The sequence below is a fragment of the Chryseolinea soli genome (assembly GCF_003589925.1).
In the GTDB taxonomy this organism is placed as follows: Bacteria; Bacteroidota; Bacteroidia; order Cytophagales; family Cyclobacteriaceae; genus Chryseolinea; species Chryseolinea soli.
Map to the genome: position 1 here is coordinate 3,744,746 of NZ_CP032382.1, position 461,373 is coordinate 4,206,118.

A 461,373-nucleotide genomic window follows, 5' to 3' on the forward strand; every position below is an offset into this window, starting at 1 on the left:
AGGCTACGTTGAAAAATTCGCCTCTGGCTCCGGCGATCAGTTGGATCCAAAGTCAAATGACTACTGGAACTACACATCGACTGATTTTGCCGATTTCAATGAGGATGGGTTGCTCGATTTGTTTGTAGGCGGGTTTGGAGAGCTTCGCGTAGCGTTAAACGTCGGAACGAAGGAGTCGCCTAAATTTGGTTTAAGAAAATATCTATTGGGAATTGATGGGCTTCCGCTCTCGGTTGTTAACCCGAGCGATGAGCAATTACTGAAAGCCCATCGTGCGTTCACTTCGCCTCACTACGCTGGTGTTTACAAGAGTTTTATAAACCCTGTTGACTGGGATGGAGATGGTGTATTGGATTTGCTTGTGACCCATGTGTATGATAGTAAAAAGACTCCTGATCCTGTTGTATTCTTCAGAGGAGTTCAAACTGACAAAGGACTGCGGTTTGAATCTTCGAAATCATTGTTTACGGCTATGGGCATGTACAAGACATTTCCCGGATGTCAACCCAACATTAGGATTACCGATTATAACCATGATGGCGTTCAGGACCTGGTGATCGGGTTGTCACTTCCAACGGTAAATGGTTTTGAGATTGATTCACTGGCGTCGTGGAGTTATTTAAAGGATCTGGGTATTGAAGCGCCGGGCAAAGACGCCGGACGTGCTATTGAGTATAGTGGCGGGATAGAGGCATTTAAGAAGAAGATTGAGTCAGATGCTGATTTAAAATCTTACTACCTAGGAAAATTGCGTGATTCCAAATACCTAACGATTCGTCATCGCGGGTATGCTTATGTGATGCTGGGCAAGAAGAACCCCGTCGCTGCTAAACCGCGTGTAGCCGTCATAGCTCAGGAAGATGCCAAGCCTGTAATAAACGAGATAGCGAAGCGCATAGGGGAGGGGCCGGTGCAAGTGAACGTCAAGGCTCCAGGCGCCGTGAGAAGCTATCAAACGGACAGCATTGTTGTTTCCTTTGCTGTCCAGGAGGGATGGTATCTCTATGCTGACACGAAGGGGAATGAGGCCCAAGGTTGGATACCAACAAAGATGGAGCTCACTTTTCCAAAGGGTATGGAAGCCATTGATCCGCCTGTGCTTCCCAAAAGTCATTATAAAGGCGGCTCTGAAATCTACAATGGCAATGACATAAAGTTTATTCAAAAGTTCAGACTTAACGATGACGCTCGAGCAACTGCTCCAGAACTCATGGTCAATGTGACGATTCACTACCAGACTTGTAACGGTGAGCGGTGTTTGGTGCCGGTTACCGAGCAGGTGGAAATGAAAATGAACTATGTTCGGTAGGTAGTTCCAAAGGAGCTTACACTCAAAACGAAAAATAAATGATATGAAAACAATATTGGTGTTTGTTTTTGGTCTGCTTGGCTTTGTTTCGATTTGTAACGCCCATGTCACGGCGTGCGATCATGCCGTGTTGTTGAAAGATTCAGCAAGAGTCGGGGAGCCTATTTCTTCCTTTGCAATGAAGACCCCAGATGGCAAAGTCCTAAAGGCTGACCAGCTCAAAGGCAAGATTCTTGTTTTGGATTTTTGGGCTTCGTGGTGCGGTCCCTGCCGAAAGCTCACCTTCGAAGTCGACAGCCTTCTGGGTGCCTATCACTCCTCTCCTAACTTTCAGATGATCGGAGTGAACTTTCAGGAAAACAAGGTTGAGGCGGCAATGCAGTATTGGAAGCGCCATGGCTACAAATTTCCAATGGCTTCCGATAACGATGTGCTAGGCAACTCGATAAAAGCGGGAAACCCTACAATTCTGGTGATAGACAAAAAAGGCGTTGTCAGGGGACGCTGGGACGGGTACACCCGTGGAGCGGCCCGAGAAGTCAAGTTGCTTGTTGATTCTCTTCTTTAGTCGGCCAACGGGCTCCAAACCCGAATGAAATAGCAAACTAATTAACAATTAAATACAGCAAAAGATGTACAGACAGTTTATAAGACTTTGTGCCATGGGAGTGATTTTATTCACACCAAGCATGGTCTTTGGTCAGCAAATACCTTTAGATCCGCAAGTGCGGACTGGCAGATTGCCTAATGGATTGACATACTACCTGCGAAAGAATAATGAACCGCAGAAGCAAGCGTATATGATGATTGTCAACAAAGCGGGTTCCATCCTTGAGGACGACGATCAACTGGGGCTGGCGCATTTTATGGAGCACATGAATTTCAATGGTACCAGGCATTTTCCGAAAAACGAACTGGTCAATTTTCTTGAAAAGTCGGGTGTGACATTTGGCGCAGATCTGAACGCTTACACGTCGTTCGACGAAACAGTATACATACTTCCTATTCCGACCACTAATCCCGAGATGCTTCCTAAGGGTTTGGATGTTTTGCGCGATTGGGCATCGGAGGCGACACTGGATCCTGTCGAGATTGACAAGGAGAGAGGCGTCATCCTGGAAGAGGAGCGCTTGCATCGTGGTCGAGGTGAGCGTATAGATAAGCAGACTTTTCCGATGCTCACCAATAGGTCGAAGTATGGCGCACGTTCCCCCATCGGTGAAGTTGATATACTCAGAACCTTCAAGCCAGAGTCAATTAAACGCTTCAAGGACGATTGGTATCGTCCCGACCTTCAAGCCGTCATTGTGGTGGGGGACATAGATCTTGACAAGACGGAGAAGTTGGTCAAGACGAGGTTTACGGACTTAAACAATCCCGTGAAAGAGCGGACAAGGAGCCGATACGAGATCGAACTGAAAGGTAACAATCAGTTTATAGTAGCAACGGACGATGAACAACCTAATGTGTCGATAGAGATTTACTTTAAACGCAAAAGCGGCGACCTATACACCGAGGAAGAATATGTCAGAGCGATCAAAGGTCAGCTGATGAACCAGATGATCAGCTTTCGACAGTTAGAGATGACTAACAGCGATCCTGCGCCTGCTTACCTCAATATGGGAATCGGTAAGCAAGGCTTCGTGGGTGGAGTGGAGACGATGGGCATTTCGGTGACCGGGAAGAAAGGGAAATTGAAGGAGGCTTTTAAAAAAACGTGGGGCCTTGTAGAACGGCTTAGGAAATATGGATTTACTGAGCAAGACCTGGAAAACGCAAGAACACAATTCCTGCGTTTTTATGAGCAGCGATTTGAGGAACGCGAGCATAACGAATCGAAATCCTATGCGCAGGAGTATGTGTCTCTGTTCCTAAGAGGTGAGGCTTCTCCGGGCATAGCATGGGAATATGATTTTGTAAAAAAGACATTGCCGAAGATTTCAGTGAGTGATATCAATGCGCTGTTACAGGGATATCTGGAACCGCATGACCGCGATATAGTGGTCGGCGCACCGACGTCCGAGAAAGGCATGCTGCCGACTGAAAAAGACATTGAGGGGTGGATGACCGAGGTTGCTCAGGCAGAAACATCGGCATTTCGGGAACAGGAATCCGAAAAAGAATTATTGGAGACTTTGCCGGTGGCTGGGAAGGTTGTTTCAAGAACGCAGAAAAGAGAATTTGGTGTCACCGAACTCAAGCTGTCGAATGGTATCAATGTGATATTAAAGCCGACTGCATATAAAAGCGACCAGATAATTTTTACTGCGTTTAGCGAGGGAGGAACATCTCTTTACGATTTGAAGGACTTTTTCAACGCAGCGTACGCGACGAGCTTCTTTGATGAAATGGGGCTTGGCAAGCTTACCTCGATAGAGATGCAGCGGAAACTTGCGGGTAGCACAGCTCAGGTGTCGGTAAATATCGGTGAGAAAATAGAAGCTGCTGGCGGCGGCGCATCGGTGAAAGATATTGAAACAGCTTTTCAAGTGCTATATCTGAAGTTTACATCCCCTCGCAAAGACACGGTGCTGTTTGGTAATATGCTGGCGAACTTTGAGGAGATTCTTGCGAACCGATATCTTGACCCCCAAAATGTGTTTTCAGATTCTATCGAAGCTATCGTCAGTAACCGTGATGCTCGCCATCGTGCGCCATCGGTAGAGGATATCAAAGCGTTAAATTTGGATCGGATGTACCGGATCTATAAGGAAAGGTTTGCTGACGCCTCTGGCTTTACTTTTGTGTTTGTGGGTAATTTTGAAGAAAGGGAACTACTTCCTCTCATTGAGAAATATCTAGGGTCTTTGCCGGCAACCCATAAGGCTGAAAAGGCGCGGGCTTTTAAACTGAAGAGTCTCGAAGGAAAGGTTATGAAAGTTGTGTCAGCAGGTACGGAAAATAAGGCATCGGTAAGAATGTTTGTACACGGAAAGGCTAAGAACACTGAAGTTGAAAGAATGAAACTTAGGGCTCTCTGTGAAATTCTTCAAATGAGACTTGTGCAGATACTTAGGGAGGATGAGGGGGGCGTATATACCCCGTCTGTACGGGGGGCGTTTATAGAAGAGGAACAAAAGTTTTCCATTGGAATTGGGTTTGGCTGCTCTCCGCAAAATGCGGATCGCCTAATTTCCTTGGTAACAGCGGCACTCAAGGATATTCGGGAGCGGGGAGTAACCGCTGAGGAGGTTCAGAAGTTTAAAGTGGCGTGTGAAAAGAGGCATGATCAGTCATTAACTACGAACGAGTTCTGGTTGCAATACTTAGCCGGCCAGTATCGGAAAAAAGAGGATTTGAGTGCGATCAATGCGTTTCACAAAGACTTATCCAGGGTGACCGCTGAAAGCTTGTTAAAAGCTTCGCAAGTGTTTTTCAGTGACAAAAATGTCCTAACCTTCAAGTTAGTGCCAAAGAGTACGAGTTAGTTTAGGTTTAAAAGGAAGGGGGCCATGAGAATGGCTCCTTTTTTATTAATTAATTAATCTTTTTAGCCAAAGGTGAGTATCCGGACTAACATTGAGTGTCTTAAAATCCAAGGAACAGCGTGATCAAGGCGGTCTGGATGGAATAGCGTATTGCCCGTAGCGCTTTGGTAATATGGGCCTCAACCGTTTTTGGCGAGATATCGAGCTTGTCTGCAATTTCCTTTTGGGAATAGCCCTCTTCTCGGCTCATGCGGAATACTAATTGACATTTCTCCGGTAAGGATTTGATGGTGTCTTCGATCGCGGATAGTGCGCCATTGTAGTCGATCCATTCGGCGGTGGTGTTTACTTCAAGCGACGTGGCATCGTCAGAGTCGACGAACATGCGGTCCTTTGCAAACTGAGCCAATTTTGCCAGGATTTCGTATTTCACGCAGGAAGCGATGTAGGTATGGAACGAATGGCGGAGTATCAAGGTATTCCTGCGTCTCCATAGGTTCATGAAGACATCCTGAACGATCTCTTCGGCCTCAACTTCTGAACCGAGTCTGATTTTTGCCTGTACCAATAGCTTCTTCCAGTAGCGGTTGAATAGCTCGGCAAACGCATGTTTGTCATCATGCTCCCGGAGCAGCTGAACCAGTTTAAGGTCGTCATATGTCGAATAGCAGTTCAAGGCAAGTCGCTTTTCGGTAATAGGTCGAAGAAATAATATTTCAAACGTTGTAGTTTTTTTGATCGATTCTACAACCAAAATCAATTCAATTTAAAATTTTTGTGATGAAAATTAACTGTTGGTGAAATTTTTATACAGCAATATTATGAAATAATTGCTGCCTGATTGGTCGGAGCAATTCGGTGATTAACCTTGACTTCATACCGATGCCAAGCGGTTGATCGATCTAGCAAAAAGGACGTCCATAGGAGGAGCTAAAGGGGATATTTGAACTTTTGTTTCGTGGACTATCCTTTTTAGTCATCGTATAGGCACGAGTACACTGAAGCTGCTCTTTGTTCGTGTTATTGTACGACTTGATAGTACAAAACCGATTCTCCAGCTGATAATTACAAACGAAATATTAAGTTATAGAATGTCAGAATCCTTTAGGCTAAGCGCGCCCAATGCATCCTAGATTAATTTATATTTAGGTGCATCTGGCTTCCCGATACGAGTTAGGTTTCCATAAAATCTTGAAGGGCTTTTTTTACCTCTGGATCCTTTGATATGTGACTTGGAATCATAGGTAAAGGGAGTGCGGGCAAAAGTGTGTACACCACAGACAACTCCTCCAGGCACACTAACTGCGTCAGGCATTCATCACATTGCTAGCATCGTATGGCGCATGAAATGCCTTTTGGCTACAACAATCTGAATTTCGACTACGTGTGGATTCTTACTGCGGACGACTTTTGTGCAAGTAAAATCGAAAACAATATGAACATCGTATTAACAGGATCAGTAAGCCATGTAGGCAAGCCACTCACGCAGGAGTTGGTAGGTAAAGGCCACTCCGTAACGGTTATCACAAGTAAAGCGGAGAGGATAAAAGAGATTGAATCACTCGGTGCGACAGCAGCTGTGGGCAGTATGCTTGACGTTCACTTTCTGGCAACAACGTTCCAGGGTGCAGACATCGTGTACCTGATGGAAACACTTGATGCCGTAGGTGGTGACTTTGGTGACAAGGATAGTGATCTCATTGATGCTATCAGCCAGATCGGACAGAATTACAAGCAGGCCGTTCTTGAAGCAGGTATCAACCAAATAGTGCATCTGAGTAGCATCGGTGCTCACATGAAAAAAGGAAATGGATTTTTGCAATTTCATCACAACGTAGAAACCATTCTCAAGCAACTCCCGGAAGAGGTGAGCATTAAGTTCATGCGCCCGGTTGGATTCTACACCAACATGTTCGGATTCATCAGGAGCATCAAAACGAAAGGTGCAATTATCTCTAATTATGGAGGCGATAAAAAAGAACCATGGGTATCACCGGAAGATATCGCTGCTGCCATAACGGAAGAGATGGACAAACCATTTGGAGGAAGGAATGTTCGTTATGTGGCAAGCGATGAAGTGTCGCCAAATGAAATTGCAAAAGCGTTGGGTAATGCTATTGGCAAGCCGGATTTGCAATGGCAGGTAATCTCTGACGAGCAGCTTCTGAACGGCTGGATAAAAGGTGGATTCAACCCACAGATTGCCCGTGGCTTTGTGGAGATGCAGGCCAGTCAGCGAAGTGGTTTGTTATATGAAGACTACTATCTTAATAAACCAACGTTAGGTAAAGTGAAACTGGATTCGTTCGCAATTCAATTTGCTGTTGCTTATCATGCGGAATAATCCATGGAGGAGCAATAGACAATTCCGTATTCAATAACTCATAGCGAATTAGGTCATTGATAATACGACTTAGAATCATTTTAACCCTGAATGTATGGTAACGACTACTAGGATATCGGCAATAGAGAAAGTATTTGTGAAAACCGGACAGATCCTATCCACACGCGCATGGAACGGTGGTAACATGCACGAGTTGCATCTTCATTTGCCCGATGTGGATTTTGATACGTGGAAAAAAACACAATCGATCAAATGCAGAATATCCTCACTACATTATACGGATTATACTCCTGCCATGTGGGATGCCACAGAGAAAACCTGCACGTTATACATCGATACAAGCCATGCCGGCAAGGGAAGCGAATGGGCGAAAAGACAAAGGCGGGAAGCCGTTTTTTACTATCTTAACATCGAAGAGGAGTCTCACCTCCCCGAGTGGGGCAGACGTCATATCTTCTTTGGTGACCGGACAGCTATTGGCCATTTTTGCGCGATACAGCAACTGGCATCATCAGAGATAAATATAGACGGTTGCGTTGTCTTCAATGACATAACGACTGCGAATGGATTGGCTGAAAATTGTCCGTGGTTGCAAGTGAAATGTGTTACGGATTATCAACGGCTATATGATCATGCGGAGCAGGTGGCGATACAAATTAAAGACGACCAAGAGAATAATGTATTCTATGTGGTGGGTAATGCGCAGCTGATTATGAGTGTCCGTAAACTTTTAAAGACGCACGGAATTGATGGAAGCCGTATTAAATCAAAAGGATTTTGGAAGTAGTAGCGGAATTGAATAGCAGCTATAGAATGAAACCAGTTATGGAAAAACGTAAAACGAAAAGAGTAAAAACAATAACAGAATTCCACAAGCTCAGAGGTTTACCAAAACCTGAGCACCCACTAATCAGTATTGTAGAGTATTCGAAAATAGTCCGTTCACCGGAGATCAGCCAGGTAAACTGGGTGCTTGATTTCTATAATATTTCGATGAAGAAAGGTCTCAATGCAAAATTGAAATACGGACAACAGGAATATGACTTTGATGAAGGAGTCATGTTCTTTATTTCGCCCAACCAGGTTTTTAGAATTGAAGCGGAACCTAAAGCAACAGAAGAAAAGTCAGGCTGGATGCTGCTGATTCATCCTGACTTCTTTTGGAACACAGCGTTGGCGAAATCCATAAGACTATACGAGTTTTTTGACTATTCCGTAAACGAAGCATTGTTTGTGTCCGAAAAAGAAGAGTCAATGATTAACCAGATTATTCAAAACGTTCAGTTGGAGTATCATTCTAATATTGACAAGTTCAGTAAGCAAATTATTGTTTCACAGATAGAAACGCTGCTGAATTATGCAGAACGTTTTTATAGCAGGCAATTCATTACCCGCGATAAATCAAATCACCAGGTATTGATTCGTCTGGAAAGATTGCTGGAGGAGTACTTCAAAGGTGAGCAAGTAAGTGTGAAAGGGTTGCCCGTAGTTCAGGACATCGCTTTTGCATTGAATGTTTCACCGAAGTACTTGAGTGCGTTACTCAAAGTGTTGACAGGGCAAAATACACAGCAGCACATTCATGAAATGCTGATAAAAAAGGCCAAAGAAAAGCTTTCCACTACGAGTTTGTCCGTAAGTGAAATTGCCTACGAACTGGGCTTCGAACATCCGCAGTCTTTCAGGTTTTCGCGTGATAAACTGACGTTTATAGAATCGATTCGAATAATTTAGCAGTAATTCGATTTGTGAGATAATAACATCCTGACTAAAGTCATCAATTCTACCTTTCAATTCATCCTCTATAATTTTGAAGATGGAAATGATGGTTGTCCTTTCTCCGGCTGACAGGTGCAACGCCTCGTGCACAGCGTATGAAAAGAATCCATATTGTTTGATTCTCTTTGCTAAAGAATAACCCAATAAAAAGTCAGGGTGAAAAAGCAAGGTATAGCCTGATTGATCACCACGCTGATCATGTGTCCAGGTGACTTGGTTTGGTGACACAAAGAACATCCCACCTTCATCAAAGTCATAGAAGTCTTGTCCGTATTTAAACTTCCCATGCAGGTTCTTCTTGTATGCAATCTTGTAAAAATTCAGGATATGTGGGTTGGGAAGATTTTTCAAGGCAATTGTACCTTCAGAATTATTAATCAAGCTCACAAGGGAATGGAGAGGTGCTGGTATGTTCAATACCTTATGCACCTTCGACAATGAATCTAATCTCTGTGGGCTTTGTTCTTCCTTCTTCATCACATTTCAAAGATTAGTAGTTTTTATTTGCAGTCAATTTTGCCTTTAGCTCCCTGAGATCCATTTAGGTTATTCTTAACATCGTCCCAGTCTGATTCTTTTGGATTGAGTTGGGAATGGAGGTAAGCGAGAATCGTGTTACAAAGAAAAGCAACGCGCTCCGGATTTTCATCAGATGTTTCAACAGAGTCATAGCCAGAAACGCCGCCAAACAAATGGCCGGCATCAAAGACTGTCAGCAAACACTTGGGACCGGGACTTAAATGATATGCGTCAGCCCTCCAATTGTCGGTATCGGAGAAGTTCGAACTCTTGTCTTTATCGCCGTTCACGACCAGCGCGGGAAGAGTCATTGTATTGAAGTTCGTCCCAGCTAAAACAGGGTAATGTTCTTTGGCAAATGTAGCAAGTGTGGCTGACGCACCCGGAGCCCCTATTATTACCCGAGCTTTTAACCTTGGCTCTGCAAGATTTATTACTTCACCATTGGCTGGATCAGTGACTTCCATACCAGCAAGCATCGCCACGGTGTGGCCTCCCAAAGAATGTCCGATAGCGGCGATTTGACTTAAATCGACCCTCCCTTTCAATCCTGGCACCGTACGAATTATTTTATCAAGGTTGTCAATGATAAATCGCATGTCCCGGGCTCGTGATTTCCAAAACAGAGGGGCTTCCGAATAGGACGGGTCAAGGGCTAATGTTTTTGAGTTTTCATGGGTTGGCTGAATCACGACAAAACCATGCGACGCAAAAAAGTCTGCAAGCGGTCCGTAACCATGAAATGAAGAAAGAAAATTGGAACGTCCATGACCATGTGAAAGTAAAAGTACTGGAAGGTTCACTCCGCTTGCCGGAGCCGAAACTTTCATTTGAAGATCGACATGCCGACCTGCCATTCGTAGCACAACCGGGCTGTATGAAATAACCGGAATTCGAGAGGCAGTCGCTGGATCTTGTGAAAAAATAGTACCCGAGTTGATGCACAATGCAGTCATCAAAATTCCTGCTTTTATTGTGCTTGCTGAAGTTCGCTTTAAACCTATTGAAGTTGACATATTTGTTTGATTTGATAGGATACGAAAGTCTGAGTTCGATGGAATTATAACGTAGTTAAAATCAGGAATTCCGTAGCCAAAACGCAGTTGGTGGTACAGCTCTAATTAATGATCGATTGCTTAGCAGTTCTGGTGATAAAATTTACATACGGGTTCTAAAACAGCGTTTTTCGCTGATAGTATTCCTTGAGGTCAGAATATTGAATCTAAAGGTTTTGACAATTTCACACTTCCCTGAACAAAGCAGTCATGAAATCTGGACTCTTAATACGGCTATTCTGGACTTTTGAAGAAAGCTTGACCTGGACGGCAACAGCATTCGCCTAATAATTGGGGAATTCCTGGAGGACGGAGCTTGTAAAGGGGAGACCGTTTATGCCCGTACTCCTTTGGAGCTGAGTCGCTTTCATTGGCCGTTTTACAAGAATTAGCCCTTCTAATAATATGGAAGTTACCGCTACGTACAATCCATTGAAAAACAGTCATTTTAAATAAACAAAATTGTTTATACATAATATTTATAATATATTTGTTATATTTATATCATGAAAACTAATGAAATTGATCTTTTGAAGGGCATTCACCCTGGGTTTGTCCTGGAAAGAAAGCTGAAGGAGAAGAACCTTAGGAAAGGTCCATTTGCTATATCCATAAATGCGTATCCTCAGATTTTAGGGGATATTACAAAAGGCAAACGCGGCATGAATACCGCACTTAGCCTGAGAATCGAGCACGCCCTGGGATTAGAGGAGGGTTTCTTCATGACGCTTCAGGTTCACTATGAGATCAAAGAAGAAAAGCGCAAGCAACAGGACATGTCTCATCCTGACCTGGCAATATTGAGGAGCGGATTATTCTGGGACACTGATGTTTCGAAGATTGATTGGCAAAGGCAACGCAAGGCAATCATTCAAAGAATTTTTGAACGCGGTGATGAACAGGAGAAAGCCGAAATAAGACGCTTCTATGGAAGTGATATTGTAAAAAAGGTTCTGCAGGAACTGAATCTGAGCCATGCCGGATAGTTTGCATTGGGATACCGTTACTCCCCTGCTGAAGGATGCGCTCACCATCCTGATGGAAAGCGAAATATTTGACCCGTTCCGTTTGGTGGGGGGTACTTCACTGAGCCTACAGTTGGGACACCGAATGTCGGACGACATTGATTTGTTCACCGATGAAGTCTATGAGTCAATTGATTTTGATAAGATTGATAAGTTCCTCAGAGATTCCTTCGCCTATGTATCCGAACCAACAACAGGTCCGATTGGGATGGGAAGGTCATATTTCATTGGCAACAGCAAGGATGATACTGTCAAGCTTGATCTTTATTACACCGACAAGTTCATAAGAGATCCGTTAGTTTTAGGTCCCTACAGACTGGCAACAGTGGAGGAGATTGTGGCGATGAAAATCGACATTGTTCAGCGTCGCGGCAGGAAAAAAGATTTTTGGGACCTGCATGAAGTGATTGAGGACTACAGCATAGAAGCAATGATTGCGCTGCACCAGGAGCGATACCCGTATAATCACAACGAAGCGATTATAAGAGAAAACTTCACCGATTTTTCAAACGCCGATGGCGACTTTGATCCAAAATGCGCGAGGGGAAAGTTCTGGGAACTTATTAAATATGATTTCTTCAAGACGCTAGAGTCTTGAACCCGCCGACAGAATTAACGTGCGCCAAAATCACAGCGTCAGATATCATGTTTATCAAAATAAATCTGTATCACGGCTATTTTCATAATCAAATTGTGCCTTTAGTATTGCGTCCTTTCAATTTCGAACCCCGCTGGGGTACTTTTTATCGATCTAACTTCCTGAAGGTTAGAATATTATATCTTATAAAATCCAAAAATTACCGCGTGATTTTTGGTATCTTTTGATTCGTTTTGGTCTCTTAATGAACGTCTTTACTCTCATAAATTTACGAAAAAGGGCGAATTGTGGCCCAGAAATGGTCGAAATCCGGCCAAATTTTACTATTTTTTAAGTGGGAAGATTGCCCCACACAATAGGGGATGCGCACATTCTCTTGTATTTGACTTGCCAGAGGGAAAATATTTGAGCTACAGGCATGTATTGAAAAGCTCGGGCTTAAGACTTCGAGCATTTTTGGAATGTTTACTTGGTGCAGCAATCACTGGCGCATAGTAATTCTTATTAGCTCCAAGCCAGAAGAGGCTTTAAAGATTTTTGTTGTAGGTAACATTTATATAAAGCACCCTTAGCCATTAAAATCGTTATGATTAGAGAAAAAATTGGAACCAAAGAGAATATAGTCAACCTATTTTCTCATCCAAATAATTGCAGTAATGTTTGCTATTTGCCCTGGACCCTAGAGCAAACAGTTAAACACTACATTTCACAGAGCATCCAAAGAGATGGATATAACACAACCTCCTTGACCATTACGGTATCCGGAAATGATGTATTTCTTGAGTCGGATGGTGAAACCTTCTCAGGTGAATACTTAAAAAACCTAATAAAGTTTCTTGAAATCGGGCTACTGGGCTTCGATCTTTCGATCAAAAGAAACAACGTGAAAAAATGGAAGGCTAACTGGAGATTCTTATTACCTCTTGGCATTTCAATTTTTAATCATAAGACCATTGAAATGATGGATTTTCCCCCTGTTTCCCTGGTATTGGAAAAGCAAGATTACTTGAATTCCAAAACCAGCGATCGCTGGTCCGAGCTACTGCTGTTGAATGGTGCGGATAAGATTGACCTTGAGAAATTTGAGTCAATTTTAGATATAGTGCCGATAGCTGCTCCGGCTGGAGATGGAGCTATTTTAGATCAGGAAGGTGTTTATAATGGCGATTTTGACGGCTACACGCTGAGCCTATTGGATTTTTTTTCAAAGACTTCAGATCCCTTAATTGGTAAGCCGCTGGTTGCTTTTGGTGCGCCTATCAGGCAATGGTTGAAGCGAAAATATGGATTGTCACTAAATGTTTTAACAGTGGGCACGTTCAAATTGGATAACAACAGGACAATATCTACTATAGGTTCAAATCATCCGGCTTTTATTTTCTACGCGGGCCATAAATTCATATGCGAGCCAGATAAGGACAAATTAAATTTTGAGCTCGCATTTAAAGTGATGCAGCAAGACCTGATTGTGGCGCAATGGCAAGTTGAAATGGGAAGTAAACCAGCCTCTGATCCAAAAGCTGTATTGGCGAAATGCAAGACTAATTGGGCGAACAGGCCAAGTGAAATTGAAGACCTTGTAAATAGACAGGTCTATGGAAAAACCATCACGCGTGAGCTACAGGAGTATGCAAGGTCCCTTGCGACTGAAACAGACTTTAAATTCAACGAAAAATTTTTACAAGAAATCGAGAAGAATGCTCCTCTTGAATTGTTAAAAAGAGATTGGTGAGCTATGTAATTGACAAGGTGCTGAATATGCGAAAATATTATTGGGGACTAGTGTTTTTTATTCTTTCACACAACACTGAGGGATACGATAAAATCGGTCATCGAATCATCGCGCAAATAGCTTCAATGAATTTACATCCGAAGGCAAAATTAAGAATTGAGAATATTCTAGGTAAAAATGGACTGGCAAATGTCTCGAACTGGGCGGATGAGATTAGAAGTGACCATGCGTTTGACTATTCTGCGAGATGGCATTATTTAAATGTTGATGGTGAATATGACTCAAATGACCTGGATAGCGTGTTTGAAAATGCTACAAATAGAAATGACAATCTTTTATTTGCGATTGACAGTCTGATTAAAGTGCTTAGAAAGAATCGAAATGATATTCAGGCGCTGAAATTTTTGGTCCATTTTATAGGTGACCTTCATCAGCCTTTGCATTTGGGTAGATCAATTGATCGAGGTGGGAATTTGATTAAAGTAAAGTGGTCCAAGGACTCGATTAATCTTCATTCCTTGTGGGATACTCAGATGATCAATTTTGAACAACTGAGTTATACAGAATACTCACATTTTCTCTTAGAGTCATCGAACTTTAAAGAAGTGCGATCTGCAAAATCAAACTTAAAAACTTCTTTCAAAAAGTCGTATGTGATTAGTAGAAGAATATATAATTACAACTACAAAGATTTAAACCAATATATTTACTACTACGGTTTTTCAAATGACATTGCAGGATTGCTGATTACTGGAGGCTCTCTTCTCTCTTCTGTGCTCAATGAACTATATTCATAAAGTATGCATGCCGAGAGAGAATTAAAACACAGGCGATTACCTTTAAAGCCAAAAATATACTACGTGTGCCGGATGAATCGGAAAGTAGCAGAGATTACAATAAATCGTTAAAGGCCTTCATTTTTAGGATAAAAAACGTTCCAAAACGCATCTTTTTCTTTCCAAAAAACATCGTTTTCGGATCAATTTTCGCATATTTTTACTAGAAATGTAGGACGACTATTTCATTAAAAAAGGAAATTCCCGTGAAGAACCCACCCTTAAAGTACTCCCTGACTGAGGGCCGGCTTTCAACGCTATTTTTTTGATGACAGGAATTACTCTACTACCACCTATCTCTGGGTTAAAGCGATCGCGGCGGAAATCATTCGGAGGTAATAAACAATTGATCAGCTAGATTAAGATTAATATGCTAAAGGAAGTCAATTGGTCAGTATCTAGAACATATCGATCCGAAACAGAATGCGAACCGTATCAATTTTATAGTGATGCGTTAATCCAGAGCAAATCTCTGGACCTTCTACTGGGATACTTCAGTTCTGCGACGATTAGCGTGCTCTCAGGGGGGTTTGCCGTTTTTCTCTCGTCTGGCGGTATAGCCCGAATAGTGATCAATGATGTTTTGTCGGATCAGGACAAGCATGCAATAAAGCAAGCAACCCAACGTGAGGCTGCTTTATTTCCGATTGATCTATTAAATGTGAAGGGCCTTCGAAAAACGTTGGATGATTATGGTAGACATTTTTTTGAATGTCTCTCATGGTTGATAGCTAATCAAAGAATTCAGATGAAGATCATTCGGCCGAAAAATCGAAGAGGAATATCTCATTACAAATCTGGAATATTTTCTGACGGAATAGAGCAAGTTGGATTCAAAGGATCGTGCAATTTTACTGCATACGGTCTCCTCGAAAACTTGGAAGAGATGGACGTGTATTTGAGCTGGGAGAATGGGCGATCAAGCCAGTGGATTAACAATCAAGCGGAATACTTTCAGAAAATATTTTCTGGGGATGCCGATTTTGTCGAATATCTTGATGTTAATGCTGTTACGGTGGCGATCCAAAAAGAGTTCGGTGACAAAACCATTGGCGAGCTTTTGATTGAGGAAAGAGAGCTCCTTGAAAGAAAGAGAAAGTTCTTTGAAAACCCACTTTTGCAAAGAACATTTGACAAGGTTAACGCGAAACTGGAGTATATCATCCGTGAGCCACGCTTCCCATACCTCGATGGGCCCAGGGCGTATCAAATCGAAGCTTACGAACGCTGGAGGAAAAAAGGAACAAAGGGAATTTTCGCAATGGCGACGGGCACTGGAAAAACGATCACATCGCTGAATTGTATATTACAAGAATTCAAGAAAAACTCCAGCCACACTTATCATGCGCTGATTTTAGTCCCGACAATAACTCTTGTAGATCAATGGGTGAAAGAAGTGCGATCTTTTAACTTTCAAGAGGTATTCAAGGTCTCCTCGAAGAACGACTGGCAAAACGAACTAACTACTCTAGTATCCACATCAAAGCGTATTTCACTTTCTTTCATCATCGTTAGTACCTATGCATCATTTGTCAAGGACAAATTTCGAAGACTCGTAAACGACCTCCCAGAGGATACCATATTTATTGCTGACGAAGGCCACAATCTTGCTTCTCCAATTGTAGCCGAAAAACTCAAAGGGTTCAAGCTTCAAAAAAGAATCGGATTGTCGGCTACGCCCAAAAGGATATATGACCCTGAGGGTACACAAGGGATGGAGCGTTTCTTTGACGACCGAGAGCCTTATACCTTCTCCTTTCCGATGGAGCAGGCCATTAAGCAGGGTGTACTATGCAGTTACTACTATTTTCCGCATATTATTCGATTGGCCCCAGATGAATTGAGCCGTTACATTGAGATTAGTAATAGGCTTGCAAAACTATCCCGTTTTAAGCGGTCGCCAGAAAACGACATCATCATTGAACGTTTGCTATTAACTAGGAAACGAATCATTCATAAAGCCACACACAAACTACCAACTACCATTGACATTCTTACCCATCAATTCCAAGAGCGTGGAAACCTAAAGTATACATTTGTATATGTTCCCGAGGGTGAGAGTTTTGAAATACGAGAGGAAGCCGATGAACTTGTTGCCGACAATATTAAGTTGATCAATCAATACACGAGGGAGATCGCAAAAATTGACGACAATATTCTAGTCAATCAGTTCATAAGTGGTATGAAGGATCGTCAAGAGATACTGGATCAGTTTCAATCGGGTGTGATCGACGTTATTGCGTCCATGAAATGCCTTGACGAGGGCGTGGACATACCAAGGGCAGAAGTGGCCATATTTTGCAGCAGTACAGGAAATCCAAGACAATTCGTTCAACGACGCGGCCGCATTTTACGAAATCATCCTGAAAAGGATCACGCCGTTATTCATGACTTGGTGGTCATACCAGATTACACCGAACGCAATCTTGATGCGGATACCTACGCGCTCGAAAAGGGACTGGTTAAAGCGGAACTTGAAAGAGTCATGCACTTCGCATCGCTATCTAGAAATCCGTACAACGCTGAGGACGTATTTAAAAGCGTTTGTGATTACTATGATCTCAATGTTTATTCTATTCAAAACGAACTTTCAGCGGTATGACCAGAGAAGAAATACTCCAAACTTTCCTCGAAGATCCTTTGCTTATTGAGAAAAAGCACATCGCGGAGGAAAAAATTAAAGATGCCTCCTTTTCGCAACCATCCAATAACAAGCTCATTGAAGTAATCAAGCTTGCCATAACAGGCAATGTGGAGCAGGAACCTGAAGGTGTCACGAGTCGTAAGATCAATCAATACCTAAACCGTTGAGGATATGATTATAGAAAAAATTGAACTGGAAAATTTCATGTGTTATGCTGGCAAGAATATCCTAGAATTCAAGGAAGGAATTAATGTAATCATTGGTGACAACGGCTACGGAAAGTCAAAATTATATGACGCATTTTATTGGGTAATGTATGATCAGGTATTTTCAACTGAGAAAAAGATTTTCGAGAACACCAAGATAGTCAAGTCCGGTATAATTTCGGATAAAGCTAAAACAGAAACGCCCAATGGACGGGTAACCTGTATGGTTAAGATAACATTCAAAAACGTTGATCGAGGCAATTTCTACATCCTAGAAAGAAAGTATACTATAAATACCAAGGACGGTGTGATCAAGGAAAATAACGACAGTGAATTCACGGTCATGAAAAAGGATCTCTCTTATCTGAATGCCAGAATGGTAACTGACGAAGAGGAGAAAAATAAAATAAGGGAACGGATACTGCCGCCCCCGGTGAAGGACTACCTATGGTTTCAGGGAGAGCAGGTCGAATCGATTATTGATTTTAACAAACAGGATACCCTAACCAAGGCTATCAACGTACTCTCCAGTATTACAAGGTATGACCAAATAAAAGCACTGGCAATCGTGGCTGCCAAAACCGGGAACAACGAGTATGACCGAGAAGTTAAGAGACTGAGCAAAGACGCAGACAAAAGCGAACAACTGGAAATCGAAAAAAAACAGCTGGAGGGAAAAATACAACGATATCAAGATGAAGAAACTGAAGTAAAGGAAAACCTGTCAAGAGCAGAAGAGAAGTGTGAGGTGCTGCTAAACAAAATCGGAGATGCAACAACGGTAAGCGAACTGCAACAGCGAAAGAAAGGCCTTTTGAGCCAATTGGTTGATTTGAACCAATTACAAAAAGAGGAGCAGATTAGTTTTCACCGAAAGATGTTTAGGAGTAAATGGGTACTCAAAGGAACGGCAAAGCTCCATACCGACTACAGCGAGCAGTTTTCTAAGTACGAGAACCTAAAACTTGAAGCCGCGGCTGACATTAAAGCAAAACAAAATATAGAGGAGGAAATTGCTAAAAAGCTACAGTTCAGACTGCCACTTGATGTTCCTGAGCCCATTTACGTCCAGCGTATGCTTGATGCCGAGCGATGCCTGGTCTGCGACCGCGAAGCTAAAGAAAACTCCGATCCGTGGAATCGAATCAAGGAGCTTATAGACAGGCCAGATCGAAAGAACACGAGTAATTTACCCGAACCGGTCAAACATGATTTCTCAGCAGATTTGAAACGGTTGTACCAGAATGGCCTAGCCCTTGTTCACCGAATTGATGAGTTAGATGAGGACATCAATGAAACATTAACAAAGATAGCCAACATCACCACCCGAATTCGCCAAGTAAACAAACAAATTGAAAAAGTAGAAGAGGAGATTCAAAAGTTGTTGTCAGATACATCCTTGAGTGCCGAGACTGCAGAAAACATCATCGCAGAATATTCAATCCAGAATAAGTATGTCAAGGATTTTTCTGAGCAACTAAACGCATTAAGTCAAAAGCTCGAAAATAGCCGGTCAACACTACGAGATGTTAATGACAAACTGGCAGCATTGGTCGATGAGATTCCTAAATCGTTGATAGAGAAGCGGGAGATATTAAACGATTTCGAGGCGATGGCTATTTCGACTCGGGAGAGAGTTTTTAACCAACTAATCCTTCAGCTTGAAAACGAAGCGAACAAACACTACGAGGCCATGACTGCAGGTAATAAATCCGTGAAGGGACAGATCAAATTGCGAAAGTTACCCAACGGCAACTATATGCCTGAAATAATTGACGACAGTGGAAAGCCATTACTTGGATCTAACACGAGCAACCTTATCCTTGTTAAGCTTTCTGCGATCATGGCAATTATATCGGCCAAGAGCAGTTCTGGACTCGTTGATCTATACACGCTTATTACCGACGCCCCGACTTCCGTTTTTGGCGAAGACTATACAATTGGTTTTTGTAAGACCATTAGCAAGGTGTACAAGCAGAGTATTATTATGAGTAAGGAATTTTATAAAAACCAGAATCTTAAGAATGAATTACTTTCCAATCCTGAGATAAAAATTGGTAAGGTTTACACCATTACCCCCAGTATCATAGAAACCGAAAGAAATAATCGAAATAATCTCTTTACTAAAGTTGAACTTGACAACTAAATATGGAATTGTTAAAAAGAATAAAGGACCGGACTCCAGAATATGATGCAATTTATGAGTCTTTGATTTCTAAGTTCACGGTTCTTCAGGGCGGACGTGCTGGAACGGCGGGAGAAGCCAGTACCTGGGAGCAGGGTAAATATTTTTTTACCAAATATGAAATCTACATGTACGCCACATTACTGGGTCTAAAACGCAACTACCGGATTCCGCTGAGTCCCGATGGGCAACGGGAGAAATTCATCGCAATAAACGCCTGGCACCCACAAGATTTGGCCGACTATGTTGTAATGGGAGTCCTCTCAAAAGCGAGAATTGATTTCAATAAATTGGAGGAAAGAGAGGAGAAAGAAATTGAACGGGAAATTCTAAACATCCGTAAACTTATGGAAGAGTATGCGAATGGTGGTTTCGATATGATTCGGTCGAAGATTGAAACCGAACCAACATTTTTTGATAATAACGATAACTGCTTCATCGATATGCTAGAAGATAACCACTTAAATGGAAATTGATTTTATAATAAACAGCTAGGTGTTTGAAACGGCAAGACATAATATATTTGGATAACAACTCCACGACACCAGTCGACCCTCGCGTATTGGAAAGCATGTGGCCTATTTTAAAGGAATGGTACGGCAATCCGGCTAGCACTCATAACTTTGGCCATGCAATAAATAAATTTATTAAGCAGTCACGCTCCAACGTGGCTAAATTGCTCAACTGCAGCTCCTCTGACATTATATTTACTTCTGGGGCAACAGAAAGCATTAATCTTGCCTTAAAAGGATATGCCCTTGCTAATCAATCCAAGGGAAATCACATTGTAACCCTGAAGACTGAGCACAAAGCGGTGCTGGATACTTGTGAGTACCTCGAGTCAATAGGATTTGATGTAACTTACTTAGACGTTAAAGAGGACGGGCTTTTAAGTGTGAACGATCTTCAGCGAGCCCTTCGTCCGGAAACACTTCTGGTAAGTATTATGCTGGCAAACAATGAAACGGGTGTTATACAACCCATGTCAGAAATTGCGGACGTCGTGCATCGACATGGTAGTTTACTGTTTTGTGATGCCACTCAAGCAGTTGGAAAAACTTACGTTGATGTACGGAGTTTGTCGGTTGACATGTTAGCGTTTTCAGGTCACAAATTTTATGCCCCAAAGGGTGTCGGAGGGCTGTTCGTTCGTGACTTAAAAAGGAAGCGAATTAAGCTTCAGCCTATCCTGCACGGAGGTGGGCACGAGGATGGACTTCGCAGCGGTACGCTCAATGTTCCTGGCATCTTTGGTCTTGGAGTGGCTTGTGACCTTGCGTTTGAAGAGATTCATGCCGATGTCCAAAGAATAAAAGATCTCCGAGACCGGCTTGAAAACGAACTTCTTACAATCCAAGGAGCATTTGTAAACGGTAGCATTTCTAGCCGTATGTACAATGTGACAAATATCTGTTTCCCTTCCCATGACGCTGATCATTTGATTGGAAGGATGCCGAATATTTCTGTGTCTAACGGCTCAGCTTGCACTGCATCACTAATCGAGCCATCACACGTGTTGCTGGCCATGGGACTGACGCGTGAAGACGCTATGGCTTCTATCCGGTTCTCGTTGGGCCGATTTAATACCGCTGAAGAACTACCTCATGTGATCACCAGTATCAAAAGACTGATCGAAGGAGAGGTTGCCTAGTAATACAGTGGCAACAACTTCAGGGGGGAAAAGTCTGGGGACGTTGTAAAATGCTGTGAATTCCAATGCGAATAAATGGAACAGAAAAAAGGTCTCCAAAGCCTTTCCTGACTGTTCTTCATTATTCGAACATAGTCAGGGTCAATGACCAACTTGGCTATGTTTTTCTGTTCGACGTAATTTTGCAAGAGGAAATCTATCCCTAACGCTGCATCCATTGGAGGATACAATAATCGAGGTGCTGGCATAATTAGGGAGATGCCGAATGCATTGCCCTTTGCCTCCATTCGGTAGCCACCGTAGGCTAGGTGGTAAAGCGGGTGAGAAAACTTCGTTATCCCATCGTCCGCGCCCTCCGAAGTTATATGCCGATCCAGGTGCCAGGCCGCGAACAATTCATCAATTATGACCCCCTCTTCATTCTCCTTTACTACGTAACCCTCTATTTCAAAATTAAACTCGAGCTTCTCCAATGGGTTTCGCAAAATATCCTGTGAAGAAAGAACCCCGCAAATGGAAAGCGAGAGCGAAACCTGAACTTCCTCCGTTTTCCCCGGTATACACCCACTTGCGTAATCAGCTGTAAAAACAATTTTATCAAGATTGTACAACCAACGGTCACCATTTGACTTGCTAATACAAGATTGTCCGGCGTTGTTCAACGGCGTGGTGTCTTTGCAGAGGCGATACTTTCTAAGTAGCTCAGCAAGTTTGATCAAATCGAATCCAATGGTTTTACTTTCTGACATGCGATTCCTGCTTTTCAAAAATATTCTTCAAATTCTTAAAACGGTCTTTTTCAATTGCGGCGATGTCCTTCCAGATGTCGGGCTTCGAAGGCCTTAGAGCTTCATCAATAGAAACGTATTGTACTTCCTGCCAAGGAAAATTGTGGTCCTGACCTTCGATCACAAATCCATCTGAGGTGTCGATAGGAACCTTAGTGGCCTTGCAAACCACCCAAAACGAATCGCTCTTAGCTTTTCCTTGTCTTACAAGAGGCTTTAGGTTTTTAAGTCCCGTTTTCTCAGCGATCAGGGCAACGCGATCGGCAGCCCCTAGCGTGCGTAGAGATTTTTGTTTGGAAATTTTATCCTCCCACCAAAGTTCCAGTAAAGGCATAATCCAACGCGTATTATAGCCACTAAAAGCGCCGTTATAGATCGCGAATTCCAGTTCACCCTTTGATAACTTGCTCCAATCATCCGAAGTCATATCAATGCCAAGCCTGGCAGAAAGATAATCTTCGTTTATCAAAAAGGTGGGCTTGCTGATCACCTTGTGTATCAGAAATCCGGCAACAATGTGCACTGGTTTATCCAAAAGTTTACGTAGATGCTCCACAAATCTGAAATCCAATATTGATACGTCTTTTAAATTTAAGACTGGCTCAACTTGCTTTTTACTTGAATTGAGGTAGCGATAACCATCCACAAGCCATTTCAAATGGCTACGAAGTTCCTTAAACGAAAACTCGGGTTTGTGACCAATCTCGTTCTTGCTGATAGTGAAATCAAACAAATCCAGACTGGTTTGGTCTAGCGATTTTTCAATATTCTCATTAGCCGAAATCAGAATAATTGGAAAGTCATTTTTTGGGGTGCTTTCTTTTGCAAGGGTTCTGAGTTCTTGGGCAACCGTGCTACCTCGATACATTGCGAACTTTCCTTTCTCAAAGGCTTCCTGATTGAGTCTTAGATCGAGAATGATGCCGTCTAATCCGGGGAGATTCTTTTCCAAATCACTCAGCAATTCCTCCCAAAGCTTTGGCTTACTAAAAGCGATCTCAATTTCACCACCATCCTGTAATCCGTTGATCGTTCCTTGCTCGATCTGACCTTGCAGGTCATCGATATATAAATACTTATAAGCCATATTCTGTCCGCTGTTTATCGGTAACCATAGCGAGTTCAATTCTGAAAGACGTGGCATATCCTTGTTCTGGCTCAATGATTTCTATTGTACCCCCATATGCCTGAACAATATCTTTGATGATCTTCAATCCAAGTCCTGTACCGGTAAGTCTCTCCTCGTCCGAAGCATCGAATGACGAGGGAACCGATGTTGTGAAAAAAGCCTCGAAGACTTTCTGTCGATTTTCAATTGGTATGCCGTCACCATTGTCCAAAAACTCGAGATAGACCTTTTTGTCGTCTTCCTTGCCAACAATGATTTTTATCTCCCCTTTTGCACCCTGCCTGCGGATCGCTTTTTTTGAATTGGTGTATAAGTTAAAAAGTATTGAGCTCCACTCTGAAGCATGCATGGGTGTTGTGATCAAGTCATAACCGAAAAAATCAACTTGAAATTCAATATCAAGTTTAGTGAGATCCGATGCGATGATATCTTTGAAACGTTGGATGACTCGGTCCAGTTGTTGTGGTTTCAACTCACGGCTTACATTGGCAGAAACTGTAGCATTGAAGTAAGAAGTGTAGGCTGTAAAAAGTTGGATGGTTCGTTGTAGGTTTTCCAATGATCTAATCCCGGCCGAATTAAGGTTCTGATTTCCAAGCACGCTTATGTCCCCCATGATTGAAGGGGAGAACTGTACAACCTCATGCGTGAATTCCCCAATCGTAAGGCCGAGAGCTGCAAGAACGCGAAGCATCCCTAGCTCATCAAGTAGCAATTGAAATTGCGTCTTTAAGTCCTCAACAATTTTAATGGTGTCTTCCTTGAACGTACCCGCTTCTGTTCTACTTTGAGCTGCGGAATTGAAGAAATCGTTAACGCTTTTCTCCAGGGATTCCAGCTTTTCAATAGTGGTTTTCTCGGTATCGGGAGACACCCCCACAGTCTGGGCGGCGCGAGTGATTTGGACTTCCTTTTTAATTTTTTCCACACCATAACGTAGAGTCATTCGCGCTGCTTCCAACGCTTTATACAGAAAATCGATCAGCTCATTGTATGCTTCGTTTTCAACCAATCCTTCTCTACTCGCCGTCTCCTCAAAGAACTTTCCTTCATCGTCAAGGATCTCTACAAAACCAAATAGGTTCTTGTTTGCAAATGGGATATTGGTCCCCGACTCAAAAAAGTAGCGCTTATCAATCCTTAACCAATCGTCATTCTGTTCACCATAGGGCAGTACGCGAAATCCATTCCGATACAATCGAACGCCGCCTAATTCGTTGGACAATCTCTGAATATTGGCAAGCTCTTGTTTGGTAATGTTGACATAGTACTTTTCTCGTTGAAAAATGTAATAGTAGACTTTGAAGTGGACGTGGCTAAGATTCCTATATTGATTCTCGGGAACCTCGCCTTCGCTATATACTTTGCTGTGGAGAATCGGGATGACGTCTTGGTCTACATCGAGACTTGCGCTTCGAACCTGACAAAATGCGTCGTGTCTACTGTCCACATAACCCTCAATTGTTGCCAATGCTTTTTCAAATAGCAACGTATTTGGATCGGCTATCACTTTCTCCTGGTCACCCTGGATTTTTACGAAGCTCACTTTAAAGGACGCATCTTGTTTAGTTGCCGTCTTAAGGCGCTTCGATCGATCCGACAGGTAATCTGGCTGTAATAATTCTGACACATACCTGTAGACCCTTGTGATCGTTGCCTCAGACCAAGATTCTCTCAGACCATCAATGATTAATACGGTACCTTCAATTTTAATTTTATCTACTTGTTCAATGGAGTTCTTAATATCTGTAATTTCAGTGTCGATGGCATAGTCATCCCAATTGACGGTCAGCTTCAATGCTTGCGGACGGTCAAAGGTCTGGGTAATGATCGTCAATTTGTTCCCAAGCCGTTGGGTAGCAAAACGACCAATCCCTTTTCTGCCTGCTTTGCTTCGATGAAACTTTGTCGACTTTGGATTATGGACCTTATCTGTGGATGAAATCCGCATGAAGCCATTCTTAAGTTGCAACGGCAACATGCCAACGCCGTCATCTTCGATAACCAAAGTACCTCCTGGGGCATCCGTCTCAATAAATCGCACAACGACATCGGTAGCGTCGGCATCATAGGAATTCTTGATCAATTCGGAGAGTGCAGTCTCTGGTTTACCCACAAGTTCTCTGCCGAGTCGGTCAATTAAGCCTGAGTCGACGGAAAATGATATTTCCGCGCCAATGTCTTCTTGTTCTTCTTGCATAGTGTTAGATGAAACAACTTGCGCAACCTTCTGCCTCGGAATCCTCCAAGATATCTACCAAGAGCCCGGATGAACCTTTTTTTGTCCTTGCACTGCGTTTGATATACTCCTCTTTAATTGCAACGATACGCTCAGGTTGAATGAGTTCCCCTAATGAAAGGTCGTCATTCCATGTGTAGCCGTCCTTCTCGTATTCCATTGCGAGTTTGAATTTATCCGGATGCTGTTCATACAGCCAGACCCATTCGATCTTTTGTTGATAAAAACAAAAATAGCAACCCGAACGACTCCGGCAATAGCTGGACTTTTTACCGTTGACTTCGAAGTCAATTTCCTTGTAGTAACCTGGAATACCCACGCCAGAATCCTCCAATATTTTAAATACATCCTCACGAATTTGAACATCTACTTTATCGAGTAAAGGAAAAGAATCACATTTAGACAACGGATAAGCAGTACTTTGTAAAAAATTGAAGACGAGATAATTAAAGTCTGGAACACCTAGGTCAAACAATCTATCCAATTTTTTCTCTCGCGTGAAAGTCAATGATGTAGTAGATTTAAGAAGATGTTTGAATCGGTCTTGTTTACTGCTATCTATGACGCGTTCTAAGCAAGAAATCACTTCATTTAAATTCGCAGGTGCTAACAATTTGTTGATAACATCCTCGCTCCAGATATTTCTTCTAAAAGGGAAAATAGATTGGATATTGTCCTTTTTTGAAATATAACCTTCACGAGCCTCGTCGTGACGAATGCCAACATAAGAAATCACCGGGTCATCGCCGACAAATCTTTCGAAAACATCAAGTTTCAATGTTTTAGTACACCACCGAAATCTTTGGGACGGTAAAAAACCACCAAGCGATTTTAGCTTATGGTCAAATGGTGCTTCGGGGCTATCCTCGAACGCCTTTAGGCGAACAATCTTTTTTCCTAAGTACCCCTCCAGGTTTTCAACGAGGCGATAGGTCTCATCTAATTCCTTTCCAGTATCTGATGTGTAGTACTCGATATCGATATCAGGAAATTTATTTCGCATGTATATTGCCAGCGCGGCACTATCCTTGCCTCCCGATATTCCTAGTACGTGTCTTAGTTTCTTCATCTAACTTATAAGGTCTTGTAGAATATTGGATAACGCAGCGATGTTAACAGTCTGATCCGAACCTAATTTCTTTTTGATAATTTCTTCAATTGCGTGAATCTCCTTTTTTTTGCTCTTGGGATAGCGGATTAATTTCTTTTGTAAACCATGATTAAAGGAATTCATTTCAATTCCGAACACGTCTTCATTAACTGCATCAATATCGTCTTTAAGTAAAGAGGTTAGTGAATCCAGTTCAAGAATCATGTTTTTGAACTTATCGTAAAAGACGATTTCGTCCTCATCTTTCATCACGTCAAGATTCTTTGTAAGGATTGACTGTGTGAGTGAGTTCAGCCAGGCATCACGGTCGCTTAACGGAGAATCAACTCGATTTATAAACGTTTTCTGATGTGGGAGACAAAGATGCTTTTTCAATTTTTTGTAACGATCCTGAAGCTTCTTTTTATAAACCTCAAAAGGAGAATCCTCGCCAATAATCTCGGTTTGAATGAATTCTTCAAATCTCAAAATAAGATTCGAATGAGCGGTACGCAATTCCCGGATTGCTTCCTGAAGTTTGGTGATATAGTTTTTCAGATCGGTTTTATTCTGTTGAAGGTCCTCAACAGAATAGCCGAGTGCGTTGGGAAAATCTTCAAAGAACGCCTTCTCCGGATCTTTGGCTTGCGCGATAGCTTCACGAACTGCGATCGTTTCGGACTTAAGTCTTTTTGTCCCACGCGAATACTCAGGGAGATTTCGATAAAAGGTGAGAAACGGTTTTATGGTCTCTATAAAGGTGTTGGTATTAATCTTTTCCTTGGAGTCTTGATTAAGGAACATTCTATAACTATTGAAAATGTCGAGCTTGACGCCTTCAATATCGAATGTCTTTAGCTCAAAATCTGAAGGCTTCTTTACAAGAAGATCGAGTACCTCCTCAGTGAGGTTAGGGATAAATCCAGATTCATTAAATAGAGCAAAATCATCTCTCTTGACAAAAAGAAACGATGCAATCCACAGATCGATAAGACCTTGTTTCAGTTTGAAAGGCTTCCGTGTCAATGGTTCTATAAATTCATTGATCGACCTTCTTGTCTTTTTTGCACTATTTAGAAAGTCAATGGAGTATTTCCAGACATGGATGAATGAGGACTTCCTGGACAATTGCACGACATGCTCACTTTCGTCTGAATACAGTTTTATGCCGTTTTGTTTGAGGAGCGTCAGGTAGATAGTCTTTTCCGCGGGGAATTTATCCTCATGGAATCCCAGGTCAGGTTGATTCCAGTTATCTACAAGGGCTGTAAAATATGACTTTCGAGCCTGAAATATAGAACTGGATATTTTATGTTTGTTTACTAGCTCGTTCTTAAATACTGGCGCACTATAGTAAATCTGGAAGCAAACTTCAGAGAGAAATTTTGAAAATACTCTTTTGCTCTGAATTTTGATGACTTTACCCTGATATATCCAAGTCACCTCTGACTTTTTTGCATATAGGTTGGTAATAATATAGTGATTAAGGAGGAGCTTTTGATGAAGAAATATTTGATTAAGCTCTTTCGTTGCAACTCGATCAGTAGCATTGTCGTCAATCACTTTTTTAGTTTTCTCGATCTCAAACAATAGGTTTTTAATTACTCGAGAGTTTTTATAGAAGACATATATAATGGCTTCTGTTTGTTCGAGGGACTTTGCAATGACGTCATCTAAAGACATTTTTTCACTAAAGACCAAGTTGATAAATCCATCGATCTCGTCCCGTGGTGGTTCGTCAAATGGGAACTCTGTGATTTTATATTCAAACAACCGCGGCGTACCTGTCTTGTAATAGTAGGCTTTTGCGTACATTGGAGGCAACTGATAGTACCGATTCAGTAATGTAGCAACATCATTGATCTCGTCAACTCGATTTCCGGCTTCTTGCAGGGCCGAGGGAATGTCAAGATCCGTTCCTTCAAGTAAGACGAAGCGTTTGTTGTAATTTCGGTAGGCAATCAGCTTCCTTAACTTGAGGTCTTCAATTATCTTCTCCGCCGTCGGAATCTGTAGACAAATCTCACTATACCGAATAAGAAAAGTGGCATCCAATTCAGCCCCCATCACTGCAGTGATATTCAATAGTCCTATCGTTTTGACGATTTTGGAATAATATTCAATGTTGACGTCGAAAGTGCGCTCAACATTATCCAAAGTGTCCTTTATCGATGCCCAAGCAGCAAAATCGGGATTATAGCGCGAGCTGATAAACGAATAAAAGTTATAAATAAAATAATCGTAGACGTTGGCGATATTGTAAAACAGACTACGTTTTGAATCGAATTGACTTAAGCTGGTACGGTCAGCGGATTCGAGGAATGAAAACAACGATCTCTCGTTTTGTCCGTATCGTTGTAGACACAAAGTAAGTACGTGAGCGGAGAGAATATCGAGCGGATATAGTTTATAGGCTACTTCGGAGCTGTATTGGTAATTAACCGTAAATGCGCGAGACTTTTTTAATAGAGACAATGATGATTTTATTTCGTTCTCTCGGTTTTTTGCGGTGGTCTTGACTTTCAAGTGTTCAGCGGCGAGAAAGAGTAATTGCTCAACAGGCTCATTGAATGTTAGCTCTCGAAACCGCCCTCTAACTTTCGTCCATTCTGCCTTTTGCGTGCGGTTTAGTGCCAAGGCATACGCCTCAAAATTTTGATGCAGCGTAGTGACTAATATGATATTGTTGTCCGGATTATTGACGAATTCAGCCAGTTGTTGGACAAAGTAGAGTTCTCGCTCTGGGAAATTTTCGGAAGCATACTCCAAGTATTTTCCAAACTCATCGATTACTATGACAAGCAGTGGATGGTTTTTTCCAAGGTTCTTGTACTTTGCAAAAATCTCCAGAAGAATATTTTCATTTTCAAGTTTCCTAAGATCAAGGTCGAAATACCCGGCGAAATGATTAATGATAGAACCGTACTCTCCTACAAAATGAATAAACTTCACTTTGGGATTTGGTAGGAAATTTGGTTTGAAAAACTTTTGTTTGCCGAGCAGGCTTTGTTCCAATGCCCACAAAAATGAGGATTTACCCGTTCCGTAGGAACCGATGATGTTGAAGGACCGTATGCCTTTCTTGAAATCATTCGAAATCTGGTTTACCACCGATATTCCATTGGGAGTTGGTATGTAGTTAAGATTTCGAGATGAATCGCGAATGATATTTATCGATGTAGTATGTTTAATTGGCGTTGGCATAGTAGGTTGTTAATATCGAATTCGGATTCGGTTTTCTTTTGAACTGTAGTTCTTTTACGCCTGCGTGATCTTTAAATGTTATATAGTTATTGTATCGCTGTATCGAAAGTAGCTCTTCGATTTTCGATACAATACCTGCTCGGTTTATGGCGAATACGGCGCCAGCACTGTCGTGATCATTTTCAATACTACTAAGGCTAACTGACTCTCCGTACGATTCATTGTCTAAAAGCGTATATAGGAATATTTCAACAGGTATGTGTTCGCGCTCCGTGTTTTCGATTACATAAAAATCATCCTTACCTTTGCTGAAGATTTTGATTAAGTCTAACTCAGAAAGCAATCCCAGATATCTTTCCTCTTTGTCCTTTGTGGTCGCATCAGATCGCATGTACATTTTGACCATTACAGAAAAATCTTCATTAACAGTGTTTTCGTTGATTTGAAAGGTCTTCTCCGCATCTGCCTTTCTTTTCAAGAACGACACATAATTCGATTTCATGAACTCAATCTTTTCCCTTCTGAGTTCATTGAAGATGATCGAATAAGTGGAGGCAAAGCCTGATTTAACAAGATGATAATGCAATAGCCATAGACTGGCCTCATCTTCAAGATAAGGATCCCATCCTGTCTCGTCTGAGAATAGTTTATGGGCGAATGTCGTCAGCTGATCCTGTGTATCCAATAGATTAAAAGCTTTCATCCAGAATCGAATCGAGTTGACCATGTTCCGGCCCACGCCGAGTGTAACCACCGCGTCATCTGAGGAAAAAGAATTTTGTTGAAAGACGAAGTCGTACCCTTTTTTTAACCAAAGGTGTCGGCATTGAAAGGTCTCATGACCTGAGAAGGTCATTTTCTGGTTGTGTTTGATCATTTAACGCTTAAAAAATAGATAACGTAAACCTACCTACAAAATAAGATTAATTGGCTTTATATTCCCTTAATTCTTGCTTTTTTACTATGGTTTGGGCCATTTTTTTACTGAATCTTCGTCCGTCAACATGTTGAGATCGATCGGAACATGGGTTACGCCCCACGGCGATGTTTGGAGGCACGGAAAACACTCCCACTTTCCAATAAGATCGATCTCGATTTTTTAAACTCCAAGTCTCCCGGCCGCTGGTTGCTGCGTTAAGAAAAAGATATTTAATTTCATTTTAAAGTGTACCATTTAACTAATATAACTAGTTTTTATAATAAATGAGCTAATTATATTAGTTTATTTTTAACAAACCTAGAATGGACATTGTTCATGTGAATTAGATGCGTTTTCGGGGCCATTGAGCAATAGCATCAGGTATGGGTTTAGCGGGAAAAATCATTGGCTGGCGGGTACTCAGGACGTGATATCTAGTAGCCGCGAACCTGCGTTTTTTGGATACATCTTTTTCCCTATCCAGCCCCGACCTTTCCGGTTCAGTTCATTTAATGATAACTAGGACTAAATTTAGCTCAAAAGGCAAGGATACCGCTAATATGTGAACAAAAAATAAAGGAGTCAGCATTGCTGGCTCCTTTTGCTTCAGTAGGTCAATAGATGGTCAAATAATTTCTCATCCAATCTCTTTTGAACTTCAAAAGTTTTTTTGAGTTTGTTATGAAGTACGGCATTGAAGGCGTTATAGCCATGCCATAGGTTAGGTTCGGAATTCAACATGACACTTTCTCTCTGAATGATATCCAATACCATTCTTGCATTGATAGAAGGACTTGTATTCTTTTCACTGCATTCAAACTGAAACAATTTGAAATGCTCAGCTGTAATCTTGACAAAATCATTCAAGTCGTTAATGGCCCTTTCAGCCAGTACTTCGAATTTCCGATGCAGGCTATAGAACTCGTTGTTCATAAACTTATCAACCAGTAATTTAATTTCGGGTATGATTACCTGTGCAATGTTGCCTTTATGTTTTACGCTGAATCCGATGGTAGATTGCGCGATGTGTAAACCATTAGTACAAACCTCACGATAAAATCCAAAATGTCCGGATGTTTTACAGGACCCATCATAGCTGTTGGTAAATCGTAGCATTGGACGCAGCCTGTCGTTTCCATTTTTGACAGTTACCAACCAATTGTCATCTGATAGAATGTAGTCTACTGCGAAGGATCGATTGTCCCTGTTAATGGATCGGTTTATGTATCCCAACCCGGCATCGATTAGCTTAGCTTCTACTTCGTAAAAGAACTTCTCATTGGGCAAATGTCCATAAGAGTTACTTACCACATTGACGATTTGATTTTCTGAAATAATTGCTTTCTCAAGTCCCTTTCTTGACGAAAGACCGGTGATGGTTGAAAGACTAATCAATTCATTTTTGACAAATACGTTGTCATTCTGCAATTGATTTTTCAGGTTGATTGATTCATTGTTTTTCATAGCATTAATTGTTTGATTGAACATTTTTTAATGCTATCACCACCGGATTTTTACCGGACCTACACAAGCTGAAAGACCATATCAAAAGAGCTTCCGCCAAAAGGCAAAGGAATAAATTGGAAGGCAGGCCGTAGGCAGGTTCCGTTTTATGCCGGAAGCTTTTGGCTGGAAGTCCGGGAACAAATCCGAGATTTGCTGATAAAAATGTGAGCACAACTTCCTCACGCTTAATTACGGAACTCTATTGGAGATGATTCCCTTGAATGACCTATTATCCGATCGGAATCATTCCTTTTGGAAGCTTAGTAATAAAGTTTAGAGAGATTGGATGGTAGTAGACTGAATGGAGTTATTGTTCCAATGAAGCTCGACTTGGCACTCTATCGCAGCATTTTCTTTGTTAGCGCTTTCTTGATGTGCTTAATCATTTTGATCTGCGCTGCCAGGAGATTTTCTGTCTGAATCAATTCCTTCAATTCCTTTACGTTGGATAGGAAATTACCAGGTTGCTCACTGAGCTTCCTGCAGGTCTTATCGATTAGATTTTCTGCAAGCTTTGAGTTCAAAACCGGATGACCTGATCCTTCTAATAGTGGTACAAAACGGTTTGTTTTCCAAAGACTGAAGCATATCCAAAATAGCATCCCCTTTTCCACTTCGTCATTGACCAGAAGCACATAGGAATTGTTGTATGGTTTCGCTGAAGGCCTGCCCGCATTATATCCATTTGATTGGATGAAGAAATGAGGTTGATTGTATGTGGCGGTGGAAAGGTGAAGTTGGATTTTGAGATCTTGCATGGTCTATCCTTTTTGTTGAAACAGAGCAGCAATAGGGATAAGCATTTTCCAATGTCAAGGGTGCCGGGGCAAAAAATAATAAAACACCCGGCACTTGTCTGCCCTTGACATGGAAAATACTGATCCTTGCTTTGCGAAGTGGAAATAAAAATGAAAGACCTGCACAGAACTGTCTACACGGACATCTTTCTACCTTTCGATTTCTTCCCCCCGTCGGGTTCTGTTTTCTGTTCTTTTTTTGACGACTCCGATTTGCTTTCCGCTTTCTCACCCTGTTGTTGTCCCTGAGACTCTCCTTTGTGTTCCCGCACTCCTTGATTTTGTTTGATCATGTTCGCATCATAGAGAATGATGTTTCGGTCTTTGGGATTAGCTTCCAGAAAAGCTTTCTCTTCTTTCCCTGCCAGGTTCAATGTTACCTGCTGAAGGTTGCCTTTTTCAAGCGACTTCATAAGACGCTCCTTTTGTTCAGGACTGTCGAGTTCCTTCGTCGGAATTTTGGATACGTTCTTGTCCAGGTCATATCCCCACGCGGAATGGTATTGCTTTACAGCATGATTGCCATTGTCCTGCTTCTTGTTTTCCAATTGAAGCCAAGCTTCGTAAGGTTCACCTTCCCGGTTTTCCAACTTCTTATGAACTGCCCTTCCATCCAATAGATTATAAGCTTCCTTCGCGGTGACGCTATTGGATTTGTTGACGTAAAAGGTTTGTGATTTATCCTTCTCTGGGTTTTCGTCTTTTAAGGTGGCCTTGTAGTTGTTGAGAAAATACATATCGTTCTGATTGGACTTCGAAAAATTCAGATTGTATTCCACCACTTGCTTCTTTTCCCCTTTGTTGAATTCTGCGGTGAAGGGCAATTCAAATTTGTCTTTTCCGGCCTTCAGGTTTTTCTCCAGGTCCTCCTTTAGATTCTCGCCAAATCCCAGGTAATACACCTGTCTTTTGAGATATTCTGCGTTTTCGATATTCATGATTACTTATGTTAAATTGTGATTGCGTATCTAAGAGCATTCAATACCGTTCCTTAGTCAACGGGAATTGGTTGTGCTTTGAGCAAGGACTTGTTCTTGATCTTCAGGTGAAGATGCCTTCCTCCATTTTTCTCCATCAATTCAATAGTGAGCATTTTTGCATCGGGGATCGTGAATTTTGGAAGCGCGTATACCAGTTCTTCAGTAGACTTGCCATTGATGACGAAAGCGTTGCCATAATGATATATTGGCATTTGGCTCACTTCCTGCGTGGCGGTGCGTTTCGGTTTCTTCTTGTCTTTCACATAGAAGCGTAGCACATCGGTATGAAAAGGGATGTTGGAGTTGTTGGCCAGTTTCAAATGAAAGAACAGGGTGTTTCCCTCGATGTAAATGTCCTGAAGCGCCAGACGCATATCGAAATGGCTGGCGCCTTTCATCGAATGCCCTGAAGGATTATTCAGGATGTTCTCCACGTGCGACTTCAACTCCGAGGAAGTCATTTCCGATACAAATTGAATGGGTGATGCAGGACTCTCGGAGGGCGTATTTCCGTGAGCATTGACAGTCAATGTTCCGGGCTTGTCCGAATACCTGATCATGAAGACGTGTAGCGTCCCATCGGTGGTGATCACCGTAAGGTTTGTTTCCTTGAAATTTACCCTGGCAGCTTTCAGATGAAGCACATTGTCTACTCCTTTTGCTTTCTGTGCCAGTACATCCCTGCTGCCACGATCTACCGTGGTGATGGATGCTGGAAAAACAATCGTGGATGTTTTGTTAGACGAGACTTCAACCAGCGGCTGCGCGAATGAATACAACAGTATCGTGTTGAGAAGTACTGTTGTGACTAAGCATTTTAATTTTAGCAACATAGCAAGTGTGTTTGATGATGAAATTGTTTTCTAACTGAGCTAATTAGTGTAGGATGAAGGTCAGTACATTAAATCACTGATACCTGTTATCCAGAGGTAGATTTTAACATAGAGGTTGGCAAAGAATCCCAACACGAACGCGATCATTACAAGTTTCTTTTTCATGGTATTAAATGTTTAAAGTGATAGTGTTTATTTTGTTTTAGATAAAGCGTGGCTATAGGCAATGGCCTTCGAATATTTTTTTTGTTTTGATTGTTTTTGATTTTGATTAGACCCTCGATGCGTTTTTATCTTTTAGCAGGATCTGGTATCCTGCCTTGAGTGTGACTTTGATCAACTTGACCTTTTTGCTGAACAGACCCTTCGCAGCTTCAATGCCTGCTGTCGCGGCTTGAACTCCAAGCGAATTGTCCATAGAATACATTTGAATGTCTTGAATACCCTGACTTGTGGCTTGCTTGGCTACATCTCGCGAAATGGCTCCTGGAATATAGATGCCGGGTAAGCCGTCCAAATCAAATGCGTCCAATGCAACAGGAAACAGGGAATGTTCATCACGTATGGAAGTGATTTGAATAGTCAGTCGTTCTCCACTAATGGAACATACACCATATATGAACTGACCCTGTTCAATGAGCTCTCCATGGATATATACATCTGCGAGCAACCTCATTTTGACAGTTGAGCCGGCAACGACCGTTTGCGTGTCATGGATGACTGCGTCAATTGCGTTTGGTTCTTCGGACTCTAAGCCGGTTTCATCGCTCAGTCCGTAGAAGCCAACCTGACTTTGCGTACTTACCGCCATCGGTGTGGTCACTATTGAATCCGTAGTGGTAAGGGATGCGGGACTGTTGCCCATGATGGAGATATTATCGGCTTGGGGAGTAGTCTCTACCCTGTAAACCTGCTGCTGATGGAGCAGGCTTTGTTCCCTGATTCGCTCCCTTACACGATCCGGGTGCTGGATGTCAAGAATCTTTTCGAGCATCCCATCCATTTGCTGCATTTCGGGATCGCTCGAATTTTCCTCATTCATCATCTGCATCATCTTTTCGAGCTGCCTGACATCTTCGGAAGCAATGCTGGGTTCTGTCGGTAATTGTTCAACCGGAGTAGTAGTGGTTAATGACGCTGGTGCCGGTAACGGCCTAGACTCTTCCGACTTCAATTGCTTTGTCAGCAATTCAAGCTTTTTGGTAATCTCTTTCTCGTCCCGATCGATTTGTGTATAGCGGTCCTTTGTGCCGAGTGATGTGTTGAGGTTGCTCTCTCCCGGAATCGTATCGCTGCTATTGACGCCTTCCAGTGTGGCCATGACATAGTAAGGATCGTTTCGTTTTGCTTCCTCCATTTTCAGCGAGTCGCGTTTGGCCTGTTCGTAGAGACTGAACTTGTCCCATAGTTCATCTTCCTTTGTAAAGTGTGCTCCGGGCAATTCCATATTTAGTCCAGACTTTACTGGCTGAGCTTGCACTTCCCCGCCTTTGCCGCCTCCCAGTGCCCAGAAGATCATCGTGATAAATGGAAGCACCAGAAGCGGAAGTACCATATAGAACCTGCGTTGTTGTAAGAATTGTTGTGAATGCGTTTTCATAGTGATTAATTTTAATGTTGTTAGTTTATTTGTTGATGAGCTCGTGGCCGGAGTACCTCAAGAGGAACAGTATGCTGTCGATCATTCCCTCCCGGCCTTTTATAGCGTTGTCATACGTATTTCTGTCCACGCGCTTGAGACTGTCCATTGTCTGAATAAAGCCTTGCAGAACCTCCTGATCCTTGTGTGTGAGCAATGGTCCAGGTTGAGGTAGGCCGATGACGGCCGGTATCACAGCGTTCTTATTCAATTTGCCTTTCTGTGGTTCCATGAATGGCAGTATCATCAGCAAAAGGCAGACGAAGGCACAGCAAAGACCTGCGGTGATTAATGTCCACTTTTTGGTTTTCGATGAATACTGTTCACTGGCGGCACTAAGTCGGTTTGCCAATTGACGTTTAGCGTTTTCGATTTTGTCATTGATTTTCATATGCGTTATCGGTTAATGGTTTTGATGTCCTTATTTTCCAGTGTGTTCCATCGCTCGATCAGGAATCCATGAGAGTTATTGTCGGATCGTGCTACGTTTCGTAAATGTCCCTCAGTGATCAGGCTACGGATGACAATGGAAGTAGCTCGCAGAATCCGGAGTTTGGAGTAGTAGGCGAAGTGATACGGGTAGCTATTAAGGTCGATGGATATGCTGTCGGTTTCAATAGTCTGACTAATGTTACCTGAAATGATATTGGAGTAGTACCGATTCTCTCTCAAATTATCGTACTGCTGTTTTGCCGAGATGTCCGCCAGGTATAAGGCCTTGCTGACGTTTCCCTGAATCATCTTGTCGTCCGGATCGAGCGTAAAGAAGTAGTGATGAAACATTTTAACATGGTCGCGGGCTTCGACCGGCACGTTATCCTTTCTCTCAGCGGAATAGGCTTCCAATGCTTTGCCATTGGAGAGAATGTAAATTCGTTGCTGCGTGCTGGTGATGAGTGCGTAGCTCTTGTACACCGTATAGCAGCAGATGAATACGCAAGCCAGTATGATTGCCAGTGTGAAGAGGCGAACATGGCTGAAGGCAGTGTCAATATTTTTGAGTTGCTGAAACATGGGTTATGATTTATTGCCAGAAAGCTTGTCGCGCATAAAGCCATTGGATGAGTTTGATCCTTCGCTTTTTGCTGCGGATGCTTTTTCCTGATTGGCTGAAGTTGATTTGAAGGAGCTCGCAACGCTACCGGCTGTTGAAGAGACCATGGAAGCAGAACTACTTGTAGCACCGCCAAAAAGATTTGTTGCCTTGTGCAGTAGTGTATTATTCCCCCCGGCATGAACGATATAGCTTGCCACGGAAGGCACAGTGAAATAGCCGATGATACCGATGATGAGAAAGATGATATATGCCGTATCAGCAGCACTAAAGAAGGTATCTCCATACCGCTCAATTTGCTGCATATCAATCTTGAGCATGTTCTCCTGCACCTTGCCGATGATACTCCCGAAGATGTTGGCGACTGGCAGCCAAAGGAAGACATTGATGTACCGGGCGATCCAAACGGTGAGTGTATTTTGAAGCCCATCAAATACCGACAGGCCGAACACCAATGGTCCCAGGATAGCCAGTACGATAAGGTAAAACGTTCGAAGTGTATTGATACAAAGCGCTGCCGCTTCGTATACAATCTCGAGTATCTCGGAAAGCCATTGCTTGATGAGATTCTTGATTCCATAGGCCGTCTTGGCCATCAGGAATTTCAATCCATTGCTTAACAAATCAGGATCTTCGTCACCACCCTCTGGGTTTTCATATTTATACCACTTGCCGTGCGTTCCTTCATCACCAAACAGTTGCCATGAAGTTGTGTTTTGAATAGCTTTCTCCCTTTCTTCGAGCAGATATTCAATGGCATTATTTGAATTGGTTACCATGGCGGCTGTGCCTGTCACGGTTGGTTGCAGCACACCATTGATCACCGCGAGTACTGAGGGGAACAGCAGTATAGCAAGTCCTATGGCGAAAGGACGAAGCAATGGATAGAAGTCGATAGGCTCGGCGTTCGCGATGTTACGCCATACGCGCGAGGCGATGTACCAAAGGGCTGCGAAACCCGCGATGCCCTGGCCTACACCGATGAGCTGATAGCATAAGGGGATCATGTCCTCGTACAGCTGGTCGAGTACACTCTGCATGCTGTGAATTTCTCCTGCGAATGTTTGTGCGCTGGAAAACAGTGGAAATAGTATTCCCGTGACCGCGATGACGGCGGTCTTTAAAAACCTGTCTTTCATATTATTTTTGTTAAGGAGCTATTCCGTGGAGTTTCTTATTTGTGTTGACTTCATGCCGGGCCTTAGCCCGCTCTATCACCAGTATTTTCGTGTTACCGTTAAATACCTTTAGAAAAATTACCTTCTCTTCCATTTCGAGATAAATTCTGTCAATGGATTTGATTCGTTCCTCATCACTCATGCGTATCTTGGAGGCCGTTACGATGGTGATGAGTTCATCCAGATTGCGCAAACTCTGCTTGAAGAGGTAGCTGTATACGTTGTTGAGGTATTTGATTTCTCTTACCGTCAGGTTGGGATCGTTTCGAAATACCTCGTATGCCCGCTTATACTCCTTGACAATCATTTCCTGATACTGAATGATTAGGGGTATTCGTTTATATTGCCGGACTACGGGACTAACCGCGTATAATCCATCCAGAAATGTCCGGTGCAAATTGAAGTTACCTTCCGATATGTCTTTGATGGTGTTGTATCCCTTGGTTAGTATTTTATATCCCTTGTACATGTTATCCAGAATCTCTTCCAGCTGTTTAAGCTTGGTATAGTTCAGAACAAGCTGCTGTATTTCCTGCGCCTGCCCAATTGCCAAACGGATGTTGATCATTGTGATGACAACCACCATAAGTATTTTTATCCTTTTCATAGAACAGGTTGTTTATGGATTATTGATCGTATAGAGCTTCCTTATAGATTGAATTTCATGCTGCTCCCTGGCTCTTTGAAGGCCGAGCATTTTTGTACCGGCTACAAAGTCTTTGGTGAACGCATACTGATCTTGCACGTCAGCATGAACTTTGTCCAAACGCTCAAGCCGTTCATCGTCTTTCATTTCGGCTTCACCTGCGGTGGTAATGAAGGTGAGTTCATCTACTGCATTGTTTCCTTCTGAAAGCATGCCATTATATACTGCCTTCACATAGTTGATATCACCGGTGGTATAGTGACTATCCGAATTGCAATAGTCGATCAGGCGCTTAAATTCATTGATGATGGTTTGCTGGTACATGAGGATTTCATTCACCTTGGGTGATTTCCTGATTAGTGGATTGACTTGTTTTAAAGAATTGAAGTAATCCTTGTCAAGGTTGAACGCACCGTCTTTAATATCACCAATGACGGTCAGGCCTTTGTCTACAATCTTGTATCCCGTCTTCAGATATTCGAGGTAGACTTTGAGGGCTGCGATCTGCTGGATCAGGTATTTACGCTGAGTTTTCTTTTGCCTAAGCCATTCGTTTAAATTTGGCGACTGCGCCAGGACGATGACGCAGCATAGTACCATCCCTATTGTCATTCCGATCTTTTTCATGGCTATTGTCTTATTATCGTTGTCTTTGGTTTTCACTTTATCTCTTTGAGTAAATCATGCAGGCGAAGCATCTCCCCGTGAAGCTCGCCCGCCAAGGTGCTGTAACCTTCCCAGTTCATCTTTGATGTCGGATTTGTCAAAGGATTGGAAACCGCGTGCGATGATCTTCTCCCGGATGGTAGTTAGCTGGCTGAGCGGATGACTGAACCGAAAGCTTATTACAATCAGGTTGCTGATGTGCTGCGGTACGCTTTGAAGGGTTGCACTATTCATTTTTCAGGCCGTATATTTTTTTCACCCGATCGATCTCATTCTGCGTCTTCGCCCTGCTGATACTGAGCTGATAGGTATGCATATTGAATTCCAGCAGATCCATCAGATTCTGTTCAATCCGCTCACCGGTTTGCATGATAATGGCGAGACGCTGCGCATCTGTCATTTTGGTTTTGTATGAATTGATGACCAGCACCAGCTGATCCAGGTTTCGCATGCTTTCATTGAGGATGCCCTTGTAAACACGATACATGTAATCGATCTCCCGTTCGGTAAAATGATTATCCTGTTTCACCAGATTCCATGCGCGATTGTATTCGGTAATAATCCGTTTCTGTTTTTCGATAACCTGTTTGATTCGCTGATAGGCAGCCAGTGTGTTTTTGATTTGCCACAATTCATCATAATAGATTTCATAGATCTTTCGGTGCTTCTCGGTCCACTCGGCAATTTCGGTGAGCTTTAGTTCGGACAATTTATTTTCCAGTACCTTCTGCGCATTCTGAAGCCAGATCGTCTTTGTCTGTAGCCGCTGAATCATCAGGTCAAATGCCTTGATGACTTGGATCACTGCTTTTTTGATGATCGCTACAATCGGAATGACGGCATGCGCGTCTTTCGTTGGCGTGGCGGTAAGGCATACGATCGCGATTATCAGGACAAAGAGTTTTAGTCTGATCCATTGCATAGTCAATCCGGTTAAGCTGCGTTTCCTAAACGAATGTCATTGGCCAGCGCAGCAATTCCTTTACGGATATCACCGCCCCATTTTTTGGTATAGGCCTGCACTTTCATTTTCTCCGACTCCTCAGTGGTGTAAGCCAGGTACTCTTCGAGCGATACCTCAGTGGCATATACTTTCGAAAGCACTCCACCCAGACTAATAAACACTTCCTTGTATCTACGTGAGGGGTCATTGCTTTTGTTGATGGAAAGCACCAACGCTTTCTCTTTGTCGGTAAGTCCCAGCAGTTCCTGTATCTGGTCAAACTTGTTTTGGTACTTGCTTTGGTCCAGCAATATTTTACAATCGGAGTTGTTGATGATGGCTTGTTTCACCACCGGTGAACTGATAATGTCTTCGACTTCCTGCGTCACGACAATGGCTTCGCCATAGAACTTGCGCACGGTCTTGAACAGGTATTTGATGTATTCAGCCATTCCCTCCTTTGCGATCGCCTTCCAGGCTTCTTCAATGAGAATCATTTTCCGGATCCCTTTGAGCTTGCGCATCTTGGAAATAAAGACCTCCATGATGATGATTGTTACCACCGGGAAAAGAATCGGATGGTCTTTGATGTTGTCGAGCTCAAAGACGATAAAGCGTTCCGTGAGCAGATCAAGGTTTTCACTTGCATTCAGGAGGTAATCGAACTCACCTCCCTTGTAGTACGGACGCAGTACGTAAAGGAAGTTTTCAACATCAAAGTCTTTGTCTTTGACCTTGTCGTCCTTGAGGACTTTGACAAATTCATCGCGTACGAATTCATAGTATGTATTGAAACAGGGAAATAGCTTTTTGTTCTTGGCTAGCTTATCGTAATACATCTGAAGGGAAATGGACAGCGCGACATATTCAGAGCGACTAAATGTTTCATCGTCCTTCTTGGCCAGGGCCAGCAGCAACGTTTTAATGCTTTCCTTTTTCTCAGTGTCGAGTATATCGCCTTCTGAAATGTAAAACGGATTGAACCTGATCGGACTTGTTTCCGTGTAGGTGAAATAATAGCCGTTGACCAGATCACAGAGACCTTTGTAGGAATGTCCTACGTCCACCAGTACAATGTGAGTTCCTTGCTCGTAGTAGGATCGCACCATGTGATTGGTGAAGAATGATTTTCCACTTCCGGAGGGACCCAGGATAAACTTGTTCCGGTTGGTGATGATCCCCCTCTTGACCGGCTCATCGGAAATGTCCACGTGAACCGGTTTGCCGGTAAGACGATCCCCCATGCGTATTCCTACCGGACTAATGGAAGAGCGGTAAGAAGTTTCCAGGTTAAGAAAACAAGTAGCTTGCTCAGCAAACGTGTCGAAGGTATCATTCATTGGAAAGTCCGCTTCGTTGCCAGGGATACCTGCCCAGAAAATCTGTGGAGCCCCGTCCATTTCCTGTTTGGCTACGGCATCCATCTGTGCCAATGCCGAAGAGACCTGTGTTTTGAGTTCCTTGAGATCGCTCTTGTTATCGGTCCACACCATGACGTTGAAGTGTGCCTTCACAGGCTGACGCTGTGAACCAATGGCTTCATTTAAAAAGTCACTGGTCGCATCCCGGCTGATGGCATTTTCCCTGGAATAGGTGGAAAGCGATTGGAGGCGAAGACGCTTGGCTTCCAATAGCTTTATGGTCTTCTGCACATCTTCAATAAGAATGTACTGATTGTAGATATGGTTGCAGGAAAGAAGCTGGCCGAGTGGTGAGGCAAAGCCGATGCTGAATTTGGTTTTATCTGAAGAATACTTGTCGAAGTTGATGCGTGATCCGCAAAGACCAGGAAGATCTTCCACATCCGAGAGTGCATAGAGCTGGCAATATTGATCACCGATTTTAAGTCCGTCTTTGAAATGAATATCCTTGATCATGGGGGCTTCGTCTTCTGCCAGTAAAAAGCAGTATCGTTCGAGTAGTCCTGCACTTCGCGCGGTTCCGGCAAGCTGATCGTTATCAATCCGATTCAGCTTTACAAAGCCGCTGTCGGAAAGAATGCGTTCGAACTGACCGGCACAGTCCAGGAACTCCTGTGTGCGCAATGGATTGATGGTCTCTTGTGGCACAATGCTGCTTCGAAGAAGATTTGAAAACATGGAGCTCGACTGTTTCCGGTCCATTGCTTTCTGTGTAAGCATAATGTAGCATTTGTGTTGCAGGAATGGGCGTTCGTTAAAAAAACGTTCGCTAGAACGGGACAGAAAAGAGAGATCGGTATTTTCAAAATCCGCTTTGTGTTTTTGAGAAAAGAACCAATCCTGCTTATGGAAAACTGCGTTCTTTGGAAGAACCTTAATGGCCTTAATCCACACCTGGTGAAAGGCTTCATAGTCCTGGTTAGAGAGTGTGAATATTTCCGGCAGGAATGCTTCGTAGGCAAGCGTGATGTCTCCCTGTTTGGAGAGAATGCAGTCGTGTTCTACTTTATAGATGGGAAATGTTTTGAGCAATGGAATACTTTGTGACATGGTGTTACATTTTTTTGAGTTGGATAAAAAGAGTCCGGGTGTTCCCAACCAGACTGTCGGGGATGTTTCTGCGGGCAAGCCGTTTTAAAAGGCCGTGTTGCCCGTAGCTGTCGCTGAGTTTATAGATGCCAATGAAAAGCAGTGTTCCGAGAAGGGCAATGATTCCCAGACAGACAAACATGTTTACTCCAGCGATGTAGAGTACCGCGAACACCACCAGTAGCAGCACTATGCCTGCACCGAGGTATCCAATGTATTGGGCTTTCAAGCCTTTGAATTCAATAGGCTTGTTGATGCCTTTGTTGATTTTGTATACACTATTCATAGTTGCTCGTGATTAAATTCCTCTTCCTTTTCTGCGATTCCTGAGAGGCTTATCGTCCGGGATATCCGTTTTCTTTTCTGGATTCGCGCGATGGCGATTTGCGCTTTCATAAAGTTCATCGTCACCTTTTTCAAGTTTTCGATCCCACATCTTTTCGAGGATGTCGATCTCACGTTCAAGCTGATCTTCGGAGCGATCGTCTTTGGTCGGTTTGTTGTGTTTGGATTTCATAATCGCCATTGCTTACACTCCGAAGAAAGACTTCAGCACGGTAGCAACGACCACCAGGAATATGCAACTGCCAAACCACGCGGCTGCAACGCGGCCCGTGTCGGGATCGCCACCATTCCATTTCTGATATACTTTCACAGCACCGATGAGACCGAGTACTGCACCGATGGCATACATGAGATTAGTTCCCGTGTCGAAGTAACTTCGAACGCGCATGTTGGCTTCGTTAATACCCGCGTTGCCATCCTGTGCATAGGCTTGCAGGTAAGTGAGCGAATAGACTGTGAGTGCCACAAAGAAGGCCTTGCCTTTCCTGAAGATGATTTGTGTTTTAGTTTTTGATAGCATAAAAGTTTTGATTTGAATGATTATTTGTTTGCGGATTGCGAGGTGAGATTCCACCAACTCATTACTTCATCGGAGGAGAGCTCAAAGGCGAATTGCTCTTTGGAAGCATCGCAGATGTAGAAGCTGATCGCCAATGGATAGGAGGTATTTTGCAGATGGGGGTAGCGGATAAACAATGCATTGAACAATGCTTCGCTTTCCGACTTACCCGTCCCATATTCTGCAATGAGTTGAATGAGCGTTTTGATTTCCTCCAGCAGGTCAGCTACTGTTCCGATCAAGAGCTGGTCTTTCTCTCCGCTATGAATTGTTTCTGGTTCTTCATCCTTGCCGGATGTGATGATATCTTCTGACGAGATTTCTGAGGAACGGATTGCATACGACTCAGGCAAAGCCTGCGCAACACCCATGAGATTTTCGATGGGTTCTTTTAGTTCGGGTTCAGCTGAAGGGGATGGGATAGAAGGGTGAGACAAAGATTTTACCCAATCGGCAATTTCTTTGCGATACAGCATGAGTGAAGTGATCGAGTAGTAACCCGCAACAAGAAGTGTTGTGAGGGTAAGGAATGATTGCCAGGAGATAAAGTTGAACATATGCCTTCGCGTTTGATTCGAAGGCGAAAATCAGTCAGTTTAAAAAGTACTATGCACAACTTGCAGCAAGTTGCGTGCGATTTATTTTTCTGAGGCTGTAGGGATCAATATTTGTTCCTCTCAATAGCGAGCGCCAAAAGGAAGCAGATACTATGAAATTCTTCCCTTGCGCAGTAAGCATTGATTTAATTTGATTCGGTTATGTTCCATGTGGAAGCAAGCCCGCTTGAAGAAATGGATCGAGTCGAAAGATTTTACGATGCCTTTGGCATTGTACGGGATTGCTATAGTTCTACCTGTTTGAGATACTGTTCAAACATTCTGATTTGTTTTGCCTCGCCATTGTTAAAATGGGCTTTAAAGCCCAGAAATCTCGTCAATATTTCTATTTATTATTAGAAATAACAATTTTCAGAAATATTATTGATATCAATGTCTTCCTTCCCGCCATCTATTTTCCCTCCATCTCACTCATTCGTTGCATGAGCCGGCCTTTCAGTTGATCCAGAAAAGCGGTCTGGCCGGTCTTACGCATTCGAATCCCCAGGAATGTCCTGTAGTAATTGCCAAGATTGACATTAAATAACGCTTCCATCGTTTCCACAATCCTTCGGACATCAGACGTTGAATTATTGAACGCACCGACTTCGTGAAGGGCATAAATCAATTCAACCAAGTCCGTTTTAGGAGCAGTCCATGTAAGGGATGACTGGGCGGAAGTCGAGTTGTCCTTCTGAAGTGTCCTGATACAATCCTGCACATAGGACTTGATCATTTCATTTGCTAGTATCTTTGAGAGCTTTATGTCAAATCCGGTAGCAAATTGCTGGTCATGGTTGATTGCCAAAACCGTGGGCACGGCACTTCTTTTAAAGTATGCATTGTCCAAGTATGAATTTCCTGATATACAATACTCATAGAAGTCCCGGTTGCTCAGGATATATGTCTGCATTTTTCTTAGTGTTTTGTTATAGTTCTCCAGCCGACTCTTTCGGTCGCGAAAGGCATCAAAGACCTGAATCGCAAATTTTCGTTTGTAGTAATAATACTGGCTGAGTAGCACGGGTTTCGTATTCTTGAAAAAATGAATTTCCTCAACAGCACCCTGAAAGGTGTATGTAAGCGTAAACGTTTTTAGTTCATGCAACAATTGATGCACGAAAGAAAGCACCTTGCCTGTTTGAGTCAGATCGGTCGTACTTTCCGTGGATTCGAATTCTGTCAGCCTGTTCTGTAGTCCTTCAGCGAATGTTGTAATATCCATACAATAACATGTTATAGGTTTATGCTGCTTCTGGTAGTCGATCTTCAATGATGAGTTTGATATCCTCTTTGATGTTGAGATATACATTTTGGATTTCCTGGGGAGTAACCTTCCGTACCTCTGGGATCGGCAGATAGGCTTCTTCTTCCTTCCGGATGGCCCGGTGATCATTGAGGATTTCGGAATGAAACACTTTGAGCTCGATCTTCTGGTCGGGATTGTCGGCCACCATGCCTACAAATTCCCCTGATGAAAGGGAAGCAATCTTGGAAGGTGGGATGGCCGAATCCATTTGCGTAGAGCGGCTGACGGAAGTGTCCATTCGATTGATAGAGACGCTTTCGCGTTCCTGAACAATTTTCCCAAAACGTTCTGATAGCGATTTTGCTGTGTCACCTACCACCTGGCCGCTGATGACATTGCCTACGATATTCATGATGACCTCCGCCTGTTCGCGCCCGTAATCTTTCTTCAATTGAGAATAGTCCTGTACAGCCAGTGTTACTGCCACCTTATTGGCACGCGCTGTCGCGATAAGCGTGTCGATGGAACCCCAATAGGCTGTTGGGAACTCATCCCCAATGATGCTGCATTTCAGTTTGTCCTTTTTGTTGACCAGCTTGATGAGACGAGATATGTAGAGCGAAAGGACGGCTCCGAAGATTTGTTGCTTCTGCGGATTATTCCCCATGCAAACAATTTTCGGTTCATTCGGATTATTAATGTCGAGGGTGAAATCGTTCCCGGAAAGCACATAATAAAGCTGAGGTGAAGAGAGACGCGCCATACCAATTTTTGCAGATGCAATCTGGCCTTCGAGTTGTTCCCAAGCTTCATGTCGGTAAGCCGATTCAAAGGGGTTGATGAGCACATCGATTTCCGGTTCGGTACGGAGGAGCGGGAACAGTGTCCGGTACTCCAGTTGCATCAACTCAATCACGTGGGGCAAGGTGCAGTAAATACCGTCTTTGTACTTTCGCAGAAACCAAATAGCAGCGGTTACAAAATTGATAGGTGACTCTACAAAGAAGTCGCCCTGCTTCTTTATCCAATCTTTGTTAAGCCCCAACATGATTGTCCGCGAGGATTCACTTGCATCGGTGATGTCTTCCATGGTAGCCGGATCGAGCGGATTGCATCGGTGATAGATCTTATCAAAGGCGATGACATAGAATTTCGGTTTTATCTTGTAGCGGCTGGCATACTTCACCAGCGTGTTATAGGCGATGATGGATAAATCGCTGAATTTGAAATCATAGATGAACATGCAAAAGCCTTTCTTTATCGTCTGGGTAATGACGTGCCGGATGACGAAGTAGGATTTACCTGCGCCAGGTGTGCCAATGACCAGCAATGCACGAAAAGGATTGATGAAATTAATCCAGCTTTTTCGAATCACTCCTTTGAGTTTATACTGTGCCGGAAGATTCACCGAGTATTCATTTTCAATCAATCGTTCCTCCTGGGGGAAAGACTCATTCAGAGAGTTGAAAATGTCATTACGAAGCTGGAGTTTGATCAACCGCGATAACCACGTTCCTCCGGTGAGGATCATGATATACCCTGAGGTCATTATGAGTATATAGACTGCGGTCATGATCAGTCGTGACAGGTGGAAATACCAGATGAGATGCGATAGCAGGAATAGCAATACGCCAGTCACCATCAGGATAGCAGAGTACCTCAAGCTTATCTTTTCTTCCTTTTTACCTTTTGCCCCTATCAGGGAGGTAAAGAGAAACAGTAGTGAAAGCAGCTTGGAATTCCAGATCGAATTGAACAATCCCGTTCTGGAAACATTGGTCATGATACGATCTGTGAATTCCTGAGTATAGCCCCACTTATAAAGTGCAGGGTGGCAGTAATGATAGAAATGCATGCAAAGAATAACCATACTGCATATCCTTGTCATATCGATGATCTTGCGTAGTGCCTGTTCGTTTTCTCCAGTTGACATAATTCACATTGTTTTAGAGGCGAAGACCTTTTCTTCTTTTTTTTCTTCTTCCTAACCGTAATGCGGCATCTGGATTTGCGGATAGGGTGTGCTCCGATTGGATGAGCTGCTGTAACAAAGAATCACCGGATGAGGTGGATGTATGATCATCTGTGATTGGATCGACTCGTGAGAATCCCGGACGGAAAGGTTTTACCGCATCTTCGTTCATGGTGAGTCTCTCCATAATAGCGCTGGCGCTATAGGCTTTCCCCAAATCACTACCATTAAACACGGTCCTGTTTGTATTATCGATGAAGGTGATTCCATACGTGCGTCCTTGTGGGTTCGTTCGGAGGATGGTATGCACATTGTTCTTTAGCAATACTTTTATCAGTTTCTCACGCGTTGAAATCGAATTATCACGCAGAGCCTTGTCAATAAGTACCTTTAGCTTTTCGTTTTGCGGCTGACGAAGGACTTCATTGAGTTTGAATTGCTTTTCCAGGTAACTCAGCATGGGCTTACCCCAAATGGAGCTTGCTTTTATAGGGATGCCTACCCGTTCGCCCTTTTCATTCACCATGGAGTAGAGAAGTCCTTTCTTTTCAAACATCTTTGATTGCTCATTGCCGCGGTCTGCGACAACATTGAACTGCCTGAGGACGGCATTCAATTCCGGCAGGGAGGTGTACTTGTAGGATCGTGTCACCGCGTTTACCACATTTGAAATCGCCTTCTTGGTTAGGGACTTGCCGTAAATCGCTTTTTCGATATTCACCGGTTGAATGACAACATCGTTACTCTTGTTCTGCTTTTCGGCAACAACCAGGTTAAATTCCTTTTCGATTTCCTTTCTCGCTTTTTCGGATTCGTTTTTTCCCAGATAGTGAATCGGGATTCTCTTACCATCCTTTTTTATGATGGTGGTCACGATATGGACGTGCTGGTGCGCTGCATCCTTGTGTTCGTATACTAGATAAGGCTGATCGCCAAAACCGATTCTGTTCATGTACGTGGTGGCTATTGCATTGAGCTCACTAACCTTTAATCTTTCGGTCGCGTCAAAATTGAGCGAGATATGAAGCGTGTTGGTTTTGGTACGCTTGTTCCGGTTATTGAGATCGGTGAACCGGTTGAGCTTATCATAGAACGTAAGCTTACCGACTTCGTCTTTAAACAGGTTGCCCATAATGCATTCCGCCTTCCCTTCGAGGACCTTGTGCTCGTTGTAATTAAGGGCACCTTGTATGTCTTTTCCACTAATCACTTTGGCGACCATTATTAAGTTGATTGATCAGTACAGTTAGCTTTTCTACCACACTTTTCACCTTGTTGTACTCGTCCAGTACCTTCAGCGCTTCAAATATTTTTTGCGCGGGGATGGTGGTGCTGTTGAAATAGCGTGTGACCTGGTTAATATTGGTGCCAATGGCATTCAACTCTTTTCTGATTGCTGTCATTTCGACCGATAGCGTTTCTTTCGATTCGTCTTTGTGATACCATATAATTTCCTCTTTGTACAGGATCAGGCGAGCTAACTCTCCAAGTGAGTTGCTATTGCTTTTTGAAAGCCATCCTTCCATTTTCTTAAGAAAAGGGTCAGACACTCTTATGGTGATTTTGTGAATGAGCTTTTCATCAGCTTCAACTTTTTTGCGCGTCATGATTTAATATTTAAAGTGGACACAGAAGCCGAGTTCCGAGGCTTCGATCCCCGAAGCGCGAATGCGGTGAGGGGCAAGAGAACAAATGCGCCAGCATTTGTACATCTTGCTGATGCCGAAAAGACGGCATCGAGTATAAGCAGGAGGGTTGTTGCTTTGGGTGTCATATCCTTAGATTTTTCGCCAGGGATTGTTCTTTCGGGAAGGGAAATCCCGATTACTTTTATTGTCCCGGAGCACTTTTTCAATTTCGTCTCGGTCGTAAAGAATAACTCCACCGATTTTAGTAAAAGGCAAGATCCCTTTGATTCGGAGGTGCTGCAGCGTGCCTTGGGAGATGGAAAGCATCTTCAGAATTTCTTGAGTCTTCAGCCACTTACGAGTGGGAGGGCTCTGACTTTCTGACACCATTTTTCTGACTTCCCGAAGCAGGTCCCGCTTGAAATTCTCCAGTTTTTCCTGTGTTATTTCTGTTGTTGTCATATAGCGTTACGATTAGCGATCCAGTACAAAGAACTCAGTTGGGGACTTCGCAAACCAGATACAAAGGGTACGGTACCCCCCTAAATGATTCAGGATCAGGATAAAAAAACATTTTTCCATAAACTGAAAATGATTGCGGAAAATTTTCAGGCCAATAGGGGTAGGGGTTGAGAGCCTATAAGCGAGAAGGTAAAAAGAGGTGGTCATACGTTTCTTAATGTCTCTAGACTGGTGAATATTTTATCATGGACACAGAAAGGCTCTTTGAATTATTAAACCGGATTTACCCTGTTTCCGAGGAATTCAGGAATGCCATTGAAAGGGAGCTTATTCAGCTTTCTTTTCCTAAGAATCATGTACTGCTAGAACCACCCAATGTTGCGGGTCATTCCTATTTTATCAATTCCGGATTTGCCATATCCTATACCTATTTTGAAGGAAAGAAAGACATTACATGGCTTTGGCCTGCTGGTGGAATCATGGTAGCGGGAAAGAGTCTTTTTGAACAAGTCGCCTCCAGAGAATTTATTCAGCTGGTTGAACCAAGTGAGCTTTTGTGCATGAGTTATCACAGCCTCCTAAAGTTGTTTGAGGCCTATCCGGAGACTAATATTTTGTATAGGGCCGTGCTTCACCAATACTTTGAGCAGAGTCAGGCACGCATTGAGGACATGAAAAATTTAAGTGCTATCCAGAACTATCGTAAACTGATTAATGGATTTCCAGGCATCGAACAAGTCCTTTCGCAAGAGCAGATATCCTCCTACTTAGGAATTGCTCCACAATCTCTTAGTCGAATGAAAAAGCGAAATGAGCGGTCTTAACATTTGTTAAGCGAAAGTCTGAACCTAGGGTATAAGAAGTCTGAACCCTGGATAACGAATTTATTGTCGAGACTCCTCTAATTTCGTAGTGTAAAAACAGTTATCCTGTGAAAAGAGATAAAATATTAAACCTGAGCTCATTTTTGTTGGCGTCACTCTTCTCCTATGCGGCGGGGAGTAAATTGTTAGACGTCCAAAAATTTCAGGTGGAGCTAGGGCAGTCGGAAATGCTGAACTTTATAGCGGTCCCGGTTTCATTCATCATCCCTGTAGTGGAAATACTGCTGGCGATTCTTGTTTTTGTTCCTGGGTACCGGCTAGTGGGAATGTACGCGTCCTTCAGCCTAATGATAGTCTTCACCACCTATATCATCATTATTATGAACTACAGCTATTACATTCCCTGCTCGTGTGGTGGTGTACTAGCAAAGCTTGGATGGCGGGAACATTTGTTTTTTAACGGTGCATTTATTTTGGTTGCACTGGCAGGGATTCTAAGTCACCATGACATAGACAAAAAAGATCTGATTTGTAAACCGCGCCAACTATGAAACGCGCGAATGTACCGACCTCCGTTGAAATGCGCGGGACAATTGAAAATTCTTTTATTGGAGACTATAGGATTATTTCTGTTATGAAGGCTAGTCCGTTAGGAAGGGTGATGATGGCTATATACTTCAGGAATTTCTGGTTCAGAACCTGTGTATTAAAAGAAGCTATTATACTTGATATGAGTTTGGCGAGTAGAACCAGACGAGAGCGGCTTTCCTGGCAGTTTGAACTGCACAAGCGACTCGCTGGTGAGTTGCCGGTAGCCAGTCCTATTGGCATGTTTGAGTCAGAAGATGCCGCCTACCTTGTGTTAGACTACGTCAAAGGTGAAATTTTGCAGGACGCAATAGATCGAGTTTTTATTGAACATTCCTTTTCGGCCCTTTCAAAAGAGAGAAGGAGTTGCATAATCAGCTGGCTTTTGGAGATTGTTCAGATAATCGAAAAAATGCATGCCCTCGGATATATACACAGGGATATATCCGCTTCGAATTTTATTGTCTCCAAATCTGGGCAATTGTATTTATTGGATATGGAGATGGCTTTTGACTTTGCAGGCCAAGGGAGGTCACGTCCGTTGTTCCAAGGGTCGACCCCAGGATATTCTTCGCCGCAGCAGCTGCGTGGCTCCAGGCCAATTGTCCAAGATGATATCTACGCAATAGGGGCATTAATCCTGAACGGATTAGCCCATATGCATCCAAGGACAGCGAACCTGAAGGACCGCGGGAAATTGATTGCATTGCTACAGAAATCCATTGGTCATGCAGAAATTGTCAAGCTCATTGTGGAATGCCTGGACCCAACTCCTAGCCGAAGACCGGAATTAAGCAATATCAAGCAAGCGTTGAGTTCCTTTAAGTTCCTGGTTTAGCATGGAGTAGACCATCCAAAGAAAAGCTTGGGCTATAAGATTTTACTAGTAAAGCAGGAGATCGCCGAAAACCTGGGAAAGAGTAGGCATAGTGATTAAAACCAATTTAATTATGAAAACTGCAAGAATTTTTCTGAGCATTATTGCGCTGTTGTTGGGATTTGCCGGTGCGGTGACTTCCAAAACCATGACCGACATTACCAATCATGGTGTCATCCAGAACACGTCAAATCAGTTCGCGACGATTGAGGCGAATGTTTGCGACAACGATTTGAATGGTGGGGCGCAATGTACGTTGCAAAACGGAAGTGCGTCCAATGCCTATAAGGTGTCAGCTCCTTCCAAACCATTGTTCCGGCCTTCTTAACCTAACCTGCATAGGGCTGGCAATAGCCAGCCCTATTTTATTGGCCACGCTATGAATCGTCACACTAGGCAGATTTGCTTTAGAATCGGAAGCGCGCTACTCGGTGGTGTGGGATTGGTATTCCTGCTACACTGGTACAGCATTTGGAATCGTGGTTACGTTGGAGGCGGCTTTATTCGGAATTATATTCCGGCACCCTTGTCTACTTCTTCGTCTGTGAACCTTGAATTTAATTCCTTCTATATTGCTGGTTTAACGAAGGACAGCATATATCTAGGTAACCACACCGCGCCTTTGACAGTTAAGGTCCTTGACTGGAAGTTGGCGGACGGGTCGGTAAAACGCCTTAGATTACGGCCGCCGGATAGCTTGTATCGGGGTTCTGTTAGATTGCATGTTGAGCCGTCATCATCTTATTATGTGTTGAATGGCCGAACCGGAAGAATATACTTTAGATCTCCAATGGACTCAATAGCGGATGAACTCTTCAGGGAGCGCTTATATTTTAAAAATGCAATTCCGATAGATGCTCGATCTTTTATATTGAAATCGGAAAGCTCCCAAACACATCGAGATATACTTATTAAGCAAACAAATCGAACGATGTCTGTCGATACGACGATATTGGAGCGTCAAATTGATGGTGTATTTTGTACGGACGGCATGTTGCACTATTCTCCTGTGTTAAGGAGGGTGGTCTATGTCTATTACTATCGAAACCAGTATATACTTGCCGATACAAACCTTGCCCGGGTAAACCGCTTCAGAACGATTGATACGACCAGTCGGGCAAGAATTAAGGTTTCGATTATTGACTCCGATGGTTCAACCACGCTTGGTGTGCCACCTGTCGTTGTAAATCGAAGGAGTTGTGTTTTTGGCGTTTGGTTGTTCATTCAATCGGGCCTTGTCGGGGACAACGAAGATCCGAACGATTTGAGTCGTTATGCGTTGATGGATGTATACAATTTAGCTACTCATCAATACAAGTTTAGTTTTTATCTACCCTTTGCGGGTAGGAATCAACTCACCTCGTTTGCTGTTTTTGAAAATCGTATCGCGGCAGTGTATGGCCAGCACTTATTTGCTTATGAAATGAGACCAGATGCCTTTTGGGACTGAGTTTCAGTCTGGTGGAAAGCAAATTTCACGACATATGCCATTTTTTGTACACACTTCGACTTTTTTCTGGTGTGGCTTACATATAAGGGCCTCTCTTCGACGAATTTTAACAAATTCAACTTCAAAGTCATTCAGACCATTTTCCTTCAAATGCGAATTCAATAGCTTTACTATTCCGTTGTCGGTAATGAATCGGTCTATAACCTTCTTTTCATCATTTTCTAGTTTTGGCATAGGTTTATTGATTAACAGTTAGTAGTAGAGAATCTTTAACGTTTGTCTTCGCGCCGACGTCATTGAGGACGGTCACTCTGATTTTAATGTTCGTTCCAATGGGGTAAAAAGGTGCGCCATAGTAACTTGTGACATATGACGTATCACTGGAAGCCAGCTGTAGTTGCCTGTATCTTCCGTTGGCTTTCGTTCCGTCCTGGAGAAAATCTTCAAAGGCCACTTTTGCGCCTTTGGACACATTTTTTCCTTTGTCATTTTTTAACAGCCCTTCCAATCGCACCTCGGTCAAAAAATTTCCGGAGAGACCTAAGGCTGAAGCTTCCAGGTGAATTGTAGCCGGAGATGATTTAACAGCTTCAATGGTGTCGGATACTATAAAATCCTTTATCGGGCTATCGAATTCCGGCTGAACGGATATTCCAATTTTACCTGGACTGACGGGTGCGCGCAGGGTCGCGGTTGCTGTAAGGAGCCCATCTAGGAATTCTGCCTTTGCTGTATATTTTGAGGTTGATGAAGAAGTGAAGGTGCCGGCGGTTGTGGCGAAGATTACACTGCGTCTGTCAGCACTTGATCTGTCGTTAAGGTTGACCGTTATTTTTATTGTTGATTGCCCGTCTGCTGGAGTTTCCTTTTCTTCTAATTTCAGATTGTATAACACGTCGCCGACTTCGACATTTTCATCGCAGGTTATCATGACGCCCGATATGAGTATGATTGCTACTAGTGTTCTTTTCATCATTTTAATACCATTGAAGTGATGTCCTTAATGCTTTGAATAAAATCTATGTCCACGGAAAGTGAAATATAGGATCCCATGACAGTAACTTTTTCAGAAATTAATGGGTCGCGTGAATTTCGTCGTACCAGGGATATGCCGGCGCTTGCTTTGAACGCTCTTTTAAATCGGATGGCCGGTCCAATCAACAGCGAGTTACTGGTTAAGAAATTGTCAAAATCCTTGTTGGTCATACCGCCAACAGTAAGTCCCACATTTAAGGACAGTTGCTGAAGAATGGTCTTGCGCGCCAGTACAGCGTAGTCAGGCCCATATACAGTATCGGTGCCGTTGATGATGCATCGTCTATTCAAGGGCGGGCTGTATTGGGTGAAGTCTTTCGGGAACTTATTGCGACGTGTATTTTTGTCGATAGGTCGAAAATAGATGCTTACGCCGTAGTAAAGTTTGGGGATGTTTACCGCTGAGGACGTAACACCAGGAACAATCATGTTCGTTAGACCAGCATCTACAAAAAGCACATTCCCGCCCTGGGTTTTTAAATCGCTGGCAAGGGTATTGCCTGCTAGGTATATTCCTTGCGCGAGGTGGCCGATAGAATCAACTCGTGTATCAAGGCGTTTGATGGTGTTGCCAATAAATTCACTATTTAGTATTGTTTGTGAGAGAGCTGTAGCAACGTTGGCGCGGATGGTGGCAAAGGTGACGGTACGTCTATTGATGGAGATGGCGTCGATGCCGTGGGTGCGAATCAGGTCTAGACGACGGAGGAGACTATCAAGAAGGGAGATATTTGATTTTAGTGCTAGCTGGCGTTTAAGAAGATCAAGGGGCTTAATTTGAGGCTCTCTCGCGTAGACGTTTCGGATATCGATCAGGCCTATTGACCAAGGCGGCAGTGTTGGTCGGTTTATCAGGGCCTGGAAATATTTGCCGTCCTTGAATTCGTCGACGACGCTGTCAGAAGCAATGCCTATCGCCTGAATCTCAACCTCTGTCAAAGTTAGGGTTGATATTTGGTAATTTGCTGGACGAAGAATTTGCCCATAAAGTGGTAATAGGCTCGTATTAAAAAATGGTTGATATTGAACGACTGTAAGCCAGTCCGTATAAGTTCGATTGAAGTTTTTGCCTATGGTGCTTAAAATGAATTGCTGGTATTTGGCGTTTGCGTTGGCACGACGAACCAGTAGCGTATCAACCTCTCTTAGAAGGGTTCTGCTTTCCACTGAAAGCTTTGTAATAACATTGACGTCAAATAGCTGGTTTGGTTTTAAGGGAGGAAAGAAAATGAGTAGTGATTCACCGGAGTTGTCAAAATAAAGCGTTGCGTCTTTTACGGAGGCAAGAAAAGTATTGGTCCGGCAAGTAACTTGATTTTGAACTAAGGATCTCTGTCCATTTTGGACTTGTGCTTCGTAGAGATCTACCTGGAGCACGTCTTTTACGGGGACCTTGCTTACCTCCAACGTAAATGAGCGATCGAAAGGTATTGGCTTATCAGGTTTTTGTGTTAAGACATCAAACTTGATGGTTTCCTCTGAATATATAGAGGACTGTGAATGGACAGGATTTGCCAAGCAAATCACAGAAATGTAAGTAAGGATAGCTGCCTTACATGTAGAGCATACTTTCATGAGAGGGGTATTAAGCACAAAAAGCCCATCCTTTCTCACTTGTTTGCAAGTGAATGAAAAGATGGGCTCTTGTGGTGAAGATGGCGATTTTAGTTCAGAATTGCAATACCTCTAAACAGCCGCGGAATGGCTTTATTGGAATGGTTGAGGAAAGGGTATGGAGGGGTACCCATTTTGCATCAATTAGCAAATTGAACGCCTGGTTGAGGCTTAAAGTAGTCAGTCTCATAGATAACGAGAATGTCAACTTCTCTGGGCTGCAATGTAAATTGGAGTCCGTACTTGTTTAAGGCTCGATTTAAATCTTGATGATTGACTACGTTAGCCTCGGCTATTATATTTCCAACCTTGCCTTTATATCCCGTTTCGTCGATTAACGGATATGGGCTATGATGGTATTCGGTAGCCAACATTGCGTCCAAGAATTCCTTAAAAGTAACATTGTTTAGATGAACGCCTGTGGGCCGTATGGCGGCCATGGTTTCACCATTCAGAAAGGGGAATTTTGATGTGTCTGTTGCGGCCAGTACAAGACATAGTTTTCGTTGCTTACTCCAGTAGCATTCGACACCAAAATATTTTTTTATATCGACGACCATCATAGAGCGAAGGATGCTGGGTGCCTTTGGTTTTTTGGAGTACAGCTGATATGTATAAAAATTCTTTAGTTTGAGTTCATCGTTTACCCTAATCATATACTGTGCCGTGTCCTTTACCTTTAGGACTACCCGGCTTGCAGGGAATAGGTTCAATGAGCCAAGTCGGTCTGTTTCTCTTTTATGAAGAAACCGAAACATGGTAATCATGGTCGAGTTCGAAATCGTGCCACTAGTGCTATCGATCGAAAATTCTCCTGTAAGACCAGGAAAATACTCTGACAATATAGATTGCCATTGCACAAAATCCCCGTCACCGCCATTTGATTTTATGAAAAGCGGCTTGGCGAAGTCTACTCTATACTTCACGCCGTCTTTTTGCGGCATAGAGATAGCGCGTCCCTCTGCTAATGCACCCAGGTTGACCGCGTTCAATTGGTCGCCGCTTGTAATGGCCATCAGTTTTCCTGCTGTATCGATCCACACTAAATGAGGAATTGAATTCCTCGGAAATAGAACGTTGAGATCGCGATCAAGACATACAGTAGGAAGCGTCATGTCGACATGAGAAATCTTGCGCTGTGCAGTCAGAATGTCTTGTACCGCTTTTTTGTCCTGCGATTCGTTCACCAGTATTATTTGAACATGGTTTTTGAATTGTTCCTGCAGGTGAAGAAGCTTGGGCCAGCCTTGTATACTTGACGCGCAGCCATCATTCCAAAAATACAGTATAACGGTTTTACCCTTGAATTTGGTAAGGTTCTCTGTCGAGGAATGGTAGTTGATTAGGTTTTTGACGGTGATGGCGGGAAGCTGATCACCTAGTTTGAACTTGCTTTTTGGTGGAGAGGTCTGCGCTGAGATCGTTGCGTGCGCGAATAGAGTGCAAAGTATTGTGATCAGATATTTCATTTTGAAAATAGAGTTAAAGGCAGCTCCTATGAAAGCGCTGCCGAAATTGGGCATATATTGGTGAAGTGGCTTAGTATCCCGGGTTCTGTGGGAGCAGGTTCTGGTTGTTTTGAATTTCCTGTAGAGGTACAGGGTATAGGACATCGGATGATTGCCAGGATGATCCGAATTTGTCCGCCAGTATTTGATCTGCCCTGTTGGTCCTTTTAAGGTCAAACCAGCGATGTCCCCATTCTGAAAACAATTCGACTCGTCGTTCTTGTTCAATGGCCAATAGGAGGTCAGGTTGTGTTATCGCGGGATGGGTATCCTGTAACAATGGGAGGGATGCCCTTTGCCTGATACCGTCGATATCGACTAGGGCTGCCTGGATTTTATTTTGGTGTGCGCGCGCTTCAGCGCGAATAAGGTATTGCTCACCTATCCGAAGTATCATGGAGTACTCCGATAGCTCGGTTTCGCCGGTCTTTATTTTGTATTTAAACGGGAAAAAGAATGTATTCGCTTCTACCTGAAGGCTACCTGTCCAATGAGATTTTCGCAAGTCATTTTCTTCAAAGGTTTCTATTAGGTCTTGGGAAAGCGATACTTCGGAAGGCATTCCGGTAAGGACAAACATGGAGCCTTCGTTAGTGGCAAAAGATCCCTCTGGCGGTATAAGTTGCCAGATGGCTTCATTGCTATTCTTTAGGAATACCTTGTCAATATCATTTTCAAGCTGAATGGTGGATTCCAATACCAACGTAGCTTCGGATTCTGCTTTTTCCCACTCATGTTGGTATAGGTAAACTCTGGCAAGCATGGCTATTGCTGCCAGTCTATTGGCACGTGTTTTTTGTCCATCGGATACTGTGTAATCGTCTGTTAAAGATGCTTTTGCCGATAGCAAATCGTCGACGATTTGGATATACACCTCATCGGCGGACGATCTTGCCTTGATGCTGTTCAATCTGTAGTCGGTAGTAGTAACTAGCGGGACGTTCTGAAATAAGTTGACCAGGTAAAAATAGAAGAACGCACGCAAGAATTTGGCCTCACCTGCAAATCTTGTTTTTGCGGCTACGGAGAGGGTGGAGGACTTTGAGACCCCTTCGATGATCGCGTTTACATCATAGATGTACCGGTAAGCTTCTTTCCAGATGTACTCATTGACATAGGTATTGTTTTCGGTGAGCTCGTTTGCAGCGAATTCGGAAGGGGCATTCGGTGCGTAGTTGATAAAATCATCAGCCGACCTTCCGGCTAGGGAGGTAATGCTCGAAAGGCCCCCACTGACGAAGCCTGCGGAGTTTGTCATAGCGCTATAAATTCCAAGTATGGCTGCGTTAGCCGTGGCTTCATCTTCAAATACCGCGGTGCTTCCGATTTGAGTAGTTGGTTTTTCTACGTCCAGAAAATCGACGCATGATTGAAGTACGAATGCGGCTGCAAGAACGATGGCTGAAGTTTGAATAATATTTCTTTTCATGGTCCTGTTCAATTAAATAGAAATTTGAAATCCGATAGTGATAGTGCGAAGAGGCGGAAGCATTGTTTGACTTTGTGTTTCCGGACTAAGCCCTTTGTACTTGGTCCACGTGAATATATTTTGTCCCTGAGTGTACAGTTTTCCACCTTTCATGTGTAATCTTCTCGCCATCGTCTGAGGGAATTCCCAGGCGAAATACAAATTCTGTAGTCTGATAAAGGAAGCGTCAGTTATTGAATTGTCGCCAGCGTACGTGCTGGTAGAATATAAACTAGATCCTTTGGAGGAATAGGAGCTGGTGAACATTTGAAACTCCGAAACGTCGCCTGGCTTTTGCCATCGACTTAAGACGTCGGTCATTTGGTTGCCCTTCCGACCAGGAACAACAAAAGCAGGGCTGGCCATGTATGAGTATCCTGTTTGTTTAACAAATTGAAGGAATATACTAAGCTGGAACCCTTTGTAGGAGAGTGTATTTTGAATGCCGCCATAGTAGTCTTGAGTGATTTGTTTTATGGCTTGCAGGTCCGCGGGATAGTTGGTTCCGACGCCATTACTATTCTTGTCTTCAAAAGTGATTAATCCGGTTTGGGTATCAATGCCTGTGAAATGGTATCTTTTTTTGATGTAGAGAGACTTTCCAACTTCATAGGTGTTGGCATAGGATGATCCTTGAAGGTTGGGATACTCCAAAAGCTTGTTGCGAGGGAATGTCAGATTGGCAGATGCAGTCCAGAGGAAGTCCAGGTGCTTCACGTTAATGGATTGCAATTCTATTTCCAGTCCAGAGTTTTGAACCGTAGCCGGGAAATTTGATTGAATGGAATTAAACCCAGTGATGGAGGGCAGTGCTAGGCCGACAAGTTGGTTGGAAGATCTGTTATTGAAGTAGCTTGTCGAGACTTGTAACCTGTTATTGCAAAGCCCAAGGTCCAATGCGACTTCGAGTTTTTTATTGTTCTCCCAAGAATAAATGGCATTTGCCAGGCGTGCTGGAACGATACCGGTTTTGCCCTGATAGGTGTTGTAGGTCGCCTGGTAGGTATCAAGGTATTGGTAGTCTCCAATTTGGTCACTTCCTGTAATACCATAGCTGGCGCGGAGTTTGCCAAAGGTTATGACACTATTTTCGAGGAGGAAATTTTCGTTGCTGAAAATCCATCCAACGCCAATGGCGCCAAAATTGGCAAACCTGGATTCAGGTCCAAATCGACTCGATCCATCACGTCTTGCGGTAAGGTTGAGAAGATATTTTTTGTCCCAGTTAAGATTTATGCGTCCGAAAATAGCATTGTATCGATAGGTTATATCTCTTGTTTCGACCACGCTTAAGGACGCTGCAGACATCAAATCCTTCAAGACGGCATTGCTGGTGTAACCATAGGCCTCGACGTCGTTGCCCAATTGTCTGTTCTGAAGAAATGTTGTGCCGATCAAAACATTTAGAACAGCCTTTGCAAATGGTCGGGAGTATTCAATTTGTGGCTCTACGTTCCAGGTTCTGATGCTCCCGGTACTGAAGACTGAGATTGCTGTATTAATGCCATATGCCGGATTTGTCGTGCCAATTGGGAAAGCTGAAAACTCTTTGACCTGCGTGTCGGTGAATCCAAGATTACTTTTTACAAATAGGCCAGGGATAATTTGATACTTCAGTGACAGCGAAGAAATCAAATTGTTTGTTTTTCCCTCATAAGGCTTTTGTAGAAATGCGTACGGATTTTCCCATGAGGAATTCTCCCAGTTAAGTGATCCGTCTTCGTTGAAAGGCACTGGAGTATTGGGAGGTAATGTGATGTACCGTGTGATATCATTGCGCAGCAAATTGTTGTTATCGAACAGGTAGGACCCTGAAAAGTTGAACGAGAATTTCCCGTTGGTCGGATTGTGATTGAGATTTACATGACCTGAGATCTTTTGGTCATTGAAATTTCCGGGGAATACTGTGGATTGTCTGAAATATCCGCCGCCAATCAGGAATTGTGTGTCTTTGGTGCCTCCGGATATTGATACTTTCGCATTTGTCGCATAGGCTGTTCCTCCAATAAGCTCACGTTGCCAGTCCGTATAGCGGGTTGAATCCCAAAGTTTAAGATCGGGATCGAGGAATCCGGGCTCTGTCTTGTCGTTCCTCAAGGCTTCCTTTCTCATTTCCAAGTATTGTGGCGTGGAAAGAAGGTCTAAAAAGTGGCCGACTTTACTGAATCCCGAGTAGATGCCAACGTCGACTTTTGGCTTTCCGTCTTTGGCCTTTTTGGTTGTTATCAAGATAACGCCGTTTGAACCGCGGGCACCGTAAATCGCGGTGGCGTCAGCGTCTTTCAAGACTTCGATGTTTTCGATGTCATCCGGGTTGAGCGCGGTAAAGGGATTTCCATTCGGGATGACTTCGCTGCTGGCAGCGCCGGCGAAGGAGACACCATTGTAGGGCACGCCGTCAACGATGTACAGCGGTTCATTTCCATCGGCGCGCAAGCTATTCTGGCCTCTTATTCTGACTACAAATCCACCGCCCGGCATGCCTGACTGTTGTTGAATAACAACACCAGGCATTCGTCCTTGCAGTGCCTGCAACGGATTGGAGATAGGTTGCCGGCTGATCTCCTCTGAGGTTACGCGCGAAATATTTCCGGTACGTTCAGTATTCTTGACTTCCCAGTAACCAGCATTGATCACCACCTCGCCAAGACTCTTGATGTCTTCTTGCAGTATGACATTAATAGTGGTGTGATTGGCGACCTGAATTTCCTGCGTTGAATATCCGATGAAGGAAAAAACGAGAACATGGTCATTTTCCGCCTCTATAGAGAAGTTGCCGTCCTTGTCGGTAGTGGTTCCATTGGTTGTTCCCTTGATCACAATATTGACTCCAGCCATCGGCACATTGTTGAAATCTGTAACTTGTCCGGTAATAATAATTGTTTCAGCGCTTGTCATTGTCAGCGGCGCTGTTAGTGGTCCCTTTTTTACCGGACTTTGTTTTTTTAGAAAAACCATGTTGTCTTGCTCGCGGATCTTGTAATCAATGCGGCGGGTACCAAAAAGATCATTAAATATTGTGCGCAAAGGTTGGTCCTGCACGTTGATGCTAACTTTTTCTATTGGAATGATTACATTAGAACTATAAGCAAATTTTAACCCGGTCATTGCCGAGATTTCATCAAGGGCTTCTACAATATTGATATTTTCTACATTAAGTGTAATTTTGGTTTCCAGGATTTGGGCGTGATTGTCGATGGCCATGGAAACGCCGCTAAACGTCAGGATAATTAGCCATTGAAACATACACATCCTCATGAGCCAAAAGAGTTTTTCCGTACAGAAAATCTTCATAACTTTAAGTGTTTTGTAATAGGTTCGTGATTGGACTTGAACAAAGCACCCTCTCTCTGGCCCGTGCAAGGGCTGGAAATTTTAAAGGAGGGCGATAAACAGGAGTGGTCGAATCACTCCTGTTTTTTATTTAATGGAGTCTGGGTGGTGGACGCTTGTGAACAGGCATTTGCTTAGTGGTTTAGGTTTTTAAGGGGTGGGGCATCCAGGTCCGGTGGTGGTGATATTCTTTCCAACAACCTCAAATTTGAGGGCTACGATTTCCTCAATTGTTTCCAGTGAACGTTCAAGGGACTGATCAGTGAGATCTGCCGTAACTTGGCAGGTGGAGGCTGCTTCGTTTGCCTTAATGGAGATGTTAAATTTTTTCTCCAGGCATTTGAATACTTCCTTCAACGCTACATCTGAAAAAGCCATGTTGTATTCGGTGCCTTTCGTAATGGTTAGGACTTCTTCGGCCACCATTGGTGACTTCTCAATGGCGCCATTTTGTTTCAGCACCGCCTTTTGCTTCGGTTCAATATTAATACCAATAGCGTTGGAAGCTGTTGACACATTGACCTTTCCGGTTAAGACTTTAACCTCAAAGTGACCATTGTTCGTTTTAAGGTTGAAACTCGTTCCCAAAACTTTTACGTTGGCGCCATCGCACTGAATGAAGAAAGGATGGTTAGGGTCCTTTGCAACCTCAAACAATCCCTCGCCACTTAATTCACAATAGCGCGTTCCATTTGATGATTTGTAATAATAGGACAGTTTGGTATTTGCTTGAAGCCAGACTATGGTGCCATCTTCAAGAATGAATTTCTCCATATTCAAGCCTGCTCTGTAATTTGTGACTTCTGGGGCGATGAGTTTCCAGACAGAGTAAACGAAAAGGGTGACTACGACTATAGATGCGGCAATGCGGAATGCCCATCCGATGATGGAGTTTTTCTTTCGTTGATGTTTAAGTGGATTGAAGGATTCTATTTCTTTGGTATTGTCCCTCTTGCTGACTATTCGTTGGTATAGTTGTTCTTCATCATCCTGACTAAGATCCATGTCATGAGTGTCTTCTGTTTTCATGATATCAAGCCAGGCCTCTATCTTTACTTTTTCTGATTCAGAGACATTACCTGTCAAATACCGTTTAAGCAGATCGTCAAAATTTGATTTTTCCATGGCAAGAATGTTTGGTTACAACTTTATCCTAGAATAAAATGCCTTACCGTAAACATGACAGTATGGGTGGAAAACCCACCGAGAAGGGAGGAATTTTATTGCTTACCGATTAATTTACCGGATTTGGAGTAAAAAATGGTGATAGATTGCAAGAATTTGAAGGGATACATTTCAACCGTTTTAGAAATGCAGGAACGGCTGAATTTATATTGTCAGCTTCCTTTTTCGGGAAGTGGCATAGGACGCCCGGAGGTGGTTAAGGGCTGTTACCATGTAGTTTTCGACTGCGGTTTTCTTGATATTCATCCGCTTAGCAATGTCTGCATTGGAAAGATTTTCAATCAATCGGAGCTTTATGGCTTGCTGGCAACGTTCGGGTAGCTCGGATAAACCGTTGTCGATAATGTTTTGAATAATGGATGGTTCTTTTTCGACGTCATCCATACTATCGTACACGGCTTCGAAGAACTTGTAGTGTTCTTCGTATTTTCGTTTGACAAGTGAATGGTGAAAGTACCGGATCACTTTGTACTTGACCATTCCGAATAAGTATGCCTCTAGTGCGGTGAGGTGAGTGAGTTTTTCGCGTCTGTTCCAAATGGACTCAAATATGTCTTGAACAATTTCCTCGCAGTCCTCCTTGACGGAAATGCTTTTGCGAGCGTAAGTATAAAGCTTGCCGGCGTAGCGTCTATAAATTGTGTTAAAAGCTTGTTCATGGCCGTTAATAAACAGCGTCAACAGTTCCATGTCGGTATGGTCCAGGAGAATCTTCATACCGTATACAGATTTTGGAAAGGGGGGCAGTTAAAGCCTCGCTTGTCATCAGGAATGAACAACGTGGGCACTAAGCGAGTGAATTTTTTCCAGCGGGAGATAGCTGTATAGACAACTATGTGTGGTGTACATAGAGGAATAGGTGCGGTGCCTTGCTTACCATCATTACTGAGGCCTGAGAAAATACCCGGGTACGCCAGTAAGCAAAAGGCATCCGCACCTAATGAGGCTGATATTTTTGCTATGTGTGTCATAATCTCATTCTGTTGTTTCTCAGGCATCAGTAGATGAGATTGTGCTCTAAACATAATAAAAAAAAATCGTTGGGGCAAACCCCATGTTAAATAGCCGATTCCAGACCGATTTTGATGTGTGGCAAAACGTGAATTGGAACCAGATTTAGGCTATCAAAAAGCCTTTGGAAATCGTGTGCGAGAACTGAGAGAAAAGGTGGGCTGGACGCAAGTCGATTTATCCATTTATTCAAAAGTAAGTGATTACCAAATCTCTGTTATAGAAAATGGTCACGAAGCCGCTAATCTCCAGACAATTAAAGCAATTGCTGCTGCGTTAGGCAAACTTCCGTCAGAATTGCTAGACTTTAAGTATCCCATTAAATTAAACAATTCCTTTCCAAAGAAGCCAAAGGAAAAACTTGGCACAACCGGACATATACAGAAATTATTTTCGGAAGGTTATTTTGTGGATCCAAAATCAGTTAAAAATGTAATTGAGTACGTTTTTGAAGTGACCGGAACAAAACTGGTCAGTAAAGACACATCAGGTGCGCTTCTAGTTTTTGCAAAAAACAAATTGCTAAGAATAATCAGGCGAGAAGGAAGGAATCTCTATCAGTCAATCAAAAAAGCAAAATCGTAACGACCGCTTAGCCTAAAGAGTCAATCTTATTCCGACAAATCTTTTCAACAAGCGAAACCATCGTTTTGACCCGATCAATTAAGCTGGCCAATTCTTCTCTGGTAATGACATAGTCCTCTTTGTACCTGGCGTCTATATACCCACGTTTTAACAAATCAAAAAGGTGTTCTTCTTGCTTATCCGATTCTACTTTAAATATCAAAAATAACGCCTCTGAATATTGCTTAGTTTTCTTTCTTAATTTCCAAAGATTATGCACACGTGGTTTATACCCTGTGAAGACAAGAAGAAGGGCATAATACAGTGACTCAGCAGCTTGATGAAGGTTAAATGCCCCTACCTTCAGTCTATTTTCAACCAGACAGAAACCCGCCACAGTCAAAAAGTCTTCGTTCCTAGCAAACCAGATATTATAATAATCCTGAGCTTTACTTTTTTCCTCTTCGGCAGTGAGCATCCTGGGTGCAATAAAATCTGCGCTATCTTCAGTGGCATATAGAACTATGCCCTCACTGACAATTTCAGTAAAAAAATATTGCCCCCAACTCAATCCATCGTTAATATATGCCATTGAATGAATTTCTAGATTCACCGGCGGCTTGTACCGATCTACGCGATCCAGAATTGTGCTTTCCTGCAAATAGGGCTTTTCAGGACTTTCTTTTGTGACCACCAAAAAATCGTAGTCGCTTATATACTCGTTATCAATCCCATCCTTGGTATGATAGCGATGCTCGACAAAAGTGCCCTTCGCATAGCTTCCAAAAAGAATAATTTTTTCCGGCTGCACCACTTCCCTGATGATCTCAACGATGCGCGAAATCTCTTGCTGTTTATTCGGTGGCAGATGACTCAGGGATGTTTTCATCAGAAATATTAGATGGCTAAAATGGTGGAAAATCATTAAAACAATACCAAAAATAACCCTTGAAACGCAAAAAAAACTCCTTTTTCTTATAAAATCATCAAATTGACCTTTGAGGTGTCATGGCTTTAAACAATATTGTCATCGCGATTTTAGAAGTCCATCCGAAATTCCGTCCCGTTGGAGGTACGATTAACTAGTCCATACAAACTCACCAAGGATATGCCAGCAGTCGATCTATTTAATGTGTTTGCGGGAAGGATTTTTCGCATTCCTGATTTCCAACGTGGTTATGCTTGGGAGGAAAAACAACTTGTAGAACTTTGGGATGACATCGATGAACTCGTACTCGAAAATAATCAGTATCGAAAACACTATACAGGCACGTTGTTCCTCGAAAAAATTGAGCCGCAAGAGGATGAAAAATGGCTCAAAGGCACTCAGTTCTATCACGTCATCGATGGCCAACAACGGCTCACCACCATTTGCATCCTTCTTTTTGAGCTAATAAAAAAAGCGAAGGTTGGTTATAGCGAAATAAAGAAAGATGCTTTGACTGCCAAGTTCATTTTTGAAACCAATCTCTCGGGTAAAAGTAAAATATACAAGTTCAGCTACGAGCCAACGGGCAAGAACTCAACTTTCCTGTCACATACCATTTTTGAAGATTCCAGTATAATTAGTGACGTGGTTATGAACCTTTACACTAAAAATTTACTCAACGCCAAAACATTCTTTGCCATCAAGTTGGAAAAGCTTTTACCACAGCAGTTGGAAGCTATCTTTGAGAAAGTAACTACTTCTCTACAATTCGATGTGCGCGAAATCGACAATGATCTGAACGTGCAGGCGGTTTTTGAAACTCTTAACAACCGAGGTAAGGCGCTCTCTACATTGGAAAAACTAAAGAATCGCTTGATTTTTTTGAATGAAAAACTGCCTGACGATCGAGTGGACCAAAATACACTTCGTGACAAAATTAATACTGCGTGGGGTAAGATATATACAGCACTGGCACAAAATCCAATAAGCCCCCTGAATGAAGATGAATTTCTTTCGGCACATTTATCTTTATACAGAAGATCCAAGGAATCTGTATTCTCCGAGAAGGTAGCTGAGGAAAAAGTTTTTCAGATGTTTTGCAATAGAGCTCATCTTTTTGACCGTGATCAATCTGGCGAAAAAGAACAGCCAGTTACCTCTGAGAAAATCGAAGACTATATCATCAAATTATCAGAGGCAGCTCCATTTTGGTATGCCATTCACAACCCTGATCGCCCTATTCTTGAGAAAATACTGGTGCTCAACAATGGTAAAGATTTAAAGGTTTTCGTGCTATCACTATTGCACACACGCAACGAAGAGTCGATCACTCGAATCCTTGACAAAGTTGAAAAGTTGCTTTTCAGAACCCGGGTAATCTGGTTGTTTGACGAACGCACGATGGCTTCATGGGGCCACGACCTATACATAGGCAAGCAAAACCTCACTGCTCTTGAGGCGCAGATGGATGAACTGTTGGGCACGCCAATTCATAACGGGAATCTAATTGACACTATGAACATTTTATTCACATATGAACGAGGGGCAAAAGGATTCCACCGTTGGGGAGGATTGAAATATTTTTTATTCGAGTACGAAGACAATCTCAAGAAGAAAGCTGGCGAAAAGAATAGCAAAGTGAGCCTCTCCGATTACGATAGTACGACGATCGAACATATCATCCCGCAAAGTTTCCAGGAATTTTGGAGTACAGAAGTCAACAAGTTTCTCCTGGGGGCGGATTCCTCTAATCACGAAATGTCCATCAAGATACTTTTAAACACACTCGGTAACCTTACTATTCTTCGTGACGGCAAAAATTCTTCCGTTGGCAATAAAAGTTGGCAAGACAAGCGGGCCAGATTCCGCACGGGATCTTACAACGAAATTGATATAGCAGAAAAGGACATCTGGGATCATGCGGAAATTGTGGATCGTGGAATTAAGATGCTTGAGTTTATGGAAACAAAAGTGCACGGCCTCAAGCTGTCGAGCGTTGAGAAAATGAAACTACTTTTTTATCATGATTATGCCATCAATCAAAATGACGGCAATCCTTCCTGAACTCAACGCAGATGAGCCCCCCCAATTTGGCTAGTGTCAATCGGTTCTTTCTCTCTCTACTTTATTTTCAGGTATCTGCATTTGGCTGATTTGTATCGGTCACCTCGAAGATGGAGATTAAAGCCTTAATCCTGTCACAATAAACCAGGATTTCCGAGTTCATATTTGTTGGGAAAAACTATTCCTAAAGGATGAATTGCCCCTCTACAACAAAGGGAAGAAGAAGCCAGAAATTCGACACTGGTCTCAAATTTAAGCCCTCAACTTAAAGGGAATGGTGATTTTATTTTTGATTAAAAACCATATATATACCTGATCAGCCTATTGGATTTCCAAGGATTTCAAGGATATTGCTTTCGCGAATTTAGGAGCCCATCCAAGCATTTTGTGAATCTAAGGATCTGTCGATTGCGTTCAAGCAATGGGCGGCCGGTATAGCGAGTCCCTTTGTTTTATAGCCATTTCTGAATTCAGCCCCAAAAAAAAATTATTCTATGGCCGCTATGGGTTTTCGCTCTTTCGCGGCATATAACCCTGAAGGAACAAGATGGGGCCGGAACACCGACTTATGGATTTCCTTTGGTTAATAGGTTAGGTTAATGGAAATAGGTGTCCGGTCCTATTTTAAAAAAGACATTTCATGGAATGCTCCGAACGTTATGTAAAAGCTGATGGCCCGACTGAAATTGCTATCCTCCAGGCTGTACGAAGAAAAAAGCCTGGTGCTCCATCGGAATATAAATCATTTCTATTATTTGCAGAAAATTGAAGAATTTGAGTTTCTGATGGTACGCCTAAAGGAGGGTGAACGTCAGTGGCTTGATCTAAAAACCATACTTGAATTCGAGTACAGAATAGTTTTTGGACAATGGAAAAAGGATGTGCGATATCTCCGGACATACCTGCAAAACAGAAGTGGAGGTGTCTCGATTCTTTAGGTGCGGTCGATGTGTTGGATCATGGCCAGAAGCATATTTCTGACGGATTCCTTTGTCCCGCTCTCTACACTATAAAATTTGGATCTAAGGCTTCCCATGGAAATATTTTCGGATTTTTTTGTGGTAACAAATCGGACAATGAATGTCATAACCTGGCTTAGGTTGTCGTTGATAATGACCTTGGTCTCCAGAAATAATTTTAGTAAATAGGCCAACTGGGAGACCGAAGCTTCAAATTTTAGTTTAAACCCATCCATCATATTTCCGGAGGGAGGATCTGATCTTCGATTCGAAAGTTGTTGCAGGCGTTCCTGATATTCTAATTCGACATGGATATAATCGATAAGCTGACTTTTTAAAGAGGGAGCACCAAGATTGTAACCAATGCTAGGCTTTACCTGTGCTTGTGTGATTTTCTTGAGTTCAAAGGACAGTGTCTCGATCTTTTCTGTTCTGAATTCGGACGCATCTAGTAAGGACGATAAAAAATGTGCATGGTAGGTGAGGACACGCGTTGAATTATAATTCAGATAATACATTACTTGACGAAGTTCGTCATTCAGGGCATTTCCCTCAAGCGGCTTTTCAAGCAAGCGGGTTAGCTCCTTCTGTACTTCTTTGACATATAAGACTTTTCGATAGGTGATAGATTTTGCAGCGGTCCCTTCGATGATTTTTTTTAGAACATGCAAGAGGAGTTCCGTAAGGGTTATATCGGCATTTTTGCCTGCAAGCATTTTTTGAAGTTTACGTAGATTTACCTTAGTGTCTTTCCTGGAGATGAGAATGTAGCCCTCTGGTGCTTTTGCATCTTGATCAAAATATTTGGTAAAGTGCCGTTCGATGAAGGAAAGGAGGTCTTCAAAGCCATGGTACATGATCTGAAAAAATGGTGCTTTCTTATTGCTCTGATCAGATGAGGCCTGTGCGCTTTTGTCCATAAGTTGGATGAGCGCCTGCTGGTGATATTGAATATAGCGCTCCAGGTGTCGTTCGTCTTCAAAGTGGAATACTTCATGAATGAGAGTTTTCTTAATTCGCTCCACCTCTTGAAGGACCTGTTGCTGATAGGTCGGCAGATTGTCGACGCCTGTTACGCCCTCTGAAGAGAAGAGGCGTTCAAGTTCCTGTAGTTCATATTTTACATTTTGTAACATTGACCTGCCGAAATTGATAGTACGCGTAAACCCAAGAGCACAGCTTGTACGAAATATACTCTCATCTGGGAGGCGCAACCCTACCTCACATCTAATAAATATGTTATGCCTTCTCGTTCAGGTAGTGCCGAAGACGTTTTCGGGCTTTGGTCAGATTCTTTTCCACGGCTTTGATGGATATTTTGAGAGAATCTGCGATCTGGGCAATGGTCATGTCCGTATCGGCCCTGAGTAGAAAGCATTCCCGCTCACGAGGGGGAAAATTTTCGATTACCCTTCGCACATCTTCAATTATTTCCGCTTCAATCAGGGTATTTTCAAAAGCGTTTTGTGTTGTGATCCTCGCTTGTCCATTGCTGAATTTTAGCTTATCCAGGTTAAGTCGGATGTTGCGCCTGTAATGCGTTATGGATTTGTAGCGAACGATTTTTGTGAGGTAATGCTGAATCGATTTCTCATGATAATCGGTAAGTTGGAGGCTGATTTTCCAGAGGTGGTAAAAGGATTCTTGCACGATATCTTGGGCATCCTCGATATTGTGGGTAAGACTGTACGAAAGTTTTTGAAGATCTTGGTGATAAAGATCATGTAGAAGGGTTACGGCCTTTTTAGGATAAGAGCGCAATAACTTTCTAAATCGTTCATTGTCGATAACGGTTGACATCTATCAATTTTTATAGTGATCATCAATGACACTTTGTCGAGAATCGAAGAATTACCAAAACGTTTAATTGTGGAACCGGTGGGAGAACCGTGTGTTTATAATTTATTGGTACCTGAACTAAAAAATGACTCTATTACAATCGAGTCTGGCTGTAGATTTCATTTAAAATTTAACAAAACGTTCTGTCTAGTCAAACTATCAGGGGAATATTTCTAAGCTCTTAACATTTGTTAAGTAAATTTTATTTATGCAACCGATGGCGTTGGTGTTGAATTCGGAACAGGAAAAAGGTGAAAAAATGGAAATCACTGTGGAATAATATTTTTCTTAAATGATGGGTATCGAGTTTATATTTTGCTGTCCTTAAAACCACCTCTATGATCTATCTGGAAATAGAAACGTTACGTAAGCATCTGGGTTTCGTTTCAGCGCAAATCACAGCGGGTATACGTATGCATGGAATATATTTGTCGTTGCGAAGGGCCGGTGTCACATCTGGGTTTCCGGGTTCTCGATATGGGCGACTTCAAGTGGTGGCTTCAGTAGTCGGTCCCATGTGCCGCTAGATCATCGGCAGCCTTTCCCATTACAGGCTTCGTGATTTGTTGACCGTCAATTCGTTCCGAAATGTCGCTTCACAGTGTTGATAAAGTTATGTCGCGCATTAACTGCCAGCGTCCGATGGATTTTGGGACTGCAACACCGCCTCCGGGTCTGAGCAACCTTTAAATTCAAATAGAGTATCTGAAATATGTAATACAAGTCATAACCTAGGTTGTTTTTGCTACTAATAAATATTAGTCCCTCGATCTGTATTGGATCCATTAGAATAGCAAACCTTCATTAAGATCTTTCGGGTATTTGCCTGAAGTGATTTGTAAATGGGGTTTAGCGAATGTATTTGTGGTTGTCTACTATTTTGTCCCGGGTTAAATATATAGGGCAAACGCAATTCTACTCCTCATTACACTGCTCGTCATTGCCCAATTGAGTCCCCGTTTGAACCGAATTTCTCCTCAACTTTTTGTTCACCTTTTTGTCCGGTCGTTTTTTATTTGAACGGCAACGCAAATGCGGATATTTCGGCTTTCAGATATATGAATATGTTAAAGAAGGTGCCGAACTCAACAGACAAGAAATGATTCTAAAATATCTTATTGCATTCAGTAGGTTTCTTCTGCTATCGTTTGCACTCCCCATAGCATTCTCAACACGAAGAAGATCTTGTGCTGCCATGGTCTGGTATTGACTCAATATTGGCACACTATAATTATGACCGTCATCTAGATAAAAGCTCCTATTATAAATTATATCCTATGCGAAAAGGAAAATACTTTCTTGTGCTAATCATATTGGTTTCGTATTTAAAGCAAGGCAAGGCGCAAACGGTAATTGATAATACACAGATCAGGTTTTTTGCCGATGCAGGGTTCAAGGCAGCGCGTGATTCAACGCAAAAGTTCAGTAATGTATTTCAATATGGAAATATTGAAATGTTACTGACCTCGCAGGTAACTGATAAAATTTCGGTGCTCGCGGAGCCTGTCTTTTTAACTGATGGTGTTGTGTTGTTAAACCGAGCCATGTTGAAATATTCGTTTAACGATTATTTTAATTTAAGTGCCGGGAAACTGTACGTACCCATCGGCTTGTGGAATAACACGTATTACCACTATGCGCGGGTGCTGACGCCGACCGTTGACAACCCCATTTTGGCATCAAGTGGATCACGAGATGTGGGTGTTCAGTTGGGTGGCGATAATATCACCCGTGCCAGGCTGGGCTATCGGTTGATGGTAGGCAATGGTAACTTTGGCAGTACTTCATCCAAAGCAATAACCTATAATATTTCTGCCGAACCGGTAGACAACTTGAAGTTTTCGTTTTCTGGACATCATCAGAAAATACCGGCTGGCTCACTTGCACCCGTGGAGGTAAGACTCAATTTTGTTGATGCTAGCGCCATGTATATGAGTGGCAAGGGTTTTGAGTTTTCGATGGATTACATACAGGTCAATCGAACTAACGATTTTACGGGAACTAGCACTCAGGATCTCTTCTTCTTTTATGGGGGCTACAAAATAAAAAAGTTTACCCCCTATACCTACTTCTCCAATTTTGTAATTGCCAATGATGTGATCAATACCACTAATACCAACAACGCCGCGCTTGGGCTGCGCTACAATTTCGGTGCTCTTTCGGTATTAAAATTTGAGGCGCTTGCATTTGAAGCTGGTGACTTTAAAAAAATTAATCAAGTAAAACTTTTGTGGGCTATCGGCTTCTGATCCTTAACCTATTATTATGAAAAAAATATCGACTCTGTTTGTATTTCTTCTGATCAGTGTGCTACTCACCTCCTTCAACCGAGAGACTGCTGCAGGAGAAAGTATAACCATTATCGTAAATAAAGAGAACCCCGTAGCTAACCTCGCACCCGGTGAAGTGAAGCTTTATTATTTACGGAAGATCAAAAAACGCTGGCCGGGAATCAACAAGAACATACGCCCGGCCGGCCGCAAAAGCAAGTGCGCGGAGCAGGATGCTTTTTATGCACAGGTGCTTGGCATGACAGCCGATGAAGTAGAACAATACTTTGCCGCCAGGCAGCTTCAGAATGCAGAACGACCGTATGATAAGTTTTTGTCCGATGGGGACATTATCCGTTTCGTGGAAGAAGAGCCTGGAGCGATTGCCTACGTAAATGCCCGGTCTCTAACAGAGGAGGCAAAGAAAAAAGTGAAAGTAGTGCTGATATGGTAAAGTGGAAATTGAATCTTTCAAGACAGGTTTCCCTCGGCTACCTGTTAATAGTTTTGGTGGCCCTGGCAACCAGCTTGTTTTGCTTTTTTACGCTGAGGAATAACCAAAAGTTAGACGATCGCATCCGGCAAATTTACCTGCCCACATACCTGTTACAAAGAGATCTTTACGCTCTTCAGGGCGATGCTTTGAAATTAAGTAACAGTTGGATTTACCAGCCTGATCAGCAAGGAAAACAACAACTCCAGGCTATTCATACCACCGAATTTCCTGCTTTGAAGCAAGGGCTGGAGGAATTGCTGGCCGCTTCCGGAGACAATTCAAATGATATGCAGGAGCTGCTGAAAGAATTTGAAATGGTGCTCAGTGCCCAACGTGAGTTGATGCATGTTTTGTCTGCGGATAGTGTGTACGAAAATGATTTTTCAGTAGACAAGGCTATCGCCTTGTTGGATGCGGACATAAAACCGAAAACGAAGCTTCTTGCTGGACACCTTCATGCCTACATGCAGGCACAGGAACGGAAGATGAACCAGGCGCAGGAGGATAAAGAAAACTCCTACCGTTTTCTTGCCCTGTTATTGGGGACGATGGTACTGCTGTTTATCTGTATCTCTTACGTTGCTTATTACTTTTCAAGAAAGAAAATATTGAAGCCTATACTCCGACTCAAGGATACCGTTCTCCAAATGTCGGAGGGTAAATCCATAGAAGAGAAGTTTGAAATAGAGGAAGATGAAATTGGGGAAATGAGCCATGCTATTGCCACATTAATGAAAGGCATCAATGCAAGGGCTGCTTTCGCTCTGCAAATTGGCAATGGGAATTACACATGTGACTTCACTCTTTTAAGTAGTGAAGATACTATGGGTAAAGCACTGCTGGACATGCGCGAAAACCTGAAGCACAATGCCGAAGAAGAGCAACGAAGGAATTGGGCGGTTTCAGGTTTGGCTAAGTTTGCTGAAATCATCCGTAATCAAACCGAATTTCAAAAACTGGGCGATGCCATCATCAGCAACATTGTAAAGTATACCAAGTCTAACCAGGGAGGCTTATTTGTAATAAGTGATGAAGATAAAAGCGATGTGCATCTGCGATTGCTCTCCTGCTATGCCTGGGATAAAAAAAAGCATGTCGAGAAAACCATTCGTGAAGGGCAAGGCCTGGTGGGTCAATGCTGGGTGGAAGGTACTTCTATTTTCATGACCCAGGTTCCCCATGACTACGTCACGATTACTTCTGGTCTTGGGTACGCTACGCCTCGATGTCTTGTATTGACACCACTCAAGCTGAATGATGCAGTTTATGGTGTTCTGGAGCTGGCTTCCTTCCAACCTTACCAGAAATACGAGCTGGAGTTCATTGAGAAAGTGTGTGAAACTATTGCGTCGGCCATTTCAACTGTAAAAATAGCGCAGCAGACAGCATCCTTGTTGAAGCAAAGCCAGCTGCAGACAGAAGTGATGCGAAGCCAGGAAGAAGAAATGCGGCAGAACATGGAAGAGTTGCAGACGACCCAGGAGGAAATGGAACGCATGATGAAAGAGTCGAAAGGTCAAGAGCTTTATATGCGAAACCTGATTGATGCTTCAACTGATTCTATTCTTACTTTCGATCACGAATATAAAATTATCCATTTCAACCAGGTTGCCAGGGCTGGATACCGCGCAATGGATATTGATCTTGGAAAAACGGGTACTAATCTTTTACAACTCATCCCGGCCGAAGAACGGGAGATGTTTAAACAATTGTTTGATGCAGGTCTTTCCGGTGAAGCCGTTGAGATAACCTATCAAACCCAGCTGGAAACTCATTTCATAGTTAAGCATATCCCGATTAAAAATGAACAAGGTAAAGTAACGGCCGTGGCTCAGTTCTCAACGGATGTTACTAGACTGATGCAGGCACAGGAAGAAACAAAGAAAATGCTCCGGGGAAGCCAGGCACAGGCTGAGGAGCTCCGGGCACAGGAGGAAGAGTTGCGCTCGACTATGGAGGCCGAAGCACAACGAAACAAAGACCTTGAGCGGGCCGGCTCGCAAATGGAAGCTCAGAAACAGATGATGCTTAAAGTGATTGAAAAGCTGAAGGAGAAGGAAAAAGAGGCTCTGTCACAAGAAGAAGAACTACGTGCTCAGCAGGAAGAACTGCGCCAGAATATGGAAGAATTGGAAGCAACACTGGATTTAGAAGCAAAACGAGGTAAAGAGGCTGAACGCGCCAATGCGCAGTTAGAAGCGCAAAAGCTGATGATGATTAAACACATTGAGAAGTTCAAGCAAAAAGAACTGAAAAGTCAGGAGCAGGCCGAAGAGCTCCGCACCCAGGAAGAAGAGTTGCGGGCCACCGTCGAAGCTGAAGCAGAACGAATCAAAGTTCTTGAGCGGACAAACTCGCAAGCAGAAGCTCAAAAACAAATGATGATCGAGTCTCTTGAGAAACTTAAAAAGCGAGAAAACGAATTGTTGACAGAACTCGAACTGAAAGAGAAGGCCATCGCCAATTTGCGAACAATCAGTGATAATTAAACTATAACTGAAATAATCTCCATTACTAGTAAATATTTTATGCAAAACTATTTCGAAAACGATTTTCTTTTCATCCGCTACGATGAAAAGAATCACCTTCTGATCCTTGAATGGAAACTAGCTCCCGCATCGCCGGAGTTTAAAGAAGGCACAAATATGCTCATCACTGCTTTTGAACATTTCAAGACAGGTAAGCTGGTGAGTGATATCCGTCAGCTAGGCGCAGTACATCCCGATGACCAGCAGTGGATTTCAAATGATTGGATTTCTAGAGCCGTTAAAGCGGGATTTTCCTGTTCGGCAGCCGTTTTACCTGATGATGTTTTTACCCACATGTCTCTGGAGGGTATGTCAAGTCAGTCGAGTGATCAATTGCCAGCCAAAACATTTGATAATATGGACGACGCCATTGATTGGATAAAGCAGTTCTAATATCATTATTCTATCAGACCTGATTAAGTAGCTTAAAGCAGTCCTTATAATGATTAGCTCGCGTCAGACTTTTGAAGGAACAAGGTGAAAGCTTTGACTGTCCGACAAAGGGGGGCGCTGGTGCTATTGCACTTCAGGGATGGAATGGGTTACTGCGGATGGGTCTTCCAGGGCTTTGAGTCGGGTTTTTTATGATATCGAAATTGAACCGAACCTCATGGACAAGGCTGAAAACCTCATTGTGAAGGAAAATGATTTGGTTTCACCATCAGCCCAAACGCGGAATGTCAAGAGTATTTAATATAAATCAGATATAAACCACCAAGTATGCAATTATTTTTCGAAACAGATTATATCATCATCAGTTACGATAAGGCCAATCAGGTACTAGTAGGGAAATGGAAAATAGCGCCTACTTCTGCTGAATTCAGGGAAGGCATGAATTCCCTTATCGCGGCCATGGAGCATTTTAAAACGGGGAAGATTCTTACGGACACAACCTATTTGGGAACAATTCATCCCAATGATCAACGGTGGTCAGCTACTGAATGGAAACAACGTGCCACCAAAGTTGGATACTCGAAAATTGCAATCATTATTCCTGCGGATGTCTTTACACAGATGGCAGTGGAAGATACCATAAACCAGTTGGAAAGCCCTTTGCTATTTGCCTATTTCAACAACACCGAGGATGCTATTGATTGGATAAAATAGTTCAGGCTTCCTCTAAAACAAAAATCTCAATTATTGATAAATGTCTATGCAAAATTATCTGGTAACAGATTACACGTCTGATGAATTCAGGAAAGCACCGAATGCAATTCATCCTGCAATGGAACGCTCTAAAACCGGAAAACAGGTTTCGGATACTACCAACTTTGGAGCCATGCAGCCGGGAGAACAAAAACGGGGGGCTACTGATCGGTTTGATAAAACTGTTAAAGCGGGAAACCCTCAATTAGAAAACAAGAAGGAACGATTACATAAAACAATGAACCAGATACGATCAACGGAGAACAATTCATTATTGCCTGTGCTTATGCGGATTTATTTGCTCTTTTTGATACTTGGTACCTCTTTTATTTCTTATGCACAGGAGAAAGATTCTACTGACGTCTATACTATGAGCCTGGAAGAATTAATGAATATCACCGTTTCGGTGGCTACTAAAGTAGAGCAAAATATTGATGACGCACCTGGAAATGTAATTGTAATAACGCGGCAACAAATGATGGATATGAATGCTCGTACACTTAAAGATGTATTGAATGTATTTGTTCCCGGAATGGATGCCTTGCCTGCTTCCATGAAGTACGGTGATCGCGTGGAGACGGTATATTCCAGGGGAATTAATTCTGATTTCTCTCAGCAAATTCTTTATCTCTTTAACGGAAAGAATAAATTCAATGAAACCACCTTCGGGCAACCCTTGGGCTTTATTGAATTTACGCTGGAGGCCATTGAAAAAATCGAGATAAGTACGTCTCCTGTTCCGTTGCAAGGAGGAAGTGCAGTGACCATTGTCAATTTAGTGACAAGGGATCGATCTGTTGATGGCACGGAAGTTTTCATCAACTCTGGGTTCAAAGATGGACTGATTTCCAAAAAAGCTACCGTTCTTTTTGGAAAAAAAATTGATGGTTGGCATTTAGGTGGTTCTCTTCAGTTCTATGATGACAAAGGCGTGCAGCGGGAATCTAATTTAGGTACGGGCCCCGGTAGCGGCAGCTTTCAGGCCAATCCAAAATATATGCGGGACGGCACCAAGTCAGCTTATAACATAACACTCAACATACAATCTCCCAATAAAAAAGTAGAGTTCGGGTCGTGGTATAAATTTGCAAATCAGGATGGATACCTCGCTGGGATTTTGCCATGGGCTTCGGGCTACTCACAAAACTATATCGGAAGCCAATTTCAGAATTATTTAGCCTGGAAAGTGACACATCATTTGAATGTGACTGCCGGATATATGTGGCATTACCTTGCTTATCCCGGGTTCCCATTTTATAATACTCAAACTAATTTCGATACCTACCTGGAGGCGAACTACACCAGAAACCTGGGCATAAATGAAAACCATGCGCTTTTGGTTGGAGGGAAAATTGAACGGGAAGGCCAGATCGGAAACACAACGTATTACTGGGACGGTAAGATCAATGAATTCAGAGATACCACGGCCTATCCGCTTTCTCCAAATCAAAGCCGCAATGTAACCTCACTTTATATTGATGATAACTGGACTGTTACCGATCAGTTTTCAGTTCTTGCCGGGGCCAGGTTTGATCATTACGAGAATTTCGCAAACACCAAAGTGTCAGCAATAAATCCTCGGGTAGCCTTATCTTATAAACTACATAAGAATCTAACGGTAAAGGTTCTTTACGCAACGGCGCACCGCCCCCCTACATTATACGAATTGACCGGACAAACCTTGCTACCACTCTATGGAAACCCAAACTTAAAACTGGAAAACATTGACAATTACGAGATGAATATTCTTTACAAAAAGGATAGATTAAAATTGAAGATCAGTGCGTTTAATCAGATTTATAAAGACCAGATTATTTACCTTCCCATTGACAAAAAATTAACGGACAGAGATACCACGCAGGCTTTTAATGCAGGCAAGACAAACGTGATTGGAGCGGATTTGAGTCTGAATTATTATGTAACCAGGGAGTCATATATCTTCTTCAACATGGCTAAACTTAAAACGAAGACGGCTCAAGGTTCAGAGGTTCATTTTCTTCCGTCTCTGTATATAAATGGCGGAGTGAATTTAAAGGTGAAGTCTTTTAATGTGAACCTCACTTCTTATTTTAGGGGTAAGCGCCCCATGCCGAATGGATACGTAGTGAACACCAAAGAGGCAGCCGGTATCAACACTGTTTCCAACCTATCGATCACCTACAACCTTAGCAGTGCCATCCGTCTTTATGCTTTAGCTCAAAATGTATTTGACAGGGAGAATAGCTTTCCGTTAAGCATTGATGGATACTATGTTCCGATGAGGGGAAGGGTAATTAATCTTGGTGTGACAGCAAGGTTTTGAAGTGGCTTGATGCAAAAACTAACTAATAATAATAAAATAAACTGCAATATGATCACCAGAATTTACGAAAGAGAATGTGTAACGCTTGACTATGACACCAGTGTCCCCTGTGTTATTTCAACATCACTGAAATTCATGATGCCGGAAGAATTCAAAGCTCATCTTGATTTTGGACTTGAGTTTATGAAAGAAAAGGTTAAGGAAACGGGAAAAATGATGTGGCTTTCTGATGGTACATTAGCAGGTGCTGTTGATGAAGAGGGTATAAAATGGGTCATTGAAGATTGGACGCCTCGCGCTATTGCTGCTGGTATAAAGTATGTAGGCTTTGTAATAACTGAAAACGAGTGGGTTAACCTGGCAGCAGAAGAGTATCGTGAAACAGCCAAAGAAGGGATGACCACAGGCTACTTCAAGGACGTGGAATCAGTAAAAAAATGGTTCAGAGAAATAACCAGGTAACCAATAATAGTTTGCATTTCATGTAGTCGAAACAAATCTCAAATCATAAATATAATGGTTTCTGATTATTTGTACGATTGTAAGAAAGCCACATCCCCTCTTGCAAAAGGGTCAACCCTTGTAATGGATGCCACAGAAATGAAAAGTTATCCTCTGGGGCTGAGAGAAGTTCATGAACGGGCCAGGCTATCCTTCTAATTGATGAGATAGAAAAAGTAGCCAAAAATTTAGACGACAAAGCGACTCAATCCCCTAGAAACATTGTTTTCACAAGTGAAGGAGCTGAATAATGGCATTAGTTTATTGTACGAAGAATATTTTAGAAAATAATATACTACTGCGTTTCCTGCGAAGCACGATGGTTATCGTGTGCCTGTTTGGCGTGTATGATTTCTTTTACCAGGACGATTCAGCTCTGTTAAAGGCCCTCCTTTGGTTGCTGGCGTTTGGCGGGTGTTATGGCTTTGTAAAATACACGAATGGCTCCCGTCTCAGCATACGGGTTACGTTAATATTATTTATGCTGTCCGCCGTTTCAGAGTTTTTCTTCCGGGGCGGTTTCACGGGGATTACCGCCCTGGATTTTTGTGCGTTCGTAGTGCCGCTGAACATGATTCTTTCAGGGAGTGAAAGGCGCACATTTCTGTTCTTCTATCTTTTACAGATGGTGGTATTAAGTAGTATCCAGGTTTTTCATAGCGAATGGATCGTGAATTATGAAGCCGACGACCCGCCTTTCGTTGATATTGCCGAGATGCTGGCCCGGATCTGCAGTATGCTGTACGTAGGCTATTTGTATAAAACAGAATATGAAAGGGAGCGTGACCGGGCACTCCTGACAAGTGTAAGACTGGAAGAATCGAACGCTGAAATTTCCCTGCAAAATGATGTGATCGTCTCCACCAATAATCAGTTGGAGATGACAATGTTCAAGCTCAAAGAAGAGCAGGCGCAAGTACTTGAAGCAAACAAAACGCTGGAACAAGCAAACACAGAGATACTCGCTTACGGTAGGTACACAACGGCTTATAATAATCAATTGAAAGTTTTAGTGACCGAACTTAAAAATGAACGACAGCAAGTACTGGAAGTCAATGAAAAATTAGAAGAAGCGAATGCTGAAATATCTGCACAGAGCGAAACGATAGCCAGTTACAATGCGCAATTAGAAGCTATGGTGGAGCAACGAGCAAAAGATATTCTGCAACTCAATAAAAAATTAATCGACTACTCGTTTGTCAATTCGCACAAAATCCGGGGCCCATTGGCAAGAGTGCTTGGCCTGATCTACCTAATGAGGAGAAATCCTGCAAACGGAACGGACCACGATGAATATCTGGATAAACTGGAAATAAGTGCCAATGAACTTGACTGTATGGTAAAAGAGCTGACCATTGTTTTGAGCGTGGAGACCAACGACCAGATAGGGTTTGTAAGAATAACTGACGACAAAAAGGATTTGTAATGATTCTAAAATTTAAAAAGTATACTATGATCACAAAGGATTGGAGTTCGGCAAGAATTGCTGTTGTCAAAGTGAGTAGCTATTTAATTCTAGTAATATGTATTTCCATACCTATTCATGCAATAGGGGGGTATGCGGTTATTAACCCGGATGAATTGTTTGCCAAAGGCATGAAACAATTCTCTGACAATCGTTTTGACGAAGCAATTTCATTATTCACACAAGCGGAAAAAGAATACGAGGTTTTGAATAACATGAGGCAAATCATTGGATGTCGCCTGGGAATTGCCACTTGTTTTTTTGCGAAGGGCAATATTGAAAAGGCTCTTGAATTTAACGAAAGTGCAATGGAACTTCACGTAATGGAGATGAAAGACGATCAGAGGGGATACGATCAAATCAAAGAAAATATTGCCTTGTGTAAAGAGTTGATACGACGCGAAAAGCATTGACAACGATGTGTGGTAACCTATGTGTGAATAAGATTTTAACGCAACTCCTCGAAGACGAATTTGATAGTAAGATCGGATGAAATGTTAAATCTATAAAATGCGATTTCCATTACTTGTTCTAACCTTAATTTGTCAACCGGCCCTCTTCGCGCAGCAACTATTTGTGCAGCCGTATCCCATTGAAGTTTACAAGGGAGCAACCCAAAACTGGGTTATGGCTCAGGATAGACAGGGCGTTAGTTATTTTGCCAATAATGATGGCGTACTTAGATACGATGGAACCTCGTGGGATCTCATGCCACTGCCCAATAAGGATTTTGTTTCTTCAGTGGCCGTTGATGCTAGGGGCGAAATTTATGTAGGCTCGGTAAATGAATTGGGCTACTTTCAGAAAGACGATGTTGGAATATACCAATACCATTCTTTAATGCCTCAGTTACCCGTGGAGCATAGAAAAAATGTAAAAGACATTATAGAAACAATCGTATTCGATGACGTTGTGTTGTTTAATGATTTAGAAAGTATTTACATGTACTCGGATGGTAAACTCAGAATTCTGAACATATATAACTACGGACTCATTACACAAGGAACCCATCTATACCTGGCAAGGGAGAACGGTTTGTGTGTCTATGGCAATGGAAGGTTTCAATCCGTGGATTTTAACACAGAACTGGAGGGAATGGCAATTTGGTTGATAACTGGATATATACAAGACAGTTTTTTGGTGCTGGACGATCAAAATAAGCTGTGGGTGCTCAATCCTCAGGGTTCTCTTCATGGCAAATTACGACCTTTTTCCGAAACCCTCAACGTCCGTCTAAAAGGGTTACCCATTGTTAGAATAACATCTATGACGAATGGCAATATAGCCATTGTGTTGAAAGATGAAATACACATTGTCAACAAAAATGGAGAGCCTTTATATTCTGTTCCAAAACATTGGTTTGAGGATGATATGAGGGATGGTTTTGTTTTTGAAGATCTGCAGCATAACCTATGGCTAAATGCAAACTCAATTATTTTACAAGTGATTACTAGTTCCCCGCTCTCCTTCTATGATAGGCATAACGGCATTAAAGGAACAATCTTAGCATTAGGAAAAACGGCTCAGCATCAGTATGCCGGAACTTCATATGGTATCTTTTATAAAGAGAGCAAGGAATCGTTTTCATTTCTTCCGGGCACGATAGGCCAGACATGGAATTTTTACAATTTCAACCAGAGATTATATGCCGCTCACGAGACTGGGGTCTTTGAACTGCAGGGAAAAAAGACCACTAGGTTGATAGACCACTATGGCGTTCATGCGCTATGCGAGCTCAAAAGACGGTCAGATCGTATGATTATGGGTACTTCCACTACCGGTATCTGGCTTTTGGAAAAAAGAGGCAGCGCCTGGCATAAGCATAAGATCAAAGGGTTCGAGGAGGAGACCCGCTTTATGCAGGAAGATGAGGAAGGAAACATCTGGATCAGCCATTATAACAAAGGAATATACAAGCTCCGGTTAAACGGAAAAATGGATTCAGTTATCAGCAAAACCTTTTATGACCGCAACAATGGATTACCTTCCAATGTCAACAACCGCATCTACCGGTTGAGAGACGGAAAGATTATTGTGGCCACCGCGAATGGAATTTATAGTTATAGCCAAATAAAAGACCGGTTTGAGCCGGAAGCAAAATTCACGCGGGTGTTGGGAAAAGAATTTTGTGTTTATACCCTTACCGAAGGTCCGGAAGGAAATATTTATTTCTGGGGAGCCGTACCACACGATAACGAAATTGCAGGCATGTTGATCAAACAACCAGACAGCACTTTAAAGCTACTGCTAACTCCCTTTAATAAGGTTGCTGTGCCTGCGCATGAATTGAGAGTAGATATAGACGCCCCTGTACTTGTTGCAGGCCCTAAAGAAATCTGGATTGGGCAGGGTAAAAAACTTCTTAGCTATAACCCTGCGCAAAAAACATTTTATGAAGATTTATTTTCGGTGTCGATTAAAAAGGTATGGGCAAAGGATTCTTTGATCTTCATAAATGGTAGGCGCCAATCGGACCTTGATTTGCCATTTGCCAGTAACAACCTGCGGTTTGAATTTGTTAGCGCATTTTATGAAAGCCCGGAGAGGATGGAGTATCAATACAAATTAAACGGTTTTGAAAACAAGTGGTCTGCCTGGGCGCTCGGTAAGGAGGCATTTTTTACCAATTTACCGGAAGGCACTTATACCTTTTCGGTGAGGGCAAAAAACCTGTACAAAAAGATAAGTGAACCTGTTTCTTTCTCTTTCCATATCTGTCCGCCCTGGTATAGAACATGGTGGGCCTATTCTATTTACGTAATTTTATTTGTGTTCTTTTTTTATTTGGGAATAGTATTAAACACCCGAAGGATAAGAATGCAGAAAATCGAGCTCATTAAGAAGGTCGGTGAAAAAACGATAGAGCTAACGGCTATGAATAATGAGATACTGGCTCAGAATGAGGAAATATCTGCAATAAATGAAGATGTGCATAAGAAGAATGAGGAGATCAGACAGCAGGCGGAAGAATTAAAAAAATCGAACTTAACCAAAGACAAGCTTTTCTCCATTGTTTCTCATGACTTAAGAGGTCCTATCAGACAGGTTCAGGATATCTTTAATCTGGTCGAAATGAACTATGTATCAGAGGAAGAATTAAGAACATTACTTCCCCGTCTTAAAGAAGGCATTAGTCAAACATTAAACCTCACAGATAACCTGTTGTACTGGGCGAAAAACCAGATGGGTGGAATAAAAGTGAAGCCTTCCGATTTTGATGTCTGGGGTATTGTTGAGGAAAATGTTCAACTGTTTAGGCCAATTGCAAAAAATAAGAATATTCATTTAATCAATTCGGTCGAAGGGAGTCTGTGGGTAAACGCCGACAGTGACATGATAAGACTCGTGCTTCGTAACCTGATCAACAATGCAATCAAGTTTACAAAGGGTGACGGAAAGGTGACCATTGGATCTGAGCATCACGGGAATTACATCATGATCTTTGTTGCGGATACGGGAATAGGCCTGGCAAAGGAGGAAATTTCGTTATTTTTCAATGAAGATCATTTTACCAGGCAGGGCACCTCTGGGGAGAAGGGTATGGGGCTTGGACTGATCCTATGCCAGGAGTTTATTGGGAAGAATGGTGGGACGCTAACGATTGAAAGTGAATTGAATAAAGGGAGTAAATTCAGTTTTACTATCAAAAAAGCTCGGAGAAATTAACAGGTCACTTTCGGGTAATGCGGATAACGTAATTTTACTAATCGTTGTGAGAGCAATCATTACGTGAAGTTTCGACTTAATCTGACAGTTGGGGTTACTTAGAATTGCAAGCTATCCGAGTTGGTATCTACTCTATTTCAACTGTTCTCGATTTGGAAATGGAAAGTTTGTTAATAAATTCTTCAATGGACTCGTTTTCTGGTAGATTAAGTCTCCGTTTTAGCCGATAACGCGCGGTCTTGACACTATCGGAAGAAATAGCCAGCATTGCGCCCATTTCTTTACTGGAAAGATTCAGTTTAATAAGGGATGCTATCCGGAGTTCTGCGGTAGTGATCGAAGGATAGAGATCGCGTAGCTTGACGAAAAATCCGGGATAGATGTCTTCAAATGCTCTTTTGAAGTTCTGCCAATCGTCATCCGTAAGAATATTAGCTTTAAGTATTTCGTTGAGCTTAAATAGGTGAACATCTACTTCGGGTTGACTTAATTTTATTGCATCAAGTTCGATTTGGATTTTTTCAAACGCGTCTGATTTCTCTTTAAGCGTCAAGATATAAACGTCGAGCAATTGTTTTTTTAATGCAAGTCTTTTTCCTATGATTATCCGGTGTCGGTTAAATAGAAGTAGAATGATAGACATGACGCCAACAAATGCAATAATCAAGGTGTTCCTTTTTGATGCAGCTAAAACTTGCTGTTGTGTTAATTGTATTATCTTGTTGTCTTTCTTTTCAAGTTCATATTTGGATTTCAGCCTTTCCATTGCTACTAGATTGGCTGCGTTCGTGAGGCTATCGCTCAATGTCGAATAAAGCTGCTGAAAATTAAAAGCTCTTTTGTAGTCCCCTAATGCTTCATATGCATTGTAAAATCGTTTATAACTTTGTACTATATCTATTTTGGATTCAACTTTAGTTAATAAAAGCTTGTACCCATTATCCGCCATTTGCAAGGCTAATTTGGGTTGATTCTGGCTTAGGTAGAGCTCGCTCATGGTGTTGTAGGCACGAATTTGCATAATAGAATTTCCGGATTTTAGAGCCATCTCTAATGCATCTTGTTCATATTTTAAAGCTAATGAATACTCTTGGCGATGGATATAAACTGAACCTATGGCACGTAGGGCACCGCTCATTCTTATCGGGCGTGTCGGAATATCATCCATCTCCTTTGCATACAAAAGCGATCGTTGGTAATGCTCTAATGCCAGTGACCAATTTTGATTGGCTTTGGCTACGTCACCTAAATTTTCACATACGAGTGACAATCCTGGTTTGTATTCGAGTTTACGCCAAATGGCGTAGGACTGTGCAAAGAAGGTCTGAGCCTCATTTGTATCACCCTGCTCAAAATATGCGCGTCCGATGCGGTTATTCATAGACGCGACTTTTCCCTCGTTTCCTTGTTTTTCGTAAATTTTTTTAGCTTCCAAAAGCGCGTTAAGGGTCATGGCCATGTTCCCCAGACTGTGTTCGTAGTAAAAACTTATTATTGAAAGTGCTCTGACTTGGCCATTATCGAAGTTTATTTTTTTTGCTAGAGCCAACGCTTCATTGGCACTAGAAAACATGTCTTCCCTATCCGAAAACGATTGAGAAGTGGAAATGCTTATCAGCAGATTTACGCGGTTGGAGTCCTGGCCAGTGGCTTGGAGGAGTAGACGAAGGCTGTCGATGTTTCTGGGCTGAGCAAAAACACTTTCACTAAGGGAGATGAAAAGGATCAAATGAAAACTCAAAAAAGGCTTCATATTCTTCAAAAATACCACTCAATTTAATTTGTACACCATTTTGTTACCGATTAAATCATTCTATGCTCGGATCGTTTCATGACTATTGCGGTTGAAAAGTCGTAAAACTCTGGTTCCGTGAAGAAAATGGGAAATCTCATTACGCTGCTTTGGGTATTCTTTGGTATGCTTCAGTTCATTCATTTCTTTTTAGCGCAAAACTGCGGTAAAATCAGTGAGAAAGGCACTTTGGAGGCCGAAACTGGTCTGGTCAAGCGGGGGGCTGTAAGCATGCTATCTGATTTCATCCATGGCCTCGATCTGTCAGGTAGGGGATATACCCCTACGAAAGCCCGCAACTTGGACAACCCTGCAGATGCGTTACGTTCCGGTTTAATTGAATGAAAATTTATAAGAAAGTGCGTGGCGCAAGATACGTGACAGTTGGGGGTCTTTCTCAGAACGATCAATTCTGTCAAACTGAAGCTTTGACCTTAGACCCAATGCTCGCTTGGTCTATGCCGGTCTGGCTAAAAACTAGTTCGGTCATTCTGAAATCTTTACTATTTCAGTTCCTTTATTTTGTTGTAGTCACCACCCAGGCTGCAAAAGCAAGTTCGTACAATAGAAGGCGTACGAGCATCATTGAGGGAATGGATTTTCAAGTCTTTGGAGTGGGGAACGTCTGGACTGTAATCCCACTATGGACGTCCCTTTGGATCCCGTCAGGTATCATAGCTGCGCTCGTTCTTATTATACTTCTGTGTAATCGTCAACGTACTATCTTTTTAAAGCGGAGGGCTCAAAATCTGCAGGAGCTTGTTGAAAAACATACGTTTAAAATCCAGGCTCAGAAAGAGGAAATCTCAATGCAGAATGAGGAATTGGTTGCTCAAGCTGAAATACTTGCGAGAAATAATGCCGAGCTAGAAACGCGGATCAAGAAGCGAACTGAGACTTTAAACAGATTGAACGAAGAATTGATCGATCGGAATTATCAACTTGAGCAATTTAGTTTTATAACAGCGCATAATATTAGAGGTCCGCTGGCCAGAATAAAAGGCCTCGTTCATTTATTATTGGTACTTAAAATCGAGATGGATGATGACATCCTAGGCCATCTTGATAAAAGTGTAATAGCGCTTGAAGACATCGTTCAAGATCTCAGCTACGTCTTGAGTGTAAATGATGGCGCTCGTAAAAAGTTTGAGGCCATTCAATTGCGGGAAGAATTGTTAAGTGTTCTGGATTCCCTTCGTGCAGATATTGAATTGGCTCAAGCGGAGATCGATATTTCAGAATTTGAAGATCTCGAAGCCTATGGTTCCAAGACGTCAATTCAAAGCATCTTTTACCATCTTATCCATAATGCAATTAAGTATTCCAGCAGTGACAGAAAGCTGATGGTAAAGTGTTGCGCACTGTTAACGGCTGATCAGCAAATTGTAATGACTGTAGGCGATAATGGCCTTGGAATTGACATGCGTTACGCGCAAGAAAAGATATTCCAGTTTCATCAACGGTTCCATCCGCATATTCCGGGTAGGGGTTGTGGTCTTTTTCTTGTGAAAACACTGGTGAAGGCTATGGGCGGTAGAATCCGGGTTGAAAGCAAACCTGACGAAGGAGCGAGATTTATCATTGAGTTTGACAACAGCAAATCTATTTGAAAGTGTTTAACATTGAATTTCATGGCTATATTATTTGAGTACACGTTTGAGTTACTCCTCTGGATGAATGGAGTAAAGCCTAAATATACTTTAGGTGAGGCGGTGCAGTTTAAAGATGGTGTTGACACTGGGGCCGTCATGGTTGTACGTGCCGTCGTACCGCGCGCATCAAATTATTTTTTGCGATGCCAAGGCTGGGACGAGAAAACCAGTGCCGCCTTTGAATTGATCATCGACCAGGATAAAGTGAAAGCTTTCAGTTGGCGGTTTGTCGATCGCCTGCATGGAACGGAAAAACTCGGATAGATGATTTTGCTGGGTTCTATTTCTGATGTAGGATTTCACGTTTGTGCGGCTGCCCCTTGACAGAAGCTCTATTAATTGGGAACGTATTTTTGATTTTGGGCAAATACTACGTTTAATTTTTTCCTTTCGCCATCAGTAGCAACCATCGGGCTTTGGTCAGGCTGTACAGGAGCACTGGTGGCGGGGGCTTCTCAAAGGGTTCTAATTGTATTACGCCTGTAAGAAATTGGAAAAACTAACAAACGCTGAAAGTAACACTCGAAGATGATTGGCTATGAAAATATCGTTAACCGTAGTTCACGACTATCTGTATGAGAGAGATCAAGTAAAGATACAAATGATGGATGGCGCAACCATGAAAGGCTATATAGAAAGCTTGATCGACGATAGATATTTGGTCTTTGCCTGGCGACGGTGTATGTTTTTTTTTATGCCAGTCATTATCCCAATGGAATATATCGATTCAATTGAACAGTCGTGAGGAATGACATAAATTAATGAGTGCATATGTCGAGTATGCTTCGGCTTGGGTGTTGTCATTAGGGTCGAGTTAAAGGCCTCAAGGTATGAGCATCGTGAGTACTTAAGCTCAAGCTTTCGGAAGATCATTTAAGTATAACTTTTTTAGAGAACTAGGTTGTTGAAAATTAGTCTTAGACCATGATTTCACATTTCGCCGGTGTCCGAAGCCTTCGGTACCTATTCGTTGTCTGTTTTATTTTTTCCACACTCGCTTCGTATTCCCAAACGTTTACGGGCGCGCCCACAATTTCATCAGCGGGGCCTTATTGCGCAGGTTCGTCTATTACTATTAACTGGGCTATCTCCAGTAATTTTACTGTGGGGAACACGTTTGCGGTGCAATTGTCGAGCGCAGCCGGTTCCTTTGCAGCACCGACCACTTTGGGATCGGTTAGCAGTACAAATGCAACATCCCTGGCTGTGACAATACCACTTGGACAGGCGGCAGGCGCTGGATACCAGGTGCGTGTAACCAGTACCAACCCTACGTTGACCAGCAGTAGCAGTGCTGCTTTTACGATTACTGCCCTTGGTATAAGCGCACCCACTGTGACCGGGTCTCCATTCTGTGCAGGCACGACATTCAATATTGCCAACAACCTGGCGAACGCCTGTAATTTCGGAGTGGGAAATACCTTTACGGTTCAGCTATCCAATAGCGCCGGAAGTTTTGCCGCGCCCACCACCATTGGTTCCACCGCGTCTGTTACGGCGGGCAATATTTCGGTTACCCTGCCAATTGGGGCAACGGCGGGAGCAGGATACTTGATCCGCGTGGTGAGTTCCAATCCGGTTGTAACGGGCACTAACAGCGCGGCATTTACGATCAGAGACCTCGGATTAAATGCTCCGACCGTGACGGGGTCGCCTTTTTGCTTGGGCGGCACCTACAGCATCACTAATAATCTCAGCAACAGCTGCACGTTTGGGGCAGGCAACATATTCAATGTAGAGCTTTCAGACGGGTCGGGAGGTTTTGCCGCCCCCACAGTCATCGGCACATCGTCCTCCACGAGCGGCGGTGCGATTGGTGTGACAATTCCCACGGGGACGACGCCCGCCGCGGGCTATAGAATGCGTGTTACCAGTACGAACCCAGTATTGACCAGTGCGAACAATGGCGCCAACCTCACCGTCAGCGCGTATGGACTTAACGTGCCGACTTTTGCAGGGACAGCCTTTTGCCCCAACCAGGCCGTCACCGTGAATTACACAGTTCTGAATTCGTGCGGCTTGCCCAACACACCTTCGGCCAATGTTTTTACCGCCCAGTTATCTAACTCCTTTGGAAGTTTTGCCAGTCCTACAGCCATCGGCACAGCAACCTCAAACACGTCAGGCTCCATTAGCGCGACGATACCGGTAGGTGCCATTCCCGGCAATGGCTACCGGATACGCGTTGTGAGCTCTAATCCAGGCCCCGGCCTGATCAGCGCAGACAACGGCACGAACCTGACGGTGAATGCAATCAACTTGACTGCGCCAACCTTTGCGGCGACTACTTTTTGTTCTGGGGCGACCTTTACGCTGAGCTACACCTTTGTGAGCGGTTGTGATTTTATCGCTGGGAATACTTTTACAGCGCAACTCTCCGACGCCTCGGGTAGCTTTGCCTCGCCCACCACCATTGGAACTTCAAGTGCAACCGCGCCGGGGAGTTTCAGCGTAACTATTCCAACAACCACGGCGTCGGGATCCAGCTACCGTATTCGCGTGGTAGCTTCTAACCCTGCCGTGACCAGCCCGGACAACGGCACCAACCTCACGATCAATGCATTCGGCATAAACGCGCCGACATTTGCAGCTACATCGTTTTGCCAGGGCCAGCCATTCACAATAAGTTATACGATTCAAAACGCCTGTGCCTTTCCCAACACGCCCTCGAATAACGTTTTTACGGCACAGTTGTCAGACCCTTTGGGAAGCTTCGCCGCTCCGACGACCCTTGGCACAGTGACCGCCACAGGCCCGGGCACCATTGCAGCGACCATACCTGGGGGAACGGTGGCCGGTACTGCCTATCGCATACGTGTAGTCAGTTCCAACCCGGGTACGGGTGTGATCGGTGCAAATAACGGAGTCGACCTGACCATCAATGCGAGCGCAGGGAACCCGAATGTGTTTGGTACCACCGCGTGGAATGCATATGCATACTCGGGCACTGCTTTTCCCATTACCAACAACACGTATCTGGGTACATATACGGAAACCAATTTGAGTTTTGACTCGCGCAACCGATGGGTCAACACTGCGGGGCCGGGTGCGGCCGATGCTTCTTCGGGTTCAGGCTATGCAGGATGCCCCGTTGGGGCAACAAGCTATTCGGTTAGTTTCAAGCGAACGAACTTTACATGCGGTTACTACCAGATCGACATTCCTGCGCACGATGATGATGTACGATTGTTTATCAACGGAAGCCTGGTGTTCAGTCACATTGCCGGGTGTTGCGATTCGCATACCAATGCGTGGACAGGTTTTCTGAATGCGTCGTCGACTATTGAGTTCCAGTTTTTGAATGGCAGCGGGCCGGGCTATTTGCAAGTGGCCTTTAGTGCAACGGCAAATCCGCTGACGATATCGCCAAATATTGTTCAATGCTCGGCCCCTGTAACGCCGGCTACACTTTCGGTTAGCGCGCCGATTGCATTAACCTATGCCTGGACGCCGACGACCGGTTTGACCCCGGCCAGTGGACTAGGCGCGAACGTGCAGGCTGCTCCCACCACCACGACCACATATACTGCTACCGGCACGGACGCCGCGACAGGCTGCAGTGTAGCGAAAACAGTTACCGTGACCGTTTCAAATGCCACGCCCACACTTACGCTTACTAGCGTGCCGGCCACCATATGTTCGGGCCTGGTGACCTCGACGCTGTCTGTGAGCGGGGCATCTACGTATACTTGGTCGCCATCGGCGGGTTTAAGCGCCACCACGGGAAATGTTGTCACTGCTAATCCGCCGTCGACAACCACTTACACCGCAGTGGGGAACAATGGTTGCGCAGCGCCTGCCGGCAGCGCTTCGGCAATCACCACTGTGACCGTTCAGAACGTGCCCGGTTCGCCGTCGCCTACCACCTTTGGCAATGGCACATGGAATGTTTTTAGCCACAACAACACTACATTAAACGATTACTACGGCTACTACACCGAAAACAACCTCAGCTTTAATACCGCCACGCGATGGGCCGGTGCCAGCGGACCGTCGGTTGCGAATGCGGCTTCCGGTTTAGCATACCAGGGATGTGCGACGGGGACCACAAACTATTCGATGAGCTTCCGCCGCACCAACTTTGCCTGCGGATATTACCAGATCGATATTCCCTATCAGGACGACTACTTAACCCTGTTAATAGACGGTGTGCAGGTATTTCAAAGAAATGCCTTTACTTCTACGCTGCAAAGCAATGTATGGACGGGGTTTCTGGGGCCGACTTCCACCGTAGAGTTTCAGTTGATCAATTTGGGAGGGTCTGGTGCCCTGCAAGTTTCTTTCGTGGCGTCTTCCTCGCGGCCGCAGTCGCTGAACACCGACATTGTGATTTGCGCAGGAACGGGTGCTGCACTTAGCGCCACATCGGCCATCGCAGGCGCTACGTATAGCTGGTCGGCAAGTCCATCCGCTACAATCAGTTTTACGCCTGCGGCCACCGGGTCAAGCCCAACGATTCAAACGACGGGTGCCACGCCAGGCGGAAATTATACCGTCACCAATACATTGACCGATGCAGCGAAGACCGGCTGTTCGACTTCAAAAACTTTTACAATGACAGTCGATCCCCTGCCCAATACGACGGTAGCGCCTACATCGGGTACTGTCAGCTGCCCAACCTCTGGAATTACCTTGACAGCGAGTGGGGCCGCCAGTTATATATGGAGCCCCGCCGCCGGGCTGAGTGCGACCACCGGCTTTTCGGTTGTAGCCACACCGAACGTTACGACCACCTATACGGTGCAAGGCTCCAACAACTGCGCTACCAATTCAGCAACATCGACCATCACGGTGATTCCGCTTGCCTCGGTCTCCACCTTCCCGACAGGGACTTGGAACGTGTACGGCTTTAATTCAACTACCATTGGCACCAGCTATCAAGGCTACTATACAGAAAACGGAAGTGGCGTTACAGGATTAAGTTTTGATACGCGAACAAGGTGGACTTCGGGCGCTGCCCCATCCACCGCAAATACGACAAACGGTGCGGCCTGGTTGGGTTGCACCATGAACGCTACCAACATCAGCCTTAGCTTCAAACGGACGGGATTCACCTGTGGTGTTTATCAACTGGATGTTCCGGCGCACGACGATGATTTTTTCTTGTTCATCAATGGCGTTCAAGTAGCACAGCACGTCGGGTGCTGCGACGCCCACACCAATGTGTGGACAGGTTCTCTGAACGCAAACTCTACGGTGGAGTGGCAAATGAAACAAATCACGGCCGGTTCGTTTCTACAGGTTGCTTTCAGTCTCGTAGCTCAAACTGCCGGCACTTCGGTGTGGCTGGGCGGGACGAGCAACGACTGGTTCACCGCCAGCAACTGGTGCAACGGTGTGCCTACCTCCGCAACCGACGTGCTGATCCTGGCGGCTGGGCCGCAGAACATGCCGGTGATCGCAGGCAGTGGTGCAGTGGCCAGAAATGTTACTATTAGCCCGGCTATTGCGGCGGGTACGTACAACAACGCCATTGCAGCATCCACCCTTACCACCAATGCCTTTAACCTGGATGTGTATGGCAACTGGAACAATGGCGGCACATTTGCGGCCAACACCGGTACGGTGAGTTTTGTGGGCACAAATAGCGGCAACACCGTTGCTACCACTAACCCGCAAACCTTTAATAACCTAGTTATTAATAAAAACAACGGGATTACCTTTTCCTCGGGCACAAACCAAGTACGCGGTGACATGAATTTCACCAATGGAATCGTTACTCAAAATGCGACGCTACAAGTGTTGAACGGGGGTACAGTTTCAGGTGCTTCCAATAGTAGTTTTGTCAATGGGTCCATGACCAAAGTTGGCACCAATGCGTTTACCTTTCCGATTGGCAAAGGTGCATTATATCGGCCGATCGCTATCTCCGCGCCGGCCGTTGCCACTGACGCGTACACGGCACAATACTTCAACACCACGCCAAACGGAGCGTATCCTAACGCCCAACGCGCCGTGACGCTTGATCACGTGAGCAACGCTGAGTATTGGATGTTGAGCAGGACCGCAGGCACCTCTAATGTGAATGTGACGCTGCGTTGGGCAAGCAATAGTGGCGGCGTCGGAAACTTAAGTTCGCTGCGTGTGGCGGCATGGAACGGTTCGTTGTGGACGGATGAAGGAAGCGGCGGCACGACGGGAACCACGACGGCGGGCACGGTGGTAAATGCTGCGCCGTCTATCGTGTACGGTCCATTTACATTCGGGACGACTGACAATGGAAATGCGTTGCCTGTTGAACTCGCAAGTTTTGATTGCGGATTAAATGCCGAAGGGATCGTGGAATTAAAATGGACGACGGCTTCCGAAAGGGAAAGCGATTATTTTGACGTGGAACGAACGGTCGATGCAAAATCGTTTGACGCCATCGGCCGCGTCGAGGCCAGCGGGAACAGTAATGTTAAGGTGAAGTACACGTACCTGGACCTGACGGCGCACGGCGGAATGTTCTACTATCGGCTGAAGCAAGTGGATTTCGACAGAAAGGCCACGTATCATTCTTTGTGCGCAGTGAAAGCCAGCCGCAAAAAAGACGATTTCTCTTTATTTCCCAATCCTGCGTACGGATCGACGAGCATCGACCTGAACGGTTCTATCTGCAATTCCCTAGCGGTTGTCAACAGCCTGGGACAAAAGATTGACGTTGTCTATGCCGTTGTGAATGGGCAGGTTAATATTTCTACTTCAACGCTTGCACGCGGCGTGTATGTGATAGACCTATTTATTGATAACAGAGCGATTAAACTTAAGCTGGTAGTTGATGAATAATCGTGGTAGTAGAAAGCGTGCTACGTTCATTCACTAGTTAAAGTCCCGGTAATCATGTGACGATCTGAAAAGCGTTTATGTCGGCACTGGACCTGAAAGGAAACGCCGAACAGCATGGGATCTGCAAATTACACCCATGTGCCAGTTGTGTCGAGGCGTTTTTGAAAATGATCAGGAAGGGAACTTAAGAAATGATTTCTTCATAGGGACACAGGGATAAAGGATGGCAACGGTTAATAAATGCAACTATGCCATTCTTTCTGATAAGACATTGAATAGTAACATTGTCAACGACCAATATATCGTCATAACCTACCGGACATTCAAACATGCAGGAAGAACATCAGCTCATAGAACTTGTCCCAAATTTCGGCGAAATCGGAATTCTTTTGTCTTTTTGTCTCGCAGCGTTAGTCGTTGTAGGATTTCGTCGAGTGAAGGCGAGGGATAAAGAACGTCCCTACATTACTCAGCTCGTCTCCGATCTGAACCAAGTTGGCTTTTTTGACTTAATTGTGGATAAGCGAGGCAAGCTAGACGTTTATCGCATTTTGCAAAAAGTCCCTGTGCTTATTAGAACGACAACTCAGGAGCTTTCGCAAGACCGACTCAGTAACGGTACACTATCCAAGAGTTTGGGGAAATTGCATCGGGATATCGAAGCCATCCTCTACCACCCGAACGTAGCACATATGCTCCACGATACCGAAGAGATGAAATTGGATTGCGTTGGAATTGACAAGCTAACAGATCTTCACAAGTCATTTAGAACGTTAATTCGAAGGTATGACTCAAATTTGTTAAGGCCATTCGGAGATTAAAAAAAAAATAAACAAATAGCTCCATGACTTTCTTGAAGGGTTTTTCTCAATTCAATCTGAAAATAAACGTATGACTAACGACCGAATAGTTCGCATTTTACGGGAGGCTGCTCTGGTTCTAAAGCACGACTTTGATGCCACCAGTTTGCGCTTCATCGAGGTAAACAATCGTCGCTATGCCCTGTCCGATTTCGCCGAGTTCAAACGCGACCTGCTTGAGGCCGGAAGTAAAATCCGGATGCTATTTCTGGAGTATACTCTGGAATGGGACACCTTTCATGCTTTTGCTAAACAAGAAGACAGCCCATTGCTTCTTTTTCAAAAAAAAGGCGATGCCCTGGAGCCGTTCCTCCTTAGCCCAGTGATACGCAATGAACGGCATGGAATTGAAATTCGGGAACATGAGACGGTTGAGCAACAATTTAACTCGGAAGAGCGTTCTTGGCTTACCAACGATCAAGGCCAAATAATTTTCTTCGTGGTCGTCGCCTACCAGAATCTGGTCAGCGAATACGAATTTGACCAGTCTGCCAAAGGGGAATATCTCTCCCCACTCCGTAGGCTGCTCCGCTTGCTGGCAACGGAGCGGAGGGACATATTTTATATCTTATTCTATGCAATTATTATCGGCTTGACAAGCTTGATACTGCCCTTAGGCATTCAATCGACCATTGAACTGATCTCCGGAGGTGTCGTTTTTAGTTCTGTTTATATCCTTATCGCCGTCGTCATCGTGGGGGTACTTATCGCCGGTGGACTTCAAATCATGCAGATCAGTTTCGTGGAATACCTGCAGCAGCGAATCTTTACCAAGGCCGCCCTGGAGTTTACCTTCCGCATTCCACGGATAAAAATCGAGTCAATTCTAAACAATTATGCGCCCGAGCTCGTCAACCGGTTCTTTGACATACTTACCATACAGAAGGGCCTACCAAAACTTCTTATCGATCTCTCTTCAGGCACCATTCAGATTTTATTCGGCCTGGCGTTGCTTTCTCTTTACCACCCATTCTTTGTTTTTTTTAGCCTAATTCTGGTGGCGACATTAGTCATTATTTTTTACCTAACCGGTCCCAAAGGCCTGCACTCGTCGATCCAAGAGTCAAAGTACAAATACAAAGTGGCGCAATGGCTCGAAGAACTCGCACGGGCGCTTAACTCTTTCAAGCTCGCTGGAACGACGGACCTTCCCATTAAGAAAACAGATTACAACGTTAATAATTACCTGAAGTACCGGAAGATTCATTTTAAGACCCTGCTCATTCAATTCTCCTTTATCCTCCTTTTCAAAGCCGCCGTCACCGGAGGCCTACTCATTATGGGTACGGTTCTGGTTATCAACCGCGAAATAACACTTGGACAATTCGTTGCTTCTGAAGTCATCATTATTCTTATTCTCAGTGCCGTTGAGAAGATTATCATGTACATGGACGTCGTCTATGACCTTCTTACGGCAGTGGATAAAATAGCGCATGTAACAGATTTGCCACTCGAAAAAGTAGGGGGGATCGATTTCCCAAAGGGATCTTGGCAGGCCGGATATGCAATTACCACAAAAGACTTACGCTATAAGTATCCCGATACAAAGGACTACATTCTTCAAGGCGTGAACCTAGATATAAAAGCCGGTGAACGTGTTTGCATTACCGGGGGGGGCGGGTCTGGAAAAACAACGTTAACCAACATTCTAGCCGGTATGCATCCTAGCTTTGAAGGAATTGTGACCATCAACAACTACTCCATCCGTGATCTTGACCTGGCACATTTGCGCGACAAGATTGCCAAGAATATTTCGCCGGAAGACATCTTTGACGGAACGATCTACGAAAACATTACCATAGGCAAGCCAATGGAAAGCGTTGAAGATGCTATCCAGGCACTCCAGAAAGTAGGCCTTTCCGATCAAATCAATGCTCTACCTGAGGGCCTCAGCACCCCGCTGCTCAGCGCAGGCAAAGGCCTGTCCTCTTCCATGATTCAAAAATTGATACTGGCCCGCTGCCTGGCGAAAAAACCTGGACTTCTTATTCTCAATGACTTTTTCAGCGGTCTAAAAAAAGATACGAAACTGGCCTTAGTGAATGCAGCCATATCCAGCGCTAATCCCTGGACGCTCATCGCCGTGTCTAATGACCCTATCGTAATGGCTGCCTGCGACCGCATCATTGTACTTAACAAAGGAATTGTCTCTACGCAAGGAGCCTTTGAAGATTTAGTCAAACAAGGTGCCCTCAATACCTACATCTATTAAATCCGTCCACTATGCTAAAGCTTTCTTCTCATCATATTGACAAGATGATTCCGCAGGACAAGTTATACTCCCTACGAGCACTGAAGCCACCAAAGGCCGGAAAGGTCCTGGCCCGATGGCTCCTTGTCCTCTGTTTGATATTTCTGGTCTTTCTATTCCTACCCTGGCAACAGAACATTCGTGGAACGGGAAAGGTAACAGCCTTGAACCCCATGAACAGACCCCAAACCATTGAGGCCGTCATTGCAGGGCAAATCCGGAAATGGCATGTAAACGAGGGGCAATCCGTTAAAAAAGGGGACACCATAGTCACCATCAGCGAAGTAAAAGAGAAATACTTCGACCCGCAGCTCCTCCTTCGGCTACGCGAACAGATCAACGCCAAAGAGAGCAGTCTTCAATCCAAAGATCAAAAGTCCCAGGCCTTGAAACGTCAGATCAAAGCACTACATGAGGGCATGCAGAATAAAATAGATCAGACTAAGGCCAAGCTGCAAGCAGAGAAATTCAGATACCAAAACGCTGAAAATCTCTATCAGCGTAACAAGAAATTGTACGAAGCCGGAAACATTCCACTGACCAAATTTCAGGACATCGAGTATAAGTATCAAGGCGCGCAAGCGGACCTCACAAACGCAAGGATTGAGCCCGATAGAATTCAAGCCGAATACCTGGATAAAATCAATAAAGTAGAGTCTGATTTAAGCAACACCCTTGCAGAAATCTTCGATGGCCAGGGTGAATTGGCCAAATACCGGAATGAATTTGCCAACACGCAGATACGTGTCAGTCAATATCAAATCCTTTCACCCCAAGACGGCACGGTGGTAAAGGCCATGAAGGCCGGGCTAGGTGAAACCATCAAGGAAGGAGAGCCTGTCTGTACCATTATGCCCATAGCCGCCGACGTGGCTGTGGAACTATACGTGAAAGCCATGGACGTTCCCTTGTTAAGCAAAGGCAGAAAGGTAAGAATTCATTTCGATGGGTGGCCCGCCCTTCAGTTTTCGGGTTGGCCAAGTGTTTCGGTTGGGACCTTCGCCGGAACAGTTGAAGTGATCGACTACGTTAACTCTAGGCCTGGCGAGTTCCGAGTTCTGGTAGTACCCGATGCAGAAGACCTGCCGTGGCCTAAACAACTCAGAAATGGCTCAGGAATAAAAGGATGGGTAATGCTTGATGACGTGCCCGTATGGTATGAAATCTGGAGACAGCTCAACGGATTCCCCCCCAGCCTCTACGAAGAACCTTTGGACGAAGTCATGAAGCCAAAAATTGATAAACAATCTACCGAAAGTAAAAAGTAAAAAAGATCTCTATGTCGCGAATGCACGATTGCTTGTTCATTGTATTTTTGGTTTTAAGCTTGCTGTATGCCCATCCCGGCCGAACACAGTCGGCAATGGATTCTATCTTCGCCCTAAGTGATACTTCCCGTACGCTTCCCCTCGATCAATTTTATAAGATCATCTTGAAAAACCACCCGGTCGTTAAGCAAGCCGAACTGTTAGATGAAGTTGCACAGCAGGAACTCCGACTCGCTCGAGGAAGTTTTGATCCTAAAGTAGTATCGAGCCTCGACCACAAAGAATTTGAGGATAAAACCTACTATAGCAAACTTGATGCATACCTGACCTTCCCGACTTGGTTTCCCGTAAACCCAAAGGTGGGCTACACGCGGGCTACCGGCCAACTTGTAAATAATGAAGATATCATCTCCGGCGGAGAACAATTCTACGCAGGCGTCGCCATTCCCCTTGGTAAAGGACTTCTTACAGACGAACGGAGGACGGCGGTAAGGCAAGCGGAGATTTTCAATAGTATCACTACTGCAGAACAAGTCAAAATTATAAATAAAATCTTGCTGGAGGCTGCCAAAGATTATTGGCAATGGTATTACGCCTATTACCAATACAAGCTTTCGAGCCAGTCTGTTGGCATTGCCGAAGAAATTTTCTCGCGCATCAAGCTAAACATGCAGCAAGGTGAAGCGGCCGTGATCGATACCATTCAGGCGAGAATAGCGCTCCAATCCAGGCGGGTGGAGAGTCAAGAAGCTTGGGTGGTATTTCAAAACATGGGTATAACGATATCAAACTACGTATGGAGTGAGCAGGGCGATGCTTTACAGGTAGGTTTGAATATTGCCCCCATCATGACCCACGACGATCAGGCGTTCCTTAACCAAGAGCTACTCCAAGATCTGGTGATCAAAGCCAAAGAAAATCATCCTGAGCTAGTGAAGCTCTCTCTTAAACTTAACCAACTGGAATTGGAAAGAGCGCTGGCACGAGAATTCTTAAAACCACAATTGGACATCAACTATTCTCTTCTCAGCCAACCGTCTGCACCTCATCGTGTGAACCCATTGAATGATTACAAAATTGGGCTTGATTTTTTCTTTCCGATATTCTTGCGCAAGGAACGTTCGAAAGTTGCCCTTACTAAATTAAAAATTGACAATACACAATATCAACAGCGACAGTCAGAGCGCGAAATTATCAATGAGATAAATACCACATTCAACCAACTTCAAAATACACTCGCAGTCATGAAACAACAACAAGAAATTGTTGAACTCTATGACCGTCTGTTGAAATCTGAACTTTTAAATCTTGAAAACGGCGAAAGTGACTTGTTCAAAATCAACATTCAACAAGAAAAGCTCCTGCTCGCCCAGTCGAAGCTTTTAAAATTGATGGCAGATTTACAGAAACAAAAAGCATCGCTGTACTGGTCTGCCGGGATTAAGAACTTGAATTCAGCAATAGACTAATTTGACAAAAGCATTATGGGCAATGTAGATAGTTGAATATGGATTAATGCAACAGGTTTTTCGGAACGAATTCCAATGTTAAGATCTGAGCGGGCTCTTGTTGCTCCGTATTTTTAGTGCACCTAAATGAGTAAAATTACTGAGTGGCTAGATGTATCTGAGCTGTTACTTTTAGAACGAAGAAAAAATCTAACGACGAACGTAGACAAAAAAATCTTAAAGTAATACTCAATCAAGAATTCACGCACCAATAATATGATCACAAGAATTTATGACCGCGAATATTTAACACTTGATTACGATCCTGCTGTACCCTGCATTATCGCCACCTTCCTCAAATTCATGATGCTTGAAGAATTCAAATCCGCACAGGCTTCTGGGCTTTATTTTGTGGAAAAAAAAATCAAGGAAACAGGAAGAATGATGTGGATAGTCGATTCCAAATTAACCTTAATTGATGATGAATGCGCAAAATACGCTGTTGAAGATTGGACTCCACGCGCGCTTGCTGTAGGCATCAAGCATGTAGCTTTTGTTATATCTGCAAATCAGTGGGGGCAGATCGGGTTAGACGAATACGCTCAAGATACTATGGATAAGGGGATGACCACAGCCTCTTTCAAAGATGTGGAATCGGCCAAGAGTTGGCTCAGGGGACAAACACAGTAAACAACCGCACTAGATGCAAATCTACTTTGAAAATGACTTTGTCACATATAGCTACGATAAGGTCAATCATGTAATAGTACAAAAATGGCTAGCCCCACCAAACTCTGTTGAATTCAGGGACGGTGTAAAATCCCTTATTGAAGTTATGGGGCATTTTAATACAGGCAAGGTGATCTCGGATACGACCTTTCTAGGAATTATTCAACCCAAAGATCAACGCTGGGTATCAACAGAGTGGATTCACGGTGCACTGATGGTGGGGTACTCCCACCTTGCGGTCATCGTTTCAGAGGACGCTCTTACACAGATGTCAGTAGAGGGTATAGTGAATCAGCGGGTCGCCGTTGCATTTCCAACTGCTTATTTCAAGAGCATGGAAGCAGCCATTGTTTGGATCAAACAGTTCTCCACCCGAACAACAAATTAGCTATCATCACAATGATTCAACCGGCTTTCCTAGGTGTTCTAATTTTTCAACTTGGTTCATTCCTGAATTGAAAGTGAAAATTATATTCAAGCCTTTAAAAAAAAGAGAGATACCTAATTCTTTAAACACGTCCAGACTTGGTTAGAGAAAGGTTACGTCACCATACAAGTACGTTAAAGACACTCATGCAAATATTGGCTGTAAAAAAAATATGAACTCATCAATACTCAAGAGATGATAAACGAAGATAAAACGAAAAGCAGTTTATGGGAGCACCAGTAAAAAGCTCAATTATAAAATGGAGCATAGTTAGTATTAGCATTGCCATGATTCAAATAGTGTGTGTTTTTGTATTTAATCTTGGTTTGGTACCGTTATTGATTTCCGTTGTTCTCGGGGGTATTGCGCTTAGTATTTTGAAGAAGTTATGCGGTCAATGAGGTGACGACTTTCCAATCCCCTGAACTCTAAATCAAACTAATAATTATAGACTTTACTATTATGGAAACCTATTTTAAAAATGATTATGTCGATGTCAACTACGACAAAGACATTCATGTACTGATAGTCCACTATGGCTGGTTTTCCTCTACCTCAGCAGAATCCAAGAAGGGAATGAGCATGACCACATCAGCCATGAAGCATTTCAATACTGGCCAGGCAATTTGGGATACACTTCTAATGGATGCAATTTCGCTTTTGGATCGACATTGGACGACTACGGAACATTACGACAAGGCACGAGATATTGGGTATTCTCAAGCTGCTAATGTCACAGAACATCTTTACTTAATGGTGGTAGAGGATATGATAAGCCAAGTTAACAACCCTATTCCAATAGCCTATTTCGACAACACGAAGGCAGCTATAGACTAGATAAAAACAATCGACAAAGCCCATTAATGACACTGTCTAAAAGCCAGCACCCGATTTAAACTCATCAGTCTACTTCGGTTTTTTCGTCTAGAACCATATAAATCCAAAAGTAATGAGAATTTTATTCTACCTAATCTGCATCATTTTTCTTAGTCAAGGTACAGTGCTTGCACAGCAACCCACAACAGAACCTAAAACGTACTATGATGCTAACGGCACATTGTACTGGAATAAGAAACTTCCTGTATACGTATCGCTCTCAACTTCGCCCGACCCTACAAAGGGTATAGTGCTGAAAGAAGAAAATGTAAACCATGTGCGTCCCTACTATTTGGACACTGAAGGGATTAATTGGATACGTTCACGCTGGGCTACCGATTCAACTACCGGTGTACCGCTTGTTCCGCAACGTGAAATTTTATGGCCGGTAATGTCAGACGGTTTACCACCTATTACCACGGCAACACCAGTTGCCAAGGGGAAATTCGTTTCTGCTGGAAAGGTATACTACAGTGGTGACATTTCTATTGAACTAAAAGCTAGAGATGCTGTATCCGGAGTGGAAGCAACATATTTTAATATTGGCGATGGCTTTAAAACCTATAGCCAACCGTTTACGTTGCCTGCTGATTCAAAAATCAACTTGAAGTTTTATTCGAATGATCATGTAGGCAATGGCGAAAACGCTGATCTCAACAATAAAACACTGAGCGAATTTTATGTAGACAATAGTGCCCCGGTGTCCACGCTGACCTTAATTGGTCCAAACGTAGATAATATTGTATCGCTTAAAACTAAAATTAAACTCTCAGCCCAAGACGGAAGCAGCGGTGTTTCCAAAACCACGTATGGCTTCAATAAGGAAGCGGGTCAGCTGTACACCATACCATTGTCACTAGCAAATCTGAAGCCGAATGAAAATTATGTCCGCTACACATCTACTGACAACGTTAGCAATAGAGAGACGGAAAAAGCCTATGATTTCTTCTTAGATGCTGAAGCACCAAGAGTAGAGTACAATGTATCAATTGATTACTTCAAATCATCCATCGGCCAGGTCTATGTTTCCAACAGGTCGGCGTTTGAACTTACAGCTACTGACAATAAAGCTGGGTTAAACAAGATTTATTTTGCTGTTGATCACGCTACTAAAACTGATTATAAAGCAGCAGTAAATACAGATCAGGCACCTGGTTTACACAAGCTTTCGTATAGTGCCGATGACCGGGTAGAGAACCTGAGCAAAACAAATACAGTTAGCTATTACATCGATGTAAAAGCCCCGCTTATTAAATACCAGGCCGTTGGCCCTAAGCTGCTTCGGAATGACACTCTTTTTATTAATAAAGTAACGAAAATTACCATAGCCTCGATCGATGCTGGTATAGGTCAGGCTGGTCTGAAGAAATTAGAATACCAGATAGACAATCAAGCACCTATTTCTTACGTGGAAAGATTCGGCATAGAAGGAGATGGTTTGAGAAATCTGAAGATAACATCAACAGACCAGGTAAACAACGGATCCGATGCCGGACAAACAATTTATGTGGATAATGTGCCTCCAGAAATTGTAGAGGTATACGGGGTGGATAAAATCGGAGCAAAGGTGATTAATGATAAGTCTTATGTTATCTATCCAAAAGAACTGAAGTTGTACTTGGCAGCAAGGGATAAAAATGTCGGCACACAGACCGTGTACTACAAAATCAACACTGGAGCAAAAGCCATCTACACGACACCCCTGACGAGCTTTGCTCCTGGCAATTACTCTATTACTATTCAGGCTTTTGATATACTTGGAAATGAATCGAGCAAGACCATCTCATTTGCTGTGGAGTAAAACAGAATGCATATCGAAAGACTGAGAAATCTTTAGGTAAAACGAACACAGTGGAAGATGCTTTCGGTCAGGATGGTCCCGCCTTTGTCCACGTCCGTTTATTTTGCTTGAGGGTTTGGCGGGAGTCATGGCTACACCAAGACTCCCGCCACCTTTTATCGATTGTCAACTCTGTAACAATTTAGTTTTATGATGGACGCTTACTTTGAAAGAGACTTCGCCTACATCCGCTACCAAGGGATCAACAGATACTTTGGCGATGACACATATCCGGGCGAAGGTGCATTTCCGCTCTTCACGCCAACAACCAATCGTTGAAGCTTGTTTTTGAAAAAAGCGGGGTCTCAACTTCAATGGATGGTTGAACAGCGCACACTCGAGATTCAGCTTCAAAGGGAGGAAATAACCACTCAGAGGAATTGACAGCCCAAGCTGAGACGCTTTCGAATTACAATTCGACGTTGGAGAAGCGTGTAGAACACCGGACGCAGACGCTTCATCGTCTAAACGAAGATCTTATAAATCAGAAGACGCAGCTTGGACAGTTTACTTTTATTACGGCCCACAACATAAGGGACCAATCGCTCGACTTAAAGGGTTGATTAATTTGATGAAAATGGAAAGTTCAAGCGAAATGACGCCTCACATTGAATCAAGCATTAGGTACTCAACAAACCAATCTGAAGATAAAATTATTGTTATCGTCGAAGATAACGCGTCGGTATTGATATGCAATAGATGCGGAACAGGATGTTTATGCTACATCAGCGTTTTCATCCTAGTATTTCCCGGCAAATGTTTTGGATTATTTTTGGTTAAGATGCAGGTAAGCGTTATGGGTGGAAAAAAAGCGACGTAGTAAGCGAAGTAGGTCATGGTACGAAATTTGTGATTCATTTTCCGAAGTTACCGGCCATGTCGCCGTCGCCGCAGACGTCATTACCGCGGAGTTACAGTTTGGGAATTTTTATCTGTTTTTGGTAAGGCATGAATATTCCGCGCAGGCTGACCACTTCATTTCGTCAATCAGTGATCACTATTTTTTTTGCGACGCCAGTCAATTCACTCGCAATGAAATTGACTATTGCATGCTCATCACTTAGAGAATATAGGTTTAGGATTCATTAAACGTGTTGGGATAACTTTCACTGATTGCGCCCATCACCTTGGCCATTGGTTACGCTAGGGCTTGACCATCAGCCGCCACATCGTGGCGAAATAAAATAATTTGATCAAGGAGAAACGAAATGATCAAGGCCTTGGAATTTCCACCATGCGACCTGTAATTGTTTCGTTTTTGCCCCGATCCAAAACATTTCAAACATTGGAAAGAGGAATTGCTGACGCGCCGTTTCGATGCTATTTGGCATAAGTGAAGTTACCATCTTTTCCATTCTTACCGGCAAGTCCATTTTTCCCTTTGTTGCCGTGTCTCGATACTTTTTCTGAAGATCCGTTTCCCTTGATTCCACCCATGCCACCCTCTCCTTCAAATCCCCGATATCCGCCATGGTTTACAAGCTTTACCTTTTCACTTAAACTGAAGTTATACCCGCAATTTGTACAACTAAGTGCAAGACTGCCACCGCTTCCTCCATCACCACCGTTCCCTCCATTTCCACCGTCTCCACCATTGCTCAGGCAGTGGGCAGTACCTTTGTTGCCCGAACTGCCGTTTCCGCCATTTCCGCCATATCCTCCATTTCCACCATTTAGATTGATTAATATAAGGTGATTTAGTTCAAGATAGTCAACTTCCAGGGTAAGGTTCTTTCCTGAAGTGCCATTGGTTCCACTTTTGCCCTGCTCTCCCGTAACTCCACTTTTACACGGTCCATACGGATGATCAGAATCCTTACCATTTTTGCCATTAGTGCCATTATTGCCATTTCCCACTATACTGCAAGAAACCCCAGCAGTTATCTTCTTTGCTTTGATAAAACTGGCGTTGCAGGTTTTGTTGAGTATAAGTTTCGAAGAATCATGCATAATGAGGTGATCAACAAGCAAAGTATCCCCTGGGATTTCGTAAGAGGTATTTCTGGGTATTTCCAGGCTTGGTATTCTGATCTGGGCGTTCGAAAGAGTAGGAACAAACAGGAGAGTAATAAGTCCAATATAAAATAAGAATGGAACTTTGAAATCGAAAATAATTGTGTACGCACGGTAGTAAGCTTCAGCACTGATCATTAGAACATTTTTTTTTCGTTCTAAAAGTAGCAGTTCAGATACATCCAGCCTCTCGGTAATTTTACTCATTTACGTGACCTAAAAACACGGAGCAACAGGGACTCGCTCCCACCTTTAAATCAGGTTAAAATCAAAAGATCTGACATGGTAAAATTCAAAGCCACGGTGACTTCATAAAATAAAGATTAATCCCTTCAGTTACTTCAAATGAATAAACGCCATCATCTAAACCTGGAAGAATATGAGAATGGATATCAAATACCATCTTCCCCTTGGACACACGCACCTGTCCAAGTGCGGGCTAATCAACGGCGAGTTTCACAGTCTCTTCAATATGAGATTCGACCTTATTATTTGGGATGGCTTTAGGCCGACTTACTTCCTTCAGGGCCAGCTGACCGCCGGCGTCATAGAGTTCTTTGATGCGAGGGAAACTGTCGCGGGGATATCCCATCATGAGGCAGGCTTCGCTTACGTTTTCTAAATGTTCAGCCAGAACGTGCCGTCTAAATTAGACCGCCAGTGGAAGTTACATATTGCTTACTGCAGTTTCATTTTTGAATAGAATTTTAAAAGTCGTTCCTTGGTCTATTTCACTTTCAACTTCTATTTTTCCGCCCAGGGCGACCACTTGAGTCTTTACCAGGTATAGTCCCATACCTTTACCCTCTACATGGTTATGAAAACGACTGTAGAATGTGAATAACTTCTCTTTATAAGACAACAAATCTATACCCATACCATTGTCACATATTGTTAAGCAAATTTGATTCTCGATTATTTCCGATTTAATTTGAATGATCGGACGCCTATCTAAATGGCGATATTTAATAGCATTACCAATTAAATTAACAAGAATGCTATCCAGATAAGGTTTCAACGTGCGGATGAAAGGTGCTCTGGAAAAATCTTCTATGATGGATGCACTAGTTTCCCGTATTTCTTTCTCTAAAATTCCCTTTGTCAATTTCAGCTCCTCCTCTAAACTTATGTTAGTGATAAACGATGTGTTATTATTTCTTAAATCCAAAATGGAACTCAGATCTTTTACAACAGTGTCCAATTCTTGGGTTGCGAAAATTATCTTGTCAATAACCGATTTCTCTTCTTCAGGATTCTTGCGTACAAAACCTAAAATATTACCCAGACCTAAAATACGAGCAACTGGTGCCCGAAGGTTATGAGCTGAGATGAAAGCAAATTGTTCAAGCTGTTGATTGTATTCGATCAAATCTTTAGTCCTGTCTTTTACTTCTTCCTCCAGCGTTTCATTTCGAGATAAAATTTCGATGTTCTGCTTTTCAATAATTTCGCGTTGATTGAAGAGTTCATTATTCTGGGCCTGAATTTCTTCATCTCGATTAACGAGTTCAGCAGTTCTGTTGGCGACAAGTATCTCTAGTTTCTTGTTATGCTGTTTAATGGCGTTAACTCTTATTCGATAATAACCGATAGACAGGCTTACTATTACGATGCCGGTAGTTATTCTGAACCACCATGTTTTCCAGAATGGAGGTAATATATGAATGATAAGTGACGCACCCGACTCATTCCAAAGACCATCGTTATTGCATGCCTTAACCCTAAATGTGTACGTTGCCGGATCAAGATTGGTGAATGTGGCGGAACGCTGATTGCCCACATAGTTCCAATCATTATCAAAACCCTCCAATTTATAGGCATACCTATTTTTGTTACTTGATGAAAAGTTAAGGGCAGCAAATTCCAAACTAAAAACATTGTACTTGTATGACAGATAGATTTCTTGTGTCTCACCAATATGACTTTTAAGTAGTGAGTCTTTTTCTCCTATTATTACGGATTTATTAAAAATCTTGAAGTCGGTGATGTAAACGGGCGGGGCATACGGATTCTGCTGGATGTCATCAGGATCAAATACGTTTATGCCTTTGCCTCCAAAAAAAAGTAAACCGTCCTTGCTTTTGAAACAGGCATTGGGTTTGAATTCATTGCTAAGCAATCCATCACTTACATTATAATTTTGAATTGTTTTGTTGTCAGGATTGAATTTGGAGATTCCTTTGGTGGTGCTCAGCCAGAGATTACCTTTGTTATCTTCCAATATGCCATTGACAATGTTATTGGGTAATCCGTCTTTGGTCGTAAAGCGCTTAATGAATTTTTTATCTATGATTAGTTCCAGTCCTGCTGTTGCTCCGACCCAGAGTCTTTTTTTTCTGTCTTCTAAGACACAGTTTACGATTTCGCTGGGTTTGGTTTCTTTCTTGTTTGTCCTTGAATCGAAACGGATGATTTTTTTGTTTTTTGTATCAAATAAATCGAGTTCTTCGATAGTACCCAACCATACGTTACCGCCACTATCTTCATAGATGCTTCGGATATAGTTGTTTGACTCATTTTCGCTTTCTTTATAGTTCTCAAACTTTCCGTTGTTTTCGTCTGTGAGAATGTTTAGCCCTTTATAACTAGCTACCAATAATTGCTTTGTTTTTGAATATTCGCGGATAGAATAAACGTTAGGATCGGAAAGACTTTGTGCTTTTGTTTCATCGGGTGAATAATTCACAAAGTGATCTGTTTTTTCATCGTATCGGTTTATACCGCCGGCCCATGTTCCAAACCAGATTCGGTTTTGACTGTCCTCATAGATGGACAATATTGGATTACTGCTAAGGCTGCCTTTTTGACTAGGTTCATGTTTGTAATATTTCACTTTGTTGCCATCCTTAAGCACGATACCGCCTTCAGTACCAATCCAAATCCTTTTTTTGTGGTCTTGATAAATGGCGTTTACGACGTCATTTTCGAGAACGACATCGAGTTGGGAAAACTTGTTTTGCAATTTGTCTATTACGCACAACCCCTTTGAAAAAGTACCTATCCAGATTCTGTTCTGATGATCAGAATAGACAGACCAGACGGAATTATCGCTAAGTGAATACGGATCGTTTTTATCAAATAAAAAGTTGGTGAACTGATTGGTGGTGGTATCCATCCTGCTTAGTCCTCCGTTTTCTGTTGCCAGCAATAAATGACCATTAGCCCAAGCTATATCCCTAATAGGGTTGATGAGGAGGCTTTCCGGGTTGGAGGGATTTGCAGTGAAGTTGGTGAAGGTTTCACTTTTGATTTCAAATTTGCTTAGTCCTTCACCTGCTGCAATCCAAAGGTAGCCTTTGTCATCTTTGAGAATTTTGTGGATATCAAAACAGACCGGGCTTTTTGAATTTTTAGGGTCATGCAGATATCGTTTAAAAGTATTGGTCTGTTTGTTCCATTTCAAAAAACCTCCCCGTCTTAGTCCTATCCAAAATTCATTTTCTGATTCTCTTATAAGGGATTCAATTGGTTCTTTTGATGGAAATAGAATATAGCTGTTCCATTTGCCGGTGTTCCGATCTAGTTGTGCTACAAAGGCATCAAAGTATTTGTTTCCGGTTATCCAGACATTCTTATTATAATCTTCAGTAATCTGAAGAATATGAGAATTCGTTGAAAACTCACTGATCCTGATAAACCTGTCTAGTTTATTGTCATAATATTGTAAGCCACCACTACGGGTGCTCACCCAGATTTTATTTTTACTGTCCTCAAAAATGCAGTTGATTGTATTTGTTAATAAGCTGGCAGTATCATCCGGATTATTCCGGTAAATTTTAAAGGTATATCCATCAAATTTATTGAGACCGTCTTCCGTACCAAACCAGAGGAATCCCTTTGAATCTTGGAGGATACATGTGACATTAGAATTCGATAGCCCAGAACCCACTTCAATTCTTGAAAAATTTACCTTTTCAACAGTGGATTGTGCCATCATGACTTTACCATAAAGGACGAAAATCAAGCAAGGCAACAAAAATCTGAACAATCTTTTCATAACATTATACTGTTATTAAAGTACATTGCATAAAAATACACCTTATTTAGGACGACGGCAACGTGGGTTGAGTCGTCTATTTGGAACGTTATAACCTCTGCTTCAAAAATTGACTTTGTGAAAGTTGTCTACGATAACGTCAGTGATTAAGTGTGGCAATGGATAAGTGGCTGGTTACACATGCAGCTTAGATAACTCTATGCCTCGGGCGTTCCTGTTGAAATGCGGAAGACTCCCGGCCACACAACCCGACACCGAGTATGCGATGATAACTATTACATTCCAGTGTAGTTACTCAGGGGACGCTTTCAAACTGAGTTGATATGAAAAAAAGTAAAGTAAAGAAGAAAGAAGGTTTGATTCGAATCGATTACTGCTCGTAATCAAAAATATCGTCAATTATTGTTTTTTGTATGGGTTGAGTAATTCTCATAAGGCGGTCGGTAGAAACTATTTCAATACTTCGCCCTGGGATCTCGACGGTGTAGGAAGAATTTGAGCGGGTTGACGGTTTTAAGACAATGACCTCAGTAGTGCCGTCCAGAAGGAACTTGCTTCCGGGTATGATTGGACTTTTCATTAATTAAAATTTGATAGGAACGATTTTAAAGTAGATAATTTTTGATTGAATTTCTGATGTCCAGGTAAAAACGCTTTTCGTTATCGCTGGAAATGGTAAGTGATCCTGTTTTTCGAATCTCAAGAATAATTTGGCCGTAATGTGGAAGGTTAATGGGGGATAGCTCCAACTCCTTGAGCGCGCGCTTTATAAATTCTTGCTTGATCAGGGATACTTCTGTAATACCAAACGATTCCTTAAGGAAAAGGTTCAATTCGGCGGCGTCTAGTAATTTAGTGATTAGCTCATTCCGTCGTTCTCGCACAAGTTCAATGATGTTGTCGTTAGTAAGGCGGATGAACGATTCCTCGGCTTGCATGGATAAATATCTGGCACCAAGATAAGATCAATTTGGATTATTTGTTCGTCGTTGCCGATGATAATTTTCATGGTTGACCACTTCGTTTCGTGAGGCTGTGATTATATCAAGCTAGCCAAGGGACCAATGGCAAGAATGGTCAATTTGGCACGGAATGAATTGTTCGATGAAGCCGAATACTGCGATCAAAGGTACGCGAAACGAAATGGTCAACACCTCGGAATCTCGACTTTTGTATTCGAGGTTCATTATCTGTTAAATCCCAAAAGTAACCCGGCCGTGTCAACCCAATTAAAACCTGATTTTCTGCTTCGATATCTTGCTCACCAGTTCAGTCGTATTCTTTAACCCGAATTTCTCCAAGACGTTCGCACGATGCGAGTCAATGGTCCGTGGACTAATACCCAGTGTAGAAGCTATTTCTTTGCTCGAATAACCCTCCATCAGATAATTAACGATCTCCTTTTCTCTATATGTAAGGAATGGGAGTCCGCGACATGTCTTTTTGTTAAAGCTATCTACAAGGAGGTTGGATATTTCCTGTGAATAAAATTTCTCTCCTTGAATTACTTTTTTGATTCCAAGTACCAGTTCTCGTAGGTGCGCAGCTTTGTGAATGTAGCCGTCTACGTTTGCTTCAACTGCATTAATGAGGTAAAATTCCTCTTTATGAGAGCTTAAAAAAATGATCTTCATCGACGGTCTATTCTTTTTAATGCACTTAGCTACTTCAATTCCGCTTTCGTCTTGAAGTGAGACGTCCAGTAAAATGAGGTGCGCATCCAATTTGGAGATATTTGGATGAACATCACCATAGCTTGAAAATTCACCTGCTATTTCAAGTCCTGACTCCTTTTCAAAAAGGGCAATTAAACCCATTCTAAATAAAGTATGATCGTCGATGATAACAATCTTTACCATAATTATTAAAATAAAAAGATGACCACTGCGAGCGATATTCAAATACTATTTATAGGCACTTTGACCATATGGCGCTGGGAAAATATAAGTCCTTGAACCAGCTTTTTTTCAGCTTTTCATATTGCTGAACCATTTCTTGGCCGATTCCACGTCTTTGAAAAAGGCCGTCGTCATCCCCATTCCTTTTTCCTCAGCGTCATCGGTATCATGATTTAATCCCATTTTTGCCCATTCACTTTCAGACGCTACAAGAGCCATATGCCTGATACCGGCCTCAAAAGCACGGGGCGTCCAATCTTCACGGACCCATTTAACGCCTTCTCTATCACAAGTGGAGGCTAACGTAATATCAGGCAACCATAACATTCTACCCGTTTCCCTGATTCTTTGTTTCATGAAATTAAGGCCGAAATTCAATTGCAATTTGAATTCATCGAGCGTCATGAATTTAAAGGAGGTGGCAATAACACAGGGCACAGAGGGATCATAGTCAAGTGTAACGTACTCGCGGTCATAGACTTTTGTAATCATAATTTTGATATTTATAAGTGACTCCTTTGCTGGCATTTAGACTAAGAAATATTCGTCCATTTTATGACTGATTCGAGGCCTGCGAAACTGGTGCGCGGTACCTGATCTCAGCGTATCTTCTATCGATACTAAAAAAGGATGATTTTGATTGCTCAAACCCGCGGTCTAATAAAGACGGATACCCTTGAAAAATTCTTTGTCAACAGCAGGTTTAGGGGGCAGTTTAGTTTCTAGGGAAATGCAAACGATTACGGTAAAAACAGGTGATGCAAGAGAAAATTTCAAAGCTGGATTTTTATAGCCCATTGTGTTCTTATCATTTTATATGATGGAAGATCAAATGTGCCAATCAATTCTCAACTTTCAGGAAAAGGCGTCGGGACAAAAAAGTAATCAATGAAGTAAGCTGTAAAAGAGGTGTTTTTCATTGAATTTCAGGTCTTTTAAGTCACTTTCTTGCCTCCGAAACAAATCAGTAGGAACGATCGCCTTTTAGGCGATGTGGAGAAAGCCAAGCCCTTACTTTGATCAATGTGAAGCGCGTTAAGTTTTGGAATGATGGCTAAACATTTATTTTTGGCTTTAGGGCTCATAACTGTAGCGGTACTTTTCTCAAACGGCCGCTATGTGAGGCTATTTTGATAAAGACCTATGGCCCATCCCTGCAAATGGATAATATTCTCACGCGGTAGGTTGCAGGACTAAGTTTGCGTGCCAGCGGGGATTGTTTCACAAATTTGAAAAACTAGGCCTCCCGATAATAGGTTATATTAGACCATCTCTGCTTACTTGTTCGAGGATTTACATCAAGTTAGACATGAGACAGAAAAGTTTATCTGGAAATAAAAACAATGTTCGACCCCACGACAGCTTAGATAACATTACGCCACGGGCGTTCCTGTTGAAATGTGGAAGACTCCCGGCCACACAAGCCGACACCGAGTATCCCACATTCCAACAAGAGGTTTACGATGATAATTATTACATTCGAGTGTAGCTACTCAGGGGAAACTTACGTTACCAATGCGAATAACACACCTGGTTTTTTATATTTCATTCCGACAAAAAGTTCATTTGCCTTTGTCTACTATTTAGTACTGCACGAGCAAATATAGGTTATAGGCATAATTAGCCCTGAATTTTTGTTTACTTTTTTTGTAATGCTTTTTTCTTCCTGAGCAGGGATTGATCATGCACTTTAGCGCTCGGGTTAGAATATCCTTTGTCCATGCCGGAAGTGAATACAGAAAGTCAAAGAATGAGCAATCAGCTAATTGGGTGCTATTTAGGGATAGCCACCTGCTATTTATTAAAGGGTAATTTCAGAAAATCATTGAAATTCAATGAAATGGCTTTGACAATAGGCCAGCAACTATTCGTAAGCTTCCCTAAAAAGCGAAGAATTCAAAAGTAGGAATTTTTAACTTTAGGGAGCCATGAAAAAGAGTCGATTCACAGAGATACAGATTGTGACAATTCTCAAACAGTATGATGGCGGAACGCCTGCAGCGGACCTTTGCCGTGAGCACGGAATCAGTACCGCAACACTTTACAGTTGGAAAGCAAAGTATGGCGGACTTGAGGCGAGCCAAGTCAAGCGCATCAAAGAGCTTGAAGAAGAAAATAACAGGCTCAAAAGAATGTTTGCAGATGTCAGCATTCAGCGTGATGCATTGAAAGATCTCATCGAAAAAAAGCTTTAACGCCTGACGAGAAAAGACAAGCTGTGGCTTACCTGCAAGAGCATCGGGTAAGTCTTCGACAGGCGTGTATGCTTATGAGACTTAGTTCGTCGGTTTATTATTACAGGCGCACCGTTGATCTCCAGAATGCACCGATTCAGGATGTTTTAACGCGTCTTGCTAAAGAACATCGTCGTTGGGGATTCTGGAAGATGTTTCACTACATGCGCGGCCAAGCTATGCTCTGGAATCACAAATGCGTATATCGAATCTATACGCAGCTCAACTTGAACATTCGTAGAAAACCAAAGAAGCGTTAGCCTTCGAGAATAAAGGAATCGTTATACCAACCAGAACTTCCTAATCAGGTGTGGTCAATGGACTTTGATCGATTAACCAACGGCAGATCTTTTCGCACATTGAACATCCTGGACGACTTCAACCGCGAGGCCGTAAACATTGTAGTGGACACTTCAATCAGCTCAGCGCGTGTGGCGCGTGAACTGAGTCAGATATTTGAATGGCGCGGAAAACCCACCAGAATAAGGGTGGATAACGGACCAGAGTTTCTTGCGTTGAAGGCATGGTGCGAGAGCCATGGCGTTGAGTTGAAATTTATTGAGCCAGCGAAGCCAAATCAGAATGCATACATCGAGCGTTTCAACAGAACCTATAGGGAGGAAGTTCTAGGTGCTTATTTGTTCTAGGATTTACATCAAGTTAGACATGAGACAGAAAAGTTTATCTGGAAATAAAACAATGTTCGACCCCACGACAGCTTAGATAACATTACGCCACGGGCGTTCCTGTTGAAATGTGGAAGACTCCCGGCCACACAAGCCGACACCGAGTATCCCACATTCCAACAAGGGGTTTACGATGATAATTATTACATTCGAGTGTAGCTACTCAGGGGAAGCTACGTTACCAACGCGAATAACACACCTGTTTTTTTTATATTTCATTCCGACAAAAAGTTCATTTGCCTTTGTCTACTATTTAGTACTGCACGAGCAAATATAGGTTATAGGCATAATTAGCCCTGAATTTTTGTTTACTTTTTTGTAATGCTTTTTTCTTCCTGAGCAGGGATTGATCATGCACTTTAGCGCTCGGGTTAGAATATCCTTTGTCCATGCCGGAAATGAATACAGAAAGTCAAAGAATGAGCAATCAGCTAATTGGGTGCTATTTAGGGATAGCCACCTGCTATTCATTAAAGGGTAATTTTAGAAAATCATTGAAATTCAATGAAATGACTTTGACAATAGGCCAGCAACTATTGACTGGATAAAAGAATCTCATAACTCAATAATTTAAAAATATACTGACATGATTACTACACTTCAAACTTTTGAACACGGAAGAATTGATTATGACGCTACGGTGCCCTGTATGGTTGTTGTTCAAATTGGATTTATGGATTCACATGAATTCAGGTCATGGTTAAACGATGGCTTGAAACTACTGCGTGAAAAAAAAAGAAAATGCATAACAAAATTTATGGATTGCTGATGTACGGGAAGCTGATATTGTTGCCCCACAGGATACAGAATGAAATGACCAATTACCAGATTGCCTTTTAACATCAATTATCAATCGAAACAATCAAACAATGAAAAATCTCTTTAATACTTGGAGTCTCACGATCAAAAATCGAATGATCCTCAGTTCTTCTTTACTCGTGCTGATCATAGCCTTGAGTAATCTTTACAGCTACTATAGTAATAGTAAAGTAATTGCTCAGCAAGATCAGCTTAACGGTCAGCGGCTACAGGTCCTGCTGCAACTGGCAACCATAGGCAATTATGTGGCATTAGCAGAACTTGAATCACGTTCCTATCTATTAATTGAAAAGGAGGAGTTCAACACGCTTCGCAGAGGAATATGGGAAGATAAGATTAATCCCGCTGCTGCTGTTTTGAAATCCAAATTGGAGGAAGACCAAGCAAATATTAACCAAAAAGAAGTTGCTCAATTATTGGCTAACTTAATCACCTACCAACAATTGCAGGAGCAGACGGAAATTAAAATCCGTTCTCTTTTAACCGCGGTACAAAAACAAGATTCAGCATCAAGATCTGAGAATAAGGATAGAAAAGCCGATATGGCTTTAGAGATCAACCAATATCAGCGCCCTGTCTTCGATGCCATTAAAGAAGGCTCCGCTAAACTTATTCAACAGCAACGTGAATTGATTCATACTGAAAGCGACACACTCTCGGACCGGATGAGAATTGCCCAGTTTATTATTCTAGGGCTAATTGTAGGAAGCCTAGTGGCATCGCTCTTACTAGTGCATTCGTTGGTTAAGGTTACTATTAATCCGTTATTAAAAGTAAGCGATTATCTGTCGGAAGTAGCACTAGGTAAGCAGCCTGCTCACATGGAAGAACCTAAAAATGAAATGGGTATAATAATCGGTTCCATTAACAGATTGGTAACACATTTGAAAGCCTCTGCAAATTTTGCCAGCCAGGTTGGAGCAGGGAAATATGACAATCAACTTATACCGGCCAGTGGAGATGACACGTTGGGCAATGCCTTGCTTATCATGCAAGAGAGGCTTCAGGAGGTAGAGAGCGATGGAAAGAAACGCAACTGGGTAGCTGAAGGCATAGCTAAGTTTGCCACCCTTCTACGTGATCATACAATTGATAAACGCGCTTTAGGGATTGAGCTGGTCAGTTTCCTGGTACGATACTTAAAAGCCAATCAGGGTGGTTTATTTATTCTGCGAGGAGATTCAGAAAACCGATATTTAGAATTAGAGGCTTGTTATGCTTACGAACGAAAAAAATTCATTCAGAAGACAATTCATTTGGGCGAAGGTTTGGTTGGGCAAGCTGTGCTGGAGGCAGGTACCATTTATTTAACAAAAGTACCTGAAGACTATGTGCAGATTACATCTGGTTTGGGAGAAGCTCCTCCTTCAAGTATATTGATTGTACCACTAAAGCTGAATGAGCAAGTTTATGGCGCCATTGAAATAGCTTCCTTCAATCCATTCGCCCTACACGAAATAGCTTTCTTGGAAAAGCTGGCCGAAAGTGCTGCATCTGCAATTGCTGCATCACAACTACATGAGCAAACACAGAAATTGTTAATGGAGTCCCAGCAAAAAGCCGAAGAACTCAGAGCACAAGAAGAAGAAATGCGTCAGAATATGGAAGAACTACAGGCAACGCAAGAAGCCGAAGCAAGACGTATAAAAGAATTGGAACAAATTAACGTCCAATCGAATGAACAACAACAGTTGTTGGTCAACAATATGGAAAAATTAAGGATGCAGGAGAATGAGATACTTAGGCAACAGGCCGAAATAGAAAGAACAAGTCAATTGTGTGGATATTATGAGCAAGAAAATCATAAACTAACTTCGAAACTTGAGGCTTCGGGAAAGGAACTCATCTAGCTGTAGGAATTAAAATCAGCGCAATAAGATAAAGAAAATAGGTAGTAAATAAGCATAGCTATATCGTAAATGAAAACACATCCTTTTGTCGGATATCGAGAATTGTTTTTGTTAAAAACAAGAAACACTTTTGCCATACTCTTCCCTTTGGTCATATGTACCTGTGTAATGGAAAAAACTTTTGGTCAAGACCCGGGTTTGCCTGCAACCAATTTGGGACTCACAAATATGCTCGATGCAGTTCCTCCCGGACCCGGTTTATTTTATATGAATCACATGCAGGTTTATAAAACTACATCCATGAGAGATGCACGTGGTAGCACACTACTTACGGATTTAAAAGTAAACTCACTCTTAGTGATGCACCAACTTGCTTTTATTTCCAAAACAAAAGTATTGGGAGGTAACCTTGGTTTTACTGCTTTGTTACCGATAGTGAAAATCTCTGCTACTAATTCTACGGGCAGTGTACCATCAGTAAATCCTGGAGTCTTTGGAGATTTTATTATGGGACCAGTCATTCAATGGTTCGATAAAAAACTTCTCAACAAGGCCTTGTTTCACCGTGCCGAAATTGATTTTGTTTTTCCGACAGGTTCCTATAGCTCTAATGATGCCATCAATCCATCTGCGCATTTATTTACTATTTCCGCTCATTATACGTTTACCTATTTTCTTACAAAAAAATTCAGTGTAAGCGCCAGAAATCATATTAATTATAATACTAAAATTCTCGATTCAGAAATACGACCAGGCATATTTGCTAGTATGAATTATTCCATTGAGCATACCATCTATAAAGCCTTGCGTGCCGAAATTGCTGGTTATTATTTAAAACAACTTACGCAAGATTCGTTTAAAGGTGATAGCCGATATTATCAGACCACCTATGGAATAACAGATACACGCGAGCAAGTTTTTGCTTATGGCCTAGGGTTGAATTACATAACTCCCACGGGGCTCTTTATGGAGGCAAAAGTATTTTTTGAAACAGCGGCTAAAAATCGTTCGGAAGGCACAAGACCAACCTTGCGCTTGGTTTATAAATTCTAAATAAGTGCTTTAGAGTTGTTGAAAATAATTTTAACAATCCAATTTAACTTTTAAATTATGGAAACAGTGGAGCTTATAAAATGAACGAGGAAAGAAATAACTCACTTAACACTCAGCAGATAACGTAACTTACTATTGCAAAGATGGGACGAAATAACTTCTTCAAAAAGGTGTGAAAGTAGGTAATTTCTGACACTGCCTAATAAAGTGTGTAAAGGGTAACGACTAAGTAACTTCGTAAAGGGACTAAATTTTGCACCTTCCCTCGAAGATAGTTAAAAACTGATTTACAATCAGGGGCCAGTTTCCGTAAATCCGTGGGACTTAAAAGTGCGCAGTGGCAGCATGAAATTTATGACGGGTAGTAAGATGTCCGTTAAAGAATGAATTAAGAGATTGAATGATTTGCTTATAGCTATCATAGTACTTCTCCGTCTTGCCAAACAATTTCGTTATACGTCGGAGGTAACTCATCGGCTATCGTTAGCAATTCAATATTTAAGGTTTCCAGGTATTCCGTAACGTGGTCGAGGGCACGAATTTTGCGCCGCAATAGGGTTGATTCTAGGATGTCAAACGAGTAAGTTTTTTTGTCGATTTGTTCATTGACTCTCAGATCCCGCTGCATCTTCGTTTCTTCAAATTGCCCAATAATTTGAAAATTTGGAAGGAACTTTGTGAATGTAAAATAGTATGAAGCAACCATTCATCTGGCATATTCACCAGTTAAAAAAATGTAAATTCGGCGGGGCAACTGGCGGGGCAACGCAACTCACGACTCGAGTTGCGGAGTTGTTAAATAGTTGATAGCCTGTGTGTTATAAATTGAAAAAAGAGGTAATCAGAAGATTTTGAGTCGTGCGCGTCTACCAATTCCGCCACTTTGGCTTGCTCCATTTTTCCAAATAACCTCGAAATTTGCTCAATTTCGTCATTTTTGAACCTTATGGATTTGCTTTCGCAATTCAGCACGTCATGCTGAGGGCAAGCGAGGGGCAAATTTAGAAGAAACTTTTAAATATCGCATGGTCCAGGCCAAATGCCGCTAAATTTTTTGTTGGGTCAAAAGGCAGGGCAAGGTGACGCTAGTCCAGCGAGATCAGATGCCGTTATCCGGCAGTGACGCCACCATCGATGGCCAATGCAGCCCCGGTGATGAAGGTGGATTGATCGCCCGCGAGGAATGTGATCAAGGGAATAATATCTTCCGGAGTCGCTATTTTTCCCAACGGCATGGCGGCCGCGATTTTTTCATACATCCCCGGCGTTCGGTTCACCCCCTGCAGCCATTGTTCGGTAGCCATCGCGCTAACGACAAGCGCATTTACCCGGATTTGGTTGCGTGCTTGTTCCAGGGCAGCCGCTTTTGTCAGACCGATCACCCCGTGCTTTGCAGCAACATAGGCAGCAATTCCTTGAGCAACACCTTTCACTCCTGCCGTGCTGGCGGTGTTGATAATGCTGCCCCCGTTTTTTTTCATGGCCTGGATCTCATACTTCAACGCATGGAATGTTCCGGTCAGATTGAGCGTGACGGTATTCATGAATTGTTCGCTGCTCATCGCTTCGAGCGGCCCGAAGGAGAGATTGGCGCCGGCGTTGTTGAAAGCAACATCCAGTTGGCCATGCAAGCGGATCGTTTCGGATACCAGGTGTTCAACTTGTTTTTCGTGGGTTACATCGGCCTGCACAAAAGTGGCCTCGCCACCCTTTGACCGGATCTGCGATTCAATGCTGCTTCCTTCCTTCGTGCGCCTTCCACAGAACACGACCTTGGCTTCCAACGCTGCAAAAGCTTTAACAGCGGACGCGCCCAATCCGGAGGTGCCGCCGGTGATCAATACTACTTTATTTTTCATGGTTGAATTATTTTTCCTTTGAGTGAATCGATTCAGGTTTGTTTTTCGCCAGCGTGAATCCGGTGCTGATCATCCAGATGTAGGCACCGAACCGGACCACGGGCAGCAGGTAGCCTGCCTGCTCAATCACCAGGCTCAGCGTTGAAAGTTCCGCGATGCCGGCCAGGATCAACCCCAGCCAGGCCACCCACTTCGGTGTATACCCGCCCAAAAGACAGGGCACGGAGATTCCCGCTAACAGCAGACCTAACGCCGTGATATGAGCTACGCCGCCGGTTGCAAATCCGAAAAGTTGCAGCGCATGCATGACCGGCAGATCGTTGGCTACTCCGGGTTGCGACAGCAACCAACTGCAAAGACTCGAGAAGGTGATGAGCAAAGAGGCCGCAATGCCGCCGAACTGGGCAATATTCACCCCAGTGGCCGTCACCCCCAGAAATCTGAGCCTGCTGGTCACGGCGGCGGTAAAGAGTCCAAGCGGTATGGCGGCGCCAAACTGGAAGAGCGCATTGAACCGGATGGCATCCGGGAACTGCCGGAAGATTTGTTGTGCCTGCTCCGGCGATGCGAAGGGCCTTGGAAATCCTGATCCCTGCGATAAAATGCCAAAGAGGATCAGGCTGACAATAAACAGGCAGACGTAGATAATGGCGATGATGCCAGGGTGCGGCCCGCGATGCTTTTCATAGGGAGACCGCGTGAGGTGGGTTGCTTCATACATAAAATATAGTTTTAGAATGACGAAATGATATGGTTTTAAAAAGGGCACTTTTTAGGAAAGACGCAGGGTGCTGTATTTTATTTTACATATAAATGTAGTTTGTATTGCAAACTAAAAAACCTTAATAAAAGCACCGGAGTGCTGGTGTGGAAATTTTACACGTTATAAGTGCAGATACTTCTTAATGTCCTCTACATATTTTTCAAACGCTTTTCTTCCTTTGGAAGTCAGTTTGCAAATCGTGTGTGGGTAGTTTCCTTTAAACGTTTTGGTTACTTCGATATAGGCGGCTTCGTGCAGTTTTTTGATTTGGTGGCTCAGGTTGCCCTGGGTCGTGTTGGTTATTTCCATGAGATAGGCAAAATCCGCCTGTTTCGTTTTGATCAGTGCCGACACAATGGCCAGGCGCACGGGAGTATTTAAAACAGGGTCCAGTTCATTGTACATGCAGGATGCCCGTTTATACTTTAGAATGTTTCAATAAATATCCCGGGATCAAATAGCCGGTAACCACGGCGATGCCTTGCAAAAGGGGTTTATAAAGATCCGGAGTAAATACACTGGCTACGGCGAAAAGCAAAAATAGAACACCACCGACCACAAGTGGTCTGAAACGCAGTACCAAACCGGAAACCATCGTGCCGATGCCGCCGATCAGCAGCGTATAGGTAAAGGGCGGCTGGGTGATGATCACATTCATGACAACCACCGTGATAAAACTGATGCCCAACACCAGCCACATTTTTTTTAGATAGTATCCCATATAGGTTTCTGTCTGATGACCCTCGCGGGCATAATGCCGAACGGATAGAATGATGCCGATCAGCACCAATACAGGGAAAGGAAGAAAGAACCATCGGAACGATGTGTAGGCCTGCAGTATAAAAAATGAAATGCTGGCAATCGCGATCAGCCATCCCCACAAGAGAAATAGAAAGCCATGCGCTTTGATATTTTCCTTCGTTTTGGCGATCGCCTCCGTGATGATGTGCAGGCTCTGCACGGGGTCTAGTTTGTTCTCTGCGGTTTCCATAGCGCTGCGTTTATAAACAAATGTAAATCTAGTTTGTGGTGCAAACCAAATTAAAAACCCCTCATTTTGTTGAGGCTGTGAATTTCAGCCCTCGTGTGAATCAAAATCCGGGCCCGTCAGAAAGGGTAGTAATTTTTGCCGGTTTTTCTTTGCGAAGGTGGTAATTGAATGAGAACCAGAATGTTGTAAGCAATAAAAATATTGTTAACCCGCGGCTCCTTACGCATGAAGATTATCTTTAATTTCATCCCGAACAAGCCCGTAGCCAATACGGAGTTTAATGAAAGTTAAAACATCGGTTCTTCGGAACACCCCGCATCGAGCCCTTCATCCCATCTTTTACGGCCAGTATTCAATTTCACAATCTCCGTCTATAGTTATCCCCTTCATTTAATCTTAAAAAAGTAAAACACGTATGGAAATTCCAATTTTCAGTTATTGGTGGGTCCTCCTGGTAGTGATCTGCATCCTTCTTTACAAGTACATTCTGCGTTTCCTGTTCGGCATGGTCATCGTGCCGGAAGACCGGATCGGGTTGGTGACAAAAAAATTCGTGCTCTTTGGTGAATTTCGCGAACTGCCTGACGGCCGCATCGTGGCGACGCGCGGTGAAGCCGGCTTTCAGGCCAAGACGCTGGCGCCGGGTTTGTATTTTGGAAAATGGTTCTGGCAATATGAAGTGAACATGCAGCCTTTTGTGATCATCCCCGAAGGCAAGATCGGTTTGATCCTCTCCAAAGACGGCGCGGAAATTCCCACCGGAAACATCTTGGGGCAGCGCGTGGACTGTGACAACTACCAGGACGCCGAAAAATTTCTCAACAACAACGGACAACGGGGCCGCCAGGCAAACTACATTACTGCGGGATCATACCGGATCAATACGTTGCTCTTTCAGATCTCCGTCACCGAAATGATCCGCATCCAGGAAAGCATGGTCGGCATTGTTACCACACTCGACGGCCAGCCCATCGACCCCGGGCAAATTGCCGGGCAACTGGTGGAAGGGCACAACAACTTTCAGGACTTCGACAGGTTTATCAAGAACCAGGGTAACCGCGGGCTTCAACCCCAGGTGATCCTGGCCGGATCGTATAACCTCAATCCCTGGGCCGTGCAGGTGGAAGAAATTCCCATGACGGAAATTCCCATCGGTTATGTAGGCGTAGTAATTTCCTACATCGGTCAGGACGGTCACGACCTGACGGGTGTGGAATTCAAACACGGTAACATTGTTCAAAAAGGGTTTAAAGGCGTGTGGCTCGAACCGCTGGGTCCCGGCAAGTATCCGATCAATAAATACATCATGAAGGTGGAGCAGGTGCCCACCACAAACCTCGTGTTGAACTGGGCCAGCGCCCGCAGTGAGGCGCACAACCTCGACAAAAACCTCAGCACCATTACCGTGCGCTCGAAAGACGGCTTCCCGTTCAACCTCGATGTGGCGCAGATCATCCATGTGCCCACCACGGAGGCACCGAAAGTGATTGCGCGTTTCGGGAACATGATCAACCTGGTGTCGCAGGTGCTGGAACCAACGATCGGTAACTACTTCCGGAACTCGGCACAAGACAGCGACGTGATTGCCTTCCTCAGCACGCGTAAGGAAAGACAGGAGGCCGCCAAGTTTCATATTAAAAAAGTGTTGGACGAATATAACGTGAACGCCGTCGACACGCTGATCGGTGATATTGTTCCGCCGGAGTCGCTGATGAAAACGTTGACCGACCGTAAAATTGCGGAAGAACAAAAAGTTACTTACGACACGCAAAAGAAAGCGCAAGAAACCCGGCAGGGAATGGAAAAGGAAACCGCCATTGCCGATATGCAAAAAGACATTGTGAAGGCCCAACAAAGCGTGGAAATCGCCGAGCGCACAGCCAACGCCACCGTGAAAAAATCGGAGGGGGATGCCACCAGCGTGAAGTTGGCGGTGAGCGCCGAAGCGGAGGCCACCAAGATGCGGGCCCACGCCGAAGCCGAAGCTACGAAAGCACGCGCGCAAGCCGAATCGGAAGCGATCAAGTTGCGTGCATCTGCACAGGCTGAGCAAATTTCGCTGACGGGTAACGCGGAAGCTGAAAAAATTCTCGCCATCGGTAAGTCCACAGCCGAAGCCTACGAACTGGCGGTGAAAGCCCTGGGCGGTGAGAACTTCACCCGCTACAAGATCACGGAAGAACTTTCCAAAGGTCACATCAAACTCATCCCCGACGTGCTCATCGGCGGCGGCGCCAACAGTAACGGAACCGCTATGGAGGGCTTGCTCGGCCTGAAGTTGATGGAAATGATGGACCCGAAGAAAAATGACGGCTCGAAGAAGCCGGATGATACTAAAAAATAGTTCGGTCCTGCTAAATTTTCTTCACAAGCAGGTCATCACAAAAGAGACTGTCCGTTAAGGCAGTCTCTTTTCCTTTACATAACCCCGGGCTTTAGCCCTACTCTATGCACACATTAATTGGATAATAATATTTGATTTACTTTGAGGTAGTTTTGGAGCACAATCCACCCCTTCAACAAGGTAATTGGGCCAGGTGGATCTTTGTCTTCCGGCTTCCAATTACCCAATCGGGCGACAATCCAAACGATGAAGGCAATAGATTCCGGCCTATTGATATTTTTTGATTTTGGTGAACTGCCCTCTAGGCCCTTGTTTACTTTTGTTAGTAGGGTAATTTCCTGCGCGTCAAAAAGATCCAAAGCGAGCCGGCCCTGATCGTTTCGACTCTTGACCATCTGGAAAATTCGTATTGCTGCGATAAAGACCATGGCAATGAGATTCTCTATGGCATGGCCAGTTTCTAATTGACTACTTTCCAATTGGAATCCCTTTTGTTTGGTTAGCCTGAATATCTGTTCAATATTCCACCGTGATCTATAAATCGAAATTATGGTAGTAGCCTCCTCTAAGGTGTCTGTTTTTATGTCCGTTAGCAAAATCCATTCAACAGGGTCCTGAATTTCTTCACGCTGATTAATCACTTCTTTGGCAACTACCACGTAAAGGGGCACGTGCTGACCATCATTAGAGCTTCTCAAACTTACAGGCCGTCGCGTCTGTGCTTTTTGCACATATAATTCAATTTTGGCTTCCCGGGCTTTTCTTTTTTTGTCGAAATCTGCCGGAATAAGAAGGGTTATCTGGCCAACCCGTTTTTGCCTATCCGTCGGATCAAGCTTTTCTCCCCCTTCATTTTTAAAAATGCGCGTCAGGGAAGAACGAACGACCAGATGCGTCTTTTCATCTGGTATCCTGCTCCATAGTTGGTAAATATCTGATTCGCGATCAGCGACAATTGTTATGGAGTTAGCCTTTTGGAGGACCTGCTTGGTGTTTAAGGCGGCATTAATCCAACGATAGCTTTCCTTTTCTTCAACCGGAAGTTGCTTGTACTTGCGTTGAGTCTTGTTCTCCGCTTGAGCTTCCCTATTGACTATTTCCAAGCTGGAAAAACCATAGGCAAATTCATCGTTCGCGTCAAGCACCAACATGGGATGAACCCGTAAACCTAAGTTATAGTCATCAGTAATTCTTCCCAATGTTCCGTCTTTGAGGATACCCTTATGGTGCCCATACATGTATTCACTAGTATCCTGGATGCAAATCAGATCCTTCCCGCTTATCCGACCAGCCAATGACTCATAATGACCTTCCATGATGGCGTGATAACAGACCTTTACATTATTAAGAAATCGATGATAACCGACCACTGAGGCCCGGCCGGCAGCAACTCGGTTAAGGATAGCAGATGGCCTAGCGATCAAATCCGAAAGAAATGACAGCCCCTTTTTACCAGCCGGGAATCTCCCAAAAAATTGGCCGGAAACTGTTCCGCTGCATATTGCGGAACCGACTGTAGTTGTTTCATATAGTCTAAAAAATTACATGATTCTAAGCTACAAAAAAATGTGTGCATAGAGTAGGGCTTTAGCCCGGGGTTGCGCAAATGAATTTAAAAACGTGCCAAAGGAAGATCGGATCGATCTTCCGCACTTGGATTGGCACGGGCTAGCGGCGCTCGATCTGGCTTCACACTGTTGTTGCGAGATGTCTTTTCAACGCAGTCTCCTTTTGTCGGAAGTCTGGAAATTTCCAGCTGGAAAATCCTACCAGGGACTCTCATTATCCTTCCCTTCAAAGTCATGACTGAAAAATCTCCCCGTGGGACCATCATTGCCCAACAGTGCATACTTAACCACAAACCGCGCGGCGTCTTCGACATTTCCAGGACCGCGATGCTGATTGAAGTCTGTGGCCGTGTAGCCCGGATCAATGACGTTGATCTTGAAGGAAGTTTCTTTCAATGCATGGGCGAGAACAAGCGTGTAAGCGTTCAATGCTGTTTTTGAAGGACCATACGCTGCGCCTTTCACCGCATAGTATTTCCACGAAGGATCGCTGTGCAGTGTAAGCGATCCCAAACCGGAAGTGACATTCACAATCCTGGGTGAAGCTGATTTTTTCAACAAGTCCAAAAATTTTTTGATCATTTCTATGGGCCCGAAAAAGTTCGTCTCAAAAACCTCCCGGATCACACCCGTGTCAATTTCGGTTGGGCTTTGTGGGAAACCTCCGCTGATGCCTGCGTTGTTGATCAATACGTCCAGCGAATTTATTTTTTGTCCCAGCGTAGTCGCGGCAGACGACACCGAATCCTGTGCGGTGACGTCGAGTTGAATGGCTTCGAGGTTATTCAATCCCAAAGCTTTCAATTTGGCAACGGCCTCTTCACCTTTCTGAAGATCGCGACTGCCCAGGTAGACATAGTGCTCTTTTTGTGCGAGTTGTTTTGCGACTTCGAAACCGATACTCTTATTGGCTCCCGTAATTAATGCTGTTTTCATAGTGTTGATTTAACAACACAAAGGTATTCCTCGCCACCGGGCCGGAACGGCACTCTTCCAGGTTTCAATGGTAAATTTCGCGGATGGCTGTTCGGTATTGGAGCGGGGTCTGCAACGTGAGGCGTTTAAAAAACTTGTTGAAGTAGGACGCATCTTCAAAGCCGAGTTGAAACGCGATCTCCTTGATGGAGTCGTCCGAATGTAGCAGCATGCGTTTGGCCTCCAGGATCAAGCGCTCATGGATGTGTGCAATGGCGGGTTTTCCACTTTGCTTTTTTACGAATTCGCTCAGGTGTCCAGCCGATATATTCATCCGGTCGGCATAGGCCGCGACCTCGTGAAATTCGGAATAGGATTCTTCGATGTGCGAAAGATATGTTTTCAGGAGTTGGCGATCCGGCGATTCTTTGGGTTGACTGAACTGCTCGGTATAAAGCCTGCTTAAATAGATCAATAAAACCTCCATATAGGCCAGGAGCATATTCGTTTGCCATTCGCCTTTTGCGTTGTTGTATTCCCGATGGATCTTCTCCAGGATGTCATCTATAAAGAGGACGTCGTTTTTATTCAGGTCCAATTCATGGCCATGGTGCGGATTTTCGATGATGGGAAGTTTTCTCAGCGAATCGCTCTCGTCCAAGGCAAGAAAGTCCTTTGTAAAGCAGATGATCATCCCGGTGAATTCCGCAGCCTGTTCTTTCAGGTGAACTTGTTGCGGAATGGTGAAATAGAGTTTGTTCGGCTTGATCGTATACGACGTCATATCGATCCAATGACGGCCGCCCCCGTTCTTTACAAACGCCATGAAATAATAATCCTTCCGGTGGGGAACCAGGAAATCGGATTTCCGGTAGTTGATAAGGCTATCGTTTTTCTTGACGCGAAACGCCTTATTGCGCGTGACCGGATCTTGTTCAAAAGCATATTTGGGTATGGTGGCCTGTGTTTTGGTAAGTGTCATTCGATAAAATTATAAATGTCCGGCGTAAGATCAAACGTTGTTTCGGAGCGGATCGATCATGAAAAAAGGTTGTCGCGAAAGACAACCTTTTTTTTGTTGGGATCTATCCAAACAAAGCACTTGCCATCACATCGACAGCGAACCCTAGGGAGCGTAGTTCAACAGCGAGATATCGAGGTCGCTATAGGTGAACGACGAGGGGTATGGATAAAAAGCATAAATTTCTCCAACGCCACGGGCATAATAATGGCGTGTATTGTAGTTAAGATCATCCCCGAGGTAGTATTCTACTTTCAACTCCATGACTTCCTTGTACGTGGTGCTGTTGTAGGTGCGCGTGCCGTTCACGGCCACCACCGTGTAGACGGTGCGGTTACCATTGCCTTTATCGTTTGTCCACGTTGTGTTGAGGGTGGCGTCTTCATCCAGGAAAAGGTATTCGTTTGTAAAACCCTGGTACACTTCATGGCTCCGGCCGTAGTATTTGTTTCCCTCTTTGCGCAAGGCTTTGTCGATAGCCCCCTGGTCGTCTACTACCTTTTTATAGGTAATGCCGTCCAGCACGGTGTCGCCTTTGATGGTGAGTTTTATGGTGTCTGCCCAGAGGAACGTTTTGTTGTCGTCGGTGGCGAAATATTGGTGCAGGTAATCCCAGTCGGTGTTCTCGTTGAGGGGAAAGTAATCCCGGTTGGCAATGTTGGGTTCGTGACATTGTGCCAGCAGTCCGACCAGCAAAATGGATATGGCAACTGATCTCATAGGGGTAGGGGTTTTCAAGAAGACAGGTGAAACCTTCCTTACCACTATTTACGAACAAAAAATAATATTCCCTCCCCGGATTCCCAGCAAAAAGCGCCCAGACGAGGTTATTCCGCCAAAAAAGCGTCCATGGCTTTTGTGGGCCGGCCATCGCTGCCCCAGGCGCTCAGCTTGTAGCGGCTCCAGCTTTGGGCGCCTTCGGGCTCCCAGTAGATTACGCCGAGGCCTTTATGGTCTGGCACAGCCTTCACTTTTTTGATGACGGCCACGAGCATGTCGTAGGTGTTTTGCACTTTGTCGTCTTCGCCGCCCACTTCCACCACCATCACTTCTTTACCATAGCGCGCGGAGATGTCGTTCATGTTTTTCGCGAGGTCGTCGATGCTCAGCGTGTAGTCGGGGTTGCCGTCGAGCCAGTAGGGGTAGTAGGATAACCCGATCACATCATATTTTGCGCCATGGGCTTTTGCATTATCGAACCACGTTCTGAAGCGGGGGATGTTGTTGCCCTGATCGACATGCAGGATCACCTTGCTGTTCGGACTCACGGCCTTGATGGCATCATATCCTTTGTTGATGAGTTGCGCCAGGCTGTCCCAGGTTTTTGTGCTGCCTTCGGGATAGATCATGCCGCCGGGGATCTCATTGCCGACTTGCACCCACTCCGGGGTGATGCCCTGGGCTTTTAATCCGGCCATCACGTCGTGGGTGTAGTCATAAACATCCTGGAGCAACTGGGGGAATCCGTGGCCTTGCCACGCTTTTGGCTTCACCTGTTTGCCCGGGTCGGCCCAACTGTCGCTATAGTGAAAATCGATCATCACCCGCATGCCCCACTGCTGTGCGCGCTTGGCCATGGCGATGGTTTCGTCTTTGCTGCAATGGCCACTGTGGGGATCATTGGAAGGATTGACAAACGTGCGCAACCGGATGGTGTTGATGCCATGATCTTTGAGGATCTGGAAGCAATCCTGTGGTTTACCCTGGTCGTCATAGAAAATATAACCCCCGGCTTCCATCTGCGGCAGCCAACTGATGTCGGCGCCCTTTACAAACGTGGGCGCCTTTTTTTCCGGCGCCGGATGGCAGGCGGACGCCAGGCCTTGAAGCGTCAGGAAAAGGAATAGGGACGATAAAAGCGTTCTCATTTCTGATGCGTATTTCGTGCAAGGTAATTTGTAAACCGGCGTGAAGGGAGAAAAATCCGGTACAAAGGAAAAAAATAAGAACCTGTATACCCTGCGCGGATTTTAACAAATAGATCCAGAACCAAACTCCCGAAGCCCGGCCCGGCAACAATCAAAACGCTTTGTATGAAGGTGTTACGGGATCGTTAAAAAAATTTAAGCAAAAGACTTGCGCAACCATATAGTTGCCTATATATTTGCAACCATATAGTTGCTGATTAAAATTATGATCGAACGAAGAGATGTATTCCAGGCGATTGCCGACCCCACACGGAGGGCAATCCTGACGCTCATTGCGTTGCAGGCTATGACGCCCAATGCCTTGGCGGAGCATTTTGATACGAGCCGTCAGGCGGTGTCAAAGCACATAAAGGTCCTGACCGAATGCCAACTGGTGAATCAAGAACAATCGGGCAGGGAGATCTATTATTACTGTAATGTCAAAAAAATGAAAGAAGTAGACGAATGGCTGGAGCCTTTCCGACGGTTGTGGGAAAAGCGCTTCGATCAACTGGATAATGTTTTAAAACAACTAAAATCAAAACGTCATGGTAAGTAACGTAGAAACACAAGAGACACAAGTCGTGAAAGACTTGGCAAACAAAAAGATCACCATCACCCGGTTTTTTGAGGCCGAGCCCGAGTTGGTTTGGCTCACCTGGACCGAGTCTGAATTGCTCGACCAATGGTGGGCGCCCAAACCCTGGCACACCGAAACCAAAGCCATGGATTTCAGTGAAGGCGGCCACTGGCTCTATGCCATGGTAGGCCCCAACAACGAGCGGCATTGGGCAAGGGTGGATTTTGGCAAGATCGATTTTCAAAAAAGCTTCGAGACCACGGACTATTTCGTTGACGAAAAAGGTGTGAAGAATACCGAATTCGGCGAGACGCGTTGGAAGATCGCATTTCGCGCGATGGGAAGCGGAACGGAGATCACCGTGGAGATCACGTCGGCAAGCGAGGCTAGCCTCCAGCAGTTGCTGGCGATGGGCTTCGAAAGCGGCTTCACGATGGCGCTCGGAAACCTGGAACAATACCTGCAGGCCCAATTCAAAATTCGCAAACAACTAAAGACAAGTACAAAACCCCGGGTCACAACGTATTTGAATTTCCCGGGCAACACGGAAGAAGCTTTCAAATTCTACCGGTCGGTTTTTGGAACGGAGTTCAGCGGAGAAGGCATCAAGCGTTTTGGCGACATTCCCCCGGAATCGGGACATCCCCCGGTGCCCGACGCGATCAAGAAGATGGTGTTGCACGTGGAGCTACCCATCCTGGGCGGACATGTATTGATGGCTACTGATGCACCAAAGGAAATGGGCATGAACCTCATCCAGGGCAACAACATGCACATCTGCGTGGAGCCTTCCACACGGGCCGAAACCAAAAAGCTTTTTGAAGCGCTGTCAAAAGGCGGCAACGTTACGATGCCTTTGGCCGATATGTTTTTCGGTGCCTACTTCGGGGAGTTCACCGATCGCTATGGAATAAACTGGATGTTCAATTGCATCGAGAAGCCGTAAAGAATCTCAATACCTTGAAATAAACGAAGGCTGCTCGCAAGGGCAGTCTTTGTTTTTTTTATGTGATTTGAATCGCGTCCTGGCTTCTTTCAAAAAGAACCATCTCAGGCATTCCCCGGCACGTCGATAAATTTCTCCACCGAAAACGCCCGCGGCCGGTCTGCAAACAATTCCTTCGTTCTTCCCCATACACTTTCAAAAAGTGCCGACTGCCGGTAGCGCTCCAACGCCGCGGCATCGCGCCAGTAGCTATACGTGATGTAGGTGTGGGGCACGTCAACATCTTTGAGCAACTCCAGGTGCGAGCACCCATCAAAATTCCGGATCTCGGTTTTGTGCCGGTTGAAGACGGCGAGAAATGCTTCGACCCCGGATTCTTTAAAATGCATGCGGACGATTCGGATGAGCATGTGGATTCATTTTTTATGGCTTGCAAAAAAACACGGATGGGCTGGACCATGGGTAGCATGATCCTTTGGTGATCATTCCTCGAAGATCACATTCACTGTCCCCCCATAACCAAGACCCAGCAGCTCCGAGGCGTTCCCCTTGTAGATGCCGACCTCCAGCAGGTTCAGGGTGTTGAACACGATGAAGCATTCGCCCTGCTCTGCCTGGCTGTATTGGGTTTGGATGCGGCGGAATTTTTCGCCCCCGAATTGGATGGTATATGCCTTTCCCTGGCTCAGCACGTCGAACGCTTCTTTGCTGATGTTGGTGATGAGGTTGCCCATGTTGTCCACACGGATGATGCTGCCGGTGATCTGCTTCTTGGTGGCCTTCATCTGGCGGTCGATCATCTTTTTGAAGGCCGGCATGGGCTTGCCCAAGGTCGTGATGCCGATGCCGCTGGCCAGTTTGGCGGCCGCCGGCGCAAAGATATCGCGTTCGGGAAAGGTGGTGCTCATCGTGGCGATGGCATTGAGTTCGGCCAGTTGCTGGTGGGGTTTTTCGCTGATGAGGCCGAACAGACCGTTGTCGCAGCCGACAAAAAAATGGTCCTCCAACTGCAGGGCAATGAACGCATCGCCCCGGTTTCCTGTTGCATCTACGCCGACCAGGTGAACGGTGCCTTTGGGAAAATCGCGGAAAACAGCCCGCAATACAAAGGCGGCGTGGGCAATGTCTGCAGGTTTGATGTGATGGCTGATGTCTTCCACCCGTACCCCCGGGTTTATACTGATGATCCGGGCTTTGATCGCGGCCACATAGTGATCACTTTCGCCGGAGTCCGTAAGAAGCGTAACAATGGCCATGGTTGATGCTACCGCAGATATTCGTTAATTTTGGTATGGCAAAGTAAACATTTTTAAGCCACATTGCTTTTACTCTAAATTCATATTCATTTGACCGAAAAAGTAGTTACACTGGAAAATATTTCCATGGTTGACTTCCTGGGAATCGAGAACAAGACCATCGACACGTTGTCGGCAGCCTTTCCCAAAAGCAGGATCATATCGCGCGGCAACCAAATACTGATCAAAGGACCCACGGCCGAGATCGGCCAGATCGACGACGTGCTCACCTCGCTGGTGGACCACTATCACAAGTACGGCCGCATCACGGAAGAAAATGTGCAAGCCTATATTGAGCGCGAACACGAAGTGGTGCAAGCCGAACACCAGGCCGCCGAAGACGTGATCGTCTATGGCACAAAAGGCAACCCCATCAAACCCAAGACCGCCAACCAGCTCAAGCTCGTGCAGTTGGTGAAAGACAACGACCTGGTCTTTGCCCTTGGCCCGGCGGGTACCGGCAAGACCTACATCTCCGTGGCCCTGGCCGTGAGAGCGCTCAAAAACAAACAGGTAAAGAAGATCATCATCACGCGCCCAGCCGTGGAGGCTGGAGAGAACCTCGGCTTTTTGCCGGGCGATCTGAAAGAAAAGATCGATCCCTACCTGCGTCCCATCTACGATGCGCTGAACGACATGATCCCCTTCGAGAAGCTGGGCTTCTACATGGAACGCGAGATCATCGAGATCGCACCCCTGGCCTACATGCGCGGCCGCACCTTGAACAATGCCTTCATCCTGCTGGACGAAGCACAGAACACCACGCCCATGCAAATGAAAATGTTCCTCACCCGCATGGGCCCCGAATCCAAAATGATCGTCACCGGCGACGCATCCCAGATCGACTTGCCCACGCGGCAAAGCTCGGGCCTCAAGGAAGCGGTGCGCATCCTGAAAGATGTGAAAGGCATCGGCATCGTGGAACTGAACGAAAAAGACGTGGTGCGTCATCGCCTCGTGCGCGACATCATCGAAGCCTACGACAAGGAAAGTTCCTGACGGAATTTTACTACCTTTCTTCATGAACCGTTGGATACCCTACGCCTTCGTCCGCATGGTGGTATTTTTATGTGGCGGCATCCTGCTGGCCATCCATCTCCCGGACGTGATCGACGCGCTGGTAGCGCAAGCTCTGTTGGTGGTGCTCATCGTTATGTATTTTGTGTTCGCGCTGACGTATCGCCGCTGGCAGCTCAACCCCGGGGCGTTTGGATTGCTGGCCATCTTTGTCGCCGCTTTTAGCATCACGCTCCAACGCACCGCCTCACGAAGCGATGCGCATTTTCTTCACCTGAAAACGCCTGTCGCATATTACACGGCCGTAGCAACGAAGCCTTCGGAAGAGAAAAGTAAATCCTGGAAATTAGAGGTCGCCGTGCGGCAAGTAAACACCGCAGGCCAGTGGATGCCCCGGCATGGCAACGTGCTGCTCTATCTTTCGAAACAGGATTTTAAAAAGCCTTTTGCCTATGGCGATGTTTTGCTGGTGAAAGGCACACCCCAATCCATACCCGCGCCCGGCAACCCGGGAGAATTCGACTACCGGCAATACCTTTCTTACCGCCAAATTTATCATCAGCAATTCGTGCACGCCGGCGAGGTGAAACAAATTGCTTACGATCCACCGGGAACGCTGATGCGCCACGCCATCGCCGTGCGGCTTTGGGCCGACGGGGTGATCCGTCGCTTTGTGCCCGGCGAACGCGAATACGGGCTGGCATCGGCTCTGGTCCTGGGCGTAACGGATGGGCTGGACAATGAGGTTTTACAGGCCTATGCGGCCACGGGAGCGTTGCATGTGTTGTCGGTTTCGGGATTGCACGTGGGCATTGTGTATTGGTTGCTGTTATTGGTGCTGCGACCCCTTCAGAAAACTTATTCTGGTAAATGGATACTGGCCGTCGTCAGCATTCTTGTGCTTTGGGGCTATGCGTTTGTGACGGGGCTTTCGCCTTCCGTGTTGCGGGCGGTCACGATGTTCTCGTTCATGGCGCTGGCACGACCGATGAACCGGCAAATGAATATTTACAACACGCTCGCGGCTTCTGCTTTTTGTTTGTTGCTGGTCGATCCGTTCATGATCATGTCGGTAGGCTTTCAGCTTTCTTACCTGGCGCTGTTGGGCATCGTGTATTTTCAACCCGGCCTCTACACGTTGTGGGAGCCCAAGGGCAGGCTGTGGGATGAGATCTGGAAAGTGAGCAGCGTTTCGCTGGCGGCGCAATTTGCGACGTTCACGGTGGGGCTGTTATATTTTCACCAGTTTCCAAACTATTTTCTGATCGCAAACTTCGTGGTCATTCCCGCCTCGTTTGGCGTACTCATTGCCGGCTTGGTGTTGCTGGCCGTTAGCGCCATGCCAGCCGTGGCCGGTTTTTTGGGGATGATGTTGGGATGGATCGTGCAGGTGATGAATGGGTTTGTGTTCGGCCTGGAGAATTTGCCTTTCAGTAAGATCGACAACGTTTATATCACGCCCTGGCAATTTGCATGGCTCACCGCCATGTTGTTCTGTCTTGTTCGGTTGCTGGAAACGCGAAAGATGTCATGGCTGATAACCGCTTGTTTTGCCGCGGTGGGATTTGCCATGCTCGACGGTACGTATGTTCATGAGCAGGTCGATCAACGGCATGTGACGGTCTATAAAGTTTCGGGACACACGGCGGTGGATCTGATGCATGAAGGAACGGTCTTTAGCTGGGCCGACACGGCGTTGATGCAAGATCGATCGAAAGTAAAATTTCACCTGGCTCCCAACCGGATCATTTACGGCGCCCAGGAAACGGCATCCCAACCACCCCTAAAAGAATGGAAAGGCTGCACGCTGATGGTGTGGCATGGCAAATCTATTCTTCGTATTTACGAACCGGAATTTTCGCTTCCTTCCGCTTTGCAAGTCGATTACCTGATCCTGAGTCACAACGCAGTACGCGATCTTTCTTCCGTGTTGTCAAAGGTTGCGACCAAACAAATCATCATCGACAGCAGCAATAAATTTTATCTTGCCAACCGGTTGCTCCAACAAGCAAAAGAGCGGGATGAGCCGGTTTATTCCGTGTGGCACGACGGCGCGTTTGATCGATCAATATGAAATTCAAAGCATCAACTCCACCATGATTTAATCAAAGGACATGAAATACATCCAATACAATGCAGACCAAGGCATCGGAACCATCACCCTAAGCCGGCCCGAAAAACGCAACGCCCTGAGTTTCGAGTTGGTGAGCGAATTGAAAGCGGCGTTCACCGCCCTGGAGATGGACGCCACCGTAAAGATCATCCTCCTCAAAGCGCAAGGGGAAGCATTTTGCGCGGGCGCCGACCTCGGCTACCTGCAGCAGCTTCAGCATTTCTCGTACGAGGAGAATCTTGCCGATTCGAATCACCTGAAAGAATTATTTCTGCAGATCTATACGTTAAAGAAAGTCGTGATTGCCCAGGTGCAAGGCCATGCGCTGGCCGGCGGCTGTGGACTAGCTACGGTATGCGACTTTGTGTTTTCCGTACCCGAAGCAAAATTCGGCTACACCGAGGTAAGAATTGGATTCATCCCCGCCATCGTCATGATCTTCTTACTGCGCAAGATCGGCGAAGCCAGATCAAAACAGCTCCTCCTCAGCGGCGAGCTCATCACCGCCGACGATGCCCTTCGTCTCTCGCTCATCAATCGAATCATCCCGAAGGAAAATCTGGAAACGGAAACGATGGCCTATGCGACGTCGCTCATCCGTTCCAACTCTGCACAAGCCATGATGCAAACCAAGCAAATGATTGCCCGCGTGCAGGATCTTCCCCTAGAGCAAGCGTTAACGTTTGCAGCGGAATCCAACGCCGCCGCGCGTGCCACCGAGGATTGCAGGCGTGGGGTAGACGCTTTTCTAAGGAAGGAAAAAATCACCTGGTAAACGAAGAAAGTGAGGGGTAATCCCGCAATTACCAGAAAAAACTCACACCGATATTACAGCCAACGGTATTTATAGGCGCGAAACCTCTAAACTCGTGGTTGAATATCTTAACCAATGAAATCCTTATTTACTTTTCTCATCCTGTTAGGCGCCGCATCGTGTCTGGCGCAATCTTATTCGGGCGACACCTGGAAACAAGCAAAGAAAAACGGACAAGGCAAGCTCTCATTGGCCTATGTGCAAACCCCCAGCTTCGTATACATCGATAACTCCGGTCAACTCGCGGGCATCTGCATCGACATCATGAGCGACTTTAAAGCGTGGGTGAAGGAAAATAAAAAAGTAACCCTCGAATCTAAATTTGTGGGCGATGGCTCGAACTTCAAGGGCATGTACGACAAAGTGAAGATCTCCAAGGGAGGCGTAGTGGGCATGGGCAACATCACCATTACCGACGAACGAAAAAAAGAAGTAAAGTTCAGTCCGCCCTTCATCACGAACTTTGCTATCCTGGTCACGCAAGGCAAAATATCCACGCTGTCGAAACTGGAAGACATGCCCAAAACGTTTTCGGACCTCACCGCCTATACGGCCAAGGGCACGGTCAATGAACAACGCGTCGTGGACCTGAAAACAAAATATTTTCCCGATCTCAAGGTGTCCTACACCACCACCAGCCAGGAATCGCTGGAAAAAATGCTGGCCGATCCCAAGGGCCTCGCCTATCTGGACCTGGCTTTCTACCTGGAAGCCGTACAGATGAAGAAAAGCATAAAACGCCACCCCGTGGCAGACAAAGCGATAGAGCAATTCGGCTTCATCATGCCCTCGGGTTCCGACTGGGGCCCCGTCTTCGACGAATTCTTTGCCGCCAACGGCGGGTACCTCAACACCAAGGAATACAAAACCATCTTGTTCAAACACATGGGCGAAGCGGGCGTGAAGCTCATGCAGTCGCAAACCAAATAAAGAATTGCCTCCTTGAAAAAGACCCGGCAGGCCGAAACTTGCCGGGTCTTTTTTTATAGCGCAACCTTTCGGCTATCTTCGTTTCGTTGGAGACCCCGCATACCATACTGAAACGATACTGGAATCACAGCCAGTTCCGGCCCCTGCAGGAGGATATTGTCAATTCCGTACTGCAGGGCAACGACACCCTGGCGTTGCTGCCCACCGGGGGAGGTAAATCGGTATGTTTCCAGGTGCCCGCGTTGCTGATGGAGGGCGTCTGCGTGGTGATCACCCCGCTCATTGCCCTCATGAAAGACCAGGTGGAACAGTTGAAGCGCCGCCAGATCGAAGCCATCGCCATCCACTCCGGCCTCGCCCGCCGCGAGATCGACATCCTGCTGGACAATTGCGTGTACGGCACGATCAAATTCCTGTACGTATCGCCGGAGCGTTTGCTCACCGAGATCTTTATCGAACGCGTGAAGCGCATGAAGGTAGGGCTGATCGCCGTGGACGAAGCCCATTGCATTTCACAATGGGGCTACGATTTCCGGCCATCCTATTTAAAGATCGCATCGCTACGCGAACTGAAACCCGATGTGTCCGTGATCGCCCTCACCGCCACGGCCACGCAACAGGTGCGCGACGACATCGTGCGGCAGCTGGCCTTCAAAGAACCGGCGGGCGTCTTTCAAAAATCATTTGCCCGCGATAATCTTTCGTTCGTCGTTCGTCATACGGAAAACAAAGACCGCAAAGTATTGGAGATCCTGACCAAAGTGAAGGGCTCGGCGATCATCTATGTGCGCTCGCGCAAAGCGACGCAGGACATTGCCGATTGGCTTGTGAAAAAAAAGATCTCCGCCTCCTTCTATCACGCCGGCCTCGACTTTGAAGAGCGCGGTCGCCGGCAAGAGGAATGGATCAAAAATGAAAAACGGGTCATCGTGGCTACCAACGCTTTCGGTATGGGCATCGACAAACCCGACGTTCGCCTGGTCATTCACCTGGATCTCCCGGAAAACCTGGAAGCCTACTACCAGGAGGCGGGCCGCGGCGGCCGGGACGGACAACGTGCGTATGCGGCCGTGATCTACCAGGAGGCCGACCTGGTGAACCTCAAAACCAAAGTGGAGCAGTCGCAGCCTTCGCCGGCCTATTTGAAAAAAGTATATCAGGCGTTGGCCAACTACTACCAGTTGGCCGAAGGCAGCGCGGAGGGCCAGAGCTATAATTTCGAACTGAACGATTTTGTGGAGCGGTTCCACCTGCAGGCGACGGAAGTATATGCCGGTCTCAAGAAGCTGGAGGAAGAAGGCCTGATCCAATTCAACGAAAGCTATTACAGCCCCTCGCGGTTGCACATGTCGCTCGACAAAGGCAAACTCTATGAGTTCCAGGTAGCCAACGCGAGGTTTGACCCGGCTATAAAAATGTTGCTCCGGCTATACGGCGGCGAGCTGATGTCCGGTTTTGTAAACATATCGGAAGCCCAACTGGCCAAGGCGTTGAAAATTTCCAGCAGCGAAATGTATAAAATGCTGGAACACCTTCACGGTTTACGGGTTTTAATTTATGAGCCGGCAAAGGACAAGCCCCAGGTAACTTTCCTGATGCCCCGTCAGGATGCGGACCGGCTCCCGTTGAACCTCCAGCGCATGGAAGAACGCCGGCAACTTATCCTGGGCAAGATGAACGCCATGATCGGCTACGTGACCAATGCCCACCGCTGCCGTATGCAGGTGATACAGGATTATTTTGACGAGGTAACCTTTAAGGTCTGCGGCCTATGCGATGTCTGCGTACAGAACCGGAAGAAAGAAAATATTCACGCCTTCGAAGATATTCACGGTGAAGTGCTCACCGTACTGAAAAAGAAGCCCCTCACCGTGGAAGAAGTGGAAGAGATCATCGCCCCCCGCGACCACGAACTCTTCGTGGACGTGATCCGCGACATGGTTGACGAAGGCGAATTGGAATATGACACAGGATGGAAACTGACCGTGGTTGGGGGCCACGGGGGTAAAACAAACAGATAACCTATGAAGAAACGGTTGAAAAATTTTTTTATGATCTTTATTTATGTCCACGTCTTTCTGGCCGTGGCCTTGTTGTTGACCCATTGCTCGTTCTCGCACTACGCCAAGAAATCGTATGAGCGGGCGAAGAAGGACAAACCGTTTGACGTGGTGATCGTGCCCGGCGTTCCCTACGAAAAAGAAAACACGACCTCCATCATGCGCATGCGCGTCTATTGGGCCAAACATCTTTACGACAGCGGCTTTACCAAAAATATTATTTTCTCCGGCTCGGCCGTCTACACCCATTTTGTGGAAGGCATCGTGATGAAGACCATGGCCGACTCCCTGGGCATTCCCCCGGACCACACCTTTGCTGAAACCAAGGCAGAGCACAGTACCGAAAATATTTATTATTCCTGGAAGATGGCCAAGCAATTGGGCTTTCAAAAAATTGCCCTCGCCACCGATCCGTTCCAGTCGCGCCTGTTAAGAAGTTTTTCGAAAAAATATTGTCCCGGCGTGAAAGCCATCCCGGTGGTCTACGATATTTTGAACCGCGAAGCCAAACCGTTGCCCCTCATCGACACCACGAAGGCTTATCGCGCAGGATTTGTATCGATCACGCGGCGCGAAGGATTTTGGAAACGCTTCCAGGGGACCATGGGCCGCCGCGTGAAAGAAGAACGCCGCCTGGAGGAGGAATTGGAGAAGGCAGAAAAGAAACCCGTCTCCACCAACGAGTAGCGGAGGCGTTGGGTATACTATTTTCCTAAAAGTTCCTGGGCATTTTCCAGGGCCACCTTCGAAGGCTTGGCGCCCCCGATCATCTTGGCGATCTCCTGCACACGATCTTCCGCACTCAATGCTTTTATGGCGCTGATGGTTTTGGACGACGTGTTGTCTTTATAGACAAAGTAGTGCGCATCGCCCTTGGCGGCGATCTGTGGCAAGTGACTGATGGCAATCAATTGGTGGCGTGTAGCCATCGTCTTCATGAGCGTGCCCAGCTTCATGGCCACTTCCCCCGAAATGCCGGTGTCGATCTCGTCGAGGATGAGCGTGGGCATCGCGGTCTTTTCGGCCATCACATATTTAATGCTGAACATGAGCCGCGAAAATTCGCCTCCCGATGCTACCTGCGCGAGCGGGCGTGGGGCCACACCTTTGTTGGCGCTAAAAAGAATATCGATGCGATCGGCACCCTGTGCCGACAGCTCGGCCGGTTGTATGTCGATTTGCAATGTGGCGTTGGGAATGCCCAGCTCTTGCAACAGGGCGGTGAGTTGTTTGCACAGCGGGGTGAAAACTTTTGCGCGCGAGTCGCTGAGCTTTTTTGCTGTGGCCGTCACCACTTTGAGAGCGGCTTCGAAATCCTGCTTGGCTCTCTCCAGCGATTCGTCCAGGTTGGAGGTGAGCGTATCTTTTTGGGACAGGGCTTCCTGAATGATCAGTAAAGCTTTCAGGTCGTCGGCTTTGTGTTTTTTGAGCAGCTTGTAGATCGTGCTCAGTCTTTCCTTCGCAAACTCGGCGCGCTGGGGGTCGAACTCGATCTTTTCTTCTTCACTCTCAATTTCGCTCATGATGTCGTCCAGTTCGATGAGCACGCTTTCCAGGCGTTGCAGCAAGGCGGCATAGGCGGGTGAATAGGAGGAGACGCTGCTCAACGCAGCCCGTGCCTCACCCAATTTGCCACGCGCAGCGAAATCCGAAAGCGTCACGGCGTCGAGCATTTGGTTGAAGCTGCTTTTGATCTCGCTGGTGTGATCCATCACCTTCACTTCCGATTCCAGCGTTTCCTGTTCGCCTTCTTCGAGATGTGCCTGGTTCAGTTCGTCCAATTGAAAGCGCACATAGTCGGCTTCCTGGCGCAGCGTGTCGGCTTCGGCGCTCAAGGTCTCGAAATCTTTGCGGGCCTTCACGTAGGCTTGCCAGTCCGTTGCATACTGTTCGCGCAGGGTCTGGTTGGCCGCGTAAGCATCGATCAGCCGGAGCTGGAAGCTTTGCTGTCCCAGTTGCAGCGTTTCGTGCTGGGAGTGGATGTCCATCAATAAATTCCCGATGCGTTTCATCACCTCCAGCGTCACGGGAGTGTCGTTGATGAACGCCCGCGATTTTCCACCGGGGCTGATCTCCCTGCGGATGACGGTGGTCTCGTCGTAGTCGAGGTCTTCGGCTTTGAAGACGGATTTGAGTTTATATTCTTTGATGGCGAACGAGCCTTCAATGATGCATTTCTGTTCTTCGTCCCACAACACCTTGGTGTCGGCGCGGTTGCCCATGAGCAGGCCGATGGCGCCCAGCATGATGGACTTGCCCGCACCCGTTTCGCCTGTGATCACGTTGAGGCTCGGGGAGGGCTCCAGCTCCAGGTGCTTGATGAGCGCATAGTTTTGTATGGTGATGTGCTTCAGCATTCAGGCAAAGGTGTCGAAATAGAGTTCGGCGATGGTGTCGATCCGGTAGGTCATTTTTTTGCGGCGCATGTTCAGCAGCTTGATCTCGGTGGCGTTCACGTCGGTAAGTTCGCCAAACATGGCGGTACTGTCTGTGAGCACAATATTAATTTTTTTACCCAGAAATTCAGCCACCCGTTTCCGGATCTGCGCGGCATCGCTGAGGCGTAATTGTTTAGTGCTCATAGGAATTAGTCCTTAGTGGTCAGTCCTTAGTCCGGAGTACTTAAATACGAGTGACTCAGGATTAAAGACGCGTTAGAAGCAAAACTGTCGAAATCGGGGCATGAATCCAAACACCGGCGAGGGGAGATCAGTTCTCGATCATCTTGCTATATCCCGCCCGGGTGTTGGACGGATCGATGGCGGTCACGATGTCGTAGACCTCCCGGCGGACCTGGATGTTGCCGCTGGAAAAAATATTGGATAACTCCTTGCCCTTGGCGTCAAAAAAGCTGATGACCAGGATAGAGGCAGGGTTGATATCGCGCATCTTTTTTACGTCGCGCAGACTTTTGAGGATGATCTCGCGGCTTTTGTCGGGATCTTTATCAAAGGTGTCGAGGGCGAGGCGGTGATAAGCATAGACGGCCTTACGCATATCCACAGATTGTGCATTGTTGTAGTTTTCAACAATCCAATAGCGGCTCCGGTTGTTGCCCCCCAGCGCTTGCCAGCCTGCGCGGTTGGACTGCTGCGCGTTGTTGACCACGGCCAGTGCTTTTTGGAAATACGTTGTGCCACCCAATTCGCTAAACGTATCGGCATCGACGCCCACGATCATGTAGGCATACAAGGCCAGCATGGAGGTGAGGTTGGTGGTGTACGTATTGTCGTTGAACTCCAGGGGAAGCGATTCGATGTATTCAAATTCCCAATCGCGATCGGCGAAGTTGAAGATGAGGCTGGAATAGTTTGTGCCAAACACCGGGCGCGCCGCCTGGACCTGCACGGAGGCCGTGAAGTTGCCCACGGCGGGCATTTTGGTGATCGTGATCAGCATGTTGCAGTTGATCTTCTCGTAAGCCTTATAGGAATCGGGCGTCCATTTGCGCGAGTTCATGAACTGCTCGATGGCTGTTTTCATGTCGCGGAAAATGCCGCGATCGGACGTGGCGATCTGTGTGGAGTTGATGGTGACCGTGCAGGCCAGCTCCTGCGTCCATCCGAAACCGAATGCGCAGAGGGTGATGCACAAAAGAAAAGCACGCTTAATCATGTAGTTTTTCGATGATGGCCTCTACAATATCTTGTGCTACGGCGTTCTTGTCTTTCAGGTCGAAAGCCCTGGCCGTGTTGTTCCGGTCCAGGATGGTGATCTTGTTCGTGTCGTGACCAAAACCGGCGCCGTTGTCGCGCAACGAATTTAACACGATCAGGTCAAAATTCTTGGACTCGAGCTTTTTTAAAGCGTTGGCTTGCTCGTGTTCTGTTTCCAGGGCAAAGCCCACCACGATCTGTCCATTGTGTTTCAGCTTGCCCAGCGAAGCGGCGATGTCGCGCGTTTTCACCAGCTCGAGATGGAACACGTCGTCTTTCTTTTTGATCTTTTGATCGGCGATCACGGCCGGGCGGTAATCGGCCACGGCGGCGGCCAACACGGTGATGTCGGCAGCAGGGAAGAGGGTGGTGCAAGCGTTGTACATGTCTTCAGCAGAAGTTACATGCTTAACGCTGATGCGGGGATTTTCGGTATGTTGTTGGGTTGGACCGGCAACCAGATCCACGATGGCGCCCAAGTTGGCTAGCGCTTCGGCGATGGCAAATCCCATTTTGCCGCTGGAGTGGTTGCCGATGAAGCGCACAGGGTCCAGGGCCTCGTAGGTGGGGCCGGCCGTGACCAGCACTTTTTTGCCCGCCAATTTTTGTTGGGGAATAAAGAATTCCTCCAGGTGTTGCACGATTTGCTCCGGCTCGGCCATGCGGCCCGTGCCCACCAATCCACTGGCAAGTTCGCCAAAGGTGGAGTCGATGATGTGGTTGCCAAAGCTTTTAAGTCTTCTAAGATTTTCCTTTACGGCCGGGTGCTGCAACATGTCCAGGTCCATGGCCGGGGCCATAAAAACCGGGCAGCGCGCCGACAGGTAAACGGCCAGCAACAAGTTGTCGCAAAGGCCGTGGGCCATTTTGCCCAGGGTGTTGGCCGTGGCGGGTGCGATCACGATGGCGTCGGCGGCCAGGGCCAGGTCCACGTGGTTGTTCCACTCGCCGGTGTCGGCTTTTTGGAAGTGGGTGAGGGCAGGCTTTTTGGAAAGCGTAGCCAGTGTGAGCGGCGTGATGAACTCGTGGGCGTCGGGCGTCATGATCACCTGCACGTCGGCCCCGGCTTTGACCAGGAGCCGCACGAGCACTGCCGACTTATACGCCGCAATGCCCCCACATACTCCGACCACGATCCGCTTGCCTTTCAGCATGGCTCGCCGTTGTTAAAGTTCGACCTTCGTGTCGTCTTCGCCGCGGAGACGGAAGTTCAGTTTTTCTTCCAGGAATTCTTCCGTTGCCGTGGTGGTAGGCTTGGGCATGCGCTCGTAGAACTTGGAGATCTCGATCTGCTCGCGGTTCTCGAACACTTCCTCCAGGTTGTCTACCGTGGTGGCAAATTCGGCCAGCTTGTTGTTGAGCTCTTCCTTGATGTTGACGGCGATCTGGCGCGCGCGCTTCGAAATAACCACTACCGACTCATAGATGTTGCCGGTCTGGGCTGCGATCTTCTCTACATCGCGTGTTACTACAGATGATTGAACTGCCATATGCTTACAGATTATTGTTTTTTGATTTATTGATCTTGGCCAGACTGTCCCCATACATCTTCTCTGCGTCTGACAGGTAAGTGCTGGTGGGAAAGCGGTCCACGAATTCTTTATAATGATCCACCACGCCTTTGTAGCGATCCAATTGCTTGGAATAAATGCTTTGCTCGGCCAGGCGGTATTCCGACGAGATCACCAGGTAGTAGGTACGTTCCAGGTATTTCGAGTCGGGGAAATTGTCTTTAAAGTTGGTCAGGGCCACAATGGCGGCCTTGTAGCTGCGCATGCGGTAGTATTGGTAGGCATTCTCAAAACCCTTTTTCTCCAGCTTTTCCTGGGTAGCCACGATCACCTCGATGGCCTTGTCGCGGAAACTGCTTTGGGGATAGCGGTTCAGGAACAACTGCATGGCCGCCATGGCGTCTTTGCTGCTGGATTGGTCCAGGTTGGCATTTGGCGATGACTCATACAGCGAATAGGCGTACATGTAGCGCGCTTCCTCGGCCATGGAACTGCGGCCATAGGTTTCATAAAAGGTCTTGAACTGCTCGGAGGCCAACAGGTACAATTTGTCGTAAAACTGGCAATAGGCCAGGTAAAACTGCACTTTTTCTCCCTCCGGAAGGCCGCGGACGATGGGGATGATCTGCTCGAACAACACGGAGGCTTTGTAATAGTCCTTCTTATTGTTGTAGTAGTTCAACGCCGCGTCGTATTTCACGCGCCAATCCGCGCTTTTTTCAATCCTGCGGAATTTGCTGCAGGAAGCCGCCACGATCAGGATCAGCGCAAGGGAAAGAATAGAGGATACTCGTTGCATAAGCCCGCAAATATAGCATAAGAAGCCAGAACTGGAAAACGTCATTTTTTGCCTGTAGATGCACGGGCGGCCCAAAAAGTTGATTTATTTTTTCACGATGAGCTTTCGCGTCATCACACCCTCGTCGTCGATATACAGGGTGTAGAAGTAGATTCCGGCGTTCAAATCGTCGGTTTTGATCCGGATCAGGTTTTCCAGGCTGGGAAGCTGGTATTCGCCCACCGTGTTACCCAACAGGTTGTGTACCACGATCTTGGCTTTTATCTGGTCGTTCAGGATCTTGTATTCCACCTGGGCATGGTCCACCACCGGGTTGGGATAGACGTCGTGCAGGGTGATGAACTTCGAGCTGTACAGGCTCTGTTTTTCGGGCTTTTCCTCCACGTCGAAGTTGAGCACGAATTCCACGGGCTGGCCCGGGTTTGACTTGTTGTAGACGATGTATTTCAGCGTGCTGGGACCCGACACAAAGCCGGCTTCCAGGGAAATGTTGAGATTATTCAGGGTTTGGCCGGGTTCCACCTTCACGATGTAGTCCTCCACCTTCGAATCCAGGCAGTTGTTGTCAACGCAGAAATAGTTCTTTTGGGTGCCGCCGATCTGGCCGGTCACTTTGCGGATGATGAGGGTGATGGGTTTTTCCGTGGTGTTGCGGAAGCGGAGGGGAGCTTTGATGGTCTCACCGATGATGCCCTTGTATGACTCCTGGATACTGGTGAGCTCGAATCCCTGCCCGAACCCCACAAGGGAGGCAGAAATCAGAATCGCCAACAACCAGAAACGCTTCATACCCGGGGTCTATATGTATTTCACAAAATTTAAACATTTTAACGGTACCTCATAATAGAAAGAGAACTTTTTCGTTGACTGAGGCCATTTTTTTTCCACACAAACGATTCCGCTGTCGTACGGCAGTTTTGCATCCCCTGTCTCTGGGGGGATAATAAATTTGTTGTTACCAGAATGTTAACCTCAGGGTTGGATGGACGGCGACTTGCGGTGAAAGGGTTTCACGACGTCTTCGCGTTTGGGTTTGTTGTCGCCTTTCCAGGAGAAACCCTTCAGCGTCATGTCTTCTTTCTTCAACTCATGGGGCGGAATGAAACGTGCTTCAGGACGCGTATAAAAACTGAGGTTGTTCACTTTGCCATCGCGGAAGCGGATGAGAATATTGCTGCAGATGATGCGGTTCGTACCCATGGTCCCTACGGGTTTGTCGTCTTTCTTTTCGCTGAGCGCATAATAAATACTTTCGCCATTCCCCTCGACATACACCCGGCTGATCTTCTTGTTCTCAAAGGTGGCCGTCATCTTGCGGCCGCTGATCTGGTTGAAGTTGATCAGCGAATCCTGCGAGATCACAAAGCTGTTCACGTTCATGAAGAGCCGGTCGATCGTGTTGTTCTTGATGAGCATGCGAATGGTGTCGGCCGTCATCTGGTTGCCTTCGGTCCACAACACGGGGCTTTTGTAGAAGTAGATGGTGGAGTCGGCCGCGCGGTATTCGAGTGAGTCGGCAAGACCTTGCAAATCGCCACGGTAGATCTTCACGTGGTTGTAGGCCAGCAGTCTTTTCTTCTGGGGGTCGGGACTGTCGATCGACACCAGCGTGTCGGCCGAGATGAAAAGGGTGTCGGAGTCGTCGCCGACCTTGGCAAGATAGGGATTGTTGTACACCTTAGAGACGCCCTTCAGTTTATAATAGTCGGAGGCTTGGCCATAGATGATGATGTTCTCTTTTTTCGACGTCATGATCACGTTGCCCCGCAGCTTGTATACTTTGCGGATGTCGTCGAGCGCATAATCGTCGCCCTCCAGCTTATAGTCAACTGACTCGGCCTCGCCCAGCTTCAGGTCCGAGCGGCGGGTCTTGGTGTCGTACTCGCCATCGTTATACACGAACGTGGCGCTGTCCTTGTCCACCACGGTGGTGGGGGTGCGGAAGTAGAGAATTTTGCTGCGCGAATTGTATTGCAAACTATCCGACGTCATCGTGTAGTCGGGGTTTTTCACGTGCACGTTTTTTTTGAACGAGGCCATGTTAGACGTCAGGTTGTAATAGCCCTTCACGCTGGTGAGCACGTTGATGCTGTCCACCAGTTTTCCGTTGTTGAAATAGTAGGCCGTGTTCTTGGGCCGGTCAAAATCAAGGTAGTCGGTGTAGAGGGTGGAGGTGGCCAGTTTGGTAAACACCACGTCGTTGCGCAGTTTGGCCAGTTTGACATTGCCATCATATTCCAGCTTGTTGCCCGTGATGGTCACTGAGTCGCCTTCCAGGATGCGCACCCGGCCGAAAGCTTCGATGTAGTTCCTTTTTTTGAAAAAGTGGGCGGAATCGCAATAGATGGTGGTGGTGTTTTGGACGAAGATCACATTGCCGATCACGCGATCAAAACGGTCTTCCCCGGCCTTGCCACCCTGCAACCGGTCGGCCTGTTTCAGGTGCACCTTTTTTTGCGCACACGCAGAAGTCATGCCCGAAAACAAGGCAATAGCCGCCAGGATGAGGCATTTCATCCCCATAGAAAAGCGTGTGCCCAAAGTATAGCGTAGATCCATAAAAAACATTGCAAGCTACGACGCTAAACGCGAAAATCGTAACCCCCGGCCCTAGTTATCGGGGGTGAAGTCGTACCTTTGCTGCCATGCTGGAGCAATTTCTGAACCACATTGATCGGTTCGCCCTCTGCCGGCGCGAAGACCCCATTCTGCTGGCCGTGAGCGGGGGAGTGGATTCCATGGCCATGCTCCACCTGTTCACCGCGGCAGGTTTCACGGTAGGTGTCGCCCATTGCAATTTTCAACTGCGGGGCAAAGACTCGGACGGCGACGAAGATTTTGTCGCGCAAGCCTGCAAGACGCTGAATGTTCCTGTATTTGTACACCGCTTCGAAACCGAAGCCTATGCCTGGGAGAACGGCCTCTCCACCCAAATGGCCGCCCGCGAATTGCGCTATGCGTGGTTTGACGACCTGTTGGAAATTCACCACTACACCGCGCTGGCCACCGGTCACCATTTCGACGATTCGATGGAGACCATCCTGCTCAACATCACCCGCGGGGCCGCCACGGATGGCATGGCGGGCATCCCGGTGAAGAACGGTCGCGTGATCCGCCCGCTGTTGTTCGCCACCCGCGCACAAGTTGAAAAATATGCGGCCGACCATCGCATCAAATGGCGCGAAGACAAGAGCAACCTGACCGACGACTATCAACGAAATTTCATCCGTCACAAGATCATCCCCCAACTCAAGGAGCTGAACCCCTCCCTGGAAACCACGTGGCAAAACGGCATCGAAAAAATACAAGGCGAACTCGCCATTCTTCACGACGCCTTTGATGCCTGGTGTAAAAACAGCATCACGCGAACGGCCGAGAAGATTGCCATCGATAAAAAAGCGCTCAACCATGGACCGCAGGTGAATGCCATGTTGTGGCGCTTTATAAAAACCTACGGGTTCAACTATGAGCAAACGCGCGAGATCATCCACGCCTTGAATGGCCAGCCCGGCAAGAAGTTTTTAGCACCTGCTTTCTTGCTGGTAGTGGACCGTGAAAATATCTTCATCACGCCCCGCAGCGAAGATTGGAGCGAACAACATATTGGGACCGTGAACGGTCGTCATACCCTTGGGCCTTGGCGGCTCAGCCTGGAAGATACACCACCCGCGGTGCGGGGAAGCGACCCGCGCGAAGCCGTGCTCGATGCCGCACATCTACAGTTTCCCTTGGTGTGGCGCAAGTGGCGCGCCGGCGATTTCTTTCATCCCCTGGGCATGGATCACAAAAAGAAGCTGAGCGATTTTTTTATCGACAAGAAGTTGAGCGTGGCAGATAAGGAAACGATCACGGTGTTGGAGTCGGCCGGTCAGATTGCCTGGGTGGTAGGACACCGCATCGACGACCGCTTCAAAGTGACCCCCCAAACCCAACACGCCCTGCGGTTTGTCCTGACCAATCACGAGGAAAAACCCGGAGTATAATATCGCTTTGATCGGGGAGGATACACCGTGTGTGCGAATGTGTCCTACGTTTCTACAACGGCCTGTTTATCAATCCTCCCTGACGCTCCGGGAACGTGCCCGCGAAGCGCAGGGCCCGCCGGTTGGAAGCCCTGCCTTTTGCAAGAAAATATTTCCAAAATCCTGCCTTATGTATAACTTGCCGCGCCTATTCAGAAAGGCCCCCGGGAAAGAACATCATTTCTTAAACATAACTTTAAACATATTCTAACAATGAAAGTAACTGTAGTTGGCGCTGGCAATGTGGGCGCTACATGTGCCGATGTGCTGGCCTACCGCGAAGTGGCCAACGAAATCGTGTTGGTGGACATCAAGGAAGGACTCGCCGAAGGCAAGGCTCTTGATATTTGGCAGAAAGCCCCCATCGACCTGTATGACAGCCGCACGGTAGGCGCCACCAATGACTATTCCAAATCCGCTAACTCGGATGTGGTGGTGATCACCTCGGGCCTTCCGCGCAAACCGGGCATGAGCCGCGACGATCTTATCGGGACCAACGCCGGCATTGTGAAATCGGTAACGGAAAATATCATCCGTCACTCTCCCAACGCCATCGTCATCGTAGTATCCAACCCGTTGGATGTGATGACCTACCAGGCGCACCTCACCTCGCGTCTGCCCCGCACCCGCATCATGGGTATGGCCGGCATCCTGGACACCGCTCGCTACCGCGCGTTCCTGGCCGAAGCCTTGAACGTTTCTCCTAAAGATATCCAAGCCATCCTGTTGGGCGGCCACGGCGACACCATGGTGCCGCTGCCTCGATACACGACGGTAGCTGGTATCCCTGTAACGGAACTGATCGATAAAGATAAACTCAACGCCATCCTGGAAAGAACCAAAGTTGGTGGTGGCGAGCTGGTGAAACTCATGGGCACTTCTGCATGGTATGCACCTGGAAGCGCTGCTGCGCAAATGGTGGAAGCCATTGTGAAAGATCAGCGTCGTGTGTTCCCCGTTTGTATCAAACTTGAAGGCGAATATGGCATCAAGGATTGCTACCTGGGCGTGCCCGTAGTGTTGGGCAAGAACGGTGTGGAGAAGATCATCGAGCTTGATTTGAACAGCGAAGAAAAAGCTCTGATGGAATCCAGCCGCAAGGCGGTGAGAGAAGTGATGGACGTGTTGGAGAAATTGGGATAATTTTTCCCTTGAAATATGAAATGAAAAGCCGGGTTTGTGTCCGGCTTTTTTTTTGAAGTCCGCATAGTCCCGAGGCGGAGACTATGCGGTGGCGTATTGCCCAGTTTTTTTGTTTACTTCAGAATCAAACTGTTAAATTGGAGCCATGCCCCTGATGATGAATCCCCCTCCGCTTCCAGATATCATGGAAGTATTCTTATCACGTGTCGCGTTTACTTTGCCAGCAGGATACGAGAGATTTATCCGGAGTTCAAACGGAGCGGAAGGTTTTCTGAATAATTCATACCTCGCACTTTGGTCGATAGAAGCCTTATTTACTCTCAACGAAGGCTATTGGGTAGAAAGATATGCTCCTGGATTCTTCATCATCGGATCCGATGGAGGAGATACTTCTTATGCTGTGGACAAACTAACGGGAGCATTGTATGCCATACCGTTTATCGGCATGTCGCGGAAAGAAGCTAAGTGGTTGGCAAAGGATTTTGACGGCTTTATTGAAGCCCTTAGGGGAGCATAGGTGTGTCATTCTCAATTCCTTTTTTCACCAAAGGAAATGGAGCGTTAGCGTGCCGACGGTGTGTTTGTAGAGTCCTTTTCGATAAGTCGTGCTGTAGGTTTGCAGGTAAGAAACGCTAAAGTTGCCATGGGAGAGTACCACGCCACATTGCAAATCCATAACCCGGTGGGCAATGCGCTCGGAGGTATTGTCGGCGCGACCGGTCGCGGAGCGGGGATAATGTTCGCGGTCGCCTTTCAATAATGCGTTGTGGACCACAAAGGTGTTGATCGGCTTGAACACAAAATAGTATTGCGTTCTTACCTGTTTATTGCCCCGCACAAACGCGCTGTACTGACTCAGGTATCCATTAAAGTAGGGGGCCATGCGCCCGACCCGCAGCATGGGGTAAATGGCTAGTGCGTCCATCATACTGCCAACCCGGACTTGGGCGCCTGCATTGATCTCGACGACGTTACGCCATGAAAGCAGATTTTTTTCGGCTGTGAAGTTAACGTTGAGCAGCGGTTGCGTGTCAAGCTGGTTATCCCAACCCATCGGCTTTTGATAATGGATCAGCTTGTGCATGGCGGTTTGCGTTTGTTGGGCCAACGCTGCCGGCCCGCGCACTCCTGCGACGAGTTCCGTCTGGTAGCTGAACTTCTTCGTGGGATTGAATGAATAATGAGAACGGATGGCGAATAGCGCGCCGGCGTATGCATAGTCGCTGGGTTGATATTCCGGGGTGCTGATGTTGTTGGGCGTCACCATAAGTTGCACCACGCTCCAGCCGTACACGTCGACACTGCCTTCTCCCGCTTTGGGCAGCAGCTTATCGAGAAAAAAATGATGCTGCCTTTTACGTTGGTAGAAGAGGTCCATGCGCGTGCCGTTGGTATAGGCGCGGTCTGTTCCATGGCCCGTGACGTTTAGAAAATCGTTGTCTTCATAGAACCTGAATAATTTACTTGGGGCCGTGGACTGGGCATGCACATGAGCCGTAAACAAAAGTAGAAAGCTCAGTACAAAACTGGCGCATAGAGTGAAAGACTTCATAAAGACGCTACATTAAACAGTTGTTCAAATTCAACCGATGTATACGAAAACTGTTTTAAAAAGTAGTGTGTGCACGGATGTGTTTCAGTTACCTTTTTGTAACCCGGTACACGCACGACCTGCAAGACAAAATTTCACCCACCGGGACGATTACAAATCCGAAAGGCGTTCAAGCCACTCAGCAAAGTGTACAGTTCACTCAAACGTTTTCGGTTCAATAGAATCTGAAAATGAACCTTGTGGCATCTTTCAACTTCAAGTCGTCGTCAGGGTCCTAGTGATCTAGTCTGTATGAGAGCGGTTTTTATTGTTGCAGTTCACATCTTTAATGGCGCGGGCCCCATCCTCGTATCGAAGACCTTGAAAGAATATGAAGAAATTTTTGGGCGAATATGGTTTGTCCGCATGAGGGGTTCCCGCGGCCCCGGAGCGGAGCTATGAAATACATCGCGACACAAATGTACGATGCCGTCTATCTCAACGCACGATGAAGACTGTGGACGTAAGCACGAACGAAATTCGGGCGACGAGCGCGAAACATGTAATGGCCATGCTAAAAAGGTCACTCTGTTTTTAAGGCCTCCGCTGGATTCTTCAAAGCCGCCCGAATAGAAGGCAGCGCGATAGAAAGCATTGACAGCACGAACGTAATCAACCCCGCAGAAACAAACAACCCCGGCGTGATGTCTACGCGATAAGCAAAACCATCGAGCCATGCGCTGAGCATATACCAGCTAAAAGGCACGGATAGAATGGCGCTGGCCACGGTGAGCAATACAAACCTTCGCGATAGTGTCAGCAAAACACCTTGAATGTCCGCACCCAATATTTTTCGAATCCCAATCTCTTTTCGTTTGAGATTGACCACATAAATATTCAAACTGATGAGACCGCCCACCGAGAGGAGGAATACTACGCCGGTGAAGAACATGATCAATTTTTCAAACTGGTGTTCCAAGGCATAGTGGCGATGGTTAAAATCGTCGAGCGATGTGTACATGAAGGGAACGGCCGGTTCCAGTGTTTTCCATTTTGCACCGATCCATGCCAGCGTGGCCTCGCGGTCTTCGTTGTCGATGTTGACCGATAGCATGCGTACACGATCGGGAACAATGTGGGCGATGAGGGGTTCGATGGCCGTGTGAAGCGTTTTGAAGTGAAAGTCTTTCATGATCCCAATGATCTTGCCCCGCACATTGTTCTCGCCGGCGATCTCCAACCCAACGGCCTCGCTGGGGGAGACAAGCAATTGGCGGCAGGCGGCTTCGTTGATGATGAAGTTGGCGGTGTCGGAGGCGACTGTTTTTGAAAAATCGCGTCCGGCAAGGATGGGGATGCCATAGGTTTTGCAAAAGTCGTGGTCGGTGTGCATGCGTTGCCAGAGCACAATTTCCGGTTCATCTTTTTTGTATACCGTATATCCCGATTGATAAAGCAATCCACCCACTTGGTGCGACACGCCGCTGGCTGCCCTGATGTGTGGGTGTTGCAATAATTCATTTTTTAATTGCTCGCGCAACGCTGTGTTGGAAAGTTGCGCGATGTTGAGAAGATGACCAGCATCATAGCCGATGGGAGTTTGTTCAATAAAGGTGAGCTGCCGCTGCACGAGCAGCGTGCCGGTGATGAGCATGGTCGTTGCCAGCACCTGGAAGGCCACTAATCCCTGCCACAAGCCAAATCCCTTCTGTAGCTTCACGACCGTGCCTTTGATGGCCCACGCCGGTTGGATCTTTGAAATGATGCGGATGGGATAAAGCATCACTACCGTCATGAAGAGCGCGATGCCCACACCGATCGCAACCCAGGTCGTTACATTTGCCGAAGGCAGCCATGAGACAGGCTCACCAAAAGCCGACTCCATCTGAGGTCCGATGGTCGGGGCCAGCGCGATGCTGAGGACCAACGCCAGAACTACCTGCACAAGACTTTCAACGACGAACTGCTTCCCCAATTGCAGCTTGCTGCTGCCGATGGCCTTGCGGATGCCAATCTCGCGTGTGCGCTGCTCTGCACGGGCGATCCAGAGGTTGACATAGTTGATGGTGGAGACCAGCAGGATGAGTACACCTACCAGCGTAAGGATATAGATGTACCGGATGTCGGAGTTGGCCTGCCATTCGTTGAGCACATGAGACTTCAAATGAATGTCGGGCACGGGCTGCAGCGAAAAGTGAGAGGATGCGTCGGCAGTGGACGACGTGTTGGTGGCCAGCACGGCGTTGAGTTTTGTTTCGGTCGCCGCTGGGGTGGCACCGTTAGCCAGGCGCACATACGTGTAGAGAAAACTATTGTTCCAGTTCGATAATATGTTTTCGCCCCATAGTTTGGGAAGCGTGGTCAGCGAACAGAGAAAGTCGGCGCGAAAATGCGACGTAACGGGCATGTCGTCCACGACCGCGGTGATCTCGAAAGTGGCACCCATGGTAAGATCGTTCAGCGACCTGCCGATGGGATCATTGTTACCAAAATATTTCTTTGCTGCAGATGATGTGATGACCATCGTGTTTGGTCTCATGAGCGCTTGCGCCGGATTGCCTTTGATGAAATGAAAAGTGAAAACGCGAAACACATTCGCGTCAGCCCACAGGCTATTTTCTTCGGAGAAACTTTTGCCGGTTTGTTCCTCTACCATCACGGAGGGCGAGCGATAGCGGAATAGCCTCACCATTTCAGCCACCTCGGAAAGTTTTTCCTGGGTATAGGTGGTGATGGCAGGTGAAGTCCACGCCGTGGTCTGATGATCGGTGCCGATGCGATATTGGTTAACGATGCGATAGAGCTGATCCGGATCCTGGTGGAAGCGGTCATAGCTGCTTTCCTTCCGGACATAAAACAACAACAAGGTGAAGGTGGTGATGCCGATGGCAAGTCCTGCCAGGGTGAACAGTCCAGTCAACGGATTTTTCCGAAGCTGGCGCAAAGCAATGAGTACAGCATTGACGTTCATAGGCAAGGTGGTTGGTACGAACGACACAATGAAAATGATGCCAGAGAAATGCTGAGCTGCGAATCAAATTCGGGGCGGGCTCCAACAACAGTGTTCTGTATCGCTACAAGTGTTGTGCGGTTTTGGGATGATCAGCAACCGTAGAATAAATTGCTTTTTTTAAACTCGCTATCCGATTGCCGCCTGAAGCTTAAAGTGAAGAGCCTTACGAATGCCCGCTCATCACACCCTGCCCCCGCACCCACACCGCATTCCAGCATGCGTCAGCGGGGCCTATTTTTATCTTTGGCCTGGCAGGGGCATGTGGGGATCAAAATAAGCCCCGATGGCGCATGCGAGGCCCCCGCGGCCCCGGAGCGGAGCTATGAAATGCATCGCGAACCTAACGCACGACACATACTATCGCAACGCACGAGAAAGACCTCCGGAGCAAATGTCAATGACAGCACAACCCGCACTAAAATCATCGACAACCTTGAACCCGGCGAACATTTGTTGCCTAACGCTAGGGCACGTTTTGATGTCGATTGTTTGTGCCGTGTTGTTTAACCAGTTGGTTGTGCGGTTTTGGGATGATCGGCGACGATTTTAATAAATTTTTTTTTAAACTTGCTGCATCAGATTGCTGGCTGTTTTTTAGCTGAAACTTAAAATGAACAGCCTGGCCAATGCCTCGCCAAGATCATATGGAAGTAATAATGACGAAACGTATAACGGCCATTCTTTTGTTGCTATTCATCTGCAGCGCGCTTTCGGCACAGGATGCCGTGGACGGACAGATCATCACGTTGTCCAGGGACACGATTGCGTGCAAAATTCTGAATGCCAAAAAACGAAAAGATCAACAGCGACTGAACTACACGAACCTGCAGATATTGGACAGCCTGGGCAACGTGAAGCAGATTGCACCCAAAGAAATTGAGGGTTATATAAAAGAGGGTGAGTTTTATAAAAGTTTATACGCCAAAGATTTTAGTTTCTTCATGCTCCTGATCACGGACGGCAGGGTGAGTCTGTACTTTTATCCGGGCTACGAGATGCCGGCCGGCGACAAATACATTTTTAAAAAACGAAATGAGCAGGAATTCAATATCATGAACGCTTCCCTTGAAGTAACAAAACAATCGGGCTTCAGTACAGCAGCGATGACCTATTCTTCCCGCAATGCGACGATACCGCTCATTGATCGCGAAACGCCATTTCTCAACTATTTCACGGAATATTTTAAAGATTGCGCGCCCCTGGTCAGAAAAATGCGAAGTCAATGGTATACAAGCTCCGACGTCGTGCAGATTTTCAAAGACTACAACACGGGCCAAGCGTGTGGCAAGTAGCCCTAAACCATGCGCAGATTGCTCCCGCTCAATTGTGTGCTGACCATGGGCTCACGAGTGCGCATTCATCGCACCCCGTCTCGCACCCACACTGCACTCCAGCATGCGTCAGCGGGGCCTATTTTTATCTTCGGCCTGGCAGGGGCATGCGCGGATCAAAATAAGCCCCGATGGCGCATGTGGGGCCCCCGCGGCCCCGGAGCGGAGCTATGAAATGCATCGCGAACCTAAACGCACGCTGCCATGCTATCGCAATGCACGTCAAAGACCGTGAAGGCAAGCGCGAATGGAAACCTGGCGCGATCGTATCTTTTGTGTGCTCGGTTTTTTACCGGATTTCGTTTCATTTCTTCCGGAGGTCATCCGGTTCCTGTGCTTCTCGAAATTCGGGATGTCTTGAATTTCTGACGTAGGTTTTAAAAAGTTTGTGCCTGCGACATGACGCATGACGTCGCACTAGTTTTTATACCCCACATAAATCGTTTCTCCCTTCACTAATCCATATTTCCGTCGGATATCATCGGGAAGTTGATTCACAAACTCGTCAGCGACAGGAGTCAATCCTGCGCGGGCAATGCGTTGCGTATAATCATGCCCATATTTCCGCACATGATCATCCTGCCCAAAGATCTTTTCGCGTTCGCGTTTATCGGTAATGGTCGGATCCTCAAAAGTGACATCCGGGATAGGATTGAAAAATGGGATCTGCATGATGGCAAATCCTCCCGGCTGCAGCACGCGATGAATCTCGCTCATGGCCTTAATATCATCAGCCACATGTTCCAGCACGTGGTTGCAAAGCACCACCGTGAAGGTGTTCTCAGGGAAGGGAATCTGGTGAATGTCCATCTTCACTTTGGCAAGAGGCGACTCAATGTCGGCCGTAATGTAGCGGTCGCCATGAAGGGCTTCGAAGCGTTTGATGAAGCAGGCTTCAGGCGCGATGTGCAGCACGTGATGGGGTGCCGTGAAAAAGCTAGTCTTCTGTTGCAGGTACAGCCAGATGAGGCGGTGCCGCTCCAGCGACAAACAATTTGGACACAGCGCGTTAGGACGCGGGTGGATGCGGCCATAGGGAAGGAACTGGCGGAACCCCCGGCTGCAGACGGGGCAGGTGACGTTGTTTCCGATATAAAACAGGCTGACGGCTTTTAATCCCACACCGCTTACCCGTTGGAGGTATTTCCGGGGCACATAGCGGATGAGCCACGCGATAATTTTTTTCATGCGGCCGCAAAGTTAAGGGTTGGCGAGAATTTGTTGGTGTGGGGTGGATATTTGGTTTTTGGGGGTATGGGGGTGTTTTGAGGGGAGGGCGCGAAAGGGGTGGGGTGGAAAGGGAATGTGATTTGTTGGTGGGACACCAACAAATGGGTGTCGGGGTTTGGGGAATGGGGGAACTTGGGATTTGGATGGACTTGCATGAATAAGCTGGCCCTTGGGGAACACCCGGTATCTGGGGGAACACCCGGCCAGGGATAGTAGTGGAAAGCCCACAGCGAAGGGTTGGGTGGCGGGGTTGGGCGAGGACTTGGAACGGATAGCCCGGCCCCGGAGGCCTCCGACGGGGGGCCGCCAAAATATTGCGCTGAGGGCTAAAACTTTTTCCCGCCACCCCCCATCTTTATGGCATCGAACGATAAATAACCTGAAATTCCTGATCTGTGACCGAGACTTTACTGGACATTGCCATGATGCACTCTGACACCCTTCTGGCCCGCGCGAAGGAGGGGGACCAGGCTGCGCAAGGCAAGCTGGTGCAACTTTGGTATAAACGGATCTATAACTTTGGTTATAAGTTCTTTATGGACCACGACATGGCCATGGAAGTGTCGCAAAAGACGTTTATTTCCATGTGCCGCAGCCTGCCAAGCCTGCAAGACAATGCCCGTTTTAAGTCGTGGCTCTATAAAATTGCCGTGAACTACTGTCGCGAGGAGGCCCGCAAGCGGAAAGGGAACCGGTCCCTTTCGTTTGATGTGGTCTGGAATCGCGAAGCCGAGGATTCGCCGGCGTGGGAGACCTCATCGCAGCGGTTTGATAATCCCGAGCGCCAGCTTCAGCAAGCCGAATTGTCGGATGTGTTGCAGCAGGCCTTGCGTGAGCTGAACGAGGAGCAGCGCGAGGTGGTGATCATGAAAGAGTACGAGGGTCTGAAGTTCAGGGAGATCGCGGAGGTGCTGAACATTTCGGAGAACACGGTGAAGTCGCGCATGTATTATGGACTGGACGGTCTGCGCAAAATTTTGGAACGAAAGAATATCAACAAAGATACCATAGGCTATGAGCTATAAACCCAGTGAACAGGATCTGATGGCTTACCTGTATGGCGAGCTGGAAGACGACAAACGCGAAAAGCTGGAGCAATATCTCCTGGAGAATCCCACGGCCCGCCTGGAGCTAGAAAAAATGAACGGCCTGCGCCGGATGTTGGCCCAGGTGGAGGACAAGGAAGTGATTGCCCCGCCCATTTTTGTGGGGGAGCATCCCTCGCAACGGTTCTGGCAGGCGCCTTACGTGAAGACCATCATAGGCATTGCCGCCTCGCTGCTGGTGGTGATCCTCGTCGCTAAACTTTCGGGTCTTAACATACGGTATCAGCAACAAGAACTGCGCATCAGCTTTGGCGATGTGCCCGAAGTGAAGACCGTGACGTCCGTCCCTCAACCCGTTGCGGCCACGCTTACCCCCGAGCAAGTGCAGGACATGATCAACAACTCGCTGCAACAAAACAATGCGACCCTGCAAGCCAGCCTGGACGAAACGCAAAGGAAGCTGAATGCGTCCATCAATCAGAGCCTGGCTTTGAATTCGGGCAAGATCGACAAGCTGGTGCAACAAGCTTCCACCGCTTCCGAGGCGCAGGTGCGCGAATTTGTGGCCTCGATGCAAACCGAAAACGCGAAACTGGTGAAGAGCTACTTCCAGCTGAGCGCCAACGAACAGAAACAATATGTGGAAGGCCTGCTGGTGGACTTCGCCAAATATCTGCAACAACAACGCAACGACGACTTGCAGGTGGTGAGAACACAGATCAACAGCCTCCAACAGAACAACGACGTGTTTAGAAAAGAGACCGAACAAATATTGACCAGCATTATCAGCAAGGTGAATACGAGGAGCAGCGTCGGCATGGCAAACTAAGATTTTTTGAACGACAACGATTAACGAGAAAAGAACGCAATGGCAACACATATGAAAAGTAGATGGTATGCCGGGGTAGTGAGCCTGATGATGACGGCGATGCTGACCCCCGCCTGGGCCCAGAAGTTTGACGAAGAGCGCATGCAGCGCGACATCGCGGTGGCTGAGAACGTGCTGAGCACGCTTATAAAACAACAGATCAGTAATCGGGGCACGTTCTTTCCTTTGGAAGTGAAAGGCAGCTACCAGTCGGGCTATGGAGTGACCTTTACCTTGCCGGCTGACTACACCACGCCTATGGTGTGGACGGATGGCAACGGTAGCACCACGATCACTTTCGGCAGTGGTGGTAACTACAACAGCATGCAGTATAGCAATGACGCGAATGGCAACAATGTATACGTTGGTGGCGAAAATGACTTGGAGGAGGAGGAAGATTCGCCGGTCTTGCCCCCGGATCCGGACGATGCAGACAGATTTAAACTGATCACCAAAGAAAACAAAAAGCGCAACAACGACATGGACAGCGTGCGCGACGCCTACAACGCGAAAGTGATCGAAGCCGCCAAGACCTTCATCCTCGACTACGGCGACATGATCGCACAACTGCAACCCACGGAGCGTGTGGTGGTCTCCAACCAGGGCAATAACCCGCGCGTTTGGGTGAATCAATTCTTTAACGCGCCCAACCGCACACATCTTTCCGTGGAAGGCTTGAAGTCGGACATTACCGCGTTCCGCACGGGCAAGATCACCCGTGATCAGGCGCTGGCTAAATTGAAAGTGGTGAATACCGAAACGGTAGAAGAAGTGGCCCCCGACCTGGAACTGCTGGCGAGCATCTTCAGCCGCCTCTACAGCCCCGACTTGTCGAAGACCTACTTCACCGAAGACAACATCTATTTCGAACGTCTCAAAGACTTCGGTGTGATCTACTACATGCAAGCCTACAGCGGCATTGAACGCGAGCGCGACAGCCGCCGCTACATCATGCCCACCCTGGGTCTGAACGATGTGGACCAGGCCACCCGCGACAAAAAAGCAAAAGAACTCTACCCGAAATTCGAGACCGAGTTAAAAGATAACATCGTCGAATACGGCCGCACTCTGAAGAGCCTGAAAGATGATGAGGTGCTGGTCTTCCAAGTGAAGATCACCCGCTGCAACAAATGCGACATTCCTTCATCGTTGGAATATACCCTGAAAGCCTCTGTGCTGAAGGATTTCAACGCCGGTAAAATCGATCGGAACGCAGTCTTGTCAAAATTCACCGTGAAGAAAGGAAACAACCAATAACCAGAATCACCAAATCTTAGAATATAGTATAAGCCTGAAAGGCTTCTCGAACAATGGCCCCCAGTGAAAACTGGGGGTTATTTGTTTATGGTGGATTCAACCCCGGAGGGGTTACCGGTAAGGCGCTTTCCAGTAAAGTTCACAGTGAAGAAAGGAGTTTTGAATAGAGGACCGCGAGTGAGGGACAGTAAAGGCATCCTATTTCCAGGCTAAATGGGCGCATTGTGATGGTGGAAATTTAAATATGCAACGTCGGACAGGGTAACCCCTCCGGGGTTGAATCATCTGCCAATAATTAACCCCCAGTTTCACTGGGGGCCATTGTTCGGGAAGCCTTTCAGGCTTGTCAATATATTCTGGGATTTGGTGATCATCCATGGGATTAGAACTCACACAGACTTCAATAACTCCGATCTGTACTTTGTCAACACATTGGACTTCGATACAAATCCGAGGTATTGCTTATTGTCCACCACCGGCAAATTCCACTGATTCGTATCGTCGAATTTTTTAAGGACACTGTGAAGATTCTCCGTGGTCATGATAGTCGCTGCCGGTTTTGTCATCAGATCCTTCATCACCGTCTTTTCATGTTTCTCCGGGCTGAAGATGATGCTTCGCACGTGATCCATGTGAATGATCCCCTGCAACTCATTTTTTTCGTCGACTACCGGGAATGTGTTGCGATTAGAGGTGGAGATGACGCGGATGAGCGACTGCAGATTGTCATTGGGTTTCAACGCTGAGAAATTGGTTTCGATGAGCGAGCCGAGGTCGAGTTTGCTCAACAAAAATTTGTCGCGGTTCTCGACGGAGATATCGAGCATGGACGAAAGTTTTTTGCCTTCCATTGAAAGCGGCTCGAAATAATGCGCCACGGTGATGCTGAGCGCCGACACGATCATGAGCGGGATCATGAGGCCATATCCCCCGGTGATCTCGGCAATGAGAAAGATGGCCGTGAGCGGGGCATAAAAAACACCGCTGAGAATCCCTGCCATGCCCACCAACGTGAAGTTTACTTCCGGTATATGCGCAAAGCCGATGAGGTTGACGATGCGTGAAAAGATATAACCCATATAAGCGCCCACAAACAAGGAGGGGCCAAAGCTGCCGCCATTGCCGCCACTGCCGATGGTGATGCCGGCCGCGAAGGTTTTCAGGAACATGAGGGCACCCAGGAAGACCAGGATCTCACCATCGCTGTGAATAAAGTTTCGCAGCAGTGAGGCATTCGTGAGTTCGGAAGGATGCAAGGACGCGAGGACTTTGATCGACTCATAGCCCTCGCCGAAGAGCGGCGGAAAGAGAATGAGCAACGCAAAAAGTAACAAGCCGCCCACGACCACCCTGATCCAACGGTTAACGATGCCTTTCATTTTCCCATCGATCCACGTGAAGGCCCGGGCGTAATACAGCGAAATAAAACCGGCAAGAATGCCCAGCAGCACATAGTGCGGCATGTTGTGATAGTTGAACGGCTGCTGCAGCGAAAAGGAGAGCACAACACCTTGCTTGAGGATGATCTTGGAGAGCAAAGCGCCACAGGCGGCAGAGATGATGAGCGGAATAAAGGCCGTGGCGCTGATGTCGGCCAGCAAAACTTCCACGGCAAAGAGCACGCCGGCGATAGGAGAGTTAAAGGCAGCTGCAATGCCGGCCGAAGCGCCGCAGGCAAGCAGGATGGTGCGATCCTTATATGAGAGATTATAGGTCTGTGCGTAGTTGGAGCCAATCGCGGCGCCGGTGCTGACCATGGGCGACTCCAAGCCGGTGGACCCTCCAAAACCGACGGTGAGCGCGCTGGTGACGAGGTGTGAATACATCTGCTGTGGCTCGATGTTGCTGGATTTTTTGACAATGGTATAGACGATCTCGGCGCTTCCTTTTTTGAATTTGTTTTTTAAGGCATAACAGACATAGGCCACCGCGAGGAGGATGCCCACGATGGGGAAGATGGCAAACAGGAAGAAGCGTTCGTAATAGTTGCTATAATACGTGACAAACGCCTCGATGGAGTGCACGATGTATTTCAGAATGACGGCTGCGAGCCCTGAGGAAAGTCCGACGAGAATAGCGGACAAAATGAAGAACTGCCGCTGCGACAATTTTTCGCGCAGGTAAGTGACCGGTGACTGGATGACGTTGAGTATTTGCTTCATGAATGCCGCTTCGCATAAAGATAACGGGTAAGTCCCTTTTATTGCTATCCTTCTGAACAACCCAACGGGTATTAATAAGTTTTACCGGTCATCGGTTTTAAGTCGATAGGAGATCAAGGTGTTGTGACATTCATTTTGGTGGTGACACAGGCATGATTGCGCAACAAAACAGATTTGCGGGGACAATAGGTTGATCCGTTGTGGACGAGTGTGGAGTTAAGTACACAATGAAAAAGATCAAAACCGGCGAATTCTCCGGGAAAAGCGGGTGGCGGGCTAATTGCTGCATTTCCAGCACAAACCAAAAAAATATGAAGACTTTAGGAATTGCGCTACTCGTCCTGGGACTTGTCATGACCGTGTTTACAGGGTTCAACATCGTGACCAAAAAAAAGGTGGTCGATTTGGGTCCGGTAGAGATCAACAAAGAAGAAAAGACTCCCGTATACTGGTCGCCTATCACGGGCGGCATATTACTGGCAGCCGGCGTGGTTATCCTGGTAGCGGGAAAGCGAAGGATCTAGATCTTCAGTCATTAAAAAATTAACCATATGATACCTGACAAAGTGCTTTACACCGATGGCCGTGGCATCACGGTCACCGACTCGACCTTTCAAGTTAAGAACATGTCGTATAGACTAAACGGGATTACTAAACACGGCCTCTTCACCATCCAGCCGGAGCGACTGCCGGGCATTCTGCTGGCGGGCATCGGCATCCTGCTGGGTTTGTTCGGAATGTTGAAGCTCATTCCCAACACCGTCATCGCCGACACGCAAATCAACGGCACCTACTACACGGCCAATTATTTGGCATTGTGGATTGGTGGTGGCTTGCTGATGCTCGGTTTGATCGTGATGGTCATTGTGCGCGAGCGCTACGCCGTGCGCATTGCCACTGCGGAGGGTGAGAAGAATGCCGTGGTAAGCAATAAAAAGGAATACATTGCGCAAATCGTCAATGCGCTTAACGAAGCTTTTCATCGCGACGATATCCATGCGGTGTATACCAGCAACACAGCAGATTTGCGTTAGACCCGTTGAACATTTTCTTTCTGAAGTAAAGTACCCGCCCCGTCCGGCGGGTACTTACTTTTGTACCACTTTTATTTTTGTGGGGTGACTTAAGCGATAGTCGCGCTTGCTTTTGTCGATGCCGTACCGGCGGTTCACATAGCCTTTGGTATATTCTTTTACCCGCGCCTCAAACTCGATCGTGACGCCCTCCGATAGCGCGAGTTGTTGAAACCCTTTCGTAAAGCTAAACCAAATGTGATCGGTAACGATGCGCTGCGATTCCGCATCTTTGATGTGTTGGAGCAAGATCGTTTCTTCCGAATAACCCTTGTAGTTCACTTTTTTTCCGAGGCGCACAAACACTGCTGTGAATTTTTTTCGCTCGCCTTCGTCCTTTGCCAGTTCCTTTCTCATGGTCGCGAGGGGGTGATGCTGTACGTTCCCAGCAAAGGGAAATGGTCGGTGTAGCCCACCGCGTTCAGGGTCTTGAATTGCAAGGCTTGCACACGATGCGAATGGAACTGATTGTCGATGCGCAACGTGCGCAGCGTGTTGCCATTGTAGGTGAATCCAAACCCGCTGCCGGCCTCTTCGAAGGTATTGTTGAGATCTTTTTTCAGGGCTTGGTAGGCATATGAATAGGGCAGGTCGTTGAAATCGCCCACGCAGATCACCGGGTGAGGCGAACCTTGTATAAAGGCTTTAAGCTTTTCGACTTGCACACGGCGGTCTTGCATACCGGTTTTGAGTTGGTTTAGGATGAGGCCCACCTTTGCGAAAGCCGACGGCAGGTCCCACGCCTTGCTGGGGTCGTATTGTTTGAGTCCCATCGACTGGAGATGGACGCCAATGATGCGCACCGTGTCCGTGCCAGCCAGCACATCGGCGAAAGCTACACGATTAAAACCGTTCTCGCTAACGGCTACATCGCCCGTCTTCAGTATAGGAAATTTTGTGACGATGAGGATACCCACTACGGGATAGTGAGGTTGTTTGATGTCGGCGGAAAAATAGTATTGATAGCCCTTCTCTTTGAAGCGGTGGAGCATGTCAAAGTTTTTGTCGCCGTCGAAGGTCATGAATTCCTGGTAGCATTGCACGTCGGCGTTTTGTTGGAGGATCCAGTCCTTCAGCTGAAAGGCCAGCGGCGGCGGCGCATAAAAAGCCCAGTCCTGCACATAGGGAAAACCGGTAAGCGAAACGTTGTAATTAAGCACGGAAAAGCTTTGGGCCGATGGCGGTGGTCGATGAACAAAACCTTTCCAGGGGAGAGTGCTCGCCAGGTAAGGGGCTCCAATGCCCAAGGCTACCAAATAATACACACCCGAAAGTTTGCGCCGGACCAACGCCCACAAAACCAGCAATAGATTGAGGGCCAGCACGCCCGGGATGAGAAAAGGCAGGAGCCAAAGATAATTTTCTTCCGTGGGCTGCACACGCGCCAACGCATACAATACTGCCAGCACGAGGGCCATGAAGAAATTAGAGTGGCTCAATCGTTTCGGATTTTTGCTGGCTAAGTTAGGTTGATTTCCCGGTAAAAGAAATTGGCGACCGCGGCGTCATCGCATTTCGAAGAGCCTCTCCAGTTTGTCGAGTACAACGGTCCAATGGGTTTTCATTTCTTCGCGCGCTGCCTCGCTAGGCAATCCTTCGTGGTGAAAACTCAGGGCTGTCTTTTTTCCGCTGGCAACAACCCGCACCTGCAAGAGGGAAGGCGAGAGCCAGTTGTCGGGGTGCCAGCCCATCCGGAGGTGGGAGCCGGGTTTGAACACTCTCAACTCGGCGGCGAGTCCTTTTTTTACTTTGTAGGGGCGCGCACCATCCAAGGCCAGCGCTTTGCCGAGCCAGATCTTCATGGCTCCGGGGGAAAGGAGAAAATCCCAGGCTTCGTCTTTCGACAGGGGGAAGACGCGTCGCGCACCGATTTGGAAACCGCCGGCAACTTGGCCGGTGATGCGTTTGCCCTTTGCTTCGCGGAAGCCGAGGGCGATCTTTTGGCGCCACCAGGGGCTTTCGATTTTTGGGGCGAGGAGTTTTACGATTTCGGGATGGGAGAGGGTGTCGGCTTTTTTGCGGTCGAGGGCATTGATCCAGGCGGTCCAGCTTTTGCCGGTGGCTTTCTTCAGGGCTTCGTTGGTGACGCTGGCGAGTTGGTGGATTTCTTTTTGCTTGGCCATGGGGTTTTAAATTTTTGTAAAGAAAACCACGGGATGTGTCAGCAGTGTGTCAGTAGATTTGGAATGTTTTGCCTTCGCTAAAGCTTTAGCGATCAGACAAAGGAGACGCAAAGTTAGGTTGGAACTTTGCGTCTCTTGATTTTAAAATACTATTGTTGGTGGAAGCTTACGCTGATGAATTTTAGTACTTCGGGTAGGGCGGTTCTCCAGTAGGTCCAGTTGTGGACGCCTTCGCGGACGCGGAATTCGTGGGGGATCTTTTTGTCGATGAGGGCGGCGTGGAGGGCCATGTTGCCTTTGATGAGGAAGTCCTTGTCGCCGCAATCAATGTAGAAGCGGACCTTTTTTAGTTCGTCGGCGTTGGCGGTTTCGATGATCTTGAGGATGGAGTTCTTGTAGTAGTGATCGGTGAGGCGGTCTTTGCCGGTGAGATCTTTTTTACCATAGAGATTGCCCATCACATTGTTCCACATGTTGGGGTCGCCATTGATGATCTCTTCGTCGGTGAAAACACCGGAGCTTAGGGGTGCGGCAGATGAGAACAGCTCGGGGTGCTTGGTAGCCATGATCAGGGTGCCATAGCCGCCCATGGACAGGCCGGCGACCGCGCGGTATTGTTTCGTGGGACGCGTGCGATAGTTGGCGTCGATAAAAGGAATGAATTCTTTGATGAAGAAGTCCTCATACTTCACTTTGCCATCGTAGCTGTTGATGTACCAGCTCACACCCGCATCGGGCATCACGATGATCATGGGGGCTACTTCGCCCTGGAGTCTGTCGGCGATGATCTGGGCTTCGCCAAATTGTGTCCATCCGGTTTCATCGTCGCCATAGCCGTGGAGCAGGTAGAGCACGGGATATTGCCGGTTGGATTTGTCGTAATCGGCTGGCAGATAAATGTTGTATTCCACGTCTTTGCCGAGGGCGGCGCTTTTCACTTTCAGACTTTCTTTCACCAGGCCTTGTTGGGCAAAGGTGGTGGTGGTGATGAGCAAGAGGAGGTAATAGAGTTTTTTCATGCGGATACAGTATGGTTGTAGAACCACAATGTATTTAAAATAAAATTGATTTGGTAGGGAGTCTACGGGGCCGGTAAAAAATGAAAGTGCCCACGCCGCATGCTATGCTTCCGGCGGGAAGGTCTGCAGTGCGGGGTGGGCTGAAGAAACTGATTCTGTATGATCCGGGAGGAGTGAGAAGGAGCCCTTCCGAGGAACCGATCAGTTACTTCCTTTCTTGTGTGTCATTCAAAATAGAGTCTACTTTGGGTGACACACTATTCTTTAATGCGTTTACCGTTGCGGTCGAAACGATAGGTCTTTGTCATGTCGCCGTTTTTCATTTCCACCAGATACATGTCGCTGGATTTGCTGCGGTAGAGGGCGGCATTTTCCCAACCTTTGTATTCGGTGCTTTGAAGCGCTTGCTGCACAGGCTTGGGGACGTCAGACGCCTTGATCTTCACCATATCTTTGGTGTAGTTCATGCTTTGCTCCAACTGCGGTTCGACAATTTGCGGATTGCCTTCGCGCACCACTTGCGTGGTGTCGTTCGTGACCTGTGCGATTGAAACGGAAATGCTCATCAGGAACATCCCCGCGACGAGATACAGTGCATTTTTCATGACATTCAGGGATTAGGTAAGACATTCATTTGACAGACGTCCTGATAAACGCGTGCCAATTTATCGGTCAACGCGGAACATCATAAATGTCAAAAAAAAGCCTATTTCAACCTGGGTACAGTGCCGGACGTCTATGGATTTGCGCAGTTCGGAAACGGTGTGCTGAAAAATTTCTACAATAAAGAAGCGTGCCGGACTAGGATGGTCAGCTGCCGGGGGCGAAGGTGGTCAGGAAAGCCGGGATCGTTCTTTTGTGCGACAGTTGCTCATACGCAAACGCGATGGTGATGAGAACCGGCTCAGCGAAAGCGGTGCTGAAAAAATTAATGCCAACGGGCAGGCCTTCAACGGCGCCCATGGGAACGGTGATGTGCGGATAGCCCGCCCGGGCCGCCGTGCTATAGGCACCATAGCCATTGAAGGCGTCGCCGTTCACGAGGTCGGTGCACCACGCCGGGCCGTTTGCCGGTCCGCAAATGGCGTCCAGTTTGTTTTCACGCAATGCGTTGTCGATGGCTGTGCGCGAAAGCGTCAGCGTTTTCTTTACCGACTCTTTGTACTCGGGGCTGTCGAGGTCGCCGAGGGCTTCGGAGGCTTCCAGTATTTCTTGTTTGAAAAAAGGCATGGCCTCGCGCTCGTGCTCGCGGTTGAAAGCAATGAGCGCTTTCAGATCTTTCACTTTTGCAGCCGGTGCAGTGGCGAGGTATTGATTAAGACCGTGCTTGAATTCATACTTCAGAACATTATAGCCCGCCGGCCCCAGATCTTTCATTTGTGAGCGAACGTCTACTTCCACGATGGTGGCCCCGGCCTGTTTCATCAGGTCGATCGCCTTTTGGAAAAGGGCATCCACGGCTTCGTGTTCTTTCAACAGCGTTTTTTTCGACGCCGATGCGTTTGCCCTGGAGTCCTTGGGCATTCAGGAAGGTAGTATAGTCAGCCTGCGATTTGCCTTGGCTTGCAGCGGTGGCACCGTCTGCGGCGTCAACCCCGCATAAAGCGCCCAGCAGGATGGCCGCGTCTTTTACAGTGCGTGTCATGGGGCCGGCCGTGTCTTGTGTGCTGGAAATGGGAATGATGCCCGAGCGGCTCCATAGCCCGACCGTTGGCTTGATGCCCACGATGCCGTTGAGCGATGATGGGCAGGCAATCGAGCCATTTGTTTCGGTGCCGATGGCGATCGCGCAAAGGTTGGCGGCTACAGCCGTGCCCGACCCTGAACTGGAGCCACAGGGATTGCGATCCAACACATAAGGATTCTTGGTCTGTCCGCCCCGACTGCTCCAGCCACTGCTGGACCGTTCCGACCGGAAGTTGGCCCACTCGCTCAGGTTGGTCTTGCCCAGCAACACCGCCCCGGCCTCGCGAAGACGCGCGATGATGAAGGCATCTTTGGTGGCGAGGTTCCCGAGCAGGGCAATGGAACCGGCGGTGGTCATCATTTTGTCGCCGGTGTCGATATTGTCTTTCACCAACACGGGGATGCCGTGTAGCGGGCCGCGCACTTTTCCTTCTTTGCGTTCCTGGTCCATCGCATCGGCGATAGCGAGGGCATCGGGATTCAATTCCAATATGGAGCGCAATGCCGGGCCTTGCTTGTCGACCGCTTCGATGCGTTTCAGGTATAGTTCAACAATGGCCCGCGACGTGTACTCGCCGCGTTGCATTTTTTGTTGTAAGCTCTCGAGCGTTGCCTCTTCCAGTGGAAAAGCCGTGTTGGTTTCCGGGTTCGCGGTGCTGGTTTGGGGTGTGCGCGGTTGGCAGGCGGCTTGCAGCAAGGCGGGGAGGGTTATTCCTGCCAGGGTACCGGTTTTGAGGAAATCTCTTCTTTTCATGGCTTAGGTTGAGCCGAGTATTGGCTACACGCCATTACCGGATCGATGACGAATATAACAAGCCGGGCAAAGAAACCGGCATCGGAAATGTCGGTTTCTCTACGTAAAAGCAAAAAAATCCCAGGCAAGACCTTATTCGTTCCGCAAAGCTTCCACCGGATTGGCCAATGCCGACTTAATACTTTTGTAGGCAATGGTGAGCAACATAATGATGACCGTCAGCCCAATTCCCAACGCAAACATCCACCAGGAAAGCGAAATGCGATAGGCGAAATCGTGTAGCCACTCGTTCATGAAATACGCGGCGAGCGGCGCAGCAATAACAAAAGCGACGAGGAGCAGGGTGATGAATTCTTTGCTGAACAATCCAACGATCTGTGCCACCGAGGCACCCAGCACTTTCCGGATACCGACCTCTTTGGTTTTGCGCAACGCCATGAACGACAGCAGTCCGTAAAGACCGAGGCATCCGATGCTGATGGCCAGCAACGCAAAGGCCGTGAATCCTTGGAAAACCATGTGTTGCAGGGAATATTTTCGGGCCAGGGTTTTGTCCAGAAAATCATAGTAATAGATGCCATCGGGTGACCGGGCCTTCCAGGTTTTTTCGATGAATGCCAGGGTCGCCTCCATGTTTTGATTTTTCGCGATCTTGATGTTAGCGACCCCCAGGAAAGGCTTCCAGTTGATGAGCAGGCAGGGCGTGATGTCGTCTTGTAGCGATTCGTTGTGAAAATCCTTGACGACGCCCACAATGGTGCCTTCGCCTTCGTTGATGGTGAGGTGCTGGCCGATGGCTTGATCAGGTGTCCAATGCAGGCCGGCAATGAGTTTCTCGTTTACGATGAATTCTTTCAAGCTGTCTTCTACCGTGGTGAAGTTGCGCCCCGCCAGCAACGTGAGGTTGTAGAAGGAGAGATACCTGACATCAGCACCCTTCATCTCGGCTTCCTGTCCTTCTTCCTCCAACTGGTGGGGCAGTCGGAAACTTGTGCCATAGCGGGCATGATAGCTGCGTAGGGGGCTGCTGGAGGCAAAACTAACGTCGGCAATGGCCGAGTTTGCTAACCATTGGTCACGCAGGGTTTCATCGTGTTCGCGGTTGTGGAGATAGGTGATCACAACGGATTCGGTCGTAAAACCGAGGTCTTTGGTTTTGAAATATTTCATTTGCGCGGCCACCACGATGGTACCGATGATGAAGATCTGCACAATGGCAAACTGAAAGACGATGAGCGCACGGCGAAAGGTGATGCCTTGTTCGGCGCCGCCACTAAACTTGCTCTTCAACGCCTCGATGGGTTTGTACGACGACATGACCAGGGCGGGGTAGAAGCACGCCAGCGCCATAACGACCGCGCCAATGACCAAAGCGGTCAACACGGTTTGCGTATCCATAGCCAAGTGAAGGTCAATGATGGCCAGCGTCTGGTTGATATAGCCGAGCGCCATCTGGGTAAATGCCAGGGAGACCACGAGCGTGAATGCCAGCAGCAAAAAGTTTTCGCGCAGAAATTGTGCAACCAACCCGAACCTTGAGCTGCCCATCACTTTGCGGATGCCGACTTCTTTTGCCCGGTTGGCGGCTTGCGCGGTGGAGAGATTGATAAAATTTACACACGCGATCAGCAAAACAAAGAACGCGATGCCGGTGGCGGCATAAATAAATTTCAGTGGCATGGTGTAGCTTCCCGGTCCCGCTCCATAAACTACATCGTTATGGGCTTCGGTGATGGGTTGCAGTGCATAGGTAATGCGCCGGTCGTCTTCGGGTTTGAGGTATTTTTTCTTCCAGGTAGCAATGCGTTGTTCCAGGTCTTGAACGGATTGACCCTTCTCAAGCGTCACAAACGTAGTGCCCTGATAGTTCCCCGACCAGTTGTTCGCGAAATAGGGATTGTTCTTTTTAAAGAATTCATAGGGAATGAGCACGCTGTACGGCAGCCCCGTGTTGTGAGGCGCATCGGCGATCAGGCCGGTCACCGTGAGCTCGTCCTTATTTTCCAGCAGGATGTGTTTGCCCAGAACGGATTGCTTTTCGTGCATCGCCGTTCCAAAATATTTCAGGGCAATGCTTTCGGTCAGTACCACGGAGTTGGGTTGAGTCAAGGCCGTTTCCGGGTTGCCGGCCAACCAGGTGAAGTCGAATACTTGCAGGTAGAAAGGATCGACCATGAGCGCATGATCCTCATAGCGCGCCACGTTGCCGTCCTCGTCCTCGATCTTGAACAGGCGGTGCAGGGGGCCCGCCGCTTGCGTGACGAGAGGGATTTCTTTGAAGTCGTTTCGCAACGCTTCGGCCAGTGGGTAGGCCGTTGTATTCCAATGCTCCACCTGTTCAGCGCTTTTAAAATTCTCGACCACCCGATAGGTGCGCGAAGCTTTTTGATGATAGGTGTCGAAGCTCGTCTCGTAGCGGATGAAGATGGTGATGGCCAGGCAACACGTGATGCCAATGGAGAGCCCCAACAGGTTGATGAAGGTGAATGATTTGTGACGCATCAGGTTGCGCCAGGCCAGGGTGAGGGGTTTGAGGGTCATAGACTTATGTTTTTTTATCCTTCAATGCTGTGCCCAATGGATATTCCAAATTCACACCAAAACGGAGGAGTGCCAAAAAACGCCGGAAAGCCTGTTTTCCCTGCAATGTTTGTTCAACCACGGTCAACCCTGTGCGTTTCCGGACTGTTCCAGGATGGTGTTTTTCAACCCGTGTGTTTCGCTCAGCGACTTCACTTTTGCTGCGAACGCATCGCGGTACCAATGGGGTAGCTGTCCGCCGTAAGCAAAAAGCTTCCGGTATTTTTCGGACAGATGGGGATAATGTTTTTCGATGGCCCGGAAGACCAGCGTCTTGCTATCGGCCGGTCCTTCGCCAAACAAGGTGAGCGTGGCAGGGAAAATATATTTTGCGCCGGTCGCTTCAAATGTGGAGAACAGGTGGTGCAGGTTTTCGCCTGTGTCGGTCACATACGGTATCAGGGGCATAAGACTCACGCCGCTGTGAAAGCCGGCCGCCAGCGTTTCTTGCAACGCCTGCAGGCGTAGGGTGGGCGATGGCGCGCCGGGTTCGAAGAGTTTGCCCACGGTGTCGTCGAGCGTGGAGAAAGAGAAGGTGATGAGGGCGGCGTGGGAGAGGAGGGGTTGAAGATCGGCGGGGAGGATGCTTTCCCGGTCGATCCGTTTCAGGATGTCGAAGTCGCGGGCTACCCGGTTTGATTTTGTGATGACGTGTACCGGGAAGCGGTAGTGTAGCAACAACTCCAAAAGGTGGCGCGTTACCTGCGAATCTTCTTCTGCCGCCAAGTAGGGATCCGTTGCCGAGGAAACCACCACGAAGCCATACTGTCCTTTCTTCGCGCGAAGTTTGAGTTGCTTTTCCAAGACCTCCAGTACATTGCTTTTGAGGCTCAGCTTTTCCTCCATGTGCTCGCCGTATCTGCTGCCGCGGATGTAGCAATACAGGCAATTGAAGGCGCACCCGCTAAAGGGATTCACGGTGTAGTCGTCGAGGAACCACGTGTCGCGGCGTTTGGTCTTGTTCAGCACAGACTTAACAGCGACTTGACGCAGCATGGGGGATGTTTATAATTGTTCGGGCGCGCCGGCAAAGGTTTGCCGCACGATCTTGCCGTCGCGGATCACGAAGGTATCCGAAGCGTAGGGCAGCTTGAATTTTGGCACGGTGGCCTCCCACAAGATGTAGCCGAGATCGTCTTCCACGATGGTTTTATTCACCTGCATGGAGGTGGAGTCTTTTGGGAAAACAACAAACGCCTGGGCATAGCTTTCGCGGATCTCGGCCAGGCCCCGGAAGGTTTTGTCAGGGGTGATGAGGATGGACTCGTCGGTGTAGTCCGACATGAGGGCATCCAGGTCGCGATCCTGGAAAGATTTCCAGTGGTGTTCAATGACGGCCCGGGTTTTGGCTTGGTCAATTGAGGCCTGCGCTTTCTTCTTCTCAACACAACCAAAAGCGAGCAGGGCGCCAACCAGGAACAGGAACGGAATACGTTTCATGAGGTAGTCGATTTAAATTTCAAGATAGTGATTTGAAACGATTTGTATTGCTAAATTTAGACACCTTAACCCTTTTCGTCGACAACCTGTATGGTCCAACGCATATTTCCCGTGCTCCTTGTTGCAGCAACGGCCACTCTCTTTTCTTGCCAATCCGATCACGACAAAGTCAAGGAAACGATAACCCAAGCGTTGGCCGCTCAGCAGGGAACATTTGCCGTGGCCTTCAAAGATCTGTCGACCGGCGAAGAGATTTTCATCAACGAGCGCATGCCCTTTCATGCGGCCAGCACCATGAAAACGCCCGTGATGATCGAAGTGTTCAAACAAGCCGCCGCAGGAAAGTTTTCCCTGACCGACTCGGTCCTCATAAAAAATGAATTTAAAAGCATCGTCGACGGCAGCCCCTACGGTCTTTCGGAGGATGATGACAGCGAATTTGAATTGTACCGGCAAATCGGAAAGAAACGCACCCTGCAATCGCTGGTCTACGAAATGATCACGGTGAGCAGCAACCTGGCCACCAACATCGTCATCGAATGGGTTGACGCCAAAAACGTCACGCAAACCATGCGCGACCTCGGTGCGAAAGACATCCAGGTATTGCGCGGTGTAGAGGACAATAAGGCCTTTGAGAAAAAGCTGAACAACACCGTGACCGCCTACGACCTCATGCTCATCTTCGAAAAGTTAGGAAAAGGTGAGGCCGTAAACCCCGAAGCCTCCAAGGCCATGATCGCCATTTTACTAGACCAAAAATACAACGACATCATCCCCGCAAAACTTCCACGCGACGTCAAAGTGGCCCACAAAACCGGCTGGATCAAAGGCCTCCATCACGACTCTGCGCTCGTCATGCTACCGGATGGACGGCAATACGTGTTGGTACTATTATCTAAAGATCTCAAGGACGAAAAAGCCGCCGTAGAAACCCTGAACGATGTATCCAAAACGCTATACGATTACGTGATAGCAAAAGAGAGAACAACCCCGCCCGTTCCCGGCAAGTAAGGTTCACTGTTTTTAGAACCCTTCAAATCCTTAGCGCTGACTTCGCTTGCTTGCTTGCCCGCCGAAGCTTCAGCGAAGGAGGGCCGGAGCTTTAGCGAAGGAGGGCCGAAGCTTTAGCGAAGACGGGAGCTTTTAGCGGAGGTGTGGCGGTTAAACGTTTCCCGTATGGCACGATCCTTCTCCACACTACTCACCCGAACCTTATCCATCCAATTCCACCACTTCAACTTCTCCGGATCACGCACCTTATTCACGGTGTTCGCAAAATAGATCGCACACCGAAACGTATACAACATACAAATATCCTGCACCTGCCCGCGCTCGTCATTGTGCAACACATACAATTCCTCTGCGCTCTTCCCTTTCAAATCGGCGACCGCACGAATCCCCATTCGCCAAAGATCGTTGGCCACTGTCTTTCCTACACCGGGAATCTGTTGCAATGCCTTTAGACTTTCCTGTTTATCATTCATAACAAAAGAAATTTTGATCACCCCATGGGCGTACAGATCTCCACCAAAAAACCATCGGGATCCCTCACATAGGCCACTGTCTGCCCATGCGATTTATGCGCTGCCTTCGCTTCTTCAGTAGCCCCGGCAGCGATAGCTTTTTTGTAAGTTCCCTCCACATCGTTGGTGGTGAACCCGATCTCGATGCCAAAAGGTCTTTCCTTTAAACTGCTGATTTGAATTTCGGTTTTCAAATTGCTTTGTGCTTGTGGAATGCTGGCAAACGAAAGCGTCGTAGCACCTGTATCCAGTTCGCCATAGGCATCGCCCGCCACAAATTTCCGTTTCAGGCCAAAAGCTTTTTCATAGAAAGCGATGGAGCGTTCAACATCCTTCACATACAGAATGGTGTAGCCGAATTTTATCATACAAAAATAAGTTAGTGTGAATAGTTTCCCGTAAGCTATGTTTAACCGGTTTGGTTTGCCGGTTCGTGAAGCTAACAAAGGTGCAGCTTTTAAGGAAAAAGGCTTTCGTAAAAACCCGACAATTTCAGGACGCTATCCGCGAAAGCGTGAGACCCGAATACCGTTTCACATCTTTCAGCATGTGCGCATGATCGTAATAGCCCATCTCAAACGCGATTTGTGCAAAGCTTGCCGTCGGACAGGCCGCTATCTTCTTTAATGTGCTCTGAAAACGCACTTGTTTGCACACTTCCTTAACGGTGGCGCCGGCGCGCGATTGAAAGAGACGTTCAATTTGTCGCTCGGTGATGTGATGACGGGAGGCTAACTGTTGCACGCTGATATTTCCGTTGACCGCGAGGATCGTTTCGGAAAGAGAAACCACCAACCGGTTCTTGTCATTTAGCCGTTGAAGAAAATACGCGTCCAGCTTTTGGATGACGCCGGTGGCGCTGGGGTTGATCCCGGGAAAGAAAAAATCGGATGACGTGAGCGCTTCGGTTTGATCGGCCATCCCTTGAAGGGGAATGCCCAACAATGCATAGATGCCAAACGGCTTGAAGCGAATGCCCAACAGGTATGTTTCGGGCGGGGTCTGCACCTGGTGAAAATGCGTCATGATGCCGACCAGGTATTGATGTCCGTGTTTCAGGGTTCCGCCCGTAACCGCGACGTCGGCACCCAAAGAAAAGATGATATCGGAGCAGGCATCGGAAAAGATGTTGCTGGAGGCCGACGACCGGCCCGATTGGGATGACCAATAACAAACAATGTACGGCTGCAGCAACGGATGGGGCGTAAATTCCTGGTACGTCATACGTTCAAATTTACAGGTTTTGGGGTGAACCGTGATGCGATCAACACCGGCGATGTAAATTCATTTCATCGGGGGACGATTATGTTGAATATTAAACGTAGGATGGACAAAGCCGGACGATGAGCATCCTAAATCAACCATCCCGAACCATGAAAGCACCTTCTCTTCACATCGTCGTTTGCTGCATACTTATTTTAAGTGCGCTATGTGCCCACGCCCAGCGCAAGCTAACCCCTGCCGAACAGGCCCGTTTGGATAGCCTGAAACGGATCACGGAGCAGGATTATAAAACGATGCTGGCCAAGCTCCACATCGACTCCACCCGCCGGGGACCCTCCGGCAACCCGCAAGCGCCCAACGCCGCCAACACCGACGAGTCGAAGGCATCGCCCTACAAAGTTTTGCCCGATCCACTCGTGCTAAAAAATGGGAAACGCGTCACTACCCCCGCCTTGTGGTGGGAGAAGCGCCGCCCGGAGATCGTGGAGGATTTTGACCGCGAGGTGTATGGACGCGTCCCGGTAAATGTGCCCCAGGTCCGCTGGGAAGTTGTGAGTACCGCCAACGAAATGAACGGTGCGGTTGCCGTGATCACCAAAAAGCTGCTCGGTCATGTCGATCATGCGGCCTACCCGGCCCTCACCGTAAACATCGACCTCACCCTGACCACCCCAGCCCAAGCCAAGGGCCCGGTGCCGGTCATGATGGAATTGAGTTTTATATTTCCTCCGGGATTCACCCCGCCTGCACCACCGGCGGGCACCAAGCCAGAACCCGACTGGAAACAACAGCTTCTCGCCAAGGGCTGGGGCTATGCCCAGATCATACCCACCAGCTTCCAGGCCGACAACGGCGCAGGCCTCACCCAGGGTATCATCGGCCTGACCAACCTAGGCCAACCCCGCAAACCCGACGACTGGGGCGCCCTGCGCGCCTGGGCCTGGGGTGCCAGCCGTGCGCTGGACTATCTTGAAACCGACAAAGCCGTCGACGCCAAACACGTGGGCATTGAAGGGCTGTCGCGTTTTGGTAAAGCTGCGCTGGTGACGATGGCGTATGATCCTCGCTTCTTCATTGGTTTCATCGGGTCTTCCGGCGCCGGGGGTGCAAAAATATTGAGACGTGTTTTTGGCGAGCAGGTGGAGAACCTCGCCGGGTCGGGCGAATACCATTGGTTTGCGGGCAACTTTATAAAATATGCCGGCCCGCTCACGCCAAACGATCTGCCCGTGGACGCGCATGAACTGATTGATCTCTGTGCCCCACGGCCGGTTTTTATCAGTGTTGGCTCGCCGGCGGTGGAAGGACAGTGGGTTGATGCCCGGGGGATGTTTCTGGCCGGCGTGCACGCGGGACCGGTCTATAAACTGTTGGATAAAAAGGATCTGGGCACCGCGACCTTTCCGCCTTTGGAAACCGGATTGCTGGATGGTGACATTGCTTTTCGTCAACATGCTGGTGGACACACGACCGGTCCCAACTGGCCAACCTTTCTCAGCTATGCCGACCGTTATCTCCATAAATAGAACAATAACGTCCGGTAGCGGGATTTTCTCTTATAATGTAACCATCTTCAGATCACTAAGTATCCTGGAGACGGTGGTGCTATCCGCTACAGAATACATAGGCTTGAGGTCAGAATAATGACAGCTCGCGACGGCGGATAAAAAGGGAAGCCTTTGTGCAACTTAAATTTGCTTCCCTGCATCAGATAAAATGTATAGCGTCATCGAGTAGTAGGCGAATAAAAACAAACCCCATCATGATCAGAAATTTCTTCACCCTCGCCATTCGGAACTTGCGGAAGCGCAAGCTGTATTCGTTCATCAACATCTTCGGCCTGGCCATCGGCGTTGCCGTGTGCCTGGTGATCTTGAAGTATGTTGATTTTGAATTGAGCTACGATACGTTTCATCCCAACGCAGCAAACGTATACCGTATGACAACCATGTCTTACCGCGCCGGCGAATTCCGGGGCAACAGCGTTATCTCCGGTTATGCACAAGGCCCGGCGATGTTGGCGGATGTGCCGGAAGTGAAGCGTTATATTCGCACGCACCCCATGTATGGTGGCGCCGTGGTCATCTACAAACGCGACAACGGCGACCCGTCGACCTTTCACGAGGAGAACATGCAGTTTGCAGACTCTACTTTTCTGGATGTGTTTACCTACACCGCTTTGGAAGGCGACCTGAATACCGCTTTGGACAATCCCGCCTCCGTAGTGATCACCAAAAAAATGGCCGACAAATATTTCAAACCGGGTGAAGATCCGCTGGGAAAAATATTGAAGATCTCCGGCGGTTGGGCCGATGGCGATTATGAAGTGACCGCCGTCCTGAAAGAAGTCCCCGGCAACTCACACTTCCAGTTTGATTTTCTTTTTCCCACACACAATCTCCTGCGCAATGAACAGTACACACACGACAACGGGTGGGGCTGGAATAATTTTGTGACGTATGTCGAACTCCACGATCACACCGATTCCAAAAAAGTAGAAGCCAAATTGCCCGCTTTTGTGGACAAATATCGCGGCAAGGATCTGGCCGAATCCAACAGCAAAAATGTGTTGAAGCTTCAACCTATACTGGACATTCACCTGAGCCCCGGCTTGGATTATGAATCGAGCGCGACGGTGAGTGTGAACACCATCTACTTTTTTGTGGTGATCGCCATTTTTGTGCTGGCCATTGCCTGGGTGAACTACATCAATCTGTCTACCGCCCGGGCTATGGAACGCGCGCGAGAAGTGGGCATCAAGAAGTCGGTGGGAGCACATCGCAGCCAACTGATCAGCCAGTTTATTTTTGAATCTGTCCTTGTCAATCTCATCAGCGTGGTGCTGGCGACGCTGCTGGCCGTGGGCTTGTTGCCCGTGTTGGGCGAGATCGTTGGAAAGGATCTGACGTTCGACTTTGGTGACTACCGGTTTTGGGTGGTGTTGACCACGTTGTTCCTGATCGGGTCATTTGTTTCGGGGATCTACCCGGCCTTCATCCTATCGTCGTTTAAGATCACGGAAGTGCTGAAGGGCAAAGTGGAGAAGATGACCGGTGGATTTTCGTTGCGCAAAGCTTTGGTGGTGTTCCAGTTTGCGTCGTCGCTGATTCTTATTGCCGGCACGTTTGCGATCTACCGGCAAATGATCTTTATGAAGAACCAGGACAAAGGCCTGACCATGGACCAGATGCTGATCGTGAACGGCCCAAGTGTTTTGGATCGAAAGAGTGCCAAGACACGGCTCATGTCATTGAAGAACCAATTGAAAGAAGTACCGGGCGTCACCGGTGTGGCAACATCGGCGGCCATTCCCGGAGGTGGCTATAACTGGGGTACGGGTATGCGGCGCTCAGGGACCGAGCAACAGGAAAGCAAGGATGGAAAAGTGGTGTGGGTCGATCCCGATTTCGTATCCACCTATGGCATCACGATACTGGCCGGTCGCTCGTTCAATCCCTCCATTGCTTCCGATATGCGGTCGGTACTGGTGAACGAAGCCGCCCTCACCACATTTGGGCTGGGCACTGCGGAACACGCGCTCGAAGAACGCCTGTTGCTGGGCGGTGATACGGTGCAGATCCTGGGCGTTCTAAAGAATTATCATTGGAACTCGTTGAAAACGGAACATAGTCCATGGCTGTTAAAAGCCGATACCATCTCCGGTCACAACTATTCCATCCACATCAATAGCAACAACATGCAGACGACGATCGCCAAGATCGAAAGCCTCTACAAGGAAGCTTTCCCGGGCAATCCGTTCGACTATTATTTCCTCGACGATTTCTTTAACAGCCAATACAAATCGGAGCAGCAATTCGGCAAGATCTTTAGCATGTTTTCCATGCTGGCCATCATCATTGCCTGCCTGGGACTTTGGGGGTTGGCGTCTTTCACGACGGCGCAAAAATTAAAGGAGATCGGTATCCGGAAAGTGTTGGGGGCGTCAGTCGGCAGCATCATGTCGTTGTTGTCGTGGCAATTCTTTAAGCTCGTGCTCATTGCCAGCGTCATTGCCATTCCTTTGACCTGGTATGGGATCGATGCGTGGCTGGCGGGCTTTGCGTTTCGCATAGGGTTACAGTGGGATCTGTTTGTGGTGCCGGTGGTGATCTTGAGTTTGTTGGCGTTGGGGACGGTCAGCTTTCAGATCTTCCGTGGTGCGAATATTAATCCGGCGAAGATCCTACGGACGGAGTAGGGGTTTCACCGCCTCACCTTCGACGGGCAAGTCGGCGGCAAGCAAAGTCGGCGTAAAGAAATACATCGCGCTCATCGCCCTTGTTGGTGTTCTTCACCAACAAGATCGGTGGTGAGCCCCCATTTTGCAGGCTCGCCGCAAGAAGCTTCGCTTCAACAAACCACCCATCATTTAAACCATTGCGCCACCCGATATTTCATTATATTTTCGTCAGCCTGCCTTATCGTAGTTGGTGAAGAACGCCAACCACGATGATGGGCCATCCTAACCCTGACGAAATGAACAACTTCAACATCAACCGGAGATTGTTTCTCCGCACGGCATCTGCCTCCCTTGCGCTCACGGCCATCGGTGCGCAAGGCATGGACATCATCAACCCCGCAAAGAACCTTCGCGTTGGCCTCATTGGCACGGGCTGGTATGGTAAAAGCGATCTTTTCCGCCTCATGCAAGTGGCGCCTGTAGATGTAGTGGCGCTTTGCGATGTGGACAAACATCAACTGCAAGGCGCGGCCGATCTGGTGAAGCAACGCGCAAAGGCTGGGAGCAAAGCCCCGGTGCTGTATGGCGACTACCGGAAGATGCTTGCCGAAAATCAATTTGACATCGTGTTGGTGGGAACACCCGATCATTGGCATGCCCTTCAAATGATAGAGGCGGTTAAGTCGGGTGCGAACGTATATGTGCAAAAGCCGATCAGCGTCGATGTGATCGAGGGTGAGGCCATGGTGGCGGCGGCACGGAAATACAATAAAGTGGTGCAGGTGGGCACGCAGCGCAAGAGCACGCCCCACCTGATCGAAGCCAAGAAAAATATCATCGACACCGGCATGCTGGGCAAGATCTCGCACGTGGAGATGTGCTGCTACTATCACATGCGCAACAACGGCAACCCGCCCGTGCAGACCGTGCCCGATTTCCTCGACTATGAAATGTGGACGGGTCCTGCGCCCATGCGGCCTTATGACGGCCTGCCTCATGTACGCTGGTGGCGCACGTTCATGGAATATGGCAATGGCATCATGGGCGACATGTGTATCCACATGTTCGACACTGCGCGCTGGATGCTTAAACTGGGATGGCCCAACCGCATCAGCTCGGAAGGGGGCATCTACGTGGACAAGACCGGAAAATCCAACATTACGGACACGCAAACCGCTGTGTTTGAATATGACGGCCTGAACTGCGTGTGGCAGCACCGCGCCTGGGGCACACCCGCCGACCCGGACTACCCATGGGCGCTTTTTATTTACGGCGAAAAGGGAACGCTAAAAGCCAGCACCATGCGCTACGATTTCATACCGGTAGACCCCAAAGCAAAGACCATTCACCAGGATGTGGTCTACGAAAAAGAAAAATATCCCGAAGACCTCAAGGAAAAAGATATCGAACTCAATGCCGCACCGGCGACCCGACTACACATGCTCAACTTCCTCCAAGCCATCGAAGAACACGGAAAACCAGTGGCCGACATCGAAGAAGGCCATATTTCCACGGCCAGCTGCATCCTGGCAAACATTTCGATGAAACTGGGCCGCCCGGTTTCTTATGACGCAGCGCGGCGCGAGGTGAAAGGCGATGCGGAGGCTACAGCACTGTTGCAGAGGGCTTACCGGACGCCTTGGGTGCATCCTGCGGTGTAGTTTTTTTGGCTCACAGGACGTCAGGAGCGGGGTGAACAAAATTCCGCTTTTTCAGGTTAACTTTGCAGGAAATCTGCACACCGTGAACGACCAAATTGCTGGCATCAGGCAGTATTGCAACAGCCTGGTGGAATATAGCCGGAGAAAGACCGTTGAAGTAAAGATCGGCGACCTGCCGATGGGAGGGAACAACCCCATCCGCATCCAGTCCATGACCACCATCGACACCATGGACACCGCCGGATCGGTGGCCCAAACCATTCGCATGGTGGAGGCCGGCTGCGAATACGTGCGCATCACCGCGCCCAGCATCAAGGAGGCACAAAACCTGGAGGAGATCAAAAAGGAGCTTCGCAAACGAGGCTATACCGTGCCCCTGGTGGCCGACATTCACTTCACGCCCAATGCCGCCGAATTGGCCGCGCGCATCGTAGAGAAAGTGCGCATCAATCCCGGGAACTACGCCGATAAGAAAAGATTCGAGACCATCGAATACACCGAGGCTTCTTATCAGGCCGAATTGGATCGTATTCGCGAAAAATTTATCCCCCTCGTCCGCATTTGCAAAGAATACGGCACGGCCATGCGCATCGGCACCAACCACGGCTCGCTGTCCGACAGGATCATGAGCCGCTATGGCGACAACCCGGTGGGAATGGTGGAATCGGCGCTGGAATTTTTGCGCATCTGCGAAGACGAAAGCTATTACAACATTGTGCTCTCCATGAAGTCGAGCAATCCCCAGGTGATGGTGCAAGCCTATCGCCTGCTGGTGCAAAAGATGGATGAGGAAGGCTTCAAACCCTATCCGCTCCACCTCGGCGTGACCGAAGCGGGCGATGGTGAAGACGGCCGCATAAAATCGTCGGTGGGCATCGGCACGTTGTTGGAAGACGGCCTGGGTGACACCATTCGCGTATCGCTCACCGAGGAGCCTGAAGCGGAAGTGCCTGTGGCCTTTGAACTGGCCCGTCGCTATGACAAGCGCGCGCCGCACGATCCTATTCCGGCTATCGAACATTATCCCATTACACCATTCGAATACAATCGCAGAAAGACACGGGCCGTGTTGAATATCGGCGGTGAGCATTTTGTGCCTCGCGTGGTTGCTGATTTTTCGGGAAAGCAAAAAGTAACACCTGCGTCATTGTTTGGCGTGGGCTATCAATACTCCGTACCGCTGGACAAGTGGAACATCGCCGACATGGCGTGCGACTATGTTTTTGTTGGCGATACCGTAGTTGACTTCGAAATCCCGGGTACGCTGGGGTTGATCTACAATCACAAAACCTGGCTTACACAAAAAGCAAGGCCACAGGCATACCCTTTTATTCGCGCCGAGCACTATCTGCAAGGCGTTGAAAAATCGAACACCTTGAATTTTGTTTACGCGTTGCTGGCCGATGTGAACGACGCCCTTGTCGACGCCCTGCAAAGCGACAAAACGGCCGTGTTGTTCATCGATACCTACAACGCCCATGGTATGGCCGAGCAACGCCGCCTGTTTGTGACGCTCATGAACAAAGGGTGTGATGTGCCGGTGATCATCGGCCGGGCCTATGGAGACTTGGAGGTAGAGCAATTGCAACTGTATGCCGCCACAGATTTCGGAGGCTTGCTGGTGGATGGCCTGGGTGACGGCATTTTTATTGCAGCCGAAAACTGCGGCCCTGATAAGAAGGTGAACGAAACCGCCTTCAACATCCTTCAGGCTACACGCACCCGCATATCGAAAACCGAATACATCTCGTGTCCCTCCTGCGGACGCACGCTTTTCGATTTGCAGGAAACGACAGGGAAAATACGATCGCGCACCAGTCACCTCAAAGGCATCAAGATCGGCATCATGGGCTGCATCGTGAACGGCCCCGGCGAAATGGCCGACGCCGACTATGGCTACGTGGGTTCCGGCCCCGGCAGGATAACGCTCTACAAAGGCAAAGAAGTGGTGCGCAAAAACGTGCCCACCGCCAAAGCCGTTGACGAGCTCATCAACCTTATCCGCGAGCACGGCGACTGGCTGGAGCCTGACGGCAATGGTGCGGTCACACATTAAAACATCAAAAAAAGATTATGGAGGAGAATAAAGGGAAGACCGACGAGGAGAAAAAGAACGGTATCAAGGAATTCTTTTCCCTGGGCGAAGTAGGCAACTATTTTTTCCGCAAGAAAGATCCCAACCGCCCATCCAACATCAACATCAAGATGATGCACGGCATCAATAAGATCTCCATTGTTATATTCCTGTTAGGGGTCATGTTCCTGATTTGGAAGTTGCTGCTGAGGTAAACGGGTTAAACCGCAGAGGCGCAAAGACGCAAAGAAAAATCGCAGAGCTCCTTCGCGCCAAACTTTGCGCCTTTGCTGCTCAACATGAAGGAACGGACCATCAAAAGTGAAACCCCACATTCACATACCCATACAATTTCTGCACCTGGTCGCTATACATAATGGTGAGTGTGATTGGCCCGATTCCCGAATCATAACCCGCCGTAAGGCTATACCCGCTCAAGAAATTGTGCGAATTGATCCCTTCCCACTTTCTTCCCGAAAAGTCATACACCCCGGCATTAGCCCGAGCAATCCCATAAATATTCTTGAATGCCGCATATTGAAAACCGAGAGACAAAGTCGCCACGCTATTGGAAGTCACCTGGAACTCATTTAATCCGGAGAAGACATACTGGTTGCGCACAAAATCGGTGATCCCGCCCACATTATAGAAATTGAGATAAGCGTCGTCGGAATGAATGTTAGCACCGGCATGCCATTGCGACAAAAGGGTGACACGTGCCGACAAAGGCGTGTAGTTCTCGACCCTCATTTTGATCTGACCGTACCCAGCGAACGACAAGCTGTCGGTAGAGACCTCGATGGTCCCGTTGGAGTAGTATCGATCGGACGGACGCTGATGATATACCCACCCAGCTTCGGTGTAGATGTTCCATCCCGAAGTAGTAAAGTTCTTTTTGTCCAGGGTGTTGAACTGATAGAACACATAGGTGTTCGCAAATTTATTGCCCGCCTTCACCGTAGCGTCGGCAGCGATCTTTGGCTTTAGATTGATATCCTGCAGCGACGTGCCCAGCCCGTACGTAGCATTGAATTTTATGTTGTGTTGGATATGCGCATCGAATTTTGTGAACGTCGTGCGATAGAGAAAGGAATTTTTAAAATCCTGATAGACCGGAAATCCCATTCGTTCATGATAGAACGAAAGGATCAGGTTGTTGTTTTCCCTTTTGCCAAACGTTTGGTTCTGCTCCAAATACATCCGGAAGTTTTCGCTGATGTTGAATTTGGCCGTAGACTTGGACCGGTCGAACACGAGGTTCTTAGACTCGGCCGTGACAATGAGTGCCACGTCGCTGTAAGTATTGTAATGCAAAGCGGCCTTCAGGAAGGTGAGCGGGCTTTCAAGAACGTTGAACACGAGCACGGCATGCCCCGGTGTGGTTGGTTCCCAGCTATAGGTTATGCGCTTGTAGTTTCGCGAGCCATACACTTTCCGGATGGCCTCGGCCACGTCCACGCCGTTGTAAGCCTGTCCTTTTTCCAGGTTCAAGCGGTTGGTGAAGCCGGTGCGCGTGGTGCGCTTGAGGCCGTCGATGCGGATGTCGTCCAGGATGACATAGGTTGACTTGGGCAGGCGTTCTTTGGCAAATGCATAGTCGGGATACAACAGTTTGAGCGAGTCGGCCATTCTTTTGAAGATGGGATAGTATTTGTCACCGGTAACTTTGCCGATGTGGATCAGGCTGTCGCTGCTGCCAAAGCTGGCGGCGGAGTAGCCTTTCAACGGGGGCTCTATATACACGTCGCAGAGCTTCCGCTGATTTTCAAAATCGTCGGCGTCTTTATAGAACCCGATCTGGTACAACACATCGATGGCCGAGTTCAGGTCTTTGGCTTGCAGCAGACCCTGCGACAGGTTCACACCGATCACTTTGGTAGCACCCATTTCGACCACATCCTTCACCGGAAAATTCCGTACGAGTCCCCCATCGACCAGTTTGGTGTCCTTGTAATCCACGGCGGTAAACACGGAGGGGATGGCCATGCTGGCGCGGATGGCCGATACGAGTTCCCCTTGGTCGAGCACCACGGCCTTGCCCGTGCCTACGTCGGTGGCGACGCATTTAAAGGGGATGCTGAGTTTCGAAAAGTCCTTGACGTCATACACGGGCAACAACAATTCCTGGAACTTCAGCCAGATCTCCTGCCCTTCGATGATGCCCGAATATATTTTGATCTTACCCTTCTCCAGGGGCAGTTCCAGCGCATAATTCTCAACCTCATCCTTCTCGTCGATGTTCACGTTGCGCAGCGACGGTCTTCCTGAGAAGAGTGCGGCCCAATCGATGCTCCGCGCGATGCGCTCGATTTCCTTCCCGGAATAGCCCGCGGCATACAACGACCCCATGATGCTGCCCATGCTGGTGCCCGTAACGTAATCGATCTTCAGTCCTGCGCTGTCGATGGCCTCTAATATCCCGATATGCGCCAGCCCCTTCGCCCCGCCACCACTTAGGGTAAGTCCCACGCGCGGTGGCTTTTGCGCCAGCATCGCGATGGCAGAGCAGCAAAAGAGCAGGATGAGAAAATATCGCATACGCAGGTGATCGAAAGGGTTCGTGAACGGATCAAGATAATATTTTTTACCCACTCCACCCCAGGCTTTCTGCCGATGTCTTTGGTGGGGGTTCCCTGCCTTTTAAACAACATCAACCTAAATCAAAATGTCTATCTTTACTCAAACGAAAAAAATAAGCGAACCGATGTCCTGGGACATTCTCATCACCAACATTAAAGGACTGGTCCAGGCCCGCGAACCCGGAACAGAAGTTGTTGCGGGCGATGCCATGGCAACCTTGCCCATACTTCCCCATGCCTACCTTGCCATCAAAGACGGTGTCATTGCCGACTATGGCAATATGGATACGCTTCTCGTCCACCACGCCCAGCACACGTTAGACGCCTCGGGTCGTTTTGTTTTCCCCAGCTTCGTCGACTCGCACACTCACCTGGTGTTTGCTGCGCCGCGTGAAGAAGAGTTTGTCATGAAAATAAAAGGCGCGTCCTACGCCGACATTGCGGCCAAGGGCGGCGGCATTCTCAACTCTGCGCGCAAGTTGCAACAGATGTCGGAGGATGAATTGTTCGAACGCACCTATAAACGGGCCGGGGAGATCATGGCCACCGGAACCGGCGCCGTGGAAATTAAAAGTGGTTACGGCCTCACGGTGAAAGATGAATTGAAAATGCTGCGCGTGGCGCGTCGCATCGGAAGAGAGACACCACTCACTGTAAAGACCACCTTCCTTGGCGCACATGCCATTCCCAAAGAATACACCCACGAAGATTACGTGTCGCTGGTGATCCGCGAAATGATCCCCGCCGTGGCCGAAGAGAAACTGGCCGACTACATCGACGTGTTTTGCGAACAAGGTTTCTTCACGATGGACGAAACGGAAATGATCGTGGAGGCCGGCAAGCGCGTGGGCATGCGTCCCCGCATTCACGCCAACCAATTGCACCGCTCCGGTGGTGTGCAGGTGGGTGTGAAGACACGGGCCATCAGTGTCGATCACCTGGAGAACATTGGCGATGAAGAGATCACCCTGTTGCAAAACAGCGGTGTGATGCCCACCGCGCTGCCTGGCGCAGCGTTCTTTCTGAACCTCCCATTCCCGCCGGCGCGTGCCATGCTGCAAGCGGGCCTGCCGTTGGCCATTGCCAGTGACTACAATCCGGGCAGCGCCCCGAGCGGAAACATGCCGCTCATGATCGCGTTGGCCTGCATTCGCATGAAACTCACCCCGGAGGAAGCCATCAACGCCGCTACCATCAATACAGCGGCGGCCCTGGAACTTCAGCAAACACATGGCTCCATCACGCGAGGTAAGGTGGCCAATGTGTTTATCTCTAAACCTGTTCCGTCGGTGGCACATTTACCTTATGCTTTTGGAAGCCCGTTTGTGGACCAGGTGATTCTTCAGGGAAAAATGGTGACCGCGATCTGATCGCGGTTTTTCAAATCAGGATGATCATCGCGTGAGCACTATGCCTTCTCCTCGTTCATGGGGATTTCGAACGTATAAAAATACTTCCGCCACAGGTAAAGTCCACCGGCAATGTTGATGGAGGCCAGCACCAAAAAAGGGATTTTGAAAAGGATCAAAACAACCAGCCCGATACACGTAAAAAAAACGATGGCGTGCAGCTGTTCCGGCCCGTAGGTATGTCTGAATAGCCAGCCATAAAGAAAGAGCGCGATGCTCCACCCAAACAGCAAGGCTCCCACCAAGTCAACCCAGGAAACCGCGGTGGTGAAGTGGCTGATCAGCAGCCCGGCTTCCGGCAGGGTTAGGATGGCCAGCGTGATCATGAAATAGAGAAAACGCCGTGCAAAGGGAATGGGCAGATTTCGATTGATGTCGAAGTGATGATTGTCAAACCGGTGCATTTCCCAAATTATGTTCACGTTGGCCGCGAAGGCAAAGACAACCCCCATGCCTAGCAGACGAGCATCGTAGGTATCGGTTTTGTATACCTGGGCAACGCCAAAGAGCAGCAACCCGCCCGCGAGCTTTGTGCCGATAGCCATCCAGGGAGCGCGACGCACAATCCATTCCGGGAAGAAGAGGGGGTAGGGTTTGGTGAAACGTTCATGGATCCATTGCGCCAGCGCGGAGAGCTTTTGTTCGCGATGTCCTTTCAATAAAACGAAGAACAAATCGGTTACCGCCAGGCATACGAGCACGACACAAGCCAGGGGAATCAAGAACAACGTGAGATACAAACCGTGTTTTGCAGCAGTGGCAATCAGGAAGCATGCGTATAAAAAGATGGGAAGCAATTGCACCAACAACGCTTTTGTCAGCGCCGTCAACTGTGATCTTACCGGTAGCGTAGAAACATAATAAAGGAACTCATTCTCTCCTCGCTTCAACATGGCGCGATTGAAACGTGTCACTTTAAAGCTGTAGGCCGTCCACATGCCGATAGGGATCAATAACAGGATGGGTGAGCTCACCAAAAGCTCTGCCAGGATGATATGGTCTATCGACCGCATGAATCCACCAGCCAACCCCACGACCACCAGGAAGAACGTGGCATTGGCGAGATAGAATTCCTTCACCAGGACTTTATTCAATATGGTCGTGACGGCGTTCACCCCGGGTGAATAGTTTTGTCGCGGATGGTGAATATTCCTTTTAGCAGCAGTTGTGTGTCTTCCAGTAATTGATGCGATGACAACAGAAATATGACATCCTGTTTTTCGTTGTATTGTTGGATGAGCGCAAACAAGATCCGGCGTGCCGTTTCATCCAGCGTGATGAGGGGTTCATCGAGGATGATCACTTTTGGTGCGCCCAGGAATGCCAACGTGAGCGATACCTTCTTCAACATACCGCTGGAACAGGCGCCACAGGGTTTATCAAAAAACTGGTCGATGCCAAAATGAGCCGACAACCGGTCTTGCTGTTCGCGGCTGGCGCCTTTTGCCTGACCGATAAAGCGCACCAATTCTTTGGGTGTGAGAAAGTCGGGATACAACGGTTCGGCTTCGCTGTAGTTCACCAGGCGGCGGTAGGCGAGGGGTGTATCTTTTAGCGAGATGTTGTCGTTGAAGGTCACTTGACCCTCGCAGGGGAGCAAGCCGGTGAGCGAACGGAACAGGGTGGTTTTCCCCGAACCGTTTTCCCCCTTGATCCAGTAGATGCCGGGTTCCAACTGCAGGCTTGGGATGGTCAGCGCGAGCGCATCGCCGTAGTGCTTCGAAAAATTTTGGAGCGTCAGCATAAGAAGTTGAAACGTGAAGCCTCCCCGAAACGATGAGCCATAGGGTGGCGATGGGGTGACGAGCAGCCGGTGATGGGGTGAATTTTCAAATCGTCTTAATTCAGTATTAAACTTACAATATATTTGATTACCGCGGCCACTCTTCTATTTTTGGCCGAGCCATTCCCCTTAACCGTATGCAGCTTTCCGAAAAGATCAAAAATTCCATTCGCGACATCCAGGATTATCCCAAGCCGGGCGTGTTGTTCAGGGACATTACACCACTGCTGGCCAACCCGGTGTTGGTGAGGGAAATGGTGCAGCAGCTCATCAAGGATTATGCGGGCCAGAAGATCGATGCCATTGCTTCCACGGAGGCGCGGGGTTTTATTTTCGGGTCGGTTCTCGCCTATGAGTTGGGTTGCCCGTTTATACCGGTCCGTAAAAGCGGTAAGCTTCCCTACAAAACCCGGTCGCAAAGCTACGCGCTTGAATATGGCACGGCCAGCATCGAAATGCACACCGACGCGATACAGCCCGGCTGGCGCGTGCTGGTGCACGACGACCTGTTGGCCACGGGCGGCACCGCCGGCGCAACGGCCGACCTTGTTCAAGCCTTGGGCGGCGTGGTGGTGGGATTCTCTTTTATCATTAACCTCAGCTTTCTGCCGGGAGAAAAAAATTTAAAGGAGCGTTTTGGCCTGCCGCCACATTATTTGGCCAGCTATTAACCATCCGGCAATCAATCCTGTTAAAGCATAGTATGTCCGAAGTTGCACACATCCCCGTGTTTCCCCTGTCGATCTTGCCGTTGCCGGGAGAACTGGTGCCTCTCCATATTTTCGAGCCCCGGTACCGGCAGCTTTTGCACGACGCGGAGGTGAACGACGTCTCTTTCGGCATTTATTTCAGCCACGAAAGCAACGAACAAAAGATCGGGTCGCTCATGAAGCTGGAAAGCATCATCAAGCGATATCCGGGTGGCGAAACGGACATCATTGTGCGGTGCGAGGATATTTTTAGCCTCGACATGCTGCTGCGAACCTATAAAACCAAGCTGTATCCCGGTGGCCATGTCCGGTTTTGGAACGTGGAGGTAAACGCATTCCCCGATCACGAGCTCTACGACCTTTTTCTTCACTATTTAAAGCTGCGAAACATCACCCAGCACTTTAATGTTTTCAATCTTTTCCAGGTGGCTAATGAATTGAACCTGGATTTGGGTGACCGCTATAAATTTCTGACCACCCCCGAAGACCGCCGGGAGGCTTTTTTGTTGAACCGGATGAAATTCCAGGTGCACATCCTCGAGCAGGAGGAGCGGAGCAAGGATAATTTTCATCTAAATTAAATATACCCGCTTCTGCGAAACCCTATTCGCATAAAATCGTTACGTGAAGATTTATTGATTTTTTTGTATCCACTTTCCTTTCCGTCCGTTTGATGCGCCTTTGTAAAAAACACGTGCTATAGCCATGCCGTTGGTGTCACATTTTTGTTTCATGAACGGGATGTTAACAAAAATTAACGTTTGCGCTGCAACATTCAATCGAAACCAGACGTCTTAGGTACATATATCAAAACAAAATCCTTATGAAAAAAACAGTATCTCTTTTAGCTGTGCTGATGGTGATGAGCACGTTGACTTTTGCGCGAAGACTCGATACGCCTGCTGCAGCTGCAGCATCCGGCATGGCGGTAATGAAGACCGGTTCTATCTTTAAGGTCTATTATAAAGGACCCAAAGAAAATACAGTAAAGGTGACCATCCTGAATAGCGACAAAGAGATTATATATAAAGAGACCGTGAAAAATACCTCAGGTTTTGCACGTCCCTATAATTTCACGAATCTCCCCGAAGGCGACTATACGATCGAAGTGAACGATGAAGCAGGCACACGCATCGAAAAAGTGAGCTATCACACCAGCACCGTTCAAAAGCTGGCGCATTTGTCGCGCCTCAATGGCGATTCGGAGCGCTTTATCCTCACGGTGTCTAATAAAGACTCCGAAAATCTGCAGATCAAGATCTACGCAGAAGATCAAACCCTGATTTATTCCGGCAACGAAAGGATCAAAGGCGACTTTGCCAAGATCTACAACCTGGAAAAGATCACCGGCAAAGTTTCATTCGAGATCAGCGATGACAAAGGTGTAACGAAGACGCTACGCTACTAATAAGGATATAATATTTTGTGATGCGCCCGGAGCGCAGAAGAAAATACAAAAAGCAACCCATCACCCGGGTTGCTTTTTTGTTTGTTTAGGGGTGGGGTTAGGGCTGGTTTAGGGTGGAATTGGCCCCTACTGCAAACGTTGTCTTAATTTTTTTTTTGCCGATTGCGTTTGCGGACACTTTCGACAGGAGGTTTTGGGTGATTCCCCCATAATTTTTTCCGCAAACGTTGTTTCAGGTTTTAAAACAGGTTTCCTTACAACTTCCGGCTTTGTTGCGCAACCTCCCGTTACATTTGTATCACAAAACAAAAACAAACAAACACGAATTATGAAAACAAAGTCTCTTTACCTCGCAGCACTTATCGTTATCAGTGCAGCTGTAGCCGCGGTCGGAAAAGATGAACCCCGTAGTGCTGGCGTCGCCATCGTACCTGTTAAAGGATCTGAAGTATTCAAGCTGATCTATAAATCTGAAACAGCAAGCAAAGTAAAACTCAACATCTACAATGCTGCTTCGAAAGTGATCTTCACCGAAACCCTGAGCAACGCAGAAGGATTTATCCGTCCCCTGAATTTCTCTGGCCTGCCTTTCGGCGAATATACTGTAGAAGTAATCGACGCTGCTGGCAAGAAAACTGAGAAGATCAACTTCCAACCTGCAAAAGCAACCAGCACGATCCACGTATCGAAGCTTGCCAACGAAGAAGGTAAATTCCTCCTGGCCGTTTCTAAGACTGCTGGTTCTGAAGTGAACGTGAAGATCTATGACGAAGCCAACAACCTGGTGCACAGCGAAAGCAGAACCGTAACCGGTGACTTCGCTCAACTGTATACCATCAAAGCTTCTGGTTCTTATACGTTCGAAGTATCGGACAACGCCGGTAACACAAAGACCGTACGTTTCTAAGACCTCAGGTTCTCGAGAAACAAAAAGCCTTCGCGTGCGCGCGACGGCTTTTTGTCGTTTATGGGGTGACGTAAAAAATGGAATAGGCGTGAAATGACCTACATTTGTTCCTGTTAAGATCTTTAAAAGAAATGTCTATGAAGCCTGATCTGAGTTCGCGAGCGCAAGTAGAGAAGCTGATCAGCGCCTTTTACGCGCGGGTTTCGGAGGATGCCTTGCTGGGGCCTGTATTTAGACATGTTGACTGGCCGCACCATTTACCCATCATGGTCAACTTCTGGTCGTCCATGTTGCTGGGCGATCAATCGTATCGCGGCAACCCCTTTCAAAAACACATTCACCTGCCCATCGGCCGGGAGCACTTTGATCAATGGCTCCATCTTTTTTACACCACCCTCAATGAGCACTTTTCCGGCCCCATAGCCGAAGAAGCCAAGACACGGGCCGCCAGCATTGCCACCCTTTTCCAACACCGTTTGGGGCTTACCGCCTAACCCAAACCGGTTTCATTATTTGAAGGACCTGCCGTATCTTTAACGTTCTCAAAAAAAGAACGAACCGATGCGCCGTATACTCTCGCTCACCATCCTCCTGTTGATCATGGCCACCGGGCTTACGGCCCAGGATTTGTATGGCCTTTATCAAGCCGAAGATTTCACCCAGGAAAATCTCTTCACCAACAACATCGAAGGTCCGGCGTTCGACGCGCAGGGAAACCTCTTTGTGGTGAACTATCAAAAGGATGGCACCATCGGATTGGTGCAGCCCAACGGCACCGTATCGCTTTTTGTGACCTTGCCGGAAGGCAGTGTGGCCAACAGCATCCAATTCACCAGCAAAGGCAAGATGTTGCTGGCCGATTTCAAAGGCCACAACGTGTTGCAGGTGAACATGAAAACGAAGAAGATCAGCGTCTACGTTCACAACGATAAATTCAACCAGCCCAATGACTTTTGCATCAATTCGCGCGATCAGCTTTTTGTGTCGGACCCCAATTGGAAAGAAAGCACGGGCCAGTTGTGGCGCATCGACCGCGGCGGCAAGGCGGTGTTGCTCGCCGACCAGATGGGCACCACCAACGGCATCGAGCTGAGCCCCGATGAACGCACCCTCTACGTGAACGAAAGCGTGCAGCGCAAGATCTGGAAGTTTGATGTGGACGGAAAAGGAAACATCTCCAACAAAAAACTCTTCGCCGAATTTCCCGATTTTGGTTTCGATGGCATGAAATGCGACGAACAAGGCAACCTGTATGTGACGCGCTATGGCAAAGGCGCCGTGGCCGTGTTGTCGCCCGCCGGTGATTTGATCCGTGAGATAAAATTGAAAGGGAAAAACTGCAGCAACCTCGTGTTTGGCGGCCTCAATGGAAAGCTCGTGTTTGTGACGTTGCAAGACCGCAAAGGCATGGAGCGTTTTCGCAACGACGTTGCCGGCAAGTACAAGGGGTTACAATAGTCCTATTGGACTTGCTCTACCAATTCCAGACGTTTCACCACACTCGCAGGCGCCAGGATCGTGCCCGGCGACAACACGGCGTTGGCCCCGATCTTCACGTTATCGCCCACCAGCGCCCCAAATTTAGTTACACCCGTGGCCAGTTTTTGATGATCCACCAGCACGTGAATGGCCTTCTCGATTCGTTCGTTAAAATGATTGCAGATGATGCTTCCGGCTTCCATGTTCACTCCCGATCCCAGCAGTGAATCGCCCACAAAATTGAAATGCGCTAGTGCACTGCCCGGCAAAATGCAGCTCGATTTGATCTCGCATCCCGGCCCAACCGAAACCTTCTCGCCCAGGAAAACACCGCCGCGCAAATAGGCGTGCGCTCCGACAAAGCAACCCTCGCCGATGATGCAAGGGCCTTTCAACACCACGTTCTCTTCTATCCGCGCGTTCTTGTGAATGGCCACGTGGCCCTTTACCACATAATCGGTTGACAAGCCTTTTAGGCGCTCGGTCAACAGCGATTGAATGTTGGCACAAAATGTCCAGGGGTCTTCGTTTACATGGCGGGGAAAAAGCGCGGCAAAGTTCTCGAGATAGTGTGATAAGGAGAGCATAGAGCGGATTTATTGTTCGTAGAATTCGAGCGGCAGATGATCGGGATCGGCAAAAAAAGTGAATCGCTTGCCCGTGTACTCATCGATTCGGACCGGCTCAAAGGCAATGTTTTTTTGCTTTAGCCATGCCGTTGCTTCATCGAGATTGGCCACTTCAAAGGCGAGGTGACGCAAGCCACAAGCTTCCGGTCGCGAGACGCGGGCCGGGGGATCGGGAAACGAGAACAACTCGATGCAATAGCGGTCGCCGAGGGCGAGGTCCAACTTGTACGACCGGCGTTCGGCGCGATAGTGCTCCGCCACGACGCGGAAGCCCAGCACGTCGGTGTAAAACTTTTTGGACGCCTCATAGTTAGAACAGATGATGGCCACGTGGTGAACAGCGCGAAGGGTAAGCATGTTCGAAATTATGTATTTTCGTTGAAAACCTATTCATGTGGATATACTCTGGATGATCTTGGGCGCTCTGTTGATGCTGGTCGGCATCGCTGGTTGTGTCTTGCCGTTCCTGCCCGGCCCGCCGCTGTGTTTTGTCGGCTTGCTTTTGCAACAACTGAATTCGGACCCACCCTTTTCGGCAAGCTTTCTATGGCTTTGGGCGGGCATTACGGCCGTGGTGACCGTGCTGGACTATTTTATCCCGGTGTACGGTGCAAAGACTTTTGGGGGCAGCAAATGGGGCATGTGGGGCTGCACGATCGGGCTGATCGCCGGGCTTTGGTTCGGACCGTTTGGCATCATCATCGGGCCTTTTGTAGGGGCATTTATCGGGGAGATGATGGCGAGCAACAATGCACACCGCGCTTTCAAATCGGCGTTGGGCTCCTTTGCGGGATTTTTATTTGGCACCCTGTTCAAGCTGATCGTGTGCTTTGTGATGACCTGGTATTTTGGGGTATTTGTTTATCACTATATCGTGCAATAAAAAATCCCGGTGGAGATCCACCGGGATAGATTTATTCTTTAAAAAATGGAACGCAACGAACGTGCGTCTATTGAATAACGATCGTCACCTTATTGATCCGATTCGCGTCCAGCTTCCCCGTTTGTTCGCCGCCGCCTACGTTGTCTTTATCGTCTTTGCGAACGATCACATAATAGGAGATGGCTTTCAACTCTTTCATTTTTAAAACACCCTTCGCATCGGTAACGCCCTGGGCGGCCACATTCTTTTCGGCGGCGTAGTCGTCTTCGTTTTCATAGAGCTGCACGGAGGCACCTTCTACGGTGTTGCCCAGTTCGTCGCGCACGGTGACCGATAGTTGGGTTTTAATGATCTGGAAGCCCGAGGAAACCGTTAGGAAGGTCAGGGCGAGAAAGAATACAGAAAAGATTTTGAAGGATGCTTTCATAAGATCAGACGTTTTGAGGCTTTACAATAAAAAATCCGGAGCCCTGTAATAACAGGGCTCCGGTAGTAAAGTTAGCGAAGCAGCACCACTCCACCGCGTTTTTCCTGGACGCCTTTTTCAGGGCGATAAGAGCTCTGATAGCGCACCAGGTAGGTGTAGGTACCGGGTGGAGCCTGCTGTCCGGCGTTGTTATTGTAGCCGCCATTCCACTTGAAGTCGCGCTGATTGGACTGGTAGATCATCTCGCCCCAACGGTTGAAGATGAAGACCTGGAAGTTCTGGTCGTCGATAAAGAAGGTAAACAGCATGAACGTCTGGTTCACATAGTCGCCGCCTTGTCCCTGCACGACGCTGGTCGGGCGGAAGGCGTTGGGACCGACAATGACGGGATCGCATTGTTCCTTCACCAGGGTTTTGTCGCTGCTGGCACAACCAAAGCCGTTCACAAGGTTCACCGAATACAATCCGATCTCGGAAGCTGTCAGCGTAGGCGTTGTGATTTTCAACGTCACCCCATCTTTGAACCAGTCATACGACGTGAACTCCCCTGGATCCAGCACCACTTCGCGGGTGTTGGGGTCGGGGTTTGCCGGGTCAGGACAGATCAGGGCCTCGTCCTTCATAAAGCCGGGTGTTGTGGGGTTGACGATCACGTCCATGTCGGCCGTAGCCACGCAGGTGGCCGCCGTGACCGTGACGGTATAGTTTCCGCCACGCGTATCTTGTAAGGTGCCACTGCTTTGGTTAGGGATGGTGTTGCCATTCAAGGCCCAGGACACCACGGATGAACGACTCGGCGTGGCCGTTAGTGTAAACGGCGATCCCTCGCACGCTGGCGTGCTGGTTAGCGCTACAGTCAACGTGCCGTCTACCTGCACAGTATTCGAGAAGTTATTGGTACATCCCGTGACAGGACTTTTGATGGTTACAGCATACGTGAAGCCGTCATTTGCGATGGGCACGGTGACTACTGGCCCACCCAATGTAGGATCGGGCGTTGGAGCAGCGTTCACAAACCAGTAGTAAGTAAAGGCGCCGTTTGGTGTGGCGTTTAGTGTAACTTGGTTTGCACAGGCGTCTGTTTGCGTATAGTTAGCCAATAGCGGCTTGTCTACAAATACGGTCATGACGGTATCCAAGTCGCAGAAGGTGGCTTGTTTTATATTGATGTTATACGTCTGATTGCCAACGGGCGGGTTAGCGAAAATTTGACCAGCGGCATTGGATCCTACAATATTGGGACCAGACCACAAGTAGGTCGAACCGGCTGGGCCTGTTGCTGTCAAGGTTATATTCGGGGTCGTACAAACATCGGACGCAAGGGTTACGGGGACTTTAGCTCCGACGGTGATGTTCACATCTCCGCTTGCCGTACAGGCACCGGATTTAACCTGCACCGTATAGGTGTCGGTTTTCATCGATCCGGTTAAGAAAGGAGTTCCATTGGCCGTCAGGGTCTCCACTGGGGTGAAAGTGGACTTGTCGTATACCGTGTAGTTTACAGGGTATGTAATCGGACCAGGCGTGGCCACGAGGGCAACTTGTATCTTGCGATCACAGAGTGTTCCTGCCTCACTGGCGTTGACCTGGAAGGTATTGTCATTTATGCTGGCGGTGGTTGTTGTCGCACAACCCGTGACCTGATCGGCCACCGTAATGCCGTAGGTTCCTGCAGCGAGTCCCGTCGCATCCGGGAGCGGTCCTACGCTTTGATCGGTATCGGAGATGGAAGTTGATGGACCGACGATGAAGTAGGAATACAGGGTTGTAGAGGGTGTGCCGCCGATGCTAAGATTTGTGATCGTTCCATCAGCCGCCCCGCAAGTAGTGGGACTGGTGGTGTTGAACGGTCCAATGACGGGCAGCGGGTTAATGGTATAGATCACCGAATCTTTTGCAAAGCAAGTGTTGATCGGGTCCGTTACCGTTACTTCATACTCAATCGTAGGAGGGCTGGGCACCGATGTGTCGACAGCCTGCAGGCGCGTGTTTCCGGAAGCAACATTATTCTTGGTCCAAGCATACGTGGCACCGGGGTTCTGTGCATCAAGATTGCCGATGGATACATTTTGGCAAATCGTGGTGTTTGGACCCAGCTCAATGATCGGCCGGCTATCCGAAGCTAAGATCTCACCGTCCGTTGTACAACCCGCCTTGTTGGTGACCGTGACTTTGTACAAAGCTTTTTTGTTCACCGTGATCGTTTCCGTGGTTGCTCCCGTAGACCACGCGTAGGTGAGGTCCGGCAAATCGTTAGGATTGGCATCGATCGCTACCGGCCCGTGACAGAGCACCACCGCGGTTGTGGGATCCGGCGGCGCGCCAAAGATCTCGAAGTCTTGTGTGAGCAATTTATTCAGTCCGCAGCGATTGTGTAAATGAAGTTTGACTTGATACTTCCCTGGCGCAGCAAACAAATATTTAAATGACGCTTGATTCTTTACACTTTTCAAAACCGTCGCCCCTTGCAAAAGCGTCCAGTCTAACGTATCGATGGCGTCGGTAGGCGTGCCGACAAAGCTTATGGAGTCTTGTACGCAACTGCCGTTGACGGCCAAGCCCGGACCTTGGATAGGATTCCCCAAGTTTTGAATGAAGTTTGGCAGACCCAGGCGGCTATTGGTTCCGGCCAGCAGGTCTTGCTTGCTGGGTTGGAACTGGGACACTGTCGCCGTATCCTCATTCACGGTAATGACGCCGAGTTTAGTGTCGCCCTCGGCCGCCACATAGACCTGCCCGTTGGGTGCCAATTGGATAGCGCCAAGTTTTTGGCCGACGGGGGCTATCGGAGGTTTTTTCAGGTAGGGCATTCCCAGCGAGTCGAAGGCAAACTCGACGATCTGTGATGAGCCTGAGCCTTGCAGCGAAGCGAATAACTTATTTCCGCCAGACGAAAGCTCCACGCCATACACTTGTCCGTTTGCATTTTTGAGATCGGCCGTTCTGAAGTTGCTCACCGTTCCCGACGAATCGGCAAAGTCGAACACTTCCACCACGTTGGACACGCCGGGTGTGGAGAGCGCTACCGCCAGGCGATTTTTTGCGCCGAGCTTCATATAGCCTTGGCCGTTGGCAGCCGTAGCATAGTTGTGGTCGGAGCCGATGCTGGAGATCACCGGGTTGCCGATGCCTTGCTGAGAGATCTTATAGGCACGGAAGGAATTGTTTCCATACTCGTGTGCGATGAGCCAGTTGGCGTTGCCGGTGATGCGTTCGGTACTCTTGGTAAACAAGACCGTGCTGGGCGAAGTCGTGGCGGGGTTTCCGTCCGGGTCTACTAGGCCACCGGTGCCGTTGTTCATTTTCAAGTCGAAGAGCGTATAGCGAAGCTCAAAAGTGCCGTCGCCATAAACAGCTTTCGTGGTGAAGATATAGTAAAGGGTCTCATCGCCGGGCACCGGAATGATGAGGGCGGCCTGTGCGGAAAGCGGATCACCACCAATGTCGGCTGACAGCAACTGTTCCTGTCGGTTCCACACGCTTTTGCCGTCGGTAAATAAAACGACTTGTCCGTTGCGATCGCTGATGGTAGAAGTTCCCGCAGGGGCATCCATCACGTTGTTCTTGATGGGGTTAGGAACGGGCGGCGGACTTGGATTGTTGGGATTGGGTGGATTGAAATCAAGCCCGGCATTCTTGCCGAAGAACCAGATGTTGGCGCGCTGATCCTGCACGTCGTATTCTTTGATATTCACACCGGCATAGGTGGAGCATCCGCCCGCGGTGGCCACCAGATAGTAATATCCGGCCGAATCCGGTTGAAGCGTTGCCGACGTAGCACCGGGGATGAGACCACCAGGACCGAACCATTGCAGTTGCGGCGAGCCGGAGCCGTTCACTTTAGCCGTTACTTTGAAGGTTCTGCCGCAGCTGGGTTTCGGCGGTGAGGCTTTTTGCACCTTCAGCTCACAACTACAGGCTGTGGTATCCTGCACGAGATTGATCTGCGTGTCAAACGGCGTGATGGTAACGGGTGCGGTATAGGTTGCTTTCTGGCCATTCAAATAAGCTGTCACGGTCACGGAATAGGTGCCGTCTTTGGCATACGTGTAAACAGGGCTCCAGTCGTGGCTCTTTCCGGTTCCATCACCCAGGTCCCACGAAAGGCTGTCTGCGCTGGGCGTTACCGTTGGGTAGAACGAAGTAGGCGAGTTGGCGCAAAGACCATCTGCGGTGAATGTCACTTTCAGATCCACCGTGTCGCGCGGTGCGAAAGAAGGAAACTGTGTGCCTTTAAAATCGATGTTGCCGGGGAAGGCTTGTGCGGTGTAGATCGCTTTCGGTGCAACGGAGTCGGCATCGGTGATCTTGCCCAACAGGAACGGTCCGTTCGTGGTGGCCTGATAGAGGTGATAGATCGCGCTGTCCGGTCCGATCTGTAAGCCATAGCTTCTGGCGATCGTGTTGGGATCGGGCAACACGGAGGCCAGCGATACCGTGACGCCGCCAATCAGGTTGTACTGCAACACATCGGCTTGTATGCCGGCCTCACCAGAACGCGATAAATACACGAGGTCGCCGTTGGGGCTGAACTCGATATCGTAGATGGATTGATTGGTGGTGGTGGGCAGTCCGGAGTTGAGAATGCGTTGTTGAAAAGTGAGTGCGCCGGTCGCGGGATCAAAGGTAAGGATCTCGGCGTCGCGTGTGCCTTCCTGGGGCGATACAGCGATGCGGTTCGTGCCGGCGTGATAAGCGAAGTTAGCGGCTACGTTGATCAATCCTAAACCGGCAAACGTCGTCGTGGTGGAAGGGCCCGTAGTGGTCACCAGGGTCACGCTGTAGTCAGGGCTGCCGTTGGCGTGGGTGATGAGCCAGAAGTCGTCGCCGTTGTCGTGGGGAATGGCGATCATCGCTTCCGAGCGATTGGTCAGGCCGGCGATGGCCGTGTTGGTGTTGTTGGTTCCGTCACCCAGCGCGGGGGTAGGGAAGGCGGCGTTGCCAAACAGTGACATGTCGACAATGCGGTATTCGATCGAACCTCCCGTTGTGAAATTAGCGCTGTTGGTGATGACGTAGAACTGATTGAGTTGACCGGGTACTTTGGCCACCGTTACAGGCTGGTTGCCGGAGGTGAATCCGTTGAGGCCGGTGCCATTGGGCATGACGGCATTCGTGATGTCGTAGATCTTGGCGCCATCCGTGTAAAAAAGCAAGTCGCCGTTGGTTTGGTCGCTGGCTACGGCGCTACCGCCGGTGCCGAAGGGAACGGCCTGGTTGCTCACCAGCGAGGCCGTGTTGCTCGAACGACTGAATCGAACGCCCTGTGGGCTGTTCCCGAAATACCAGTTGTAGTTCGCGAAGTTCTGCGCCATCAAGGTGACGGGCAGGAGCAGCAGGAGCAAGAACGATCGTAATAATTTAGTATTCAGTTTCTTCATAGGGTATTCACGCTTCAACTTACGCTCAAAACTATCCTTGTTCAAATGTAAAACGCCAAGGGTTAATTAAAGTATACAATTTGCATAAAATATCGTTATCTGTAGACCGTTACTATGTATCTGTCGTCATCATGGTAGGCTAACCCTACCGAACGGGAAAATCAAGAGACGAAACGTTCAGCGATTGCTATCGACCATATAACTGACAACGGACACCGGAAACGACAAACTATTTCATAAATTTCCGATATACTTTTAATTTGCCTTGATTGCGTACTTTAAAATCACCGAAGTTGATGTACAGGATATGCCTGCTTTTAAGTCTGTTAATACTGGCGCTTGAGGGGACGGTAACTGCCCAGGACCCTCAATTTTCACAGTTTTACGCCGCGCCGCTCTACCTCAACCCTGGGTTGGCAGGGGCGACGGGTCAGGCCCGCGCCGGCATCAACTACCGCAATCAGTGGCCCGCCATCGATGCAAATTTCACCACCACATCGGCTTTCTTCGACTATTACATCGAGGATTATAAAAGCTCTGTGGGGATGATCATCACCCGCGACCGCGAGGGACTTGCCGGGCTGCGTTCCCTTAGCGTGGGCCTCCAATATGCCTACGAGCTCAGGATCAATGAAAACCTCGGCTTTCGCCCGGGCATACAAGTATCGCTCTACAACCGTGATATCAACTTCGGCAAGCTCACTTTTGGTGACCAGTACGACCCCACCACGGGCCAGTTCCTGGATCAACCCACAGCCGAACAGTTCAATACGAACTTTAAAAAGACGTTTGTCGACTTGTCGATGGGCGGTGTGTTTTTTACCCGCACGGCCTGGCTCGGGGTCTCTGCCTGGCATTTAACGCAGCCCAACCAAAGCCTGATCGGCGAAAACACCCCGCTGCCCCTGAAACTTTCCGTACATGGTGGTTTTAAATTTTTCCTGAAGTCGGGCTCCATGGGTAAAGGCGTATACGCCAAGAAAACCGAGCGCAGCATTGCTCCTGCCTTCCAATACCGCCACCAGGGACAATTCGACCAGGCGGATCTGGGACTCTATTTTACCAGCTCGCCACTCGTGCTGGGTGCCTGGTATCGCGGCATTCCCTTCAAATCGGTGAACGGCTTTGTGAACAACGAGTCGATTGTGTTGCTGATCGGCTTCACGCAGTTGGGTGCCAAGGATGCCATCAACATTGGCTACAGCTTTGACTATACCGTGTCGAAACTGGGGATCGGCAGTGGTGGAGCACACGAGATCAGCCTCACCTACACCTGGCCTATGCGCAACCCCCGCAAACCGCCAAGAGATAAACTCATCATTCCCTGCCCTGATTTTTAAGGGCTTTCCTTCTAACTGCACAACCTTACTATGGACGTAGAAACCCTCCGGAACTTTTGCAACGCCCTTCCTGCTGTTCGCGAAGACATCAAGTGGGGCAACGATCTGTGCTTTACCATCGGCGAAAAAATGTTTTGCGTCGTTGGCCTGGAACCACCACACCGTTTTTCTTTTAAGGTAACCGACGAAGAATTCGATGAAGTATCCACCCGCGATGGCTTTATACCCGCGCCCTATATGGCTCGCAACAAATGGGTTTCCATCGAAAATCCCGACCGGGTGAAGCAGAAAGACTGGGAATATTTTGTTCGTCAGTCCTATGAACTGATAAAAGCGAACCTGACCCGCAAGGCCCGGGTGGAATTGGGCGTTGAAGATCCCGGTTTGGAAAAGCCCGCAAAAGCAAAGCCCGCAAAAAAGAAACCCGCGGTGAAAAAAGTAGCGGCAAAGAAAAAGCTGCCGGCGAAGAAAAAACCGGCGGCAAAGAAAAAAGCTCCTGCCAAGAAGAAACCTGCCAAAAAGAAATAACTACAAAAAAAAGGCTACCCCAGGGCAGCCTCTTTTTTTTGTAAACATGGCTAAATAAGGATGGACGCTGAATACGGCGTCCGTCTTATCCAAGGATCAATGATGATGATGTCCACCGGGGCCATGCACGTGGCCGTGAGTGATTTCTTCTTCGGTGGCGTTGCGCACGTCCATGACCTCTACGGCAAAATTCAGCTCTACGCCGGCCAGCGGATGGTTGGCATCAACCGTTACCGAATCCAGGCCTACTTCCGTCACCGTCACCACATCGCCGCGGTCGGTGGAAAACTTCATGCCCACGCGCACATCCTGGTCGCCAAAGGCAGAACGAGGAACCTTCTGGGTCATGGCAGGGTCTTTCTGACCATAGCCTTTTTCAGGAGCGATCTTCAATTGAAATTTATCACCCTTCGACTTCCCTTCGAGTCCTTCTTCCATTCCGATGATCAAATTGCCTGCGCCGTGAAGATAGTATAACGGGTCGCGACCGTCGCTGGTGTCAATGATGGTGCCTTCGTTGTCGCGTAGCGTATAATGAATGCCTGCTACTTTGTTTTTGGTGATCTGCATAGTCTTTTGAGATTTAATGGATGAAAAAAAGAGGCAGTAATTGTGCTGAGCCATGCGTACCGAGCAGAAAGGCTTACCTCGACTTGAAGGGCAAAGGTAATAAAGTTAGCCAAAACTGTTTGATCCCGGACACTCCAAATAACGAGTGCGGGGGGATTAATAAGTTGGATTTTAATGCGATACTTGTTTGATAATCCTTTTCTTACCCTATGAGATTTTCTACCTCCATCGCCTTATTCGTCATCGTTTTTATGATGTTCGCCGGAAACCGTGGGAGCGCGCAAAATGCCCATCCTTCCGGCCGCATCCTGAAAGATGCATGGTTTAAATCCATTGCGGCCGTGCAATGGAAAGTGCAAACACAGGGCAGCATCCGCGGCAGTGCGCTGGCGACGGGGGACCGGGTCTATTTTGGCAGCGCCGACGGAAATCTCTATGCCGTGACCCGCAAAAATGGCGATGTGGTCTGGAAGTTTAAAACGGCCGGCGCGATCAGCAGCACACCGGCTTTCGCCAAAGGCACGCTCTATGTCACGAGCCGCGACCTCAACATTTATGCGGTGGACGCAGCGACGGGCAAGGAGCGATGGAAATTCCAAACGGGCAGCCTGCTGCCGCATTTTTGGGGCTGGGAATATTTCCAGTCGACACCGGTGATCGAAAACGACGTGCTCTACGTAGGTGCCGGAGATGGGATGTGCTATGCCTTGCAGGCTTCGGATGGCAAAGTGTTGTGGAAATTCAAAACCAACAGCCGCATCCGGTCAACGCCGGTGATCCAGGACAAGAGTTTGTTGGTGGCGAGCTACGATGGTGTTCTTTACGTGCTGGATAAAACCAAGGGCACGCTGCAATGGCGCTATGAAACCGAAGGCGCTCACCTCAAATCCGAAGACTTCGGATGGGACCGCAATGCCATCGATGCAACGCCGGTGGTGACCAATAACAAAATCGTGTTTGGCTCGCGCGATGGAAATCTGTATGCCGTCGACATGACCACAAAAACATTGGTTTGGAAATTTACCTATGGTCCCACGTGGAGCATATCCTCCCCGTTGGTGCACCAAGGAAAAGTGTTTGTCGGATGGTCCGATAATAAATTGTTCTCCGCGGTCGATCTTCAGACGGGTAAAGAGGTATGGAAGTATGAAGCCGGTGACTATGTGTATTCTTCTCCCGTAGTAGCTGGAAATACGGTCATCGTTGGCAGCGGCGACAACAAGCTCTACGGCTTCGATGCGACTAACGGCAAAGTGCAATGGACGTTCAAGACGCAGGGCAGCATCTATTCGTCGCCCGTGCTCGATAGCGCGACCGTATACATCGGGAGCGACGATGGAGCGATGTACGCCTTGCAGGGAAGCGCGCATGAGCCCGTGCAGCATCTGGCTTTTTTTGCGACCGACCTGGGGCATGACTATTTGAAAGGCAACCCAAAGATCACAGCCTTCCTGCAAGCGCAAAAAATTCAGGCGTTGGATTCGGCTGGGCTGAGAGAATTCATGAGCGATCGCATAAAGGACAAAGCGTCAAGTGTATTGATCTTCAACCACAGCACTGTTCCGCGCAACCTGTTGACCCCAAATGAAAAGACGGGAACGTTCAGGAGATATATCGAAGCGGGAGGCACGGTGGTCTGGACCAGCTTTGCGCCCAACCTGGTTTCGTTTGATGACAAAGGAAATTTTTTAGGCGAGAAACCCGATGTGGCCAACGCCCTGTTGGATATGGACTTCGATCTGGTTCACGATGGCGGTGAATATTCGTGCGCGGTGACGGCCGCGGGGAAGCGCTACGGTCTGAGTGATTTTTTTGTAGGCTATTTTTCGGTGAAGCCGGGCGCGGTGAACGAGACGCTGGCGACGAATGAATATGGCCGGCCGGTTTGCTGGGTAAAGAAATTAGGAGCGGGGCGGTTTATTCAATGGCGGACGTGGAGCAATGAGATCGGGCAGCGCGACCTGGACATGCTTTTGGATGTGGCGCAATTCCGGCCATAAGGTCCCTTCGAACGCGCCGATAACATTACCTGGCTGGCCGGTGTTATTGGGGTATCTGTTTCTTATCTTTAGCTATGCGGCGCAGGCTGCAGGATGGCAGTGAACTCAAATCCGCGTAAATGAAGCCCACCCTCTCTTTTCTGGCCAGTTGCGTTGTTGCAGCCGGTTGCTCGACTGTGAAGCCCGCCCCGACTGTTACGTCCGTGGCTCCTCCCCCTGAGCACAACGGCGAGGCAGACATCACGCGTTTTCAAAAAGGCATTGACTTTGTGGCCACCGGCAACGAGCCCTCCTGGATCCTGGAGGTGGATTTTGACAGTATCATGATGTTCAAATCCTTCAACGATGAAGCGGCGATCAGCACGCCTGTTCCACCACCACAGTCGGCGCAGGATGCGAAGGTGACCCGCTACCGTGGGGTGGGTGCATCGGTGGAGCTTATCGTACAGATCGAGAAAAAAGAGTGTCGCGATAACATGTCGGACGAGACATTTCCCTATACGGTAAGCGTTGATGTGAAACACAATGCGGCGTCGGACTATAAGACGTTCAAAGGATGCGGCCACTACCTCGTTGACTATAAACTGCACGACCTTTGGGTGTTAAAGGAATTCGGTGACGGTGTTGCTGTGACGGAAAAAGATTATCCCCACGGGCAACCCCGTATGGAACTCAATCCTGGTGCAGGCACCATTATGGGCTACACCGGGTGCAATGAATTTTCGGGTAAACTGATCACACAAGGAAATGCGATTGCCTTTCAACAGCTCACACGCACAAAAATGGCGTGTACCTCTTCGGTGGAGGCGCTTTTTATGAAAGCCCTCCAGGACGCCGACCGGTTTGAATGGGGTGAGAGACGATTGAAGTTGTTCAAAGGCAGCGTCCTGTTGTGTCAACTTTTAAAAGTAGATTGATGATCGCGCTATTTCGTTTTTTCGCGGTCGTGGCGTTCACCCTACTTGCCCTCACGACGCAGGCGCAATCACGATCACAAAAAGAAAGACACAAGCCCGACCTGCACGACACCACCTACTATACTTCCTATGAGAATCAGATCACGGGTCGCTACTATTTCTCCAAGAAATATACTCTCTTGCGCTTTCGGAACTTTGCCGAAGGCTATAGCTTTTCATACCGGCCCAACACGACCTTGAACATGGGAGTGGGCGCCACCTATCGATGGGCCACCCTAAACCTGGCCTATGGCTTTGGCTTTCTCAATCCCGACCGCGGCAAGGGCGACACGCGCTACCTCGACCTGCAATTCCATACCTACAGTCGCAAGATCATACTCGACGCATTCGGTCAGTTTTATCGGGGATTTTATTTGGCCGGTACCGACATCACTACCGACAACAGCTATTACCTGCGGCCCGATTTGAAAGTGAACCTCATCGGTATTTCTACACAATATATTTTTAATCACGACCGGTTTTCCTATCGCGCGGCCTTCCACCAAAACGAGTGGCAAAAAAAATCTGCCGGCACGTTCATCGCCGGGCTCGAAGGCTACTATGGCACGGTGTTGGCCGACAGTACCATTGTGCCCACGGCCGTGGACAAACCCGTGGCCACGGGCAACGCCGACCACCTGAAGTTTTTTGAATTTGGGCCGAATGTCGGGTATGCGTATAGTCTCGTTATCCGAAGACATTTTTACATCACGGCTTCCGCGGCGGTGAGCCTAGACTACGGTGGTACCCAGATCTCCGAGAACTCGGGAAGCGAGTGGGTGTATGGCTTTAGTCCCAATACATTCTTTCGGGTCTTTTGCGGATACAACACCCGCGTGTGGGCCATCAGTGCCCTTTATCTGACCAACGCGGTTCATATGCACGCCAGAGGCGAAGGACAGGTGACGCTCAACACGGGCAACGCCCGTTTGAATTTTGTGTATCGCTTCAAGCCAAGCCGGAAGGCAAAACGGGTGTTGAAGTATATCGATAAGGTAGGATAATAAAAATCAGCGCGACCGCCCTGTATCGCCCCGGGCAAAAATCGTATATTCACCCGCTGAAAGAAAAACTAAAAATGAACTGGATCATCCTGATTATCGCCGGTATTTTTGAAGTCGTTTTTGCCGCGTGCCTGGGAAAGGCAAAGGAAACCAGTGGCACAGCGTCGATGCTTTGGCTGGCAGGATTTTTTGTGTCGGCCACCATCAGCATGGTGCTGTTGTTCAAGGCCATCCAAACCTTGCCGATCGGCACAGCCTATGCGGTGTGGACGGGCATTGGTGCTGTCGGGACGGTGATCGTGGGGATTCTTATTTTTAAGGAACCCGCCGATTTCTGGCGGATGTTTTTTATGACCACGCTCATTGCTTCTATTGTCGGATTGAAATTTGTGTCGCACTAGACGTGCACAAGGCTAAACGGTTGTGCCGCATTCGTCATGGCAATCCGATATTTCGGTCTCCAACGTGGCATGTTGAATGCCCAGGTGTTCCAGGTCGTGTTTCAATTTTCGTTTCACCTCGGCGCTATCTTTTAGCGAAAGCGCTTCACCCAGCACCAGGTGGGCAGTCAAGGCATTCTCAGACGTGCTGAGCGCCCACACGTGGATGTGGTGAATATCTTTGATGCCGGGCAACTTCAAGGCCGCGGCGCGAATGGCGTTCATGTCGATCTCGCGCGGAACCGCATCGATGGAAAGCAGCAGACTATCGCGCAGCAGCCGCCACGTGCTGGAAATGATGACGACCATGATCACGATGCTGATGAGCGGGTCGATCCACAGCCACTGCGTATAGTAGATCACAATCCCCGACACCACCACACCAACCGAAACCAGCGCGTCTACCAGCAGGTGGAGGTAAGCGCCCTTGATGTTGAGGTCTTGTTCTTTGTTTCGGAAAAACAACAAGGCCGACAGCGCATTGATGCCGATGCCGACCGATGCCACCCAAATGATGGTGGCCGTGTGGACGGGCTTTGGTGAAAAGAAGCGATAGAAGGATTCGTACCCGATGCTGCCCACGGCGATCAACAGGATCACCGCATTGAGGAGCGAGATGAGGATGGAGGCTTTTCGATACCCATAGGTGTACTTTGGGGTAGGCTTCACGGCGAGGAGCTTGAACGCCGCCAATGCCAGCGCCAGGCTGGCCACGTCGCTAAGGTTATGTCCGGCATCCGAAAGCAGCGACAAGGCATTAGAGAAAAAACCGGCCACAAACTCCACCACCACAAACACCAGGTTCAGGATGATCCCCACCACCAGCATACGGCTGACATGGGTGATATCGAGGGCATGGTGATGGTGATCGTGTTGATGATCGTGCATACGCAAAGGTAGGATGGCGGGTAGTGCAACAGGTTTTCATGTGGCATATTTTTGGGCTTGCGTCGCAAACTTGCGGTGACCAGGGTCCGACGGGGCAATTCCGGGTAAAATATTGGAATTAAGGAATTTAGAGCTGGATTAGGATGAGGCTTTTTAGGGATAGCGGGAAGGGCCATGAGCGAAAACACGCCAGGACTATCATTGTTTGAGGATTTATTTTAATTTTAAGAACACTTAAACTGAAACAAACGGGTTCACACCCTTGTCCGCTAAAAAAACAAATTCTTAGAACGCATGAAAAAAATACTAGTCCCAACCGATTTCTCTAAACCCGCACAGATCGCCGCCACTGTGGCTGCAGACATCGCCCGCAAATCCGGCGCCGAGCTCACCTTTCTGCACGTGATCGAAGAAGCTACCGGCAACTCGTTGAACGTAGAAGGCCAGGTAAATGTGGAGGGCGATTGGGAGGAAAGGCTTTTCACCTTGAAGCTGATCGAGAAAGCAAAAAAGCAAATGTCCAAACTGGTGGAAGACCCCAAACTGGAAGGCGTGCGTGTGAAGCAGGCGCTCCGCATCGGCTCGCCCTACCATGGCATGAATGCGATCATCACCGAAAAGAAAGTGGACCTCGTGGTGATGGGCACGGCCGGCCGTTCCGACCTCGAGCAAATGATCATCGGATCGAACACCGAAAAAGTAGTACGTCTTTCCAACTGCCCCGTGTTGACGGTGCATGAAAAACCCGCGAGCAAAAACTTCAAGGACATCGTATACGCCACCGCGATGGAAAAAGACGAAGAGGTGTTCTCCCGCATTGTGAGAACGACGCAAAAGCTGTACAACTCCACCGTACACCTTGTGCGCATCAACACCCCGGGCAATTTCCAACGCGATGCGGTGGTGAAAAAGGCCATGGAGGATTTTGCAAAGAAATTGCAACTGACAAACTATACCATCAATGTGTTCAACGACGTGAGCGAGGAAGAGGGCATTGTTTACTTTGCCGACAGCATCGACGCCGACCTGATCGCCATGGCGACGCATGGCCGCACAGGTTTTGCGCACGTATTGGCCGGCAGCATCGCCGAAGAAGTGGTGAGCCACTCCAGACGTCCGGTGCTAACGTTTGTGACGAAACGTAGAAAATAATTTGTTTCCCTAAACACGTTGACGGTATAGAGAAGAAAGCATTAGAAAGCCTGGTTGTTGAAAGCCGGGCTTTTTTATAGGTTATCATTTATGGACTATTACCAGATTTTGGGCGTTAGCTACTCCGCCAGTGCTGCAGACATCAAGCGGGCCTACCGGAGGCTCGCCGTTTCTTACCATCCCGATAAAAATCCCGACCCGAAAGCGCACGCGCTTTTCAAGGATATCAACGCGGCCTATGATGTGTTGAGCGATCCGGCGAAAAAGAGCGTCTATGATCAGCGGCGCTATAACCAGTATGCCGTGGTCGTCCATACCAATGTAGACGTCCGGCCACGCCATCGCGACCCGGCTTACCGCGGCCACGCGGCCACGGTGCCACCAAAAAATGGAAGGCCCACCTTGCGGCAGTCCATGAAAAAATATCTCCCCTGGGCTTCGAAGGCTTCTCAATTTTGTCTGGCCATTTCCCTGGTGCTGCTCATCGACTATTTTTTACCAAACCGGATCACGGAGGAAAAGATCGTCTATGCCAACACGGTAGAAAAAGCCGGAGGACGCTACGCGTATCGCGGCTGGTTGGTGGAGACCGACAAAGGACGCAAACTGGATTTCCCTGCCGAACTGATGGAATTCTTCCAGCCGGGTCAGCCGATCACCTTCCGCTCGTCGCTCCTGTTCAATGTTCCCCGCAAGGTGATTTCGGGTGGTTATATTCACCACGTCGGCATGTCGCTGTATGGCAACTTTCTTTTTTTGCCGTTGAGCTTGTTCGTCATCTCAGCGCTGGGCGTGTACCAGCGAAAAAAGATCGAGGCGGGATTCAACTTTGGAGTTACCAGCACCATCGTACTGGTGATGATGACCCTGATAATCTTATCTTTGTAGCATGAGCAAAAAGAACGACTGGAAGAAACGCGACGGCGTGGTATACTCCACGTCTTCCGATTTTGAATTCTCCTATCAGCAAAACGAAGAAGCCCAAACGCTTCCCCCGCAACAACAAAATTTGAAAGTGCAGCTCGATAAAAGCATGCGCGCTGGAAAACAAGTGACGCTGGTGACGGGCTTTGTGGGTACGGGCGATGATTTGGATACGTTGGGAAAACTTTTGAAATCGAAGTGTGGGGTGGGGGGGTCTGTGAAGGATGGTGAGGTGATTATTCAGGGGGATCATCGTGATAAGATCGTTCAGATCTTGCAGAAGGAAGGCTATAAGGCGAAGCGGGTGGGTTAACCCCCTGGGCAGACGGCCGATAAATGTTGTTTAGAATTTTGTAACAGACATGACTGCTGATCAAATTCAAGAATTTGGCAATGTACAACGAATAGAAGAGTCCCTTGCGAACGCGATGGGTGTTCCTAAATTATCCTCAGGATGGAAGACCATAAGAGACGATCGGGGTTGGAGACAAGATGAAAAATTAATCGAATATGTATGGATAGTGATGATGAATCGTCATTCCGTTGGTCGTGGGGGATTAGTAACAGTAAGATTCAACGAGCATACCTTTAGAGGGAAGAAACACCCTGATGAACTTGTTCGCGGAATCTTTAGTATAGGAGCAGACAACCAGATTCAAGAGTTTTATCAAGAGAAGACAGATGGTCATGCTGATCCAGTTATCGACTGCTTTCAATTGGATTTGTTTGATGCTAACAAAGGTATAACGCTAGATGGTGTCTCGTATAGAATTCATATTATCTCCGCCAATATCGATACAGTAATAAAGGTTTCCAATCCCGTTACATCGCATTGGAGAAGATGGGAAGCAGAAATACAGAATTTAGCGAGCACATTGGTCGCCAATTCAGATAGTGGAAAACTAACTAGACTGTTCACTTGAAGAAGATGTAAGGAAACGACAGGAAGTACACCTCGATAGGAGTCGAATCAAGCGTTTTGTAATCCGTCAAACCATTCCTTGAAGTCTCCTACCTTTTCCCGGCTCACAATAATTTCCTTATCAAACTCCTGCACAAGTGTGATCTTCAGCCGGCTGTTGGAATATACCAGTACATCCTTGATGGCATTGATGTTCAAGATAAATGTTCGGTTAAGCCGGAAGAAAACCTTCGGATCGAGGATATCCTCCAGTGATTCCAGCGTATAGTCGATGATGAATTTCCGGTTTTGGGTGGTCACTAAATAGACGTCGCGGCCGTCGGCGTAGAAAAGGCCGATCTGGTCGGTGGTGATGGAGCGAATGTGTTCGCCCAGCTTTACCATGAAACGCGTTTTGTACTCCTTCGTTTTCAGGTTGGCGACCAGTGCCTGCATGCGTTCGGGCTGATCCTTCGGCTGATGGAGTTGCTCGCGGAGGCTTTCCAGTTTTTTGAGCGCGGCCGAGAGATCGGTGAACGTGATGGGTTTCAGCAAATAGTCGATGCTGCTCACTTTGAATGCGTCGAGGGCAAACTCGTTGAACGCCGTGGTGAAGATCACGGGTTTCTTCACGGGCACCTGTTGAAAGATCTGGAAGCTGAGGCCATCCTTCAATTGGATGTCCATAAAGATGAGGTCCACCTCGCTCTGGTGGTCGCGCAGCCACGCGACGGCGCTCTCTACGGTATCGAGGATGGCAGCCACCGTGGTGGAGGCGTCGTACTTCAACAGGTAGCGTTCCAGTTTTTCGGCAGCCGGTATTTCGTCTTCTATGATTAAAACCTTCATCAATATGTCGTGATTTCTTCCGCCACGCGAATCACGGGCAATTTAATATAATTTTCTTCGTAGGCCTTCACCTTGATCAGGGTGAGGTCGCTGTAGAGGGAATAGGAACGTTGCAGCCGGTTCATAGCCAGCTCGGTATTGGGGTGCTGCAGCAGGCGGTCGTTCAGTTTGCTTTGAATGGTGATATAGTCGTCTTCCCAGTAGCAGCGAATGATCATCGGCTCGAAGCGCGAGATGATGGTGTTGCGCACAAGGCTTTCGATGATGATGGGCAGCGAGCCGGGGATGAGCATGGCATCGAGCTCGGCCGCCTCCAGGGAAGACTCCAACCGAAGTTGGCCGAAATGTTTTTCATTGAGCAATTTCACCAGGTTTTTGGCGGCCTCCAACTCCGTGGCCACGGGAACAAGCTCCTTGTGACGATTGCTGAGCACATAGCGATAGGCGCTGGCCAGGCAATCGATGTATTCTTCGGCCTGCTCCACGTCGCGGTACATCAATGTGATAAGGCTTTCCAGGCTTTCGTACAGCAGCTCCGGATTTACGTCGTTTTTAAATTCCACCATTTCCGCTTCCAACACTTCCTGCTGTTGCTTCTCGATGCTCAGCTTTAGGGTGTTCTCTTTTTGCAGGTAATGGTTGCTGAAGTACAGGATATTGTATAACAGCGCCGTCACGGTGAACAGGATGAGGAAGATCAACGTCTGAACGCCGCTCATGCTGAACCCAACGCCATATTTGAAATACAAATGCAATCCCAGGAAGACCAAGCCGACGGAAAGCAATGTGGTGATGATAAACTGAACCGGAACCCTCACCGGCAGGTACCGCTCGGGAAGAAATTTATCCAGCAGCACAATGACCGCCCGCATAGACTCCAGCGAGAGGTACATCAACACAATAAACACATACACTTCCTGGCTGCTGAAGAAGTCATTCAACTGCGACACATGGTTGTTGATGAGCAGGACCAGTAAATAGGCCATCACGCCATACACCAGGGGGGTGAGGAGCCGGAAAAATGCATTATGGATAAAATACCGCTTCATGCGCTGTGTTTCTGTTCTTGCTCGCGTGTTTTCAAATGAATGACCGGTAAAGTGACCGAAAACTTGTCGTCGTCTTTGATCTCGATCTTCTTGTCCGTAAAGAATTCGTATCGCTTCTGAATATTTTCAAGCCCTACCCGGAACGACTGTACGCCCGTGAGATTTCCGGTTTTGGTGTTGATCACTTTCAAAAACATGTTGTCCTGGGCCGTGATGTAGATGAAGAGCTTTTTGTCCGTGTTGAGGTTGTTGTGCTTCACAGCGTTTTCCACCAGGATCTGCAAGGTGAGTGGCGGGATCTTGGTGTGCATGATGTTGTGGGGCAGATTGATCTCGACGGTTAAGAGCTGCTGAAAGCGGATCCGGAGCAAATAATAATATGACTGTACAAAATCGATCTCGTCCTGCAGCGTCACATACTGTTTGTGTTGGGTGGATAGAATGTATTGATAGGTTTGCACCAGCCGGCGAATAAATTGCTCGGCGGAAGGCGTGTCTTTATAGAGAAGCGATGAGATCGTGTTCAGGCTGTTGAACAAATAATGCGGGCTGATCTGGCTCTTCAACGCTTCGAACTGCAACTCCAGTTGTTTGCGTTCGCGTTGGATATTTTCGATCTGTGCTACGGCATAATGTTGATAGGAGTAGAGCAGCGCATAGATCACTTTGTAGATAAACAGAGTGGCCAGCAAAAGAATGCCCAGCTTCACTTTCAAATCGACATCCTGCAAGGAAAATCCATTCCAAAAAACATCGGCGCCAAAGAGCGCGATGCAGCCTTGAACGAGGGCAAGCGTGAGGAGCAGGGCAACTGCGTAGTTGGCCAGGTAGCCCGCGACAAAGCGTGCGGCATAATAATTTCTCCAAGGCAACGCCCGGTCCAGCAGACGGTTCGCATAATACAATGCAAAGCCGTTGAGGCACCCAATGCCGATGCCCACCAGCATCCCGGTGAAATTTTCGCGGATCGTGGGGAAAGAATCCGTTTCACTGAAATGAAGGTAAGCAAAGAGCAGCCATCCCAAGGCTCCGGAGATGAAGGTGACCAGGAGCGTTCTTCGAAACAAGGCATTCATGTAGTAGGATCGGGATGAAGAACTCATGCAACTAAGGTACACATAAAAAGGCTCACGCGCAGGTTAGTCAATCGCTTTCATAACCCTTCCATAGTAGGTCTCTGAGTCGATCTTTTTCGCGGCCGCGCGATAAGCGTCCTTCACCGTGCTGTCGCTGTTCTTCACCTGCTCGGAAAGAGAAATCAATACTTCGGTGAGGTAATGGTCGCTGTCGATGTTGCCGCTGGCGTTGAGGATGTCGATCAGTTGGGCCCGGCTGAGGTCTTTCCGGGCGGCTGTGCGCAATACCTCGCTGGCATAATTGGCCGAGCCCAGGTGTCCGGCCACGGTGATCAATTGTTTGAACGATTCGTCGGAGAACTTTTGATGCTCCAGGATATTCTTCAAGGTTCCAGAAGCATAGTAGTCAGACTCGACCGAACTGCCCACCAGGGACACCACTTGTGCCTGCACTTCAGGGTCCATGTTGTTGCGTGTGGCCATGGTGTTGAAGACGGAAGTTTTATAATAGTCGGAACCTACGTCGGCCAGCGCGTTCACGGTGCTTTTCAACATGGTCTTCGAGATGCCGGGTTTATTCAAGGCTTTGGTCAGCACCTGCGTGCGATAATAATCGGAAGGAATGTTTTTGGACACCAGGACCACTTCGTTCAGTGATTCTTCTTTCACGCCATCCTCTTCCAGCAACGTAGTGAGCACGACGGAGAGATAGTAGTCCGATTTTATTTCAGCAGCCGATTGAAGCACTACTTTGATCTGAGCAGGCGATGCCGAAACTTTTTTCAATGCTTCTTTCAACACCACGGACTTATAGTAATCGGAGTTGATCTTTTGCGTACCCTTGAAGAACGCATCCGCCGACTCCGGCGTGGCCATCATCTTGTTGATGTTGTTTTGTAATACCGTAGATAAATAATAATCCGAACTGATGGCCGAAGCGATCTTTGTTACCACGTTCGACATCTCGCTGGGGGGGATATTCTTTTCCAGCAAAAGCTTTGCGTAGTGTGCCTTCACATAGTCGCTTTCAAGTCGCGTTATTTCGGCAACTGCTGCGGCGCTTCCACCCTGGTTGTAGAACCGGTTCAACCGGCCCTCAGCGCCCAGTGTAGTGGTGCGCACCAGTTCGGGCAGGATCTCACCCAGCCAGGTTTTGCCGTTGGGCTCCCAGTCCATTTTGTTGCGGCCTTCATAATATTCCTTCTTGATCTTGCCGCCACCCAGCGACTCCACCACGATGGCGCGCTTACTGCCGAAGACGGTTTTTGTGATTTCCAGGTAGCCGTTGTCGGAAAGGCTTTTGATGTCTTTGTCGTCGTCGGTCACTTCAATTTTGCCGCGGATCTCCACGTTGAAGTTGGTGACACCCGTGGAAGTTTTCCACCGTTGGACGCCATTGGAAGAGTGAATGCTGATGTTGGTTGATTTGTCGCTGGAGGAGGAAACCGTGGTTTCGTCCTGCGCGCGGCCCGGGATCGAAAGGGAGGCCATGAAAATAAAAGAAGAGATCCACCGGTACCAAGATTGCGTCGTCATAGCAAGTTTGCGTTTGTTTCTAAGCGTGTTTACGGTACAAGTATCCGGAGAAGATACACCCCTTGAAAGGGATATGTAGCGAACTGTAAGACCGGTGTACTGAACCGTTGCTCCCTGGAAAAAGGCACGTCAGAAGGCGCGATCGAAAACGAACGTGCAAGTGCAAACGTTGGCCGGCAACCAGCCTAATCCAGCCCCACAGCCCATTTTTGCGCGCTTGCGAGTCATTCCGTCCTCAGGTACTTTTTAAACGCCATCCGTGTATTCCGGTTGATTGTCTGTGACAAACCTTCCTATATTGACGCCCATCATTAACCTAAACTTTATTCCGAATGAAGAGTATTTACCTGAAACACCTGTTTACCGCTATGGTGCTGGTGTTGGGACTGGGAATGCCAACCCTGCTTCGCGCCCAGGAGGAGCGAACCCTGGGCCCCGTTTCCGGCACGTATGCCATCACGAACGTTACCGTTATCCAGGCCCCCGGACGCAAGCTGGACATGGGCACTGTGGTGATCAAGAACGGGATCATCACCGCTGTGGGCAAAGGCATCGCCGTCCCACCCGAAGCCATCGTCATTAAAGGCGACAGCCTCTTTGTGTATGCCGGCTTTATTGACGGTCTTTCCCGCACGGGCGTCGTCAAGCCCAAAGATGAAACAAAAGAGAAAGTAAAAGACCCGGGCAATCCGCCGCCGGACCGCGCGGGCATCACGCCGCAAAACGACGTGCGCAATGCTTTGAACCCGACCGACAAAACGGTAGAAGACTTACGCGCCCTCGGATTCACCACGGCGCAGGTAGTACCCTATGGTGGCATGTTGCCCGGCAACGCCGCGGTGGTGTCGTTGGGTGGAAAGTCGGCCGACGAAATGGTGTTGGTTTCGAAAACGGCGCTCTATTCGGAGTTCACTACAGCCGAACGCATCTACCCCGCCACGGTGCTGGGGGTGATGGCCAAGTATCGTGAATTGTACCGGCAGGCGGCTCAGGCAAAATCGTATGAATCGCTCTACGCCTCCAATCGCACGGGACTTGAGCGTCCGTCGCCCGACCGTATCCTGGAAGCGTTTTATCCCGTCATCGACAAGCGCGAGCCTGTATTGTTCAAAGCCGAAAAAATACTCGACGTTCAACGCGCCATCACGCTGCAGACTGACTTAGGTTTCTCGCTGATTGCGGCCAACGTGAAAGAAGGATGGGATGTGCTCCCGAAAATAAAATCCAACAACGTGAAAGTGTTCCTGAGCCTCGATCTTCCCGAAGAAAAGAAAGAAGAGAAAAAGGACGACAAGAAAGATGTAAAGAAAGAAGAGAAGGCAAAGCCCGACCCGGAGAAAGAAAAGCTGGAAAAACGCAAGGCTGAATTTGTTACGCTCTACGCTGCGCAACCTACGGCCTTTCAAAAAGCAGGTGTGCCCTTCGGATTCTCGACCCTCACCGCTAAGACCAAAGACATCCCCGCCAACTTGCGTCGCATGATCAAGGAAGGTCTCACCGAAGACCAGGCGTTGGCCGCGCTCACCACAAACGCAGCCCAGATTCTGGGCATGTCCGACCGGTTGGGCTCGATAGACAATGGCAAGATCGCCAACCTTGTCATCACGCGTAAACCGTATTTCAATGAAAAAGCGCAAGTGCGTTATGTGTTCGTGGACGGCGTGGTCTATAAATATGAGGCGAAAGAAGAGAAGAAAACAGACGCCAAGAAAATTGACGTTAGCGGTACGTGGTCCTATTCTATCGAGACGCCACAGGGTGCCAACAGTGGCAAACTGAAGTTGAAGAAGCAAGGCGACAACTACACCGGCACCATCACCTCACCCTATGCCGACAAAGAGGTTGAACTGAAAACCGTATCGCTGGACAACAATCAACTGACGTATTCCTATTCGCTTCAGGTGGAAGGCAGCACGGTCAACGTAGACGCTGCGGTAACCGTTGACGCCGACACCTTCGAGGGCTCCGTGACCACCGCTCAGTATGGAAGTTTTCCCACCAAGGGCACCAAGGATCCCAATCGCTAAGACTTAAACCTCATGAACACCATGAAAAAGATATTCTACAGTTTCGCGTTGCTCGCCCTTGTCACCTTCGCCCATGCGCAGGTGGAGCGCGGCAACCTCCTGATAAAAAACGGCACCGTGTTGACGGTGACCAAAGGCACGTTTGAAAATACAGACGTGCTCGTGAAAGATGGCAAGATCAGCCAGATCGGCAAAAACATCGCCGCACCCGCAGGCGTGAAAGTCATCGATGCTACGGGACAATTTGTGATGCCCGGCATCATCGATGCGCACTCCCACGCAGGCCTCGACGCCATCAATGAAGCCACCAGCCCCGTAACAGCGGAAGTATTTACGGGCGATGTGTTAAATCCTTTCCAAGTAACCTTGTATCGCGCATTAGGCGGTGGCGTAACCACGATCCACGCCATGCACGGCTCGGCCAATGCCATCGGCGGCCAATGCGAAACGATCAAGCTGCGCTATGGTGTGAAGGACGGCGACGGTCTTCGCATGGAAGGCGCGCCGCGTACCATCAAATTTGCGCTTGGTGAAAACCCTACGCGTGTTCACGGTGGTGGCAGCAGCATTGTGCCCCGCACCCGCATGGGGGTGGAGTTTGTGATCCGCGAATCGTTCAGCAAAGCCAAGGAATACATGGAGGCGTGGGACAAATACAACAAGGCCAAAACACAAAAAGGCTTTCGCGGCACCCCACCCGCTTACAACCTGCGCCTGGAAACGCTTGCTGAAATCTTAAAAGGCAACATCATTATTCACTGCCACAGCTACCGCGCCGACGAGATCAACATGCTGTTGAACGTGTGCAAAGATTTCGGCGTAAAACGACTGGTGTTCCAGCACGTCAACGAAGGCTTTAAAGTAGCACCTGAGTTGGCAAAGTTTGGCGCCATGGCGTCGGTGTTTGCCGACTGGTGGGCCTATAAATTTGAAGTGTATTACTCGACGGCCTACAACGCGGCGATCCTTACGCGCAACGGCGTAGTGACCTCCATCAACTCCGACGACGCCGAGCTGATGCGCCACCTCTATCATGAAGCCGCCAAGACCCAAAAGTATGGCAACCTCACCGACGACGAGGCCTTGGCCCTGATCACGTTGAATCCGGCCAAGCAACTGGGCATCGATTCGCGGGTAGGTTCTCTGGAAGTGGGCAAGGAGGCAGACATCGCCATCTTCAACGCGCATCCGCTCTCCTCGTACACCATCCCCATGATCACCGTGGTGGACGGTGTGGTGCGCTTCGATCGCGAGAAGGATGCCGATGATGTGCGCATCTACGTCGATCCCACCCAGGCGGTCGACATCGCCACGATTCAAGGCGGCGAGCAAGAAGATCATTGCATGGACGGCGCGGAAGACGCGTTTGGTAAATTGTTTGGCCTTAACTAAGCAGAACTCATGAAACGAAAAATTCAATATATACTCGCACTGGTCGTGCTCATCGGCACGACCGCGCAGGCCCAACAGCCAAAAGGAAAATACGCAACTTTTGCGTTGACGCATGCCACCATTCAAACGGTGACCAAGGGGGTTATCCAGGATGGCACGGTCATCCTCAGCCAGGGCAAGATCACCGCCGTAGGAACCAATGTGTCTATCCCCTCCGGCGCGGAAGTGGTGGACTGCAAAGGCAAATGGATCTATCCCGGCCTGATCGATAGCGGCACCACGCTGGGTTTGGTTGAAGTGGGCTCCGATGCCCGCACACAAGATTTCAATGAAGTGGGCGATGTCATTCCTCAAATGAAAGCGCTCACGGCCGTCAATCCTAACTCGGCGTTGATCCCGGTAACCCGAATCAGCGGCGTGACCACGGTGATTGCAGCGCCCGAAGGCGATCTCGTGCCCGGAACGGCGGCACTCATAAATCTGTATGGCTATACGCCTGATCAAATGTATGGCGGATTTGAAGGCGTTGTGTTGAATTTCCCGAACACCGGTCGCAAGGGATTCTTCGATCGTCGCACGGATGAAGACATCAAGAAGGCAGCCGAAAAGGCGATGACGCGGATCAACTCTGTTTGGGAGATGGCGGTGCAATATCACAAGCTCGATTCAGCTACGAAATCAAAAGGGGTAGGCTATTATCCTGAAATGGAGGCGTTGCTCCCGGTGGTGAGAGGCGAACGGGCCTTGATGATCGAAGCCAATGCATCCAAGGACATAGAAGCTGCTTTGAAATGGGTGAAGGATCATAAAGTGAAAAAAGTGATCCTGACCGGCGTGGCCGAAGGATGGCGTGTTGCCGATGAAATTGCCAAGGCCAACATTCCCGTGGTGGCCGGCCCCGTGCAAGAGCTTCCCACGCGCGACTACGATCGTTATGACAAACCGTATGCAAATCCCGGGCTGTTGAAAAAGGCTGGGGTGAAAGTAGCCCTGCGCACAGCACAAGCTTCCAACGTACGCAACCTTCCTTATCATGCGGCCTTTGCGGCTGCATACGGACTGGGTAAAGAACAGGCTTTGCGTGCTGTCACGATCGTGCCGGCAGAGATCTTTGGGGTGTCCGATAAACTGGGCTCGATCGAAGTGGGCAAGAACGCCACTTTGTTGGTGAGCGATGGAGATCCCTTTGAGACGAAGACCACGATATTGCAGGTGTACATCGATGGTTGGCAAGTGCCGATGGTGAGCCGCCAGACCTTATTGTATGATGAGTTCTTGCATCGCGACCCGGGCGTGACGAAGAACTAAATGCAGGTTGAACCGCCAAGGCGCTAAGACGCAAAGTCAACGCAAAGGATTCTTTGTAACAAACTTTGCGTCTTTGCACCTTGGCGGTTTAAATTTTGATGCATTCTCAGCTCCCCATCCAAACCCTGAACTCCGGCGCCGTCTCCTTACTCACGAAGATCTCCTCCTGCATCTCCGGCTTTATAAAAATCCTGACCTTCCCATTGTCCGGTTTAAAACGCTCAATGGACTTCAAGTGCGCTAAAAACTTCCGGTTCAAGCGAAAGAACTTATTCCGGTCCACCAACTCTTCCAGTTCACCCAGATTTTTATCAACAATCAGTTGTCGTCCCGAAAAGTCGCGCGCGAACACGATCTTGTGTTCTGTATAAAAGTAGGCGACCTCATCCAATTCCAGCGCAATGAACTCCGTGCCCTTCCGCGCTACGATCCTGTTTTTTGTCGGTGCCTGCTGTTGTTGTAAGAACCTCAATACGTTGCCCTGAAGGAAATGACGCTCCAGTGTTTTGACTTTTTCAAGCGATCGTTTTAACGTTTCTTCTGTGACGGGTTTTAAAAGATAGTCGATCGCGTTAAAGGCAAAGCTCTCCAATAAATATTTGTCATAGGCCGTAGTAAAAATCACCGGGAAGGCTACGGGATGCTTCTTAAAGATCTCGAATGAATGATCGTCGGAGAGTTGAATATCCACGAAGGCGAGGTCGGGCGATGGATGCGTGGGCAACCATTGCAACGCTTCCTTCACGCTGGCGATCTTGGCCACGACCTCGATGCCGTCGTGCAGGGCCGTCAGCATCGTTTCCAGTTTGGCCTGGGCAAGCAACTCGTCTTCAATGATAATGACTTTCATATGCGCGATACTATAAATAGGTCAGCCTATACATCAATCTTTTACGCCTCTAAATCCGGATCAGCGGTAGTAATACATAAAATATATTCGCCGATTTTCCGGATTCAATTCCTTTTCCCGTGATGATCCTAAAACGTTCATCTAAATTTTTTAGCCCGATGTGAGACGAATGTTGTATGCTTCGTTTGGGTTGAAGATGATTTTCGATCCTTAAGGTGTCGTGATCCATCCGGAAGTCGATGCGCAAGGGTATGCGCTCTGAGATCTCGTTGTGTTTCACTGCGTTTTCGAGGGCCACGAAGGCGGAGATGGGAGGGATTAGAAATTCTTTTTCTGTGGATCCGTTAAAATGTTTTTGCAGGTCAAGTGCCTTTCCGAACCTTAGCCGCAACAATTCTGCATATTTTTCCATGAAGGCAAACTCATCTTCCAGTACCACCAGGCTTCGATCCTTTTGAGAAAGGATGTAGCGGTAAACATCCGCAAGGTTTTCGGTGAAGAGCTTGGCCGTAGGAGGGTGGGTGGAGATGAGGTAGGAGAGGCTGTTCAAGGAATTGAACATAAAATGGGGATCGATCTGGTTCTTCAAGGCCTCCAGTTCGGCTTCGGCCTTGGCTTTGGAGAGTTGCGCATTGCGAACCTGTTCGCCTTGTTGCTCCTTCACCATGAAAACGGTTTCGTAAACATGTGTCACAAACAATACACAAATCACATTCACCAGCGTCACAATAAGAATCGTATTCCATTTCACATCGAACCCGACCCACACATACCAGACACAAAGCCAGGCGATGGTGAGGGGCGATGTATAAAAGATGTTGTTCATGAAAAGCAGGATCAGTTTTTCGATGGGCCGGTCGAACCACGTGAAGCGCTGGCGCGTGCGGAAAAGCAGGTAGCGGTTGCCGTGCCAGATGAGCGCCGCCAGCGTGATGAAATAGACATAACCCAACCAATAGGCGCCGTCGCGGACACCCAGCGAACCAAAAATACCGATCAGGTTGGGGATGGCGATGCCAAAAAAGGGAATGCCGATGAGCCGGATGGTTTTGTCATTCAGCTCGATCTGGGGTTCGGGCAAGGCGTTTTCCGGTTGAGGCACGTTTTCTTCCGTTTGGGTTTAGCGGACAGGTTTCGCAATTATAAAATTGACAAATTCAGGGAGCACTTACACACTTTGTCCATAATAATTTAAATACCTTACATGGAAACCACCACACTACAAGCTATGAAAATTTCTCTCGGCCGCATGGTCATCCTCGTGGAAGACTATGATGAAGCCCTCCTGTTCTACAAAAATGTGCTGAATGCCCGCGTCCTTCACGACGACATCACACCCCATGGCCAACGCTATCTGCACATCGGCTTCGACGAGGCCGACACCAGCGGCATCTGGTTCCTGAAGGCCGAAAATCCCCGCGAGCAATCGCGCGTGGGAAAGCAAACCGATGGTCAGCCCGCCTTTGTACTCTACACCGAGTCGCTTGACGTCGTTTACAAACGCCTTCTTGAACACGCTGTGCAGATCGTTAAGGAGCCCGTCGTGATGGCCGACTACCAATTCCTTCACTTCCGCGACCTCTACGGAAACGAGATCATCGTGGTGCAGATGAAATCCTGACCCTCCCGGCATGTATACTCAAACCTAAACCTTAATAAAACTATGGAAGCTCAACCCAACTATTTGGCCGTCATCGTCGCGGCCCTGTCCACTTTTCTTGTTGGTGGCCTCTGGTATTCGCCTGCGCTCTTTGGAAAAGCCTGGATGCGCGAGAACGGCTTTACGGAAGAGGGCATGAAAGGACGCAGCATGGCCAAGATCTTCGGTCTTGCATTTTTCCTGGCGCTGATCTCGGCCATCAACCTGGCCATGTTCCTGGGGCCTGAAAATCGCCCGGCCATGGGTGCCTTGTGGGGCTTTGCCGCTGGCTTTGGCTGGGTGGCCACCTTTGTGGGCACGCACTATCTTTTTGAACGCAAGTCGTTCGCGTTGTTTCTCATCAATGCCGGCTACAGCGTGGTGTCGCTCACGCTCATGGGCGTGATCCTGGCCGCGTGGAAATAAATCCAGAAACTATTCCGCCCGGGTCCTGTTAAATCAGCGGTGCCGGGCGGAATGATGTTTCAAAACTAATGCACGCTTTCGTTGCAGGGGTTGAATGTCTTTCGTATTTTCCTAGGCACAATACAACAACCCCAACGATTATGCAATGGCGAGGCAGAAGACAAAGCTCGAACGTAGATGACCAACGCGGCCGCAGCGGCGGTGGCGGCATGGCCGTCAAGGGAGGACTCGGAACGGTGGTGATCGTTTTGATCATCAGTCTCATCATGGGGAAAAACCCCCTCGAGCTATTGTCGCAAGTGCAAGGAACCGATGGTAGCGTTGTCACGGAACAAACTTCCCCCGACTATCAACCTACTGCCGAAGAACAAGAGCTCAGCGAATTTGTGAAAGTGGTACTTGCCGACACCGAAGATGTGTGGCACAGCATTATGAAAGACTATCGCGAGCCCACGCTCGTGATGTTCACCGACCAGGTGCAGTCGGCCTGCGGTACGGCGAGTTCATCCACAGGTCCTTTCTATTGCAGTGAAGACGAACGTGTTTATATCGATCTCAGCTTCTACCAGGAACTGAAGGACCGTTTCGAAGCCCCCGGCGATTTCGCCCAAGCGTATGTCATCGCCCACGAAGTTGGCCATCATGTGCAACATCTTTTGGGCATCACCGACAAAGTTCATTCCATGCAGGGCAACCTGAGCCAGGAAGAATACAACAAGCTCTCCGTAAAACTTGAACTGCAAGCCGACTTCCTCGCCGGCGTCTGGGCGAATCACGCCCAAAGCATGAGCAACATCCTGGACCCCGGCGACATCGATGAGGCCCTGAACGCAGCCAGCGCCATCGGCGATGACCGTCTGCAAAAGCAGGCCCAGGGCTATGTTGTCCCCGATTCGTTCACGCATGGCACTTCTGAGCAACGCATGAAGTGGTTCAAGAAAGGCTTTGAAACGGGCGATGTAAATCAAGGCGATACGTTTAATACCAACAATCTGTAACCCGGTTTTTGTGCGCTACGTTGCAATGCTCAAGGCAATAGTTCCGTTATTGCCCACCAATAAATTCCTATGCTCCAAAACCGCGTCGATCCATTTGGCAACCTCATAAAAACCAAAGCCCGCGGCGCATGGATGGGAAACCGGGGAGTTATCCACGATGAAAACCAGGTGATCCTTCGCCCCTTCAAATTAAAAGCATGGATAATATGCAAACTTCAATTTAAAGGAAGGCACAGAACGATCATGTCGCCCAATCGCTGGACAGAGCTTTTTTTTCTGGACGAAGCCACGGCCTTTGCCGCTGGTCACCGTCCATGTTTCGAATGTCGCAGAGAAGATGCTGGCAGATTTAAGACCTTATGGTTAAAGGGAAATCCGGAGTACGGCTTCGGTCAAAAAACTTCCATTCAAAAGATAGATGAGATCATTCATCGCGAAAGAATAGAACGCAAGGGTTCAAAAGTAGTTTTCGAAGAAGATGTCCATAATATTCCTGATGGATGTTTTGTTGCACACAACGACAACGCATTTTTAGTGTTCAACAATGTATTGTTCCCCTGGTCACCCTCTGGCTACCTGCAGAGTGTATCATTTCCGGAGATCGACAAAGTATCGGTGCTTACACCAAAGTCTGTCGTCAATGCTTTTCGGGCCGGCTATTTACCGGAGATGGCTGTGGCTTTATCCTGATGCTTTATTTCGAACAGTCGGGCCTGGTCATTATTTCTTACGACGAGCACATATTTTTTGCCACCTTGTTCAATCAGCTTCATGTGACGGATTTGTCCTTCTAAAAAGAAACCGGAACGGGCGGAGGGAATGAGACTAGGGTGATGCTCTCCAACGCCTTGCCACACTTGCCCATGGCTGGCGTCGTAGCGACCCAGTTCGGGGAGCACGTCATAAAAATTTCCGTCGAGAATAAGTTCTGGTTCCTGGTCGCCGGAAAGGTCTGTCGCAATGGCGGCATACACCGGTGAGATTTGCGCCATGAAGGGGAGGGGCTTCCAGGAAAAAGAACCTGCGCCATTATTCAGCAGTACGCCGGTTTCTGATTGATGCACTGTTTTTTTGGTTGCTGCCTCCAACTCGGCGGGCAAGAAAATTTCGTGGATGTTTTTGCCTGCATAGTTATTGTTTTTTACAAATCTCTTTTTGATGAGGGGCAGTTGTTTTTCCAGGTCTTGCTTCAAAACCATGGGGTAGTTCTTTCCATCTTGCGCCACGCAGGTAATCACTTGCTCGACGGCGCCGTTATGGTCAAAGTCGGCTACCCATAACTCTGCGGGGTGTAGCGAGTCTGCCCGCAGGCGACTGTTCACGCCGGCGTTTCCGAGGATAAAATCCTGGTCACCGTCCTGATCGATGTCGCTCTTCACGATGCAATTCCACCAGCCATCGGCAGCAGGTATGGGATTGCTTTTTGAAAAGCTCTTGCCCTTGATGTTTTTATAGAGCGTGACGTCCATCCAATCGCCCACCACCATCAGGTCGAGAAACCCGTCGCGATCAACATCATCCCACACCGCTCCGGTGATCATGCCGGTGATGCCGGGAGGAAAGTAGCGTTTGGTAAAATTTTTAAATTCGCCACGGCCGTTGTTTACGAGAAGATAGCTTGTGGCATCCAGGCCATACTCGCCGGGCATCAGTCGACTCCCTACAAACAGATCAACATCGCCGTCATTGTCAAAATCGCCGGGGGCCACACACGAGCCGCTGGCAAGGAGCGCGGGAATTTCCTGCGAGACGGTAAAGTTTCCTTTGCCATCATTGATAAAAAGGTGGTCGGCCAGGTTGGCATTGTCGCGTTCAAACTCGTTGCTGCCAGTAGCCACAAAGAGGTCGAGATCGTGGTCGTTGTCGGCGTCGAACAAACACAAGTCGGCAGGTTCGGTTTGGAGGAAAGCGTCGAAGGCTTTTGGTTTGCTTTCGCGGAATGTAAAATTTGGTTGCTGTAACCAGACGCTGATGGGTTGGCCCACCGCTCCACCAAAGACCAGGTCGACAAGTCCATCGCCATTTAAATCCCCACAATCCACCGCCGGGCCTGGGGTGGAGTACTTTTGCTTTAGGAGGGGGTCGCGATAAAAGTCAACGTATTCGTTCTCGTGGTGACGATAGTTCAATTTTGATCTTTCGGTGATGTCTTCCAGGAGCACTTGCTTTGGCACGGATGGAATTTTCTTTGATCCCTCAACGGCGTTGGCATGGGAGAACGTGAGCAAAGTATCCGCCGGAACATGGCGGAGCGTTTGTACATGATTATCGGGCCACCGGATCTTTATTGAATCGATCACGACTGCCTGTCCCACGCCGGCCACAATCCTGTTGTCTACGGAGGATTGAAACCCGCGACTGGGCATCTGCTCGAAGGTGAGATGTTGGTCGCCGGCAAACAGATCGATGCGCGTGCCGATGCCAAATTTGTTTTTTGAATAGCCTTCCAGCATCATGCTCACCGAATGGCCAAGTTTGCGCTCACGTGTTTTATTTTTATAAACCGAGGCAAACGCATTCACATTGTTCACCACCATGTCGAGGTCGCCATCGTTGTCCAGGTCGCCATAGGCGGCGCCATTGGAAAATCCAGGTCCCTCCAAGCCCCATGGCTTGGAGACATTTTCAAATTGAAGGTCGTGGCGGTTGTGGAAGCAATAGTTGGGCACCGGGCGTGAGGGCATGCTGTCCACCATCACCTTGTAGTTTATCTTGCCTTCCCTTCGCTGTTGCATGGCCGTCGTCTCGTCGGCCAGGAATTTTAAGAAATCGATGTCTGTAAGGTCCTTGGAAATCCCATTGGCTACAAAAATATCTTTCCACCCATCGTTGTCCATGTCAAAGATGAGGGCTCCCCAGCTCCAATCGGTGGCTTCTACTTTGCTGGCGCGTGCCATCTCGCTAAAGGTGCCATCCTGGTTGTTGACCTGGAGCATGTTTTGGGTGATCTGGTGGTGATAGTCGCGCGATAATTTTAAAGCGTAGAGATCATAGCCTTCGTAGCTCATCACTTGTTTGAGGTGCTTGTCGTCGCCGGGCAGCATGTCGGTCACGAAAAGATCGAGGAAGCCGTCGTTGTTGATGTCGGCCAGATCGGCGCCCATGGAGGCGTGACTGATGTGGCCCATGCTGGACTTCAGCTGTTCGGAAAACGTGCCGTCGTGGTTGTTGATGTAGAGATAATCGTGTTCGTAAAAATCGTTGGAGATGAACATGTCGGGCCAGCCGTCGTTGTTCACGTCGCCCACGGTTACGCCCAACCCAAACCCGATCACACTTCCATAGATGCCGGCTTGCTCGCTCACATCGACAAACTTGCCGTCGTCGTTTCGAAGCAGCTTGTGTCCTCCCAGCGAGTCGCGTTCGTTGCGCAGGTTTCGGTAGGCCAGTTTGGCGATGGGCATAAAGCTGTTATTCACGATGTAGGCGTCGAGGTCTCCATCGCGGTCATAGTCGAAGAAAGCAGCGTGTGTTGAGAAGCCGCGGTCGTCGAGGCCGTAGGTTTTGGCTGACTCTGTAAAGGTTTGGTCGCCGTTGTTGATGAACAGCTCATTGGCACGGTCGTCGTTGGGAAGATTTCCGGCGTTACATACATAAATGTCTAAGAGACCATCGCCATTAACGTCCGCCATCGTGACCCCAGTGCTCCATGCCCGTTTGCCTTTCACGCCGGCTTTGTCGGTGATGTCTTCAAAAGTAAAATTTCCCTTGTTGAGATAAAGCTTGCTGTCGGCCATGTTGGATACCAGGAAGACATCCGCGAGGCTATCGTTGTTGATATCGCCGATGGCCACACCACCGCCGTTGTAGAAATTCCGGTAGGTCAGAATATTGAGAGCTTCGGAGTTGGTAATATTATTTTGAAATTGGATATGGGATCGCTCGGGAGAGATTTCTTCAAACAGCGTGTCCTCAACCTTCTTATCCTCTTGACGGCCGCACGCGAACAGGCACAGTGCCGGCAAGAGCGCAAGATGACGAATGGCTTTTTTTAATGGTGTGTTCATTTTATTAAAATTCTCAGCTGCAAGGAATCGTTGTTATGAGCAAACAGAAAGCCCCGACGACCGTTCCCTAACCGGATGGGTTTTATGTTTCTGACTTCCTTCGTGTTGTTCAAGCCCGTAGCGTTTATCGTCGCGGCAAGAAAGGATCCTTTCCCATCGCCCAATAGCACGGCGCCTCTGCCGGCAAGATATTCGCCCTGCACGGGACTTATCGAAGTGGTATTTCCAGCCAGGAGCAGGTCTTCATGTCCATCTCCGTTGAAATCGTTCGCCACAATAGAAAATATTTTGGTGAGCTGTGCGGCATCGGGCAAAGCCTTGGCTATAAATTTCCCATTTCTGTTTTCGAAATACAAGGACGCAAATTGGTCGACGTTCGTTTTCGCGGGATAAGAAAAACCGATTTGCTTCGATAAATCCTCCATGGATACTCCTGAATAGCTTTTATGAGTAGGGAAAACCTCCTTAAAATTTTCGGGCATTACGGTCATCATCTCGTTCCATTGTGCTACAGGATAAACGTGGCCGTCCATGGTTTCGCGCGCGGTGATGGCCGGGCTGTGCTTGCCGGATAGGCGAATGTCGGTTTGGAAGAGCCAGAGGGTTTTATATCCGGCGTGGAGGACGGAGTTGAAGCCTAAATTTCCTACGGCGAAATCCACATCGCCATCTTTGTCAAAATCGCCGGCGGCCATGCCTTGCCAAAACCCATTGAGATTTTTGATCGGGGACGTGTCATCCAATAGAGCAGACTCCCGTAGTGTTCCGTTTTCGTTGATGAACAATCTTACCGGCGTCCAATCGCCAACCACAACCAAGTCGGCATCGTTGTCTTTGTCGATGTCCAGCCATTGCGCGTTAGTGATCATGCCCAGGGACCCCATCGCCGGATGTCGGATGCTCTCGTCCGTGAACTTTCCATGACCGTCGTTGATGAGGATATAGGAGCTGGCCGGCGTTCCATATTGAAAGGGAACAACTCTCCCGCCCACAAAAAGATCGATGTCACCGTCTTTATCGATGTCGCAAGGCCGCACACAACTTTTATTTTGAAGAAGCTTTGGAAGGGCTGCTGCATCGCGACTGAAATTTCCATGACCGTCGTTCCGGTAAAGCCGGTCCTGCTGATTTTCCATCGTGCCATAGAACTCGTTGCCGCCGGAGACCACATAGAGGTCCAGGTCTTTGTCGTTGTCAACATCGACGAAAGTCGCATCGACATCTTCAAACACAGCATCTTTATCAAAAGCAGGTTGCTTGCTGAGTTGAAAGCTTCCCTCACGTTGCTGCAGAAATAGGGCACCAGACTGGTGTTTGGCGCCGCCGACAAAGTAATCCTCCTGGCCATCACCGTTCACATCACCCACCGCCAGCGCTGGCCCTTCACGTGAAATCAGAAAAGGAATAAGTGGTTCACGGTAGAAATCAAAGTATTCATTTTCTTTATGCTGGTAGGCTTGGGTTGGTCCGTCTTCAAACAACGCCGGTTCGGCCGCTGCAAGTGAGGAAGGTTTCTTTAAGCTTGCATTTTTTTCATCAACAACCAACGTCGTGTTTGATCTCACACCCTCAAGCCTTTGCCTTTTTCCCGAAGGCCATTGCACGATCAGACTGTCCACGGTGGCATTGTCTTTCAAACCAAAAAAAAGATCGTTGCTAACAGCCGAGAGAAAACCACGTGTGGGCATGACCTGTAACTTCTGATGGATGCTCTTCACAAAGAGATGCACCACCGCCCCAATGCCCCCTGTGTTTTTGCCCTCGCCGGTAAGCCGCACCGTTAAGTAATTGGAATTATTGTTTTCGCGCGTGTGATTTTTAAAGACCGAAGCCTGCCCGTTGATCGTGTTGGTGATCACATCTAGGTCGCCGTCGTTGTCGAGGTCGGCATAAGCCGCCCCACTCGCATATCCCGGAAGATCGATGCCCCACGGTTGACTTCTGTCCTGAAAATGGGTGCCGTCGATATTTTCAAAAACGCGGGAAGATGCACGGCCGTCAGGCATCATGTCGAGAGCTTTTTTTCGATGGACATCGCTCAGATCGACGGCATAGCGGAGCGAATCTTTGTGGGCAAAGTCGAGATAGTCGAGGTCGTTCAACGCCTTGGGAATGCCGGCGGTGATGAAGATGTCTTTTTGTCCGTCGTTGTTAAAATCGGCGAGGAGGGTTGACCAGCTCCAACCGGTGGCGTGAACGCCCGCGGAAATGGATTGCTCCGAAAAATTTTTTCCGGCGTTGTTGAGTTGCAAAGTATTGTGTGTGAACTGGGCTGGATAGTGGTAACTTTTTTTATAATTGAAAAGCTCCCATGGATCTTCCGTTAAGGTCACCTTTTCGTGGGCGTTGCCGTCGGCCCGGATATCGAGCGTCATCACGTCGTCGAGCCCGTCGTTGTTGAGATCGGCGATGTCGGTGCCGTGGGTATAGCGCGAGAAGTAAGGAAAGAAATCCTTGCCCTGCTCTTTGAACGTCCCATTCTGCTGATTGATGTAGACTTCGTCGCCTTCGTAAAAATCGTTGCCCACATAGAGATCCTCCCATCCATCGTTATTCAGATCGCCAACCGACAACCCGAGTCCGTAACTCAAGGAGGCTGTATCGATGCCCGCAGCAACGGACACGTCCTTGAACATGTCGTTGTCGTTTCTGAACAGGTGATCGACGGCGGCGTGATCGGTCAGGGTTTGGCCCATTGCCCGGTCATACGAGCGCGCAACATGTTTGGCGTGCGTGAGGAGATAGAGGTCGAGGTCGCCGTCGTGGTCATAGTCAAAAAAAGCGGATTGTGTGGCCATGCCCGAAAAGTCAAGGCCGTAGCGATCGGCTTGTTCGGTGAAAGAATTGTCGTGGTTGTTGATGTAGAGTTCGTTGGAGCCTTCCAGACCATTGAAGTTGCCGAGGGCGCAGACATAAATATCCAGCCATCCGTCGCCGTTCACATCGGCCAGGGTAACCCCCGTCTTCCATTCGGAGAACCCTTCGATGCCGGCGGAATGTGAGATGTCTTCAAATTTAAAATTGCCCTTATTCAGATAAAGCTTGTTGGCGCCGTGATTGGACACCAGGAAGATGTCGACAAGGCCGTCGTTGTTGATGTCGCCTGTAGCCACCCCGCCGCCATTGTAATAATAAAGATATTCCACCACCGACAACTTGCCGAATTGCTCCGGTACAACATTTACAAAGCCGATGTGCGTCGCGGACGAATCTACTCGCTCAAATAAAGTTGATTCTTTCCGCTCCGGCGTACAACGCTGAAAAGTGCCCATGGCCAAAATTCCGGATACAAAAATGATAGCATTCCAAAGTTTCATAGCAGCAGCAAAAAACAAAAAAGAACCGGGAGAATCCCGGTTCTTGTAAGCATTTATTCGATAGGAATGAGCGACAGATTATTGCGGATAACCAAAGTTCTGAGTGAGGTTCGGGTTAAGCGCGATCTGGCTTTGCGGGATCGGGAAAAGCCGCAAGTATTCCTGTGTAACGGGTTTGAAGCCCCAGGCATTCTCAAATTTTCCAAAGCGGATCAAGTCCTGGCGACGGTGATATTCCCAGGCCAGTTCGCGGCCGCGTTCGGCAAGGATGTCGTCGAGGCTCATGATTGTGAAAGCGTCTACGCCTCTTTTGCTGCGCACGGCATTCACATCATCCAAGGCTTCTCCCAGGTGCCCCAGTCGTTGGTGGGCTTCCCCACGCATGAGGTATACATCCGAGATCCGGTAGATCACAAAGTCGTTGCTCATATCAAAGGTAGCACCACGCTCCACTTCATATTTCACACTGCGATAACCTGCCAGGCGGGCATCGGGCCCCGCGGGCATCTTGAAGGAAGGAATTTCCTTCGTGAGGATGGCGGGTTGCGTGTCGTCAAACAATGCTTCACCGCTGGAGCTATAGATTTGACCGGTCAGCCACATTTGTCTCCGTACGTCGTCCGGTTCGAATGTATCGTAGAACTCCGCATAGGTGCAATAGCCGTTCCAGGGAGCAGAACCCAGGTCGTAGGTTAACTGATGCAGATAATGCAAGGTCGACATCTGCAAGTAGAGGCCGGTGCGTTGAGATTTGTCAAACGGCGTCGACAAAATGATCTCCGTTGAGTTTTCGTTGTTCACACTGAACGTAGAAAGAAAATCGGTGGCAATGGTGAATTGTCCCGACTGGATAATGGCGTCGCATTGCTCGATCGCTTTGGCCCATTGCGGGGTGCCGGTGTAGACTTCTGCGTTGAGGTAAAGCTTCGCCAGAATCATATGTGCCACATACTTCGAGATGCGACCATACTTGGCCCGCACATCCGTAGAAAGATTGGGCAGGGCGTCCAGCAATTCTTTTTCAACAAAAGCATAAACCTCTGCGCGACTGCTTTGCGGAGGGGAGTCGGTGCCGACACTTTCGGAAATGAGCACATTGCCAAAATTGTCGAGGGCCTCATAGTGGTAAAAAGCGCGAAGGGCTTTCAATTCGGCCTGTGCCTCGGGGCTTTGAAATCCGGGGTTGGCGATCTTTTGATTTACCTTGGCGATGTTCGAATAGATCCAGTTCCAGAGGTTGTCGAAGCCATAGAAGCTCGTGGGCCAGGTGTGTTCGGTCATGAACTTCCACTCCGGTTCTCCCCAGTCGCCACCACGGGTGGGAGCGAGTTCTTCGTCGGTTACGCAATTCAAAAGCTCGAAGGTGCTGAAGTAACCCCCTAAGCCAGTATAAAGCGGGCCGATGAGCGTGTTCAGTTGCCCTTCGGTTTGTCCGTATTGATCTTGTGGGATCTGATCATAGACCGTTTCATCCAGGTTCGTACAACAGAGGTTGAAGCCGATCATCAGGATCGAAGCGTAGGCCACTTTTCTTTTGATAGCCAGAAAATTTTTCATAGTCGTCGTTTTAAAAAGTAAGGTTAACACCAAGCTGGAAGGATCTGGTTTTTGGATACACATTGCTGTAGTCCATGCCGATACTGTTTGGCGTTGCAAGATCGGTACCCAGGTCACCCTTCACTTGTAATTCAGGGTCTATACCTTTGTATTTCGTGATCACAAACAAATTGTTTCCCGCCACATACACACGGGCGTTTTTAATGGCATTACCACCCACGGGGATGTTGTAGCCCAGTTGCCAGTTGTCGAGGCGCACGAACGATCCGCTTTCCAACCATTGGTCAGACAAGCCCGGTATGCTGTAGTTTGCCGGATACTGATCGATGTCGCGGAGCATGTTGTTTTCCAGGATGCTTCCCGAAAGGGTCAGGTTAGACCGCAGGTTGTTGATGATCTTGTTTCCAAAAACACCACGCAACTGGAAGGAGAAATCGAAATGCTTATAGGTGAACGTGTTGATCCACGAAACGGTGGCTTTGGGAATGCCCGAGCCTTTCTCAAACTTCTTGGCGCTGCCATAATCGGTGGTCACGCCACCGTCTTCGGTTTCGTACTGGATGAGTCCATTTTCGTCATACCCTCTGAAATGAGGAATATAAAATTCACCCATCGGGTGGCCTTCGCGCAATTGGGAAGCCGTGATCAGACCCAACCCGCGACCGTTGAAGTTATTGTATAAGATTGTGCCAGACTCATAGCCGGCACCGCTCAATTTCTCAACCCTGTTTTTGAATGCGGAGCCTACAACTCGTGTATTCCAACGGAAGTTGTCGCTGCTGATCGCATCGCCACCAATCGACAACTCGATCCCCTTGTTTGACATCTCGCCTACGTTGGCCAATTGATTTTTTACATAGAAGTTGCCATTCACAGGCACGGTGTAGTTATACAACATGTCCTTGGTGCGCTTGTCGTAGACTTCCAACGTACCGGTAATTTTTCCATCAAAAAGTTCAAAGTCCAATCCCAGGTTCAATTGCTCCAACACTTCCCACTTCAGATTCGGGTTTGCGTTTTGCGTGATGTCAACACCGGGCAGGAACGCTTTCAGGATCGGATCGTAGTAGGTTGCCCCTGTACCATCGATTTGTCCATAGAGGAGCAAAGAGCGATAGGAATCAACACCCTCCTGGTTTCCGGTCTGACCCCAGCCGGCGCGCAGTTTCAAATAGTTGAGCGTGCTGCCACCGGAAAGAAAACCTTCATTGCTGAGTGTCCATCCCGCAGCCAGTGAGGGGAAAGTACCCCATTTGTTGTTCGCTCCGAATTTCGTACTACCGTCACGTCTTACCGTAGCAGTGACATTATACTTGTCGCCAAAGTTCGCTGTGGCCCGTCCAAAAAATGAAACGAGCGTGCTGGTGTTCTTATAGGAGGAAGTATAATTGCCCTGTGGTCTTACGAGGGTTCCTTGATACGCCTGGAGCTTGTTGTAGCCGTATAGGTTATACAAGCCGATATCGGCCAGCGCTGCATTGCCGATATTGTTCATGGCGCCAAAGCCGTCGTTGATAAAACCCTGATAAGAATAGCCGCCCAACACGGTCAGGTTATTGGAGGCGCCAAAGTTCGTCTTATACTGCGCGGTCAACTCCATGAGTTTGTCGTTGGACTGATCGAAGTTTTGTGAAACCTGGCCCAGATTTCCCAGGTAGGCTTTGGTGTTCACGTTGTACGCTTGTGCCTCGCGGGTCTGATTGCTCTTTAACGCACCGTTCACGCCCAGTGTAAGTCCCTTCACGATCTCGTATTTCGCATTCACGGCGCCCACCAGGATGGTGTTGTGGCTTGGATGCTGATAATTCTGCTGCATCGCTACCGGATTGTAAAGGTCGAAGCTGCCCGGCACTTCATAGTAAGTACCGTCAGTGTTTTTGACAGGCAGGGTAGGCAGGAACAAAATGGCGCGATTGACAACATCGTCGTTCGATAGATTCGAATTGACGCTGGTGATGGCCAGGTTGTACTGAACCTGTAATTTGTCATTCAATGCTTTTTGGTCCACATTGATACGACCCGTGATCCGTTCGAAGTCCGTATTCTTCACGATACCTTCACGCTTCATGTAATTTAAGGAGCCGCGATAGGAAAGCTGGGACGTACCGCCCGCGAGCGCGAGCTCGTGGTTGTTCGTGTATCCCGTGCGGGTGATCTGTTTCATCCAGTCCGTGCTGTAACCGTTTCCGTTGGCGTCGGTGGGAAACTTCAAACCGTCGCTCAGGGACGCAGGGCCTTTGATGCGGGTAACTTCGTCCCGGTATTCACCGGCGTTCAACAGGTCGAGGCGCTTGGAAATGTTTTCCATAGCGACGTAGTTGTTAAACGAGATGGTCGGCTTGCCGTCTTTGCCGCGTTTGGTGGTGATCATGATCACACCGTTGGCAGCGCGCGAGCCGTAGATAGCGGAGGCGCTGGCATCTTTCAACACGTCGATCTTGTCGATGTCGGACGGTGAAATGCTGTTGATGGGCACGCCAATAACGCCGTCCACAACATAGAGCGGGTCGCTACCACCGGCCAGCGACGTGTAGCCTCTCAGTCGCACGGTGGGTGCTTGATTGGGATCTCCCGAAGGCTGGGTGATGTTCAAGCCGGCAACTTTTCCTTGAATGGCTTGCAGCGGGTTTGGATTGACCCCTGCATTAAAATCTTTTTGCGACAGGTTGGTGACTGAGCCGGTGAGGTCCTTTTTCTGAACAGTGCCATAGCCCACCACGATAACTTCTGCCAGCGACGTTGCGTCTGGAACGAGGCTGATGTTGATGCTGGTCTGGTTACCTACCGCAACCTCCTGGCTAACATACCCAACAAAGGAAATCACCAGGGTGGTGTTTTCTCCAACCGCGAGGCTGAATTGGCCCTCCGCATCGGTAACCGTCCCCGAAGACGAGCCCTTGACCAAAATGTTGGCCCCTGGAAGCTGCATATTGTCATCGGCTGATGTAACTTTTCCGGTAATGGTGCGCTCTTGAGCAAGCGTCCAGCCCGGAGAAAGCAGGATCAGCAGACAAAGCATGCCTTTAAAAATGTGATAGAATTTTAACATAAGATCGGTGTTTAATAAAGTGGTACTAAATCCTGCATAATTTCCCTCTACCGGGCGGGCTTTTAGTAGTGGAATTTTTCCATTTCTTTCTGAATCTTATCATTTTTCAATGGTTTGCGATGCCGATATCGCGATGGTTTCAGAAGTTTTTAGGAAATTAAACCCCTGATGAAGGTTCCCAGATTTATAAAAATCCAATTTCCCGAAAACAGGTCTTTCGACGTCGTTAAGGTGGTTCGCCCTTATTTCGTAGTGCCGTGGCATTTTCACCCCGAGATCGAGATCATGCTGGTCACGCAGGGACAAGGCACCCGCTTTGTAGGCGACAGTGTGGAGCGTTTCGAGGCAACGGACCTGGTGATGTTGGGCCCCAACCTGGCGCACGTGTGGAAAAGCGACGACACCCATTTCAAAGGCAATCAATTCAGCCTCGCCGAAGCGATCTATATTGTCTTCACGCACGATTCATTCGGGAAGGAATTCTTTTCTGTTCCGGAAATGGACAAAGTGCGGGAATTGTTGGTGCGCTCTCAAAAAGGAATAAAATTCGGCGCGGCCACAAAAAAACAAATGGTGTCCAAATTCCAGGAAGCGCTCACGTTGAAGGGAACCGAGCAGTTCTTTTTGTTTATGGACATCCTGCAAATTCTTTCGGAGAGCACGGACTACAGCTACCTCTGTTCGGAACACTACAAACAAAAATTAGACGCCTCCGATTTGCACCGGCTCGACAGCGTGCTGGATTACTTGCTGATCAACTTTAAAAACGATATCAAACTCGAAGACGTGGCCAGTGTAGCCAACATGTCGGTCAACGCCTTCTGTCGTTATTTCAAGGACCGGACCAACAAAACCGCGATCCAATTCCTCAACGAGATCCGGATCGAACACGCTCACAAGATGCTGACGGAAACACAATTCAACGTCGACCAGATCAGCGTCGACAGCGGATTTAAAAATGTGTCCAACTTCTATCAGCAATTTCAAAAAGTGACGGGCGTTTCGCCGCTAAAATTCAGAAAGGAACACAAGGACAAATTTTTCTGATCGTCAGGAAGTCGCCGGGCGCTGAACGGACTTCACCGTAAACGCCAGGAGCACCACGATGAGGGCCACCACAAAAAAGTTTAAGAAGAAAATGGAAGCGATCGGCATGTGTTGATCGTATAAAAATCCAGTCCAGAAATTTCCCGTGATCTGACCGATCCCAAAATAGGCCGCATACAAAAGGGATTGCCCCGTAGCTCTCCACCGCACCGCCACCAAACGGTTGGTATATTCCACACCCGCCACCCAGAACAACGACCACGAAAGGCCGTGCAGAATTTCGATCGGTAATGCCATTTCCGGCACGTGCACAAGGCTGTACAACAACAACCGAAGCGCTGTGGCCGCTGTGGTGAGCAGCAGCGTGTTGCGGAGACCGATCCGGCGAATGATCGCGTCGCTGAAATAAAAGAACGGGATCTCACACAAACCCTGCAACGAGAGCCCAAACCCCACCAGCGATGCGGAGGCACCATTCTCCTTCATGTAGATCGAATAAAAATTCCAGATCGTGGTCGCCGCCGCAGACACCAGGAAGAAGGCCATCAAAATAACCAGCAGCGAGGGCGTAACGATCTCGCGAAGTGCCGACCCGAACGAAAATTCTTCAGTCGATTTTTCCTTAGTGTATTCATGGGGGATCGTGATCGAAAGAAAGAAAACCAGCAACAACGAAGCACCCGAATACAGGAAGATCACGCGCGTGTCCAGGGCGTCGATAAAGTAGCCGATCACAATGCCCGTAACCGCCCATCCCGCCGCGCCGGCCAATCGCACGCTTCCATAACTAAACGTGGGGTCGCGTTGCGTGAGTTGTAAGGTGAGGCTGTCCATGACGGGTTGCAGGCCGTTGTAAAAAACGGACATGAAAACGGTCATCACCACCAGCATGCCAAATGAGGCATCGAGTTGTAGTAAAAAGAAAGCGATCGTTGCCATGAGGCTATACACCATCATGCTTCTTCGAAAACCCCACCGGTCGGCCAACATGCCCACGAAAGGTTGGACCAGAAACATGCTGATGGGCGTGACGCTGAGTATGATCCCGATCTGGATACCGGAAAGTCCGCGGGATTTCAGGTTGTCGGCAAACAAAGGAAGCCATGAAGCTGTGCAGCTCAGGATAAGAAAATAAAGTAACCGTAAACGGTTGACCTCTGTAAGCCGCATAAATTGCTATTCCCGCTTTTGTTTTATGGTTAATTCCCCGGCTGCTGCCTCGTCCATAAAGATAAAGCCATTTGTGTGTTGTTGCATAATGGAGGCAGGCACCTCAATGGAGAGAGGCCCTTCCAATGCTTTTCTCATGATGGACGCTTTGCGGGCGCCATTGGCCAGGAGGATGGCTTGTTTGGCGTCCATTAAAGTTTGCAGCCCCAAGGTAATACCTTTTGAGAGAGCAGTCTGTTGCGTAAAATATTTTTGTCCGACGGTTTTTGTGTTGGCGTCGAGGTCGATCACGTGCGAATATTTTTTTGCGGATACGCCGGGTTCGTTAAAGCCGATGTGACCGTTCATACCAATGCCCACGACGATGGCGTCGAGAACACCTCTTGAAAGGATGAACGCGTCCATGTTCCGGCATTCTTGTTGCAGGTCTGCGGCCTGGGAATTGAAGAGTTTGAAACGGTCGCTTTTGATCTTTAGCGGACCCAGGACAACGTTGTGAAAAAAGTAGGCACAGCTCCCGGGATTGTCCGGTGGGATGCCCACCCATTCGTCCAGGCCGATGAAGGTGCAGCGCGAGATGTCCACGCGTTCGTGGATCAGTTTTTCGACAAGCCGGGTATACGGAAGCAACGGCGTTTCGCCAGCGGCCAGGGCGATGATGAGATCAGGTTTCTGGACAAAGCGTTGAAATAAAAAATCTGCCGTTTGTTGCGCAAATTCTTCTGAAGTGGAAGCGATAAAAGTTTGCATCAGGATGAAAGCAAAAAGTTCTTCCTCAAGCGAGGAAGAACTTTAGTGAATGAATGGGCAATATTTACATTAACTAATGACGGGATAATTGAAGGTCGACTGCAGCGTAATGCGTCGTCCGGTAGCTTGCGACTGGCGCGCGGCTTCAATGATCTCCAGCACGTGAAGGGCATGGGGAGCGGTGATGATCGGTTCTTTGCCGGTGGCCATCGCTTCGCAAATCGCGGAAGCGCCTTGTTGCCAAACGTAGGTGCCGGTGTCGGTGGCCATGCGTTGGGTGGCTTCGTTATCTTTTGTGGCCATGTCTACGCCGAAAGGCGCCCAGTCGTAGCCGATCAATTGCAGGTTGCCTTCGGTTCCCCAAATGGAAACGGTGGGCTTGTCTTGTCCTTTTCCGGCGTGGCCATAGGGATCAAAATAATTGAAACCGCTTTGCACATGCGACAGTGCGCCGCTGGCATGTTCCATCAACACCATCGAGTTGTCTTCTTCTTCTACCTTGATAGGGTTGGGGCGATTGCTCACCTTGCGCTCGGGCGTGATGATGTTCAACATGGCGACGACGGATTTTACGGGACCGAGAAGCCCCGTCAGCGTAACCATGTTGTACACACCCAGGTCGGGCATGCTGCCGCCGTTCTTTTCATAAAAGAAAGCCGACCAATCCGGACCGAGGTGACCATAGTGCGCATGCGCTGCAGAAACTTTGCCCAACTTGCCTTCATTGATGGCCTTGGCCATGAACGCAAATTGAGGGCTCATCACCACCGCAGGTGCACCCCAGATGCGAACGCCTTTTTTCTTGGCCAGCTCCAGCAATTCTTTTCCTTCCTGGTAAGTAGTGGCCATAGGCTTCTCGCTCCAAACATTTTTGCCGGCGTTGATCGCCAGCTTGTTCAGGCGTCCGTGCTCCTGCATGTTGGTGAGGTTCACCATCAAGTCGAAGGCAGGACCGGCCAGCAATTTTTCGATGGACGGGAAATTGTTGGGAATGGAGTACTTTTTCGCAGCATTCACGGCGCGTTCCGGAATGATATCGCACGTGCTCACCAATTCAACGTACGGCGATTTGGAAAGGTGGGGGAGGTATTGGGTGGAAACGCTGCCACAACCAATGATCGCTACCTTGATTTTCTTTTGCTGAACGGAGTTTTTTGCCGACGATACCAGCGGCGTAAGGGAAGCAGCGGCTCCTAACAGTCCTGCTTGGTAGATGAATTTTTTACGGGAAATTTTATCCGAACTGCTCATGTTAAATAGTGTTTAGTGTCTGGTTAAAATCCGGGTCTGTCACGATCCGGTGTAAACAAAACTTGCAAACCGCAGGAACTTCGGCAAACGTTTGAGGGGAAAATTGCTTTTCTGGCGAAAATACTGTAACCATTGGCAAAGGAGGTGGAGAATTTGGTAACCCGGACCGATTAATTTTGATGTATGACGGGGGCTATCATCCCGTTCCTAGGAGCATATCTAAAAAATAGAGACATATGAAAGCTGCCGAAATTGTGAATCTATTGAACAACTATCTTCCGGGTCACAGCCTGGAACAAGCTTTTTATACCAACGAGGAGATCTTTCACTTCGACCGGGAATTGATCTGGAAAAAGTATTGGCTTTTTGCGGGCGTCACTGCCGAAATTCCAAAAGAAGGGGACTATATCACGTATGCCGTCGGTCGCGATTCGGTGATCATCATCCGCGGACGCGAAGGAAAAGTGCATGCGCATTTTAATACATGCCGCCATCGCGGCTCCACCATTTGCCAGGACGAAAAAGGCCACGCCCCAAAATTGATGTGTCCCTATCACCAATGGGTCTACAACAGCGACGGCAGCTTGTTCAAGGCCCGCCTCATGCCCGACGATTTTGACCGGGCATCTTATGGCCTGCATCCTGTGCACCTCCGCCTCATCGAAGGACTCATCTTCATCTCATTGGCCGAAGAGCCTGTAGATTTCGAACCCGTGGTAAGAGACCTGGCACCGTATGTAAAAACCTACCAGGTCGATCAATCAAAAGTAGCTTTCAAAAAAAGTTATACGATCCGCACCAACTGGAAACTGATCGCGGAGAATTTCCGCGAGTGCTACCATTGCGGCCCCGCTCACCCCGAATATTGCAAAGCCGTGGTAGGCGCCAACCTCCGCGAATCCATCGACGACATCCTGTTGGAACGCCGTGCCGCCTGGAAGAGCAAAGGGCTCGTGACCGAAGGCGTGGACTTTGAAACAGACACCTTCCATTTTGCTACCCGCTATCCCCTGCGCGACGGCGTAGAAAGTTACAGCCTCGACGGAAAAGCCGTGGCCATTCCCATGGGTGCGCACAAGGATCTTGATGCGGGCGTGGTAGGATTGGTCTGCTATCCCAACTTCTGGATGGATGCCGTGGGCGACTATGTATGGACCATGCGCATCACCGCCGAGAGCGCTTCGCAATGCCGCATCGATCTCACCTGGCTGGTCGACGGAAAAGCAGAAGAAGGAAAGGACTACAACGTCGAACGCCTCACCGAATTCTGGAAGATCACCGGCGAACAAGACTGGAAGCTTTGCGAAAACAATTTCAACGGCATCGAGTCCAGCCGATATCAACCCGGTCCGTATGCACCCGTCGAACTGGAGGTAGCGAAATTCGTGGAGTGGTATGTCGAGCGTTTGCGCGAAGGCGTTGAAGCCACCAGCACCGTGGAACTTCCCTGATAAAAATAACCCGGACCATCGATCCGGGTTATTTTTTTTGCGTCATTTATTTCTATTGAATTTCTCCTACCAGCAGCGGTTTGTTCAAGATCGAACTCAATTGTTGAAGCGTTGGACTTTCGCCATGGAGTAGATAATATTTGGACACCGTGTGCGCCAGTTCCAAAGTGTCCGACCCACCCAAACCAAGCAACAATCCCAGACAGAAGCCGGCATTGAAGTTATCACCCGCGCCGGTGAGCACTTTGGGTGAGCTGATCAATTCGTTTGACCAGGAATGTTTTCCATGATCGTCCCAGCAGGTTGCTTTCGAAGCGCAATGGATCACCAGGTTTTGAATGCCCAGCGAGTCATAGATATGCTGACCTTTCTCCCAAACGTCCAGCGCCTGGTTGCGGTGCTGGAACAGCACGTCATAAACTTTGTCCGCCTCGTTCAGGTTGAGACCTAAGGTGACGCGCCAATATTTTGAAAAAGATTTTAATAAATTCAGCGCCTCCGCAATGTCTTCATCATCTCTGCGCGAGCAATCCGACAGATCGAAAAAGCCAATGGGAGGGGTGGTTGTTGCGATGAAAGGCAAGACCTCTTCCAGCAAGCCTTTCCAGATGCTGGTCGAGAACAGGAGTTCACTCCAATTGAGCAAACAGAAAAGATCGCGGTGCGAGAAAAGTTCGATCAATTCTTTTGTGCCGATGATTTCTTTGAGCAAGCTCCAGTCCACACTGTCCACTTCCTTCATGTCGGCCATCATGATCTTGTTGTCCTGGAATTCGAGTGCGGTGCTGATCCCCGGTTCCGCAATGCTGTAGAGCGTGCAATTCGGGGGCAGCTTGTGAAAGGCGGGGTGGATCTTGGGCATCCCCAAGGCACCGATGCACGAGAGCTTTGGTCCCAAGCGGCCCAGGGCATTGGCCATGATGGGCATGTTGCCGCCCAGCTTCAGCGTCTGCTCTTTTAGCTCGAGAGAGAAATTCTTATTTTTCTTCTCCAGGATATACTGTGCGAAATCGCGACTCGATTCAAAATAGGTGTCCGCTGGCGAACTCTTTTGACGGATAACCTTGACAATCGAATCTATGAATCCATCGAATCCCAGGGTTGCCTTCTTGGAGGAAAGTATGTTGCGAATTCGTTCTTCGTACCTTGAAATGTCATTCTCAGAAATTTTTTGCATAGCGTAGTTTCAGCAGGGGCTTATGATTCTTCACGTTCACGCCAATTCAAGGTAGGCGTTACCGGCTAGTTTGTATTGTGCCATTTTTTCACACTCCTCCGCTATTTTATCCAATTCTTGCGAATATTATATGAATGGCTTTCTTTTGCGGCGCAATCGTTGTAAAATCGAATGGGTTAAGTGCGTATGAAAGCGAAGTCCACCAGCAAACCACAGGAAATTTTCCTCCAGCATCCGGGGAAATCCTTTTTGATCAATGAAATCACTGGGTGCAATCTGCCTTTCCATTTCCACGCCGAGATTGAAATTTTGTTTTGCCTGAACGGCACCGGCACTATCATGGCCGGCAACTACGTGAACTCCTTTGGCGAAGGCGACCTGTTTATGATCGGCAAAAACCTGCCCCACGCGCTCATCCAAACTTCAGAAGAAGCTCACCTCATGTGTTTGCAATTCGACCAGGATTTCCTGGGCAAGCGCTTCTTCTATAGCCGCGAATTCAAGTCCGTCGAAGACCTTCTTAAACGAACCAGCAGAGGACTTAAATTCAAAGTCGACAAAGAAAAATTCCTCCCCGTGTTTACCACTGTCGCCACCGGCGAAAGCATCGTTCCCGTGGTCTCCGTGCTGAAAGTGCTGGACCTGTTGAGCAAAGAACGCTTCGATAGCCTCAACTCCATCCAATTCACAAACGACACGATGGGAGAGTCCGACCTCGAGAAGATCAACAAAGTGTTCGACTACACCCAAGAACATTTCCAGGAAACCATCTCCCTGGAGCAAGTCTCCAGCCTCTTAAATTTTACAGAGACTTCCTTCTGCCGCTACTTCAAACTCTACACCGGCAAAAGCTATTTCCAATACCTCAACGAGATCCGCATCGCCAACGCCTGCAAGCTCCTCATCGAATTCGGCAACCACGACATCGAGGAAATCTGTTTCTCCTGCGGCTTCAATAATCCATCCACGTTTTATAAGCAATTTAAGAAGATCGTGAAACTCACGCCGAAGGAATATCAGGTGAAAGCGAAGAAGACGTTGCAGTCGGCGGTGACGATGGTGGCGTAGTCAGGAGCCAGAATCCAGGAGCCAGGAGCCAGAATTTGGTGCTCGGCATTCAGTAGTCAGTAGCCACTAGTCAGCACACAGTATTTTCAACTATTCAGAAACCAGCAGCTGATCTGTTTGCTGAGAAATATTTTCTCAACAAATGACTTCCAACTACTGGCTACTGACTACTGACTACTGGCTACTAAAATTCTGGCTCCTGGCTCCTGGCTTCTGGCTCCTGATTTCCCGCTTTGATAAGCAGTAAAATCGTCTATATTTGTATAGAGCACTCAAATTCTCCCCACGCGCTCTAACCACAACATCCCACCAGCTTAGGGATACTCCTATGACAAAAAGATTCCCCCAACTCATACCTTTGGCCATTAGCCTGACTTGCATGGTCTTTTCCGGTTGTCATGACGACTCGCCGGTAAAAAACCAGCTCATAGAAATAGTCGGATCCAATTACTCGCAATTTTATACTTACGAACACGACCGGTTGAGCACTTTCAAAATAAGCTCCGATACCAAGACCTACACAAAATTTAACTATGATGGCGATCGCCTCATCTCTGTGGAAGTGATCAGCAGCGATGTGGTCGCCAGCCGGATAGAGTTGACGTATGACGACGCAGGCAAACGCATTTCAGAAATTGAGTACCGGTTCCCGGCAGCGGGGCAAGAAGAAGTTTACGCCACCCGCACCTATGCCTACGACGACGCGGGTAACGTCATCCTGAAAACACAGCGCCCCACAAAGAACAGTGCGGGCCAGCCGGCAACTTATTACTTCGAATTTGAATACGAATGGCAAGCCGGCAACGTGACGCGCAGCAACCGCTATCTTGTAAACAGCGTCGAAAGACAATTGTATGCTACCTATAACTACACCTACGACAACAAACACAACCCCGCCAAACAAAACCTGGTCTTTGCCTACGTGGGAGGTTTTGAAGAAGTGCTTTCCCTGAATAACATCATCAACACCGAATTGATCGAGGATGGCGTGCTGCAATATGATGCCCCAACGATATTTGCCTACAACGATCAGGACTTTCCTGACCGGTCGACGTATACGCAGATCGATGCAGGGGGGAGTACGATTGTTTCGAGGCAATATAAATATCAGTAGCCAGTAGTCAGTAGCCAGTAGCCAGGATTTCAATGCGCGGTATTTAGTCCGAGAAGCCAGTAGCCAAGCCTATTGTCCAGAAACATTTTTCCGATACATGGCTTCTACTGGCTACTGACCACTGGCTACTGACTACTGGCTACTAATCGTGCTCCACGCGCAAAACCACACGGCGACATGCCATGTGGTTGGAAGCGATACAGGCGATACCCTATTTCGTAGTGGAAGCTTTTACAGCCGCTTCGATAATTACTTTGGCGACAGCATCGGGTTGTGACATGAAGATCACATGGCTGCCTTTGATCTCGGTCACTTTGGTGTGGGAGCGTTTGTACATGGCGCGTTGGATTTCTGGTGCGATACTTTTGTCGTCCGTGGCTACCAAGCCATAGGAGGGTTTGTCCAACCAGGCCGCTTTGGTGATGGGTGTGGCAAATCCTTTGGCGTAGAACGCTCCTTGCGAGGCGTACATAAATTCTGCTTCTTCTTTGCTGAGGTCGGCACAGAACCCGGCGTGATATTTTGCTTTGTCATAGTATACGATGCCCTTTTCGTCGGGAGGCAAAACACCATTTTCCGGTGCGGGAGGTGCAGTTTGCAACCATTGCAAGGCCGTTTCGCCATTGCCGGGCTGGAACGCGGCGACGTAGACCAAGGCAACAACTTTCGGGTGATTGCCAGCTTCTGTGATCACTGCGCCACCCCAGGAATGACCAACCAGGATGACCGGTCCATCTTGTTTGTCGAGCACCACTTTGGTGGCAGCCACATCGTCTTCCAGTGAAGTGAGTGGATTCTGAACGACCGTGACGTGATAGCCTTTTTTCGTGAGAACAGTGTAAAGGGCCTTGTAGCCCGAGCCATCGGCAAAAGCGCCGTGTACGAGAACAACATTTTTTACAGCTTGGGCTTGTGCATCAGCGTCCACACTTCCGAGGACAGACAGCGCAACAACAAAGGCCATCAGACCTCTTGTGATTTTGGATTTGAAATTTGATGTTTTCATTTTGTTTTCTGTTGATGGGTTATGTTTAAATCAACAGTACAAAGGTGCAGCAACGGCCGGGCCGGGGAAATATGGATTCTTCCCGAAGGATTGTGATTACTTCCCTTTCTGCTGGACAACCTGGAGATTACTTGGTCCGTGCTATTTTGGCGCCGCTTCTGAACTCCAGCGGGGATTGTAGAGTGTGTCGTTTAAAGTATGCAGAAAAGTAGGCCGAATCTTCAAAGCCCAGCTCAAAGGTGATTTGCTTGACCGATTTGTCGGTATAGTATAAGAGACGTTTCGCCTCTATCAAGATCCGCTCCTGGATGATTTGCAGCGGCGTTTTGTCGTTGTAGAGTGCGAAGAGATTGGATATGGTCTTTGGCGATTTGTTTAACCGCTCTGCATAGTATCCCAGCGCGTGTTGTGAGCGGAAATTGGCTTCTACCAGTAAATTGAATTTGCGGACGAGGTTTAGCCGTTCATCGGTTATTTTCTCCTCGGGCGCATAATTCGATTTGGCCAGCTTGGTGATCAGAATGATCAGGCGTTTCAATAACACCAACAACATCTCGCTCTGAATGTGGTCGGAGGTGTTCATCTCTTCAACGAACACATTCAATAACAATTCAAATTTCTCTTGTTCCTGTTTATTCAAAGTGATGAACAGATTATCACCAAGACCAAACAAGAACCCCACACAACTCACTTCTGCATCATGATCGATGATGCAATAGAACTCCCGGTTGAATTGCCAGGCCACCACATCTTTGGCCCGTTCAAATTGAAAGGTCTGGTTGAACATGATCGGCAGTATCGTGTGCGGCATAAAGGTATGTGCCTCCTTATCGATATAGACCGTTTGCTTTTTGCCGTGATTCCAGGCGATGGTGAAGTACTTGTTGTCGTGGTCGCGTTTGTAGAAGAGGCTTTCAATTTCGGTTTCACCTTTAAACAGGATCAGATCGCCACCGGTTTTAGGATCTGTGAGCGTGAGTCTCATAGAGGGCAGGTTCGTTTAGCTCGCAAGATAAGGCAGTCTGCGCATTTACCCTATTTTTGGTTGCTTCACGCCGCCGTGGCGTAATAATGAGATCGTAATTTTTGTTTATGCCATCATCCCGACAACCAGGCCTTGGATTGGGGTGAGTTCAGCTTGTCAACGACACGTGTAGTTCATTTGCGAAAATGTAAATATCGGGAAAATGTATCCGGAAGAAACGTTGTGAATGGACTTCACATAGCCTTGCTCGTTGTAGCCCATTTGAAAGGTGTAAGAAAATGGCGTGCCATAAGTGGTTCCCGGAGTGGCAGTGATTGTCATCGTCAGGACATTATTGACGCTGGGCTCATAATTGAAAATATAAGTCTCCACTAAGGTGAGATCGGGCGACCCGGCGAAGAATCGCTTGTGATTGTCGAAGCTCAGTAATTCAGCGCCGAGGATCTCGTCGTCCCCCGGGGCTTGCACGTAATATATTTTTGAAACATTGTCGCCGTTGTATTCATATCGCGTGCTCATGATCGGCGAGTCGAAACTCTTGGTCACGCGTTGAGTAAGCCGGTCTTTTTCGTCATAGGAGTAAACGATGGTTTCGAACGCAGGGAAACTGCCATAGGTATACGTGCGCGTGGCGGGTTTTCCGTTGCTGCCGTAGGTGAATGTGAAGGTTTTCGTTACGAGGTCGGGGCCTGAGACCTGGGGAAAACTATACGTACATTGGGTAAGCTTGCCTTCGGCGTAGGTCATCGCATAGCGCTCTGCGAGCGTCTTTCCATCCATGATTTGGATCTCGGCCAGCCGGTTGGTGCCATCGTAAACGTAGAAAATCGAATCGCTTCCTGTAAATACAACGGCTGGCGAGCAAATAGCCGTCGCTTCATCATCGCCGCTACACTGCGCCAAGATAACCACTAAAACGAAGCAAAAAATGCTGAACGCGCCCGCAGCCAACAGGCGATTTTTTTGGGGTTTAGGGTGAGTCATAGGCAACGAGGGAGAGGTTACGAAATGTTTAAAACGCGTTTAATGGCTATACAATAAGCATAAATTAAGGGATAAATGCAACGCTACAGCTAAAGCAGGCCGAGAAGAATCTGCCAAAATTTTTGTGGAGATTGGAGCACCGTTGCATCCCACATAAAATCCTAAGCCCATGATCTACCGATTCATTGCCTTGTCCGTCTCACTGCTGATCTCATTTCATGGAATAGGCCAGTCCGTTACAGGAATTGTCAGGTTCAAGCCCGACAACAGCTTGGCGCCCGGGGTGAATGTTGTCGAACTGGGAACGCAAAATGGTACGGTGACGGATGTCGATGGTAAATTCAGTCTCAACGTAAGTACCCTGGATGCGACCCTGGTTATTTCGTTTATCGGGTGTGTTACCACGGAGGTTCCTTTGCAGGGAAGGGACTATGTCGAGATCGCCCTGAAGGTGGATTGTATCCGTGATTTTTTCGACGCTCAGAAGTTTGGCTTATATGCCTCCAGTGGGCTGGTGCATACACCGGCCGGGCTGAGGATAGAATTAACAGGCCCGGCATTTTATAAGGATCTAAATCTGAAAGCCGCCGTTGGCTATCAAACCAATTTCAACGGCAATGAATTTCTCAATCTACAAGCCGGCCTCGATCATCTCTTTCTGTCCTGTAACTATGACCAGGACCTGTTGTTCAATTACAACAAGGTGAAGTGGAAGGAGCATGTAGACATGACCTCAAAGTCGATCCAAACCAACCTTAATTTTGCCAACAAAGGCGGGCTCTCTCTCCTGCTGGGCTACAGCGCCATTAGCTTCAACGACCTGGAAAGCGGCACACACCAGCAGCGGTCAGGCCCCCTCGTTGGTCTCGGCAAATGGATAGGCAGGCCCATCAACACGAACATAACAGTGAAAGCCTCCATCTATAATGGCCTGGCCGAATACAACGCCGAACTCCGAAAAAGACTGAAACGCCGGATCAACGTTTTTGCCCGCTACTATAAAGTGGAAGCGTTCACGGAAGTCTCCCTCGGCTTAGGATGGCAAGCAACCTACTACTTCCCCTGGCAACGAAGGCCTCGCCGATAGCCAATTGCAGATTCAATTTCGCCGGACAAAATCAGTTCTCATTACGCTCCCAAGGGAGTGGCCCCGACAAAATCGGACCCGCGGTCACTGCTTGGCTCTGATCCTGTTAAGAACATATCCCGAAATTCCTCCGATTAAAGTTCCTAAAACATCGCTCTGTATTTTTCCGGACAATCCTAGAATTAAGATGGACATTGTTAGCAGCAAAACGGTGCCGATCTCCAACAATACATTTTGTGATGCCTCATCGCCTTGCCCGATATTAATGGCGGTCTTCTTAATGGCGATGAGAATTTTGGGGCCCAAAAAAAGAAGTAGAATGGTTAAACAGAATAGCGGCAGCCCTAATTTAATAGCAAGGTCATTTATTTGCGTCTCTTGTTCATCTAACTGATCAAGCAATTTAGCCTTGTTGGTTTTTGCGGTTTTGATTTCGGTTTCAGTATTTTCGATATTGGTCTTGTTGACTGCTAACTCTGTATCAACTCGAGTCGTCAGCCGTGCTTTGATGTCGCTGAGGTTTTTGGCGTTGAGAACCGATTTTAGTTTGGTTAGTTTTTCTTGGCTGTTAAGAATGACCTTGTTGTTGTCGCTTTCGTGATTGTTTTCGATTGATCTTAATAATTCACTTTTTATCGGCTTCGTGATCTCGGAACTTTCTTTAAAAAAATCGGAACTAAAGTCGTCGTCTGCACCGGTGCCAAAAGAATAGAAACGAACGCTGTACTCAAAACTGAAAATATTCAGATTGGCGATCAGGGTTTCTTCCTGGCTGTAGATATCGTCGTTTGACTTGGCGGTTATAGCAGATTCAATGTCTTTGAGTATCTGATCAATCGAATTGGGCTCATAAGATGATAGCCTCGTCTTGAGGTTTTCAAGTGATCTTCCATAGGCCTTGAAACCGCTAATTTTAGCGTCTGCTTTGGCAATTTTTACCTTGATATCCTCTAATGCTTCGTTAATGGCTGTTTTATTCTTAGGGACAGTAAATTCTTGATTTTCTTTTTTTCCATCCCTCGACGCTTCCTGTTGCGCCTGGCTACTTAAAGCAAAGGCGAATAGGATAATCAGAATTAGGGTGTGCTTTTTCATTTGACACGATCTGTTTTAATGGAAGGAATTCTTCAAAGTTTCATTCTACTGAATTGCTCTTTTCTTATGGTTCCCGGATCGACGAGGTCAGACCCGCTAAAATAAAGTATAAGTCATTCTCCGCTTTATCCGCATCCGTCAGACATCATCCAAGCGAAAATGTATACATCTCTATACTATACTTGGCACCAACAAACCTCCTTGCCAGCGATGGTTACGCAGACTTTGTGACATTTCGCGTTTCTTGTAAAATCGAGAGATAATTTTTCAATATCTGAATTTGGAAGGGGGCTGAGATTGATCACGGATTCGATGATCTTGCGAAAATCGTCCAGATGCCCAATTATTTCTTTCTCTTTATCTTCTCCGATTTCATTTGACTTTGGAGTATTAACTTGGCCTTCTTTGGCAGGAGTGATATCTTTTTGATTCTCTTCCGCATCGTGATTTTTAATAGGTTTCATTTTTTTATTTTGGTTTAGGTGAGACATTGAGTGTTAAAGTGTCCGTTAAATTTTCCCGGTTGGCCACTTTGGCGATCACAAGAAGATTTCCTATAAAGGGCGTACTTCCCGTCGTAAGATTGCCTGCGGAGAAGATAGCAGAGGCAATGCCTTCTGAGTTGAACGACAGATGTTCCTCGCGGAATAGTGTAGTGGAAAACTCGGAATTTGTTGCAGCATCTAGAACGTGAAACTGAACAGATTCCCCCTTTGAGGGTACGCCGGTAGCGGATGAAATTTTTGCAGTAAGGATGGCCTCGGAGTCATACGTATTTGCAATACCGAAGACATTTGAGGATAGTTTAATTGAAACTGGCTCTGATGGCGTGAAACGAATTGGAGAGGTCCTGGCCTTGTAGTGTTCAATGTCGGCGGTTACAACGACCGACTCCGAAGTGGTGTATCCTGATTTTAAAGTCGCCTTGGCGCCCAAATATTGGTTCCCGTCCCTGAGGAGCGTATCATTCGCGATTACTTTGAGCTCCTGCGTGCCATTCGATGAGAACGAGCCTCCGGTAGTGGTGAAGGTGATCTCTCTTTTGTCCTTGTCGGCCTTAACGTCAATTAGAGCCTCTACCGTTAAAGTGGATGAATTGTCGGCGAGGATGGAGGTCTTATTATCTTCAATTTGGATAAAGATCACGGTAGAAGGGTTGAGTTGATCTTCCCCGCAGGACATAACCAGAATAATCAGGATACAGATAATGACTTTTTTCATATTATTTAAAAATTGATGAGAAAGTACTGCCACTGGCGTTTTTGAACGAAATATCAAATGATATTGCTGCGTAGCCATAGCCGCTGATTTTTTTCGTGGAGAGGAGGGGGCTATCACTTTCATTATTATACCAAAGCACGCCCCCCGAAAAACGAATGGCTCTATTAATGCGATAGGCGCCGCCAGTAAATATGTTAACAGAGTTGAACAAATCGTCCCGCTCGTTTTCGATTTTAATGCTTCCCAGGACCACACCTGCAGTGAGGGAGACGTGATTTCGAATATGACGCAAGATTAAATTGTCGCCGGGAACTGTTTTTTTGGAGAGGAAGCGGGTCTTAACATCCTTGTTGACCGGTCCGAAATTAATATTAACACCTAGAAATGGACGTAGAATATTTTGCGTTTTATTCGGAACGAATAACAGTCCAAAATCCGGTATGACAATCGTATTGGCTTCATCTGAGATTTGGATAAAGTGGGTATTCGCGCTAACTATTGTTTTGAGTTTCAAATTATCGAAGGAATTCATAGTTGAAATTACTTCCTTCATGGTCGCTATTCGGGTAGTGAGTTTTGCGAGGATATTGTCAATTTCCAGGATCAAGGGTAATAAGGCGGTTTGCTGAAGGACAGGCTTAACAATCATGAGATCCTTGATTTCTTCGTTGAGCGATGTGAGTAAAGATTTGTTCTTCTCCGATATTATAATTCGTTTCGAAAGGTCGAAGGCAGGGACGGCGGTTGCGTTGTAATTTGCATTTACGGTGGTGTCTCCGTTTAGCCTGCCAAGGGTGAGGCCCAGCGTTCGACCAAAGTATAAATTGTTCAGTATTTTTAAGGCATCTTTATTCGTCGATTTGGCAGCAACAAGGGTCTTGTAGATGTCGTGAATTCTGGCGGTATCTCTACTTAGTTCGGTAATATCAGTTCCAATGAAATTCTCGGGGCCATTCAGTCGAGTATACAGGGGTAGAAGCGATGTGGTGAAAATTTCTTGGTAGTACCACAGGTGGTATGTTGGATTTGATAGCAACGGCTGACCCCAAAAGAAAGGTCGGAGGCCGTTATATTTTCTAAAGAGCGTTGCAGTCTGAGCGTCGGTTAAAAGTACCCGGTTGATGTACGCTGTCTGTGCCGGATCCAATCGCGAAGTGGGGGATATGCGTCCATCTGAAATCGCTTGATAAAGATTGTATTGATTTCCAAAGGCCGGGCTATTGGTGAAAATCAGTGAGTCAAGTGTTACGGGTATAGTCGCTTGGGGTACTTGCAATTGTTCTGAAAGCTCGTTCAATACGTCTGGAGGCAGGACCATGACGGGAAATACGCCGGGTGTGAGATTAAGGAATTGAGGCCCAAACTGTCGGGTGTATAACATTTGGTTGACTTCTAAAAGTATTTTGAGAGGCTCTCCCGATAGAGCCTTATAGATCACTATGTCATAGAGACGATTCGGCGATAGTGGCGGCATTAGAATTTTAATGAATTTTTTTCCGGGCTCATCCTTGATCGTCTCATAGAGTACGGTGTCGACGTTGAAAAGTATCTGTGGAGTTTTTATTTCCCTATCTCCATTGTTAGAGATTTTTACTATTCCCACTGAATAGACATCATCACCTACGGGCAGTTTTAGTTTAGCGTAGAAGCTTTTGTCAAAGGGAAAGTTCTTGTCGGTTAATCCGGTTACGGGATCTATCGTAACGACCGCGTCTTCGGGGGCATTTTGCGCATGCAATAGACATATGGGCAGGAGAAGTATTGCCACTTTAAATAGTAGAGGGATTATTTTCATTTTTTTATTTGGATTGGTGGGGTCAGTGCATAATGATGTAATGGCGGTTAATGGTCGCGGTTTTTGCTAATTTCGCATCTAGCGTTTTTGGTGCGCTCAGATGTGGATTGACTAGTGACTTTCGAAGTGAGAATAAGGGCGTAAACATGATTGTTGTTGGTGAAGAGAAGTCAAGGCAACCGCGTCATGGCTAAGAGATGTTCGATTGTTTTCATTTCCTTTTGTTTATGCTAGGTATTCTATAATGCGCCAGTTTTTTGAATATGCTAATCCGTTATCGTTAGTCAAAGGTTATGAGATCAACGGCCTGGATCAACCGGAAAAGAATGGAATAGGCACAGGGTTTTTCCTGTATTTGCGGAGGGAAAATGACTGATTCTTCTATGGTCTATTCTAACACAATCAATCTATTGCTAGATTTCATTATTAAATAACCAAACCAAAGAAAATTATGAACATCGAGAATCTGATGAAAAAAACTTACGGCGAAAAAATCCTTTTAGCCGATGCCAACAAAATGATAAAGGAATTTATCGATTTAAATGCGATTACTGTCAAGTCTGTAAAGCAGGATGGAGGACAGGGTATAAACATTGAGCCGTCAAGAAGGACCAGGGCGGTGGAATTAAACGGAAACAGGTGCAATGCATTCATATTTTCGAAGGATCTGATTATGCGCTTTTTTGATGGAGGAGAGGAGGATGAATTTGGCAACCCACGTAGCGCCAATTTTTTGATGGTTATTTTAGGGGCGCATACGGAGGATGTGGTTAGGGATGGTCAGGAATTTAAAGCAGGGTCTTTCACCGTTTTGACGGCCGGCTGTGAACGGCGTGTTGTAAAAGTCAATGACGAGGACAGGGTCGGATTTTATGCCCTTAACATTCCTGAAGCTGCAAACGAATATCCTCCTCATCAAGTTGTTCTCCAGCTTGAACCGAAGGAGGGACTTCTTCCTGATGGATTCTTCCTGGTTGCCGAGTAAATAGCTATCTTTAGATATTCAAGAGATCATCAATAAAATATCAATCTGGAGCATCCTGATACCGACGATTGTGGGGTGTTCTTTCTTTAATAAGCTCTTGCCAAAGTCCAGGTTTATCTTGTTTCTCGTGCTGCTGGCGTGCGTACCTCAACTCGCAAGAGCGTTTATGGGAAGAACACCTATTTTAAATGTTCTTTACAATACTAATATTCTTCTTGAATTGGTGATCCTCATCCTTTTTTTCAGGGATAGCTACAGTACGAAAAAGAGAAACATGCTTTTTATCGTGCTGGCAACGGTTTGTGTAGTATCGGGTGTTGTTTCAGTGTTTCTTTTTGGTTTCTATGCGAAGTTCCTGACGGAGTGGCTATGTGTAAATAACTTGATGTATACCGCGTGGACGTTGATCCTCCTGTATGATCTCTATGATAATGATGAGAAGCTCTCGGAACTAGCGCCATCATTGCTTTGCTACCTGTCCGGTTTGTTTCTCTACTCAAGTTGCACGATGCTTATCTTTTCATTCTGGTACTATATCATGACCAAGCGGGATTCGTATTTGAACAACCTGTGGATTATACACGACCTGTTCAATATCTTCATGTACTTAATTTTTTCATTTGGCTTTTTCATCGAAATTAAAGCGAGACACTTAACGAGAAAAAATGGCATTTGATCAGGTGGACAAAGACATTCTTGTATCGATAATAGCAGGATCATTATTGCTATTTTTCTTATGTGCTTTTATTGTTGCCTTCTCCGCCCTTTATATCCGGAAAAGAAAACAGCATAAAGCGGAAAAAGAACAACTTCAGACGCACTTTTCCCAGGTGCTGCTTCAATCTCAATTGGAAATAAAAGAGCAGACCCTCCAACGGATCGCCTTTGAACTTCACGACAATCTCGGCCAGGTGGCAAGCCTGATCAAAATAAACCTCAACACGCTTCAGACCCATGACAAAGAGAAGATGCGTCTTCAGATTGAGGATACCAAGGAACTGGTCCGTCAGCTCATAACCGATTTGAAATCACTGTCCATAAGCCTGAACAGCGATCGGGTGGCACAGTTTGGGATTTTTCGGAGTATAGAGAACGAAGTTGAGAGGCTGAACAAAACCGGGCAATTCACGGCCACGTTGCACCAGGAAGGTAGGATTCCCGAATTGGATGCCAACACGGCGACCATCCTTTTTAGAATGACGCAGGAGATCATTAACAATATCGTAAAGCACAGTGCAGCAAAACGAATTGCCATTGCTTTGAAGGCTACCGAAAATTTGTTTACCTTGGTATATACCGATGATGGTGTTGGCTTTAATAGGGACGAACAACTGAGCGGCGGCGGCTCTGGGCTGGTGAATTTGCAAACCAGGGCCAAATTGATAAATGCGCAACTGACCATCCAAAGTAAACCTGAGGAAGGAACCACAATTTCGATAGAATTTTCAATATAATGTTGCCTGGAGGGTTAGTCAAACTTGGGCTTGTCGATGATCATAAACTGTTTCGAAAAGGCTTGATCAGCTTGATCGAAATGGCTTGTGAAAATTGCGCCATTTTATTTGAAGCCGATAACGGCTTCGATCTTCAAAAAAAAATTGATAAAAAGAATCTGCCGGACATCGTTCTCATGGATGTCAACATGTCTGGTATGGATGGCTTTGCCAGCGTGCGTTGGCTGAAAGAAAACTATCCCGATATAAAGGTCCTTGTGGTCAGCATGATTGAAAAGGAAGAGACCATTATCCAGATGCTGAAATTGGGCGTGAAAGGTTACTTGTGCAAAGACGTTGAGCCGGAGGAGCTAAGGGAGGCGCTGAAGGCAATTGCTCACAAGGGATTTTACTATACGGATTTTATCACCGGCAAACTGGTTCATTCGCTTCAGATTGACGGACAGGATAAACGCAGAGACTCCGATCTCATGAATGAACAGGAAAAGAAATTCCTCCAATTTGCTTGCAGTGAAATGACCTATCATGAAATCGCCGACAAAATGTTCCTCAGCCCAAAAACGATCGACGGTTACCGCAATTCCCTCTTTGAAAAACTCAATGTCAAGAGCAGGGTAGGTCTTGTCATGTATGCTGTTAGGAATAGGATCGTAAAACTCGACTGGGAATTTTAGAAACCCTGTGGCGCCAGATCACTGAAAGTAGATCCGGATAATTCCGTGCGATGCGAGCTGCCTGCATATGCCTCAGCAGGAATGGCTCGACAAAAGTTCTGCCTCCGACGCCGGACATTGGAAAAAACAAACGCGAAGGTATTGAAATGAAGTTTTGTCCTGAGCATCGATAAGTCTTTATGAAATAATGTTCAAACACATTAAATCATTATTATTTCTAACCCATGATGATTAGAGCAACGGCCTAAAGAATTATATTTGACTATGAGCCCATCAAAAAGAAGCAAAACTTCTTCACGATGGGCTTTTGTATTTATGTTGTCCTATATCCCTAAAAACCCCTACGGCTATGAACATTTCCCTGGAATTAATGGATCGTTATGCGAAGGAAAACAAAACGACAGAACAAGATGTAAAAGACACGCTCGAGGATGTAAAGACCGCCACGGCCGAAACCCTCGACAACCCCGAACAAAGACAATTGCGAATACGCATGTTGGCGAGTGTTGCGGTGGAACCGTATGCCGATGCCGTGGAGCGATACGTAGAGGGTAACGATCTTTTGCCCGTAAACTACATGGAGCTCGGCGTGCTGAGGAGCCGCTCGGTAGGGAGAATTTTTTACCGGGACCTGAAGGTCAACCGGAATGCTTACGCCACCGGTTTTTTGATTTCAAATCACCTGGTGATGACAAACCATCACGTCTTTTCGGAACCCGGCGGATTTGCCAATCCCATCATCGAATTTGATTACGAGTACGATGTGTTTGGCCGCGAGAAAACAAAAATAACATTTGACCTCGACCCTGATAAATTCTTTTACTCCAACAAGGCGCTCGACATGGCCATTATCGGCATAAAGGAAAAGGACGTGACGGGTGCAGTCGACATTCGCTCGCGCGGATACCTGGTGCTGAACGGCACCAAGGGAAAGGTCGGCATGGGGGACTTCGCTGGCATCTTTCAACATCCCGATGGTAAACCGATGATGGTGGGCCTTCGCGAGAACAAGATCATAAACGTTGACGATCCCGTTTTTCTGGAGTACACGACCGACACGTCGGTGGGTAGCAGCGGCGGACCGGTGATGAACGACCAATGGCAGGTCATTGCCCTTCATAGCGCAGGCGTTGGGAAGAAGAATGCAAAAGGCCAATACATCGACAAGGACGGCATGGTCATTCCCCCCAATGACGACGGTACCATCGACGGCAATCGCGTGGTGTGGATAAAGAACAAAGGCGCCCGCATCAGCATGATCATGAACGACCTGATGACCAACGCCGCCTTAAAGATGAACGCCTGCATCGCAGAGCTCTTCAGCCCCAGCTACAGCGACGACAAGAACCTGGTGTTCTTATCCTATCCGAAAGAGAAACCGCTAACGGCTGCTGAGAACAAGAGCCAGGAAATACAAAACAACACGCCGCCGCAGAATGTGCATATACATATAAACTTGGGGAATGGTGCGCCATCGGTCACCGCGTTGATGAATGGAAACGGTGTTGAGAAGATCAGCGCACCAGTGACATTGGAGAAGAAGTACGAAGACGAACTTGACTTTTCGAATTGCAACGGCTTTGATACCTACTTCCTGGGCGAACACACGCCGATGCCCAAACTGAGCGCGGCGCTAAAAAAGAAGGTTGCCTATTTCGTGAACAACCCGAGGGCGTTCGTGCTCAAATATCATCACTACAGTTGCATCCAGCACGCTGTGCGAAAGCAGCCGGTGGTGTCGGCCATAAACATCACAGGCCGGAAGCGCTATGAGGAATTACAGGGGCGCGACGACAAATGGTTTAGGGACAACCGCATTGACTACGAAGTGCAGCTAAGCGACGAATATTACAAGTCGAGTGGGTTCGACCGCGGCCACATGTGCCGCCGTGAAGATGCCGAATGGGGCAAGAATCTCAACTTTGCAAAGCTTGCGGCCGACATGACCTGCTCCTACACCAACGCCTGCCCGCAAGTGCCCGCGCTGAACCGCGAAGGCTGGGGGTATCACGGCAAATGGGGACAGCTTGAAAAGGAGATCCTGGAAAAGGGAGTGAAAGCCGATGGCGAAACCCAACCCAGGATCGTCGTCTTCAACGGACCGATCTTTCACGAGGACGACCCGGTATTTAAAGGTGTACAGGTGCCGATGAAATTTTTCAAAATAATCGTGTGGCGCAACCCTGACGGTGACATGAGAACCACGGGCTTTATCCTGAAGCAGGATACGTTGGTGGGTGATATCAATTTCGAATTGGCCTATGACGACGTGTTCAAAACGTTGCAATCGAGCATTGCCAATATCGAATCGCAAACGGGCCTCACCTTCGAAAAAATAAAAGCCTGGGACACTTACAGCGCAGACAACGGCAATGGCCCCGATGAGCATTTGCTCCTGTATACCAATTTCGAAAACCTGGTGTTGGCCGACACGCTGACACAGAAATATTCAAGAGAGAAGTTGGGAGATTTGCAGACGCCAGGAACGGACTTTCCCAGCCCAAGGAAGCCTGTTAAGCGCTAGCATCCCTAACTGTCTGACTTCTCATAAAAAGAAAAGGCTACTGTTATGTGGCCTTTTCTTTTTGGTGGATATAGTCGAACGGCGTTAGATAACTCAAAATGTTTGCCTTAAGCGTTTGAACATTTAAGTGACGACTTGTCTTAAATTAGTATTTACTTTGAATTTGTGTTCAATCAAAAAAAAATATTTCGCAGTGAATTTAAATTAACAGGTTGCAATTTTGTACTTTCATTTCATGGAAGCCCATCCACCCTGGTGTAACGATCAGGTGGATGGGCTTTTTATTTTTTTGAAAGAATGCTTTTTGATTTTTTCGTATGTAGTATTTGGAAGCCTGCTACAAATCGTTGGACTTCAAAACGCACGTTCACGGTGAACTTTTATAGTCTTGATTGAAACCAAACCTTAATCTATATGGACAAAAAGAAAATTTTCATTCTTGTGCTATTGGTTGCTCCAATCCTTCATGCTTATGGGTGGGGCGAAAGGGGTCACATGCTGGTGGCCTCTGTTTCGTACACTCAGCTCAGTGAAGAGCAAAGGGCGATCGTTATGGAGTTGTTAAGTTTTCACCCGGACTACAACGACTGGATTGAGGAGTATAAGTCGTGGCGGGATGAGGTGGAGGAAGGAAGATTTCTGATGATGAAGGCCAGCTTGTGGCCAGACGTGATTCGTGACCCGAATAATCCTAATCACCGATTCCATCGTCCCGAATGGCACTATGTTACGTATAAACTTCATTTTCCCAATGCACATAATACCGACCTGCCTAGCGAACGCAACGTGGTTGGAACAATCGATTTTGTGAAGTCAAAGGTTTTCAATGAAGACTTGGAACATGAGGTGAGAGCAATGTACCTGGCATGGCTCATTCATTTGGTGGGCGATATTTATCAGCCCCTCCATAACGCATCTCTTTTCAACGCTACTTACCCGGAAGGGGATAGAGGAGGAAATTTGTTTTTTGTCAGGGTAAAGGGGAAGGGAGCAAAACTACATTCCGTATGGGATCAGTCGCCGGGTAAGGGTTCAAATTTTGCGTTGATAAAATCTCAAGGCGAGAAGTTGATAGCGACTACACCAAAACCCGGTGCAGCGTTTGATCCGCGGGCCATTAGCCTTGAGAGTTTTGAATTAGCCAAGACCATCGTACATCAGAATGGGGCATTGCGAGGCTCCGATCGAATGGAAAATGCTCCCGAGCTAACGGGTGAGTATGTGGCAAATATGAAACAGCTTGCGGGAAAGCGGTGTGCACTCGCGGGCTATAGCCTCAGCCAGGTCTTGAGCAAGCTTCCCGTCCATGCGATTCCCTTTGAGCATAACGACGGCGATGAGGATATTGCAGAATTGGAACTCTGAACCCCTAAAGCTCTACCATGAAAACAAAGCAAGTTTATTTAATACTGTTACTATGGCTAATAGCTTTGGGAAGCCAGGCCCAAAAAACAAAAATTGAAGCGATTGACGAAGTGTATATTGAACGTGACACCCTGTCATTTCCAATACAAGGCCAGGTAATTAAAGACGGGGATGTCATTGCCTTTGATATCCCAGCGTTTGGTGATTTTATGAGCGACAATCATATTCTTCTTCAGGATGTTCACATGATGTTCAACAGTATTGTTCTCTCCGAATTTCCGGCATTTGTTGAAAGTCTTGAATCCGGTGTGGTACGTTTTGAATTTTCCGAAGATGGCCTTAGCGAGGAGAACAGAAGATTACTATACAATTTGAAGGGCGGTGCAACAAAGAAAATCAAATTGGGGATTAAGGCGGGCGATACGTCGATCAACTTTGGACATCAATCCCAGATGTTTTTTTCTGATATTGATCTGTGGGGTTGGGTTGGTTGGGTGATGGTGGGTGGCTTTTTTCTCTTTTTTCTGGTGATGATTTACCGGTTCGATTCCCTGCTGAGGGATGAATTGCCGAACGAGGTTAACAGTGAAACAGCAAAGGGCAAAAGCGGGGCATTCAGCTTTGGGAAATCCCAAATGGCATTTTGGACATTTATCATTATTGCCAGCTTCATTTATATTTGGGCATTTACAACCGATCTTCATTCCATAAATGCTACAGCGTTGATCCTCCTTGGAATAAGTTCCAGCACACTCGCAGCTGCCGCAACGCTTGATAATCAAAAGACCAAGGAAGCTGAGAAAGATGATAAGGCCATGAAAGACCTGATAGAATCCCGCACTTCGAGACGAAACTTCTTCAAGGATATTCTCTCGGACAAAAATGGAATGAATATAAATCGATTTCAGGTATTCATTTTTAATATTGTTTTTGGTGTTGCTTTTATAAAATCAGTAACACTTGACTACAGTATGCCGACATTCGATGAGACGCAACTGCTTCTTCTGGGGTTGAGCAACGGTACGTACGTGCTTCTCAAAACTACGGAAAAGAAATAGCCCATGAAGAAGCCGTTGCTTTTTATTGTTGCCTGGATTTGGGCGGCGATAATTCAAGTGAGTGGTCAGCAGAAGTTTTCCGAACTCTCCGCCGCTCAGAAGAAATTGTACAAGGAGCACATCGTTGAAGGCCAGCCCGATGGGGAGAAGCCGGTGTATGTCAGGCAGGGATACGTTATGCGATACAATGAAGTGTTTCGAATTCCGGATTGGGTATGTTACCATATAAAACCAGACTACTTGAATGCACCCGAACGTGAACGACGTTTCGGATCATTTAAAACCGACCCGCAGGTGCCAGACCCAGTCACCAAAGACGAATATACAGGAAGTGGATTTGACCGGGGGCACATGGCGCCGTTCTTTGCTATGGGGGGTGATCGTGATAAAAACAATTTTTATTCCGATGCGGAGGATAGAAGGAGAGATCCATACGATGACAGCACTGCCATCCAAGCCAACTTTATGTCAAACATCACACCACAAGACCCTGGGGCCTTTAACGGATCAGCAGGACCTTGGAACAAACTGGAGACATTCATCAGGAAGGTTTTAGTGGGGGATAATAATATGGAGCTAAATATTTATACGGGTGCCATTGTTAGTGACCCTGACCATTTTGAGGTGGTGAAAACCGGTAAAAGAAAGAAGACAGGCATAGCCGTGCCAGATCAGTTTTATCAGATCCTTATATTCAAGGACAAAGCCACAAAGGAGTACATCACCGGGGCATTCCTTTTCCCGCATGTGCGGGATAGATCGGATCTCCCATTTGAGGACCTGCTTGACTATATGGTTCCCGTGGATGATATCGAAAAATTGACGGGTTTAAATTTTTTGAGCGAACTCAGCGACAATGCCCAGAAAAAGATCGAAAGCAAGACGAATAGGGAGTTTTGGGAGAAAATTAACTAGTAATGTTATAGCGTTCATTTTAGGTGAATGATATTTCAAAGAGACATCATTGAAGTCGATTTTTAGCGAATGGCGTTAATGATCTGCTTGTTGAAGCCAATTCTTTCCCTGGCAATGTTTCATTCGTATTGCAAACAGGCTATTGGGACGAACCAAGTACAGATCATGCACTGATGAAGAAATCAATGTTGTCGACTTGAAATTTCGACCGCTATTCACTTTTCAAATTCTTCGACGGATCCTCCAAAGCCACCCGTATCGCTTTTGCCCAGATCACCAGGAGCGAAATAACGATCACCGCGACACCCGGTACGAGGAAGGACGACAACGGAATAGAGGTCTGATAATAAAACTGGCTAAGCCAATCTTTCATCGAAAACCAAGCGACCGGCACACCGATGGCAATGCTCAGCAACAACAGTAGGATGAGTTCGGATGAGAGCAGCATCAGAATGTTGGCCATCGAAGCGCCCAACACTTTCCGGATGCTTATTTCCTTTGTCCTGTTTTCCGCCGAGAACGTCACTAATCCAAAAAGTCCCAGACAAGCAATGCAAAGCGATATGCCCGTGAACACCGTGAATATTTTACTCAGACGGGTCTCACCTTTCTGCAAATCGTTGAACGCGTCGTCCAGGAAATAGTAGGTAAAGGGAGTGTCGTTGGCATAGGTTTCGTATGATTTTTTGATGGCCGCGATTTTATCAGGCAGCGCGCTGTGGGTGTCGATGCGCAGGTATAAGGATGGACTTTCGTTTTTTGCCAGCAGGGTGTCGGCCACCACGCTAACGATGAGGGGTTGGATGGGCGAGCGCAGGGTTTCATAGTTGAAGTCATTCACCATGCCCAGGATTTTTCCGGTTACGGCTGGCACATGATCTCCACCCATCGTTAGGTCATCGCCACCGGAGAGGTTCACCATGCCGAGGGCCTCCGCTGCGGATTGATTGATGACGTGATTTCCTTCGAGCTTTGTTGTTTCCGGTTTTTGGTGCCACGTGATGCCCAACACGGCAAAGAAACTTTCATCGGCCATGATCCATTTCAATCCGACTTTTTCTTGGGAAGCGGGTGAGGTCACCATCGAGAGTCCCGGCAGGGTTGAGCGATAGAGGGGAACCGAGGCCATCGCCAGTCCCTCCACTCCGGTCTGTCGTTGAAGATCATTTTTCAACCCTGTTAAACCGGCGTTGGAGAACTGCTCTACAGGTATGACCATTACCTGGTCGCGTTCAAGGCCTGTGCTTTTCGATTGCAGGTATTGAAGTTGGTGGTTCATCACCAGCGTGCAGATGGCCAGTGCTATAGAGACCGTGAACTGGAATATGGTGAGCAGCTTTCTTATCCCCGAACCTTGGTTGGCACTGCTGAACTTTCCATTCAGCACTTCAACGGGTTTGAACTGAGGAAGCACAAGTGCCGGGTAGCTGCCCGCCAAGAGGACGCAGACAAAAAGTAACCCGGCCACTACACTCAGGAATACCGGCGAAGTGAGGAAAGTTGTATCTATATTTTGTTGCAGGACATTTAGGAAGATGGGTTTGAATATCTGGATCAAAGCAATGGCCAGCACAAAGGCAACGACGGTGGTGAGCGCCGACTCCAGATAAAATTGAAACGACAGCGTTTTCCGACTCGCCCCGATCACCTTCCGTACACCGATCTCCTTGGCGCGCACCGTGGCCCGTGCCGTGGTAAGGTTCATGTAGTTGATCAGTGCCAAGGCCAGGATGAGCAGGGCGACACAAAGGAAAATAAAAACATAGCGCGTGTTGGCGACGTCGCCAAAATTCAGATTAAAGTGATTGGCAAAAAGGGGTTGAAGCGAATAGGTGATGTGGTCGTTCGTATACGTTGTTTTAAGAATCGATTGACGCACACCAGCGATGGCATTGGCATCGGCCAGGAGGAGATAGGTGGGGAACCCGGATGAATTGTTCAGGATAATGTTTCGCTCGTTGGGCATGGTTAACAACGATGGATAGGAGGCTATAAAATCAAACTGGACCGACGAGTGGGAGGGCGGGTTCTTGGCGACACCAGTGACCTCGAACGTATAGTTCGCATCGAGCGTGATGAATTTGCCGATGGGGTTGGCATTTCCGAAATAACGGGATGCGGTCTGCTCGGTAATGATCACGGTGAGCGGACGAGCAAGAGCGCTTCGTTGGCCTTGGATGAGCGGAAAGGAGAAGATGCTGAAGAAGGAAGTGTCTGCGAACAGGAAGCGGTCCTCAAAAAACTTGTGTGTATTGTCGGTCTTCACCACTTTCCGTCCCATGGAATAGGTGCGCACATAATTGATCACTTTGGGATCGGTTTGCATCATCGTGGGCCCAAACTCGGGGTTGGCGTAGAGGCTGTAGCGCCCATCGCGCGAAAACTGTTTTTCGGCGCGGAAGATCCGGTCTCCCTTTTCATGAAAGCGGTCGTAGCGATATTCGTGCACCACAAAAATCAAGATCAGAATGCTCGCCGTCATACCAATGGAAAGCCCGATAATATTGATGAACGAATAGATTTTATTATGGAGCAGGGAGCGGATGGCAATTTTCAGATAATTGGTAAGCATAGGCAGAAAGTTGTTAGGCAACGCACCAGTCGTACCAAAGGGAATGCCATAATGTTCGCGCTGGAGAGCCTGGGTTCGTGATGAGGCACTTCATGTCAGTGCGCAATTGAGAATTTTTGTTCAATATCGGGCAGCGCCGCGGAAACTTCTACCCGGTCATCGCCCCTTCATATCCGGCAACCGCACAATAAATTCGCTACCCTGGTATTTCTGCGAACTCACTTCGATCGTTCCCTGAAGTTTCTGCACAACTTCTTTGACGATATACAAACCAATACCTGACCCACCGCTGCGTTCGGAGGCGCGATAGAACATATCGAAAATTTTCGGGATGAACTCCGCCTCTATACCTTCACCATTGTCGATCACACGAAGGGTGACACCATTTCCGGAATTTTCAATCCGTATTTTAATAAAGGAATCCGGTTTTGAAAGGTCACAGTACTTGATGGCATTCGAGATCAGGTTGTTGAGCACGACATAGATCCGTTTCTTGTCGCTATAAAAAGAAAGGCCAGGATCGATCTCCGTTTCTTTCCGGATGCCCTTGGCGGGTTCCATGTGGTGGAATAAATCGTAGATATTGTCTAGCAAGGACTGAAAGTCGATCTTCTCTATTTCGATCTCCACGCGGTTGTTGCGCGAGTAGCTCACGATGTCGTAAATGAAACTGTCGAGCTTGATAAGGCTTCGCTCTTGCATGGTCAACAGTTTTTTAATGGAAGACACGTCGTCTTCCAGCCGGGCCACTTCAATCAGACCCAACAGCGAAGTGATGGGAGCACGCAGGTCGTGCGAGGCGCTATAGACAAAGCGATCCAGTTCCTGATTTATTTTTACAAGCTCTTCGTTTTTTTGCGTGATGGATTCCTCGGCGAGTTTTCGTTTTGTGATGTCGGTAATGGATCCCACCATGCGGTAGGGCTTGCCGTGTTTGTCCCGCACGGCTTCGCCCTGGGAATGAAACCAGCGGTAGTCGCCACCCTTAACGCGCAGTCTGAATTCAACATCATAGCGATTCTCCGGCGAGATAAAGTGCTTGTCGAGCGACTCTTTAATCAGGAGAAGGTCTTCCGGGTGAATGGCGTTATTGAAGGTGGCGGAGTTATAAGGAAATTCAGTGGGTGCATATCCCAGCATTTCTTTGAGGCCCCGGCCGTAGTAGACCTCGTTGGTCTTTATGTCCCAGTCCCAAAGTCCTGCGGCCGAACCTCGGACGGCCAACTGGTACCGCTCTTCGCTTTCCTTGATCGAGGCAAGGGAGTTGTGAAGGAATAAAGACATCAGCAAAAGTGCGACGCAGAGACCACCCCAAGCATTTAGCGGGGAGTATTCCGGGCCAAGCTGCACGGGCATCAGGTTGTTGAACTCCAGGAACGCAACGATGCCCAAGAAAACAATCGTCATCAAGGCAAGGATGAGCGCCGAACGACCCCCTAGAAAACTTCCCATAAACATGATGACGACTACAAACACTACGGGAACCTGACTCCGAAGCCCGCCAAAGAAAAGAGTTGCAAATGCAATGATGCACCACATGAAGATGGTCAAAGACCAGCCCGCGAGCTTGATTTTTCCGTGCCGTAGAACAACCACGAAGACAATAAGGGCAGCGTAAACCAACCCATAGAATGCGACGGTTACGCTTAACGTATTCTTGGGTTCAAACAGGGCGGCGACAAAGCCAATCGTATTGGTGGCGACCATGGAGAGAACAATCTTCGCCATGAGTTTAGCCTTTCTTGAAACTTCCTCGCTAGTCACCTCCGGGGGAACAATCCAGTCGTATAGTTTTTTTAAAATACCCGACAGTGTATTTCTAGAAGACACTCCTAATCTCCTGTCCAGGTTCTCCGAGTCGCTCATTTTTTGTCAATAGGTTGTATTCTTGGGGCTCCAGCCACGTGCAATGGGGCTGTAGAATGTAAAATACTGATTTTTTGGCCCGTTTCATCGATTTTCGATGAAGGAATCGCCGGCAAAATAGCGGATTATAAGCGGACATCCGGCCGGCATAAAACGATTGCGAACAGACCTTCCCTTCTATCTTAGAGATGGCGCTATGGATGGGGACGTCTATATTTTCAAGTAAGTTTTTACCACCAATTCACTTGTCCCGGTAGTTTGTGCGTTGGATATTGCGAAGCCATGCAGAGCCCACCCGATAGCTGTTTCCTGAAAATGATTCAGACCCTTCGCCGACAGGAAGGCGTCGTATTGTACAACGACATTCTCGAGATCTCATCAGCCGAAGCGGAGGATGTCGTGGCCTTTTTGAAGGAAGAATACGAACGCGAATCCCTCGACCATCCCCACACAACGCCATCGTTCCATCCCCATGCTGCGCGATGGGCCGCCCAAACGGTTTATGTTGCTGCGCAATTGATCTTATACAGGAAGCACGAAGAAAAGGATGTCCCGTCACTCTTGCCTACTTTTTCTTTCACACCCGATGCTGCGGCTATTTTGTCGGCCGATCTATGTCTGCGTTTCTTGCCGGATATGATCGTGCAATTGAAAATAATCGATACCAACGACCCGCTCATTCCGTTGCTGGAATCGATCCTGAAGCAATGGCATTTCTCCGCCGTGCGTCATAACCTCGCCGTCGATCAGCCGGACTTTGCGCCGGTGGTGGCCGATGTGTGTCTGCATCAATTGTATTGTCAACGGATTGTTGACCACCGGAAACTGCTTCTGGCGCAACATCCCGTTTTCAGAGAGGCCATTGCCGCCCAGATGGGTATGTATGGACCAGAATTTTGGAATGAATTTAGAACCGATACTTTATCCTCGCTTGCATGAATGCCATCGATAAGCTTAACCATGTATTACAATTTGTAAAAGATTCCTTTGTTGGAAAGAATGAGATCGTCGACTTGCTGGGCATTAGCCTCATTGCCAAAGAGAATGCGTTCTTGCTAGGTCCCCCGGGCACGGCCAAAAGTGCCATCATCCGTGAGCTCTCCGGTTGCATTGATGGAGGAAAAAATTTTGAATACCTGCTCACACGCTTCACCGAGCCCAACGAGATCTTTGGTCCGTTCGACATCCGAAAGCTGAAAGAGGGTGACCTGGTCACGAACACGGACGGCATGATGCCCGAAGCCTCTATGGTCTTCCTGGACGAGATCTTCAACGCTAACAGCGCCATTCTCAATAGCCTGCTCATGGCCCTCAACGAGCGGATCTTCCGCCGGGGCAAGGAAACGCGCAAGCTGCCGGCCCTCATGTTTGTGGGTGCCAGCAACCAGCTCCCCGAAGACGAAGCGCTGAACGCCTTGCTCGACCGCTTCCTCGTTCGCATCCGCTGCGACTATGTGGACACCGACCTCTTGGAGGAAGTATTGCTCGCCGGCTGGAAACTGGAAAATAGATCAACCGAAAAACCGGCCATCACACCCAATGATATTATCGAGCTACAGCAGCAAAGCAAAAAAGTAGACCTGACGCCCATACGCAAACAGTTTGTCGACCTGGTGCACAATCTCAGGAACACGGGAATAAAGGTGTCTGACCGGCGTGCAGTGAAGATCCAAAACCTGCTGGCGGCCAGCGCGCTCATCTGCAACCGGACCGAAGCCATCCCTTCCGACTTGTGGGTGCTCAAGTACATTTGGGATAGCGAAGAACAGATCGAGATCCTGGCGGGGATCATCGATTCCATCATCGAAAAGGATACTTCCTCGCAAGCGCACCCCCAAGCCCGCTACAACAAGATGCCCAATGCAGAAGAACTCATGAAAGAAGTGCAGCTGTTAGCCAGCCGCTGGGACGGCGGAAATTTGTCGTTCGAGGAACAGAACGTGGTGAAGGATAAACTGCGCTATGTGCAAACGCGGTGCAATTGGATAAAGAAAAACGAGCACAAGCAACACATCGAGACGGAAATCGAACAGCTATGGCACCGGATGCTGCAAACAGCATAAGATATTATCTGGCGATCGCCGCCGGGAACAAAGACGACCTCGCCCGCATCCGTCAATGGAACAACCTGAAGGTTGGCTTTGATGAGCATACGATCTGGGTGAGGGACTTTGACTATGCCCAGATCCATTCGGTGGAGGTGAAGTCGATCCCGTTCAAGGATCTGTTTTATGAACGTGACAACAAACTTTTTTTCCTCGACAGCCGCCTGCCCGAAAGGTCTGCTCCTTCGTTATTGTGGACGGCCATCGACAGGGCTTTGCCCGTGAAGCTCCCTGCGTTCAACCACAATTACTTCGGCATCCATGAAAAAATGGACATCCGTTTTGTGCCCCGCGAAACCGAAGCCGAAACTGCCGCGATGCTGGTAACGCTCGACGTGCTGGAGCACTACTTGCAGACGGCGCCCGCCGTCAGGCTCCAAAAGATACGATGGGCAATCCTCGACAACACAAAAGCTTTGTTACTGGGGAAACCGTTGTTGCCCATTCCAGGCGAAACCTTCTGGCAACGAAAAGATTTCCTGATCCCCACGGGCCAGGACCTCGAACTTTTTCTGTTGGCCGACACGTTGCAGAAAAAGATCAACCCGGGGAGAGACCGCTGGGTGTTGTGGAGCAAAGACAGCTCCTATGTGAGCATTCTCAAGGAGAGTTTGATGCCACTGTCGCGGAGTGCTTATCGGTTAACGCGTCAATCTCTTTCGCTTCCCAATGGATAGCTATAATTACTTTAGATCGTACAAGAATTACTTCTGGCAATGGGAGGACAATGGGGAAGTTATTGCTATTCCGGATGAAGCCACGATAGCCTACAAAAACCAAGTGGTCGAAATTTTAGAGCGACTTGCTCCCCAAGGCCTGCCTCCCTTTGGATCGCTTCTTCTGGCCATCATCGCCACTAACGCTAACGCCGATGCGGCGTTGGATGCCGTGTATGTAAGAATAACCCGTTTCATGGAAACGACAGACGATGTTGTGCTGGCAAAAGCCATGATCTTTCTAAAGCGGTTGGCGACGATGCCGCAGGAATACAAACAAGGCGATAAAAGAGCGCTGCTCCTGCAAGTGCTTTTCAAAGGCTGTCACAATATCAATTCTATTAAAGATTCAAAAGCTGCGTATGAGTTTCTGAAATCCGGAAGCCTACCGTTGGATAGTCCGGTGGAAAGAGTCGCGGGAGATACAAGAGAATTAAAAATAATCGCCTTGATGGACTCCCGTTTTAATTCGGTTGATTTGATCATCAAGGCGATCGGTGGTCTCCCGGATAAAGATCAAATTGAAATTGATTTTGATCATACACCCGGCGAAAATTCGTCAGCCCAGCCCGACCTCGACCTGATCGATCAACTCATAGCCAACTCGACGACCTTTACCGTCGGTTCGCTTGTGCGTTGGCTTTGGGGCGGCCTCAACATTCCCGTGCACAGCGCATTGCCCAGCGCGCAACCGCTGGGGGGTATATCGGACCTTACCAACAAGGGTGATTTCGACAAGCTTCTGGTTTCCGAGTTTGCTAACGACGATCTTTTCTTTATGTCGCGGCTGGCCAACAACGAAGCGCTCTACATCCACCGCGAAATACCACCGGCCCACAACGACCTGCACCGCATCATCCTGATCGATGCCTCCATGAAATGCTGGGGCACACCCAAAGCCATGGCGTTTGCCACCCTGTTGGCCATTGCCAAACATCCGAAGACCGACATCGACTGCCAGGCGTTTGTGCTAGGGGCAGAAAAGTACTACCCCGTATCGTTCGAAAACATGCATACCATCATTGATGCCATGGACATCGTTGCCGGCACGTTGCATTGCAGCGGTGGTCTGGCGGCGTTTTTCAACGACCATGGGAAAGATAAAAACAAAGAGGTGTTCTTTATCACCGAGGCGTCCACCCTAAAGCAAGGGGCGTTGCTGAAGACCATGACCGAAAACCATCAGCATATCCACTACCAGGTGCTCACCGATGTAGAGGGAAACATCGATGTGTATAAACGGCATAAAAATAGCAAGAAGCATCTTCAGCACATCAAGCTTCCACTGGATACCCTTTGGAAGAAGGAAAAGCCAAAGAAGGTATCGCGCTCAGCCATCAAGGAGACAAAATCGACCGTTGGGATCTATCCTATTTTGATTCGCGATGCGGGCCATGCAAAAAAAGTACTCGTTGCGCCCAACGGACAGATCTTTCAGGTAAGCGGCAATAAGGCCATCTTCCGGTTCTACGATAAAACAAAGGAGAAACATGCCGTGGGCTGGGACCTGGTCTTTGAAAATCTACCTTTCAACACCAACATTGCCGAAGTCGGCCTTTCAGAAAAAGGCGAGTATGTGTTCCTCCTGTTCAATGCCAACACGCGCGAAGTTTTATTGGTAAACATTTCCACTGGCGAAAAGCAGCGCCTTACCTTTGATCAATGGCGATCCAACGGCACTCATTCGTTTATCTTTGAGACTGGCAAGTTTGTCCACTATCATCCCGGCGGTGCCTGGACAATAACCCTCGACGGGAAAGTAGACGCAATAACAACCTGGGAAATAGCCAAATTTAAAGCCCGTGCCGATGAGCTTGCGGCAGTAGCCAACAAATACACCTTTAATACGGGGGTCTTCAAAAATATCCACCAGGTGTTTATTAATTCGGCTGGTCAGCTGATTTTCAACAAACATGCGCTAATGTTGGAGGCTACCGATAAAAGCATCCGATTTTTACAATCGTCCGATCGGGCTGTAAAGATCAATGCGCGGAGGATTAGCGATGTTGCGTTTGAGTTTCCCGACGGTAGTCTGGTCGAAGTAAATCGTTTAGGCCTGATAACCCTTAAAAGCAGCACCATCGCCATACCGGCGGTTTACGTTCCTTCTTTGATCGATTCACCTCTAGGCGTGGCAACTTTATACCGTTTCGCAGGCAACGAATTCTACTACAAAGAACCCCTTTTTGAAATTGTGCTTCAAAATGCAGGTCCTCAACTACTGGCCACGATAAAAACGATACGGGCGAATTCCGAGATGAGCTTGAAGGAGGTCAAGACGCTGGCCGAGAATACGCCGGCCGTATTGCCTGTATATTTTAAGGAACAAAGCGCCGTGGAAATAAAAGAAAAACTGGAAGAGATTCAAGCGGAAGTAGAGGTGAGGCGAATCCATCATCTTGAATCGAAGATGGAGAAGATCAGCACCACCGACTTCTTTGGACAACACATTGCTGCTTTTATAAAAAATATCCTCGATCATGGAGCTTAAGATCATCCCCTACGATAAGAACACGTATCCTTTAAGCGCGATACTCATCCGGGGCGCTTCGGCGATCACATGGGTGAAAGCGCTTCAGGCCTTGCAATTGGTGCTGACGAATATCCAGGTTTATCCCATTCCAAACGTGACGCCGAACGTGTTGTGGGGGTGCCTGGCCGTAACCAATGGTCCGCTCGACAAGACGCAGGCAGGCCGTCATGAGCTTTGTCAAGTCGTGACGCCGAATCTTTTTATCCCTGAGAAATCGGCGCTCTTTCCCGCGATGACCGAGGGAGAGATGGAGAAAATGTTTTCTTCTGGCAGGCACATTATCCATCCTGATTTCGGATTGGTCGAACTAACCGAAGAAGTGGATTTCAATACGCTGGTTGCCGGCTTTACGCAACAGGAAGTCATCGTGACGAAGCCAGCGCCATCAACGTTCATACCGCAGACGATCAGAAGTTTCCACATACAAACGCCACCGCCGGAAGAGGTATTGAAGAATTTGACCGAGAATATTTTTCCGAAGAAGGAGAACATGCAGAATAAGCCGCTGTCACTTTTTGAAAAACTGAAGCTGCAATTTTACAGGACGCTCTTTACAAAGACCAAAGGTGAGGGTAATACACCCGCCAGCGTTAAGCCGACCAGTTGGGGCTCCCGGCTTGCGGGCATCATGGAAAAACTTTTCCCCTCAAAAAATAGGTTTGACAAGCTGTTGATGGACTTTGAGGATCTTGAAAAACGAAATCAGAAACACGTGGAGCGGCTCATGGACATGTTGAAGAATGATCCCGAGGAAGCCTTGAAATATGCCATTCCATTAGACGAGCACGGCGCGGGCCGGGGAAGCCAGGAGCCGGCCAGGTTTGATTTTGCCCGTCGCTGGTTTGATTTTTCGCTCACGGGGGATCATCACAGATCGGGAGGCGGTGGAACGGTAAGCATCGGCGACCACTTTCATCTCTTGCAAAAGCAATACCGGGAAACGGCCGAGGCACTGGTAAAAAAGAATGAACATCAGAAAGCGGCCTTTGTCTATTTGAAGCTGCTGAAGAATCCACTCCAGGCCGCCGAGACGCTGGAGGCCGGCAAGTACTATGCAGAGGCGGCGACGATCTTTTTAAAACAATGCAACAATAAACAGAGGGCGGCCCAGTGTTACGAGAAAGGCAACATGACCATGGATGCCATCGAGCTCTATAAAGAGTTGTCTGACCACGAAAAGGTAGGCGACCTGTACATGACCGTATCCAACCGCACGGAGGCGTTCGTGCACTATCAAAAAGTGGCTGACAACTTTGTGAAGCTGGACCAATATGTGAAAGCTTCGTTGTTTTATAAGCATAAAATGGACGATCCCACTGCGGGCCAATCCATGTTGCGAAAGGGATGGGACAGCAATAAGGACGCGGTCAACTGCCTGAATAATTATTTCGCCAACATCGACGACGTAGAGCAATTGGAAAAAGAGATCAAGGCAGTAAGCGTTGAAAGTGTGACCGACCAAAACCGGGAATCTTTTCTCACGGTGCTTCAGCACGAGTACAAAAAACAAAAGCAACTGCGCGAGCCATTGACGGAACTGGCTTACGAGCTAGTAGCGACACACATAGCGATCAATCCTTCCATTGTGTCGCGGCTAAATGAGTTCAACCCGGAAAACAAAGAATTGTTTAAGGACACGCTGCGGTTTAAGTTGAACGCGAAAAAGACCTGAATTTTGCCGCTTGCGATAAGGGGTTCTTGACCGGCGACAACCGCCATGCGAATCGACGGATCTTTGGACAAAAGATCTTCCCCAAAATGCGGTAGTGATGTAACATTAACAATTACTTCATCCGTTTAACCGCGGTTTATAGCTACCTTCCGTGACCAAATAAAAACCCAATATTTATGACAACGCAAGAAAAAATAATGACAACCCAGGAGGTTGCCGATCGCTTCTTCGAATTGGCCCAGGAAGGAAAATTCGATGTGATCCAGGACGAGCTGTACGACGAAAGTGTGAAAAGCGTTGAACCGGCAACGTCCACTTGGCAGAATGTGGAAGGCCTTGGCCAGGTGAAGGAGAAAGCCCAGCAATGGCAATCCATCGTGGAAGAGATGCACGGCGGCTACACCAACAAACCGCAGGTGGCCGGCAACTTCTTCTCTTGTGTAATGGGCATGGACGTGACCGTGAAAGGCCAGCCGCGGATGAAGATGGACGAGATCGCCGTCTACGAGGTGCGCGATGGAAAAATTGTTTTGGAACAGTTCTTCTTTTGAGTTAAACGATTTTACGAAGTATTCAATGCCAGGCGCGGGTTAGAAAACCCGCGCTTTTTTTTAAATATCCTAAGAGATAAAGATTTATTAACTTTTTTTTCGCCATCCGTTAATCTTGAATTCTGAAATTTAGTTTTCCGAAGTTTCAAATTTTTTAAACTGTGGTATGATAGGTTTTGCGCTGAGTGCGGCGGCCGTTGTGCATGGCTGCGTTTCTTCGATTGTCCTGAATGATCTCCTCAAAACAAGCAAATGTCAACGCAAACGCGGCTGGGCCATCATCGTCGTTGCCGTCCCCGTCCTGGGAATCGTTGCCTATGATCTGACGCATAGACGAAAGCGGGTTTCGCGATAGCTTCTTGTCAAGCCGTGTCGGAAGGGACGAAGGAAAGCTTTAATGAGGCGGACCAGATTTTTTCTTCACCGCAAAGGCGCAATGGACGTAAAGTCGTCTTTCGCAAAATTTCCGGGTTCAGTGTTCATGACAAAGCGGACCATCAAACCCACACCCGCCCCTCACACCTCTTCCAGCATGTTTACATCAGGGCCTAAGCCTATCTTTGGCCTGGCAGGGGCATGCGCGGATAGGGTTAAGCCTTGATGTAAACATGCGGGGCCCCCGCGGCCCTGGAGCGGAGCTATGAAATGCCCGAAAGAACTTACATCCAAAGCTTCTCTATCCCACACAACGTTCAGCGCTGAGAAAGAACAGAAGGAATACGACAAACCTCTCACTCTCTCCCTTCCAATATCTTCCCCGTCTCATTCCCTTCCGAGGTACCATCCGGTTTATTCAGCATGTAATCAAAAACTTCCAATTCACTAAATATCACAATAGCACCAACTTTTAAATCCGGAATTTCATAAGGATCATTCTGCAGAACGCCCTCCATTTGCTCGCCCTTCCAACGCGTCACCTCCACCCACATCCATTCGTGCCCACCATCGGGTGTTTCAAACGGCGCCTTTACCATGATCGAGTATCCGGGATCCAGACCCTTATTGAACAACGCCCTGAGCTCGGGTAGCCGTTTCTTTGCATTTTCACTAGCCGCTAGCAATTCATCATCATGCTGGGCGACCGTGTACGATTCTTGCATGCCAAATAAATCGGCGACGAGTTGATTGGCTTCTTCCTGTGGCGAGGAGTATTTGGGATTTTCAAAGGCGATCAGCAGTTGGATAAATGGGTTATCGCCTTCCTCGGGAGATGCCCATTTCAATTTTACGGAAGTAGCCAATTGGGCATCGGTTTTTATGTCCGATAGAAGCAAATCCCGCATCTTTTTGTTTTTGATTTTTTTTAGCTCGACATGCAATGTTGAATCCGCATTTATGAAAGGGTTCTCCACGAGCGTCTGTGTAACGGCATTGATAAGGTTTCCATACGAAATTTGATCCGAACAAGGGAAATTCCTGATCGAGATTTCGGGCAAACAAAAATTGCTCATGCCCAACGTCACCGCGCGACAAAATTCGCCTTCGCGATAGGTGTGTATGGTCACATGGCCAGTAATGTCAATCGTTTGATCCTGGAAAGCATCTACACGACGTGTCTTCCAAGTGGTGGGACTATAAAATTCGATCGAGACGAGATCTGCGATGACTACCTTTTTTTCCTTGGTTAGCGCATAAATGAAATCTGCAATCTGTTTTTGTTTCTCAACGACATCGTTGCTTGTTCCAAAGAAAACGAGGTCCAGGTTTCTATCGGAAAGGGAAAATGCTTGGAGTTCCTTTTCAGTCAATTGGAAAAACGAAGAGGGCCAACTTTCAATGTCGGGTTTCATAAATTCCTCATCGCCCTTTTGGATCCGCGTTAGATAAAACCCGTCTTTCAAAATGGACAAAGAGTCTGCTGACGGTGCCTCTGTCCTCGGAAAAGATTTTAAAGACTGTCGCGCTTGGTCTGAAAGGGTGGCATCGGTAATCGACTCGTTCTCCAACAGGTAGATCGCCAAGTGCGTCACAAAGGACGGGCTGAGAACGCTAGTTTGGGTTGCAGCTTTTTTTTCATTTTTCGAAGGGAACGAACATCCAAAAAGAAGGATGAGGAAAGCAAAACGATATCTCACAATGGCGGGGGTTGGTTTAATTTTAATTCCCCAATATATGAATTAGCCTTTACAAACTGCCTCACACCCGTCCCTCACACCCACACCTCTTCCAGCATGTTTACATCAGGGCCTAAGCCTATCTTTGGCCTGGCAGGGGCATGCGCGGATAGGGTTAAGCTCTGATGTAAACATGCGGGGCCCCCGCGGCCCCGGAGCGGAGCTATGAAATGCCCAAAGAAATTTCCCTACAAAGATTTTCTATCTCACGAAACGTTCAGGACCAATGTTTTTTCCCCATCTATCTAACGGTGCAACCCGAAGTATTATCTTTGATCTCATGGACCACCCCCTCTATCTATCAGCCTTTGGCGAAATCCTCCTCTACATCCTGGCGGGTGTCCTTTTCATCCTTGTCACCCTGTTGATTTCCAAGGCCATACGCCCCCACCGCCCCAACCCCGAAAAGCTTTCCACCTACGAAAGCGGGGAGGAGCCCGTGAGTTCCGCCTGGTCACAGTTCAACCTGCGCTTCTATGTTGTGGCGCTCATCTTCCTGCTGTTCGAAGTGGAGATCGTTTTTCTCTTCCCCTGGTCCACCATTTTCGCCAACAAAAAGCTGCAGGCGGCAACAAACGGCGCCTGGGGATGGTTCTCCATGATAGAGATGTTGGTCTTCATCGGTGTGCTGGCGCTGGGATTGGCCTATGCCTGGGTGAACGGTCATCTGGATTGGATCAAGCCGCATCCCGAACCAACCGACTTCAAGTCGCAGGTGCCGAAAAGTTTGTACGACAACATCAACGAAAAATATAAAACGCATCAGAAGCCTGAACAAGGCAACGGATAACGAACGCTATGGGTGGACTACTGGATCAACGCTTTGAACACGGCGGCGTCATCGTGACCCGCCTCGACGACCTGCTCAACTGGGCGCGGCTGTCGTCCATGTTTCCGATGACGTTCGGGCTGGCCTGTTGTGCCATCGAGTTCATGAGCACGGGCACCACCGTCTACGACATGGACCGCTTTGGCATGGCGCCCCGTTCCAGCCCACGCCAGGCCGACGTCATGATCATCGCCGGCACGGTCACCTTCAAAATGGCCGACCGCATCAAGCGTCTCTACGAACAAATGGCCGAGCCGCGCTATGTCATCTCCATGGGTTCGTGTGCCAACTGTGGTGGGCCGTACTGGCAGCATGGCTATCACGTGGTGAAGGGCGTGGACCGCATCATTCCGGTGGATGTTTATGTGCCCGGTTGCCCGCCGCGTCCCGAAGCCCTCATCGGGGGTTTTCTCAAACTCCAGGAAAAGATCCGGAACGAAAGCATGATGGCGCCCACGGCCATCGAAAAACTATTGAAGAAAGAAGAAACACATGCCAGCCTTTGAGTCGATACTAACCCTCGTGCAAAATGCCTGCACGCACACCCCGCCGGTGGTGGACGAGAATGCGTCACCCAAAGCCATCGTGGTGGCGGCGGAAGATCTTGTGGCGGTGGCGCAGCAACTGTTCGCGTCACCCGAAACCTACTTCGACATGCTCTCCTGCGTGACGGGCATCGACAACGGGCCGGCCGCGAATACCATGGAGGTGGCGTATAATCTCTACTCGATACCGTTTCACACCCACCTGATGTTGAAAGTAAAGGTGTCGCGCGAAAAGCCTGAAGTGCCATCCCTGAGCAATCTTTGGAAAACGGCTACCTGGCAGGAGCGCGAAATATTCGATATGTACGGCATCCATTTCACCGGTCATCCCGACCTGCGAAGGATCTTGATGCCCGAAGACTGGGAAGGCCACCCCTTGCGCAAAGACTACACGCACCAGGGCTATTACCGCGACATCAAAGTAGCCTACTAGCCGCCATGCCTACCGACCACATCCAATACAAATCGCACCCCGACAACCTCACGCGTTCGGTTCCTTATAAGTTCGACGCAGCACAACTGCGTTCAGAAGAAATGATCGTGAACCTGGGGCCGCAACATCCCTCGACCCACGGCGTGCTCCGCTTGGAAGTGTTGATGGAAGGGGAGATCGTAAAAGAGGTCGTTCCGCACATCGGCTACCTGCACCGTTGCTTCGAGAAGCACGCAGAGAATTTGCCCTACAACCAGGTCATCCCCTTTGTTGACCGTCTCGACTATGTGGCTTCCATGAACAGCGAGCATGCCTATGCCATGGGCGTGGAGCGCATGTTGGGCATCGAGCATCAGATACCCAAACGCGTGGAGTATGTGCGCGTGATGGTGGCCGAGCTGAACCGCATCGCGTCACACTTCATCGCCATCGGCACCTATGGCATGGACATCGGTGCGTTCACACCGTTCTTCTGGCTCATGCGCGACCGCGAACATATTTTGCGCATGCTCGAGTGGGCTTCGGGTGCCCGTTTACTCTACAACTATATTTGGATTGGGGGATTGTTCTACGATTTGCCCATTGGCTTCGAAGAACGCTGCCAGCAATTCATCGCCTACATCCGTCCCAAGCTAGTCGAGTTGGACACCGTGCTATTGCAAAACAAGATCTTCGTTCAACGCACCGCCAATGTGGGCGTGCTTCCACTCGACTTAGCCATCAACGGTGGCGTCACCGGCCCGATGCTACGTGCCTCGGGTCTTCGTTTCGATCTCCGTCGCGTTGACGGCTACTCGGTTTACCCGGAATTGGATTTTGATGTGCCGATCGGCGAAGGCAAGATGGGCACCGTGGGCGATTGCTGGGATCGCACCAACGTGCGCGTGCAGGAAATTCACGAATCGCTGAAGATCCTGGAGCAATGTGTGATCAAGCTCACCGGCGAACACAAGCGCACGCGTGACTTCGACCCGCAAGCGTTGGTGCCTAAAAAGATCCGTCCCAAAGCACAAGACCTCTATGTGCGGTCGGAGATCCCCAAAGGCGAGCTGGGATTTTTCTTTCGCGCCGATGGCCGGAACGACATCGCCTTGCGGTGTAAGTGCCGTTCATGCAGCTTTGTGAACCTGAGCATCCTTCCCGAAATTGCCAAAGGAATTTTAATAGCCGACCTCATCGCCATCATCGGCTCCATTGATGTGGTGATGGGGGAAGTGGACCGATAAAAAAACGCTCCATGCAACCGATCCTAACCGCCTCACAGATCAAGGCCTTGGATGCCTATACCATTGCGCACGAACCCATCGTTTCCATCGATTTGATGGAGCGTGCCTGCCGCGCTTTTGTGGCGTGGTTCACCGAGCGCTTCAACAACAGCTTCACCGTGGGCATCGTCTGCGGCACCGGCAACAACGGTGGCGATGGCCTGGGCATCGCGCGCCTGTTGAAGGAATGGGGCTACCCCGTGCGCGTCTGGTTGGTAAAGGGCGGTGCTCCCGAATCCATTGACTACAAAATCAACCTCGACCGGCTAAAGCATTTGGGTGGCGTGCAGATCGATGAGATCACCGCGGCGCCGGAATGTTCTATCTTTTCTGATGAAGACTTCCTGATCGATGCGCTATTCGGTACAGGCCTGTCGCGTCCCGTCGAGGGCATCTACGCCAAGGTCATCGCCTGCATGAACACCGCCAGGGGAACACGCGTAGCCGTTGACCTCCCCTCGGGCTTCATGGCCGACGAGCCTACCACCGGCCCTTCCGTGGAAGCGCGCTATACCGTTTCATTCCAACTGCCCAAGCTGGCGTTTTTCTTCCCGTCGTCGTTCCAGTACGTTGGCGAGTGGGCCGTGGTGGACATTGGTTTAAACAAGGCGTTCATCCGCCAGGCGCTGACGTCCCATTTCTTTATGGACCGTAACACCGCACGCAGCCTGCTGAGACGGCGCTCGAAGTTCGATCACAAGGGCAGTTATGGTCATGCCCTGCTCGTGGCCGGCTCGCTGGGAAAAATGGGTGCTGCGGTTTTGTCGGCGCGCGCCACGCTTCGTTCGGGGGTGGGGTTGCTCACGGTGCACACGCCCCAGGCGGGGATCTCCATTGTTCAGACGGCCGTTCCCGAGGCCATGCTCAGCATCGACGGGCACGCGTCTGTGTTCGCCGGCGAAGTGCAGCCCGAACGTTACACCACCATCGGCATAGGCCCTGGGTTGGGCAAGGCGCCCGAAACGGTGAAGGCTTTCCACAAATTGTTGGAAAATTTTCCACACCCCATGGTCATCGACGCCGATGCGCTGAACATACTCGGCGAAAATCGCGAACTGCTTCACCTCGTTCCGAAGGGAAGCATCCTCACCCCACATCCTAAAGAATTCGAACGCCTGGTAGGCCCCTGGCAAAATGATTTCGAGCGATTGGAGAAGCAAAAACAGCTGGCGGGGCAGTTGCAATCGGTTGTGGTGCTCAAGGGGGCGTACACTTCCATCGCCGCACCCGACGGAAAAGTATATTTTAATCCCACAGGTAATCCCGGAATGGCGACCGGTGGTAGCGGAGATGTGCTCACTGGTATATTAACCGGGCTTTTGGCGCAGCGGTATGATACTTTAGAGGGAGCGTTGCTCGGCGTGTACCTGCATGGTTTTGCAGGTGACCTGGGCGCGTGGGAGAAGGGCATGGACAGCCTCATTGCCAGCGACATTGTCGAATTTCTCAGTGGGGCGTTCGCGCGATTGGGGGGATAAACCGCGAAGTCGCAGAGGATGCTGTGTTTGTCGTCAAAGAAAAGTTTCGACAAAAGCCCTTTGCGCCTTTCCCTGCGCCTCAGCGTCTTTGCGGTTTTAGAAAATCGTTTGCAAAACTTTTTTATCGCAGAATTTAAACTTTTCCCCACCCTTCTGCATCTAAAGCATAATAAACCGAAGATCGTCCCGTTGCGCGGGTAACTTTGGTCCGAAAATTGTCGTATACATAAGAAATAAATAAAGCAAATGCGCGTTTTTACCGCCTTCATCGTACTCTCCCTGCTGGTGGGCTCCTTTTTTGGGCATGCCCAAGCCAGTTTCGATGGCGGTCCCGTCCAGGAACGCCAGGAAATTGCCAAAAACATCCAGATCTTTCCCAATCCGGCAATGGACTACGTCCACGTGCGGTTGGAAAATGTGAATTTCAACGAAGTAAAGGTTAGTCTTCACAATATCATCGGCAACCAAATGCCGTTCGAGTCCGAATTGATCGACGAACACGAGATCCGGATCAAAGTGAAAGATCTTGATACCGGCTACTACCTGCTGGCGTTGAAAGATGATCACGCCAAATTGCAAGGCACGTATAAATTCCTGAAACGCTAAGCAACTGAAGTAAACCGGTCCGGCTACTTCAACAATTCCCGTAATTTTTTACCAAAGCTCCGAACGTCTGCCTCCGTGGTATCGAAGGAGCACATCAATCGTGCTTCCGATAATTTGTCATTCCACACATAGAAGAAATGCTCTTCTTGCAGCGCGGGGATGATCTCCTGGGGAAGGATCACAAAGATGCCGTTGGCGTCTACCTTCTGGGTGATCTTTGCTTTTGGCGATTGACGTATTTCGGCCTCCAACAATTTAGCCATGCCGTTGGAGTGACTGGCATTCCGGCGCCACAGATCATTCGTGAGCAGCGCGTCGAATTGTGCGCTGATGAAGCGCATCTTCGAGTGCAGTTGCATGCCTTGCTTGCGGATGTATTTAAAATTCTTAGCCAATTCCGTGTTGAAGAACACTACGGCCTCACCGAACATCATCCCGTTTTTTGTTCCTCCAAACGAAAGCACGTCCACCCCGGCATCGCGGGTAAACGCCCTGAACTCGGCTTGCAGGCTCACGGCGGCGTTGGAGATGCGCGAGCCATCCATGTGGAAAAGCAGATTGTGTTTTTTTGCTACTGCCGATATCGCTTTCAGCTCGTCGATGGAATAGACGGTGCCATATTCCGTGGTTTGCGAAATGGAAATGACGCGCACCTGCGGATGGTGCTGGTCGTCGACGCGTTGGATCTTTTCTTCGATCTCGTGCGGATAGATCTTGCCATCCCGGGTGGGGATGGTCACCAGCTTGCAGCCCGTGAACCGTTCCGGTGCGGTGGACTCGTCCACGTTGATGTGGGCGAGGTCGGAGCAGATGATCGAATCGAACGAGCGTGTCATGGCGCTTAGCCCCAGCACGTTGGCGCCGGTGCCGTTGTAGGCAAAGAACACCTCGATATCTTCGCCCAGTAACGTCTTGAATTTTTTGGTGGCCTCCGCCGTGAGCGGGTCGGCGCCATACGATCCCACATGACCGGGGTTGGCGCGTTGCAAGGCGTCCATAATTTCCGGGTGAACGCCCGAATAGTTGTCGCTGGCGAAAGTAGGGTTCATGTGTTCCTAGGGATTGCGTTCCAGAAAAATTAAAATTCAGCGTTGCCGGGGTAGCGCGGGAAGGGGATCACGTCGCGGATGTTGGTCATGCCCGTCACAAACAGGATAAGGCGCTCGAAGCCCAACCCAAATCCGCTGTGGGGTGCCGAACCATATTTGCGCAACTCCAGGTACCACCACAAGTCTTTTTCGGGCAACCCCAATTCGTTCACGCGTTTTACCAGCCGGTCGTAGCGCTCTTCGCGTTGCGAGCCGCCGATGATCTCGCCAATGCCGGGGAACAAAACGTCCATGGCCGCAACGGTCTTGCCGTCCTCGTTCTGGCGCATGTAGAACGATTTGATGTTAGCCGGGTAGTTGTAAAGAATGACGGGCTTTTTGAAATGTTTCTCCACCAGGTAGCGCTCGTGCTCCGACTGGAGGTCGGTGCCCCATTCGTCGATGAGAAATTGAAATTTCTTTTTCTTGTTGGGGTTACTGTTGCGCAGGATGTCGATGGCCTCGGTGTAGGATAACCGTTGGAAATCGTTTTCCGCCACAAATTTCAGACGATCGATCAGCGTCAGTTCGCTGCGTTGTTCCTGAGGTTTGGCCTGGTCTTCTTCCAGGGCGCGTTTGTTCAGGAACTCCAGGTCTTCGGCGCAGTGGTCCAGCGCATAGCGCGTCAGGAATTGGAGGAAGTCCTGGGCCAGTTGCATGTTGTCCTGGATGTCGTAGAACGCCATTTCGGGTTCGATCATCCAGAACTCGGCCAGGTGGCGTGTGGTGTTGGAGTTCTCGGCGCGGAACGTAGGGCCGAAGGTGTAGATCTCACCCAAGGCCAGCGCATAGGTCTCGCCTTCCAGCTGGCCGGAAACCGTGAGGTTGGTTTCGCGTCCAAAGAAATCTTCTTTATAGTCGATGTGGCCCTTGTCGTCCAACGGGGGCTTGGCCGGGTCCAGGGTGGTGACGCGGAACATGGCGCCGGCGCCTTCGGCATCCGAACCGGTAATGACCGGGGTATGGATATAGTAGAAGCCGCGGTCGTTAAAAAATTTATGAACGGCAAACGCCATGGCATGGCGCACCCGCATAACGGCGCTGAACGTGTTGGTGCGCGACCGCAAATGGGCGATCTCGCGCAAATATTCCAGGCTTGGGCGGTTCTTTAATTGCAGGGGATACGCCTCCGGGTCACAGTCGCCGAGAATTTCAAGGCTTTTCACCTTCACTTCCACGGCCTGTCCTTTGCCCAGGGAGGCCACCAGGTCGCCGGAAACGGAAATGCAGGCGCCCGTGGTGATGCGTTTCAGGGTGTCTTCGCCCAGCGCATTGAGCTCTACCACGGCTTGCAGGTTTTGGAGGGTCGATCCATCGTTTATGCTGATGAACTGACTGTTGCGAAAACTGCGGACCCACCCGTGTACCGCCACCGGTTGGCCGGTGGGGGCCGTGGCCAGTAATTCCTTGATCTTGATGCGCTTCATGGGGAAAAGTATAGTAAGACGTTATGTAAAGGGTTGCAAAAAAACGAAAAAACGATTGATTTTCATAGACTTCCGTTCGTCGGAAACTCTGGCACGACATTCGCCTGACTGTGGAGTATTTTTCTAACTTTGTACCTGTTCTTAAACGCTAACGACAAAAGGAATTTCTATTCATGCAAAAGCTTGGGTTAAACCAGTCATTACAACAAAAACTGTCACCGCAGCAGATCCAGTTTATCAAACTGCTGCAGGTGCCTACCGCTGAGCTTGAAGGAAGGATCGAGGAGGAGCTTGAGATCAACCCTGCGCTGGAAGAAGGCGAGGAACAAGAGAAGACAGAAGAACCCAGCAACGAAACGGAAACGGAAGATATCCCCGAACCGGCTTCCACCAGCGACGACGTCGACATCAAAGATTATCTGGGCGACGACGACTACAGCGGCTACAAAATGCAAGGCGATGGCGACGACGATGAAGACAATCGCGAAATGCCCATCCCCATGTCATCCTCCCTCCACGAGCAGCTCATGAGCCAGCTCGATTTCCTGGGTTTGGATGAGCGCCAATACAACATCGGCAAACAACTCATCGGCAGCATCGAAAGCGACGGCTACATCCGCCGCGACCTCGACGCCATCGTGAACGACATGGCCTTCTCGCAAGGCATCGAGACCACGGCCGATGAAGTGGAGACGGTACTGAAAAAGATCCAAACCTTCGATCCCCCCGGCATTGGCGCGCGCAACCTGCAGGAATGCCTGCTGCTGCAACTGGAACGCATGGACAACGGACACGATATCGACGTGGCCGTGGCCAAGAAGATCATCGCCGAGTGCTACGAAGAGTTCACCAAAAAACATTATCAGAAGATCCAGAAAAAGCTCGACACCGAAGACGAAGACTTCGTGCGCGACGCCATGGAGCTGATCGTAAAACTGAATCCCAAACCGGGCGGGGAGAGCACCAACTCCGTGGTGAAGAACCAATACATCATCCCCGACTATATCCTCACCAACAACAACGGCAAGCTCGAACTGACGCTGAACAGCCGCAATGCCCCCGAGCTGCGCATCAGCCGGTCGTATACCGACATGTTCAAGGCCTATGACAAGAGCAATAAGAAAGACAAGAAGCTGAAGGAAGCCGTCACGTTTGTGAAACAAAAGCTGGACGCCGCCAAGTGGTTCATCGACGCCATCAAACAACGCCAGCAAACCTTGCTGCGCACCATGAAGGCTATCATCGACTTTCAATACGACTTCTTCCTCGAAGGCGACGAAACGAAGCTGAAGCCCATGATCCTGAAAGACATTGCGGGCATGATCAACATGGACATCTCCACCGTGTCGCGCGTGGCCAGCAGCAAAGCCATTCAAACCGAGTTTGGCATCTTCCCGCTGAAGTACTTCTTCTCCGAGGGCATCACCACCGACTCGGGCGAGGAAGTGAGCAGCCGCGAAGTGAAACAGATCATCAAAGACATCATCGAAAGCGAAGACAAAGACAAGCCGTTCTCCGACGACAAGCTGGAGACCATCCTCAACGAGAAAGGCTACAACATTGCGCGCCGCACCGTGGCCAAGTACCGCGAGCAACTGAACATACCCGTGGCCCGGTTAAGAAAGGAGATGTAAGTGGTGAATGGCGTAGCGCGTATTGTCTCGTTTCTCTTCCATCCGTTGTTGCTGGCAACCTACCTGTTTGGGTTGTTTGCCTTCACGCTGCCCCAGGCCTTTTCGCCTTTGAAAGAAGATGGCCATTTCAAATTTGTACTCCTCATTTTCTGCGTCACCTTTTTGTTGCCCGCGCTCAACATCGGTTTGTTCAAGATGCTGGGCTATGTTAAATCCGTAGCCATGGAAGACCGGAGAGACCGCGTGGTTCCGTTCTTGTTCATGTCGCTCCTGTACTGCGCCATCACCTATCTGTTTTACTCACGCACACGCATCGGTATTCACGACAATCTGTTGAAATTCTTGATCATCATCGACGTACTTGTGGTAGTGGGCGCCGTGGTCACCCTGTTCTACAAAGTGAGCGTGCACAGCATCGGGGCTTGGGGGATCGTGGGTATTTTGTTGCCGTTAAATAAAGTAGTCGAAGATGGCACCTTGTTCTATCCCATGCTGGCCAGCATCGTCATTGCCGGTGTGGTGATGACCTCGCGGTTGCAATTGAACGCGCACACGCCGCGCGAAGTGATGATCGGAAGCATCCTGGGTCTCGTGACCGGCTTCGGAAGCATCGTGCTCTTGTTTTGATAAATTTCTTTTTATGGACTATAAATTTATCCGCTACACGCTGGAAGGCGGCATTGCCACCATTACACTGAACCGCCCCGAAGTCTACAATGCTTTGAACGACGAGATCACGTTCGAGCTGCAGGATGCTTTTAAAGTAGTGAACAAAGATCAAAACGTGAGAGTGGTCGTGTTGGCAGGGGAGGGCAAAGCGTTTTGTTCCGGGCAGGATTTGAAAGCCTCGGCAGCGCAGCCGGATCGGTCTTTTAAAGAGTCGTTAGAGAAGCGCTACAACCCGATCATCCGCGCCATGCGGCAATTGCCCAAGCCGATCATTTGTCAGCTGAATGGTGTCGCTGCGGGAGCAGGTTGCTCACTGGCGTTGGCGTGCGATGTGATCGTGGCGTCGGAGGAGGCGGTACTGATTGAGGTGTTCGTACAAATTGGACTTGTGCCGGATTCGGGATCGTCGTTCTTCTTGCCAAGGCTTGTAGGCATGGCCAAGGCGTTTGAATTGTGTAGTATGGGATCGCGTGTGTCGGCCAAGGAAGCGCTGGCCATGGGGTTGATCAATAAGGCTGTTCCAGCTGCCGAACTGGCTGACGCTGTGAAGGGCTATGCGCAATATTATGCGAATGCTCCTACCAAGGCCATCGGTCTTATTAAAAAAATGTTGAACAAGTCCGCCACGGCGTCGCTGGAGGATATGCTCACGTATGAATCGTATTGCCAGGAGATTGCCGGGGGCAGTGTCGATCACAAGGAAGGTGTGAAAGCGTTTATTGAAAAGAGGAAACCTGTTTTTATCGGGCAGTAAGATTTTAGCGATTAAGGTAAGGTCAACGATAATGAGGCTTGGAGGTAATCATGCGCTCGTGTTCATTTTAGTCATGACGATAGGGTCGTGTCAGCTGAAGAACAGCAAAATTGAGCACTTGAATAATTACGTCAACTATGTTCGAAAGTCGTCGGGACTAGATGAGGTTTGTCGTCAGCCCTTTGTCGACGAAAGCGTTCGGAGCCCGGTTGAGAGATGCAATATCCTGACGCATTTATCTTTTGAATGCAAGACAAGAATAGATGCTGGAGAAAGTTTGCGTGCGGAGGAGGTGAGACCTGGCGATACCGCATTGGACTTTGGTGAATCATTAACCGAAAGAGAGATTTATAGACTGATCTTTAACGGTGACGTTAAATCGGATACCATCTATTTGTTAATAGGGGATGGCGGGATCCAGTCTTGTGCCATGCTTACGAAGGGAAGATATGTGGTTTGGTTGAATTAACGGCGTGCACACGCGGACCGAAGAAATTCAACGAGCCCTGCATTATGCAAATTTCTAAAAGGCAAGAGCAATAAATCTCAAAGATACTTCGCTACATCTGCGGCCGTAATCTCTTCGCCGCTCATGATCACAAGCCGTTCAATCACATTTCGCAGCTCGCGAATATTCCCAGTCCAATTGTGTTCTTTTAATTTCTCCAGCGCTGCTGGCTGCAAGCTTTTTCTCCGGGCACCGTATTCTTCGGCAATGTCATCCAGAAATTTGTCGGAGAGTAGGCCGATGTCATCCTTGCGATCGTTGAGGGCGGGTACTTTAATCACGATCACACTGAGGCGATGGTAAAGGTCTTCGCGGAAATGATTGGCGTCAATCTCTTTGCGAAGGTCTTTGTTCGTCGCAGCGATGACGCGCACGTTCACACTGATCTCCTTGTCGCCACCAACACGGGTGATCTTATTTTCCTGTAAGGCACGCAGCACTTTAGCTTGCGCCGATAAACTCATGTCGCCAATCTCGTCGAGAAAGAGGGTGCCTCCTTCAGCGAGTTCGAATTTGCCAAGCCTTTGTTTGATGGCCGACGTGAACGAACCTTTCTCATGACCAAACAACTCGCTCTCGATAAGCTCGGAAGGAATGGCTGCACAGTTCACTTCCACCAGCGGCCCGTTGGCCCGCTTGCTTTTCTCATGGATCCACCGCGACACCAGCTCTTTGCCCGAGCCATTCGGTCCTGTCACCAAAACCCGCGCATCGGTCTGCGCTACTTTTTCGATCATTTCCTTCACGTGAGCGATCGGTGCCGACTCGCCGATCATCTCGAAGCGTCGCGAGATCTTCTTCTTCAATGTTTTAGTTTCCTTCACCAGCGACGATTTGTCCAGCGCGTTGCGCAGCGTGATCTCCAGGCGCCCCAGGTCAAAGGGTTTTTGCAGAAAGTCGAAAGCACCTTTTTTCACCGCTTCTACCGCCACGTCGATGGTGCCGTGGGCGGAGATGACGATGAAGTTGGCGCCGATGCCGTTTTCCTTGGCTTTTTCCAGCACTTCGAGCCCGTCCATTTTGGGCATTTTGATGTCGCAGATGCAGAGGTCGAACTGGCCTTGTTCCAGTTTTTTGTAGCCCTCCTGGCCGTCGCCGGCTTCTTCTACGTCGTGGTCTTTTTCTTCGAGGATCTCTTTCAGGATGGCCCGTATTTTCTGGTCGTCTTCAATGATGAGGATTTTCGACATGTTCGCTTCGGTGTTGAGGGGTTAAAAATAGAAAACCTGCCCGCTTTTTTGAAACGGGCAGGTTTTAAAAATAGCAAGCCTGTAAGCCGGGTTCTGTTTCCCCGACAACTGTCGGGGACCCTTATCATTTATCTGGTCATGGCGTCGCCGTCATGATCAATCAGTCTACCCGCCACGGTTACATACGGCTTGCGCCGCACGAAGGAACGGGCAATTCCAACCATGGCCTATTTGACCTTTCAACGCGTAAGGTTTACCCTGCACCGTCTGTCGCCAGCCGGCCGGTGAGCTCTTACCTCACCTTTTCACCTTTTCCCCTCCCGACAAGTCGGGAAGGGTAGTTTGTTTTCTGTGGCACTGTCTGTGACCCCGGTTGCCCGAAGCCCCTTCCCGTTAGGAAGTACGCTACCCTGTGTTGCCCGGACTTTCCTCCCCCCAGCAAGCTCGGAGGCGATAAGGCGGCTTGTTGGAGGTAAAGGTAGGGCATCCGGGGATTATCTCATAGCGGAGGGATCACCGCCGGCAGCATAGTCTCGCCTCAGGGACTTATGCTGACTAAAACCGGCACAGTCCCCGAGGACTATGCACGGGCGCAGACGCACCCCAACCCAGCCTTGCATTTATCGCGGAGATCCTGGATCTTTCTTAGGTCAACCAATAGCCCAACGGTGAGCTTGGCAACAGTATCTCCTTTCATCTTCCTGCATGCCATGAAAAAGCACGTCCTCATCATTTTCACCTGCATAAACCTATGTCCGGCGTTGTGGGCCCAGCACATTCCTGTTTCGCCGCCCTTGCCCGACACAACGATAACCACTTCGTCGGCCCCGGTTGCGCAGCCTTCCCTTGGGAAGCGATCCTTATTCTATGTCCGGGCAGGAGTGAGTTTGTTCTTTCCCTATACTCCTAGGCAAAATCACACGTTGTATGCGCCGGGGGTGACCGTCGCGCCCGGAATCAGGTTGTTGCAAAATAGAGATGCCGCACTCACACTCAGTTTTCCAATCACGGTGGGTTGGTTGCGGAACAATGTTTTCTTTGATGTTGACTTCCCTGCCATGGTCGATCTGAATATCGGATCGGCCGCCGGCAACAATCAAAACTCAAGTGTGGGTTTTGTGGTGGGTGCCGGCGTGGCGTATTTGTACGCCGAAAACTCTGGTGAAAGAAGCATAGACATTGGCGGCATTCGGTGCCAGGCGGGCATTAGCTTTGGTAAAAAAAATAGCGACGCCCGGAATCTTATCCTGATAAGCTATGGGGAGAGTACGGCGCCGGGTCGCAACGAAGTTATCGGGATAAGCTTCCAATTCATCATGATGAATCAGTAAGGGGCGTCCCGCATAATCCCGAGACGGAAGACTATGCAGGAGATCATTGGCGCGGCGTGGGATGACGGAGACTATCGAGTGCCTTCATCACCCGCGACACCATGCCGTCGCAATAGACAAGGTTGAATTCAAAAATATCTTCGGGCGAATACATTTTCTCGATCTCAGACCGCAGCATTTTCTTTGCCCGGTTCAGCCGCACTTTCACATTGCTCTCCGACAAGTCGAGCACTTCCATCGTTTCGGCAACGCTCAGGTCGTTTAATGTGCGGAGGGTGAAAACGATCCGGTAGTCTTCGTCGATCCGGCTCAATGCATTCTCCAATACCCGGCCGAGCTCCTTGTTGACAAGATTTTTTTCCGTGTTGGCAGGTTGGTGAAACATAGGCGCGGTAGGTGGGGTAGTGTCGGTGGTGATCTCGTTTTGGAAACTGAACTTTTGTTTTTTCTGAAAGCAGTGGTTGAGCATGATGCGTGTGAGCCACGTCTTGAACGACGACCGGTTTTCGAATTTGGCCAGGTTCATATAGGCGCTGACGTAGGTTTCCTGCATCAGGTCCTCCGTATCCTGGTGATTGTACCGGTAGGTCCGGCCGATCTTGTAAAGAAAAGCATTATACCGGCGGATCAGCATCTCATAGATCGCCTCCTCTCCGTTTTTGATCTTCTCGATGATCTCCAGGTCGGTATATTGCTCGGTTTGATTTTTCACAAAGTGAATTTACGTATTAATCGACGCCGATCTTCTCTTTCAAAACCAGGTTGCCGCCAAAATAATTGCCCACGACCATCAGCGCGACCAGTGCGCCTTTCAAGGCCATTATCAGCAATGAATCGGGGAGCAACGCTGGATAATTTTTGTAGGCCATGAATGCGATAATGCTGTAGCCAATCACCACGGCAGTGTTGATGCTGCCGTGGATCAAGATCTTAACCACCAACTGAGGTTTGTCTTTCGAGACGGTCAGCAGGTCGGCGCCACCGGCCAGCATCGCCATACCTCCTAGGACAACGCCGCCGGCCATAGCATAGAACGACGCATGGGCAAACGAGTTGAGGCCATAGGCATAGGCAATGATGGAGCAGACCAGGTCCATGGGAAAAAGCGCCGACGGAAAATGGATGAGCATCACATGCACCGGGTGTCCGAAGATCTTCATGCCGGCGTCAGGCAAAAGCAAACAACAACAACGCCACAAAGCCGCTCACGGCCAGCAGGGCATGAACCAGGGCGATGGCCACGGGATTGGATTTCTTGATCGTGTCCTGGAAGAACAAGTAGAAACCTCCCAGCGCCGCGATCACAAACAGGATGAGGCTCACTTTGGGGAAGTGGTCGGGATGCTGCAGGGCAAAAAGAGCCAGCAACACCAGGGCGGTGGCCGCCACAATACCGTGGGAATAAACCACGCCCCGGGGCGCGTTTTTATGCGTGAGCCATTTTACCAGAATGGTCAGACCCAAAACCGCCGCGACGGCAAATAAAGCAATAGCAAGATAGAGCATGTTCGTAAGGTTTAGTTACGAACCAATAGAGTGGGCGACTTTGGAAAGGGTTACAAAAGGGCGACCGTTTTTTTTAAGGTCCGGTCAATAGAAAACAAACAAGATCAAAAGCACCACGGCTGTGACGGCACAGAGTGCGTGGAGGACGACGATCAATGCCGGCCCTGGCTTCTTTTTCCAGAGATCGTTTCGGAACAGATACAATCCCAATAGGGCGGTGATGAGGAAGAAATACAGGCTTGCTTTTGGAAAATTATCGGCATTGTTGAAAGCATAGATAATAAACAACGTGAGACCCACCGAGGCCATCACGCCATGCATAAAGACCGGTACTTTTGGTGTGGGGAATCGCTTGGTTAAAATAGCATAGGCCACGGTAAAACCTGTGCCGGCGGAAAAAGCGATGAACAATAGGGCTACGACTAGCATAAATTTCGTCTGGTTAGGTTAAATCCAGAAGGAATATAGCGAACCTTTCTGCTTAAAGAAAATTCATTGTTTTAAAATCTGCTCAAGCTTCTTTTTGCCGTTTTCGTTCGTGGGATTCAATTCCACAGACTTTTGATACATTTTTATGGCCTCGGATTTCTCTCCGTTTTTCAATAAGGCTTCACCGTAGCCCTCATAGGCATACCAGGTATTCGGGTTCAGTTCGATATTTAATTTGAATACCCGCAAGGCTTTCTGCAAGTCTCCTTGCTTTATCAACTGATATCCCCACGAATTAAGATCATCCGCGGAATGCCTGTAGGCCATCTCCTCCCGGTTTCGATCATTGGCGGCGTCGATGGCATAGTCGGCTTCACGTTTTAATAATTCATGGCTGCCGGTTTTATCAAGTGTTGTAGCATAAGCTTTGACAATAGCATGAATAACAAGGGGAGGGTTATCCTCGAAAATGAAATGACCGCAGCCGTAAGCCATAATGCCCGTGTGAAGGGGTGAAGCCGCAGCAAATTCCTTATGGCAAGCTTTCCAGTCGTCAATATCCTTTTTTTCGGAGAAGGGCGGATATTCAGCCACAAAATCTATGACGGGGATATTTTTTGGGAAGGAGACATTCCGCACGAAATTAATGTTGTTACTAAAGTCTGCTCCCTGGTAATAGGAACCCGGATTGGATTTTCTGGAGTTGTTTTTTTGCGCGTCAATAATTCGTTGCGTGGCGTTAAGCCGGTTTTCTTCATAAAAACAACTTGTGGTGGCATCGATCAAAACTGCGGCTTTAACGTTCTCGGCATGCCGGGATGCATAGAGCGTCGCATACAAACCGCCTTGGGAATGCGCGACCAGGATAAGGTCGCCGCTGTAATGTAGTTTACGAAGGCCCGTCTCCAACCCGATCACACCGTTCAGAATGCCATGTCTGGTAGTGTCAAAAGAACTTTTGCCAAAACCGGCCCGGTCATAAGTTATCAAAGTGGTTTTTGTAACCGTAGCAATTTTTGTAATTATATTTTTCCAGTTCGTTGCGTCTTCCCCTCCACCGGCCTCAAACAGAATCGGTGTGCCCTTACCCTTGATGATACTAAAATGTAATTTGTATCCACCAACATCCACCAGCGTATCAACATTTTGAGAATGTCCTGGATGGGGGTTTGTGCACACCAAGAGCAACGCAAGGACTACAAACGATGGCATGGATGGCCGGCCTGAAAACACCCTTAGCCGACCGGGATTGCGGACACGGAGTATGAAAAAATTTTCAGGCATAGGCGTTCCCGGATTAAAAAAGCGATGTTAATATACCTGAAATATAATCAAACGAACATCCAAATGGTAAGGATTGTCCGATGGGTAACAGATGCGTGCAACGATGTGGGTGTCTGCATCCGGGCACTGATCTCAGATGAGTGAACCTGTGTACAGTTGAAAACTATCGGGTCTGAAGTCGTAGTGATAAAGAAAATCCGTTTGTCGAAATTTCGAATTGAATAATGATGAGGTAACGTAGGGGTGACGTTGAAAAGCCTATTTCGCGCCTGAACTCACTAACCCCCAAAGTTCATGACGAAATTTTCCTTTCTTTTCTTATTTATCTGCGCCTGCATCGCCTTTCCCGTCGGCGGGGTGATGGCGCAGAATACGCACGCCACCATTTCGGGCACCATTGCCGATCAGCAAAATGTTTTTCTTCCCGGCGCCTCGGTGCAAGTCAAGAATGAGTCCACCGGATTCACCACCAGTACGTTAACCAATGCTCACGGCGAGTATTTGTTCAAGGAGCTGCCCTTGGGTGGACCGTATACCGTCACCGTTACGTACGTTGGCTATGCGGAACAAAAGCAAACCGGGTATGTACTTCACCAGGGCGATGCCATCCGCGTGAGAATCAGCATGCAGGAATCGGATCAGGCGTTGGATGAAGTGGAGGTGGTGGCGTCGAGCCTGCGCAACCAGGTGGAGAACCTGGGGGCGTCAACGTCCATCTCGGCGACGGACATCACCAAGCTTCCCGTGAACGGACGAAACTTTACATCGCTCATGGACCTTTCGCCGTTGAGTCGCGGTGGAAATATTGCCGGTCAATTGGGCTCGTCCACCAACTATACCATCGATGGCATGAATGCCAAGAACCCGACTTCGGCCGGGTCGACGACCAGCCGCAGTGGTGCGCCGTATTCCATTTCCATGGAAGCGGTTCGCGAGTTTCAGGTGGTCACTAACCAGTACGATGTCACCTATGGCCGGAGCGGTGGTGGTACTATCAGCGCGGTGACCAAATCGGGTACGAACCAGTTGAGTGGTAGTGCCTTTTTCTACAGCCGTGACGCCCGGCTGTCGAGCCCTTACGATATTCGGGGCAATAAAACGAACAACAAGTTTTCAACCAACCAGTTTGGTTTTTCACTGGGTGGCCCGATCATCAAAGACAAGTTGCATTTCTTTGTGGCGTGGGATCATCAGCAGGACACGCGTCCGTTGATCATCGCCGACATCAAGAGTCCGGTGGACGAAAACCGTTTTAACGTCACACAAGCAACGCTCAACCAGTTTGTCGATATCGCCCGCGCCAAATATGGCGTGTCGCAGGATCCGCAGGTTGGTAGCTTCGACAAAGGGCGTGGGTCGGATGCTGCGTTTGCACGCATCGACTGGCAGCTCAACAAAAAGAACCTGTTGACCATCCGCGATAACTTTACCAGCGACCGGAACAAACTGGGGCTGGCCGACAACACCGCCATCAATATCTATGAGTCGTACGGCAATGACTACAACGTCGACAACAGTTTGCTGGCGTCGTTGCGCACGTCTATTGGTTCGCGCGTCACCAACGAATTGAAATTTCAACACCTGTATACCTATCAGAAGAGCAGCCCCGGCGATCAGCTTCCCGAAGCCAACATCCCCCGCGCCATCGTAGAAGGTGTGGTGTCGACGTTGAGCGATGGCACCACGCGGTCGACCAATATCCAGATGGGCGGCCACCGTTTTGCACAGGAGAGTTTCAAGAACAACGTGTTTCAGGTTGTCGACAACCTCTATGTGACTACCGACAAAATTGACTATACCTTTGGTGTAGACCTGATGTATACGCATGCACACTCGGTGTATGGCAGCGAAGTGAACGGCCGTTTCCACTATACCGTAGACGCGGCCGCGGGCAAAACAGCGTTGGATAAATTCGACGCCCTGCAGCCCTACCGCTACTATCGCGAAGTGCCCCTGATGGACGACTGGGGTGTTAATGGAAATATTTTCAATGCCGGCGCCTACGCGCAGATGAAGACCACCCTGGCACCCGGCCTAGACATGACGGCAGGGTTGAGATTTGACTATGGTTTCTATCCAAAGTCGCCGCTCAACCAGGAATTGTATGATGAACTCCAGATCCGTACCGACAACCGCCTCAAGTCGTTTGTGGTGCAGCCCCGCCTGCAATTCACCTGGGATGTGAACGACAACCACACCGACATCTTCCGTCTCGGGGGAGGGATCTTTGCTTCCGACATCAACAACTATATGTTGATCAACAACCTTACATTCGACGGCAAGCACCTGGCAACCGTCGACGTGCGCGCCCCGAATTTACCAACGCCTGACTTTGCAGCATACAGAAACAACTACAACAGCATCCCAAGCCTGGCGGCGTTCCAGTTGCCCACCATCAACACCAATAGCGCCGATGCGCGTGTGCCGGTGATCTACAAAGCAAACGTGTCCTATAACCGCTACATCACCGAACACCTGAAGGTGGGTCTCACAGGATACGCCACGCTGGGTCGTCATAACTATACCTATGTCGATCGCAACATGGTGGATGACCCGTATTTTACCTTGAGCGAAGAAGGTGGTCGCGGCGTATATGTTCCCCTCAACACCATGCCGGCCAACGGTGCCGGCGACTGGCTGCAAGGCCGGAAGAGCACAAAGTTCGGTCGCGTGTTGGAGTTGGTGAGCGAAGGCAAGATCAATCAGTTTGCCGTGGTGGCCGATGCTACGTATCAATACTATAAAGATGGTGTGATCAATGTGAGCTATACGTGGAATGACACCAAAGACAATACGTCGTTCAACGGTAACGTGGCCAACACCGCCACGCTGTCGTTGCCGGTGAAGGATGATCCCCGTAACCTGAATGCCATGACCTATTCCGACAACCAGTTCCGTTCCAAAGTAGTGGTGTACGGTGCGTTGCCTTCGTTCTGGGGCATCAGCGTCGGCGTGCGCTATTCCGGTATCGGTGGCACGCGCTACTCGTTGTTGTCGGGTGCCAACAGCAATGCCGACTTTGTGTCGGGTACCAACGACCTCGCATTTATCTTTGATCGCAACGGTGCTTCCACCCCCGAGAACATCCGGACCGGTCTGCAGGCGTTGATGGATAACCCGAATGCCAGCCAGAGCGTGAAAGACTATATCAACAAATACGCCGGCAAGATCGCCGAACGCAACGGCGGTGTGAATGGCTTCTATGGCGTATGGGATTTGCGCGTGGTGAAGAAATTCAAAGTCTACAAGACCCAAGCCATCGAAATTTCGGGCGACATTTTTAACGTCGCCAACCTGCTCAACAAGGACTGGGGCACGAACAAATCACTGGGTACGCAAGCACTCTATGCCTTGGGTATTCCTGCCACGGCAACAACACCCGCCGTGGCCGGCTTTGACAAGGCAAACCAGAAGTTTGTCTACCGTGTGAACACCGCTGGCGTGGTGACGCCTTCGGGAAATCCTTACCAACTCCAGGTGGGACTTCGTTACAGTTTCTAAGCTTTAACAATGATTTACGTCATGAGAAAATTACTCTCCCTCTTGTTGCTGTGCCCCGGTATGCTGATGGCGCAGGCAACGTTAGACAAACAAGGTCACCGCGGTTGCCGCGGGCTGATGCCCGAGAACACCGTGGCCGCGATGATCAGGGGATTAGAACTGGGGGTCAATACCCTCGAGCTGGATGTGGTGATCTCGGAAGATAAAAAGGTGGTTGTCTCGCACGACACCTACATGTCGGCCGAGATCTCGCGCAAACCCGATGGCAGCGACGTGACAGCGGAAGAAGCCAAGCAGATCATTTTATTCAAGATGCCTTATGCCACCATCCGGCAATATGACGTGGGGCTGCGGCCGTTGGCAAATTTCCCGGAGCAAAAGAAGATGAAAGCCTACAAGCCGTTGCTTGAAGAATTGCTTGATTCCGTGGACACCTATGCACGCAAGCATAAACTTCCCCTGCCCAACTACAACATCGAGATAAAATGTTCGCCCGCTTCCGACAACGTCGCGCATCCCGAGCCTAAAGAGTTTGTGGAACTGGTGATGGCCGTATGCAATAAGATGAAGCTTGGAAAAAGATATAACATCCAGTCGTTCGACGTGCGGCCGTTGCAGATCCTTCACGAGAAGTACCCCAAGGTGAAATTGTCGTACCTCACAGGCAATACCAAGACGGTGACCGAAAACCTGACGACTCTGGGCTTCACCCCGGATATCTACAGCCCGTACTACAAAACCGTGACGGCCGAAGTGGTTACAGCCTGCCATCAGCAAAAGATGACGATCATTCCCTGGACGGTAAACACGAAAGAAGAGATTGCACAGCTTGTAAAACTTGGCGTAGACGGCATTATTACGGACTATCCCAATTATTTCTGATAAGCCCAAGTAAGGCCCAACTGCTCGAAGCTTGTCTTCGGGAATTAAAATAAAGGCGCGCGATGATGATATCATCGCGCGTTTTGTTTTTTAGGGACTATTGGAATTTCTTATCTTCCCTAAGATTTCCGGAAATTGCCGGTAACGATTCCAATTTTGGCGAGTATTACGTGTTCCGGGGGGTAATAAAGCTCTCCGGCCATTTTGCTATAAACCACCTCTCACCCACTCAAAACCGGTTATTTATGCTCTATCGAAATTACTTCAACACCGCCTGGAGAAATTTGCTGAAAGACAAAAGCTTCTCCGCTATAAATATCTCGGGACTTGCGCTGGGCATGGCGTGCAGCTTGCTCATTGTGCTGTGGGTTTTGGATGAGAAAGGTATCGATGCCTTTCACGCGAACGACAGCCGGTTATACATGGTTTACCAGGAACAGCACTATGATGGGATCGTGAACGGAAGTTATGCCACACCGGGTCTCTTGGCGGAAGATCTGAAGCAAGTTTACCCCGAAATTGAATATTCAACCGGTATGGCCTGGACCACCTCCAGCACGTTTGAAGCCAACGGGAAAATTTTTAAGCAGGATGGAGACTATGGTAGTTCCGATTTCTTTTCAATTTTCAGTTTTCCATTGCTGGCCGGAACAAAGGAAACCGCGCTAAAGACAAAAAACGATATCGCCCTATCGAGGAAGATGGCAGAGATCTTTTTCGGATCGGTCGAGGCTGCCCTGGGGCAGTCACTGCGATATGAAAATAAGGCGGATTTGAAAGTATCGGCCGTATTCGAAGATCTCCCGCCGAATTCTTCCATGAAGTTTGATTATTTGCTGAATTGGGAAACCTTCATGGACGAGCAGCAATGGTCCCGGAGTTGGGGTAACAATGCTTCCCTGTGCTTTATTGTGTTGAAGGAGGGAACCGACGTTTCCGCTCTCAACGACAAGCTTCATAATTATCTCGATCGACATCCCGATGCCCAGAGCGAAACGTTCAAAGCGAAGCTCGGTTTGCAAAAATACAGCGAACAATATCTCCATTCGGAATTTGAAAATGGCAAGATCGCCGGCGGCAGAATTCAGTATGTAAACCTCTTTAGCGTCATCGCGGTGTTCATCATTTTGATTGCCTGCATCAACTTCATGAATCTGACCACAGCCCGTTCGATAAAGCGGGGAAAGGAAATTGGCGTCCGGAAAGTGGTCGGCGCTTTTCGGGGAGCGTTGATCCGCCAGTTTATCGGTGAAGCGATATTGATCACGGCGTTTGCATTCGTGGTGGGCATACTCCTGGTGGTTGCCGTACTTCCTGTTTTCAACATCATCACACAGAAACAAATTCAACTGCCTTTTGATCAAGGAGAGTTTTGGATTGTGCTGGGCGCTATGGTTTTGCTGATCGGTTTCATTTCAGGAAGTTATCCGGCGCTGTATTTATCGGGCTTCAATCCGGTTCATGCCTTTAAAGGGACGTTGAAATTTGGAGGCACGGCGTTATGGTTTCGGAAAGGCCTGGTTGTGTTTCAATTTATGTTATCCATCATGCTCATCGTGGGAACGATCGTGGTTTACCGCCAGGTGAGTTATGTCCAATCCGTTCACCTGGGTTATGATCGCGAGAACCTGATCTATGTTCCGGTCGACGGACCTTTTGCAAAAAAGTATGACGTGTTTAAAGATGAGCTATTGCGCACTCCGGGCATCAAATTGGTAAGCCGCATCGACAACCGGCCAACACGAATTGTCAATGGCACCGGAGGCGTGACATGGGAGGGAAAAGATCCAAGCGCTTTCATAGACATTACCCAGGTGGCGGTGGGCTATGACTTCATGCGTACCATGGGGATTGAATTATTACAGGGTCGCGACTTTTCCCCTGAAATCAAATCCGACACCGCGGGATATATTGTTAACGAAACCGCGTTGAAACTTTTTAACTATAAAAATCCCATTGGCATGCCCTTAACGCTTTGGGGCATGAAGGGCACGATCGTCGGCGTGGTGAAAGATTTTCATATCAACTCCCTGCATGTGGAAATAAAACCGCTCATGCTTCGCCTGAATGAAGCCATGAACGGAGGTTGGGTGATGATCCGGGTAGAACCGGGAAAGACCAACGAAGCCATTGCCGGCATAAAGAAGACCTGGAAGGAATTGAATCCTTACTTTCCAATCGACTATCAGTTCTCCGATCAGGAATATCAAAAGCTGTATGCCAGCGAGCAAGTCATAGAAAAATTATCCAACGCTTTTGCCCTCATGGCCATTTTTATATCCTGTCTGGGATTGTTGGGGCTGACCATGTTCACCACCGAGCAACGCACCAAAGAAATTGGAATCCGGAAGATCTTAGGCGCCCCCTTGGTCTCATTGTTCAATTTATTGTCCAAAGAGTTGCTCATTTTGATTTCGATTGCCATTGTGATGGCCTCACCGATCGCCTGGTATGTCATGAACGGCTGGCTGAGTGGCTACGCCTACAAAATCGATATCACGCTCTGGATCTTCATTCTGGCGGGGCTATTGGCTATTGTTATCGCCTTGATAACGATCAGTTTTCAAACGCTAAAAGCCTTGCTGGCAAATCCAGTGAAAAGCTTGCGGTCGGAATAGATTTGTTTGGTCCCCTTGATTAGTGATGGGAGAGTAACTCTTCCAACTCCCGCTTTCCCTTAGCCGTGGCAAAAGGAAGAAAGATCCGCGCGATCATCTTGCTGTAGTGTTGCATTTGTTGCTCCTCGGTCTGCTGCTTAAAGGATATAGCCGCCTCCGAGATCCAGAACCTCGCGATCAACGCAATGGTGGAGACGAGGAAATTGACTTCGGTGGCGTCGGCAGAAATATATTTTCCCTTCTGAAGAGCTTGAATGTTGGTGGACCAGGTGTCGTTTCGCGTAGACTGGATCTTGCTATAGCGTTTTGCAACGATAGGGTTTCGTTCCATGATGTGAACAAAGCTCAGCATGAGGCAGCGATACCGGATATGGTTTCGAAACACCTGGTGGAGCATTTCAAAAAAACCTTTTATCGTCACGTGCTCCACGGGAACGATCGTCCGGTTGTTCTCTTCCGCCAGGTCAAGCGAAAGCCGGTTCACCAGGTCGTCCTTGGTGGGGAAGTAATAGGTGAGATTGCCCACCCTCATCTTCAAGACTGCGGCCAGCTCGCGCATGCCCACATACTCAACACCCGACTCGTTGAACATTTTCAACGCGGTTTCCACGATCTTTTTTTCAGTTGGCGATTTACTCTCCATAAAAATTTGGTCAATGTCCTAACCTTTTGTCAGAACCCTCGTTAATTAGGTCATTGTCCAAATATCACCACAAAACTCTTCTAAAACCATGATTCGTTCAATTTTATTGGGCCTCTCGGCGGCCACGGCAGCCGGGATCCTCTTCGTCAATCTCTACAACTCCCTGGTCGACGCCCCCAACTGGGGCGCAGACATCCCCAACTCACTAGTGGCGGCCCGCCACTACTTTACGGTTGCCAATCCCGGCAATTTCTTTCGGATAATTTCCCCCGTGAATCAAGTGCTGGCCCTGATCACCGTGATCCTCTGCTGGAAGTCCGGCAACCTGCGTTATATTGCCCTTGGATCGCTGGTCCTTGCCGTCCTGGCCGATGTATTTACGTTTGGCTATTTCTATCCACGAAACGAGATCCTCTTCGTCGCCCCGATAGAAACCACCGCGAATGTCGTTCAGCTCGCATGGCAAGAATGGTCAACCATGAACTGGCTCCGAAGCACCCTCTGTGCCACGAACGCCGTGCTTGCATTTATGGTATTAATTGCAACATCAAAGAAAACTACTGGCTACTGACTACTGGCTACTGACTACTGGCTACTGACTACTGGCTACTGACTACTGGCTACTGACTACTACGACTATGAGATATACCTACCCCCACACCATCGACAACGGCTCCGGCGAACAAATCACGTTCATCCGGTTTAACGATAACGAAAAAGGCGGCATGCTGGAAATAGAAAACCGTGTCCATCCGGGTGCAGGTCCCCCGATGCACGTTCACCACCTGCAAGATGAAAGCCTCACGGTGATCGAAGGCAAGATCGGTGCGCAGGTTGCCGGTCGGGAGCCCACGTTTCATGGTCCAGGCGAAACCGTTACATTCCTGCGCGGCATAGCCCATCGGTTTTGGAATGCAGGCGACGACATGCTTATCTGCAAGGGGTGGGCGAGACCGGCCTACAACATGGAATACTTTCTCACCGAGATCTATCGGTCCACGAAAGCCAATGGCGGAAAGGCACCCTCGGCGTTTGACGGCGCCTACCTTCAATCGAAATACAAAACGGAGTTTGATGTCATCGAAATTCCGGTGTTGGTGAAGAAGGTTATATTTCCCATCACGCTGCTGCTGGGTAAGCTCGCCGGAAAACATCGCCGGTTTGCGGGTGCGCCGGAAGCCGTAAGTAATCGGCATTGAGGTTCATGGGTTGATAAAGATTTGGCGGCGCTTTGCAATTTTTTGTTATATTTAATCGACCCGTTTTATAACACGATAAAAATGAACAAGTTTTTTATTGCGGCGTTTCTCATCCCGTCCGCGTTGTCGTTTGCCCAAGAGACGAAGAAGGTTGTAACAAGAGTCAGCGAGCCGCCCACGAAGACCGTGTACTATGTACTGCGGGATCAGCCGGACATCAAGCACGGACCTTGCACCAGGACATACCTCGGTCTATCCGAAAAAGGACTCTATGAGCACAATGCCAGAGTGGGGGTTTGGGAATTTTATGACGAGCGCGGCAGGCTTGTGCAGAAAATAGATTTCACAAAGCATGAGATCATTTTATCGCAGCCCTTCGTAGCGAAATTTTGGCTGCTGGAGAATGGCGAGGGAAAGGAACGCTTGCTGAGCGAGATCGACAACGAGCCCTTCATGCTGGGCGGCTTCGAGCGATATGCCAGATTTATCACCCACACCCTGCGCTATCCAGCCGAAGCCCGGAAGGCCGGCATCATGGGCAACGTCGTGCTGTCGGCCACGATCACCAAAGAGGGTGTTATGATCGATGAAAAAGTGGAAAAAGGACCCGGCCATGGATTGAACGAGGAAGCGCTGCGCATCATCCAAAGTTTGCAGGAAGAATGGTATCCGCTAAGGATCGATGGTGAACCGAAAGACGCTAAGATCTTGCTTTCAATTGGTTTTAAATTTGTTTAACCCGGTAGCGGAACACTCAAGGTTAGTCCTTCTGGGTATCTCCTGCCATCCCCAATCCTGCTATGCACAACTATCTCCTGGCCATTTGCCTTTTAACCTCCCTCACGTCGCTGGCACAAGAAACAGAACGCGTCGTCACCACGACGGGTGACCCTCCGGTGGAAGAAGAATATTATATACTGAAAGGTCATCTCGAAACCAAACAGGGACCCTACACGAAGACGACTTCCTATGGCACGTCCACAGGCCAGTATGAAAACAACGTGCGCGCTGGCGTGTGGGAGTTCTACGATAGTCGTGGTGACTTGGAACAGAAAATAGATTTCACCAAACATGAAGTTGTTTTTTCGAAGCCCTTTAAGCCGTTGGCAAAATCCTGGCTTTTGGAAAATGGTGAACGCAAAGAATACACATCCGGCACACCACCAGTGGTGATCGGGGGCATGTCTGCGGTGGCCCGTTCGATCACGCGCACGATACGCTATCCGGCCAAGGCCCGGAAGGGCGGACACATGGGGGACGTGACGATCTCGGCCACTATCACCAAAGAGGGCGCCATGATCGACGAAAAAATAGAAACAGGACCCGGGCATGGACTGGACGAAGAAGCCTTGCGGGTGGTCCAATTGATAGACGAAGAATGGTTCCCGCTCACGATCGATGGCGAAGCCAAGGATGCCAGGATTTTTATGATCATTACGTTCAGGCTGTCCCTTTAGCTCTGGCCGAGCCTGTGTAGGTAGACAAGTTGAATAAACTGGGAGGGATTGCCCGATGGGGTAACAGGCAAACAAACGATCAATGCACCGGTTCAAAGTTGGCCCCGCTGCCCGGGTGGAACAGCATTCCACGAGCAGGGAACACCCGTTACACCATCCGCCGTTCTCCTGGCCCCATCAGATCAAGCCCGTTTAAATTTTCCGCTCCCCAAACCCCACATCCTCCGCCAAATCCAGCACATCAAAAAACATCTCCAACCCCAACAACAACTCGAACACATACTCCCGGTGCCCCTCCACTTGGTGACTCATCAACTCCACCACCATATTCCGCAACCCACGAGAGAATTTCTTTGGTGGGTTGCATTGGAAGAAGTGGAGGAGAGCGTCTTTGAGTTCGGGGGTGAGGGCTGGAGGAGAGGGGAGAGTGGTGGTTTTTTGTTTTTTGGGCATAACTCTATTGGTTAAGCCGAGGGCAGGCTAGGTTGAAAAAATAGACTCGATTATTTATTTGTGATTTAAATTTATATGTATTATACCTATAAGTTAAAAAAAATGATGTAAAAAGTTATGTTTATGCTTATTTATTATAATAAACTCTAAAAATAGTAAGTAATACTTTTAGCGTAATACTATAATCTCTTTGCGAGAAACGCGCTAAAAATGGCTAAGAAGGGAATAAATCGAATAAAAGTTGTACTTGCGGAACAAGGGCGTACAAACAAATGGCTAGCAGAAAAATTAGATAAGAATGCAGCAACTGTTTCACGTTGGTGCACTAATGAAATGCAACCATCTCTTGAGACGTTGGTGGAGATTTCAGATGTGCTTAACGTAAATGTTCGGGAACTAATTATTTCCAATAGATAAATACTCGATTTTAGTATGCTTTCTTTAAATAAAAGATTCCGCATCACGATTCTTTTCGAGTTTGATTTGGCTTTCTAAATAAATAAGGTGTGAGTTAGCCCAGTTCCGGACTGTTTCCTTTTCGTGATTGCTTATCGTATTAAATAACTCTTTTTTTCCTTCTAGCAAAGGTACAATAGATCCGCTCCAGGAATATGTACCCATGTTCGAGCCTAAGTTCTGCAGGACTTCTTCAATTTCTCCGAACTCATTTAGAAGTTTGAAAGCAATAGGATGCCATTCATTATACTTATTGTTGTCATTTGCAAAGATGGGCACTAATAGAGCTAGTCTTGCGGGAGCAAGAGGTCTTTTTTTCCAAGCCCATGCAAAGATTGATTGAAGATCACCAGAAAAAAGAATGCCTACAGATCTACGAACTCCACCGATATGCGAGCCGAGAACGTATTTTAATCCATAGAATTTAATATAGCTATCGCCTTCTGAAAGTAATGCTTCTGATAGATCATTCCAAATTGTTGAAAAATGATTGTGAATTAATGAATCATAGACACTCTGTATCTCATGATCAATGTTATAAGTGTTTTTCCATGTAATTGAGGATATTGTAGAGTTATTAATAAAAAGTGCAAAATCCGATTCATTTCTATTCGAAAGGATGTTTGATATGGCCCGGGTCCATTTGAAGTTGTCTAATCGACGCCGTTCTGTTTTGCGCACGCCAAGTCTAAAAATGCACTGCTTATAAATTGGAGAAAGTGCCTTTTTTTTTTCGTCATCTCCATAGGCAAGATCAAAGAAGAGATTAAAGACAATCTCAAAGCCTTCGTCTCCATAATTGAAGAAAATTTCACTAAGTGATTCGAGTTCCTGAAAATTTAACTGTTTAAGAGAATTTCCATGATCAAGCCTATAAAACTCGGAAAGTTCACATTGATTGTTGTCCACAAGTCTAAAAAGTAACTTGTAGTATTTTTTTCCATTTATATCGCTGGAAAGAAAATTGAACAATAGGTAATTTATTGTACTGGATTTGAACAGGTTTTCGTATAATAATTCCTTTACATGATTTGGCGAATCAAAGACAAATCCTTCTAGGACGCTGACATTTATTTCTTCTTTTATAGATTGAGATAGGACGTCGAGGGACAGCGTTATAAATTGATTTTGTTTAGTTTCGTCGGTTTTTAGTAAGTCAAATAACTTTTTGCCAAAGTAAAAAGAGAAGACTTGATTTCCTGTGTAAAAGTGCGGAATAGTTTCCTCCCATGAGATTGAAGAAGTGATAAATTCTTCAGCCAGACCGACCATTGCATCGATTACTTGTTCGTTTGAGTAATCCTCATCTCCGCTATCTAAGTAATATGATCTTGCCAAGGTTTTGTATCGAGAAACAAAGTCTGTTTTTATGAGTGACTGAATCAAATCGGTGACGTCTTTTAGTAATTGTTCATCCATCCAAGCCTTATCGAATTTTTTTGCTAGCCTTAGAACCTGAAGGCCTTCTTCCCATTGATGGTCTTTGAATTCTGAAACGGTTCGAAGATAGGGTATCAATATGGTTCCTAAATTTGCCCTAACAATCGATCGAATGTTGTGTGATATGGCTTCACTCGCACGTTCCGAAAATTCCTTGTTATTTTTTATTATTTCGACGAGCTTACTTAGGATCAGATTCCAGTAGTTTTCGATTTCTTCGGTTGAAGGCTCGTTGTCATAAAGCACTCTGGTGCCTTGCTTTCCTGCGTCGCCGCCTCTGGAAAAATAGTTAAAATTTAGTCCTGTCCTCATAGCACTAATAGCAAGACCGAAATATCTAGAGTCAGCTCGTAGCATACCCCATTCGATAATTTTCCATCTTTCAGATAGCGTAACCTCAGTGCCGGAAAGATATATATTAAATAATTGCAAAAACTGTCCGGTTGAATTGTTTGCCCAAGATTCATTTTCAGCTACCGCAAAGGCGTATAGTATTTTTATACTGTCACTGAATGTTCTTTTGTCAAAGCATAATTTCTCTAAAACCCACACGAGATTCCTTCTTCCATCTGTAATATTCAGTAAGTCGTCGATCGATTTCCTGCCGAAGACTCTGGCAAGGTTGTTAGATATCGAGACAGGGTTCACTTCAACAAATGAGCGGAAGAAACGTGAACCAAGCTCAGTATTTAAGACTTCCGCGTCGTCAAAAGGGCTATCTGGCCCGGTTATAGCCTCAACTATTTTCATTGCCTTGTCATCATAGCCCAGATACTTCATTTGTTCGGCCATATGTTCTGATAAATTTCCCCTATCTGGTTCGGATAATTTGGCTATCTCTGCAATTACTTCTATGAGACGTTTTGGCGTGCATGAGGAAAGCCATTCTCGTGCGAGGGAGATGGCGAGCGGGAAGGGACGTAGACTAATATAGCGCCCTTTTCTTTCAAAAATTTCTCTCTTTAGGTAATACTGGCAAACCTCGTTGAATTTATTAACTAGAACATTGTCGTCACCGTCGATGGGCGTAATAAGTTTGCAGGTTGCTATAAATTCAAGTTGTGATGATAGATCATCATCGAAGCCAACGTTGCTAAAAATTGAGCAAGATTTGAGAATATTGCGGTTTTTTTCCTCTTGACCAATTTGACCCAAGAGTTTATCCAGAAGTTCTTTGTCATTTAATTTTCCGATAAACTCTTCCCCATCTTTTACGCTGTTGCCTAGAAGTACGGCCATCAAGGGAATCCCTTGTGAGAATTCTCTAATTTTTTCAATGTTTTCTTTCTCGAGGTTGCTGAAATCTCTTGTTAGGATATCTTCAACAACAGATGTCAGTTGGTCTTTCTGAATGTGTATGTAATTCACGCCATTGATCTGATCGTCGAAAAGTTCCTCAGGATTTGAGTCAATGGAAATTACAAACAGCTTATTGTCAGCCATGTTTGTGAAATTAAGCAGGTTTCTATGGACGCGACTCGAGCAGTTGTCCAGAATAAGGATGTGGTTTTCGTTTTCCGACGACAGTTTCAGCCAAATGTTTTGGTAGTCGGCATTGGGAAAGAGATTGAGATTTAAGTATAGAACTCTGCTTGATAACAATGTTGTTGCCTCATCGCCGCTTGGCCTGAACATTTCCAATAGAATTCTAGTTTTTCCTATCCCTGATAATCCGAGGATTCGAATGGTCTTTTGTGGCTGTTTTAGTCCGTCCAATACTTGTTCTGAAATGCTTTTTATTCTTTCGTTTGAGATAAACCTTTCTTTCGTTGAAATGGTTTTTTCCCAATCTCTCCAAACTATAAATGGACTATGTTTTTTGTCGCGCTCCTTTAGAGCGAAGATTGCACTTGCGTGAATTGCGTTCGCTAGTTCATTAATTAAGTTAGCTTTTGTCTTTTCGTTGTTTTTGGTGTTTTTGGAATAGTTGTATTCGATCGGAAATCGAACGTGCCTTAGGTCAAAAGGGATATTTTCTGGATTGTCCTTTGGAGATCCAAAGTGTTTGTTCAGTATTCCAATGATTCGATTATACCCAATTGCACTCGATGCCATTCCATATTCATTAATCACATTGTTATTTTGATGTGGTTTGAATTTATCATTGATTATCTTTCTAATGAATTGTTTCAGTGGGCTGATGAAATTCACGACGGAGAGATCAGCAATAAATATATCACACTCTTGAATCCTTTCTGAAATCTTGGATGCGACTTCTGGGGAACCGGGCTCACCTCGAACACCTTCCTGAACTTCAAAGTTTATTTCTTTTAGATCAGGGTTCTTCTCTAATTTTTTTGCGGCTTTTTCGATACAATCGAAGATAAAGTTCTTATTGAACTTTGTGCTGGTTCTAGATTGCCAGGAAAAGAATATTGTAATCTTCATGATCTGTTGTAGGAAATATTTGAAACGGAGATTCCAGGTGGGCTAGCGATCAGATTGGATCAGGTGGGTCAAGGAACCGTTACTAAAGTAAAATTTTCAAATAACAAACGCAAACTCTCTAAAACAAAAACAGCAGGCACTGCGGTACCGCAGCCCTGCTGTTTCGATAGGGCGAAGACTATATCTTCACTGACTTAATGAGATTGTCTTCTCTTCCAGGTCCGTACTTGCTCTTCACATATCCCTTCATCCGTATAACGAAATCCCGAAGTTTCAAATAAAGATCCTTGCGATTCTTGAGGGCGGCCGAGCGGGCGCCGAAGGCATCCATCACGGCGGTGTTGGCGGCCAGGGTGTCGTTCAGCGCTTTTTCGAGGATGGCGATGGTCATGTCGGGCATCTTCGTGTCCCAGTCGGGAAACGTTTTGATGGCCTCCACGATGTTGCGATAGTGACCGAGCATGGCGCCATAGCCGCGGTCGGAGATGATCACCTTCTTTTCGGCCGCCTCGGTTTGGGGATCGGGCGGTGTGATGACGATCCGGGTGAGCCGCAGGCGGCGGATGAGGTCGCTCACCATATTGTCCTGGTGTGAGTTTCTTCCGTAGGCGGCGACCACTGCGCCACGGAGTTTGACAGGTCTGAGAATGACCGAGTCTGCATATTGCTTAAACATGGTGGCGCGTGTCACCACCGCCTGACGATAGGCCTGCACTTTGGCTTGCAAATCGTTATTGGCGTTGGTAACGGCCGTGATCAGTTCCTGAAACTTGACGAGGCTGTAGTCCGGTGGAGGATTGAAGCCGGTGAATCCCATTAATAATGTCAACACATCGATTGCTTTCTGCAGCCTCGCTGCAAAAGACATGTTCGAACTTCCCTTCATAACAACTAGATAAAATGTATTTTTTAAAATTTAAACCTGCCCGCCGGTACCGGCGCGCTTGCCAACGCCTTTTGCAAGCGGCGGGCCAGTTTTAGGTTGGGTGATCATCGCATCGTCATACTGCAAGGATTCAGTACATCGCCATTTTATTTTTTCCGCATTCAAATGCGCAAGCGATCACCGCATCACGGAAAAACATGACATCAAGATATTTTTATTAACGTCATCAAAACCCCAAAAAAACTACTGGGGTTACCATCCCTTGCAGTTTGGTATACCGCGAGTTGCCAACGATATTTCGTCGCACCAACGATATATCGTTGGTGAACGAGAACATGTGTGCCAAAATCACGCCCGGGTTGCCCAATGTTCGCGTCGTGTACCAGAGGATTCGCGTTTGTGTCAACAGTATACGCTTCGTGTCAAAGAAGATTCATGCCTGTGTCAACAGCATACGTGTCGTGCCACAGAAGATTCATGTCGATGTCAGCGGTATACGCATCGTGCCACGGAAGATTTGCGTCTGTGTCAATAGTATACGCATCGTGTTACTGAGGGATTCGAGCTTGTGTCGGCAGTGTACACATCGTGCTACGGAGGATTGGCATCTGTGTCGACAGTACACACGTTATGCAGCAGAGGAATCACGGCTGTACCGGCGATGCACAAGGCGTGTCCCGCGGTGTTCGCGCATTTGTCCGGAATGTGCTGTTTGATGGAACAAATTTTTATATTTGGATAAATGTTAGCCGTTAAATAAAATGAATCATCGTGGAAGATTTCAGGCGCAGGGTGTCGCCTTAGAAGAATCGGAATCCTGGTCTCAAATGGAAGCCTTATATTATGACGAAGGGAAATCGCTATTGGATAGCCTGGAGGCTAAATTGTCAAAAAAAGATCGCTTGATGCGGACACTGGGTTTTCAGCAGTGTCATAAATGCATAGAGCAGGCGTCACAAAATGGTGGAATATGCGTTAAAGAAATGGGTAAGCCGTTCATTAAGTCATTTCCAAAAAGCTATAGGGAACGCGTGGACTTGGAGGTCCGTTTGGGAATTGCTTTTATCATAAGGCCTAAAGAGAGAGTATGATGGAGTATAACGCTGATTTCAAAAAATTTCTAAAAGCGGAAGGGATATATAGAACCAACCAGGAATTCTGGCGAAGTTCAATCCAAGGCCTCTCGAAAATCGCGTTGAAGGATTGGGTGAAAAATGAGTATGGAAACGGAGACGAAATACGTGATGGCAATCCTTTGTTCTCGGCAAAAATTGCAGTTGGCAAGGCTATTCGTATCATTCAAAGCTCACGAGATGCGCTAAAGCCGGTATGGGCATCGTGGAACAACACTTATTCTGCCGATAATGGAGAACTTCATGAACTCGTCGTGGCGTTGCAACCGTATAAGGAAACCTATTTAGATTCGCTGCAACTTGTTGAGCAGTTTGTGTCAGGCGGGTATTCCGAACTCCAGGATAAATTGAATCTCCACTATAACGGTCAAACAAATCGTAACCGGATCAAATATTTGGAAAACTTTTTCGAACGAACAGGGCTGCAGGAAAATTCATGGAATCTGTCGGTCAGCAAATTTAGAAAAGCGGAGTTCGATCTGAATTTCTTCAAAAAAATCATGAACGTTAGCCAAGCGCTCCTCTTTTACGAAAGTAAATTCGGGAACAAGGCGGTTGAAAGGGAATATCAAAGCGTCGTCAACGGTCTTCGGAAGATTAACAAGACAATCACCATTAATGCTAAGTACGATTTAGAGTATAAATGGAGTAAAAAGGAATACTTGCACCTGGTTCACAAATATTATCCGAGCCCCAAAACATTTATCAGCCGCTATAATAAGGAAGTCGACGCATTAGAGGTTCGTGTCGAACGATTTGCCAAGACATTGAGAAACCAGGCGGTTGCCGCCGCGAAAAAGAGAAAACCAATCTTCTATCTACCCGTGCCGGAAGAGCAACTCAGATGAAGGCATTTGTGATGTTCCCAGTGATTTTGTTTTATACCTACTGACGCTTGCGCTGTTCATGTTAAACAGGCGATACCCGGCGCATATACGACGATGATGCGACGTAAGTCAACGATGTAGCTGGCGGCTGGGAAGGTACTAGACTGATAGATATTATATAGCACATTGTGTTCCGAACAATAAGCAACGCGGAGGCGGTTCAAGGTTGGTTAAAACTGTTCCTCGGTTTGGTCGATCAACCATTTTCCATCTCTTTTCTTCAAGAAGAACATCGTTCTCAAGGGCATGCCGCTGTCACCGTCCAAGCCGACAAAAACTGAGGCCGTTGAATCGGTTTTTTCCTTTAAGAGAACGTTATAAGCCTTGCTTAGTTTTTTGTACGTCTGTTTTTTACTCTCACTCCACTCGGCTGACGCTTTTTTTATGTTGTCAAGGGATTCCCGGTAATGGTCGGTAACGCATGCCTCAGCTTTATCATATTCAAAATTGTCAACGTTCTTTAAGAACTGTTTCACGGTTTCTTCTGGTGAATCGCTCCCGCATGATAACAGGGCGAACGCAGTGGTGATGGTCAGTATTCGTAGCAAATATCTCATGCGCCAAAAATAGAGGTTTTGTCTTGCGATGCCGTTGTGCCGGGAAAAAAGCCATGAAAAATAAGACGAACATGCAGAAACGCAGGATGCATGGTCAATGTTGCCGGTGAAGAATCATCAGCGTGAAAGGTGCTTGGTGGAAGGACGCAGATCCGTGCCAGAACATGCGCGGCCAGGCACAAAAAAAATTACAGCAAAGACTTTCGGCCTCTGCAAAAAAAACAATCCGGAAGAAATTGGAAAGTAAAGATCAGTGAATATCCTTCCCCGTTAATTTCAACTCATAATGATCTGCCAACTGCGCCACTTCCTGGATCATCTCCTTGATCTGCTCCTGCGACACACTGGCGGCAAGGCAAGAAGCTTCCACTTTCAAATAACCTTCCTCCAGCACAAACTTGCTGAAATCGAAGTTGGCGTTTTGCTCCAGTAAATTTTTCAGGTCGATGTTGGGCGCAAACTCGCAGACCTTGGAGGTGAAAACAGCTTGGTCGCGACCGGAAACGGCGCTGGTTTGGGTGATGGCCAACACGGTCTGGTAGCGGCTGCCATTGAGGGGAACAACCACTACTGATTTCGAATGATCGTAGTCTGTGAACTGACCGCCGATCTGTTCAGCGTATTGCTGAACATAATTCATGATGTTCATTTGGCTCTGTATTTAAAGTGCCAAGGAAGATAGGAAAATTGAAGCGCATCCTGAAGGCGTGGGAACATTAATTTTACCGCGCTTTACGGTAAACGCTGTGTTTCCTTAGAAGTAAAATGCATGAAAACGGGTACCCTTGGAGGAGAACTCAAAGGTAGGCGCGGGCAGCTTGATCATATTGGCAACGAAAATGAGGGTATTCACCACTTTGGACCGCGACTTGATCGCCCGCAAATCAAAGTCCAGCCCCAGGTAGAACTGGCGGTAGGGGGCGGGATAGCCGGCGGCGATGTTCTCGTTCACGCGCGCATACACCATGCCCTCGGCGCCATGGCCCACCACAATATTGAGCCAGCGTGGGAAGCGGATGAATTTGTCCATGTCCACCGAGAGCCAATAGGTTTGCCCGTTGTAGTCTTTCAGGATCTCGCCCGGCATGCCGTCGCCCAGCGTGTTGGGGCGAAGGGGGGCGTAGTCGGTCCGGTGGAAGGAGAATTTGGGAAAGATGCGGGGTTCTTTCCAGAGGCGGGCCTGGCCCAGGAAAAAGGCTGCCCCGGCGGCATCGGCCACCAGGTCGCCGGCGGAGGCGCCATAGGCTTGCGAGAAGCCGTCAAAGATCTCGATGGGCACCATCACCCCAAACCCTACAAGGGCGCCGACGAGGTCCGACTTTTTTGGCTTCACGTTGCACCATTGCAAGGCCCGCGAGGTGCCGTAACTGAGATAGAAAGCCGAAAGGAAATGCCCCGTTTTGTCCACTTGTTTCCACTCATCGTCGTCGTTAAAGAATCGAAACGATTGGTGACCGGAGTTCTTATACCACAGTTCATTCAATCCCGCCAGCGTGATGCCATAGCCCACGGTGGAGCCGATCACAAAACTTCGAAGTCTCTTTTTGTTTACCTGCGTAGAGTCGGCCACCTGGGCTTGCGACAGGGTGAAGATGAGGAGCAGCAAGAGGAGACTTATACTATTCCGTACCATCTTCGGGTTTTATGGCGTCCTTGTTGAGGGTGGCGGCATCTTCCTGATCTTTTTTCTTCTGCTTGCGCGAGGAACGGAACAGGTCCCGCAATTCGTCAAAGCTTTGGGTATGGATGAGGCTGGCGCCGGTGGTCATCGCCGTTTGGGTGTTCACGGACGCGAGGATAGGGTTCACGTTGGTGCGGCTATACATTTTTACGCGCAGCTTGCCGTCGGCCGTCAGTTTGTAGTCAACGGTCCAGTCACCCGCCACATTGGATGGATTGGGTTGATTGCCGGCCGTGGCCTGGCCGTTCGTGTTGTTGAACGTACCGTCGCCCGTCACGCGCAGGCGGCCGTTCATGAAGGTGTAGGAGAAACGAAGTTGGAAGGTGTTGAACGACTCCTGGTCCATGGAGGCAATGTCCACATCGATCTCAAGGTTTTCGTCCACCTGGCTCATCCAGTAGCTGAGCTGGTTCGACAGCAATTCGCTCAAGCTGCTCACCACGGTACCGCTGGTGTTGAATGCATCCGGCGGCGAGAAGCGGCGCAGCACGATGAGGCTGAACACCTGGCGCTTCAGTTCCTGTTCGTCGAGCTTGTTCTTGAAGGCTGTGAATTGGAGCTGCAGATTTACCGAGCCGCTCTCGGTGGTCACGTTGGTGGGCAGGTCTTTGGCCACGATGTCGAAGTTGATGAGGGGCGACAGCATGGGCCCCGTCAGTGCCAGCAACACCTGCACGGGATATTTTCTTTTCAACTGGGGTGTGTTGGCAATGGTGGGATCGTTCACGATCGGCATCAGCGAGGCCAACTGGTTATACGATGCGTTGATGTCCATCACGGCCTGGTAAGGATCGCCAAACCACGTGATGCGGCTGCCTTTCTGGATGTCGAATTCTTTGTTGATGATGTCGTAGAGCGTGAAGTTATACCAGCCCTCCGTGAACTCGAACGGACCATACATGTTGAAGTCACCTTTCGTGTCCATGAGCATGTGCAGATCGCCCTTGCCGCGGCCGCGGATGATGTCGCCCGCTTTCATGTCGAAGATGATCTCGCAGTAGGCATCCGGTGTCACGTCCAGGTTCAGGTCGAACGTGAGGCCGGTGAGGTTTACTTTCTTGCTCACGTGCTTCTCGATCGTTTTGATGAACGTGGTGTCGGTGAAGTTTACAAAGTTGATAAACTCTTTTTGGTCGGTCGACGAGGTGCCGCCGATGGGAATGTAGGTCTTCGTGTTCTTTTCGGTGCGCGCCGACGAGGTGATCTTCAGGTTCGAGAGCGGTCCCGTAATGTTGAGGTCCCCCGTCGCATAGGCCTGGCCGTAGAACAGGCTGTTGTCTTTTGCCGTGGTGTTGAGCACCTGGAAGTTTTTGAACGTGCCATCCAGGTCGATGGACATGCTGTTGAAGTCGTGGTGTTTGATGGCACCATGCAGGTGGCTTTTGTTTTTGAAAGCGTCCGTCAGCTCGATGTCTTTGAAATAGATCGATGTCGGTGTCAGGCCGATGTGTCCCGACATGGCGTAGAGGGTCTTCAGGTAGTTGATCATGATCTGCCCCTCGTGCATGGTGCCTTCGCCCTCGATCTGGGGGGCTTCCAGTTGACCGGTGATCATGAAGTCGCCGGTGATCGTGCCGCCGATGTTGCTGAAAATGTCTTCCAGGAAAGGCTCCACAATTTTCAGGTTGGCATTTTCCAGCGATGCCTTGATGTTGAGGGGCGAGTGAGCCCGCGAGGGCGTGTAGTCGCCGGCAACATTGAGGATGCGGTTGTCCAGGCGGTCGATGAACAGGTTGATGTCGAATTTATTTTGTGTCGTGTCCCACTGGTTGCGGCCGGTGATGTCGCCGATGAGGAACTTGTTGATGGTGAGGTCGCGGATGCTGATGCTGTTTTGCAGCGATGGGTTCCGGTAGAAATTACTCATGTCCACCTCGGCGTCCATCACGCCCGTAAATTGTTTGTCGGTGAGCGCATTCAACAGGGAAAGATCGAGTTTGTCCACGCGGAGCGACAAAAGCTTGGAAGCGTCTTCGGATAACTTTCCGTTCAAGTCAATGGACTGTTCTTCGTTGACCAGCGCCAGATTGTGAAAGGACCAATCCTTGTCTTTCACCATCACATAGTTGTTTGGTACAAAATGCCATTCACGTTCCAATAGCTTCACCACTGATGGGCTCATCGAAAGCCGTGTGCTGTCCAGCAAAAAGTCCACGGCACCTTTCAGTCGCACGTTGTTGCTTTGTCCTTCCTGGTCCATGTCCAGTCCAAAATCGATGTGGCTCTTGTTCCAGATGCCTTCAAACAACAGGTTCTTGGTTTTAAGATTTTTATTTAGCTCCTGGCGCTGCGAATTGATGGTGGTCATGGCCAGGATGCTCGTGCTGTCGGCGATCTTCGAAGCGGTGAGGTCCACATCCGAATGCAGGAACAGCATCTTGTTATATTTCAACGAATCGAAACGGGTATAAGCCTGGAAGATCGTCGTATACCCGCTGGTGAACGTTCCTTCGATCACAGTGTTTCGCGACAGGTCCATGTCCAATCGGAGCAACGGCACCAAGGGCCGGATGTCTTTTAATTTTACGTTGATCTTCGCCTGGTAGGTTTTAGGTTTATAGGTCTTCGCCCGGTAATAGGCCGACCGCACCTTGTCGTTGTTTTTGATGTTGAGCGAAATTTCTTTTGATAAGGTTTGAATATCGCGATACAGATCACTGAAATAATAATCCCCCTTCACTTCAGCGTTTGCCAGCGAAGTTTCGATCAGCACGGAACGTTGGCGTTTGTCGCGCTGGGCATTGAGGTGGATCGTGTCGAGGTGCAACGACTCGTGGTTGTAGTCGATTTGGAAGTCACTGAGGTCGGCCTGGCCCCGCAGCGAGTCCAGCGTGAGTCCCTGGATGTCGGCCACGAAGTTGGCGTGGAGGAAGATGCTGTCGCGGGTGAGCTTCAGCTTGTGCAAGTAGGCTGTGTCCAGCACGGCCTGCACGTTGATTTGGTTTTTACCTTCGCGCAAATCCACTGAGCCGCGGGCGCGGATCTGCAAGTTCGGGTCGTCGATTTCCACAAAACCGTTAAAGCGTTCGGCCGCAAAGCGGGCGTTGGTTTGTATGTTGGTATAGTTGTAGCCTTTAAATCCGATCTGGTAAACCCTTCCGTCTAATTTGAAATCGGCCGAGTGTTGCGACATGCCTTTGCCGTGCACCTGGCCGTTCATGCTCACGGTCTGGAACGTCACGGTGTCGTTCAAATAGGTGCCCAGCTTGAATTTATTCAGCGAAAGCCGGCCGCTGTAGACCGATAGATCGATGTCGTCTTCGTTCACTTTAAAGTTGATGTCGGACGTGATGTCGCCCAGGTGGCTGGAGAATTGTCCCTTGGCCACAAAGTCGTTGGGGTAGCCCAGGAATTGTCCATCCATGACGAGCCTTCCCAGGGGAAGGATGCGGTGGTAGGTGTCGTCGTTAAACAGGAACCGGAGATCGTGTGGGTCCACCACGGAATTTTTCAGGTTCACGATCATGAACGTTTCCATGATGTTGGGAAGTCCGTCCATGTCCAGCGATCCGGCCAGATGTGACTTGCCGATGTCCACTTTCATCTCGGTGAACTTGAACTTGTTGATGCGCCCGTTGAACACGCCGTCGAGGTGGAAGGGCTGTTCGATCTTTTCCACCCCCGGCATAAACAGCGCAAGATCTCGTGGATCGATGAGCGTGTTGCTCAGGTTGGCGTGGAGCTTTGCTTTTTCGGTGACATCATTCAGGTCGCGCAGTTGCTTATAGGAGAAGATCACCGTGTCGGACACCGTACTTCGACCCGTCTGCAAATTGACGTTCAAAAACTCCATCGAGGTCTGACAAATGCGGAAATAGGTAGAGATCTGTTTCACCGTAAACTTGCTTTCCAGGTCTTGAGCGATGAGGGTCTGGAGTTTGAACTCCGTGGTATCGCCCAAAATAAAAAAGCCATCCAGCTGACCTTCGTCCACGCCCAGCGAGAAGTGGTTGTAGTCAAATCCGTATTTGATGCTGTCGCGGTCCTGGTTCACGTAGGTGAACTGGCTGGCATTCACAAAGGCTTCGCCGATGTTGATTTTGGGCGATTTGCCATTGCCGCCACTGCCGGCATAGTGGGCGTTGATGTTGGCGATGAACACGTTGATGTTCAGGTCGCGCGACGTGTCGGACTCGTTTATTTTGGTGAGGTACACGTGCGCACTATCGAGATAGATGCCGTCGATGTTGACGTTCTTCTTTTCGATGAGCTGGCTCAGCTTGAAGTTGATAAGGATCTGCTTGGCGCCGATCATTTTGTTGCCGGCCGGATCGTAGACCGACACGTTTTCCAACTCCAACCGGTCGAACCACAGCATGTGAAAGTTCTCGATGGTGGTCTTGAACCCGGTCATCTTGGTGAAGTCGGCCAGGAACCGGCCGATGAGGTAGTTTTGCACCGGGGGCATTTGCAGGATCAGGAAGGCGGAGATGACAAAGAAAAGGACGGCCGTGACGGTGTAGGCCAGTATTTTCTTTATCCTATTTTTGATACCTTGCAAGTTCATTTGTCAACATATGCGTCCCGTTATCCTTGCCATCGAATCTTCGTGCGATGAGACATCCGCCTCCGTTATAACAAACGGCAAGGTACTTAATAATATTATCGCCACCCAGGCAGTGCACCAAAAATACGGTGGTGTAGTGCCCGAGCTGGCCTCGCGTGCGCACCAGCAAAACATCGTGGCCGTGGTGGACGAAGCACTCCAAAAATCGGGCCTTACCAAAACGGATCTCGATGCAGTGGCCTTCACCCGCGGGCCGGGCTTGATGGGCTCCCTGCTGGTGGGCGTTTCCTTTGCCAAGGGGCTCGCCCTGGCGTTGGACATTCCCCTGATCGAAGTGAACCACATGCAGGCCCACGTGTTGGCCCACTTTATAGGACCATCCCAACCCAGCTTCCCGTTCCTGTGTCTCACCGTGAGCGGGGGCCATACCCAGATCGTGCTGGTGAAAGACTACCTGGACATGGAGGTGATCGGCCAAACCCAGGACGATGCCGTGGGCGAGGCGTTCGACAAGGCCGCCAAGATTATGGGCTTGCCGTATCCCGGCGGCCCCCTGATCGACAAGTATGCCCAACAGGGCAATGCAAACGCGTACAAGTTCTCCCAAACCAGCATGCCGGGCCTGGACTTCTCCTTTAGCGGCATCAAAACCCAGTTCCTGTACTTCCTGCGCGACGAGAAGCTGAAGAACCCCAACTTCGTGGAGGAAAACGTGGCCGACATCAGCGCCAGCCTGCAACAGCACCTGGTGAACATGCTGCTGACGAGGCTCATACAGGCCAGCGAACAAACCGGCATCCGCGACATCGCCATTGCCGGGGGCGTGTCGGCCAATTCGGGGCTGCGGAATTCGCTAAAAGCGGTGGGAGAACAGAAAGGTTGGCGTATTTTTATTCCGGCGTTTGAATATTGCACCGACAATGCCGGCATGATCGCCATGGCGGCACACTATAAATTTTTAAAAGGAGAATTCAGCGCGCTGGATGTAACGCCCCTGGCCCGCATGCCCATTTAACACCCCGGATGAAGAACCTTTTTAAGATTGGCGATACCTTGCAATACCGGAAAGTCGTCGCCGCGGCCGACGTGGCTGCCTTTCATGGCGAGGTGGTGCACCCGGTCTATGCTACTTTTGCCCTGGCGCGCGACGCCGAATGGACCACGCGCCAGTTTGTATTGCAGATGCGCGACGAGGACGAGGAGGGGATAGGGACCGAATTGAGCATCCGTCACAAAGGTCCTGCTTTTGAAGGCGAGGAGATTGTTTTCACCGGCACCATTAGCTTGTTGCAGGGTAATGAACTGGTGTGTACATACGAGGCCAGGGTAGGCAGCCGTTTAATAGCCACCGGCGAAACAGGACAAAAGATCCTGAAACGCGACAAGATCGCGGCGTTGTTCCGGAAGGAAGAGCGCCCGGCGTAAACAAAAGAAAATGAAGAAATCGAGATTCTCCAACGATATCAATATCAGGAACCGGCAAGCCGGCTTCGAGTACGAGTTGATGGACAAATACGTGGCCGGTATGGTTTTGACCGGAACAGAAATAAAATCCATTCGCGAAGGCAAAGCCAATCTTCAGGACGGATATTGCTACCTTAGCAACAACGAAATGTTTGTGAAAGGCATAAACATAACGCCCTATGCCCAGGGCACACACTATAATCACGAAGCGACCCGCGAACGCAAATTGCTGCTGAAGCGGTCGGAATTGAAAAAACTGGAAGGCAAAGTCGAGGAAAAGGGATTAACACTTGTCCCTACCCGGCTGTTTATTAATGATCGTGGCCTGGCGAAATTGGAGTTCGCCGTGGCCAAAGGAAAGAAAATGCACGATAAGCGCGACAACATCAGGGAACGGGACGCCAAACGCGAACTGAACCGCCTGAAGCTCAAATAAGGACAAACGTAGACTCTCTCGATACATGGAAATTCAGGATTATGGCGTGTGCCGTCTCAGTGTTGTGCCCGTACGTGCTGGAGCCGCCGACCAGTCGGAACAGGTGACACAGCTTCTCTTTGGCGACCACTATGAAGTGCTCTCGCAGGCCGACGATAAAAAATGGATCCGCATCCGCGTCCACTTCGATCAATACGAAGGCTGGATCGACGCCCGCCAACATCACACCATCTCGCACGACTACTTCGAGTACCTGAACCGTGCCGAGTTCAAGATCACCACCGACATCACCACCAGCATCCTCTACAACAAGAGTCCGCAGATCATCCTGATGGGCAGCATGATCCCCATCTCCAGCTCGGAGCTTTTCAAAATGGAGGAGCAGTTTGCCTTCAACGGCGAGGCCAAGAACCTGGGACAAAAGCGCGAGTTCGAATTCATGCGAAGCGCGGCCCTGAAATACCTGAACGCCCCCTACCAGTGGGGTGGCAAAAGCCCTTTCGGCATAGACTGTTCCGGCTTAGTACAAATGGTCTTCAAGATCTGCGGCTTCCGCCTTTTCCGCGACAGCGGCCAGCAAGCCAACCAGGGCAAGTCGATAAAACAATTCGGCGAAAGCCGGCCCGGCGACCTGGTCTTTTTTAAGAACAAGGAAGACAAGATCCACCACGTCGGTATTTTGCTGGAAGAAGACAAGATCATCCATGCCTCGGGGCGCGTGCGGATAGACCATCTCAACGACGAAGGCATCCTGAACCTGGAGACAAAGATCTACACCCACCAGTTCTCGCACCTCCGCCGCATTCTCGCCGATTAAGCGGGCATGGGGCAGCCCAAGTAGTTTGCCGTGACGTTCACCGGCAGGTACCTTCCATTTGCGGTGTAATCCGGTTGTTTGCGGGTTAAACTTCGCGTGGGCGCGTTGTTTGGTAGCTAGATTGGTTTTATCTTACCATCGCGAAACAACGTAAAACACACGTTTTCCGCCGTATCGGGAAGTCTCTACTAAACTTTTTTCAAATGAACAGTAGGGTATTGGTGCTGAATCAGGATAACAGTCCGCTGATGGTTTGCTCGGTGGAGCGGGCATTTATTCTCGTGTTCCTCAACAAAAGCGAAATGGTACGCCCAGCGAACGGGCACCGTTTGCATTCGGTGACCCAAAGCTTTCCCATGCCCTCTGTGATCCGGTTAAACCGCTACGTAAACGCCCCCTACAAGGGCGTTAATCTTACCCGGCAAAACATATTTAAGCGCGACAACTTCGAGTGCCAGTATTGCGGCACCCGTCGCGATCTCACCATCGATCACGTGCAACCCCGCGCCAAAGGCGGCACCGACACCTGGACCAACCTGGTGACGGCCTGCAAAAGATGCAATGCCAAAAAAGGCGACTACACCCCGGAAGACGCCGAGATGCCCCTGCGCAAAAAACCGTATAAACCTTCTTACGCCATCTTCCTCAAAGACCACATGAATGGTCAGGCCGGGGAGTGGGACACTTTTTTAAACGGCCATCATAGTCATTGACATTTTTCAACCATCATGTTTAATCTTCAACGCAAAACTGCAGTCATTACAGGAGGAGGGAGCGGCATCGGTCAGGCGATCGCCACATTGTTCGCCGCCCAGGGAGCCCGTGTTTTTATTCTCGAACTGAATAAATCTACCGCCGACGAAACCGTAAAAATCATCGAAGCCGCCGGTGGTAAAGCCACAGCCTTCGCCGTCAATGTGGCCGACCAGGATCAACTGAAAAAAACAGTCTCCGTCATCAGCCAGGAAGCCGGACGCATCGACATCCTGGTGAACAGCGCCGGCATTTCGCACATCGGCAAACTGGAAACCACGTCGCCCGAAGACATGGACCGCATCTTCCAGGTCAACATCAAGGGTGTGTATAACAGCATGTATGCTGTGATCCATCAAATGAAAAAACAAGGCGGTGGCGTCATCCTCAACCTGGCTTCCGTGGCATCGGGCCTGGGGTTGTCCGATCGCTTTGCCTATTCCATGAGCAAGGGCGCCGTGATGAGCATGACCCTGTCGGTAGCCAAAGACTACATCAAAGACAACATCCGCTGCAATTCCATCTCGCCCGCGCGCGTGCACACGGCCTTTGTCGACAATTTCCTGGCAAAGAATTATCCCGGCCAGGAAACGGAAATGTTCGACAAGCTCTCGAAGACCCAACCGATCGGCCGTATGGGTCGACCCGATGAGATTGCTGCCCTGGCCTTGTATTTATGTTCGGATGAAGCGTCATTTGTGACCGGCACCGACTACCCGATCGACGGCGGGTTTATCAAATTGAATACCTGATCGCATCGCATGGAGCCTGCAGCGACAGTTAAAGAAGTAGTTTATAAAATTTAATACATGAAACTTTTAAGATTTGGCGAACCGGGGAAAGAAAAGCCCGGTGTATTGGTGAACAATGATATACTCGATGCTTCTTCGTTTGGCGAAGACTTTGGCGAGACCTTTTTCGAAACCAATGGCCTGCAACGGTTCTCCACCTGGTTAAAACAAAACCAAAGTTCGCTTCCCAAAGTAAAACCCGGTGTGCGCCTAGGCCCCCCGTTCACACGGCCCTCAAAGATCATCTGCATCGGCCTGAACTTCGCCAAACACGCAGCCGAATCCAATATGCCGCTGCCCGTGGAGCCCATCATCTTCTTCAAAGCCACCACCGCCATCACCGGTCCCAATGACAACGTGGTCATTCCGCCCAACAGTGTGAAGACCGATTGGGAAGTGGAACTGGCCGTGGTCATCGGCAAGAAAGCATCCTATGTGAAAGAGAGCGACGCCCTGAACTACGTGGCCGGCTATTGTCTCCACAACGACTACAGCGAACGCGAGTATCAACTGGAGCGCAATGGCCAATGGGTGAAAGGCAAAAGCTGCGACACCTTCGCGCCGCTCGGCCCCTACCTCGTCACGCCCGACGATGTGGGCAACGTCGACAGCCTCCACATGTGGTTGAAAGTGAATGGCAAAACCATGCAAGACGGCAACACCGACGACATGGTCTTTAAAGTACCCTTCCTGGTGAGCTACCTCAGCCAGTTCATGACCCTGCTCCCCGGCGACGTGATCTCCACCGGCACACCCGCAGGCGTTGGTCTTGGCTTCAAGCCACCCATCTATCTGAAACCCGGCGATGTTGTCGAGCTGGGCATTGCAGGCCTGGGCGATCAAAAACAAACCGCCCGCAGCTGATCCATCGAAACCGCCACTACAATCAAAACCTTAAACCCTATATGCCGATCCTGAACACTGACGCCGCCGTGCGCGTAGAGCAAAACGGAACGTCGACCAAGTCCTATCTCGTTCCGTTCATCCTGGTGACCAGCCTGTTTTTTCTTTGGGGCCTGGCCAATAGCCTGAACGGTACGTTGATTAAACACTTTCAAACTGCCCTGAACCTGAACCGGGCGCAGGCCGGCATTGTGGACTCGGCGTTCTACATCGGCTATTTTGTGATGGCCTTGCCCGCGGGTTTTCTCATGAACCGCATCGGCTATAAGAAAGGCATCCTGATCGGGTTGTTTCTCTATGCCATCGGCGCCTTCATCTTCTACCCGGCCGCCGAGATCAGGGTGTACAGCCTGTTCCTCTTTGCGTTGTTCATCATCGCTTGCGGATTGGCCTTCCTGGAAACGGCGGCTAACCCCTACGTTACAGTGCTTGGAAATCCGGCCACGGCCGACAGCCGCATAAATTTTTCGCAATCGTTCAATGGGTTGAGCATCATCCTCGGTCCCATCATCGGCAGCCTTTTTATTTATTCGACAAAGGAATATACCAACGACCTTTTGAATGAAATGCCCTTCGAACACGCAGAGGCTATCCGCATCGCCGAAGCCCAGTCTGTGCAGATGCCCTACCTCGTGCTCGGCGGCATCGTGCTCTTCGTGGCGATTTTATTTGCTTTCACGAAAATGCCCGAAATATCCTCCGACGGAGAAAAGAACGCATCGTTCAAAGGTATTTTCCGTCATCGCCACCTGGTGTTTGGTGTGATCGCGCAGTTCTTTTATGTGGGAGCACAAGCTTCCCTCTGGGGTTATTTTGTTGACTTGAAACTTGGCTTGTCAAAACTGCACAACATCGCCCTGGTGGAATGGCTCTACCCGATCACTGCCGACTCCACGTCTACCGCGATCGCCAGCTTTCACGCCTCGTTTGCCTTGGCACTGTTTATGGCCGGAAGATTTGTGGGCACCTGGTTGCTCACCAAATTCAAGGCGCACAACCTGCTGGCTGCCTATGCCGCCGCGTGTATGTTGCTGATCGGCTACGCCTTGATAGGCGAGGGGCTTGCCGCCATTATTGCCATCACGGGTGCTTACTTCTTTATGTCTATCATGTTCCCCACCATCTTCGCGCTGTCCATCAAAAACCTGGGCGACCAGGTGAAGTTGGGCGCGGCGCTGGTCATCATGGCCATCGTGGGAGGTGCCGTGTTGCCGCCGCTCACCGGTCTGTTGTCGCAGGGCAACATGCAGCATGCACTATATATTCCGCTCGTTGCCTTCGGAGTGATCTTCTTCTTTGGCGCACGTGGATATAAAGTGGAGTCGTAAAAAGTAATTGCCTGCCGCTCAAACGCTTATTTTTGCGAGGACAATAATAATATAGAAAATGGTCGATCTATCCCTATCTTCAGGGATGTGAAAGGTTTCGTTTTCAAATACACCGTTATTCTCCTGTTCGGGATGGCCACCGGCTTTACCGCCTTGGCGAACTCCGTCGATTCCACTTTGTACAAAGAAGGCAAGGCTTGGGCCGAACGCGATAAAGAAAAAAGCTTTCAACTCCTGGAGCGGGCGATGAACCAGGCGCAGGTCCGCCAGGAGACGGGACTTCACATTCTGTCCGTGGTCACCCTGTCTAAGCTGGACTTTGAAGGCAACCCCGAACGTCAACGCCGCATCCTCACCTGGATCGACCAGGCGCTGAAGGAAGCCGCGGCACAACGCCAGCAAAAAAACATAGCCCTGTTGCATATGTCGGCCGCCTTGCTGCAAAGTGAGGCCAACCATTTCTACGACTCTACCCTTTATCACTACGAGTTCGCCCAAAAGATCTTGACCACCCTGTACGGCGAGTGGAACGACCTCGTGGCCACATGCTATCATGGTCGCGCGGATATGTATAAATACTACCTGTTCGACTTCGAGAAAGCCGAGAAGCTATACGAAAAATCGCTGCAGATCCGGGAACATATTCATTGGAAAAAAGAGGGTGACTTTGCCCGGCTCTATTATAATTTGGCCACCACCAACCGTTCGCAGCAAGACTACGAAAAAGCCATCGCCTATGGCATCAAGACGATCGACATCGTGAAGCGGATGAACAACCCCGGCTTCCTGGAACGATGCTACGACATTGTCGCCAACATTTACCGCGACATGGGCGATACCAAACAAGCACGCGTCTATTATCAGCAAGCCATCAGCTTGAACCTGAAAAATCATAACGCCCCCCAGCAACAGGTTTGGCAACTGGCCTGGCATTACCAGGGACTGGCGAAGTCATTTGATGAAGACTCCCTCTTCGATGAGGCCATCGTTAATTTTTCCAAGTCGGTGGCTATCTACCGGAAAAGTAAGAACGATAATATCTTGTTGTATACGGAATGCCTCTTCAACATGGCCCTTGCCTACCTGCACCGTGGCGATAATGCCCGCGCCCTGGACACATACCGGGAACTCATTCTCACGGTGAAGCGCATGAACATGGCCAAGGAAAGGATCATGGCTGAAACCTACGTTGGGTTGGGCGACTATTTCAGGGCCACCCACAGTGTCGACTCTTCCATTTTCTATTATCAGAAAGCGCTCACCGTTTCCGCGCCCGGCTTCACCGCCATGCCCTACGACGCCAACCCAACCCTGCAACAGGTGGGCCTGCACTATTTTACCTATCGCATGCTGAGTAAAAAAGCGGAGGCACTGACGATCCTCTATGAAACAAAAAAGGATGCCCGCTATTTGCGCCAGGCGCTCGCGTGCCTCATGCTGTCCGAGAAGTTAATGACGCAGGGACGCAACGCGCTCGACATCGAAGAGTCGAAATGGAAATTCCTCGACTCCAACTTCCATCTCTACGACCAGATCGTGTCCACCCTCCACACGATGATGACCTTGCAGCCCAACGAGTCGTTGCTGAACCTGGCCTTCCACTATTTCGAGCGCAGCAAATCCTACACCCTCAACAGCGCCCTGGGCAAAGCCGAACGCGACCGCAAGATCAACGTGAACGACGCCGCCTTCCAAAAATACAATGCCCTCACCCGCGCCCTGTTCACCGCCCAGGACAAGCTGAGCCGCGAAAAGGAGAAGGATCACCCCGATGAAAAGAGCATCGACGCCATGCGCCAGGAGGTGGTGAGCCTCGATCGCGACATACAGGCCCTCAAGCCGCAGCTGGAGGAAAAATATCCCGGCTATTTCACGGTGACCAGCGAACCACCCGTCCCGTCCATTCAACAGATGAAGAACTTCCTGAAAAAGGAGAACGACGTCATCATCGAATATTTTTGGGGCAACCGGTGGGTCTACGGCCTCGCGCTCAACAAAGACCACGCCTCCTTCAAACGACTGGGCCGTACCGACAGCCTGCAGACGCACGTCCAAAACCTCCTGCAACATTTTGCCGACGAGCACTCCAGTATCAGCAAGGAAGTGTTCACGAATTTTACCGTGAATGCCTATGCCTTGCACCAACGCCTGGTGGCACCTTTTGGAGAAATGCTACAGCCCAACCAACGCTTGCAGATCATCCCCGACGGCCTCAGCAGCCAGATCCCTTTTGAAGTGCTGCTCACCAAACCATCCCAACCCAACCCGGTCAACTACCACGCGGCACATTACCTCATTCGCTACAACCGGGTGGGCTATGCGTACTCCTCATCGACCTTGTTGAACAAAGCCAAACGCCACACCCCTAACCCGGTCATCCTGGCCATGGGCTATACGGGGGGCAAGCGCCTCCGGGCGGCAGCGGAGTCGCTAACAGAGATCGAAGGCGCTGAAAAAGAATTGGAGGCGTTGGAGCGCCGGTTCAGCACCGGCAAATTTTTGTCGGGCCCCGAGGTGACCGAGGCAAACTTCAAGACACTGGCGCCCGCGTATGACATCATTCACCTCGCCATCCACGGAAAGGGCGACGCGGAACAAAACTATTCATCCAGTTTATTTTTCCGGTCGAAGTCCGATTCACTGGAAGATGGCGAGTTGCACGCCTACGAATTGTATGGACTAAAACTGAAAGCAAACCTGGCCGTGCTCAGCTCCTGCGAATCGGGATTGGGGCGGGCCTATAAAGGCGAGGGCATGATCAGCATGGCCAGCGCTTTTGTGTTCTCGGGGTGCCAGAACATTTTGATGAGTTTGTGGAAGGTGAACGACCAGGCAGCGGTAGTGCTGATGGATAATTTTTATGGCGGGCTGCTGGAAGGAGAACGCATCGATGAGGCCCTGGCCCAAGCCAAGCTGGACTACGTGAACCATTCGGATGAAATAACGGCCGATCCCAAAATATGGGCGCCGCTCGTGGCCTATGGAAACCTGGATCCGGTCTTTCAAAAAGACAGAAGCAGGACCCTGTTCGCCGTGTTGGGCGCGTTCATGGTCCTGCTTGTGGGATACGCAGCGCTGCGGAAATTCCGGTCGCGTTATTAGAGCGCTTGTTTTATTTTCGGGGGCGGTGCGTCGCCGTTGAGGGACGTGGCGTAGCTGATGTTGAAGATGGCCGGGCTGTTCTGTTTGAACGACACCTTGGTGATGGCACGAGCATCTTTTTTCTTTATTTTCTCCAGCCGGTCGATAAAGCTGACCATATACTGAAAGAAAGCTTTCAATTCTTTCGGCTTCAGTATGGCCTCGCCTTTGTCGAAGATCCGGCCGTAGGGATTGAGATCCAGTTCGATCTCCAGGATTTCGTCGTAGATAACCGGTTTGTCCTTTTTGGCGTGTGCCGCGGTGGCCTTGTGATACATTACCGCTCCGGGATTTTCCTTTTTGGCTTTTCTGAGGGCTTCGTTGCTTTTCTTGTGTGCATTCACCTTCAGATTGAACTCAATAAAGTTCTTGGCATGCGAGATGTCCTGTTTTGTGAGAGTCATGATACAGAAATAGTTAAAAGTGGGCTATAGGTTTACTTTACTTTCTCCAGTAATTCCCGTGCCTTCGACCCATACGAAATATCCGTCTCCCCCAATTCCTTTAATATTTTTCGCGCTTGCTCCATGTCGCCGGTCTTCAGATAGCACAGGCTCAGGTACCATTTAGCCTGAAGGTCCAGTGAGTCGAATTTGTCGTTTAAGGTAATAAAATTCTGTTTAGCTTCCTCCACCCGGCCGACCATTAAGTTGGCGTTGCCTAACAGCATCAACACGCCTGGATCGGGATGCTCATTATATAGGGCTCCCAACTCGTCGGCAGCCTTGGCATAGTGGCCTTGCTCATAGTCCTGGAAGGCCTCGGTGTGCCGGGGCGTGGTTTGTTCGCCGCGCACCGTCGGGTCGAACACGTTGGGGTAGGGAGTGAAATAGCTCTGAAAGAGTTGTTCGGGGTCGTTGGGGCGCGAGAGCATAACACCAAGGGTAACCAGCACTCCGGTGATGGCCGCCGCGGCCAGGTAATACCATTTTCGCGACGTGGTGGCTATGGGCTCGCGCTCCATGGCTGCCTCCAACGATTGCAAGTAGCCCAGGTTGTTTTTGAGGCCGTCATGGCGAATGGCCATGATCAAGAGTTTCTCCCGCTCATACAAAGCCTTAAACGGTTCGTCGTCTTTGACGCGTTGCATCAGTTGCTCGCGCTCGACTGCATTCATTTCTTCATCGAAGAACTTTTCCAGCAACAGGATGTCGTTTTCAGTGGTATCCATGCGGAACAACGTTTTGAGGTTTTGTCATTTCTGTATCAAAGATCTTGCGCAGTCGCGCCATGCATTTGCATTTCTGATTCTTGGCCGTCTCCGGATTCTTGTATTGCATGGCCGTAGCGATCTCGGTGATGCTTTTCTTTTCGTAATAGAACATCTCCACCAGTTTCTGGCAAGGCTGGCCCAATTTCTCCAGCGCGGTTTTGGCCAGGTCGAAAAAAGACTCGTCTGTGCCCTGGGGAGTGTCGTCGATGAGATATTCCTTCAGCCATTTCTCCTGGTTGATGGGGGTGTATCGTTTTTCCTTGCGCATATTTTCGAGGGCTATGTTTTTACCAATCCCGAACAAGTAGGTCTTTACACTGCTGACCAGGTGCTCCAGCTTCCCCTGCTTGATGTTATCGTGAAAGATGAGAATGGTGAGTTGATAGATGTCCTTGCTGTCGTCTGATGAACAACGGTATTCCTTGCCGATCCATTGAAGGAACTCCTGGCGGTATTCCTCATAGATCCATGCTAGCTCGGCTTGACCCCCGGACCGTATTTTTTCTATGATTTCACTTTGCATCATCTTTAGCGCACTTAATGTGGAGTGAACGTATTTGTAACCCAGGTTAATGTATTTTTTTCACTCGATGGCTCAAAAGAACTAAAAATTGAAACAATTAATATAGCAATTTTCAAGGAATGTGATTGAATTGCAAAAGTTTGGGTGCCTTGCTGAGAAAAAAGCGATCGCTCAGTAGACCAAACGAGACCAACCCGGAAGAGCCGTCGGGCAAACCGGAGACCCTGACTTTTCTTCCAGAGACCGCGCGATCTGTAAAGACGGTGGTCACATCAAAAAGACTGCTCCGGTTGTTCCAGGGGCCTATTTTAAGGTCCGCTTCAAAAAAAATAAAAAAAATCTGAACGCATGGGTTACATCCGGGGTGGTTTATCATGAAGAGGCAAAACACCTAACCATTTAATGTTATGAGCTCCCTCACCATGAAAGAAAAAGAAGTTTTGGCCCTTATCTCTGCCGGACTTACGACGAAAGAAATTGCAGCGCACCTGAGCATCAGCCACCACACGGTGGAGACCCATCGCAAGAACCTGCTGCGGAAAAGCGAAGCCAAAAATTCTGCGCAGTTGATACAGAAGGCTTATGCGCAGCAAATGATTACTGTCTAAAGAAAAAGAACTGGTTTAAATGGCTTTAATCCGGAAAACTTTAATCTGACCGTTGTCTGAGAATGCTAACGTTTACTGCTAAGAAATCGGTTGTCTGTTAGTTCTCCCTAAAAAAAACCTCATGTTGGGCTCCGCGGGCTTGAGATAATCAAGCCCGCTTTTTTGTAAAAAATTATACCGATCGGTATAATTGTCAAAAATCACGTATCTTTACCTCAGTTTTCACAACAAAGGACTGCCCGCACCCTCCCGGCAGGGTTGGGATGCACGGTGGCCCCCGTATTTATTTTTTTGCGCCGGAAAAAGCGCCATTGTAGTTTCGCGGGGCCTTGGTGAGAGCCGCCAGGCCTTTCGTATAAAGTAGATTTGTAACAAAATGAAGCACATGCAACAACGCAGAGTAGTCGTTACCGGGCTGGGCGCCCTGGCACCCCTGGGGAGCTCCATCCCGGAATTCTGGAACAATCTGATCGCCGGCAAAAGTGGCGCGTCCCTCATCACCCGATTCGATACATCGAAGTTCAAAACGAAGTTTGCTTGCCAGATCACCGGCTACGATCCCAAAGATCACTTCGAGAAGACCGAAATACGCAAGATGGACCCCTTTACCCAATACGCACTGGTATCCACGGCCGAAGCCTTGAAAGACTCCGGCCTCGACCTCGACAAAGTGGACAAGACCCGGGTCGGCGTTATATGGGGGTCCGGCAACGGGGGCTTCTACACCTTTCAACAGGAAATGATTGAATTTGGCCGCGGCGACGGTACCCCGCGCATCAACCCTTACTTCATTCCGAAAGTGATCGTCGACATCGCCTCGGGATGGATCTCGATCAAGTATGGCTTCATGGGATTGAACTTCACCACCGTGTCGGCCTGCGCCACCTCTACCACGGCCATCATCGATGCCATGAACTACATCCGCTGGAACAAAGCCGATATCATCGTGACCGGCGGCTCGGAAGCGGCGGTCAACGAAGCGGGCATCGGCGGCTTTGGTGCCCTGAAGGCGCTCTCCACACGCAACGACGACCCGCAAACCGCGTCACGCCCCTTCGACGTGGGACGCGACGGATTTGTGATGGGCGAAGGCGGCGGCGCGCTCATCCTGGAGGAATACGAACATGCTAAACGCCGCGGCGCAAGAATATATGCCGAAGTTGCCGGCGGCGGCATGTCGGCCGATGCCTATCACTTAACGGCCACGCACCCCGAAGGCGCCGGCGCCCTCTTGGGCATGAAGTGGGCCCTGGAAGATGCTGATCTGAAACCCGAAGACGTGGACTACCTGAACCCTCACGCCACATCCACCCCGGTGGGTGACGAAAGTGAGATGAAAGCCGTGTCAAAATTCTTTGGCGAGCACGCCTCCAAGATGCACATCAGTGCCACCAAATCGGCTACCGGCCACCTCCTGGGCGGTGCGGGTGCCATCGAATCCATCATCGCTATAAAGGCCATCTACGAAGGCGTGATTCCTCCCACGATCAACACTGAACACTTGGATCCGGATCTGCCGAAGGGATTGAACATCGTGCTGAAAGAAAAAGTTGTGAAGCCGGTGAATGTGGCGATGAGCAATACATTTGGTTTTGGCGGACACAACGCTACGGCGGTGTTTAGAAAAATTTCGTGATGTAATAATCCTTCAGCCGGAAGACCTCTGGTGGTGAGCTGCATTTTTGCGACCTGCTAAAGGCGTGAAGATGCAGCTATTTTTTTTCGGAGCGACAGCGGTCGGGAGGCCGCTATTTATTTCGCAGGCTATTCATGACTTTATTGGCGAACACAAAATCGTCCAACTCCTTCACACCCGAGTGTGTGATGTCTTTGTTGGTGCCCTCCCATAACTTGAGGCCTTTGTAGAGAAACATGATCTTCTCGCCAATACCCATCACGGAGTTCATGTCGTGTGTCACCACGATGGTGGTGATGTCAAGATCTTCAGAAAGGTCCTGGATAAGTTCGTCGATAAGAATGGAAGTTTGCGGGTCGAGACCGGAGTTGGGTTCGTCGCAAAACAGATAGTTGGGGGTGTTCACAATCGCGCGGGCAATGCCGACGCGTTTCTTCATCCCACCGCTGATTTCGGAGGGCATTTTGGTGTTCACATTTTCGAGGCCCACGCGCTTGAGACAGAAATTGACGCGTTCCAGTTTTTCATTCAGCGGCATCTTGGTGAGTACGTCCAGGGGAAACATCACGTTCTGCTCCACGTTCTTGGAATCGAACAGCGCACCGCCCTGGAAAAGCATGCCCATCTCGCGACGGATCTCTACTCGTTCTTCTGAATCGCTGCCATAAAAATCGCGGCCGTCATAGAACACCTGGCCATAGTCGGGGCGGGCCAGTCCCACGATGCATTTGAGCAACACGCTTTTGCCCGTGCCGCTGGCACCGATGATGAGGTTGGGCTTTCCTTTTTCAAAGCTGCCGCTGATCTCGTTGAGGATCACCCGTTCGCCAAACGACTTGGTTATACTTTGGATCTTTATCATTTTGCGAGGAGGAGTTGGGCCAATAAATAATCTGCGATGAGCACGGCGATCACGCTGCTGGTCACGGCCTGGGTACTGGAAATACCCACCTCCAGGGCGCCTCCTTGGGTGTTGTATCCTTTGTAGCTCGAGATGGACGCCACCAGGAAAGCAAACACCACCGACTTGATGAGTGCAAACACGACGGTGAATTCATTGTAGCTGGAGCGCAAGCCATACACAAAATCATTTGGTGAGATGATGCCCGTGAGCGTGCCCACAAGATAGCCGCCAAACAATGCGCATACACCCGCCGTGATCACCAACAGGGGATACATCAGGATCGACGCAATGATCTTGGGAAGCACCAGGTAGGAGATGGAATTTATACCCATCACCTCCAGGGCGTCGACCTGTTCGGTGATGCGCATGGTGCCCAGACCGCTGGCGATACTCGAGCCCACCTTGCCGGCGTAGATCACGGCCATGATGGTCGGAGCCAGTTCCAGCACCACCATTTCGCGCACGACCTGCGAAATAACATAGTCGGGGATGAAGCTGCTCACCATGTTGTAGGCCGTTTGCACGGTGGTTACCGCGCCGATGAAAGTAGACACGAGTGCCACCAGGAAGACGGACCCTATGCCCATGTTCATGCACTCTTCCAGCACGAGCTTGTAATACGTTTTGAATGATTCACGGTTAACAAACAAGTTGCCGAGAAACATGAAATACTTTCCAATCTCTTTGATCATAGATGCAATAAACGAAGGCAATCACTACCTTGCGAAAGATACCCAAAAATCTAACATTTAACATTCATGAACAAACTCATCGTAGTGACCGGGGGCACGCGGGGTATCGGACGGGCGGTGATCGAAAAGTTTGCCAGCCAGGGTTTTGATGTCGCCACCTGTGCCCGCCAAAAGCCCGCCCTAGGTCAACTGCAGGACGAAGTAGAAAAGAAATTCGGTGTGAAGGTCTACACGCAGGCCGCCGACCTCTCGCTTAAGGCACAAGTGAAGGCTTTTTGCGTGTGGGTGACCACCCTGCAACGCCCCGTCGACGTGCTGGTCAACAATGCCGGGTTCTTCATCCCAGGCCAGCTATTATCGGAGGCCGACGACACGCTCGAGCAAATGATCAATGGCAATCTCTACAGTGCCTATCACGCCACACGCGGCCTCGTGCCGCTCATTCCGCGCCATGCGGCAGCCCATATTTTTAACCTGTGCTCCATCGCCAGCTTTATGGCCTATCCCAATGGCGGCTCCTATGCCATCTCCAAATTTGCGTTGCTGGGATTTTCAAAATGCCTCCGTGAAGAACTAAAAACCGAAGGCATCCGCGTAACGGCCGTCATGCCCGGTGCCACGCGCACCGAAAGCTGGGACGGCACGGCGCTCCCCGACGAACGCTTTATGCGCGCCGAAGACGTGGCCGATGCGATCTACGGAGCCTATGCGCTTTCCGGAAGAAGTGTGGTGGAGGAGATCATCGTGCGCCCACAGTTGGGAGACCTTTGAACATAGATCAAAGTCTGCCGTTGAGCCCGCCGCCCTTGTTGGTGTTCTTCACCAACAAGCTTAGCTCCACAAAACTTCCCGAAATCAGCGTCATTCTCACGCCGCGAAAACACAACCCCGATAAGCTACCCGCCTCAACTCCGCGATCTATTTCCAGACCGATCGCATCTTCCAGAGTTTGACATCTGCGATGGCATCACCCCCTTCGCTCCAGGTTTTCAAAACGTAGTCACCGGTGGGAAAGATCTGGTCCGTAATGACTTGCTCGCCATCGTTAACGAACACTTCGACGATGGAATGATCGACATAGATCTGAAGTTTTAATTTGCCGTCTTTCAACCGTGCAGAGGCGCGTTCGACGCTGGGAAAACCAGGATCGAAAACGGGACCCGAATGGGTGCGGTCGACAAATACCTCGCCTTTAGTTTTATCATACCCTATGCGGGTTTCTTCATTCGACCCGGTGTGAAGCGTCAATCCAAAACCTGTAGCCGAACCGCCGTTGAAGATGTACTCGATCTCGCTGGCTTTGTCAAGAGCAGTTTCTGTCGCGGGATCAAATGCGATACTGTCGCCGCGAAGGCTTGCCAGCTCGCGCACGGGGCGTTGAAGGATGCGATACCCTTTGGGCGTGTTGGCCAGATATAGTTCGCGCGGCAACGTCATGGCGCTCCGCCAGGGCGACGTGGGGATGTGCTGGCCATAGGCCCAGTTGTTGGCCCAGCCGAGGAGGATGGTGCGGCCATAGGTAGTGGGGATGTTGCTGAAACTTACCGCCGCATAAAAATCCTTTCCATATTCCAAATACAACGGATACTGCGAAGGATTATCGGGCGTGAACTTTTTGCCATCGAAGTTGCCCACAAAATATTGCATGCCTACATATTTTGGACCCTGTGGATGGGAATTGGAAATAAGCAACACCCATTTCTTTTTGGATGGATCGGCGACATCGGGCACCTGCAACAGGTCGGGGCATTCCCAGATCTTCGCGGTGTCGCCCAACGGTCCGAAGGTGCTGAGCAAGGTCCAATCCTTTAAATTTTTGGATGCATAAAACTGCGCTTTGAATTTATCGGGGATCACGACGGTCATCACCCACTTTTTTTCCGGGGCATACCACATCACTTTTGGATCGCGGAAGTCTTTCAATTTAATGTCCAACACAGGATTGTGTTCATAGCGCGTGAAGGTGCGGCCGCGATCGCTGCTAAACGCCACGCTTTGGTGTTGCCGCAGTTGCTGTCCCCGGCTGTGAACATGCGAGGTGTAGATGGACACGATCCCGCCGGAGTCTTTGGGAAAGAACCCACTGGTATTTTGATCGTCGGCTACTGCGCTTCCGGAAAAGATCATGGTGGAATCTGAGCCTCCCGCGTTCGCATATTCTTCGATGGCCACCGGCAGGTGCTGCCAGTGCAATAGGTCTTTGCTCACGGCATGTCCCCAACTCATATGGCCCCAGATATTGCCCTGGGGGTTGTATTGGTAGAAGAGGTGATACTCCCCTTTGTAGTAGATCAAACCGTTCGGATCGTTGGTCCAATGGTGGTCGGGTGAGAAGTGATACTGCGGACGGTATTTTTCTTCATACCGTACAGGTGCTGTTTCTTTCGCTGTTGTTTCCGGCGTGGGCTTTTGTTTACAGGAAAGTAAAAAGACCAGCGGAAGGAGATAGAGGGTTTTTGTCATAGCCGAGGTTTGTAAGGAAAGATACAAAAGCCCGGTGAGTTTTTTGGAATGGCGGTGTCCCGCACAAAGGATTCACCCCTAATCGACGAGGACGGGATGAAAGGCGTCGACGAACGTCTCGTTGGTGTAGCGTGCATTTTTTTGTTTCATGCTGCGGATGCATTGTTTGTACAACCCATTCGCCAGCAGGTCGGTGATCTTCTCCAGCATGTCGTCTTCCGTGTCGTCTTCCGAGCCCCGTCGCCCCATGCCGTGATAGACCACCCGTGTGGTGTTTCCCCGGGGGTCGAAGTCGTCGTGCACGGGATAGAGCAGGAGGGGGACTTCCGCTTCGATCGACTCCACAATGGAATTGAAGCCGCCGTGACTGATGAACAAGTCGGCGTGTTGCAACAAGGCCACCTGGGGAACGAAGTCAAAAACATGCACCTTATCGGGGAGTGCCGGAAGGTCGTCCTTCAACTTTGTCGCCACCACCAGGATGTGGTTGGTGCGTTTCACGGCGGCGAATAACCTATGGAGAATGTGCATGACCCGCGCTTTGGTGTCGGCTTCCAGCGTGCCGAAAGCGCAATACAGGAGCCTTGCCTTTTGGGTGTCTTTTTGTTTCAGGATCGCCGCCATCCGGTCGGTGTACTCCTGTGATCCAGTGACCATCCTAGTCCATCGGGGAAAGCCGATATAGGAATGAAAGGGCGGCGGCACAAAACCCGGGAAATCGAATTCGGGCGGCATGCAAAGGAATTGAGGGATTTGATCGACGGAAAAATTGAACAGATTGGGGAGTCTGGAGATATATTTCCCCGGTACACCATTCCGGCGCAACCGTCGTGCGATGAGATAGCGGTCGTCGAACCCGAGATATTTTAATTTCTGACGTTTTGCTTTTTCATGTTGTTTTTGCTCCAGGGTTTCCATGGCCTCTTCAACGCCTTCTTCGTCTGCGGGAAAAACGTCGCTGTTCACGGGAGGCAGGCCGGGGAGGATATAGGTGGGAAACATGGCGTGAACCATCGCCATGCGCACACCGCGCGATTTGAGATGAGGATACAAGACGATGAAATCTGTGGCCTGGGCGCAATCCAACACGACGGCGTCGGGCCGGAAGGTGTCCAGCACCTGAACAAATTCTTTCTCCCGGTCGGCATATAGACGGTCCGTTATGCGGGCATACAGGGAAGACCAGTAGGGAAATTTTTTCTTTTGGACGTCACTAACCCAATATTCAAAGCCCATCCCAAACGGTACGGATTTCAGCGGATGATAAGGGAATCCCAACGTTCTGACATAGCCCTGAAAAAATGCTGCGCCGGCTACCATAATATCGTCCCCGCGGTCTCTCAGCACAGCGGCCAATCCCAGGGCCGGGTGCATATGTCCGTAACCATGATATGGTAAAAAAGCAACGCGCATCGGCGGTTGTTTATCGCACGGTAACGTTCCGGATGATCTTTGAAAACAGCGGCGGGAAGAATCGCTTGATGTAGACCAGGAGTATTTCCTTGCCCCCAAAATAGACCTCTTCCTTTTTCCCTTCCATGGCCTTCACGATCTTCCGCGCACTCCAGTCGACGGGTTTGCCCTTGGCCTGTGCGTTGTCCATTTTGTTCAGCGGTGTGCCGTCACCGGTCAAGGCCGAGAAGGAGATGGGCGTGCGGATCACACCGGGGCAAACCAGCGTCACGATAACATTGTCTTTGAAATGTTCTGCGCGCAAAGCATCAAAAAAACCGTGGAGGGCATGTTTGGATGCCGCATAGCCCGACCGGTATGGCGTTCCAAATTTTCCGGCCACGCTGCTCACCGTGACAAAGTGCCCTTGTTTGCGTTCGATAAAATGAGGCAGCAAATATTTTGTGAGCGTAATGGCCCCGAAATAGTTCACCTCCATCAAACGGCGGTACACATCCATGTCGGAGTCGCCGATAAGGCTTCGCTGGCTGATGCCCCCGTTGTTGATGAGCACGTCCACGTGTCCGAAGAGTTGAATGGCGGCTTCCGTGGAGAGCTTCAGGGTGGACGGTTGCACGAGGTCCAGGGGCAGGGTGCGGATGTCCGGTTGCGCGGCGGCCTCGCAGTTGCCCTTCACACGCTCCAGCTCTTCTTTTCGTCGTGCGGAAAGAATAAGCTTGGCTCCTTTTTTTGCCAGCTCATACGCAAGGGCTTCACCGATCCCGGACGATGCCCCGGTTAGCCAGATGACTTTGTTCTTCAGATTTGACATGTTACACCTCTGCGGTTCGTTAACGTTTCAGATTTAATCCCGTATGCGGTCATAGACGACAAAATCAAAACCATACTGGTGCCGGTCGTCGGCGGGATGGGGTTTTCGCGACACTTCCTTCCATGCCTTTGGATCGAAGTCGGGAAAAAATGTATCGCCGTGCACGGTAGCGTGAATTTCCGTAAGGTAAAGCCGGTCCGCCACGGGCATGCTCGCCGAATAGATCTCTGCGCCCCCGATGACAAAGGCTTCGCGCTCACCGTTGCTCTCGGCGATGTTCAGGGCTTTGTCGAGCGTATGCACCACCAGGCATCCCGGCGCTTTAAAACCCAATTGCCGTGTCACCACAATGTTGGTGCGATTGGGCAGCGGCCGGTATCGGTCGGGAATGGAGTCGTAGTTCTTGCGACCCATAATGGTGTGATGCCCCTTGGTGGTGTCCATGAAATATTTCATGTCGTCGGGTAAATGCCAGGGCAGGTCGTTGTTCTTGCCGATGGCCCGGTTCTGCGACAAGGCCGCAATGAGCGAGATGATCATGTGCTGTTCGGTTTTCTACATGCTTGATACTGCCCGGCGCCAAGGCCATACCAGTTCAAGAACGAAGGGTTATTTATGAATTACTGATTACACTTTATTTCCCCGGAAAAAATCCTGGACGGACATTCTTTTCTTGCCGTCTGGCTGAAGCTCATCAATGGAAACCCAACCGTCGGATGCTTTAATGTAAAGATAATTTTTGTTGTCGGTGTCAAGGTCGCCGGGAGAATTTTGTCCGGCAGGTTTGCTGGCCAGGGACACGGCGAAGATCTTATAGTTCTTACCTGCCAACGTGCACCAGGCCGCAGGGTAAGGACTTAATCCCCGCACAAAGTTTCGCACCACGCGGGCAGGCTGATCCCACCGGATCTCGCACGTCTCTTTAAAGATCTTGGGTGCATGCTTCACGATGGCGTTGGGGGGCTGCGGTGTGGAAGAATAATTCCCGGCCGCGATCGCTCTCACGGTTTTCAAAACCAGGCCGGCCCCCAGTTTCATAAGCCTTTCATATACCGTGCCCACCGTGTCGTTGTCATCGATGGGTTCTTTCTCCTGGAAGATGATGCTGCCGGTATCGATTTCCTGTTTCAGGAAAAATGTGGTGACCCCTGTTTCTTTTTCACCGTTGATGATGGCCCAGTTGATGGGTGCTGCGCCGCGATAGTCGGGCAACAACGAGCCGTGAAGGTTGAAGGTGCCGATCGCGGGCATGGCCCACACCACCTCTGGCAACATGCGGAACGCCACCACGATCTGCAGGTTGGCGTTATAGCTTTTTAATTCTTCTATGAATTCCGGGGCCTTCAGATTGGTGGGCTGCAACACCGGAAGATTGTGCTTCAAGGCGCATTCCTTCACCGGCGAATAAACGATCTTCTGCCCGCGTCCCTGCGGTTTGTCGGGGGCCGTCACTACAGCCACCACGTTGATGTGATTTTCAACCAGGATCTCCAGGCTGGGCACGGCAAATTCCGGGGTGCCCATAAAGACAATGCGAAGTTCGTTCATTCGGCTTCAACGTTTCAGAAAGCAAACATACCATGCAGACGGATCAATCCCGTTTATTCAACGCGAACATTTCGAAAAGTTCTTTTTCTCCAGCCAGCGTTTGCGCCACCCATTCCCCCAGCGCCGGCCCGTGCTTGAACCCGTGGCCCGATCCGCCGCCCAGCAAAAAGAGATTCTGCGTCTCTGGGTGAAGATCGAAAATGAAATTCCCGTCGGTGCTGTTTTCATAGGGGCAAACACGGCTCTCACCCAGCGGTGCGTCTTTGAGCAACGGAAAACGATGGGCCAGAAATTGACGCGCGCGTTGCAATGCCGCGGGGGTCAGGGTGTGATCGCCATTCGTGGGATCGAAGATCTCGCCGCGAATGTCGACGCCGATTTTAAAACCGCGGTGAGCGTTGCCGGGGATGCCGTAGTAAAAATCTTTTCCATCCACATCCACCCAAACCGGGAGGCGCTCAAACGCTGCGGCGTGCTGGGACGGTGGCCCGAAATAATATACCTCTTGCTTGGTGCAGTACACCTGTTCGCGAAGCAATTGAGGGAACAAGTCACCCAGCCAGGAGCCACACGCGAAAATAAAGGCGTCGGCTTGAAGGGATTCTCCATTGGAAAGTGACAAACGGTTCACATCCTTGTGAACATCGCCCATCGGCATCACGTGTGCCTGGATAAATTCTCCGCCCTCTTCAACAAATGCGGCCTGCACGGCCTGTACAGACTCACGGGCTTTCAAATAGCCGCCGTAGGGATCAAGATAGCCGTGATGCAAATCCTGTGCGTTGATTTCCGGGTAGCGGCGGTTTATTTCCTCGGTGGATAAATATTCATACTCCATCCGTTGTTGTTGCGCGAAGGCGATCGAGTCGTCTACCAATGGTGTCTGGGCTTCATAGCACATCCAGAGCACGCCGGTGTTGAAGAATAATTTTTTGTCAAAGCGTGCCTGATTTTCCTTCCACAGTTCCAGGGCGCGCACGTTGAGGTTGAAGTAGGTTTCGTTGGCGCCATAGGTGGAACGGATCACGCGGGTCTCGTCGCCTGAACTGGACCGCACGTTGCCGGCGCCCCAGGCGTCCACCAGGGTTACCCGGAAGCCCTTGCGCAGGAGGTAGAGTGCCGACCATCCTCCAAAAGCACCCGCGCCCACCACCACGACGGATGCTCCTGTGGGAAGCGAGGGATTCCGTTTCGGTGTCCCGGTTTCAGCGCGGGTCCGGGGAGCAAACGTGTTCAGGTTGGGGGATGCCATAAGCGGGATTATTTCTTCCAGTTGGCCGGATCAACACGCCAGGCTTTCAGCGACGTCACCTGGTCTTCGTTGATGTATTTTTCTTCCTGGGCATATTTCAGCAGATGGCTGTAGTCGCTGAGGCAGATGAGGGAGGTGTTGGCTTCATAGAAGTTGCGCGTGGCAATATCGAAACCGTAGTTGAAAATGGAGACCATGCCCAACACTTCGAAGCCGGCCTCGCGCAGGGCTTGTGCCGCCTTGAGGGAGCTGCCCCCGGTAGAGACCAGGTCTTCGACGACCACCACTTTCTGACCTTTCACCACACGGCCCTCGATCAGGTTTTCCATGCCATGATCTTTTGGTTTAGGGCGGACGTACAGAAAGGGGAGGTTCAAGGCCTCGGCCACCAGGGCACCTTGCGCAATCCCTGCCGTGGCCACACCGGCGACGGCCTCCAGGGTAAAGAAATTTTCGCGAATGGCCTGCACCAGTGCATGCTTAATGGCGGTCCGGATCTCGGGATAGGAGAGGGAAAGCCTGTTATCGCAGTAAATGGGCGATTTCCAGCCTGAACTCCACGTAAAAGGTTTATCCGTGTTCAATTTGATGGCCTGAATTTGCAGCAACATGGCCGCGACCTTGGCGGCGGTTTCTTCTTGGACTTTGATGATCGGCATAATGCCGAAAGGTAGAATTAAAAATCGTTCCGGTAAATGCCGGGTACCCCGAACCGCCCGTAGAAAAAAAACTTATTTGCCGGCAGTAAAAAATCCCGAATCCACCTTGCCACCTTGAGAATTATTCGCTCTTTTGCGAACATGGTTAAGTTGTAAACTCATCGCCCCATGATCATTTTTATCAACGACATTCCCGTCCGAATCCTCAAGGCAGATGAACAACCCGGTGAAGGGCGTGTGAACCATATCATCGACGCGGCCCAGGAACCCGTCACGCTGGCAAAGCTCATCTATCACGTGTGGATCCAAAACGTGGGCGAACAGGAATTGAACACCCTGCTCAACTTTCTGGATGCCAAAGTGCCCACGAGCGTGCTCTCGATCAGCGTTTCCGTAAAGGACTACGATGTGGCAAAGCAATATCTCCGCAGCAAATTCAAAGTGGTGAAAGCCGCCGGCGGCCTTGTGCGCAAAAAGGATAAATTCCTCATGATCTACCGTCTCAAAAAATGGGATCTGCCAAAAGGCAAACGCGAGAAAGACGAAACCAGCAAACAAGCTGCCGTGCGCGAAGTGGAGGAGGAATGCAACGTGACCGTGAAGCTAGGCCAAAAGATCTGTACCACCTGGCACACCTATACCATGAACAAGCGCGCCATGATCAAAAAAACGCGCTGGTACGTGATGGACATCGTCGACGACACACGCATGAGACCCCAACCCACCGAAGACATCGAGGAAACCCGTTGGATGAATCGCAAGGAAGTGTATCACGCGTTGGAACACTCTTACAAATCGATCAACTATGTGTTCGAGCAGTACTATGAGGTGATGGAGATCAATCCCGCCAAATAGCGCTTAAAGCGAATAGGGGATAAATTCCGAAACATCTCCACCATACTTGTGCACTTCGCGGATGATGGACGAACTGATCCAGGCCAGCTGCGGGGTGGTGATCAAAAATACCGACTCCATTTCTTCATAGAGTTTCCGGTTCACTTGCGAGATGCTGTTTTCGTATTCAAAGTCGGTCGTGTTTCGCAGTCCTCTTAGCAAGAAACGCGCGCCGTTCTTCCGGGCAAACCCGGCCGTCAGCTCCGAGAACTTCACCACTTTGATGTTGGGATATTTTTGAAATGCCGTCTGGATGCGCTCCACCATGAAGTCGATCTCGAAATAGCGCGTGCTCTTTTGACTGTTGTAGCCAATGGCGATGATGATCTCGTCAAAAAGCTGGAGTCCGCGGAGTACGATGTCTTCGTGTCCTTTGGTGAAGGGATCGAACGATCCGGGAAAAAGAGCAATGCGTTTGGCCATGGGGTGGAGCGTTAAGGTCGGGAGAGCGCGTATTTTTTATTTGCCCCGTGTGGCATGGGCAAAATCAATGGATCAGGTGGATGCTGTACAGATCGAAGTAATGGTGCTCGGGCACTTCGTCGAAGGCGTAGCCGAAGCTGAGGTCGTCTGGTTCGCCGCCGAAAGTGACGTTGCTGATGTATTTGTAGAATTCGTGGTAATGGGGCGAATTCTTGCCGATGTAGCCCCATAAAATGACCTGGCTGGTTTGCTGATCCATGTTCAGCGACTTCATCACCAGCATGATGTAGCGGATATAATCCGAAAATTGCTTGATGGCAAACTGGTTGTAATACAACAGCTTTTTGTCGCGGCAAGCCAAAATGTGGAGCTTGAAGCGGTCCACATAAATGTACAATGGATTGTCTTTGCGCTTCTCAGCAAACTGCATGGTGCCCTCGATGAGGGCGGCTGACTGGTGCGTATAGACCGGTGGGTTGTTGGGATATACGCTGTTGAGCCATGCCCGTAAGCTGCTGCTCATGGCAAACACGGTCACGGCCTGTGAGCGTTCATTGAACGACGCCAGCACATCTTCCTTGGCGGGATCGATGTGGGCATTGAATTTCAGATAGTCGGCGATCGACGACTCGGCAAACAACGCCTGCGGCACCTGCACGAACTTCGGATTCTTTACCGAGACTTTTATCTTTTGCCAAAAGTTCGCTTTCAGCAACGCGTGCGAATCGAACAGTTGGTCCAGAATGTGGATGAGTTCTTCGTTGGAGGTGAGGTTGGGGAGAACAAAGTCCTCCAGGAGCAATACCTTCTCGTCTTCGGGCCGGATGACGGAGAGCTGGAAATCGCGCGCACCGATATTGATCAGCAGGTGATATTGATGAAGGAACTCTTCATCAAAAAGATCATCCTTGATTTTTCGGATCAATTTGTAGGTAAGCGTCGTAGTCTCCAAAGTTAGTGCCGGGTTATCATGGGTTATCGCATGAGCCGACGCAAACGCTTGAGCGGAGAAGAATGGTCGAAACCGTCCGGTATCCAGTCAGGGTTCACGTTGTGCAATAATAATTATTTTAAAGGGGAAATCACAAAGTGGAATTTGCGGAACGTCAATTAAATACGATAAAATCCGGATAGCTGTCGCAGATCATCGGGGGTGCGGGCAAGGCGGAAGATGCCGTGCAACGCTCCAGCGGGTAGGCGTTGGATTTCGTCTGGGGTCATGAATTTTACGGCGGCGATCAATTGGAGCTCGGGATCGTGGCCGGCCTTCAGTTCACCGCCGGTTTGTGTCACTTCGAAGAACAGCTCGATCGCGTGCAACGGAGGTTGAATGAACTCGCAGCCAAAGCGAAAACGGGGAGCGTCGACAAACAAGCCGGTTTCCTCGCGATATTCGCGTTTTAGGGCCTCTTCCAGCGATTCGCCTACTTCTACGCCACCGCCCGGAGGTGCCCAGAAGTCGCCCTCCCGCAGCATTTGGTGGTTCACTAGCAGGAGGCGGTCGCCCTGCCAGCAAAGACCGCAGGCGCGCACCCGCACCTTGTGACCATAGGTTTCGCTGATTTTTGCATCCATTCGGTTACCGGTAAGGCAAAAATGATATTGACCGTAAATTCGTGGATTCCGGCGTAGAAATTTTCATATTCTGGCAGAATTGTTGAATGAAGGTTTTAAATTTGAAAAAAACATTAGGTATGAAGAAGAATTTGTTCATGATCATTTTCCTGGCCGTGGCAGCACAAGGTTTCGTACTGCAAGCCAGCGCACAAACCGCCGCTGCAAACGGTGCTGTGATCACGTTTGAAAAGAAAACACATGATTTCGGCGACATCGTTCAAGGTGACAAGGTTGAGCAAGTATTTAAATTTACCAATACCGGAACGGAACCCCTGATCATCACCAACGTGCAGGTGACCTGCGGTTGCACCACGCCGAAAGGCTGGCCCCGCGATCCCATCGCTCCCGGTGGCAAAGGTGAAGTGACCATCGCTTTCAACAGCGCCGGTAAAATGGGTAAACAGAACAAAGTGGTAACGATCGTTTCCAACGCCGTTAACGCCGATGGAGCACAGATCTCGTTCACGACAAACGTGCTGGAGAAAAAAGTGCAACAGCCTTAATCAGGTTCTGTCAAAAGACATAAAAAAGCCATTCGGAATGAATGGCTTTTTTATGGTTGAGATTTTGAGAACCGATGGTGAACTATTTTTTGAGTACTCCAAGAAAAAGGAATACCCATCCCAGGATAAACAGCACGCCTCCCAATGGCGTCACCGCGCCCAGCACACCCAGGCCGGTGAAACAAAGCACAAACAAACTGCCGCTGAAAAGGAAGATGCCGAGAAAGAAAAACAACCCGGCATAGTACAGTTTCTTCGAGGAGAATTGACCCATTAACAGCCCCACCGCCAACATGGCCAGCGCATGATAGAACTGATAGCGGACGGCCAACTCGTAGGTGTCTAGCCGTCCCGTGGCGGTTAATGTGGGTTTGAGCGCATGTGCTCCAAAGGCTCCGACCATGACAGCGAGGCATCCCATAACGGCCGCGCTCAGAAGTGTGTTTCGTTGATTCATTTTTGATTTTCGTAATGACGTTCGCCAAAGATAGCCGATCCCACCCGCACCAGCGTGCTGCCTTCGGCCGCGGCAATTTTATAATCGCTGCTCATGCCCATCGACAGTTCCTTCATGACGGCATGAGGAGGCAGTGCAGCGGATCTTAGTTTTTCAAAAAAAGTTTTCAGGCCGTGAAATTCTTTGCGGATCTGTTGCTCGTCTTCCGTGAGCGTGGCCATGCCCATGAGGCCCTGCACTTCAATATGCGTCAGGCCGGCAAACGCGGTGGATTGAAAAAGTTGCAACACTTCGTCTTCGGAAAATCCGAACTTGGTATCTTCTTCGGCAATGTGTAGCTGCAACAAGCAGGGGACAACACGGTTTGCCTTGGCGGCTTGCTTGTTGATCTCCTCCAACAAGCGGGCGCTGTCCACGGAATGGATGAGGGCCACGAAGGGGGCGATATATTTCACCTTGTTGGATTGCAGATGGCCGATCATGTGCCAGGCAATGTCTTTCGGAAGGGCTTCGTGTTTGGGCACCAGTTCCTGCACCTTATTTTCGCCAAACAGGCGCTGCCCTGCGGCGTATGCTTCAGCGATTTGGTCCACGGGCTTGGTCTTGCTCACGGCCACCAGGGCGCAACCCGCGGGTAAGTTTTGGCGAAGATTGTTGATGTTATTCTTAATATTCATGCCTATTTTTAGCCCCTAAACCACCAAAGCTACGCAAATATGGCACTCCTTGGAACATTGCTGAAAAAAGGGATCCGGCTCCGTGAGATGATGGAGCAGGAATATACCTCTCCCTTCGATCTGCAAAAAAAAGAGCTGAAGGAGCTGCTGATGACCGCCAGCCAGACCGAATTTGGCAAGCACTACAACTTTGGTCATGTGCTGCAGGGCTTTCGCAAAGGCGATAAGGAATTTTATAAACGCTTTAGCAAATCGATACCCCTCCATACGTATAACAAAATCTACGCCGACTGGTGGAAGCTGGCCCTGCAAGGAGCCCGCAACGTTTGCTGGCCGGGCCGGATAAAATATTTCGCCTTGAGCTCGGGCACTTCCGAGGCTTCGTCCAAGTACATTCCCGTGACCAAGGACATGACCAAGGCCATCCAGAAAACAAGCGTCCGCCAGATCCTGTCGCTTTCCAAGTACGACCTGGAGCCGGAGATCTTTCAGTCGGGCATCCTCATGCTGGGGGGCAGCACCCACCTCAACAAGCGGGGCAGCTACTTTGAAGGCGACCTCAGCGGCATCCAGGCGGCCCGTTTGCCGTTCTGGTTCCAGCACTTTTACAAACCGGGCAAGAAGATCGCCAAGAACCGCGACTGGGATACCAAACTGGATGAGATCGCCCGCAAGGCCGGCGACTGGGACATCGGCATCGTGGTGGGTGTGCCGGCGTGGATCCAGATCCTCATGGAGAAGATCATCAAGTATCACCGCATCAAAAACATTCACGAGATCTGGCCCAACCTGGAGGTGTACGTGCACGGCGGCGTGTCGTTTGATCCCTACCGCAAAGGATTCGAGAAATTATTGGGCCGGCCCATCAGCTATATCGAGACGTATCTCGCATCGGAAGGCTTCATTGCCTTTCAGGCATACCCCAACCGCCGCACCATGCGACTGGTGTTGAACAACGGCATCTTCTACGAGTTTGTGCCGTTCGATGAAAAGAACTTCGACGCCACCGGCGAAATAAAACCCGACGCCGAAACGCTCATGATCGACGAAGTGGAGGAGGGAAAAGACTATGCCATCCTGCTTTCGTCGTGCGCGGGCGCGTGGCGCTACATCATTGGCGATGTGATCAAATTCACTTCGCTGGAAGAAGCGGAGATTGTGATCACCGGACGAACCAAACATTTCTTGAGCCTTTGTGGCGAACACCTTTCGGTGGACAACATGAACAAGGCCATCGAACTGGTGCAGAACGATTTCAACATCAACATCCCCGAGTTTGCCGTGGCGGGCATCCCGTATCAATCCTTGTTTGCTCACCACTGGTTTGTGGGCACCGACGACAAGGTGGACAAGAAACTACTGAAAGAGAAAATAGACGAGCACCTCAAAGTGCTGAACGACGACTACGCCGTAGAGCGTAGCGCCGCCCTGCGCGAGATCTTTGTGGATGTGCTGCCGGTGAAAACGTTTTATGATTGGATGGAATCGAAGGGGAAAGTTGGTGGTCAGAATAAATTTCCAAGGGTAATGAAAAACGCCCAGTTGGACGATTGGAAAAATTTCCTTCAAACCCATTCGAATGGCAATCGTTCGTGACGGTGTTCTCTACGGGATCGTGCTGGCCTTCCTCATCGGGCCGGTATTTTTTGCTTTGCTGCAAACCAGCATCGAGCGGGGCTTCTGGAGTGGCTTCTGGGTAGCGGTCGGCATTTCATGTAGCGACGCGCTCTACATCCTGGTGTCGTATTTGGGATTGATCCAATTTATGCAAGCCGAACGTTTCCGGCACTACCTGGCCTACGGCGGAGGCCTGGTGCTGTTAGGTTTTGGGGTCTACTACCTGGCCGTCAAAAGCAGGAAACTCATCGTCTTCGATCCGAAAAATATTGCCGAAAGAAGTTGGATGAGACTAGCGCTAAAAGGATTTATCATCAACGGCCTCAGCCCCATGGTGCTTTTCTTTTGGATCGCCACCGTCGGGGTGGCCACCACGCGCCTGGGCTATACGTTGCCCAACGAAGCGTTTATATTTTTTGGATCCATCGTCGGAACGGTATTCTCCACCGACCTGCTCAAAGCAAAACTTGCCGACAAACTTCGCGCGATCATCACACCGCGGTCTATCCGGATCATGAACATCATCTTGGGTGTGGTGCTGATCATTTTTGCCGGAAAGCTCATCTTCTTCCCCAACACCATTCCGCATTAATCCTGCAATACGTTGCTCAGGAAGGTCGACTTCAACGCCAGCCACAGCAGGAAGCAGAGGATGGCCCATTGCAGGTACACAAAGTAATAATCGGACGTGTCCTTGAACCGCGTCTCTTTGATCTCGGCTTTTTCAAATTGGTCGATCCGCGTAAATACCTGGCTCAGGGCTTTGTTGTCGGTGGCCCGGAAAAACTCGCCGCCGCCGATCTTGGCGATCTTGCGCATGGTGGTTTCGTCTACCGTGTTGTCGATCATCATGGGGCGGCCAAAGAAATCTTTTCCATAAGGCACTTGTCCTTCCTTGCCTACAACGATCGTGTATATTTTGATGCCATAAGCTGCTGCGAGCTCGGCCGCGGTGATGGGGTCGATGTTGCCGCCGTTGTTGTCGCCATCGCTCAACAGGATACACACTTTTGATTTGGCTTCCGACTCGCTCATCCGGTTGGTCACCACGCCCAGGGCGCTGCCGATGGCGGTGCCGCGGTTCTCGATCATTTCGAAACTGATCTCGTTGAGATACGATTTGAGCAGGTCGTAGTCGGTGGTGAGCGGCGCTAGCGAAAAAGCATCACCAGAGAAAACAACAATGCCAATGCGGTCTTGCAAGCGGCCGCTGATGAAGTTGCGGGCTACATCTTTTGCGGCTTCGAGTCGGTTCGGTAAAAGGTCCGAAATTTCCATCGACTGCGAGATGTCCAACCCGATCATGATGTCGATCCCTTCCGTCCATTGCTCCACCTTTTCATTGGTCTTCTGAGGGCGGGCCAGCGCCATGCAAATGAAGACCATCGAAAACATCAGTAAAAATTCCGGCAGCAACCGGAAGAGGGTGAGTGGCGACACGTGCAGATCTTTCTGCGTCATGGCCACGGGCAATTTCTGGTTGAACCGGTAGCGCCACAGCCAGCGGAACAAGAATAGCAACGGCACGGCGGCGATGCCCCACAGAAAAACGGGATTCTCCCAGGTAAACGCCTTCCACGAAGAAGGCATAAACCAATCCAGCGAAAGCCAGGCGGTGAGGTCGGTCGTATTATCCATGTTTCACCTCCTCCAATTTTTTTGAAAAGCGTTGGCCGGCGATGGTCTTCAGGGTCTCCAGCGAATCGACTACGGCGGTGTCGTGGCCATAGATGGCGCCGTCAACCGCGTGCAGGGTTTTGCCGAGGGCCTCGTTGTTTTCCAGACGCGCAATTTCGCGCGTGGTGAGTTTGGTAAAGGGCCGTGCTTCCAGTTGTTCCATGTATTTTTTCCACTGCGAAAGCGCGCGCTCCGTTGTGGGTGCCGAAAAGGTAGCGCGCAAGGCGTCGACATGCGGCGTGTAGGCTTCGAGGAATTTTTGATGCGCTTGCTGCAGGCGTTTCAGGCGATAGTGCTTGAGAATGCGCTTGCCAAAAACAAACCACCCGATGACGGACAACACCAGCAGGACGCCCACCACGATCAGCAACACTACGTAGTTGAACGCTTTGGGAACATCCTGGTGCGCGATGGAGACCTTGAGCGGCAGGTTTTGGATGGACAATGTGTCGGGTAATTCAGGCACCAGCGACGTGAACAGGATCGTGTCGCTTGCCGAGGCGTAGGTCACGCAATCGCGCGGGTTCAATTGGAACACGGGCAGGCTCAGCGTTTGGAGGCGGTCGATCTCGAACGTCGATAAATAATAAACCACACTGTCGTAGCTCTTGCCCCCTTCTGTTTCGGTGGGGAAGTATTTCTTGTGGTCGTATTCGAAAGGCGCAAAATTGAAGGCGGAGTCCGGAAAAAGGATGTTGAGCTTGCTAGGGTAGCGGGCCGTGAGGTAATAGCCCGTCACATCGCCCACACGGAGGCTATCCTTGAAGAAACCACTGCGCACGGTCACGTCCTGCGCGCGGAGGTAGCCCGCGCCACAAAGAAGAAGAAATAAAGCTATACACCAGGGCTTATACTTCAGGTTCATCCGGTCACGAAGTTTTTAGCGATTTGTTTCTCACTTTAAATAACCGCAGCAGCTTGGGCACATAGTCTTCGTCCGTATCGAGCGAAATGAAATTGATCTCATGCTTACGGCTGAATTGCTCCAGCTCTGCTTTGCGCGACGCGTGGCGCTTGCTGATCTTCTCGCGAAAGTCGCCAAACGACGTGTTGATCCACAACGTCTTTTGCGTTTCCTTGTCGATCACCGGGATGATACCCAGTTTGGGCAGCCGGGTTTCGCGCTTGTCGCTGATGTGAATAACCACCAGGTCGTGGCGACGGGCCAGGGCCTTGAGGTTTTTCTGATAACCCTCATCGATAAAATCCGAAATAAGAATGACCACGCTGCGACGCCGGATGGCATTCAGGGAAAAAGCGATGGCTTTATTCAAATCCGTTTTCAGCGACTGGGGTCTCAGCTTGACCAGCGTGCTGATGATCTCATAAGCCTGCGAGTGACCCTTGCTGGGTTTGATATATTTTTCCTTTACATCCGAAAAACAAATGAGTCCGACGTGTGCCGATTCTTTGGAGGCCGACAAGGCCAGCACCCCACAGATCTCCTTGCCGATGTCGGCCTTGGTGTTGCCGGGGCTGCCAATGTCTTCGGAAGCGCTGACGTCGAGGATGAAGAATACCGTTTGCTCTTTTTCCTCGCGGAAGGTTTTGACGAATGTGCCGTGCCCCTTGGCCGAAACATTCCAATCGATGATGCGCACGTCGTCGCCGTATTGATACGGACGCACGTCGTCAAACTCCAGGCCCGATCCTTTGAACACAGAGTGGAAATCACCCTGCATCTGGCTGTTGATGGCCTTGCGGATCTGGATCTCGTAGCGGCGTAGTTTTTTTAAAAGCGCTTTCACCGGTTGGTACTGAATTTGATTGAAAACCCCGCAGGAAGAAACAAGTTTCCGCCCGCCAAGGCCCTTCCATAATAGGGAATTGGCCAAAAATAGAACAATTATGAGTATTTTGCCGATCCAAAATTGAATATAGGTTGAGAAAATCTGCGAAAGGCCTGCTGCATCTGCCCATCACACCCTGGTGTTTTGCCCTGGTGGTGGCCGTGCTGTTTTCGTGTGGAAAAGGGGGCCTCACCGAGAAAGGGGTACTCCCCGAGGACAAAATGCTCGAACTGCTGTCGGATATCTATGTGGTGGAACAAAAAGTGAACAGCCTGGGCCTGAAACGCGATACGGCAGACCAGATCTTTGAAAAACTGAAAGACAAGGTCTTCGAAAAAGCCGGCACGACCGACTCCATTTTCCGCCTTTCACTGGATTATTATATCGAACGCCCGAAAATCATGGAAAGCATCTATTCCCAGCTCGTGGACTCCATGAACCTCCGGGAGCAACGCATTCTTTCAGGCCAACCCAAATGATCTACCCCGAGTCGTTCGAAGAAAAGCTGGGCTTCAACCAGATCCGCGCAAAGCTGAAAAGCTATTGCCATTCGCCGGCCGGTGAAGAGTGGGTGGACCGCATGCGCTTCAGCACCGAGCCTGAATTTATACGCGTGCTGTTAAAGCAGAACCTGGAGTTTCGCCAGATCCTGGAAAAAGCAGAGGCCTTTCCGACACAATATTTCCTCGATGCCACCGAATGGATCCAGAAGATCAGCGTAGAGGGCAATTGGCTCGACGCCGACGAATTCCTGCGCATGGCCTACTCGCTGGAGACCATCATGGCCTGCAAGAACTTTCTGACCAAGACCGCTGAGATCTATCCCGAGCTGTTTCGCATGACGGAGCCCGTCAGGGTAACGGGTGCGCTGGTGCAATCCATTTTTTCAACTGTCGACGACAAAGCGCAGGTGCGCGATTCGGCCAGCGCCGAGTTGGGCCGCATCCGGAAAAAACTGCGCGATGAACAAGGTCGCCTGCGCAAACTGGCCGACCAGATCTTTCGCACCGCCGTGAGCGAGAACTGGGTGCCCGAAGGTGCCCTGCCCACCATTCGTGACGGCCGGGTCGTCATTCCCATCCAGGCCGAGCACAAACGCCGCATGAAAGGCTTCATTCTCGACGAGTCGGCCACCGGCCAAACCGTGTTTATGGAACCCGCCGAAATGCTGGACGCCAACAACGAGATCCGTGACCTGGAACACGCCGAGAAACGCGAAGTGATCCGGATCCTGAAAGCCCTTACCGACGATTTTCGCGAGCAACTACCTGTACTGAAAAGCGCCTACCGCTTTTTATCACAACTGGATTTCATCCGGGCCAAGGCCAGGTTCTCCGTCGAGATCAATGCCGACCTGCCCATCCTGGAAACAAAGCCCGAGATGGTGTGGTACGTGGCCCGGCATCCCTTGCTCTACCTAAGCCTTAAAGGCAAACGTGATGTAGTGCCGCTCACCATCGAACTCAATGCCCAGCAACGGATGCTCCTGGTGTCGGGTCCCAATGCCGGGGGAAAGTCTGTATGCTTGAAAACCGTCGGGCTATTGCAATACATGCTGCAGTGCGGCATGCTCATACCCGTGTCGGACCGCTCGCGCGCAGGAATTTTTCAAGACATCTTTCTCGACATCGGCGATCAACAGTCCATCGAAAACGATTTGAGTACGTATAGCAGTCACTTGCGCAACATGAACGTGTTCATTCAGTCGGCTTCCGACAAATCGCTGGTGTTGTTGGACGAAATGGGTTCGGGCACCGACCCCGATTTTGGCGGCGCCATCGCGCAAGCCATCCTCGATGCCTTGCTGCAGAAACGGGTATGGGGTGTGGCGACCACCCACTATTATAACCTGAAATTATTTGCAGGCCAGCAGTCCGGCATCCGCAATGCCGCGATGCGCTTCGATGACCAGCACCTGGAACCGCTCTACATCCTCGACATTGGCAAGCCTGGAAGCTCGTTCGCCCTGGAGATCGCCCGTAAAACCGGATTGCCAAAGCAGACGTTGGAAGAAGCCGAAAAGCTCGTGGGCAAAGACCTGGCGGGATTTGAGACCATGGTGCGCTCGCTGGAAAAAGAGCGGCATGAGCTGAGTGAAAAAATAAAACGGATGGAGCGCCAGGAAACCGAACTGAAACAATCGCTGGCCAAATATCAAACGCTCTCCACCGACCTGGAAACGCGCAAGAAGGAAATCATCAACCGGGCCAAAGAAGATGCTGCCCAGCTGCTGAAGAACACCAACCGCGAGATCGAAAAGACCATCCGCCACATCAAGGAAAACAAAGCGGAAAAGAAGGAGACCCTCAAGGTGCGCAAGAACCTCGAGACCCTCACGCAGCAAGTGGGCGAGGCACCCAAAAAAGAAAAGGAACCGGCGGTCGAATTGAAAGAAGGCGACCGGGTGCGAATCGCGGGACAGGAGGGCAGCGGCGTGATCCTCAACATTCAAGGCAAGAACGCCACCGTGCAATTCGGTTTGCTAAAGTCCATCACCAAACTCGACAAACTCGAAAAGATCACGGCTACTGTAGAAAAGGAAATCGCTGCCAAGCTGCGATCGGCCGGCATCAACGTCCACGAGAAGCGCACCCAATTCAACAGCACCCTCGACATCCGCGGCAAACGCGTTGACGAAGTCCTTGGCATACTCGATCAATTCATGGACACGGCCATCTTGCTGGCCCAGGGCGAACTTCGCATCCTCCACGGCAAGGGTGAGGGCGTGTTAAGAAAAGTTGTGCGCGATCATCTGAAGACCTACAAGGAAGTGGCTAGCATCAAAGACGAACACATCGAAAGAGGAGGGGATGGCATTACCGTCGTGGTGTTGAAATGAGCCCTCATTTTTATGGACACCGTCAGGTAACACCTCCCGCAAAATTTCACGCAGCGTTCCGTCGCTAAAAAAAGCGCTACCGGCTTGCCTTTGAAAGAATGTAAAGTGTCGTAGGACGTCCTCCTTTTGCCTTGTTGGTGCGAATCGATTCTTCTGTTAAAAATCCGCGATAGGTCAGGGCCTGCAGCAACTCCCGGACCATGTAATAATTGAAGCCCTCGTCCGGAGCGGAACTTAGAATTTGCTTGATGGTGAAAGGGCCGGGTTGCGACATCACGGCGTCAAAGATTTTTCGCCGGCGGTCGTTTGTAATAAGATTTTCAAAATTCATACAAGTGGGGTTACGTGGCTTTAAGTCGTGCGAAATTCCTGTCACGAATCAAAAATGGATCTCCCCACTGCAATATTCTTGCAGTTTATAAAATCGGCAGAAAACAGGGTACGAGGCACCGTCCATAACGCTTGACCTATACGTAATCACAAAGACTCGTTAGCAGTAAAGGCCGGTATTGAATTTGAGGGCCACAGACTAAATACTTGTTCACCAACAAGAAGATTGGTGTTAGTTCGTCTGCTGTGTGTGCGAGGAATGTGGGGTACGGTGGCTCGAGGTCGTTTGGCGGATAATAAGCTCGGCAATCAAGAGGTTAGGCACCCAACTTAGCCAGGCGATGGTCGCATAAGCTTCGGGAACATTCAAGCTGTAGTGAAAGGAACTGATGAGTACGTACACTCTCAATGTCACGGCAGCAAACGTAAGGGCATAACTTCGGATCATCCACCGGCGATGGGCGGCGATGTCTTTCTTGCGGATCCGGTCGAACGCGAGTGCGGTGAAGACAAACCACAAGCATGCCTGGAGAAGAAAGCTGGTGAGTACCCAGGGCCCACGTTGAATGAAGAGGCTCATCACCAACCCGCCCGGCGCCGCAAAAAAGAGGATCCCCATCACATAAACATATCCCAGGAAACGATGGATGCTTTTAAATTTTTGGATGGATTTAGGATGGAGTTGGAAAAGACCTGCCACTAAAATGATGCCGCCCACCAGCACGTGCGCGTAATAGGCAGGTAAATACCATCCGGTGGCAATGGCCGCCTGCTTCAGGCGGAGAAAATTATAAGTCGGATCGAAATTCAGATAGGTGAGGGCATTGGCTGCCAACAATGCCGTAAGCAAAAATCCCAATCCCCAAAGCAAGCGTTTCATGGCGTGGCCAACCGATCAAGCGGGTTTCGTTTTCAATAGTGCGATGATCTTCTCCAGGAACTGAAGATTGTAACGGTCGATGTCCGTGATTTGATCTTCAAACTCTTCTCTTCGGGTATAGCGCGGATTGTAATCCCTTGGAAAATCATAGCGTTCTCCTTCCGGGTAGGTCATTCCATAACTGGCTAGAATATCCTTCTGCATGTACTCCAATGTTTCGGCGGAAAGGAATGATGATGGTGGCAGGTTTTCGCCGGTAACACGGTCATATCGCTGGAATTCTCCTGTTAAATAGCTGCTGTCTAATTTTGCAAATTGTGTTTGGGTATATTTTCGATTCGCACGGAGGGGAACGATGGAGAGATCTTCGCCCAGGGTAAAGTATTTATACTCTGGAATGTCGTATTCCGGGGCGTCGTAGTCATGCCATTCGGTGTAAGGAATAGCTTTCACTTCCAAAACGTTTTGGCCAATGCGTTTTACGTGCTCGACTTTTTTCGTGGGAATATCGGCTACGGCCAGGGTGTCATTGCGTTTGTCCACGAAGACAAGCCTGTTCTCGATGTAAAATTCTTCACGCCCATCGAGGTACCGGTTTGTGATGGTGGTGAACATGGCGTTGATCTGGTCGGTTATGGTTTGAAGGATCGTGCCTTTGGCTTCCACGTATTCTGTCCCGCCGCTCATGGGGATAGGGGTAGACGAAAGCCCTTCGATGATCTCCTCGAATAAGCCGGTCTTCACCAGATACGATGGAGGCATTAAAATACCATAACCCGCATTGCCTTCTGCTGGTATTTCGCACAGGGTTTGCACTCCGTTGGCCAAGCGAATGTCTTTGGGGAGGAATCCGAAACCGTTTACCCATTCGTTGATTTTCTCGGACGGAAATCCGGCGGTATAAACGTGGGCATCGTTAATCCATCCGTAAACGGTATCCTGCTTCACGATGCAGAGGATGTTTTCGCGGCCATAGGGTATGATCATGTCATAGGCGGGTTCTGCCACCAGTTGTTTTGTCTCAATGTTAAAGTAGCCCACTTTTCCTGCCTTCTTTATCTCCACCATGCCGGGCAGATCAAACCCGATCGTACCAATTAATTCATAGTCGGGCGGTATAATGGTGTTTCCGCTCTCGTCCACAAGCCCCATCGTATAGCCTTCCGTTGCGCGTTTTCTGGCGGAATTGTTCCAGACTCCGTTGACGACATAGAAATAATTTTTCGTGTTGTAGGTGGCACACCAGATCACCGAATCGAAATTCTGTTGCAGTGCTTTGGCTCTCGCATAGAGTGGTTGACGCTTCTTTATTTCCACGGCGCGGTCGGTCGACCACTGCATTTCGTTTCGCAGCATGGCGAATTGTGCGTAAAAGACCATGCCATCCAATTGGGTGATCACGATCGAGCCTGCGCGAGCTGTAACCCACAAGGTGAGCGTGGACTCTTTTTGGTAGTCCATTTCCAGATTTTTCGAATGGAAGACCACCGGGATGTTCACTTGCGTTCCCCTTCCATTGTTCAAAATGGATGCGCTTTCAAAAAGGGCCTCACAGGTCACATATTCGCTCTCTTCATTTTTAAGGATGCGGATCGCGGACACCAACGCTTCACGCGACTGCTTACTATCAAATTGCTTCAGGATCACCTCGTCCGGCTGCGTCAGCGAGGCCTGAAACGATGAAAGAAAAATACGGACTTCCTTATCGGACGCTTCTTTTTTCACGACGCTGCAAGCCATGACAAGGCACGCTACGGCAGCAAAAACCTGAAGGAATGAGAATTTCATAGTGTTGGACAACAAGGGGTAATGAGGGCCTGTAAAGGTAAATGTTTTTGCAATGCGGGCAAGGCTATGGATTTTGTGATATTCAATTTGCAACGATCATAGAAAGGCCACAAAAAAAGCTTCCCTTTTGAGGAAGCTTTTTTGTAAAGGCATAATAACCTTAAGGTCTTGAGAACACAAACGTCCAATTGCCTGCGACCGACTCTACTCGGCCAGCGTTGTTGAAACCGGGGCCGGTCTCGGGATATGTGAAATTAAGCGTAAGGGTTTTGTCCGAATTAGATAAGGCATAGTTGATAACTTGCAGGTCGGCTTGGCGAACAATGATGCTGCCTACTGCGCCGGTTTGGAATTTCCAGCTGTCATCTTTTTTCCAGGGGCTCACACTGGGCCACGACGTGGCCGTGCTGGTGTATTGATAGGTGCCGCCTTCGCTGAAATTACCAGAAATAGTGAGTTTCATGCCGGGATATTCTGCCGTCCGGTCAGAAGGATCTGAGGCCGATACGAGGGTCCACTGATCGGATTTAAGCTTGTTCAATTGCGTTTCTTCTTCGGACTGTTTGTCGTCGCCCCCACCACAACCGAAGTAGGAGAGAGATGCGCTAACAAGGATCAAAAGGGTAAATACTCGGTTCAAATGTTTCATGCGTTAACTGTTAAGAATACGAAGATGCCAGTAAAAATAATAAAATCAAACTGTATCCCCTTGCGGGGAAGAAACATATCTTAATGGCGTCCGACCCCCGGTTGTAACCGCTATTTGAAGCGCATGATGTCGATTTTTTGCGCACTGGCCGGGTATTCCGACGGCTGGTTGCTGGCAATGAACACCAGGCAGTGTGGGGGTAGGCTGGCCAATTGCTGCAGGTACCAGTCGAATGCCTGCTGGTCCAGGTTGGTGCCCGGTTCGTCCAGAAACACGATGTCGGCTTGCGAAAAAAAGGCCAGGGCCAGCTTTAGCCGCTGCTTCATGCCTGAAGAAAAGTTGGAAATGTATTTATCGCGGGCGTGGGTGAGATACATTTTTTCTAAAACCTCCGCTTCGCTCCAGCCTTGGCGGCAGGGCTTCAGCTTAAAATGAAACCGCAATTGTTCCCGCAGGGTGAATTCTTCGATCAGGTCCAGGTAGGGGGTGGCGATGGCGAGGTGCTGAAAAATGTTTTCGGCGGGTATGCTACCGTTGCTTGTGGTGTAGGCAACGGTACCGGCACTGGGGGGCACTTGTCCCCAAAGTACCTGTAAAAGCGTGGACTTCCCCGATCCATTCGGACCGGTGATGGCATACGTTTGGCCGGATTGGAAGGTGTAGTCGAGCTTGCGAAAGATCCAGTCGCGGTTAAATTTCTTTCCCAATTGCTGGACCTGGATCGATAGGGGGGGGTTGACGGGGGGCACGGCTTAGTCGTTGCCTTCGTAACCTTTCATGATACCCCGCTCCGAATTGCGGATAAAATCGAGGATGTAGTCGCGCTCTTCGCTGCTGGGCACCTCGTTTTCCACCATTTCGATGGCCTTCGAATTGTTGAGTCCCTTCATAAAGATCATGCGGTAGATCTCCTGGATCTCGTTGATCTTTTCCGACGAATAGCCGCGGCGGCGCAAACCCACGGTGTTGATACCCGCATACGAAAGCGGCTCACGCGCGGCTTTTGTAAAAGGGGGAATGTCTTTGCGCACCAGCGAGCCTCCGCCGATGTAGGCGTGGGCGCCGATCTTGGAAAACTGTTGCACCGCGCAGGCGCCACCAAAGATGGCGAAATCGTCGATGACCACGTGGCCCGCCAGCTGTACCGTGTTGCCCAGGATACAATTGTTGCCAATGATGCAGTCGTGCCCGATGTGGGCGTAGGCCATGATGAGACAGTCGGAGCCGATCACGGTTTTGTATTTGTCTACGGTGCCGCGGTTGATGGTCACGCACTCGCGCACGGTGGTGTTGTCGCCGATCTCGGCGGTGGTTTCTTCGCCCCTGAATTTCAGATCCTGGGGTACGCCACTGATCACGGCGCCGGGAAATATTTTACAGTTTTTGCCGATGCGCGCACCTTCCATGATGGTGACGTTGGGTCCGATCCAGCAACCGTCGCCGATCACAACGTTCTTTTGAACGGTGGCAAACGGCTCGATGGTCACGTTTTCGCCGATGATGGCGTCGGGGTGTACGTTGGTCAAAGGGAATCGGCTCATGCGTCTTTACGAACTATACTGGCAGTCATGGTACCTTCACAAACCAGCGTGTTGCCTACGTAGGCGCGGCCGGTCATTTTGGCGATGCCGCGCTTGATGGGTGCGAGCAGGTCGCACTGGATCACGAGCGTATCGCCGGGCAATACCATTTTTCTAAATCTGAAATTTTCAATGCCCAGAAAATACGTCCAATAGTTTTCCGGGTCGGGCACGGTGTTCAACACCAGGATACCACCGATCTGCGCCATGGCTTCGATCTGAAGCACGCCGGGCATCACCGGGTTTCCGGGAAAGTGCCCCTGGAAGAAATACTCGTTGGCAGTAACATTCTTCACGCCCGACACACTCTCGTTGTCGAGGTAAATGATCTTGTCAATAAGGAGGAAAGGATAACGGTGTGGCAGGGTAGCGGCAACTTTGTTGATGTCCATCACCGGGGGCAGGCTGGGATTGTACTTAGGTCTTCCCTTTTTGTCCGACTCCTGCATGGCCTTCTTCAGCTTCTTGGCGAACGCTACGTTGGCGGCGTGACCGGGGCGTGCGGCCAGGATCTGTGCCTTCAAAGGTCTTCCGGCCAGCGTGAGGTCACCCACGATGTCGAGGAGCTTGTGACGCGCCGGCTCGTTCTTGTAGCGAAGCTCGATGTTATTGAGGATGCCTTCCTGCTTCACGGCAACTTTGGGTTTGCCCAGCATTTTGGCAATATTTTCCAGTTCGTTCTCTTGTACAACACGGTCCACGATCACGATGGCGTTGTTCAGGTCGCCGCCGCGGATGAGGTTGTTTTTGTACAGCATCTCCAGCTCATGTAAAAAGCAGAAGGTGCGGCAGGAAGCGATCTCTTTTTCGAATTGACGGATGTCGGTAATCGAAGCGTGTTGGCTGCCCAGCACTGGGGAGTTGTAGTCGATCATTACCGTAACGCGATAGTCGTCCAGCGGGAGGGCGGCGATCTCTACGTTGCGGGCGGCTTCGCGGTAGAACAGGGGTTCCTGAACTTCAAAGAAGTCGCGCAGGGCGTTTTGTTCTTCCGTTCCGGCGGCTTTCAACACGTCCACAAATTCGATGGAACTGCCATCCATAATGGGGCACTCAGGGCCGTCCAACTGGATGAGCACGTTGTCGATTTCCAGGCCTGTGCAGGCGGCCAGGGTGTGTTCTATGGTGCTTACCCGGGCACCGCTTTGCTCAATCGTGGTTCCACGCGATACGTCCACCACATTGTCGCAGTCGGCCTCGATGATGGGGGATCCGGGCAGGTCAATGCGTTGGAATTTTATGCCGTGGTTGGGTTTGGCGGGCACAAAAGTGATGTTGGTCTGCACCCCGCTGTGAAGCCCGACACCCGAAAGGGCTACTGACTTCTGGATAGTTTGCTGTTTGATATTGAGCATTTAGTGTTGCAAAAGTGGGCAAAGTTAACTGCAAACTGGAGATTATCCAATTTTGCGTTTTTACCCCGCTGAGCAACCCCTAATCCACTGAAAGTGAAGTGTTTTCCGACTTTTTAACCTTGTCTTCCAGCTCGCGGAGGCGATGTTGAAAGTCCGGAAGCTTTTTAAAGACGGCATAGGACTTGTAGAACTCCCCATATTCATAGGCCGGAGAGCCCATGAGCTTCTGGCCTTCTTCTTTTATGGATTTGGAAATACCCGATTGGGCGCCCAAACCCGTATGATTGGCAATGATGAGGTGCCCTGCAATGCCCACCTGGCCACCGATAATGCAATTTTCTCCAATTTTGGTCGATCCGGAAACCCCTGCCTGGGCCGCGATAACCGTGTTTTTGCCAATTTCCACATTATGGGCAACCTGAATGAGGTTGTCCAGTTTCACACCCTGGTGCACAATGGTGGCATCGCCAAACAAAGTCGCGCAATCAATGACGGTGTTGGCACCAATGGCTACATGGTCTTCAATGATGACGGTGCCGAGTTGAGGAATGGTTTTATAGGTGCCGTCTTCCTGCGGGGCAAATCCGAAACCATCGCTGCCGATCACACAACCGGAATGGATCACACAGTGATTACCGATCCGGGTATCGGCATAGATCTTTACGCCGCTGTGTATTATGCAGTGGTCGCCGATCACCACGTTATCGCCAACATAAGCGTGTGGATAGATTTTTACGCCGTCGCCGATCTTTACATTGCTGCCGATATAGGAGAAGGCACCGCGATAGAAATCCTTGCCAATGGTGGCGCTTTCCGACATGAAGCTGGGTTGCTCTACGCCGCTTTTCTGAAAGCTGATCAGCTTATGGTATTCTTCCAGCAGGCGTGTGAAACTGATATAGGGATCTTCCACCAGGATGAGCGTTGAAACAACCTCTTTCTTGGGTACAAAGTCTTTTTTTACAATAACGGCCGTAGCCTGTGTGGTGTAAATGTATTGTTCGTATTTGGGGTTGGAAAGAAAAGCGATCTGGCCCTTTTTGGCGTCCTGGATCTTGGCCAGCATGTTGATCTTTTCGTTGCCATTGCCACTAACTTCTCCGCCCAGCATGGCGGCTATTTGATTGACCGTAAATTCCATTCCTTAGATGGTTAAATCGTTCGTCGATACGTTATTCTTCTTTCAGACAAAAGCCAAGTTTGTGCTATCGGTTAAAGCGTGCGAGGTCACAGCATAACGAATCTACAAAGATACATTTTTAGGCCAGCACAGATAGTTTTTTTTAACGATTTTGCTCAACGCCTTGATGTTGGGTAACTCCGAAGCCTGGGCGATGTCCAGCACTTCGCCACTGCGCATCAGGATATTGATCTGGTGCCCTTCGGCGTAGGCCTCGTTGCTGACCGTGCCGTGCGAAAAAAGATAGGCCGCCTCCGAGCGCAGCGTTCCATATTTGCGCATCACCGCCACCCGTATTTTTTCCACCTGGCTTTTGCGGATTGGCTCGGCGCTGAGCTTTATCCGGAACAGCCTCCGCTCGATGAGCATTTCCGAAAGCAACGAAAGGATCCGGTCGTCGTGATCGCGCCAAAATTTCAGGGCACCCCAGATATCGTTGTCATCCAGGCGGCCGAAAGCGTCCAACAAGCGGGTGTCTTTGAAGTCGGCCAGGGTGAATTCATTTTCCAGGAAGGACATCAGGGGCCGGCTGGCCGGAACCGTCTCGCCTCCTCGCACCAGCACCTGGGCCCGGCGGATCAGGTTCACCAGCATGCGTTCGGTGCTCACGGTGGTTTTGTGGAGGTATACCTGCCAATACATGAGGCGGCGAGCGTTCAGAAAGTTTTCAATGCTGTAGATGCCTTTCTCCTCTACCATTATCTGGTCGCGATGCACGGTAAGCATCGACAGAATGCGGTCCACGCCAATGGAGCCCTCTTGCACCCCGGTGAAAAAACTGTCGCGTTTCAGGTAATCCAGCCGGTCGATATCCAGTTGGCTGGATACGAGTTGGTGGAAGAACTTGCGCCGGTAGCTATTGCGAAAAATTCTCAGGGTGAGGTTCAATGCTCCATTAAATTCGGCATTCAACTTGTCCATCATCAGGTAGGACAGGCTTTCGTGGCGAATGCCGGGCAGAAGCGAGTATTCCAGCGTATGCGAAAAGGGGCCGTGGCCCAGGTCGTGGAGGAGAATGGCCAGTTGGGAGGCCTCGTATTCCTCGTCCGAGATCTCGACGCCTTTCAGCCGCAGGGCATCCAAGGCCTGCCCCATGAGATGAAGGGCGCCAAGGGCGTGCTGGAAGCGGGTATGCTGGGCGGCCGGGTAAACATAATCGGTCAAACCGAGTTGTTTAATATGGCGGAGCCGTTGAAAATAGGGGTGAGAGATAATATCGAAGATCAGTTCCGTTGGGATGGTGATAAACCCATAAACGGGATCGTTAATGATCTTCTTTTTGTTCATCCTTCAGGGTTCTGCGTCAATCCTTTATCTGATGATCGTGTCAGCGGATAACGATTAATGGTTAAATTGGTGAAATTTTCAACTATGCAAAGATATAGCATTTTGTGGGCGGATGATGAAATTGATTTGTTGAAGCCTCATATTCTTTTTCTCGAACAACGGGGCTACGACATCACGCCGGTAAACAACGGCACGGAGGCGGTAGAGCTCACAGACGACAAACACTTTGATGTGGTTTTCCTCGACGAAAATATGCCCGGCATGTCGGGACTGGAGGCGCTCACCCAGATCAAAAACAATAAGCCTAACCTCCCCGTGGTGATGATCACCAAGAACGAGGAAGAGCACATCATGGAAGAGGCCATCGGCTCGAAGATCGCCGACTATCTCATCAAGCCCCTCAACCCCAGTCAGATCCTGCTGTCCGTAAAAAAAATACTCGACAACAAACGTCTGATCATCGAGAAGACCAACCTGAACTATCAACAGGAGTTCCGCAAGATCAGCATGGCCTTCCAGGAAAACATGAACCACGAAGAGTGGGCCGACATCTACAAGAAACTGGTGTTCTGGGAACTGCAAATGGACCACGCCGACAACCAGGACATGGGCGAAGTGCTGGACATGCAAAAGACGGAGGCCAACGCCAACTTCGCCAAGTTCATCATCCGGAATTATGATTCATGGCTCAACGACCCGAAGGCCGAAAAGCCGCTGCTGTCGCACCAGCTCATGAAGAAAAAAGTATTTCCCGAGCTGGGCAAGAAACCCGTGTTCGTGATCCTGATCGATAACCTGCGCTACGATCAGTGGAAAGTGATTGAGCCCGTGCTCACGGAATATTTCAATGTGACGAGCGAAGAAACCTATTACTCTATTCTGCCCACTACCACGGCCTATGCCCGGAATGCCATCTTCTCCGGACAGCTGCCCTCCGAAATGGCAAAGACCAACCCAGACCTGTGGGTAGGCGAGGACGAAGATGAGGGCAAGAATAATTTCGAGTCCGAGTTTTTGTCCAAACAACTTCGCCGGAACAATCTAAACGTGAAGATGTCCTATCACAAGATCAAGAACCTGGAAGAAGGCAGAAGCCTGGCCGACACGGTGAACAATCTTTTTCAGAACGATCTCAACGTGGTGGTCTACAACTTCGTGGATATGCTCTCGCATGCCCGCACCGACATGGCGATGGTGCGCGAGTTGGCGCCGGACGAATCCGCATACCGGTCCATTACCAAATCATGGTTCCTGCATTCACCCCTGATCGATATTCTAAAAAAGATCGCAGAGAAAGACGTGAAAGTGGTCATCACCACCGACCACGGCACCATCCGGGTGAAGCGGCCTTTCAAGATCATTGGCGACCGGAACGTGAACAGCAACCTGCGTTACAAACAGGGCAAGAACCTCGGTTATGAAGGCGAAAAGGTGATGACGGTGCAAAAGCCGGAACGTCTCTTTTTGCCAAAACTCAATGTGTCGTCCTCCTATGTGTTTGCCATCGAGGACCAGTTCTTTGCCTATCCGAACAACTACAATTATTACGTGAATTTCTATAAAGACACCTTTCAGCACGGCGGGGTGAGCATGGAGGAGATCATCATACCCATAATTTTCTTAACTTCGAAGAATGCGTCATGATCGTAGAGGAGGCCGTGTTCCGTTCGGTAACACAATCGGGTTTAGAAGACGTGGCACATAACGTGATCGAGCGCCTGGGGGCGTTCCCGGTATGGTTATTTCATGGTGAGATGGGTTCAGGCAAAACGACGCTCATCAAAGCGATCGGCAAGCTGGCGGGCGTACAGGATGCCATGAGCAGCCCCACCTTTTCGATTGTGAACGAATACGAGACCCGGGCGCATACCAAGATCTTTCATTTTGACTTTTACAGGATAAAGCACGAAGCGGAGGCATATGATATTGGAACAGAGGAGTATTTTTATTCGGGCTATCCCTGCTTTGTAGAATGGCCGGAAAAGATCCCTTCCCTGATCCCCCCGCGATATGCGGAAGTATCCATCCAGGTAGACAGTAATACAGAACGAACCATAGTGATTTCAGTCCATGACCGAGAAGAAGAAAACGGGCTTTGAGGCGCTAGCCAAAGCCAGCATGCAAACGCAAGAGCAGTTGCTTGAAGTACGAAAGAGACGGCACACGTTTTTTATTGGGTTGCCCAAAGAAATATCGCTGCAGGAAAACCGCATCAGCCTCACCCCCGACGCCGTGGCGCTGCTGGTGAACAACGGCCACGAAGTGTGGGTGGAAGCCAAGGCCGGCATCGGCTCCAAATTTTCCGACAAACAATATAGCGACGCGGGCGCAAAGATCGTGTACTCGCCCCAGGAAGTATACCAGGCCGATGTGATCCTCAAGATCGAACCACCCACCCTCGAAGAGATCGAACTGATGCACGCCGGGCAGACCCTGATCTCTGCGTTGCAACTGGGCCACCTGAAAGTGGAGAGCCTGCAAGCGTTGATGAAAAAGAAAATCACCGCGCTGGCCTACGAGTTCATTGAAGATAAGGTGGGGGGCATGCCCATCATTCGCGCCATGAGCGAGATTGCCGGCAGCAGCGTGCTCTTGATCGCGTCCGAATATCTGAGCACCGCCAACAATGGAAAAGGTGTTATTCTCGGGGGCATCACCGGCGTACCACCGACAAAAGTGGTGATCATTGGTGCCGGCACCGTGGCGGAATATGCTGTGCGTGCGGCCCTGGGGTTGGGTGCCGACGTCCAGGTTTTTGACAATCATTTATATAAGCTGCGCCGCATTAAACACTTGCTGGGGCAGCAGATCTACACCTCCACCATCGACACCATCACATTAAGCGACACCTTGAAGACAGCTGACGTCGTCGTGGGTGCCCTGCGGGCCGAAAAAGGAAGACCTCGGCATGTGATCACGGAAGAAATGGTGACACAAATGAAAATCGATTCCCTCATCATCGATCTCAGCATCGACCAGGGTGGATGTGTGGAGACCTCGGAAATCACCACGCTGAGCAAGCCGGTGTTCCGTAAACACGGTGTGATCCATTATTGTGTACCAAACGTCGCATCACGGGTGGCCCATACGGCGGCCAATGCGTTGAGTAATATTTTTACACCTACCATTTTGCGCGCTGCCGAAGAAGGTGGCGTGGAGGCGATGATCTTTTCGCACAAGTGGTTTATGAAGGGCGTCTACACGTACAAGGGTGGATTGACCAACGAGCACGTGGCGCGAAAATTTGGTTTGAAGCATAAGAATATCGAGCTGCTTTTGGCTGCGCGGTTCTGATTTGTTTTATTCAAAATAATCGACGGATTTTGTAGCGGACGAATAACCCGTAATACGGGGTATTGACCTCCTTTTTTTAACCTGTAAGTTTGGTCACACCCTATACCTGCTGGTTATGAAAAAGGAAGTCTTTATTTTTCTTGGTCTTCTATCCGGCCTGCATGCCTTGGCCCAACCCAACGTCGTTCCGAACAACATCCGCTCTGTAAATACCCTGGAAAAACTCTATGATCCCGATGGCCTGGGGCGTACCGACATGCTGTATGGCATTCCTCAACCGGAAGGGAAAGTGGTAGGCAACACGTACTTCTCCACGCAATGGAAAGCCTCAACCATTCTTTTGTACAAGGATGAAAAAATGATCGAGGGTTTCCTGATTCGCTACGACATTCGCGCCAACGAAATAGAAGTAAAGACGCAAAGTGGTGTAAAAGTCGTGGGTGGCGATAAAGTGAAGAGCTTTATCTGGATCGATTCCGCCAGCCGCATCCCGAGCTATTTCGTGAATGCAAAAGATTTCAAGGACAAGGATCAGACAAGGCTTTCCGGATTTTTCCAGGTGGTCGTGGACGGTCCGCTGCCCTTGCTGAGACAAACCACGGTCTACGTCAAGAAAGCAGACTACAGCGTCCAATTCGACGTGGGCAGCCGCGACGACAAGATCCTGAAAAAGACGGAACTCTATTTTGCCAGGGATGGCCAAGTCACAGCGCTTCCATCGTCCAAAAAGAAACTGTTGCCGCTCTTTGGCGACAAAGCGGATGCGATGGGGAAGTTCATACAAGATCAAGCCCTCACGATTTCACGCGAAGCAGACTTGATCACCATTTTCAATCACTACAATAGCTTGATCGCAGCGAATTAAAGTCTGGCCAGGCTTTCTTCCAACGACCGGATCTTGGCTTCTGCGTCGGCCTTCTTTTTGCGCTCCATCTCGATAACCTGTGGGGGCGCGCTGTTCACAAATTTTTCGTTGGAGAGTTTTTTATCCACCGATACCATGAATCCGCGTTGATACTCCAAATCTTTCAGGAGGGCCTCGCGTTCTTTGGCTACGTCGATTTTGCCATCTACAGGAATAAAGAATTCTGTCGATTTCAAAATGAAGCCCGAGGCGTTAGCCACCTTATCAGCGGTGAAGGATACCTCACTGAGGTTAGAAAGTTTTTTGATGACGGGCCAGAAGGATTTTACAAGCGTTCCTTCAGGAGCTTTCACAATGAGCTTCAGTGCTTCCTTCGGGGAGAGGCCTTTGGCGTTCCGGAAGTTCCGGATCTCCGTCACGACCTCGAAAGCGAAGACGCCGTCGGCCAGCAAACTATCGTTCTGGTCGTTCGTTGCGGGCCAGGGCGCTACGATGATGCACTCATTCTGCACGCGTTCTTTTAGCTCGTGCCACAACTCTTCGGTGATGAAGGGCATGAACGGGTGAAGCACCTTCATGAGACGCTCGAAGAAATCAACGGTCTTCAGGTAAGTCGCTTCATCGATGGGTTTGCCGAACTCCGGTTTGATCATCTCCAGGTACCATGCACAGAAATCATCCCAAATCAATTTATACACCGTCATCAACGCATCCGACATACGGAATTTGCTGAAGTGATCATTCAATTCTGTCAGTGAAGCATTGAACTTCGACTCGAACCAGGCGATGGCTACTTTGTTTTCCTCTGGTTGCGCGAGGCTGTCGGTCGTCCAACCCTTCACCAGGCGGAAGGCATTCCAGATCTTGTTCGCAAAGTTGCGGCCTTGCTCGATCAGCCGTTCGTCATACAGCAAGTCATTGCCGGCCGGTGAGCTGAAGAGCATGCCTGTGCGCACGGCGTCGGCGCCGAAGTTACTGATCAGGTCCAGTGGATCGGGCGAGTTGCCCAACGACTTCGACATTTTTCTGCCTTGCTTGTCGCGCACGATTCCCGTGAGGTAAACATTGCGGAAGGGCAGGTTGTCGCGGTATTCATAACCGGCAATGATCATGCGGGCCACCCAAAAGAAAAGAATTTCGGGAGCCGTTACCAGATCGTTTGTGGGATAGTAATAGTTTAAATCATTGTTGCCTTGGTTGCCGTCGCCTTTGAAGACGGAAGTATCGAACACGGCAATCGGCCACAGCCAGCTGGAAAACCAGGTGTCGAGCACATCGCTTTCCTGGGTCAGCCTGGGTTTGGGTGTTCCCGGTTTTTTCGTTTGATATACTTTGTGAGCTTCTTCTTCTGTCTTGGCAACCACATAAAATCCTTCCTCATCATACCACGCCGGTATGCGATGGCCCCACCAAAGCTGGCGCGAGATACACCAGTCGCGCACGTTGGCCATCCAGTGGTGATAGGTGTTCTTGAACTTGGAAGGAATGAGCTGAATGTCGTCGTTCATCACGTGCTCCAAGGCGGGCTTGGTGATGTCCTGCATTTTCAGGAACCATTGCAAGGAGAGGCGGGGTTCGATCACGGCGTCGGTCCGCTCGGAGAAGCCCACATGGCTGGTATAGTCTTCCGTCTTTTGCAGGTAGCTTTTTTCCTCCAGGGCCTTGGCGATCTTTTTGCGGGCCACGAAACGGTCTTCCCCTACAAAGATCTGTGCCTTGTCGTTCAGGGTGCCGTCTTCGTTGAGGATATCGATCACTTCCAGGTTATGCTTCAGCCCGAGCATGTTGTCGTTCATGTCGTGCGCGGGCGTCACCTTCAGGCAGCCTGTACCAAAGTCCATGGCCACATAGTCGTCCTCGATGATGGGAATGGCCCGGTTGATCAGTGGGATGAGGGCCCTTTTTCCTTTGAGATGTTTGTATCGTTCATCGTTGGGGTTCACACAGATCGCCGCATCGGCCATGATCGTTTCGGGGCGAACGGTGGCGATGGTAACAAATTCGCTGGGATTGCCTTCGATAGGATAATTGATGTAATACAGTTTGGACGGCACATCGCGATGGATCACCTCATCGTCCGACAAGGCCGTCTTTCCGGCGGGATCCCAGTTCACCATGCGAAGTCCGCGGTAGATGTTCCCCTTGTTGTAGAGGTCGATAAATACATCGATCACCGCGTCGTAGTAGTCGGGGTCCATGGTGAACTTCGTGCGTTCCCAGTCGCAGGAGGCCCCCAGTTTCTTGAGCTGCTCCAGGATGATGCCGCCGTATTTTTCCTTCCATTCCCAGGCATATTTCAGGAATTCCTCGCGGGTGAGGTCCGATTTTTTAATGCCCCGCTCCCGGAGCATGGCCACTACTTTGGCCTCCGTCGCAATCGAGGCGTGGTCGGTGCCCGGCACCCAACAGGCTTCCTTGCCCTGCATACGGGCTTTCCGCACCAGGATGTCCTGGATGGTATTGTTCAGCATGTGGCCCATGTGGAGCACACCGGTTACATTTGGGGGGGGTATGACGATACAATACGGTTCCTTGGAGGGATCGGGCTCGGAATGGAAAAAACCGTGCTCCATCCAGTAGCTGTACCACTTATTTTCTACTTCAGAAGGGTTGTATTTGGTTGATAGCATGGGGCGACGGCGGTACAGTTGGTTGAAAATGATTCAAAATGGGCGTAAAAATAAAGAAATTGGCCTGAATACGGAATTTCCGCCCTCCGAAATCCCGGCCTTTACAATACCTCGTATATCGCATGTCTAACGAACCCAAGCTCATGGAAGCAGTACTGCTGGCCCCCGAAAGGGAGACCATACAATGGAAACAAATGCTGAGTCTGGCCGCGCTATACGGCTCGATCGTTATCGGGTGGATCGCCTACCAGAACTACCAGCCCAAACTGCTCGTGCAGTTCCATTTCGATGATTTTACATTCCTGCTCACCCTGGCCCAAGCCGTGATCCTGGTGGTCACGCCGCCGTTGGCAGGCAAAATAGGCGACCGCTACCGGTTCGAACAGGGCCATCGCATTCCCGTGATCACCGCGGGGATCAGCTTTGCCTCTATGGTCTTTATGGCCGTGGCGTTCACGCTGTTCACCAATCCTGGAGAGGTCTTCCGCTGGATCTTGCCCGTGCTCATCGTCTTCTGGCTTATCGCCATGAGCATTTTCACGAGCCCGGCTTTATCGACCATGGAGCTTTTCTCTCCTGTCGACAAATTGCCCCGCGCCATGGCTATTCTCACGATTGTGGCCAACCTCATCTATGCGGTTGAGCCCGTCATCGTCGACATCATTGACTATATCGGTGCGCCGCTCACGTTTATGTCTGGCGGTGCGGTCGTTTTTGTGTCGGGGTTGGCGCTGAAGAAGAATTCACTTACCCTGTTTGCCCTGCACGAAGAAAAGAAGGATGAATCCCCTGCGGCTATTCCTGTGGAGGAAAAGTCCAGCTATGGTTTTATCTTCTTTATGGGTGTCGTGCTTGGCACGGCCACCACGGTGTTGTTCAATTTGTTCCCCGATTTGCTCGAAGCCAAAGTGGGTATGTTGTTCAACGGTTGGCAAGGCAAGATCATCCTGGTGAACATCCTGGTTCTTTCTGCACTCATCTCGTGGCCGGTAAGCAACCTGGTGAACAAATACGGGCTGGAGAAATCTTTCTGGATCAGCTTTGCGCTGATCATGGCCAGTATGTTGTCCATCTTTGTATTTCAGTCGACGGTCGTGGTGTTTGTCATGATGGTGGTGTTTACGGCGGCATTCACATCACTGTCGGTGAGTTCCCTGCCCATGGCGATCCAGCGGGCCTCTTTTCACGACAAAGTCTTTTGTGTTGGTATATTTTTTAGCGGCGTGGCGTTGCCGGATGGTATCCTGGAAACTATTCAGGCTTTTTAAAATGTAAACAACGGTTGGTTTATGAAGAATGTGCCGGTCGGCTTTTTCTGACCGGCCATTCTTTTTTTATCCGGTCCGCGAACTCGACAGCCCGCTATCGTAATAAGAATTGTTCATGACGAATGAGCATCACGACCCTTTCCGGATTCTCCATTCGGAAGGATAAAGATTGTTCATGCGGTTGTCCAGAACGTTTGCCCAACCCAAGGGAATTCCGTTGTGATAGATCAACGTGAATCCTTTTTTTTCTGTGGATATCGCCAAGGCCTCTTTTCGCAGGTATTGCAACGCTTCCGGGAGGGCCACATCAAGTCGAAGGAAGTTTTCCGGTTGCAGGTCTATCGACAAAGCCAGGGGATGTTCGGGGATGAGCTTTTCGTGCTTCACCGTGGCCATGACGGTGCCGGCCGTGATGAGGTAGAGATTTTTGGCGAGGAAGTCGATCTCCGGCGTTTTGTTTTGGGGAAAGCATTGCACCTGGTCGTGCCGGAGGATGAATGTTTTTTCGGCGCCGTTCGTTATCCACGCGCTTAGTTGGTCCGTTATTTTTTTTGAGGGGCCGGTGAACGAGTTTTTGTGTCGCGCGCGGCTTTCCCTTGTCTCCTCTGTTTTGCGGACCACGCAAATAAAAAATCCTTCGCCTTTTACACGGTGCGGATAGAACCGGTAGCCGGGGATGCCGTGGTGGTCGACGGTCTCAACGCCCCATTGTTCATTCAGCATCAACGGCACGAATTCAACATCGTGTTCTTGGCTAAGCCACTCCAGGTTATTTTCGTTTTCGTCGGGATTATAGGTGCAAGTGGAGTAGATGAGGAGGCCGCCGGTCTTCAGGGCGGGCCACACATCGCTCAGGATACGACGTTGCCGTTTGGAACAGAGGGCCACATTGTCGGGCGACCATTCTTCCATGGCGTGGTGGTCTTTGCGAAACAATCCTTCGCCCGAACAGGGCGCATCGATCACCATCACATCAAAGAAGCCAGGCAGACGTTGAAAATCCTGTGGATCGTTATGCACGACCACGGCATTGCCATGTCCCCACTTCTGTATGTTCTCGGCCAGCACGTTAGCCCGGGACCGGATCACCTCATTGGATACCAGCAGGCTCTGCGCATTCATGAGGCTGAGCAAATGCGTTGACTTGCCACCGGGCGCCGCACAAAGGTCCAGCACGTTGATCGCTTTTTGCGCATCCACCGCCTGCCGGAAAGCTTGTTCCAGGAACATGGAACTGGCCTCCTGAACATAGTAGGCACCAGCATGAAAGTGAGGGTCGAGTGTAAACGAGGGTCGTTCGTTCAGATAATATCCCGAAGTAGTCCAGGGCACAGGCAGCGCACCTGGGGGTGGACTTTGCTGTTTGGCTGGATTGAGTCGAATGCTCACCGGCGAGGGTTGCTGATGTGCCGCGCTGAATTCATCCCAGCGCACTCCCAATTGCTCGCGCATGCGCAGCTCAAATGACGGTGGAAATTGGGTATCGCTCATGAAAAAAATTAAGGGTCAGGATAAGTCGCGAGAGCACGCCGGTCCGACGCATTCCTTTTTTGTTAGCGGGGCAAATTAACGCTTTGTGTTTGATTTATTCGATTTGATCACGGTGACTTGAAGATCAGTTTTGAGAAATGGCTAACTTGGCTTTCGTATGACCAACCCAAACGACCCGATCCTTAAAAGCTGGGTGCCTGTGCCTCCCCACAGCGACTTCCCCATCCAAAACCTGCCCTTCGGCATTTTCCGGACGGCCGACACGTCGCCGCGGGCGGGCGTGGCGATAGGCGACTCGATCGTGGACCTGGCCGCTTTGGCGGAGCGAGGTTTTTTCAAGGACCTGAATCTGCCCTCCAGCGTTTTCAACTCCTCCACGCTCAACGATTTTTTTGCACTGGGGAAGAAAACCATACGCAACGTGCGGGAGCGGATTTCGCAATTGCTGCGTCACGACAACAACGAACTCTCATCACACGAAAGTGTAAAAAGCATATTGATCTCTCAAAAGGTTGCGACCCTGCTCTTGCCGGTTCGCGTGCCGAACTACACGGACTTCTACAGCAGCGAAGAACACGCCACCAACGTGGGCTCTATGTTTCGTGACCCTAAAAATGCATTGCTTCCCAACTGGAAACATTTACCCGTAGGCTATCATGGTCGTGCTTCCTCTATCGTGGTGTCGGGCACGCCCATTCGCCGGCCGCGCGGTCAGGTGAAGATGGGAGAGGAGCCGCCCGTTTTTTGCGCGTCGCATAAATTGGATTTTGAAGTGGAGATGGCCTTTATTACCTGCAGCGAAACACCGCTGGGGCATCCTATTCACACCCATGAAACCGAAGACCATATCGCCGGTTTTGCATTGTTCAACGATTGGTCTGCACGCGACATTCAGCAGTGGGAATACGTTCCGCTGGGACCGTTTTTAGGAAAGAACTTTGGATCGACCTTGTCGCCCTGGATCGTGACGATGGATGCCTTAGAACCCTTTCGCGTGGAGGGGCCTTCCCAAAATCCGCACGTACTTCCTTATCTTTCTTACGATGGGAAAAAGAATTTTGATATTGTGATGGAAGCGCTCATCCAGCCCGAAGGCGTGGAGGCATCCGTGGTTTGCCGGACGAATTTCAAATACATGTATTGGAACGTGAACCAGCAACTGGCTCACCACACGGTGAATGGCTGTAACATTCAAGTCGGCGATGTCTATGCGTCAGGCACTATCAGCGGCCCGTCGCCCGGTTCGTTTGGCTCGTTGCTGGAGCTTTCCTGGAACGGACAAAAATCCCTTCACATGGCCGACGGCACCGAACGCACATTCCTGCACGACGGCGACACGGTGACGCTGCACGCCTATGCCGAACGCGACGGTGTTCGCATTGGCTTTGGAGCCTGTAGCGGTAAAATACTTCCTTCGTTATAAACAAAACGTCTATGCGTAAACTGTCATTTTATTTCTGCCTCATCGCGCTGGTCATCCTGGACAGCTTTCTGCTTTCAAAACCCAACCTGCTGGGCAAGATCGGCTTGATCATTTATAAATATCATTACCTGCGCACTTTTCCCCGCACGCTGCTCACGGTGTCCATCGTGGTGGTCATCGCTTTTGCCTTGGCCGAGCTGATCAGTTTTTTAGTGAAACGGAGAACTTTGAAGCGGGTGTTGGGAACCGTTGTGCTGGTGCTCCTCATCGCGGTCTCGTTTGCCACCCTCGTTAAAACAGGTATGGATTTTTCAACCTGGACGTACAGTCATACCGGGTTGCGTTTTCGTTTTGGCGCCTATCTGCTGCCCACCCTGTTGATCGTGCTCTTTACCTACGCGCTGGTGAGGCTACCCAAGCCGGATGAAGTTTTCCCGGAGTCACCGGTCAATCCCGGTGTTGCTGCCAACAAGGATATCACGCCTATGCCCTGACCCTATGCTGACCCTGGATCCCACAAAAATACCCTTGCCACAACTCCATCAATATCTGCTGGGTGCTGTCACGCCGCGGCCAATTGCTTTTGCCAGCACGGTAGATAAAAAGGGGAACGTGAACCTGAGCCCGTTCAGCTTCTTCAATTGCTTTGGCTACAACCCACCCATCCTGATCTTCTCGCCTTCGCGGAGAGGGCGCGACAATACGACCAAGGACACCTATGAAAACGTGTTGGAGGTGCCCGAGGTGGTCATCAACATCGTGAACCACGCCATGGTGCAGCAAGCCTCCCTGGCCAGCGTTGAATACCCACGCGGTGTCAACGAATTTGTGAAGGCAGGACTCACGCCCGTTGCTTCATCGGTCGTCAAGCCACCGCGTGTAGGCGAGGCGCCGGTATCGTTCGAGTGCAAGGTGACGCAGGTCATTGCCACAGGCGACCAGGCGGGGGCGGGCAACCTCGTGCTTTGCCAGGTGGTTCTGATGCACATAAAGGAAGAGATCCTCGACGACCAAGGCAAGATCGATCCCTTCAAACTCGACGCCGTGGCCCGGCTAGGGGGCGACTGGTACTGTCGCGTGGGACCGGAATCTATTTTTAAAGTGCCCAAGCCCCTGCAGACCATTGGCATCGGTATCGATCAAATCCCTGATCACATCCGACTTAGCAACGTCCTCACGGGCAATGACCTCGGCATGCTGGGGAACGTCGAAAAATTGCCAGGCGAGTCGTCCCTTCAAACGATCAGGAACCAACCCGATTTTCTCCAGGCCCGGACGAATGGTGGAGAAGCGATCCACAAACTGGCGCAAGCTTACTTGAAGCAAGGCCGTGTAGCGGAAGCGTGGAGCATTCTGCTGGCCTGAAAACACCGGCGAATATTTCCTTTGCTTGAACCAGCAACGGTCCGGGTATACTAATTCAACCCACAACAAACGAGAAGAGGCTGCCTTTTGGGGGCAGCCTCTCGTATGTTAAACTAAACTAAAAAGGTCTTAGTCTCTGTACAATACACCCTTCACAGCCTTTATCGTCTTGCTGACGTTGGGCAGAATGGCTTCAATGAGCGTGGGGGCGTAGGGCAGGGGCACGTCGAAGCTGTTCACGCGTTGAATGGGCGCGTCCAGGTAGTCGAAGGCATGCTTTTGTACGTGGTAAGTGATCTCCGTAGCGATGGAAGACAAAGGCCAGGCTTCTTCCACGATCACCAGGCGATTGGTCTTTTTCACCGACTCTACGATGGCCGCATAGTCGATGGGGCGCACCGAGCGAAGGTCGATCACTTCGGCGGAGATGCCGTCCTTTTCCAACTCGGCAGCAGCAGCCAGGGCCACTTTCATGATCTTGCCAAACGAAACGATGGTCACATCCGTGCCGGCCTTTTTCACATCGGCCACGCCCAGGGGAATGAGGTATTCTTCCGCGGGAACCTCCATCTTATCGCCATACATCACTTCCGACTCCATGAAGATCACGGGGTCGTTGTCGCGGATGGACGACTTCAGGAGGCCTTTGGCGTCGTATGGATTGGAGGGTACCACCACCTTCAAACCGGGGGTGTTGGCAAACCAGTTTTCGAAGTTTTGGGAGTGTTGGGCACCCAGTTGGCCCGCGTTGCCCGTAGGGCCACGGAACACCATGGGGGCACTATATTGGCCACCCGACATGGAGAGGATCTTGGCGGCACCGTTGATGATCTGGTCGATGGCCACTAGCGAGAAGTTGAAGGTCATGAATTCTACCACGGGACGGAGGCCGTTCATGGCCGCTCCCACGCCAATGCCGGCGAAGCCCAGTTCGGAAATGGGTGTATCCAGGACGCGTTCCGGTCCAAATTCGTCCAGCATGCCCTGGCTCACTTTGTAGGCGCCATTGTACTCGGCCACTTCTTCCCCCATCAGGATAACGCTGGGATCTCTGCGCATTTCTTCGTTCAAGGCCTCGCGGAGGGCCTCTCTAAACTGGATTTCTCTCATAGCATTTCTTCAGAAAGTGCGTAAAAATAGGGGCCGGACAAACAGGATAAAAGCATTCCCCGCTTTTTATTGGGTACCCCAAAACAAAAAGCCCCGGCTTTTGGCCGGGGCTCTCTGTTTAACCAATGAGATCGATTATTTCAATGCATTTCTGAAGGCTTCGGTAGCGGCGAATTTCGAGAATTCCAGGTCGCTCAAAGCAGCTTCTTTCAGGGAAGGATCGGCCTTCACAGCGCTGCTCAGGTTGCTCACCACGCCGTCGGCGTTGCCGAGGCGGGCAGAAGCTACAGCGGCACCATAATAGGCGATGGCCAGGTTGCTGTTCTTGGCAGTGGCTTCTTTGAAGGAAGTCAGACCATTTTGGTAGTCTTTGTTCAACACTTGAGCCAAACCTTTGTTGAAGAGGTTGTCGGCGTTGTCGGCAGCAGCAGATTCGGAGCTAACAGCAGCAGCGTACTGAGCTTTTACGATTTCAGCAGCACCTTTCACACCGTTCACACCGGCAGCATTGTCGCCTTTCAGGCCAGCGCCGAGGGCTTTGGTAGCATTGTTGTAGGCAGCATAAGCGTTGCCTTTCATCATGTTCACGGAAGCCAGGTTGGCGAGTACTTCGGGAGCTTCGTTCAACTTAGCAGCAATCTCCAATTGTGCCTGAGCTTTGTCGGCCAGGGCAGCAGCGTTGCTGGGGTTTTCGATCGCTTGAGCAATGTATACAGCACCCAGGTTGTTGTGGGCATTCCAGTTGGAACCTTTCTTGGTAGCAGCTTCGTAGATCGCTGCCTTTTCTTCCAGGGAAGGAGTCAAAGTAGCGGCGTACATCATTTCTTCGAACGAAAGGGTGTCGGCAGAGATAGCGCCTTGTGTTACTTGCTTGGACAGGACGGACATTTCGGCGTCGGTCTTCTTGTCTTTCACCACCAGGATCTCGGTCTTCGCTGTTCTCAGTTTAGGATATACATCCTTGAACACTTTCTTGTAGGTCTTCAGTTTCTTGAATTGTTTTTCAACATCTTCGAAAGAACCGCCGGCGTTGATGATGTTCAGGTATTCTGCTTTCTCTTCGGAAGTGATGCCTTCGTAAGTAGACAGTGAGTTTTTGAATTCGTTCCAGTCCTGGATAACAGGCTTCAGGATGAAGTTGATCGAATCGGCTTTGCCTTTGTAGTCGTACTTCTTCATTTCAGCACGATAGAATTTTTCGATGGCAGCAGCGCGATCGGGAGACAATTTAGCGTTGATACGCTCAGCACCTTCAGGAGAGTGGGTACCGGTGATGGTAACGGTACGGGTAGCGTTCTTGGAAGCGATGAAGGCATCCAGTTGCTTGCCTTTTGTGCTCTTGATCTCAGTAGGTCTCAGTACCGATCTGCCTTGCTCGAAAATGAAATCAGGGATCACTACGGGAACCAGTTCTTCCTGGTTGTTATAGCCATGTTCTGCGAAAGCAGCGAAGTATACGGGTTTCACCAGTTTAGAAGTGGTGATGATACCGGTAGCCACCGGGAGACGGGGAGTTTTCTTAGCTTTTTCGCCTTTGGAAGCAACGCCTTCAACTTCCACAGTACCTGTTTTGTATGCGGGTTGATAAGGGAATGAGAAGCTCTTGGTTACACGGGGAGGCTCGGTCTTGCTGTTGGGATAGTCCTCAGCCTTGAACGGGATGGGGTCCAGCGCCAGTTCGTTGGTGCCATACTTGTAGAAGGTGTTTACCGTGTAGACGGTTCCTTTCTTCAACATTTTAACCGGAAGGTTAGCCGCCATATCGAAGGCAACCGTATCCTTGTGAACCTCCAGCGGGTTCGGAGTAACCGTCAATTGCTGGTCTTTTGACATTTTCACCATCTTGGGCAGGGTACAGCCCGCGAGGGTAAGTACTGCGAAGATCAGAAATGAGTAAACTACTTTTCTCATTGGATTTAGATTTATTGGTTGATTTAAACAGGTTTGCAAAACTATACTTATGTGTATTTTTTTGCAATTATACTCAAAAAAATATGAAGGACCCCGACATTTTGAGGGGGGTGGCGCGTTATATTTGTGAGCCGAACTTTTGGTCGACAAATCAACTTTTTGGGAAGTCGAAAGTATATAAAGGGCATCTATGGACCGTGTAGCAGATAAAATCCAACTTTTCTTTGAGACCTATGCCTTTGGAGTGTGTGCTCACCTGGGTGAGAAGTTAGGTGTTGCAACATCCTCCATACGCCTCTTTTTCATCTATGCGAGCTTCATCACGTTCGGGTCACCGGTCATCATCTACCTGTCGCTGGCCTTCATCATGAACATGCGCAAGCACCTTCGTAAGCGCACCCCGGTGTGGGACTATTGACCAACCCTTCTCTTTCCGCGCACATAGAAGTCGAACACAATGCTACCCGGGTAAATTGCCTTTCGGGAGTAACGGGGATATTGGTCGTGGATCGCGCGTCGTTTCCGTTTATCCCTGGCGTAGTGCCGTATAAAATGTAAATGCGCCTTTCCTACGGCATGAAAATTTGCCGGCTGTCCCTTGAGCAAAAAGACGACGGCTGCCAGCCAATCCAACCACAAGCGAAAGGGAAGTTTGTATAGCAATTCTCCGCGATCGAAATGCTTAAAGATCAGCGAGAGCCCGTTGCGAAAATTGAGATACGTTTTACGGGGATTGTTATACCCCAGGGTGCCCGCACCCAGGTGATAGATGGTGCTCTGTCCGCAGTAGCAAACCCTGAGCCCGGCGCGATTCAGCTTCCAGCACAGATCGATCTCTTCCATGTGGGCAAAGAAGTCCTCATCGAAACCACCCCTGTCGTGGAACGCATCGGCCCGGATCGCCAGGCATGCACCCGAGGCCCAGAACACATCAGTGGTGTCGTTGTATTGCCCCATGTCCTGCTCCACGACATCAAACAGGCGGCCGCGGCAAAAGGGATAGCCCAGGGCATCGATAAGTCCGCCACCGGCCCCGGCATATTCGAAGGTGTCGCGCTGGCGATAGGAGAGGATCTTGGGCTGCACGGCGGCAATAGTCTCATCCGAATCCAGGAGCTGCGTCAGGGGGGACAACCAAAGGGGGGTGACTTCAATATCGGAATTCAACAACACGTAGTAGTCGGCCTGCACCTGCAGCAGGGCCCGGTTATAGCCGCCACAGTAGCCGTAGTTCTTGTCCAGCACAATGCGCTTCACCGACGGGAAATCCTTCTGAAGTATGGCCAGAGAGTTGTCGGTGGAGGCGTTGTCGGCCACGATGATCTCCGCGCCTCCGGAATGCTGCAGCACCGAGGGTAAAAACGTCGGTAACAGCGCGGCGCCGTTGTAGTTGAGGATGACTACGGCCGTTTGGCTCATCCCATCAAACTACCGAGGTCCATACCGGGAATGTTGGGCAGCAGTCCATCCGTGTTCTTGCGCACCTCTTCTTTGGCCATGGCATCTGCGGCATCCATGGCTTTGTTGACGGCGGCCACCACGAGGTCTTGCAGGATGACTTTGTCTTCACTCTTGAGCAGGGCCGGATCGATATCGACAGCGATCAATGTTTTTTTTCCGGTAACCGTAGCCTTCACCATGCCGGCACCCGACTCGCCTTGCGCCTGAAGCTTCTCCAGGTTGTCCTGCACTTCTTTCATACGGGCTTGGAATTCTTTGACCTTGCCCATCATTTTCATCATATCAAACATAGGTTGCTCGTTTCGGTTTTGTGACTTGCTTTCTTCCCGGTAAAGGTAAATGATTGTACGTAAATGGCGTGGGCAAAATCCAATACATTCTGCAGGATCCCGGAGTGCTGTGATTTTACCGCTTTCTGAATAACACGATGGTGCCCGACTGCTCGGAGGTGCGGTTGATGAGGTCGGTGATCTTTGCCTTGAATACGTATGTGCCTTCGGGCTGGATATTGCCTTTGTAGGTACCATCCCAACCCTGCATTGCGTTGTCGGTAGAGAAAAGCTGTTCGCCCCAGCGGTTGAAGATCTTGAATTCGAACCGGGCCGTATATTGTCCCACGACTTTGAACTCATCGTTCAATCCGTCGCCGTTAGGCGTGAAGGCCGAGGGATAGAACAGGTTCGGCTCCTTGATGAGCGTGATCACGTTGGAGACCGACACGGGGATGCCCGCATCCACCGCGGTGGCCGTGACGCGGTAGACGTATACCTGGTGTGTAAAATCCTCAGCGTCGTCCAACAGGGTGGTGGCTGTGCCGGTGTCGAACGCCTGGAGCAGTTGTCCCTGGTCGTCGAATTTTTCTACGCGATAGTTTGCCACGCCATTTTTCCAGCCGCTGTAGGACGTCCACGAAAGGTTAATGCTGTTGTCGGACTGCACAGTGCCGGAAAGTTGGATGGGACAAACATCCACGCTTGCGGGACTGCTGTTGCCACAAACATCCTGGTAGCCGATCCGGTAACAGATCGTGGCATCTGTGGCGTAGGCGTCATCCGTGAAGGATGGCGTCGTCGACGTTCCCAGGGGGATGTAATTGCCGTTCGTCGCTTTTGTGATGGTGTAGGTTTTGGCGTTGAAGGCCGGGTCCTGCGTCCACTGGAGGGCGACGGAATTGTCGGTCACGACGGCGGAAACATCCTCCACAACGGATGGGATATTGGTGGAAATGGCCGTGGCGCATTTTTGAAGGGAGATGCTTTTACTGCCGTTCGCGTAGTTTGAGGTGAGCTGGTAGCAATATTCCGTTCCACAGGTGATGGCCGTATCGTCATAGGAAGTGGCGCCGGCGGCGACCGCGATGGGGCCCGCGGTGCTTTTGGAGAGTGAGTAACCGCTAATGCCGGTTGCCGACGTGGACCATGTGACCTTGTTCACGTTGTTTTGTGGCGACACGTCAAAATTCGCGCTGGCGATCACATCGGTTGGGTAGGCTGTCGTGTTGGCGCACGGATCGAAAACACCCATTCGAAAACGATAATAGTTGTCGTCCGCGAGGAGGTTCTTCACCGTGGTCGTGGTCGCGTTGTAGACAGTCTGCAGTTGCTGGAAGTTGCCGGCGTTGGTGGCGATGTCAAGTTTATAGAGCGTGTTGGGAACGTCGTTGAAATCCAATTGGATCTGGTCGGCGCTTAGAACGGTCAGTTGTGTGATGGTGGGTGTTGCCAGTGTCGGCACCACATCGACGGATTGTGTGGCCGCATTGCAGTTGTCGGCAGCGCCCAGGTTTACACCCTTCACGCTCACACTTTTATTGCCGGAGGATCCGAACGGATGCGTGTCTTTCGCCAGGCTGCCCGACGGGACCGGGGGCATCACCGTGCCGTCGCTATAGCTGATGACGTATTGATTGTAGTTTGTGTCCGAGATCTTTACCTGCACTTCATTGCCACCGCATGTATACAGGTCAAATGCAGGTTGTGTGTTCGGCACCACGGTGATGGTGATCTGATCAAAACCCAGGGTTTGGAACAGAATTTTTAATGTATACGTGCCGGGTTGTGTGTATACGTGGCTGAAGGCCAGGGATTGAAAGTTGTTATTCCCCTCGTAGTCCATGTCGCATGGCGTCGTGCCATTGCAAGGCGGAACCGTACTCACCACGTTCACCGTGAGCGGCGCGCATCCCTTGATTTGATCCACTTTAAAGTCGCCATCATCGCTGGTATATTGTGCACGCGCGACCAGGACGCCCATAAGGAAAAAGAAAAGCAGTATGAACGATCTACGATTCATGCGAGGGGCTCCAGTGTTTCAGAAATTCTTCTGCTTTTTTGATGTCGTCATGCAATACGCGGTCTTCCTCTATAAACGGCACCGTCTTTCGGAAAGTATCCACAAAATGTTCAAGATACGGAGAAGTTTTCAAAGGCCTGCGGAAGGTGAGGGCCTGAGCCGCTGTGAGCAATTCGATGGCCAGGATGGAATACAGATTGTTCACCACCCTGAGCGCCTTGGTGGCCGCATTAGCCCCCATGCTCACATGGTCCTCCTGTCCGTTCGACGAAACAATGGAGTCGACGGAGGCTGGCGTGCAGAGCTGTTTGTTCTGGCTTACCAGGGAGGCGGCCGTGTATTGCGGGATCATCAGTCCGGAATGGATACCGGGAGTGGCCACAAGGTAATTGGGCAAGTCACGCAATCCTGCAATAAGTTGGTACGTTCGCCGCTCCGAGATGCTGCCCAACTCTGCCAGGGCAATCGATAGAAAGTCGAGGGCCAGTGCCAGGGGCTGTCCGTGGAAATTTCCCGCCGAAATGATGGTGTCTTCCTCCGGGAACACATTGGGGTTGTCGGTCACACTGTTGACCTCGATCAAAAAGACGTTCGTCACATAATCGATCGTGTCCGCGCTCGCGCCATGCACTTGCGGGATACAACGGAAGGAGTAGGGGTCCTGTACATGTTTCTTGACTTGCAGGATCAACTCGCTGTTTGATAAAATATCGTTCACTTGTGCGGCCACTTTCATTTGCCCCGCATGAGGACGGATGGCATGCACCTGGGGAAGAAAAGGTTCGATGCGGCCATCAAACGCATCCAGCGAAAGCGCCCCGATGATGTTCGCCAGTTGCAACAGGCGATGGGCATGAAGCGTGCACCAAACCCCGTAGGCGCTCATGAACTGCGTGCCGTTGAGCAACGCCAATCCTTCTTTTGCCTGGAGACGGAGCGGGGGCCATTGCATCGCTTTTTGCAACGCATTGCCGGTTATGCGCTTTCCTTCGAAATGCACTTCGCCTAGCCCAATCAGGGGCAGTGTAAGATGCGCCAGCGGTGCGAGGTCGCCGGAGGCTCCCAGGGAGCCCATCTCGTAAATGACCGGAAGCACATCGTGATTGAACATCGTTGCCAGACGGTCCACGGTATCGGTCTGCACCCCCGAATAGCCATAGGCCAGCGACTGGATCTTTAGAAACAACATGAGCTTCACAATTTCTTCGGGCACTTCGGGGCCCGTGCCACAAGCGTGTGACTTCACCAGGTTTTCCTGCAGATGTTCCAGTTGATCGGCGGAGATATTCTTGTTGTACAAAGACCCAAAACCGGTGTTGATGCCGTAGATGGATTGGGTGGTGCCTTGCAGTTTTTTATCGAGGTAGTCGCGGCAACGGGCAATGCGTTGACGTGCCTCTTCGGAGAGCTGCACGGTGAGCTTGCCTTCGTGCAGGCGGGCGAGATCTTGCAGGGTTAGCTTCGCGCTGGAGATGTAATGCACCATAGTCGTTGTCGGCGCCTGCTAAGGTTGTTTTATTTTTTCAATAATCCGTTCGATCGGGAGTTTTTCCTGCTCGCCGCGATCCATATGCTTGAGGGCCAGTTGACCGCTTTGGGCTTCTTCGGGGCCAATAACGATCGCGAACGGAATGGCTTTTTTGTTCGCAAAATCCAGTTGCTTTTTCAGCTTTGCGTGGTCGGGATAGATCTCGGAAGCAATGCCTGCGGCCCGGAGCGCGGACAACACACCCAAACCATAGTAGAGACTGTCATCATCAAAATGACAGACCAGTACCTTCGACGTTGCTGTGGCTCCTTTAGGAAAAAGATTCAACTCGTCCATCGCGTCGTAGATGCGATCAACGCCAAATGAAAATCCAACCCCGGACAGATTTTCTTTGTCGCCAAACGCTTGGGTCAGGTTGTCGTAACGCCCACCACCGCTCACGCTGCCGATGGCGACGTTGTTGATCTTTACTTCGAAGATGCATCCGGTGTAGTAGCTCAGGCCGCGGGCGAGCGAGACATCAAACTCCACATGATTGTCGGAAGCGTTGTAGTTCTTTAACAAATTGAAAACCTCCTGGAGGTCGCGCAAACCTTTTTGGCCGCTTTCGCTGGCGTCGAAGCGCGATTGCAGGAAGGCGATCTTATTGGTGGTTGTGCCTTTTACATGCAGGATGTCGAATAAGGCGGTGAGGCTTTCTTCGGAGAAACCCTTGGGGCGCAGTTCCTCTTTTATTTTTTCCTCGCCGATCTTGTCCAGCTTGTCGATGGCGACAAACAAGGAGGTCTCGTTTTGCTTTGCGCCGATGCTTTCGGCGATGCCGGAGAGAATGCCGCGGTGATTGATTTTGATGGTATAGTCGGCAATGCCAAGGCCTTTGAATACTTCGGTGATCATGAGGATGATCTCCGCTTCGCAGAGCAATGAATCCGTTCCGACCACGTCGGCATCGCATTGGTAAAATTCGCGGTACCGTCCTTTTTGGGGACGATCAGCACGCCAGACCGGCTGGATCTGGTAGCGCTTAAAAGGAAATGTTATTTCGTTCCGGTTCATCACCACAAAGCGTGCAAAGGGAACCGTAAGGTCGTAGCGCAAGCCTTTTTCGGAGATGCTGGACGTGATCTGTTTTGAGCTTTTAGTACTTAACAACTGGGCATCGGCATCCTTTAAAAAATCGCCCGAGTTAAGGATCTTGAAAAGCAGTTGATCCCCTTCTTCGCCGTACTTCCCCGTGAGGGTGGAAAGGTTTTCCATGGCGGGGGTTTCCAGGGGTTGGAAGCCAAATTTCTGGAATACGCTTCTAATGGTCTCAAAAATAAATTGCCGCTTGGCCATCACGGCAGGGCCAAAATCGCGCGTGCCTTTGGGTAAGGTGGGTTTTTCCATAATATGGCCGCAAAGCTAAAAAGGAAATCGGGGATTTGAAGAGGCCTGCACGACGTTTTGAGGGAATCGGGGACTTTCAGAATTCGGGTGGAAAATTTTGGTAAAAGTTTCCATATATGGAAACTTTTTGTAGATTTGGGTGTTCGTTAGCTATGACCAGATGGAGGCAAAATTTGACATTGTGTTCCTGGAAGAGGCACGTTCATTTATAGGGTCTATAATGAAAAAGCGCAGCGGAAGATCCTGTACAACATGGATAAGGCCAGATTTCTGAACGATGTTAGCCTGCTTAAGAAACTGACGCCGGAGATCTGGGAGTTCAGAACACTATACCAGGGGTTGCAATACCGGTTGCTGGCGTTTTGGGATGTGAAACAAAAGCCCACGTTGGTGGTTGCCACGCACGGATTTGTGAAAAAGACCGATAAGGTGGCCCGTGAGAAGATAAAAAAGGCAAATAGTCTAAGGCAGCTTTATATTGAACAATAACACATGAAATCGAAATTGAAAACCTACACCCTCGACCAGGTCAAGGACGAAATGATTGGCAAGCGGGGCACCGCCCGGCGCGATGAATACGAATTTGAACTTACCCTCGAATTGCTGGGGGAGATGATCAAGACCACCCGTCAGCAGCGGCATTTAACCCAGGAGCAATTGGGTAAATTGGTGGGCGTTCAGAAAGCACAGATCTCGAAATTGGAAAAAAACGCCACGAATGTGACCGTAGGCACCGTATTGCGGATATTTGATGCGCTGAAGGCGAAAATAAACTTCCGGATCGAATTGGAAAACAAGCGTATTTCCAGTCCTGAAGCCGGATTAGGATGATCGTTGGGGATTTTCTTCAATAAAAAGGCGAAGGGCCTTTGCAAAACCGGAATTAGCGGTTATTTTTGCGCTCCTTTTAAAGAATTTCAATCATGGCAGTAACCAGACTTAAGAGAAAAGGCCGCAAAGATAAGGCAGTATCCGCAGTGAGACGTCAGTCGCTGAAGAATCAAAACTTCAAGCCCGTGATCAAGAACGTGGATGTAGAAAAGATCAAAGAAGAATTCAAAGCGAAGAAAGCTTAATCTTTCCTCCTTTTAAAATATTGAAAAAGTCCTGCCAAAGCGGGACTTTTTTTATTTTACGCACCTTTACCATCAACCCCTGCCCATGCACCTCGTCAACTGGAATGTGAACGGAATACGGTCCATCATCAAGAAGGATTTCTTGAAGGACATTGCCGAGATGAATCCCGATATTCTCTGTTTCCAGGAGACCAAGGCGGGCGTGGAGGATGCGCGAGGGGCACTCGAGCAGTTGCAAGGCTATCACACCTACATCAACTCATCCAAAGCCCGCAAAGGCTATTCGGGCACGGCCATTCTCTCCAGGACCGAGCCCATGTCCGTCACCTACGATATGGGGATGGAGGAACACGACCAGGAGGGGAGGGTGATCACTGCTGAATATCCAACCTATTTCGTGGTCACCGTATATACCCCCAACGCCGGCGAGGGACTTGCACGGCTCGACTACCGCGAGCGATGGGACCGTGAGTTCATGGAATATCTGCAATGGCTCAGCCGCCGGAAACCCGTTATTGCTTGTGGCGATTTTAATGTGGCGCATCAGCCGATCGACATTGCCCGTCCAAAGGAAAATTACAACAAGTCGGCGGGCTATACGCAGCGCGAGATCGATGGCTTCACGCGTCTCTTGGAGGCGGGCTTTGTGGACACGTTCCGCCGGTTTTACCCGGAAGAGGTGAAGTACACCTACTGGAATTTTGTGACCAACGCGCGGGCGAAAAACGCGGGCTGGCGAATCGATTATTTCCTGGTGAGCGAGTCACTTATGGGTAACGTCAAGGACGCGCTGATATACAATCAATACCTGGGCTCGGATCATTGCCCGGTGGCTTTGAAGATCGAATTTTAGAAGCGCAGACCTATTCCTGTAGTCTATGCAGAGACTATTTTGTCATGGGCATTCCCCTTGGAAAAATGCTCTTTAGAGGACGACTAAAATCGTCCTCTAAAGAGCAGATCCAACAGGTTTCTTTAGAAACGAATCCCAACCAGAAATTTCAGGTACCCTACTTTGGAAGTGTTGCTTGGGTCGGATCCAAATAGCATTTGAACTTTTGGTTCGTAGCGTACTTCAGCAAAGGTCGTGTGTTTTCCAATCTTATAATCGGCCCCAGCGCTGAGACAAAACGTTAAGGTTGTGCTCACCAGGGGAACAAATTCGGGTGATTCATAATCTTTTTTAGAAGGATCACCATAGTCTATTGTTCGTCCGAATTTCTTGCTCACGAGAAAAATGGGACTGAATCCTCCGCGTAGATAAGGCGAAAAATTTCCTGTGCTAAAATTGTATCCAAACGTAATCGGAACATTGATAGCGCTATACTCCAGGGTGACGATTGAATTATCGTCTGGGTATGTTGGATTTGTTGCGGGGTAAAGTTTGGTGGCGGTGAGTTTAGCCTTTAGGTAGTTCGCCTCCAGCCGGAAGTGAAATTTCTCACTGAAACGAGGATTGACCAAATCCAGAAAAAGACCTGCCGTCACCGAGGGATTGCTTTTGAAATCAAGCGTGCCAAGATTGAGCGTGGTTAGATAGCCGTCGGCATTTGCCATCACGACACCGGTCACGGCTCCCCATGAGAATGCTTTCTTATCCTTGGCAATTTGATGTTTCTTGGACGGACCATCCAAGCAGGTGTTATAGGCTGAAACGACATCAGAGAATTTGCTTTCAACCTGTGGTGGCGAGAGCGTAAACAAATTGATTTTCTCCAACCCTCCTTTGAAGGTGGGGCAATCTGAGAAAAGACCGTTTAGCCTATTGGCAAAATTTTTGTCCTCATTTTTGTATTGACGGCCACTGATAAATACATCGGTCGTTGTGGAGGTCAGCGCAACGAGCGCGGTATCTTTTTGAACAAAATAGTCCTGCCCCCGGCGCAACAGATTTGCCCGGCCCTGAACAATGATCTCAACAAATTGATATTCATGACGGATCACCACCGATTTGAAATGACGGGTCTCATATCCAAAACCCTTGATCTCCGTGGGGGCATACGTTATGGCTTCTGTCTGGCCGGTCGCTTGAAAAGTACATTTTCCAAACGCGGCACTTCCCTCGCGGTATTGCACCGCGCCCCGCACGGTATCGGCTTCTTTTAGGATGTATCCGGGTCTGAAATTTTTCTGGCCGAAAGCAGTGATGGCAATGAAACTTAAAATGACTATGGCTGAGGTTCTCACAAATGGATGGGATTAAAACGAGTTTATTAAAATTTAAGATTATCAATAGAACGATTGGGAGTGTTTGTGCAATGGCCGTAACCTTTCACGACAAGCAGGCAGGAGAGGGCGAAAAGGCTTCGTCGTGTTTGAAGGTTTCATGAAAAAGCAACGAGGGCTATATAGGGAAATCAGGTTAGGCGATTCTCTCAATATCGGCCCCCAACGCTTTCAAGCGCTGGTCGATATTTTGATAGCCGCGATCGATCTGATCGATGTTGGAAATTTCACTGGTTCCGCTGGCCGACAATGCGGCAATCAACAACGCCACCCCTGCCCGGATGTCGGGCGATGACATCTTGATGCCTTTTAACTGCTGTTTGCGATCCAGGCCAATCACGTTGGCGCGGTGCGGGTCGCATAGAATGATTTGCGCGCCCATGTCGATCAGTTTATCGACAAAGAACAGGCGGCTTTCAAACATTTTTTGATGGATGAGCACACTGCCTTTTGCCTGCGTGGCAACGACCAGCACAATGCTGATCAAGTCGGGTGTGAAACCCGGCCAGGGAGCGTCCGATACGGTGAGGATGGAGCCGTCGATGAACGTTTCCAGTTCATAGCGCTCTTGCGAGGGAATGTAGATATCATCGCCGCGGAATTCCATTTTGATGCCGAGGCGTTTGAAGATCTCGGGAATGATTCCCAGCATATCGATGCGGCAATTCTTGATGGTGATCTCCGACTGTGTCATGGCCGCCAGGCCGATAAAGCTGCCGATCTCGATCATGTCGGGCAACAGCGTGTGTTCGGTTCCTCCCAGCTTCGCTACGCCTTCGATGGTGAGCAGGTTGGAGCCGATGCCGCTGATCTTGGCGCCCATGCGGTTGAGCATGAGACAGAGCTGCTGCAGGTAGGGTTCGCAGGCGGCGTAATAGATGGTGGTTGTTCCTTTGGCGAGCACGGCAGCCATCACGATGTTGGCAGTGCCGGTCACGGAGGCTTCGTCCAACAGCATATAGCATCCTTTCAATTCCGAAGCATCGATATGAAAAAGGTGTTCTTCCGAATCGAAGTTGAATTTGGCGCCCAGCTTCTGGAAGCCGAGGAAGTGTGTATCCAGACGTCGCCTTCCGATCTTGTCGCCGCCGGGTTTGGGCATGGTGGCTTTACCAAAGCGGGCCAGGATGGGACCCAGCAGCATGACCGATCCGCGAAGTGCGGCAGCTTTCTTGCGATAGGTGTCTGTCTCCAGGAAATTAATATTCACGTTTGACGCCGTGAAACGATACGACTCCGGTCCCAGTTTCTCTACTTTACTACCCAGGTCGCCGATGAGTTCGATGAGCTTGTTCACGTCCACGATGTTGGGCACGTTGTGGATGGTGATGGGCTCGGCCGAAAGCAGGGTGGCACTGAGGATTTGAAGCGCTTCATTTTTTGCGCCTTGTGGAATGATTTCGCCTTTCAGCTTTTTTCCTCCTTTGATCTTGAAAATGCTCATGGGGATGACTTAAAAAATTAGTACTGGGTATCGTACCGGCAGTAAAAAAAATAGGCGCACACCGAATGGTCTGCGCCTGACTGCTATTATTGATCTCTTCTTCTGCGGAAATTGTTGTTGCCGCCTTTGTTGTTGTTCTTGTTGAACGGGCGATGGCCACCGCCGCTACCGGAATGACGGGGCTGTTGATGACTGCTGTTGCCCTGTCCCTGGCCTTGTTGAGGGCGCACTTTCTTGCGCTCTTTGTAAAGCTTCTCGAACAGGTTTTCGTCGCGTACTTTCTCGATGGTCATGTTCAACGCACCACCCGACATGGCCTGGATGTCGCGGAGGATCACCGAGTCGTCCAGGGTTTCTTTGTTCCAGTTGCCATAGAACGTCTTCATGAGCTTGCCCAGGTAGATGATGGACTCCTCGCGCTCTTGCGGATCGTCTTTCTTCAAGGCCTCCTTCACCAGCTTCTCGATGTTCTTGCCATAGTGGCGGAAGCGGACGTCATTTTTGGGATACTCCATTCGCATGGGTTTCTTGAACAGGATCTCCCGCTCAGGAACCGGATAGGGGTTGTTGACGCTCAGGTCAAAGTCGGCGATGATGTATAGATCATCCCACAACCGCTGCGGGTTGTCGGGTTGTTCTTTGATGCTGGGGGTAAGTTGTTTGATGAGCTCGATGAGGGTATAGGAGAGCTCTGTGCGCTTTTCGATGCTGGGAAGGCTTCTGATGTATTCTACCAGCTTTTGGACGTTGCGGCCATATTCTTTCAGAATAATATGCGGGCGCGATGAATTGTATTCTCCGATCATGATTTGTGTTGGCGTAAAATGTAAAAGCGTGTCGTTAATGTGACGAAAAAACGCGTTGGCTTATTAAAAATGAACTTGTAATTCGCGTATTACCTACGGTTTGGAACAGCAAGTATACTGTTTCGGTTCGAAAATCGAAAATCTGGCAGCCGCGAAATCGTTTAAACCGGAATAAAATTGAAATTTGGCTCTAGAGGCAGGAAAGATTGGGGCGATTTTTCCCCGACCTCAGCTTAAATCAAGACGGGGTCAATCAATGCCACCAGCAGGCATATACACGAAGAAATCCTTCAACGGTTGGTCGTTGGAGGTCTGGTTTCCGCCCCCCACGTAACCTTTGTCACCCAGACCGAAAAACAAGGGCGAATATCGTTGACCGCCGGGCAGACTTGCTTTCCGAGTCCATATGTTTTTGCTGACGTTGAACTCCCAAAGACCTTTGCCTTCGGTGCTGCAGTCGGCAGCGTAAACGCCATCATGCGTGGCAAACATCAAAAAAGTTTGGGCGGAGACACTCGCCTTTTGCGTCCATTGCTTCGTGACAGGATCGAATTCCCAAAGGGCAGAGCCGTTGCCGAGATAGCCCTTGGTGCTGGTGGCCAGGCCATAAATTTCGTAGGAGAAATCCAGTTCACCGGTGAATACTCCCTGGTTCGTCCAACTGTCGCCGGCGATATTGTATTTCCAGACGTTGTTATCGGAAAGCATGACATAGCCATCGTTGCCAATATTGAAGGCGATTATGGGGTATTTGTCGCCGCTGTTAGCCGTATAGGGATTTGATTTTATCGACCACGAATCGGAGTTCGCGTCGTAGACGTGCAGGTCGCCGCCGTAGGGCTCCAGCACAAATCCTTTTTCGTACGATCCCCAGCTGGCAAAGGAGCTGGCGAAGAACTCTTTATCGTAGATGGTTTTGGGTGTCCAGCTATTGTTGGTCGGATCAAATCGGTATAAAACGGCATCCTGGAGTGCCCCACCAACGCTAGCCTGCCCCAGCATGACAAATGCATAGCCCAGAGCGGTGAAGGTGATGGCATTATCGCTTTCTCCGGTTTGAGGGAGTGCTGCACGAGAAAACCACTGTCCGCAGGTCACGGTAAAGTCCGTGGCGCTGATCACCTGGCGTCCCTGGCTTTTAATGGAAATCTTTCCCGAGGTGCTGTTGACGGGTACGGTCACTGTCAATTCGGTGGCGGTGGCCGACGTCACCGTGGCGGGGGTGCCGTTAAAGCTCACTTCGTTGTCCAATAAGGTGGTGCTGAAATTCGAACCGGCGATCGTTACCTGCTGCCCAAAGTCGGCGACGCTCGGGGTGATCGTCAGGATGGAAGGTGACTTTTCTTCGTCGGAACAAGAGATCAGGAAACAACCGAGAAGGAAGAAGGCAGCTTTTTTCATTTAGGTCAAGAGGGTTTGTATGCCACGGGGGCAGACCATAAAAGTACATTACACCTCTTGAGCCTTGCTGTAAAAAATGATGCGAAAAAGTTTTATGTAAGATTTTATTCTACAATTCGAAGTTTCGCGAAGCTGAGCAAGAGCGTCTTCTCTCCGGCGGACCCGAAGTTGATGCGAGCCTTTCGGTCGGCACCACTCATGTCCATCTGCAGCACGGTGCCAAACCCAAACTTGGGATGCTCGACTTTCATGCCTTCTTTCAGAGCGGATGTGTCGCTGGGAGCAAAATCAGCTGGTGGTTTGTAGCCCGAGGGTGGTTTGCTCACCGGGGTGGAGGCAATGGTTTTCTTTATGCCATTCACCAGGGTTTTGGCATACTGACTGGTGGGTGGTGCTGACTCCAGACCACCGAACTTGCTGCTTACCTTGATGTAGGATTGATCCACGTCGTCAAGAAAACGACTCGGTTCGCAGTTCTTTAGCCGTCCGAAACGATAGCGGGTGAGTGCATACGACAGGAACAAGCGCTTCTCGGCACGGGTGATGGCGACGTAAAAAAGACGGCGTTCTTCCTCCAGTTCGGCGCGGCTGCTCAGCATCATTTGAGAAGGGAAGAGGTCTTCTTCCAGTCCCACGATATAGACATTCCGGAACTCCAGCCCCTTGGCCATGTGAATGGTCATGAGCGTGACTTTGTCGGGATCCTTGTCCTTGTCTTCGTCCTGGCCTGTGGCCAACGATATTTCCTGGAGGAAGGAGCCGAGGCTTTTTTCCTGGCGCTCCGGGTCCTCGACAAACCCCTTGATGGCGTTCAACAATTCCTGGACGTTTTCATGGCGGCTCAGGCCTTCCACGGTCTTGTCTTCATAGAGTTCGCGTAGCAGCCCGGAGCCTTTGGCAATTTCGAAAGCGGCGTCAAAGGCATCCTTGCGCTCGACCTCCAGCGTAAACCGTTTGATCATAGCCACAAAATCCTCGATGGGTGCCGCAGATCGGCCACCCACAAAGTGTCCGGCATTTTGCAAAACATCCCAGATGGTCATGCTATGATCGTTCGCCGCCACCACGATCTTATCTACCGTGGAATCGCCAATGCCCCGTTTGGGCAAATTGATGATACGGCGAAAGGAGGCTTCGTCCTGTTGGTTAAGGACATAACGCATATAGGCCAGCAGGTCCTTGACCTCCTTGCGTTGATAGAAGGAGAGACCGCCCACCATTTTATACTTGATGTTCATGCTGCGCAGGGCCTCTTCAATGGCCCGCGACTGGCTATTGGTGCGGTAGAGAATGGCAAAGTCGCTGAACTTGAGCTGGTGCTGCATGCGCTCCTGGAAGATGGAGCCGGCTATCAGCTTGCCCTCTTCTTTGTCGGATACGGCCTTGATCAGCTCGATGAGGGGGCCTTGCTCGTTGGCCGTCCACACATTTTTGGGGAGCTGCGCCCGGTTCTTTTTGATGACCGAGTTTGCCGCCTCCACGATGTTTTGCGTGGAGCGGTAGTTCTGCTCCAGTTTGATCACCTTCAAATCCGGGTAGTCGCGCTCGAAGTTCAGGATGTTGGTGATGTCCGCACCGCGGAAAGCATAGATACTTTGCGCATCGTCGCCCACCACGCAGATGTTCTGCCGCACGGCGGCGAGCTTACGGATGATGTAGTATTGACACAAGTTGGTGTCCTGGAACTCATCCACCAGGACGTAATGAATCCGTTGCTGGTATTTGTTGAGCACTTCCAGGTGTTCTTTGAAAAGCTTGTCGGTGTTGAACAACAGGTCGTCGAAATCCATGGAGCCGGCGCGGAAGGTGCGCAGGGCATAGGCTTTATAGATCTTGCCGATCTCGGGACGCAGGTTGGCGGCGTCGTCGCCCATGAGTTCGGCGTTTTGCAGATAGTCTTCCCAACTGATGAGGCTGTTCTTGGCGGCGGAGATGCGGTTGTAGACGGTGCTGGCCTTGTAGGCGGTGTCGTCCAATCCCATTTCCTTCACGATGTTCTTGATGAGCGTTTTGGAATCGTCGGTATCGTAGATCGTGAAATTGTTCGGGTATCCCAGGTGATGGGCTTCGGCGCGGAGGATGCGGGCAAACACGGAGTGGAAGGTGCCCATCCACAGGTTGCGGGCATCGTGGCCCACCACTTTTTCGATGCGCTCGCGCATTTCGCGCGCGGCCTTGTTGGTGAAAGTGAGGGACATGATGTTGAACGCGTCCACCCCTTTGTTCATCAGTTGGGCGATGCGGAAGGTGAGCACGCGGGTTTTGCCCGAGCCGGCGCCGGCGATGAGCATACAAGGTCCTTCGGTATTGACAACCCCTTCGCGTTGGGGCTCATTTAAACTATCGAGATAATCCGTCGTCATATGGGCTGCAAGTTAGAGTAGAGATTCGGGAATGCCCGGCATGCCGTGTTTTTTTATCACGGTTTTTCAGATACTTCCCGCCGGCCTTTCACAGACCGCTTTGTCTTTTTATTTTTGATAACGAAAAACGCTAAACATAAAACTTTTTGAACGTAAAAACGCCCGTCGCTCCGCTGAATTTTCAAGCCGATGGATTGAGCATCACCGCCGCCGAACCCTGGTTTAAAGTAAAGGTTCAACTTGTTCAGCGTTACCTACAGGCCTTCATCATGAACGCCGCGGCCAAGGCCGATGAAATTATTTTTGTTGACGCATTTTCCGGTAGCGGGCTCTATTCCACAGGTCATCAAAAAGCGATCTTTCCCAGCGTTGCACTCGCCACGCTGGCCGGCGATCTTCCCATTCATCGGTGGATATTTTGTGAGCGCGACCCGGAACAGGCCTACGCCCTGCAGGTGCGCGTGAAGAAATACGGGCCTGAAAAAAACGTCTCTGTCTTTTCCGATGCGTTGCCGGAACTGACCGACCGCTTCAGAACTTCCCTACCAACATCAAAACGGGGCCATAAAGTTGCAGTCCTCTGCCTGGTCGACCCGTTTTCGCTGGACATGCCCTTGGGGCTCATGGAGAAGTGGTCTGCGCTGGGCTTTAGCTTTGTGGTGCCGTTCACCTTCGTCCTCAACGACCGGCTCACCTACCAGCACTACACCGAAGACCATCCCGACACCTTGCGAAAGTATATCGGGGGCACGGGGTTCGACAGTTTATCGAAAGTGACCAGCAACATCCAATTCTACAAACATTTGGTGCGCCTCTATCAAAACAACATGCTGGTGATGGGCATGAACACGGCGTTGTCGGTGCACAAACTGGAGTCGCATCTCATCAACCTGCCCGTCTTCTATATGGGATTTTTCTCCCGGCAATTCTCCGCCCAGGCCATTCAGCGCGATGTGAATGTGAGCGAGCATTTGCAATTCGACTTATTTGGTTGAGGATGGATGTTGCCCTTAAGGCCCAGGGGGTTGTCTTGAAAAAATGATGAACATACGCGGCATTGTCCGTACCTTTACGAACTATGATGAAAATTGGAGAAATTTTGGTTTCTGACGACATCCGCGACAAGGAGTTTGTCTGCAACCTAGAGAAGTGCAAAGGTGCCTGCTGCGTGGAGGGTGATTTCGGTGCCCCCCTGTCGAAAGAGGAGATCCCCATTCTCGACGAGATTTATCCCAAAATCAAAAAATACCTATCGCCGGAAGGCATCAAGGAAATCGAGAAACACGGCACCCACGTGGTAGACGACGAAGGCGAGCTTTGCACGCCCGTGATCGCCGGCCGCGAATGCGTGTATGCGATCTACGACAAAAAAGGAATTCTAAAGTGCGGCATCGAAGAAGCTTACAATGACGGCGTGGTTGATTGGAAAAAACCGATTTCCTGCCATCTCTATCCCATCCGTGTAACCCAGAAGAAAAACTTCGAGGCCCTCAACTATCATAAGTGGCATATCTGCTCGCCAGCCTGTGCATTGGGAAAAGAATTGCAGGTGCCGGTCTACAAGTTTCTGAAGGGCCCCCTGGTCCGTAAATACGGGGAAGCGTGGTACAAGGAATTGGAAGACACCATCGAGCAGCATCCTAAGCCTGCGCCGAAGAAGCCAAAAACCTGAACTTGCGTTAATAAAATGTGACTGCCTTGATACGTTGTTGATTTAGCATAAAGTTGAGGGAGAGCTCATCATAGAGCGAAATCTTTATAGAATCGTTGGTCAAAATATGGATGTTGTCCCCCCACCAGATACAGCCCTATAAATAGCAATATAATATCGCTTTAGAATATGCATTGTCCCTGGAAAAACAAGCTGCAATGGCTTGTCCTAACGATGTTTACATTTTTGTCATGCTCTAAAGAGCGAAAGGAAGTTTTGATCGAAATGTCAGGGAGATTGTCCGTAGATCAAGAAAACTTTAAAGCGGCTATTAACTTATTAAATGAAATGCAAAATTTGGAATATTTGTCTTATGAAAACGGCAAGTATACCGTTTGGATTAAGAAGGATGCGCTCGATCTTGAAACATTTTATGATTTAGAGCTAGAAGAGGTATCTGACCTTGAAGCGATAAGAAAGAATAGAATTAAGAAAAGTCAGATTGAGCGACTTAAATTTTTGCTAGAAGAGTTGAACTGCATAGGAATAAGAACGTATTTAAGGCTTGATGACAAGTCCCTCCCGTTCGAATCAACAAATTTTCTATACCTGCGGCACGATCTCGGTGGTTACTATTTTCATTTTTATAAATCGAAGGCAACTGCCAAGGATAAGTTGAGATTAGAGAAATCTGGCATGGGTTCATTTTTGAATGATTCGGTGGCAGTTTACTACCATCGTTCTGTATTTTGATTAAACTGGGTCGAAACGGTTCCCTGACCATACATCTTCCTAAAGTTTTGGTGCGAACCACAAAAATCCAGCGGCTGCCACGAGGGCCAGGAAGAAATACAACGCTGGGAGTTCCTTCTGCACCAACACCTGCTCTCCACTCGAATCGCCGGTCGTCGACACCAACTGATTTTGCTCGCGCTGTGCGTTTTGCCGCAGCGAATTCCAACTTCCCTTTTCACTCACGTAATAATGAAGCGAAGACGCGTCCGTTTGAAGCGAGTGCCAGCCCGGTGTTCCAGCCCAGAGCTGTCCATGCCACGCATCGTCCAGCCGTTCGTCTTCCCGCAGCGGCAGCTGGGTCGTGTCGGCGAAAAGAGTTGGATTAGGTTGGGATGACAGTAGGGTTGTTTGCAAGGGTTCGTCGGTGTACCACGGAAAGGGTGTGGTGATTTGTATGGACGATGCCTGCGTGGCGCGACGCGATAATTTTTCGATCACCGGCGACCAAAACGCGCCATAGCCCACGGAGTCGCCGGATAAAGTCATGCGATAAGTTTCCTGGAGCAATTGAAATCCAAGCTTGCCCGCTCCGGAGAAAGCATACCCGGTCAGTATGCCACTCTTGTTTTGCACGAGCGATTGAACCGTGGAATTATTTTGGAGGCGCGCCGGTAGCGCGGGTAATGTGATGGCTTTGCCTTGCAAGGCAATGGTGGCGCTATCCGTTTTTACCGGTGTGAGGATGAAAGGGAAAAGATCGTCGGGTTTGGTCTTCGTGGCGTGGGGTAGGATGAGGACCCCCAGTCCCGCGTGAACGGACGCTTTCAGAATATTCTTCTCACCGGCGGAGAGTTTTTGTAAAGCGCCGTCATCCATGATGAGAAGATCTGTTTCCTCAAGCACATCATGTGTAAGCCGGTTGATCTGGGTCGGTTGCCGGTTGGCGAACTCGAAGCGGAAGATCTTTTGGGAGAGCTGGTAGCGCAAGGTGAGTTTGTGGCCGGCATGCGCCAGATAATTCTTCAGGTATTGCGTTTCGAAGGTTGGAAAGTCCTGGATGAAGAGCAGGCGTAAGGGTGCGTCGGCCTCGACATAGACGGGAAGTTTTTCCTCTTGCCATTTTTCAGTACTGTCTCTTACGGCCAGCGTGTACAACCATTCGCCTTTTTGCTTTGGGGTGAACGATAGTTGGAATGATCTTGGCCCCGGTCCTTCCACCAGCACCGAGTCTTCTTTTTCGTTAGGACCTTTTATGGCGATCCATTTTTTTCCAGGCGTTGCACAATAGAATGTTCCCTGAACTTGTGCTGGATGATGCGCCAACACGGGCTGGGCAACCGACAACGACGTGATGCCGGCGGTGGGTTGGTTTGGGATGAAGGTGAACGTTTTGTTATCGAGTAAATCCAGATCGGTGGCCGGTAGGCCTTCGCCTGTCACAAAACGGAGCTGATCGCCTCTGATGGTCAATTCATGATCGGCAAGAGGGGATGATTTTTTGTAGGGAGCTGCTCCCGTCAAATGCCACAATTGCAAGTCAGGATAATGTTGGAGGAGGCTATCGACTTTCCCTTTCTCGTATCCAGGGGTCAACAATAGAATGGATGAATTTTTTTTGGACGTCACAACCGGTCGCAAAAACAGGCTTGCGGCCATTGCCATCATCACGATCACGGCAATCCAGCGCAAAACGAGGAAGCGGTTTTTGCGTTTCCATTCCAGCCACAGAAACAACAGCGTCAACGGAATCAGCAGCGCGGCGAGGAGCGCGGGCGATACGAGGGCATGGAACGTGATCATGACTTTCATTTTTGTTTCAATGCCTCCATGCTCTTTAAGAAACGTTCATCCAACGCGTGGACGGACCGGGTGTGGGATTGGGGTGAGGCCGCCTCTTTGGGAAGCACCTGCCACAGCGAAGCGCGTATGGCTTCAACGGCGGCGGATTGCTGAGCAGGCTCGATCTCGTTTTCGGAAAGTCTTTTCAATAGCGACAAACTTTTCAGGTAACGCCCCGGCTGGGCGATGGCGACTGCCGAGAGCTCTTGCCCTGCCTTGAGGAAATCGTTTTTGATATCGGGTGTGACGACCACCTTGCCGGTTTGCAACATGTGCTCCAACAGCGCGGCAGCTTTTCGAATATGTGGATACGTTTCCGGTTTCGAAGTGGACTTTTCGGCTGTAGCGTTTTTCAATTCGGTTAAATCGCCGGTCAGTCGTTTTTCTTCTTTCAAGGGCGGCGGATCAAATCCTGTGCGATGGACATAGATGCGCGAGTCCTGGCTGATCTCTTTCAACAGCTTGAGGGCTTTGTATTGATAGGGCAGTGATTTTTCCGGGTCGTAGAGACGCAGGTGCAATTCGGCGTCCCACATCACGGTGATGGCTGCCTTCAATTTCGAGCGTATCGACTGGGCGAAGAACGTAGCCTCGTCCTCACTGTCGTGGGCGTGGGTATAGGCTTTCACGGGATCGTCTTTGTCGTCGCCACCATGGTCGTGATGATCCTGGGTGGGGGCTGACTTTTTCTCCTCTACGAGATTGTGTTCGTTCTCCGTGTCGTGCACGTGGCCGTATTTTTTGGTCACGTCTTCTTCGTGGTCGTCATCACTGGGAAGGGCGGCCTGCGGACCGATGCCGGACTCAAATTCTTCACCCAGAAATTCTCCGTAGCGGAGGCGGAGCACTTTCTGGTCGTAGGCCAGTTCGTTGCTTCGGGAATTGAAGACTTCCTTGGTGATGTTCTTTTTTTCTTTCAGCAACTTCTCGCTGTCGATGATGATCTGTCGCTGGCTCCGGAAATAGTCGGGCATGAGGTCCACGCCCAGACCCGGGTCGATGGACGTGGTTTGTTGCGTCGTGTCTTGCAGCGCGATAAAGAATGTTTCCGTGCGCGCCTTGTTGGGTTGGGGTGCTTTATTATCGAGGGCTTCGACGTAGAAATACAATTCATCGCCGGGATCGAGTCCAAGCTTCACCAGGTCGATGGTCCGGTTGGCACGGAGGGATTTGCCGGAGATCTTGTCCGGTTTGTCAAAGCGCAATTTTTCCTCCCTGAATTTCACAGACTCACCACTCCCTTTGCTGACGGTGGCAATGATGTAGGCGTCATTTATATGATAGTCGTCCGACAGCGTTGATTGTAGGTTGACCTTCAACTTGTCGGTCAGGCTTAGGGTGATGAACTGATCCAGGTTTTCTACCGTGATGACGGGTGGCTGGTCGCGGATGGTTTCCACGGTAAAATAGTCAGAGTATTTGACGGAACCATCTGCATTTCTCCAGGCGATTTGGTAAAAGGCCGTTTCTGTGAATTGCTTCTGTATGGAGTATTCGCCGCTTGCTGTAGTGGCAAGTTTCACGCTATCGTGCGTGGAGAAGATCATCTTGGCGTCCGTTACTTTTTCGGTGAAAGCAATGTTCCATTGGATGTTCGTTCCTTCCGGTACGCGAAGATTGAACGTCTTCACGGTTTGCTTTGGAATTCCCGTATAGGAAGGCGGGGTGAACGTGATGGCTGCACTGCGAATGGCGGCCGGCAAAACTTCTTCCGGTGATGTGCCGGTTTGTGCGTTGCGGGTAACGGTCGCCGCTTCTCTCGATATTTTGTGTTTTCCGGCAAACCCCATCGACACAAACGCGATCAGTGCACTAAGGGCAAAAACTCCCAAGGCTTGTAAAAGCTTGTGTGGGAGTTTTACGGAAGGGTAGAGGATCTCAAATTGGCGAAGGCTTTTTATTTTTTGAAGTTGCTGCAAGGAGGTGAGGCCTTCGTCCTCACGCAGGAACAGATCGGCACTTTCTTCCAATTGGGGATAGTGCTGGTTCATATAATGGATCACACCGGCTTCTGAAATTTGCCAGAGGCCGAGTTGAACGCTTCGGACGATGAAACAGCTTAAGCCGGCTGCTCCTGCCAACAGCCAAAGACCGGACAGGGGAAGGACAAACCAATATGCGACGGCATAGGTGATCAGTCCTTCGGCTAAGGCCAGCAACAATGCTTCCGTCACGCGGATCATTCTGTATTTCCGCTTCAGGCGAAGAAGATGATATCGTGCCTCCTTTGCGCTCATTGATTTCGTTTGAAGGCCACAAGCCTTTCGGTTAATAAAACAGCCATAAAAGCAAAGGCCAGCAGGGGAGAGGGATTATGTTGACCTGCCGGTGCTCCCGCCCACAGCCCATCCGTGGTGGTTTCGGTTGACCATTGTGAGGTTTCGGGCTGCGTTCGCCGGTCAAATTTTGGATCGGTTTCCGGTTTGGTAAGGATGACATTGGCCAGTTGCCAGGGAAGTTTTTCCTGGAGGGCGATTTCTTCATTCAGCCGCTTTGTGATGATCCATGTTTCTGATCCAGCCTTGCCCGGTTGCCGCGATAGCAGTGGGCCATGTTCACCCGTTTCCGGTTTTAGAATGATTTGACGAAAGGGCGTTCCTTCTGGTAGTTTTTCCGGCGAAAGCCAAACGAGCCAATCAGCTTTTGATGCTTCCGGAATATCCTTGAGCTTATATTTTTGCCACTGGATATACGTTGGTATGGATTCTTTCAACGCCTCTAACGACGCCGTCAGAATCATTTGATCGTAACCAAATTCATCATAGCCGACGATGGCCAGGGAAACCGTGTCCGGGGCATTGATGTGAACGGAATCATTGCCCAGGTGAAAGTATCCACTCGGCGACGCGATTGCCTTTACCGTTTCAAAGTGCGTCTCACGAGGTGTTGATACTCCTTTTCGAATCGAAACCGAGTCGCTCGCAAGTCTAATGGCTTGTAGCGGAAACTCTGTTGGTTCGGGCGTAACGGTGACCCATCGTATGTTCGCCGGCAGCGTTATGCGTTTACCTTTAAATCCCGATAGGTAATTGTAGGAAAGGACGACTGCCTGCTGCAGCGATTTTCTCTTCAACAGATCCACGGCCGACCAGTAGTTGAGCCGTTCTGTTGTTGCACTGTCAAGCGAGGGAAAGCCTTTCGCCAATTGCTTCAATTCATAGCCTTCTTTTTTCAAGCTATCGCTAAGTGAAGAAAACCGGGCGTCGTTCTCCAGGCCGGCTTCCACCACCAGCCATTTTTTTTGATGGCTCCCCGAAGCGTTGAATTGCAATCCGCTCAACAGGAACACCAACAAAGCAATGGCCAGGCAACGCAACGCGAGCAACAGCACTTCATTTAATCGCAGGCTTTTGAATTGTTTGGTTGTGGAATCTTCCAGGTACCGGATGCTGCCCATGCGAACCACCTTGCCCTCCTTACGGCTCAGCAAGTGGATGCCGATCGGGATCAGTAATCCCGTCAAACCCCAAAGCCATATCGGGTGGGCGAACATCATCAGCGGATCATGGTTTTACGTACTTTCAAAAAATCGCGTAAGGTCTTTTCAAAGGGATCGCCCATGGAAACCAGTTGATAGCTGATCTGCTTTTCCAACATCCACATGCGCGAGCGACGGATCCAGTCCTTGATGCGCGAAACATATTGCTCTTGTTGTTGTACGGTATCGACCTTTACTTGTGCACGGGTTTCCAGGTCTTGAAAAGTGAAGGAACCTTCCTGGTCGAGCTCCATTTCGTGGTGCCCCATCAGATGAAAGACGATCACTTCGTTGCGGGGTGTTTTCAAGCGCGAAATGAAATGTAGCAGGTCTTCGCCGTCGTCGTAAAGGTCGGTGAAGAAAATGATCAACTCCTTGCCATGATGATCAAACAGTTGCTCCAACCCGTTGTCTTTTTTCCAAGTGCCTTCGCTTTTTATGTGAATCAGTGCGTTGATAAAGCGGATGAATTGCTGTTGCTCAAAACGTGGTTGTACGGTGTTGAGGACCTTGTTGTTGACTGTATACAGTCCGAACGTATCGCTTTGCTTCCGGCAGAGATAGGCTAACGCGGCGGCGAGCACATTGGTATATTGGAGTTTGCTCACACCCGCTTCGGTGTACGCCATGGAGTGGCTGGCGTCGATAATAAATTTGACCGTGATGTTGGTCTCAATTTCAGCCTGCTTGATGTAATACCGTTCCGATCGTGCATACATCTTCCAGTCGAGCTGTCGCAGATCGTCGCCCGGTTCATAGCTGCGGTATTGGCTGAACTCCTGACCCGCACCGACGGCCTGGCTTTTGTTGCTGCCGCTCATGAATCCCTCCACGATGATACGAGCCACCAGTTCGAGGCCGTTCACCGTGTTGAGGATCTCGGGTTTCAGCAAGTCTTTGATCTGCCGGTTCACGATTTTTTAGATTCGGTTGCTTTTTACGCTCGCTATGTTTTCAAACAATTTCGCCGTTACCTGGTCGGGTGTCACACCTTCCGCTTCAGCCTTGAAGTTCATCAGGATGCGATGACGCAACACGGGGTAAGCCACTTTCTGAATGTCTTCCAGCGTGACGGCAAAATTGCCGTGCAGCAAGGCCCGCGCTTTTGCCGTTAAGATCATGGCCTGACCGGCGCGGGGACCTGCTCCCCAGCGAACCCACTCGTTCACGAAGGCGACTTCGCTTTGGCCGGGACGGGTGGCGCGAACGATGCGGCTTACCACTTCGATCAGGTCGGAGTTGATGTGCACTTCACGAACCAGACGCTGGGCTTCTAATATTTTACTTCCTTCAATTACTTTTTGAACAGGATTGCTTTTTCTTCCGGTAGTGCTCTCCAGGATGGCGCGCTCTTCTTCTGCTGTCGGATAATTTATTCTCACGTAGAGCAAGAACCGGTCGAGCTGTGCTTCGGGCAATGGAAAAGTCCCCGCTTGTTCAATCGGATTTTGTGTTGCTAAAATAAAGAACGGCCTTTCCAACGGATAGGTAATTCCCCCGTAGGTCACTTCAAACTCCTGCATCGCTTCCAGTAAAGCGGCTTGTGTTTTTGGCGACGTGCGGTTGATCTCGTCGGCCAGGATGATGTTGGAGAATATCGGCCCTTTGTTGAATTTGAAAAAACGTTTCCCTGTGGTGTGATCTTCCTCTAGGATCTCTGTGCCGATGATGTCCGTAGGCATGAGGTCGGGAGTGAATTGAATTCTTCTGAACTTCAAATCGATCGCATCCGACAGCGTACGGATCATGAGGGTTTTCGCCAGGCCGGGCACGCCCTCCAGCAGCGCATGTCCGCCGGCGAGGAATGTGATCAACAGCTGGTCGATGGTCTCTTCCTGGCCGACGATCACTTTTCGTATTTCCTGCTTGAGGGCATTCAGCTTGCCGATGATCTCCTGTACGGTTTGCTCGGTGTTTTTCAGATCCTGGGTCATATCAGTAAAATGTCTAAACGTTCGGTTTTGTTTTCTTTTGTTGTCAACGCATCATGGCATACATCACGATGTTCACACTGAAACGCGTATTGTCAATTTTGTAAAATCGTTTGTTCCTGAAATCGTAGTCCCACTCACAGCCATAATCCTTGTTGCTATACAACACCCCGATCCGGCCGTTGATCTCGATCGCCTTTAAATAGTCATGTACAATGTCGTCTCCCCAGCCATTCAATTCTTGCGACGTGGTGGGCGGTCCGTCGAACTGAAAGAACATGGAATAGATCGGGTGATGATTCGGTATTTTCTTCAAGGCATTGGCGCCGAAGATCCGTTCCATTTGTCCTTCAAATGATTTTGAAAAGAGCCCGTCGATGTCGTGGTTACAGTCGTCGACAAAAACAAACCCGCCTTGTCGCACATAGCGTTCAAAGTTTTCGCGTTCCTGCTGGGTGAACTCCACCAGCTTATGACCGCTCAGGTAACAGAAGGGGCACTGAAAAATGTCGGTGCTGCTGAGGGGCACAATATTTTCCTGCGTGTCCACGGGCAAGGTCGTGTACTCAATGAGTGAGTTCAGCAAGTTGGCCGGCATGCGCTGATCAACATCCCAGTCGCCCGACTCATACTGCAGGCGTGTAAAGAAAAATTTGTTCGCGTCGCGCATACGATAATCGTGCAATTTGCGGGTTTCTTTTGGCATCACCACTACGAAATTATACAAGCGGGAACGGGGGATCAGGGATCGTATGGATCAACTTCCCCGAACACGATTTCGCCGGATATCAAAAGAAAAAAATCCCCGGCGTGATGGCCGGGGATTTGTTCATAAGCATAGAAGATATTATACCGCGTCCGACAAACTCGAGAACGTGAAGTCCCGGATCTTCATGGGCGGAATGAGGTAGTTCACGTTCGACTCCACGCTCACCGTGCGCTCAACCTTACCCAACTCTTCCAGATTGTTCAGCATGATCACGGGGCTTTCGTTGAAGCGGAAGTTCTTGATTGGGAATTTGATCTCACCATTCTCGATGTAGAAAGTTCCGTCGCGGGTTAACCCGGTTAGCAGGAGGGTTTGGGGATCAACGGGGCGGATATACCATAGGCGTGTTACGAGAATGCCTTTCTTAGTGCCCTTTATCAATTCCTCAAGGGACTTCGTTCCACCTTCCATGATCACCCCATCGGGGCCGGGGATCGCTTTCACGCCTTTCTTCTCAGCCCAGTAGCGGGAGTAAGTAAGATTCTTTATAACGCCTTTTTCGATCCAGCTCACTTTTTCCTGCGGTCTTCCATCGCCGGCCCAGGTGCTGGTAGGCAGCTCTGGGTTGAGCGGATCGGAATACATGTTCACCCGTTCGTCCACCAGCTTTTCGCCAAGGCGGGTTTTGCCACCGGGTTGGCTGAGGAAGCTGCGGCCTTCGTCGGCCTGGCGTGCGTCGAGACCGAAGAAAATGTTTTCAAGAAGTACGGCGGCTGCGGCGGGCTCCAGGATCACGGTGTACTTTCCGGGCTCAATGGCGCGGGCGGTCGCGGACTTCAAGCCTTTGTCGGCGGCGATCTGGGATGCCTTTTTCGTATCGAGTTTGGTGAAGTCATTGTAGCCGCGCGTTGCATAGCCCGAACCTTTACCATCTTCCGTGCGCATGGTGATGGAAAAGTTCACGCCGGTCGATGTGTTGTAAGCAAAAAGTCCCTTGCTGTTCATCATCGCGTTCATGGTGGTCGTGTCTTCCATGAAGCCGGCAGCTACTGTTTTTGTATCCTTGGCTACCTGCAGGCTTTGCGCCACGGCATCGGCCCGTTGTTTGGGAGTGATGGCCGCGGTGGCCGGCACGAACATCACGGGCTCTGCATACTTTTGCGGCCCGAGGAAAGAAACAAACTCCGGATTTTCGGGTGCCAGCTGCGCCAACTCTTCGGCGCGTCTGACAACTTTTTCCAGCGAAGCATCATCAAATTCGTTGATGGTAGCCACCCCGAGTTTCTTGCCATAGGCGGAAGAAACGACCAGTGTATTGGTGCTGATGCCGCCACTGGTGGAGACCGAATTGCGTGCATACCGGATGTTGCCCGTTATGGTGCCGGTGAGGTTGATCTCGCATTCGTCTGCTTTTGAATAGCTCAATACTTTTTTCAATAAAGCCTGAGCTTCGTCTTGTGTGAGTAGTGGCATAGGTTATCCGATTTTACGTGATGTATTGATGACGTTAACTCCGTTGAAGCGTGTCGTGGACGAGCCGTGCGACACCGCGCTAACCTGTTGAGGTTGTCCCTTTCCGTCAAAGAAAGATCCGCCCAGGCGATAGTCGCTCTGATCGGCAATGCCGACGCACGAGTTCCAGAATTCCTGGGTGTTGGATTGGTAGGCCACATCTTTCAACGGACCCGCGATCTTTCCATCCTTGATCTCATAATACAGCTGTCCGCCAAACTGGAAATTATACCGTTGCTGATCGATGGAGAACGATCCGTCGCCGATGATATAGATTCCTTTTTGAACGCCTTTGATGAGGTCATCAATACTCTTCTTTTCTTTGCCGGCCTGCAGCGAGATGTTGGCCATGCGCTGGAACTGAACACTGCTCCAGTTGTCGGCATAGCAACAGCCTTGTGAGGCAGGCAATCCCAGGATGTGCGCCTGGTCGCGGATGGCCTGGTAGCTAACGAGTGTGCCGTCTTTGATAACATCCCACTGACCGCACTTCACGCCTTCATCGTCATAGCCTACTGCGCCCAGTGAACCCACTTGCGTCTTGTCCGCTACAATGTTGACGAGCTTGCTGCCATAGTTGAATTTTTTGGATTCCCACTTGTCCAGCGTCAGGAAGCTGGTGCCGGCGAAGTTGGCTTCGTAGCCGAGCACGCGATCCAGTTCGGTCGGGTGACCGGTAGATTCGTGGATGGTGAGCCACAAGTGTGAAGGATCGAGGATCAGATCGTATTTACCAGGCTCAACGGATTTTGCTTTGATCTTTTCGCCCGCTTGCTTGGCGCCTGCCCTGGCATCTTCCAGCATGTCGTAGCGTCCTTTGTACAGCGTGGTCACGCCTTGGATTTTATCTTGCGGACGGGCGTATAAATATTCATAGCCCATACCCATCGGTGCACTCAACGCATTGCGCGTCTCGAACTTTCCGGTGGCGGCATCGATCTTCGTGATGAAGAACGTGGGCCAGATGCGATGAATGTCCTGGTCGATGTAGGAACCGTCGGTGGATGCAAAGTACTTCTGCTCGTTCACCATAAAGAGGAACGAGTTGATGTAGTCGGCGCCGCCCTTCATGGCTTCGGCATTCACGCCCAGCAGCAGATCAACTTTTTCCTTGATGGGAACCTCGAATGCATTTTTTTCGATGGGTGCCTTCCAGCTCACTTCGCCATAGCCTTTTTGAGGAGCGAGTTGAACGGGTTCGGTCAGTAGACGCGAGTTTTCTTTGGCGATGGCCACGGCCAGCTCTGCGGCTTTGGCAATGCTGTCTTTGTCCAACTTGTCGGTGGCGGCAAAGCCCCAACTGCCCTGGGCCACCACGCGAACGCCGAGGCCGTAGGATTCCGTGTTGACAATGTTTTGCACTTTGTCTTCACGGGTGATGACGAATTGGTTGAGGTAGCGACCAATACGCACGTCGGTGTAGGTTGCTCCTTTGGCGCGGGCTGCGTTGAGCGCGACGTCGGCCATCTGCTTTTTCAGGGCCACGTCAACCGTTTCCAGCGCTCTTTCCGGAGCGATGGGGCGACCCATGCCGGGAATGGCCGATAACATGGCCGCTGTCGTGCCCATGCCGGTCAGGTAAAGAAAGTCTCTTCTTTTCAAAGTTTAAGGGTTTAGAGTTATTCGTTATGAGCTTTATCGAAAAGCAATATCCAAAAGTTTTGCAAAATTCAATCTTTTGGGATGGTCCCCCCGTAATTTTTTGTTTGGACAATACCACAAAATCCGGTATAAAAAGAAAAATCCCTGACGATTATCAGGGATTTCTATCGAAGTACTAGATGACTAAACGGCGTCCGACAAGCTGGTGAACGTGAAGTCGCGCAGCTTCATGTAGGGGATGAGGAAACTGGCGCCGCCCCCGGGACCACCGTCCACGTCAACCCTCACTTGCTTGCCCAACGTCTCCACATTGTTCAACATAATGACCGGGCTTTCGTTGAAGCGGAAGTTCTTGATGGGGTGCTTCACTTTGCCATTTTCAACAAAGAACGTGGCGTCGCGCGTGAGGCCGGTGTAGAGTTGGGTCTGGGGATCCACCGCACGGATATACCAGAAACGGGTGACCAGGATGCCTTTCTTCGTGTCCTTGATGAGGTCCTCCAACGAAGCGTTGCCGCCTTCCATGATGGCATTGCCGGGGAACGGCACGGGAGCAACATTTTTATTAGATGCCCAATAGCGGTCATAGAACATGTTGGCCACCGTTCCGTTTTTGATGATGTCCATTTTCTTGCGCGCCTGGCCATCGCCCGACCAGGGAGAAGCGGGAACGTCGAGGTTGAACGGATCGGTGTAGATCGTCACGCGCTCGTCCATGATCTTTTCGCCCATCTTAGTTCCACCGCCTTTTTTGGCGAGGAAGCTGCGGCCTTCATCGGCCTGGCGTGCGTTCATGTTGAACATCATGTTGCGGATCAATTCGGCAGAAGCGGCGGGCTCCAGGATCACCGTATATTTTCCGGGCTCGATGGCTTTGGCCTGGCGTGATTGTAAAGCTTTGTCAATGGCAATGCGCGAAGCCTCTGCCGTGTCGAGCTTGCTCACGTCGTTGAAGCTGCGGGTCACCCAGCCTGAACCGGTGCCGTCGTTGCTGCGCATGGTCACGGTGAAGTTCACGCCGGTGGATTGGTTGTAGGCAAACAATCCCTTCGTGTTCATCATCGACGCGAAGCTGTAGTTGTCTTCGAGGAACCCCGCGGCGGTGACATCTTTCGCGATGGCAGGGTTGATGCTATTGGCAGCGGCTTGTGCACGATATTCAGGCGTGATCTTCGCCGTGGACTCGAAATAGGTTTTCGATTCGCCATAGGTTTGCTGTGGAAGGGGCTCCATGAACTCGGGGTTCTCGGGCGCCAGCTTGGCCAGTTCTTCCGAACGGCGCACTACTTTTTCCAACGACGCGTCATCGAATTCGTTGATCGTTGCCACGCCCGACTTCTTGCCGAAGTTGGACTGCACGATCAGCGTCACGTCGCTGTTCTCGCCGGCCGTGGAAACACTGTTGCGGGCGTAGCGTATATTGCCTCCGTTGGTGCCGTTCAGGTTCACCTCGCAGGCGTCTGCTTTGGAAAAGGCGATCACCTTCTCCAATATTTTTTTCGATTCTTCTTTTGAAAATATAGCCATGATGCTGTTGTTATAGGTTAGGGTTAAAGAGTTCTTCCGGTATTGATCACATTCACGCCGTTGAAGCGCGCGGTTGCCGAACCGTGCGATACGGCGTTCGACTGCGCGGGTTGGCCCTTGCCGTCGTTGAAGGCGCCGTTCATACGGTAGTCGCGATCATCGCAAACCTGCACGCACGAATTCCAGAACTCCTGCGTGTTGGATTGGTAGGCCACGTCTTTCAACATGCCCGCGATCTTGCCGTTCTTGATCTCGAAGAACAACACACCACCGAACTGGAAATTATAGCGCTGCTGATCGATCGAGAAGGAACCGTCCTTCACGATGTAAATACCCTTCTCCACGCCCGCGATCATTTGGTCTGGCGTGAGTTGTGTCTTGCCGGGTTGCAGCGATACGTTGGCCATGCGCTGGAATTGCACGTCGCGCCAGCTTTGTGAATAGCAGCAACCGTGCGATTCGCCTTGCCCCAGGATATGAACCTGGTCGCGAATGGCCTGATAGTTCACGAGCACGCCGTCTTTCACCAGGTCCCATTGCTTGGTCTTCACACCTTCGTCGTCATAGCCGACGGCACCGAGAGAACCGGGCTGAACTTTATCGGCCACAAAGTTCACGGCTTTGCTGCCGTATTGGAAGGTCTTCGATTGTAATTTATCCAGTGTGGCAAAGCTGGTTCCCGCATAGTTGGCTTCATAACCCAACACGCGGTCCAACTCCAACGGGTGACCTACCGATTCGTGGATGGTGAGCCACAAGTGTGAAGGCTCCAACACGAGATCGTATTTTCCGGGTTCTACGGATTTAGCAGAAATCATCTGTTTGGCCTGCTCGGCAGCAAACGTAGCGTCTTCGACGATGTCGTAGGACTTGTTGTAGAGTGTGATGCCTCCGGGGCCTTGGATCTTATCTTGTGCCTTGCCGTCCATGTATTCATACCCCATGCCCACGGGTGCGCTGAACGCAGAGCGTGTCTTGAACTGGCCCGATGCCTTGTCGATCATCGTGACCTGGAAGTTGGGCCAGGTGCGGTGAATGTCCTGGTCGATGTATGAACCTTCGGTGGATGCAAAATATTTTTGTTCGTTCACCAGGAACATGATGCTGTTGATGAAGCTGGCGCCTTTTTCCATCGCTTTTGCGTTGGCGTTCAGCAGCAGGTCGGCTTTTTCCTTGATGGGAACCTCAAAGCCGTTTTTCTGGATCGGTGTTTTCCACGACACTTCGCCATAGCCTTTTTCGGCCGCGAGCTTTACGGGTTCTTTCTGGAATTTTGAATTCGCTTTCGCGATGCCGACAGCGCGTTCGGTGGCCTTCTTGATGCCATCGGGTGTCACTTCGTTGGTGGCTGCAAAACCCCAGGTGCCGTTCGCGATCACACGAATGCCCACACCGTAGGATTCGGTGTTGCGCACGCTTTGCACTTTGTTTTCACGGGTGATGACAAACTGGTTCAGGTAGCGGCCGATGCGTACGTCGGCATAGGTTGCTCCATTGGAGCGGGCCGTGTTGAGGCCTACATCCGCCAGGCGTTTTTTCTGCGACACGTCCAGGCCAGGGATGAGGAGTTCCTCCGCGGTGATGGTGTTTGCCAGTGAAGTCACGGGGAGCATCAATGCACCCGCGCCCATCCCGGCCAATTGAATAAAGTCTCTTCTTTTCATACGTATGCCGGTTAAATGGTTCTTCCTGTATTGATCACATTGATGCCGTCGAAGCGCGACGTGGAGCTGCCGTGCGATACGGCGCTGACTTGCGAGGGTTGGCCTTTGCCATCGAAAAACGATCCGAACAAACGGTAATCTTTTTCGTCGCAGATCTTCGTGCAGCTGTTCCAGAACTCTTGTGTATTGGATTGATAGGCCACATCGTTGAGCATGCCCACGATGGCGCCGTTCTTGATCTCGTAAAATACGGTACCTCCGAATTGAAAATTATACCGCTGCTGGTCGATCGAGTAGGAGCCACGTCCTGCGATGTAGATGCCTTTCTCCACATCTTTGATCATCTCGTTGATCGAATACGGGTCTTTGCCCGGTGCCAGCGAGATGTTGGCCATGCGTTGGAACTGAACATCGCTCCAGCTTTGCGCATAGCAGCAACCGTGCGATTCGTTTTGTCCCAGGATGTGCACCTGGTCGCGGATCGCCTGGTAATTCACTAAGATACCATCCTTGATCAGATCCCAACGCTTGCATTGTACGCCTTCGTCGTCATAGCCCACGGCGCCGAGGGAACCGGGTTGCACCTTGTCGGCAAAGATGTTGACGAGCTTGCTGCCGTAGTTGAATTTGCCGGTCTTCCACTTGTCGAGGGTGGCAAAGCTGGTGCCGGCGTAGTTGGCTTCGTAGCCCAGCACGCGATCCAGTTCCAACGGGTGGCCTACGGATTCGTGGATGGTGAGACCAAGGTGATTGGGTTCCAAGACCACACTGTATTTTCCAGGCTCTACCGATTTTGCGGTCAGCATTTCCTTGGCTTGCTTGGCGGCCAGGGTGGCGTCTTCGATCATGTCGTAGCTGTTCCGGTACAACATGACGTCGGCGGGTCCGTGAAGTTTATCGATCGCTTTCGGGATCATGTATTCATACCCCATACCCATCGGTGCGCTCAGGGCCTGGCGGATCTTGAACGTGCCGGAACCTTTGTCGACGGCTGTCACAGAGAATGTAGGCCAGATGCGATGAATGTCCTGATCGATGTAGGAGCCTTCCGTGGAGGCGAAATATTTTTGTTCGTTCACCTGGAAAAGGTTTGAACTCACAAAGCTGGCGCCGTTCTGTTGGGCGGCGGCGTTGGTCTTGAGCAACAGATCTGCTTTTTCGGAAACCGGAACCTCGAAAGAATTTTTCTCGATCGGGGTTTTCCACGTCACTTCGCCATAGGATTTTACCGGGGCCAGTTTTACGGGTTCCTTTTGAAATTTTGAATTTGCTTTCGCGATCGCTACCGCTTGTTGGGTGGCTTTTTTGATGCCATCGGGTGTGACGGTGTTGGTAGAAGCGAAACCCCATGTGCCGTTCACGATCACGCGGATGCCCGCGCCGAACGACTCGGTGTTCACGATGTTCTGTACTTTGTTTTCGCGCGTAGAGATAAATTGATTGAGGTAACGCCCGATCCGGATGTCAGCATAGGAGGCGCTCAGGGATTTGGCGGTGTTCAAAGCAACATCGGCGAGTTGCTTTTTTTGTGCCGTATCCAGGGGAACGTCCAGCAATGCTTCCACGGGAATGGGGTTGCCCATCAAGGGCACTGTCATCAGCATCCCGCCAATGCCAAGCCCTGCCATTTGAACGAATTCTCTTCTTTTCAAGGGTAATGGGTTTAGGTTAATGAGTTTATTCCTATGAGTTATTCATTGTAAAATAATCAAAGAAACAAAAAAGGATACCTAAAAAGGTATCCTCTGTCAATAGATTATATGAGTGGTTATTCGCGGCTCGTGCTTGCTTACTCGGAAAGTGTACTGAAATCGAATGAAGTTTCCAGGAACTTCGTTGTGAACTTGCCGGAGCGGAACGTGGGGTTGTCCATCAGTTTGATGTGGAAGGGTATCGTTGTCTTGATGCCTTCGATGACAAACTCCTGCAACGCGCGCTTCATGCGGGTGATCACTTCTTCGCGCGACTGTCCGGTGATGATCAGCTTGGCGATCATCGAGTCGTAGTTCGGGGGAATGGTGTAGCCGGCATACACGTGGCTGTCGATGCGAACACCGTGGCCGCCGGGCATGTGCAGGTTGGTGATCTTGCCGGGTGAAGGACGGAAGCCGTTCGCGGGATCTTCGGCGTTGATGCGGCATTCCATGGCAAACATTTTGGGGAAGTAGTTGGTGCCCGAGATCGGAACACCGGCCGCTACTTTGATCTGTTCTTTGATGAGGTCGTAGTCCGTCACTTCTTCTGTGATGGGGTGCTCTACCTGGATCCGCGTGTTCATTTCCATGAAGTAGAACTTGCCGTGTTTGTCCACGAGGAACTCGATGGTGCCGGCGCCTTCATAATTGATGGCTTTCGCACCTTTCACGGCCGCTTCTCCCATGCGCTCGCGCAATTCCTGGCTTAGGATGGGCGAGGGGGTTTCTTCTACCAGTTTCTGGTGGCGGCGCTGGATGGAGCAATCGCGCTCGGAAAGGTGACACACTTTTCCATATTGATCGCCCACGATCTGGATCTCGATGTGACGGGGCTCTTCTACAAATTTCTCGAGGTAAAGGCCGTCGTTGCCAAAGGCGGCACCGGCTTCACGCTTGGCATCATCCCAAGCCTTCTTGAATTCCGACTCGTTGTTGATGATGCGCATGCCTTTTCCACCGCCACCTGCGGTCGCTTTCACGATCACGGGATAGCCGATCTCTTTCGCGAGTTCGATACCCTGTTCGATAGAGTCCAGCAATCCCTCGGATCCGGGAATAGTGGGCACGCCCGCTTTCTTCATGGTGTCTTTCGCGGTCGACTTGTCGCCCATCGCTTCGATCATGGCAGGTGTGGGGCCGATGAATTTTATTCCGTACTCATGACAGATGGCCGAGAACTCGGCCCGCTCCGACAGGAAGCCGTAGCCGGGGTGAATGGCGTCGGCGTTGGTGATCTCGGCGGCTGAAATGATGCGGGGTATGTTGAGGTAGGACTCCTTGCTCGGCGCAGCGCCGATGCACACGGCTTCATCGGCAAAGCGCACATGAAGACTTTCGCGATCGGCGGTAGAATATACCGCCACGGTCTTGATGTCCATTTCGCGACAGGTGCGGATGATCCGCAGGGCGATCTCGCCCCGGTTTGCTATTAATATTTTCTTGAACACAGTGGTCTGGGGTTAACGTCTCATCAATGACATGCTCCGCTACAAATTGTTCGGCTGAAATGTCCACCCGTTTGCTTTGGGAAGGATCACGCGTCAGCGTAAACAAAAAGACTTCGGAATATGGTAATTAATTAATCCGGTTCTACTACGAAGAGGACCTGGTCGTATTCCACGGGCGACGAGTTTTCGATCATCGCTTTCACGATGGTTCCTGAAACTTCTGATTCGATCTCGTTGAACAACTTCATGGCTTCGATGATACACACGGTTTGTCCTTTGGAGATTTTGTCGCCAACGGAAACAAATGCAGGCGTGTCGGGTGTCGAGGAGCGGTAGAATGTTCCGATCATGGGCGACTTGATCTCTACGGTCTTCTTGCCCGTTGCTGCGGGTGCAGCTTCCACACGGGGTGCTGCGGCTTGTGCTACCGGCGCTGCGGCTTGCGCTACTGGCGCCACTGCGGCTTGTGTCATCACGGGGGTTGACTTGAATACCTTTTGATCGGGCTCGCGCTTCACGTGAAGCTTCAGCTCTTTGGTTTCAATGTTTACTTCGTTCAATCCCGACTTGGAAATGAAGTCGATGAGGTCTCTTATTTCTGTCGTTTTCATTGCGGGTTGGTTAGCGGATCCTGATTCGTTCGCGGCCTTTGAAGGAGCGGGCGCCTTTTTGGCTGCGGGTTTTACTGCGCGTGCTTTGCTCATGGTGTAGTTTATTCTTTTACGCGTTCAACATAATCTCCAGTGGAGGTTTGGACTTTGATCTTGTCGCCGGTGTTTACAAACAGGGGCACTCGAATCTCGACGCCGTTCTCGAGCGTGGCAGCCTTCAATGTACGGGTAGCCGTATCGCCTTGCATACCGGGTTCGGTGTATTGCACTTCCATCACGACATGGGTGGGGGCTTCCGCGGTGATGGCGCTCTCGCCGTTTTCAAAGGCGATGAGCAAAGTAACACCTTCTTTGATAAAATTCACAGAGTTGCCCAGCAATCGCTTGTCGATGTATACCTGGTCGAAGGTAATATTGTCCATGCACACCAGGCTGTCGCCGTCGGCGTAGAGGTATTGGTATTCTTTTGTTTCGACACGCAAGATCTCAACTTCTTCTCCGGGGCGGAAACGGTTTTCTGCTACTTTACCGTTGCGTACGTTGCGCATTTTTATTTGATAGAAGGCGCGCAGGTTGCCGGGCGTGCGGTGCTGGAGTTCTTCCACCTGCATCACTTCGCCGTTGTAGCGGATGTAATTTCCTTTGCTTAAATCAGAGACGGTTGCCATAAAAAAATCAAACTTTAAGTTACAAATGAATTGATGAATTGCAAGAGTTTGCGCCAACCTGCCCGAGGGCTACCGGCCTGAAACCCTTTGGTCTGTTAACTGTTATAGGCCCATTTCACATAGACCGCACCCCAGGTGAAGCCTCCGCCAAAGGCGGCCAGGATGAGGTTGTCGCCTTTCTTTAATTGCTTCTCATAGTCCCACAACAGCAGCGGAATGGTGCCGGCCGTCGTGTTGCCATAGCGTTCTATGTTCATCATCACTTTGTCTTCGGTGATGCCCACGCGGTTGGCCGTGGCGTCGATGATGCGCTTATTGGCTTGGTGGGGCACCAGCCACTGCAGGTTTTCGCCGTTCAGGTTATTGCGCTCGGCGATCTGTGCCGATACATCGGCCATGTTGGTCACAGCAAATTTAAATACCGCCGATCCTTCCTGGTAAACAAAATGCTCGCGGTTGTTCACCGATTCGTGGGTGGCGGGTTTGCGGCTGCCGCCGGCCTTCATGTGCAGGTAGGCTTCGCCGTTGCCATCGCTTTTCAGGATGGAATCCATTACCCCCAGGTCCTCCGTGGTGGGCTCCAAAAGTACGCAGCCGGCGCCGTCGCCAAAGATAATGCAGGTCGTACGGTCGGTATAGTCCATGATCGCCGACATTTTGTCGCCGCCGATCACGATCACTTTCTTATACATGCCCGACTGGATGTAGCTGGCACCCGTGCTCAATCCGTAGAGAAAACCCGAGCACGCTGCGCTCATGTCGAAGCTGAAGGCGTTGGTGGCGCCGATGGCCGTGGCCACGATGTTGGCCGTAGCGGGGAAGGTCATGTCGGCCGTTACGGTAGCAAAAATGAGCAAGTCTATTTCTTTGGGGTCCGTCTTGGTCTTGGCCAGCATGTCCTCCACGGCTTTGATGCCCAGCACCGATACGCCCTGGTTTTCACCTTTCAGAATTCTTCTCTCTTTGATGCCGGTACGGGAGGTGATCCATTCATCGCTGGTATCGACCATGGTCTCCAGTTCCTGGTTGGTGAGAATGTAGTCAGGAACATAACCTCCGACACCTGTAATAGCCGCTCTGATCTTGGTCATAGTTTTTGTTAACTTTTGTTCAACTCCTGGTAGAGTTGCATTTTATATAAAAGAAAATGCCCGGCGTTTTAAACACCGAGCATGAAACATAATTCTCCTAGGGGAAACACGGATAATCCGGCTTGTCCTCGATCACTAAAATTTGAATACTGCTTTCAGTGAACTGAAATTTCGCGAGGTGCAGCGGGCTCATGCAATGTTATGCCAGAACTTCTTTTTCCATAACCACCTTACCGTTATAGTAAAGCTTGCCTTCGAGCCAGAAAGCTCTGTGGGGCAGGTGGTGTTCGCCTGTAGTAGGGCACACGGCCAATTGCTTCGCAGTAGCCTTATAGTGTGTTCTTCTTTTATCTCTACGGGTTTTCGAGAGTTTTCGCTTGGGATTCGGCATAGTCTAATACATTTATTATTGTAAATTCTTCAAAATATTCCAACGAGGATCTATATCATCGTCATCTTTGTCGTTGCTCTTGCCATCTTCCGGGTCGCCACCGGACGAATACACAATCTTTCCTTCCGAGTCGTCATCGTCGGCTTCGTCCTGAAATTTAGGATGAAGCTTTTTCAGCGGAACGGCCAGGCTGATGAACTCGTACATCAATTGTCCCAGTTCCAGGGTGGCCGTGTCCCGGTGGATGATCATGATCTCATCCGTAATTTCTTCGTCGGCGTCCCCGTACTTGAACATGACCTTGTGCACGTTCTCGATCGGATAATCAAAGGGTTCCAGGCTGCGGTCGCAGACCAGTTTGGCAATTCCTTTGATCTTGAACTCGGCTTCGAGGAAGGTTTCGTGTTTAAACAATAAGACGTCAGCATGGAAAGTGCCCTCCGAAAGAAGGTCCGACCCATATTTCCTGAAAAACGCGTCACCAATTTCAAATTCGAAATGGTGTTCTTTGTTACTCAGGCCGACGATATTGATCCCGTATGCCCCCAACTCTAAACCCTACCGGGCGTTAAAAATTAGTCGGCAAATTTATGATAATTATATTAGAAAGTAAAAAAACGGTGAAAAATGGGGCCTAGATGTACTCCAGAATGGCAGCATCACGGAACTCTTTATGGGACTTTTTCCCATAATTTTCGATAAAATAGTCGATTACGCCCTTTTTGAAGCCCAATTTGATGGCGATGTTCTTGCAGAAAATAATCTCGCTCTCGAACACATTCTGGTCCACGAAAACGAGTTCGATGCTCGACATGAGGTAGTCGAACTTCTGATCCATGGAAAGCGCCCCCAGCGAGTCGATGGGCTCCGGGTTCCGGATGAGGTCGTGAACCTCCTCTTCGGGGAACTTGCGCTCCCGGGCTATTTTAAAGATCATTTCCCGCTCAATCTTGGCGAAGTGTTTATCGGCCTCGGCCAGTTGAATAAGTATGTTCAATTGCTTTTTTGTGACAATATCCATTTCAACTAATACTTGAAGACCAAATATAATTAATAAAAAAAAATAAGGCGTTCTGTCCGGTCAAACGGGGAAAGACCGCTCCAAATAAGCTTATTTTTCTGTGGACGGTTCGTTCCGGCTTTTAAAAATGTCCGCAGCGCGATAAACGGCTTCGCGCATGGAACTCTCGTTGGCCTGGTTCTTCCCGGCCAGGTTGTAGGCCGTTCCGTGGTCGGGCGAGGTGCGCACGATGGGCAGTCCGGCGGTGAAATTGACACCCTCTTCGAAGGCCAACGTCTTGAAGGGCAGCAGGCCCTGGTCGTGGTACATGGCCAGCACGGCGTCGTATTTCATGTGGCTGCCGGTGGCAAAGAAGCCGTCGGAAGCAAAGGGGCCATAGACCAGTTTGCCCTTATTCTTCTGGTCGCTCACCACCGGTTTGATGAGTTGTTCGTCTTCCTGGCCGATCAGGCCGCCGTCGCCGGCATGTGGGTTGAGGCCCAACACGGCGATGCGGGGTTTGTTGATGCCGAAATCGTTGCGCAGGGAGTGGTCCATCACCTTCAGCTTGGCTTCGATCCTCTCCTTGGTCACGGCCGTGGCGATCTCCCGCACGGGGATGTGCTCGGTGACGAGTCCTACGCGCAGCGTGTCGCTCACCATGAACATGAGGCTCTCGCCGCCGAAGAACTGTGTCAGGTATTCGGTATGTCCCTTGAAAGGAAAATCGTCGCTGTGGATGGAGTGCTTGTCGATGGGCGCCGTCACCAGCGCGTCGATGAGCCCTTCCTTCAGTTCTTCACAAGCCTGTTTCAACGCGATAAAGGCAGCTTTGCCGCTTTCTTTGGAAGCTTTGCCCGGATTGATCTCCAGGTTGTCTTCCCAGCAGTTCACGACATTGATGCTCTTGGGAGCATACTGTCCTTTGTTGCGCACCTGCGTATAGTTGAACTCCTCGATGTTGAGTTGTTTTTTATAGAACGAGATGACCTTGGCCGAGCCGTAGATGACGGGCGTGATCATGGCGAGCAGCCGGTTGTCGGCGAGTGCTTTGATGACGACTTCAGGGCCTACGCCGTTCAGGTCTCCAAGGGTGATACCGATTCGTGGTTTCTGTGGTTGCATCGTTTAGGTTGCGTTCAATTCTTTTGCGATTTAGTGAAAATATCTATTTGTTCCTTGTAGTATTGCGCCGGATGTATCGACGAGAACCCATGAACAAGGTACGACCTAAAAAGTCGTTGGGGCAACATTTCTTGCACGACCAGCAAATTGCCCGGCGCATTGTGGATGCGTTGGACGTGAAAGGACCCGATGCTGCCGTGCTGGAGATCGGCCCGGGCATGGGTGTGCTCACGCAATATCTGTTGCAGCGCCCCGAACTGGACCTGAAGGTAATCGAGATCGACCGCGACTCGGTGGCCTATCTTCATAAGCACTACCCCCAGGTCTTGAAAGGCCGGATCATTGAAGGCGACTTTCTGGATATCGATATCGACACGCTGTTCAGCGGACCCTTCGCCATCGTCGGCAATTTTCCCTACAACATTTCTTCGCAGATCTTCTTCCGCGCCCTGGAGCAACGGCACCGTGTCACGCAGGTGGTGTGTATGTTGCAGAAGGAAGTGGCCGAACGCATCGCCGAGCCTCCGGGGAGTAAAACCTATGGCATCCTCAGCGTGTTGTTGCAAGCGTATTTTGATATTGAATATTTGTTCAAGGTGCCGCCCGGAGTTTTTACACCGCCGCCCAAGGTGATGTCGGCTGTGATCCGCTTGAAACGCAATGGCGTGGAGCGATTGGCCTGTAACGAGACGCTGTTTGTGCAGGTGGTGAAGCAGGCGTTCAATACCCGCCGCAAGACCTTGCGCAACGCTTTAAAAAATCTAACTTTGGCAGCCGAAATTTCAGCCTTGCCGATCATGGAGAAACGTGCTGAACAATTGTCGGTCAATGATTTTATAGAACTCACATCTTTAATCGAGCGCAGTCGTGGAGCAACAACCCCTGGTTGAATTTGAGTTGACCGTAGAATTCCGGGCCCGTTTCCAGGAAGCCCTGGACGAGCACGATGCTGATTTCATCCGGAAGACGCTGCAGGATGTGAAGCCCGCCGACATCACGACGCTGTTATACGAATTCACCTCCGAAGAGTCGAAATATGTGATGGACCTGCTCGACATCGAGACCCAGGCCGAGATCATCAGCGACCTGGACCGCGACACGCGCAAGCGTTTTTTAAAAGTCTATCCTCCCTCCGAGATCGTCAACTTCCTCAACCAACTGGCCTCCGACGACACGGCCGATATCCTCAACGAGCTCCCCATCAAAGAGCGCGAGCAGGTGCTGAGCGGCCTGGAGCCGGAACTGAAAATGCAGGTAACGGAACTGCTCCGCTATGAAGAACACGTAGCGGGCGGGTTGATGGCCAAGGAATTGATCAAAGCGCGCTACAACTGGACGGTGGTGGAATGCGTGAACGAGATCCGCAAGCAAGCCGAAAATGTAAATAAATTTTATGCCGTCTACGTGGTGGACGAGCAGGACGTGTTGTTGGGCCGCGTGGCGTTGCAAGACCTGATCGTGTCGGACGCAAAGACCTTGGTGGCCGACATCTACGAGCACGATGTGGTTTCGGCCGAGACTTATTTGCCGGATACGGAAGTGGCCGAGATGATGAAGAAGTACGATTTGGAATCCATTCCCGTCGTGAACGTGCAAGGCCAGCTTGTGGGAAGGATCACCATCGACGACGTGGTGGATGTGATCACCGAACAAGCCGAAGAAGGACGCCAGATCATGGCCGGTATTACGGAGAACATCGAAGAAGACGACAGCGTGTGGCGTAATACCCGTGCGCGCCTGCCGTGGTTGCTCATCGGTATTTTTGGAGGCTTGATGAACGCCAAGTTCATGGGCCTGTTCGAAGCAGAGCTGGTGCGCATCACCGCCATCGCTTTTTTTACGCCCCTCATCCAGGCCACGGGCGGCAATGTGGGCATACAATCTTCGTCGCTCATCGTGCAGTCGCTGGCCAATCCCGATTTTGTGGATGAAGGCTTGTGGAAACGTCTGGTCAAAGTATTTTTTGTGGCCATCCTCAACGGCGTGTTTCTTTCGCTGCTGGTGTTCGGTGCCAACGTATTGCTGTTTGGAGAATACAGATTATCGCTGGTGGTTTCGCTGGCGTTGTTCAGCGTGGTGTTGTTTGCCTCTTTTATCGGCACCATCACCCCGTTGATCTTGAATAAATTCGGATTCAATCCCGCCCTCGCTGCCGGACCCTTTATTACCACCACCAACGACCTGCTGGGATTGACGATCTACTTTTTTACGGTTCACGTAATGCTTTGAAGCATATGCCCCTCTGCCTTGTTATCGATCCCATGCACGAAAGCCTCTTCGCCATGATGACGGCGATTGGCTGGCAAGTGGACTACAAACCCACCATCACGCGCGACGAGATCAAATCCATTCATCAAGGATACGATGGTCTTATCGTGCGCAGCAAGACCACCATCGACCGCGACCTGTTTGGGCCTTCGCCCACGATCCGGTTGATCGGCAGGGCCGGGGCGGGGTTGGACAACATCGATCTGGGATACATGCAGGAGAAGGGCATTCACGTGTTGCATGCGTCGGAAGGCAACCGCGATGCGGTGGGGGAGTATGCCGTGGGCGCATTGTTGAGCCTGCTGCGCAACATACCACGGGCCAATCATCAAGTGCGCCAGCAGGTGTGGGACCGCGAGGGCAACCGGGGTGAAGAGATCATGGGAAAGACCGTGGGGATCGTGGGCTATGGCAACATGGGCCAGTCGTTTGCGCGGCGGCTCTCGGGTTTCGGATGTAAGGTTTTGGCCTATGACAAATATAAAACCGGCTTCAGCGACGCTTTTGCCCGCGAGGCATCGATGGAAACCTTGTGGTCAGAAACCGACATCCTGAGCCTGCACATTCCCCTGACGACGGAGACCCGGATGATGGTAGACACCCCTTACCTGGCGCGTTTTAAAAAGCCGATTGTTTTTGTGAACACGGCCCGGGGCGAAATTGTGTCGTTGTCCGACCTGGCCGCAGCCCTGGGGAAGGGCTTGGTGCGTGGGGTGGTGCTGGACGTGCTGGAGAACGAAAAACTCGCAACACTCACCCTAAACCAGCGCCAGGCCTTCGATTTCCTGGCCGGGCGGGCGGATGTAATATTGACCCCCCACATTGCGGGCTGGACATTTGAATCACATGTAAAAATAAATGTAGCTTTGGTAGAGAAAATCAAGGCGCTACAGTTGGAGAAAAAAGTTTAGCGTTACTAGATTAAAATCGTTAATTTCCATTTCGTAATTCTACTCGCCGAATGAGTTTTGTACAGAAGCGGTTGAAGAAGCTGAACGAACTTTTCAATAGCATCATTGAAAAGCCGCTCCTTACTTCCACGCTGGTCTTGGTAACCGTCACCATCATTGTGCTGGGCCTCAGCATGCAGTATTACATTAACGAGTTCGACACCTTCATTCAGCAGGTGTTGGCCGAGGCCCATGGCATGATCTTCGACATTGCCGTGATCGGTATTCTCATTTTCTGGCTCAACCAAAACGGCGAGATCCGCCAACGCATCCGCACCTATAAAGACGAGATCGACGACTTTCGCTTGTGGGAGTCGGAAGAAGCCGCCTTTCGTACGGTGGGGAATATCAAACGTCTGAACCGCCACAAGATCCACGAGATCAATTTGGTGAATTGCTACCTGTCGAGGACCAACCTGAACTATGCCAACCTCGCGGGATCGAACATGAACTCGGCGAATATTTCGCAGTCGTCGCTCATTGAATCGAACCTGGAGAATGCGCGGCTCAACCAAACGAATTTCGAGAACTCCAACCTAAACCAAGCCAATTTGAAGGGTGCCTACGCCAGTGGAGCCAACTTCAAGGATGCTTTTTTGATCAAGGCCCATTTCGAGAACGCCTTCCTCATCAAAGCCAATTTCAACAATGCCTTTTTGATGGAGTCCGACCTGCAGAATTGTTACTTGATGGGTGCTGACTTTGAAAATGCCAGCCTCTACAAAGCCGACCTGCGCGGGGCCAAGGGATTGACCGTGGAGCAGCTCGCTAAAGTGAAAACCCTCTACCTGGCCAAGTTCGACGAAGAGATCCTGGAGCAGATCAAAACCGCACTGCCGGCCTTGGTGGGCGTTTGATTTTGCATTTCCGAATAAAAAAGTATTACATTTGTGCATTAGCAACGGTCTCAGGGATGAGACCGTTGTTTCTTTTTTTGACCTCTGTCGAAACCTGGCGGAGTCGTCCACTATACACCTCACGCGAAAACATGTTTAGTTATGAGTAAGAAAATATCATACTATACGAAGGAAGGATTGGAAAAACTGAAAGGTGAATTGACACACCTCAAGTCGAAGGGTCGTGCCGACATTGCCCACCAGATCGCGGAAGCCCGCGACAAAGGCGACCTCAGTGAAAATGCAGAGTACGATGCTGCCAAAGATGCACAAGGTCACCTCGAAGCCAAGATCGCCCAACTGGAAGACCTCGTATCCAACGCGCGCCTGCTCGATGAAACCAATATCGATACCTCGAAAGTATCTATCCTGTCGAAAGTCACTATCAAGAATAAGAAGAACGGCGCTTCGGTTACCTACACCCTGGTGTCGGAAGAAGAAGCTGACCTGAAGGCCGGCAAGATCTCCACTATGTCGCCCATCGGCAAAGGATTGTTGGGAAAGAAAAAAGGCGAGACGGCCACCATCAAAACACCGGCCGGCGAAATGGAATTTGAAGTGGTAAAGATCACCGCCTAATCAACACGGAGAGAAAAACGCATGGCCTCTATCTTCACGAAGATCATCAACCGCGAAATCCCGGCCTACATCCTGGCCGAGGACGAGCGCTACATCGCCTTCCTCGACATCAACCCGCTGGTGTTGGGCCACGCCCTCGTCGTTCCCAAAAAAGAAGTTGACTTCATCTTTGACCTGGACGACGATACGCTCGGAGGAATAACGGTGTTTGCAAAGAAAGTTGCGCACGCCATCAAAAAAGCCGTGCCCTGCCGTCGCGTAGGCGTAGCGGTAGTCGGCTTGGAAGTGCCACATGTGCACGTTCATCTTATTCCGATGACCACCATGAACGATATCAACTTCACGCGACCCAAGCTCACCCCATCTTCTGCCGAGTTAACACAAGTGGCAGACGCCATCCTGAAAGCCATAAAGTAATCTAACTCCGGGGCGAGCGGGAGTAACCATCAGACTTGTCCTTCTCCTTTTTTTTATTGCGCAGAAAGTTTGGCGTCACGCAATGGCGACATTCTGCGGGGTGAAACGAAAAGAGGTCGCCTTTTTGGTGCGACCTCTCTTTGTATTTGATTTAGGATGATGGGAGCTTATTCAAGCGCCTTCACACCGGGCAACACTTTTCCTTCGAAATACTCCAGCAGGGCTCCGCCGCCGGTAGACACGTAGCTCACTTGATCGTTAAAGCCAAACTGTGCAACGGCAGCAGCGGAGTCACCACCACCGATGAGAGAGAAAGCTCCTTTTTTGGTGGCATCCACCACGGCTTCCGCCACGGCTTTGGTGCCGCCGGCAAATTTTTCCATTTCAAAAACACCCATTGGTCCATTCCACAGGATCGTCTTGGATTCGCCAATGGCTTTGGAGAAGACGGCGATGGATTGGGGACCAATGTCCAGCCCCATCCAACCATCCTGGATGGCGTGGTTGTTGGCGATGGCGGTGTTGGCATCGGCGGCAAATTTATCGGCCACGATCGAGTCGATGGGCAACAAGAGGTCTACACCTTTTGCCTTTGCTTTTTGGATGAGTTCTTTGGCCAATTCAAGTTTGTCTTCTTCTACCAATGAGTTACCGATGTGGCCTCCCAAGGCCTTGAAGAAGGTGTAGGCCATACCGCCCCCGATGATGAGGTTGTTCACTTTATCGAGGAGGTTTTCGATGATGAGCAGTTTGTCGCTGATCTTGGCGCCGCCCATGATGGCGGTGAAAGGTTTCGCGGCTTTTTCCATCACCTTCTTGGCGTTGTCGAGTTCGGCAGCCATGACGTAGCCGGCGCATTTCTCTTTGAAGAACTGGGCCACAATGGTGGTGGACGCGTGGGCGCGGTGCGCGGTTCCGAAGGCGTCGTTCACATAGATGTCGCCGTGTTTGGAAAGTTTTTCGGCAAAGGCCACGTCGCCTTTTTCTTCTTGTTTATAGAAGCGAAGGTTTTCCAACAGCAACACTTCGCCGGGTTGCAACGCGGCGGAGAGTTTATAGGCTTCGTCGCCAATGCAGTCGCCGGCAAATTTTACGGGGCGTCCCAGCAGTTGTTCCGTTTTTGAGATCGCGTGTTTGAGTGAGTATTTATCTTCGGGTCCTTCCTTGGGACGGCCCAGGTGGGACATGAGGATGCAGCTACCGCCGTCCTTGAGGATCTTGTTCAGGGTTGGGATGGTGGCACGGATCCGGTTGTCGTCTGTGACGTTGAAGCTTTTGTCCAAGGGAACATTAAAGTCAACGCGGATCAGGGCGCGCTTGCCTTTAAAATTAATGTCGTTGATGGTTTTCATAAAATGAGGTCTGGCTGTTTGTAGATCGGGGACGAATTTAGGAAACTCGCCAGAACTCCTCGCAAGCGCTGGGCTTATTTTTCAGCAAACGATTTAAACGAAGGAAAAAGCCGTTTATGCCGGGCAAGGCTATTTTTTAGAGGAAGGCCAGTCGCACGATCGACGAGAACAGGGCGATGGCATGGACCATCGCTGCCAGCGTGGAAGTCCGGTCTCCTTTCATGGCCTTGTTCAGGGTGTAGAACATCAGGATAGCACTCAGCAAAAAGGCCGCCCGAAAGATCATGAAACCCAGCCAACCATCGTGTTCGGAGCCGCCGTGTCTAAAGAGATAGGCAAGCGTAGAGCCTACCGCCAGATAGTAAAGAAGGGGAATGACCGGTTTATTTGAATTTCGCTTTTTCATATGCACTGTTCTTCTGTCCATCGAGGAGAAATCACGATCAAATCATTCTAAATGGCGTCGGTCTTTTTTGAATAGTAAGGTATCAGGAGAGGTCAAATGAAATGCTCCATAGGGTCAAACACAAAACGTTTGGATTTGTTACGCCGAACGTGAGTTTGTGAATCAGGGAACAAATATAGAGCGACCTACTGCAACGTATTTGCAGTGATCAATTTCTTTGATAAAGAATACAAAAGGGGAGAACTATCGCGCGCGTTTCTCTAACGCTTCCCTTATTTTTTTCAGGTGGTCGGGATCATCGCCTTGCAATTTCAGCACCACCACGTGGTTCTCGTCGGTCACGATATGCATGGGGAAGTAATGCACACTGTAGCCGTCATGGTTATAGGGCGTGACAACCTTGTATAAAAATATTTGCGCGGCCACCGAGGTCTGCAGCGATTCTTTTGATGTATAAAAAACAGGAGCAATGAATACGGTGTTTCCATCGGAAGCTTTCACGAGATCGTTCAGTTGTGGGATCTCATCGATGCAGGATTTACATCCCCCCAGCCAGAAGTTCAACACAATGCGCTTGCCTTTCAACTGGTCAAGCGTGATGGAATCGCCTTTCAGATCGATGAACTTAAACGGGGGCAGTGGCTTCCCCAAGGTGAAGCGAACGCGCTTTCGAAAACCCGGATCGATGAGCGAAGCAAAGGAAGTGTCGAACAAGGGGATGAGTTCCTGGATGATCTCGAAATGCGTGGATTGATGCAAAGGCTGGGTGAACAACCAACGTTCACCATCTTCGGAGATGCCGGCGATGAAACGATATTGATCCTGATAGTTGGCCAGCAAGAGAATCTGTTGGGAGGTGTCGAATGTTTTAAAGGCCACGCGTTCAAGGTTCATGATCTCGGCGCCACCCGGTACGTTTTCCTTCAGGTTGGCGATGAATTTTTCTTTTTGCGTTTCCTTGTTGCCATACTCACCGGGAGCGATGAAGCCGGTGTATTTTACAAAGTTCCGGTTGTTGAAGTAAGCCGCCATTCGTTGGACCTGGATCATGGCCTGCTCTTCGGGATTTTCCTGGGCTGCAACCGGCGCGGTCATCAACCAAAATCCAAGACAAAGCGTGAAGAAAGCTTTTATGCGGAGGTTCTTTTTCGCAACGAAGAAATACAATGCGCTCATGTTCATTATACGCGTCGCCAGAGCCAATCGTTCATTTGTTTTTCGGTGACATTTCCACCACAAAGAATAGTGGCCACGGTGCTGCCCTGGAAACGATCTTTGTTCTCGATCAGGGCGGCGATGCCGAGTGCGCCCGAGGGCTCCACCACAACACCGGTGTGGAGATGGATGAGTTGCATGGCGTTTAGTATCGAGGTCTCTTCTACCAACAGGGCATCGTCCACCAATCCTTCCATGTCTTCCAAGGCCTGTTGCACGGGTATGCGTACGGCCACACCGTCGGCAATGGTTTGGACGCGCTCGTGTGTGATCACTTTCTTTTGTTGCCACGACTCCACCATGGCCGGTGCGCCCTGGGCTTGCACGGCAATGATCTTTGTCTGCGGGTTGCGCGCCTTGAAGACCCGGGCGATACCGTTGATCATGGCGCCGTTTCCCAAGGCAATTAAAAGGGTGTCTATCGGTTCGTTAAATTTTAGGAGTTCAAGTCCAATCGTGGCGGCACCCTCCAGGGTTTCGATGTCGAGGCTATCTTCCACGAAGCGTCCGCCGGATTGGGATGCAGCGCGTTTGGCTTCCAGTTTGGCCGCATCAAAGTCTTCGCCGCGCAGGATCACCTCGGCGCCGAAGTGTCGCATCTTCTCGATCTTCAATGGATTGGCGTGGACGCTGGCGTAGACCGTCAGTTTCATGTTTCGCTTGCGGCAAGCATACGCCATCGCCTGCCCGAAGTTGCCCGCGCTGGCGCAGAGCAGTGGGGTGTGGAGATCGGCCTCCGAAACCAGCAAGCCGGCGCCGCGACCCTTGAAGGAACGGATGGGATTCAGCGTCTCCACCTTCAATATGACGCGTGCGCCCAGTGCCTGACTCAAGGCGTCGTCGGCATATTGTGGTGTTTGAAGAAAGACGCTGTCTATTTTTTCGGCGGCTTTCTCGATGCGTTCCAGTGAAAGGCGGTGATGCGTTTTTATCATACTCGATAGCAGTGTCAATCCCCAAAGCTGATGTTCAATCCTTTGGCGGCTTTGACGAGGTATGAATCCGTTTTTACAAAATTATAATCCTTGGTAGCTTCTTCCAGGGTCACGGAGGTGATGTTGTTGTTCTGGTAGGCCACCATGCGGCCGAATTTTTTCTCCAGCACCAACTCAAAAGCTTTCACGCCAAACAAGGTGGCCAACACGCGATCGAAGGCTACGGGGCTTCCGCCACGCTGCACATGACCCAGCACGGTCTCGCGGATCTCGGCCGTGCATCCGGCATCTTTCAATTGTTTGGAAAGTTGATAAGCCACACCGCCCAGGCGAACATGCTCCGAGCCTTTGTCGCCTTTTGTGGAGTGGATGGTTCCCGCTTTTGGACAAGCGCCTTCCGCGATAACGATGTTCACAAAGCCGCGTCCTTTTTTGTAGCGAAGGGCAATGCGTTTCACCAGCTTATTGACATCGTAAGGAATTTCGGGGATCAGACAAACTTCGGCGCCACCGGCAATGGCGGTGTGCAGGGCGATCCACCCGGCGTCGCGGCCCATCACTTCCATGATCATGACGCGGTGATGGCTTTCGGCGGTCGTCACGAGTTTGTCGAAACTGTCGGTGGCAATTTGTACGGCGGTTTGAAAACCGAACGTCATGTCCGTGGCCGAAAGGTCGTTGTCGATGGTCTTGGGTACGCCAATGACGGGAATGCCTTTGTCGAAAAGCACTTTCGAAATTTTTTGAGAGCCGTCGCCACCGATGTTGATCACGGCGTCGAAGTGAAGGGCTTTCAACTTGGCCACAAGCTCGTCGGAGCGGTCCACAAATTTGGTGGTGCCGTCGGGCTGCACCATGGGAAAATTGATGGGATTCGATTTGTTGGTGGTCTTCAGGATCGTGCCGCCGCGTACGTGAATGCCGCCGGTGAGCTTGGAGGTGAGGCGGACAATTTCCTGGGGTTCGTTGAACACGCCGTTGAACCCTTCGATGCAGCCGTAGGTCTCCCAGCCTCTTTCCCTGCGGGCACGTTTTGCAATTCCACGGATGACGGCGTTGAGCCCGGGGCAGTCACCACCCCCGGTGAGAATAAGGATCTTTTTAGACATGGCAGTACGGTTGTAGCAGTCAATATTAAAAAAATTAGTTGACAGTTGACAACCGGGGTCTCAGGGGGTGTCGGTAGCGGCGGCGCGGCGGATACGGTCGTTGATGGCGCGGCCCAGGCCCTGGTCGGGTACGGGTTCGGAAAGAATGATGTCGATGGGCATCTTGTCGAATTCGCGCAGCGCGGTAAATAAATTTTGCGCGGCCTCCTCCAGTGTGCCCGACGGCGACAACACGTATTGATAAGGGAAATGATAATTTTTTTGAAACGTGAGCAAACCGCAGGTTTGGGTTGGATAGCGGCGCAGCAACTCTTCGATCTTCCCGATCACCACTTTGTGGCCCGGCGCATAATGGCTTTTTAACTGACCGGGTGTTTTGGGATTTGATGACGAATAGGCCTGCAAAATAATTTTGCCCACCACACCTTCGATCGCTTCCACACTCAGCCCACCCATGCGATAGACGACCGGAACATTTTTTTCAAACCCCACGATCGTCGATTCAATGCCCACACCGCAGGGGCCGCCGTCGAGGATGTAAGGGATCTTCTGTCCCAATTGGTCGTTCACGTGCGCGGGGCGTGTCGGGCTCACATAGCCAAAGGGGTTGGCACTGGGAGCGGCCAGGGGAAAGGCCAATGCGGAGAGCAGCTCGCGGGTGAATGGATGATCGGGACAGCGAAGGCCAACAGTGTCCAGCCCGGAGGTTACGAGGTCGGGGATGATGTCCTTTTTTTTCAGCAGCAGTGTGAGCGGGCCGGGCCAGAAATGTTTGGCGAGCAACGCGGCACCTTCCGGAATTTCTGCGGCATATTTTTGCACGTGGTCAAAGTTGGGAACGTGCACGATCAATGGGTCGAATTCGGGACGCTCTTTTACTTTGAAGATCTTTGTTACCGCTTCCGCTTGCAGCGCATTGCCGGCAAGACCATATACGGTTTCGGTGGGAATGGCAACCAGTTCTCCGTTTTCCAGGAGGGCCTTCGCTTTTAAAATGTCGGTCCCTATTTCTGCCATTCTGTTTAAAGCTTGCCGGATATTTATTCGGGGATGTCACCCTTTTTATACTCCGGAGATTAGTATTGTTCTTCTTTTATTAGTATACTTTGAACCCTTGAAAACGGAATCTGCTGTCCTTTTTTCAATCTATAAAAAATATAATTCAGTGTTTAAAGGAAGCCATGATTTTATTGTTGATCAAGATTTTGTCGTTCAACGGTTGCCAATTTTGGGAATGGTCTTTTGTTCTGTGCGTAACGAGACCGCGAATTTAGTACAAAGAAGGTCTCAAAGAATTGCAATAAAAATTTTATTCAACGCTTTAAGGAAACGATATTCCCTATGAAATATGCCCTGTTTTTTTGGGTGAGTTTGCTCGCCTTTTCGACGTACGGTCAGAAGGAGGACAAGGTGCTCACCGGCAAGCTACAGGAAACCCTCCAGGGCTTCAAAGGTGTGGCCGGTGTGTATGTCCGCAACCTTCGCACCGGAAAGACTGTCACCATAAACGCTGACACGCTTTTTCCGACCGCCAGCATGATCAAAATCCCCATTACCATCGGTATGTTCGACCGTATCGATCGGGGTGAGATCGATTATCACACCCTCCTAACCTATAAGGACTCCCTGCTCTATGAAGGCGAAGACATTCTCGGTTCGTTCAAAAACGGGGAAAAGATCGCCCTCAGCAAGGTGATGATGCTCATGATCACCACCAGCGACAACACGGCGAGCCTCTGGTGCCAATCGCTCGCCGGCACGGGCACGGCCATCAACGCCTGGCTGGAGAAAAACGGCTTTGAAAATACGCGTGTCAACTCGCGAACGCCTGGCCGCGAAGCCAACCGCACGCGCTACGGCTGGGGACAAACCACCCCACGCGAAATGGCCGAACTGGTGACCCGCATCCGCGATGGGAAGGTCATCAGCCCACGGGCGAGCGAACGGATCTACCGGAATATGATCCGCATCTATTGGGACAGCGAATCGCTTTCACAAATACCGCCCTACATTCAGGCCGCTTCGAAACAAGGCGCCGTGGATCAATCGCGTTCCGAAGTAGTGCTGGTCAATGCGCCTCACGGGGACTATGTCTTCTGCGTCATCACCAAAAACCAAGAAGACCAACGCTGGACACCCGCCAACGAAGGCTACGTGTTGTTGCGCAAGGTATCGCGACTGTTGTGGAATTATTTCGAACCCGATTCCAAATGGAAACCTGCCGACAAGATCGAAGAATGGTATTGATGTCTTTTATTGAAATAATTTTGACCCTCGGCGAAAAGCCATATCCGAATTCTAAAAATTAATTTAGATTGAAACCTTTTAACCCGGTCAGATCCTATGAGTAACCGCACCCGTTCCATCCTCAAAGTTGCAGCCGTGATCTTAGTGCTGCTCACCCTCGTCATGCAATTCCATTGGGTGTTAATCCCGGCCATCAGCCCCTATAAATATTGGATCGTTGTTGTGGCGTTTGGCATGTTGCTGGTGAGCTCAAAGTAGCTTGTCCACCATCCGCATCATGGACCGGTTGTTTTGGGAGATCGCGGCGACCTCTGTCAAGGGCACCCAGGCTAACGCATGCGATTCTTCCGAGAGCAACAAGGGTTCATTTTTATCGGCGATAAATAGAAAGCGCACATCATAGTGGAGGTGCTCCGGAAAATCCGGTCGCGCAGGAATAGGATGGATGTCGATGTCGAATGGACTTTGTGGTGTGTCCAGTGGATGAAGGCCCGTTTCTTCGTTGACTTCGCGCAACGCGACGTTCAAAATGTTTTCGTCGCCGTCGGCGTGACCACCCGGTTGCAGCCATTTGTTTAACTTGGCGTGGTGCGTGAGCAGGACAAACTTCTTTGACGTGTCCACGATCCAAGCCGAGCCGGTGATGTGCCCCGGCAGGTGCGTGCGGTGATAGGCGTCGGCGTGATGCAGCAGGTCGAGAAAGCGGGGGACAAAGGCGATTTCATCGGGATCGCGTGAAGGGTAAGTCTGCAGGGTTGCGATGAGTTGCTGGCGGTTCATGATAGAATTTTAGCGGGGCAAGGTAGCAAGAATTGTAAAGCGATCATCCTAAACCAATGCTTGCCGCCGGAATGTGACCACTCATCCATCTTCCCCGTCCGTCATGTAAGGGTATAGTGAAAGAATTGTCGTCTTACGGTAAATATGCAAATCGAAAACTTGTATTCCATATGAAACATAAAATGCTGGCCGTGATGGCCATGATGCTCGCAGCCGGATTTTGCCAGGCGCAAGCGAAATGGGTGAAACTTTTCAATGGAAAGGACCTGAGCGGTTGGAAGCAATTGAACGGCAAGGCGCAATACAAAGCCGAAAACGGAGAGATCGTGGGGACCACCGTCTTCAACGAACCCAATTCATTTTTGGTGACGGAAGCAACCTATGGCGACTTCATCCTGGAACTTGAATTCAAACTGGATGCCGACATGAACTCGGGGATCCAATTCAGAAGCGAAAGCAAAGCCGACTACCAGAACGGACGCGTGCATGGCTATCAATCGGAAATCGATCCGTCTGCCCGTGCATGGACCGGCGGCATCTATGACGAAGCCCGACGTGGCTGGCTTTATTCGCTGGAATATAACCCCGACGCCAAAAAAGCTTTTAAGAAAGGCGAATGGAACACGTGTCGCATTGAATGCATCGGCCCCGTGATCCGCACGTGGATCAACGGCGTCGCTACTGCGAATCTTTCTGACGATCTTACCCTGAAAGGTTTCATTGGGTTGCAAGTGCACGCCGTGGGCAAGCCCGAAGAAGCCGGACAGAAAGTGCGGTGGCGTAACATCCGTATTCAAACGGAAGGCGTGAAGGCTTCGCCGCCCGACAACATCTTTGTGATGAACACGCTCCCCAATGCGTTGTCGGAACAAGAAAAAAAGAATGGCTACGCGCTGCTTTGGGATGGAAAGACCACCACCGGCTGGCGCGGTGCTTATAAAGATCAGTTTCCCACCAACGGATGGGAGATAAAAGATGGATTGCTCAGTGTAGTAAAATCTGCCGGTGCAGAGTCGGCAAACGGAGGTGACATCGTGACGCAAAAAGAATATGGTGCTTTCGATCTGCAATTTCAATTCCGGCTCACGGAAGGTGCCAATAGCGGCGTGAAATATTTTGTGACCGAAAAAGAGGGAAACAAAGGTTCCGCCATCGGCCTCGAATACCAGGTGCTGGACGACGAGAAACATCCCGATGCAAAGCTGGGCGCTGTGGGCAATCGCACGATCGCGTCTTTGTATGATCTCATCCCGTCACTAAAACCCAAAGGAAGCCAACACCCCATCGGCGAGTGGAACTTCGGGCGTGTTGTGGTTTTTCCGGATGGTCGTATAGAGCATTGGTTGAATGGCTATAAAGTAGTGGAGTATCAACGCGGTACGCCGATCTTCTATGCGCTGGTAGCCCGCAGTAAATATGCGGAGTGGCCGAACTTCGGGATGGCGGAGAAAGGACGCATCCTGATCCAGGATCACGGTGATAATGTGTCGTATCGCAGCATTAAAATAAAGGAACTAAATTAAGAGATGCGTGTCCGCCGGTGCGAAGTGCGAGCCGGTGTGTACGTTTCGTGCCAGGAAGCGTGAAGATGGATCTGATCTTTCCTGTGGCACGTTTTCGATATCGGTGCTTAACCCCGGCCCTAAGGCCGGGGTTATTTCGTTTAGTGGAGACTGATATTTTGATGCTAGCGACTCGCCCTTGTTTGGTGAAGAACAAACAAGAACCACTGACATGCGGTGGACCGGCCAAGGATAGTAGTGGAAAGCCCGAAGTGCGCTGGGTTGGGGTGATGGGCGGACTTGTAACGAATAGCCTGACCCGAGGTACGAGGGGGGCCGCCAAATGTGCTCGCTAATTATCGATCACCTCGTTTTACTTTTTTTTCGGATGATTGTGTGTCGGCCGCTGATTTTGTTGGTGAAGAACACCAACAAAGGCGGTCAATTGCCCTTGCCCGCCATACCAATAAAGACACCCCCGCCGTTGTTGGTGTCCCACCAACAACATCTCTCGGTGTGCTACAAGCTACCTCACCATAAACGGAATCTCTACCTGCTGTCGCGAGCTGTTAATCCCATACAGATAACCCCTTCCTTTATACTTCCCAAAGAAATCCACAATCTCCTCCGGATCCTTCACCCGCACGCGATTGATCGCGATGATCGTGAAGTTCTCCGGCACACCGATTTGTTTCAGAATGCTGTTGTCTTTGATCTTGAAAACTTTCACCCCGTATTGTGTGGCTTCCAGTTGCGCGCCGATGGCGGTGTTGCTGAAGATCTTGCGTTTGATGATGTCCGTCGTGCCGTTGAGGTTTACCAGGGTAAGATTCACGGTGGCCGTTTTGTTGTCGCGGATGTAGGTGAGGGTGATCTTGTCTCCAGGGTAGTGATAGCTGAGTTCTTCTTCGAACGCGCTTTGCGTGTTCACTTCTGTGTTGTTGATGCGGGTGATGATGTCGCCGGGCTTGAGACCGGCTTCGATGGCAGGCCCGGTTTTTTCGATGCTCTCCAACAGCACGCCGTTGAAATTTTTGACCGATGTGCTCAGGTCATACTTGGTGGCGTTCTCAAAGTTGTATTCCACGACGTTGCCGCCGATAAAGCTTTGCTGTACCACGCCGTACTTCACGAGGTCGTCAAACACTTTGCGGGCGATGTCGACCGGTACGGCGAACGCGTAGCCTGTGTACGACCCGGTGCGGCTGAGGATGGCGGAGTTAATGCCGACCAGCTCGCCACTCTTGTTCACCAGCGCTCCGCCCGAGTTGCCGGGGTTGATGGCGGCGTCGGTTTGGATGAACGATTCGATGGGGAACTTGTCTTCCAGGATGCCAATGCGGCGTCCTTTCGCGCTCACGATGCCGGCCGTGACGGTGGAGGCCAATGAAAAGGGATTCCCTACGGCGACTACCCACTCACCGACTTGCAGATTTTTTGAGCTGCCCAATGCGATGGCCGGTAACCCGGATTCGTTGATCTTGATCACGGCCAGGTCAGTGGACGGATTGGTGCCGATCAGTTCGGCGGGGTAAACGCGTTTGTTATAATTCACTTCAATGCGTTCGGCGGATTCGATCACGTGGTTGTTGGTGATGATGTAGCCATCGGACGCAAAGATCACGCCCGAGCCGCTGCTCACTTGTGTGCGCCCGCCGCCTGTGCCTTCGCCAAAAAACCAGTCCCAAGTGGAATAGGTGGCGCCGCGCGAAATGCTGTTGATGTAGACCACGCTTTGTGTGGCCTTGGCGGCAGCGTCGCTAAAGTCGATGGGCGTTACGGCCGTCGTGGGGGAGGTGGAATAGGAGGGGACCGCAGGGGAGGTGGTGGCCGGCGAGTCATAGCTTATGGTGTTGAATCGTGTTTCCGATTGGTGCTGAGCCAGTTCCGGTTTGATAAATCCGATATAAAATAAAAAAGCTCCCCCAAAACCGGCCAGGGCGCCCAATAGGATGATCTTGAATGCGTTTTTCATCTTTTATAAGGAAAGAAAAGTTTTAGTCTCCCTCTGATGGGTGCGAAAATCAAAAAGTTTCAAATTATTAGCAATAACGCGGCAAACCGCGCGGAAGTTTATCGTGCGGCGGGTATTGAACGATGGGGGGAAACGAGGAGTGTGGTCGAGCGGTCAAATTTATTTAGTTTTGCAAGGTATGGGTATACGATCTCGCCTGGCAAAACCGATTGCCGCTTACATCGCTTCAGAAACCCGGAAATGGTCCCTGGACCCTTTTCGTTCACAACAACGGGTATTCGATAAATTGATCGCCGAAGGACGCAACACGCAGTTCGGCCGTGATCATGATTTTCAATCCATAAAAAATCACGAAGACTTCCGGAAGCGCGTGCCCATTCGCGACTATGAAGACCTGAAGCCCTACATCGAGCGCGTGTTACACGGCGAACGCGACGTGCTGTGGCCCGGGAAGCCGGCCTATTTTGCCAAAACCTCGGGCACGACGTCGGGTATAAAATATATCCCCATGACCAAGGCATCGGTGGTGCACCAGTTCACCAGCTCGCGCGATGCCGTTTTGAATTACGTACACGAAACCGGCCGCTCCCAGTTTCTGGACGGTGGCCTCATCTTTCTTTCCGGCAGCCCCGTGCTCGATGAGAAAGCGGGGATCAAGACCGGGCGCTTGTCGGGCATCATCAACCACCATGTGCCGGCCTATTTGCGCACCAATCAAAAGCCCAGCTACGAAACCAATTGCATCGATGATTGGGAAGAAAAACTGGACCGCATCATCGACGAAACCCTGAAGGCCGACATGCGTCTCATCTCGGGCATACCGCCTTGGGCGCAAATGTATTTCGACCGTATCCGCGCCCGCACGGGCAAGAAAGTAAAAGACGTGTTTCCCAATTTCTCCCTGTTTGTCTATGGTGGGGTGAATTTCGAACCCTATCGCGCCAAATTGTTCGACTCTATCGGCAAACCGGTGGACAGCATCGAGACCTATCCGGCCTCGGAAGGTTTTATTGCCTACCAGGATTCCCAGCGCGAACCCGGATTGCTGTTGCTGCTGAACGGCGGCATCTTCTATGAATTCATTCCCACGGAAGAATACTTCAATGAAAAACCGCGTCGTCTCGGCATCGAAGAGGTGGAGGTTGGAAAAAATTACGCTGTCATCATCAATAACAATGCTGGACTTTGGGGATACTCCATTGGCGACACCGTGAAGTTTGTTTCGAAGCATCCGTATCGCATTGAAGTCACGGGCCGCATCAAACATTTTATTTCCGCCTTTGGCGAACACGTCATCGGTGAAGAAGTGGAGAAGGCCATGAAGTTTACCATGGAGAAATTTCCGGGTGTCGAGCTGATCGAATTTACCGTCGCACCCGAGGTGACACCCACCGACGGGTTGCCGCATCACGAGTGGTTCATCGAATTCGCCAAAGCCCCCGACAACCTGGAAGCCTTTGCGCAGGAACTCGACGACCAACTGCGCAAGCTCAACGTGTATTACGACGACCTCATCTCCGGCAGCATCCTGAGCCGGTTGCGCATCCGCGACGTGAAGAAAAATGCCTTTATCAGCTATATGCGTTCCATGGGTAAACTGGGTGGCCAGAACAAAGTGCCCCGCCTGTCGAACGACCGCAAGATCGCCAACGCGTTGAATGCGCTATAAAAAAATCCACACGATAAATCAGTCTCCGCTTGACCACAGATAAAAAGAGAATTGCCATTTTAGGCTCCACCGGTTCCATCGGCACACAAGCCCTGGATGTGATCGCGTCCCATCCCGATGTGTTTGAGGTGGAGGTGCTGACGGCCCATCACAACGCCTTACTGTTGGTGGAACAGGCACGCCGCTTCAAGCCCAATGCCGTGGTGATCGTGAACGATGAGCATTACGATTTTGTGCGGGAGTCATTAAAGACCGAACCCATTAAGGTATATGCCGGCGAAAATGCGTTGAGTTCGGTGGTGCAGATGGATACCATCGACCTGGTGCTGACCGCGCTGGTGGGCTACTCCGGATTGCGCCCTACCATAAAAGCCATCGAAGCCGGCAAGGCCATCGCCCTGGCTAATAAAGAGACGCTGGTGGTGGCGGGTGAAATCGTTACTTCTTTGGCGCGTGAAAAGGGGGTGAACATCTACCCGGTGGATTCGGAGCATTCGGCCATTTTTCAATGCATCGTGGGCGAGTTCCACAATAAGATCGAAAAGATCATTCTCACGGCCTCGGGTGGACCTTTCCGGGGAAAGAAGCCTCACGACCTCAAAGGGGTGACCCTGGCGCAGGCCCTGAAGCACCCCAACTGGAGCATGGGCGCGAAGGTCACCATCGATTCGGCGACGCTCATGAACAAGGGGCTGGAGGTGATCGAAGCAAAATGGCTTTTTGGGCTTACGACAAAGCAGGTGGAGGTGATCGTGCACCCGCAATCGATCGTTCATTCCCTGGTACAATTTGAAGACGGGTCCATGAAGGCTCAAATGGGATTGCCCGACATGCGGCTGCCCATCCAGTTTGCCATGTCGTATCCGGAGCGCCTAAAGTCCGATTTTCCGCGGTTTGACTTCCTGAACTACCCCTCGCTGACCTTCGAAAAGCCGGATATGGAAACTTTTCGTAATCTTGCGCTAGCATTTGAAGCCCTGAACCGGGCCGGGAACATGCCCTGCGTGCTCAATGCTGCCAATGAAGTAGCCGTGGCAGCATTTTTGAAGGAGCGGATAGGGTTCCTGGAGATGTCGGATGTTGTGGAACGATGCCTGGAAAAAATGGATTATATAAAGACTCCTGCCTACGAAGATTACGTAAATACTGACAAAGAGACACGAATCCGGGCTTCCGAGTTTGTAAATGGCAGGTCTTAGCAGAAATTAAAGGAATTTAACATACTTAACACGAGGATTACAGAATGGAATGGATGATTCAATTGCCGCAGCTCCTTTTGAGCTTGTCATTTTTAGTGGCGGTGCACGAGATGGGGCACTTGCTGGCGGCGAAATATTTTGGGATGCGGGTGGAGCAATTCTCCATTGGTTTTCCTCCAAAGATCTGGTCCTTTAAAAAGGGCGAAACCGAATATGCGATCAGCGCGATACCGCTGGGAGGGTATGTGAAGATTTCCGGCATGATCGACGAATCGCTGGATACCGAAGCCATGAAGCTTCCACCCCAACCCTGGGAATTTCGCGCCAAGCCTGCATGGCAGCGCCTCATTGTGATGCTGGGAGGCATCTTCGTGAACGTGGTGGTGGGCGTGTTGATCTTCATCGGCCTGACCTACATCTACGGTGACACCTATTTACTGAAAGATGTGATCAATGAAAGAGGCGGTTTTGCCGTGGGATCCATCGGCGAATCACTTGGGTTGAAAAGCGGCGACAAGATCGTGGCCATCAACGGCAAGGATTTCGAGTATGCGGATGATATCACCAAACCCGAAACTTTACTGAACGCAACGTCCTACACCATCGAGCGCAATGGCGAACGGATGGAAATTGCTATCCCGACAAACTTTATCGAAAAATTTAGTGAGAGAGGAAGTTCGGAGGATTTTATTGGTCCCCGCGTGGAGGCCGTTGTCGATCGCGTGGAAGATAAAACCATGGCGAAGAAAGTCGGGTTGCAGAACGGCGATCGCATCACCGCCATAAACGGTGTGCCGGTAGCCTACCAGGACGAAGTTCTCAAGCAAGTCCGCGCGATAAAGACAAAAACAATCGAGATCAAAGTATTGCGCGCGGGAAGCACGCTTACGTTTACAGAACCCTTCAATAAGAAAAAACCGGTCATCGGATACTATCCCCAGGTGAAAGAGTTTTTTGCCGCAGCAAAGCACCGGGTAACCTATGGGTTAGGCGAATCGATCCCCATGGGAACGAAGCGCGCCTTTGTCATGCTTTTCACACAGGTGAAGGCGTTCGGCAAGTTGGTTACCGGGCAATTGTCATTCAAGAAATCGCTGTCCGGTCCATTGGGCATCATGAATGCCTTCGATCCCGGATGGGACTGGGTGCGCTTCTGGTCGCTCACCGGCATGCTTTCCCTCGTGCTGGCCTTCATGAACCTGTTGCCCATCCCAGCCCTCGATGGCGGCCACGTGATGTTCCTCTCTTATGAGATCATCTCCCGTCGCAAGCCCTCCGACAAATTCCTGGAAACAGCCCAAAAGATCGGCATGGTCTTCCTCCTTGCCCTCATGGTCCTGATCTTCGCCAACGACATCATGAAGCGATTCCAGTCCGACGACGACAACACCGAAGAAACATCAGCCAACTACTGACCCCACATAAAAAAAGAAACCGGCAGCCATCAAACTGCCGGTTTCTTTTTTTAGATATATATCGTTGCCGTTCCCTTCAACAAGCTCGGCTTCTTATCACAATTCCAGACTACTAACTCCCGGCGTTCCAGCCCAAGCCTCCTGAATTTTGACTTCTAAAATTCTCTCCCGAATTTCACTGGCTACTGACTACTGACTTCTGGCTCCTGGATTCTGGCTCCTGACTCGCACTACCTCAACTCCCCCGGAGCCACTCCATCCATATCCCCGTAATCCAAATTCTCCCCCGCCATTCCCCAGATGAACGTATAATTACTCGTCCCCGCTCCGCTGTGAATCGACCACGGCGGCGAGATCACCGCTTGATTATTTTTCACAAACAAATGTCGGGTCTCCGCGGGCTCCCCCATAAAATGACACACCACTTGGTTGGCGGGGAGATCAAAATAAAAATAGGCTTCCATTCGCCGGTCATGCACGTGCGGCGGCATGGTATTCCAGACGCTTCCGGTTTTTAATTCGGTCAGCCCCATTTGGAGTTGGCAGGTCTCCAGCACGCTATTCACCAGCAGTTTGCGTATGGTGCGGTGGTTGGATGTTTCGGGTGCGCCAATGGTGACGGTCTCTGCCTCTTCCAAGGTGACCTTGCGCCTGGGATAGGTAGTGTGTGCAGGGGCGGCGTTGAAATAGAAGAGCGGCTTGTCGGCGCCGGGCTGAAAGGTTACTTCCCGGGTGCCCCGGCCAATGTAGAGCGCTTCTTTGTTCTCAAGGGTATAGTCCATGCCATCGACGGTCACGCTGCCTTTGCCCCCCACGTTGATGATGCCGATCTCGCGGCGTTGCAGGAAGAAGTCGGCTTTAAGCGCGTTGAACGTCTCCAGTTGTATCGGTGCCGTGGTGGGGTTGGCGCCGCCGATGATCAGACGATCGTAGTGCGTGTAGCAAACGCTCAGCTCATTTTCAGGAAAAAGATTCTCCACGAGAAAGGCTTCGCGAAGTTGCTGGGTTTGAAATGTTTTTACGGCGTCGGGATGGATGGCGTAGCGAATTTCGTGTTTCATAAGATCGGATGCAGTGGTGGTGCAATATACTTTAAATTTAAAATGATGCCTTTGCCGTTGAGATGAGGATGAAATCCAGGAGCGTGAAGGCGGGGGGCAACCGCATAAAACAGATTCCGGCAGAAAATAAACGATTTACTTTTCATTGTGAGAATAAGTTGATAACATGTACATCCTTTGCATAAACCCGTCGGCGCTGAACATCTCTTTGACATGAAAGAAACTCCTTTAAAAACAAAGTTGAATCCTTACGCCCTGCTGGCCGCCGGATGTATCGCCCTGGCTTCCTGTAGCAAACCCGGAGCGGCTATCGAGCTCACCAACGAACTGGACCTGGAGCGCACCGAAGTGATCTCCCTCAGTCTGCATTTGCTGGATTCTTCTCTTTATAAAAATGCACACCTCCAAGTGAAGGATGCGCAAGGAAATGTATTGCCCAGCCAGGAGTTGGATGAGGATGGTGACGGAAAGCCGGACGAGATCATTTTTCAGTCCACCCTGAAACCCAAGGAAACCCAAACGGTGTCCATTGAAAGGACGGAAAAAATGAGCGACACCACTACAACCCTGCGGACCTACGCCCGGTTTGTGCCCGAACGCATCGACGACTACGCCTGGGAGAACGACCGCGTGGCCTTTCGCACCTATGGCCCCGAAGCCCAGCGTCTCGTGGACGAAAATCAACCCGGTGGAACGCTTTCCAGCGGAATAGATTGCTGGCTGAAACGCGTGGACTATCCCATCATCAACAAGTGGTATAAAAAGGGCGAGACCGGTGGCACCTATCACCACGACGACGGCGAAGGATTGGACAACTATCACGTGGGCGCCAGCCGCGGAAATGGAGGCATTGGTGTTTGGAAAAATGATTCCCTTTATGTTTCAAAAAATTTCACGACCTACAAGCGACTCGCCAACGGTCCACTCCGGACAGTCTTCGAGCTTACCTATGCGCCCTGGAAGGTAGACGACATCACGGTGAACGAAACCAAACGGATCACCATCGACCTGGGCACGCAGATGAGCAAAGTTGAATTAAGACTCAGTACGTCGGCGCCGCTTCCCAATGTCACCATCGGCATCACGCTTCATGATAAGAAAGGAGAGACCAAGACCGACTCCATCCACGGCTGGACCAGCTATTGGGAACCGCTCGATGATTCTTATCTGGGGACGGGCGTGATCATCAACCCCCAGGATGTGATCCGCTTCCAGGAATTCCGCACAGAGAAAAAAGATTTGAGTCACCTGTATGTGATCGCCAAACCCATCGATGGCAAAGTGATCTACTACAATGGTTTTGGATGGAAGAAAGCCGGTCGTTTCGATACGTTCGAAAAGTGGACGGCCTACCTCACGGAGATGGCGCAGCGATTGGCTTCGCCTGTAAAAATAAAATATATCAAAAAATAGCATGCCTGTTCTGATAGCCGATGATGCGCCCGTCTTCCAGGTAAGGGACGGTGTTCAACGAAGAGTGATCCACACCAATGACCTCATGGTGGTGGTGCTCGACTTTGACAAAGGCCCCTGGCCGGTGCCTGAGCCGCCGCATCACCACGTGCATGAACAAATTACGTACGTTGTCTCCGGCGAGCTGATCTTTTTTTGTGAAGGCGAACCCGACCAGCGCTTAAAAGCCGGCGACATGTTCAGCGTGCCTTCCGGCAAGCTCCACAAGATTCAGCTCCTTTCGGAGACGGGGAGGATCATCGATAGTTTTAATCCCATCAGAGAAGAATTTTTACCAAAATAAAAATACCATGAACCGAATTTGCACAACGGCACTCTGCCTGTTCTTCGCCACCTCTTCATTGGTCGCACAAGAAATTCCCAAGGGATATAAGGAAGTTTATAAGCAGGATTTCAATTCTGAAAAGGCGCTAAAAGATTTTCGTTTTACACAACCCGTCAAGTGGTTGTTGAGCAAAGAAGACAAGGGCATGGCGTTGGAGTTTACCGGCATCAGCGATGGATACACACCGCCTTTTCGATCGCCGCACACCATTGGCCTGCTTTCGACGCTGCAAGTGGGCAGCTTTGTGCTGGAAGTGGACATGTTGCAAACGGGACGTGAATACGGCCACCGCGACATGTGCATCATCTTCGGGTTCAACGACCCATCGCATTTCTACTACACCCACATTGCCACGGCCATGGACCCGAATGCACACCAGATCATGCTGGTGAACAATGCGCCGCGCACCAACATCAGCACGTTCACGACGCAAGGCGTTGCTTGGGGACAAAATGTTTGGCATAAAGTGCGCGTGGAGCGCAGCATCGAGGAAGGTACGATCAAAGTGTTTTTCGACGGCACTTTAGTGGAGGAGGCGAAGGACACGACTTTCGGTAAAGGTTATGTTGGGTTTGGGTCGTTTGATGATAGTGGGAAGATTGATAATATCCGGATTTGGGCGAAGGAAGTGGACAAGAAAGGAACGACAGTGTTTGAGGAGAAGAAGTAAGAATGGATCAGCGAGCGTTTGGCGAAGAACTCCGACGGCGCCGGTGGTTTTGCAGGATTGGCAACGAGGGCCCGGTAAAACAAGTAGACAAGCAAAACAGGATCACGACCAAATAAAGGAAATGAAACAAAGAAACCTATCAGAATTAACAGACCAGGAATTGTTACAAGAGGCAAAAAAAATAAAATCAATTTCCATAACGAATGCTGTATTCATTGGATTTCTTATAGGAATTGTATTTTACAGCATTATGAAAAACAGTTTGGGATTTTTTACACTAATCCCTTTATTTTTTGCCTATAGATTGATCAATAAGTCGAAATACGATAATCAGGAATTGGAAAATCTTTTAAAAGAGCGAAACTTAAAATAAAGATCGCCGGCTTGCTCCAGGTTAGCCGCAGCTATTAGCCCTCTTTTTGAATTAGAATTGGAAATAGATGAACGGCTGCACCGGAATCATACGGTATAAAAATTCTCCGCAGCAAGTACGTGCCGTGCCTGCTGCGGAAGAATGGATTAAGACACAAACCGCGTCACCGTATCCGAATAGGCAATCGTTGGATCGGCGCCAATGGCCGTCACGCGGAAGGCATATGCCTTGCCCGATTCAAGTCCATCGATCATTTTGGTTCGCGAGGTGCTCGAGATCGTTTTCCATTGGCCTTCGTCCGTTACCGGGCTGGGCGCATATTGAAAAAGATAACCCGTGGCCCCGGCAACTTTCGAGACACTCACCTTTACCGTGCCGGGTTTGTTGGTGACGATTACTTGTAAATCGGTCGGCTTTTCCAGGCGGCCCGTGGGCGCCGAGCTTTTGCGCACCTCGAAGCCGGTGCTCAACAATATCGTGCGATCGTTATTGCTTTTTGATTCCACGAAATTTCCCAGAATGCGATAGGCTTGTTCGAGTGCAGCGCGCATGTCGTTCTTACGCGACGTGCTTTCTTTTACGGGCGTGGCGCGCTGCGCAACCAACGCTGCCTGAAAAGCAGTGAGCGCCGCTTGTAAAGCATCGAGTTCGACAATGGGTGCGGGAAAGCTTGCGTTGTTGGTCATGTTCTTGATGATCGTTTGAACCTTCACTTCCAGTGCTTCATCAGAAAGTTTAGACAGGTACAGCGCTACGCGAATGACTTTGTTCATAGAAATTGTTTTTTACGTTTGCCGAACCCCTTCTCAATCGCCGTACCAAGCCCTGCCAGGTCGTGCCAACTGACGTTTTTTAAGAGAACAAATAGAAAGGATACATTGTAAGGTCGCGCGCCTCATGCAACGCCGTTTGCGCGGGCGTAGCAACGGCAATTTGCAAGCCGCTGTGTGCATGGGTCAACGCAAAAAGTATAACTATAGGGTGTCCCTGTATCCGCCATGCATTCATCGATTTGCCACGACAATGTGTTACGCAGGATGAACGCAGCAAGAAGCTGGTGGATCAAAAGCACAATGATTCTTTCCGCTAGTGTAATGCAAAAGATGATGAACGCAACGACGTTCGCGTTTTTCTTCATAAAGATTGAAGTAAAATCGATGAAGATTGCGGTGAGACGGATCGAAATTGCCTCGGAATCGATCGGGAAAGATGAAAACACAATGAGGGTCGGGGCAAGATCGATCGCGATGGTCTCGGAATCGATCAGGGAAATGAAAAACTCAATGAAGGCTGATGCAGGATCGATCGTGATGGCCTTGGAATGGATCAGGAAAATGGAAAATCCAATGAAGGCCCGGGGCAAGATTGATAAACGTTGCATCTAGATCGATCAAACTTGCGGTTGAGATTGACGAAGAAAATGAAAACTAAGTGAAGTAGGCGCAGGAAAGAATACACCGCCTTGAACGCTGATGAATGAACTGGCTTTCTTCACGAAGAGAAGTTGCACGAACGGAAAGAAAATTATATATGCTATAAGTAAGAATTCGAAAAAGGCGAGCGCTGAGCCATCGCGAAAATGCAATTGTATTTCAGTGAATGTATGATTTCGGTTGAGTTGTTAAAGACGGTCCTGTGAAATGACATCAAAAAAATTATTCGAAGCCATCTTCAAACTTTAATGACCATTCTCCGTTCGGCCGGTTTTGCCAACGATATTTCGTTGGCTCGTTGGCAAACGACGAAATATCGTCGGTAAACTGGCATGTTTTTTTTTAAACTGAAGTCAAATTGCAGTACCTTTAAAAATGTACATCCACACGGAGCCCCATGAAATACGTGAAAATCGAGGGAGGCGTTAAGTTCTCGAAGTTCATCTCGCCCATGAGTGCCACCCTGAGCGACCAACCTGCTTTTGACGACCCCAACTGGCTTTTCGAAATAAAATGGGACGGCTACCGGGCCATCGCCGAACTGGATGGAGCCAACACGCGGTTCTATTCGCGCAACGGCCTGTCGTACAACAAGGCTTACCCGAAAGTATACAACGAGCTGATCAAGATCGACCTGCCCGGAACAATACTCGATGGCGAGGTGGTGGTTTTTCGCGACGGACTGCCGTCGTTCCAGGCCATTCAAAACTACAAGAGCACGCAGAACGTGCCGATACAATTCGTGGTGTTCGACTGCCTGCAACTGCAAGGCAAAGACCTGACGAAGCTAAAGCTTGCCGACCGCAAAGAACTGTTGAAGGCGGCCCTGCCCAATGGCAACGTGGTGAAGTATTGCGACCACGTGGTGGGCGATGGCAAGGCCTTGTTCGAACAAGCCCGCAAGATCCAGCTCGAAGGCATCATCGCCAAAAGAGCCGACAGCAAATACTACCTCGACAAACGCTCGAAAGAGTGGCTGAAAATAAAAAACATCAACGTCGACGACTTCATTGTCATCGGCTGGACTGACCCCAAGGCAAGCCGGCAGCATTTCGGTGCGTTGATACTGGCGCAGGAGCGAGACGGCAAATTGATATTTGCTGGCGAAGTGGGTACGGGATTTACGGCTGTGCAATTGAAAAGCCTTTTCAATAAAATACAGCTACTCGAAGTTGACGAATGCCCGTTGGACGAGCCAGTAAAAAAAGACAACGGCTTTCATTGGACGAAGCCGAAGTTTTCGGTGCAGGTTCAATATGCCGAGATCACGGACGATGGGCATATCAGGCATCCGTCGTTTTTGGGGTTGCGGGGGGACAAATAAGGACTGTGCACCGTGCTATGCTGGTCCATCTGCGTTTCCGCTCAATTGTTTTTCTGTAAGCAGTTTCAAGATGTTGTCAAGGCAAAAGAAGTGGGCCGTCATTTCATCGAAATTGATTGGTAAGTTGCCGTGTTCGTGGCGCACATAGGTGTGATAGAGTTCGAGCAACGTATTGCGCACATCGAAAGGGTGCAGGTTCGTAAACATATCGTGTAGCAGTTTTACCGCCTCTTCGGTGAGGGGTGTGGAGGCAGGCAGTAGGAAGGTTTGCGGCATGCTATGCATGTCCGTGCCGATGGTGCTTGTGGATTTCATGGTGATGTTGTTTTGTACGTTGAACCTCGGCCCAGGCACTGAAAGCTGCAATCCCTTTTTTATGCCGCTACAGCCTTATCCGTAGGGTACTATACGGGGCTATACGCGGTTGCAGACATTGCGCGAACGCCCCTTTGCCAAATTCCAAAATGATCTATCTTTGTAAACATGACAACCGAAGAAACTCCCAAAGCTCACCTCGGCCGAAATGTTCGGCACTTTCGCCAAAAGAGCGAACTCAAGCAAGATGAACTCGCTGATTTGATGGGCGATCCGTGGACGCAGAAGAAGATTTCACAACTGGAGGCCAAGGCGACTATTGATCCGGATATCTTGGAGGAAGTGGCCAGGGCATTAAAGGTTTCGGTGGAGGAGATTAAGGAGTATAGCGAGGAACGGGTGATCAACACTACTCAATATAACTACGATTCAAGCACGGGTATTGTCGGCCCAAATAATCACTGTACGTTTAATCCGTTGGATAAACTAATCGAATCTCACGAGAATGAGCGGAAATTGTATGAGGCGTTGTTGAAAGAGAAAGATGAGAAGATTGCGTTGTTAAGTAGAATTTTTGGAAAGGAGGGGTAGGGCGTTTTTCCTCGCTGAACCTGGTAAAAGTATTCAAGATATAGCCGTATTCTAGGAATGGATGCCTCGGTATCTGCTTTCTTTAGATTCTAATTGGGTCGAAACGCTACAGAATCTGTATTTCCAGGTTGGGAAGAGGCTTTCTTATTGGTTAATATAATCAAGTTTCTACTATGGACTACAAGGATAAGAATGTTATTAGAAAAAGATACAATGACGCGGCTTATGAAATAGCGAAGACCGAGATGGCAATTCAAAAAGGGCAGCCAGACGAAGCTGTAAGGCATTCAAGAAACGCAGGGGAGGCCATCTCACAAACTCTTGAGTATGCCATGAAGCACCATTTGTCGGCCAGCCTTAAGGCTGTTGAGCAAAAATATTTTAATGTAAGCCGCGTAGATATTCATGAATTGATCGGACGGTACATTGACAAGGAGGGTAATGACAATGGCCAATTGTACAAAACTGTGAACGACCTAGTTGATCCCACGGTTGATTTTGTTTTTCTAAGAGACAATAAAAAGGTTTTGACAAATGAGGCCAAGCATAAGGGAAGTAGACCTGATTTCGAAATACAGAAAAAGTACTTCTTAGAGCTTGGAAAGTTTGTAACGCAATATGTAGATGAGAATCTAGCTTTGAAAAGTGTCTCAGACTATCAGATGGTTGACTTTCAGAATTGGGATACATTTTACCTTTCATGCGACAAATTTACAAAAGAGGAACGAAATTATATTTTAATAACTGGCAGGGCTTCTGAGGCGGAAAGTAACGCGCTCAAGGAATTGGGTATTCCGCCATGGGACCTGGTTATAGATTTTGACTATCAATCTTTGGAGAACGGCTTGTATTCGAAGGCGTTTAGCGATAGAGACATTGAGCCAAGAAAAATTAAGGTCTCCGATCCCATTGAGGGTAGGATGTTTTCAAAATTTAGTCAATCTCACTATCATTATTTTATAAATAACTTTAAAGGTTCCGGTCAGCCAGAAGTTAAGGAGTATAGGGCTTGGTTCCGACTCTACGAAAAGCCTATTGATTCCTTCCTGATGAACTTTGCTAGTCAATTGCCAGCTCAAAAGACTATAGTTGTTGTTATGTATAATTCAAGGCAGCATGTTGCCTTGTTGATAGACAAAATATATAAATACTTTGGAGACAACGTGGTTTTTGTCTTTGTAGGATCGAACCTTTCCGACCTTGGGCAAACAATTGAAGATGCGAATGGAGTAAAAGTGGAAATATCTATTTCTGATATTGCTGAAGGAATTGTCAATTTTAGTTCAAATTTCGGCATAACAAATCCACATCTAAATCAATATTTGATACCATTTCTTGAAAACTCTGAATCGAAAGACGTGACGGGCCAGCTCACGGCTGAACAATTTTTTCAGTTAGAAGATGATTTTGAAGTTCTGCATAAAGCCCTGCCACAAGCAAGTGACACGGATGAGGATAAAAGAGAGTTCTTATGTGGTAAGAACAAAATTAGCTGGTTTGGGATAAAGTATCGTTTTGATGTAGAGAGACAAAATTTTGTCAAAAAATATGTGAAGCCAATCGAGCGATTGATTGAGAATGGGCGGGGGAAGGTGAATTTGATTCACGAAGCGGGATATGGAGGCAGTACAATTGCCAGACGAATTGCATGGGAGATTCATGATAGCTATCCGACTCTCATTCTGAAAAAATACAGGGATAAAGAGACTCTTAGTAAAATAGTTCAGCTTCACCAATTGACTCGAAAGACCTTGTTTATAGTAATGGAGGTTCCGCAAGCTATCTCGTCGGACGAGGTTGAGTCATTGTATAAGTTATTACCTTCTTCAAGACCAGTTGTATTTTTGGTCGTAAAAAGAGGGAGGCCTATTCCGCCATCGAGGGATTTGTACGTTAACGATTGGGGTAATGATGCTGCTGATTTAGTGAGAGCCTATAAGCCTTACCTCTCGGAATACAACAATCCCAAGACTGAAGAGGACAAGGCAAAGGAATTGGATGAAATAATTAACTCGACAGACAACTATAAAAAAACTCCGTTTTATATTGGCTTGGTGACATTTGAGGAGAAATTTATAGCCATAAAAGACTTTATAAAAAAATTTGTTGAGGAGGTTCGTGGCAAGGAAGAACAAAAAAGAGTGCTGCTCTATTTGTCGATTTGCGACAGTTACTTAGGTCAAGGCTTGCCGGCATCCTTTTTTAGAACTGTTTTTAAGGAGGGAGGAAAAAATTCCATAATAAATCTCGAAAAATATTTTTCAGAAGATTCATCTATCGTCAGCTCTCTTATTATTTCCTTTACCGAGGGAAATCAGAAAGTCTGGAAGATTCGGCACCCATTTCTTTCCAAGGAGTTAAAAGAGCAGCTTTTGAGAGGCGAGTCTGTAAATCCTGAAATTTGGAAGCAAAATTTAGCGGACTATTGCATCAAATTAATTGAGGATAGTGTCTCTGAGTCATTGACGGCAGACTATACAGAGGAACTTTTTCAGAAGTTGTTTATTGGGTCACGGAGAGACCGCGCGGGAGAAGCATTTACAGACATCATCAGAGATATTACTGCCACCGAGGATAAAGAACGCTTATTCAAAACATTAAAGGAGACTTTTCCAGACAATCCGCACTATTGCTCACATCTAGCGCGGTTTTATGCTTATTACGATAAAAATAGAGAGCTGGCGTTAAAATATGCTGATGAGGCAATCAGACTATCCGAAGCGATGGACATTCAAGACTCTTTGTTACACCATATAAAGGGGATGTGTATAAGGTCAACAATCTTCGATCTTATGGACAAAAACACAAAGAGTAAGTCTCGCGAGGGGACTTATAACCCCGATGAGTATGAAGAGATACTGGATAAACTAATTCCCAGTGCGGCAAAAGAATTTGAGACATCAAGACAGATTGCAAGAAAACAGAACAAGGCGGATGAGCATGGTTATGTGGCTCATATTCAAATGTTAATACGCGCAATAGATTTTGGCGCGCAGATAGCGGACAAATCAAAGGGCGATTTTCTGGCGGAAATTAAGGAGCCATTTATCGATTGGCTTGATCTTGCCGAGTCTTTGCTGGAAGAGATAAGGCGTATTCATATTACAGATGATGATAGCTCAAAAGTGGAAGAGTGTTCCAACCAGTTATTGGAACTGTATGATAACTACAATCAAATACTTCAGAATCTCAGGAGCCAACTCGATAAAAGTAGGAATCCTGGAAGGATAAGAAGGCAGATAGTCAGAATTTACTTTAAGAGGGAGATTCAAATCAGCGACAATAAGGTTTTGAACGATCTCCTTTCTTTAATGGAGCAAAATATAAACAGCGAGCCTGACAACGAGAGAAATTTTTATCTGTGGTTTAGAGCTGCGCGACTATCTCGCATCTCCTTGGAGGATGCCCTCAGTCGCGTTGGCAAATGGAAGATCAATAGTATTACCACGGATTCAGTATTTTATTTTTACGTTTTAAAAGTATTTAGAGCTCTTGAAGGTTATACAAATGACACTATTGATGCTTTTAATTTGATTAAAGAGTGTAAGGCGAAGGGTAGAGGTAATACCACGATTTTGGAATGGTACGGAAAAGGAAATGACCTACAACGATTGGTACATCGTAATTCTCTTAAATCCGAGGAAAAGGATGGCAAGTTGGAATTGGTTAGGGGATATTTTACCGAGTTTCGTCACGATGGAAGTGGTTTGATTGTCCTGGCGGACAAGCTTGAAGTCTTTTTTAGTCCAACTCAAGCCAAACTTACTCGGAGTGATTTGAACAGTGAAGTGGAGTTTTACTTGGGCTTTAGTTATGACGGCTTACTAGCCGATAGTTACAGCGTTAGGTTCGTTGGTGAAGCGCCAAAGAATAAAGAGTTACAAATTGCTGGCGTCGTAGCTGAGGAAGAAGTAACGGTTCCTGGGGGCAACGATGGGCTGCCTAATGTACCCGAGGTCATAGAGTTGCCACAGAAGAAACCAAGGCAACAGATTATTCTAGGTGGGAGAATGAATGGTATAATTGTAAATCTACGTGAGCTGCCTAAGGTTTCCATGGGAGATATTTTAGCAGAAGATGGAAAGCGGTATTTTTTTCATAAAAATAATGAAAGGCCAGAGATTTTTGAAAAATTGAAAACCAAAGCCAAAGTCACGTTTCAATTGAAGAAAACTGACAAGGGGTTAATTGCTCATAACATTGAAATTGCCTAGTGCGAAATGAGAGACGTCGATGGAATTATATATTTCTCGGAGGATTTCGATTGGTTCGCTCGGAATGGGCTTGAGTTCTCAGTATCTAGTTCACCCAGATTTCAGAACTGGAAATAAATAAAAGGCTGCACCCCCGCCATTTTCATCTGCAGCACCAACAGAATCACAGCCGTGAGACAAGCAGCTTGCGCCACCAGGGGCATGCGTGTAATGGTTTCTTCGGCGCTGAATTCGAAGCGCTTGGGCATGAAATGCAGTATATACGCCAACAGCATCAGCAAGACCACACCTTTATAGCCTGCAATAAAGTCGAAGAAAATCTGCGCCTTGAAGTGGGTGGTAATCTGCGCCAGCATTTGTCCTACTGTGCCCAGATCAGGCGCGCGGAAGAAGATCCAACAGAAACAAACGAAGTGGAACGTGATGACTACGCCTGCAATGTGCCAGCCGCGCCATGAAAGGTCGACCTTTTCAGTAATGTATTTATGAAAGGCGAGCGCACCCCCATGCAACCCACCCCAAATCAGGAAACGCCATGACGCGCCGTGCCACAAACCACCCAGTAGCATGGTGATCATCAGGTTGACATAGGTGCGGGCCTTTCCTTTCCGATTCCCGCCCAATGAAATATACAAATAGTCACGCAACCACGACGACAACGAGATGTGCCAACGCCGCCAGAACTCGGTAATGTTCTTCGATTGATAGGGCGAGTCGAAGTTGATGTTGAAGTGGAAGCCCAACAACAGCGCGATGCCGATGGCCATGTCGGAATAGCCCGAGAAGTCGCAATAGATCTGCAGGGCGTACCCATACACGGCAAAAAGATTTTCAAGACCGGTGTAAAGAGCGGGCGCGTCGAATACCCGATCGACAAAGTTGACGCTGATGTAATCGGCGATCACCGCCTTTTTGAAAAGTCCGCAGCCGATCAGAAAGACGGCGCGGCCCAGCATTTCCTTGGTCACGACCGTGGGTTTGTAGATCTGCGGGATGAAATCGGCGGCGCGTACAATTGGCCCGGCCACCAGCTGTGGGAAGAACGATACAAAGAAAGCGTAGTCGACCAGGTGGTCGACAGGCTTCAATGTGCCGCGATAAACATCAAGCGTATAGCTGAGCGATTGAAAGGTGAAAAACGAAACCCCCACCGGCAGAAAAATATCCGAGGGTTCGAAAGGCTTGTCGGCGATAAAGCAAAAGGTCTCATACAGGAGATTGCTGTATTTGAAATAGCCCAGCAAACCCAGGTTGATCACTAATGTCAGGACGATGAAGAATTTTCGCCGCCACGGGTCGGTGCTGGCGTGGATCCATTTGGCTAACGTGAAGTCCACCACGGCCGCGAAGATGAGCAGCACGAAATAACCGCCACTCGATTTATAATAGAAGTACAAAGAGAAAAGCGTCACAAAGATCAGCTTCGGCCGCTGCATCGGGCTGAGCACGATATAGACCCAGATGAAGCCCGTAAACAAAAACAGGAAGAACCCGCTGTTGAACAACAGGGGCTCGTCGGCATGATAGACAAATTGTTCTGCCAGCTTATGGATGTCGAAGCCCAACATAGTGATTGTAGGTTTTTATAAACGCTTCGTATAATAAATTCCCCTGGTATTCATATCCCTCTTTGGTGAAGTGAATGCCGTCGGGGCGCAGTATGCCTCTCTCGCGCCACTTGGCAGCGGAATGTTTGCCACCGGCCACCTTGTAGAAATCCCAAAAGGCCAGCCCGTTTTCTACTGCATATTGAATGATCTGGTTCCTGATTTTTTCTACGCCCGGATTGGGTTTCACTTTTCTACGAAACGCATCCGGGGGAGTGACCAGGATAAATTTTGTCTCGGGGTTGACTTCTCTCAACGACTGCACCAGCTTGTCGATGTGATAGAGCAGGGTAGGGTCGAGGTAGGGATATTCCACCGACTCGTTCGTGCCCAGGGCGATGATAAAAAGATCCGGGTCGAGTGCCGCTGTCTGTTTGGCAAAGTGAACCGCGGCGTTGTAGTGCTTGTATTTGGCACCGTTCACCCCGATGGCATGATACAACACACCGTCGTTGCCATTCTCCAATTCGATCCCAAAAAGGGTGGCTTGTTTTTGATCGTCGTTTGATTTTACGGCTTGGATGGATACCTGGTCCACGCAATTGTTCAACTCGATGCGCGACACGTTGGCCATCCCTTCTTCGTAGGGACCGGTGATGCCCAGCTCCTGGCCCGTGGCATCGTTCACGGAGAAACTGTAGCTGCTGGGATCTTTTTGAAAGAACAAGGTGACCGAACTAAAACTGTAGTCGTTCAAGGTGTTGTCCACTTTCACGGAGATGCGCGCGTCCGATTCTTCTGTGCTTACGGTAATGCCCCCGATCCCGATGGGCAAAGGCTGTTCGGGATAGGTGCAGCGTTTGGCTTTCCAGGTGGTGGTCGATCCCGTCCGGATGTTGTTGGGTTCGTTCGTTCCGGCCACACGGCCCGGCACAATGAGACCACGCCCCGCGTTCCCAAAGTCGTTTTGAAAATTGCGTCGCACGACGTCGGTGATAAAGTCGGCCTGGATGTGCGAGTCGCCGAGGTGAATGATATTTACCTTGCCACGCCCGGTGGCTTTCAATTGCAGCAGTGATTCAAAAAAGCTGTCGAGATAATCTGCGTTTTGAATGAGGTTGATGGTATCGTTCGCCAGGCCATAGGAGGGGAACGTGAAGTTGACCGTGCCCTGGCCTTGGGCAGGGTGCGTCGTTGCCCATAGCAGCAGCATCGTCATCGCGACGGCGCATAAGCTGGTTTTGGGTGAGGCGGCGGTCATCGTCATTTCCTGTGGCGTTTGTTATACTTTTCCAATTCATACAGAAGACTCTTGGCCATCCTGCCCGAAAGCCTCCGGCCGCCTTTGAAGTTGAGGTGCGTGTAGTCTTTGGCGGCCAGGGCGGGTTTGCCCTCGGTCATTTTCACCATGCTGTTCTCGCCACCCATGGCTTCGTATAAATCCCAAAAAACAATGCCGGTGCGCTCGGCCACCAGACGTTGTGCATTGCGCATGATCGGAATAGCCTTCATGGTTTTGTATTCACCACTCGTGTTGGAGCTGCGATCGCTGACGCTCATCAATAAAATGCTGGCCTTGGGATAAACGCTCTTCAGTTTGTTCACCACCTTGATCATACCGTGAGCATATCGCCCATAGTTCATCGAATCTTCCAACACCACATTCAAGCCATATTGCAGGATGATCAATTTATAATCGCGATAGCGGTTGAAATCTTTGTACATGTTCTCGTCGATCTTGTAGAGGCCGATGCCCGAATTTCCGCGCATGGAGAAATTATCGACATAAACACCACTGCGCGACTCGAAGCTTGCGCCAAACAAATTCAGGCTGTCGGGTTGAAGAAACGCGAGACGCACAGCTTCAATGTTTTTGCCTTTATGGGTCCACTCCTGGAGCTTGTTGGAGGTCTTTAGTTCTTCGGTGGAGGTGATCGTATCGTTCAGTGTGTACTCCACACTGGCGTGGCCCTGATTTTTATAGTAAAGCTTGATGGTGTTGAAGGTCTTCAGAAAACGATGGTGTGTAGGTTTATATTCCACCCAATTCTCTTCCTGCGGCACAAAGCTGAAGCCCACCGGTCCCAGTTCAACCGTCACGGTGGAGTCTTTCTTGCTGATCAGCGAGTAGGTTTTCCAATTTTCAAATTGATGTTTGATGGTGGTGCGGAAGCCGGCTACCTCCGACGTGAGCGGGACATAGCCCACCCCTTCACCTCCAAAAACGGATTGCAACGTGTCGCGCAAGCTTCCACAGAACACATCGCCCTCGATAAAGGAATCGCCATAGAACGCGATGCGTACGGCATTGTGTTGGTCTTTGATATGACTCAGGGCCCGCACGAAATTCCGGATCCCCGTGCTGTCGGGGGAATAATCTTCGATGCAGGTGATCCCGATGGGACAACCCCGCCGTACCACCTTCGCCAGCGAATCCACTTTCTGGAACGTAGAGTCGCGCTGCAGGGAGTCCAGCTCCGCGAAAGCCGTGTCGGGCACGGTCAGCCGAACGTCGGCAAGCGGGTCGACTTTCTTAACCCGCAACGCACCAATCGCAAACGGCTTCACCCACGACAGCATCAGCAGGAAGCCAATGACCATCAGGCAGAGACCGAAGACGTAATGCAGTTTATTCCGAGTCACAGAAGAAGGTTAAAAAAATGAAGCCGGACCACCGGATCCTGAAAAAGTATTCCGGCAAAATTAGTAAAAATACGCACTCTTGCTTCGGGGAGCGGCTTCGGCAAAGGATCAACGCTAATCAGGGACGGTGTAGTATTCAGTCTTTACGCCGAGTGGGTAAACCGGAGTAAAGACTGAAATAGTGGATGAGGATGGTCACAGTGAAACGCCGCGCTTCCAGGGGATAAAATCATCCTGGTTCAGGGCGACGGACTTTGCCGTGGTGCGGCCGCTGGCCACCTCGATGATGAAGTCGAGGATCTCTTCGCCCACCTGCTCGATGGTCTTCTCTCCCGAAATGATCTGGCCGGTGTTGAAGTCGATGATGTCGGGCATCTTTTGGGCCAGTCGCGTGTTCGTGGAAAGTTTGATCACCTGCGACACGGGGTTGCCCGTGGGTGTACCGAGGCCGGTCGTAAACAAAATGATCTGTGCGCCGGACCCCGTGGTGCCGGTAGTACTTTCCACGTCGTTGCCGGGTGTGCACAGCAGGTTTAGGCCGGGCTTTCGGATGTAGGTGGCATAGGGCAGCACATCGGCAACGGGCGCGGTACCACCTTTCTTGGCGGCACCGGCCGACTTGATGGCGTCGGTGATGAGGCCGTCCTTGATGTTGCCCGGCGAAGGGTTCATGTCGAAGCCGGAGCCTACCGCTTCGGCGGCATCGGAATAGGTGCGCATCAGTTGGATGAACCGGTTGCCGGCCTCATCTTCCTCGCAGCGGTTGATGAGTTCCTGCTCCACACCACAAAGCTCGGGGAACTCGGAAAGGATGGTGCTCCCTCCTAAAGCAACCAGCAAATCGGACGTGTGCCCGATGGCGGGGTTGGCGGAGATACCGGAGAAGCCGTCGGAGCCGCCGCACTTGAGGCCCACCACAAGTTTATTCAGTGGCGCGGGTTTGCGTTCGGTCTTGTCGGCCTCGATGAGGGCCAGGAATGTTTTTTGAATGGCCTGGCTCAGTAACTCCTGCTCGGTGCCGGATTGCTGCTGGTCCAGGATGATCACGGGCTTCAACCCCTTCGGGTCGAGTGTGGCCAGCCTTTCCTGGATGGTTTTTATTTCTGCGTTCTGACAGCCCAGGCTTAGGATGGTCGCCCCGGCCACGTTGGGGTTGTGGATGTAGCCCGCCAACAACGCACACAACGTTTGTGCATCCTGGCGTGTGCCACCGCAGCCTCCTTGGTGGGTTAGCACTTTGATGCCGTCGATGTTTTTGAACACCCGTTTCGAGGGCACTTCCGTGGCCGGCTGAAAACGCACGTCGGCGAGCTTTTCGGTCTTGCCTTCGCGGTATAAGTTGACCAGGTCGTGGACATAGTTCTTATACACATCCGGTTTGGTGAACCCCAGTTCGTCCTGGAAGGCCTGGCGGATCATTTCCACATTCCGGTTTTCGCAAAAGACCAAAGGGATCACCAGCCAATAGTTGGCGGTGCCCACCTGGCCATCGGCGCGATGAAAACCCATAAACGTCTTGTTCCTGAATGTCGAAACATCGGGCGGCGTCCATTGATAGGTCTTCGTTCTTCCGGAATAGGGCGCGGCTTTGTGTTTGAGATTGTGTGTGCCGATCACACCGCCCTGTTTGATGGGCTGTGTGGCTTTGCCCACCACGGTGCCATACATGAACACTTCGTCGTCGGGCGCCAGATCGTTCTCGGCGAACTTGTGTTTGGCATTCACATCGTCTTTCAAAACGAGCGATTTGCCTTCGTACGAAATTTTTTCTCCGGCTTTCAGGTCGGTCAACGCGACGAACACATTGTCGGCCGGGTGAATCTTTAAAAACGTGTTTGACATACTGGTAAAAAAACTATCTTGCGCAATCGATTGCAAGTGATAAATCTAAAATTTTAGTACGGAAAAATT

Annotated in this window: 396 protein-coding genes, 1 other RNA gene and 1 pseudogene (1 of these 398 running past the window's edge); 186 read left to right on the top strand and 212 right to left on the bottom strand. The window is 48.9% G+C overall.

The window, feature by feature from the left end; translation table 11 throughout:
- From D4L85_RS15985 to D4L85_RS15995, 3 genes are all read left to right on the top strand, one after another.
- Window positions 1-1,309: the 3' portion of an FG-GAP repeat domain-containing protein gene (locus tag D4L85_RS15985; protein ID WP_119755233.1), read on the top strand. It extends 545 nt beyond the left edge of the window; the window shows 1,309 of its 1,854 coding nt (coding positions 546-1,854); the start codon falls outside the window, past its left edge; its stop codon occupies window positions 1,307-1,309.
- A 43-nt stretch (window positions 1,310-1,352) separates the two neighbouring features.
- Window positions 1,353-1,877, top strand: coding sequence for a TlpA family protein disulfide reductase (locus tag D4L85_RS15990; protein ID WP_119755234.1), 525 nt, complete (start codon window positions 1,353-1,355; stop codon window positions 1,875-1,877).
- A 94-nt stretch (window positions 1,878-1,971) separates the two neighbouring features.
- Complete coding sequence (locus D4L85_RS15995; protein ID WP_160143769.1) at window positions 1,972-4,737, top strand: M16 family metallopeptidase; 2,766 nt, start codon at window positions 1,972-1,974, stop codon at window positions 4,735-4,737.
- 100 nt (window positions 4,738-4,837) lie between these two features.
- Here D4L85_RS15995 and D4L85_RS16000 read toward each other — a convergent pair whose 3' ends face one another.
- The gene (locus tag D4L85_RS16000) at window positions 4,838-5,413 is read right to left on the bottom strand and encodes an RNA polymerase sigma-70 factor (RefSeq protein ID WP_160143770.1); all 576 of its coding nucleotides are present in this window, start codon (window positions 5,411-5,413) and stop codon (window positions 4,838-4,840) included.
- A gap of 759 nt (window positions 5,414-6,172) precedes the next feature.
- On the opposite strand from D4L85_RS16000, the gene D4L85_RS16005 reads away from it, so the two are divergent.
- The 3 genes from D4L85_RS16005 to D4L85_RS16015 all read left to right on the top strand — a co-directional run bounded on the left by D4L85_RS16005 (window position 6,173) and on the right by D4L85_RS16015 (window position 8,815).
- Window positions 6,173-7,081 (top strand): NmrA family NAD(P)-binding protein, encoded by a 909-nt coding sequence (locus D4L85_RS16005; RefSeq protein ID WP_119758823.1) that lies wholly within the window; start codon window positions 6,173-6,175, stop codon window positions 7,079-7,081.
- 94 nt (window positions 7,082-7,175) lie between these two features.
- Window positions 7,176-7,868 carry a ferredoxin reductase domain-containing protein gene (locus D4L85_RS16010; protein WP_119755237.1) on the top strand — a complete coding sequence of 231 codons (693 nt, stop codon included), beginning with the start codon at window positions 7,176-7,178 and terminating at the stop codon, window positions 7,866-7,868.
- A 38-nt stretch (window positions 7,869-7,906) separates the two neighbouring features.
- Complete coding sequence (locus D4L85_RS16015) at window positions 7,907-8,815, top strand: helix-turn-helix domain-containing protein (RefSeq protein WP_119758824.1); 909 nt, start codon at window positions 7,907-7,909, stop codon at window positions 8,813-8,815.
- A 545-nt stretch (window positions 8,816-9,360) separates the two neighbouring features.
- On the opposite strand, the gene D4L85_RS16020 is transcribed toward D4L85_RS16015, so the two are convergent.
- A complete protein-coding gene (locus D4L85_RS16020; RefSeq protein WP_228450920.1) occupies window positions 9,361-10,395 on the bottom strand; it encodes an alpha/beta hydrolase family protein in 1,035 nt (344 codons plus the stop codon).
- A 545-nt stretch (window positions 10,396-10,940) separates the two neighbouring features.
- Between D4L85_RS16020 and D4L85_RS16025 the strand changes: the two genes are divergently transcribed.
- The 9 genes from D4L85_RS16025 (at window position 10,941) to D4L85_RS16065 (ending at window position 21,311) form a co-directional block, all read left to right on the top strand.
- Window positions 10,941-11,420, top strand: coding sequence for a helix-turn-helix transcriptional regulator (locus D4L85_RS16025; protein ID WP_119755239.1), 480 nt, complete (start codon window positions 10,941-10,943; stop codon window positions 11,418-11,420).
- Window positions 11,410-12,057 (top strand): nucleotidyl transferase AbiEii/AbiGii toxin family protein, encoded by a 648-nt coding sequence (locus D4L85_RS16030; protein WP_119755240.1) that lies wholly within the window; start codon window positions 11,410-11,412, stop codon window positions 12,055-12,057. Before D4L85_RS16025 ends, D4L85_RS16030 begins: the two co-directional genes overlap by 11 nt.
- A gap of 586 nt (window positions 12,058-12,643) precedes the next feature.
- Window positions 12,644-13,789 (top strand): hypothetical protein, encoded by a 1,146-nt coding sequence (locus tag D4L85_RS16035; RefSeq protein WP_119755241.1) that lies wholly within the window; start codon window positions 12,644-12,646, stop codon window positions 13,787-13,789.
- Window positions 13,786-14,586 carry a S1/P1 nuclease gene (locus tag D4L85_RS16040; protein WP_119755242.1) on the top strand — a complete coding sequence of 267 codons (801 nt, stop codon included), beginning with the start codon at window positions 13,786-13,788 and terminating at the stop codon, window positions 14,584-14,586. The genes D4L85_RS16035 and D4L85_RS16040 overlap by 4 nt, the downstream gene beginning before the upstream one ends.
- A gap of 409 nt (window positions 14,587-14,995) precedes the next feature.
- Window positions 14,996-17,227, top strand: a complete 2,232-nt coding sequence (locus D4L85_RS16045) for a DEAD/DEAH box helicase family protein (RefSeq protein ID WP_119755243.1) — start codon at window positions 14,996-14,998, stop codon at window positions 17,225-17,227.
- Window positions 17,224-17,436, top strand: a complete 213-nt coding sequence (locus D4L85_RS16050) for a hypothetical protein (protein ID WP_119755244.1) — start codon at window positions 17,224-17,226, stop codon at window positions 17,434-17,436. Before D4L85_RS16045 ends, D4L85_RS16050 begins: the two co-directional genes overlap by 4 nt.
- 4 nt (window positions 17,437-17,440) lie before the next feature.
- Window positions 17,441-19,621 carry an AAA family ATPase gene (locus D4L85_RS16055; RefSeq protein ID WP_119755245.1) on the top strand — a complete coding sequence of 727 codons (2,181 nt, stop codon included), beginning with the start codon at window positions 17,441-17,443 and terminating at the stop codon, window positions 19,619-19,621.
- A gap of 2 nt (window positions 19,622-19,623) precedes the next feature.
- Complete coding sequence (locus D4L85_RS16060; RefSeq protein WP_119755246.1) at window positions 19,624-20,136, top strand: hypothetical protein; 513 nt, start codon at window positions 19,624-19,626, stop codon at window positions 20,134-20,136.
- Window positions 20,137-20,159: 23 nt separating this feature from the next.
- The gene (locus D4L85_RS16065; RefSeq protein ID WP_119755247.1) at window positions 20,160-21,311 is read left to right on the top strand and encodes a cysteine desulfurase family protein; all 1,152 of its coding nucleotides are present in this window, start codon (window positions 20,160-20,162) and stop codon (window positions 21,309-21,311) included.
- Here the strand turns inward: D4L85_RS16065 and D4L85_RS16070 are convergent.
- The 28 genes from D4L85_RS16070 to D4L85_RS16200 form a co-directional block, all read right to left on the bottom strand.
- Window positions 21,308-22,060, bottom strand: a complete 753-nt coding sequence (locus D4L85_RS16070; RefSeq protein ID WP_119755248.1) for a hypothetical protein — start codon at window positions 22,058-22,060, stop codon at window positions 21,308-21,310. The two genes, D4L85_RS16065 and D4L85_RS16070, sit on opposite strands and share 4 nt — an antisense overlap.
- Window positions 22,047-23,186, bottom strand: a complete 1,140-nt coding sequence (locus D4L85_RS16075) for a hypothetical protein (protein ID WP_119755249.1) — start codon at window positions 23,184-23,186, stop codon at window positions 22,047-22,049. The genes D4L85_RS16070 and D4L85_RS16075 overlap by 14 nt, the downstream gene beginning before the upstream one ends.
- Entirely contained in the window at window positions 23,176-25,428 is a 2,253-nt protein-coding gene (locus D4L85_RS16080) for a sensor histidine kinase (RefSeq protein WP_119755250.1), read from the bottom strand. The genes D4L85_RS16075 and D4L85_RS16080 overlap by 11 nt, the downstream gene beginning before the upstream one ends.
- Window positions 25,429-25,432: 4 nt before the next feature.
- A complete protein-coding gene (locus D4L85_RS16085) occupies window positions 25,433-26,536 on the bottom strand; it encodes a phosphoadenosine phosphosulfate reductase family protein (protein ID WP_119755251.1) in 1,104 nt (367 codons plus the stop codon).
- Window positions 26,537-29,761, bottom strand: coding sequence for a hypothetical protein (locus D4L85_RS16090; protein ID WP_119755252.1), 3,225 nt, complete (start codon window positions 29,759-29,761; stop codon window positions 26,537-26,539).
- Window positions 29,745-30,617: a DUF4007 family protein gene (locus tag D4L85_RS16095; RefSeq protein ID WP_228450921.1), complete on the bottom strand. Its 873-nt coding sequence runs from the start codon at window positions 30,615-30,617 to the stop codon at window positions 29,745-29,747. Before D4L85_RS16095 ends, D4L85_RS16090 begins: the two co-directional genes overlap by 17 nt.
- Before the next feature lie 669 nt (window positions 30,618-31,286).
- Complete coding sequence (locus D4L85_RS16100) at window positions 31,287-32,144, bottom strand: DUF932 domain-containing protein (protein ID WP_119758825.1); 858 nt, start codon at window positions 32,142-32,144, stop codon at window positions 31,287-31,289.
- A gap of 380 nt (window positions 32,145-32,524) precedes the next feature.
- The gene (locus tag D4L85_RS16105) at window positions 32,525-32,944 is read right to left on the bottom strand and encodes a DUF6943 family protein (protein WP_119755254.1); all 420 of its coding nucleotides are present in this window, start codon (window positions 32,942-32,944) and stop codon (window positions 32,525-32,527) included.
- Between the two features lie 173 nt (window positions 32,945-33,117).
- Window positions 33,118-33,921 (bottom strand): hypothetical protein, encoded by an 804-nt coding sequence (locus D4L85_RS16110; RefSeq protein WP_119755255.1) that lies wholly within the window; start codon window positions 33,919-33,921, stop codon window positions 33,118-33,120.
- Window positions 33,922-33,974: 53 nt separating this feature from the next.
- Complete coding sequence (gene traN, locus D4L85_RS16115) at window positions 33,975-34,796, bottom strand: conjugative transposon protein TraN (RefSeq protein WP_119755256.1); 822 nt, start codon at window positions 34,794-34,796, stop codon at window positions 33,975-33,977.
- Window positions 34,797-35,067: 271 nt separating this feature from the next.
- Entirely contained in the window at window positions 35,068-36,396 is a 1,329-nt protein-coding gene (traM, locus tag D4L85_RS16120; RefSeq protein ID WP_119755257.1) for a conjugative transposon protein TraM, read from the bottom strand.
- 25 nt (window positions 36,397-36,421) lie between these two features.
- Window positions 36,422-36,667, bottom strand: a complete 246-nt coding sequence (locus D4L85_RS34435; RefSeq protein ID WP_160143771.1) for a hypothetical protein — start codon at window positions 36,665-36,667, stop codon at window positions 36,422-36,424.
- A 164-nt stretch (window positions 36,668-36,831) separates the two neighbouring features.
- Window positions 36,832-37,449 (bottom strand): conjugative transposon protein TraK, encoded by a 618-nt coding sequence (gene traK / locus D4L85_RS16130; RefSeq protein ID WP_119755259.1) that lies wholly within the window; start codon window positions 37,447-37,449, stop codon window positions 36,832-36,834.
- Window positions 37,450-37,452: 3 nt separating this feature from the next.
- Complete coding sequence (gene traJ, locus D4L85_RS16135; RefSeq protein WP_119755260.1) at window positions 37,453-38,628, bottom strand: conjugative transposon protein TraJ; 1,176 nt, start codon at window positions 38,626-38,628, stop codon at window positions 37,453-37,455.
- A 10-nt stretch (window positions 38,629-38,638) separates the two neighbouring features.
- Entirely contained in the window at window positions 38,639-39,274 is a 636-nt protein-coding gene (locus tag D4L85_RS16140; RefSeq protein ID WP_119755261.1) for a TerB family tellurite resistance protein, read from the bottom strand.
- 12 nt (window positions 39,275-39,286) lie between these two features.
- Window positions 39,287-39,940 carry a hypothetical protein gene (locus tag D4L85_RS16145; RefSeq protein WP_160143772.1) on the bottom strand — a complete coding sequence of 218 codons (654 nt, stop codon included), beginning with the start codon at window positions 39,938-39,940 and terminating at the stop codon, window positions 39,287-39,289.
- A gap of 54 nt (window positions 39,941-39,994) precedes the next feature.
- Window positions 39,995-40,213, bottom strand: a complete 219-nt coding sequence (locus tag D4L85_RS34440) for a hypothetical protein (RefSeq protein ID WP_160143773.1) — start codon at window positions 40,211-40,213, stop codon at window positions 39,995-39,997.
- The gene (locus D4L85_RS16150) at window positions 40,206-40,901 is read right to left on the bottom strand and encodes a conjugal transfer protein TraI (RefSeq protein WP_119755263.1); all 696 of its coding nucleotides are present in this window, start codon (window positions 40,899-40,901) and stop codon (window positions 40,206-40,208) included. The genes D4L85_RS34440 and D4L85_RS16150 overlap by 8 nt, the downstream gene beginning before the upstream one ends.
- Before the next feature lie 11 nt (window positions 40,902-40,912).
- Complete coding sequence (locus tag D4L85_RS16155) at window positions 40,913-43,393, bottom strand: TraG family conjugative transposon ATPase (RefSeq protein ID WP_119755264.1); 2,481 nt, start codon at window positions 43,391-43,393, stop codon at window positions 40,913-40,915.
- Between the two features lie 4 nt (window positions 43,394-43,397).
- The gene (locus tag D4L85_RS16160) at window positions 43,398-43,718 is read right to left on the bottom strand and encodes a DUF4133 domain-containing protein (protein ID WP_119755265.1); all 321 of its coding nucleotides are present in this window, start codon (window positions 43,716-43,718) and stop codon (window positions 43,398-43,400) included.
- 12 nt (window positions 43,719-43,730) lie between these two features.
- On the bottom strand, window positions 43,731-43,949 hold the full coding sequence (locus tag D4L85_RS16165; protein WP_119755266.1) for a hypothetical protein: 219 nt from the start codon (window positions 43,947-43,949) through the stop codon (window positions 43,731-43,733).
- 12 nt (window positions 43,950-43,961) lie between these two features.
- Window positions 43,962-44,297, bottom strand: coding sequence for a DUF4134 domain-containing protein (locus D4L85_RS16170; protein ID WP_119755267.1), 336 nt, complete (start codon window positions 44,295-44,297; stop codon window positions 43,962-43,964).
- A 20-nt stretch (window positions 44,298-44,317) separates the two neighbouring features.
- Window positions 44,318-44,893: a hypothetical protein gene (locus D4L85_RS16175; RefSeq protein ID WP_119755268.1), complete on the bottom strand. Its 576-nt coding sequence runs from the start codon at window positions 44,891-44,893 to the stop codon at window positions 44,318-44,320.
- Between the two features lie 451 nt (window positions 44,894-45,344).
- On the bottom strand, window positions 45,345-46,157 hold the full coding sequence (locus D4L85_RS16180; RefSeq protein WP_160143774.1) for an RteC domain-containing protein: 813 nt from the start codon (window positions 46,155-46,157) through the stop codon (window positions 45,345-45,347).
- A 19-nt stretch (window positions 46,158-46,176) separates the two neighbouring features.
- Complete coding sequence (gene mobC, locus D4L85_RS16185; RefSeq protein WP_119755270.1) at window positions 46,177-48,114, bottom strand: conjugal transfer protein MobC; 1,938 nt, start codon at window positions 48,112-48,114, stop codon at window positions 46,177-46,179.
- 13 nt (window positions 48,115-48,127) lie between these two features.
- Window positions 48,128-49,375, bottom strand: a complete 1,248-nt coding sequence (locus D4L85_RS16190; protein WP_119755271.1) for a relaxase/mobilization nuclease domain-containing protein — start codon at window positions 49,373-49,375, stop codon at window positions 48,128-48,130.
- Window positions 49,356-49,760 carry a plasmid mobilization relaxosome protein MobC gene (mobC, locus tag D4L85_RS16195; protein WP_119755272.1) on the bottom strand — a complete coding sequence of 135 codons (405 nt, stop codon included), beginning with the start codon at window positions 49,758-49,760 and terminating at the stop codon, window positions 49,356-49,358. Before mobC (D4L85_RS16195) ends, D4L85_RS16190 begins: the two co-directional genes overlap by 20 nt.
- 171 nt (window positions 49,761-49,931) lie before the next feature.
- Window positions 49,932-50,243, bottom strand: coding sequence for a helix-turn-helix domain-containing protein (locus D4L85_RS16200; RefSeq protein WP_119755273.1), 312 nt, complete (start codon window positions 50,241-50,243; stop codon window positions 49,932-49,934).
- Window positions 50,244-50,488: 245 nt separating this feature from the next.
- Here D4L85_RS16200 and D4L85_RS16205 point away from each other — a divergent pair, with 245 nt between their 5' ends.
- The 5 genes from D4L85_RS16205 (at window position 50,489) to D4L85_RS16225 (ending at window position 53,982) form a co-directional block, all read left to right on the top strand.
- Window positions 50,489-51,067 carry a Crp/Fnr family transcriptional regulator gene (locus D4L85_RS16205; RefSeq protein WP_119755274.1) on the top strand — a complete coding sequence of 193 codons (579 nt, stop codon included), beginning with the start codon at window positions 50,489-50,491 and terminating at the stop codon, window positions 51,065-51,067.
- A gap of 107 nt (window positions 51,068-51,174) precedes the next feature.
- Window positions 51,175-51,618, top strand: a complete 444-nt coding sequence (locus D4L85_RS16210) for a MauE/DoxX family redox-associated membrane protein (RefSeq protein WP_119755275.1) — start codon at window positions 51,175-51,177, stop codon at window positions 51,616-51,618.
- On the top strand, window positions 51,615-52,493 hold the full coding sequence (locus D4L85_RS16215) for a serine/threonine protein kinase (RefSeq protein WP_119755276.1): 879 nt from the start codon (window positions 51,615-51,617) through the stop codon (window positions 52,491-52,493). The genes D4L85_RS16210 and D4L85_RS16215 overlap by 4 nt, the downstream gene beginning before the upstream one ends.
- Window positions 52,494-52,605: 112 nt before the next feature.
- Complete coding sequence (locus tag D4L85_RS16220) at window positions 52,606-52,860, top strand: DUF6520 family protein (protein WP_119755277.1); 255 nt, start codon at window positions 52,606-52,608, stop codon at window positions 52,858-52,860.
- Window positions 52,861-53,463: 603 nt separating this feature from the next.
- Complete coding sequence (locus tag D4L85_RS16225; RefSeq protein ID WP_160143775.1) at window positions 53,464-53,982, top strand: RNA-binding protein; 519 nt, start codon at window positions 53,464-53,466, stop codon at window positions 53,980-53,982.
- A 238-nt stretch (window positions 53,983-54,220) separates the two neighbouring features.
- On the opposite strand, the gene D4L85_RS16235 is transcribed toward D4L85_RS16225, so the two are convergent.
- The 7 genes from D4L85_RS16235 to D4L85_RS16265 form a co-directional block, all read right to left on the bottom strand.
- Entirely contained in the window at window positions 54,221-54,958 is a 738-nt protein-coding gene (locus D4L85_RS16235) for a hypothetical protein (protein WP_119755280.1), read from the bottom strand.
- Complete coding sequence (locus D4L85_RS16240) at window positions 54,955-56,592, bottom strand: hypothetical protein (protein WP_119755281.1); 1,638 nt, start codon at window positions 56,590-56,592, stop codon at window positions 54,955-54,957. Before D4L85_RS16240 ends, D4L85_RS16235 begins: the two co-directional genes overlap by 4 nt.
- A 179-nt stretch (window positions 56,593-56,771) precedes the next feature.
- Window positions 56,772-58,100 (bottom strand): TlpA family protein disulfide reductase, encoded by a 1,329-nt coding sequence (locus D4L85_RS16245; protein WP_160143776.1) that lies wholly within the window; start codon window positions 58,098-58,100, stop codon window positions 56,772-56,774.
- Window positions 58,101-58,170: 70 nt separating this feature from the next.
- Complete coding sequence (locus tag D4L85_RS16250; protein WP_119755283.1) at window positions 58,171-59,568, bottom strand: RagB/SusD family nutrient uptake outer membrane protein; 1,398 nt, start codon at window positions 59,566-59,568, stop codon at window positions 58,171-58,173.
- A gap of 12 nt (window positions 59,569-59,580) precedes the next feature.
- A complete protein-coding gene (locus tag D4L85_RS16255) occupies window positions 59,581-62,901 on the bottom strand; it encodes a SusC/RagA family TonB-linked outer membrane protein (RefSeq protein WP_119755284.1) in 3,321 nt (1,106 codons plus the stop codon).
- Between the two features lie 189 nt (window positions 62,902-63,090).
- Window positions 63,091-64,065 (bottom strand): FecR family protein, encoded by a 975-nt coding sequence (locus D4L85_RS16260; protein WP_119755285.1) that lies wholly within the window; start codon window positions 64,063-64,065, stop codon window positions 63,091-63,093.
- Window positions 64,066-64,269: 204 nt separating this feature from the next.
- Window positions 64,270-64,842 carry a sigma-70 family RNA polymerase sigma factor gene (locus D4L85_RS16265; RefSeq protein WP_119755286.1) on the bottom strand — a complete coding sequence of 191 codons (573 nt, stop codon included), beginning with the start codon at window positions 64,840-64,842 and terminating at the stop codon, window positions 64,270-64,272.
- A gap of 372 nt (window positions 64,843-65,214) precedes the next feature.
- Between D4L85_RS16265 and D4L85_RS16275 the strand changes: the two genes are divergently transcribed.
- Entirely contained in the window at window positions 65,215-65,721 is a 507-nt protein-coding gene (locus tag D4L85_RS16275) for a helix-turn-helix domain-containing protein (RefSeq protein WP_119755288.1), read from the top strand.
- Window positions 65,722-65,728: 7 nt separating this feature from the next.
- Here the strand turns inward: D4L85_RS16275 and D4L85_RS16280 are convergent, their stop codons facing one another.
- The gene (locus D4L85_RS16280) at window positions 65,729-66,589 is read right to left on the bottom strand and encodes a HEPN domain-containing protein (protein WP_160143777.1); all 861 of its coding nucleotides are present in this window, start codon (window positions 66,587-66,589) and stop codon (window positions 65,729-65,731) included.
- Window positions 66,590-66,808: 219 nt separating this feature from the next.
- Between D4L85_RS16280 and D4L85_RS16285 the strand changes: the two genes are divergently transcribed.
- A complete protein-coding gene (locus D4L85_RS16285) occupies window positions 66,809-68,692 on the top strand; it encodes a DUF262 domain-containing protein (protein WP_160143778.1) in 1,884 nt (627 codons plus the stop codon).
- 934 nt (window positions 68,693-69,626) lie between these two features.
- Here D4L85_RS16285 and D4L85_RS16295 read toward each other — a convergent pair.
- Both D4L85_RS16295 and D4L85_RS16300 read right to left on the bottom strand, forming a co-directional pair.
- Window positions 69,627-70,787, bottom strand: coding sequence for a hypothetical protein (locus tag D4L85_RS16295; RefSeq protein WP_119755292.1), 1,161 nt, complete (start codon window positions 70,785-70,787; stop codon window positions 69,627-69,629).
- A gap of 103 nt (window positions 70,788-70,890) precedes the next feature.
- On the bottom strand, window positions 70,891-71,451 hold the full coding sequence (locus tag D4L85_RS16300) for an RNA polymerase sigma factor (RefSeq protein ID WP_119755293.1): 561 nt from the start codon (window positions 71,449-71,451) through the stop codon (window positions 70,891-70,893).
- A 1,316-nt stretch (window positions 71,452-72,767) separates the two neighbouring features.
- On the opposite strand from D4L85_RS16300, the gene D4L85_RS16305 reads away from it, so the two are divergent.
- The 10 genes from D4L85_RS16305 to D4L85_RS16350 all read left to right on the top strand — a co-directional run bounded on the left by D4L85_RS16305 (window position 72,768) and on the right by D4L85_RS16350 (window position 85,864).
- Complete coding sequence (locus D4L85_RS16305; protein WP_119755294.1) at window positions 72,768-73,739, top strand: hypothetical protein; 972 nt, start codon at window positions 72,768-72,770, stop codon at window positions 73,737-73,739.
- A gap of 16 nt (window positions 73,740-73,755) precedes the next feature.
- A complete protein-coding gene (locus D4L85_RS16310) occupies window positions 73,756-74,214 on the top strand; it encodes a type 2 periplasmic-binding domain-containing protein (RefSeq protein WP_119755295.1) in 459 nt (152 codons plus the stop codon).
- Window positions 74,208-76,745, top strand: a complete 2,538-nt coding sequence (locus tag D4L85_RS16315) for a GAF domain-containing protein (RefSeq protein ID WP_119755296.1) — start codon at window positions 74,208-74,210, stop codon at window positions 76,743-76,745. The genes D4L85_RS16310 and D4L85_RS16315 overlap by 7 nt, the downstream gene beginning before the upstream one ends.
- 39 nt (window positions 76,746-76,784) lie before the next feature.
- Window positions 76,785-77,177, top strand: a complete 393-nt coding sequence (locus D4L85_RS16320; RefSeq protein WP_119755297.1) for a hypothetical protein — start codon at window positions 76,785-76,787, stop codon at window positions 77,175-77,177.
- 327 nt (window positions 77,178-77,504) lie between these two features.
- Window positions 77,505-77,891: an STAS/SEC14 domain-containing protein gene (locus D4L85_RS16325; RefSeq protein ID WP_119755298.1), complete on the top strand. Its 387-nt coding sequence runs from the start codon at window positions 77,505-77,507 to the stop codon at window positions 77,889-77,891.
- 46 nt (window positions 77,892-77,937) lie between these two features.
- A complete protein-coding gene (locus D4L85_RS16330; protein WP_160143779.1) occupies window positions 77,938-80,232 on the top strand; it encodes a TonB-dependent receptor plug domain-containing protein in 2,295 nt (764 codons plus the stop codon).
- Window positions 80,233-80,280: 48 nt separating this feature from the next.
- On the top strand, window positions 80,281-80,694 hold the full coding sequence (locus D4L85_RS16335; protein ID WP_160143780.1) for a hypothetical protein: 414 nt from the start codon (window positions 80,281-80,283) through the stop codon (window positions 80,692-80,694).
- A 289-nt stretch (window positions 80,695-80,983) separates the two neighbouring features.
- Window positions 80,984-82,159, top strand: coding sequence for a hypothetical protein (locus D4L85_RS16340; RefSeq protein WP_119755301.1), 1,176 nt, complete (start codon window positions 80,984-80,986; stop codon window positions 82,157-82,159).
- Window positions 82,160-82,185: 26 nt separating this feature from the next.
- Window positions 82,186-82,611: a tetratricopeptide repeat protein gene (locus D4L85_RS16345; RefSeq protein WP_160143781.1), complete on the top strand. Its 426-nt coding sequence runs from the start codon at window positions 82,186-82,188 to the stop codon at window positions 82,609-82,611.
- A gap of 97 nt (window positions 82,612-82,708) precedes the next feature.
- Window positions 82,709-85,864: a sensor histidine kinase gene (locus D4L85_RS16350; RefSeq protein WP_119755303.1), complete on the top strand. Its 3,156-nt coding sequence runs from the start codon at window positions 82,709-82,711 to the stop codon at window positions 85,862-85,864.
- A gap of 127 nt (window positions 85,865-85,991) precedes the next feature.
- On the opposite strand, the gene D4L85_RS16355 is transcribed toward D4L85_RS16350, so the two are convergent.
- Window positions 85,992-87,617 carry a tetratricopeptide repeat protein gene (locus D4L85_RS16355; protein WP_119755304.1) on the bottom strand — a complete coding sequence of 542 codons (1,626 nt, stop codon included), beginning with the start codon at window positions 87,615-87,617 and terminating at the stop codon, window positions 85,992-85,994.
- Window positions 87,618-87,734: 117 nt separating this feature from the next.
- On the opposite strand from D4L85_RS16355, the gene D4L85_RS16360 reads away from it, so the two are divergent.
- The 12 genes from D4L85_RS16360 (at window position 87,735) to D4L85_RS16420 (ending at window position 105,736) form a co-directional block, all read left to right on the top strand.
- Window positions 87,735-88,001 carry a hypothetical protein gene (locus D4L85_RS16360; RefSeq protein WP_119755305.1) on the top strand — a complete coding sequence of 89 codons (267 nt, stop codon included), beginning with the start codon at window positions 87,735-87,737 and terminating at the stop codon, window positions 87,999-88,001.
- Window positions 87,998-89,266: a sensor histidine kinase gene (locus D4L85_RS16365; RefSeq protein ID WP_119755306.1), complete on the top strand. Its 1,269-nt coding sequence runs from the start codon at window positions 87,998-88,000 to the stop codon at window positions 89,264-89,266. The genes D4L85_RS16360 and D4L85_RS16365 overlap by 4 nt, the downstream gene beginning before the upstream one ends.
- A 21-nt stretch (window positions 89,267-89,287) precedes the next feature.
- Window positions 89,288-89,572: a hypothetical protein gene (locus D4L85_RS16370; RefSeq protein ID WP_119755307.1), complete on the top strand. Its 285-nt coding sequence runs from the start codon at window positions 89,288-89,290 to the stop codon at window positions 89,570-89,572.
- Between the two features lie 942 nt (window positions 89,573-90,514).
- Window positions 90,515-96,076 carry a T9SS type A sorting domain-containing protein gene (locus D4L85_RS16380; RefSeq protein ID WP_160143783.1) on the top strand — a complete coding sequence of 1,854 codons (5,562 nt, stop codon included), beginning with the start codon at window positions 90,515-90,517 and terminating at the stop codon, window positions 96,074-96,076.
- Window positions 96,077-96,405: 329 nt separating this feature from the next.
- Window positions 96,406-96,897: a hypothetical protein gene (locus D4L85_RS16385; protein WP_119755310.1), complete on the top strand. Its 492-nt coding sequence runs from the start codon at window positions 96,406-96,408 to the stop codon at window positions 96,895-96,897.
- Window positions 96,898-96,967: 70 nt separating this feature from the next.
- On the top strand, window positions 96,968-99,148 hold the full coding sequence (locus tag D4L85_RS16390) for a peptidase domain-containing ABC transporter (RefSeq protein WP_119755311.1): 2,181 nt from the start codon (window positions 96,968-96,970) through the stop codon (window positions 99,146-99,148).
- Between the two features lie 11 nt (window positions 99,149-99,159).
- Window positions 99,160-100,455, top strand: coding sequence for an HlyD family secretion protein (locus D4L85_RS16395; protein ID WP_119755312.1), 1,296 nt, complete (start codon window positions 99,160-99,162; stop codon window positions 100,453-100,455).
- Between the two features lie 11 nt (window positions 100,456-100,466).
- A complete protein-coding gene (locus D4L85_RS16400) occupies window positions 100,467-101,924 on the top strand; it encodes a TolC family protein (RefSeq protein WP_119755313.1) in 1,458 nt (485 codons plus the stop codon).
- Window positions 101,925-102,179: 255 nt separating this feature from the next.
- Window positions 102,180-102,593 (top strand): hypothetical protein, encoded by a 414-nt coding sequence (locus tag D4L85_RS16405; RefSeq protein WP_119755314.1) that lies wholly within the window; start codon window positions 102,180-102,182, stop codon window positions 102,591-102,593.
- 13 nt (window positions 102,594-102,606) lie between these two features.
- Window positions 102,607-103,020: a hypothetical protein gene (locus tag D4L85_RS16410; RefSeq protein ID WP_119755315.1), complete on the top strand. Its 414-nt coding sequence runs from the start codon at window positions 102,607-102,609 to the stop codon at window positions 103,018-103,020.
- 501 nt (window positions 103,021-103,521) lie between these two features.
- Window positions 103,522-103,896: a hypothetical protein gene (locus D4L85_RS16415; RefSeq protein ID WP_119755316.1), complete on the top strand. Its 375-nt coding sequence runs from the start codon at window positions 103,522-103,524 to the stop codon at window positions 103,894-103,896.
- Window positions 103,897-104,008: 112 nt separating this feature from the next.
- Complete coding sequence (locus D4L85_RS16420; protein ID WP_119755317.1) at window positions 104,009-105,736, top strand: OmpL47-type beta-barrel domain-containing protein; 1,728 nt, start codon at window positions 104,009-104,011, stop codon at window positions 105,734-105,736.
- 1,359 nt (window positions 105,737-107,095) lie between these two features.
- Here the strand turns inward: D4L85_RS16420 and D4L85_RS34980 are convergent.
- The 6 genes from D4L85_RS34980 to D4L85_RS16460 all read right to left on the bottom strand — a co-directional run bounded on the left by D4L85_RS34980 (window position 107,096) and on the right by D4L85_RS16460 (window position 114,175).
- Window positions 107,096-107,995 (bottom strand): hypothetical protein, encoded by a 900-nt coding sequence (locus D4L85_RS34980; protein WP_119755319.1) that lies wholly within the window; start codon window positions 107,993-107,995, stop codon window positions 107,096-107,098.
- Window positions 107,996-108,227: 232 nt separating this feature from the next.
- Window positions 108,228-108,383, bottom strand: coding sequence for a helix-turn-helix domain-containing protein (locus D4L85_RS35125; RefSeq protein ID WP_418219873.1), 156 nt, complete (start codon window positions 108,381-108,383; stop codon window positions 108,228-108,230).
- Window positions 108,384-108,455: 72 nt separating this feature from the next.
- On the bottom strand, window positions 108,456-111,785 hold the full coding sequence (locus D4L85_RS16440; protein WP_119755321.1) for a two-component regulator propeller domain-containing protein: 3,330 nt from the start codon (window positions 111,783-111,785) through the stop codon (window positions 108,456-108,458).
- Window positions 111,786-112,390: 605 nt separating this feature from the next.
- Window positions 112,391-112,723 (bottom strand): hypothetical protein, encoded by a 333-nt coding sequence (locus tag D4L85_RS16450; RefSeq protein ID WP_119755323.1) that lies wholly within the window; start codon window positions 112,721-112,723, stop codon window positions 112,391-112,393.
- A 291-nt stretch (window positions 112,724-113,014) separates the two neighbouring features.
- The gene (locus D4L85_RS16455) at window positions 113,015-113,644 is read right to left on the bottom strand and encodes a response regulator transcription factor (protein ID WP_119755324.1); all 630 of its coding nucleotides are present in this window, start codon (window positions 113,642-113,644) and stop codon (window positions 113,015-113,017) included.
- Window positions 113,645-113,752: 108 nt separating this feature from the next.
- Entirely contained in the window at window positions 113,753-114,175 is a 423-nt protein-coding gene (locus D4L85_RS16460) for a hypothetical protein (RefSeq protein ID WP_160143784.1), read from the bottom strand.
- Window positions 114,176-115,611: 1,436 nt separating this feature from the next.
- On the opposite strand from D4L85_RS16460, the pseudogene D4L85_RS16470 reads away from it, so the two are divergent.
- From D4L85_RS16470 to D4L85_RS16480, 3 genes and pseudogenes are all read left to right on the top strand, one after another.
- Window positions 115,612-116,762: pseudogene (locus D4L85_RS16470) on the top strand (IS3 family transposase).
- A gap of 710 nt (window positions 116,763-117,472) precedes the next feature.
- Window positions 117,473-119,272: a GAF domain-containing protein gene (locus D4L85_RS16475; RefSeq protein ID WP_119755327.1), complete on the top strand. Its 1,800-nt coding sequence runs from the start codon at window positions 117,473-117,475 to the stop codon at window positions 119,270-119,272.
- 69 nt (window positions 119,273-119,341) lie between these two features.
- Window positions 119,342-120,325, top strand: coding sequence for a SphA family protein (locus D4L85_RS16480; RefSeq protein ID WP_119755328.1), 984 nt, complete (start codon window positions 119,342-119,344; stop codon window positions 120,323-120,325).
- 1,109 nt (window positions 120,326-121,434) lie between these two features.
- On the opposite strand, the gene D4L85_RS16490 is transcribed toward D4L85_RS16480, so the two are convergent.
- The 4 genes from D4L85_RS16490 to D4L85_RS16505 form a co-directional block, all read right to left on the bottom strand.
- Window positions 121,435-122,184 (bottom strand): SDR family NAD(P)-dependent oxidoreductase, encoded by a 750-nt coding sequence (locus tag D4L85_RS16490; protein WP_119755330.1) that lies wholly within the window; start codon window positions 122,182-122,184, stop codon window positions 121,435-121,437.
- A gap of 7 nt (window positions 122,185-122,191) precedes the next feature.
- Window positions 122,192-122,905, bottom strand: a complete 714-nt coding sequence (locus D4L85_RS16495; RefSeq protein WP_119755331.1) for a hypothetical protein — start codon at window positions 122,903-122,905, stop codon at window positions 122,192-122,194.
- 162 nt (window positions 122,906-123,067) lie between these two features.
- Window positions 123,068-123,352 (bottom strand): winged helix-turn-helix domain-containing protein, encoded by a 285-nt coding sequence (locus D4L85_RS16500; RefSeq protein ID WP_119755332.1) that lies wholly within the window; start codon window positions 123,350-123,352, stop codon window positions 123,068-123,070.
- 13 nt (window positions 123,353-123,365) lie between these two features.
- On the bottom strand, window positions 123,366-123,938 hold the full coding sequence (locus D4L85_RS16505; protein ID WP_119755333.1) for a hypothetical protein: 573 nt from the start codon (window positions 123,936-123,938) through the stop codon (window positions 123,366-123,368).
- 415 nt (window positions 123,939-124,353) lie between these two features.
- On the opposite strand from D4L85_RS16505, the gene D4L85_RS16510 reads away from it, so the two are divergent.
- Window positions 124,354-126,282, top strand: coding sequence for an SPFH domain-containing protein (locus tag D4L85_RS16510; protein ID WP_119755334.1), 1,929 nt, complete (start codon window positions 124,354-124,356; stop codon window positions 126,280-126,282).
- Window positions 126,283-126,395: 113 nt separating this feature from the next.
- Here D4L85_RS16510 and D4L85_RS16515 read toward each other — a convergent pair whose 3' ends face one another.
- The 5 genes from D4L85_RS16515 to D4L85_RS16535 form a co-directional block, all read right to left on the bottom strand.
- Window positions 126,396-127,598: an IS4 family transposase gene (locus D4L85_RS16515; protein WP_236849103.1), complete on the bottom strand. Its 1,203-nt coding sequence runs from the start codon at window positions 127,596-127,598 to the stop codon at window positions 126,396-126,398.
- 450 nt (window positions 127,599-128,048) lie between these two features.
- Window positions 128,049-128,786, bottom strand: a complete 738-nt coding sequence (locus D4L85_RS16520; protein WP_119755336.1) for an SDR family oxidoreductase — start codon at window positions 128,784-128,786, stop codon at window positions 128,049-128,051.
- 64 nt (window positions 128,787-128,850) lie between these two features.
- Window positions 128,851-129,747 carry an AraC family transcriptional regulator gene (locus D4L85_RS16525; RefSeq protein ID WP_119755337.1) on the bottom strand — a complete coding sequence of 299 codons (897 nt, stop codon included), beginning with the start codon at window positions 129,745-129,747 and terminating at the stop codon, window positions 128,851-128,853.
- Between the two features lie 144 nt (window positions 129,748-129,891).
- A complete protein-coding gene (locus D4L85_RS16530; RefSeq protein WP_119755338.1) occupies window positions 129,892-130,506 on the bottom strand; it encodes a hypothetical protein in 615 nt (204 codons plus the stop codon).
- Window positions 130,507-130,613: 107 nt separating this feature from the next.
- Window positions 130,614-131,654, bottom strand: a complete 1,041-nt coding sequence (locus D4L85_RS16535) for a glycoside hydrolase family 53 protein (protein ID WP_119755339.1) — start codon at window positions 131,652-131,654, stop codon at window positions 130,614-130,616.
- 265 nt (window positions 131,655-131,919) lie between these two features.
- Between D4L85_RS16535 and D4L85_RS16540 the strand changes: the two genes are divergently transcribed.
- On the top strand, window positions 131,920-132,252 hold the full coding sequence (locus D4L85_RS16540; RefSeq protein ID WP_119755340.1) for an ArsR/SmtB family transcription factor: 333 nt from the start codon (window positions 131,920-131,922) through the stop codon (window positions 132,250-132,252).
- Window positions 132,242-133,219, top strand: coding sequence for an SRPBCC domain-containing protein (locus tag D4L85_RS16545; RefSeq protein WP_119755341.1), 978 nt, complete (start codon window positions 132,242-132,244; stop codon window positions 133,217-133,219). The genes D4L85_RS16540 and D4L85_RS16545 overlap by 11 nt, the downstream gene beginning before the upstream one ends.
- Window positions 133,220-133,323: 104 nt before the next feature.
- On the opposite strand, the gene D4L85_RS16550 is transcribed toward D4L85_RS16545, so the two are convergent.
- Window positions 133,324-133,629, bottom strand: coding sequence for a putative quinol monooxygenase (locus D4L85_RS16550; protein ID WP_119755342.1), 306 nt, complete (start codon window positions 133,627-133,629; stop codon window positions 133,324-133,326).
- A 72-nt stretch (window positions 133,630-133,701) separates the two neighbouring features.
- The gene (locus tag D4L85_RS16555; RefSeq protein WP_119755343.1) at window positions 133,702-134,475 is read right to left on the bottom strand and encodes an SAM hydrolase/SAM-dependent halogenase family protein; all 774 of its coding nucleotides are present in this window, start codon (window positions 134,473-134,475) and stop codon (window positions 133,702-133,704) included.
- Window positions 134,476-134,565: 90 nt separating this feature from the next.
- Between D4L85_RS16555 and D4L85_RS16560 the strand changes: the two genes are divergently transcribed.
- The 6 genes from D4L85_RS16560 to D4L85_RS16585 all read left to right on the top strand — a co-directional run bounded on the left by D4L85_RS16560 (window position 134,566) and on the right by D4L85_RS16585 (window position 142,135).
- Window positions 134,566-135,513, top strand: a complete 948-nt coding sequence (locus D4L85_RS16560; protein WP_073138117.1) for a PhoH family protein — start codon at window positions 134,566-134,568, stop codon at window positions 135,511-135,513.
- A 22-nt stretch (window positions 135,514-135,535) separates the two neighbouring features.
- Complete coding sequence (locus D4L85_RS16565) at window positions 135,536-137,605, top strand: ComEC/Rec2 family competence protein (RefSeq protein ID WP_119755344.1); 2,070 nt, start codon at window positions 135,536-135,538, stop codon at window positions 137,603-137,605.
- A gap of 40 nt (window positions 137,606-137,645) precedes the next feature.
- Complete coding sequence (locus D4L85_RS16570; RefSeq protein ID WP_119755345.1) at window positions 137,646-138,419, top strand: enoyl-CoA hydratase/isomerase family protein; 774 nt, start codon at window positions 137,646-137,648, stop codon at window positions 138,417-138,419.
- Between the two features lie 114 nt (window positions 138,420-138,533).
- On the top strand, window positions 138,534-139,388 hold the full coding sequence (locus D4L85_RS16575; RefSeq protein WP_119755346.1) for a substrate-binding periplasmic protein: 855 nt from the start codon (window positions 138,534-138,536) through the stop codon (window positions 139,386-139,388).
- Between the two features lie 86 nt (window positions 139,389-139,474).
- Window positions 139,475-141,409 (top strand): RecQ family ATP-dependent DNA helicase, encoded by a 1,935-nt coding sequence (locus tag D4L85_RS16580; protein WP_119755347.1) that lies wholly within the window; start codon window positions 139,475-139,477, stop codon window positions 141,407-141,409.
- A gap of 3 nt (window positions 141,410-141,412) precedes the next feature.
- On the top strand, window positions 141,413-142,135 hold the full coding sequence (locus tag D4L85_RS16585; protein WP_119755348.1) for a YdcF family protein: 723 nt from the start codon (window positions 141,413-141,415) through the stop codon (window positions 142,133-142,135).
- 17 nt (window positions 142,136-142,152) lie between these two features.
- On the opposite strand, the gene recN is transcribed toward D4L85_RS16585, so the two are convergent.
- From recN to D4L85_RS16625, 8 genes are all read right to left on the bottom strand, one after another.
- Complete coding sequence (gene recN / locus D4L85_RS16590) at window positions 142,153-143,805, bottom strand: DNA repair protein RecN (protein WP_119755349.1); 1,653 nt, start codon at window positions 143,803-143,805, stop codon at window positions 142,153-142,155.
- Window positions 143,806-144,030 (bottom strand): hypothetical protein, encoded by a 225-nt coding sequence (locus D4L85_RS16595; protein ID WP_119755350.1) that lies wholly within the window; start codon window positions 144,028-144,030, stop codon window positions 143,806-143,808.
- Between the two features lie 127 nt (window positions 144,031-144,157).
- Window positions 144,158-145,063 carry a type IX secretion system protein PorD gene (gene porD / locus D4L85_RS16600; RefSeq protein ID WP_119755351.1) on the bottom strand — a complete coding sequence of 302 codons (906 nt, stop codon included), beginning with the start codon at window positions 145,061-145,063 and terminating at the stop codon, window positions 144,158-144,160.
- Entirely contained in the window at window positions 145,056-146,258 is a 1,203-nt protein-coding gene (coaBC, locus tag D4L85_RS16605) for a bifunctional phosphopantothenoylcysteine decarboxylase/phosphopantothenate--cysteine ligase CoaBC (protein WP_119755352.1), read from the bottom strand. Before coaBC ends, porD begins: the two co-directional genes overlap by 8 nt.
- 12 nt (window positions 146,259-146,270) lie before the next feature.
- Window positions 146,271-146,594, bottom strand: a complete 324-nt coding sequence (locus D4L85_RS16610) for a DNA-directed RNA polymerase subunit omega (protein ID WP_073138135.1) — start codon at window positions 146,592-146,594, stop codon at window positions 146,271-146,273.
- Between the two features lie 4 nt (window positions 146,595-146,598).
- Window positions 146,599-147,414, bottom strand: a complete 816-nt coding sequence (locus D4L85_RS16615) for an outer membrane protein assembly factor BamD (RefSeq protein WP_228450923.1) — start codon at window positions 147,412-147,414, stop codon at window positions 146,599-146,601.
- A gap of 84 nt (window positions 147,415-147,498) precedes the next feature.
- Window positions 147,499-148,203 carry a T9SS type A sorting domain-containing protein gene (locus D4L85_RS16620; RefSeq protein WP_119755354.1) on the bottom strand — a complete coding sequence of 235 codons (705 nt, stop codon included), beginning with the start codon at window positions 148,201-148,203 and terminating at the stop codon, window positions 147,499-147,501.
- Window positions 148,204-148,386: 183 nt separating this feature from the next.
- Window positions 148,387-149,973 carry an OstA-like protein gene (locus D4L85_RS16625; protein WP_160143786.1) on the bottom strand — a complete coding sequence of 529 codons (1,587 nt, stop codon included), beginning with the start codon at window positions 149,971-149,973 and terminating at the stop codon, window positions 148,387-148,389.
- 86 nt (window positions 149,974-150,059) lie between these two features.
- On the opposite strand from D4L85_RS16625, the gene tilS reads away from it, so the two are divergent.
- From tilS to D4L85_RS16640, 3 genes are all read left to right on the top strand, one after another.
- Window positions 150,060-151,397 carry a tRNA lysidine(34) synthetase TilS gene (gene tilS / locus D4L85_RS16630; protein WP_119755356.1) on the top strand — a complete coding sequence of 446 codons (1,338 nt, stop codon included), beginning with the start codon at window positions 150,060-150,062 and terminating at the stop codon, window positions 151,395-151,397.
- A gap of 252 nt (window positions 151,398-151,649) precedes the next feature.
- Window positions 151,650-152,579, top strand: coding sequence for a malate dehydrogenase (gene mdh / locus D4L85_RS16635; RefSeq protein ID WP_119755357.1), 930 nt, complete (start codon window positions 151,650-151,652; stop codon window positions 152,577-152,579).
- A 145-nt stretch (window positions 152,580-152,724) separates the two neighbouring features.
- Window positions 152,725-153,096: an SMI1/KNR4 family protein gene (locus tag D4L85_RS16640; RefSeq protein ID WP_119755358.1), complete on the top strand. Its 372-nt coding sequence runs from the start codon at window positions 152,725-152,727 to the stop codon at window positions 153,094-153,096.
- A gap of 24 nt (window positions 153,097-153,120) precedes the next feature.
- Here D4L85_RS16640 and D4L85_RS16645 read toward each other — a convergent pair whose 3' ends face one another.
- Both D4L85_RS16645 and D4L85_RS16650 read right to left on the bottom strand, forming a co-directional pair.
- A complete protein-coding gene (locus tag D4L85_RS16645; RefSeq protein WP_119755359.1) occupies window positions 153,121-154,131 on the bottom strand; it encodes a lipid A-modifier LpxR family protein in 1,011 nt (336 codons plus the stop codon).
- A 562-nt stretch (window positions 154,132-154,693) separates the two neighbouring features.
- Window positions 154,694-157,081 (bottom strand): FtsX-like permease family protein, encoded by a 2,388-nt coding sequence (locus D4L85_RS16650; protein WP_119755360.1) that lies wholly within the window; start codon window positions 157,079-157,081, stop codon window positions 154,694-154,696.
- 698 nt (window positions 157,082-157,779) lie between these two features.
- On the opposite strand from D4L85_RS16650, the gene D4L85_RS16655 reads away from it, so the two are divergent.
- Window positions 157,780-158,415 (top strand): hypothetical protein, encoded by a 636-nt coding sequence (locus tag D4L85_RS16655; RefSeq protein WP_160143787.1) that lies wholly within the window; start codon window positions 157,780-157,782, stop codon window positions 158,413-158,415.
- A 456-nt stretch (window positions 158,416-158,871) separates the two neighbouring features.
- Here the strand turns inward: D4L85_RS16655 and D4L85_RS16660 are convergent, their stop codons facing one another.
- On the bottom strand, window positions 158,872-159,642 hold the full coding sequence (locus D4L85_RS16660) for a class I SAM-dependent methyltransferase (protein ID WP_119755362.1): 771 nt from the start codon (window positions 159,640-159,642) through the stop codon (window positions 158,872-158,874).
- Window positions 159,643-160,079: 437 nt separating this feature from the next.
- Here D4L85_RS16660 and D4L85_RS16665 point away from each other — a divergent pair, with 437 nt between their 5' ends.
- Genes D4L85_RS16665 through D4L85_RS16675 form a run of 3 tightly spaced genes read left to right on the top strand, consistent with a single transcriptional unit; the run spans window position 160,080 to window position 162,855 of the window.
- A complete protein-coding gene (locus tag D4L85_RS16665; RefSeq protein ID WP_228450924.1) occupies window positions 160,080-160,709 on the top strand; it encodes an RNA polymerase sigma factor in 630 nt (209 codons plus the stop codon).
- Window positions 160,699-161,559, top strand: a complete 861-nt coding sequence (locus tag D4L85_RS16670; RefSeq protein WP_119755363.1) for an anti-sigma factor family protein — start codon at window positions 160,699-160,701, stop codon at window positions 161,557-161,559. Before D4L85_RS16665 ends, D4L85_RS16670 begins: the two co-directional genes overlap by 11 nt.
- A gap of 51 nt (window positions 161,560-161,610) precedes the next feature.
- Complete coding sequence (locus D4L85_RS16675; RefSeq protein WP_160143788.1) at window positions 161,611-162,855, top strand: hypothetical protein; 1,245 nt, start codon at window positions 161,611-161,613, stop codon at window positions 162,853-162,855.
- Window positions 162,856-163,244: 389 nt separating this feature from the next.
- Here D4L85_RS16675 and D4L85_RS16680 read toward each other — a convergent pair whose 3' ends face one another.
- Entirely contained in the window at window positions 163,245-165,017 is a 1,773-nt protein-coding gene (locus D4L85_RS16680) for a chloride channel protein (protein ID WP_119755365.1), read from the bottom strand.
- Window positions 165,018-165,328: 311 nt separating this feature from the next.
- On the opposite strand from D4L85_RS16680, the gene D4L85_RS16685 reads away from it, so the two are divergent.
- Together D4L85_RS16685 and D4L85_RS16690 are read left to right on the top strand one after the other, a co-directional pair.
- Complete coding sequence (locus D4L85_RS16685) at window positions 165,329-165,541, top strand: hypothetical protein (protein WP_119758827.1); 213 nt, start codon at window positions 165,329-165,331, stop codon at window positions 165,539-165,541.
- 27 nt (window positions 165,542-165,568) lie between these two features.
- A complete protein-coding gene (locus D4L85_RS16690; protein WP_119755366.1) occupies window positions 165,569-166,051 on the top strand; it encodes a DUF6232 family protein in 483 nt (160 codons plus the stop codon).
- Window positions 166,052-166,105: 54 nt separating this feature from the next.
- On the opposite strand, the gene D4L85_RS16695 is transcribed toward D4L85_RS16690, so the two are convergent.
- The 10 genes from D4L85_RS16695 to D4L85_RS16735 form a co-directional block, all read right to left on the bottom strand.
- Window positions 166,106-166,447, bottom strand: coding sequence for a hypothetical protein (locus D4L85_RS16695; RefSeq protein WP_119755367.1), 342 nt, complete (start codon window positions 166,445-166,447; stop codon window positions 166,106-166,108).
- Window positions 166,444-167,529: an endonuclease/exonuclease/phosphatase family protein gene (locus tag D4L85_RS16700; RefSeq protein WP_160143789.1), complete on the bottom strand. Its 1,086-nt coding sequence runs from the start codon at window positions 167,527-167,529 to the stop codon at window positions 166,444-166,446. Before D4L85_RS16700 ends, D4L85_RS16695 begins: the two co-directional genes overlap by 4 nt.
- 66 nt (window positions 167,530-167,595) lie before the next feature.
- The gene (locus tag D4L85_RS16705) at window positions 167,596-168,213 is read right to left on the bottom strand and encodes an SRPBCC family protein (RefSeq protein ID WP_119755369.1); all 618 of its coding nucleotides are present in this window, start codon (window positions 168,211-168,213) and stop codon (window positions 167,596-167,598) included.
- A gap of 149 nt (window positions 168,214-168,362) precedes the next feature.
- On the bottom strand, window positions 168,363-169,232 hold the full coding sequence (locus D4L85_RS16710; RefSeq protein ID WP_119755370.1) for an alpha/beta hydrolase: 870 nt from the start codon (window positions 169,230-169,232) through the stop codon (window positions 168,363-168,365).
- Window positions 169,233-169,489: 257 nt separating this feature from the next.
- On the bottom strand, window positions 169,490-169,837 hold the full coding sequence (locus D4L85_RS16715) for a hypothetical protein (RefSeq protein ID WP_119755371.1): 348 nt from the start codon (window positions 169,835-169,837) through the stop codon (window positions 169,490-169,492).
- A 205-nt stretch (window positions 169,838-170,042) separates the two neighbouring features.
- Window positions 170,043-170,657, bottom strand: coding sequence for an amidase family protein (locus tag D4L85_RS35065; RefSeq protein ID WP_335621966.1), 615 nt, complete (start codon window positions 170,655-170,657; stop codon window positions 170,043-170,045).
- Window positions 170,581-171,672, bottom strand: a complete 1,092-nt coding sequence (locus D4L85_RS16720) for an amidase family protein (protein WP_335621967.1) — start codon at window positions 171,670-171,672, stop codon at window positions 170,581-170,583. Before D4L85_RS16720 ends, D4L85_RS35065 begins: the two co-directional genes overlap by 77 nt.
- Before the next feature lie 132 nt (window positions 171,673-171,804).
- Window positions 171,805-174,213, bottom strand: a complete 2,409-nt coding sequence (locus tag D4L85_RS16725; protein ID WP_119755372.1) for an ABC transporter permease — start codon at window positions 174,211-174,213, stop codon at window positions 171,805-171,807.
- 123 nt (window positions 174,214-174,336) lie between these two features.
- Complete coding sequence (locus tag D4L85_RS16730) at window positions 174,337-175,248, bottom strand: SPL family radical SAM protein (RefSeq protein WP_119755373.1); 912 nt, start codon at window positions 175,246-175,248, stop codon at window positions 174,337-174,339.
- A gap of 9 nt (window positions 175,249-175,257) precedes the next feature.
- Window positions 175,258-175,692, bottom strand: coding sequence for a nuclear transport factor 2 family protein (locus D4L85_RS16735; protein ID WP_119755374.1), 435 nt, complete (start codon window positions 175,690-175,692; stop codon window positions 175,258-175,260).
- A gap of 90 nt (window positions 175,693-175,782) precedes the next feature.
- Here D4L85_RS16735 and D4L85_RS16740 point away from each other — a divergent pair, with 90 nt between their 5' ends.
- Window positions 175,783-176,703 carry a serine hydrolase gene (locus D4L85_RS16740; protein ID WP_119755375.1) on the top strand — a complete coding sequence of 307 codons (921 nt, stop codon included), beginning with the start codon at window positions 175,783-175,785 and terminating at the stop codon, window positions 176,701-176,703.
- 113 nt (window positions 176,704-176,816) lie between these two features.
- On the opposite strand, the gene D4L85_RS16745 is transcribed toward D4L85_RS16740, so the two are convergent.
- The 3 genes from D4L85_RS16745 to D4L85_RS16755 all read right to left on the bottom strand — a co-directional run bounded on the left by D4L85_RS16745 (window position 176,817) and on the right by D4L85_RS16755 (window position 178,439).
- Window positions 176,817-177,176 carry a helix-hairpin-helix domain-containing protein gene (locus D4L85_RS16745; protein ID WP_119758828.1) on the bottom strand — a complete coding sequence of 120 codons (360 nt, stop codon included), beginning with the start codon at window positions 177,174-177,176 and terminating at the stop codon, window positions 176,817-176,819.
- 17 nt (window positions 177,177-177,193) lie between these two features.
- Window positions 177,194-177,583: a VOC family protein gene (locus D4L85_RS16750; RefSeq protein WP_119755376.1), complete on the bottom strand. Its 390-nt coding sequence runs from the start codon at window positions 177,581-177,583 to the stop codon at window positions 177,194-177,196.
- A 124-nt stretch (window positions 177,584-177,707) separates the two neighbouring features.
- Window positions 177,708-178,439 carry an AraC family transcriptional regulator gene (locus D4L85_RS16755; protein WP_119755377.1) on the bottom strand — a complete coding sequence of 244 codons (732 nt, stop codon included), beginning with the start codon at window positions 178,437-178,439 and terminating at the stop codon, window positions 177,708-177,710.
- A gap of 149 nt (window positions 178,440-178,588) precedes the next feature.
- Between D4L85_RS16755 and D4L85_RS16760 the strand changes: the two genes are divergently transcribed.
- The 5 genes from D4L85_RS16760 to D4L85_RS16780 all read left to right on the top strand — a co-directional run bounded on the left by D4L85_RS16760 (window position 178,589) and on the right by D4L85_RS16780 (window position 186,569).
- Entirely contained in the window at window positions 178,589-179,965 is a 1,377-nt protein-coding gene (locus D4L85_RS16760) for a glucuronyl esterase domain-containing protein (protein WP_228450925.1), read from the top strand.
- 236 nt (window positions 179,966-180,201) lie between these two features.
- A complete protein-coding gene (locus D4L85_RS16765) occupies window positions 180,202-182,637 on the top strand; it encodes an ABC transporter permease (RefSeq protein WP_119755379.1) in 2,436 nt (811 codons plus the stop codon).
- A gap of 278 nt (window positions 182,638-182,915) precedes the next feature.
- Window positions 182,916-184,280, top strand: coding sequence for a Gfo/Idh/MocA family protein (locus D4L85_RS16770; RefSeq protein ID WP_119758829.1), 1,365 nt, complete (start codon window positions 182,916-182,918; stop codon window positions 184,278-184,280).
- Window positions 184,281-184,362: 82 nt separating this feature from the next.
- Window positions 184,363-186,336 (top strand): (E)-4-hydroxy-3-methylbut-2-enyl-diphosphate synthase, encoded by a 1,974-nt coding sequence (gene ispG / locus D4L85_RS16775; RefSeq protein ID WP_228450926.1) that lies wholly within the window; start codon window positions 184,363-184,365, stop codon window positions 186,334-186,336.
- Window positions 186,337-186,353: 17 nt separating this feature from the next.
- The gene (locus D4L85_RS16780; RefSeq protein ID WP_119755381.1) at window positions 186,354-186,569 is read left to right on the top strand and encodes a DUF6728 family protein; all 216 of its coding nucleotides are present in this window, start codon (window positions 186,354-186,356) and stop codon (window positions 186,567-186,569) included.
- 100 nt (window positions 186,570-186,669) lie between these two features.
- On the opposite strand, the gene D4L85_RS16785 is transcribed toward D4L85_RS16780, so the two are convergent.
- On the bottom strand, window positions 186,670-188,892 hold the full coding sequence (locus D4L85_RS16785) for a patatin-like phospholipase family protein (protein ID WP_119755382.1): 2,223 nt from the start codon (window positions 188,890-188,892) through the stop codon (window positions 186,670-186,672).
- 166 nt (window positions 188,893-189,058) lie between these two features.
- On the opposite strand from D4L85_RS16785, the gene hutI reads away from it, so the two are divergent.
- Window positions 189,059-190,303, top strand: coding sequence for an imidazolonepropionase (gene hutI, locus D4L85_RS16790; RefSeq protein ID WP_174236159.1), 1,245 nt, complete (start codon window positions 189,059-189,061; stop codon window positions 190,301-190,303).
- Between the two features lie 38 nt (window positions 190,304-190,341).
- On the opposite strand, the gene D4L85_RS16795 is transcribed toward hutI, so the two are convergent.
- Both D4L85_RS16795 and D4L85_RS16800 read right to left on the bottom strand, forming a co-directional pair.
- A complete protein-coding gene (locus tag D4L85_RS16795) occupies window positions 190,342-191,457 on the bottom strand; it encodes a hypothetical protein (protein WP_119755384.1) in 1,116 nt (371 codons plus the stop codon).
- Window positions 191,454-192,086, bottom strand: a complete 633-nt coding sequence (locus D4L85_RS16800; RefSeq protein WP_119755385.1) for an ABC transporter ATP-binding protein — start codon at window positions 192,084-192,086, stop codon at window positions 191,454-191,456. Before D4L85_RS16800 ends, D4L85_RS16795 begins: the two co-directional genes overlap by 4 nt.
- A 176-nt stretch (window positions 192,087-192,262) precedes the next feature.
- Between D4L85_RS16800 and D4L85_RS16805 the strand changes: the two genes are divergently transcribed.
- The 6 genes from D4L85_RS16805 to D4L85_RS16830 all read left to right on the top strand — a co-directional run bounded on the left by D4L85_RS16805 (window position 192,263) and on the right by D4L85_RS16830 (window position 196,608).
- Window positions 192,263-192,796 carry an adenine phosphoribosyltransferase gene (locus D4L85_RS16805; RefSeq protein ID WP_119755386.1) on the top strand — a complete coding sequence of 178 codons (534 nt, stop codon included), beginning with the start codon at window positions 192,263-192,265 and terminating at the stop codon, window positions 192,794-192,796.
- A gap of 32 nt (window positions 192,797-192,828) precedes the next feature.
- Complete coding sequence (locus tag D4L85_RS16810) at window positions 192,829-193,416, top strand: LON peptidase substrate-binding domain-containing protein (protein ID WP_119755387.1); 588 nt, start codon at window positions 192,829-192,831, stop codon at window positions 193,414-193,416.
- 242 nt (window positions 193,417-193,658) lie between these two features.
- Complete coding sequence (locus tag D4L85_RS16815) at window positions 193,659-194,243, top strand: hypothetical protein (RefSeq protein ID WP_160143790.1); 585 nt, start codon at window positions 193,659-193,661, stop codon at window positions 194,241-194,243.
- A 328-nt stretch (window positions 194,244-194,571) separates the two neighbouring features.
- Entirely contained in the window at window positions 194,572-195,150 is a 579-nt protein-coding gene (locus tag D4L85_RS16820) for a T9SS type A sorting domain-containing protein (protein ID WP_119755389.1), read from the top strand.
- 137 nt (window positions 195,151-195,287) lie between these two features.
- A complete protein-coding gene (locus D4L85_RS16825) occupies window positions 195,288-195,644 on the top strand; it encodes a group III truncated hemoglobin (RefSeq protein ID WP_228450927.1) in 357 nt (118 codons plus the stop codon).
- Between the two features lie 67 nt (window positions 195,645-195,711).
- Window positions 195,712-196,608, top strand: a complete 897-nt coding sequence (locus D4L85_RS16830; RefSeq protein ID WP_119755391.1) for an SMP-30/gluconolactonase/LRE family protein — start codon at window positions 195,712-195,714, stop codon at window positions 196,606-196,608.
- A gap of 2 nt (window positions 196,609-196,610) precedes the next feature.
- Here D4L85_RS16830 and D4L85_RS16835 read toward each other — a convergent pair whose 3' ends face one another.
- Entirely contained in the window at window positions 196,611-197,216 is a 606-nt protein-coding gene (locus D4L85_RS16835) for a DapH/DapD/GlmU-related protein (RefSeq protein ID WP_174236160.1), read from the bottom strand.
- A 9-nt stretch (window positions 197,217-197,225) separates the two neighbouring features.
- On the bottom strand, window positions 197,226-197,615 hold the full coding sequence (gene gloA2 / locus D4L85_RS16840; RefSeq protein ID WP_119755393.1) for an SMU1112c/YaeR family gloxylase I-like metalloprotein: 390 nt from the start codon (window positions 197,613-197,615) through the stop codon (window positions 197,226-197,228).
- Between the two features lie 37 nt (window positions 197,616-197,652).
- Here gloA2 and D4L85_RS16845 point away from each other — a divergent pair, with 37 nt between their 5' ends.
- A complete protein-coding gene (locus D4L85_RS16845; protein WP_228450928.1) occupies window positions 197,653-198,141 on the top strand; it encodes a DUF456 domain-containing protein in 489 nt (162 codons plus the stop codon).
- Between the two features lie 67 nt (window positions 198,142-198,208).
- On the opposite strand, the gene D4L85_RS16850 is transcribed toward D4L85_RS16845, so the two are convergent.
- Together D4L85_RS16850 and D4L85_RS16855 are read right to left on the bottom strand one after the other, a co-directional pair.
- Window positions 198,209-198,568 (bottom strand): peptidase associated/transthyretin-like domain-containing protein, encoded by a 360-nt coding sequence (locus tag D4L85_RS16850; RefSeq protein ID WP_119755395.1) that lies wholly within the window; start codon window positions 198,566-198,568, stop codon window positions 198,209-198,211.
- 71 nt (window positions 198,569-198,639) lie between these two features.
- The gene (locus D4L85_RS16855) at window positions 198,640-203,949 is read right to left on the bottom strand and encodes a PKD domain-containing protein (RefSeq protein WP_119755396.1); all 5,310 of its coding nucleotides are present in this window, start codon (window positions 203,947-203,949) and stop codon (window positions 198,640-198,642) included.
- 296 nt (window positions 203,950-204,245) lie between these two features.
- On the opposite strand from D4L85_RS16855, the gene D4L85_RS16860 reads away from it, so the two are divergent.
- Both D4L85_RS16860 and D4L85_RS16865 read left to right on the top strand, forming a co-directional pair.
- On the top strand, window positions 204,246-205,289 hold the full coding sequence (locus tag D4L85_RS16860) for a PorP/SprF family type IX secretion system membrane protein (protein ID WP_119755397.1): 1,044 nt from the start codon (window positions 204,246-204,248) through the stop codon (window positions 205,287-205,289).
- A gap of 30 nt (window positions 205,290-205,319) precedes the next feature.
- Window positions 205,320-205,817 (top strand): MmcQ/YjbR family DNA-binding protein, encoded by a 498-nt coding sequence (locus D4L85_RS16865; RefSeq protein ID WP_185154867.1) that lies wholly within the window; start codon window positions 205,320-205,322, stop codon window positions 205,815-205,817.
- A gap of 96 nt (window positions 205,818-205,913) precedes the next feature.
- On the opposite strand, the gene D4L85_RS16870 is transcribed toward D4L85_RS16865, so the two are convergent.
- The gene (locus D4L85_RS16870) at window positions 205,914-206,387 is read right to left on the bottom strand and encodes an FKBP-type peptidyl-prolyl cis-trans isomerase (RefSeq protein WP_119755398.1); all 474 of its coding nucleotides are present in this window, start codon (window positions 206,385-206,387) and stop codon (window positions 205,914-205,916) included.
- A 209-nt stretch (window positions 206,388-206,596) separates the two neighbouring features.
- Between D4L85_RS16870 and D4L85_RS16875 the strand changes: the two genes are divergently transcribed.
- From D4L85_RS16875 to D4L85_RS16890, 4 genes are all read left to right on the top strand, one after another.
- Entirely contained in the window at window positions 206,597-208,387 is a 1,791-nt protein-coding gene (locus D4L85_RS16875; protein WP_119755399.1) for an outer membrane protein assembly factor BamB family protein, read from the top strand.
- A gap of 119 nt (window positions 208,388-208,506) precedes the next feature.
- Window positions 208,507-209,304 carry an META domain-containing protein gene (locus tag D4L85_RS16880; RefSeq protein ID WP_119755400.1) on the top strand — a complete coding sequence of 266 codons (798 nt, stop codon included), beginning with the start codon at window positions 208,507-208,509 and terminating at the stop codon, window positions 209,302-209,304.
- Window positions 209,304-210,347, top strand: coding sequence for a DUF4421 domain-containing protein (locus D4L85_RS16885; RefSeq protein WP_119755401.1), 1,044 nt, complete (start codon window positions 209,304-209,306; stop codon window positions 210,345-210,347). The genes D4L85_RS16880 and D4L85_RS16885 overlap by 1 nt, the downstream gene beginning before the upstream one ends.
- A gap of 74 nt (window positions 210,348-210,421) precedes the next feature.
- Entirely contained in the window at window positions 210,422-210,748 is a 327-nt protein-coding gene (locus D4L85_RS16890) for a DMT family transporter (protein WP_119755402.1), read from the top strand.
- 12 nt (window positions 210,749-210,760) lie between these two features.
- Here the strand turns inward: D4L85_RS16890 and D4L85_RS16895 are convergent, their stop codons facing one another.
- Complete coding sequence (locus tag D4L85_RS16895) at window positions 210,761-211,675, bottom strand: cation diffusion facilitator family transporter (RefSeq protein WP_119755403.1); 915 nt, start codon at window positions 211,673-211,675, stop codon at window positions 210,761-210,763.
- A 294-nt stretch (window positions 211,676-211,969) separates the two neighbouring features.
- Here D4L85_RS16895 and D4L85_RS16900 point away from each other — a divergent pair, with 294 nt between their 5' ends.
- The 4 genes from D4L85_RS16900 to D4L85_RS16915 all read left to right on the top strand — a co-directional run bounded on the left by D4L85_RS16900 (window position 211,970) and on the right by D4L85_RS16915 (window position 214,674).
- Window positions 211,970-212,827 carry a universal stress protein gene (locus D4L85_RS16900; protein WP_119755404.1) on the top strand — a complete coding sequence of 286 codons (858 nt, stop codon included), beginning with the start codon at window positions 211,970-211,972 and terminating at the stop codon, window positions 212,825-212,827.
- 90 nt (window positions 212,828-212,917) lie between these two features.
- Window positions 212,918-213,715 (top strand): J domain-containing protein, encoded by a 798-nt coding sequence (locus tag D4L85_RS16905; protein ID WP_119755405.1) that lies wholly within the window; start codon window positions 212,918-212,920, stop codon window positions 213,713-213,715.
- A gap of 1 nt (window position 213,716) precedes the next feature.
- Entirely contained in the window at window positions 213,717-214,064 is a 348-nt protein-coding gene (locus D4L85_RS16910; RefSeq protein ID WP_119755406.1) for a translation initiation factor, read from the top strand.
- 49 nt (window positions 214,065-214,113) lie between these two features.
- Window positions 214,114-214,674: a hypothetical protein gene (locus D4L85_RS16915; RefSeq protein WP_119755407.1), complete on the top strand. Its 561-nt coding sequence runs from the start codon at window positions 214,114-214,116 to the stop codon at window positions 214,672-214,674.
- 47 nt (window positions 214,675-214,721) lie between these two features.
- On the opposite strand, the gene D4L85_RS16920 is transcribed toward D4L85_RS16915, so the two are convergent.
- From D4L85_RS16920 to D4L85_RS16935, 4 genes are read right to left on the bottom strand one after another with little or no spacing between them, the layout of a single operon-like run.
- Window positions 214,722-215,501 (bottom strand): LytR/AlgR family response regulator transcription factor, encoded by a 780-nt coding sequence (locus D4L85_RS16920; RefSeq protein WP_119755408.1) that lies wholly within the window; start codon window positions 215,499-215,501, stop codon window positions 214,722-214,724.
- Entirely contained in the window at window positions 215,501-216,550 is a 1,050-nt protein-coding gene (locus D4L85_RS16925) for a histidine kinase (protein ID WP_119755409.1), read from the bottom strand. Before D4L85_RS16925 ends, D4L85_RS16920 begins: the two co-directional genes overlap by 1 nt.
- Window positions 216,547-217,653 (bottom strand): sensor histidine kinase, encoded by a 1,107-nt coding sequence (locus D4L85_RS16930; RefSeq protein WP_119755410.1) that lies wholly within the window; start codon window positions 217,651-217,653, stop codon window positions 216,547-216,549. Before D4L85_RS16930 ends, D4L85_RS16925 begins: the two co-directional genes overlap by 4 nt.
- Window positions 217,654-217,689: 36 nt before the next feature.
- Window positions 217,690-219,162, bottom strand: coding sequence for a hypothetical protein (locus D4L85_RS16935; RefSeq protein ID WP_160143791.1), 1,473 nt, complete (start codon window positions 219,160-219,162; stop codon window positions 217,690-217,692).
- A 332-nt stretch (window positions 219,163-219,494) separates the two neighbouring features.
- Here D4L85_RS16935 and D4L85_RS16940 point away from each other — a divergent pair, with 332 nt between their 5' ends.
- The 3 genes from D4L85_RS16940 to D4L85_RS16950 are packed head-to-tail and all read left to right on the top strand — an operon-like array spanning window position 219,495 to window position 223,889.
- Window positions 219,495-221,189 (top strand): amidohydrolase family protein, encoded by a 1,695-nt coding sequence (locus D4L85_RS16940; protein ID WP_119755412.1) that lies wholly within the window; start codon window positions 219,495-219,497, stop codon window positions 221,187-221,189.
- Window positions 221,190-221,210: 21 nt separating this feature from the next.
- Complete coding sequence (locus D4L85_RS16945) at window positions 221,211-222,581, top strand: amidohydrolase (protein ID WP_119758830.1); 1,371 nt, start codon at window positions 221,211-221,213, stop codon at window positions 222,579-222,581.
- 9 nt (window positions 222,582-222,590) lie between these two features.
- The gene (locus tag D4L85_RS16950; protein WP_119755413.1) at window positions 222,591-223,889 is read left to right on the top strand and encodes an amidohydrolase family protein; all 1,299 of its coding nucleotides are present in this window, start codon (window positions 222,591-222,593) and stop codon (window positions 223,887-223,889) included.
- A gap of 106 nt (window positions 223,890-223,995) precedes the next feature.
- Here the strand turns inward: D4L85_RS16950 and D4L85_RS16955 are convergent, their stop codons facing one another.
- Together D4L85_RS16955 and D4L85_RS16960 are read right to left on the bottom strand one after the other, a co-directional pair.
- Window positions 223,996-224,739: a LytR/AlgR family response regulator transcription factor gene (locus D4L85_RS16955; RefSeq protein ID WP_119755414.1), complete on the bottom strand. Its 744-nt coding sequence runs from the start codon at window positions 224,737-224,739 to the stop codon at window positions 223,996-223,998.
- A 49-nt stretch (window positions 224,740-224,788) separates the two neighbouring features.
- Complete coding sequence (locus D4L85_RS16960; RefSeq protein ID WP_119755415.1) at window positions 224,789-225,841, bottom strand: sensor histidine kinase; 1,053 nt, start codon at window positions 225,839-225,841, stop codon at window positions 224,789-224,791.
- A gap of 126 nt (window positions 225,842-225,967) precedes the next feature.
- On the opposite strand from D4L85_RS16960, the gene D4L85_RS16965 reads away from it, so the two are divergent.
- The 4 genes from D4L85_RS16965 (at window position 225,968) to D4L85_RS16980 (ending at window position 228,492) form a co-directional block, all read left to right on the top strand.
- Entirely contained in the window at window positions 225,968-226,360 is a 393-nt protein-coding gene (locus D4L85_RS16965) for a VOC family protein (RefSeq protein ID WP_160143792.1), read from the top strand.
- A 42-nt stretch (window positions 226,361-226,402) separates the two neighbouring features.
- Window positions 226,403-226,804 (top strand): DUF1761 domain-containing protein, encoded by a 402-nt coding sequence (locus D4L85_RS16970; RefSeq protein ID WP_119755417.1) that lies wholly within the window; start codon window positions 226,403-226,405, stop codon window positions 226,802-226,804.
- 140 nt (window positions 226,805-226,944) lie between these two features.
- Window positions 226,945-227,802, top strand: coding sequence for a KPN_02809 family neutral zinc metallopeptidase (gene ypfJ, locus D4L85_RS16975; protein ID WP_119755418.1), 858 nt, complete (start codon window positions 226,945-226,947; stop codon window positions 227,800-227,802).
- 69 nt (window positions 227,803-227,871) lie between these two features.
- Window positions 227,872-228,492, top strand: a complete 621-nt coding sequence (locus tag D4L85_RS16980) for a hypothetical protein (protein WP_119755419.1) — start codon at window positions 227,872-227,874, stop codon at window positions 228,490-228,492.
- Here D4L85_RS16980 and D4L85_RS16985 read toward each other — a convergent pair.
- The 4 genes from D4L85_RS16985 to D4L85_RS17000 all read right to left on the bottom strand — a co-directional run bounded on the left by D4L85_RS16985 (window position 228,459) and on the right by D4L85_RS17000 (window position 239,732).
- Complete coding sequence (locus D4L85_RS16985) at window positions 228,459-231,809, bottom strand: VCBS repeat-containing protein (protein WP_119755420.1); 3,351 nt, start codon at window positions 231,807-231,809, stop codon at window positions 228,459-228,461. The two genes, D4L85_RS16980 and D4L85_RS16985, sit on opposite strands and share 34 nt — an antisense overlap.
- A complete protein-coding gene (locus tag D4L85_RS16990) occupies window positions 231,806-235,126 on the bottom strand; it encodes a VCBS repeat-containing protein (RefSeq protein ID WP_119755421.1) in 3,321 nt (1,106 codons plus the stop codon). The genes D4L85_RS16985 and D4L85_RS16990 overlap by 4 nt, the downstream gene beginning before the upstream one ends.
- Window positions 235,127-235,204: 78 nt before the next feature.
- A complete protein-coding gene (locus D4L85_RS16995; RefSeq protein WP_119755422.1) occupies window positions 235,205-236,683 on the bottom strand; it encodes a RagB/SusD family nutrient uptake outer membrane protein in 1,479 nt (492 codons plus the stop codon).
- A gap of 10 nt (window positions 236,684-236,693) precedes the next feature.
- A complete protein-coding gene (locus D4L85_RS17000; protein ID WP_119755423.1) occupies window positions 236,694-239,732 on the bottom strand; it encodes a SusC/RagA family TonB-linked outer membrane protein in 3,039 nt (1,012 codons plus the stop codon).
- 168 nt (window positions 239,733-239,900) lie between these two features.
- On the opposite strand from D4L85_RS17000, the gene D4L85_RS17005 reads away from it, so the two are divergent.
- Entirely contained in the window at window positions 239,901-240,779 is an 879-nt protein-coding gene (locus tag D4L85_RS17005; protein WP_119755424.1) for an AraC family transcriptional regulator, read from the top strand.
- Window positions 240,780-240,782: 3 nt separating this feature from the next.
- On the opposite strand, the gene D4L85_RS17010 is transcribed toward D4L85_RS17005, so the two are convergent.
- The 3 genes from D4L85_RS17010 to D4L85_RS17020 form a co-directional block, all read right to left on the bottom strand.
- Complete coding sequence (locus tag D4L85_RS17010) at window positions 240,783-241,949, bottom strand: MFS transporter (protein ID WP_119755425.1); 1,167 nt, start codon at window positions 241,947-241,949, stop codon at window positions 240,783-240,785.
- A 6-nt stretch (window positions 241,950-241,955) separates the two neighbouring features.
- Complete coding sequence (locus D4L85_RS17015; protein ID WP_119755426.1) at window positions 241,956-242,699, bottom strand: 6-phosphogluconolactonase; 744 nt, start codon at window positions 242,697-242,699, stop codon at window positions 241,956-241,958.
- A gap of 69 nt (window positions 242,700-242,768) precedes the next feature.
- Window positions 242,769-243,950 carry a Gfo/Idh/MocA family protein gene (locus D4L85_RS17020; protein ID WP_174236161.1) on the bottom strand — a complete coding sequence of 394 codons (1,182 nt, stop codon included), beginning with the start codon at window positions 243,948-243,950 and terminating at the stop codon, window positions 242,769-242,771.
- Between the two features lie 236 nt (window positions 243,951-244,186).
- Here D4L85_RS17020 and D4L85_RS17025 point away from each other — a divergent pair, with 236 nt between their 5' ends.
- The gene (locus D4L85_RS17025) at window positions 244,187-245,401 is read left to right on the top strand and encodes an aromatic ring-hydroxylating oxygenase subunit alpha (protein WP_119755427.1); all 1,215 of its coding nucleotides are present in this window, start codon (window positions 244,187-244,189) and stop codon (window positions 245,399-245,401) included.
- 52 nt (window positions 245,402-245,453) lie between these two features.
- Here the strand turns inward: D4L85_RS17025 and D4L85_RS17030 are convergent, their stop codons facing one another.
- A complete protein-coding gene (locus D4L85_RS17030; RefSeq protein WP_119755428.1) occupies window positions 245,454-246,578 on the bottom strand; it encodes a carbohydrate kinase family protein in 1,125 nt (374 codons plus the stop codon).
- Between the two features lie 186 nt (window positions 246,579-246,764).
- Here D4L85_RS17030 and D4L85_RS17035 point away from each other — a divergent pair, with 186 nt between their 5' ends.
- Together D4L85_RS17035 and D4L85_RS17040 are read left to right on the top strand one after the other, a co-directional pair.
- Window positions 246,765-247,646: an AraC family transcriptional regulator gene (locus D4L85_RS17035; RefSeq protein ID WP_119755429.1), complete on the top strand. Its 882-nt coding sequence runs from the start codon at window positions 246,765-246,767 to the stop codon at window positions 247,644-247,646.
- A 328-nt stretch (window positions 247,647-247,974) separates the two neighbouring features.
- Window positions 247,975-248,760, top strand: coding sequence for a hypothetical protein (locus tag D4L85_RS17040; RefSeq protein WP_160143793.1), 786 nt, complete (start codon window positions 247,975-247,977; stop codon window positions 248,758-248,760).
- A 211-nt stretch (window positions 248,761-248,971) separates the two neighbouring features.
- Here the strand turns inward: D4L85_RS17040 and D4L85_RS17045 are convergent, their stop codons facing one another.
- The 3 genes from D4L85_RS17045 to D4L85_RS17055 form a co-directional block, all read right to left on the bottom strand.
- Window positions 248,972-249,766 (bottom strand): alpha/beta hydrolase, encoded by a 795-nt coding sequence (locus D4L85_RS17045; RefSeq protein ID WP_119755431.1) that lies wholly within the window; start codon window positions 249,764-249,766, stop codon window positions 248,972-248,974.
- Between the two features lie 127 nt (window positions 249,767-249,893).
- Complete coding sequence (locus tag D4L85_RS17050) at window positions 249,894-250,751, bottom strand: helix-turn-helix domain-containing protein (protein WP_119755432.1); 858 nt, start codon at window positions 250,749-250,751, stop codon at window positions 249,894-249,896.
- 156 nt (window positions 250,752-250,907) lie between these two features.
- Window positions 250,908-251,735 (bottom strand): hypothetical protein, encoded by an 828-nt coding sequence (locus D4L85_RS17055; protein WP_119755433.1) that lies wholly within the window; start codon window positions 251,733-251,735, stop codon window positions 250,908-250,910.
- Between the two features lie 169 nt (window positions 251,736-251,904).
- Between D4L85_RS17055 and D4L85_RS17060 the strand changes: the two genes are divergently transcribed.
- Window positions 251,905-252,822 carry a carboxypeptidase-like regulatory domain-containing protein gene (locus D4L85_RS17060; RefSeq protein WP_119755434.1) on the top strand — a complete coding sequence of 306 codons (918 nt, stop codon included), beginning with the start codon at window positions 251,905-251,907 and terminating at the stop codon, window positions 252,820-252,822.
- Between the two features lie 84 nt (window positions 252,823-252,906).
- On the opposite strand, the gene D4L85_RS17065 is transcribed toward D4L85_RS17060, so the two are convergent.
- The 4 genes from D4L85_RS17065 to D4L85_RS17080 all read right to left on the bottom strand — a co-directional run bounded on the left by D4L85_RS17065 (window position 252,907) and on the right by D4L85_RS17080 (window position 256,933).
- A complete protein-coding gene (locus D4L85_RS17065) occupies window positions 252,907-253,917 on the bottom strand; it encodes a hypothetical protein (RefSeq protein ID WP_119755435.1) in 1,011 nt (336 codons plus the stop codon).
- Between the two features lie 176 nt (window positions 253,918-254,093).
- Complete coding sequence (locus D4L85_RS17070) at window positions 254,094-254,381, bottom strand: hypothetical protein (protein WP_160143794.1); 288 nt, start codon at window positions 254,379-254,381, stop codon at window positions 254,094-254,096.
- A 4-nt stretch (window positions 254,382-254,385) separates the two neighbouring features.
- Window positions 254,386-255,138 carry a hypothetical protein gene (locus D4L85_RS17075; protein ID WP_119755437.1) on the bottom strand — a complete coding sequence of 251 codons (753 nt, stop codon included), beginning with the start codon at window positions 255,136-255,138 and terminating at the stop codon, window positions 254,386-254,388.
- A 1-nt stretch (window position 255,139) separates the two neighbouring features.
- A complete protein-coding gene (locus tag D4L85_RS17080; RefSeq protein WP_119755438.1) occupies window positions 255,140-256,933 on the bottom strand; it encodes a hypothetical protein in 1,794 nt (597 codons plus the stop codon).
- A 451-nt stretch (window positions 256,934-257,384) separates the two neighbouring features.
- Here D4L85_RS17080 and D4L85_RS17085 point away from each other — a divergent pair, with 451 nt between their 5' ends.
- The 7 genes from D4L85_RS17085 to D4L85_RS17120 all read left to right on the top strand — a co-directional run bounded on the left by D4L85_RS17085 (window position 257,385) and on the right by D4L85_RS17120 (window position 265,908).
- Window positions 257,385-257,918, top strand: a complete 534-nt coding sequence (locus tag D4L85_RS17085) for a hypothetical protein (protein ID WP_119755439.1) — start codon at window positions 257,385-257,387, stop codon at window positions 257,916-257,918.
- A gap of 665 nt (window positions 257,919-258,583) precedes the next feature.
- Window positions 258,584-259,372, top strand: a complete 789-nt coding sequence (locus D4L85_RS17095) for a sensor histidine kinase (RefSeq protein ID WP_119755441.1) — start codon at window positions 258,584-258,586, stop codon at window positions 259,370-259,372.
- A gap of 62 nt (window positions 259,373-259,434) precedes the next feature.
- Window positions 259,435-260,046, top strand: coding sequence for a response regulator (locus D4L85_RS17100; RefSeq protein ID WP_236849104.1), 612 nt, complete (start codon window positions 259,435-259,437; stop codon window positions 260,044-260,046).
- A 349-nt stretch (window positions 260,047-260,395) separates the two neighbouring features.
- A complete protein-coding gene (locus D4L85_RS17105) occupies window positions 260,396-262,570 on the top strand; it encodes a DNA/RNA non-specific endonuclease (RefSeq protein ID WP_119755443.1) in 2,175 nt (724 codons plus the stop codon).
- Window positions 262,571-262,984: 414 nt separating this feature from the next.
- Window positions 262,985-263,935: a S1/P1 nuclease gene (locus D4L85_RS17110; protein ID WP_119755444.1), complete on the top strand. Its 951-nt coding sequence runs from the start codon at window positions 262,985-262,987 to the stop codon at window positions 263,933-263,935.
- Between the two features lie 17 nt (window positions 263,936-263,952).
- A complete protein-coding gene (locus D4L85_RS17115) occupies window positions 263,953-264,993 on the top strand; it encodes a hypothetical protein (RefSeq protein ID WP_119755445.1) in 1,041 nt (346 codons plus the stop codon).
- A 3-nt stretch (window positions 264,994-264,996) separates the two neighbouring features.
- Window positions 264,997-265,908, top strand: coding sequence for a DNA/RNA non-specific endonuclease (locus D4L85_RS17120; RefSeq protein ID WP_119755446.1), 912 nt, complete (start codon window positions 264,997-264,999; stop codon window positions 265,906-265,908).
- Window positions 265,909-266,119: 211 nt separating this feature from the next.
- On the opposite strand, the gene D4L85_RS17125 is transcribed toward D4L85_RS17120, so the two are convergent.
- Window positions 266,120-268,480: an ABC transporter permease gene (locus tag D4L85_RS17125; protein ID WP_119755447.1), complete on the bottom strand. Its 2,361-nt coding sequence runs from the start codon at window positions 268,478-268,480 to the stop codon at window positions 266,120-266,122.
- A gap of 156 nt (window positions 268,481-268,636) precedes the next feature.
- Complete coding sequence (locus D4L85_RS17130; RefSeq protein WP_160143795.1) at window positions 268,637-270,208, bottom strand: sensor histidine kinase; 1,572 nt, start codon at window positions 270,206-270,208, stop codon at window positions 268,637-268,639.
- Window positions 270,209-270,661: 453 nt separating this feature from the next.
- Here D4L85_RS17130 and D4L85_RS17135 point away from each other — a divergent pair, with 453 nt between their 5' ends.
- From D4L85_RS17135 to D4L85_RS17160, 6 genes are all read left to right on the top strand, one after another.
- Window positions 270,662-271,285: a hypothetical protein gene (locus D4L85_RS17135; RefSeq protein ID WP_160143796.1), complete on the top strand. Its 624-nt coding sequence runs from the start codon at window positions 270,662-270,664 to the stop codon at window positions 271,283-271,285.
- Entirely contained in the window at window positions 271,282-272,409 is a 1,128-nt protein-coding gene (locus D4L85_RS17140; RefSeq protein WP_119755450.1) for an AAA family ATPase, read from the top strand. The genes D4L85_RS17135 and D4L85_RS17140 overlap by 4 nt, the downstream gene beginning before the upstream one ends.
- The gene (locus D4L85_RS17145) at window positions 272,382-273,128 is read left to right on the top strand and encodes a hypothetical protein (protein ID WP_119755451.1); all 747 of its coding nucleotides are present in this window, start codon (window positions 272,382-272,384) and stop codon (window positions 273,126-273,128) included. Before D4L85_RS17140 ends, D4L85_RS17145 begins: the two co-directional genes overlap by 28 nt.
- On the top strand, window positions 273,121-275,658 hold the full coding sequence (locus tag D4L85_RS17150; RefSeq protein ID WP_119755452.1) for a ribosomal protein L7/L12: 2,538 nt from the start codon (window positions 273,121-273,123) through the stop codon (window positions 275,656-275,658). Before D4L85_RS17145 ends, D4L85_RS17150 begins: the two co-directional genes overlap by 8 nt.
- Complete coding sequence (locus D4L85_RS17155) at window positions 275,648-277,372, top strand: hypothetical protein (protein WP_119755453.1); 1,725 nt, start codon at window positions 275,648-275,650, stop codon at window positions 277,370-277,372. The genes D4L85_RS17150 and D4L85_RS17155 overlap by 11 nt, the downstream gene beginning before the upstream one ends.
- A 176-nt stretch (window positions 277,373-277,548) precedes the next feature.
- Entirely contained in the window at window positions 277,549-277,923 is a 375-nt protein-coding gene (locus D4L85_RS17160) for a SnoaL-like domain-containing protein (protein WP_160143797.1), read from the top strand.
- 154 nt (window positions 277,924-278,077) lie between these two features.
- On the opposite strand, the gene D4L85_RS35215 is transcribed toward D4L85_RS17160, so the two are convergent.
- Window positions 278,078-278,254: a hypothetical protein gene (locus D4L85_RS35215; protein ID WP_228450929.1), complete on the bottom strand. Its 177-nt coding sequence runs from the start codon at window positions 278,252-278,254 to the stop codon at window positions 278,078-278,080.
- 400 nt (window positions 278,255-278,654) lie between these two features.
- Window positions 278,655-279,884 carry a DUF2314 domain-containing protein gene (locus D4L85_RS17170; RefSeq protein ID WP_160143798.1) on the bottom strand — a complete coding sequence of 410 codons (1,230 nt, stop codon included), beginning with the start codon at window positions 279,882-279,884 and terminating at the stop codon, window positions 278,655-278,657.
- A gap of 433 nt (window positions 279,885-280,317) precedes the next feature.
- Here D4L85_RS17170 and D4L85_RS17175 point away from each other — a divergent pair, with 433 nt between their 5' ends.
- From D4L85_RS17175 to D4L85_RS17200, 6 genes are all read left to right on the top strand, one after another.
- Window positions 280,318-280,827, top strand: coding sequence for an NADH-quinone oxidoreductase subunit A (locus tag D4L85_RS17175; RefSeq protein ID WP_119755457.1), 510 nt, complete (start codon window positions 280,318-280,320; stop codon window positions 280,825-280,827).
- Between the two features lie 8 nt (window positions 280,828-280,835).
- Window positions 280,836-281,372, top strand: coding sequence for an NADH-quinone oxidoreductase subunit B (locus D4L85_RS17180; protein ID WP_119755458.1), 537 nt, complete (start codon window positions 280,836-280,838; stop codon window positions 281,370-281,372).
- On the top strand, window positions 281,359-281,844 hold the full coding sequence (locus tag D4L85_RS17185; protein WP_119755459.1) for an NADH-quinone oxidoreductase subunit C: 486 nt from the start codon (window positions 281,359-281,361) through the stop codon (window positions 281,842-281,844). The genes D4L85_RS17180 and D4L85_RS17185 overlap by 14 nt, the downstream gene beginning before the upstream one ends.
- Window positions 281,845-281,849: 5 nt before the next feature.
- Entirely contained in the window at window positions 281,850-283,070 is a 1,221-nt protein-coding gene (locus D4L85_RS17190) for an NADH-quinone oxidoreductase subunit D (RefSeq protein ID WP_119755460.1), read from the top strand.
- Between the two features lie 11 nt (window positions 283,071-283,081).
- A complete protein-coding gene (locus D4L85_RS17195) occupies window positions 283,082-284,587 on the top strand; it encodes an NAD(P)H-hydrate dehydratase (protein WP_119755461.1) in 1,506 nt (501 codons plus the stop codon).
- A 246-nt stretch (window positions 284,588-284,833) separates the two neighbouring features.
- Window positions 284,834-285,193: a T9SS type A sorting domain-containing protein gene (locus D4L85_RS17200; protein ID WP_119755462.1), complete on the top strand. Its 360-nt coding sequence runs from the start codon at window positions 284,834-284,836 to the stop codon at window positions 285,191-285,193.
- Window positions 285,194-285,216: 23 nt separating this feature from the next.
- Here the strand turns inward: D4L85_RS17200 and D4L85_RS17205 are convergent, their stop codons facing one another.
- Together D4L85_RS17205 and asnS are read right to left on the bottom strand one after the other, a co-directional pair.
- Window positions 285,217-286,242, bottom strand: a complete 1,026-nt coding sequence (locus tag D4L85_RS17205; protein ID WP_119755463.1) for a threonine aldolase family protein — start codon at window positions 286,240-286,242, stop codon at window positions 285,217-285,219.
- 29 nt (window positions 286,243-286,271) lie between these two features.
- Window positions 286,272-287,708, bottom strand: coding sequence for an asparagine--tRNA ligase (asnS, locus tag D4L85_RS17210; protein WP_119755464.1), 1,437 nt, complete (start codon window positions 287,706-287,708; stop codon window positions 286,272-286,274).
- Between the two features lie 173 nt (window positions 287,709-287,881).
- Here asnS and rpoN point away from each other — a divergent pair, with 173 nt between their 5' ends.
- Genes rpoN through D4L85_RS17225 form a run of 3 tightly spaced genes read left to right on the top strand, consistent with a single transcriptional unit; the run spans window position 287,882 to window position 290,765 of the window.
- The gene (gene rpoN, locus D4L85_RS17215) at window positions 287,882-289,342 is read left to right on the top strand and encodes an RNA polymerase factor sigma-54 (protein ID WP_119755465.1); all 1,461 of its coding nucleotides are present in this window, start codon (window positions 287,882-287,884) and stop codon (window positions 289,340-289,342) included.
- Window positions 289,343-289,969 (top strand): hypothetical protein, encoded by a 627-nt coding sequence (locus D4L85_RS17220; protein WP_160143799.1) that lies wholly within the window; start codon window positions 289,343-289,345, stop codon window positions 289,967-289,969. It begins immediately after the preceding gene.
- Window positions 289,970-289,982: 13 nt separating this feature from the next.
- Window positions 289,983-290,765 (top strand): enoyl-CoA hydratase-related protein, encoded by a 783-nt coding sequence (locus D4L85_RS17225; RefSeq protein ID WP_119755467.1) that lies wholly within the window; start codon window positions 289,983-289,985, stop codon window positions 290,763-290,765.
- 546 nt (window positions 290,766-291,311) lie between these two features.
- Here the strand turns inward: D4L85_RS17225 and D4L85_RS17235 are convergent.
- Together D4L85_RS17235 and rnpB are read right to left on the bottom strand one after the other, a co-directional pair.
- Window positions 291,312-292,463 carry a sigma-54-dependent transcriptional regulator gene (locus tag D4L85_RS17235; protein ID WP_119755469.1) on the bottom strand — a complete coding sequence of 384 codons (1,152 nt, stop codon included), beginning with the start codon at window positions 292,461-292,463 and terminating at the stop codon, window positions 291,312-291,314.
- A 66-nt stretch (window positions 292,464-292,529) separates the two neighbouring features.
- An RNA gene (gene rnpB / locus D4L85_RS17240) (RNase P RNA component class A) lies at window positions 292,530-292,933 on the bottom strand.
- 240 nt (window positions 292,934-293,173) lie between these two features.
- Here rnpB and D4L85_RS17245 point away from each other — a divergent pair.
- Window positions 293,174-293,794, top strand: coding sequence for a hypothetical protein (locus tag D4L85_RS17245; protein ID WP_119755470.1), 621 nt, complete (start codon window positions 293,174-293,176; stop codon window positions 293,792-293,794).
- 43 nt (window positions 293,795-293,837) lie between these two features.
- Here D4L85_RS17245 and D4L85_RS17250 read toward each other — a convergent pair whose 3' ends face one another.
- From D4L85_RS17250 to D4L85_RS17270, 5 genes are all read right to left on the bottom strand, one after another.
- Window positions 293,838-294,506: a sigma-70 family RNA polymerase sigma factor gene (locus D4L85_RS17250; RefSeq protein ID WP_228450930.1), complete on the bottom strand. Its 669-nt coding sequence runs from the start codon at window positions 294,504-294,506 to the stop codon at window positions 293,838-293,840.
- A 16-nt stretch (window positions 294,507-294,522) separates the two neighbouring features.
- Entirely contained in the window at window positions 294,523-294,954 is a 432-nt protein-coding gene (locus D4L85_RS17255; RefSeq protein ID WP_119755471.1) for a DUF2231 domain-containing protein, read from the bottom strand.
- A 7-nt stretch (window positions 294,955-294,961) separates the two neighbouring features.
- Complete coding sequence (locus D4L85_RS17260) at window positions 294,962-295,300, bottom strand: hypothetical protein (protein WP_119755472.1); 339 nt, start codon at window positions 295,298-295,300, stop codon at window positions 294,962-294,964.
- Window positions 295,301-295,384: 84 nt separating this feature from the next.
- Window positions 295,385-295,729, bottom strand: coding sequence for a hypothetical protein (locus D4L85_RS17265; RefSeq protein WP_160143800.1), 345 nt, complete (start codon window positions 295,727-295,729; stop codon window positions 295,385-295,387).
- Window positions 295,730-295,792: 63 nt separating this feature from the next.
- Window positions 295,793-297,013, bottom strand: a complete 1,221-nt coding sequence (locus D4L85_RS17270; protein ID WP_119755474.1) for an alpha/beta fold hydrolase — start codon at window positions 297,011-297,013, stop codon at window positions 295,793-295,795.
- A gap of 294 nt (window positions 297,014-297,307) precedes the next feature.
- Between D4L85_RS17270 and D4L85_RS17275 the strand changes: the two genes are divergently transcribed.
- The 3 genes from D4L85_RS17275 (at window position 297,308) to D4L85_RS17285 (ending at window position 304,014) form a co-directional block, all read left to right on the top strand.
- Window positions 297,308-300,514, top strand: coding sequence for a TonB-dependent receptor (locus tag D4L85_RS17275; protein WP_119755475.1), 3,207 nt, complete (start codon window positions 297,308-297,310; stop codon window positions 300,512-300,514).
- 21 nt (window positions 300,515-300,535) lie between these two features.
- Window positions 300,536-301,396: a glycerophosphodiester phosphodiesterase family protein gene (locus tag D4L85_RS17280; RefSeq protein WP_119758833.1), complete on the top strand. Its 861-nt coding sequence runs from the start codon at window positions 300,536-300,538 to the stop codon at window positions 301,394-301,396.
- A gap of 245 nt (window positions 301,397-301,641) precedes the next feature.
- Window positions 301,642-304,014, top strand: coding sequence for an ABC transporter permease (locus D4L85_RS17285; RefSeq protein WP_119758834.1), 2,373 nt, complete (start codon window positions 301,642-301,644; stop codon window positions 304,012-304,014).
- Between the two features lie 19 nt (window positions 304,015-304,033).
- Here D4L85_RS17285 and D4L85_RS17290 read toward each other — a convergent pair whose 3' ends face one another.
- Entirely contained in the window at window positions 304,034-304,657 is a 624-nt protein-coding gene (locus D4L85_RS17290) for a TetR/AcrR family transcriptional regulator (RefSeq protein ID WP_119755476.1), read from the bottom strand.
- Between the two features lie 88 nt (window positions 304,658-304,745).
- Here D4L85_RS17290 and D4L85_RS17295 point away from each other — a divergent pair, with 88 nt between their 5' ends.
- The 4 genes from D4L85_RS17295 to D4L85_RS17310 all read left to right on the top strand — a co-directional run bounded on the left by D4L85_RS17295 (window position 304,746) and on the right by D4L85_RS17310 (window position 307,313).
- Window positions 304,746-305,228: a hypothetical protein gene (locus D4L85_RS17295; protein WP_160143801.1), complete on the top strand. Its 483-nt coding sequence runs from the start codon at window positions 304,746-304,748 to the stop codon at window positions 305,226-305,228.
- A gap of 67 nt (window positions 305,229-305,295) precedes the next feature.
- Window positions 305,296-305,856, top strand: coding sequence for a cupin domain-containing protein (locus D4L85_RS17300; RefSeq protein ID WP_228450931.1), 561 nt, complete (start codon window positions 305,296-305,298; stop codon window positions 305,854-305,856).
- Between the two features lie 81 nt (window positions 305,857-305,937).
- Window positions 305,938-306,594, top strand: coding sequence for an energy transducer TonB (locus D4L85_RS17305; protein ID WP_119755479.1), 657 nt, complete (start codon window positions 305,938-305,940; stop codon window positions 306,592-306,594).
- A 62-nt stretch (window positions 306,595-306,656) separates the two neighbouring features.
- Window positions 306,657-307,313 (top strand): energy transducer TonB, encoded by a 657-nt coding sequence (locus D4L85_RS17310; RefSeq protein WP_119755480.1) that lies wholly within the window; start codon window positions 306,657-306,659, stop codon window positions 307,311-307,313.
- Between the two features lie 192 nt (window positions 307,314-307,505).
- On the opposite strand, the gene D4L85_RS17315 is transcribed toward D4L85_RS17310, so the two are convergent.
- Window positions 307,506-307,766, bottom strand: a complete 261-nt coding sequence (locus D4L85_RS17315) for a hypothetical protein (protein ID WP_119755481.1) — start codon at window positions 307,764-307,766, stop codon at window positions 307,506-307,508.
- 210 nt (window positions 307,767-307,976) lie between these two features.
- Between D4L85_RS17315 and D4L85_RS17320 the strand changes: the two genes are divergently transcribed.
- Window positions 307,977-308,183: a helix-turn-helix transcriptional regulator gene (locus tag D4L85_RS17320; protein WP_119755482.1), complete on the top strand. Its 207-nt coding sequence runs from the start codon at window positions 307,977-307,979 to the stop codon at window positions 308,181-308,183.
- 24 nt (window positions 308,184-308,207) lie between these two features.
- Here D4L85_RS17320 and D4L85_RS17325 read toward each other — a convergent pair whose 3' ends face one another.
- Together D4L85_RS17325 and D4L85_RS17330 are read right to left on the bottom strand one after the other, a co-directional pair.
- The gene (locus D4L85_RS17325) at window positions 308,208-312,050 is read right to left on the bottom strand and encodes a hypothetical protein (RefSeq protein ID WP_119755483.1); all 3,843 of its coding nucleotides are present in this window, start codon (window positions 312,048-312,050) and stop codon (window positions 308,208-308,210) included.
- A gap of 178 nt (window positions 312,051-312,228) precedes the next feature.
- A complete protein-coding gene (locus tag D4L85_RS17330; RefSeq protein ID WP_119755484.1) occupies window positions 312,229-312,936 on the bottom strand; it encodes a hypothetical protein in 708 nt (235 codons plus the stop codon).
- A gap of 761 nt (window positions 312,937-313,697) precedes the next feature.
- Here D4L85_RS17330 and D4L85_RS17335 point away from each other — a divergent pair.
- Together D4L85_RS17335 and D4L85_RS17340 are read left to right on the top strand one after the other, a co-directional pair.
- Complete coding sequence (locus D4L85_RS17335; RefSeq protein ID WP_119755485.1) at window positions 313,698-314,027, top strand: hypothetical protein; 330 nt, start codon at window positions 313,698-313,700, stop codon at window positions 314,025-314,027.
- Entirely contained in the window at window positions 314,024-314,917 is an 894-nt protein-coding gene (locus tag D4L85_RS17340) for a hypothetical protein (protein ID WP_119755486.1), read from the top strand. Before D4L85_RS17335 ends, D4L85_RS17340 begins: the two co-directional genes overlap by 4 nt.
- 209 nt (window positions 314,918-315,126) lie before the next feature.
- Here the strand turns inward: D4L85_RS17340 and D4L85_RS17345 are convergent, their stop codons facing one another.
- The 4 genes from D4L85_RS17345 to D4L85_RS17360 all read right to left on the bottom strand — a co-directional run bounded on the left by D4L85_RS17345 (window position 315,127) and on the right by D4L85_RS17360 (window position 321,701).
- Window positions 315,127-315,513, bottom strand: a complete 387-nt coding sequence (locus D4L85_RS17345) for a DUF4878 domain-containing protein (protein WP_119755487.1) — start codon at window positions 315,511-315,513, stop codon at window positions 315,127-315,129.
- Window positions 315,514-315,763: 250 nt separating this feature from the next.
- On the bottom strand, window positions 315,764-316,162 hold the full coding sequence (locus D4L85_RS17350; protein ID WP_119755488.1) for a type III secretion system chaperone family protein: 399 nt from the start codon (window positions 316,160-316,162) through the stop codon (window positions 315,764-315,766).
- Window positions 316,163-316,267: 105 nt separating this feature from the next.
- Window positions 316,268-317,146, bottom strand: coding sequence for a DUF2279 domain-containing protein (locus tag D4L85_RS17355; protein ID WP_119755489.1), 879 nt, complete (start codon window positions 317,144-317,146; stop codon window positions 316,268-316,270).
- Window positions 317,133-321,701 carry a translocation/assembly module TamB domain-containing protein gene (locus D4L85_RS17360; RefSeq protein WP_119755490.1) on the bottom strand — a complete coding sequence of 1,523 codons (4,569 nt, stop codon included), beginning with the start codon at window positions 321,699-321,701 and terminating at the stop codon, window positions 317,133-317,135. The genes D4L85_RS17355 and D4L85_RS17360 overlap by 14 nt, the downstream gene beginning before the upstream one ends.
- A 10-nt stretch (window positions 321,702-321,711) precedes the next feature.
- On the opposite strand from D4L85_RS17360, the gene tsaD reads away from it, so the two are divergent.
- The 9 genes from tsaD to D4L85_RS17405 all read left to right on the top strand — a co-directional run bounded on the left by tsaD (window position 321,712) and on the right by D4L85_RS17405 (window position 331,295).
- The gene (tsaD, locus tag D4L85_RS17365; RefSeq protein ID WP_119755491.1) at window positions 321,712-322,716 is read left to right on the top strand and encodes a tRNA (adenosine(37)-N6)-threonylcarbamoyltransferase complex transferase subunit TsaD; all 1,005 of its coding nucleotides are present in this window, start codon (window positions 321,712-321,714) and stop codon (window positions 322,714-322,716) included.
- Window positions 322,717-322,724: 8 nt separating this feature from the next.
- Window positions 322,725-323,126, top strand: coding sequence for a thioesterase family protein (locus tag D4L85_RS17370; protein WP_119755492.1), 402 nt, complete (start codon window positions 322,725-322,727; stop codon window positions 323,124-323,126).
- A 10-nt stretch (window positions 323,127-323,136) separates the two neighbouring features.
- Entirely contained in the window at window positions 323,137-323,601 is a 465-nt protein-coding gene (smpB, locus tag D4L85_RS17375; protein WP_119755493.1) for an SsrA-binding protein SmpB, read from the top strand.
- A gap of 25 nt (window positions 323,602-323,626) precedes the next feature.
- Window positions 323,627-324,418 (top strand): C40 family peptidase, encoded by a 792-nt coding sequence (locus D4L85_RS17380; protein ID WP_119755494.1) that lies wholly within the window; start codon window positions 323,627-323,629, stop codon window positions 324,416-324,418.
- A gap of 203 nt (window positions 324,419-324,621) precedes the next feature.
- Window positions 324,622-325,131 (top strand): HNH endonuclease, encoded by a 510-nt coding sequence (locus D4L85_RS17385; protein WP_073138380.1) that lies wholly within the window; start codon window positions 324,622-324,624, stop codon window positions 325,129-325,131.
- Window positions 325,132-325,146: 15 nt separating this feature from the next.
- Window positions 325,147-325,923, top strand: coding sequence for an SDR family NAD(P)-dependent oxidoreductase (locus tag D4L85_RS17390; RefSeq protein WP_119755495.1), 777 nt, complete (start codon window positions 325,147-325,149; stop codon window positions 325,921-325,923).
- A 57-nt stretch (window positions 325,924-325,980) separates the two neighbouring features.
- A complete protein-coding gene (locus D4L85_RS17395; RefSeq protein WP_119755496.1) occupies window positions 325,981-326,826 on the top strand; it encodes a fumarylacetoacetate hydrolase family protein in 846 nt (281 codons plus the stop codon).
- Between the two features lie 41 nt (window positions 326,827-326,867).
- Complete coding sequence (fucP, locus tag D4L85_RS17400) at window positions 326,868-328,193, top strand: L-fucose:H+ symporter permease (protein ID WP_119755497.1); 1,326 nt, start codon at window positions 326,868-326,870, stop codon at window positions 328,191-328,193.
- An 87-nt stretch (window positions 328,194-328,280) separates the two neighbouring features.
- A complete protein-coding gene (locus tag D4L85_RS17405) occupies window positions 328,281-331,295 on the top strand; it encodes a CHAT domain-containing protein (protein WP_160143802.1) in 3,015 nt (1,004 codons plus the stop codon).
- On the opposite strand, the gene D4L85_RS17410 is transcribed toward D4L85_RS17405, so the two are convergent.
- The 3 genes from D4L85_RS17410 to D4L85_RS17420 are packed head-to-tail and all read right to left on the bottom strand — an operon-like array spanning window position 331,292 to window position 333,073.
- Entirely contained in the window at window positions 331,292-331,738 is a 447-nt protein-coding gene (locus D4L85_RS17410; protein WP_119755499.1) for a hypothetical protein, read from the bottom strand. The two genes, D4L85_RS17405 and D4L85_RS17410, sit on opposite strands and share 4 nt — an antisense overlap.
- 32 nt (window positions 331,739-331,770) lie before the next feature.
- Entirely contained in the window at window positions 331,771-332,505 is a 735-nt protein-coding gene (locus D4L85_RS17415; protein WP_119755500.1) for a tetratricopeptide repeat protein, read from the bottom strand.
- A complete protein-coding gene (locus tag D4L85_RS17420; RefSeq protein ID WP_119755501.1) occupies window positions 332,492-333,073 on the bottom strand; it encodes an RNA polymerase sigma factor in 582 nt (193 codons plus the stop codon). The genes D4L85_RS17415 and D4L85_RS17420 overlap by 14 nt, the downstream gene beginning before the upstream one ends.
- A gap of 404 nt (window positions 333,074-333,477) precedes the next feature.
- Between D4L85_RS17420 and D4L85_RS17430 the strand changes: the two genes are divergently transcribed.
- Together D4L85_RS17430 and fabF are read left to right on the top strand one after the other, a co-directional pair.
- Window positions 333,478-333,678: a LuxR C-terminal-related transcriptional regulator gene (locus D4L85_RS17430; protein WP_073138395.1), complete on the top strand. Its 201-nt coding sequence runs from the start codon at window positions 333,478-333,480 to the stop codon at window positions 333,676-333,678.
- A 385-nt stretch (window positions 333,679-334,063) separates the two neighbouring features.
- Window positions 334,064-335,314: a beta-ketoacyl-ACP synthase II gene (gene fabF, locus D4L85_RS17435; protein ID WP_119758835.1), complete on the top strand. Its 1,251-nt coding sequence runs from the start codon at window positions 334,064-334,066 to the stop codon at window positions 335,312-335,314.
- A gap of 112 nt (window positions 335,315-335,426) precedes the next feature.
- On the opposite strand, the gene D4L85_RS17440 is transcribed toward fabF, so the two are convergent.
- Together D4L85_RS17440 and D4L85_RS17445 are read right to left on the bottom strand one after the other, a co-directional pair.
- Complete coding sequence (locus D4L85_RS17440) at window positions 335,427-336,176, bottom strand: ABC transporter ATP-binding protein (protein WP_119755503.1); 750 nt, start codon at window positions 336,174-336,176, stop codon at window positions 335,427-335,429.
- Window positions 336,173-336,907, bottom strand: a complete 735-nt coding sequence (locus D4L85_RS17445) for an MlaE family ABC transporter permease (RefSeq protein ID WP_119758836.1) — start codon at window positions 336,905-336,907, stop codon at window positions 336,173-336,175. Before D4L85_RS17445 ends, D4L85_RS17440 begins: the two co-directional genes overlap by 4 nt.
- A gap of 69 nt (window positions 336,908-336,976) precedes the next feature.
- On the opposite strand from D4L85_RS17445, the gene D4L85_RS17450 reads away from it, so the two are divergent.
- Window positions 336,977-337,681, top strand: a complete 705-nt coding sequence (locus D4L85_RS17450; protein WP_119755504.1) for an SDR family NAD(P)-dependent oxidoreductase — start codon at window positions 336,977-336,979, stop codon at window positions 337,679-337,681.
- A gap of 147 nt (window positions 337,682-337,828) precedes the next feature.
- Here D4L85_RS17450 and D4L85_RS17455 read toward each other — a convergent pair whose 3' ends face one another.
- The 7 genes from D4L85_RS17455 to pyrE form a co-directional block, all read right to left on the bottom strand.
- A complete protein-coding gene (locus D4L85_RS17455) occupies window positions 337,829-339,373 on the bottom strand; it encodes a glycoside hydrolase family 32 protein (RefSeq protein ID WP_119755505.1) in 1,545 nt (514 codons plus the stop codon).
- Between the two features lie 78 nt (window positions 339,374-339,451).
- Entirely contained in the window at window positions 339,452-340,786 is a 1,335-nt protein-coding gene (locus tag D4L85_RS17460; protein ID WP_119755506.1) for a glycosyltransferase, read from the bottom strand.
- Between the two features lie 10 nt (window positions 340,787-340,796).
- The gene (locus tag D4L85_RS17465) at window positions 340,797-341,597 is read right to left on the bottom strand and encodes an SDR family oxidoreductase (RefSeq protein ID WP_119755507.1); all 801 of its coding nucleotides are present in this window, start codon (window positions 341,595-341,597) and stop codon (window positions 340,797-340,799) included.
- Between the two features lie 33 nt (window positions 341,598-341,630).
- On the bottom strand, window positions 341,631-342,137 hold the full coding sequence (locus D4L85_RS17470) for a dihydrofolate reductase (protein ID WP_119755508.1): 507 nt from the start codon (window positions 342,135-342,137) through the stop codon (window positions 341,631-341,633).
- Window positions 342,138-342,224: 87 nt separating this feature from the next.
- Window positions 342,225-343,145, bottom strand: a complete 921-nt coding sequence (gene fmt / locus D4L85_RS17475; RefSeq protein ID WP_119755509.1) for a methionyl-tRNA formyltransferase — start codon at window positions 343,143-343,145, stop codon at window positions 342,225-342,227.
- A gap of 43 nt (window positions 343,146-343,188) precedes the next feature.
- Window positions 343,189-344,397 carry an NAD(P)/FAD-dependent oxidoreductase gene (locus D4L85_RS17480; RefSeq protein WP_119755510.1) on the bottom strand — a complete coding sequence of 403 codons (1,209 nt, stop codon included), beginning with the start codon at window positions 344,395-344,397 and terminating at the stop codon, window positions 343,189-343,191.
- Between the two features lie 8 nt (window positions 344,398-344,405).
- On the bottom strand, window positions 344,406-345,056 hold the full coding sequence (gene pyrE / locus D4L85_RS17485; RefSeq protein ID WP_119755511.1) for an orotate phosphoribosyltransferase: 651 nt from the start codon (window positions 345,054-345,056) through the stop codon (window positions 344,406-344,408).
- 168 nt (window positions 345,057-345,224) lie between these two features.
- On the opposite strand from pyrE, the gene D4L85_RS17490 reads away from it, so the two are divergent.
- The gene (locus tag D4L85_RS17490; RefSeq protein WP_119755512.1) at window positions 345,225-345,911 is read left to right on the top strand and encodes an NUDIX hydrolase; all 687 of its coding nucleotides are present in this window, start codon (window positions 345,225-345,227) and stop codon (window positions 345,909-345,911) included.
- A 3-nt stretch (window positions 345,912-345,914) separates the two neighbouring features.
- Here D4L85_RS17490 and coaD read toward each other — a convergent pair whose 3' ends face one another.
- The 3 genes from coaD to D4L85_RS17505 all read right to left on the bottom strand — a co-directional run bounded on the left by coaD (window position 345,915) and on the right by D4L85_RS17505 (window position 347,948).
- Entirely contained in the window at window positions 345,915-346,373 is a 459-nt protein-coding gene (coaD, locus tag D4L85_RS17495; RefSeq protein ID WP_119755513.1) for a pantetheine-phosphate adenylyltransferase, read from the bottom strand.
- Between the two features lie 64 nt (window positions 346,374-346,437).
- A complete protein-coding gene (locus D4L85_RS17500) occupies window positions 346,438-347,325 on the bottom strand; it encodes a DUF3822 family protein (protein WP_160143803.1) in 888 nt (295 codons plus the stop codon).
- Window positions 347,326-347,483: 158 nt separating this feature from the next.
- A complete protein-coding gene (locus D4L85_RS17505) occupies window positions 347,484-347,948 on the bottom strand; it encodes an NUDIX domain-containing protein (protein ID WP_119755515.1) in 465 nt (154 codons plus the stop codon).
- Window positions 347,949-348,067: 119 nt separating this feature from the next.
- Here D4L85_RS17505 and D4L85_RS17510 point away from each other — a divergent pair, with 119 nt between their 5' ends.
- Complete coding sequence (locus D4L85_RS17510) at window positions 348,068-348,493, top strand: DUF1573 domain-containing protein (protein WP_119758837.1); 426 nt, start codon at window positions 348,068-348,070, stop codon at window positions 348,491-348,493.
- An 82-nt stretch (window positions 348,494-348,575) separates the two neighbouring features.
- Here D4L85_RS17510 and D4L85_RS17515 read toward each other — a convergent pair whose 3' ends face one another.
- Entirely contained in the window at window positions 348,576-348,950 is a 375-nt protein-coding gene (locus tag D4L85_RS17515) for a DUF423 domain-containing protein (RefSeq protein ID WP_119755516.1), read from the bottom strand.
- Window positions 348,947-349,627: a YggS family pyridoxal phosphate-dependent enzyme gene (locus tag D4L85_RS17520; protein WP_119755517.1), complete on the bottom strand. Its 681-nt coding sequence runs from the start codon at window positions 349,625-349,627 to the stop codon at window positions 348,947-348,949. The genes D4L85_RS17515 and D4L85_RS17520 overlap by 4 nt, the downstream gene beginning before the upstream one ends.
- 39 nt (window positions 349,628-349,666) lie before the next feature.
- Between D4L85_RS17520 and D4L85_RS17525 the strand changes: the two genes are divergently transcribed.
- A complete protein-coding gene (locus D4L85_RS17525; protein WP_119755518.1) occupies window positions 349,667-351,223 on the top strand; it encodes a GH3 family acyl-acid amido synthetase in 1,557 nt (518 codons plus the stop codon).
- Window positions 351,207-351,836, top strand: a complete 630-nt coding sequence (locus D4L85_RS17530; protein WP_119755519.1) for a LysE family translocator — start codon at window positions 351,207-351,209, stop codon at window positions 351,834-351,836. Before D4L85_RS17525 ends, D4L85_RS17530 begins: the two co-directional genes overlap by 17 nt.
- Here D4L85_RS17530 and D4L85_RS17535 read toward each other — a convergent pair.
- Genes D4L85_RS17535 through D4L85_RS17545 form a run of 3 tightly spaced genes read right to left on the bottom strand, consistent with a single transcriptional unit; the run spans window position 351,833 to window position 354,669 of the window.
- A complete protein-coding gene (locus D4L85_RS17535; RefSeq protein WP_119755520.1) occupies window positions 351,833-352,882 on the bottom strand; it encodes a vWA domain-containing protein in 1,050 nt (349 codons plus the stop codon). The genes D4L85_RS17530 and D4L85_RS17535 overlap by 4 nt on opposite strands.
- A complete protein-coding gene (locus D4L85_RS17540) occupies window positions 352,875-353,786 on the bottom strand; it encodes a hypothetical protein (protein ID WP_119755521.1) in 912 nt (303 codons plus the stop codon). Before D4L85_RS17540 ends, D4L85_RS17535 begins: the two co-directional genes overlap by 8 nt.
- A 4-nt stretch (window positions 353,787-353,790) precedes the next feature.
- Window positions 353,791-354,669: a DUF58 domain-containing protein gene (locus D4L85_RS17545; RefSeq protein ID WP_073139641.1), complete on the bottom strand. Its 879-nt coding sequence runs from the start codon at window positions 354,667-354,669 to the stop codon at window positions 353,791-353,793.
- A 134-nt stretch (window positions 354,670-354,803) separates the two neighbouring features.
- Between D4L85_RS17545 and D4L85_RS17550 the strand changes: the two genes are divergently transcribed.
- Both D4L85_RS17550 and D4L85_RS17555 read left to right on the top strand, forming a co-directional pair.
- Window positions 354,804-355,190 carry a DUF4296 domain-containing protein gene (locus D4L85_RS17550; protein WP_119755522.1) on the top strand — a complete coding sequence of 129 codons (387 nt, stop codon included), beginning with the start codon at window positions 354,804-354,806 and terminating at the stop codon, window positions 355,188-355,190.
- Entirely contained in the window at window positions 355,187-357,550 is a 2,364-nt protein-coding gene (locus D4L85_RS17555) for an endonuclease MutS2 (RefSeq protein ID WP_119755523.1), read from the top strand. The genes D4L85_RS17550 and D4L85_RS17555 overlap by 4 nt, the downstream gene beginning before the upstream one ends.
- A gap of 76 nt (window positions 357,551-357,626) precedes the next feature.
- Here D4L85_RS17555 and D4L85_RS17560 read toward each other — a convergent pair whose 3' ends face one another.
- From D4L85_RS17560 to D4L85_RS17600, 9 genes are all read right to left on the bottom strand, one after another.
- Entirely contained in the window at window positions 357,627-357,881 is a 255-nt protein-coding gene (locus D4L85_RS17560; RefSeq protein ID WP_119755524.1) for a hypothetical protein, read from the bottom strand.
- Window positions 357,882-358,112: 231 nt separating this feature from the next.
- Complete coding sequence (locus D4L85_RS17565; RefSeq protein WP_119755525.1) at window positions 358,113-358,760, bottom strand: DUF2306 domain-containing protein; 648 nt, start codon at window positions 358,758-358,760, stop codon at window positions 358,113-358,115.
- A 15-nt stretch (window positions 358,761-358,775) separates the two neighbouring features.
- Window positions 358,776-360,548, bottom strand: coding sequence for a WG repeat-containing protein (locus D4L85_RS17570; RefSeq protein ID WP_119755526.1), 1,773 nt, complete (start codon window positions 360,546-360,548; stop codon window positions 358,776-358,778).
- A gap of 160 nt (window positions 360,549-360,708) precedes the next feature.
- The gene (locus D4L85_RS17575; RefSeq protein ID WP_119755527.1) at window positions 360,709-361,197 is read right to left on the bottom strand and encodes a hypothetical protein; all 489 of its coding nucleotides are present in this window, start codon (window positions 361,195-361,197) and stop codon (window positions 360,709-360,711) included.
- Between the two features lie 110 nt (window positions 361,198-361,307).
- The gene (locus D4L85_RS17580; protein ID WP_119755528.1) at window positions 361,308-361,946 is read right to left on the bottom strand and encodes an ABC transporter ATP-binding protein; all 639 of its coding nucleotides are present in this window, start codon (window positions 361,944-361,946) and stop codon (window positions 361,308-361,310) included.
- A 3-nt stretch (window positions 361,947-361,949) separates the two neighbouring features.
- Window positions 361,950-362,738, bottom strand: a complete 789-nt coding sequence (lpxA, locus tag D4L85_RS17585; RefSeq protein ID WP_073138449.1) for an acyl-ACP--UDP-N-acetylglucosamine O-acyltransferase — start codon at window positions 362,736-362,738, stop codon at window positions 361,950-361,952.
- Window positions 362,735-364,132, bottom strand: a complete 1,398-nt coding sequence (locus D4L85_RS17590; RefSeq protein ID WP_073138450.1) for a bifunctional UDP-3-O-[3-hydroxymyristoyl] N-acetylglucosamine deacetylase/3-hydroxyacyl-ACP dehydratase — start codon at window positions 364,130-364,132, stop codon at window positions 362,735-362,737. Before D4L85_RS17590 ends, lpxA begins: the two co-directional genes overlap by 4 nt.
- A gap of 79 nt (window positions 364,133-364,211) precedes the next feature.
- The gene (lpxD, locus tag D4L85_RS17595; RefSeq protein ID WP_119755529.1) at window positions 364,212-365,273 is read right to left on the bottom strand and encodes a UDP-3-O-(3-hydroxymyristoyl)glucosamine N-acyltransferase; all 1,062 of its coding nucleotides are present in this window, start codon (window positions 365,271-365,273) and stop codon (window positions 364,212-364,214) included.
- Window positions 365,274-365,375: 102 nt separating this feature from the next.
- The gene (locus tag D4L85_RS17600) at window positions 365,376-366,599 is read right to left on the bottom strand and encodes an HD domain-containing protein (protein WP_119755530.1); all 1,224 of its coding nucleotides are present in this window, start codon (window positions 366,597-366,599) and stop codon (window positions 365,376-365,378) included.
- Between the two features lie 84 nt (window positions 366,600-366,683).
- Between D4L85_RS17600 and porX the strand changes: the two genes are divergently transcribed.
- The 4 genes from porX to D4L85_RS17620 all read left to right on the top strand — a co-directional run bounded on the left by porX (window position 366,684) and on the right by D4L85_RS17620 (window position 370,758).
- The gene (gene porX / locus D4L85_RS17605) at window positions 366,684-368,243 is read left to right on the top strand and encodes a T9SS response regulator signal transducer PorX (protein WP_119758838.1); all 1,560 of its coding nucleotides are present in this window, start codon (window positions 366,684-366,686) and stop codon (window positions 368,241-368,243) included.
- Window positions 368,240-368,698: a tRNA (adenosine(37)-N6)-threonylcarbamoyltransferase complex ATPase subunit type 1 TsaE gene (gene tsaE, locus D4L85_RS17610; RefSeq protein WP_119755531.1), complete on the top strand. Its 459-nt coding sequence runs from the start codon at window positions 368,240-368,242 to the stop codon at window positions 368,696-368,698. Before porX ends, tsaE begins: the two co-directional genes overlap by 4 nt.
- Window positions 368,670-369,893, top strand: a complete 1,224-nt coding sequence (locus D4L85_RS17615; RefSeq protein WP_119755532.1) for an alanine dehydrogenase — start codon at window positions 368,670-368,672, stop codon at window positions 369,891-369,893. The genes tsaE and D4L85_RS17615 overlap by 29 nt, the downstream gene beginning before the upstream one ends.
- 115 nt (window positions 369,894-370,008) lie before the next feature.
- Window positions 370,009-370,758 (top strand): hypothetical protein, encoded by a 750-nt coding sequence (locus D4L85_RS17620; RefSeq protein WP_119755533.1) that lies wholly within the window; start codon window positions 370,009-370,011, stop codon window positions 370,756-370,758.
- Here the strand turns inward: D4L85_RS17620 and D4L85_RS17625 are convergent.
- On the bottom strand, window positions 370,755-373,388 hold the full coding sequence (locus D4L85_RS17625; protein ID WP_119755534.1) for a valine--tRNA ligase: 2,634 nt from the start codon (window positions 373,386-373,388) through the stop codon (window positions 370,755-370,757). The two genes, D4L85_RS17620 and D4L85_RS17625, sit on opposite strands and share 4 nt — an antisense overlap.
- Window positions 373,389-373,510: 122 nt before the next feature.
- Between D4L85_RS17625 and D4L85_RS17630 the strand changes: the two genes are divergently transcribed.
- Window positions 373,511-374,656: an MFS transporter gene (locus tag D4L85_RS17630; protein WP_119755535.1), complete on the top strand. Its 1,146-nt coding sequence runs from the start codon at window positions 373,511-373,513 to the stop codon at window positions 374,654-374,656.
- Between the two features lie 129 nt (window positions 374,657-374,785).
- Here D4L85_RS17630 and D4L85_RS17635 read toward each other — a convergent pair whose 3' ends face one another.
- Complete coding sequence (locus tag D4L85_RS17635; protein WP_119755536.1) at window positions 374,786-376,147, bottom strand: methyltransferase RsmF C-terminal domain-like protein; 1,362 nt, start codon at window positions 376,145-376,147, stop codon at window positions 374,786-374,788.
- A gap of 157 nt (window positions 376,148-376,304) precedes the next feature.
- Between D4L85_RS17635 and fahA the strand changes: the two genes are divergently transcribed.
- The 3 genes from fahA to D4L85_RS17650 are packed head-to-tail and all read left to right on the top strand — an operon-like array spanning window position 376,305 to window position 378,935.
- Window positions 376,305-377,570: a fumarylacetoacetase gene (gene fahA, locus D4L85_RS17640; RefSeq protein WP_119755537.1), complete on the top strand. Its 1,266-nt coding sequence runs from the start codon at window positions 376,305-376,307 to the stop codon at window positions 377,568-377,570.
- Between the two features lie 11 nt (window positions 377,571-377,581).
- A complete protein-coding gene (locus D4L85_RS17645) occupies window positions 377,582-378,064 on the top strand; it encodes a hypothetical protein (protein ID WP_119755538.1) in 483 nt (160 codons plus the stop codon).
- A gap of 4 nt (window positions 378,065-378,068) precedes the next feature.
- The gene (locus tag D4L85_RS17650; protein ID WP_119755539.1) at window positions 378,069-378,935 is read left to right on the top strand and encodes a flavin reductase family protein; all 867 of its coding nucleotides are present in this window, start codon (window positions 378,069-378,071) and stop codon (window positions 378,933-378,935) included.
- A gap of 129 nt (window positions 378,936-379,064) precedes the next feature.
- On the opposite strand, the gene D4L85_RS17655 is transcribed toward D4L85_RS17650, so the two are convergent.
- Both D4L85_RS17655 and D4L85_RS17660 read right to left on the bottom strand, forming a co-directional pair.
- Window positions 379,065-380,045 carry a pyruvate dehydrogenase complex E1 component subunit beta gene (locus D4L85_RS17655; RefSeq protein ID WP_119755540.1) on the bottom strand — a complete coding sequence of 327 codons (981 nt, stop codon included), beginning with the start codon at window positions 380,043-380,045 and terminating at the stop codon, window positions 379,065-379,067.
- A gap of 135 nt (window positions 380,046-380,180) precedes the next feature.
- Window positions 380,181-381,956, bottom strand: coding sequence for a TPR end-of-group domain-containing protein (locus D4L85_RS17660; protein WP_119755541.1), 1,776 nt, complete (start codon window positions 381,954-381,956; stop codon window positions 380,181-380,183).
- A 190-nt stretch (window positions 381,957-382,146) separates the two neighbouring features.
- On the opposite strand from D4L85_RS17660, the gene D4L85_RS17665 reads away from it, so the two are divergent.
- On the top strand, window positions 382,147-382,374 hold the full coding sequence (locus D4L85_RS17665; protein WP_119755542.1) for a PspC domain-containing protein: 228 nt from the start codon (window positions 382,147-382,149) through the stop codon (window positions 382,372-382,374).
- Here the strand turns inward: D4L85_RS17665 and D4L85_RS17670 are convergent.
- The 5 genes from D4L85_RS17670 to hisS all read right to left on the bottom strand — a co-directional run bounded on the left by D4L85_RS17670 (window position 382,368) and on the right by hisS (window position 388,587).
- Window positions 382,368-383,375, bottom strand: a complete 1,008-nt coding sequence (locus D4L85_RS17670; protein ID WP_119755543.1) for a glycosyltransferase family 2 protein — start codon at window positions 383,373-383,375, stop codon at window positions 382,368-382,370. The two genes, D4L85_RS17665 and D4L85_RS17670, sit on opposite strands and share 7 nt — an antisense overlap.
- Window positions 383,372-383,707, bottom strand: coding sequence for a YbaB/EbfC family nucleoid-associated protein (locus D4L85_RS17675; protein WP_119755544.1), 336 nt, complete (start codon window positions 383,705-383,707; stop codon window positions 383,372-383,374). The genes D4L85_RS17670 and D4L85_RS17675 overlap by 4 nt, the downstream gene beginning before the upstream one ends.
- A gap of 115 nt (window positions 383,708-383,822) precedes the next feature.
- The gene (locus tag D4L85_RS17680; RefSeq protein ID WP_119755545.1) at window positions 383,823-385,709 is read right to left on the bottom strand and encodes a T9SS type B sorting domain-containing protein; all 1,887 of its coding nucleotides are present in this window, start codon (window positions 385,707-385,709) and stop codon (window positions 383,823-383,825) included.
- Window positions 385,699-387,195, bottom strand: coding sequence for a histidine ammonia-lyase (gene hutH / locus D4L85_RS17685; RefSeq protein WP_119755546.1), 1,497 nt, complete (start codon window positions 387,193-387,195; stop codon window positions 385,699-385,701). Before hutH ends, D4L85_RS17680 begins: the two co-directional genes overlap by 11 nt.
- 18 nt (window positions 387,196-387,213) lie before the next feature.
- Window positions 387,214-388,587: a histidine--tRNA ligase gene (gene hisS / locus D4L85_RS17690; protein ID WP_119755547.1), complete on the bottom strand. Its 1,374-nt coding sequence runs from the start codon at window positions 388,585-388,587 to the stop codon at window positions 387,214-387,216.
- Window positions 388,588-388,839: 252 nt separating this feature from the next.
- On the opposite strand from hisS, the gene D4L85_RS17695 reads away from it, so the two are divergent.
- From D4L85_RS17695 to D4L85_RS17705, 4 genes are all read left to right on the top strand, one after another.
- Window positions 388,840-389,076, top strand: coding sequence for a type II toxin-antitoxin system RelE/ParE family toxin (locus tag D4L85_RS17695; protein WP_236849086.1), 237 nt, complete (start codon window positions 388,840-388,842; stop codon window positions 389,074-389,076).
- 3 nt (window positions 389,077-389,079) lie between these two features.
- Window positions 389,080-389,418 carry a helix-turn-helix domain-containing protein gene (locus tag D4L85_RS17700; protein ID WP_119755548.1) on the top strand — a complete coding sequence of 113 codons (339 nt, stop codon included), beginning with the start codon at window positions 389,080-389,082 and terminating at the stop codon, window positions 389,416-389,418.
- A 92-nt stretch (window positions 389,419-389,510) separates the two neighbouring features.
- A complete protein-coding gene (locus tag D4L85_RS34640; RefSeq protein ID WP_174236162.1) occupies window positions 389,511-389,663 on the top strand; it encodes a hypothetical protein in 153 nt (50 codons plus the stop codon).
- An 85-nt stretch (window positions 389,664-389,748) separates the two neighbouring features.
- A complete protein-coding gene (locus D4L85_RS17705; protein ID WP_119755549.1) occupies window positions 389,749-390,516 on the top strand; it encodes an exodeoxyribonuclease III in 768 nt (255 codons plus the stop codon).
- Window positions 390,517-390,638: 122 nt separating this feature from the next.
- Here the strand turns inward: D4L85_RS17705 and D4L85_RS17710 are convergent, their stop codons facing one another.
- The 5 genes from D4L85_RS17710 to D4L85_RS17730 all read right to left on the bottom strand — a co-directional run bounded on the left by D4L85_RS17710 (window position 390,639) and on the right by D4L85_RS17730 (window position 397,903).
- Window positions 390,639-391,850 carry an outer membrane beta-barrel protein gene (locus D4L85_RS17710; protein ID WP_119755550.1) on the bottom strand — a complete coding sequence of 404 codons (1,212 nt, stop codon included), beginning with the start codon at window positions 391,848-391,850 and terminating at the stop codon, window positions 390,639-390,641.
- Between the two features lie 175 nt (window positions 391,851-392,025).
- A complete protein-coding gene (gene murA / locus D4L85_RS17715; RefSeq protein WP_119755551.1) occupies window positions 392,026-393,333 on the bottom strand; it encodes a UDP-N-acetylglucosamine 1-carboxyvinyltransferase in 1,308 nt (435 codons plus the stop codon).
- Window positions 393,334-393,419: 86 nt separating this feature from the next.
- Window positions 393,420-394,139 carry a DUF4290 domain-containing protein gene (locus tag D4L85_RS17720; protein WP_119755552.1) on the bottom strand — a complete coding sequence of 240 codons (720 nt, stop codon included), beginning with the start codon at window positions 394,137-394,139 and terminating at the stop codon, window positions 393,420-393,422.
- Between the two features lie 249 nt (window positions 394,140-394,388).
- Window positions 394,389-395,540: an IPT/TIG domain-containing protein gene (locus D4L85_RS17725; RefSeq protein ID WP_119755553.1), complete on the bottom strand. Its 1,152-nt coding sequence runs from the start codon at window positions 395,538-395,540 to the stop codon at window positions 394,389-394,391.
- A gap of 104 nt (window positions 395,541-395,644) precedes the next feature.
- A complete protein-coding gene (locus D4L85_RS17730; protein WP_119755554.1) occupies window positions 395,645-397,903 on the bottom strand; it encodes an ATP-dependent helicase in 2,259 nt (752 codons plus the stop codon).
- A 146-nt stretch (window positions 397,904-398,049) separates the two neighbouring features.
- Between D4L85_RS17730 and tcmP the strand changes: the two genes are divergently transcribed.
- The 3 genes from tcmP to D4L85_RS17745 all read left to right on the top strand — a co-directional run bounded on the left by tcmP (window position 398,050) and on the right by D4L85_RS17745 (window position 400,307).
- Window positions 398,050-398,898, top strand: a complete 849-nt coding sequence (gene tcmP / locus D4L85_RS17735; protein WP_119755555.1) for a three-Cys-motif partner protein TcmP — start codon at window positions 398,050-398,052, stop codon at window positions 398,896-398,898.
- 83 nt (window positions 398,899-398,981) lie between these two features.
- The gene (locus D4L85_RS17740) at window positions 398,982-399,575 is read left to right on the top strand and encodes a DUF3109 family protein (RefSeq protein ID WP_119755556.1); all 594 of its coding nucleotides are present in this window, start codon (window positions 398,982-398,984) and stop codon (window positions 399,573-399,575) included.
- A 168-nt stretch (window positions 399,576-399,743) separates the two neighbouring features.
- Window positions 399,744-400,307 carry a hypothetical protein gene (locus D4L85_RS17745; protein WP_119755557.1) on the top strand — a complete coding sequence of 188 codons (564 nt, stop codon included), beginning with the start codon at window positions 399,744-399,746 and terminating at the stop codon, window positions 400,305-400,307.
- 39 nt (window positions 400,308-400,346) lie between these two features.
- Here D4L85_RS17745 and D4L85_RS17750 read toward each other — a convergent pair whose 3' ends face one another.
- The 19 genes from D4L85_RS17750 to pdxA form a co-directional block, all read right to left on the bottom strand.
- Complete coding sequence (locus tag D4L85_RS17750) at window positions 400,347-402,098, bottom strand: hypothetical protein (protein WP_119755558.1); 1,752 nt, start codon at window positions 402,096-402,098, stop codon at window positions 400,347-400,349.
- On the bottom strand, window positions 402,095-404,365 hold the full coding sequence (locus D4L85_RS17755; RefSeq protein WP_119755559.1) for a hypothetical protein: 2,271 nt from the start codon (window positions 404,363-404,365) through the stop codon (window positions 402,095-402,097). The genes D4L85_RS17750 and D4L85_RS17755 overlap by 4 nt, the downstream gene beginning before the upstream one ends.
- Window positions 404,362-405,624, bottom strand: coding sequence for a BatA domain-containing protein (locus tag D4L85_RS17760; protein WP_119755560.1), 1,263 nt, complete (start codon window positions 405,622-405,624; stop codon window positions 404,362-404,364). The genes D4L85_RS17755 and D4L85_RS17760 overlap by 4 nt, the downstream gene beginning before the upstream one ends.
- On the bottom strand, window positions 405,624-406,520 hold the full coding sequence (locus tag D4L85_RS17765) for a DUF58 domain-containing protein (protein WP_228450520.1): 897 nt from the start codon (window positions 406,518-406,520) through the stop codon (window positions 405,624-405,626). The genes D4L85_RS17760 and D4L85_RS17765 overlap by 1 nt, the downstream gene beginning before the upstream one ends.
- A 6-nt stretch (window positions 406,521-406,526) precedes the next feature.
- Window positions 406,527-407,540 (bottom strand): AAA family ATPase, encoded by a 1,014-nt coding sequence (locus D4L85_RS17770; RefSeq protein ID WP_119755561.1) that lies wholly within the window; start codon window positions 407,538-407,540, stop codon window positions 406,527-406,529.
- 43 nt (window positions 407,541-407,583) lie between these two features.
- Window positions 407,584-408,243, bottom strand: coding sequence for a DUF4159 domain-containing protein (locus tag D4L85_RS17775; protein WP_228450521.1), 660 nt, complete (start codon window positions 408,241-408,243; stop codon window positions 407,584-407,586).
- 141 nt (window positions 408,244-408,384) lie between these two features.
- On the bottom strand, window positions 408,385-409,719 hold the full coding sequence (locus D4L85_RS17780) for a TldD/PmbA family protein (protein WP_119755562.1): 1,335 nt from the start codon (window positions 409,717-409,719) through the stop codon (window positions 408,385-408,387).
- Window positions 409,720-409,722: 3 nt separating this feature from the next.
- Window positions 409,723-411,360, bottom strand: a complete 1,638-nt coding sequence (locus D4L85_RS17785) for a TldD/PmbA family protein (RefSeq protein ID WP_119755563.1) — start codon at window positions 411,358-411,360, stop codon at window positions 409,723-409,725.
- A gap of 183 nt (window positions 411,361-411,543) precedes the next feature.
- Window positions 411,544-412,887 (bottom strand): TldD/PmbA family protein, encoded by a 1,344-nt coding sequence (locus D4L85_RS17790; protein WP_119755564.1) that lies wholly within the window; start codon window positions 412,885-412,887, stop codon window positions 411,544-411,546.
- A gap of 23 nt (window positions 412,888-412,910) precedes the next feature.
- Entirely contained in the window at window positions 412,911-414,551 is a 1,641-nt protein-coding gene (locus tag D4L85_RS17795; RefSeq protein ID WP_119755565.1) for a TldD/PmbA family protein, read from the bottom strand.
- 11 nt (window positions 414,552-414,562) lie between these two features.
- A complete protein-coding gene (locus D4L85_RS17800) occupies window positions 414,563-416,203 on the bottom strand; it encodes a TldD/PmbA family protein (protein ID WP_119755566.1) in 1,641 nt (546 codons plus the stop codon).
- 137 nt (window positions 416,204-416,340) lie between these two features.
- Complete coding sequence (gene accC / locus D4L85_RS17805) at window positions 416,341-417,693, bottom strand: acetyl-CoA carboxylase biotin carboxylase subunit (RefSeq protein WP_119755567.1); 1,353 nt, start codon at window positions 417,691-417,693, stop codon at window positions 416,341-416,343.
- Window positions 417,694-417,824: 131 nt separating this feature from the next.
- Entirely contained in the window at window positions 417,825-418,304 is a 480-nt protein-coding gene (accB, locus tag D4L85_RS17810; RefSeq protein ID WP_119758840.1) for an acetyl-CoA carboxylase biotin carboxyl carrier protein, read from the bottom strand.
- Between the two features lie 101 nt (window positions 418,305-418,405).
- The gene (efp, locus tag D4L85_RS17815; RefSeq protein ID WP_119755568.1) at window positions 418,406-418,972 is read right to left on the bottom strand and encodes an elongation factor P; all 567 of its coding nucleotides are present in this window, start codon (window positions 418,970-418,972) and stop codon (window positions 418,406-418,408) included.
- 95 nt (window positions 418,973-419,067) lie between these two features.
- A complete protein-coding gene (locus D4L85_RS17820; RefSeq protein ID WP_119755569.1) occupies window positions 419,068-420,063 on the bottom strand; it encodes a beta-ketoacyl-ACP synthase III in 996 nt (331 codons plus the stop codon).
- Between the two features lie 199 nt (window positions 420,064-420,262).
- On the bottom strand, window positions 420,263-420,454 hold the full coding sequence (gene rpmF / locus D4L85_RS17825; protein ID WP_119755570.1) for a 50S ribosomal protein L32: 192 nt from the start codon (window positions 420,452-420,454) through the stop codon (window positions 420,263-420,265).
- 15 nt (window positions 420,455-420,469) lie between these two features.
- The gene (locus D4L85_RS17830) at window positions 420,470-420,868 is read right to left on the bottom strand and encodes a YceD family protein (protein WP_228450522.1); all 399 of its coding nucleotides are present in this window, start codon (window positions 420,866-420,868) and stop codon (window positions 420,470-420,472) included.
- Between the two features lie 220 nt (window positions 420,869-421,088).
- Complete coding sequence (locus D4L85_RS17835) at window positions 421,089-421,475, bottom strand: hypothetical protein (RefSeq protein ID WP_073138545.1); 387 nt, start codon at window positions 421,473-421,475, stop codon at window positions 421,089-421,091.
- Window positions 421,476-421,565: 90 nt separating this feature from the next.
- Window positions 421,566-422,579, bottom strand: a complete 1,014-nt coding sequence (gene pdxA / locus D4L85_RS17840) for a 4-hydroxythreonine-4-phosphate dehydrogenase PdxA (protein WP_119755572.1) — start codon at window positions 422,577-422,579, stop codon at window positions 421,566-421,568.
- A gap of 89 nt (window positions 422,580-422,668) precedes the next feature.
- Here pdxA and rsmA point away from each other — a divergent pair, with 89 nt between their 5' ends.
- The 6 genes from rsmA to D4L85_RS17870 all read left to right on the top strand — a co-directional run bounded on the left by rsmA (window position 422,669) and on the right by D4L85_RS17870 (window position 427,689).
- Window positions 422,669-423,469, top strand: a complete 801-nt coding sequence (rsmA, locus tag D4L85_RS17845; protein WP_119755573.1) for a 16S rRNA (adenine(1518)-N(6)/adenine(1519)-N(6))-dimethyltransferase RsmA — start codon at window positions 422,669-422,671, stop codon at window positions 423,467-423,469.
- The gene (gene mgtE, locus D4L85_RS17850; RefSeq protein WP_119755574.1) at window positions 423,447-424,808 is read left to right on the top strand and encodes a magnesium transporter; all 1,362 of its coding nucleotides are present in this window, start codon (window positions 423,447-423,449) and stop codon (window positions 424,806-424,808) included. Before rsmA ends, mgtE begins: the two co-directional genes overlap by 23 nt.
- Window positions 424,809-424,813: 5 nt before the next feature.
- Window positions 424,814-425,758 carry an NAD(P)-dependent oxidoreductase gene (locus tag D4L85_RS17855; protein ID WP_119755575.1) on the top strand — a complete coding sequence of 315 codons (945 nt, stop codon included), beginning with the start codon at window positions 424,814-424,816 and terminating at the stop codon, window positions 425,756-425,758.
- Between the two features lie 50 nt (window positions 425,759-425,808).
- The gene (locus D4L85_RS17860) at window positions 425,809-426,654 is read left to right on the top strand and encodes a pentapeptide repeat-containing protein (RefSeq protein WP_119755576.1); all 846 of its coding nucleotides are present in this window, start codon (window positions 425,809-425,811) and stop codon (window positions 426,652-426,654) included.
- A gap of 141 nt (window positions 426,655-426,795) precedes the next feature.
- Entirely contained in the window at window positions 426,796-427,272 is a 477-nt protein-coding gene (greA, locus tag D4L85_RS17865) for a transcription elongation factor GreA (protein ID WP_073138560.1), read from the top strand.
- Between the two features lie 21 nt (window positions 427,273-427,293).
- The gene (locus tag D4L85_RS17870; RefSeq protein WP_119755577.1) at window positions 427,294-427,689 is read left to right on the top strand and encodes an HIT family protein; all 396 of its coding nucleotides are present in this window, start codon (window positions 427,294-427,296) and stop codon (window positions 427,687-427,689) included.
- Window positions 427,690-427,856: 167 nt separating this feature from the next.
- On the opposite strand, the gene D4L85_RS17875 is transcribed toward D4L85_RS17870, so the two are convergent.
- The 6 genes from D4L85_RS17875 to D4L85_RS17900 form a co-directional block, all read right to left on the bottom strand.
- Window positions 427,857-429,041, bottom strand: coding sequence for a phosphoglycerate kinase (locus D4L85_RS17875; RefSeq protein WP_119755578.1), 1,185 nt, complete (start codon window positions 429,039-429,041; stop codon window positions 427,857-427,859).
- Between the two features lie 136 nt (window positions 429,042-429,177).
- Window positions 429,178-429,447, bottom strand: a complete 270-nt coding sequence (locus D4L85_RS17880; RefSeq protein ID WP_119755579.1) for a hypothetical protein — start codon at window positions 429,445-429,447, stop codon at window positions 429,178-429,180.
- Window positions 429,448-429,690: 243 nt separating this feature from the next.
- Complete coding sequence (locus D4L85_RS17885; protein ID WP_160143804.1) at window positions 429,691-430,623, bottom strand: TlpA family protein disulfide reductase; 933 nt, start codon at window positions 430,621-430,623, stop codon at window positions 429,691-429,693.
- 5 nt (window positions 430,624-430,628) lie between these two features.
- A complete protein-coding gene (locus tag D4L85_RS17890) occupies window positions 430,629-431,597 on the bottom strand; it encodes a threonine ammonia-lyase (protein ID WP_119755581.1) in 969 nt (322 codons plus the stop codon).
- Window positions 431,598-431,611: 14 nt separating this feature from the next.
- Window positions 431,612-432,706: a 6-phosphofructokinase gene (locus tag D4L85_RS17895; protein WP_119755582.1), complete on the bottom strand. Its 1,095-nt coding sequence runs from the start codon at window positions 432,704-432,706 to the stop codon at window positions 431,612-431,614.
- Between the two features lie 60 nt (window positions 432,707-432,766).
- Window positions 432,767-433,723: an L-threonylcarbamoyladenylate synthase gene (locus tag D4L85_RS17900; RefSeq protein ID WP_119755583.1), complete on the bottom strand. Its 957-nt coding sequence runs from the start codon at window positions 433,721-433,723 to the stop codon at window positions 432,767-432,769.
- A 324-nt stretch (window positions 433,724-434,047) separates the two neighbouring features.
- On the opposite strand from D4L85_RS17900, the gene D4L85_RS17905 reads away from it, so the two are divergent.
- Together D4L85_RS17905 and D4L85_RS34445 are read left to right on the top strand one after the other, a co-directional pair.
- Window positions 434,048-434,953, top strand: coding sequence for a serine hydrolase (locus D4L85_RS17905; protein ID WP_119755584.1), 906 nt, complete (start codon window positions 434,048-434,050; stop codon window positions 434,951-434,953).
- Between the two features lie 96 nt (window positions 434,954-435,049).
- Window positions 435,050-435,211, top strand: a complete 162-nt coding sequence (locus tag D4L85_RS34445) for a hypothetical protein (protein WP_160143805.1) — start codon at window positions 435,050-435,052, stop codon at window positions 435,209-435,211.
- Here D4L85_RS34445 and D4L85_RS17910 read toward each other — a convergent pair.
- Entirely contained in the window at window positions 435,203-435,733 is a 531-nt protein-coding gene (locus D4L85_RS17910) for an NUDIX hydrolase (protein WP_119755585.1), read from the bottom strand. The genes D4L85_RS34445 and D4L85_RS17910 overlap by 9 nt on opposite strands.
- Window positions 435,734-435,903: 170 nt before the next feature.
- Between D4L85_RS17910 and D4L85_RS17915 the strand changes: the two genes are divergently transcribed.
- Window positions 435,904-437,256, top strand: a complete 1,353-nt coding sequence (locus D4L85_RS17915; protein WP_119755586.1) for a 3-keto-disaccharide hydrolase — start codon at window positions 435,904-435,906, stop codon at window positions 437,254-437,256.
- 505 nt (window positions 437,257-437,761) lie between these two features.
- Here D4L85_RS17915 and D4L85_RS17920 read toward each other — a convergent pair.
- Window positions 437,762-439,210: a S1C family serine protease gene (locus D4L85_RS17920; protein ID WP_119755587.1), complete on the bottom strand. Its 1,449-nt coding sequence runs from the start codon at window positions 439,208-439,210 to the stop codon at window positions 437,762-437,764.
- A gap of 178 nt (window positions 439,211-439,388) precedes the next feature.
- Here D4L85_RS17920 and D4L85_RS17925 point away from each other — a divergent pair, with 178 nt between their 5' ends.
- The 3 genes from D4L85_RS17925 to rseP are packed head-to-tail and all read left to right on the top strand — an operon-like array spanning window position 439,389 to window position 443,493.
- Window positions 439,389-440,879, top strand: a complete 1,491-nt coding sequence (locus D4L85_RS17925) for a GH3 auxin-responsive promoter family protein (protein WP_119755588.1) — start codon at window positions 439,389-439,391, stop codon at window positions 440,877-440,879.
- Between the two features lie 29 nt (window positions 440,880-440,908).
- Window positions 440,909-442,078, top strand: a complete 1,170-nt coding sequence (locus D4L85_RS17930) for a 1-deoxy-D-xylulose-5-phosphate reductoisomerase (protein WP_119755589.1) — start codon at window positions 440,909-440,911, stop codon at window positions 442,076-442,078.
- A gap of 44 nt (window positions 442,079-442,122) precedes the next feature.
- A complete protein-coding gene (rseP, locus tag D4L85_RS17935) occupies window positions 442,123-443,493 on the top strand; it encodes an RIP metalloprotease RseP (protein WP_119755590.1) in 1,371 nt (456 codons plus the stop codon).
- A 230-nt stretch (window positions 443,494-443,723) separates the two neighbouring features.
- Here rseP and kduI read toward each other — a convergent pair whose 3' ends face one another.
- Window positions 443,724-444,554, bottom strand: a complete 831-nt coding sequence (gene kduI / locus D4L85_RS17940; protein WP_119755591.1) for a 5-dehydro-4-deoxy-D-glucuronate isomerase — start codon at window positions 444,552-444,554, stop codon at window positions 443,724-443,726.
- A 213-nt stretch (window positions 444,555-444,767) separates the two neighbouring features.
- Here kduI and D4L85_RS17945 point away from each other — a divergent pair, with 213 nt between their 5' ends.
- From D4L85_RS17945 to D4L85_RS17955, 3 genes are read left to right on the top strand one after another with little or no spacing between them, the layout of a single operon-like run.
- Window positions 444,768-445,967, top strand: a complete 1,200-nt coding sequence (locus D4L85_RS17945; protein WP_119755592.1) for a DUF4861 domain-containing protein — start codon at window positions 444,768-444,770, stop codon at window positions 445,965-445,967.
- A gap of 1 nt (window position 445,968) precedes the next feature.
- Window positions 445,969-446,310: a cupin domain-containing protein gene (locus D4L85_RS17950; RefSeq protein ID WP_119755593.1), complete on the top strand. Its 342-nt coding sequence runs from the start codon at window positions 445,969-445,971 to the stop codon at window positions 446,308-446,310.
- A gap of 7 nt (window positions 446,311-446,317) precedes the next feature.
- Entirely contained in the window at window positions 446,318-447,022 is a 705-nt protein-coding gene (locus tag D4L85_RS17955; protein ID WP_119755594.1) for a LamG domain-containing protein, read from the top strand.
- A gap of 519 nt (window positions 447,023-447,541) precedes the next feature.
- Here D4L85_RS17955 and D4L85_RS17965 read toward each other — a convergent pair.
- Together D4L85_RS17965 and D4L85_RS34450 are read right to left on the bottom strand one after the other, a co-directional pair.
- Entirely contained in the window at window positions 447,542-448,168 is a 627-nt protein-coding gene (locus D4L85_RS17965; protein WP_119755595.1) for a fibronectin type III domain-containing protein, read from the bottom strand.
- Between the two features lie 122 nt (window positions 448,169-448,290).
- Window positions 448,291-448,758 carry a hypothetical protein gene (locus D4L85_RS34450; protein WP_160143806.1) on the bottom strand — a complete coding sequence of 156 codons (468 nt, stop codon included), beginning with the start codon at window positions 448,756-448,758 and terminating at the stop codon, window positions 448,291-448,293.
- A 467-nt stretch (window positions 448,759-449,225) separates the two neighbouring features.
- On the opposite strand from D4L85_RS34450, the gene ligD reads away from it, so the two are divergent.
- On the top strand, window positions 449,226-450,152 hold the full coding sequence (gene ligD / locus D4L85_RS17975; RefSeq protein WP_119755597.1) for a non-homologous end-joining DNA ligase: 927 nt from the start codon (window positions 449,226-449,228) through the stop codon (window positions 450,150-450,152).
- Between the two features lie 15 nt (window positions 450,153-450,167).
- Here the strand turns inward: ligD and D4L85_RS17980 are convergent, their stop codons facing one another.
- Window positions 450,168-450,467, bottom strand: coding sequence for a hypothetical protein (locus tag D4L85_RS17980; protein ID WP_160143807.1), 300 nt, complete (start codon window positions 450,465-450,467; stop codon window positions 450,168-450,170).
- 168 nt (window positions 450,468-450,635) lie between these two features.
- On the opposite strand from D4L85_RS17980, the gene D4L85_RS17985 reads away from it, so the two are divergent.
- Together D4L85_RS17985 and D4L85_RS17990 are read left to right on the top strand one after the other, a co-directional pair.
- Window positions 450,636-451,058 carry a helix-turn-helix domain-containing protein gene (locus tag D4L85_RS17985; protein WP_119755599.1) on the top strand — a complete coding sequence of 141 codons (423 nt, stop codon included), beginning with the start codon at window positions 450,636-450,638 and terminating at the stop codon, window positions 451,056-451,058.
- A 173-nt stretch (window positions 451,059-451,231) separates the two neighbouring features.
- Complete coding sequence (locus D4L85_RS17990) at window positions 451,232-455,272, top strand: cold-shock protein (RefSeq protein WP_119755600.1); 4,041 nt, start codon at window positions 451,232-451,234, stop codon at window positions 455,270-455,272.
- 101 nt (window positions 455,273-455,373) lie between these two features.
- Here D4L85_RS17990 and D4L85_RS17995 read toward each other — a convergent pair whose 3' ends face one another.
- From D4L85_RS17995 to D4L85_RS18010, 4 genes are all read right to left on the bottom strand, one after another.
- The gene (locus D4L85_RS17995) at window positions 455,374-456,840 is read right to left on the bottom strand and encodes an MBOAT family O-acyltransferase (protein WP_119755601.1); all 1,467 of its coding nucleotides are present in this window, start codon (window positions 456,838-456,840) and stop codon (window positions 455,374-455,376) included.
- Window positions 456,818-458,086 (bottom strand): GDSL-type esterase/lipase family protein, encoded by a 1,269-nt coding sequence (locus tag D4L85_RS18000; RefSeq protein WP_119755602.1) that lies wholly within the window; start codon window positions 458,084-458,086, stop codon window positions 456,818-456,820. The genes D4L85_RS17995 and D4L85_RS18000 overlap by 23 nt, the downstream gene beginning before the upstream one ends.
- Window positions 458,083-459,462 (bottom strand): SGNH/GDSL hydrolase family protein, encoded by a 1,380-nt coding sequence (locus D4L85_RS18005; protein WP_160143808.1) that lies wholly within the window; start codon window positions 459,460-459,462, stop codon window positions 458,083-458,085. The genes D4L85_RS18000 and D4L85_RS18005 overlap by 4 nt, the downstream gene beginning before the upstream one ends.
- Window positions 459,463-459,657: 195 nt before the next feature.
- Window positions 459,658-461,304 (bottom strand): UxaA family hydrolase, encoded by a 1,647-nt coding sequence (locus D4L85_RS18010; protein ID WP_119755604.1) that lies wholly within the window; start codon window positions 461,302-461,304, stop codon window positions 459,658-459,660.
- Between the last annotated feature and the right edge of the window lie 69 nt (window positions 461,305-461,373).

What these genes read in the sequence shown, in the direction of transcription:
- D4L85_RS16705 (WP_119755369.1), bottom strand. Translation starts at nt 168,213, where the DNA reads ATGGCCAAGCAAAAAGAAATCCACCAACTCGCCAGCGTCACCAACGAA.
- D4L85_RS16905 (WP_119755405.1), top strand. Translation starts at nt 212,918, where the DNA reads ATGGACTATTACCAGATTTTGGGCGTTAGCTACTCCGCCAGTGCTGCA.
- D4L85_RS17315 (WP_119755481.1), bottom strand. Translation starts at nt 307,766, where the DNA reads ATGCCCAAAAAACAAAAAACCACCACTCTCCCCTCTCCTCCAGCCCTC.
- D4L85_RS16280 (WP_160143777.1), bottom strand. Translation starts at nt 66,589, where the DNA reads ATGAAAACATCCCTGAGTCATCTGCCACCGAATAAACAGCAAGAGATT.
- D4L85_RS17630 (WP_119755535.1), top strand. Translation starts at nt 373,511, where the DNA reads ATGTCTAACGAACCCAAGCTCATGGAAGCAGTACTGCTGGCCCCCGAA.
- D4L85_RS16870 (WP_119755398.1), bottom strand. Translation starts at nt 206,387, where the DNA reads ATGCAGATCACCAAAAACAAAGTAGCAGGCATTCATTATACGCTACGC.
- D4L85_RS17600 (WP_119755530.1), bottom strand. Translation starts at nt 366,599, where the DNA reads ATGAACAAAAAGAAGATCATTAACGATCCCGTTTATGGGTTTATCACC.
- D4L85_RS16770 (WP_119758829.1), top strand. Translation starts at nt 182,916, where the DNA reads ATGAACAACTTCAACATCAACCGGAGATTGTTTCTCCGCACGGCATCT.
- D4L85_RS17455 (WP_119755505.1), bottom strand. Translation starts at nt 339,373, where the DNA reads ATGACAAAAACCCTCTATCTCCTTCCGCTGGTCTTTTTACTTTCCTGT.
- accB (WP_119758840.1), bottom strand. Translation starts at nt 418,304, where the DNA reads ATGAAAACGACAGAAATAAGAGACCTCATCGACTTCATTTCCAAGTCG.
- D4L85_RS16390 (WP_119755311.1), top strand. Translation starts at nt 96,968, where the DNA reads ATGACTAACGACCGAATAGTTCGCATTTTACGGGAGGCTGCTCTGGTT.
- D4L85_RS17625 (WP_119755534.1), bottom strand. Translation starts at nt 373,388, where the DNA reads ATGCTATCAACCAAATACAACCCTTCTGAAGTAGAAAATAAGTGGTAC.
- D4L85_RS16550 (WP_119755342.1), bottom strand. Translation starts at nt 133,629, where the DNA reads ATGCTCATCCGAATCGTCCGCATGCATTTTAAAGAATCCGGGGTCGAA.
- D4L85_RS17510 (WP_119758837.1), top strand. Translation starts at nt 348,068, where the DNA reads ATGAAGAAGAATTTGTTCATGATCATTTTCCTGGCCGTGGCAGCACAA.
- porD (WP_119755351.1), bottom strand. Translation starts at nt 145,063, where the DNA reads ATGATTAAGCGTGCTTTTCTTTTGTGCATCACCCTCTGCGCATTCGGT.
- D4L85_RS17925 (WP_119755588.1), top strand. Translation starts at nt 439,389, where the DNA reads ATGGGTATACGATCTCGCCTGGCAAAACCGATTGCCGCTTACATCGCT.
- D4L85_RS17980 (WP_160143807.1), bottom strand. Translation starts at nt 450,467, where the DNA reads ATGAAATCCACAAGCACCATCGGCACGGACATGCATAGCATGCCGCAA.
- D4L85_RS16670 (WP_119755363.1), top strand. Translation starts at nt 160,699, where the DNA reads ATGAGCTATAAACCCAGTGAACAGGATCTGATGGCTTACCTGTATGGC.
- D4L85_RS16900 (WP_119755404.1), top strand. Translation starts at nt 211,970, where the DNA reads ATGAAAAAAATACTAGTCCCAACCGATTTCTCTAAACCCGCACAGATC.
- tilS (WP_119755356.1), top strand. Translation starts at nt 150,060, where the DNA reads ATGCTGGAGCAATTTCTGAACCACATTGATCGGTTCGCCCTCTGCCGG.
- D4L85_RS16715 (WP_119755371.1), bottom strand. Translation starts at nt 169,837, where the DNA reads ATGAAAAATGCACTGTATCTCGTCGCGGGGATGTTCCTGATGAGCATT.
- D4L85_RS17780 (WP_119755562.1), bottom strand. Translation starts at nt 409,719, where the DNA reads ATGCCACTACTCACACAAGACGAAGCTCAGGCTTTATTGAAAAAAGTA.
- D4L85_RS17905 (WP_119755584.1), top strand. Translation starts at nt 434,048, where the DNA reads ATGAAATATGCCCTGTTTTTTTGGGTGAGTTTGCTCGCCTTTTCGACG.
- D4L85_RS16245 (WP_160143776.1), bottom strand. Translation starts at nt 58,100, where the DNA reads ATGAAATATCTGATCACAATACTTTGCACTCTATTCGCGCACGCAACG.
- D4L85_RS16660 (WP_119755362.1), bottom strand. Translation starts at nt 159,642, where the DNA reads ATGAAAAAAATTATCGCGTGGCTCATCCGCTATGTGCCCCGGAAATAC.
- D4L85_RS17565 (WP_119755525.1), bottom strand. Translation starts at nt 358,760, where the DNA reads ATGAAACGCTTGCTTTGGGGATTGGGATTTTTGCTTACGGCATTGTTG.
- D4L85_RS17310 (WP_119755480.1), top strand. Translation starts at nt 306,657, where the DNA reads ATGCACAACTATCTCCTGGCCATTTGCCTTTTAACCTCCCTCACGTCG.
- D4L85_RS16915 (WP_119755407.1), top strand. Translation starts at nt 214,114, where the DNA reads ATGACTGCTGATCAAATTCAAGAATTTGGCAATGTACAACGAATAGAA.
- D4L85_RS17635 (WP_119755536.1), bottom strand. Translation starts at nt 376,147, where the DNA reads ATGAGCGATACCCAATTTCCACCGTCATTTGAGCTGCGCATGCGCGAG.
- D4L85_RS16005 (WP_119758823.1), top strand. Translation starts at nt 6,173, where the DNA reads ATGAACATCGTATTAACAGGATCAGTAAGCCATGTAGGCAAGCCACTC.
- D4L85_RS16625 (WP_160143786.1), bottom strand. Translation starts at nt 149,973, where the DNA reads ATGGATCTACGCTATACTTTGGGCACACGCTTTTCTATGGGGATGAAA.
- D4L85_RS16610 (WP_073138135.1), bottom strand. Translation starts at nt 146,594, where the DNA reads ATGGCAGTTCAATCATCTGTAGTAACACGCGATGTAGAGAAGATCGCA.
- D4L85_RS17945 (WP_119755592.1), top strand. Translation starts at nt 444,768, where the DNA reads ATGAAAGAAACTCCTTTAAAAACAAAGTTGAATCCTTACGCCCTGCTG.
- D4L85_RS16620 (WP_119755354.1), bottom strand. Translation starts at nt 148,203, where the DNA reads ATGAAGCGTTTCTGGTTGTTGGCGATTCTGATTTCTGCCTCCCTTGTG.
- kduI (WP_119755591.1), bottom strand. Translation starts at nt 444,554, where the DNA reads ATGAAACACGAAATTCGCTACGCCATCCATCCCGACGCCGTAAAAACA.
- D4L85_RS17320 (WP_119755482.1), top strand. Translation starts at nt 307,977, where the DNA reads ATGGCTAAGAAGGGAATAAATCGAATAAAAGTTGTACTTGCGGAACAA.
- D4L85_RS16505 (WP_119755333.1), bottom strand. Translation starts at nt 123,938, where the DNA reads ATGGAAACCGCAGAGAACAAACTAGACCCCGTGCAGAGCCTGCACATC.
- D4L85_RS17885 (WP_160143804.1), bottom strand. Translation starts at nt 430,623, where the DNA reads ATGAGCGCATTGTATTTCTTCGTTGCGAAAAAGAACCTCCGCATAAAA.
- D4L85_RS17370 (WP_119755492.1), top strand. Translation starts at nt 322,725, where the DNA reads ATGAAGAACCTTTTTAAGATTGGCGATACCTTGCAATACCGGAAAGTC.
- D4L85_RS17650 (WP_119755539.1), top strand. Translation starts at nt 378,069, where the DNA reads ATGCTGACCCTGGATCCCACAAAAATACCCTTGCCACAACTCCATCAA.
- D4L85_RS16110 (WP_119755255.1), bottom strand. Translation starts at nt 33,921, where the DNA reads ATGAATATCGAAAACGCAGAATATCTCAAAAGACAGGTGTATTACCTG.
- D4L85_RS16950 (WP_119755413.1), top strand. Translation starts at nt 222,591, where the DNA reads ATGAAACGAAAAATTCAATATATACTCGCACTGGTCGTGCTCATCGGC.
- D4L85_RS16750 (WP_119755376.1), bottom strand. Translation starts at nt 177,583, where the DNA reads ATGATAAAATTCGGCTACACCATTCTGTATGTGAAGGATGTTGAACGC.
- D4L85_RS17160 (WP_160143797.1), top strand. Translation starts at nt 277,549, where the DNA reads ATGACAACGCAAGAAAAAATAATGACAACCCAGGAGGTTGCCGATCGC.
- ypfJ (WP_119755418.1), top strand. Translation starts at nt 226,945, where the DNA reads ATGCAATGGCGAGGCAGAAGACAAAGCTCGAACGTAGATGACCAACGC.
- D4L85_RS16240 (WP_119755281.1), bottom strand. Translation starts at nt 56,592, where the DNA reads ATGAAAGTATGCTCTACATGTAAGGCAGCTATCCTTACTTACATTTCT.
- D4L85_RS17295 (WP_160143801.1), top strand. Translation starts at nt 304,746, where the DNA reads ATGATTCGTTCAATTTTATTGGGCCTCTCGGCGGCCACGGCAGCCGGG.
- D4L85_RS16805 (WP_119755386.1), top strand. Translation starts at nt 192,263, where the DNA reads ATGCAGCTTTCCGAAAAGATCAAAAATTCCATTCGCGACATCCAGGAT.
- D4L85_RS34435 (WP_160143771.1), bottom strand. Translation starts at nt 36,667, where the DNA reads ATGGAACCACAGAAAGGCAAATTGAATAAGAACGCTGTGATACCGGCC.
- D4L85_RS17570 (WP_119755526.1), bottom strand. Translation starts at nt 360,548, where the DNA reads ATGAAATTCTCATTCCTTCAGGTTTTTGCTGCCGTAGCGTGCCTTGTC.
- D4L85_RS16540 (WP_119755340.1), top strand. Translation starts at nt 131,920, where the DNA reads ATGATCGAACGAAGAGATGTATTCCAGGCGATTGCCGACCCCACACGG.
- D4L85_RS17385 (WP_073138380.1), top strand. Translation starts at nt 324,622, where the DNA reads ATGAACAGTAGGGTATTGGTGCTGAATCAGGATAACAGTCCGCTGATG.
- rsmA (WP_119755573.1), top strand. Translation starts at nt 422,669, where the DNA reads ATGAACAAGGTACGACCTAAAAAGTCGTTGGGGCAACATTTCTTGCAC.
- D4L85_RS16450 (WP_119755323.1), bottom strand. Translation starts at nt 112,723, where the DNA reads ATGCAAGCCGAGGAATCGTTCATCCGCCTTACTAACGACAACATCATT.
- D4L85_RS16285 (WP_160143778.1), top strand. Translation starts at nt 66,809, where the DNA reads ATGCCAGCAGTCGATCTATTTAATGTGTTTGCGGGAAGGATTTTTCGC.
- D4L85_RS16825 (WP_228450927.1), top strand. Translation starts at nt 195,288, where the DNA reads ATGAAGCCTGATCTGAGTTCGCGAGCGCAAGTAGAGAAGCTGATCAGC.
- D4L85_RS17410 (WP_119755499.1), bottom strand. Translation starts at nt 331,738, where the DNA reads ATGACTCTCACAAAACAGGACATCTCGCATGCCAAGAACTTTATTGAG.
- D4L85_RS18010 (WP_119755604.1), bottom strand. Translation starts at nt 461,304, where the DNA reads ATGTCAAACACGTTTTTAAAGATTCACCCGGCCGACAATGTGTTCGTC.
- D4L85_RS16020 (WP_228450920.1), bottom strand. Translation starts at nt 10,395, where the DNA reads ATGTCAACTTCAATAGGTTTAAAGCGAACTTCAGCAAGCACAATAAAA.
- D4L85_RS17520 (WP_119755517.1), bottom strand. Translation starts at nt 349,627, where the DNA reads ATGAATATTAAGAATAACATCAACAATCTTCGCCAAAACTTACCCGCG.
- D4L85_RS16875 (WP_119755399.1), top strand. Translation starts at nt 206,597, where the DNA reads ATGAGATTTTCTACCTCCATCGCCTTATTCGTCATCGTTTTTATGATG.
- D4L85_RS16850 (WP_119755395.1), bottom strand. Translation starts at nt 198,568, where the DNA reads ATGAAAGCATCCTTCAAAATCTTTTCTGTATTCTTTCTCGCCCTGACC.
- D4L85_RS17950 (WP_119755593.1), top strand. Translation starts at nt 445,969, where the DNA reads ATGCCTGTTCTGATAGCCGATGATGCGCCCGTCTTCCAGGTAAGGGAC.
- D4L85_RS17990 (WP_119755600.1), top strand. Translation starts at nt 451,232, where the DNA reads ATGGACTACAAGGATAAGAATGTTATTAGAAAAAGATACAATGACGCG.
- D4L85_RS16205 (WP_119755274.1), top strand. Translation starts at nt 50,489, where the DNA reads ATGGACACAGAAAGGCTCTTTGAATTATTAAACCGGATTTACCCTGTT.
- D4L85_RS17275 (WP_119755475.1), top strand. Translation starts at nt 297,308, where the DNA reads ATGACGAAATTTTCCTTTCTTTTCTTATTTATCTGCGCCTGCATCGCC.
- D4L85_RS16475 (WP_119755327.1), top strand. Translation starts at nt 117,473, where the DNA reads ATGAAAAATCTCTTTAATACTTGGAGTCTCACGATCAAAAATCGAATG.
- D4L85_RS17875 (WP_119755578.1), bottom strand. Translation starts at nt 429,041, where the DNA reads ATGAAAACCATCAACGACATTAATTTTAAAGGCAAGCGCGCCCTGATC.
- D4L85_RS17675 (WP_119755544.1), bottom strand. Translation starts at nt 383,707, where the DNA reads ATGTTTGATATGATGAAAATGATGGGCAAGGTCAAAGAATTCCAAGCC.
- D4L85_RS17085 (WP_119755439.1), top strand. Translation starts at nt 257,385, where the DNA reads ATGAACATCGAGAATCTGATGAAAAAAACTTACGGCGAAAAAATCCTT.
- D4L85_RS16420 (WP_119755317.1), top strand. Translation starts at nt 104,009, where the DNA reads ATGAGAATTTTATTCTACCTAATCTGCATCATTTTTCTTAGTCAAGGT.
- D4L85_RS16800 (WP_119755385.1), bottom strand. Translation starts at nt 192,086, where the DNA reads ATGCTGACGCTCCAAAATTTTTCGAAGCACTACGGCGATGCGCTCGCG.
- D4L85_RS16955 (WP_119755414.1), bottom strand. Translation starts at nt 224,739, where the DNA reads ATGAAAGTCATTATCATTGAAGACGAGTTGCTTGCCCAGGCCAAACTG.
- D4L85_RS16720 (WP_335621967.1), bottom strand. Translation starts at nt 171,672, where the DNA reads ATGAAAAGAAGAGATTTCCTCAAAACCGGTACCCTGGCAGGAATAACC.
- D4L85_RS16325 (WP_119755298.1), top strand. Translation starts at nt 77,505, where the DNA reads ATGCAATTATTTTTCGAAACAGATTATATCATCATCAGTTACGATAAG.
- D4L85_RS17665 (WP_119755542.1), top strand. Translation starts at nt 382,147, where the DNA reads ATGGACCGTGTAGCAGATAAAATCCAACTTTTCTTTGAGACCTATGCC.
- tsaE (WP_119755531.1), top strand. Translation starts at nt 368,240, where the DNA reads ATGATCGTAGAGGAGGCCGTGTTCCGTTCGGTAACACAATCGGGTTTA.
- D4L85_RS16710 (WP_119755370.1), bottom strand. Translation starts at nt 169,232, where the DNA reads ATGAAAAAACTCTATTACCTCCTCTTGCTCATCACCACCACCACCTTT.
- D4L85_RS16235 (WP_119755280.1), bottom strand. Translation starts at nt 54,958, where the DNA reads ATGATGAAAAGAACACTAGTAGCAATCATACTCATATCGGGCGTCATG.
- murA (WP_119755551.1), bottom strand. Translation starts at nt 393,333, where the DNA reads ATGAGCATTTTCAAGATCAAAGGAGGAAAAAAGCTGAAAGGCGAAATC.
- D4L85_RS16365 (WP_119755306.1), top strand. Translation starts at nt 87,998, where the DNA reads ATGAAAATTTATAAGAAAGTGCGTGGCGCAAGATACGTGACAGTTGGG.
- D4L85_RS16990 (WP_119755421.1), bottom strand. Translation starts at nt 235,126, where the DNA reads ATGAAACTTTGGAATGCTATCATTTTTGTATCCGGAATTTTGGCCATG.
- D4L85_RS17915 (WP_119755586.1), top strand. Translation starts at nt 435,904, where the DNA reads ATGAAACATAAAATGCTGGCCGTGATGGCCATGATGCTCGCAGCCGGA.
- D4L85_RS16810 (WP_119755387.1), top strand. Translation starts at nt 192,829, where the DNA reads ATGTCCGAAGTTGCACACATCCCCGTGTTTCCCCTGTCGATCTTGCCG.
- efp (WP_119755568.1), bottom strand. Translation starts at nt 418,972, where the DNA reads ATGGCAACCGTCTCTGATTTAAGCAAAGGAAATTACATCCGCTACAAC.
- D4L85_RS16050 (WP_119755244.1), top strand. Translation starts at nt 17,224, where the DNA reads ATGACCAGAGAAGAAATACTCCAAACTTTCCTCGAAGATCCTTTGCTT.
- D4L85_RS16595 (WP_119755350.1), bottom strand. Translation starts at nt 144,030, where the DNA reads ATGAGCACTAAACAATTACGCCTCAGCGATGCCGCGCAGATCCGGAAA.
- D4L85_RS16165 (WP_119755266.1), bottom strand. Translation starts at nt 43,949, where the DNA reads ATGAAATCCAAACACAACAAACCGACCAAAGACGATCGCTCCGAAGAT.
- D4L85_RS17245 (WP_119755470.1), top strand. Translation starts at nt 293,174, where the DNA reads ATGAAAAAGCACGTCCTCATCATTTTCACCTGCATAAACCTATGTCCG.
- D4L85_RS16330 (WP_160143779.1), top strand. Translation starts at nt 77,938, where the DNA reads ATGCAAAATTATCTGGTAACAGATTACACGTCTGATGAATTCAGGAAA.
- D4L85_RS17045 (WP_119755431.1), bottom strand. Translation starts at nt 249,766, where the DNA reads ATGAAAACATCAAATTTCAAATCCAAAATCACAAGAGGTCTGATGGCC.
- D4L85_RS16655 (WP_160143787.1), top strand. Translation starts at nt 157,780, where the DNA reads ATGACGAAACGTATAACGGCCATTCTTTTGTTGCTATTCATCTGCAGC.
- D4L85_RS17965 (WP_119755595.1), bottom strand. Translation starts at nt 448,168, where the DNA reads ATGAACAAAGTCATTCGCGTAGCGCTGTACCTGTCTAAACTTTCTGAT.
- D4L85_RS16010 (WP_119755237.1), top strand. Translation starts at nt 7,176, where the DNA reads ATGGTAACGACTACTAGGATATCGGCAATAGAGAAAGTATTTGTGAAA.
- D4L85_RS16095 (WP_228450921.1), bottom strand. Translation starts at nt 30,617, where the DNA reads ATGACCTTCTCAGGTCATGAGACCTTTCAATGCCGACACCTTTGGTTA.
- D4L85_RS17000 (WP_119755423.1), bottom strand. Translation starts at nt 239,732, where the DNA reads ATGTTAAAATTCTATCACATTTTTAAAGGCATGCTTTGTCTGCTGATC.
- D4L85_RS17255 (WP_119755471.1), bottom strand. Translation starts at nt 294,954, where the DNA reads ATGAAGATCTTCGGACACCCGGTGCATGTGATGCTCATCCATTTTCCG.
- mobC (WP_119755272.1), bottom strand. Translation starts at nt 49,760, where the DNA reads ATGACGCGCAAAAAAGTTGAAGCTGATGAAAAGCTCATTCACAAAATC.
- D4L85_RS17330 (WP_119755484.1), bottom strand. Translation starts at nt 312,936, where the DNA reads ATGAAGGGAAGTTCGAACATGTCTTTTGCAGCGAGGCTGCAGAAAGCA.
- D4L85_RS34640 (WP_174236162.1), top strand. Translation starts at nt 389,511, where the DNA reads ATGGCAGTAACCAGACTTAAGAGAAAAGGCCGCAAAGATAAGGCAGTA.
- D4L85_RS16145 (WP_160143772.1), bottom strand. Translation starts at nt 39,940, where the DNA reads ATGAAAAAGATCGGAATGACAATAGGGATGGTACTATGCTGCGTCATC.
- D4L85_RS16340 (WP_119755301.1), top strand. Translation starts at nt 80,984, where the DNA reads ATGGCATTAGTTTATTGTACGAAGAATATTTTAGAAAATAATATACTA.
- D4L85_RS16895 (WP_119755403.1), bottom strand. Translation starts at nt 211,675, where the DNA reads ATGCACGATCATCAACACGATCACCATCACCATGCCCTCGATATCACC.
- D4L85_RS16090 (WP_119755252.1), bottom strand. Translation starts at nt 29,761, where the DNA reads ATGCCAACGCCAATTAAACATACTACATCGATAAATATCATTCGCGAT.
- D4L85_RS16565 (WP_119755344.1), top strand. Translation starts at nt 135,536, where the DNA reads ATGAACCGTTGGATACCCTACGCCTTCGTCCGCATGGTGGTATTTTTA.
- D4L85_RS17280 (WP_119758833.1), top strand. Translation starts at nt 300,536, where the DNA reads ATGAGAAAATTACTCTCCCTCTTGTTGCTGTGCCCCGGTATGCTGATG.
- D4L85_RS17835 (WP_073138545.1), bottom strand. Translation starts at nt 421,475, where the DNA reads ATGGATATTGTCACAAAAAAGCAATTGAACATACTTATTCAACTGGCC.
- D4L85_RS16820 (WP_119755389.1), top strand. Translation starts at nt 194,572, where the DNA reads ATGAAAACAAAGTCTCTTTACCTCGCAGCACTTATCGTTATCAGTGCA.
- D4L85_RS17055 (WP_119755433.1), bottom strand. Translation starts at nt 251,735, where the DNA reads ATGACTCACCCTAAACCCCAAAAAAATCGCCTGTTGGCTGCGGGCGCG.
- D4L85_RS17575 (WP_119755527.1), bottom strand. Translation starts at nt 361,197, where the DNA reads ATGAAACATTTGAACCGAGTATTTACCCTTTTGATCCTTGTTAGCGCA.
- D4L85_RS17860 (WP_119755576.1), top strand. Translation starts at nt 425,809, where the DNA reads ATGAGTTTTGTACAGAAGCGGTTGAAGAAGCTGAACGAACTTTTCAAT.
- D4L85_RS17035 (WP_119755429.1), top strand. Translation starts at nt 246,765, where the DNA reads ATGAAAGCGAAGTCCACCAGCAAACCACAGGAAATTTTCCTCCAGCAT.
- D4L85_RS34440 (WP_160143773.1), bottom strand. Translation starts at nt 40,213, where the DNA reads ATGAATAGTGCAACCCTTCAAAGCGTACCGCAGCACATCAGCAACCTG.
- D4L85_RS16920 (WP_119755408.1), bottom strand. Translation starts at nt 215,501, where the DNA reads ATGAAGGTTTTAATCATAGAAGACGAAATACCGGCTGCCGAAAAACTG.
- D4L85_RS34980 (WP_119755319.1), bottom strand. Translation starts at nt 107,995, where the DNA reads ATGAGTAAAATTACCGAGAGGCTGGATGTATCTGAACTGCTACTTTTA.
- D4L85_RS16415 (WP_119755316.1), top strand. Translation starts at nt 103,522, where the DNA reads ATGGAAACCTATTTTAAAAATGATTATGTCGATGTCAACTACGACAAA.
- D4L85_RS16910 (WP_119755406.1), top strand. Translation starts at nt 213,717, where the DNA reads ATGAGCAAAAAGAACGACTGGAAGAAACGCGACGGCGTGGTATACTCC.
- D4L85_RS17700 (WP_119755548.1), top strand. Translation starts at nt 389,080, where the DNA reads ATGAAATCGAAATTGAAAACCTACACCCTCGACCAGGTCAAGGACGAA.
- fmt (WP_119755509.1), bottom strand. Translation starts at nt 343,145, where the DNA reads ATGAACGAACTTCGCATTGTCTTTATGGGCACCCCGGAATTTGCCGTG.
- D4L85_RS16885 (WP_119755401.1), top strand. Translation starts at nt 209,304, where the DNA reads ATGATCGCGCTATTTCGTTTTTTCGCGGTCGTGGCGTTCACCCTACTT.
- D4L85_RS16085 (WP_119755251.1), bottom strand. Translation starts at nt 26,536, where the DNA reads ATGAAGAAACTAAGACACGTACTAGGAATATCGGGAGGCAAGGATAGT.
- D4L85_RS16935 (WP_160143791.1), bottom strand. Translation starts at nt 219,162, where the DNA reads ATGACGACGCAATCTTGGTACCGGTGGATCTCTTCTTTTATTTTCATG.
- D4L85_RS16035 (WP_119755241.1), top strand. Translation starts at nt 12,644, where the DNA reads ATGATTAGAGAAAAAATTGGAACCAAAGAGAATATAGTCAACCTATTT.
- D4L85_RS17525 (WP_119755518.1), top strand. Translation starts at nt 349,667, where the DNA reads ATGGCACTCCTTGGAACATTGCTGAAAAAAGGGATCCGGCTCCGTGAG.
- D4L85_RS17285 (WP_119758834.1), top strand. Translation starts at nt 301,642, where the DNA reads ATGCTCTATCGAAATTACTTCAACACCGCCTGGAGAAATTTGCTGAAA.
- D4L85_RS17395 (WP_119755496.1), top strand. Translation starts at nt 325,981, where the DNA reads ATGAAACTTTTAAGATTTGGCGAACCGGGGAAAGAAAAGCCCGGTGTA.
- D4L85_RS17060 (WP_119755434.1), top strand. Translation starts at nt 251,905, where the DNA reads ATGATCTACCGATTCATTGCCTTGTCCGTCTCACTGCTGATCTCATTT.
- D4L85_RS35125 (WP_418219873.1), bottom strand. Translation starts at nt 108,383, where the DNA reads ATGATGGGATATCCCCGCGACAGTTTCCCTCGCATCAAAGAACTCTAT.
- porX (WP_119758838.1), top strand. Translation starts at nt 366,684, where the DNA reads ATGCAAAGATATAGCATTTTGTGGGCGGATGATGAAATTGATTTGTTG.
- D4L85_RS16985 (WP_119755420.1), bottom strand. Translation starts at nt 231,809, where the DNA reads ATGAACACACCATTAAAAAAAGCCATTCGTCATCTTGCGCTCTTGCCG.
- D4L85_RS16200 (WP_119755273.1), bottom strand. Translation starts at nt 50,243, where the DNA reads ATGACAACAACAGAAATAACACAGGAAAAACTGGAGAATTTCAAGCGG.
- D4L85_RS17260 (WP_119755472.1), bottom strand. Translation starts at nt 295,300, where the DNA reads ATGCTCTATCTTGCTATTGCTTTATTTGCCGTCGCGGCGGTTTTGGGT.
- D4L85_RS17050 (WP_119755432.1), bottom strand. Translation starts at nt 250,751, where the DNA reads ATGAGACTCACGCTCACAGATCCTAAAACCGGTGGCGATCTGATCCTG.
- hisS (WP_119755547.1), bottom strand. Translation starts at nt 388,587, where the DNA reads ATGGAAAAACCCACCTTACCCAAAGGCACGCGCGATTTTGGCCCTGCC.
- D4L85_RS17115 (WP_119755445.1), top strand. Translation starts at nt 263,953, where the DNA reads ATGAAAACAAAGCAAGTTTATTTAATACTGTTACTATGGCTAATAGCT.
- D4L85_RS17870 (WP_119755577.1), top strand. Translation starts at nt 427,294, where the DNA reads ATGGCCTCTATCTTCACGAAGATCATCAACCGCGAAATCCCGGCCTAC.
- D4L85_RS17755 (WP_119755559.1), bottom strand. Translation starts at nt 404,365, where the DNA reads ATGAGCGCAAAGGAGGCACGATATCATCTTCTTCGCCTGAAGCGGAAA.
- D4L85_RS16760 (WP_228450925.1), top strand. Translation starts at nt 178,589, where the DNA reads ATGAAAGCACCTTCTCTTCACATCGTCGTTTGCTGCATACTTATTTTA.
- D4L85_RS16980 (WP_119755419.1), top strand. Translation starts at nt 227,872, where the DNA reads ATGCTCCAAAACCGCGTCGATCCATTTGGCAACCTCATAAAAACCAAA.
- recN (WP_119755349.1), bottom strand. Translation starts at nt 143,805, where the DNA reads ATGCTGAAGCACATCACCATACAAAACTATGCGCTCATCAAGCACCTG.
- fahA (WP_119755537.1), top strand. Translation starts at nt 376,305, where the DNA reads ATGACCAACCCAAACGACCCGATCCTTAAAAGCTGGGTGCCTGTGCCT.
- D4L85_RS16170 (WP_119755267.1), bottom strand. Translation starts at nt 44,297, where the DNA reads ATGCTATCAAAAACTAAAACACAAATCATCTTCAGGAAAGGCAAGGCC.
- D4L85_RS17140 (WP_119755450.1), top strand. Translation starts at nt 271,282, where the DNA reads ATGAATGCCATCGATAAGCTTAACCATGTATTACAATTTGTAAAAGAT.
- D4L85_RS17890 (WP_119755581.1), bottom strand. Translation starts at nt 431,597, where the DNA reads ATGATAAAAACGCATCACCGCCTTTCACTGGAACGCATCGAGAAAGCC.
- D4L85_RS17360 (WP_119755490.1), bottom strand. Translation starts at nt 321,701, where the DNA reads ATGAACTTGCAAGGTATCAAAAATAGGATAAAGAAAATACTGGCCTAC.
- D4L85_RS16385 (WP_119755310.1), top strand. Translation starts at nt 96,406, where the DNA reads ATGCAGGAAGAACATCAGCTCATAGAACTTGTCCCAAATTTCGGCGAA.
- D4L85_RS16785 (WP_119755382.1), bottom strand. Translation starts at nt 188,892, where the DNA reads ATGCGATATTTTCTCATCCTGCTCTTTTGCTGCTCTGCCATCGCGATG.
- D4L85_RS16650 (WP_119755360.1), bottom strand. Translation starts at nt 157,081, where the DNA reads ATGAACGTCAATGCTGTACTCATTGCTTTGCGCCAGCTTCGGAAAAAT.
- D4L85_RS16075 (WP_119755249.1), bottom strand. Translation starts at nt 23,186, where the DNA reads ATGGCTTATAAGTATTTATATATCGATGACCTGCAAGGTCAGATCGAG.
- D4L85_RS17910 (WP_119755585.1), bottom strand. Translation starts at nt 435,733, where the DNA reads ATGAACCGCCAGCAACTCATCGCAACCCTGCAGACTTACCCTTCACGC.
- D4L85_RS34445 (WP_160143805.1), top strand. Translation starts at nt 435,050, where the DNA reads ATGAGTAACCGCACCCGTTCCATCCTCAAAGTTGCAGCCGTGATCTTA.
- D4L85_RS16260 (WP_119755285.1), bottom strand. Translation starts at nt 64,065, where the DNA reads ATGGAAAAATCAAATTTTGACGATCTGCTTAAACGGTATTTGACAGGT.
- D4L85_RS17205 (WP_119755463.1), bottom strand. Translation starts at nt 286,242, where the DNA reads ATGAACCCTACTTTCGCCAGCGACAACTATTCGGGCGTTCACCCGGAA.
- traN (WP_119755256.1), bottom strand. Translation starts at nt 34,796, where the DNA reads ATGTTGCTAAAATTAAAATGCTTAGTCACAACAGTACTTCTCAACACG.
- D4L85_RS17335 (WP_119755485.1), top strand. Translation starts at nt 313,698, where the DNA reads ATGAATCATCGTGGAAGATTTCAGGCGCAGGGTGTCGCCTTAGAAGAA.
- D4L85_RS16640 (WP_119755358.1), top strand. Translation starts at nt 152,725, where the DNA reads ATGCCCCTGATGATGAATCCCCCTCCGCTTCCAGATATCATGGAAGTA.
- D4L85_RS17430 (WP_073138395.1), top strand. Translation starts at nt 333,478, where the DNA reads ATGAGCTCCCTCACCATGAAAGAAAAAGAAGTTTTGGCCCTTATCTCT.
- D4L85_RS16220 (WP_119755277.1), top strand. Translation starts at nt 52,606, where the DNA reads ATGAAAACTGCAAGAATTTTTCTGAGCATTATTGCGCTGTTGTTGGGA.
- lpxD (WP_119755529.1), bottom strand. Translation starts at nt 365,273, where the DNA reads ATGGAATTTACGGTCAATCAAATAGCCGCCATGCTGGGCGGAGAAGTT.
- D4L85_RS17480 (WP_119755510.1), bottom strand. Translation starts at nt 344,397, where the DNA reads ATGGCATCCCCCAACCTGAACACGTTTGCTCCCCGGACCCGCGCTGAA.
- D4L85_RS17345 (WP_119755487.1), bottom strand. Translation starts at nt 315,513, where the DNA reads ATGAGATATTTGCTACGAATACTGACCATCACCACTGCGTTCGCCCTG.
- D4L85_RS17645 (WP_119755538.1), top strand. Translation starts at nt 377,582, where the DNA reads ATGCGTAAACTGTCATTTTATTTCTGCCTCATCGCGCTGGTCATCCTG.
- mdh (WP_119755357.1), top strand. Translation starts at nt 151,650, where the DNA reads ATGAAAGTAACTGTAGTTGGCGCTGGCAATGTGGGCGCTACATGTGCC.
- D4L85_RS17290 (WP_119755476.1), bottom strand. Translation starts at nt 304,657, where the DNA reads ATGGAGAGTAAATCGCCAACTGAAAAAAAGATCGTGGAAACCGCGTTG.
- D4L85_RS16925 (WP_119755409.1), bottom strand. Translation starts at nt 216,550, where the DNA reads ATGAAGCGGTATTTTATCCATAATGCATTTTTCCGGCTCCTCACCCCC.
- D4L85_RS17680 (WP_119755545.1), bottom strand. Translation starts at nt 385,709, where the DNA reads ATGAATCGTAGATCGTTCATACTGCTTTTCTTTTTCCTTATGGGCGTC.
- D4L85_RS35065 (WP_335621966.1), bottom strand. Translation starts at nt 170,657, where the DNA reads ATGAAACAGGCCGGGGCCACCATCGTGGAAGTAGACGTTCGCTCACAA.
- D4L85_RS16015 (WP_119758824.1), top strand. Translation starts at nt 7,907, where the DNA reads ATGGAAAAACGTAAAACGAAAAGAGTAAAAACAATAACAGAATTCCAC.
- D4L85_RS16535 (WP_119755339.1), bottom strand. Translation starts at nt 131,654, where the DNA reads ATGAGAACGCTTTTATCGTCCCTATTCCTTTTCCTGACGCTTCAAGGC.
- D4L85_RS17135 (WP_160143796.1), top strand. Translation starts at nt 270,662, where the DNA reads ATGATTCAGACCCTTCGCCGACAGGAAGGCGTCGTATTGTACAACGAC.
- D4L85_RS17105 (WP_119755443.1), top strand. Translation starts at nt 260,396, where the DNA reads ATGAACATTTCCCTGGAATTAATGGATCGTTATGCGAAGGAAAACAAA.
- D4L85_RS16310 (WP_119755295.1), top strand. Translation starts at nt 73,756, where the DNA reads ATGAAAAAAATATCGACTCTGTTTGTATTTCTTCTGATCAGTGTGCTA.
- D4L85_RS16405 (WP_119755314.1), top strand. Translation starts at nt 102,180, where the DNA reads ATGATCACAAGAATTTATGACCGCGAATATTTAACACTTGATTACGAT.
- D4L85_RS16060 (WP_119755246.1), top strand. Translation starts at nt 19,624, where the DNA reads ATGGAATTGTTAAAAAGAATAAAGGACCGGACTCCAGAATATGATGCA.
- D4L85_RS16180 (WP_160143774.1), bottom strand. Translation starts at nt 46,157, where the DNA reads ATGGATATTACAACATTCGCTGAAGGACTACAGAACAGGCTGACAGAA.
- D4L85_RS17070 (WP_160143794.1), bottom strand. Translation starts at nt 254,381, where the DNA reads ATGAAACCTATTAAAAATCACGATGCGGAAGAGAATCAAAAAGATATC.
- D4L85_RS16255 (WP_119755284.1), bottom strand. Translation starts at nt 62,901, where the DNA reads ATGAAGATTTTCTGTACGGAAAAACTCTTTTGGCTCATGAGGATGTGT.
- D4L85_RS16320 (WP_119755297.1), top strand. Translation starts at nt 76,785, where the DNA reads ATGCAAAACTATTTCGAAAACGATTTTCTTTTCATCCGCTACGATGAA.
- traK (WP_119755259.1), bottom strand. Translation starts at nt 37,449, where the DNA reads ATGTTTCAGCAACTCAAAAATATTGACACTGCCTTCAGCCATGTTCGC.
- D4L85_RS17040 (WP_160143793.1), top strand. Translation starts at nt 247,975, where the DNA reads ATGACAAAAAGATTCCCCCAACTCATACCTTTGGCCATTAGCCTGACT.
- D4L85_RS16490 (WP_119755330.1), bottom strand. Translation starts at nt 122,184, where the DNA reads ATGAAAAATAAAGTAGTATTGATCACCGGCGGCACCTCCGGATTGGGC.
- D4L85_RS16155 (WP_119755264.1), bottom strand. Translation starts at nt 43,393, where the DNA reads ATGTCACAAAGTATTCCATTGCTCAAAACATTTCCCATCTATAAAGTA.
- traJ (WP_119755260.1), bottom strand. Translation starts at nt 38,628, where the DNA reads ATGAAAGACAGGTTTTTAAAGACCGCCGTCATCGCGGTCACGGGAATA.
- D4L85_RS17225 (WP_119755467.1), top strand. Translation starts at nt 289,983, where the DNA reads ATGGACTATAAATTTATCCGCTACACGCTGGAAGGCGGCATTGCCACC.
- D4L85_RS17770 (WP_119755561.1), bottom strand. Translation starts at nt 407,540, where the DNA reads ATGACCCAGGATCTGAAAAACACCGAGCAAACCGTACAGGAGATCATC.
- rseP (WP_119755590.1), top strand. Translation starts at nt 442,123, where the DNA reads ATGGAATGGATGATTCAATTGCCGCAGCTCCTTTTGAGCTTGTCATTT.
- pdxA (WP_119755572.1), bottom strand. Translation starts at nt 422,579, where the DNA reads ATGCAACCACAGAAACCACGAATCGGTATCACCCTTGGAGACCTGAAC.
- D4L85_RS16545 (WP_119755341.1), top strand. Translation starts at nt 132,242, where the DNA reads ATGGTAAGTAACGTAGAAACACAAGAGACACAAGTCGTGAAAGACTTG.
- D4L85_RS16455 (WP_119755324.1), bottom strand. Translation starts at nt 113,644, where the DNA reads ATGGTAAAGATTGTTATCATCGACGATCATACTTTATTTAGAATGGGT.
- D4L85_RS17880 (WP_119755579.1), bottom strand. Translation starts at nt 429,447, where the DNA reads ATGAAAAAGCGAAATTCAAATAAACCGGTCATTCCCCTTCTTTACTAT.
- D4L85_RS16515 (WP_236849103.1), bottom strand. Translation starts at nt 127,598, where the DNA reads ATGGAAGGTCATTATGAGTCATTGGCTGGTCGGATAAGCGGGAAGGAT.
- D4L85_RS16350 (WP_119755303.1), top strand. Translation starts at nt 82,709, where the DNA reads ATGCGATTTCCATTACTTGTTCTAACCTTAATTTGTCAACCGGCCCTC.
- D4L85_RS17065 (WP_119755435.1), bottom strand. Translation starts at nt 253,917, where the DNA reads ATGAAAAAGCACACCCTAATTCTGATTATCCTATTCGCCTTTGCTTTA.
- D4L85_RS17305 (WP_119755479.1), top strand. Translation starts at nt 305,938, where the DNA reads ATGAACAAGTTTTTTATTGCGGCGTTTCTCATCCCGTCCGCGTTGTCG.
- D4L85_RS17350 (WP_119755488.1), bottom strand. Translation starts at nt 316,162, where the DNA reads ATGAACATCATGAATTATGTTCAGCAATACGCTGAACAGATCGGCGGT.
- D4L85_RS16745 (WP_119758828.1), bottom strand. Translation starts at nt 177,176, where the DNA reads ATGAATGATAAACAGGAAAGTCTAAAGGCATTGCAACAGATTCCCGGT.
- ligD (WP_119755597.1), top strand. Translation starts at nt 449,226, where the DNA reads ATGAAATACGTGAAAATCGAGGGAGGCGTTAAGTTCTCGAAGTTCATC.
- D4L85_RS16555 (WP_119755343.1), bottom strand. Translation starts at nt 134,475, where the DNA reads ATGGCCATTGTTACGCTTCTTACGGACTCCGGCGAAAGTGATCACTAT.
- D4L85_RS16890 (WP_119755402.1), top strand. Translation starts at nt 210,422, where the DNA reads ATGAACTGGATCATCCTGATTATCGCCGGTATTTTTGAAGTCGTTTTT.
- D4L85_RS17725 (WP_119755553.1), bottom strand. Translation starts at nt 395,540, where the DNA reads ATGAAAAAAGCTGCCTTCTTCCTTCTCGGTTGTTTCCTGATCTCTTGT.
- D4L85_RS16215 (WP_119755276.1), top strand. Translation starts at nt 51,615, where the DNA reads ATGAAACGCGCGAATGTACCGACCTCCGTTGAAATGCGCGGGACAATT.
- D4L85_RS18000 (WP_119755602.1), bottom strand. Translation starts at nt 458,086, where the DNA reads ATGACGATGACCGCCGCCTCACCCAAAACCAGCTTATGCGCCGTCGCG.
- D4L85_RS16400 (WP_119755313.1), top strand. Translation starts at nt 100,467, where the DNA reads ATGTCGCGAATGCACGATTGCTTGTTCATTGTATTTTTGGTTTTAAGC.
- D4L85_RS17175 (WP_119755457.1), top strand. Translation starts at nt 280,318, where the DNA reads ATGGACCACCCCCTCTATCTATCAGCCTTTGGCGAAATCCTCCTCTAC.
- D4L85_RS16865 (WP_185154867.1), top strand. Translation starts at nt 205,320, where the DNA reads ATGGACGTAGAAACCCTCCGGAACTTTTGCAACGCCCTTCCTGCTGTT.
- D4L85_RS16300 (WP_119755293.1), bottom strand. Translation starts at nt 71,451, where the DNA reads ATGTCAACCGTTATCGACAATGAACGATTTAGAAAGTTATTGCGCTCT.
- D4L85_RS16530 (WP_119755338.1), bottom strand. Translation starts at nt 130,506, where the DNA reads ATGAGATCAGTTGCCATATCCATTTTGCTGGTCGGACTGCTGGCACAA.
- D4L85_RS17265 (WP_160143800.1), bottom strand. Translation starts at nt 295,729, where the DNA reads ATGCTAGTCGTAGCCCTATTGTTCATCGCTTTTTCCGCCGGCACAGGT.
- D4L85_RS17855 (WP_119755575.1), top strand. Translation starts at nt 424,814, where the DNA reads ATGCCCCTCTGCCTTGTTATCGATCCCATGCACGAAAGCCTCTTCGCC.
- D4L85_RS17130 (WP_160143795.1), bottom strand. Translation starts at nt 270,208, where the DNA reads ATGGCGAAGATTGTTCTCTCCATGGTCGCCACCAATACGATTGGCTTT.
- D4L85_RS17110 (WP_119755444.1), top strand. Translation starts at nt 262,985, where the DNA reads ATGGACAAAAAGAAAATTTTCATTCTTGTGCTATTGGTTGCTCCAATC.
- D4L85_RS17670 (WP_119755543.1), bottom strand. Translation starts at nt 383,375, where the DNA reads ATGAGCCAAACGGCCGTAGTCATCCTCAACTACAACGGCGCCGCGCTG.
- D4L85_RS17530 (WP_119755519.1), top strand. Translation starts at nt 351,207, where the DNA reads ATGGCAATCGTTCGTGACGGTGTTCTCTACGGGATCGTGCTGGCCTTC.
- D4L85_RS16045 (WP_119755243.1), top strand. Translation starts at nt 14,996, where the DNA reads ATGCTAAAGGAAGTCAATTGGTCAGTATCTAGAACATATCGATCCGAA.
- coaBC (WP_119755352.1), bottom strand. Translation starts at nt 146,258, where the DNA reads ATGCTGAAAGGCAAGCGGATCGTGGTCGGAGTATGTGGGGGCATTGCG.
- D4L85_RS17420 (WP_119755501.1), bottom strand. Translation starts at nt 333,073, where the DNA reads ATGATGCAAAGTGAAATCATAGAAAAAATACGGTCCGGGGGTCAAGCC.
- D4L85_RS17655 (WP_119755540.1), bottom strand. Translation starts at nt 380,045, where the DNA reads ATGAGAGAAATCCAGTTTAGAGAGGCCCTCCGCGAGGCCTTGAACGAA.
- D4L85_RS17490 (WP_119755512.1), top strand. Translation starts at nt 345,225, where the DNA reads ATGATCATTTTTATCAACGACATTCCCGTCCGAATCCTCAAGGCAGAT.
- D4L85_RS16225 (WP_160143775.1), top strand. Translation starts at nt 53,464, where the DNA reads ATGTCTGTCGATACGACGATATTGGAGCGTCAAATTGATGGTGTATTT.
- D4L85_RS16150 (WP_119755263.1), bottom strand. Translation starts at nt 40,901, where the DNA reads ATGCAATGGATCAGACTAAAACTCTTTGTCCTGATAATCGCGATCGTA.
- D4L85_RS16410 (WP_119755315.1), top strand. Translation starts at nt 102,607, where the DNA reads ATGCAAATCTACTTTGAAAATGACTTTGTCACATATAGCTACGATAAG.
- hutI (WP_174236159.1), top strand. Translation starts at nt 189,059, where the DNA reads ATGTCCTGGGACATTCTCATCACCAACATTAAAGGACTGGTCCAGGCC.
- D4L85_RS17515 (WP_119755516.1), bottom strand. Translation starts at nt 348,950, where the DNA reads ATGAATCAACGAAACACACTTCTGAGCGCGGCCGTTATGGGATGCCTC.
- D4L85_RS16945 (WP_119758830.1), top strand. Translation starts at nt 221,211, where the DNA reads ATGAAAAAGATATTCTACAGTTTCGCGTTGCTCGCCCTTGTCACCTTC.
- D4L85_RS17540 (WP_119755521.1), bottom strand. Translation starts at nt 353,786, where the DNA reads ATGAACCTGAAGTATAAGCCCTGGTGTATAGCTTTATTTCTTCTTCTT.
- D4L85_RS16355 (WP_119755304.1), bottom strand. Translation starts at nt 87,617, where the DNA reads ATGAAGCCTTTTTTGAGTTTTCATTTGATCCTTTTCATCTCCCTTAGT.
- D4L85_RS16305 (WP_119755294.1), top strand. Translation starts at nt 72,768, where the DNA reads ATGCGAAAAGGAAAATACTTTCTTGTGCTAATCATATTGGTTTCGTAT.
- D4L85_RS17705 (WP_119755549.1), top strand. Translation starts at nt 389,749, where the DNA reads ATGCACCTCGTCAACTGGAATGTGAACGGAATACGGTCCATCATCAAG.
- D4L85_RS16250 (WP_119755283.1), bottom strand. Translation starts at nt 59,568, where the DNA reads ATGAAAAGAAATATTATTCAAACTTCAGCCATCGTTCTTGCAGCCGCA.
- D4L85_RS17125 (WP_119755447.1), bottom strand. Translation starts at nt 268,480, where the DNA reads ATGCTTACCAATTATCTGAAAATTGCCATCCGCTCCCTGCTCCATAAT.
- D4L85_RS16740 (WP_119755375.1), top strand. Translation starts at nt 175,783, where the DNA reads ATGGTCCAACGCATATTTCCCGTGCTCCTTGTTGCAGCAACGGCCACT.
- D4L85_RS17695 (WP_236849086.1), top strand. Translation starts at nt 388,840, where the DNA reads ATGGATAAGGCCAGATTTCTGAACGATGTTAGCCTGCTTAAGAAACTG.
- D4L85_RS17450 (WP_119755504.1), top strand. Translation starts at nt 336,977, where the DNA reads ATGAACAAACTCATCGTAGTGACCGGGGGCACGCGGGGTATCGGACGG.
- D4L85_RS17730 (WP_119755554.1), bottom strand. Translation starts at nt 397,903, where the DNA reads ATGACGACGGATTATCTCGATAGTTTAAATGAGCCCCAACGCGAAGGG.
- D4L85_RS17555 (WP_119755523.1), top strand. Translation starts at nt 355,187, where the DNA reads ATGATCTACCCCGAGTCGTTCGAAGAAAAGCTGGGCTTCAACCAGATC.
- D4L85_RS16930 (WP_119755410.1), bottom strand. Translation starts at nt 217,653, where the DNA reads ATGAGTTCTTCATCCCGATCCTACTACATGAATGCCTTGTTTCGAAGA.
- D4L85_RS16265 (WP_119755286.1), bottom strand. Translation starts at nt 64,842, where the DNA reads ATGAAGATTCTCCTGGACCATACCGACATGGAACTGTTGACGCTGTTT.
- D4L85_RS17020 (WP_174236161.1), bottom strand. Translation starts at nt 243,950, where the DNA reads ATGAGCAGTTCGGATAAAATTTCCCGTAAAAAATTCATCTACCAAGCA.
- D4L85_RS16140 (WP_119755261.1), bottom strand. Translation starts at nt 39,274, where the DNA reads ATGAAAAGGATAAAAATACTTATGGTGGTTGTCATCACAATGATCAAC.
- greA (WP_073138560.1), top strand. Translation starts at nt 426,796, where the DNA reads ATGAGTAAGAAAATATCATACTATACGAAGGAAGGATTGGAAAAACTG.
- D4L85_RS16965 (WP_160143792.1), top strand. Translation starts at nt 225,968, where the DNA reads ATGAAAATTTCTCTCGGCCGCATGGTCATCCTCGTGGAAGACTATGAT.
- D4L85_RS17760 (WP_119755560.1), bottom strand. Translation starts at nt 405,624, where the DNA reads ATGATGTTCGCCCACCCGATATGGCTTTGGGGTTTGACGGGATTACTG.
- D4L85_RS17470 (WP_119755508.1), bottom strand. Translation starts at nt 342,137, where the DNA reads ATGATCATCTCGCTCATTGCGGCCTTGTCGCAGAACCGGGCCATCGGC.
- D4L85_RS16495 (WP_119755331.1), bottom strand. Translation starts at nt 122,905, where the DNA reads ATGTATGAAGCAACCCACCTCACGCGGTCTCCCTATGAAAAGCATCGC.
- D4L85_RS16970 (WP_119755417.1), top strand. Translation starts at nt 226,403, where the DNA reads ATGGAAGCTCAACCCAACTATTTGGCCGTCATCGTCGCGGCCCTGTCC.
- D4L85_RS16765 (WP_119755379.1), top strand. Translation starts at nt 180,202, where the DNA reads ATGATCAGAAATTTCTTCACCCTCGCCATTCGGAACTTGCGGAAGCGC.
- D4L85_RS16105 (WP_119755254.1), bottom strand. Translation starts at nt 32,944, where the DNA reads ATGCAAGATCTCAAAATCCAACTTCACCTTTCCACCGCCACATACAAT.
- D4L85_RS17955 (WP_119755594.1), top strand. Translation starts at nt 446,318, where the DNA reads ATGAACCGAATTTGCACAACGGCACTCTGCCTGTTCTTCGCCACCTCT.
- pyrE (WP_119755511.1), bottom strand. Translation starts at nt 345,056, where the DNA reads ATGCCGATCATCAAAGTCCAAGAAGAAACCGCCGCCAAGGTCGCGGCC.
- D4L85_RS17150 (WP_119755452.1), top strand. Translation starts at nt 273,121, where the DNA reads ATGGATAGCTATAATTACTTTAGATCGTACAAGAATTACTTCTGGCAA.
- D4L85_RS17355 (WP_119755489.1), bottom strand. Translation starts at nt 317,146, where the DNA reads ATGGTACGGAATAGTATAAGTCTCCTCTTGCTGCTCCTCATCTTCACC.
- D4L85_RS16025 (WP_119755239.1), top strand. Translation starts at nt 10,941, where the DNA reads ATGAAAACTAATGAAATTGATCTTTTGAAGGGCATTCACCCTGGGTTT.
- D4L85_RS17030 (WP_119755428.1), bottom strand. Translation starts at nt 246,578, where the DNA reads ATGCAAAAAATTTCTGAGAATGACATTTCAAGGTACGAAGAACGAATT.
- D4L85_RS17900 (WP_119755583.1), bottom strand. Translation starts at nt 433,723, where the DNA reads ATGGCAGAAATAGGGACCGACATTTTAAAAGCGAAGGCCCTCCTGGAA.
- traM (WP_119755257.1), bottom strand. Translation starts at nt 36,396, where the DNA reads ATGAAAACGCATTCACAACAATTCTTACAACAACGCAGGTTCTATATG.
- D4L85_RS15995 (WP_160143769.1), top strand. Translation starts at nt 1,972, where the DNA reads ATGGGAGTGATTTTATTCACACCAAGCATGGTCTTTGGTCAGCAAATA.
- D4L85_RS16735 (WP_119755374.1), bottom strand. Translation starts at nt 175,692, where the DNA reads ATGAAACGTATTCCGTTCCTGTTCCTGGTTGGCGCCCTGCTCGCTTTT.
- coaD (WP_119755513.1), bottom strand. Translation starts at nt 346,373, where the DNA reads ATGGCCAAACGCATTGCTCTTTTTCCCGGATCGTTCGATCCCTTCACC.
- D4L85_RS17775 (WP_228450521.1), bottom strand. Translation starts at nt 408,243, where the DNA reads ATGCCAAAAGAAACCCGCAAATTGCACGATTATCGTATGCGCGACGCG.
- D4L85_RS16755 (WP_119755377.1), bottom strand. Translation starts at nt 178,439, where the DNA reads ATGACGTACCAGGAATTTACGCCCCATCCGTTGCTGCAGCCGTACATT.
- D4L85_RS17535 (WP_119755520.1), bottom strand. Translation starts at nt 352,882, where the DNA reads ATGGATAATACGACCGACCTCACCGCCTGGCTTTCGCTGGATTGGTTT.
- D4L85_RS17155 (WP_119755453.1), top strand. Translation starts at nt 275,648, where the DNA reads ATGGAGCTTAAGATCATCCCCTACGATAAGAACACGTATCCTTTAAGC.
- D4L85_RS16835 (WP_174236160.1), bottom strand. Translation starts at nt 197,216, where the DNA reads ATGCTCTCCTTATCACACTATCTCGAGAACTTTGCCGCGCTTTTTCCC.
- D4L85_RS17745 (WP_119755557.1), top strand. Translation starts at nt 399,744, where the DNA reads ATGCATTGTCCCTGGAAAAACAAGCTGCAATGGCTTGTCCTAACGATG.
- D4L85_RS35215 (WP_228450929.1), bottom strand. Translation starts at nt 278,254, where the DNA reads ATGCGTCAGATCATAGGCAACGATTCCCAGGACGGGGACGGCAACGAC.
- D4L85_RS17195 (WP_119755461.1), top strand. Translation starts at nt 283,082, where the DNA reads ATGCAACCGATCCTAACCGCCTCACAGATCAAGGCCTTGGATGCCTAT.
- D4L85_RS17325 (WP_119755483.1), bottom strand. Translation starts at nt 312,050, where the DNA reads ATGAAGATTACAATATTCTTTTCCTGGCAATCTAGAACCAGCACAAAG.
- D4L85_RS16190 (WP_119755271.1), bottom strand. Translation starts at nt 49,375, where the DNA reads ATGGTCGCCAAAGTGATTAGTGGAAAAGACATACAAGGTGCCCTTAAT.
- D4L85_RS17995 (WP_119755601.1), bottom strand. Translation starts at nt 456,840, where the DNA reads ATGTTGGGCTTCGACATCCATAAGCTGGCAGAACAATTTGTCTATCAT.
- D4L85_RS15990 (WP_119755234.1), top strand. Translation starts at nt 1,353, where the DNA reads ATGAAAACAATATTGGTGTTTGTTTTTGGTCTGCTTGGCTTTGTTTCG.
- D4L85_RS16880 (WP_119755400.1), top strand. Translation starts at nt 208,507, where the DNA reads ATGAAGCCCACCCTCTCTTTTCTGGCCAGTTGCGTTGTTGCAGCCGGT.
- D4L85_RS17235 (WP_119755469.1), bottom strand. Translation starts at nt 292,463, where the DNA reads ATGTCGAAAATCCTCATCATTGAAGACGACCAGAAAATACGGGCCATC.
- D4L85_RS17920 (WP_119755587.1), bottom strand. Translation starts at nt 439,210, where the DNA reads ATGAAAAACGCATTCAAGATCATCCTATTGGGCGCCCTGGCCGGTTTT.
- D4L85_RS16685 (WP_119758827.1), top strand. Translation starts at nt 165,329, where the DNA reads ATGAAGACTTTAGGAATTGCGCTACTCGTCCTGGGACTTGTCATGACC.
- D4L85_RS17200 (WP_119755462.1), top strand. Translation starts at nt 284,834, where the DNA reads ATGCGCGTTTTTACCGCCTTCATCGTACTCTCCCTGCTGGTGGGCTCC.
- D4L85_RS16780 (WP_119755381.1), top strand. Translation starts at nt 186,354, where the DNA reads ATGGAGGAGAATAAAGGGAAGACCGACGAGGAGAAAAAGAACGGTATC.
- D4L85_RS17190 (WP_119755460.1), top strand. Translation starts at nt 281,850, where the DNA reads ATGCCTACCGACCACATCCAATACAAATCGCACCCCGACAACCTCACG.
- D4L85_RS17820 (WP_119755569.1), bottom strand. Translation starts at nt 420,063, where the DNA reads ATGACCAAGATCAGAGCGGCTATTACAGGTGTCGGAGGTTATGTTCCT.
- D4L85_RS17895 (WP_119755582.1), bottom strand. Translation starts at nt 432,706, where the DNA reads ATGTCTAAAAAGATCCTTATTCTCACCGGGGGTGGTGACTGCCCCGGG.
- D4L85_RS17340 (WP_119755486.1), top strand. Translation starts at nt 314,024, where the DNA reads ATGATGGAGTATAACGCTGATTTCAAAAAATTTCTAAAAGCGGAAGGG.
- D4L85_RS17005 (WP_119755424.1), top strand. Translation starts at nt 239,901, where the DNA reads ATGAAGGTTCCCAGATTTATAAAAATCCAATTTCCCGAAAACAGGTCT.
- smpB (WP_119755493.1), top strand. Translation starts at nt 323,137, where the DNA reads ATGAAGAAATCGAGATTCTCCAACGATATCAATATCAGGAACCGGCAA.
- D4L85_RS16160 (WP_119755265.1), bottom strand. Translation starts at nt 43,718, where the DNA reads ATGAATAGTGTATACAAAATCAACAAAGGCATCAACAAGCCTATTGAA.
- D4L85_RS16570 (WP_119755345.1), top strand. Translation starts at nt 137,646, where the DNA reads ATGAAATACATCCAATACAATGCAGACCAAGGCATCGGAACCATCACC.
- D4L85_RS16830 (WP_119755391.1), top strand. Translation starts at nt 195,712, where the DNA reads ATGCGCCGTATACTCTCGCTCACCATCCTCCTGTTGATCATGGCCACC.
- D4L85_RS16860 (WP_119755397.1), top strand. Translation starts at nt 204,246, where the DNA reads ATGTACAGGATATGCCTGCTTTTAAGTCTGTTAATACTGGCGCTTGAG.
- D4L85_RS16315 (WP_119755296.1), top strand. Translation starts at nt 74,208, where the DNA reads ATGGTAAAGTGGAAATTGAATCTTTCAAGACAGGTTTCCCTCGGCTAC.
- tsaD (WP_119755491.1), top strand. Translation starts at nt 321,712, where the DNA reads ATGCGTCCCGTTATCCTTGCCATCGAATCTTCGTGCGATGAGACATCC.
- D4L85_RS16575 (WP_119755346.1), top strand. Translation starts at nt 138,534, where the DNA reads ATGAAATCCTTATTTACTTTTCTCATCCTGTTAGGCGCCGCATCGTGT.
- D4L85_RS17010 (WP_119755425.1), bottom strand. Translation starts at nt 241,949, where the DNA reads ATGCGGCTTACAGAGGTCAACCGTTTACGGTTACTTTATTTTCTTATC.
- D4L85_RS16070 (WP_119755248.1), bottom strand. Translation starts at nt 22,060, where the DNA reads ATGTCAGAAAGTAAAACCATTGGATTCGATTTGATCAAACTTGCTGAG.
- D4L85_RS17075 (WP_119755437.1), bottom strand. Translation starts at nt 255,138, where the DNA reads ATGAAAAAAGTCATTATCTGTATCCTGATTATTCTGGTTATGTCCTGC.
- D4L85_RS17505 (WP_119755515.1), bottom strand. Translation starts at nt 347,948, where the DNA reads ATGGATGCAAAAATCAGCGAAACCTATGGTCACAAGGTGCGGGTGCGC.
- lpxA (WP_073138449.1), bottom strand. Translation starts at nt 362,738, where the DNA reads ATGAGCCGATTCCCTTTGACCAACGTACACCCCGACGCCATCATCGGC.
- D4L85_RS16100 (WP_119758825.1), bottom strand. Translation starts at nt 32,144, where the DNA reads ATGAAAAACAATGAATCAATCAACCTGAAAAATCAATTGCAGAATGAC.
- D4L85_RS17460 (WP_119755506.1), bottom strand. Translation starts at nt 340,786, where the DNA reads ATGCGCGTTGCTTTTTTACCATATCATGGTTACGGACATATGCACCCG.
- D4L85_RS16345 (WP_160143781.1), top strand. Translation starts at nt 82,186, where the DNA reads ATGATCACAAAGGATTGGAGTTCGGCAAGAATTGCTGTTGTCAAAGTG.
- D4L85_RS16690 (WP_119755366.1), top strand. Translation starts at nt 165,569, where the DNA reads ATGATACCTGACAAAGTGCTTTACACCGATGGCCGTGGCATCACGGTC.
- D4L85_RS16030 (WP_119755240.1), top strand. Translation starts at nt 11,410, where the DNA reads ATGCCGGATAGTTTGCATTGGGATACCGTTACTCCCCTGCTGAAGGAT.
- D4L85_RS17720 (WP_119755552.1), bottom strand. Translation starts at nt 394,139, where the DNA reads ATGATCGGAGAATACAATTCATCGCGCCCGCATATTATTCTGAAAGAA.
- D4L85_RS16725 (WP_119755372.1), bottom strand. Translation starts at nt 174,213, where the DNA reads ATGACCCTCAAACCCCTCACCCTGGCCTGGCGCAACCTGATGCGTCAC.
- D4L85_RS16855 (WP_119755396.1), bottom strand. Translation starts at nt 203,949, where the DNA reads ATGAAGAAACTGAATACTAAATTATTACGATCGTTCTTGCTCCTGCTG.
- D4L85_RS17300 (WP_228450931.1), top strand. Translation starts at nt 305,296, where the DNA reads ATGAGATATACCTACCCCCACACCATCGACAACGGCTCCGGCGAACAA.
- D4L85_RS17025 (WP_119755427.1), top strand. Translation starts at nt 244,187, where the DNA reads ATGAAAGCTGCCGAAATTGTGAATCTATTGAACAACTATCTTCCGGGT.
- fucP (WP_119755497.1), top strand. Translation starts at nt 326,868, where the DNA reads ATGCCGATCCTGAACACTGACGCCGCCGTGCGCGTAGAGCAAAACGGA.
- D4L85_RS17620 (WP_119755533.1), top strand. Translation starts at nt 370,009, where the DNA reads ATGAAAAAGGAAGTCTTTATTTTTCTTGGTCTTCTATCCGGCCTGCAT.
- D4L85_RS16730 (WP_119755373.1), bottom strand. Translation starts at nt 175,248, where the DNA reads ATGCTGCGTCAAGTCGCTGTTAAGTCTGTGCTGAACAAGACCAAACGC.
- D4L85_RS17560 (WP_119755524.1), bottom strand. Translation starts at nt 357,881, where the DNA reads ATGAATTTTGAAAATCTTATTACAAACGACCGCCGGCGAAAAATCTTT.
- D4L85_RS17790 (WP_119755564.1), bottom strand. Translation starts at nt 412,887, where the DNA reads ATGGCTATATTTTCAAAAGAAGAATCGAAAAAAATATTGGAGAAGGTG.
- D4L85_RS16370 (WP_119755307.1), top strand. Translation starts at nt 89,288, where the DNA reads ATGGCTATATTATTTGAGTACACGTTTGAGTTACTCCTCTGGATGAAT.
- mobC (WP_119755270.1), bottom strand. Translation starts at nt 48,114, where the DNA reads ATGTCAACTGGAGAAAACGAACAGGCACTACGCAAGATCATCGATATG.
- D4L85_RS17095 (WP_119755441.1), top strand. Translation starts at nt 258,584, where the DNA reads ATGGCATTTGATCAGGTGGACAAAGACATTCTTGTATCGATAATAGCA.
- asnS (WP_119755464.1), bottom strand. Translation starts at nt 287,708, where the DNA reads ATGAAGCGCATCAAGATCAAGGAATTACTGGCCACGGCCCCCACCGGC.
- D4L85_RS17185 (WP_119755459.1), top strand. Translation starts at nt 281,359, where the DNA reads ATGCCAGCCTTTGAGTCGATACTAACCCTCGTGCAAAATGCCTGCACG.
- D4L85_RS17390 (WP_119755495.1), top strand. Translation starts at nt 325,147, where the DNA reads ATGTTTAATCTTCAACGCAAAACTGCAGTCATTACAGGAGGAGGGAGC.
- D4L85_RS16940 (WP_119755412.1), top strand. Translation starts at nt 219,495, where the DNA reads ATGAAGAGTATTTACCTGAAACACCTGTTTACCGCTATGGTGCTGGTG.
- D4L85_RS16815 (WP_160143790.1), top strand. Translation starts at nt 193,659, where the DNA reads ATGAAAAAAACAGTATCTCTTTTAGCTGTGCTGATGGTGATGAGCACG.
- gloA2 (WP_119755393.1), bottom strand. Translation starts at nt 197,615, where the DNA reads ATGCTTACCCTTCGCGCTGTTCACCACGTGGCCATCATCTGTTCTAAC.
- D4L85_RS16295 (WP_119755292.1), bottom strand. Translation starts at nt 70,787, where the DNA reads ATGTTACAAAATGTAAAATATGAACTACAGGAACTTGAACGCCTCTTC.
- D4L85_RS17750 (WP_119755558.1), bottom strand. Translation starts at nt 402,098, where the DNA reads ATGAAAGTCATGATCACGTTCCATGCCCTCGTATCGCCCGCGCTCCTC.
- D4L85_RS17380 (WP_119755494.1), top strand. Translation starts at nt 323,627, where the DNA reads ATGGAAATTCAGGATTATGGCGTGTGCCGTCTCAGTGTTGTGCCCGTA.
- D4L85_RS16520 (WP_119755336.1), bottom strand. Translation starts at nt 128,786, where the DNA reads ATGAAAACAGCATTAATTACGGGAGCCAATAAGAGTATCGGTTTCGAA.
- D4L85_RS17415 (WP_119755500.1), bottom strand. Translation starts at nt 332,505, where the DNA reads ATGGATACCACTGAAAACGACATCCTGTTGCTGGAAAAGTTCTTCGAT.
- D4L85_RS16335 (WP_160143780.1), top strand. Translation starts at nt 80,281, where the DNA reads ATGATCACCAGAATTTACGAAAGAGAATGTGTAACGCTTGACTATGAC.
- D4L85_RS16525 (WP_119755337.1), bottom strand. Translation starts at nt 129,747, where the DNA reads ATGACACTTACCAAAACACAGGCCACCATACCCAAATATGCTTTTGAA.
- D4L85_RS16645 (WP_119755359.1), bottom strand. Translation starts at nt 154,131, where the DNA reads ATGAAGTCTTTCACTCTATGCGCCAGTTTTGTACTGAGCTTTCTACTT.
- D4L85_RS16695 (WP_119755367.1), bottom strand. Translation starts at nt 166,447, where the DNA reads ATGAGAAAGGAACTGGCAAAGGACGAAGGCGAGCGAAAAAAATTCACA.
- D4L85_RS17740 (WP_119755556.1), top strand. Translation starts at nt 398,982, where the DNA reads ATGATGAAAATTGGAGAAATTTTGGTTTCTGACGACATCCGCGACAAG.
- D4L85_RS17180 (WP_119755458.1), top strand. Translation starts at nt 280,836, where the DNA reads ATGGGTGGACTACTGGATCAACGCTTTGAACACGGCGGCGTCATCGTG.
- D4L85_RS17590 (WP_073138450.1), bottom strand. Translation starts at nt 364,132, where the DNA reads ATGCTCAATATCAAACAGCAAACTATCCAGAAGTCAGTAGCCCTTTCG.
- D4L85_RS16440 (WP_119755321.1), bottom strand. Translation starts at nt 111,785, where the DNA reads ATGAAAAGATTGTTCAGATTTTTGTTGCCTTGCTTGATTTTCGTCCTT.
- D4L85_RS16675 (WP_160143788.1), top strand. Translation starts at nt 161,611, where the DNA reads ATGAAAAGTAGATGGTATGCCGGGGTAGTGAGCCTGATGATGACGGCG.
- hutH (WP_119755546.1), bottom strand. Translation starts at nt 387,195, where the DNA reads ATGGTGCATTACATCTCCAGCGCGAAGCTAACCCTGCAAGATCTCGCC.
- fabF (WP_119758835.1), top strand. Translation starts at nt 334,064, where the DNA reads ATGCAACAACGCAGAGTAGTCGTTACCGGGCTGGGCGCCCTGGCACCC.
- D4L85_RS17270 (WP_119755474.1), bottom strand. Translation starts at nt 297,013, where the DNA reads ATGCCTGAAAATTTTTTCATACTCCGTGTCCGCAATCCCGGTCGGCTA.
- D4L85_RS17795 (WP_119755565.1), bottom strand. Translation starts at nt 414,551, where the DNA reads ATGAAAAGAAGAGACTTTATTCAATTGGCCGGGATGGGCGCGGGTGCA.
- D4L85_RS16480 (WP_119755328.1), top strand. Translation starts at nt 119,342, where the DNA reads ATGAAAACACATCCTTTTGTCGGATATCGAGAATTGTTTTTGTTAAAA.
- D4L85_RS17465 (WP_119755507.1), bottom strand. Translation starts at nt 341,597, where the DNA reads ATGTCAAATCTGAAGAACAAAGTCATCTGGCTAACCGGGGCATCGTCC.
- D4L85_RS16055 (WP_119755245.1), top strand. Translation starts at nt 17,441, where the DNA reads ATGATTATAGAAAAAATTGAACTGGAAAATTTCATGTGTTATGCTGGC.
- D4L85_RS17985 (WP_119755599.1), top strand. Translation starts at nt 450,636, where the DNA reads ATGACAACCGAAGAAACTCCCAAAGCTCACCTCGGCCGAAATGTTCGG.
- D4L85_RS17145 (WP_119755451.1), top strand. Translation starts at nt 272,382, where the DNA reads ATGGCACCGGATGCTGCAAACAGCATAAGATATTATCTGGCGATCGCC.
- D4L85_RS16500 (WP_119755332.1), bottom strand. Translation starts at nt 123,352, where the DNA reads ATGTACAATGAACTGGACCCTGTTTTAAATACTCCCGTGCGCCTGGCC.
- D4L85_RS16460 (WP_160143784.1), bottom strand. Translation starts at nt 114,175, where the DNA reads ATGATTACAAAAGTCTATGACCGCGAGTACGTTACACTTGACTATGAT.
- D4L85_RS17120 (WP_119755446.1), top strand. Translation starts at nt 264,997, where the DNA reads ATGAAGAAGCCGTTGCTTTTTATTGTTGCCTGGATTTGGGCGGCGATA.
- D4L85_RS16615 (WP_228450923.1), bottom strand. Translation starts at nt 147,414, where the DNA reads ATGCAACGAGTATCCTCTATTCTTTCCCTTGCGCTGATCCTGATCGTG.
- D4L85_RS16585 (WP_119755348.1), top strand. Translation starts at nt 141,413, where the DNA reads ATGAAGAAACGGTTGAAAAATTTTTTTATGATCTTTATTTATGTCCAC.
- D4L85_RS16995 (WP_119755422.1), bottom strand. Translation starts at nt 236,683, where the DNA reads ATGAAAAATTTTCTGGCTATCAAAAGAAAAGTGGCCTACGCTTCGATC.
- D4L85_RS16510 (WP_119755334.1), top strand. Translation starts at nt 124,354, where the DNA reads ATGGAAATTCCAATTTTCAGTTATTGGTGGGTCCTCCTGGTAGTGATC.
- D4L85_RS17080 (WP_119755438.1), bottom strand. Translation starts at nt 256,933, where the DNA reads ATGAAAATAATCCCTCTACTATTTAAAGTGGCAATACTTCTCCTGCCC.
- rpoN (WP_119755465.1), top strand. Translation starts at nt 287,882, where the DNA reads ATGCAAAAGCTTGGGTTAAACCAGTCATTACAACAAAAACTGTCACCG.
- D4L85_RS16175 (WP_119755268.1), bottom strand. Translation starts at nt 44,893, where the DNA reads ATGTTCAACTTTATCTCCTGGCAATCATTCCTTACCCTCACAACACTT.
- D4L85_RS17660 (WP_119755541.1), bottom strand. Translation starts at nt 381,956, where the DNA reads ATGAGAAAAGTAGTTTACTCATTTCTGATCTTCGCAGTACTTACCCTC.
- D4L85_RS16395 (WP_119755312.1), top strand. Translation starts at nt 99,160, where the DNA reads ATGCTAAAGCTTTCTTCTCATCATATTGACAAGATGATTCCGCAGGAC.
- D4L85_RS17015 (WP_119755426.1), bottom strand. Translation starts at nt 242,699, where the DNA reads ATGCAAACTTTTATCGCTTCCACTTCAGAAGAATTTGCGCAACAAACG.
- D4L85_RS17440 (WP_119755503.1), bottom strand. Translation starts at nt 336,176, where the DNA reads ATGATAAAGATCCAAAGTATAACCAAGTCGTTTGGCGAACGGGTGATC.
- D4L85_RS16680 (WP_119755365.1), bottom strand. Translation starts at nt 165,017, where the DNA reads ATGAAGCAAATACTCAACGTCATCCAGTCACCGGTCACTTACCTGCGC.
- D4L85_RS16080 (WP_119755250.1), bottom strand. Translation starts at nt 25,428, where the DNA reads ATGCAAGAAGAACAAGAAGACATTGGCGCGGAAATATCATTTTCCGTC.
- rpmF (WP_119755570.1), bottom strand. Translation starts at nt 420,454, where the DNA reads ATGCCGAATCCCAAGCGAAAACTCTCGAAAACCCGTAGAGATAAAAGA.
- D4L85_RS17615 (WP_119755532.1), top strand. Translation starts at nt 368,670, where the DNA reads ATGACCGAGAAGAAGAAAACGGGCTTTGAGGCGCTAGCCAAAGCCAGC.